This is a genomic window from Agrobacterium vitis, assembly GCF_014926405.1.
Classification (GTDB): Bacteria; Pseudomonadota; Alphaproteobacteria; order Rhizobiales; family Rhizobiaceae; genus Allorhizobium; species Allorhizobium vitis_H.
Map to the genome: position 1 here is coordinate 643357 of NZ_JACXXJ020000003.1, position 461373 is coordinate 1104729.

Below are 461373 nucleotides of genomic sequence, written 5' to 3' on the forward strand. Positions count from 1 at the left end.
CCGCAACAGCAGGAGAGGTCGCCGCCGATACGGGAGTAGCGATAGAGACGGCGGCGGGCTGTGCGACCGGAGCAGGAGCGACGGAACCGGCCAGTTCCAGGATTTGGGCCAGCGTGCGCAGCTCACCCATGCGATCAGGAGAAAGCTCCGCCATTTGCGGCAGGCGCTCTTTCAGCGACCCAAGGATTTCGACGCGCTTGATCGAGTCGATACCGAGATCGGCTTCGAGATCCATTTCGAGATCAATGACATCAGCGGGATAACCGGTCTTTTCACTGACAACTGCCAGCAAGGTTTCCCGGATGGCTCCGGCCGCGACAGCCGGGGCGAATGCCGCTGGTGTCGGGGCGACGATGGACGCAGCGGCGTGCTGCGCGGCCGGAGTGGCAGAGGCTTGAAGCGCCGGGGACGCAGAGCCTGCCAGTTCGAGAATTTGGGCCAGCGTGCGCAGCTCACCCATACGATCAGGGGAAAGCTCCGCCATTTGCGGCAGGCGCTCTTTCAGAGAGCCGAGGATTTCGACGCGCTTAATCGAGTCGATACCGAGATCGGCTTCGAGATCCATGTCGAGGTCGATGACTTCTGCCGGATAGCCGGTCTTTTCGCTGACGACAGCCAACAAGGTGTCGCGGACAACCGCCGCTGGCGCAGCGGATGCAGCAGCAGGAGCCGCGGCTTGTGCAACCGGCGCGGCAACAGGCTTTGCAGGGACCGGAGCGGGTGGGGCTGCGGAAACCGGTTTGGCGGCTGGGGGCTGAACCGGAGTGGCGACCGGCTCAAATGCCTTGGCTGTGACCGCCGGTTTGGCTGCGGCAACAGGTGCGGCATGGGCGACGGCGGTTTCAATCATCCGTTTGACGGGTTCATGCCTTGCAGGCTCATGCTCGACCGTCCTGACGCGGGCGGCTGGCAATTCGCCCTGACCAAGGAACAGGCTGGGCAGGCTGCGCATGAATTCACGGTGGGTGAGGTTGGTTTCCTCGTGGATCTCGCAGAGCATATCGACATGGGCAGCGCTCAACTCGCCTGCATTGTGCACCAGGGCTTGCAGGGCGCTTTGCTCGAATTTGAGATATTCGCGATGCAATTCGCCATTGGACCGCGCCAATTCAGCGACGATATCGCCACCACCGAGAGCCACAGCTGGCTCGGACGAGGATTCATTCTTCAGGATGGACATGGATTTCTCCGCAAATGACGATCTGGAGGCAGGCGCCGTCAGGGCAACGGCTTGTTTGGGTGCCAATGGCTCGGACGGCTTTTCCACGGATGCCGCTTTTATTGAAGGTGCCGGGGCTGGTGCCGGAACGCCGAACGCGACATTTGCAGCGACTGGCTTTGCTGGTTCCGACCGGACAGGCGCGGGGGCAGCAGCCAGAGGCTTTGCGGCGACAGGCTGTGGCGGCGTGGGAACCGGTTTGGGGGCAACGACGACTGGATTGGCCAGCGCCTTAGCAAAGGCCTCCTTGCGGGACGGTGACACGTAATTCATGCCATTCAGATTGATCTCACCCTTCTTGGCCGGAGCCTCGATAAGGCCTTCGGTCCCGACCGGGCTTTCAAGTGCAATACCGGCAACCGCCAGATCCACCACCGCTTCGATCAGACCGGCATCCGCCTTGTCCGGCTGACCATGGTCAAGCGCAATTGCCAGGTGAGGCCGGTCGCCGAGAATATCGGCGGTCATTTTCGACAGCGTCGAGCGCGGGCCGAACTCGATGAACACCCGGATGCCATCGGCATACATCTGCTCGATAATCTTGATGAATTCGACAGGCTCGCGCAATTGCCCCTTGAGCTGGGCCGCGACATCGGCAGCCGATGCAGCATAAGGCTTGCCATTGCGATTGGCATAAACCGGGATCTGCGGCACGGCAAAACTGGTCTGGTCGATCCGCTCGGCAAATGCCGTGACGGCACCTTCGACCTGCGGCGTGTGAAATGCCCCGGCAACATTCAACCGGACAAAGTCGACTGAGGCAGCCTTAAGGTCGGCCTCGAATTTCTCGATAGCCTCAACCGCTCCGCCAACTACAGTCTGCTTCGGCGTATTCAGATTGCAGAAATGAACGCTGCCCTTGGTGGCGGCAATCAGGCTTTCCAACTGCTCACGACCGGCCTTCACCGCCGTCATCGTGCCAGCGCCGTCGCCGGTTACAGCAGCCATGGCATCGCCACGCGCCTTGGCCAGGCTTGAGAAATCGGCATCGCTCAAGGCCCCGGAAGCCCAAAGCGCTGTCAATTCGCCGAAGCTGTGGCCAGCCACGGCTTCCAGCTTGAGGCCGAGATTTTGCAGCCAGCGATAATGGCCTGCCGACAGTGCGCCGATTGCTGTCTGGGCATATTGCGTGCGGCGCAATGCCTGTTCCTGGGCCTTGCGATCCGCATCATCAAAGGCCGGGATCGGATACATGACCTGGCTGAGGGGCTGGGCACCGTCCTTGGCAAACAAGGTATCGGCAGCACCGACGAAATCGCCGAGCGCCGGAATGGCAACCGCTGCCATCCGGCCCATATTGGGATGCTGCGACCCCTGCCCGGCAAACAAGCCGGCCAGCTTAGCGTTTTCAAATGCACTGGGGCGGAAAGTGATGCCCTTTGGATGACGCCATTCGGCTGTGGCCGGACGGCTGTCGAGCAATTGGATCGCTTCACTCAACAAAGCGCGGCGGCTGACGTCGTCGGCGGCAACCAGGCCCAGACGCGGATGGTTTGCGGGGATTGAAACCTCGAAAGGCCAGGCACCCTCGCCTGTGGCGGTGAGAAGCTCCTCACAACGCTTGCGCAAAGCAGCCACAGTGGGGGCTGCGACGACAATGGGTCGCGGCAGGACGCTGCGCAGCTTCGGTGCCTTTGCGGTCTGTGGTGCTTCCTCAAGGACCAGATGGAAATTCGTACCACCAAAGCCGAAGGCGCTGACGCCAACCCGGCGCTTGGCGGTCTTGGGATCGCGGAACCATGGACGCGCCGTGGAATTCAGATAGAGCGCCGTCTCGTCCAGACCCAGCTTGGGATCGGGTCTGTTAACATTGATGGTTGGGGGCAGGACGCCGTGCTGCAAGGCAAGCGCTGCCTTGATGGCGGAAGCCGCACCCGCTGCTGCCTTGGTATGGCCGATCTGCGATTTGACCGAGCCGAGTGCTATGGGCGAAGAAGACCCATCATTGTCCCAGCTTTTCAGGAAGGTCTTCAGGCCATCCACTTCGGTCGCATCGCCAACCGCCGTGCCGGTGCCATGGGCTTCCCAAAGATCAACATCATGGGGAGAGATGCCCGCCTGCTGATAGGCACGTTGCAGCGCCTTGACCTGTCCGGCGGCGCGCGGTGCGTAAATGCTCTTGAACTTGCCATCGCTGGCCGAACCGAGCCCCTTGATGACGGCATAAACCTGGTCGCCATCGCGTTCGGCATCTTCCAGCCGCTTCAGCAGCATCATACCGATGCCTTCGCCGATCAACGTGCCGTCGGAATTCTCATCGAACGGCGAAATCACCCCCTTCTTGCTGAAGGCGGGTGTCTTGGAAAAGCACATATACATCAGGATGGTGTTTTCGGCATCGCAGCCGCCAGTCAGCATCATGTCGGCGCGACCGCTATGCAGCTCATCGATGGCCATGCGCATGGCCGCCAGCGAACTGGCGCAGGCCGCATCCACCGTGCAATTGATACCGCCAAGGTCGAAGCGGTTGGCGATGCGTCCGGCGACGACATTGCCCAGCATGCCGGGGAAGGAGTTTTCCTCCCAAGGCGCGTAGGCAAGCTTCAGCGTCTCGACGATATCGTCAACCTGGGCCTTGGGAAGACCCCGGCTCTCCAAAACCTTCTGCCATAGCGGATATTGCAGGCGCGAGGTTAGCGGCGTCACCAGCGAATTGGCGCCGGTAATGCCGAGCACCACGCCGGTCTTTTCGCGGTTCAATTTGGCATGTTCGTAACCCGCATCCAGAAATGTCTGCTTGGCAACGCTGAGGCTGAGGATCTGCAGAATGTCAGTGACATCAAGCTGAGACGGCGGCAGACCGAACTCGACGGGGTTGAAGGCCGTTTCAGGAATGAAGCCGCCCCGGCGCGCATAGGTTTTGTCAGGCGTTGAAGGATTTGGATCGTAATAATCGGAGATTTTCCAATGGGTCTCCGGCACATCCTTCAGGCAATCCTTGCCTTTGACAATATTGTTCCAGTATTCATCAGCATTTTTTGCTTCCGGAAACAAAGCTCCTACGCCAACAATTGCGATAGGAGAAAAGACATCGTATACGCGCTGCGAGAACCCGTCCATTATTCGGCCCCTTCCAAAAGGTTTTCGTCAATATATTTCAAATCAAACGGTGCGATATATTTTCAATATGTGTTGAAATGTGATCCAGGGCCTGCTGCTCCAGCAACATTTCGTAATGGCCCAGCGGCAGATTCGAGACTGTGAGATTGGGCGCCAACTGCCCCCACCCCATGTCTTCATGCAGATGAAATATTTCGTATAATGGGTAATCAGACCGAACCAGATGCACGGGAAACCCGTAGGATTGCGGCTTGTGAGCAAGGATAACCGCGATGTTACGGTTCATTCCTTTCGAAAACTCCCGGTAAACCTTGGAGAACCCGACGAAGCTGGTGGTTTCCGGCAGGCCGCCATTGGCAATCAACTGGAGACGCATCAGCTCGATTAGATCGTCTTCCGCCAGGCGATGGGCATCGCTGCCTGCCACTTCCCAGGCAACCCGCTTCAGCGCCCGCATATAGTCCGTGAACCAACGAACCCTGACCACTTGTGAACGGCTGAGCGTTATCAACCGCTCTGTCTGCGTCCCATCCATCACGCCATTGAACAAGCGTGGTGCAATGCTGTCGAGCAGGACGGCGCCGCAAGCGCCGTCTGTACGCCGGCTTGCCATCTCGCACGCCAGCACACCTCCAAAGGACCAGCCCAGCAGACAGAGCCGCTCGGCGTTCCAGACCTCTCCCAAATCCGCGATTGCTTCATCGGCAATCTCCCCGAGAATGCCTTCGGGAAGATCGGTCTTGCCCAACGCCGAGGTGTAGCGCTTGTTGAGAGAAAGCTCGACCAGATGCCAGGAATAGCCTGTCATTCGCTCCGCAAGCTGTATGTAACTGCGGATGGGCATTCCGCCGGGATGAACGCAAACCACAGTCATCCCGGCATTCTCTCGGTGGGCAAGTTCACTTGCAGACTTCGGCATCTCCATTCGCCATACCTCGCTGGCCATACCTCGCTGGATTTTGGCTTCTGGAATTCAGAGTTCGCCTTTTTCGAAGAGATCCTTGGCCTCGACAAGATAATTGGCCAACTTCTCGATGGTCGGGTGGTACCACATGGCCGTCGGCGGCAATTCGAAGCCGAGCCACTGTTCCATTTCCCCTGCAAGCACCAGCGTCTCGGTAGAATCCAGGCCGAAATCGGTGAAGATCTTGTTCACATCGATTTCCGATGCCGGAACCGAAAGCTTGTAGGCGAATTTTTCGACCAGCCAGGTCTTGGCTTCTGCGTAGCTGAACTTTGTTTGAACGTCAGACATTATTCGTCACCCTTTGTTGCGTTGAAATGCATTTTAAAAATCGGCCACGTCACCGCGTGACCATGAAAAACAAGGCGCAGATCGCGAAAACATTGGCGAGGGTTCCCCAGAGATACCAACGCTTCGCCAAGGCGCGGAACGGCTCGGCAATCGCATCGAAATCCGATGCCTGGTTGAGAAGCCTTCGCTGGCGGATCTGATTGGGAATGAGCCCCAACATCCAGGACAGGCCCGACAAAAGAAAACAGCCCACTCCATACAGCAACCACGGCGTGTCGAGGAAATTCATACCGTAGCTGCGAGCCATATATCCGCCCGTCGCAGATAAGAGTACAGCCCCACCGAACGTAAATACATAATCGGTCAGGAAAACCAATTTTATTGCATACCTTAGTATATTAAGATTATTGCTTCGGTCTGCAATCAGTTTCCACACGGCTGTTACAACAATATTACCAAGGAACATTGTTGCGGCAAAAACATGAACGAACAGGAGCACTTCCGACATGGTCCATCCTGCAATACCATCTACAGACGCAAATTAGCACCTGAAACCCCAAATGATTGCAACATCCGGCTACATGCCGGCTTTCGACTGTCGCAACGTGACTATTGTTTTGGCCCTTAGGCGAGCGACCTTAACGGCACAATTTTCCATTCCTGAAAACAGGTTCAGGGTGATCGATGCCGTTATGGCTTTATTGCGAAGGGAAGAAATATCTCATAATATCAATAGCTTATGATAGGGAAATGACTTGCCGCCTATCATTCGACGATATATGACTTCTAGCAAGGCGCACCCGATGATGCATGCGCCTTACGCTGAAAATCTTACCTCGATTAAAAAAGGCGAAGGCCTATCGACTACACGACTCGATAGATTACGCAGTCTTCCCGATTGGAGCTGCGGCATGCCGTTTCACAAGGCGCGCCGCCTGTGTACCGGAATAGACGCCGCTTTCGTGGAAACCGACGAAATCCGGCCCGAGATCCCTGACAGAGAAGTAAGAACCTGCAAAATACAGCGGACCATCGTCATTGATCGAAGGCAAGCGTGCCTGCATTTTGCTGCTTTCGATGGTAATGACCGGATGCTCGTAATCGAAAGTCTTGATCACCTTGGCAGGATCGATGGGCAGCGGACTATCCAACGACACGAAATAGTCCTGCTCAGCCTTAAACCCTTGAATTGAATTCATATGATAGACGAGATAGGGCCGCCTTTTGCCATCGACCGTCATACAGCCGTAATTCCAGCTCTTCCACCTGTGCGGCGGCACAGGCATCACGGATGAATCGGTATGGAGAACTGTGCTGCAACGATTGTACTCAAACGTTCCCAGAATTTCGCGCTGCTTCACACTTGGATTGTCGAGCAATTTCAAAGCCTGGTCGGCATGGGTCGCGACAATGGCATAGTCGAATTTTTCCCAGATTCCACCGGTCTGAACCTCGACACCATCTGCAAGAGCACGCACGGACGTTACCGCCGCATTCAACCTTGGTGGACGCTTGAGGCCGCCAATCAGGATATCAAGATAGCCCTTGGCACCTCCCTTGACCGCAAGCCACTTCACACCCTTCCCCCCAAGGCCATCCTTGCCATGATTGAGGAACATGCCAATGACCATGACCGCGGGAGAATTCAATGTAACCTCAACGGGGACAGACCAGTATGAGCAGGAAATCTGGATCATGTAACCGTTGATAAAGTCGTCAGTATAACCATAGGTCCGGAGATATTCCTCCAATGGAATCTGACACTTGCCCTCCATGATATGGCGAGGCGCTTCCCTCAGCAGGCGATCTGCCTGCTCCCAGACGGAAATGAATTCCGGCCCATAGTTAGCCCGAACATAAGCCTCATCCTTCTCAAACTCCTCTGTGCCGTAATAGGTACCGGCATCGACATCGAAGAAGTTGAAACCACCGGAATGCTCGGTCAGCGGTACGTTCAGCTCAGCAAAAAACTTGGTAAGCTTAGGATAATTGGGCGGATTGAACACCATAAAGCCCGTATCCACACCGACATCACCCAATGGATCAGAAACGACCACTGTGCTTGCATGCCCACCAGGCCGGTCGTCCTGCTCGAAAACATGAACGTCGAAGTCTTTATCAAGCGAATAGGCTGCACTCAGTCCGGAAATACCGGAACCAATGATAGCGACAGATGCCACACTTACCTCCAATAAGAATTAAATAATTTGCTTATTTTAAATATTCGAATGGAACGAGCTATTCTCAAAATTTCATAAACCAGTTTATATTTTACGTTACTAATTTTTTTGACTTGTTTTCTCAAAAAACTATCTTTGTTATTCAGTCGAAGGATAGCAATATTTAACCCACTGTCAACGATCAATGCAATCAGAGGTAATTGTTTTTTTCGCAGCAGCGTCCGAATTTGTTAGCAAGCGCAAAACACGCATGCATATCAAAGGTTTCAGCCCCAAAGCATCACTCGCTTTTCCGATGCAGCTGCAACAGCCCACCTGGACATTCTGCAAAAGATGCGATGAACAGCTCTGCGACGAACGCCCTCGCACAGCCCTCGACATTCATCAAAGCGGGATGCGCTTGGCGCCCTGGAAGAGCAACCCACACCATTTGACTTTTCAGCCATGCACATTTTGGAGATTGAGTCCGCCGTCGAAAATGCCCCCCCAACCGAGAACCCCGACCATGGATCTCATTTGATTCAGACAGCTTATGATGAGGCCCGTCGCGCCGCGCAAATTCGCATGCTCGATACGATGCGGAACCATCTCAAACACATATTATATCAAACTAAGTGTCATAGTATGAAATGATTGATTGCTGGCTACTTCACCATATTCGCACCACCATTTTCATGGACAACGACTTCTAATAGCTTCGATAAAAGCGATAATGTGCAATAGCACCTTCAAGCGAAAAAGCCTCAAAACAACTCGACACCCTGTAAAATTCATATTATGTCATGATAAACAGCACTTGCATGAGGAGGAGCGTCATGTATTTAGGAACGCAGGTTGGCGCGCGAGACGACGACGATTATCGGGTGTTTGCGCAATTGGGCCTCAAGCATATCTGCGCCGATCCGCCGGGCGATCCACGCAGCTGGACGCTTACCGATATCGAGCGCCATCGCGACAAGGTCGAGAGCTTTGGCCTGATCCTGGACATGCTGCAATTGCCCTTGCCCTCCAGCCCAATCGAAAGAGCATCCTATCCGGATATCCTGTTGGCCGGCCCAGACCGCGACCGCCAGATCGATGCGGTTTGCAAGATGATCGAGAACCTGGCAGCGGCCGGAATTCCGGCGGCAAAATACAATCTCAACCTGATCGGCATTCCCCGCACTCCGATGGAGAAAGGCCGGGGAGGCTCAATGAATGAAAGCTTCCGCTGGGACAAGGCCGATCAGGCCGCAGCACCGGGACTGGCTGGCGTTCTTTCGGAGGATGAAAATTGGGAGCGAATCGATTATTTCCTGGAACGGGTCGTGCCGGTTGCCGAAAGCAACAAGGTGCGCCTGGCCTGCCATCCGCACGATCCCTACACGCCGCCTGGCTATAAGGGCGTAACCCGGGTCCTTGGCACAGTGGAGGGATTGAAGAAATTCGTGCAGATGCGCGAAAGCCCTTATCACGGCCTGAATTTCTGCCAGGGATCAATTGGTGAAATGCTGGACAATCCGCGCGAGGAAATCGACGATATCATTCGCTGGTTCGGAACGCGCGGCAAGATCTTCAACGTCCATTTCCGCAATATCAGCGGCGGCAAACTGTCCTTCATGGAAACCTTTCCCGATGAAGGCGATATGGACATGGTGCGATCGGTCAAGATCTACCACGAAGTCGGCTACCAATATATGCTGATGCCGGATCATGTTCCCACCATCAGTGGCCGCGATCCAACCGGGGTCGCCTTCGCCTTCTGCTACGGCTATATCGCGGCGCTGCTTGAAAGTCTGAACTCGGCAAATACGTAAGCCAATACGAACGTTATCCGTTCAACACTCCGCCAGCCGCCATAATGGCGTCTGGTGTGTCGACATCGACAAGGGCAGCCGGACCGATATCGACATCGATCACCGGCAGCGTGCTGGCCGCGATGATTGCCTTGGCGCCCTTATCGCCCGTCAATGTCAGCAATGCCGGGCGAAGCGCCTCTGGTAAAATAACCGGATTACCCGGCACGTCACCTGACGCTGCACGGATGATGGCGCGGCCATCTGCGCTTTCGAATGCTAAGATCAGCGCATCGAGATGCAATGCCGTCAGTCCCGGCATATCGCCGAGCACCACCATGACGCCATCCTTGCCAGCCACATCTGGAGAATTTAGTCCGGTGATCAACGAGGATGCCATCCCCTCGGCAAACCCGGCATTGAAGCTCATCGCGGCTGGCAAATCTAAAAGACAAGCCTCGACCTCCTCCCGACGATGTCCGGTGACAACCGTCACGGATGCCGCCCGGCTCGCAAGGCTGATCGCCACCACGCGACGGATCAGTGGGACACCATCAAAGAGAGCCAGAAGCTTATGGGCGCTGCCGCCCATCCGGCGCGCCTGCCCGGCGGCGAGAATGACAATCGCGGTGCTGACAGTTTTCGGGTCCGGCATCGGCACACTCTTTATGCTTTGTCTCCACAACAACAGATGATTAGAAGCCTCTCCCGTTTGCAAGGCCAATTTTTGCAGGAGACAACCTAGCTCCTTGTTCAAAAAGACACAAAAGCATCATCCAGCTTTCATGTCGCTGTCACGGTCCAGCGGTAACGCTGCCCTAAAATGTCAGGGGTTTTATATCTCGACCCATTTCGGAGACCGATGATGAACAGACGCGACTTTCTGCTAGCTTCCTGCGCAACCGCAGGCCTGGCCGCCATGCCGAATTTTGCCTTTGCTGCGGGCAAGGAAATCAATGTCTACAGCGGCTCCGATGCCAATATCATCGACTTCTGGAACAACATCGTTCGCCCAAGCTTCGAGAAGGCCAACAGTGACCTAACGATCAAGGTGATTGATGCCGGCGACAATAACGGTCTGCGTGCGATTGGCGATCGCGCCCTCGCCGCGTTGAAATCCAACAGCGATCCGCAAGCCGACCTGTTTGAAGCCTTCAATCCGCGCCTGCCAACCGGCTCCATCGATGCCGGTCTGTGGGTGGCATTTTCCGAGAAGAATGTCCCGAATTTTGGCCGCGTCAACCCGATGGCGATCGATCTGTCGCAGTCGCTGCCCTATCGCGGTTCGCAGGTTCTTCTGGCCTATGACAGCACCAAGCTCGATCCGAAGGATGCGCCGAAAACCTGGGAACAGCTGATTTCCTGGATCAAGGCCAATCCCGGCCAGTTCATCTACAACCGCCCCGACAAGGGCGGTTCAGGCGGCAATTTCGTCCGCCGTGCCATCCACGAAGCGAATGGCCGCGATCCGAGCAAATTCACCGTCGGCAATTACACGGCGGACGCCGCGGAAAAAGCCTTGCCGCCAAGCTGGAAGATCCTCAACGATCTGGCCCCATCTCTCTACGAAAAGGGCGCCTATACCTCCGGCAATTCGCAGTCGATCCAGCTGCTTGCCCAAGGCGTCGTCACCATGGTACCGGTCTGGTCCGATCAGGCGCTCCAATCGATTGCACAGGGCGTATTGCCCGACACCACACGGCTTGTGCAGCTGACGGATCTGGCGCTTTGCGGCGATTTCGCCCGTATGACGATTTTTTCCAATGGCGCCAACAAGGATGCCGCCCTGAAGCTCGCCAATACTTTGCTGTCTGAAGAAATCCAGTCGGCAATCATCACCGAGCTCGGTGGCTTTCCGGGTGTGTCCTGGGATTATATTTCCAAGGACCTGCGCGAGAAATATGCCGATGTCATTCCCGCATCGATCCCGACATTCCCCAGCGGCGATTGGGAAATGGCGGTCAATGACGGCTGGTTCCGCAATGTCGCACCAGGCCTGGCGCGGGGTTGATGAGCGCGCCCAGTTCGCTGCCGCTTGATAAAGGGCGGGAGGCAAAGGCTGGACGCGGGCTGACTGGCCTGCTTCTGGTCGCCCTTCCTATCCTGCTCTTGGCCTGGCTGATCATTTATCCGATCATCTCGGCGGTGATCGGCACGCTTGTCATGACCACGCCGGAGGGCGGGTGGCACGTTTCCGCGGCGTCCTACCGGTTCTTCTTCAGTGACACCTACAGCCTGCGCAATCTCGGCATCACGCTCTGGACCACCGCCGTCTGTGGCGTTGTGCTGCTACTGATCGGCGTGCCGATTGCGCTCTACCTGCGCTTTTCCTCCAGCAGGCTGGCCGCTTATGTTCAGGCGCTGGCGATCTTTCCGATGTTCGTGCCGTCGATCATTCTATCCTATGCACTGATCCGCACCATCGGTCCAAATGGAACGGTCGATATCCTGCTCCACGCCGTGGGCCTGCCGAAACTGCCAACGCCCTATCTGACGCCCTGGGGACCTGTGATCGGTCTGGTCTGGGACAATTTGCCTTTGACCGTGCTGATGCTGACGGCGGGTCTCAGCGCCATTTCCAACAATGCCGTCGAGGCGGCGCGCGACGCTGGTGCAAGGCCTGTGCAGGTATTTTTGCATATCATCCTGCCGCGCATGGCCAATTCCTTCCTAGTCGCCAGTTCCTTTGCCATTCTCGGAATATTTTCGGCCTTTACCCTGCCCTATCTGCTCGGCCCGGCCTCGCCGGAAATGATGGGGCCTTTCATGCAGCGAACGTTTGCCGATCTGAACGATCCGCTGAATGCCACCACGCAAGCGGTGATCAGCTTCGGCTTTTGCCTGTTTTTCGGCGCGTTCTATGTCTATTCGATTGCCAGAAATCAGGAACGAACACGATGAGGCCCCTGCGATGAGAGTGGGTAGGATCGACTGGACGGGCCTTGCTTTCGCAGGCCTGCTCACCCTGTTTATCGCCCTGCCACTGCTGGTGGTCGGCACATGGGCCTTTACCGAGGTCTGGCGCTATCCATTAGTGATCCCGCAGCAATTCGGCCTGCGCTTCTGGTTCCTGACGCTTGGCCGCGCCGACGTCTGGGAGGCGCTCTTTCTCAGCCTGCGCCTCACCGCCACGGTGACATTGCTGTCGGCGGTGATCTGTCTTCCGGCTGCCTATGCCTTTGCCCGGATGAAATTTCCGGGCCGCAATCTGCTGTTCCTGTCTTTTCTTGCCTCGCATGCCTTCCCCAAATTCGGCCTGCTGGTGGCCATTGCGGCGATTTTCCTGAAGCTGCATCTGATCAGCACCTTCTGGGGCGTGGCACTGATTCAGCTGGTCGGCACGCTGATGCTGATGATCTGGATACCGGTTGCCGCCTTCCAGAATGTAGACCGGCGAATGGAAGAAGCGGCGCGTGATGCGGGCGCCCGGCCCTTGCGGGTTTTCTGGTCGATTACGCTGCCGCAGGCAGCGCCAACGATCTTTGCCGCCTTGCTCCTGACCTTCGTCAGCACGTTTTACGAAACAGAAGGCGCCTGGTTGATTGGCGCGCCACAGGTGCGCACCATGCCTGTCTTGATGGTGTCCTTCATCAACAATCAGATGGTGGTGCAATATGGCGCGGTGCTGTCGGTCATGCTGTGGGTTCCCTCTTTCCTCGCACTGATCTTTGCCCGCCGCGCCATCGGCACAGGCGCATTCGCCAAGGGCTTTGGCGCCTGAACAGACCCCTCATCGCCTGTAACCGGAACAGAAACGAACACCCATGGCCCAACTGACCCTTGACCGCGTTTCAAAGCAATTTCCAGGCTCGACCGCCGTCGATGCTTTTTCATTGCATGTAGAGGATGGCGAGCTGGTCTGCCTGCTCGGCCCATCCGGTTCGGGTAAATCGACGCTGCTGCGGATGATTGGCGGTTTCGAAGCACCAACCAGCGGCATGATCCGCATTGACGGCCAGGATGTCACCCGTCTGCCGCCGGAACGGCGACCGACCGGGATGGTCTTTCAAAGCCACGCGCTCTGGACCCATATGAATGTGTTCAAGAACATCGCCTTCGGCCTGAAGCTGCGCGGCATGGCGAGAAGCGAAATCGCTGACCGGGTCGAGGCAGCGCTGGCCATGGTCGGGTTGAAGGATTACGGTCAGCGCCAGACCTATCAACTGTCGGGCGGCCAGCAGCAGAGAGTGGCACTTGCCCGCTCGCTGGTGCTGGAACCGAAAATCCTGCTGCTTGATGAACCCTTTGCCAGCCTCGACCAGCATTTGCGCGAACGGCTGCGCGAGGAAGTGCGCGATATCCAGCAGCGGCTTGGTATTACCACCCTGTTCGTTACCCACGGTCAGGACGAAGCTTTGGCGCTGGCCGACCGTATCGTCGTGATGCGGGCTGGCCGCGCCGAGCAGATCGCCCCGCCGGACCGGGTCTACCGCGAGCCGGAAACCGAATTCGTCGCAGGCTTTATCGGCCAGATGAATTTCATTCCCGGCATAATGCGCAGGGGCGCATTCACCCATATTGACCTTTCCTTGGCGGTCGATGCTGATAGCAATCCAGAGGATGGCGATGCTGTGCTGGCCGTTCGGCCGGAAGCCCTGCATTTGTCGCCCACCGACCGGGCGGACGCGGCCTTTGTCTGCCGGGCTATCGATTTCGGCAGCCATCTCATGGTCGATCTTCAACTCGGTGATGGCACAAGGGTAAAGGCCATGACCGATCCGGGAACCGGCTGGCAAAAAGGCGACCGCGCCGAATTGCAGGTCAGGGCTTTCCGGGTTTTTCGCCACAATAAGGTGATCTGTGTGTCCCAGACCGCCGAGCGATTAAGGAGCTTTGCCAATGTCTGACGGCTTGTTTATCGAGCGTGACGGTTTCAGAACCATGCTGAAATGGCATCGCGGCCATAAGCAGGCGGGCGATATTTCTTTCACGCCGGACCGGATCACCGAGGGCATGGCGCTTGGCGCCAGCGTCGAAATCGATCTTGTCTGTCATGCCGGTGGCGGCCTGGCCGTGCTGCATGACGAGGTTTTGGACAAAGCCACCACCGGCCAAGGCCCGGTGCGTGCAGCCTCAGTGGAGCAGCTGCGCAGCCTGTTCCTGCGCGACCATGACGGACAGCCAAGTGCCCATAGGGTTATGCTGATCGATGATCTCGGGCGCGTTCTGGCCAGCACTTCCCATCGTGCGGGTGCCGTATTGCAACTGGATCTGAAGGAAAAGGTCAGCGACTTGACGCAGCAGGACATCGCCGCTTTCGTTGCCGCCATCGGGCCAGTGCGCGACCGTGTTATCCTGTCGGCGGGTGATGCACAGGCCGTCACCCGTCTCGCAGAGGCCCTGCCCGGCCTGCCGCTCGGTTACGATCCCTGCCATGGCGGCGCCATCGAACGATTGATGGAAAATGGCAACTTCGTTACCTTCATCGACGATGCTGTCGCCGCCATTCCCGACGCCGAGATGATCTATCTCGACCATGAGGCGGTGCTGTTTGCCGAGGATCGCGGTTTCAACATGGTCGCCGCCTTCCATGCGGCTGGAAAACGGATTGATGCCTATACGATCAACAGGGCGGACGAGGCATCGCTACCGCGCGTCCTGCGGCTGCTGGCACTGCAATGCGACCAGATCACCACGGATGATCCGGTCGGGCTTCAAGCGCTGATCGCCCTCTATGACAGTCAACGATCCATCGCAGGCTGAAACCCGGCGAGCAGCCAGGGATGCAACGCTGGCGAGGCGGCAAGAATGCCACCTCCGGCGTCAACCGGCATTCCGCCAAAGCCTGTGACCAGTCCCCCGGCCTCGGTCAGGATCAGGGCTGCGGCGCCATAGTCATGCACCTGCAGGCCATCCTCGAAAAACCCATCCAGCCGCCCACAGGCGACATAGGCAATCGATAGCGCCGCCGACCCAAGACGGCGCACGCCAGCGGTATTGTCCATCAACCGGCGGAGCGCCCGGTGATAGAGCTCCTCATCGACGCTTTTCACTTGTCCGGGGACCGGCAAGCCCGCTCCCACCAGCACATTCTGGACATCGGCCACATCAGCACACTGTAGTTTTTCGCCGTTCAGAGTGGCGCCCTTACCGATTTCAGCACTGAAAAGCTCATCGAGCATACTGTCATAAACCACCCCGCAGGTGATCACGCCCCGTTCGGCAATGGCGATGGTCATGCCGAAATGCGGCAGGCCCCAGGCAAAATTGGTGGTTCCGTCAATGGGATCAATATAGATGACCGGTGCATCTGGGCCACCTGTACGGTTGCCGGTCTCTTCCTCGCCCTGGATGGCATGGTCCGGAAAGGCCTCGGAGACACCGGCAACGATCAGGCGCTCGACGGCGACATCGATTTCCGTCTGGTAATCGCGCGGACCTTTGGACACCATCTGGTCGACATGACGGCGACGCAGCGATTGACGCGCCAGCGCTCCGGCTTCGAGAGCAATGCTGGCAAGGGCTAACAGGCGTGGAGAACTGTCAGGCGCGAGACGGTCGCGGGCGCTAAGATCGGTCATGGCACATTCCGGGATGTTTGGGACAATATCCTCGATTCAGGACAGAACGAGGTCGAATGAATGCCGAAACTTCGCGGAAATGGGCAGAAAAGCAAGTAAAGGATATATGACAGCCCGGCTATCCGCTATGTCGGATGCTGAGACGATCGCTCTCGGTATCAGTTCAGCAATTGTTGCTCGCGGCTGCGGGCCGCGGACAGCTCGGATGTCGTGTGATTGAGACGATCAGCCAGAACCCGGGTGATTTCCGAGGAGATTTCGGGAAAATCGCTCATCAGTTTCAGGAAGTTTTCCTTGCTGATTTTCAAAACTTCAAGACGCGAGGCCGCCCGCACGGTTGCGGTGCGCGACACATCGCAGAGAATGGCGATTTCCCCGACGATTGAATTGCTTTGAACTTCCGCGACCTTGATCTCGCCAGCATCCGAATTGACCAGAACATCGGCTGTCCCTGACAGCACGACATAGGCTGCGTCACCGACATCGCCCTGGCGAAACAGGTTCTGCCCCTCACGACAGGTCATCCGGTCGGAAGCAAAAGCAAGCAGCTTCAGCTTGGCTGGAGCAATCTGGGAAAACAGCGGCACGCGCCGCAACATTTCGACTTCGTCCTTCAGTAGCATTTGCGTCTTACCCCCTATCGCGCCTGATCACGATATTACGAGAGAAACTGTTTGAACATCCCGTCTTTGGCGGAAAGCTCTTCGAAACTCCCGGTTTCGACAAGATTTCCTTTGTCGAACACGAGTATCCTGTCAAAAAGCCCGCTTATATCCGCATTTGGTAAAACCCAGATGATCGAGGGCCGCTGACCGTCGCAATGTAGGTCCTGCATGATATGGCTGACGATCTTATCCTGCGCCCGCTGATCGAGCGCCGACAAGGGTCTGTTGAAGATGAAATAATCCGACCGCTTCACCAGCGCCCGCGCCAGATTGAGCTTCTGGCGCTGGACAGCGGTTAACCGCCGCCCCTGCGAGCCGACATCGAAATCCAGCCCGATCGACAGCACGCTTTCGGCAAGGCCGAGGTCTCTAAAAATGTCGCGAATGATCGCACGGATCCGGTCAGACGCATCGGCTTCGCGCACAGCCAGCCGCCCAAACAGCACATTGTCCATCAATGATGCCGACAGGGTGAACCGTTCTACGTCGTGACGTTCGATTTTTTCCGCCAGATCCGCGGGAACTCCGGCATGGAACTCGCGACGTGCATCGACGATCTTGTCCATCAACTCCTGCGTCAAAAGGCCGAAACGATGGCGCGGCTCGATATAGGCAAAGCTGAGGCGGATAATGCTGCTGCGCTCGCTGGCCGAGGCTTGCGTTACGGCTGTGCCATGGAGCTTTTGCAGCAAAGCCTCGTAGTCGGGAAGATCCTCCGCGCTCATGAAGGTCAATTGCTGGAAAAACGGATGGTCGGGCGGAAGGTCTCGAAACAATTCTACCGCATTCGCCGCGATTTCGAGCCCCATTGCATAGAACGCATCGCCAATGCCGGTATCACGCATCACCTTGCGAAAATAAGGATGGGCCGCCAGCCGTTGCCCATTGATCATCAAGGGTTTCATCTTGCCGAAAAGCAGATTTTCACCCACCGTCGCCTGGCTGTTATAGGCATCGGCCTCGAAGGGTACGACAATGTCGTCCAGATTCTCGTCGTGCAACCGGCGGCGCAGCGCATGGCGGATCTCGACGATTCGCTCTGTCAATTCCTGATGGGCAAGCGTATCCACTTGTGAACGCAGGGCGAGATCGAAAATATCCTCCGAAATCATCACAGCATCCAGAACCGGACGGATCACCTTCAAGAGTCCATCCGGCCCTTCAGCGCCAGCCGATCGATAATCCACCCAATCGCTGTTGAGATCGAGAAGCGGATTGCCGGATCTCTGCGCCTCCAGAAGGTCACGTTTGTTTCTGCGCGCCGCCAGTCCGTCATAGGTGACATCTGTCAAAGGCGCATGTTTCAACCCGTAGAGAAGATTGTCCCGCAGAGTTCCATGGAAGAAATAGGCATCCGAGGACACGAAGGAAAGCCGCCGCCCGGTGACCGATTCCGGCATGGTGAGAATATCCTGGCCACCAATGCTGATATGGCCGGATTCCGGCCACAGGATACGCCCGAGAGCTTCCGCCAGCGCCTCGCCGCCGCCACCGTTCTGACCGATAATCGCAACCGTCTCATTGGGGGCAATATCCAGCGAAACGCTATTGAGCAGGCGCGCGCCACTATCGTCGCAAAGCACCAGATTCGAGGCCACCAGTGCCTCGGAAAGCGGGCCGACCGGCGTGGCCGCGACCGTGTGAACCCGCGCATCGACCAATCGCTCAACATCGAATTGCTCGACCACTTGAGCATATTTGACCTGAACGTCCTGGCGGGCCTGATCCCAGTCTATCAATTCCTTCAGCGGACCTGGCAGGTCCTTATAGGCGCCGATAACAGCGATGAGCTGGCCGATGTCGAGCCGCCCCTCCAGAGCCATATACCCGCCGATAGCATAGAACAGAAACGGCGTCAGTTGGGCGAGGAAGTTATTGATGAATTTCACCATGAACTTCCACTGATAGAGATCGTAGCGGATCGAAAAAATCAGGCCGAGACGGGCGGCAATGTCAGCGCGCTCAAAATTGGATGTGTCATGGGCATGGATCGTATGAATGCCATCGACAATTTCGCCAACCCGGCCGGACAATTGACGCGCCGTTAGCTGACGCTGACGGCCCAGCTCCAGCAGCCGCCTACGCATGCGTGGAATGATAATGGCCTGAACGCAAACCATGCCAGCCGCAATCATTCCCAGCCAAACATTCTGAAGGATGATGAAGATCAGCGCCGTCAGAGCCTGCCCACCCAAAAGCGCGGGTTGGACAAAGGCATCGCCGGTAAAACCACCCAGCGGCTCGACCTCGTCCTTGATCATCGTGGCAATCTCGGCGGACTTGACCCGCTTGAAATGCACGGGCGGAAACCGCAGGACCCGATCGATCAACTCGAAGCGAATCCGGCGCAGCATGCGCTCACCAAGCCGCCCCTTATAGGTGTTGATATAGAATTTGAACAATCCGTTCAGCACGACAAGACACAGGAAAACAACGCTGAGAGCCATCAGCATTTGTAAGCGGTTCAGCTCGAAACCGCTGAAGATTTCCAGATGTCCGATCCATGGCAGGTCGAAGGCAACATGCATGAACGGCTTTGTCGCCCCAGCCTCTTCAAAGCCCTGGCCCTGAATAGGGCCATTGACGATCTGCTTGGGCAGATCGAAAGACAGGAAATAGGGGATCATCGACAGGCCGACAATGCACAGTATCCACACCTGTTGCAGAGAGGTGTTCGACCAGATGTAACGCCCCAGGCTTTTTTCCATCGTCACTCGTGAAATGCAGCGCCTGTCGTCCCACGCCCCATGCCGCGCGACAACGCCTTTGATCATATATGGCGCACTTCTCTTCGCTGTAAAGGCGATGACGCGCAGATGACGTTCCAACAGCCTTTCACGTTGGCTTCTGGCCTTCTATGAAGACTGTTTCCCGGCATCCAGCCCTGATTTATTGCAAAAACCGGTCCATCATTGCTTGGGACCTTTTCTGTCCATCCAACTGGACGGCATCGCGATGCAGGAGAATCAAACGCTCGGCCTCCGAAAGACCGGTGCGATGCAGATCGGCTTCCACGTCATCTCTCTGCATTTTAGCCATGAGCGGACCGGGTTGCAAAATCGTTACCCGCTGGCGAACACCCCGCAGCTTTTCCTCACCCAGTGTTATCCAGTCACCGGCGCAGTAGCCGGCAAAGGCATGGCTGGCCACCACTTCGCTTGCATATTTCTTGGTGAGCAACTGAAGCCTTACCACTTCATTGACTGCCGAACCGAAGGCTGAAAACGTCAACCGGTCACGCAGTCCGACATTGCCGAACATCACATTGCCGACATGCAGGCCGAGGCCGTAGCCGATAGGGGCCGCACCCTTTTTCCGACGCTCCGCGTTTAGGTCCGCCAGCCGCGACTGGGCCACACGAACAGCCGAAAGTGCCGCCTGACAAGCCTGCCGGGACGGGTCCTTGTGCCGGTCGCAAGGATACACGGCCAGAAACCCATCGCCCAGGAAACTGAGGATCTGCCCGCCATTGCGGTTGAACGGTGCAGCAATCGCATCGAAAAAATCATTCAACGTATCGATATAGGCTTGGCGGCCTTCTTTTTCGGCCAGCATGGTCGATTGGCGCATGTCGCCGACAACAAGTGCTGCCCGGATGGTTTCGCCATCACCCCGGCGGATCTGGCCATTCAGCACCCGCTTGCCGGCATCGCCCCCCAGATAGGTGGTCAGCATATTGTTGGAAAGCTTGCTGAGTACAGCCATTTTGGCGGCAACCGCCAGATGATTTTGAATGCGCAGCAACGCGGCAATCATCTCTTCGCTAAAGCCGTCCTTGGCATCCGTGGACCAGGAACCCAACATGCCCTGCACGGATTGATCACCGAAGGGCTGCATGAAGGCAAGATAATCGGTGACATTCTCCTTGCGCAAATCCTCGAAGATCTCGAATTCAACGGGACCTTCGGCGGGAATGCGCCGGCGCAAATAATCGAGATCCCGGCTCAGCAATTGATAATAGGGGCTCTGTAAAAACATATCCGTATTGTCGGCATCGTGACGATAGCCTTCAATCATCAGCCCGCTTTGTGGCCGCCAGGTAAAGCCAACCGCTTCGTAAAGCGGATGCAGCATGGCAAAGGACAAATGGACCCGAACGATTGGCAGACCGGCGGCGGCGATCCGGTCGCAAAAGCCCCGAACGATATCCTCGAGAGTGCTACCGGAAAGGGCTGCCTGTGTCAGCCAATCGGCGACTTTCTCCATGAAGATCGCCGAGACCGGTGCCGATGTAGTCGCCATGGAAGGTCCTATCAAAAAGACGTGTCGTTGAAAAACAGGCCATGGCCGGGTTCATGATAGGAAATAGGGATCTCCGCCACTCCAGACAATGGCAGCCAACGTCCACAATGCCTTATATACAGCATGTTTCAACAAACGGGAATCGGGACGATACTGTAGTTTTGTTTTCGCATCGGATTTTTTCGCCGCAGGTTATGTTTTGCCAACCTCGGAAAGATTGAGCGCATTGCGTGTCGCCTCATTCAGGATGAAGACTTTTAGCGGCTCCGCACGACCGCGAATGGAAATTTCCCGTCCGGCGCTTTCCGGCACCGCCAGACCCGCCAGAGTAGCGACCGGTTCGGAAATCACCAGTTGGGTTTCGAATTCCTTGGCCACCGATTCCAGCCGGCTGGCGACATTGACGGTATCACCAATGGCTGTGAGATTACGAACGCTGCCGTAACCCAGTGTTCCCACCACAGCCGGACCCGTATGGATGCCAATAGCGATCCTGAGCGGCACCGTCAGTTCATTGGCCAATTGCCGGTTCAACTCCTCAAGACCGGCAATGATACCGCTTGCCGCCTTCAGGGCCTGGCGACAGGCGGTCTCAGTCGAACCTGTGACGCCGAAAAGCGCCATCGCGCCATCGCCGATGAATTTATCCAGCCGCCCTCCTGCCTCTTCCACGGCATGACCGACCACGGCGAAATAGCGGTTCAGCAGAAAGACGATGTCGAAAGGCAGCCGAGTTTCCGTCAGCATCGTGAAATGCCGCAGGTCACAGAACAGTACGGCAATATCGCGTTCGCGGCCCGGAACCACTTCATGACTGCTATCGATCGTGGCGCTTTGCGGCATCGCCACCATAAGGGGCATGACTGTGAGGTTCGCCCTGGGCCGAAGCTGGCAGGCAAGCCGCACACCGGGGCCAGCCTTGATCCGGTTGAGCGTACCCTGTTCCAGCGTTTCAGCGGGCGGCAACAGCTGCTCTCCATCGATAACCTGGACGCGGCAGGTCGAGCACTGGCCCTTGCCGCCGCACACGGCATAATGCGGTTGACCAGCCAGTCGGCTGGCCTCAAGCAGCGTGAAGCCGCGGGGCACGCTGACAGCCTCGCCGTTCGGATAGCGGACGGTGATAAGGTGCGCCCGCTCGTTCATTCTGCGGGCGACACGCAGGGCGACAACCATGCCGATAGATAGGAAAAACAACCCATAAAGTGACAAGCGGATAATCTGGATCCACCCTGCTTCGCTGTCCGTCAATGCGGTCGGGTCATAGTAACCGCCTGGATAACCGCTCAACCAGAAGGCTGGGCTGGCAATCGTGCGGCCCATCTCGACAAAGCCAAGCAGGGACAGGATCGGCAGCAGAATGGCCACCGTCAGCAAACCCGCTTTGGACGATTCATACCATGGTCGGAACCGCAGCCAAAAATGGATTCCGATACAACCGTGCAGCCATAAAATGACAATGGCGAGCGATTGGCGCCATCCATCAACAGGCGACGTGGTCCACATGGAATGGACGACCGTCTGATAATTGTCACGCAGATGAAAGAGCGAGGAGGCAATCCTGGTCGCAACAATATGGTCGATGATCAATAGCGGCACCACCAAGCCAAGCACGATCTGCAACGCTTCGGATTTCGGCATGGTAAAGCTGCGGCGGATATAGACGGCGCGTAACACCAGACCCATGTGGGTGAGCAAAGAACCGTAAAGCAACACTGTGCCCGGAGGGGTACGCCAAACACCCAGAAACCACAAACGGGCGCGATCGGCAAAATCCACCGAAATCAACCCGGTGGCATGATTGGCCATGTGCATGGCGAGGAACAGGAAAATCACCAGCCCCGAACCAAGCCGGGCCTTGCGTATCCGGCGTTCCGACCAGAGGCTTTTTTTGACGTCCACGGCCATAGGTTTCAGTTCTTCAAAGCCACTTTCCGAAGATCCAGCAATGGCAGTTTTGACAAGACCTGTAAATCACCGCCGGGTTTCCTGATTGATTTTATCGATTGTATGACCAACACGGAAATCAAGTTTCCGAATTTTTGCCTGTGCTATCAGATATCGAGTGCAGTCAGATATCGAGAAGCATTCCGTCACGAGCCATAAGCGTCGCTGGAAACGCCTCCTGCGCCAATCGTTCCAGCAGTGCCATTTCGCTGTCGGTGCGCCATGGGGCGTGATGGAACAGCAACAATCGGCCCACATTTGCCTCCTGGGCCAATTTCACGCCCTGCTCCCAGCTCGAATGGCCAAACCCTCGATAACGCTGCATTTCCGCTTCGGTAAAGGCGGCGTCGTAGACCGCAATATCGGCATTGGCCATCAGCGCCAGCGCTGTCGGATCGAGTTCGCCGGGCTGATGTTCTATGTCAAACACCAATGCCAGCACCTTACCTGCCCATTCCACCCGGTAGCCGATGCAACCGCCCGGATGATTGAGCGTAAATGTGCCGATGGAAATACCAGGACGAGGCGTCAGAATATCTCCGGCACGAAAATCATGAAACTGCAGAGAGGCCTTGCAGATATCCATTTTCACGGGAAAATAGGGCGGACTGACGAATTGATGGATCATCTGATCCGTCGTCATGCTACCGGCAAGGTGGCCGGACCAGATATTGACGGTGATCTCAGGATTGTAGATCGGCTTGAAAAAAGGCAAGCCGATAATGTGATCGTAGTGACAGTGGGAAAAAAACAGGTCGACATTGCTGGTCTTGTCTCCCATCATATCCAGACCGGCCTGACGAATGCCGGAGCCGGCATCGAAAATGAGCCTGTGTTCGCCGCAGCGCACCTCGATACAGGGCGTGTTCCCGCCATAAACATCGAATTCCGCGCCGCAGACCGGGATACTGCCGCGAACACCCCAGAATTTCACCTGAAACACGCTACTGTTCACTTTTATCCAAAGAGTTTCGGTCGCGGGATTAGGACGATTGGTTTTGGACCGGTTACCAATACATCATTCCTGAAATTACCAAGGATGCAAAGGGAAATGTCAGGTGCCTTATATCTGCCAGTGCGACTTTCTCAAAATTGCTTGCAGGGGTTTAGCCATACTCTGTCCTATCGATTATCCGACGCAATCGAATTTCTCCAATTCCGCTTCATATTCCCGCGCACCATCGTCCTTGGCGAAAAGCACACAGGGACCGTTCGAGCCTCGTGGATCATAGGAAAACCCTTTACTGGCAAGGGCCATGGTAATATCGCGTACCCCAGAAAGGCCATAGAGATGGTCATGCAATTCAAGAAAAATACGCTCTATACCTATAAGCGCTGCATTCCCTAGCAAATCGCGCTCTGCACCTTCTATGTCCATTACCAACACGTTTATCGCATAAGTCTCTATAAAATCATCGATATTCTGCGAAGTAATCGAAATTTTCCGCTCATAAGGCCCCTGGTTGATATCCATCGAAGACATCCACAAATCTTTGCGGATATAAAACGAGTAAGACTGAGGTATACCTGCGGTCAACAATCCGTGCTGCAATACCACATTGGCAATATCATTGGCAGCAATGACGCGATGGGCGAGAGCCGCCGTCACGGGATTTGCCTCAAAGGCCCAAACCTGCACACCAGGAACTCGTGCTATAAGCGAGGTGATCACTCCTAGCCCTGAGCCCAACTCCAATATTCTGTCATTCTGCCTAACAGCCCTTGAGACCCATTTGGCTTCCTTGGCCTCATAGCTGCTGCTGGTTAATGCCTCCCAAATCACCGGGGATACATCATCGGGCGCAAGAGGGACCGATACACCATGTACGTTTAGCATGTTCGTGCAGTATTCCATTTCTACTCGGATTGGTCATATTCAGTATGATCCAAACAAACTCGCGGTTTTGTCTCGTTTTTCTTTTCAGAAAGTCCAACCCACTTTCCTGCCAAGGTCTAGGGCCTCGAAAACTACGCCTACCCTTATCGTGTAAATCCCCTCAATTTAAAAGGCAAAATTCCAGAGATTTTAGAGCCGGCTTCGATTGAATGCGACACAATTATTGCGAGCATACACCACTACGAACACTCCTCAGAGATTATCTCCTGGTGATTTTTCTCGTCACGAAGATGCATTAGGAAACTAACCGGCTCCGGCCGACCAATCAGGTATCCTTGAACCTGTTCGCACCCTAGGCGTTTCACGCATTCAAATTGTTCTTCCGTTTCTACACCTTCGGCTGTTGTAGTCATACCAAGGCTCGCCCCAATCCCCGTAACCAACTCAGCGATAGCAAGAGCATCAGCCCTTGTCGTCACGTCGCGAATGAAAGATCGGTCAATTTTAAGCTTGTCGAATGGGAAGCCTCTAAGGCTGCCGAGTGAGGAGTAACCGGTGCCGAAATCATCCATAGCAATCTGAATTCCGATTGCTTTCAACTCTCTCAAGGTCAAAAGTGTCAGCTCGTTCTTATCAAGCAGAACAGATTCGGTGATTTCCAGTTCAAGCCGATCTGGAGCTAGACCACTAACATCAAGCGCAGACAAAACGGTTTGGACCAGCACCTTGCTGCGAAACTGAACTGGTGACAAATTGACGGCGATTTTGAGATTGCCGCGCCAACTTGCCGCCTCCTTGCAAGCTTTACGTAAAACCCATTCTCCAAGTCCGTCGATCACACCGATCTTTTCCGCAACCGGAATAAAATCGACAGGTGAAACCGATCCGCGGTGTGGATGGGTCCAACGTAATAGCGCCTCGTAGCCGCAAACCTCACGCGTCGCGGTCATCGCCAATGGTTGGTAGAAGACTTCCATTTCGCCGTTTTGCAAAGCCGTTTGCAAATCCGCCTCAAAAGACTTTCGGTCTTTTAACCGCGTCTGCATCTGGCTCTCGAACACACAGGCGTGGCTGGGGCCCAAGGCCTTGGCTTCATAAAGAGCAAGGTCAGCGCGCTTGAAAAGCTCATCTGTATCCGGCTCCTCATTAAAGATCGCCACGCCGACACAGGTGCCGATTTTGATCTCCTGGTCTCCGACCTTATAAGTCACACCAAGCTCGTTCATAATTTGCTTGGCAAAATCCAGAGCCAGTGGCTCGGAAAGGCCCGCAGACAAAATAGCAAACTCATCCCCTCCCAGACGGCAGACGAGATCGCCAAGACCTTTGATTTCCGCCAATCGACCTGCGACCATTTGCAGTAGAGCGTCACCGATGTCGTGACCAAGCGTGTCATTCACATCTTTGAACCCATCGAGATCCAGCAGCAGGATAACGGCAACCGGTCCTCCATCCTTGGCAGCGACCAATCTTGCTTCTAAATCCTGGCGAAACAGAATGCGATTCGGCAAACCGGTCAGAGAATCATGATGTGCGACATATTCCAGGCGATTGTTTTGCGATTTCAACTCCCATGACGCAGATCGCAGATCGTCCGTCAGGCGCTGCATGCGTCGATGGGCTTTGTCCAGAAGGCCGTTATGGCGCAAAAGCAAGGCGACAAGGACAATGCCACACAAGATAAGCCCGCCAGCAAGCGCGGTATAAACGAAATGAAGATGTCGCAATTCGGCCTGGGCAGCGCCGATCTTGCCAACATCGGCTTCGACAGCAGTGGATGCCAGCGCCGTGATTGGTGCATCCAGAAGCTCCATTTTCCGCAGGATTGATTTAATCTCCTCCACGTCTAATGTTTCGAAGTGCGCATTGAGCAGTTCGAGAACGTCGCGAAGTTTAACGATTAAGTCTTTGCGTTGCGCATCTTCTTCGATGAAACTCCGCAAATTCCCCTGCTCAAACAACTCCAATCGGCCCAACATAATATCCAGCCGAAGACGAACTTCTTCACGATCGAATTCCCCCACCCCAAGGGCAAGAGTCGCCAGTCGATGTTCGAGCCTCATATACTCGGAAACAGTCTGGCTTACGGCCCATGAATCATTATAGCGGGCAAATTTCTCCAGGGTCGTTTGACGCACGGCTATAACATAGGCGATATAACCGGTAGCCAAGACGAAACAACATATGATCGCACCAAGAAAACGCCTCACACTACGCCTCTATTCTACAATAAGTTTAGAAACCTGCCATGCCGAACGGGTATAATAAATCTGACTCTGAAGTTGAGGATCGCTGTCATAGGGGTAAACGATGAAGAGCGGTCCTTTGTCCCGCACAGGCATATAATTCCCGTCTCGTTTGAAAGCGAGCAAAACATTGAATCGGTTGAAATCGTCGCGCGGAATTGTCGTCACATAATCGTTAAGAGCCACCGCCTTCACCTTGGTCCCCTTGGCATCGACAAAATCCATAAGCGTTTTAAGCGGAACACCTTCAAAAACTGTACGCCCTTCATACCACGGATTGGTGGTTTTAATCACTGTAGAACCAATGGCTTCCAGCATGCCAAGATCAAAAGCAGCTCCCTCCGCCGTATTGCGGTTTTCAATATTGCCGGAAATAACTAGGATAGGCTTGCCTTTCGGCTCAGCGAATGTTCCCGCCAGCGCCATCGAAACGGGAGCGACCGACAGCACGATATAGGCCCAAAGGCGGACGAATCTCATTATAATTCTCCTGACGATCAATCGCTAAAGCAAGGACGACAACACCATTTGGAATTCGAAGAGCGTTTTGCCACAGTCGTGACCGTCCGGCATGTTGGTTCGGTAACTTTTCACTTATTTCATACAAGAGTTTACAAGTGCAATAAAGCATCCAAGGGTGTCTACCGAAGACAGATCGCAACGCAGCGTATTGTAGATTGAAGCGGATCTTTGCGAGAAAAATCAGTTTCGCGTCATCAAAGTTAAAATCAGCAAGACGCGATCACGTTTCACCGAAAATTACTTAGATCGAATCATATATGAGAAAATTCGCAGATACCAGAGGGATCGTTGATTTGCCTAGCCGACCGATTGGCAACGGCAATTTTTCAGAGCAACGCCCGACAGACGGTTTGCTCATCGCTCCCCAGCGTACGGAGCAATCCAAGCAATGTCCTGACGTGACAAGAGTGATGATCTGTGAGCAGAAGAACATGTGAAGCCGGGCATTTGAATGGCGAGCAATCCGCTCTACCATCGGCATGAAGTACACATAATATCTGGTGGTTAACGACCGACTCGGCCTGGCCGCCTGTAAATTCCTTCAATCGGATACAATTTTACAGAAGCAGGCAGAAAAATTAAAGCACGACAGTCTCTTTTGGGCATTTTATCGAGCGCCCAAAAGAGACTGTCGTGCTGTATTCGCAAGGATTGATTCCAAGGCTCACTAATTGGCGGTTTCCCCTGAAAAACTTCAGAGGATAGAAACGGCGAAGATGGTCAAACCATCTTCGCCGTCTGCCACTTACCAGAGCTTTTTGATAAAGTTCACTTGCAGATAATCACCCTTGAATGAATTCCTGTTGTAGACATCCGTCAGGTATTTGATGGTCACGGTCGCACGCTGTGAAGGAAAATCAACCGCGACGATGGGACCAAGGCGTATGGATTTATGCCGTCGTCCGTCCAAGGCTAGATTGGCCGGAGAGCCATCATCATCCTGGACCTGCCATTTGACATTGCCAGCAAGACCGAACTGGTAGCGATTATACCGTTCTGTAACGGCGAAATCGGCCGAAAGATAATCACCGTCGCGATAGGTGAAACCGCCCGTCGAGTCATCGCGGTCGAAATTGTGATTGTAGAAGATACGGGTCGAAAACTCCGTCCCTTCCAAAAGAATAGGCCGGGTTCGATAGGTCATGGCGACGTTTGGAGACAAAACCCAGTTACTGAAGCCTGGATTGCCAACCTTTTCATTGTCAAACAAGCCCATTGGTATGGTGACACCAACACCAAGACCCAGGGTGAAACCAACCGGCATCGGCGGAATGAAATCGGCAGCGGGCTTTGGTTGGCCAGGAGCGCCAGGAGGCGGGCCTTCATACCAGCTCTTCGACCAGAAGAAGATATCGGAATAGGCGTCGAACCAACCGGTATTTTTGGAAGACAGATTGGCTGGCGTTGTTTTTGTAATCGTCAGATCGTGCTCTCCGTAAACGAAGACCAGAGACGACGCCATTCGCCCGCCAAAAATCTCTCCGTCATAGACGTAAAGCCCACCCAACTGCCCCTGAAAAAGCCTTTCGCTTGTATCAGGGAACATCGAATTTCCGCTATTGTCACGCAGAGAGTTCCGCCAACTGCCCCAACTGCCACCGACTGCATAGAAGCCAGCCTCAGGCGGCAATTCCGCAGCCCTTATATCCGTAGAGGCGCCCGGTGTGGACGTCTGATAAAACTCGGCAGCAAAGGCCTGCCCACCTTGAGAAGCCAATAGGCAAGTGCCCATCAGCAGAACCGCAAAATCTAACCGTCTATTTCCCATAAACTTGTCCCACTTTCCCAGCCAAAATAATAGGCCACCCCAAATCCGGCTCTGTCGAATCGCCCTGGGATTCGCTCCATAGTAAATCCCAGACCACCCTAACCGCCTCTTCTTGCTCCAAGCTTGCAAAGAAACATCACAACTCCTTAAGGTAGCAATATATTTAAGAGGTTGCGCATGGAGAAGCGTGTTAAAGCGAAGCTGAGTACGTCACAGAGGATGCACTAAACCTGCGCCTGGTTCGCTTCGTCTCAATGAAGCCCGACCAGTTCCCGCTTGATGGTCACAGGCTCCTTCAACGCCATACCGAATATCGACCAGATGGCGAAGACGCCGGCTCCCAGCAGCGTAAAAGCTGCAAAACCCGCCATTGCTCCGATCATTCCGCCGGAGGCAGCGGAGACAGCGCCAACCACGAGGGGGCAAATGAACTGGCCGATGAAAAACATCGACGTCCAGATTCCGGAGGCCCTGCCTCGATAAACATCCGGCAGCCGCGCCATGGTGAAGGCCAAAACCAGAGGCAGCGAAATACCGCAGCCAATATTATTGATGAACATGCCAACGATTCCGCCCATCAATGACGTCTGGGTATAGAGCAGGATGAAACCGATACCCTGCAACACCATGGCCGCCGACAAGAGCACACCGATGGAACGTCGCGCCTGAGACCGGAACAACAGGGTTCCTGCGACGACACCGAAAGACCCGGCAGCGCTGGCAAGACCAAGCACGCTTGGCTCGACAATGCCGCGCTCGGCAAGCAGCAGGGACACATGGACCGGCATCACGTAGAAGAGCATGCCGCAGATCATCGTCAAGACGAGGCAAACGATAAACCGCGTGTTGAAAAGCCCGCCTTCGGCGTCCCGCGTATCCCCGGGCATGTCAGTTGGACGGCTCGATGAGTCCACGCGTGACGGCTCGAACAACACCATCAGGATAAGCGGAATGAACAGCGCCGTGGCACCATAGACAAGGAACGGTACGCGCCAACCGTAACCACCCAGAAATCCTGCCAGCACGAAACAAACGGTTGCGACAAAAGAGGCCGACCCGAATTGCAGAGATAGCCAGTGCGCCCGACGTTCGCCTGCAAAATAATCGCAGATCAGGGCCGTCCCTGCCGTCATGACACCCGCTTCGGCGATACCAACCACAACTCTCGATGCGATAATTGTATAAAGGCTATCCAGCCAGACTGGCATGACGCCGGCAATGGCGTAAAACAGCATGGAATAAAACAATAGCGTCTTGCGACCGATTCTATCGGCAAGTATCCCGGCAACCGGGGCAAGCAGCGCCACAAATAGTGCCGGCGTGACGAGGGCGATCGGAGCAAGCAGCGACGCATTCGCCTCCGAGGAAAAATGCTGGATGATCTGCGGCAAGACCGGCGCGAACAATGTCGATCCGATCGGCGCCAGCCAGGCCATTGAGATGAGTAACACTCCTTGAGGTATACCGGCGGCTCTTTGCATGTCTCTCCTCCTCCATAAATACCCAGATCTTCAAGACTGGTCGCAATCCGCACACAGAAAATCGATGCGGGGCAGCCTGCCCTACAATCTGTATTGTTTCGAAATGAGGTTCCGCGAATTCAGGCAATCCATTTCAGCTCACGCACTCGCCTCCAAGCTGACTGGTTGATCAAACTGGATCCACCTCTCTTGCAAAAGCTGCAGCGCCGAACGCGTTACCTGTCACACCAAAGACGCCGCCCTATTCTCAAATTGATGCCCCCCCAAAAGCCGAGTCCGGCTCCAGGAATTATGAACATGGACATCAGGCTGAATGCGATGCTGCGACGTGATCTCCTTCCCCTCCCAACACAATTGCGTCAGGACCTCCTCATTTCTTTGCATATTGAGGAATATCAAATCGCTAGTCAACAAAAATTATTATATTTTGATAATATCGAAAGAATTTCTAATTATGCGTGCATTGTTTCGAATATAAGAGGCAAACACTGATGGTATAAAATGCTCAAACCCACCGGGAATTTAGCTTGTCAGCAAGGATTGAAGATGCCGGCAACAAAAGCATCGCCAGCCGCCGTTCAGTGGAGTCATCGAAATCGCTGGCACGGACGATCAGGCTGAAGCTGGCATTGATTGCCCCTTGCGCGCAGGTGACGGGCACAGAAATGCCAACAAGACCCTGGTCCACTTCTCCACGCGTCACCGTAAAGCCGCGCTTACGGATGGCGGCCAGTTCAGATGCGATATCGTCAAATGCCCGGTCCACTCCCTCCGCGCCTTTAATGATCTTGCTCAGCTTTGCCCGCGGCAATTGTGCCAGAATGGTTTTTGACGTGGCACCGCGCAACAATGGCATGGGCCTGCCTCGCTCATAGCTGGTGGCGATATCGGTGGCGGGGCTACGATCATCGGCAACGCAAATCACCTGGTCGCGATACAGCCGTGCGATGACCGCAACACAAGGAAACTGAACGGCAGACACAACGTCACGCAACAAGGGCACGCCCTCGCGGATCAGCGGATCGGAAAGGCGAAGACGTCGATCAAATTCGATAAAAACCGCGCCGAGGCGATAATGACCTTCCCGGGAAGGATCTAGAAACCCTTGTCCGACCAACTCCCGTACCGTGCGGTAGACGGTGCTTCCAGGCACATCCAGCCGCTCTGCGATATCCTGTATGGTCCACTCGGACGTCTTCTCGTCGAATAGCCTCAAAATATCGACAAAGCGTCCCAGTCCGGCCATGCTTTTCCTCAGAAAGCTGAAAGAATCCCAATATCAGGCAGTTTCTGACTCGCATTTCGAGCCTGGCAAGTCAATCGCCAGCCTGAAGCAGATTTGAATTCCTATAGGCCGCAACACGCATGCCAACACCGGCAATCATTCTCTACTGGTAAATTTGGCTTTCCTGGCAAATTTGGGTTCTCTTGGAAAATGCGAGATCGGTCAGGCTATGCTGAAGCGCTCTGACAATGCTTTTCGGGCTCGATTGACCCGGCTTTTTACAGTTCCCACCTCGCAACCACAGGCAAGGGCGGTTTCATCGTAACTTGCGCCGCTCGCCACCATCAGCAGGGAACGCCGCGATGCTTCCGGCAAATGCTGCATAGCCAGACCGAGATCGGCGTATAGAACCACCCATTCCTGTGGTGGCTCCATCACCATGCGCAGGTTAAACTCGTCATCCATTCCAACATGCTCACGCTTGCGCCTGTTATAGGCCGTATAGAAAGCGTTGCGCATGATTGTGAACAACCAGGATTTCAACGCCGTACCGGCTCGAAATTGTGAGGACGAGTTCAAGGCTCTGAGAATGGTGTCCTGAACCAGATCTTCGATATCGCCATTGGGGCCGACCAGCCGCTTTGCGAAACGTTGCAATGCGGGTAGATGCGCCTCTATTTCGGCGTGAACAGCCGTTGTAAATGCCATCGCGCCGCCATTGCCAGCGCTGCCCTCGAAAGTTGCCATGAAACAGATCTCCTTCTGCGGGCATCAACGAGCACAGGGCCAGGTTGTTTCTGTACGATACCGCACGAAAGAACTGTGACAGTTGCTATCAGGATCCTTTTCATGAGAACAAAAAAGGCCGCACATTGGCGGCCTTTCAGGGAAAAGAAACCTTTCGCAATGGAGAAAGGTTCGTCCAAAGATCACGCTGCCTTGCGTGCGCTTTTCTTGTTGGCGCTACCTTCGCCAAGCGCCGTTAGTTTTTCGTCCGTGGCGATTTCTTCCTTCAGGGTCGCGTCCAACAAAGCAGCGGCCTCCTTCATACCGAGCTGCAGTGCCCAGGCCTTCAACGTGCCATAGCGGGCAATTTCGTAATGCTCGACTGCCTGCGCCGACGAAATCAAGCCAGCGTCCAGAGCCGGAGACCCCTTGAAATCTTCCATGATTTCTTCGCCTTCGGCGATGATGCCCTGGATTGCCTCGCAGGTCTTGCCCCGGGCATTCTTGCCCAGAAGTTCAAAGACCTGTTCAAGCCGCTCGATCTGGCCTTGGGTTTCTTCGCGATGATGAAGAAATGCGTTCCGGCCCTCTTCCGATTGGGCTGCGCGTGCCATTTTCGGCAAGGCCTTCAAGATTTGCTTCTCAGCAAAGTAGATGTCCTTAAGCGTATCCAGGAACAGGTCGTTCAATGTTTTCTCAGCCATTTTTTCCTCCGGGGAATGGTGCAATTCCTTGGCGTCTTTCCTGTGGCTTTCGTCTGGAACTGCGTGAAAAGTCGGGACGCTTTTTGAAGGCTCCCATGTAGGCCACCCTTCCCAAACCAGGGTTGCAACCTAAAAGTTCCCCGAAATATCCGGCAGGAAACCCGGCGGGTGAAATGGCACCGCAAATAGCCGTTCAACGCAATGACACCGAAATACCAAACACCATCGTCTTTGCCACGGCTTGTTTGACCGGATTTGGGAACCCGAACGCGCTTTCGCAGTTCAATATGAAACCAGGCACGCCACAACATGCGCCCACACCAAGACCGCGCCTCAAAGACGGGCGCGCCAAAGGCCTTGGTGAATGTGGCAAGCCCAGGCGAATTAAGGAAAGGAACCGGATGGACAGGATTGCCGCACAGTATAGCGAAAAACCGGATACCGATGAGATGAAGGCAGCGGTTTTCACCGGGCCGGGACAGATCAACATCGTATCCAATACTCTGCCGCAACCCGGACGGAGCCAAGTACGAATCAGGCTGGAGGGCTGTGGTATCCTCGCTTGCGACCCTCTCTCTCGCGATGGACAAGAGCGAACGCTGACATCTGCCGAACCGGTAGGATTGGATGGCGAAGGATGGGGCGTTATCGACGCCATCGGTCCCAATGTCAGAAGCCTGTCGGTCGGAGACCGGGTGGCGTCACTTGTGCGGTCCGCTTATGCCAGCCACCATCTGGCCGATGCAGACAGCGTCATTTCCCTTCCCCCATTGCTGGATGGCATGCCGTTTCCAGGCAGGTCCCTGAGCCGAGCGATGAACATCTTTCGCCGTGGCGATATCAAAGCCGGACAAAGGGTGGCCATTATCGGCATAGACTTTGTCGGCGCCCTTCTCGTCCAGCTCGCCTCAAGAGCCAAGGCGCATGTTACAGCCATTTCGCGCCGTTCAGCATCCTTGGCAGTGGCCAAGCGTATGGGAGCGGCAGAGGCATTTACCATAGACGAGCATGGTGCGGCGGACGATCCCATGCGGATCATCGAAACCGTGCATGAGCTTACGGGCGGATATCTTTGCGACCGGGTAATCGACGTTACCGGCGAGAGCGGGCTGGTCGACCTGGCGGATAAATTGACCAACTCGGCAGGTCGCCTGATCATGGCCGGTCGCCAACAGTCCGACCCGCGCGGAGGAATTATACAGTCATGGAAAAAGCGCGAAGCCGCAGTAATCCAGACAGATAAACACAGTCACGGAATCGGCCCAGACATCAGCCAGGAAATCTGCGTCGATGGCATGCTTGAAGCGGTGGCGGCAATCATGGACGGACGGCTCGATCCCACATCCCTTTATACCCATCGCTACCGACTGGAGGAGTTGGGTCAAGCGCTGATCGCCGCCCGCGACCAGCCGGATGGATTTATGAAAGCACTGGTGATCTATTGATGAGTGACAGAATTTTGAAAAATGGCCGCGCGGCTGAGGATCGCGCCGTTTCAGTGTCGCCGATCCTTGCGCCAAACCATGGTGGCCGAACCGGTATGGAGACAGACATGCCTGTGCGTAATCGTCTTCTGGGCCTGCTGGCGCCTGATGATCTCGCCGCTATCGCGCCCGCTCTCGAACCTGTCGATTTACCGCAAGGGCTGATCTTGTCGCAGCCTCACGACATCGACCACTCCTGTTATTTCCCTCTCTCGGGCGTCGGCTCGACGGTGATCGTTTCTCCGACTGGCAACCAAAGCGAGGTCGGACTGTTTGGCCGCGAAGGCATGTCGCCCGCCTCTGCCCTGCTGGACAGTGACCGCAATCCCTGCCGGGTGATCATGCAGGTCGCAGGGACTGGGTTACGCCTGGAAACAGGCCGATTGGTTGGCTTGATGGATAGCAGGCCAACCATGCGCCGCCTGCTGCTGCGATGGGCCTATGTGGTCAATATGCAAATGGCCTTCACGGCCCAGTCAAACGCCATTCACTCTATCGATAAGCGGTTGGCACGCTGGATCCTGATGTGCCACGATCGGCTGGATGGGGATGAATTATCGCTGACTCATGAATTTCTGTCGATCATGCTGGCCGTACGGCGCTCGAGCGTCACCGCCTCCTTGCACGTGTTGGAAGGCGAAAGATTGATTTATGCGGAACGCAAGGCAATCCGCATTCGCGACAGAGTAGGTCTCGAAACCTTTGCCGCCGATGCCTATGGTCCCGTAGAGCGAGAATATCAACGGCTGTTAGGGCCGATGGGAGATCCGCCGCTTGAGGTTTGACTGAGAGCATATCGGCGAGAAGACTGCGAAACGCCGATATGCTTTAACTGGAGGCCAGATTAGCGAGCGACTGGCGCAGGCGAGATCCGCGCAAAGGGCCCGGCAGCGCTGCAAACCAGACCATCCTCGGCAAATTGGATATCCGGCGCAGCTGCAAACAGTGATGCAAGGGCGGAGGTAACATAGCGTGTCCCATAGCCTTGCCGAGCCGGTGTACGGACAGGCGGCCCGTTGCTCTCCTGCCAATGGAACTGGAAGGTCGGTTTCTCACCACCATCAACCTCCCAACGAAGGGAAACGCGCCCTTCCGGGACCGACAGGGCGCCATATTTGATCGCATTGGTGATCAATTCATGCAGGCAAAGCGCCAGCGTCGTTCCGGCTTCACGACTGACAAGCAAATCACTACCGCCAACGGCAATCCGCTCGGTGCCATAGGGCGAAACGATAAGATCGGCCACAGCCAAAAGCGAAACATCCTCGCCCCCGGCCTCAAAAACTGCCGTATGGACATTGGACAGCGCCAGCAGTCGCCCATTGAAATCCGTCGCAAGATCGTCAAGGCTTTCGGCACCGCGCCGTGTCATGCGAAAGATCGATGTCACCGTTGCCAGGATATTCTTGACCCGGTGATTAAGCTCCGCCCGCAATTCCCGCTCCCTCTCGATGGAATCGCGCACCTGCCGCTGGCGCAAGCGCACCAGCAGGTTGGACTGGATACCGCTGACCAGTTCCAGCGGCGCCACGGGACGTGTGTAGAACAAAAGCCGCGCGCCCGGCCAGGCGGAAAGCAATTGGCTGCGGATGCGTGTCAGGGGTGCGCCCCGCTCCAGAAGAACAATGATCGGCACTTCAGACCAGTTCGGCTGCCGGGTGAGATGCGCGGCGGTCAGGGCAACAATCTGCGGCGTCAGAGCTTCATGTGACACAATCACAATTCCCGGTGAAGCATCCAGCAACTGGGCGAAGCCCTTGGCCTCCGTTACGGCCCGCACCTCGATCAGATGTTCGCGCAAAAGCGCGCCGACATAATCGGCATCCTTGCGAAAAGGTGCGCAGACCAGCACCCAATCCAGCTCATCTTGGACCAGTTCCTCCTGGGACGATAGCGATGTCATTTCGGATCAGGAAGCGGGTTATAGGAAACGACGCTGACGCTACCGCTTTCGATCAACAGCTCTCGGACGTCCAGATCATGGGGACCGTGGCGCTTCTTGACCACCGTGATGCTGCGCCGCAGCCGGCCCTCATGCTCCATGATTCTCAAGAGAAGCACGGTATCGCCGAGGAAACTGACATCGACGTCAATGCCGACATTCTGCCCCAAAAGCCCGTGCTGCGCGACGATCAGCATGGTCAGGACACCGGATCTCGCAAGGTATTTCAGCAGGGACTGGATGTCCCGCACCGCCTTTTCCCGATGCGGCAATGAATTCAGATAGCCCGTCAGGCTGTCAATGACCACGACGCGCACCTTGTTCTGAACGACGGCATCCTGGACAATCTGGCCGAACTCGCCGGGTGAGACTTCATTCGGGTTAAAATCACGCAGGATCAGTTTGCCATCCTTATGGAACTGCCGCAATTGCATGCCGAGGCCTTCAGACCGGCGGAAAAATGTTTCCAACCGCTCCTCGAACAGAAAGAGAGCGACGCTTTCGCCGCGCTCGAGGGCTGCCGTTGCATAGAGCGACGACATGGTGGATTTGCCCGTACCGGCCTGACCGATCACCAGGGTGGTCGTTCCCGCTTCCTGGCCGCCGCCGAACATGTCATCCAACTCGCTCACACCGGATTTGATCAATTGCGGCTTGGTCGCTTCTGTCGCCGTGCTGGGCATGATGCGCGGAAACACGACAACGCCTGCGCCTTCGCGGATCGCCATGTCATGATAACCATCGGCAATCGGCACGCCGCGCATTTTAGACACCTCAATCCGGCGCCGGACACCGCCATATTCTTCCAGCGACTTGTCGAAGCGGATGACGCCATGGGCCAGACCTTCGACCTCCTCGCCACTGCGGTCGAGACCGGGCGACTGAGTATCGAGAAGCAGCGCCACGACCTTTCGTTTTGACAGGAAGGACTTGAAGCCGATCAATTCCCGGCGGAAACGGGGGGAGTCGCCGGTGATCAACCGAATTTCCAGCAGCGAATCATAAACCAGACGCTGCGGCTTATGCTCATCGATGGCAGCTTCTATCGCCTTGCGGGTCTCATCGAGCCGCAGGTCGGCGGTCATGAAAATGCTCTGCTCGTCGGCCTCGTCGATACTGCCTGTCGTCGACAGTTCCTCGACGTGGATACCATCCAGCGTCCAGCCATGGGAAACCGCAATAGAGCGCAATTCGGCAGCACTTTGGGACAGCGTCACATAAAGACAGCTCTCGCCCGCTTCAACACCGGCCCGCAGGAACTGTATGGCTGCGGTGGTTTTGCCCGATCCGGGAGCACCTTGAAGCATGAACAGGTTCGGTAAGGGCAATCCGCCGCGGAGAATTTCGTCCAGTCCTGCGATGCCGGTACTGGCAACCGCAGCTTTTTTGCGTGGTGGCATATCTGTCTTCCATGACCATGCAGGCAAATGCATCGTTCAAAAGAGGGGGAATAATATCGCGATGCCGCATAGTTCCGTTAACCCGGGACGATTGCGGGAATTCTACGGCAGAATTTTTTAGCTTTAAGTCAATGTCCACCCTGATCCAAACCCGCCCTCAATGAGCGATGCGGGAACTTTATATTTGTCTTGTGCAAAATTTCAATAAAATCCGCAAACTCGGCCAATGAGAGGAACCATATCCAGGCGACAGCTTTCCCCGCTTGGCGGATCATTCAGGACAAACCATCTTTCAGGCGACCGCAGGCCGCATTTCAAGCCTCCAAGGCGGCGAGTGTTTGCGGCTTATCCAAAGCACCGGATTGCGCTGTCTCGGACTGCCCTGAAACCGACGACTGTCCTAACCCTGGCTGGACCACAGCGAAGGAAAGATGGAAGCAAAGACCATCGGGCCGGAAATCGCTGCTGATCTTGGGAGACAGGCTGCGAGGGAAAGCACTGCGGATCAACCGCGACCCAAACCCTTCGACGCCAGGCCCTTTGAGACCACGGGGATCAGAACCTTGAAGAGTGGGATCAACAACCGGCGGCCCGTCTTCTTCCCGCCATTGCAGCTCGATCCGATCCTGCTCTTGCCGCCATTCTACCTTGACACGTCCATCCCGTTCGCGAAGAGACCCGTATTTCACGGCATTTGTGGCCAGTTCATGCGCGACCAGCGATAGCGCGACAGCAGCCTCCGGCGGCAAGGTGCAGGGTGACCCCTGGAGAACAATCCGCCTGTCACCCTCGCTATCGAAGGGTTGAAGCGCCCGCTCGAGGACATCGCGCAACCCGGCACTTTTCCAATCTTCCGACAAAAGGATATCATAGGCTCCCGCAAGGGCTGCAACGCGCCGTGCAAAAACGCCATTTTCCTGCGAGCGGTCCTTGAACGTCTGCCGTGCGATAGCCTGGATCATCGCCATCGTATTCTTGACACGGTGCGCCAGCTCTCTGGCCACAAGTTTGCGGTTTTCTTCGGCACGCGCCGCCTCGCATCGGCGTGCTTCCAGTTCGTCCAGAAGACTATCGACCGTGGCGCCAACCTGTCCCAATTCGCTGGAGCGCCCGGTCATCCTGGTTCTGGCCGCGAGATCCCCTTGGCGCCATCGCTGAAGAACGGCAACGATGTGAGTGATCGGGCCGAGGATGAAGCGATTTCCGATAAAAAAGGCGGCAAGGAGAGCGAGACCTGCGCCCACAGCGATCATCGCCAATCCCAAGAGAGAAGCTCGGTCAATCGGCGCAAATGCCTGGTCCGCCGAAAATCCGGCGCTGACATAAAATGGATTGTCGGGTGAAACAGGAACATAACCCATAATCCGGCGTATCCCGTCCTGACCTACACGTTCCGTCGTACCTGGCTGTTGGGCTTGCACCAGCGTGTGATAGGGCGGCGGAATCTGAGTGCCAACGAATTTTTCAGGACCTGGGTTGCGGGCAAGCACGATACCGTTGCGGTCAGCAATGGTGATCCAACCGCCCGGCGGAAGGCCTCGCTGAACGATGCGCTGTTCCAGCCACTCAAGATGCACCGCCGTCGCCAGCACGCCAACTGTCTCGGATCCCTGTTTGATGGCCAGCGCCATTGGCACGATTGGTGCATTCGAGATCCGGCTGACCGTGTACTCGCCAACCGATAACGCATCGGAACGAAGGGCTTGCCGAACATAGTCGCGATCGCTGAAGTCGCTGCCGACCTCCCAGCCCATATTGTCGCAAACCAGTTTACCGTTGCGATCGAGAACCACGATATTGCGGACCTGCGTCACCCTGGCGGCTACCGATTTCAGGACGTCGGTACAGGCCTGTTTATCCTGACTGGCAACGGCTGGAATAACCGCGGTGGCAATCAGCAAGGCCTTGACGCCCTCCACGACGCTTTTCACCTCAGACGCCGCCTGTCGGGCAGTTTCGAATACCTGACGATGAACTTCGGCATAGCGTTCGGCACGCGCACTCACTTCATTGTAAACCAGCATTCCCAATGCCGGTGACAACGCCGTCAAGACCACAGCGACCAGTCTCTTTTTCAAGCCACCCCTCCCCACCCGCAAGAGATCAAGACGCTTTTCGGCCCCTGTTTCGCACCAAGACCCGTATGCACAAAGGCCTGGCGAAACTGCACAACCGTCGCCCCTCCAAGACACGCCTGCGCCAAGCATCCCATTGGATGCACAGAACCCGCCGCCCCGATTCGATACTTGCTGCATGGCTTTCTCCTTGAGCCTTTCAGCCGAAGGAATCATGCAGCAGTTTATCGGGTATTCCTGCCGCGACAATAGAGGGTCGATGCATTTCCGTCACACTGCCAAGAGCGCGCGATCCACACCATCGCCACTACCGCAAAACGACAGTCAGTCAGGTTCAATCTGAACCTGACTGACGAAAGCTCTTCTTGGTTTTGCTTGTCTTTTCGGGGAACCCGGACTTCAATTCACCCGACAACAGCTAGAGAATAGGCTTGCCACCGGTGACTGCGATGGTGGCGCCGGAAACATAGCTTGAAAGCGGGTCCGCCAGCATCACATAGGCCGTTGCAAGCTCAGCCGGTTGGCCCGGTCGTTTCATCGGCACCTGCTCGCCAAAGCTCGAGACGCGTTCCGGCGGCATGGTCGACGGGATAAGAGGTGTCCAAATCGGGCCGGGCGCAACGGTATTGGCGCGGATACCTCTTTCCGCCAGAAGCTGGGCGAGGCCTGCCGTGAAATTCTGGATGGCGCCCTTGGTCGTTGCATAAGCCAGCAAAGTGGGGCTCGGCGTATCGGCGTTGATCGAGGCGGTATTGATAATCGCCGCACCGGGCTTCATATGCGTGACGGCTGCTTTGGTCAGATAGAACATCGCGTGGATATTGACCCTGAACGTCAATTCCCATTCCTCATCGCTGATATCCTCGATTTGCTCGAAGGTCTTTTGGTGGGCAGCGTTGTTGACGAGAATATCGATGCCGCCAAGCTCGGCAACCGCCTTGTCTATAATGAGGCGGCAATGGTCGGCCTTTTGTAAATCGCCCGCTACGAGTACGGCCTTGCGGCCTGCCTCTTCCACAAGGCGCTTGGTTTCCTCGGCATCCTCATGTTCGCTGAGATAGGAGATCAGCACATCAGCACCCTCTCGGGCATAAGCCAAGGCCACAGCGCGCCCGATGCCACTATCAGCACCTGTTATTACCGCCTTCTTGCCGGCAAGCCGCCCCGAACCCTTATAGGTCGTTTCACCGTGATCCGGCACGGGATCCATGTCGCGGGTCAGTCCCGGAATAGACTGTTGTTGCTTGGAAAAGGGTGGCGTCGGTTTATCGATCATCGGATCAGCTCTCATTTCTAAAGATTATTGCTGGATAGTCGAGGGCGCGCATCCAAGCCGCACCCTCAAAACCCCACTGTTTGCAAACAAAGAGAAAGCGCCACCGTTCCGAATTTTAATATTTCGTGACCTGAATAAACGCTACGGATATGGGCTGCCGAAAACATCGGACCCCAAATTTCCAAAGGCGACTGCCATCGCTTACTCATGCATTTGACGCATGGGTGGCGTGAGACCTTGTCTCTGTTAGGACGATGAAAGAACGCCTATATTCCAATCATCGAAACGACGCCGGAACCGAACCAAGGTTGCTGACGTCAGACAGTCCTCAGAAAGGGCATTATCATGAACGTAGCACGCTCCCTGAACAACTGGCGCAAGTATCGTCAGACCGTTTTCGAACTTGGCCGCATGACCAGCCGCGAGTTGCAGGATCTCGGCATTGAACGTAGCGACATCCGTCGCGTTGCCCGGGCCTCCGTTGCCGGTTGATCGATATCGACATTGCTGCTTGAACGACGCCCGCCGATGACGCGGGCGTTTTTGCGTCTGGGAATTGCTCTACGCAAACCGGTCCGATTTGGATCTCAAATCATTGCAAAATACCCATGCATTTAACGCATATCTGCACTGCAACAAAATGACTATGAATTGGGCATTTGTCGCGTATTATCTATCTCAACGAAGCGATGCATCCTCCTCCCGCAAAGCTTCGTCTCTCGGACGACCCACTCCTCCTCCCTAGGGGCGTCCGATGGAACGGTGGCACTCCTCCTCCCAGCCGCTGTTCACTCTTTTAAAAAGCCTGCCGCACCTCCTCCCGCGGCAGGCTTTTTTGTTTCTTCGCTTCAATTCAAGATTTTTCGCTCGATTGATTGAAAGTGCCAATGATCTCTATCAATTGGCATCTATTGCATAATTCTTTAAACCGGAATCGGTTTAAAGAGAAAATTATGCAACAAATATAAGGAGCTACAGCGAACCTTAGTGCGCCACATATGGCGCACGGCGCTGTAGCGTCGTCTCAGCCCTCTGATGAACTCACCCGTTGACCGCCATCCACAACAGATGGCGCGCCCCGCCGCGTTTGCCGTTGGCGCGCACCTGGACTTCTTCGGTAACAAATCCTGCCTCCCGCAACCTGCGGGTAAAGGCGGCGTCCGGGGCAGAAGACCAGACGGCCAGCACGCCTTTTGGCCGCAAGGCAGCTTTTGCGGCACGCAGTCCAGCGGCATTATAAAGGCTGTCATTGGAGGCGCGGGTCAATCCGTCCGGACCGTTGTCGACATCAAGCAGAATGGCGTCATAGGCGGCGTGCTTTGAGCGGATCAGCGCGCCGACATCGCCGATATGAATATCGACACGCGGATCATCGAGACTGCCCTTGTGAACTTCCGCCATTGGGCCACGCGCCCAGGCGACCACAGCCGGCACCAGTTCCGCCACGGTCACGCGGGCATCCGCTTGCAACACGCCAAGGGCGGCACGCAGGGTAAACCCCATACCAAGTCCGCCGATCAATAGGCTGGGCTTGTCGCACCCCCCGCCCTTCTCACAGGCCCCTATCTTTTCGCAGGCAAGCGTCGCCAGCGCCTCTTCCGAGCCGCTCAACCGGCTGTTCATCAGCTCGTTGGCGCCAAGCATGATCGAGAATTCCTGGCCCCGCTGTTTTAGGCGCAGATCTCCGCCGCCATCGGGAATGGCGGCACTGTCAAGCTGTATCCAGGGAAGCATCGGGCCGTCTCTTTATCCGTAAAAACCGCGCCATAGCATAGCCAAGCTCTCCCACCAAGGGACAAAGATCAGGCTGCCCCCTCTGCCCGGATTATCGGTTCACCCCGCCGTTCACCCGGTTACCGGCATCGTCGAACAGATAGCAGCGTTTCGAGTCGATATGGATCGTCACCTTCTCGCCCTTGCGGATCGCCTGCTGGTCTTCCATCACCATGGCAATCGACTGACCGTCCTGCATGGACAGATAAAGGATAGTCTGCCCGCCCAGATGCTCGACAAGATCGACATGCGCCTCGCCAAGGGTAATTTCGGCTGGACGCAGGCTGAGATGTTCGGGCCGGACACCGACGCTGACTTTTTGCCCCACCTGTGCGCCGGGGCTTGTCCGCGCCAGATCGACCGGCTTGCCGTTCAGCTCAACAGCTGTTCTGTCTCCGGCTTCCACCAGCCGGGTATCGATGAAATTCATGCGCGGCGAACCGATGAAGCCCGCAACGAATTTGTTTTTCGGATTGTTATAGAGATCAAGTGGCGCGCCGACCTGTTCAATATAGCCACCTTTCAGCACCACAATTGTGTCGGCCATGGTCATGGCCTCGACCTGGTCATGGGTCACATAGATCATGGTATTGCCGAGGCTCTGATGGAGCTTGGCGATCTCGACACGCATCTGCACCCGCAATTCGGCATCAAGGTTGGACAGGGGCTCGTCGAACAGGAAGATATTTGGCTCGCGCACAATGGCCCGCCCGATGGCGACGCGCTGGCGCTGACCACCGGACAAAGCCTTGGGCTTACGCCCCAGCAGCGGCTGGATCTGCAAGATATCGGCGGCCCGCTCGACGCGGGGCTCGATATCCTTCTTCTTCATGCCAGCCGTTTCCAGACCGAAGGCCAGATTTTTATAAACCGTCATATGCGGATAGAGTGCATAGGACTGGAAAACCATGGCAATGCCGCGCTTGGCCGCGGGCACTTCGTTCATCCTTTGCCCATCCAGCAACAGGGTGCCGCCGGAAATCGGCTCCAGCCCGGCAATCATCCGCAGCAGTGTAGACTTGCCGCAGCCGGAGGGACCGACAAACACCACGAACTCTCCCGGCGTGATGTCGAGATCAACACCGTGTATCACTTCGAGCGCGCCATACCGCTTGAAGACGTTTTGCAGAGTGACGCCTGTCGCCATCAGTTTTGCCTCCAGCTGTCATAATAGGTGTTGTCACTGCCAACAGGGAAATGCACTTTCTGTTTATGCCTGGCGCTCCAGTAGCAGGCGGTGAGAAATTCCAGCGACCGGCGGGCATCTTCCGTCGTGACCGGCGTCGGCGTATTATTGACTAGGCAATCATGGAAAGCCTGCATCTGGCCGGAAAACAGCTGGGCCATCGGCACCCAACCCTCAAGCAGGGCGTCGATCTTCTGCCCGACCTCCGGATTAGCGGGAATGATCCGCCACGGATCGCCGCCGGGATGGTAAGGCGCATGGCTGCTCTCGAAGGTCACATGTTCAAAGCACATCCGCAGTCGTGATGTCTCCTCCGCCGAACCCAACGTCGCCGACACAGTTGCCAAGGCACCGCTGGTCATTTCCAGGCTGAGACTGACACAATCCTCGACCTCAATTGGATTGACGCGGGTGGCGACGCGCGCATAGAGCGAGGCCACCGGCCCCAGCAGATAGCTCAGCATGTCGTTGATATGGATGGCATGGGTCATCAGCACGCCACCAAGCTCTGTCGCCCATTTGCCCCGCCACGGCACGGCATAATAGTCCGACAGCCGCGTCCAATGGGTTTCTGACGTAGCGATATAGGCTCTACCCGCCAGTCCCGCCTCGATGATCCGGCGCGCCTTGTGGACGCCGTCGCCGTAACGGTATTGGAAAATCGGCATCAACCGGCCTTTGGCGGTCTTCTCATGGATCATCAACCGGTCGATCTCCGCAAGCGAACCGACAAGCGGTTTTTCGCAGATCACATGCTTGCCCGCGTCCAACGCCTTGAAGATCAGGCCGTAATGGGTGGAGGGCGGCGTGCAGATATCGACAATGTCGATGGAAGGATCGTTGAGCACGGCGTCGAAATCATCGGTCCGTCCCGCGATAGAAAACTCCTCGCCAAACTGGGCCAGACGAGCGGGATCAAGATCGCAAATGGTGGCAACCCGGAACAGATCCGTATTCGGCATATAGCCCTCGCGGATATGACGCGCGCCGATGCCAAGGCCAATGACGGCAACGTTGAAAATCTTAGACATTGCCAGCACCCTTCTGCTTTGCCGCATCCGCGAAAGCCTGGGCTTTCAGCGCCAGTTCCATGGCCTTGAAGCAATGCTCCTGCCCCATGGCTGTTTCGGTCCGATCCCGGATATCGGCCAGCAATTGCCGGCCATAGGGCCGCTCGGTTTTGCTGCAATCGATATAGCGCGTGCCGGTTTTGTCGGTCAGGAACAGATGGTCGGCACCGGGCCTACCCTCGATATCGAGATATTTCCGAAGCTCGATCGTGCCTTCCGTACCAACAATGAACAGCCGCCCATCACCCCAGGTCGGCAGACCATCGGGGGTGAACCAATCCACACGGATATAGCCGGTGGCCTTGCCGGTGGTCAGGTGAATATCGCCGTAATCCTCAAGACCGGGCGTGTCGGGATTGGCCCGGTTGGCGGTGCTGGCCGACAGGATCTGTGCATCCTTGGCGCCGGTGAAAAACAGGAATTGTTCGCATTGATGCGAGGCGATGTCGATCAGCACGCCGCCATAGTGCGCCCGGTCGAAAAACCAATTGGGCCGATGCGGCTTGCGCAGCCGATGCGGACCAAGGCCGGTCGTGTGGATCACCTCGCCGATCATTCCGGCCTTGACCAGATTGCCTGCCTCCACTGTGCAGGCCGTCTCGAAATGTTCGGAATAGAGGATGGAAACGATCCGCCTCGTTTCCGCCTGGACCTTTCGCACCGCTTCCAATTGCTCAAACGTCGTCATGCCCGGCTTGTCCAGCATCACATCCTTGCCGTGACGCATGGCGGCAATGGCGATCTCGGCGCGGTTGGCAGGAATGGCTGCCGACAGGATCAGGGCAATCGATGGATCTTCAAGGATCTGTCTGCGGTCGGCAACGCGGCGCGCCTGTGGGTAGCGTGCGGCAAAAGCCTGGGCCAATTCATCTTCTTCTGCAAAAAACGTCGCAAACTCAGCTCCGGCGTCCAGCATGAAAGCGATCTGGCCGAAAATATGATCGTGATTGATGCCGATAACGGCAAAACGCAAGGCACTCATCGTCGCAAGCTCCTATTAGAAAATCATCTCAACGCTTCAGACCGGCAGTAGCGATGCCGTCGATCAGCAGGCGTTGGCAAAACAGGAAAATCAGGAAAATCGGCACCAGCGACAGGCTGGACATGGCAAACAGCCCGCTCCAGTCGGAACTGCCGGTCGAGTCCACGAAGGACCGCAACCCAAGCTGCACCGTGTAGGTGTTGATGTCGCTCAGATAGATCAGCGGACCGAAGAAATCATCCCAGCTCCAGATGAAGGAGAAGATCGCCGCTGTCGCCAGCACTGGCAGAGAGAGAGGCAGCATGATCCGCCAATAGATCCGCCAGGGGCTGCACCCATCCATCATCGCTGCCTCGTCCAGTTCGCGCGGAATGCCACGGAAGAACTGCACCATCAGGAAGATGAAAAACGCATCCACCGCCAGGAATTTCGGCACAACGAGCGGCAGAATGGTCTTCACCCATCCCAGTTCGAGAAACAGGATATATTGGGGGATGAGCGTGACGTGATAGGGCAGCATCAGCGTGCCCAGCATCAGCGCGAACCAGAAATTTCGGCCCTTGAATTGCAGCCGCGCGAAGGCATAAGCCGCCAGCGAGCACGAAAACAGGTTGCCCACCACGGTCAGTACAGCAATGACCAGCGAGTTCCAGAAATAGGTGCCGAAACTGACCTGGGTGCTGAACCAGCCCCGCATATAGGCACTGAAATCTACCTTCGAAGGGATCAGCGAGGCCTGACCGAAAATCTCGCTCTGGTCCTTGATCGAGCCTGAGAGCATCCACAACAGCGGATAGAGCATGACCAGCGAGGCTGCCGCCAGCACGATATGCAGGATAAGGGAGACCGGCCAGCGCCGTTTTTCCTGCGCATGGCCGTCCGGGGAAGAAGCAAGTGCTGCATCAGTCATCGTAATGCACCCAATAGCGCGAGGACAGGAAGGAGAAGGCCGTGAACAGCGCAATGATGATCACCAGGATCCAGGCAAGCGCTGCCGCATAGCCCATCCGGAAATAGCCAAAGGCTTCCTGGTAGAGATAGAGCGTATAAAACAGCGTCGAATCGATCGGGCCACCGGTGCCAGAGGAGATCACATAGGCTGGCGTAAAGGCCTTGAAGGCATCGATGGTCTGGACCACGGCATTGAAGAAGATCACCGGCGTTAGCAAAGGCAGGGTGATCTTGAAGAACATCCGTACTTTGGAAGCCCCATCCAGGCTTGCCGCCTCATACATATCAACCGGGATCTGCCGAAGGCCGGCCAGGAAGATGATCATCGGCGAGCCGAATTGCCAGACAGCCAGGATGACCAGCGTATAGAGGGAATAATCGGGATTGGAGATCCAGCTTGGTCCTTCAATGCCAAAGGTATTCCAAAGCAGCACGTTGATCGCCCCGTCACCATCGAACAATTGCCGCCAGACCACCGCAATGGCGACGCTGGAGCCCAGAAGCGATGGCAGGTAGAAGACCGCCCGGTAGAGCGGCAGGCCACGAATACCCTTGTTGAGCAGCAGCGCAACCAGCAGGGCGAAGGTCAGTTTAAGCGGCACCGACAGCACCACATAAACCAGCGTCACCCGCATGGAGGACATGAATTTTTCGTCAGCCGTGGCGATGCGGATGTAATTGTCCAGGCCGACGACATTAGGCGATTGCAGCAGATTGTAGTCGGTCAGCGACAGCCAGAAGGAAAACAGTGCCGGGCCGAGCGTGAGTACGAAAAAGCCGATGAACCAGGGCAGGAGAAATAGATAGCCCGGCGCGTTGCGCGCCAGACTGGCCCTGAACGGCGACGGTGTCGAGATAGGCTGCATCACTGGCGCGGCACCAGAGGTGCCGGCCATTCCATCGCGAGTGGTGTTCACGGTTTCAACCCCGTTTCAGATTGGCAGCCGCCTGATCGACGAATTTCGCCGCGCCGTCTTCCGGCGAAAGTCGCCCAAAGCCGACTTCTTCGCCGATCTTCTTGATCAACATCTGGTTTTCACCCGCGCCATTTGGCGGCGGCGGCGGAAGCGGACCGACATGCGGCGTCAGCCGGGCGATATAGTCAAGAATTTCCTTGGACTGGTCGTTCAGCGTCGGCTCCAGGGCCTCGCGCATGGTCGTCGATGCCGGAATGCCCCGCTCGATCCCGAGCGCCAGCGCCGCATCCTTGTCCTCAACCAGGAAATTGACGAAATCGACGGCAGCGTCCTTGTTGGCGGATGCGGCGGAGACCGAAATCAGCATAGAGGGCTTCAGATAATGCCCAGGCTTGCCACCCTTGGTTTCGGGATAGCTCATCAAGGTCAATGGGTCCTTATTGACAGCCTGGAAGGCGATGAACTGATTTGAATTGACGAAGCCAACGGCCGCCTTGTTCAATGTCACCATATTGTTTTCGACATTGAGCTGGTCGAGCGCCTGGATATCGGCGGGCACGCAGGCCTTGATCTTACGCATCCAGGCCCAGAATTTGAACCATTCCGTTATATCAGCCTGGTCGAAACCGATGGCGCCATCCGCCGTATAAAGCGCCTTGCCGCGCTGACGCAGCCAGCATTCCAGATTGCTTTCGCCAACGCTGCCGTCCTGCGTTCCATAAAAGCCCCGGCGCTTCTTCGCGGCGGACACCTTGGCGCAGGCCTCGCCGAATTCTTCCCAGGTCATGCCCTCATGCAGCGCGTCAACGCCGGTTTCCTGCCACGCCGCCTTGTTAACGAGCGCAGTAACGGAATTAACGCCGAGATTGACACCATAGAGCTTGCCGCCAACCTTGCCTGCATCGATATTGGCCGCGCCGAAATCGTCGATTTTCAGCGTTTTTCCCATATAGGGCGTCAGATCAAGGAGCGTACCGCGCCGCGCATATTCGAAAATATAGCGGTAATCCATCTGGATCAGGTCGGGCGCATTGCCGCCTGCCGTCTGGGTGGCCAGACGTGTCCAGTAATTGTCCCAGCCGAAAGACTCGCCAGCGATGGCTGTGCCGCTGTTCTTGGCCTTATAGGCCTCGATGACCTTGAACGTTCGGTCGTTACGCTCCTTGGAGCCCCACCACAAAAATCGCAGGTTCGTGGCCGCCCTTGCGCCAACTGCACCCATGCAGATCAGCGGCATTGTCAGACCCATGCCAGCAAGGACGGTTCGTCTGCTGAATTTTGTCATCATTCTGGTCTCCTCCCCAGTATCCAGATGAATTCAAATCGCTTGCGTTATGACCAGAACCTCCCTCCCGAGGTTACAGAACAGTCAACGCAAGGAAATGAAAAAATTTTCATGCCCTCTACTTATATACACTATCCAAGCTGCCGATATCTCCCGAAACACCGGCATTTCTTTTACAAATTGTCGATGTTTCCACCGCCTGTCAAGCCGTGAAAATTTCATGCAGACAAACAATCACAGCATGACAACGGCAAATGATATGCTAGCATAGCAGTTAAGTCAGGTCGAAGGAAATGATTTTGCATCATCACCAAAAGAGTGGAGGCAGCCAGAAGCGCGCGAGCCCTTGGAGGGAGTTTTGCGCGCCGGATTCCTTGGCATTCTCGTGCAAAAAACCGGCCCTGACACCATGATTGAGTCTTGAACAACCACGCAGCCTATGGAGGAGGTTTGTGGGCGCCCTGTCCGCCAGAGACGGCGTGATAGCGCCTGCAGGACACCAAGGCTGTAGCCAAGGAGGATGGCATGCAAGTCATACGCAAGAGACGCTTTGCTCTGGTCGGCGCCGGCCATCGGGGAACGACCATGTGGGGCCGCGACATTGTCCAGCGCTGGGGCGACCAGGTCGAGCTGGTGGCAATCTGCGACCTGAACGGATTGCGCGCCGAACAGTCGCAGGCCCATATCGGCTCCTCGGTGCCGATCTACCTGGATTTCGACCAGATGCTGGCCGTTGAAAAGCCGGATCTGGTGATTGTCTGTACCCGTGACAGCACCCATGACGAGTTGATCGTCAAGGCAATGGAGGCGGGTGCCGACGTGATCAGCGAAAAGCCAATGACCACCACCGCCGCCAAGATAAAGCGCATCCTGCATGCCGAAAAGCGCACCGGGAGGCGGCTGGACGTCTCCTTCAACTATCGTTTTGCGCCGACCGCGGCCCGCATCAAGGAATTGCTGAATTCAGGCGTCATCGGCGATGTCACCTCTGTCGATTTTCATTGGTATCTCAACACCAGCCACGGCGCCGACTATTTCCGCCGCTGGCATGCCTATACCGAAAATTCCGGCAGCCTGTTCGTCCACAAGGCCACCCACCATTTCGATCTCCTGAATTGGTATCTTGATTCAGATCCCGATCTGGTCTCCGCCTTTGCCGACCTGAAGCATTATGGGCGCAATGGGCCGTTTCGCGGCGAGCGCTGTCGCACCTGTCCCCATGCGCAGCAATGCGATCATTATTTCGATATGCGCAAGGAGCCTTTGCTGGAAGCGCTTTACGAAGCGCCTTCCAAGCAAGATGGCTATGTGCGTGATGCCTGCGTCTACCGGGAGGATATCGACATTCCCGACACCATGGTCACCAATATCCGCTACAAGAACGGTGTCCATGTCTCCTATTCGCTGAATACCTATATGCCGATTGAGGGGCATCATATTGCCTTCAATGGCCACAAGGGGCGTATTGAGCTTCGCCAGTATGAAAAACAGCCCTGGACCGAGCCCCCTGCCGATGAAATCGTGCTGATGCGCAATTTCGGCGAGGTCGAGCGCATCTGGGTGCCGCATTCCTCCGGCGGCCATTACGGCGGCGACGACCGGCTGCGCAATATGCTGCTGAAGCCCGGCATGAATGACGAATTGCGCCAGCGCGCTGGCGCAAGGGCTGGGGCCATGTCGGTTCTGTGCGGGATTGCCGCGCTGGAAAGCAGCCGCAGCGGCAAGCCCGTCACTGTTGCCGATGTATGGGGTGAGGATGAAGGGATCGGCCTTCTGGAGCAGACGGTTTAAAATCGATAGGACAAAGGTACCGCAATTGTCGGTTCAGCAGAACAACATCGGATACAGACGCCGCCATGAAAACCATACGAAAGCTCGATAGCCTGCTCGCCCGATTGGCCGATCTTATCTTCCAGCCACTCGGCGTTTCGGTGCCACTGCGGTTTCGGGCAGCACATTATGACGAGCGTGCCAACGTGCTAAACGAAAGCCGCGAGCATTGGGTGGCGGTAACACCGGACCATATCTGGGGTGAGCCGGATGGCTACTACTGGTTCGGCGGCAAGGCTACCCTGCCCCAGAGCGTGGATGGGAAGCGGATCGTCGGACGCATCGAGGCGGCTTTTGGCAATGTCATGGGCCGCAGTGATCCACAATGCCTGGTGCGGATCGATGGGACAATCACCCAGGGCGGCGATGCCAACCACCGCGAATTCCTGCTGTCACCGGCGGCCCATGCCGGTCAGAGTTTCGACATCCTGATCGAAGCGGGGACAATCGAGGATCGGCGGCAACTCGGCTTTGCCGTCAGCCTACATCACCATGATCTGGAGGTTGAAGAAGCCTATTACGACATGCGTGTGCCACTGGACGTGGCCCGCCTGCTGGCAGAAGACGACCCGCGTCGCCATTTCATTCTGCGCACGCTGGACGATGCCATCAACGCCGTGGATTTTCGAAAGAGTAATGAGAGCAGGTTCAAGGCCTCGCTTGCCGAGGCACGGGCCATCACGGCGGCCATCTACAATGCCGTTGATTTCGAGGAAAAGCCTGTCGTAGTGGCAACCGGCCATACCCATATCGATGTCGCCTGGCTCTGGCGGGTGCGGGAAACCCGGCAGAAGATGGCGCGATCCATGGCAACCGCCCTTGCCCTGATGGAGGAATTTCCCGACTACCGCTTCATGTATAACCAATGCGTGCTGCTGGACTATCTGGCTGACGACTATCCGCAATTGTTCGAGCGCATCCGCAACCATGTGACGACCGGGAGGTTTGAAATTGAAGGGGCGCTGTGGCTGGAGCCTGACGTTAATATCGCTGGTGGCGAGGCGCTGGTACGCCACATCCTCTATGGGGTCGCCTATCATCGCAAGACCTTTGGCGTCGAGCCACGCATGGTCTGGTTGCCGGACACGTTCGGCTATTCGGCAGCCCTACCGCAATTGATGCGCAAATCCGGCCTCGACAGTTTCGTCACCCATAAACTGTCGTGGAACGACACCAACCGGATGCCGGACGACAAGCTGTTCTGGCAGGGCATCGACGGCAGCAAGGTGGTCGCCTACTTCCTGACCACCCAGCCCTATGATTCCAAGCTGATCAACACCACCTACTGCCCCAACCTGAAGCCGACCCATGTGATGGGAACCTGGAAACGCCACGGCCAACAACGGCTCGGCAAGGAACTGTTTCTGGTCTATGGCCATGGCGATGGCGGCGGTGGCCCAACCCGCGAAATGCTCCAGAACATCCGCCGGATGGAGCGCGGCATACCCGGCTGCCCGAAGGTTGAACACGGACAGATGCGGCCTTTTTTCGAGCGCCTGATTGCTGACATGCAGGCCAATCCAGACAGCTATCCGACCTGGGTCGGCGAGCTTTACCTGGAATTCCATCGTGGCACGCTGACCTCCGTCGCCAAGAACAAGCGCTTTAACCGCAAAGCCGAAATCGCGCTTCGGGAATTGGAGACGCTGGCGGTGATGGCGGAGCGGCAGGCAGGTCATGCCTATCCCACCCGGCAATTGCGCGACCTGTGGGACATCGTCATGCTCAACCAGTTCCACGATATCCTGCCGGGATCGTCCATCGGCGCCGTCTATGAAGACAGTGACCGCGATTACGCCAGGCTATTTGCCGAGGCTGAAAGCCTGCGCGCCGAACTCCTGGCGCTGTTGCCAACCCATGGCGGCGATGTCGTCTTGAATGTGACCGGTCGCCATCGCTCCGGTCTGGCTCTGACCCATCAACCTCATGCCTCGGGTCAAACCCTGGTTCTAGCCGATGGATCGAAAACCCACGCCGTCCGGCTGGAAAACGTGCCGCCGCTGTCCCTGTCCGCCGCCCTGCCCTGCGGCCCGACACCGCCCGGCGCCGTTGACGTAGAACCATTTCGGCTTGCCAACCGCTTTCTGGATGTGGTGTTCGACCCCAAAGGTCGCATCCTGTCATTGCATGACAAGGTGAGAGACCGCTACATCTTCAAGCCCGGCCACACGGCCAATCGCCTCCAGGCCTTCCGCGACATGCCAGCGGAATATGATGCCTGGGATATCGATAGCGATTTTGAAGACCAGAGTTTCGAGATCGATGATCTCGTCAGCGCCGAGATTGTCGAAACCGGGCCTTTGCGCGTAGCAATCCGGTTTGAATGGCGCTACGAGGCGTCGCGTATTGTTCAGGTCGTTTCGCTGGAAGCCGACAGCAGGAAGCTGGAATTCGATACAGTCATCGACTGGCATGAGCACAATACGCTGGTCAAAACCGGCTTCCCGATGGCGCTCAACACCGCGTCAATTGATGCGGAAATCCAGTTCGGTCATGTCCGCCGCGCCACGCATCGCAACACCTCCTGGGACCGCGCCCGGTTCGAATGCTCCATGCAGCGCTGGATCGATGTGAGCGAACCCGATTTCGGCATCGCCTTCCTCAACGATTGCAAATATGGCTATGACGCAAAGGGTAGCGATATTCGCCTGACCCTGCTGCGCTCACCGACCTATCCCTGGCCGGATGCCGATCAAGGCGAGCATCGCCTGCGCTACGCCTTGCTGCTGCATAATGGCGACAAGGCCGTCGTGCATAATGCCGCCGAGGATTTCAACATGCCCTTGCAGGTCGTCGCGACCGGACAGGCTAATGTCGTATCAGGAGATCAAGCCCCGCCACTGCTGTCGATAGAAACAGATGGCATTACGCTGGAGGCGGTAAAGCAGGCAGAGGCGAGCGATGGCTATATCGTCCGCCTCTGGGAAACCACCGGAAGCCAGCGTCACGCGCGGATTAAACTCGACAACGGGATCACCCATGCCGCCCTCGTCGATCTGCTTGAGGAAAATCCGGTGGCGGTAGACATTAACGAAAAAGGGCTGGATCTTGCCTTCCAGCCCTTCGAAATTCTGACGCTGAAACTCTACAGATAGGTTGCTGCGTCAAACTCTAAAGCAAACCCTCACCGCTGGCTGGGGTAGCGGGCTTCGTACCAGGACTTGAACAGCGCATACTGATTTTCCAGATGGGCGCGTTGCGAGGAACTCAAAGCGTCTGTCTCGTTGAAATGCAGCGTATATTCGGTCTCGCCGTTCAGGACCATGAGATATTTATAGTGCAGCACCAGGTCCGGGCCTTCGTCGTAGGTCGAAAGCACCATCAGCGCCTCTTCCAGCTCCTTGGCCTCGCGGCGCGCCCGTGGGTCGCCCGTGGCCGCCTCTTTGGAAAGGGCCATCAGGTGCAGAACTTCTCTTGGCAAAGCATTGCCGATCCCGGTGATTGCGCCAGCCGCACCGCAATTGACGAAGCCATGATAGACGCCGGTATCGACGCCGACCATCAGGATCAAGCCATCGTCGCCGGAGGTGATGTTTTCGGCCGCATAGGTCATATCGCCCTTGCCACCGAACTCCTTGAAACCAATCAGGTTGGAAAAGCGGGCGCGCAGCTGGAAGAACAGGTCAGCGCGCGTCGCAAAGCCGTAATAGGGGCTGTTATAGATCACCGAGGGCAAATCCTTGCCCGCTTCCAGAACGGCGGAAAAATGGTCGCGCTGGGCGGCAATCGAAGAGCCGCGCGACAGAACCCGTGGGATCACCATCAAGCCGCTTGCGCCGACTTTCGCCGCATGGGCCGCGTGGCTGACGGCTGAGCGGGTGTTGATCGCACCGGTTCCAACCACGGTCGGCACACCGGCTTCAACCAGCCGATGCACGCCTTCCTGGCGCTGTTCATCGCTCAGCAGCGGCCAATCACCCATCGATCCGCAATAGACCACGCCCGACATGCCCAGACCGACAAGCTCTTTGCCCTTGCGAACCAGCCCGTCGAAATCGGGGGTTCGGTCCGCCTTGCAAGGCGTCATCAAAGCGGGAATGCATCCCTTGAAAACCAGTTGGGTCATTGAACTCTCCCAGATTGACCGCAGGCAAAGGGCGCGGTCCATAGCCAATGGAAGCGAACTACCATTTTCATCGCATCTTGTCGACAAATAAAATACAAAACTCCAAGCCGCAAAAATCCTTCTCGTCTTGATATCGGCTTCGGATCAAAGCTTGAGATTTACGGTCTGTCTTCCATCGGCGGTGATATAGGAGCGGATCTGCCGCACAATCTGGTCGGCATGGGCTGTAGCCAGCGCATCGGCGCGATCAGCATCACGCTCGATGATTGCCTGGATCATGTCTTCATGCTCGGTGACATATTGCCTTGGCAGCACATCGTTGAAGGACGAATAATAGAGCCGGAGAATCCGGCGGCCCTCATCCAGCAATCGCGTGAAGAGATCCTCGTAATAGCGGTTTTTGCCGGCCTTCGCGATGGCGACGTGGAAATCCCGATTGCTGGCGATCATTGCCAGCACATCGCGCCGCTCGACTGCCTCCGCAAAAACCTCCTGGAAACGGAGGATCTGCTCGATATGATCAGGCGTGTGGTTGAGCGCGGCAAGCCGTGTCGTCACCCGGTACATCAAGGTCAGCGCATCGAAAAATTCCGAGAGGCCTAGAAAGTCGATGGAAGAGACGATGGTGGCGCGGTTGGTCAGCGTGGTGATCAGGCCTTCGGCTGCAAGCCGTACCAGTGCTTCGCGGATCGGCGTGCGCGACAGGGAAAAGCGGTCGGACAGTTGCTGCTCATCGACAGGACTGCCGGGCGCCAGCGTCAGCTCAATGATTTCATTGCGCAAAGTCTCATAGACTGTCGAGACTCCATAGCCACGCCTGTGGATTGGTTTTTCCGTGTCGACCGTTTTATCGTCCAAGAGCCTGTTCCCGATTGCTGCTGATTCATTCCAATCTATCATTTTCGCCGAAAAAAGCCCGAATTGCATTTGTCCCACTTGATTTGACGATCTGGCATCCAACTTTCTGGAAAGATGGGACATCTCATCGTCTCGAAATTGCCAAGCTTGGCACTAAGATGCGTCAATATATTCGGTGCCTTATCGTCGATGATTTTGGCATTGGATGCGGTGTCACAGGGGGAAACGGCACCAAGGGAAGCCGGCGACGGACAAATGGGGGCTTGCAGCCATCAGGCTGCGGATTTTTCACGGATGGAAATTTCAACCGATAGGAGAAGCGCGTGACGATCAAGACGGTTGTCTGGGGTGAGAATATTCATGAGCACCTCAATGAAGTGGTGGGAAATCTTTATCCGGAAGGCATGCATACAGCCATTGCCAAGGCTTTGAACCGGGACAGCGACATCGAGGCCACGACCGCAACCTTGCAGGAGCCCGAGCATGGCCTGAGCACTGAGCGCCTGGAGCAGACCGACGTGCTGATCTGGTGGGGCCACAAGGATCATGGCAGCGTCCGCGACGAGATCGTCGAGCGGGTTGTCGCCCGCGTCCATGAAGGCATGGGCCTGATCGTCCTGCATTCCGGCCATTTCGCCAAGCCGTTCAAACGGCTGATGGGCACGCCCTGCGCCTTGAAATGGCGTGAAGCCGGTGAGCGCGAGCGCGTCTGGACCGTCAATCCCGGCCATCCGATTGCGGCTGGCATACCCGAACAATTCGTGCTGGAAAACGAGGAAATGTACGGCGAGTTCTTTTCCGTGCCGGAGCCTTTGGAAACCGTGTTCATCTCCTGGTTTTCCGGCGGCGAGATTTTTCGCTCCGGCCTGACCTGGCGGCGCGGCGCTGGCAATATCTTCTACTTCCGTCCAGGTCATGAAACCTATCCGACCTATCATAACGAAACGATACAACAGGTGATCTCCAACGCGGTGAAATGGGCGTATAATCCGCGCCCGGCGCTGAAGAGCATTCATGACGCCCCGAATGTGCCGGTCGATCAGGCGCTCGAGCCGATCCAGGAACGGGGTCCGAAATTGCATAAGGCCGGGGAGGCCGGATATCGATGAACACACCCGTCCGTATTCTCATTCTCGGCACCGGCGGCATGGCGAACCGCCATGCCATAGAGTTTGCCACTAATAGCGACGCGCAATTGGTCGGCGCCGTCGATGTCGATATCGCCAAGGTGCGGGGCTTTGCGCTGCGCCATGATATCGCCAATACATTCACCTCGCTGGAGGACGCGCTTGCCTGGGGTGAGTTCGATGCCGTCGCCAATGTCACACCCGACCGGGTCCATTATCCGACGACACTGCAATTGATCGCGGCGGGCAAGCATGTGTTCTGCGAAAAGCCGCTGGCGGAAAGCTTTGAAAAAGCTGATGAGATGGCCCGCAAAGCCAATGCCGCCGGGCTGGTCAATATGGTCAACCTGACCTATCGCAATGTCGCGCCGGTACAGAAGGCCCGACAGCTGGTTCAGGCTGGAGAGATTGGCAAGGTCCGTCATATCGAGGCCTCCTATCTTCAAAGCTGGCTGGTGTCCAAGGCCTGGGGCGACTGGGCAACCGAGGACCAATGGCTCTGGCGGCTGTCCACCAAGCACGGCTCGAACGGGGTGCTGGGCGATGTCGGCATCCATATTCTCGATTTCGCCAGCTATGGCGCGGCAACCGATGTCGAACATATCTTCGCACGGTTGAAGACATTTGAGAAAGCGCCGGGCAACCGGATTGGTGACTATGATCTCGATGCCAATGACAGTTTCACCATGACGGCGGAATTCAGCAATGGCGCCATTGGCGTCGTACATGCCTCGCGCTGGGCGACCGGCCACCTCAATGAATTGCGCCTGCGCATGCATGGCGACAAGGGCGCATTGGAGGTGATCCACACGCCAACGGGCAATACATTGCGCGCCTGCATGGGCGACGATGTGGAAAAAGGCATCTGGACGGAACTGGATGCCGGCACCGTTGCCACCAATTACCAGCGCTTCGTCGAGGCGGTGCTGGAGGGCAAAACCCGCGAACCTGACTTCCGCCATGCGGCTGACCTGCAAAAAGTGCTGGATCTGGCCATGGTGACCGAGTTGGAGCGGCGCGAACATTCCGTTCGCCGTGTTGATGCGGCACCTTCGCTGGCTGCGGTATCATCAAGGTGAGCGGCATGATCCTCTGGCTTTTGTGACGCCGTCACGCCTGTCATCATGTCCAGCCTGCCGAGTAAGGCTGGACGAAATTAAAATTGGCTCTTATAGAGTGTCTTCACAATGAGAGATGCCCGTAGATAAATGAATTTCTGCGTTTACCAAGATACTGGAGCGGAGATACAGGGCTATATCGTCCCTGACGGCTTTTCCACGAAACCCTGCATTCGCGTCCGGCTGAATGACGAGGACAGGGAAACCGAAATCTTGCCGTGGGTTTACGTTGATGGCGCTCGCGCTCTCGGCGCTCACGAGACCGGAAATGTTGGCTTCGTTCTGAACGACGACAATATTCCGGGCATCAGCACCGCGTCAAAGCTGGAGATTTATGATCCTGAAACGAGGCTCACCATCTACCGGCGAGCCCAGCCAGAATATATTCCAAAAAAGGTCTTGCGGATCGAAACATCCTATTTGCCGCACAGAGAGCTGGATTTGGGGGTGAAACCCTATTTCCAGTTTTTCGAATGCGGCGTTGAACGTTTCGGTTTTGAAACCGTTCGCCAGATGCTGGAGATCATTCACCAGCCTTCAGTCTACGTTTCGGGCCGGATTCTGCTGAAAGCCTATCTGGTTTACATCGGCTACAATATCGACACCACAATGCTTGCCTTGCGTGACCCCTTCTATGAGTTGGCGACGCGCATAATCGTTTTCAGCCGATCCAACAAGCATGAGTTTTCCTTCGTTTCGCCGCGCGATAAATTGCTGTTCAAGCCGGTCATGAACCTGTTTGAAGGCTTGGCCTTTCAGGATGAGGAGGCGGTTATCACCGCCATCCGCCACGCGCCAAAAGAAACCCTGAATCTGCTGGCCTCCCCCTTCACTCATCAACTGGTTGCCGCAAACCCGACCGACGTCCCCTCTCTCGACGACGTCACCAAAGCCCTCGATTCTCTATCGCAGTTTACGGTTTTCGATCCCGGTCAGGACGATACCAGTTACCCCAAGCTGATTGCGGCAAACCTGGGCGTACCGGAGAATGTGGTGCAGATGAAGCCACCCGTAGAGACCATCCATCAGCTGGCCGATGTGCTGAGAAAAATCAGCCGTGTTCAGCATCTCCTGGAAGTCGATCTTCTGCTTTACCACTTCATCCAGAGAGCGTGTAAAGATGCAACAGCCGCTTGAGCCGCTGAAACTCGGCTATCGCTCCCATAAAGTCTTCGCTGTCGCCCCGATGATCGACTGGACGGACACATTCTGCCGGCGGTTCCACCGTTTGCTGACCCGCCATGCGCTGCTCTATACGGAAATGATCGTTGCCGATGCCATTCTTCATGGCAAGCGGGATCGCCTGCTGGCTTTTGACGCCAGCGAGCACCCGCTGGCATTGCAACTTGGCGGTTCCGATCCGCATAAGCTGGCGGAAGCCGTGCGGATTGCCAATGACTGGGGCTATGACGAAATCAACCTGAATGTTGGCTGTCCATCCGACCGAGTCCAGGCCGGGACCTTCGGCGCCTGCCTGATGCGCGAACCGCAAACCGTCGAGGCCTGTATCAAGGCGATGAAAGCGGCTTCCACCGTTCCCGTCACCGTCAAATGCCGGATCGGCGTCGACGACCAGGAACCGGGTGATGTTCTGCCGGATTTCATCAAACGGATGATCGGCGCTGGGGCGGACGCCCTGTGGATTCATGCACGCAAGGCCTGGCTTCAAGGACTTAGCCCGAAGGAAAACCGTGACATTCCGCCGTTGGATTATCCGCTGGTTCACCTGATGAAACAGGAGAACCCGGATCTATTCCTTGGGATCAATGGCGGTATTACCGATCTGGATCAGGCCAGCGCGCATTTGCAGGTCATGGATGGTGTTATGGTCGGCCGTGCCGCCTATAACAATGCAACGATGCTGACCGAAGTCGATGCTCGCATTTATGGCGAACCCGTCAAGACTTCCAGCATGGACCTCGTTCGCGACACGATGATGGACTACGCCGCCAGGCATATCGCCGAGGGTGGACGTCTGGTGCATCTGACTCGCCATATGGTCGGGCTGTTTCAGGGCTATGCCGGAGCGCGGCGCTTTCGCCAGATCCTTTCGGCAGACGCACCGAAACCAGGGGCTGGTCCTGATGTGATCGCCGCCGCCTTTGCTGCGGTGGATATCGATGCCGGTCCTGTGCGGGCCGCCTGAAGTCTCACCTCAGATTTTTTGCACACGCCTCATTGAAGGAATGAAACCAGACGCGATAAACGCAAAACGGCGCTCCTTGCGGAACGCCGTTCAAAATCATCCGCCGTGAAGGACGGAGGCGAAACAATCACGCAGCGCGGATGTTTACAGCCTTCGGGCCCTTGCCCATGCGGTCAGCTTCGGTGTCGAAAGTAACTTCCTGGCCATCACGAAGCGTCTGGATGCCAGCAGCCTGGAGAGCGGAAATGTGAACGAAAACGTCCTTCGCGCCGCCTTCCGGGGTGATGAAGCCGAAGCCCTTGTCCTGATTGAAGAATTTTACGGTGCCCTTGATGGCCATGGGAGAAGTCCTTATCCCTTGAGTTTTTAGTTTCGCCACGCCCGGCGGCGGCCGGATGAAGCATGCATCGTCCCTTCGCGAAGAGACAGGTCGGTAAGTCGCGATAACGGGGAAAAGACGTCTACCAGCGGAGGTTAAGCCCCCAAAGCCGAGCAACCCAGAAGATTAAGCGCGGAGATACAATCAGTCCAGTCTCCGGGATCATAAATACCCGAACGCGAAATTATCTACAGGAAATCGCTCAAAGCGGCAAGCATTTATGCGTTTTTTCTGCTGAAATACCCGCTGGAATAGCGGTTTCCATTGCGGCCATAATTGGGTTCAATAGACTACCCCTCAATATCTAGGGGCATTCATTCACGGTCAGATCCAGGCGCATTCCGACATGTTTTCAAAGGCAGTCGGTGTGGTTGTTTGAGTCTGCCTTTTCGAGAAAAGCGGCGGCCAGTTTTCTCTTACTCATCTCTAGCTCCCCTCTTTTGTTTTGGGTCTTTCCTCTCGGACGGCGTCGACGATCCGATTGAAAAGGGTGAACCCGGTGAGATCCTCACAGGCGACCGAAAGCTTCGGCTGCCAATTGGGATAGCTACTGCTGGTTCCCGGAATATTGGTCGGGTTTTCCTCGTCGGTAAGGTCGGCAAGCCGGACAGAGACCAGCATGGAGGCTGTTTTCGCCATGAACCGATGAGCCGCCACCACACACTCATGCAGATCCGGCTGTTCGACACCGTGATCTTGCAACTCTATCCCGGCCAACGCAAAGGCCCGCAGCAGGTCGGCTCGTTCCTGAATGCGGGCGGCCTGCTCCTGGAGTCTTGCCGCTTCCGGCACCAATCCATGGGCCGCGCGTGCTTCGATATCGGCACCGCGCCACCATCCCACCAACGTCTGGTGATCGTGGGTCGAGACGCAGGCAAGCGCCATAACCGGATATTTGTCCGGCGCAATAAAACCGCGCTTGTCTCTTTCATAAGACAGGATGCGATAGGACAGGAGATTGGCATCCGCCATCTGCTGTCGTAACCCCGACGGCACCAGACCGAGATCTTCGCCAATGACCAGGCATTGGTTGCGCAAGGAGGCTTCAGCAATCACGCCCTGGATCTCGCGGGCGGGATAATCAACATAGGCCCCCTCCTCCGGCCCCATATCGGCTGGCACCAGGAACAATCGCTGAATGGCGGCGGCATGATCGATACGCACCGCACCCGCGTAGCGCATCGCGACATCGATCATCTGACGGTAGGGCGAGCGGCGAGAAAAGGCGATCAAGGCCGGCTGCAAGGCGGCCAGCCGCCAATCCTGGCCTTTGACCGCCCAGGGATCGGGTGGGCTGCCGATGCTGGCGCCGCGCAGATAGATGTCCGGTTCGCTCCAGGTCGCCGAGCCATCCAACGCTTCGCCGACCGCGAGGTCGAGGTAAAGGCCGATTCTCAAGCCCGCTTTGCGCGCTTGGGCAGCAACCGTTTCCAGCTGCCGGTGCGCGACCCATTGAAGCCACACATGAAATGCGATCTCCTCGGCATTCTGGCTACGGAAGGCCCGAACGGAGGGATGATCGATATCCTGATACTCCCCAGGCCAGGACATCCAGCCTGCACCGTGGCCACCTTCGCTCATGAATCGGGATAAAGCCTCGAAGAGACCGTGATTTTGTAGAGCATCACCGCTTTCATCGCAGAAACGCTTGAAATCGGCTCTGTCCTGATCGTCATTTCGCTCCAACCGTCTTGAACCGTCCCAGATCCGCCGCAGAACCTCAAGCTTCACACCGGCGACCGCTTTGTAATCGACAAGTTTGGATCGCCGTAAAGCGTCGAGCGTCTCTCTGTCGCTCATGCCTGGATGATAACCCGGCACCAGATCGACAGCGATATAAAGCGGATTGAGAAAGCGCCGGTTGGATGGCTCATAGGGACTGCACCGGGCGGGGTCGGCCAGAAAAGGCGCGTGCAGCGGGTTAAGCCCGATAAAATCGGCTCCTTGATCGGCGGCAAGCATCACCATGCTCTGCAAATCGGCAAAGTCGCCAATCCCCCAATTGCGCACTGATCGCAGTTCATAAAGTTGCAGGCTGATGCCCCAGACACGATCCCGAGCAAGGCAATCGGGCAGATAGCTGCGGCCAGGCTCACCCGCCTCCACGTTGAGAGCCGCCAACAGCCGACGTTTTGTGGCGTCTGAAATCGGAACTTCCGCCTGTTCTATTCCCGGTCTGGCGAGGTTGATCCCATGTCTCTTGGCAAGTCTGTTGATTATTGACGTCATGATCGGGTCCATCCTGAGCGATAGACGCTGTCTGCGGCAGAGGCCGTGCCGCAGACAGCGTCGCGATGTGGGCAGTCACACCACCAACCCATCCTCAAGGGTACGGTTCCATCCATCGGCAACGATTGTCATTGCCGGAGCAGCAAAGCGTTTCAACCAACGCCTGCAAAGGGCTTCCCCCCGCCCTTCGCCTGCACTCTCAACGGCATATGTTTTATTGAATGGAACCACCTGCCGCGTGAGGTGTTTGGCCTTGGTAAACAAATTATGCGGGTGGACGATGACGCAATCACATGCTGCCGAACAACAAGACATCATCAGGGAAACGGTCTCGTCCAGCGCGCCAAACATCTATTATATCCATCCGCTGCTGCTGAAAGGCATGGCGGACTGGAACACCCTGTTTGAGCATGTGCGTGGACTGGGCTTCGATACAGTCCTCAGTGCGCCGCCATTTGCGCGTGCAGCAGGTGCCAGCCTGTTCATATCCAAATCCTTCGACACATTCGACCCCGCCCTTGATCTCCCAGGCAGCAGCGATGAGTGCCTGCGAGAACTGACCAAGGCTGCCCGGGCGCATGGCCTGGACTTTATGCTGGATCTGGTGATTGACCGGGTTGCGACGGAAACGCCACCTGGACAGATTGCCGATCCAAGGATTTCGCCCTTTCATTCCGGCAGCCGCCCCGTCGATTTCACCAGCAGCGATGAAACAACCCATCTGCTGGGTGAATGGCGTGCGCGTATTACACAGTTTACCGCTGCGGGCGTGGCTGGTTTCCGCTGTATTGGCATCGATGCCGCACCTTCATCCTTCTGGCGAGACCTGATCGCAGCCGGTCCGTCGGCCCGGTTCTTCGCCTGGACGCCGGGGACGAGTTTTGAGGCGCGGCGCGCTTTGCAAGGCACAGGCTTTGACGGCTGTTTCTCATCCTTTGCCTGGTGGAATCTCGAGGAACCGTGGTTTGCCGAGGAATACGCGCTGCAACGCGCCCTCGGCATTCAGATCGCTTTTCCCGAAGCCCCTTTTGCCCGGCGGATCGCCCATGGCATGGAAAGCCGTGAGATCACGGAGCGAAAGGCTATCCGCGCCCTTCATCTTGCCGCCGCCTTCGGTCCATTGATGGTGCCGATGGGTTTCGAATTCGGGGTGAGCACCCCGCTCGATCCGACGCATGGCGATGGTCAAGGTATCAGGGGCCTGAAGGATCAGGGCAGCTTCGATCTTTCCGCCAGCATTCGCGCCCTCAACGATCAAGCCGGACAACGGCAGGTTTTTCTCGGAAAACCCTTGCGGATCGTCGCCAAAGCCGGCTCACCAGCCTGCGCCCTGGTGCAATCCGACCGCGAAGACCTTCGGTCGTCGCAGGGCATTCGGATCGTCGCCTTCAATCGCGATCTGCGCACATCAGCGACCCTACCGCTCCATGCGCTTCACGAAATCGCCTCCGGCTTCCTGCCATTGATGCTCGACCAGGGCCAAGCGCCGTCCGAAATTCTGGAGACAGGAAAAATCGGCCCGGGCGGGCTTTGCTTGCTCACCGGGGCACGGGCCGATGCCATCGTGTTTGAGCCCAAAACGACGGCAAGTGATGCCGCCGCCTCACCCCGTCTGGCGATTGAAAATATCCAGCCTTCCGTGGATGACGGGCGTTTCCCCATCAAGCGCGTTGTCGGCGACCGGATCACGGTTGAGGCTGATATTTTTGGCGATGGTCATGACCCGCTTTCTGCCGCCGTGCTCTGGCGGCCCTGCGATAGGGATGACTGGAGCGAAGTCCGCATGGAACTGATCGAAAACGACCGGTGGCGGGGTGAATTTTCAGTGTCACGGCTCGGACGGCATGAATTTATCGTCGAGGCCTGGCGCAATCCATTTGCGATTTTTCATTACGAGCTTTCCAAGAAACATGAGGCAAGGCTGGATCTGAAATTAGAATTGCAGGAGGGCATCGCCCTTGTGCGCCAGGCTTTGGCAAGGGCCGATGGACAACTGGCTTCAGACCTCGAACAGTTGATCGCTCGCCTGGAACAGACCCCTGAACAGCAACGCGCCGATCTGTTGCTGCGAGCCGACACGTTTGCATTGATGGACCGCGCCGATGCCAGGCCTTTCCGGTTGCGCTCGCAGCCGCTTCCCGTCGACGCGGAGCGGTTGGAGGCGGGTTTTGCCAGCTGGTACCAGATTTTCCCCCGCTCCCAAAGCGGCGACAAGGACCGTCACGGCACATTCGCCGATGTTATCAAGCGCTTGCCAGCCATTCGCGCCATGGGTTTCGATGTGGTCTATTTCCCGCCCATCCATCCCATCGGCACGACCAACCGCAAGGGCCGCAACAATAGCCTGAAGGCAGGGCCGAACGATCCCGGCAGCCCCTATGCCATCGGCTCCGCCGATGGCGGCCATGACGCCATCCATCCACAGCTCGGAACCTTCGAGGATTTCAGAATTCTGGTCACTGCGGCCCGCGATGAGGGGTTGGAGATCGCGCTTGACCTCGCCATCCAGGCATCACCCGATCACCCATGGCTGACGCAGCATCCCGGTTGGTTCGACTGGCGTCCTGATGGCACGATCCGCTATGCGGAAAATCCGCCGAAGAAATACGAGGATATCGTCAACGTCGATTTCTACGCCAAGGACGCCGTTCCCGCGCTTTGGCAGGCCTTGCGCGACATTGTCGAGATGTGGGTCGGCGAAGGCGTCAAACTGTTTCGCGTCGACAATCCGCACACCAAGCCTTTTCCGTTTTGGGAGTGGCTGATCGGCGATATCCGCGCCCGTCACCCGGAGGTGGTCTTCCTGTCGGAAGCCTTTACCAAGCCGAAGGTGATGTACAGGCTGGCCAAGATCGGCTTTTCGCAATCTTATACCTATTTCACCTGGCGCAATCTGCGCTGGGAGCTCGAGCAATATATGCTCGAACTGACGACCCAGGCACCGAAGGAATTCTTCCGGCCGCATTTCTTCGTCAACACCCATGACATCAACCCGGATTTTCTGCAAAACGCGCCGCGCTCGGCCTATCTGATCCGGGCGGGCCTGGCTGCGACGCTTTCCGGGCTTTGGGGCGTCTATAACGGCTTTGAACTGTGCGAAGGCCGCCCGGATGCCAAGCGCAAGGAATATGCCGACAGCGAAAAATACGAGATCACCGCCTGGGACTGGGACCGGCCCGGCAATATCATTGCCGAGATTACCATGCTGAACCGCATTCGCAGCGAAAACGCGGCGCTGCATTCCCATCTCGGCCTGACGCTGCTGCCCTCTTCCAACGATCAGGTGATGTTTTTCGAAAAGGCCAGTCCGGGCCGCGAAAACGTTTTGCTCGTGGCAGTCAGCCTCGACCCGCACAATGACCAGACCAGCACAGTCGAGCTGCCTTTGTGGCGCTGGGGCCTGCCCGATAGCGGCAGTCTCGCGCTCGAGGATCTGGTGACAATGAGAAAATTCACGTGGACAGGCAAATGGCAGACGGTCGGTTTTAACCCGCATGTCCTGCCGTTCAGCATTTACCGCGTCAGGTGAGGAGATTTCCGATGGAACAACAACATCAGCAGGCCGAGACCGATCCGCTTTGGTATAAGGATGCAATTATCTATCAATTGCACATCAAGTCCTTTTACGATGGCAATGGCGATGGGATCGGCGACTTCAAGGGTTTGACGGAAAAGCTCGACCATATCGCCTCGCTTGGCATTACCGCCATCTGGATCTTGCCGTTCTTTCCCTCGCCACGGCGCGATGATGGCTATGATATCGCCGATTACGGCAATGTCAGCCCGGACTACGGCACAATGGACGATTTCCGCGCCTTCGTGGATGCCGCCCACGCCCGCGATATGCGCGTCATCATCGAATTGGTGATCAACCACACATCCGACCAGCATCCCTGGTTTGAGCGAGCCCGCAATGCGCCCGCCGGTTCGCCGGAACGGGATTTCTATGTCTGGTCGGAGACCGATCAGAAGTTTCCGGAGACGCGGATCATCTTTCTCGATACGGAAAAGTCCAACTGGACCTGGGACCCGGTAGCTGGCGCCTATTACTGGCACCGCTTCTACTCCCACCAGCCGGACCTGAATTTCGACAATCCGGCTGTGCTGGACGAGTTGATCACGGTCATGCGCTTCTGGCTCGATACCGGCATTGATGCCTTCCGGCTCGACGCCATTCCTTACCTTGTCGAGCGCGAGGGGACCAATAACGAGAACCTGCCGGAAACCCACGCGATCCTGAAGAAGATCCGCGCGGCAATGGACGAAGGTCATCCGGGCAAGATGCTGCTGGCTGAGGCCAATCAATGGCCTGAAGATACCCAGGAATATTTCGGCGACGGCGACGAATGCCATATGGCCTTCCACTTCCCGCTGATGCCGCGCATGTATATGGCGATTGCCAAAGAAGATCGTTTTCCGATCACCGACATCATGCGGCAGACACCTGAGATTCCCGATAATTGCCAATGGGCGATTTTCCTGCGCAATCACGACGAACTGACGCTGGAAATGGTCACCGACGCCGAGCGGGACTATTTGTGGAACACCTATGCCGCTGACCGCCGCGCCCGCATCAATCTCGGCATTCGCCGCCGCTTGGCGCCCCTGATGGAGCGCGACCGCCGCCGCATCGAGCTGATGAATGCGCTGCTGCTGTCGATGCGCGGCACGCCGGTGATCTATTACGGCGACGAGATTGGCATGGGCGATAATATCTATCTCGGCGACCGCGACGGGGTGCGCACACCGATGCAATGGTCCCCGGATCGCAATGGCGGGTTTTCCCGCGCCGACCCGGCCCGTCTGGTCCTGCCGCCGCTGATGGACCCCCTCTATGGCTATGAGGCGGTCAATGTTGAAGCACAGTCGGCTGATGCCCATTCGCTGCTGAACTGGAGCCGCCATATGCTGGCGCTCCGGCGTAAATTTACTGCATTCGGACGCGGCACATTGCGGTTCCTATCACCGGCCAACCGCAAGATCATCGCCTATCTGCGCGAATATGAGGGCGAAGTGCTACTGTGTGTCGCCAATCTGTCGCGTCTGCCGCAGGCAGTCGAGCTGGATCTGGCCGAATTCGAAAAGCGTATTCCCATTGAGCTGACCGGCATGTCGGCCTTTCCCCCGATCGGCCAGCTGACCTACCTCCTGACCCTGCCACCCTATGGTTTCTTCTGGTTCAAGCTGTCAGGCGAGACGGACGCGGATGGGCCAACCTGGCGCACAGAGCCACCGGAGCAATTGCCGGATTTCGTTACCATCGTCATGCGGCGCGAGCTTGCCCAATTGCTGGACGAGCCTGGTATCCAAGAGACGATTTCGCGTGAAATCCTGCCTGCCTATCTTGCCAAGCGCCGGTGGTTTGCCTCCAAGGGCGAAAGGGTGAAGCGCGCCTCGCTGATCTCGACCATTCCGATGCCCTTCGGCAATGACCTGCTGCTGGGTGAGTTGGAAACCGAGTTGGAAGATCGCGTTGAGCGGTATTTTCTACCGTTCGCCATCGCCTGGGACGATGAGAACCCCCATGCGCTTGCCCAGCAATTGGCCTTTGCAAGAGTGCGGAAAGGACGCCGGGTTGGCTTCCTGACGGATGGCTTTGCCATGCAAAGCATGGCGCGCGGCGTCATCAGGGCTTTGCGCGAACGCTCCAGCATTTCCAGTAAAAGCGGTTCCATCGATTTCATCGGCACCGAACAACTCGATGGCATCGAGCTGTCCGACGACATGCAGGTCAAATGGCTATCAGCCGAACAATCCAATAGTTCGTTGATCATCGGCGACATGGCGATGATCAAGCTCATCCGTCACATCCATCAGGGCATTCACCCGGAAGTGGAAATGACCCGCCACCTGACGCGGCTTGGCTACGCTAACACTGCACCACTGCTGGGAGAGGTCGTCAGGGTTTCACCTGAAGATGAGCGCTCGACATTGATCATCATCCAGGGCGCCATCCGCAATCAGGGCGATGCCTGGACCTGGATGCTCGACACGCTCAGGCAAACGCTCGAACAAAGCATGGTTGCCGGTCAGGATGATGACGCCGAGCAAGAGCGGTTCAACCCGCTGTTCAATCAGGCAGCCGTGATCGGAAAGCGGCTTGGCGAGTTGCATGTGGCACTGGCCAAGCACACAGACGACCCGGCTTTCGCGCCGGTCGCAATGAGTGATGAGGATGTCTCCGTTTGGGCGCGATCAGTCATGGCTCGCGTTGCCGACTGCCTGGACAGAGTGTCTGCGATTGGTCATGGCAGCGACAGTGATGGTCTCGATACTGAAACCATCAGGGTCAGCACCATGTTGGCGGACCGTCGGGAGCAGATCTTGAGCGCGGTCGGTACCCTCGCGAGTGTTGCCAAGGACACGCTGATGATCCGCAACCACGGCGATTTCCATCTGGGCCAGATCCTGGTTGCCGAAGACGATGTCTATATCATCGATTTCGAAGGCGAACCGGCCCGCCCGCTTGCCGAACGGCGGGCAAAGACCAATCCGCTGCGCGACGTGGCAGGACTGATCCGGTCGCTGAGCTATCTCGCTGCTTCCGCCGATACGGGCCGCGAGATCGTCGTCCAGGGCGACAGTGCAGCAAGAGCCGCGCTGATCGAGGCGTTTCGCAAGAAGGCCGAGACGCATTTCCTCGACAGCTATTTCACGGCAGTCGACGGAGAACCATCACTGGCAATGGACCCTGAAAAACGCCGCGAGATCCTCGACCTGTTCCTGCTGGAAAAGGCCGCCTATGAAATCGGCTATGAAGCCAGCAATCGGCCCGGCTGGATCGCTATTCCGCTTGCCGGGTTTGCCGACATTGCCGAACGGCTGACGGAGAATTCCCTATGACGATTGCCACGAGCGACTTGCTATCCGGCATCGATGCCCAGGCGGTTCAAGCCCTCATCGACGGCAGACACGGCGATCCCTTTTCCATTCTGGGACCGCATCGGGCAGATGGGGAAACGGTGGTCCGGGCGATTTTTCCGGGTGCGCTCGGCGTTGAAATGCTCGACAGAAACAGCAACGCCCCTGTGGGCCGACTGAATCTGGTGCATCCGGGCGGCCTGTTTGCGGGAGAGCTTCGCTCCTCCTCGCGCTACCGATTTCGGATCGAATGGCAGGGCGCAGTGCAGATTGCCGAAGACCCCTATGCCTTCGGCCTGCTGCTCGGCGATATGGACCTGCATCTGATCGCCGAGGCCACCCATTACGATCTCGCCCGCACGCTGGGGGCCAACCCGAGAGAGATGGATGGGGTGGCAGGGGTAGGCTTTGCCGTGTGGGCGCCAACTGCACAGCGCGTCTCGGTGGTTGGCGATTTCAACTCCTGGGATGGGCGGCGCAATCCGATGCGCCTGCGCCAATCCGGCGGCATCTGGGAATTGTTCGTTCCGGGCATCGGTCCAGGCGAGCGCTACAAATATGAATTGATCGACGCGCAAGGCAATGTGCTGCCGCAAAAGGCCGATCCGGTCGCCAAAGCCAGCGAAGCGGCACCGGGAACGGCCTCCATCGTCGCGTCAAACACGCCGTTCGCCTGGACGGACCAAGCCTGGATGACCCGGCAGACCGCCGATTCCGCCGCCCGTGAGCCGATCTCGATCTATGAAGTGCATCTCGGCTCATGGCTGCGGATCGCTGAAGATGGCAATCGCTGGCTCGACTGGGTGGAGCTGAGCCAGCGGCTGGTGCCCTACGTCAAATCCATGAATTTCACCCATATTGAATTATTGCCGATCACCGAACATCCGTTCGGCGGTTCCTGGGGTTATCAGCCGCTCGGCCTGTTTTCTCCCACCGGACGCTATGGCACGCCGGAGGATTTGGCCTATTTCATCGACCGCTGCCATGCCAGCGGCGTCGGCGTCCTTCTCGATTGGGTACCAGCCCATTTTCCGACCGATGTCTGGGGCCTGGCGCGCTTCGATGGCAGCGCGCTTTATGAGCATGAAGATCCGCGCGAGGGCTTTCATCGGGACTGGAACACGCTGATCTACAATCTCGGTCGCAAGGAGGTGAAAGGCTTTCTGATCTCCAGCGCCTTCGAGTGGCTGGAGCATTTCCATATCGACGGGCTGCGGGTCGATGCGGTCGCCTCGATGCTCTACCGCGACTATAGCCGCAATGACGGCGAATGGATTCCCAACCAATTCGGCGGCCGGGAAAATCTCGAATCCGTCGAGTTCTTCAAGCATTTGAACAGCGTCGTTCACAGCCGCTGCCCGCATGCGCTGATGATTGCCGAGGAATCAACCGCCTGGCCGGGCGTGACCAAATCACCGGAAGACGGCGGCCTCGGCTTCGATTTCAAATGGAACATGGGCTGGATGCATGACAGCCTGTCCTACATCGAAGAAGATCCGGTCTATCGCAAATATCATCACGGCACGATGACCTTCAGCATGGTCTATCAATATTCCGAGCGGTTTGTGCTGCCGCTTTCCCATGATGAAGTTGTGCATGGCAAAGGCTCGTTGCTGGGTAAAATGCCCGGCGACCATTGGCAGAAGCTTGCCAATCTCAGGGCCTATTATGGGTTCATGTGGGCGCATCCCGGCAAGAAACTGGTATTTATGGGCTGCGAGATCGGTCAGGACATCGAGTGGAACCACGATCAATCCATCTCCTGGGATTTGATGGACCGACCGGATCACGCCGGAGTTCAGACGCTGGTTGCCAAGCTAAACGGGCTGTATCAGCAGGAAAAGGCCCTGCAATTCAGCGATCTCGACCCCGCCGGATTTGAATGGGCGATTGCCGACGATGCCGAAAATTCGGTGATCGCCATGCTGCGCTATGACGAGAACCGGGAGAATTGTATTCTGGCGATCTCGAATTTCACCCCGATCTTGCGCCATGACTACCGTGTCGGCGTTCCCATGCAAGGACGCTGGATGGAAATCTTCAACAGCGATTCAAGTGAGTTTGGAGGATCAGGACAGGGCAAGGGTGACGTCTCAGCCGAGCCGCACCCGGCCCATGGCAGGGAATTTTCGATAAACCTCGCCCTGCCACCACTGGCGACACTCTTTCTGAAATGGGTGTCCGAGTAATATCAATGCCGGTCATGGCGGCATTGATCGTGATCGGCCAGAACCTCGATGACCCGGCATTCGGCAATCGTGCCATGCGAACAGCCGGTGATCATTCGCTCCAACTCGGTTTTCAACGCCTTTAGACGGTCGATCCGTTCCTCGACATCGGCAAGCCGTTGTCTTGCAATCGAATCAGCCGGTGAGCAGGATTGACCGGGCTTATCCTGAAGATCAAGCAGGGTGCGAATGGCATCGACCTCGAAGCCAAGCTCGCGGGCATGGCGGATGAAGGTCAGCCTCTGCAAATGAGCCGCGCTGTAAAGCCTGCGGTTTCCATCCGTGCGCGGCGGCTGCGGCACGAGGCCGACCTGTTCGTAATACCGGATCGTCGCTACCTTGACGCCACTGATCCGCGCCGCCTCGCCAATTGCAATATTCATCGATTTAGCCCTTGCTCCTCTAGTCACTAGAGAATGTAGGATCGGTTCGACACAATGACAAGGACGAACCGATGGCAACCGAACAGACCACCCGCTTCCGCGTCGAGGGCATGGATTGCGCCTCCTGCGCGGCAAAAATCGACACGGCAGCGCGCCGTGTGGCCGGTATTACCGATGTCCGGGTTTCGGTGACGGCACAGACCATGGCGGTCGTCCACGATGGCGATGCCGATCTGGTGACGCTTGCCGACAAAGTAACCGGCCTTGGCTACAAGACCACCCGCCTCGCCGCTTCCGTTCCACAACACGATCACCAGCACGATAACGCGCATGGCTCCACCTGCACGGGCCATCATGATGGCGAGGCGCATCATCATCATCACGATGAGCATAATCATGAGGGGCATGACCATGAGGGACATGACCACGCCTCTCATAGTGGCGGCCTGCACAGCCATCAGCATGATGCCGGACCCACGACAGCCGTTTGGTGGCGCACACAAAAGGCCGGGCAGGTCGCAACGAGCGGTGCTGCACTCGTTATTGCCATGCTCATCGGCCATCTCGTGCCCTCCCTCTCCTTCTGGGCTTTTCTGGCGGCCATCGCCATCGGTATCGTGCCGATTGCCCGCCGTGCGGTGATGGCCGCGCTGGCTGGAACGCCGTTTTCCATCGAAATGCTGATGACCATCGCCTCTATCGGCGCCATCATCATCGGTGCGACCGAGGAAGCAGCAACTGTGGTGTTCCTGTTTCTCGTCGGTGAATTGCTCGAAGGCTTTGCTGCCGGGCGGGCGCGGGCCAGTATTCAAGGCCTGACCAAGCTGGTTCCCGATACGGCGCGGATCGAGCGGAATGGCCGCATTGAAGACGTGGCCGCCGCCAGCCTGACACTCGGCACCATCGTCATCGTGCGGCCCGGCGACCGGGTTCCTGCCGATGGCGAGATTATCGATGGCACCAGCGCGATCAATGAAGCCCCTGTCACCGGCGAGAGCCTGCCGAAAACCAAGGGCGTAGGGGAAGGCGTTTTTGCCGGAACGGTGAATGGCGAAGGAACGCTTCGCGTCAAGGTGACGGCCACAGCAGCTGACAACACCATTGCCCGCGTTGTCCGTCTGGTCGAGGAAGCCCAGGAGAGCAAAGCGCCAACCGAGCGCTTCATCGACCGGTTTTCGCGATACTACACACCCGCTGTAACGCTATTGGCCGCGCTGGTGGCAATCCTGCCGCCGCTGTTCTGGGATGGGGACTGGAGCCTCTGGCTCTATAAAGGTCTGGCAATCCTGCTGATCGGCTGCCCTTGCGCTCTGGTGATCTCCACACCCGCTGCCATTGCCGCCGGTCTTTCCGCCGGTGCGCGTCGTGGCCTGCTGATGAAGGGCGGCGCGGTTCTCGAAAATGTCGGACGGATCACCGCCATCGCGCTCGACAAGACGGGAACGCTGACAGAGGGTAAGCCGAAGGTGACTGATATCATCGCGTTTGGCGGCGCAGTCGAAGAGAACGTGCTGGCCGATGCGGCAGCCCTTGAAATGGGGTCGAGCCATCCGCTGGCCCGGGCGATTATCGAGGCCGCCACCGACCGCGCCATTTACATACCAACGGCAAACGAGACCGGCGCTATCGCTGGCAAGGGCGTGCGCGGCACGGTGGGTGGCATCAGCCTCTTCCTCGGATCGGCCAGTGCCGCCGCCGAAATGACCCCTGTTTCCGCTGAGATCGTCACCCGGATCGAAAAACTGAGTGCGGAAGGGAAATCTGTCTCTCTGCTGGTGAAGAACGGGTCAGTCACGGGGCTGATCGCGCTGCGCGACGAGCCGCGCCCCGATGCCCGCCAGGGATTGGACGCACTGAAGGCCGCCGGTATTCGCCCGGTCATGCTGACCGGCGACAATGCCGCTACGGCCCGGGCCATTGCAACCCTGCTTGATATCGAACCTCGTGCCGATCTGCTGCCGCAAGACAAGCAGGCTATCGTCCGCGACATGCAGGCGAAAGGCGAGCGGGTCGCCAAGGTCGGAGACGGCATCAACGACGCCCCCGCTCTCGCCGCCGCCGATATCGGCATCGCCATGGGCGGCGGAACGGATGTGGCATTGGAAACCGCCGATGCGGCCATTCTGCATGGAAGGGTGATGGACCTAGCCGACATGGTCATGCTGTCGCGGCAGGTGATGGGCAATATCCGTGAAAATATCACCATTGCCATCGGGCTGAAAGCCGTCTTCCTGGTGACGACAATCATCGGCATTACCGGTCTCTGGCCAGCAATCCTCGCCGATACCGGTGCCACCGTTCTCGTCACCGCCAACGCCATGCGCCTGTTGCGCTGGCGCGGCAGCGCAAAGGCCGCCTGACTGGGCATATGCGGACTGACAGTCCGATACAAAATCACCCCGATATCCAAGAGATATCGGGGTGCGACTATGATAGGTCTATGACAGCACCGAGCGTTTTATACATCACCCGGCGCGGTAACGTTTTCGATCTACTGAAAAATTCCAGCAGATCATTTGCTCTTGGTGCGCCAGCTCTCGGCATAGGTCTCGCGGGCCTGGCGCGCATAAGGTGTCGGAGAGATCCGCACGCGGATTTTCGCCTGCTTGTGCGGGCGCTCGGTCGAAGTCTTGCCGCTGCCGCCGTCTGGTTCACCCCAGATCAACGTCAGCACGTCGCCTTCCTTGACATCGGCATCGACAATGCCGAGCGACAGAATGCAGCGCTCATTGTAGGAATAACCGCCAAACATTGACAGGCCCACCGTCTTGCCCGCGTTATTGACGATCATGTCGGCGCTGGTTGAGGCGTAGTTCAGCACGGGGAAATCGATCCACTTGTAGCTGTCTTCGCCCGGACGGAAGGCAGAGGCGATCACTTCGACCACATCCTCGGCATTCCATTCGAAGGTGACTTTCTTGCGGTTGGTCTGGCCCTTGATCTTTTCAAGCGCTGCCTTACCGATGAAATCATCCTTCTTCCAGCCGATGTAGAAATCATAGCCAAGCTCGAACGGATTGACGTAATAATCCTCAATATTGGTGGAGACGAAACTGCCACCAATCGGACCATTGGCCTCATAGCTGTCAGCACCCAGCCATTGACGATAGTCGGCGAGCATACCATCGCCGGTATAGATGCCGGGAAGCGGCGAGGGAATCCAGCCGCTCTCCAGCGTGTTGGTGGAATAGGCGCGGCTGCCGCAGCGCACCAGATCGACATTGGCATCCTTTGCCGCTTCGAGAATACAGGACAGGATGTAATTCTTGTCCTCATACGGCCCCCAGATTTCCAGGCCCGGCGCGCCGGACATGCCATGGCGAAGCGCCTGCACCTTCTTGGAGCCGACATTGATCCAATCGACGTGGAAAAACTTGATCTCCGGAACCGGCCCGCCATTGATCTTCTCAAAGATCTTCGGGGCTTCCGGCCCCTGGATCTGGTAGCGATAATGGGTGCGCAACACCCGTTCGCCTTCCGGGCGGGACGGTGAACGCGGATCGTGCTTGAGGCGGACGTTCCATTTGCCATAAGCGGCACAGAACATCAGCCAGTTCGAGGTCGGGGCGCGGCCGACCAGGATGAACTTGTCCTGTCGTTCGCGGAAGATAATGTGGTCACCGATCACATGACCGTTCGGCGTGACCGGAACGAAGTGCTTGGCCCGGTTGAGACCGAAATTCGCAAAGGAATTGATGCCGTGATGGCTGAGAAATTTCTCTGCATCCGGTCCCTCGACAATCAATTCATCCATGTGGTGGGATTGGTCGAACAGCACGGCGGAATTGCGCCAGGCCACTTGTTCGGAGCGCCAATTGCTGAATTCGGGTGTCACAACCGGGTATACATACATCCCGACCGGCGAATTGCGCAACCGGCCGACAATGTCGGAATTATCCTGCAAAATATCGTGGAGACTGCTTGCTGCCATCGTGCCCTCCCAAGGCGCTGTTCAGTGTGTATACATTGATGCCAACCCTTGAGCAGAATGCAAGCCCGTTTCTGAAGCTTTTTTGTGGCCATCACGATTAACACACAACACTGCGCGAAACGGTCAGCGGCGAATAAGCGCCATGCCCGGGATCTTGTCGATCAATCCAGGCGCTTCCTTGAAAAGGTAATCGAGATTCCGCCGCGCGGTCCTGGCATGTTCACGAGCGATAGCTTCCGCGCGCGCGCCCTCGCGAGCTGTGATGGCCTCAACCAGACCGCGATGCTGCTCCTGCGCCGACCGCAAGGAGCGGCGGAAAGCCGCAATATCCATCCGGTTGGGCAGGAAAGCGGAGGGCGAAGCGAAGGGCAAGGCGCAGGCCCGTTCCACCTCGCGGCGCATTACTTCGCTTGCGCAAAGGGCGGCCAATTGACGATGAAAAATTTCGTTGAGATCGGCATAGGCATCGAAGTCAACGTCATCGACATAGGGGCCAAAACACTGATCTAGCTTAATAATTGTCTCAGAAATCGCAGAGAGCGCCTCCGCATCAGGCCCACGCTCTGCGGCCAGCCTTGCCGCCGCCCCCTCCAGGACGCCCCGCAACTCGATAGCATCAATAACATCATCATAACCGAACCGGCGCACCACAAAACCGCCATTCGGCAAGCGATCCAGCAAGCCTTCCTCGGCCAGCCGTGACAGGGCTTCGCGCACCGGCGTGCGGGAAATATCGAGCGCCTCCGCCAGCGACACCTCAAACAACCGCGTCCCGCCGGTGAGATGTCCGCTGATGATTTTTTCGCGCAATTCGATCACCGCACGGCGGCCATGGGTGGCGGTATCCACCAGTTTTACCGAGGCTTTCGTATCCTTCTGCATCCTGACAAAGCCCCTTTCCAAACCAATCAATTCCCCCGACCCGCTGCCGCGCAGCGGCAAGCAGCAGACGCAATTTTTCTAATTTAATGTATACATGGAAAAGCTGCAATGACGATCATATCTGTTCGCAACGGGCGATGTCTAAACAGCCGGACGGCGTTCCAGGTTCTTCTCGGCTTTGGTTTTCGCGCCAAAGCGCGCCGACAGACGCGCAAAAATCAAATAGATGATCGGCGTGGTGTAAAGGGTCAGCGCCTGCGACACGATGAGGCCGCCGATGATTGTCACCCCGAGCGGTCGATGAAGATCGGCACCGGGCCCGGTTGCCAGCACCAGCGGCAGCGCGCCCATGAAGGCGGCAAGCGTCGTCATCATGATCGGCCGAAACCGCCGCAGGCAGGCTTCATGAATGGCATCCTCGGGTGACATGCCATGCTGACGCTCCGCCTCCAACGCGAAATCTACCAGCATGATCCCGTTTTTCTTGACAATGCCGATCAACAGGATGATGCCGATAAAGGCGACGATGGTCAGTTCCGTGCCGCTGATCCACAATGCCAGCAACGCGCCCAGCCCCGCCGAAGGCAGCGTGGAAATGATCGTCAGGGGATGAATGAGGCTCTCATAGAGAATGCCCAGCACGATATAAACGGCCAGAAGAGCGGCGAGAATGAGCAACGGCTGGCCGCCAGAGGAACTCGATGCATTGGCGGCGTCACCGGCAAATTCGGCATGCAGGGTATCGGGCAGATGCATGCCAGCAACGGCAGCCTTGACCGCATCATTGGCCTCGGACAGCGTGGTATCCGGCCCGATATTATAGGAAATCGTTACCGCCGGAAATTGTCCCTGATGATTGACCCCAATGGGTGCCAATGTCCGCTCAATCCTGGCAAAAGCACTGAGCGGCACCTGCGTACCACTATTTCCAGGCACATAGATCTTCAACACATGTTCCGGGTCCTTGGCGAAATCCAGATAGGTTTCAAGGATGACACGGTATTGGTTACGCTCTCCATAGACGATGGTCACCTGACGCTGGGCAAAGGCATTGTTGAGCGCCGCATCGACCGCCGTCATCTTGACGCCGAGACGAGACGAAGCGGTCCGGTCAACGACGACATTGGCCTGGAGCCCGCTCGGTTGACGGTCGCTATTGACATCGGTCAGCAGGGGTTCCTGCCGCAACCTGGCGAGAATGCGCGGTGCCCAGGCGACCAGTTCATCGTAATCGGCATCCCAAAGCGTGAATTGAAATTCCGAATCCGATGTCCGCGCCCCGACCCGGATATCGCTTGGCGAAAAGAACGATGTATCGAGGCCGGGAATGACGGCAACCGCACGGCGCAGCCGCTCGATCACCACGTCCGTTGCCTCTCGTTCATCAGGCGCTTTTAGCGCGATCAACATCTGGCCGCGATTGGCTGTTCCCAAAAAACCACCGCCAACGGAGGCACCGATGCTCTGTACCGCCGGATCGCGCTCTACGATGGCCAAAGCCCGCTTTTGCAACGCCAGCATGGCCGGATAGGATATGTCGCTGGCAGCCTGGCTATTGCCCATCACGAAGCCGGTATCGTCGCGCGGCATAAAACCCTTTGGCACTTTGGCATAAAGAAAACCGGTCAGCACGATGCAGGCAATGGTGATGACCACCGCAAGGACACGGTGATGCAGAACGCTCTTCAACGTGCGATCATAAAAGGCAACGGTCCGCTCCAGGCTGTGTTCTATGGCCCGGTCGAAACGCCCCTGCCGGGCATCGAGATCCCGCGCCCTGATCCGGTGACCGCAAATCATCGGCGTTAAGGTCAGGGAGACCACGGTCGATACAGCGATGGTGAAGGCAAGCGTCAGGGAGAAGGTCAGGAAGAATTTGCCGACAATGCCGCCCATGAAAAACAAGGGAATGAAGGCGGCCATCAATGAAATACTGATGGCGATCACCGTAAAACCGATCTGCCGGGCGCCCGCGTGGGCCGCCTCAAGCGGCTTCATGCCTTTTTCGATATTGGCGTAAATCGTCTCGATCATCACAATCGCGTCGTCCACCACGAAGCCGCTGGCCACCGCCAGCGCCATCAATGACAGATTGTCGATGGACAGCCCCGTCAACCACATGGCGGCAAACGCGCCTGCAAACGACAATGGCACAGTTAAACCTGCGGCCAGCGTCGGCACCAAGCGGCGCAGAAACACGAAGACGACAGCCATGACCAGCGCTACCGTCGCCAGCAGGGTAAACTGCATGTCCTCAACGCTGGCATGAATCGTCTTGGTGCGGTCATTGAGGATATCGATTTCGATACCGGCGGGAATGAGTTGTTTGACCTCGGGGATGAGTGCCTTCACCGCATCGACCGTGGACATCACATTGGCATCCGCCGCCTTGGTAATATTGAGAAGAACGGCGGGCTTGCCATTGAACCAGGCATCGGAACGGCGGTTGCGCACGCCGGGCTCCACGGTGGCGATATCGGCCAGCCGGACGGCGATGCCATCGGAGGCATGAATGACAAGCTGGCCGTAATCTTCAGGCGTAATCAATTGCGCATTGACCGACAGCGCATAGAAAGCCTGGCTTCCATCAATGGCACCAATCGGCGCAAGCGCATTGCCATTGACGATGGCGGTGCGCACATCATCCGCCGAAAGCCCGATGGCTGCCAGCCGGTCCGGGTTGAGCCGGACGCGAACCGCGGGCTGGTCGGCACCGCTGACCGAGACGTCGCCAACCCCTTCCACCTGCGAAATCCGCTGCACGACGACGCTATCGGCGGCATCGTATATGGCACTGGCGGGAATGGTATCGGAGGTCAGCGCCAGTGTCAGGATTGGCGATGCGGCAGGATTGGCCTTGCGCATGGACGGAAGCGACGGCAGGTCACTCGGCAAATCGCCAACAGCGGCATTGATTGCCGCCTGCACATCTTGGGCGGCACTATCGACATTGCGGGAAAGGTCGAATTGCAAAAAGATATTGGTCGTGCCGAGCCCGCTGGTCGAGGTCATTTCGGTCACACCGGCAATCGCACCGAGATGGCGCTCCAGCGGTGCTGCAACGCTGGAGGCCATGCTTTCCGGATCGGCACCGGGGCGGCTGGCTGTCACCCTTATAGTGGGAAGATCGACGGCAGGCAGGCTTGCGACCGGCAGGAACCGGTAGGCGACCAGCCCAAGCATCATCAGGCCGATGGCCAGCAAAGTGGTGCCGACCGGACGGCTGATGAACAGGCTTGAGATATTCATACCGGGCCTCCGTTCTCGGACGCAGCACGCTTTCCCTGCATCCTGGCGCGCACTCCATCCAGCGCCAGATAGATGACCGGCGTGGTATAGAGCGTCAGCAACTGGCTGAGCAGCAGACCGCCGATGATCGAGATGCCGAGCGGGATTCGCAGTTCCGCGCCGGTTCCCTGGGCAAGCGCCAGCGGCAGCGCCCCGAACAGGGCAGCCAGCGTGGTCATCATGATGGGCCGAAAGCGCATGACGGCGGCCTTGATGATGGCATCGCGGGCGCTAAGCCCCTCCTTGCGCTCCGCGTCCAGCGCGAAATCGATCATCATGATCGCGTTTTTCTTGACGATACCCATCAGCAGAACAATGCCGATCAAGGCGATAATCGACAGATCCTGACCAAACAGCATCAGCGCCACCAGCGCCCCGACACCCGCCGAAGGCAGTGTGGACAGAATGGTGATCGGGTGGATCGTGCTTTCATACAGCAGACCCAGCACGATATAGATGGTGATGATCGCCGCCAGAATCAGCCAGGGCTCGCCTGCCAGCGAGCGGTCGAATTCCTCGGTATCGCCGCTATAATGCCGCTGAATGGAGGCGGGCATGCTGATGTCACGTTCGGCACTCTTGATGGCGGCAATTGCCTCGCTCAGCGATGCGTACCGGGCCAGATCGAAGCTGATGGTGACGGCGGGGAATTGATCGTCGCGGCTGATCACCAGCGGTGCCGTGGTAAACTTGACCGATGCGACCGCATTCAGCGGCACGATGGCACCGCTCGTGCCTTTGACATACAGTTTTTCCAGGGATTTCGGATCGCCCTGAAAGCGCTGCGCCGCCTCCAGAATGACGCGGTACTGGTTCGCCTGCCCGTAGATGGTGCTGATCTGGCGCTGGCCGAAAGCATCGTAGAGCGTATCGTTGATCGCCTGCATGGAGACGCCAAGGCGGGCTGCGGTCTCACGATTGACGGTGATCGCCAGCCGCCCGCCGCCCATTTCCACTTCGGATGTGACATCGATCAGCAACGGGTTCTGCTGTAGCCGCCGGGCCAGCCGGTCGGCCCAATCGGCCACAGTCGCGGTATTGGTGCCGGTCAGGGTATATTGATAGGGTGCACGACTGGCCCGCGTGCTGATGGAAATATCGCGAATGCTCTGAAAGGTCGGATGGATACCAGGAATATCGGCAACGGAGGCCCGCAGCCGGTCGATCAAATCCGTCGCCGAGATGTCTCGCTGGTCGAGCGGCTTCAGCACGATACTGTAGCTTGCCGTGTTCAGCGTCAGGTTGGAGGCGCTGGTGCCGATCACCGCAATGACGCTTTGCACCGCCGGATCGGCGCGGAGCCGGTTGCCGACAAGGGACTGGGTCTGCTTCATCGCATCGAACGAGCTGGTCGGCTCGGTTTCCACGACGGCAGAAATCAGCCCGGTATCCTGCACCGGCAGGAAGCCCTTGGGGATGGTGACGTAAAGCAGGCCGGTGATGACAAGCGTGATCCCCGTCAGCACCAGCATCAGCCAGCCGCGATTGACAGCCCAGACCACACTGCGCCGGTAGCCTTCGTTCATCCAGTCCATGCCGCGGTCCACCATGCCGAGCACGCCGGAATTACGCTCCTTGGGGGCTCGCAGAATGCGCGCGCACATCATCGGCGTCAGCGTCAGCGAAATCACCGCCGAGACCACGACGGCAATGGTCAGTGTCAGGGCAAATTCGCGGAACATCCGCCCGACGATGCCGGTCATGAACAGCAGCGGAATGAAGACCGCGATCAGCGAGGCTGTCAGCGAAATGATGGTGAAGCCGATTTCGCCCGCCCCCTTCAGGGCGGCCTGCATCGGATGTTCGCCCTCCTCGATGTGACGGGCGATATTTTCAATCATCACGATGGCATCGTCGACCACGAAGCCGGTGCCGATGGTGAGCGCCATCAGCGACAGATTGTCGAGGCTGAAGCCGGCAAAATACATGATGCCGAAGGTGGCGATCAGCGACAGCGGCAGGGCGACAGCGGCAATGATCGTCGCCGTCAGCGTGCGCAGAAACAGAAACACCACGAGAATGACCAGCCCGACGCTGAGCGCCAGCGTCCATTGCACATCGTGAATGGAGGCGCGGATGGTGTCCGTCCTGTCGTTGACGATATCGAGCGAGACCCCGGCGGGAAGCGCCTGCTTGAGGCGCGGCAGCTGTTTTCGGACATCCTCAACGGTCTGGATGACATTGGCACCGGGCTGGCGCATGATATCGACGACGACAGCCGGATGGCCCTGATACCAGGCACCGACGCGGCTGTTTTCCAGCCCTTCAACGACATCGGCGACATCGCGCAACCGGACAGGCGCGCTATTGCTGTAGGTGACGATGGTGTCGCGGTAGATTTCCGGGTCCTGGATCTGGTCATTGGCCGAGAGTGTGAAGGATTGATAGGTGCCGTCCACTGCCCCCTTGGCACCGGAAACATTGGCATTGGTAATCGCGGTGCGCAGATCCTCCAGCGACATCCCATAGGAGGCAAGCCGCGTCAGATCCGCCTGGATGCGGATGGCGGGCCGCACGCCGCCCTGAACGCGCACATCGCCAACGCCGGAAACTTCGCTCAGCCGCTGCGCCATGATCGTATCGGCGAAGTCGCTGAGATCGCGAATCGGATAGCTATCGGAATGCAGGGCCAGCGTGATGGTCGGCGTATCCGCCGGGTTCACTTTTGCATAGGTCGGCGGATAAGGCAGCGTTTTCGGCAGGCTGCCGCTGGCCGAATTGATCGCCGCCTGCACGTCCTGCGCAGCACCATCGATATCCCGGTCGAGGTTGAATTGTAGCGTCACCTGGCTGATGCCGAAGGCGCTGGAAGAGGTCATCGAAGCCAGTGCCGGGATCTGCCCAAGCGGCCGCTCCAGCGGCGCTGTCACCAGGGCCGCCATGGTCTCGGGGTCAGCGCCCGGCAATTGCGTGGTGACGCGGATCGTCGGAAAATCCACCTGCGGCAGCGGTGCTACGGGCAGCGAGGCATATCCCAGCAATCCCCCCAGCAGGATGGCGATCCCCAGCAGCGAGGTGGCGACGGGGCGCGCAATGAAGGGTGTCGAGATGCTCATTTCGCGGCGTCAGCCGGTGGGGTTGCGGGTGCGCCGATGTCTTTTTGTTCTCCTGAAGCAGGTGCTGGTTTGCCGTCCGGCCCAGCCGGAGGTTTTTCACCTCCATTTTTCTGCGAGGCTGGGTCATGGGCGTTTGGCCGGGCCTGGCCATTGTTACGGTTGCCGCCATGGCGTTGACGCGGCTTGTTATCATCCAGCGGTACGGCCATGTTGGCCGGATCGGCCTCCTGCGGCGTCGAAACCCGCACCAGCGCGCCATCCTGTAGCCGGGCGAAACCGGTCGTCACCACAGTCTCTCCGGCGCTAACCCCTTTGGCGATCACCGCCATCTGGTCGTCCTGCATGTCAACCGTGACCGCCTGGATCTTCACCGTCTGGTTCGGTTGAACAATATAGACGTAGGTTCCTGCAGGACCGCGCTGGATGGCCGCCGAGGGAACCGTCAGCACATTGTTCTTTGTCTCAACGAGAAGCCGGGCATTGACGAAAGCGCCAGGCCAGAGCTTTAAGTCTTCATTGGGGAATTCAGCCCGCAAGCGGACAGTGCCTGTGGTAGTATCCACCTGGTTATCGACTACCGTCAGCGTGCCGTTGGCAACGACCGTCTTGCCGTCATCGCCGAGGGCATCGACCGAAAGAGCGCCCCTGGCATTGGCGGTATTGACGCGGGCCAGATCCTGCTGCGGAATGGAAAACACGATGGTAATTGGCTTGATCTGAGACAGGGTGACGATGCCGGTCGTATCACCGGTCGAGACGATATTGCCGACATCGACATTGCGAATGCCGGTTCGTCCATCCATCGGTGCCTTGATCACGGTATAATCCAACTGGGCCTGAGCCGCCTCAATGGCTGCCTGGTCGGACTGGACCTGCGCTTTGTATTGCGCAACCAGCGCCACCTGATTGTCCAATTGCTGCTGGGTGGTGGCGGAATTACCGATCAGGCGCTGCAAACGCTCCATTTCCAGAATGGCGTAGGTCAGTTGGGCCGAGTCCTGGGCCTTCTTGCCAATCGCTTCATCCAGCTGCGCCTTATAAAGTGCGTCATCCAGCGTGGCGATCAACTCACCTTTCTTCAGGTCCTGCCCCTCCTGAAAGCCGATCTTCGTGATCCGCCCACTGACTTGCGGCTGGATAACAACAGTGTTCAACGGTTTGACGCTGCCGACGCCGGTCACGTAAACGGGTACATTCGTCTGGTTCACCGGAGAGGCTACAACGGGAATGGCGAGATCGCGGCCCCGCTGCCGGTCGGCCTGGGGCTTACCCAGCCAGCCTGCGGTGATCGCGGCAAATTGCGGTTGGCGGGCAGCATAAACCAATCCGGCCCCCACAAGCACCAGGCCGACCAGGGCGATCTTCGTCATTCTCTTCATAGGTTTCGCTCACGCATTCTTCATGGCCCGTCATGGATGGTCCTTCGGGGATAGTCCATCCGGCAGCAATCCTGTCTTTTCCCACAGAAGAACAGAACCGGCTTCATAGCACTCGCTCATCAAACTGTCTTACGGGATAAAGACAAGCCAATCACATCTTTGAAAAGACGGGTTTATCGAGGACCTCATTCCAAATTTTGCAAAAACGGCAATGGGTTGAAAACGCCAAAGCCCGGAAGAGACTTCCGGGCTTTGGACCTGCTACAAATTTCGGGCAATCAAGCGGCAATTCCCCAATCGCTGCAATTGCTGTGGGCAAACATCCGTTCGAGATTGAGAAAACAGATCATGCTCGCGCCCTGCACAATGATGCCATCGGAAAAATCCGTTCCGGTGCTGGTGGCTTGCGGTACGGGTTGCAGGCTGTCCGCGGGAACCGTCAAGATGTCGGACACGGCGTCGACAAGCAGGCCTACGACCGCACTGTCCACTTCCGCAACGATGATGGCGCTGCGCTCATTGGCCACCATGCCCTGCATTCCCAATTTGACCGCGAGATCGACGATGGGAATGACCGTGCCGCGCAGGTTTATCACCCCGATGACCTCAGCAGGGGCATGCGGCAAGGAGGTGGCCGGTGCCCAGCCGCGAATTTCGCGGATGGACGTGGTCTTGACGCAGAATTCCTGTCCATGCAGCCTGAAGGCCAGGATTTCAAGCGCATCCGCCTGGCTGGTCGACGCCGTCCGCATCAAAATTCCTCCCAGTTATCGGCCTTGGCCGCAGTCTGGAGACCCATGGCGCGGGCCACCTGCCCCACCATTCGCCGGGCCGGAGACGCAACCGGGCGGTGCTGTTCATGCGCAGCAGCCGGCTTTTTGGATGTCCAGCCAGCAGCCGAAGAGGCAGGCATGGTCTGGGAGCCGTCGAGGTGGAATTGCGAAATCAATTGACGCAACCGGCCCGCTTCCGATGCCAGCGAAGAGCTGGCTGCCGTCGATTGCTCGACCATGGCGGCATTCTGCTGGGTCACCTGGTCCATCTGGTTGACGGCGGTGTTGACTTCGGCAAGACCGACCGATTGTTCGCGTGACGACAGGGCAATGGCATCAAGCTGGCTGTTGATGGTAACGACATGCGCTTCGATGGCCTTGAGTGCCTCACCGGTCGCCCGCACCAGTGTCACACCATTGCTGACTTCGCCGGCAGAATTGCGGATCAACTCTTTGATTTCCTTGGCGGCACCGGCAGAGCGCTGGGCAAGTTCGCGCACTTCCTGGGCCACGACCGCAAAGCCCTTACCAGCCTCCCCGGCGCGCGCTGCTTCCACACCCGCATTCAAAGCGAGAAGATTGGTCTGGAAAGCAATTTCGTCGATGACGCCAATGATGTTGGAGATCTGGTTGGACGATTGCTCGATCCGCTGCATGGCATCGACAGCGTTGGAGACGACAATGCCGGATTCGCGGGCCGACTGGTTGGCCTCGATCGCCACATGCCGGGCTTCTTCGGCGCGCTTGGAGGAATTGGCGACATTGGTGGTGATCTGGTCGAGGGCGGCGGCGGTTTCCTCCAGCGATGCGGCCTGCTGTTCGGTACGTTTCGACAGATCTTCGGCAGCCTGGCTGATTTCGCGTGAACCGCTATCGATAGAGCTGGTGGCATTAGCAACCGCACCCAGCGTATCGGACAATTGTGCAACGGCAGCATTGAAGTCATTGCGAAGCGCTTCGAACTCGGTGGCGAACGGCTGGCTCAAACGGAAGCCGAGATCGCCATTCGACAGTCGCTTCAGGCCATCGGCCAGACCAGACGTCGCCTCTGCCATTTCTTCCGCACGCTTGCGGTCCATTTCTGCAACGCGAGTCCGTTCCGCCTCGCTGGAATTGCGCACGCTTTCTGCTTCCCGTTCCAGTTCCCGGGCACGCAGGCCGTTATCTTTGAACACTTGCACGGCCTTGGCCATCCCGCCGACTTCGTCACGGCGCTCGGTTCCCGCAACATCCACAGAGAGATCGCCACCGGCCAGAGTTTCCATCGTTGCCGCAACCTTGCGGATCGGCAGGACAAGCCACGAGCGGATTGCGAAGAAGCCGATGGTCAGGACGATTGCCAGACCGGCTACGATGCTGGCCACCGTGACCATAGCGGCATGGCTTGAGGTCACGGATAATGCATCGCTTTTCTGATCGGTGGCATTGTTCAAATCATCCACCAACTGCACGTTTTTTGGCGTAATAACGCGAAACGCCGCCTGACACTCATTGATAAAGGCGGCTTGCGCGAGCGCCACGCCCTCTGGCGAATTGCTGGCATTGCCAAGAGCAATGGTATTGGCACAGGTATTGTCGATGATGCGCAGACTTTCCGTCTTGGCATCGGCAACATCACGGCGCTGCGGAACCGCGGCAATGGCAATGTCCATGAATTTTACGAAAGCGGCCCGCGAGGATTGAAGGTCCTGTTGAGAACCGGCTTTCTCTTTGTCGGAGCGAGCAATCGTCAGTTCCGCAATTGCCGAGCGTGCACCCTGCAAGGCCCGGTTGGCGCGCGATATCGCTGTCGCAGCGGCAGTATCCTGAGATATGAGGTCGCTATAGGATGTGTCGATATCCATAATGCGCGTTCCAGCATAGCCAGCAACGCCCAGTGCAAACACACCGAACAGCGCCATTATAGTTAAGAATTTACCAATGATTGGCAGGTTTTTCATCGCAGAAATCCAGTTTTGTTTCGTTTCTGGCGCGATAATTCGCCATGACCGATCTGGTTCCTGCGCAGTTGGGCCTATACTTAATGATGTATGTATAAAATTGGGACATCGCTGTTATCGAAATAGTGTACTCCATTATTTTCACTCGCTGATCGGGAAATACATGAATTTCGAAATTTTCGAAACAAATAAAAACCTGAAATAAAATGTATTTCTTTTTTTAATTTTGCAGAAAAATGCAATAAAAATATAGAATTACAAATATATAAATCAAAAAATCAAGGCAGCCTTGATGCAATGGAGCTGCGCTCGATAAGCTCTGTCATCAGAATGACATGCCGAGCCGGGTGGCTAGCGCCTTTTATTCTTTCCATCAAATGGGCTGCTACGGTTTTTCCCATATGATAGACCGGCTGGCGGATAACGGTGATCGGCGGAGAGGTCACAGCAGTCCAATCCGCATCGTGAAAAGCGATCAGCGAAAGATCCTGCGGGATCGACAGGCCGAGATGCCGGGCGACCTTGAAGACCTCCAGAGCAATAAGACTATCCGAGGCGATGATGGCACTTGGCCGGTGCGCCGATTGCAGCAGATCAAGCGCCAGCGCCTCACATTTTTCCCGGCCATTCGCGCCGAGACGCACGGCCTGCAGGGGCGCAGGCAGTCCTGCGGCAGTGCAAACAGCAATAAAACCTTCAACACGATGCCGGACCGATGCCGTATGAAGATCGTCGAGACTCTTCATCCGATGGTCCGGTGTATCGCAGGCGGTGATATAGGCGATCTCACGATGGCCATTGCGAATGAGGATTTCCGTTGCCTGTTGGGCCGCCTCACGGTCATCCGTTGTCACCGTGTCGACATCCAGGACAGGAAGGGCGCGGTCAAGCAGCACCAGCGGACAACCCGATTGCCGGATTTCTTGCAGGTGTTCGAAATCCAGCGTGCTTGCAGCCGAGATAATCAAACCATCGACCCGCTTTGCCAGCAAAGCCCTGACAGCAGCCTTTTCCGCCGCAACGTCTTCGCCGGAATTGGTGAGGATGACAGTATAACCTGCCATGCGGGCCACATCGGCAATGCCGCGTACGGCTGAGCTGAAAAACGGATTTTCAATATCCCCGACCACAACACCAATGGTGCCGGATCGGCCCGTTGTCATGCTACGGGCCAGCTCATTGGGCCGGTAGTCCAATGTGGCCGCAGCCTCCAGAACCAGCGTCCGCACCTTGTCGCTGACGGTGCCATAGCCGCCCAAAACGCGCGCGGCAGTAGCCTTGGAAACGCCTGCGGCTCTGGCCACATCGGCAACGGTGGCGGATGATTTCCTGTTCGCGGGTTGTTCCATGACATTAGCTCTATAAGGGATATTGACGGACGGTCAATGCGAATATAACAATTGTCAAACCGAAAGAGACCGGTCTCTTTAACATAGAGACCGGTCTCATATCCAATAACAAGAAAACGGCATGCGACAAGCATTTGCCGAATGAATGGTTGCCGCCATTCATTCGGATGGGAAACCGCGCGCGTCATCACAAGGCCAGCACGGGAAAGAAAAACAATCACCAGAGCGGAGAACAACGACAATGAGTATAACCAAAGCAATTTCACAGAAGGCGCGCGGCGCGGTCATCGCGGCGGCTCTTGCCTGTGCCGGATTGATGGCGCAGCAGGCCGTTGCAGCCGACAATCCCTACGGGTTGATTGACCCGAAGGTCATCAGTGTCGGCACCATGGGCGATTCCAAGCCCTATACATTCATCACCTCCGATGGCCAGTTTACCGGCTTTGACATTGAACTCTTTCTCAATGTTGCCGAGCGCATGGGCTTCAAGAAAGATCAGGTTGTCTTTACCGGTCAGGAATTTTCGGCCCTGATGCCGTCTGTTGCCAATGGCCGGTTTGATGTGGCTGTGGCGGCCATTGGCACGACAGACGCACGAAAGAAAACCGTTGATTTCTCCGATGGCTATCTAGCCGGTTATCTCTCAGTGCTGACCCCGGATGCGAAGATTACCGATGCCGCGGGCCTGAAGGGCAAGCGCCTGGGCGTGGTGCAAGGCACGTTGCAGGAAATCTATGCGACCAAGAATTTCAAGGACACCGATCTCGTCAAATTCCCCGACAACAACTCCGCCGTCTCGGCCCTGAACAATGGCACGGTCGATGCCCATTTCCTCGATTATGAGGCTGCCAAGGACTATACGGATCGTTTCAAGGCACTGAAAATCGCCGTCAACATTCCAAGCTTCGATGCGCCTGCGGGTTTCGTGATCCGCAAGGGCAATGATGGGCTGCGCGAGGCCTTCAACAAGGGCCTGCACGCTGCCATGCAAGACGGCACATGGAAGAAGCTCTACGAAAAATGGTTCCCCGGCTCGCCAATGCCTGCCGACTATCTTCCCAAGCCTTGATGTGACTGCACCCGGTTGGCTGTGAGCACCAACCGGGTCGCCACTGGGCAATTGACCATAACCGGGAAGGACTTTTGAATGGAATGGCTTGAAACACTGCGTCGCAGTTTTCTCGACTGGGACGCGATGGCCGAAGTCTTGCCTGCCATGATCACGGTCGGCTTGAAGAATACGCTTATCCTCGCCTTCGCCTCCACCGTGATTGGCGTGGTCATTGGCATGGTCCTCGCCATTATGGGTATTTCGCGCTCGCCGTGGCTGCGCATTCCGGCGCGGCTTTATACCGACATCTTTCGTGGCCTGCCTGCGATTGTCACGATTTTGCTGATCGGTCAGGGTTTTGCCCGCATTGCTCGCGAAATCTGGGGGCCATCACCCTATCCGCTGGGCATTCTGGCACTGAGCCTGATTGCCGGGGCCTATATTGGCGAAATCTTCCGCTCCGGTATTCAGAGTGTCGATCGGGGCCAGCTGGAAGCCTGCCGGGCGTTGAGCATGAGCTATGGCCAAGGCATGCGGCTGATTATTGTGCCGCAGGGCGTGCGGCGGGTATTGCCCGCGCTGGTCAATCAGTTCATCGGCAATGTGAAGGATTCCAGCCTCGTCTATTTTCTCGGTCTCTTGGCATCCGAGCGCGAAATTTTCCGCGTTGGGCAAGATCAGGCTGTTGTCACGGGCAATCTCTCGCCGCTGTTGCTGGCGGGCATGTTCTATCTTGTCATCACCGTGCCCCTAACCCATCTGGTCAACACCATCGATGCCCGGCTGCGGCTTGGCAAAAAGCCAGCTGCCGAGGCGATCAGTGGTCTTGCCGAAGTGAGCGAACTGGCGAAGGCTGTGGATGGTGCGAATGCGCCGACGAAGGAAATCACCTTCACCGGCGGGAGTCTGGATGTGCGTGAACTGACCATGGCCTACGGCACGCTGGATGTGCTGAAGGGCGTTGATCTCACCGTCAAACCCGGCACCGTCACCTGCATCATTGGCCCCTCCGGCTCTGGCAAATCGACGCTGTTGCGCTGCCTCAACCGCTTGGTTGAGCCAAAGGGCGGCGATGTTCTGCTGGACGGTGCCAGCATTCTGACAATGAAACCCGAAAAACTGCGCCGCAAGGTTGGCATGGTGTTCCAGCACTTCAACCTGTTTCCCGATCATTCGGCGCTCGACAATGTCATGCTGTCGCTGACCAAGATCAAAGGTATGTCACGGCAGGAAGCCGAGCGGATCGCGCTGGCAAGATTGCGTGATGTCGGGCTGGAAAGCCGCAAACATCACCGTCCCGGTGGTTTGTCTGGTGGGCAGCAACAGCGGGTGGCCATTGCCCGTGCGCTGGCGATGGAGCCGGAGGTTATCCTGTTCGATGAAGTCACCTCGGCGCTTGATCCGGAATTGGTGAAAGGCGTGCTGAACCTGATGGCCAATCTGGGTGAGCGCGGCATGACCATGGTGGTTGTGACCCACGAAATGGGCTTTGCCCGCCGCGTCGCTGATCAGGTGATTTTCATGGATGAGGGCAAGGTGGTGGAAGCAGGCTCACCCGAAGCCATTTTTGACCACCCTCAGAGTGCGCGGTTGAAGCACTTTTTGGCGGAGGTTTTGTGAGTGATAAATAGAAGGCAGAAACAAGCATGAAAAAACTCAGATGGGGTGTGCTGGGAGCCGCCAATATTGCCATGAAGACCGTTATCCCGGCCATTCAAGCGGGAGAGACCGGCGTTGTTGCGGCAATTGCGTCGCGCTCACTGGCAAAAGCGCAGAGCGTAGCGGCTGACCTTGGCATTGCCAAAGCCTATGGCAGCTATGAGGAATTGCTCCGCGATCCCGATATCGATGCGATCTATAATCCGCTGCCCAATCACCTGCATATGCCGATGACGTTGGAAGCTATCCGCCACGGCAAGCCAGTGCTGTGTGAAAAGCCAATTGCCCTGACGGCAGAGGAAGCAGAGCAGATTGCTTCAGCATCCAGCACTTCCGGTGTGCTGGTCGCAGAGGCCTTCATGGTGCGCCATCATCCGCAATGGCTGAAGGTGCGCGATCTGGTGAAAGCCGGGCGAATTGGCGAGGTGCGGAGCATCCAGACGATCTTCTCCTATTATCTCGATGATCCAACCAATGTGCGCAACCAGAAAGATATTGGCGGCGGCGGACTTTATGATGTCGGCTGTTACGCCATCAATACCGCCCGCTTTGTGTTTGATGGTGAGCCAGAGCGTGTGATTGGCCTGTTTGATCAGGATGAGACATTCCAGACGGACAGGATGATGAGTGGCCTGGCGGAATTCTCCGCGGGTCGCCACCTCACGTTTACCTGCGCCACGCAGTTGTCCTTATGCCAGAAGGTCACGGTGCTCGGCACCAAAGGCCGCATAGAAATTGCCATTCCCTTCAATGCACCAACCGATGCGCCCACCACCATCACCATCGATGATGGCCGTGACCTGACCGGTGGCGGCTGTGAAGTGATCGAGATCAGCGCTGCCAATCAATATGGCCTGCAATGCGATGCTTTTGCCCGCGCGGTGCTGGCGGGTGAGCCTTTGTCATCCGGGCTAGGCGATGCCGTGGCCAATATGAAGGTCATCGATGCGTTTTTCCGCTCGGCCAAGAGCAATGGCTGGGAACAGCCGTGAACCAATTCACATCATCATGATTGAAGACTGAGAGAAAACCATGTCGAAAAACAAGATATCAAGCGCTGTCATTATCGGCGGCGGCATTTTTGGAACGTCCACGGCGGTTCAACTTGTCCGCAAGGGTGTCAATGTCACCCTGATCAATGACGGACCGGTCGCCAATGGCGCGTCCGGGCGTTCCCTGTCCTGGCTCAATTCCTCGCGGATGCGCTCTGATGCTTATCATCGCCTGCGCATGGCGGGCATTGATCGTTACCGCACATTGGCTGAACGGTTTCCGGGTGTCGATTGGCTGTCCTTCAAAGGCGGACTGACATGGGACGCCGACGACGCCAACAATGAGATTGATGCAGCCTATGACCATGAGGTCAAGCTGGCCTATGATGCCGTGCATCTGGCCGCAGACGAGGTCAAGGCTGTGACGCCTGGCGTCGATGCGGACGTGGTCACACCACAGGGCGCTATTTTCAACGCGGCCGAGGGTTGGGTGGATTTGCCCGCCCTGATCAAAATTCTCGTCGATGAATTTAAGGAGCGCGGCGGCACGCTGGTGACAGATGCCGGGGTGGCCAGCGTGATAATTGAAAACGGTCGCGCCGTTGGTGCTCGCGCAGCAAACGGTGCGACCTATCCTGCCGATGCGGTCCTAGTGGCAACGGGACCGTCCGTTCCCAAAATGGCCGCTGATGTCGGCCAGAAAATCGACGACGGCACACCGATTTCGCTGTTGGTCACAACAAAGCCTCTCGACCTTCCCTTGACAGCCGTGCTGAACACACCCCGCATCGCTATTCGCCCCGGCCCCAACAACAGTTTTGCATTGGATTCGGCATGGTCCGAGGAAGAAGTCGGTACTTTGGCGGATGGCAGCTATCAGGTGAAGCAGGAAACGCTGGATGGCCTGTTGACGGAAGCCTCCAAGGTACTGGAAGGCAATCCGAAGCTCGAACTGGCCAGCTATGGCGTCGGCCGCAAACCCATTCCCGGCGACGGTGAACCGGTCCTTGGCGAACTTGCAGCCATTCCAGGCTATTTCGTTGCCTTCAGCCATAGCGGCGCAACACTGGGCCTGATTGTCGGCGAACTTCTCGCCTATGAAATCGCCAGTGGCGAACGCCATCCGATGCTGGCCACGTTCCGGCCTGAGCGCTTCGCCTGACGCGAACGTCACGCCGCCGGTCCAAACCGGCGGCGGATGTCTTTGGCTGAGACTGTCAGCGCGTCACATATTTGCGCCACGGATGCTCTTCCTTGAAGCCGAGAACCTCGCGGGCCTTTCGGTTGGAAATGGGCGCCTCATTCTCACCCATCTCCCGTAGCACCGGCGTATCAGGGCAATATTTGGCAAGAAATTCACGGGTCGGCAGATCGGCGGTGATCGTGTCGTTGACGGCATTGAACACCTGAAAGCCGAGGCCGTCCTTTTCGATGCACAAATGGACGATTTCGCCGAGGTCGCGGGCGTCGATATAACTCCAGGCATTGCGCTTGCGCGACATGGGGTTGTCGAGATAGCCAGGGAAATTGGCATAGTCATGCGGCTCGATCACATTGCCAATCCGCAGCGCATAGATATCGGCCTTGTAACGCATGGCAAAAGCCCGGGCGGTCTTTTCATTGACCACCTTGGACAGACCGTAGCTGTCCATTGGGTCGCTGTCATAGTCTTCTTCAAGCGGAAAGCTATGGAAATCCTTGTCGCCTTCGGCAAAACAGACACCATAGGTGGTTTCGCTCGAAGCGATGATCACCTTGCGCACGCCAAGCTTCATGGCTGCCTCGATGACATTATAAGTGCCGACGACATTGGCCGAAAAGGTGGAATTGTCAGGCTCGATCATCACCCGGGGAATGGCAGCGAAATGCACGACGGCGTCGGGCGCAGATGGCGGGGCGCCGTGGTCATATCCATCAAAACCGAAATGCGTCGTCAGCGCGTTGAACACCTGGCCGCTATCGGTGATATCAGTGATCAGCGTATTGACGCCAGGGCAATCGAGCGGCTTCAGATCAAGGTTGAGGATCGAATATCCCTTGGCTTGCAGATGCGCAACGGCATGGCGTCCAGCCTTGCCGGTGCCGCCCGTAAAGACGATACGTTTGTTCATAATCTCTCTCCCTTATTTTCGGACGCGGATGTGTCCCACACAGATGTGTCAGGACAACGATCTCCCGGCGTTTTCGGCGCACACGTTTATGCGCTCGTCGCCGGTGCGGCAATGCAGGCCAGACGAACCGTGGAGACCAGTTGTTCGGCCCCATAGGGCTTGGTGAGCACACGAGCATCCGCTTCATCGCGCACGCAAGACGCATCACCCGTGGCAAAGACAATCCCTGCCGCTGGCCGGATCTGCCTTGTTTTTGCAGCAAGATCCCGCCCCGACATGCCCGGAAGGTTGACATCCGTCACCAGCACATCGATTGCCAGCGTTTCGAGCGCGGCCATCGCCTGCTCTGCGCTGCCGACATCGATGACCACGAAACCGGCATCCTGAAGAATTTCCGCCGTATCCATCCGGATCAGCGCGTCATCTTCAACCAGAAGAACCGTCAACGGCGACGTTATATCAGGTGCAGCCACAGCCGGTTTCGGATCGGCGATCCTGCCTGTTAAGCGTTGACGCTGATTGGCCAGAACATGCCGGAATTTCCGTGCCAGCGCCTCTTTCGTATAGGGCTTGGACAAAAGCTCGACGCCTGCATCCAGCTTGCCGCCATGCACGATGGAGTTCTCGGTATAGCCTGACGTGAACAGCACAGCGATATTGGGCAGGCGCTCGCGGGCCTTGCGGGCCAGTTCCGGGCTTTTTAGGGTACCCGGCATGATGACATCGGTAAACAGGATGTCGATGGGGATGCCGCTTTCGATGACGCTCAAGGCGCTGGCGGCATCCACCGCCTTCAACACCCGGTAGCCGAGATCGGCCAAGAGCGCCACGACCGTTTCTCGAACAGCCTCATCGTCCTCCACCACCAGCACAGTCTCGCTGCCGCCGGTGATCGGCCCGGTATCGACGGCAATTTCCACGTCCTCGGCCTGCAGGGCGCGTGGCAGATAAAGCCGGATCGTCGTTCCCTGGCCAATTTCCGAATAGATTTTCACATGGCCGCCGGACTGTTTGACAAAGCCATAGACCATAGACAGGCCAAGGCCGGAGCCCTTGCCTTCTGCCTTGGTGGAGAAAAACGGTTCGAACACCTTGTCGATGATCTCAGGCGCGATCCCTGACCCAGTATCGCTGACGGCCAGCATGACATATTGACCGGCAGAGACCTCGTCATGGGTCATGGCGTAAGCGTCATCCAGATGTACATTGGCAAGCTCGATGGTCAACATGCCGACCCCATCCATGGCATCGCGGGCATTGATCGCCAGATTGAGAAGGGCGTTTTCAATCTGTGCCGGATCGATGAACGTATTCCACAATTGCCCTGGAAACACCGTTTCCACCTGGATTGCCTCGCCGACGGCCCGCCGCAGCATGTCATCCATCGCCTGGATGAAGCGGCTGATATTGACGACCTTCGGCTCCAGCGCCTGGCGCCGGCCAAAGGCCAGCAATTGGCTGGCAAGCTTTGAGCCGCGCGACACACCGGCCATGGCATTGGCAACCCGGGTTTCAGCGCGCTCATTGCCCGCCACATCTTTCGACAACAGTTGAAGATTGCCGGAAATCACCTGCAACAGGTTGTTGAAATCATGGGCGACGCCGCCAGTCAGCTTGCCGACCGTTTCCATTTTCTGCGCCTGCGCCAGCTTGGCTTCGGCCTGACGCCGTTCGCCGATTTCCGCAACGACGCGGGCTTCCAGTGTCTCATTCAGATTGCGCAATTGCTCTTCCGCCAGCTCGCGGTAGCGCACCTGCCGCGCCAGGGTCTCTGCCTGCTGACGCAAGGTCGCTTCGGCGGCCCGCTGGTGGGTAATATCGGTATGAACGCCAACCCATTCGATGATTTCACCCGCATTATCCAGAAGCGGCAGCGCCCGGATGGCAAACTGGCGCCAGACACCATCGGCCCGCCGGACACGGTGCTCATGGATAAACATGGTTTTACTGTCGACCGCCGCCCGCCAGGCGCCAATGGTGGCGGTAACATCGTCCGGATGGACGGCATCGGACCAGCCATAGCCCTGGTATTCGGCCATGGTCTGGCCGGTCAGCGCCGACCAGCCGGCCTGTTCTCCCTCCATCCGACCGTCCCGGCCATTGGTCCACAACACCCCGTGAACAGCGTCCATGGCGGTGCGAAACCGGCGATTGCTGATGATCAGGGCCGCTTCGCGCCGCGCATGCTCCTGCATGTCGATGCACAGGATATGAACCCCAGGGATAGAGCCATCCGCCTCGACATGCGGGATATAGCGTATTTCCAGCCGATGCTCCGCGCCGTTGCGAATAATTGTCGCTTCCGAGGTAAAGCTTTCACCCGCAAGGCCACGCTCAATAGAGGAGCGCCGGTTGGTATAGGACAAATCGCCAAGCAGTTCGCGCACATGACGCCCAACCACCCGTTCAGGCGCAATACCGAACCAGTCTTGATAGGTGGCATTGACGAAACGATAGACGTGATCCCGGTCGACATAGGAAATCAACATGGGCACGGCATCCGTAACCCGCCTCAACTCCGCCTCGCGCTCAGCCAGCCGCCTCTCTACCGACAGACGCGCGCTGTTATCGACAATCGTACACATCACGCCACCGACCTTGGCGTCGGCATCGTACACCGGAGTATAGAAAAGATCGAGAAACAGTCTTTCCGGTCCCGACCGGCGATTCAGCACAATCGGCTGATCCCGATACACCACCGTTTCGCCCCTGAAACCGGCTTCCAGAATACCACGGTTCCAATCCCAGACTTCCGGGAAGGCGGTGGCAACAGGCATGCCGAGCGCTATCGGGTGGCGATCCGCAGCAATGACACTATAGGCATCGTTATAAATCATGATGTGGTCTTTTCCCCACATCAATACAGTCGCAACCGGTGAATTGACCACATTGGCGACCGTCCCCCGCAATTCTCCCGACCATTGACAAACCGCCCCGAGGCTGGAATTGCGCCAATCCCGCCCCCGGATCAGATCGCCGCAATTGCCGCCACCTTTTGGCCATTCCACGTCTTCCATGCCCATATCTTGCCTGCCTACGGGCGAGGCCGCGTTGCGCAGCCCGTCAAGGGCTGCGCACACCATGTCGTTTGCGTTGGCGTAATCGCCGGACGCAAGGCTGGCATGAATGAAACCCTCGAGTTCGGGGGTGAGCGAAACGTTACGCAGGGGGCGACTGATCATAGGATTTCGTGACATGCTAAACTACCTCTGTCAATCAATGTCGTCCCGCCTGTTCAGGCTTTTCTCACCTGTCGTAAAGGAGGAGGAAATTTCGCTGTCAACCATGGTATTTTACCGCAAAACTCGCTTCGGTTTCGGGGAATTTTTGCCTTAGAATTTTCAGGCATTTTTTTGCTCTTCCCCCGCGTCCGACATCGCCTTATGTAGTCGTCAGACAACGTTGATAGCCCGGCACTCGTTGATAGAAAGCAAGCACGATGATCGCTCCAGCCCGCTGCGGTATCGCATTTTGACCGCCCCCTTGCTTGCAACGCTTGGCTGGTCGGAGTTTTTTGCAGACCAGATCGGCCCGGATGAATCGGCCCTGACGCCCTGGCGTATCGCCTCCGTTCACCGCGCCCGGGTCGAAGCGATCCATGCTGGCGGAAACGGTGATCTCGGACTGCCTCACCATAGCAATACCGCCGATTTCGCGGTGGGAGACTGGGTGCTTGCCAATCCGGTAACCGGGGAATTTGTCCGCCGGCTGGAGCGCAAGACCGTCTTGCAGCGGCGCACGGAAGGCCGCAACGGCCAACAGCTTGCCGCTGCCAATGTCGATACGCTGTTTATCGTCACGTCCTGCAATGCCGATTTCAATCCGGCCCGGCTGGAGCGCTATCTGGTCATGGCCAACCAGTCCGGCGCCAATCCGGTGCTGGTTTTGACCAAGGCCGATACGGTTGACGATGCTCAAAGGTTCGTTGATGAGGCAGCAGGACTGCAACGCGACCTGCCCGTGGTCACGGTCAATGCCCGCGCCCCGGATGCCGCAGCAGCGCTTGCGCCCTGGTGCGGCATCGGCGAGACAGTCGCCCTTGTTGGCTCGTCGGGGGTTGGAAAATCGACACTGGTCAACACTTTGGCGGGTTTGGAGACGGGAGCCGGTTCGGAAACGGGCCTGCCCCAGAAAACTGGCGGCATCCGCGAGCACGATGCCAAGGGACGTCATACCACGACGGCGCGATCTCTGCATGCCATCAGCGGTGGCGGCTGGGTCATCGACACGCCGGGAATTCGCACCCTCTATGTCAGCGACGTGACGGATGGGCTCGATACCTTGTTCAGCGAAATTACCGATCTTGCGCCGCAATGCCGTTTTCGCGACTGCACCCATGCCCATGAGCCCGGCTGCGCCGTGCAGGCGGCCATTGCCAAGGGCGAACTGGCACCTGAACGCCTGGATCGCTGGCGTATCCTTCTAACGGAAAGCCGCAAGAGGACGCCGGTGACAACCGGGCCACGTGGCAATAAAATCCCGCGCAAAGGAAAATAAGCCATTTCCGCGGTACCGGGACATGTAGAAATGGTCTATTGGCCCGCTTAAACGAATCTCAACATTGAAGTTCGCGACATTCATCGCCATATACAGCCCATCGGGGTAAAATACCGACCATGACCGCCACACTGCCGGTCTCTCGGTCCAGACGCCCACATTCTCCCTCTTCAGAATGTCACAGATTTCAACCCACACTCTGGCGCTGCGCCGGAGCAAGCAAGATCGGACACCCATCATGGCTGAGAAGAAAACCAACGAAACGACCGCGCAACAGCCTTACGAGCCTATTTCCTTTGCCAAGAAGCACCGGATATCGGTCGAGGATGCCCGCACCATTATCGAAAAACACGGCGCCGACCGCAAGAATGCCGATAAGGAAGGCCGTCGCGTCAGCGTCTGATACCAGCCAGGTGTCACCACGACGCTGGCATTATGACATTGGCATTTGGCCTGACGACCTCAAGCCCGCGACGCGGATTTGAGGTCGATGCCCTCAACCGTGCTGGGTCTCCGGCGCCACCACCAGGCTTGGCGGGGCCTGCACGTTAGCCTCGCCCCGCAGCCGCTTGCCGATATAATCCAGGGCGTTCTGCAAGCCATTCATGGTATAGGGCTTTTCAATAGCACCCACCGCACCGACGAAATCCGGCGGTATCCGCCGAAGATTGCCGGTGACGAAAACATAGGGAATACCCCGCTCAGTCAGATGCCGCCCGACCTCGATCCCGGTTGGTCCATCGAGAAGATGAACGTCGACAAAGGCGAAGTCCGGTTTTTCCCGGTCGATGATTTCAATAGCCTCAGCACGGCTCATCGCCTGTCCGACGACAGTGTGGCCAGCTGCCTCCACTTCCGCTTCAAGTTCAAGCGCAAGCAGGGTCTCGTCTTCGACGATCATGATGTCCAATTTTATGCTCCAGATCAGCTATCAACCATCAGGGTGACCCGCACGATGGTCTGGCGGCCCTCAGTCTTGCGTTCAAGTTTGGCATCGACCTGCCGAATGCAGGTTTCCAGCATCAGGCGCCCGAAGTCGTCATCCTCACTATTGACCGGCACCGGATCAGCGGTATCGCGCACTTCAATCACGAAATGACCGTTTGGCCGGTTGACGGTCAGGTGGATTTCGCCGCCGCCATCGCTCAAGCCACGACGCACCGCATCGCCGATCAACTCATTGACAATCAGCGCCAGTGGCGACGCTTTCACGGCGGGAACGAAGACCGGGGAAAGATCCATGGTGATATTGATATCGCCCCGTTTCAGCGCGTTGACAATGTCAATCACCAGTTCGCGGGCAAAATCCGCCACATCGAAGCGCCCGACATCGCTCGAGGTAAACAGCTTTCTCTGTACCGTGCTCAGCGCTTCGACGCGGTTAAGCACAGAGCGCAAGGTATGGCGCACCGTATCGTCCCTGGTCATCCGCGCCTGCAACTTGACGATGGAGGCAATCGTCAGGAGATTGTTCTTGACGCGGTGATCGACCTCATGGACGAGCGTGGTTTTTGCCTCCAGAGCATCGACAAGATCCTGCGTACGCTGGGCGACCGCTGCTTCCGCCTGCGATTTTGCCGAGGCCAGCTGCACTTCCTTGCTTTTGACATCGGTAAAATCGAGTTGCGAGGCAAAGAAATAAATCACTTCGCCCTGGATATCGCGCACTGGGCTGATGAACAATGCATTCCAGAACGTCGTGCCGTCCTTACGGTAGTTCAGAATATTGACCGATACGTCCCGCTCGGCCTCTATCGCCTTGCGGATCTGCAACACAGCTTTCGGGTCGCTGTCAGGGCCTTGCAGGAAGCGGCAATTTTTGCCGATCAGATCGTCGGAAGCATAGCCCGTCAGCTCGCAAAAGGCATTATTGGCAAAGATGATCGGATTGTCGGCCTGCCTGGGATCGGTAATGATCATCGGCATGCGGGTCGCCTTGAAGGCGGCGGCAAATGGATCTTCCGATGCATGCTCTGCCAGAAGTCTGCGCCCGGCGGCCTCGGCACCGCGTCTAGCTGAGCTGTCGGTCATAAAACTTCCTGTTGTCGTTAGGAACTCGAAACGAGAAGAAATCCTATATGTTCCATCTGTTAAAAATAAAATTGATGTTCGGACATCGCAGAAAGCACCGCAAAAGGACCTGCATTTCCAATCTTGCAAATTCTATAAAAAATGCCCAGATAATGCCCTTATAAACCAGTGAATCTCCAGCCCAGCGGGCAAACGTCATGGAAAGTTTACCCTCTCCGCATATTCACATCCTGCTTTGTCCCCCCGGATGGAATGGACAAGAATTTCTCGGTAACGAAGGTGCGAGCGCATCTTCACTTTAAAAAATGCAACCCTCTCGGCAAATCCCGCCCGGTCCAGAGTTTGAACCGGCACGACAGAACAAGATTCATGCGCCAATCATTAAACGACGACCAGGCCGAGCAGCGGGAGAGACGGCGCCTTGAGGCGCTCAGGGCCTATGACGTGCTTGACACGCCGCGCGAAAAGGATTTTGACGATATTGCCGCCCTCGCCTCGCGGATCTGCGCGACGCCGATCGCCGTCGTCAATCTGATCGATGACAGCAGGCAATTCTTCAAGGCGGAAGTCGGTCTTGGCGTGCGCGAGACACCGTTCGACAGTTCCTTCTGCGCCAAGGCTATCCTGGAAGACGATTTCCTGATGATACCGGATGCAAGTCAAGACAGCCGGTTCAATCGCAATCCGCTGGTCACCGGCGAACCCCATCTGCGGTTTTACGCAGGAGCCGTCCTGAAAACCGCTGATAATCTCCCCATCGGCACCGTCTGCGTGCTGGGTTTCGAACCCAAGCAACTGGATGAGCTTCAACAGGACACATTGAAGGTTCTGGCTCGACAGGTGATGGTACAGCTGGAATTACGCAAGGCGCTGAAGGAAAAAGCGCGTGAGGCGGAGGTACAGCGCCGATTGAGCGAGCGCAGGCTGGCGCGCGTCACGGCCATGGAACAACAGGACGAACGCTCGCGAAGCGCTCAAGCCGCCGGGCGGGTTGGCACGTTCGAATTGGACATCGCCACCAATACCATGACAGTTTCCAGCGAATTCTGTCGGGTCTTCGGCATTCCGGTGCAGGCGTCCTATCCCGCTTCGGAGATTGAGGCTCTGGTGCATGAGGACGATCGTGGCCTGCGTTCGAACCCGGTTACCCGGCGAGAAGGGTCTGCCAGTCCTGACGTGGATTATCGGATCATCCGCGCCGACGATGACGAGTTGCGCTGGATTTCGCGGCGGGCGCGCTTCGTTCACAACGAGGCAGGCGAGATCACCCGCATGGTCGGCGTGGTCTTCGACACCACTGATGCCAAGCTGAAAGAAGCGAAAAAGGCCGCACTGTTAAAGCTTGGGGACGAACTTCGCGCCGCCAGCACCGTGGAAGAAATCACCCGGAGCGCCGCCGCTATCCTGTCGGACGGTCTCGGCGTTGCCCGGGCGGGCTACGCCGTGTTGGACAGGACGGACAATAGCTTTGCCGTCGCCTTCGACTGGACATCCCCTGGCACGGTCTCGCTGGCGGGGCGCCATTCTCTCCAAAGGTTTTCAGAAACGATTGAGCACCTGTGCAAGGGAGAGACATTGTCGATCCCCAACATCGCCTCAAGCAAACGGCTGACCACAGAAAAGGACGTCTATGCCTCCATCGGCGTTTCGTCGCTGATCAAGGTACCGATCCTCAAAGGCGGAAACCTGGTCGGCATTCTTTTCGCCCATGACGACAAACCCCGCACATGGAACCAGGATGAACTGGACTTTACGCGCGGTATCGCCGACCGAACCTATGCAGCCCTTGCCAAGGTTCAGGCCGAGGAAGAACAGGAACTTCTCAACCACGAACTGAGCCACCGGCTGAAAAATACGCTGGCCATGGTCCAGGCCATTGCCGGGCAGACATTGAAGGACGTCTCGGAAAAGGAAGCCGTCAACGCCTTCCTGGCCCGTCTGCATGCCCTGGGCGCCGCCCATGACGTTCTTCTGCGGCAAAACTGGTCGGCGGCAAAAATGCGCGATGTAATCGAGAAAGTGCTGGCCTTGCATGCCGACGGCGACCGTATTTACGTGGATGGTCCCGATCTGGCGCTTGGCCCGAAGGCCGGTCTCTCACTATCGTTGCTACTGCACGAACTGGCGACCAATGCCCTCAAATACGGTGCGCTTTCCAACAATAGCGGTCGGGTCTCCGTCAAATGGTGGATCGCCGACAACGATGCCATTCCGACCCTATCGATGACATGGACGGAAAGCGGTGGACCAACCGTGAGCGAACCAACTCGCAAGGGCTTTGGCTCACGCCTGATCCGCATGGGACTGGCTGGAACAGGCAATGCCCATAAGGATTATCGCCCGTCCGGCCTGACGGCAACGTTCCATGCACCGCTCACCACAATCCAGGAAACCGGAGACTAGAGTTTGTCAGGTTCAGATTGAACCCGAGAGGCTCTTGCTTTCGTTTGCCTTTTCAGCGGAAGCGGAACAGATTCCCAGGCATCCCAATCCCCAAGACGCTGACAGCATCCAGTCATTCTATCAGCCATGCGGTTCGCCGGGATCATTGGCGCGGATATCGGCCAAGGCCTTGAGAGCGGATGTATTGCCGACATCTGATAGTGTCTGGAAGATCTGGCGCGCCTCGCCGACATAGCCGAGTTTCTGATAGGCATAGCCCCGCAGCAAAAGCAGATCCTGCGGTTCCGGCATCAGGCGCGCGCGCTGGTCGAGCGCAATCAGCGCCTCACGGGCTCGGCCAAGCTGGAAGGCGCCAACAGCGCGATCAGCCAGAATTGCCAATTGCAGCTCACGCGCCCGCTCCTTGCCAAGCGGCACGGACGCGGCGGCAGCGGCGGCTTTATCGGTTAGCTTCAACCGCAGCAGCGCCAGGCTCTTGCCATAGGCGGCATCCTGGCGAAGCGGCAGGTCGCCGCCGCTGAATGCCCTGTCGAACGCCTCGACCGCCTCCATCGGACGCTTGAGATCCATCAGGCACCAGCCGCGCATCAAAGCCTCTGACGGCGACAATTGCCCGGCAGGAAGGGTTGATGAGCAGCCAGAACGCCTGGTTCCGGTTTCTTGCTGCAAGACAACCATGGTCGGTCTTGAGCGTGTCTGGCTGACTGCCCCGGACGGGGAACTCCCCATCTCGGCACCAGCCGATCGGTCGGCAGACCGCACCGCTTGTTTTTCCGCAAGCCGGTCTCTGGAAGGTCTGGTTTCGCCGACTGCGGCGATCCGGTCGGACTGGCCAGCCCATTTGGCCTTGATCTGCGCCACGCCGGTCTTGTCGCCCAAAGTGTCAAGGGACAGGGCCAGCCCGTAGGCCGCAGGTTCATAGGTGGCATCCCAGGACAAAACCAGCCGAAACCAGTCCGCCGCCGTCGACATCTGTTGCAGCGCGCGCGCATACCAGCCGAACTGCTCGGCTGCCGCCGCATTGCGGGCTGCGATGACGACAGGCGCCATACGGGACAGCACGCCATTGTCGATGACCTTTGGCGGGTCCTGCGACAGCAATGCGGCAACCGCCGAAAGATAGACAGCCCTCGCCTGCTGATCGGTGCCGTAAAAGCGGAACATGGTCTTTTCCGCTTCGCCCGGTGTGCCAAGCGCCACCTGCGTCAGGGCCAACCCTTGAGCCGCCGAGGCATTTGGCTCTTTTGCGTAGGAACGGTCAAACCACTCCTTCGCGGTGGCCATGTCGTTGCGGCGGTAATGATACCAGCCGAGCAGCAGGGCATCGCTGGCTTTTCCTTCGCGTTCGGCAGCCTTTTCCAACCGCTCCAGCTCAACGCCCTGCACGGCAATCCCGGCATCCTGTCCGGCGCGCGCCACGATCTGGCGGGCAATATCGTCACGAATGCCGTCGAATTCCGGTTGCCCGTCAGCACTGGGCTGTTCGAGCTTCAACAAATCTTCGAGCAGAGCGGGCTGCAACAGAGTGCTTGCCTTCTGCATGGATGCCAGCCGCAATTGTGGGGTCCGGCAGGTTTTCAGCACATAGGTATAGACATCGCGGGCGCGTTCCGGCTTGCTCGTCCTGGCGAAAGCCTCGGCAACACGCCATAAAACATCGACCTCCGTACAGGTCAGCAGTTCCGGCGCCCCTGACGCCAGTGAGATAACACTGTCATAACGCTTGTCATCGGATGCCTTGACCAGGCTTTGGCGGGTTTCGGCAAGCCTCAGACTTCCCAGCAATTCCTCCGGTGGCATCCAACCGGGTTCACTCTGCTGGCGCCCGGCAATGGCTTTGCGCACCTCATCATAACGCCCGTCTGCATAGGTCTGCCAGAGGGACTGGACGAAACTATCGACCCCGGTTGCGATGGACATCGGATTTTCCGGCGGCTGCCAGCCGGGATAAAGCATGCGCAGGCGAGAAATCTCAGCCTGCAACCGAACCGTATCACCACGGGCGGCAAAATAACGCAACGCGCTTTCATCAACCGATGGGCGGCTGGTTTCTCCAGACCCTCGACCCTCGGCAGGCTTTACCGGTGCGGCAGACTGTTCCCCGGCAACAGGGACAAGCGGCAAACTGGCTCGGGTGGGCGCTGACTGGTCGGGCGTGCCTGCCTCTGCCAGCAGTTGCACCGGCATGGCCCGGGGTGCTGGCAGGCGCTCGGACTTTCCAGACTGAACCTGCTCGCCAGCCTCCTCGCCCTCACGGACATCCTGGCCGGAGGCCTGCGAATTTTTCGAAACCGTCGCGAGATCCTCATGACCCGGAAGAACGCCCACGGCACCCACGGCTCCGGCCGCAATCGCTATAAGCGCTATGAGTGATGTACGCATGAGAACTCCGTCCGCATTATCGGCCGAAATGCAAAGCCAATAAGATCTGACTTTTAACTGTTAGGGTAAAGAAATGGTTTATTTTGATCGGATCGGGAGGGAAGTCTTGCACTTTGAAAGGTTTTAAATTTCGTCAGTGCAATTTCTGGCGTAAGACGAGTCTATGATTCTAGACCGACCGATTCTAGCGGGACTGGTGCGGGGCACACTCTGCTCGCCCGCTCTTATTCTTGTGGCCCTTTTGTCCGCCTGTGCCGGCAATCCGGTGCGGCTGAACGACGAAACGCGGGCGCTCTCCGCAGACCAGGCCATGCTTTTACCACCGCCGGGCGACTTTTCCATCGTCGGCGTCACGCAAAAGCGCTTCAGCAATGCGGTGCAGCAGGAAATTGCCCTGTCGACCAATTCGACGGTTCCGGGACAAAATGTCGTGCAGGTGCGGTTTTACGGAACGGAAAATCCCAATCGCTACGGCGATAATGCCCTCTCCTCGGCCTCATTGACCGACGCCCGGATCAATTCGGAAATGCGCGGCACCCTGCCGGGCATCGCCATGACCCGAGCGCCTTACGTGGTGCAGAATGATTTTGGGCCGTTCGGCTATGCGGTAGGCCGCTCCAGCGGCAACGACCTCTGCCTTTATGCCTGGCAGCAATTGCGCGCCCGGCAGGGCCAGCGTGGCCCCTTCGTCGATGGCGGAACCGTTCAGATCCGCATGCGCCTTTGCGACAGGTTGGCAAGCGAACAGCAGCTTCTATCGCTGATGTATGGATTTACCCTTGCTGGCACCGTCGACAGCCCTGGCTGGAACCCTTACGGCGGCCCTCCCCCGCTCGACGCCCGCCTGGGCGGTAGAAGCGCACCGATCTATCCTCCGGCAACGCCCATTCTGCCGGTCCCTGCAGCCTCAGCTGTCACTCAGTCTCAATATCCGACCGAGCGTCGCGCGCCGCGTCCGGCCCAGACAAACGCGGCGACATCACAGTCTGCCGCTCCTGGTTCGGTGACACCTAATCCCCGGCCATTGCCGGCGGGTGCGCAAAATACGATCGTTCCGTCACCCGGCCAGATCAGTGGCGCTCATGGAGCAGTGCCTTCGCCCGCTCGATCGGGCGCGACAAGCCCGTCGCCATCCTCACAGACCACAAAACCGGGTTCTGTCGTCCCATCGCCTGCATGCCTTGGTGCGACCTCGGCCCAATCTGGGGCAACCCAAGCTGGACAATGCCCATGAGCTGGATGGCGCCCATGAGCCTGGTGGCCATAAGCGAAAAATCCGCTGCGTCGCGTTGGCCGCAATACGTCCCCTTTGACCGGGATTTCGAGGATTAGACAATGGTGTTTTTGGTCCGCTTCCTGCTCTGGCTGATCTGCGCGGCGGCGATGCTGGCTCTGACATTTTTGCCCATCGACACCCGGACACAGCTGGTGACAACATTCATCATTCTGATCATCGTTTCGGTGATGAGAATGATGCGGATCGAAGGCCGCGGCCGCATTGTTTTTCTGTCGCTCTCGACGGCCATTGTGCTGCGTTATGTCTATTGGCGCACCAGCAGTACCTTGCCGCCGGTCAACCAGCTTGAAAATTTCATCCCCGGCCTGCTTGTCTATCTGGCCGAGATGTACAGCGTCCTGATGCTGTTTCTCAGCCTGTTCGTGGTGTCCATGCCACTGCCGCCACGCAAGCCTTTTCGCACGCTTGCCGCTGAAGAACTGCCAATCGTCGACATCTTCGTGCCAAGCTATAACGAAGACGAAGCCTTGCTGGCCAATACGCTGGCTGCGGCCCGCAATCTCGATTATCCAGCCGACAAATTCACTGTTTGGCTGCTGGACGATGGCTCAACGGAGCAGAAGCGCCAGTCCACCGACCTGCTGGCGGCAAAATTCGCCGAACAACGTCATCAGGCGCTCCAGGCGCTCTGTAGCCAGCTTGGCGTGCGCTATCTAACGCGCGAGCGCAACGAACATGCAAAGGCTGGCAATCTCAACAACGGTCTCGATCACTCCAGTGGAGAGCTGGTCGCCGTCTTCGACGCAGATCACGCTCCGGCCCGCAGCTTTCTCAAGGAAACCGTCGGCTATTTCGGGGAAGACCCGCGTCTTTTCCTGGTCCAGACACCGCATTTCTTCATCAACCCTGATCCGGTTGAGCGGAACCTCAATACATTCAACAAGATGCCGAGCGAGAACGAAATGTTCTACGGCATTATCCAGCGCGGCCTCGACAAATGGAACGCGGCCTTTTTCTGCGGATCGGCTGCCGTTCTGCGCCGCGAAGCCCTGCTTGAAACCAAAGGCTTCAGCGGCCTTTCCATCACCGAGGATTGCGAAACCGCGCTTGAACTGCATTCGCGCGGCTGGAACAGCATTTTTGTCGATATGCCGCTAATCGCTGGCCTGCAACCGGCCACCTTTGCCAGTTTCATCGGCCAGCGCAGCCGCTGGGCGCAGGGCATGATGCAGATCATGCTGTTCCGTTTTCCACCACTCAAGCGCGGGCTGACCCTGCCGCAGCGGCTCTGCTACATGTCATCGACGATGTTCTGGCTGTTTCCTTTTCCCCGGGCAATCTTCCTGATGGCGCCGCTGTTCTACCTGTTTTTCGATCTGCAGATTTTCATGGGCTCGGGTGGTGAGTTCATGGCCTACACCCTGTCCTACATGCTCGTGAACCTGATGGTTCAGAACTACCTCTATGGTTCTTTCCGCTGGCCATGGATTTCGGAGCTTTACGAATATGTGCAATCGATACATCTGCTGCCGGCTATCCTCTCTGTGATGTGGGACCCACGGCGACCGACCTTCAAGGTCACCGCCAAGGATGAAAGCGTGACGGAAAGCCGCCTGTCGGAAATCAGCCGGCCGTTTTTCCTGATTTTCTTCATCCTGCTGCTTGCCTTTGCAGTGACTGTCTACAGGCTCTACAGCGATCCCTATCGGTTTGACGTGACACTGGTGGTCGGTGGCTGGAACCTGGTCAATCTGATCATGGCCGGATGCGCACTGGGCGTCGTCTCGGAGCGGGGAGAGCGACAGTCGTCGCGTCGTGTGCAGGTCAGCCGGCGCTGCGAGTTTTCCGTGGGTGGAAAAACCTATCCGGCAATGATCGATGATGTGTCGGTCAACGGTGCCAGCCTGCAAATTTTTACCCGTGACCGCGAAATCTTCAAGCGGGACACTTTGGCCGCCGTGACGTTTCAACCGCATGGTACAAACCAATGGGCCGAACTGCCTGTCAATATCCGTCATTTTCAATTTAATGGTGACATCGTCTCAATCGGCTGCCGCTATCTCCCGGAAACCGTGCGCCATCATGAATTCATCGCTGATCTGATCTTTGCCAATGCCCAGCAGTGGAGCCTGTTTCAACAGTCGCGGCGTCGCAATCCTGGCCTTTTAGGAGGAGCCTGGATGTTCCTGCGCCTGTCTCTCACACAGACACTGCGTGGCCTGCATTATCTGCTCCTGCTGCTTTCTTCGAAAGCCAAAAACGACGCAAAGCAGGAGGGCGAACATTGAAAACAGCTTTTGCCCTGATTTTGATGCTTTTGGCCAGCGCTGGGTCAGCACTTGCCCAGATGGCGCCTTTCGACATGAGCCCCGAAAGCAATACAATGCCGGGCGCGCCGATACCCGGCCTGCCCGCGACCAAGGCACCTGTCCCCGTCCCGACTACGCCGATCCCCGGCATTCCCCTGTCCAACCGCCCGGCACAACAGCAAGGCGAGAGCCTGTCACGCCGTTACCTGCTGACAACACCGGTTCTCAAGCTGCAAGGCGAACTGGCCCGGCAGGCGATGTCGATTTATCTGACACCGGAACAAGCCTCAGCCGATGCAAAGCTGGTGCTGAGCTATAGCAACGCGCTGGTGGTTGCGCCGGAAGCCTCTAACATTCTTATCACCATCAATGACACGCCGGTTCTAAACCTGCCGATCAGAGGCGGCCAGTCTGCGCAGCAAAATACAATTTCCGTGCCGCGAGGCGTTCTTGTTCCGGGCTTTAACCGGATCAGTTTTGCCGCAGAGCAACGGCACCGCACCGACTGCACCATCCAATCCACCTATGAATTGTGGACGGAAGTGGATGCATCAAAAACCTATCTGACCTTTGCGGACCCTGACGCCAACGGCATGAAACGTCTCGACGATGTGCGCGCGCTTGGTGTCGATGAAAAAGGCCGCAGCCATTTCACCATCGTTTCACCGGATCTCGAACAGCCATCTGCCACCCCCGCTTTGCTCCAGTTGGCCCAAGGCCTGTCACTGCTGAGCGGCGTGGCCAATGGCTCCTTCAGCTTCACGAAAACCATGCCAGCACGACCGGCGCCTGGGGAACTTGTGGTCGTGGCGGCCACAACATCGCAAATGGCGGGCCTGATCGGCATAAACAATGCCGTAAACACAGACGCCAGAAAGCTGAACGGCACGATGGCTGGCTTCATGGCGCTTCCGGGCCGGCCAGGAGTGTCGGTCCTCGCCTTCAGCGGCCCGGATTGGCGCGACATCAAAGCGATTGCCGATAACTTTGTCCAGTTTGCCCAAGACGGCGAGCGGCGGATGTTGAAAACCTCGGCCTGGCGCGGCGTCGATACACCTATTCTGGACAAGGCCGGGGCGCTGTCCTTTGCCGCGCTCGGTCTTCCCGACCAGGAGTTTTCAGGTCGCCGCTTTTTCACGGATTTCACGGTGGGCATGCCAGCCGATTTCTATGCCAACCATTATGGGACCGCGACCATATTGCTGGACGCCGCCTATTCGAGCAAGGTCTTGCCGGGTAGCCAGATCGTGGTATCGGTCAACGGTCATCTGGCGACCACCGTTCCGATCACGTCCAAAGGAGGCGCGGTTCTCCGACACTATCCGATCCGCGTTACCCTGCGCCATTTTCATCCGGGCGTGAATGTCATCGGGCTCGAAGCCGTGATGATGACCCAGGAGGACAGCGTCTGCGCACCTGGTGAGACAGCGGACAAAACGGCGCGGTTTGCCTTGTTCGGCTCTTCGCAATTCGTCATGCCACCGATCGCGCATCTGACCCAGGCCCCCGATCTCGCTGCAACAGCGGGTCTCGGCTTTCCCTTTGCTGCGGCAAAAACCCCGACAATGGTTGTTTTGGGCCGCAATGACGATGTGACACTGGCCGCCGCCGCAACCGTGCTCGGCAAATTTGCCGCATCGGCCCGGCAAACCCTTGCACTCGAAATGGCGTCATCGCCCCCACGCTTTTCCGGTCGCAATGCGATTTTCATCGGAGCCGCACCGGACCTTCCACCCCAGGCATTTACCAATGTGCAGCTACAAACCAAGGGTGCCGGAGATGGCGATCTCAGCACCGACGTAAAGCTCAAATCCTGGCGCGACAAAATTGATTCCGGCACGGTCATGGAATTTTTTTCCAGCGTCGACACCTGGATGAAAGAAACCTTCGATCTCAATCTGGCGACCGTCAGCCTGTGGCCGAGTGCCGAGGCCGCCTATACATTGCCCCAGGCATCCAGTGCATTTCTGTCCCAATCCGTCGATGCCGACGGTGCCATCCTGACGACATTCAGCGCCCCTGATCGCGCATTGTTACAAACCGGCACGGTCGATATCGCCGATCTTCGCAATTGGACCGCGATTTCGGGCCGCGTCAGCGTTTACGATGCGAGGAAACAGGAGATCGTCGTCAATGAGCCGACCAGTGTCAGCCTGTTGTCGATGCAGCCCTTGAGCATCAGCAACATGCGATTGGTCGCGGCAAACTGGCTCTCCGGCAATTTCGTGATCTATGCGGGCGGGCTCGTCCTGTGCGCCATCCTGCTGGGGCTTGCCACGAATGCGTTGATGGCGCTGCTGGGGCGCGGCCACGGCTCAGACAAGAGTTAAGCCTTTCTGGGATTGGCTGGAAAAACCATTCTCGCCGTAACATGGTATTCAACCAGCAGAACTGTCACTTCAAATCCACCTTGGCTTGAGGAAGCACGGGGGAATCGGTGCGGATATCGTAATGTCCTTGACCGGGGCGGTCTGACAGTTCAATAAAATTACCGACCTGTAACTTTGCCACTGCCGTTCGACAGAGGGCATTTCTGGACGGATGGTTTTGTCTCGCATCGCAAATCCTAAAGCTGCTGTGGTTGTCGGCTGTCTGTCAGGCATGCTGTTTTCTGCCTGTGGCAGTCACGCCGCCGACACGAGTGCCGATACGGAGAGCCGCTGGACAGTCACGCTTGGAGGCGCGGTCGAACTGGCGCCCAGCTATCCCGGTTCCAAGCAATATACGTTCGGGGTCATTCCCTCCTTCGATATCCGTCGGTTCGGAGAGCCCGAGGAAAATTCAGCACCTGATGATAATCTGGATTATACGGTATTCAGTGGGCATGGGTTTGAAGTGGGGCCGGTCGTTGGCTTTCGTGACAGCCGCTCCTCCAAATCGACCAATCTCGACGGGCTGAAAAACGTCGAATTTGATATCGATGCCGGTGTCTTCGTCCAATACTGGATTAAGCCGGATGTCTGGCGGGTGCGCTCGGAAATCCGCCAGGCGCTGTCAAATGGCAGTGGATTGGTCGTCGATATCGGCTCGGATTGGTTTCAGCCGCTTTCGGAAAAATGGCTGCTGTCCGCCGGGCCGAGGGCCACCTTTGGTGACACATCCTATATGAACAAATATTTCGGCGTCTCCGCTGCCGAGGCCAGCCGGAATGGCCGCATCAATGCTTTCGATGCGAGCGCCGGGATCAAATCCGTGGGCTTTACCGTCTCGGCCACCTATGCGATTTCACCAGATATGTCGGTGCAACTCTATAATCGCTTCGAGCGGCTGGTGGGCGATGCCGCCGATTCCCCTGTTACCTCTGAGCTCGGGACCAGAAACCAGAACACCATTGGAATTGCCTTCAACAAATCCTTCGATATTTCATTTTGAGTGCAGCCTCAGGTCCCAGACTTTGACGCCGTCGCAATGCACCAGGCGCCAGCCAGAATTGTCGCCGTGCCGATCAGTGTTAAGAGCGTGACCGGTTCGTCAAACATGAACCAGGCCATCGCCATGATCAGCACATAGCTGACAGCAGACAGGGGAAATGCCTTGCTGAGCGGCAGATCGGCCAGTACCGACATCCAGACGATAAAACAGACGATTTCCGCGACGACTGCGGCAAGAAACCAGTGCGACAGAAAGACATGTTCGAAAAACGCCGATCCATGCGCGGTATCGGCCTGATCTGCGCCAAGTTTCAAAAACATCTGCTGGGCCGTGTTGAGTACCGGCACGGCCAGCCATGACAGGCGAAGCAGTTTCATGCCTCGCCCTCACTCAACTGAACTGCGCTCGCTTCATCTGCGGCGAAATAGGGCGCGACTATGCGCAAAAGACGTTGAACGACGGGATTGCGGTGGCGGAAATACATTTCATTCGGCGTTAGCCTGCTGCCCAGCCGTACCTTGTTAGTATAATAGGCCTGACCGCTTTGATAGCGCGTCAATCCGTTCTTCAGGCAATAGCCAATATTCTCGAACCAGCTGAGATAATAGAGATTGTAGGGGCGGCCCGTCTTTTCATCCATGCAGAAAAACTTGTCGATCAGGGTGTGATCGTTATGAACCATCAGGTTGGCGGCCAGCAGTTCGTCCCCGACAAAATACAGGGTGCAGAAAGATCGACCAGGCATAGTCTTCAGGATGCCTTCGAAATAGGCCGGTGTTAGCTGTTCGAACTGCCATTCGCTGCGGGTCCGTGTCTCGTTATAAAGCTGCATGATCCGTGGCAGGTGGTCACCGAATTGCGTGTGGTATTCGACCCTGACCTTTTCGCGCGACCGTAATTTGCGGCGCATGTCCTTGCGCGTCGACGATGACAGCCGGGCGAAATAACTGTCGATATCGTTGAAATCGATGGCAAGCCAGGCGGTCGGCATGCCGCCCAGTGGCTCATAGCCATGGCGCTTAATAACGCGGTCAATCCCGGCATCCACCGGCTGTGGAATATCCTTTAGCGCACCCAGCACGCATTTTCGTGTCCTGGCATAATCCTCAAACCCGCTCAACAGCGCCTGAAACAGCATTTCATGACGTTCCGGCCTGACGGAGGGGTGAAAACCGAGATTGCCGGTCTCCGTGCAAGGCGAGCCCAGGCAGGCGAGCGGCAGGGTCAGAAATCTCGGAAAGATGCGGCGCAGCCTGCCGATCGCGTCGCGGACGCGGCCTGCCTCAAGCGTCGTGTCCAAGGCATAGCGGGTGATGAAGGCTGGCATCGCCGCCACAAGATAACCGCCCTCATAGACCGTGGCATAACACCACTCGAAGCCTGATATCCCGGCGGTTTCCACGGTCAGCAGATAGTCGTAAGCCTCAGGTTCGCCGGGAAAACAATGGTCCCACTCATCACGATCAATATCGGCAATGGAGGTTGCAATGCGAGTATCAAAACCGCGCACCACATCAAGCATCACGCGCTTGTGCATGACATCGTCTGGGGTCGGAGATTTCACCGCCATGTTTTCGGGCATGTTATGCTCGGTTCGGTACATAATGAGCCTCAAAGAAATCAGCCGTCAGATCTGCGACGTGCCGGTGCTGGCGGTCCATATGGATCATATGATAGCTGTCCCGCAGCCAATGCAGTTCGCGCGGCCCGCCAAGATGCGACGAGATATATTGGGCATGGCTTGGACTGCTGACATCGTCCTCAAGCGAATGAACGATCAGCGTCGGGGTCTGCATCAAAGGCAGCCGGGCTTTCAAAACCCGCCCGAGCTTGTCCATTTCCACCAATCCCTTCCCAGGAAAACTCTCCAGCACGCCGTCGCCATTCATGGCGGCAATCTTGTTGCGCAACCGGTCGTCCTTGATGCCGAGCGAGCGGGTTTCGTGAAAGCTAAGCCGGTCCAGGAACGGAATCTTCGCCAGCCAGCGGATATTGCGGGCCATGAAATTGTAATGGCGGGGAATGTCCCAGCCATCATAATGGAAACAGGGCGAATAGATGGCCGCCGCACGAAGGGTCAATGGCTGGCGGTCCGCCGCCATCAGCGCCAGTTTTCCACCGGCGCAGATACCAGCGGCAAAGGCCGCATCGACCCGTGAGGCCAGAACCTGTCCGGCTTCCTCAACGCTCTCAAGCCAATCCTGCCAGCGCGTCTTGCGCAAGGCTGCTTCGTCCGTTCCATGGCCTGCCAGCAGCGGGGCATAAACCGAATATCCGCGCCGGTGCAATTGTCGGGCGACCAGCCGCATCTCCGCAGGCGCCCCGGTCAACCCGTGGACAAGGAGGATGCCGCTGCCATTGCTGCCTTCCTGAAAAAACGAGAGCGCATCGGTGCTCATCGCACGCCCTCGCCTGGCATGGTCTCTTTGGCCAGGTTCTCCTTGGCAATGAAGCCGAGCGCGTGGCAGGTGCTGATCACATGCGTACCAGCCTTTTCCTGCTCGTCTTTAATGCGGTCATGCAGCAGCGGCAATTGCGTCCAATGGGTTTTGGGCCGGTAATGGTGTTCGGCGTGATAACCATTGCCGAACCACAGCCAATTGTAGAAGCTCTTGTAACTGCTGACGCCCCAGGCAATCGGCTCCTCCGGATCGCCGTGCAGATGCTCGTAGTAACCATTGAGAGACGAAAGGCAATTGCCGAGATAATAGAACGGCACGAGGAACAACGTCGCCTTCCAGTCATAGGCCAGGGCCGCCAGTGCGACGACAATGAAGGCGATCAGCTCGATCCGGCCCCACTTTGCTTCAAATGGCCGCCTGGCAGCGATGGCCCGATGGATTTCGCCCAGATCGTCCCGGAAGAAGCTCAGAAAGGTGTAGGAAAACACATTTTCCGGCTCGCCATTCTTGCCATGCTTGTAGATCGACAGCAGATCGACGGTCTTGCCACTCTCATCCGGACGGTCGCTATTGCCGGAATGGTGGCGCATATGGACCCAGTGATAATAGGTCTGAGAAAAGCCAATGGTGATCGATTCCAGCAGGCTGAAGGCATAATTCATCCAGCGCGGCTTGAAATAGGGCGTGTGAATGAAGTTATGGGAAATGCTGTTGATGTTCCAGGAAATCGACAGCGCATATAGGCAGGCCAGCACGAAGGAGAGCCACAACGGCCGACTCTCGAACCCGGCGATCAGATAGATATTGAAGGCCAGATGCAGCAATGCTGCTGCGACAGACATACTATCCCATTTTGAATAGGCAAAGAGTTTCATAGTCCTGTTGCTCCGACACAGACCACACCGGCGGTCACAAGCGCGACCCCGACGGCATGGCGAAGGTTGATGGATTCCTTGAAGATCACCGCACCGGCAATCGTGATGGTGGCATAGCTCATCGCCATGATCGGAAAGGCGATGGACAGCGAAACACTGGCCAGCACCCGGCTCCAGGCCAGGAGTTCGATGAGCCAGAAACAGATCCCGGCCCAGACGACAGGCCGCAGGACCATATGTCTGACATCCCCCTCACCTGCGCCTTTTTTGAAGCAGATTTCGCGGCCTGTCTCCGTCAGGATACAGAACAGGATCAGCGCCAGCATCGATAGATCGAGCCCCTGCTTCATCGCATCTGCTCCCCGAAGACATCCAGCAGCGCGAGGTTTGCGGCGCTGTTGATGGTGCAGATCTGTGGACCGGAACATGTATGGCGGGGTTGATCGATGAGGATCTCGCCCTTTTTCAACATCCGGGTCCAGAGAGTGCCGCTATAATCGGGACGGGAATAATCCCCCGTCACATCGGCACCGATAATCCGGTAGCGCTCACCGATCGCGCTGATGATCGACAGGGCATAGGGCATCTGCATTTGCCCCTGGTCCCAATTGGTCACCGCATCGCCCTGAACCAGAACATCCTTGTCCAGAGTGATGTAGACGCAGTCGGTCTGAATACTGGCCAGCAACCGGTCGATGAAATTCATCTCGCCGATTTCGGCGATGGTTTGCCAATAGAGGTTACGGGCATGTTGCCGGTAGGATTGCCCGGAACCGTAACTGGCCTTCACCCGGCTTGGCGGATGCGAATAAGGATAAAGCTCCAGCCGCCCACTGGCGAGCAGGTCGAGATTTGCGCCCTTGCGCTCGGGCGTCTCCAGATCATTGCTACAGACGCCGATGGTGATGACTTTATCGACCTGCGGATTGGCAAGGGTGCGGTTCACCCAGGAGCCGCAATGCATGCCACCGTCGAAATGCACCCAGTCTGGATGATTGTCGATATGAATGACGGTCACTCGCTCGCTGCGGCTTTCCAGCGCCTGATCGATCAGCAGTGATGTGACATGGTGAAAATCGCCCGACCCCATGAAGCAGAGGCGCGGTTCGGCAGATCCCTGCCGTCCCGCCTGGCTGATCTTGCTCCAGAGCGTATCGAGCGCGGCTTGCCGACCCCAGAGACGCACCGCCCTGCCGCTTTGCTGTTCGTTGAGTTCATGCGCGCCAGCCATTTTGCAAGAGCGCATGAATTCAGGCTGCAACTCCAGCGCGTCGTCGAGATGAAGAAGCAGGAGTTGCACGGCTCTATCTCCGTGCAGCGCGGGTCAGCAGCTGATCGAGCAGGGTGAGCGCCAGATCGATTTCGCTGTTGCTAATCATCAGGTTGGGAGCCAGCGTGATGACGTTCTTGTGGTAACCGCCGACATCGAGCACAAGACCATAGGTCTTGCCATCGACAACCAGATCGCCCTTCATGCCTTCGTCGGACATCCAGTCGAGCGTTGCCTTATCGGGGATAAACCCATCTTCCTTGCAGATTTCCATCCGCAGGGCGAGGCCGAGACCATCGACATCACCAACGATGGCATGACGCTTTTCGAGAACCCTCAATCCATCGAGGAAGCGAGCGCCTTTTTCCATGACGCTGGCACCGAAATCACCCTCGCCGACCATTTTCATGGTTTCGAGCGCAACGGCTGTGCCCATCGGATTGCTGGCGAAAGTCGAATGGGTCGAACCGGGCGGGAAGATCGTCGGGTTGATCATTTCCTCGCGCGCCCAGATACCGGACAGCGGATTGAGACCATTGGTAATGGCCTTGCCGAACACCAGAACATCAGGCGACACGCCGAAATGCTCGATGGACCACAGCTTGCCGGTGCGGTAGACGCCCATCTGGATTTCATCGACGACCAGCAGGATGCCGTGGTCATCAAGCACTTTCTTCAAACCGGTGAAGAAATTCATCGGCGGAATGACGTAGCCGCCGGTGCCCTGGATCGGCTCGACATAGAAAGCGGCATATTCGGACTTACCGGCTTTGGGGTCCCAGACACCGTTATATTCGCTTTCGAACAGGCGGGCGAATTTCTGGACGCAGACCTCACCATATTCCTCCTTCGACATGCCTTTCGGGCCGCGGAAGTGATAGGGAAACTCGATGAACTGGGCGCGGTCGCTGAAATGGCCGTAGCGGCGGCGATAGCGATAGCTCGAGGTGATCGCGCTCGCGCCCAGCGTGCGGCCATGATAGCCGCCCTCAAAGGCGAACATCAGGCTTTTGCCACCGGTGAAATTGCGCACCAGCTTCAGGGAATCCTCGACAGCCTGAGAGCCGCCGACATTGAAATGGACGCGGCCCTTATGGCCAAATTTCTGTTCCGCATCGCGGGCAATCAGCGCGGCCAATTCGACTTTTTCGCGGTGCAGATATTGGGAGGCCACCTGCGGAAGCTGGTCAAGCTGCCGATGGGCCGCATTGTTCAGCCGTTCGTTGCGATAGCCGAAATTGACGGCTGAGTACCACATTTGCAGGTCGAGAAACGGCGTCTGGCTGGCGTCGTAGACGAAGGAGCCTTCGCAGCCTTCGAAGAATTTTGGCTTATCCGTATAGTGGACGGTATCACCGTGAGAGCAATAGAGGTTCTCGAGTTGTCTCAGCTCGTCTTCTGAAGGCGAGACGACAGGTGGTTCGGCAATCTTGAGCGTTGCACGCATAGTCTTGTTTTCCCTAAGCTATTTTTGATGCAGGAACAGTCGTCACAGCAGCACCAGCCCCAATCGCCAGGGACTTGGTTTTCAGGGTCTTGAGTGCGGCTGTGATATCGGTGAAATCGCGGTAGGCGATGAAGGGGATCCGGTTTTCCTGGCAATGGACCGCCAGCTTGGATTTGGCAAAGATCAGCTTGGCGGCATGGCTGGAAACGCAGAAATCAGAGCGGCCATCGCCAATGTAGATATGATCCGCATCGCCAGACCGGATGACATTGCATTTACAGACACCCGATCCGGTTAGGCAGCCAGTGCGGGCAAAGGGGTGGTCGAGATCGAAGACCGTCGGGTTGCCGCAGGAGGGTTCCAGCATCCGGTTGGCGATCACCTCGATATCGGTGATGCCGTGATGGCTGAGAACGCGGCGAATGAAATAATCGACGCCATCGCTGACGATGGTCAGGTGGATATGGTTCTGGATGCAGAAGCGGCGGAATTCTGGAAAGCCTGCGTCGATTTCGACTTCGCCCAGAAACCGGTCGATCTCATGCCGATAGGCCTGAAGCAGACGGATCTGAGCCCGCATGCATTCAGCGGAATTGATCTCGCCAGCCTCCCATTGTTGTTCGATGTCGGTCCATTCAGGCAGGGCGAACCGCTCCAGGACGAGGTCAGTGACGTCCTGTTTCGATATCGTGCCGTCAAAATCGCAGAAAGCTTGCATGGTGGTTCCTTCAATCTGTGAAGGAACCCTAGAACCCGGACCTGAAAGCTGGATTAGACGAAAATGAAGTGAAACTTAAATGTCGATTTTTTGCCAACCAGCCTTGGGGTGTCCTCGTTGACTTAAAAATTATACTTTATAATCATTTATTTGCATCCTATGACTGCAACCCGCCAATCAAGCCGCAGTGAGCGTCCCCGCTGGCACAAGCAGGTCTATGCGCAAGCCATAGCCCCAGTCCGGCACACCCAGTTCGATATCAACCGAAAGGCGGCCCGCAATTGCCGCAGCAATGGCAAGGCCAAGCCCGGTGCCCTCACGCTCTGTTGTTGGCAACCGGTAGAATTGCTGAAAAACCTTGTCGCGATGCTGAACGGGAATGCCCGGTCCGCTGTCATTGACTGAAACGCACCAGCAGTCCTCTTTGGACGTAATCACAACCTCGATTGCACCGGCATCCGGCGAATATTTGATGGCATTATCAACGATATTGTCGATCATCATTCGCAACAAGCTGCTGTCGGTCGCCACCAGCGCCTCTTCATCTCCAGAAAGTTCAACCTGCAACCGCCGTTCGTTAAAGACCGGCCCGAAATCCGCCAACACCTTGGCAACCAGATCGAACAGGTTGGTCTGTTGCAGGTTCAAAGGCTGATGACTGACGCGGGCCAGATTGAGCATCTGCTCAATCAGATGCATCGCCCGCTCATTGCTGGCGGTCAGATCCTTCATCAGCGCCTGACGCTCTTCCTCCGAATCCGACCGCTCGATCAATTGCAGCAGCAGCTTTATGCCCGCCTGCGGCGTGCGCAATTGATGGGCGGCGAGATCGGCAAAGCGGCGCTCAAGCGTCAGGGATATGCGCAGCTTTTCCATGAACTGATTGAGCGAGCCGACCAGCGGAATGAGGTCGCGGGGCAGACCATCGGTGGAAATTGCCGAAAGATCGTCCGGCGTCCGTGACCTTATCTGGCGGACAAGCACCCGGATATGATTGAGGCCGTTATGAATGACGAACCACACAACAATGGCGATGGCCGGAACCAGGATCATCAATGGAAAGGACAGATTGAGAATGATATTGGCGACCAACCCGTCGCGCAGCGCCATTTTCTCGGCCACTTCAATCGTGACTTCGGAATTGGGGATCGGCAGGGAATAGACCCGCCAGGCTTCATTGTTGATCTTGAAATTGGAAAAGCCGCGTTTGAATTCCGGGACGGATTCGGGAAAGGAATTGCTGCTGACCATGACCAGGCGGCCATTCTTCCAGGCCCGGAAGGCGTGGGCATCGGCGTAATCATCCGCATCTTCGTTCAGGGACAGCTGGTCGTCCATGTTGAAATCCAGATCGGGGATCTGGACAATCGGCTTGTCCGAATTCTTGGCCAGCGGATGATTGAGCAGGACCCAAAGCGTGTTGGCGTCGTTGATCAACTCCGCATCATAGATATTTTCAATCTCGCGGTCGGCGCTTCGATACGCAAAGGCGCCGACAAGCGCGATTGTAATGATCAGCGTCGGCAGAATTCTCAGGAACAGTCTTTGACTGAGTGTCACGTGTCACCGCTCGACCATATAGCCGACGCCTCTGATGGATTTGATGAAATCGGCGCCCAATTTTTTGCGCAGACTGTAGATCGTCACTTCTATCGTATTGCTCTCCACCATGGCCGAAATATCGTAGAGGGCGTATTCGATATCGCTTTTGGTGACGTAGCGCCCAGCGCGCTCCATCAAAAGCTTGAGCAGATGAAACTCCTTGCCTGCCACATGCAGGGGCGTGCCGTTCTGGCGGGCGATCATCGCGGAAGGGTCAAGCTCGACATTGCCGCAACGGATCAAGGTCTCGGTGCGCCCTTCATATCGGCGGGCAAGCGCCCGCACACGCGCCAGAAGCTCGTCAAGATCGAAAGGCTTCACCAGGTAATCGTCGGCCCCTTCATCCAGCCCCTCGACCCGTGAGCGGATACTGTCAAGCGCCGTCAACAGCAGGACCGGAACCTTGTTACCGCTGGCGCGCAAGGCTCTAACAACCTCGAAACCACTGGCTTTCGGCAGGTTCACATCCAGAATAACAACAGCATAGTCATTATCCCGAATGGCAAGCAGCCCGGATTCGCCATCCCGCATCAGATCCACGCCATAGGCATGTTTCTCAAAGGCCTTCTTCAGGGAAGAGCCCAGAATGACATCATCTTCGACAACCAGAATCCGCAATGCCGATACTCTCACATATGCTTTGCCTAGCACAGAAACGTCCAAACGTCCGCGCCAGGCCAATCACGCATTCTACTGCACAGTTTGCGCTGCAAATCGAGTCACATTTGCGCAAGGACCTGGATCAACGCAGGGGCATCGCCTTTCGTGAGCCTTTCAGCGAACGCCCGCCAGATCCAGTTCCGCGGCACGATGACAACGCACGGCATTGTCGCTGCCATCTAGCGCTTCCAGTTGCGGCTCCACCTGACGGCAGATATCGGTCGCATAGGGACAGCGGGGGTGAAAAACGCAGCCGGAGGGCGGCTTGGCGGCATTGGGGATTTCGCCCTTAAGGATGATGCGTTTCTTGGCGGCGTTGGCGCGGGGATCCGGCTGCGGCACAGATGACAGCAAGGCCTCGGTATAGGGATGGCGCGGCGTGTCGAACAGACTTGCCGTATCGGCAATTTCCACTAGCCTGCCGAGATACATCACCCCGACCCGGTTGGCGATATGCTCGACCATTGACAGATCGTGGGTGATGAACAGATAAGTCAGGCCGAACTGTTCCTGCAAATCCTGCATCAGGTTGACGACTTGGGCCGCGACCGAGACATCCAGCGCCGACACGGCTTCGTCGGCGGCGATGAAACTGGGATTGACGGCAAGCGCCCGGGCGATGCCAATGCGCTGGCGCTGACCGCCAGAAAAGGCATGCGGATAACGGCTCATGAATTCAGGACGAAGACCAACGAGCTTCAGCAGCTCCGCCACCCGGTCCTCGATTTCCGATTTCGCCACCTTCTTGTTGATAAGCGGCTCACCGATAATCTCCAACAGCCGCAGGCGCGGATTGAGCGATGAATACGGGTCCTGAAAGATCATCTGGACCTCGTCACGCAATTCGCGCATCTCGGCATTGCCCGCCTTGGCGATGTCGATCAATGATCCATTGCGGCGACGGAATGTCACCCGGCCCTCGGTGGCCGGAAAAGCCCGCAGCAGCAGCCGGGCGACGGTGGATTTGCCCGAACCGCTTTCGCCAACCAGTCCCAGGGTCTCGCCTTTGCGCAATTGAAAACTGACATTCTCCACCGCACGCACCGCACCGGTCTGGCGTCCGAGAAAGCCGGAATGAATCGGAAAATGTTTCTTCAGATCGGCAACATCCATCAGGAGGTCAGGCGCCATGGATAGCTCCGTCATAACGCGGCACTCCCTGCTTGCATCGCTTCCGCGACGACATGACAACGAGCCATGCGCTCGTCGTCGATCCGGGTGACGGCTGGATAGATCCGTCGACAGTCGCCGTCTCTGGCAAGCCCGCATCTGGGGTGAAACACGCAGCCATCAGGCAGGTTGAAGGGATCGGGAATCATGCCAGGAATGGTGTTCAACCGGTGCTGTTTCGCGGCCCCAAGCCTTGGGATAGAATTGAGCAATGCCCGCGTATAGGGATGTTTCGGATCGTAGAAAATATCCTCGGTCCGGCCGGTTTCCACGACATTGCCGAGATACATCACCGAAACCCGGTCTGCGATATCGGCGACCACGCCGAAATTATGGGTGATGAAGATGATCGACATGCCAAGCTCGGCCCTCAATTCCTTGAGCAAATCAAGGATCTGCGCCTCGGTGGTCACGTCCAGAGCTGTCGTCGGCTCGTCGGCAATCAGCACCTGCGGCCGGCAGGCGAGTGCGATGGCGATCATGGCGCGCTGGCGCATGCCACCGGAAAGCTGGTGCGGATAGCTGCGCATCATCTCATCGATGCGCGGCAGCCGGACCATATCGAGCACTTCTCGTGCCCGTTTTTCAGCATCCGCCTTGCTGCCTTGGCTGTGCAGCAGGATCGGCGTCATCACCTGATGGCCAATGGTGTGAACCGGCGACAATGCCGTCATCGGCTCCTGAAAGATCATGCCGATCCGGCCACCGCGCAGGGCACGCATGTCGCGGCCATTGCGATCCAGCCGGGCGATGTCGGTCGTCTTGCCGGCAACGCCGTTGAACAGAATCTGGCCATCGGAGATCTTGCCGACCTTGGGCAGCAATTGCATGATTGCCCGCACCGTGATCGATTTTCCGGAGCCGCTTTCCCCGACGATGCCAAGCACTTCGCCCGGCATGAGTTTCAGGCTGACGCCATCCACTGCCCTGACCACGCCTTCTCGGACCTGAAAGTGAACCTTGAGATTCTCGATCTCGATAACAGGCTTTTCGTTCTCTGCGGTCATCACGTCACTCATTTGCTGTAGGGATCGGCTGCATCGCGCAGGCCGTCACCGAGAAAATTGAAGGCAAGGACGACAATGACGATGGCCGCCCCCGGTGCCAGCAACCAGGGTGCCTGCGAGATTGTCCGCAGGTTTTGAGCCTCTTGCAGCAACACACCCCAGCTCACCACCGGCGGACGCAGGCCAAGGCCGAGAAAGCTCAATGCTGTCTCCCCAAGGATCATGTCCGGCACGGAAAGGGTCAGCGCCGCGATGATGTAGCTGGTCATCGAAGGCAGCATGTGCCGGGTGATGATCTTCGCTTCAGATGTCCCGCAAAACCGGGCGGCCAGCACGAAATCCTCGTTTTTCACCGACAGGAACCGGCCCCGTACGGTGCGGGCCACATAGGTCCAGCCGATCAGCGACAACAGCAGTGTCACGAGAAAATAGACAAACAGCGGGTCCCAGGTGATCGGCAGAGCTGCGGCAAGGCCCATCCACAGCGGGATGGTTGGAATACAGCGCAGGAACTCCATGCCGCGCTGGACGATATTATCGGTGATCCCGCCGAAATAGCCGGAAATCGACCCCAATGTCAGCCCGAGAACGAAGCTGACGGCAACCCCGATCAACCCGACCGAGAGCGAGATGCGTCCGCCATAGATCAGCCGCGACAGCACATCGCGTCCCAGCGTATCGGTGCCGAGCAGGTTGATCTTGTCCTGCCCCGCAGCACCAAACAGACGAAGATTCCCCTCGATCAAGCCCCAGAACCGATAGGTCTGTCCCCGGACGAAAAATCGGATCGGCACGATCTTCGACGTATCCGGCTTGTACATCGGCCTCAAGGTTACGGGATCGCGGGTGCGGGTCGTCGCATAGACGAAGGGGCCGTGGAAATTTCCTTCCTCGTCAAACAAATGCAGTGCCTGGGGCGGCAGCAATGTCGTGCGGGCATTGCCCTGGAAGGCATCATAGGGCGCCGTGAATTCGGCTAGTCCGGTGACCAGATAGGCCAGGATGAGGATAATCCCCGAAACCATCGCCACCTTGTGGCGCTTGAACCGCCACCACATCAATTGCCGGGGGCTGGCTTGATATAATTTTTCCGCGCGCCCCGCCTCGGGCCGGGCCTCGTCCATGTCGTTGAGCGTTACATCGGTCATGGTCTGCTCCTATCGGTAGCGGATGCGCGGATCGGAGATCGCAAGCAGGATATCGGACACGATGGTGCCGAGGATCGTGAAGACGCCGAGAATGAGGATGAAGCTTCCCGACAGATACATGTCCTGGCTTTGCAGCGCGCGCAGCAGCAGAGGTCCGGTGGTCGGCAGGTTCAAGACCACGGATGTGATGACATCGCCGGAAATCAGCGCTGGCAGAGCCCAGCCAATGGTGGAAATGAACGGGTTGAGCGCCACCCGCACCGGATAGCGCCAGATGACGCTCCATTCCGTCAGGCCTTGCGCCATCGCGGTCTCGACATAGGGCTTGTTCAGCTCGTCCAGCATATTGGCGCGCACGATGCGGATCAGGCCAGCCGCACCGCTGGTCGAAAGCACCAGCAGCGGTATCCATAGATGGCCGAGCATGTCGATGACCTTGGCGATGCTCCAAGGCGCATCCTGCATCTGCGGCGAAAACAACCCGCCAACATTCATGCCCATCCAGGAATAGGCCAGCCACATCAGGATCAGGGCCGAGAGGAATTCCGGGAAACCTCGGCCGAGAAAGCCGAACACGGTGAAGAAATAGTCGAGGAACGAATATTGGCGCGCGGCTGCATAGACCCCAATCGGGATGGCGATCACCCAGGTCAGCAACAGCGATGAAAAGGAGATTGCCAGCGTCAAGGCCAACCGGCCCCAGATCAGGTTGGAGACCGGCTGATTGTAGGTCAAGGAGGTGCCGAAATCACCATGCAGAACGATATTGCCGATCCACTGCGAATATTGCTCATACATCGGACGATCCAGGCCAAGCTGATGGCGCAACCGTTCCTCGGTCCCCTCAGGCGGAGTGTCGCCATTCGCCCGCATTTCCGCGACAAGGGCTGTGGCATAATCGCCCGGCGGCAGCTGGATGACCGTGAAGGCAGCGATGGACACCAGAAACAGCATGGGAATGGCCCAGGCAAACCGGTTCAAGATATAGGATGTCATCACTTTCTCCCGACCATTCCGACGAAGCGTCATTGAAAATGACGCTTCGTATTCCTTCTGCCGACATCTCAAACCGCTGATGAATTTGAAATATTTGCAACCCTTGCGCGCGATGATGCACGACCATCGTCACGCCCTGATATTGCATTGTTCGGTCGCGTCTTCGCCCACCCGGAAATTTGCGGCGGCCTGCAAAGACGCAAGGCCGCCGTTAACAATCACTTCTTGAAGAACAGCTGCGCCGGAATGGCATTGCCTTCATTGCGCAGGGCTTCTTCGTTGGTCATCACATCGGGAAAATTGCCGATCTTGTTGTTGACGACGAAGGGCGTGACAGATTCGCCGACAAGACCAATCATCCAGACATTGTCCTTCATGACGTTGATCATGTCCTTCATATGCTGGTTGGCTTCATCCACGGTCTTGGAGCTTGACGCGGCAGTCCAGGCCGCAAACAGCTTGCGGATCGGGTGATCCTTCGGCGGCTCCGTGCCGCTCTTGCCAGCGGAATTATACCATTCGAAATAAGCGTTGGCATAGGATTCCCGACCGAGCAGCAGGGTCGGATCGGCCTGCGGCATCAGCAACCGGTCGGCATAGGCGGTTATGATATCGAAATTGCCGGATTTGATATGCTGAAGGCTGGCGGTTTCATCAACCGAACGGATCAGCCCTTCAATGCCGATCTGCTGCCATCCCTGACGGATAACCTCAACCATCTCAGGCGGAATATTCTCGTCAATCGTCTCAATCACCAGGCTGAGGCGCTTACCATCCGGCCCGGTGCGGAACCCGTCGCTACCCTTTTTCAGGCCGATTTCGTCCAGCAGCGTATTGGCGCGATCAATATCGAGACCGGTCCACTTGGTCTCGAATTCGGGGTCGTAATAGGGCGATCCCTTGGCTGGCGCGGCAGCTCTTGGCATGGCCAGACCGGAAAACACTGTCTCGTTGATGGCTTCGCGGTCAATCGAGATGCTCAACGCTTCGCGAAAGCGAATATCGTCAAACAGCTTGCGTTTCACCTCGTCGGTGTCGTTGATATTGGGGATAATCGCCAGGTTTTCACCGCTCTTCCAAGGATGAACGGTGTAATTGCCCGCCTGTTCGTTTTCCTTGAGCAGCGGATAATCCCGCGCTTCAACAAACCGCGACTGGAAGTCGATCTGGCCCTGAACGATCATCAGGTTGACCGCCTGATGGTCCTGGAAAAGCTTTGCTTCGATCCGGTCGATATAGGGAAGCTGATTACCGGCCTTGTCGGTTGCCCAATAATAGGGATTACGCTCAAAAACGATGGTGCTGGCCGGTGGCGGCGTCACGACCTTCCAGGCAGTCACGACAGGCAGATCCGGATTCAACCACCAGGCCTGAATCACGCCCTTCAAATCCCAAAGCGCGCGCCAGTTGGGAACCCCCTTGGCCTTGACGATGGCATCCAGCTCTGCCGGCGTGCTGTATTTCGGCAGAAATTTCTTCAGATAATGGGCCGGCTGGATAAAGCTCGGCTTGTCGAGGCCCGGCCATCCCGTCGATTGAACCGCCAGAACATAAGGAAACAGCGCGTAAGGCTGGGCGAAGCTGACCTTGAACGTATGCGCATCGACAATGTCGAGTTTCATCGGCTTGCCGCCGGAAAACAGGAAGCCGGGAGGGCTGGGATTGAGATCGGTATTGAGGAATAGATCCTCATACCAGAATTTCACATCTTCCGTCGTGACCGGCACGCCATCGGACCATTTCATGCCATCGAGCAGCGTGAAGGTAAATTCGGTGGAATCGGCATTGGCCGACCAGCTTTCAACGAAACGCTGCACCAGATCGACCTTGCCGTCGGACGATTGCTGCAACTTCAAGGCCCGCTCTTCGATCAGCTTGGTGGACCCCATGCGATCACCGATGCCGCTATAGGCACGCCGAAGCGTGCCACCATAAGTGCCGATCTCGTTATAAACAGGAATGATGGCAGGCTTCTTGGGAAGGCGCTGTTCGACCGGCGGGAGCTTGCCCGCATCGACCTGGCTCTTCAGCATCGGCGCTTCGCCGAACGCATAGGCATTGGTCAGAGACAGCATGACGCCAAACCCACCGCCAACCCACTTCAAAACGCTTTTCTGCATCGAACTTCCTCCTGATGGCCACCGGTGAACGCAAGCTTTGGTTCACGCAATTGCGCGGGCCGGATTCACCTTGCTGTTCCCTTGCAGGTGAGACGGCGGATGATGGGAAATACAGCGACGTGCGATCACCAACTCCACAAAATCGCTGTAGCATTTCTTTTACCTGCATAATGTCCCGCTCGAATCCTGAAAACCCGACGCAATCATGCAGCATGTCATCGTCTTGCCCGGATACCTCCGCCAGGCAAAACCGGAATGCAAATGCCCTGAAACTTCTTAATTGGTTCGTTGACATGACGAACGAAATAGGATTTGCCACGGCGTGTCAAGCTAATTCGTGGAGATGTGAAAAAGCCCGACAACCAGGGATTACCTGGGTTTTGCCTGTCGATTGCCCTGAGGAATTGGCTAGGGCCTGGCTTGGACCCTAGAATTTCCTTTCCTCTCAGGGAGCAGGCTTGACAGGGCAAAAACCAGCCCATAAATAGTTCGTCAACACACCGAACAAAACAAGGAATGCAATTGTGTCCAGTTCGGCCAAACCCTTGCTCACCATTGAAAGACCCCGGGAAGACGCCTCGGGCCGCGCCCGGGTCCCTGGCTGGGTCATTGGCATCGACCTTGGCGGCACAAAAATTCTGGCCGGCATTGCCCGAACCCAAGAACAGATCATTGCCACACGCGAAGAGCCTACGCTGCACGGTGAAGATGCACCCGTTCTCGCGCAAATGGCAAGACTGATTACCTCTCTCCTGTCAGACGCCGGTGCCTTGGCGCAAGAGCTGGACAATGTCGTGATTGGCGTTCCGAGCGCCGTCGATCCTCAAACCGGGCTTTCGTCGCTTTCTCCCAATTTGGCTCTGCCGGTTGACCGTCCCTTCGCGGACCTGATGTCGCGCTTCGTTTCCTGCCCGGTGACGGTGGAAAATGATGTCAATCTCGCCGCCTATGGCGAAGCATGGGCAGGTGCGGGTCAAGGGCTTGGCTCACTGGTATTCGTGTCGTTCGGAACCGGCGTTGGCATGGGCATCGTGCTGGATGGAGAGCCATGGCGTGGAGCCGCTGGCCGGGCTGGCGAAATTGCCTACCTGCCTGTGGGCGCGGCACCTCATGAGACAGCCCCCTTGTCGGAAAACGGGCTTTACGAGGATGGTGTCGGCACCAGCGGCATCCGCCAAAGGTTCACAACAGACGGCGGGACCGTTGCCGAACTGTTTTCGCTGGCGCGATCAGGCAATGAACAGGCCCGGCTTGCTATCGATAGCGTGGCAAAACAGGCATCGATCGGTATCGCCGCCGTGCATGCGCTGCTGGACCCGGCAGTCACGGTGATTGGCGGCGGCATCGGCTCCCAGCCAGAATTCTTCACGCTTTTGCAGACCTATCTGAAACCCTTGCTGCCCTTCGAAAGCCCGTTGAAACAAAGCAGGCTCGGTGTGCAGGCGGGGATGATTGGCGCTGTGGCGCTGGCCTTGAAAAACCGCGTCCCGCATCCCGGACAATCCGATGCGAAAAACCTATAACAGACAGGGGAGAGACATGGATAAAGCCAAGGCAAAGGCACGGCCAGACGGACTTGTCGAAAGCGAATTGCCCCTGCAATTGGCATTCATGGCACCCCGCCTGCAAGGTGATTTTCTGCCGGAAGGACGGCTTGAACTGTCACTCTGGGGTTGCGGACGGATCGCAAACATCGCTCTTCACCCGTGGACCGGCCCGTTCATCTACGCGCCGAACCAAATGACCGGCAAAGACCATGGCCTCTATGTTGCCCAATCCGCCCCTGTTCTGGTGCTAACAGGCAGCCAGTTGAAATCCACACGCCCGGCCCGCCGCTGCGCCTGGTGGGGCACGCTGACCAAGCCGGAAAAAGTGGCGCACAGCGGGGCAAGGCGGATCATCCGCACGCCATGGGGCGTGGCCATTGTCGAAGACAAAGGCGACGGCGTGATCGTCATTGCCGCAGGTGCCAGCGACGCGGAAGCCGAACGGGGCATGACCCTGCCAGTCGAGACGATCATCACTGAGAGCAAGGCTCATGTGACGCGCTGCGACCTGCTGCCCCAAGCCCCACCGCTGATGCGCAGCATGGCAATTCAAAGCGCCCATGCCTCACTATCCAGCATTCGCCGTGCCGAAGACGGTTCCTTTCTGGGGCTTGCCGCAGGCCAGGCCTATAGCGCGCCGAGCCGCACCTATTACCGCGACGGCTACTGGACCTTGCAGGCCCTGCTGTATCTGGAGCCGGAGGCGGTGCGTGGTCAGATCGACCTGCTGGCGACCGGCATCCAGCCCGATGGTGAAAGCCCGAGCGGCGTTATCCTGACCGGTCCGAAACAGGGCGAGGAGTGGGAGAAATTCCGCACCACTTCCGATGACTATAAGATGGAACATCTGCGGCGCACCGACTGGTGGAGCGATCATTTCGACAGTCCGCTGTTCTTCATCCTGACGATTGGCGATTATATCAGCACCACCGGTGACAAAACGGTCCTTACCCGTCACTGGAAAACTATCGAAGCAATTTTCCGCCGCTATCAGGGCTTCGACACAGCCGAAAACGGCTTGGCCGTCAAGCCCCGGCACGACCGCGACTGGGCGGACAATGTCTATCGCCATGGCTATGTCGCCTATGATCTCGGGCTCTGGATCGGCGCGCTGGATGCAATCGCAGAATTCGGCACCCATCAGGACGAGGCTTTGGCCAAAGAGGCAAAGCAGACGGCAATCACCGCCCGTGCATCACTGGACGAAGCGCTTCTCACCCCCCATGGCTGGTATGCAGATTACGGCCTAAAAAGTGATTTCGTCGAGGATCACCTCACACTCGACAGCCTGACTCTCCTACGGTTCGATGCCGTGTCGGATGACCGCGCCAAAACCGTGCTTGACCATGTCGCGGCCTTGCTGGAGACCCGCAACAATGCCCACCAGCCCTATGGCGACTGGGGTGTGATGTGCGCCTGGCCGCCCTTCAAGCGACCCGCCGATACCCGCGCCAAGTCCGCCTTTGCCTATCGCTATCACAATGGCTCAGACTGGCCCTATCTCTCAGGCCTCTATGCCGAACAGCGATTGAAATACGACATGGACGGCTGGGATTATCCGATGCTGCGCTGGTGGCAGACCAGCCTTGAAAACGGCTGGATCGGCTCCGTCGAATATTTCTCACCGCCTTTTGGCCGAGGCTCGCTGCTCCAGGGCTGGACCGGCATGCATGCCGCCGCCATCCTGCAATATAGACCAAAAGTTGAAGCGGCGATTGCCGCGGGCCACATCGCCTAAGACGAGGAACCATTAGCAATGGCTCTTCGGGCTTATGGGGCTCCTATTGCCTTCTCCCAGGACAGCTCTGAATAGCAGGATACATGTCGTCACGGTAATATGCCTGCATCTATACGTTGACATCAAGTCGCATACTAACATATCACTATCTTCGGGAGCCCTTTCCGAGGGTGGAAATCTGGGAGGATATGTTGGTGACGATCAATAGAAGAACATTCATGGGCACGGCCGCTGGTGTTGCCGGGCTCGGCCTGTTGCCGCGTCTAGGCATGGCGGCCCCCAAACAACCGGCAAGTCCTGTCACCATCACCGTCGCTGACGTGGCTGGCAATCTGGCGTTGACCCAGGGCATGTTCGAGAAATATGCCGCGGCAAAGCCGCAATGGGTGTCGCGCTTTGCCTTCACAAAGGCCCCTGCCCCGGAACTGCCATCAAAGCTCAAGGCGCAGCAGGCAGCCGGAAAAGTCGATATCGACCTGGTGCTGACCGGAACGGATGCGCTGGCCGCTGGCCTTTCTCAAGGGCTTTGGGTTGATTTGTCCGCCCATAAGGCAGACCTGCCGGATCTTGAGAAAATCCTGCTGCCGCAGGCTTTCAAGATGCAGGCGCTGGCCCAGAACCAGGGCGTCGTCGTCACCTATTATCCGTCTGGGCCATTGATCGAATATATGCCTGACAGGGTCAAGCAGGTGCCGGGCACCGCCGAGGAATTGCTGGCCTGGACCAAGGCCAATCCAAAGCGCTTCATGTATGCCCGCCCTGCCAATTCCGGTCCTGGCCGAACATTCCTGATGGGTCTTCCTTACCTGCTGGGTGATAAAGACCCGAAAGATCCGGTCAATGGCTGGGCCAAGACCTGGGATTACCTGAAGGCAATCGGCGAAAACGTCGAATATTATGGCACTGGCACCACGCAGGTGATGAAGGAGCTTGGTGAAGGTACCCGCGATATCGTCGTCACCACCACCGGCTGGGACATCAACCCCCGCGTGCTCGGCATCGTGCCGGAAGAGGCCAAGGTGGCGACCCTCAAAGGCTTCCATTGGGTCACCGACGCCCATTACGCCGTCATTCCGAAGGGTGTTTCGGAAGAAAAGCTCGCCGTCCTGCTGGATGTGATCAATTTCATTCTTCAGCCGCAGCAACAAGCGATTGCCTTTGATGATGGCTATTTCTATCCCGGCCCGGCGGTCAAGGATGTGACGATTTCCATGGCGCCCCAGAAGAGCCAGGACGCCATCGCCGAATTTGGCCGCAAGGAATATGACGGCTGGATCGCCAACAACCCGCTGGAAGTGCCGCTCGATCCATCGAAAATCGTCGATGCCTTCCGCATCTGGGATGAAAAGATCGGCGCAGCCAAGGGCTGAGCCCTTTGCCCCGCAGAGCCTTTCCCCGCGGAGCCTTGGCGCGGCGGGGCCTATACTCAGTCTTCCCAATATTCCCCCCCTCGGATCTTTGGGTCCGGGAGGGCTTACTTATGATTTTTCCGCAGACAGGAGATTAACTTGGTCTCGCCAGCCCCATTATCGACACCGGGTACACAGCCCAAACAAGGCGCGCGTCTTGAGCTTGTCGGCCTTCGCCGTGCCTTCGGGGCCTATAAAGCGCTTGATGGTATCGATCTCGCCATCGAACCGGGCGAATTCATCGCGCTGCTCGGCCCTTCCGGCTGCGGAAAATCCACGGCGCTGAACTGTATCGCCGGGCTCTTGCCGCTGACGGGTGGCGAAATCCGGGTCGGCGGCCAGCGCATCGATCAGTTGGAGCCGGAAAAGCGCGGCTTCGGCATGGTTTTCCAAAGCTACGCCCTGTTTCCTCACATGACCGTGCGGCGCAATGTCGGCTTCGGCCTCTCGATGCAAGGTATCAAAGGCACGGAAGCCGACCGTCGCATCGAAGCGGCCCTCGATCTAGTGCGTCTCGGCTCACAGGCGGATAAATTGCCGGGGCAACTCTCTGGCGGCCAGCAGCAGCGTGTCGCCATTGCCCGTGCCATCGTCATCCGCCCGCCGGTCGTGCTGATGGATGAGCCACTTTCCAACCTGGATGCCAAGCTGCGGCTGGAAATGCGCGCCGATATCCGCGCCATTCACGACCAGATCGGCTCCACGACGATCTACGTCACCCACGATCAGGACGAAGCACTGTCGATGGCCGACCGGATCGTGGTGATGAGCCAGGGCCATATCCGCCAGATCGGCACGCCTGAAGATCTCTACATGCGCCCGAACCATGTCGATGTCGCCGATTTCATGGGCTTTCGCACCCGGATTGCCGGGCGTATCACAGCCGTATCCGGCGATGAGGCCCAGATCGAAGCCGCGGGCGCAATCACTGTCGGCACGCCCCGCCAACCGGTGCAGGTCGGCGATGCGGCTGTGCTCAGCGTTAGACCGGAGGATATGATCGCCGTCCAGGATGGCAGCGGCATTCCGGTGACAATCAAATCCATGGAATATCGTGGCAGAGCGTATTTTGGCGCCGCGGAAGCCAGCGACGGGGCAGAGGTGCATTTTCGCTCGGATATCTTGCTGCCGCGCGGCACCGTCACCAGCGTGCGTCCGGCAGAAGGCCGGGCGCTGATCTTTAAGGGTGATGCATGAGCCAGTCTTCGCTTCGTGTCTCGCTTGCAGCCAGGGGAATAGACGGCACGACGCTGCTGGTCCTGCCGGGCCTGCTGGTCATCCTCGCTCTGTTTATCTATCCGTTCATCTTCGGCGTCATCGACTCGCTGACACCAGCGGAGGGCGCCTGGTACGCCAATTACGTCACATTCTTCACCGATCCGTTTCAATACAAGACCATTTCCGCCACGCTTTGGCTGGCATTGCCGGTTACGGTGGTCAATCTGGCTTTAGCCTTGCCGATTGCCTTTCGGGTGCGGCTCATGACGCGCCAGCGTTTTCTGACCACCATTCTCGTTCTGCCGGTCACGCTCGGCACCGTCTTCATTGCGGACGGTCTTTTGACCTTTCTTGGTCCCCAGGGCTGGTTCAACCGCAGCCTGATCCTGATCGGCATTCTCGATACGCCGGTCAAGCTCACCAACAATTACTGGGGCGTGTTTGCCTCGCTGCTGATCTCAGGTTTCCCCTTCGCCTTCCTGTTGACGCTCTCCTACGTCACCGGCATCGATCCGGCCATCGAACAGGCGGCGGCGACATTGGGGGCCAATGCGCGCAAGCGCTTCATGAACGTGTTTCTACCGCTGCTGGTGCCGGGTCTTGCCGTCACCTTCTGCCTGTCCTTCGTGCAGGCCTTCGCAGTCTTTCCCTCGGCTGTCCTGCTCGGTGCGCCCGCCGGGCCGACGCGAGTGATCTCGATTGCTGCCTATCAGGCCGCTTTCGAGCAATATAACCACTCGCTGGGCTCGGCCATCGCCATCATCATGGGCGTTATCGAACTGGCAATCGTCGCAGCCATCCTGGCCTTGCGCTCCCTCTTCTATCGCGGCCCCGTCGCCGGAACGAAAGGCTAGATCATGATCCGCGATCAGGGCATCGGCTCAAAACTCTGGCGTATGGCGGTCTGGGCGCTCGCCGGGCTGTTCATTCTCAATCTCGTGGCGGTGATTGCCTCCGTCGTGGTCAACTCCTTTGCCCGGCGTTGGCTGGGTACATGGCTGCCGACCGGCTGGACGACACGATGGTATTCCGACGCCTGGAGCGAGTTTCAGCTGTCCAGCGTCGTCGCCGTCACCTTCCAGATCACTTTTACGGTGGTGATTATTTCCGGCCTCCTCGGAGTGATGACCGCCTATGCGCTGGCCCGGCGGGATTTTCCCGGCAAAAAGCTTGTCATCCTCACCTTCCTGCTGCCGCTTCTGGTGCCGCCGCTTACCTATGGCATTCCATTGGCGACTGTCCTCTACCAGGTCGGCCTTGGCGGAAGCTTCTGGGGTGTGGTGCTGATCAATCTCGTGCCGTCCCTGCCCTTCGTCATCCTGGTCATGATCCCCTTTATCGAGCAGATCGATCCACGCATCGAGGCCGCTGCCAAGGTCTTTGGTGCTGGAACCTGGAGTCTGTTCACCCGCATCCTGCTACCGCTACTGTTGCCGGGCATGCTGGCCGCCCTGCTGCTGGTGCTGGTGCGCACCATCGCCATGTTCGAGTTGACCTTCCTGATTGCCGGGCCGACGACGCAAACGCTGGTCGTATCGCTCTACTATGCAGTCTTTGCGTCCGGGGTTCGCGCATCGCAATCCATTGATGCCATGGCCGTGGTCTATATGGTCACCACGCTGTTCTGGCTGGTCATCGCCCTACAATTCGTCAGCCCGACGCAAATCGTCGCCAGGGCAAAACAGCAACCGGCGGCGTGAACCGATAAACAGCACCGCGCTATATAGAAAGCGCGGCGCTGTACATTAGCCTGTCACCAATCGGAAGAAAAATCTTCACGTCAGCGTCATGGAAGCGTAGTCGAGCCATCATAAATGCCCGTTAGAACCCCCTCAATTTCCGGGGGTAAAGCGGAATTGTTTTCCTGAAAACGAGGCATTTGCGATGAAAAACTACGCTTTGAAAACCGTGCTGGCCGGCCTGCTGGCTGCCACGACGCTGGGGGCAGCACCGGCCATGGCCGAAAAGGTCAAGTTCGAGTTCTGGCATGGCCTGAGCGGCGACCTTGGCGAGCGCGTCCAGGACGCCTGCCGCAAGTTCAACGACAGCCAGGAGAATTTCGAAATCGTCTGCACCTCTCAGAACGATTACGATACCACGCTGCAAAACACCATTGCCGCCTACCGCGCCAAGAAGCAGCCAGCCATCGCCCAGATCTACGATGCCGGCACGCTGGACCTGATGCTGTCCAAGGCCTTTATTCCAGCCAAGAAACTGATGGCCGACAATGGCTACAAGATCGACTGGAACAATTATTTCGGTGGCATCGCAAACTACTACGCCACGGCTGGCGGCGAATTGCAGTCCTTCCCGTTCAACTCCTCGACCGCGATGTTCTATTATAATGTCAGCGCGTTTGAGAAGGCTGGCATCACCTTCAAGCCGGATACCTGGGAACATGTCGAGGAAGCAGCCCGCAAGCTGAAAGCCGCTGGCTATGAATGCCCGCTGGGCTTCAATTTCGATCCATGGTCGATGCTGGAACAGTTTTCCGCCATCCACAACCAGCCAATCGCCACCAAGGCCAATGGCTATCAGGGTCTCGATGCTGAACTGGTGTTCAACAAAACCAAGTTCGTTGACCATGTGAAATTCTTCAAGAAGATGCAGGACGAGAAGCTGTTCGTGGTCAAGACCAAGCAGCTCGGCATGGATGTCGTCCCGGCCTTCACCTCGCAGACCTGCCAGATGATCCAGTCGTCGATTGCCGACCACGGCACCGTCGGCAAGACGCTGCCCGCTGACGTCAAATGGGATGTCGCCATGCTGCCGGTCTGGAAGGGTACCGAGCGCCAGAATTCGCTGGTGGGCGGGGCTTCGCTCTGGGTTCTCGCCGGTCGTCCGGAAGCCGAATACAAGGGGGCTGCTGCCTTCCTCAACTTCCTCGGGCAGCCGGATATGGTGCAATGGTGGTCAACGGTCACAGGCTATATTCCTGTCACCAAGACCGGTTTCGATGCCATGAAAGCCAATGGTTTCTACGATAAGGCACCTTACAAGGGCCGTGAACTGGCCATTGCCAGCCTGACCTACACGCCGACATCCGATACCAGCCGCGGTATCCGCCTGGGTAGCTTCACCCAGATCCGCAAGGAAGTCTCGACCTCGTTTGAGGCGATCTTCATGCAGAATGCCGATGTGCAGACCCAGCTGGACCAGACGGTCGAGCGTGGCAATGCCATCCTGCGCCGCTTTGAGAAAACCTATGCCGGTCAGAAGCTGAACTAAGCCTCAGCTCTCATTGCTCCCGGAAGCCTGCCGCATCGGCAGGCTTCCTCCTTCATTCCAGCATATTGGTCACGACATGGAACAACGCGCCGTTTTCAAGAACTGGTGGCTGCCTATTCTGTTTGCGCTGCCGCAGATCATCCTGATCATCCTGTTCTTCTATTGGCCGGTGGCTGCCGTGGTGAACTGGGCCTTCACCCTCGAACCGCCGTTTGGTGGTGCTGCGGAATTCGTCGGCTTTGCCAATTTCAAGGACGCGCTGACCGATCCCTTCTACTGGAATTCAGTTTATGTCAGCTTGATCTTTGCGACAGTCGGGCCGTTCTTCGCCATTCTCATCGGCCTTGTGCTGGCGCTTGCGGTCGATAGGCAATTGCCGGGAACCGGTTTCTTCCGGTTTTTCTACATCCTGCCCTTCGCCATTGCCGGACCGGCTGCCGGTATCGCCTTCCGCTTCATCCTGGCACCCGATCGCGGGCTGGCGGCCATGGTCAATTCCTTCTCTCCAGATCTGTGGAATCCGGCCAAATACGGCAGCCATGCGCTGGCGCTTGTTATCATCGTCTTCATCTGGAAATGGTCGGGCTATACGTTCATCTTCCTGCTGGCAGGCCTTCAATCTGTTCCGCGCGCGCTTAGTGAAGCTGCCGCCATGGACGGCGCTGGTCCCTTGCGCCGTGCCTTCGATGTGCAGGTGCCGCTGCTTGCACCCACCCTGTTTTTTCTGCTCGTCACCATGATGACGGAAGGCTTCGTTGGCGCTGACACCTTCGGCATCGTCCATTCGATGACCGGCGGCGGACCGAACCACGGCACCGAAGTCATGGTCTACAGGATCGTCGATGAGGCGTTCAAGGGTCTCAACTATTCCGGCGCATCGGCTCAGAGCATCATTCTGATCGGGCTGATCATGATCTGCACCTTCATCCAGTTCCGCTTCATCGAGAAGCGCGTGCATTACAAGTGAGGCCGGAATGATCCAGCGCACACCAATTGCCAATGCCTTCACCTATCTCATCATGGTCCTGGGCTTCCTGCTGCTGATCGGACCATTCATCGTGGTGATTGCTGGCGCCAGCCAGACAATGCCGCAGGTCAACGCCATTCCCTTCAGCTTCCTGCCGCAGGGCGAGTTCCTGACCAATGCCAAACAGGCATGGTCACGGGCCGATCTCGGCACAGCGATGACCAACAGCCTGATCATGGCGGCTCTGGTGACGCTTGGAAAAGTCGCGCTGTCGGCCATGACCGCCTTTGCCATCGTGTTTTTCCGCACGCCGCTGAAACACGTGTTTTTCTGGGGCGTGTTCATCACCCTGATGCTGCCGCTCGAAGTCCGGGTCGTTCCCACCTATGCGGTGGCAGCTGATCTGTTCCAGCCGATCAAATCCATCCTGTCCACGCTGTTTGGCATCGACATCAAGATCGAGTGGAATCTGCTCAACACCTATGCGGGTCTAACCCTGCCGCTGATTGCCACCGCAACCGGCACCTTTCTCTACCGACAGTTTTTCATGACCATGCCCAATGAATTGGCTGAGGCGGCACGTATGGACGGGTCCGGGCCGATCCGCTTCTTCTTTGAAATGCTGCTGCCGCTCTCGCGCACCAACATGCTGGCGCTGACCACCATCATGTTCGTCTATGGCTGGAACCAGTATCTCTGGCCACTGCTGATGGTGACCGACCCGAACTACAAGACGGTGATGATGTCGCTGCGCTCACTGCTGCCGTCCGATAACGGCATCCCCGATTGGAACGTCACGCTGGCTGGTTCCCTGATGATCATGGCCCCGCCGCTGGTTGTGGTTGCCGTGCTGCAACGCTGGTTCGTGCGCGGTCTTGTCTCCACGGAAAAGTGACGCTGAAAAGCGCCTGCAAGAACAACAAGGTTCAAAAACAATGGCTGATATCGACATCCGCGCAGTGCGCAAAAGCTACGGCAAGACACCAACCCTGCATGGCATAGATCTGCTGTTTGGCTCAGGGGAATTCGTGGTCATTCTCGGTCCCTCCGGCTGTGGAAAATCCACGCTGCTGCGGATGATCGCCGGGCTCGAAGACATTACCTCAGGCGAAATCGCTATCGATGGCCGTGTCGTGAATACATTGGAACCTCGTGAGCGCGGTTGCGCCATGGTGTTTCAGAATTACGCGCTTTACCCGCATATGTCGGTGGCGGGCAATATCGGCTACGCGCTGAAAGTGGCGGGCGTTGCCAAAGCCGAGCGTGACCGGCGCATTACTGAGACCGCAAAAATCGTCGGCTTGCAGGATTATCTTGACCGTCGGCCCGCCGCTCTTTCCGGTGGCCAGCGCCAGCGTGTCGCCATGGCCCGCGCCATCATCCGCGAGCCGAAGGTGTTTCTGTTCGATGAACCACTGTCCAATCTCGACGCCAAGCTGCGCGTCACCATGCGCGCCGAAATCCGCAAACTGCACCAGCGTCTGTCAGCGACATCGGTTTTCGTGACCCATGACCAGGTGGAAGCGATGACACTTGCCGACCGGCTGGTGGTGATGAACCGTGGCCATGTGGAACAGGTTGGCAAACCACTCGACATCTATCATCGCCCGGCCACCACGTTCGTTGCCTCGTTTATCGGCTCCCCGGCCATGAACCTGTTCGACGCCCGCGTCGAAGTGGAAACCTCCACCATTTGCCTCGGTGGTGCATCGGTCGAAATCGATCCGGTCGTCGCCCATACTTTGCGCGGCCGCGATGTGATCGTCGGTATCCGCCCGGAACAATGCCGTCTTGCCAGCCAGGGCCAGGGTGTCCCGGCACTCATCGAATTCGTCGAAGAACTGGGTGTTGGCCGCGTCGTCCATTGCGAATTGGCTGGCCAGCCTTTTGCCATTGCTGTCCCCGAAGAAGCGCAGGTGACAGCCGGTGACACGATCGGGCTGCTTCTCCCGCAGCAGCAATTGCACTTCTTTGACGCCGAGAGCCAGAAGCGGATCGACTTTTCTCCCGTGACGGGCGCGGCAAACAGCCTCGCCAACAGCCAAATACCATCGCATCAACCCTCTGGAGTTCTTTCATGACCGACATCATTTCTGCCATCGGCTTTTGCAATCGCACCGGCAAGGGCGACCTGACGACACTGGACGTCTCACTACGCGAAATCGCCGATTCCGGTGCGACGGCCTGCGAAATCGGCATCTATGGCGAAGAAATCATCTCCGGTGGCCGTATTATCGAAGATCGCACCCAGCGCGTCGCTGACATTGTCAGCCAATACAGCTTCAAGAAATTATCCTTGCACGGCCAGGTCAGCTCCAATTTCATGGACCGTGAGCATCTGCACCTACAAAAGAACGTGGTTCGCGCCATGCTGGAACTGTGCGATCGTCTTGGCGCCGGCATTCTCGTCCATCATTCGGGTGCCGCCCAGCCGGTAGAAGGTGTTGACGGCGCGGATCTCGACAAGATGGAGCGCGAAGCGCTGCTGGAAATGGCAGATATCGCCAAGGGTTATGGTGTGCGCATCGCGCTTGAAAACATCTTCACCACCGAGACCGGCCAGTACCGCCAGACGCCAAGCCAAGTGGCCGAAACGGTCAAGGCCATCGGCCATGACCATGTCGTCGCCCTGATCGATTTCTCCCATGCCTATATCGAATCCACCTTCAAGGGACTGGATTTCCGCGAGCAGCTGCGCGCCATGGCACCAGTGACCGGCCATCTCCACGTTCATGACAGCTTTGGCCTGCCCTATACGATGAAGGAATTCTTCCATAACGCGGAAGCAACTGCGCTCGGCATCGGCGACCTGCATCTGCCGCTCGGCTGGGGCGATATTGCCTGGGACGAGATCTTCGCCGAACTCACCTTCCTGCCCGACACCATGCTGATCATGGAAATCGGCGCCGAACGCTTCCTCGACCAACAGCCCCGCTGCCTGGACCGCGCCCGCGAACTGGCGAAGCTGGTGAACCTGCGCTGATCTGGTGACGACTGATAATGGTGCCGCGCTTGTTTAGGGCGCGGCGCTATCCTCTCAATCCGGCACCGCAATCCGATCCCAGATCCGCACCAGATCGGCAACAGATTTGGCATTGAGTTTGCGCATCAATTGAGCCCGGCGAACCTTGACGGTGATTTCGCTGACACCGAGATCGCCAGCAATCTGTTTGTTGAGACGCCCCTGAACAACCAGTTCCATCACCTCCCGCTCGCCCGGCGTCAGCGTTTGCCATAACTCCCGCAAGCCGGAGGATAGATGATCCTGTCGTCGCTGCGCACGGGCATTTTCGATGCCCTGCTGAATAGCGTCCAGCAGGTCCTGGTCGCGAAACGGCTTGGTCAGGAACTCGATAGCACCGTTTTTCATCGCCTTGACCGACATGGGGATATCACCATGACCGGTAATGAAAATCACCGGCAGCCGTATACCCAGTTTCGTCATCTGCTGGTGAAACTCAAGTCCGCTCTGGCCGGGCATCCGCACATCGAGCACCAGGCAGCCGGGCGCATCGGCAAGCGGCATTGCCATGAATTCCTGGATCGACCCATAGGCACAAACCGCAAGTCCGACGGAGGCAAGCAGATCCTCCAATGCGGCGCGCACCGAGGCGTCATCATCGATCACATAGACAACCGGCTCATGTTCATCCTGTTGAGGTGGGTTGGCCATCATGCCTTATTCTCTTCGCTTAAGGGCAGGCTGAATTGAACGACCGTCCCCATGCGATGCGCAGACGTCACGGAAATACGTCCACCATGCGCCTCGATGATCGAACGGCTGATGGCAAGGCCGATGCCCATGCCGCTTTCCTTGGTGGTCCAGAACGCCTCAAACAGATGATCCAGCGTCGATTGTTTCATGCCGGGACCTGAATCGGCGACGGCAAGCACGATCCTGTCATCGCCATCGAGAAAGGTCGAGATCAAAAGCTCGCGCTTGAAACTGGGAACGGCCGCCATGGCTTCGATGGCATTGAGCAGGAGATTGCCGATTACCTGCTGGATCTGAATGCGATCAGCCAGCACCGGCGGCAGGTCTTCCGCAAGCGCCATCTCCAGCGCAATGTTGTTGCGCTCGAGTTCATGTTCGGCCAGGCCGATGGCCTCGGTGGTCGCCGCATTGAGGTCGAAGCTTTCCCGTTGCGGCGGTTCGCTTCTGGCCAGTCTGCGCACTCGCACAATCACATCGCTGGCGCGTTTCACGTCGCTGGCAATTCGCTCCGCCGCCTGACGGGCACGATCCAGATTGGGCGGCGTATGATCAAGCCAGCGGCGACAGGCATCGGCGCTGGTGGCGACGGCAGCCAGCGGCTGATTGACCTCATGGGCGATAGAAGCCGTCAGTTCACCCAGCCGCGTCAACCGCGCCATGCGGGAAAACTGCGCCTGCGCATCATAAATAGCCGCCTGGGCGGCAACAATTTTCAAGGCGAGATAGGTCGTCACCCCAATGGCGCAGGTGCTGATGCCGCAATTCATGAGCCCGGATTCGAACGATCCGCGCCGGGTGAGAAACAAGCTCAGTACCGTCAGGCCAATGCAGATCATTGCCAGTGCGACGACGCCGCGCATCGACAGGAAGCCGATGGCGATCAGAATGACCGCGATATAGAAGACCGCAAAAGCGATCTCGAAATTGGTGATCGTATCGGCAGCAAAGATACAGACCAGCAAAAACAGGATGAACACCGCCCTCAGTTTTGGCCGGTTCTGGTGCTGCGAAAACAGAATGTGTTTCATCCTTCGGTGGCCATGGCTGTTTCTTTGCGCAAAAGGTAGACGCCCTCTCGCAAAACATCGAGGGCCGGATCGGCCCAATCAAATTACGCAGGAAAGCGTCGCAGCGACAGTCCCGCAGGGCTGAATATACAAAAGTATATCGAGGCTATGCCTAAGCCGTGCCAGCCTTTCCTTAAGCGCGGTGGCGTCGGGTGTCCTGTCATTCTATAGGATTATCAGGCCCTTCGGGGATCTGCGGATCAAACCGTCAAGCCTGAAATTGCCCACCCTACAATTTCAGCGTCATCCTTCATGGATACGCTTTGCGAAATATAGGCCCGTCCCATGATCCATCCAAAATTCGCTCCGCTTGCCATCCGCCGCTCCCATCTTCCGAACCATTGGGACCTGATGGCGCTGCTGCTGATTATCGGCGTCATCGTGCTGTTTGCCTATGGTGAGCGGGTGACGACGGTTCCGCTGTCGGCGCTTGATGCCGCGCCGCTATCGCTCGATCCCACCAATCTGCCGATCTATGCGCTGCGCACTATTCTGCGCATGCTGGCAGCCATCGTGTTTTCGCTGGTCTTCACGCTGATCTACGCCTCGGTTGCCGCCAAAAGCCGGCGTGCCGAAATGGTGATGATCCCGGTCCTCGACATCCTGCAATCGGTGCCGATTCTCGGCTTTCTGACCTTTACCGTCACCTTCTTCCTCAACCTGTTTCCCGGACGGGTGATTGGCGCAGAACTGGCCGCGGTGTTTGCGATCTTCACCAGCCAGGCCTGGAACATGACCTTCAGCCTCTATCAGTCGATGCGCAGCCAGCCCAAGGATCTCGAAGAGGCGACCCGCAGCTTCCAACTGAGCGGCTGGCAGCGCTTCTGGCGGCTTGACGTGCCCTTCGCCATGCCCGGCCTGGTCTGGAATACGATGATGTCGATGTCCGGCGGCTGGTTTTTCGTCGTCGCCTCCGAGGCAATCACCGTGGGCAATACCACGGTTACTCTGCCGGGCATCGGTTCCTATGTTGCGCTGGCCATCAAGCAACAGGACATTCTGGCGGTCTTCTATGCCGTCATCGCCATGCTTGCCGTCATCCTTCTCTATGACCAGTTGATGTTCCGTCCGCTGGTGGCCTGGGCCGACAAGTTCCGCTTCGAGACCACGGCCTCGGGCGTGGCTCCCAGTTCCTGGATGCTGGACCTGTTGCGCAAGGCCCGTGTTACCCGCCTGCTGCTCGCGCCTCTGAACTGGGTGGCCCGTCAACTCTGGACCTTGCGCCTCCCCAAACTGCGGAGCACCGGTTCAAAAACTGCCAGCTCTGCCACCTCGCGTGTCATCGACTGGATCTGGATCGGCATCATTGCGGCTATGGCCGCATGGGCAGCATATATCAGCTTCAATTACCTGCGGGCCAGCATCGGCTGGTCGGAAATCCCGACCGTTATCCTCTATGGTTCCATCACCCTGTTGCGCGTCATTGTGCTGATGGCCATCGCAACCGTGGTCTGGGTGCCGGTCGGCGTGTGGATCGGCCTTCGTCCAAAGCTGTCGGAGAAAGTCCAGCCTCTGGCCCAGTTTCTGGCGGCCTTCCCTGCCAATATCGCCTTTCCGGTCTTCGTGGTGGTGATTGTGCATTTCGGGCTGAATGCCGATATCTGGCTGAGCCCGCTGATGATCCTCGGGACGCAATGGTACATCCTGTTCAATGTGATCGCCGGTGCCAGCGCCTTTCCAAGCGATCTCAAGGAAGCCGCCCGCAGTTTCCACATCACCGGCTGGCGCTGGTGGTTCAAGGTCATCCTGCCCGGCATCTTCCCCTATTACATCACCGGGGCCATCACGGCTTCGGGCGGCTCCTGGAATGCCAGCATCGTTGCGGAAGTGGCAAGCTGGGGCGATACCCAACTGACCACGCCGGGCCTTGGCTCCTACATCGCCAATGCGACGACGGCTGGTGATTTCCCACGGGTCGTGCTCGGCATCATCGTCATGTGTACCTTCGTGACGCTGTTCAACCGGCTGGTCTGGCGCCCGCTCTATGCCTATGGCGAAAGCCGCCTGCGCCTGGGTTAATGCCGTTCACCATCAATCGCGAATGTTTCGGCATTCCCTGACACCACAGACATGATGTCATCCGACAAAAGGATTGTTCCCATGCTTGATCTTATCACCAAGTCCCCGCTGATCGATATCGCCCAGGTCTCCCGTTCCTTTCCCAAGGCCAGCGGCAACGATGTTGTCGTGCTCGAAAACGTCGATCTCGCCATCAAGGAAGGCGAAATCGTCGGCTTGCTCGGCCGCTCCGGCTCAGGCAAATCGACGTTGCTGCGCATCATTGCCGGGTTGCTGACGCCGTCTTCGGGCAGCGCCCGCTATCGCGGCACCGAAATCGATGGGCCGCCGCCCGGCATCTCCATGGTTTTTCAATCCTTTGCCCTGTTTCCCTGGCTGACAGTGCTTCAGAATGTCGAACTCGGCCTGGAAGCCAAAGGCGTAGACCGCACTGAGCGCCGCTCGCTTGCCTTGGCCGCCATCGACCTGATAGGCCTCGACGGGTTTGAAAACGCCTATCCGAAAGAGCTGTCCGGCGGCATGCGCCAGCGTGTCGGCTTTGCCCGCGCCCTGGTTGTCCATCCCGATCTGCTGTTGATGGATGAGCCCTTTTCCGCCCTCGACGTGCTGACCGCCGAAACCCTGCGCACCGACATGATCGACCTGTGGATCGAGGGCCGTCTGCCAATCAAATCCGTGCTGATCGTCACCCACAATATCGAGGAAGCGGTGCTGATGTGCGACCGCATCCTGGTGTTTTCCTCCAATCCGGGCCGGGTGGCGCGCGAATTGAAGGTCGATCTGCCGCATCCGCGCAACCGGCTTGACCCGGTGTTCCGCCAGCTCGTGGACAGCATCTATGCGCTGATGACAGCGCGCGCCGAACCGCGCCTGCCCGCCATGGACGGCATTCCCGGCACCGGCATGGGCATGGTGCTGGAGCCGGTTTCGACCAATATCCTGTCGGGCCTGATCGAAGCGCTCGCAGGCGCACCCTATCATGGCCGCGCCGATCTTCCGGTACTGGCCGGACAGTTGCAACTGGAGGCCGACGAGCTGTTTCATCTCGGTGAAGCGCTCCAGCTTTTGCGCTTTGCCCATCTGAGCGAAGGCGATCTGGTGTTGACCGAGGCCGGAACCCACTTTGCCCATCTGGAAACCGATGCCCGCAAAAAGCTGTTTGCCGAGCATCTGGTCAGCTATGTGCCTTTGATGGGCCTGATCCGCCGGGTTCTGGATGAACGGCCAAGCCATACAGCACCGGCAGCGCGGTTCCGCAACGAGCTGGAGGATTACATGAGCGAATCCTACGCCGACGATACCTTGAAGACCATCGTCTCCTGGGCGCGTTATGCCGAATTGTTCGCCTATGACGAACGCACCGAAATGTTCAGCCTGGAAAACCCGGAATAGGCTGAACAGCCACGATTTGAAATGCTGCGCCCGTGTCTTTTATGACGGCGGGCGCTGCAGGTTGGGCATCGGACGAAATACTCTTAACCCTCCGGGAAAATCGCCACGGCACGGCACCAGCCAGCCGACCCGCCCTTGATCTTCACAGGCAGGCAGGACACGGTGAAGCCTGACCCCGGCAATTCCTCAAGCCTTGTCAGCTTTTCCATATGCAGGAAAATGCCTTCGCGGGAAGCTTTATGGCCTTCCCAGATCAACCCTGCATCCCTGGTTTCCGCAAACCGTTTGGCCGTGACCGGAAAGGGCGCATCCCAGGACCAGGCGTCGGTTCCAGCGATGTGGACGCCTTGCGCCATCAGCCAGTGGGTGGCCTCGCGTCCGATGCCACAGCCACGGCCCAGATAATCCGGTCGCCCATAGGCGGCACCAGCAGCGGTGTTGACCAGCACCACATCGAAAGGCTGGAGTGTATGGCCTGAAACGGCCAAGGCTGACTGAAGATCGGCTGCCGTTGCGATTGAGCCATCCGGCAAATGCCGCAGATCCAGCTTGACGCCGGGACGGATGCACCAGTCGAGCGGCACTTCATCAATGGTCCAGGCGCGCTCGCCATTATTCATCGTAGAAGCGAAATGCCAGGGCGCATCAAGATGCGTACCGGCATGGGCGGTCAGGTTCAGCTGTTCGACTGCCCAGCCCTCCCCACCGGGCACGTCGGCAATGTCGAGACCGGGGAAGAAGCGCAAAACCTCTTCCGAGCCTTCCGCGTGGTTCGTGTAGGTGATTTGGGGACCAAGGCCCGGCGGATCGGCGGGAATATCGTTTTCAATAGCAACGGACAGATCAATAATCTTCATCATGACTCTCCTGAAATTGCAGCTTTAGCAAGCGCATCGAGATCAACATCGGCCTTGAAGCCTGCCGCCAACGCCGTGGCAGCATCAAGCGGCGGCATGGCACCAAACAGGCGGCGGAGCCTGTCGTCCTCGCCCCATTCGACCAATGCGGTTTTGCCCACGTGACGGGCGACCGCAGTGGCCACCTCGCCAGCCGTTGCAAACAGCACCGGCGGCTGCACAACGGTTACGGCGCTATCCTTCAGCTCAGCTGAATGCAGCAGCATATCCACCGCAGCCTGACGCGAGACCCACCAGCAGGTGCTGCTGGCCGGAACCGGACAGGCATAGGCTTCCCCAGCAGCAATCCGATGGAAAAGCAGGCTCATAAAGGCGGAGCCATGCCCGCTGTCGGTCGCAGGCCGTGCGACAATGCCGGGAAACCGCAGACTGATGGCTGAAAGCGCACCGCGTCGCGTCAGGTCGGATAGCAGAATTTCGGTCATCAGCTTATGGGCGCCATAGGTCAGCTGCGGCGCGGCAAGCGTCTGCGCCGTGACGGTTGCCGCTCCAAGCGCACCATAGACGGCGATGGAAGAGGCAAACACCAGCCTCGCGCCGGGCTGGCGAAGTGCGACACCTTGCGCCAAAGCAATCGGCGCAAGCAGGTTTGCACCATGTCCCAGCGCCTGTTCGCGCTCGGCAAGTCCTCCGGGAACACTGGCCAGATGGAAGACCAGATCGAAACCGGGTTCCAGCAATGTGTCCAGAAAACCGGGATCGCCGAGATCACCGACCAACGCCTCGATCCCGTCAGGGACAGGTTGAGCAAAGGCTCGGTCTGTGACAACGATCCGCTTTGCATGGTGAACCGCAAGTGGGAGGCGAGCCACAAGCCCGCGCCCGAGAAAACCATCCGCACCGGTGACAAGAATGCGCATCAGGCCTTCACCACCGCCTGATCAATCACCCCGAAAGGCGTTGTCCCATCCGGCAGCCGCGCCTCCATCCGCACACGATCCCCCCAGGTCAGAAAGGGCGTGCGCGCATTGCCTTCATCCAGAAGTTCGATCACCCGGATTTCGGAAATGCACGACGAACCGGCGGCCCGATCTGCATTGGACACTGTGCCGGAACCCAGAATGGTTCCAGCCGATAAACGCCGACTACGGGCGCAATGAGCGATCAATTCACCGAAGGAGAAATGCATTTCGCTGCCATGGGCATCCCCAACCCGTCGTCCGTTGATCTCCACGTGCAGCGGCAGGCCGACCCGGCCCTTGGACCAATGCCGCCCGATCTCATCCGGCGTGATGGCGACCGGTGCAAAGGCCGTCGATGGTTTGGCTTGGAGAAACCCGAAGCCCGCCCGCATCTCGCGCGGCCCAAGAGCACGCAGCGACCAATCGTTGATCTGCACCAACAGGCGCACGTGATCAATGGCTTTTTCCGGTGTCACACCCATTGGCACATCGGCAAGAATAACGCCGAACTCGCCTTCCATGTCGATCAGCAGCGCGTCGTCGAGAAACTCCACGCCTGCCAGCGGCCCGCGGAAATCGTCGCTTGCCCCCTGATAGATCAAGGGCACTGTCTCGAAATCCGGGTTAACAGGATTATCGAAGGCTTTATCCATCAACCGGCCATGATTGAGGAAAGCCGACGCATCCAACCATTGCGGCGCACGCGGCAAGGGTGCCAGACACCGTTCCGGCTGGAAGCTGGTGGCAAAGGGTTCGTTCCCTGCATTGAGCCGTTCATACAGCTCGAGAAGGCGGGGAGCGACGGCATCCCAATTCTCCAGAGCGGCGAGCAAGGACAAAGCGATGCCGGTGGCCGGAACGGCCCGTTTCAGATCACGCGAAACGATCCAAAGTTGGCCGTCGCGGCTTCCATCGTGATAGGTTGCAAACTTCATGATGACCTCGTTCCTGCTGTTATTAGTGGCACCCGGCTATCATCGTCCGGCAAGACTTGCGGCGATAGCGGGGTCGTAGACCCCTGCGACAAGGATGAAGAGCATCCGGCAGGGTTTTCCGGACCGATTGGCCCAGGCATGATTGGTGCCACGCTGGATGACGACAGACCCCTGCTTCAAAAGCACCTCGCCATCATCAAGCACCAGCGTCATCTCGCCTTCAATGACAATGCCATAATCAACCGATTCCGTGCGATGCATCAGCGGATGCGGGGAATGTTCCTCCACCGTAGAGGCAGCCTTGTCGCCCAGTTGCTCGAAGGCCACGTTCATTCGCTCCGCACCGGTTTTCAAAAAATCCTCGGTATCCGGCGGAATATCGACGAAACGGATGCGCGTGCCACCAGCTGGAGGGGGAAGGATAAGAGGACCGAGTGTTGGATCGGCCCCATTGTCAATCCGCACAGGGCTTTCGCCTGTTGACCACACTTCGTGAAACACAGTGCCAGGAATGGCATCGATTTCAACCACCTTGGGCAAAGGCCCGACTTCGCTGAGGATGGAGCGGCCATCGCTCGCATGGCCGGTAACGATACGGGTAATGTCAGGAAATTGTGTCATGCTGTTTTCGCCTTGGTAAAGAAGCCAATAGAGACCGCGCCGACCGCCACAGCCGTCACGCCCAGCGCCGCGAAGCCAAAATTTTCGCCCAATGCACCGCCGACAATGGGGCCAAGTGCGGCCCCCACCATCAGCATCGCCGGGGTCGCTGCAACGGCACGTCCGGTCGGATCGAGTTTTGCCAGACGACCGAACGCAAAGTTATGCGTGAAGATCTGCACGGAGACGAACAGGGAGGCCGCGACCGCCCAGACCGGAAAAACGGTGACCGAGGTCACGATGATTGCCAGAATGACCTGCACCGCCGGTCCAATCTGGGTGACAGTCGTGGCGGAAACGCGGGTCTGCAAAAAAGCCGCCAGTGGAGACGGCAATATGAAGTTGACGCAGCCCAACGCGATGAGAACGGCCAGCACGCTTTCTGCGGAAAACCCGCGCGATTTACCGATGACCTCAACGAAGGAAAATACCATGGATTGGTTGAAGGTCAGGATGCTGATGCCAAAGATCGTGAACCACATCGCCCGGCTAAAGGGCCTCTTCTCTGGTTCAACGGCATGGACGGGATTGCGAAACAGGAACGTAGAGGTAAGGGCGGCAATCACCATGATACCGGTGAACACATAGAAGAGAACTGAACCGCCATAGACGATCAACAGCTGCGGAATGGCTGCCAGCAGAACAATGGCGAAAAGTCCAAGGGCTATGCCTGCCATGGCAAATAGCCGATGCGGATTGGTCGCCTGGCCGATCGTTCCATGCACCATGGAAAGGGCCGTCCCAACGGCAAAACCGGCAATCAAATGCAGGAGAGCAAGAGGAAGGAAAGCCGTCTCTCTCGATGCGCCCCAAAAAGCGGCAGCGGCAACGGCAAAAGCCGTGGAGGCCCAGAGCCTCTGGTTCATCTGGTTGAAACGAGGCGCGACAATGAGGCTCGCAACAACTGCACCGACCAGGAACAAGGTGACGATCCCGCCGGCCTGTTGCGGGCTGAACCCGAAGCGTTCGACAAGCGCGCCAACCCAGACGGGAAGAGCAATCAAGTCAAGCATGCCCGAGAAGTGACCGATGACGAGGGCAATCGACCCGGCCACTCCAAATTTCTGTCCTGACATTCAATCTCCTCCGGTTCTTTTCATGCGCCGACAAAAGCGTCCGATCTCCCAATCGGAACGCCGTCGAAAATATTCTAATAAAATCAATAATTTAAGTAATTTTAAAATTGAGTATCGACTATCACTTGTAATGAATTCTGGTGTCAGATCGCTTCCGCCAGGGTTTTCATCGAAACTTTCATGATTGAGGCATGCTCATCACGGCTGCCGCCATGGATCTCGATATCGGCCAGACGGCCCGAATTCTCGACCACCATCCGACACCGCTCCCAGCGCCTTGCCTCGAAAGCGGCAAGCGCGCCATCGACATCGCTGCCCTTCACCAGTTCCTCGGCCAGCACCATGGCATCCTCGATGCCGATACAGGCACCGGCGGCCAGATGCGGTGTCGTGGCATGAACGGCGTCGCCGATCAGCACCACCCGTCCCTGAAACCAAGGACGCGGCAGCAACATCTGCTCCAGTGGCCGGTAAATGATCTGGTGCTCCGCCGACAATTGCTTGGCGATTCCTTGGATGATTGGCGAGCTGAAGCGCTCCATCAAGCCGCGCAGGGTATCGACGAAAAGCTCCGGAGCCACGAAGTCATTGGTGGGGCGGTCTTCGGTCAGGAACAGATAGGCTTGGGTTTTGTTGACGCCATTCAAGCCGACCTTGAGTTTCGGACCCATCCACATGGTGATGGTTTCCAGCTGCTCCGGTCTTGGCAGAACAGCGCGCCAGACCGACTGGCCGATGAAACGGGGCTTTGGCGCATGAGGAAACGTCTTGGAACGGACAGCGGAAAACAGCCCGTCCGCCCCGATGACGAGATCGAACCGGTCTGAACTGCCGTCGCTAAAGCTGACCTGTACTCCGTCTTCGTTCTGGACGATGTCGGTAAATGTCACGCCTAGCCGAACCTTGGTCGTGGAAGCCCGCACCGCCTCCGACAGGATTTTGGCAAGCGCCGGGCGCATGATGCCGCCGCCGCCGGGAATATCGTCGCCAGCCACCCGGGGGGTTGGCAGCGTGAAGAGCACGGCATCGTCAGGCCCGCGTAAGTGCACGCCGTCACTGGCATAACCCTCTTCCATGAATCGATCCAGGAGGCCGAGTTGGCGCAGCACCCTGAGCGTCGAGCCGTGCAGGCTGATGCCTGCCCCATAGGAGCGCCATCCTGCATCGATTTCCACGAGATCGACCTCAAACCCCTCTCGCGACAGCTGAAGTGCCGCAGTCATTCCCGAAAAACCACCGCCGATAATCAGGATTTTCTTGATACCCGAATTCATGTTTATTCCTCCTCCGCAGTTACCAAAGCGAAAACCTCGCCTTCCTCACCCACTGCAATATCCACTCGTGTCAATCCTTGCCCCAGGCAAGGGCCAAGCACACATTCTCCCGTCTCCAAATCAAACAAGGCGCCATGGGAATGGCAGGCAAGATGTGTTTTCTCGCCGTTGAAATAGGCATCCGTCTTCCAGGCCATCGGCGTTCCGCTGGAATAATGCGGGCAAGCATCGAGCCAGGCGTGGAGCTTGCCGTCACGTCTGACCACGATGATCTTGCGACGGAAGCCTTCAAGCGGGCCGAAGCCTTTAGCCTCGCCCTCGCCAATGGCATCCTGTCGGCAGAGGAATTGTCGGGATGACATGGTCTCTTTCCATCACGTCAGGACTTTGCACCGGGAGGCGGACCGCCACCGGGCATCCACTTCTCGCGCATCTCGAAGAGGAAGAGCTGAGACGCCTCGGCACTGATTGGTACGTCACGGCCCACCCATGTGTCGTCGTGCTTGTCCATGTCGGCGTCGTATTCGAAGTGACAGCCAAGGGGACTATTGAAATACCAGAACCAGTTCGATCCGAACTTATGACGGCCAGGTCCCCAGAAGCTCTGATAGCCTTTTTTGACGAAGCGCGTTCCCGCAACCATCAATTCCGTCGGCCCACCCATATGGAAGGCGAGATGCTCGCAGCCTTTCATGTAGTCCGGCGTGCGAATGAAGAACAGCGTGTGATGATCATCATTTGCCTTGGGCCGCAGGAACGGACCTGCCCCACTCAAGGTATCCGTGACGACGAAGCCGAGGCGATCACAATAAAACTCGGTTGCGATCTCGATATCGGGAATGAACAACACCACATGGCTGAGTGAGCGCGGCAGTGCCGGCATCTCTTCCCATACGCCGATTTCGTTCGGTTTGCGCTGGGCCGGTGCGCCAGGTGCATTGATCTTTTCCGCTGGCATGTCGAGTTCCCGGCGGATCGATACCTGAAATTTGAGCTCTAACCCATGGCTGTCCTTCACTTCGATCGAACCGTTGGACAGCCGCGTGACGCGACGGTCCTTGGACAGCTCGGCTTCGATCGCATCCAGATCTTCCGCTGCGCGTACACCATAAACCTGCTGGCGCAGCATGTTCGCGGTTGGCAGCGGCGGAGGCAAAGACGGATCGGACGCGTGGCGAACGATTATTCCCGTGCCGTCCAACGCTTCAAACAAGCCACCGGCATCCGTAACATCCACCGGCTTCAGGCCGAAAGCCGTGAGATATTCGCAGCAAGCTGCGACATTATCGACACCAAAGACAAGATAATCGGGTCCGATGATGTTCATGGGACATTCCTTTCCTTCATAACGTCTGGCATTTATTTTGCGAGGTCTAGGTGACCAGCGTGGAGAACATATTCGCGGGCAATGGTCAGGCTAAAGCTGGTATCGCCGGGGCGAAGCCCGTTGATGGCGTCGCGGCAGGCTTTTGTGAAGGCGACGCCAGCACCCTCATTCGGCAGCCAATATTCGTCGATGGCTGCGACCGGGCCGGGAAACAATGGCGTGTTGCGGGAATATCCGAGCAATCCGTGAGAAGCCGTATCGATCACATCCAAAACAGCATGGACGTCTGGCGTTTCGCCAAACCAGGCCAGGAATACTTTCACGGCACCTTCACGCGACTGCACCGGAATGATTATCTCTTCCGAGTAGGGTAAGCCGATCAGAGTGGCGTCATCGACCATTTCCGGCTCATCGGGCTTGAGATATTGCAGATAGAACGGCGTCTCGCGTGACGCCTTCAACCCTGCCAGATCCTGAGCCCAGACCTCGGTGACGAAATCCACGCCAATTGCCAGTGCCTTGACCTGCGGCTCACCGCCAAAATAGACACCATCGAACGCATGGTTCTGAACATAGCGCTTTGGCGCGTTCATTGGATCAAGGGCAATATAATCCAGCACGATCTTGCCGTGATGGTCCTTCATATGCGTGCGGTGCTCGGCAAGCGTCTGACCCAAACGACGACGGCCGCAGATCATGAGTTTGATGGTCATGGTGTTTTCCTAACTGCGATGCGTCCGCCCAGGACCTCTGCTACCCAGTCGGCAATATAGGCACCGGCATTTGCCGAATTATCAAAGCTGGAATGCTGGATGCCTCCAGTACGCTCGTCGAAAATCTTCAGTTCGCGGTTGGGACTATTGACCAGTTGGTCATAGGTGGCATGAGCCCATTGCAGGGGAATCTGGCTATCTTTTTCACCGTGAGTGACAAGGAAAGGCACATGAATTCGATCCAGAATGCCATTGAGATGAACCTTTTCGGCAATCTCCATGAAGTCGTCCATGTCCTTGGCACCCCAGACCCACATGACATGGCTCCAGTAATGAGGAACGGGGAGATTGCCCTCACGGGCGAGGCGCTTTTTCTGAACATCGCGCCAATCGTGATTGGCACCCCAGACAACACCGCAGGCAAAGCGTGGTTCGAAGGCGACAGCACGGGGGCAATAGTAACCGCCAAGTGAAACGCCTTCCATGCCAATCCGCTTGGCATCGATATCCGGCTGACCTTCCAGCCAATCGACCACACGGCTCGCCCAGTGCTCGCTGTCATAACGGGCCGTCAGTCCTTGAAGGCGCAGGGCTTCCCCCGTACCCGGCTGATCGACGATCAGCGAAGCGACGCCGCGCTTGGCAAGCCACACCGGCAACCCAACCAAAAGCTTCATTTCCTTGGTACTGTCGAGACCATTGACCTGGACCAGAAGCGGTGCGGCACCTTCGACACGTTCGGCGGGTACGTAAAGAGCGGACAGATGCTTGCCCTCATAGGGAATCTCAACCCGGCGACAGGACGAGCCGGAAAGCTTCAAACCCTTTTCGAACGCATCCAGAAAGCGCTTGTACAAGGCTACCCGGCCCTCAGAACCATGGGCAAGCAACCGTTCCGCAGTCAGCATGTAATTGGCGGCGCGGATCAGCTTGTCACCCGCAGAAATCAACCTGCCCTTGGCTTCGTCTTCCTCGGCGAGGGACACCAGCTTGTCCGCCATCTTGATCCAGGTCTCGCGGAACGCTTGTGTCCCGGCGGCGTCCGGCGCCTTGGCCGCCTCCTGCAATGGGGCGCACATTTCTTCGATCTCGCCCATCCGGGCACCCATCTCGATCGACAGATCGACAGACAGGTTCCAGACATAATTGGTCGGAAAATACTTAAACATCGGGTCTCCTCGAACTCGCCTCCTCGGGCGATTTAGGCGATGGGAGAACCGCGCTGCCAGCGTTAAGGCCAAGCAACGATATTTCCTCCCTGACCCAAGATGTACTGAAGAAAAACTCGTTTACAAAATTGCATTGATGAATGATTTGTATTTTTAAAATAAATACATGAATCGATTGATCCCCCGATAATTTGGCTGGTTATTCGAGGGATTCCTTGGGAGGGGGACAATCATGCGCTTCAAGAATCTGGACCTTAATCTGCTGGTGGCGCTCGACACGCTGATCAGGGTTCGCAATGTCAGCCGGGCCGCAGACGAAATGTTCATCACCCAATCGGCGATGAGCAACGCACTTGGGCGCTTGCGCGATTATTTCGACGATCCGCTGCTGATTCAGGTCGGGCGATCCATGGAATTGTCGCCGCTCGCCGCCTCATTGGAGCTGCCCTTGCGCGACATTATCGTGCGCATCGAGGCGGCCGTCGTTTCGACGCCGTCCTTCATTCCCCATGAATCGACACGCAGTATCAACCTCATCGTGTCTGACTATACCCTCAATACGATCATGCCGCCGTTTCTTCGGCAGGTGTCGGCGCTGGCCCCGGGTGTGCAAATCCATTTCCAACCACAACAAAACTATCCCCATCTCCTTCTCGAGCGCGGAGAAGCGGATCTATTGGTGGCGCCAAGCGATTTTTGCTCGACCAATCACCCATCGGAACCTTTCCTGGAAGACCAGATCTGTTGCGTGGTGGATGCGGACGGGCCGCTGGCACAAGGGCCTATGACGGAAAATGATTTTCTTGCCGCAGGTCATGTGGTGATGCAGCCGCCCAATGGCGGAGAGACCTTTGCCCAACGCGCCTGCGACAAGCTCGGCCTGAAGATCAAGGTGGAGGCTTCAACCTTTTCCTTTTCATCCCTGCCCTTCCTTATCCGTGGCTCGAAACGCATTGCCATGGTTCAACGCAGCCTGGCGGAATGCATGCTCAATCTGGGCGGTATCCGCATCATGGACCCGCCTTTCCCTCTGCCACCATTACTACAGTGCCTGCAATGGCACAGCTATCGCACCCGCGATCCCGCACTGGTCTGGTTCCGATCCCAGATGCACGAGGCAGCAGCGAGAGTTCGTCAGGAAAAAATGGAGCCCGATCGGCATAAGGAGCATGACATCCTTTCCGGCTGATCGCTGTCGTCGAACCGTAAAAATAGAACATAAACAGCGACGTGCCGCTGCGCCTCAGAAGCGCAACGGCACTTCGTTTGCCTTACTCGGCCGCCATACGCATTGGCCTGTCATTGTCCTGCTCATGGTCATCGTGGTTATGCTGCACCAGCGGACGATTGCCAGCCAGTTTGCGGATCAGCACGTAAAAGACCGGCGTCATGAAAATGCCGAAGACCGTCACGCCAATCATGCCGGAAAACACCGCAATACCCATGGCCGCACGCATTTCGGCCCCAGCACCGGTTGAGGTGACCAGCGGTACGACGCCCATGATGAAGGCCATGGATGTCATCAGGATTGGGCGCAGACGCAAGCGGCTGGCCTCGATAGCCGCCTGAACCGGGGTCCTGCCTTCAAATTCCAGCTCCCGCGCAAATTCGACGATCAGGATGGCGTTTTTGGCTGAGAGCCCGACAAGCACGATCAGGCCGATCTGGGTGAAGATGTTATTGTCTCCTCCGGTCAGCCAGATCCCGGTCAGTGCAGCCAATACGCCCATCGGTACGATCATGATGATCGCCAAAGGCAGAGTCAGGCTTTCGTATTGCGCGGCAAGCACAAGATAGACCAGCAGCAAAGCGAGTGGAAACACCAGGAAGCCCGAGCTTCCCGCCAGGATTTGCTGGTAGGTCAGATCGGTCCATTCATAGCCGATGCCTTTCGGCAGTACATCAGCTGCGATCTTTTCAATTGCCGCCTGTGCTTGACCGGATGAGAATCCGGGTGCCGGCCCCCCATTGATATCAGCAGCCAGAAAGCCGTTATAGCGGTTGGTGCGTTCCGGCCCCGTTGTCGGATCGACCCGCAGCAGCGCAGACAGCGGGATCATCTGGCCCGATGCGGAGCGCACCTTTAACTGACCAATATTGTCGGGCGTGGCCCGAAACTTGGCATCGGCCTGGGCGCGAACGCTGTATGTTCGGCCAAAGGCATTGAAGTCATTGACATAGAGTGAGCCCAGATAGATTTGCAGGGTTTGGAACACATCGGTAACGGAAACACCGAGCTGTTCTGCCTTGGCGCGATCAAGATCGGCATAGAGCTGCGGCACATTGATCTGGAAGCTGGAAAACAGGCCAGTCAGCTCCGGTGTTTGATAGGCCTTGGCCAGAAACGCTTTGGTGGCTTCGTCCAGCGCCTGATAGCCCAATCCAGCCCGGTCTTCCAATTGCAGCTTGAAACCGCCGGTCGTGCCGAGACCCTGGACGGGCGGCGGCGGGAACATAGCGATGAAGGCATCCTGGATGGAGGAAAACTTCTGGTTCAGCTGCATGGCAATCGCCCCACCGGACAGATCAGGCGTCTTGCGCTGGTCGAAATCCTTCAGGGTCACAAACACGATGCCGGCATTGGAGGAATTGGTGAAGCCATTGATCGACAGGCCCGGAAAAGCGATGGCGTGCGCCACGCCCGGCTGGGCAAGCGCAATGTCGCTCATCCGCTTGATCACATCTTCCGTACGGTCAAGGCTGGCGGCATCCGGCAATTGGGCAAAACCGATCAGATATTGCTTGTCCTGTGCCGGCACGAACCCGCCCGGAACAGCATTGAACAGGCCATAGGTGGCGCCAGCCAGGGCCAGATAAACCACCATGACGATGCTTTTGCGTGAGAGAAGACCGCCGACGCTTTTTCCGTAAGCATTGGAGCCAGCGCCAAAGACACGGTTAAAACCTCTGAAAAACCAGCCAAGCATGAAATCCAGGCCGCGCGTCAGCCGGTCCTTCGGTGCGTGGTGTCCCTTCAGAAGCAGAGCGGCAAGCGCCGGTGACAGGGTCAGCGAATTCAGCGCCGAGATCACGGTCGAAATGGCGATGGTCAAGGCGAACTGGCGGTAGAACTGGCCCGACAGACCGGAAATGAAGGCCAGCGGCACGAAGACCGCCACCAGAACCAGGGCGATGGCGATAATCGGCCCCGACACTTCCTTCATGGCACGGTAGGTCGCCTGACGGGGCGACAGGCCGTTTTCGATATTGCGCTCGACATTTTCGACAACGACGATGGCATCATCCACGACGATGCCGATGGCCAGAACCAGTCCGAACAGGCTGAGGGCGTTGATAGAAAAGCCGAAGGCATACATCACGGCAAATGTGCCGATGATCGACACCGGAACCGCGATCAGCGGAATGATCGACGCCCGCCAGGTCTGGAGGAAGAGGATGACGACCAGCACGACCAGCGCCACGGCTTCCAGCAGGGTATCGACTACTTTCTCGATGGAAGACCGGACGAATTTGGTGGTGTCGTAGACGATTTCGTATTTCACGCCTTCTGGCATGGCCAATTGCAGCTCATCCATCGTCCTCACCACTTCATCGGAAATGGTGATGGCATTGGAGCCGGGCGCCTGGAAAACAGGAATGGCGACTGCGGCCTTGCTGTCCAGCAGGGAGCGCAGTGCGTAATCGGAAGCGCCAAGCTCGACGCGGGCGACATCGCGCAATCGGGTGATCTGGCCGTTTGCACCGCTCTTGACGATGATATTGCCAAAATCCTCTGGCGTTTGCAGCCGCCCCTGTGCGTTGACATTCAGCTGTACGTCAACCCCCGGCAGGCTTGGCGACCCACCGATGATACCGGCAGCGGCCTGGACATTCTGCGCGCGGATGGCAGTGGTAATATCGCTGGCCGCCAAGCCATGTTCGGCCGCCTGCTGCGGATCGATCCAGATACGCATGGAATAATCGCCGGAGCCAAAGATTTGAACTTGGCCGACACCCGCAATCCGGGCGAGCCGGTCCTTGATGTTCAGGACGCCGTAATTGCGCAGGTAGGTAATGTCATAGCGATTGTCTGGGGAGATCAGGTTGACGACCATCATCAGATCGGGAGAGCTTTTGACCGTGGTCACGCCGAGGCTCTTAACCTCTTCCGGCATACGCGGTTCGGCCTGCGACACCCGGTTCTGCACCAGTTGCTGGGCCTTATCGGGGTCGGTGCCGAGTTTGAAGGTCACAGTCAGCGTCATCACGCCGTCCGAGGTCGCCTGGCTCGACATGTAAAGCATGCCTTCGACACCATTGATCTGCTCTTCCAGCGGCGTCGCCACAGTTTCGGCAATCACCTTCGGATTGGCGCCGGGATAAGTGGCCCGCACGACAATCGACGGCGGTACGACATCGGGATATTCGGAAATCGGCAGCGACCGCATGCCGATCAACCCGGCCACGACGATCAGCACCGACAGCACCCCGGCAAACACCGGGCGGTCGACAAAAAATCGGGAAATGTTCATTTCAAAGCCCTCTCCGGCGTGAAACAACTCCGCCCTCGGACAAAAGCGATGTTTCGTCCGGCAAACGGTGGATATGGATATGACAGTCCTGCCCGGCGGCCTTGGCTGCCGGGAGGATATTGGACCTGACGAGTGTTCGCAGCTTACGGACGAGGCATCAGGTCGATGCGCAGGCTATGCTTACTTCGACGCCGCGAGCTTTTCTTCCGGCTGCGGTGCAACGACCGCGCCCGGTTTGATGCGTTGCAGACCGTTGACGACGATCGTATCGCCAGCAGCAAGCCCGCTTTCCACCACACGCTGGCCTTCGGCCACGGCGCCCAACTGGATCTGGCGGTAATTCACCTTGTTATCGGCATCGACCACGAAAACGAATTTCTTGTCCTGATCGGTACCAATCGCCCGTTCGCTGACCAGAATCTTGTTTTCCGGCACGGGTTGTCCCATGCGCACCCGCACGAACTGGCCTGGGATAAGCCTGCCGCCCGGATTGTCGAAGACGGCGCGCACGCCAATCGTACCACTGGCAGCATCGACTTGGTTGTTGATCAATTGCAGCTTGCCTTTGATCGGCGTGCCGTCATCGGCCAAAGTACCGATTTCAACGGGAATGCGGTCAATGTCGGCCAAGGCCGCCCCGGTTTGCGGCAGTTGCGAAAGAGCCTTGGCCACCAACTGTTCACTGACATTGAAGCTGGCATAGATCGGATCGACTGACACCAGCGTGGTCAGGACAGAGGACGACGAACCCGAGGCCACCAGATTGCCTGCAGTAACCTCAAGCTTACCGACGCGACCGGAAACCGGGGCGCGCACCTGGGTATAATCCAGCTCCAGTTGAGCCGATTGCAGCTGTGCTCTGGCGGTTCCCATAGCGGCTTGAGCCTGCGTAAAGCTATTGCGGCGCTGGTCCATGTCGCTTTGCGAGATCGTGCTGTTGCCCGATAGTTTCAAGCCGCGATCCAGTTCGATCCTGGCAAGATCGACCTTGGCTTCAGCGGAAGCGAACTGGCCTTCCGCCTGATCGACAGCGGCCTGATACGGGGCGGGATCGATGGTGAACAGCAGATCGCCTGCCTTGACCAGCGCGCCCTCTCGGAAATGGACGGATTGGATGGCTCCGCCGACCCGTGGCCGCACATCGACCCGTTCAACGGCCTCGAGACGGCCGGAAAACAGCTCCCAGCGGGTGAAATTCCGGCTGGAAACCTTGGAAACCGTGACCGGCACGGCAGGAACCGGTGCAGCCGCAGAGGCAGCCGTCGCTGCACCGCTCATCGGCAATTGAAGAACCACGGATACGGCTGAAATGGACACAACAAGGCCCAGGCCGGCGCCCATAAGGGCCCAGCGTTGTTTTCTGGATGACATTGGCAATCTCCTTGCGGCCCCCACAGGCCGCCATTGTTCATTCAGGTTTCACGACATTCTAGCGAATGCTGATCTGTTTAACGAAGTCTTCGAACTGGCTTTCAAGCTCAGGCTCCCATGCCGATGCATGGATATGTTGACCGCCATAGATGGATGACCAGCCCTTTCCGGAAGACAGGATCTGGCTACAGGTTTTAACGCCTGCCTGTTTCAGGCTTTGCGCGAACGCAAGACTTTCATCACGCAGCGGATCATCCTCAGCGCTCAAAACCAAAGCAGGCGCGACGCCAGCGAGACGCGAACAGAGGCAAGGTGCCGCATAAGGATGGCATCCGCCACCGCTCAGATAACGGCTCCAGCCTTCCGCCCAGCGCTCCCGCATGCCGATGGCTTCAGCTTCACGGATGGACGCCGTCCCCATGAATGGATCGAGCAGCGGCGACAGCAGGATCTGGCCGTCAAGTTGGTCAGCGAAATGGTCACGTGCCTTCAGCGCGACGCTGGCTGCAATATTACCACCCGCCTCAACGCCTGCCAGCAACAGCAGTGATTTACGGTCGCCAAGCCCAGCACGCTTGTTGGCGAGATAGGAGAAAATCGAAAAGCCCACCTCAAGCGGACTGGGGAAGACCGGCCCGAGCGGCGCGTTGTAGTCCGGCACCACCACGATAGCGCCGGTCCTCGCCAGACAGGCCGCAACCGAATTGTCCACCACGCCGGATGCCATGAAGGCACCTGCGTGAAAGAACAACACGACCGGCGGCCCCTTGCCATATTCGGCACCCTGATAGACACGCGCCGACACCGGCCCGACGGCCAGCTTGTCCAGCACCATATCTTTCACTTGTACCGGCATTGGCACCGACATTGCTTCGACTTCCTTAAGCCCCCATTTTCGGGACCCCTAATTTTCTCTGGTCCGACCAGCAGTCACCGAGACGAGATATGATATGCACGCTTGCAATTTCATGTAAAATCTATTGTTATTCGCCAATCGGAACAAGCTGACGTTTTCTTACTACACTGTTCGTATTTTCGAATAATAGTGCAACGCACATCAACAAGGCCAACTCCCATGGACCAGCTCTCGGCAATGCGTGCCTTTATTCGCGTGGTGGAAACCGGCAACTTTACGCGTGCGGCTGAACGGCTTGATATGCCGAAGGCAACGGTCACCAATCTTATTCAGGGGTTGGAAGCCCATTTACAAACCAAACTGCTCAACCGCACCACTCGTCGTGTCATGGTGACGACGGACGGGGCCTTGTATTATGAGAGAGCGGTTCAGATCGTTTCGGAACTGACTGAGCTGGACGAAAGTCTTTCCAATGCGCAAAGCACACCCCGCGGACGTTTGCGTGTCGAAATGTCCGGCGCCTTTTCCGACTGGATTGTCGTGCCGTCCCTCTGCGACTTTCATCAGAAATTTCCAGATATGCACATCGATCTCGGCGTCAGCGACCGGATGGTCGATTATCTTGCCGAAAACGTCGATTGCGCCTTGCGGGCCGGGACGCCCTCCGATCAGTCACTGATCGCCAGACGGGTTTGCGACGTAGAAATGATCACCTGCGTCGCACCCCGCTACATCGAAAAATTCGGCATCCCGGCCCATCCGCGCGATCTGGAAAACCACCACTACTGCGTGAACTATTTCAGCAGCAACAATAGCCGGAAAATGCCGTTCACGTTCAAAAAGGACAAGGAAGAGCTGGAGATCAGCGCCCGCTACATCGTGTCGGTCAACGATAGCCGCACATATATGACCTGCGCCCAGAACGGCCTTGGCATCGCGCCGATTCCCCGGTTCATGGCCGCCAGCCTCATCGCATCGGGCGAATTGGTGCAAGTGCTGGCGGATTGGAGGCGTGAGCCGCTTCCTCTCTACATCGTCTATCCGCCAAACCGGCATTTGAGCAACAAGGTCCGGGTTTTCGTTGATTGGCTGGTAAAACTCCTGCTCGAAGCCAGGCTCAATGAGGGCTGAAACAACGACGTCACAGACCCCACAAGCCTTTGAAAAGGAAACTATACAAAATCTATCGATATGATAATATCGTTTATTGCCCACCTGTTTGGCGGGCTGCGGCTCTCGTGAAGCGGGAAGACACGTCACTAGAGCGTTTCTGCCCTACATGTCATCGCAGTAACGCTCTAACTCTTTGTTTTTACGCATTTCCGGACGGAAAACCGGTTTCCACTTTTCCTGGAAATGCTCTTGTCCGGAATTTCGAAATCGAGACAAAAGGGAGATGCCGTCATGGGAACATTCTCGCCCGTTTTCGACCGACTGGCTAGACCAGTTGCCTTCATCAAAGCCGAAGACGAAGCCCTTGGCTGTGCGCATCTCCTGGCCGAAACTGCAGTGTCGGCAGATGACGGGTCCTATGAAAAAACAATCCTCGACCATCTGCTCAGGTCGGGGCTACTCGGCATTTCCGTCTCGACCGATTACGGCGGGATCGACGTTTCGAATGTGTTGTTATCGACCATTTGCTGTGTTTTGGCAAAGGCTTGCCCCACATTGGGGGCTATGCTTGCGGGCCATTATAGTGCATTGGAGCTGTTGCGCAGCCATGGCAGCGAAGCGCAGAAATCCTATTTCTTTGCTGCCGCACTGGCAGGCATGCGTCTGGCACGCGTCAAAGCACCGTCTGCGGCAAGCCTGAAAGACAGGGGCCTGCACCTTTCCTATAACGGACTTGGCTGGTCATTGAATGGCACCGGCATGGCGTCACCGAACGCTACTTCTGCCGATTGGATCATGGTTTCCGTCCATGACCAGGTTGAAGAGCCAGCCCATCTGTTTTTCCCTGGGGGAACGGCGACGATGACGCCGATCGCCAATTCCCTTTCAGACAAAAGCCAGCCGGATCGAGGTGAACCGGTGCTGTTTCGCGACCAGAGAGGAGAAAAGGACGGGCAATTGCAGACCCGCCGTCCGGCACAGGGGCCGGATGTGCCTCAGGCCATGGAGCTGCTTTTGCAGGCAGCGGTGGAACTAGGGAGAGGCAAAGCTGCGTTCAGCCAATTGTTCGGAAGCCCGGTATTGGCCCCCTCTCATCTGCCTGATGACACGTTCGAACCCGATTTTGACCCATCAAAAACCGGCGCCATCGCCGATGCCGCCCTGCGATTGGCAACAGCCGAAGCCGTGATCGAGAAAGCCGCCAGCGCCATCGATGCCGCCCAGATCGGCACACAGGACCGGCATCGACATACCGCCTTCCTGATCGCATCGGCAGCCAATGCAGCCGCCGTAGAAGCCTCGACAATCGCTCAGTCTGTCGCAGCGGACCCACGCTTTGCACATGCAACCACGCCTCTTGGCGGTGTCGAGTTCCAAAGTGCTGAAGCCGCTATCATCGTTTCGCTTTTGCGCAAAGGCACACTTGGCTTGAGCGGTTTTTCAGATGATGATTCCAACGGATAACTTGCCGATGAATGCTGCCAGCAGTTTGCATTAGAGCATTTCCGGACGCAAACCCGCTGCGCACTTTTGCTGAAAATACTCTCGGAAAAGTGGACTCCGGTTTTCGTGAAAAGACAACTGAAGCCAAGAGAAGTGAGAGCCCATCTGGTTCAGTCCAAATCTGATAGGTTCTCCCGTTTATAGCACATTATGTCGGCAGCATGTCGGCCTTGAAAGGTTTACGGGTCAAGGAATGCAAAATACCGCCATTTTTTAGAATTTTCTTCTCATAATTTAATCTATTGAAATTATGGATTACTTTGACAAAAGAGCCGTGAGATTCCATTTTGACCGGCAGGAAAAGACAGCCAATTGGAGATTGCTCATGACGATCCTCACCATGCCGCGCAAGGACGCCAACGCTACGCCCTATCCGCAGCCGTCCGTCGATCCGGGTCTGCTGAAATCGGCCATGCGCCACGTCAGCGGCCAGGTTTCGGTGATCACGGCGGGCCAGGGGCCAGAGCGCACGGGTGCAACAGTCACCTCCGCCACCGCTTTGTCGGTCGATCCTCCAACGGTTATCGTCAACATAAACCGGACCTCTTCCAGCTATCCGGTGATCCAGAAATATGGTCATTTCGGCCTCAACATCCTTGCGAGCCATGACGAGCCTGTCGCCAATCGTTTTGCCGGCGTTGGGGGGCTGAAGGGAGAGGCCCGCTATGACGGGTCAAATTGGATCGTTGGGCCTAGCGGCGCGTCGCTGTTGGTCGGCGCGCTCGCCGCAATCGACTGCGAAGTGGAAGAGATCATCGACCGCCATAGCCACGGCATCATCATTGGCCGGGTCATTTCGATCCAGCTCGGCGAAGGCAACCCACTGGCCTATCAGAACGGCCGTTACGGCAATTTCACACCGATTTTGGGCTGACATTGCGGCCAAAGCAAAAAATCAGCCTGCCGGATTATTCAGATCCGGCAGGCTGATTTCTGTATTCGACGGACATGTTTCATACTAGAGGTCTGCCGTAGCGCTTTACATCTGCTGCATAATTTTAGCCATAAATCCAAGCCGATTTAAGGAATTATGCAGTAGCGCGCTTTTCCTGCTGCTCATCCTGCGTCAGCTCATTCAGGCTTGGCGTAGCGACGAATTGTTCCAGAGTCATATTATCGAGAATAGCCGCGATGGCGTCCCGCACCTGGGTCATCGACCGCCGGACCTGACAGTTGACCGGGTCGGCGCAATCGTCGCAAGCTTCAAAAGCAGTGCGGCTGGCACAACGGATCGGCGCAAGCGGCCCATCCAGCAGGCGAATGGCGTGTCCAATACGGATTTCGCTGGCGGGATGCGACAAGGAGTAACCGCCGCCCGGGCCTTTTTTCGACCGCAGGATGCCACCATTGCGCAATTCGAGCAGAATGGTGTCGAGAAACTTCTTCGGAATGTTGTTTCTGAGCGCAATCTCGCTGATGAACGCTGTTTCACCCGGTCCAAGCTGAGCCAGATCCACCAGCGCTTTCAAACCGTATTTGCCTTTTTTCGTCAGCATGACTGTCTGCTTTCCCAACATTCCGGGCCGACAAATCTCGGCCCCATCCGCATTTCACCATGGCAATAAAGCCAAACTACAGCGTGAACTTTAAAAACATATAAAAATTATGTATTTCATATTCAAGCTTTGCCGCAAGGGATTGTGGCTGGCAAACGTCAGATCGACCGACGTTTCACCGCCGTTCGTTGCATGGAAGCATCAAAAAAGGCAACACCGCCCCGGCTTAATCCGGAGCGGCATGGCGCATGAGCGACAATTAAAGGGTGTCAGGAGCCGGAAACGACCCGGAAACCACCGGAATGGCCTCCGCCGGCAAAGACTTTCGAATCGGCGAAGTCGCTGTGCTTAATGTCGTTTTCATTCGACCTGCCCAGACCAAGCTTCGGAAACAGCAGTTCCGCCACACGGTAGGCTTCCTCCAGATGCGGATAGCCGGAGCCGATCACCGTATCAATGCCGATGGCCTGATATTCCCGCAGGCGCTCCGCCACCGTTTCCGGCGAACCAACCAGGGCCGTACCGGCCCCTGCCCGCACCAGCCCCACCCCGGCCCACAGATTGGGCGAGACTTCGAGTTTGTCGCGGCGGCCATTATGCAATTCGGTCATGCGGCGTTGGCCGACAGAATCGGATTCCTTGGCAAAGCGGGCCTGGGTTTCGCGGATGGTTTCATCCGACAGTTTCGAGATTAGCTTGTCTGCGGCGGCCCAGGCCTCTTCGTCGGTTTCACGGACGATGAAGTGCAGACGGATGCCAAAGGAGACATCCCGCCCGCTGCGGGCAGCGGCAGCGCGCACAGCCTCCACCTTTTCCTTGACCTGCGCTGGCGGCTCGCCCCAGGTCAGGTATTTGTCGACGCGACGGGCGGCAAAGTCGATCCCGGCGTCCGACGAGCCGCCGAAATAGAGCGGCGGACGTGGCGATTGCACCGGCGGGAAGCCTAGGCGCGCACCTTCGGCGCGAATATATTTGCCATTCAGGTCGGCATGGCCCTTGCTCAGAAGATCTTCCCAGACGGTGAAAAACTCGTCGGCATGGGCATAGCGTTCGTCATGGGAGACGAAAATACCGTCACCCGCCAATTCCGAAGGGCTGCCGCCGACAACGATATTCAGCAGCGTGCGGCCGTTCGAGACCCGGTCCAGGGCGACCGCCAACCGCGCGTAATAGGCGGGCGACGCCGTGCCAGGGCGAATGGCGACCAGAAATTTCAGTTTCTGCGTATGGGCGGCCAACGACGCCGCCGTGACGAAGGATTCCTCACAGGCGACCCCGGTTGGCAGCAATACGCCGTAATAGCCGAGCCGGTCGACAGCGCTGGCTATCTCACGCAGATAGCCGTGATCGACCGGGCGGGTCAGATCGTTGGAGCCGAGATAGGTGCCGTCACCCGACGTGGGGATGAACCAGAGAAAATCGATGGGCCGCGCATTTTGCGCATTGGACGTTTTAGACATGGACAAGTCCTTTCATGAAAATGGTTCAGCTGGCCTTCGGGCGCCAGACGATCTCGGCGATCTTCAAAGGCTTCGGCAGAATTTGCAGGGCGTGAAACTCGTCGGCCAAGGCCTGCTGATAGGCGATGGCTTCATCGTTCAGGGTAGAAACGCTACCGAGATCGGCGCCGGGCCGGGTCAGCACGGTCTTTGTCGTGTCGCGCGGCACGCCAGTGATTTCCGAAAGCGCGGTGATCGTCTCATCCAGATGGCTCTGCGCCCAAACGCCGGTCTTGCGCAATTCATCGATCACATCGGTGATCACCTCCGGGTTTTTACTGGTGAAATCACCATTGCCGAAATAAAAGCTCCAGCTGTCGACAATACCGCTGGCGGTCGTCAGCACCCTGGCATTAGGATCGGTCTCGGCCACCGCAAAATAGGGGTCCCAGATTGCCCAGGCATCGACATTTCCGGATTTGAATGCCGCCCCCGCATCGGCAGGCGACAGATCCGCAGCCTTGACATCTGATGGCGTCAATCCGGCCGTTTTCAGCGCCTTGACCACGAAATTGTGGGCGCTCGAGCCGCGCTTGAAGGCAAGCTTCTTTCCCTTGAGATCGGCAATCGACTGGATCGGCGAATCCTTATGGACAAGCAATGCCGTGCCGGAGGGTGCTCCCTTGTACGTGCCGACATAAAGAAGATTGCCGCCCGCCGCCTGAGCAAACAGTGGTGGCACATCGCCTGTCGGACCGAAATCGAGCGCACCGGCACCCAGCGCTTCCAGAAGCGGCGGGCCTGAGGTAAATTCAGCCCAGGTCACAGTGACGCCGCGTGCAGCCAGACGCTTTTCCAGCGCGCCTGTGCGCTTGGCCAGCGCCAGCACTCCATTCTTCTGCCAACCGATCCGCAATGTCGTGGTTGCCGCCTGGGCGGTACGGATTGCCGGCAAGGCGAGAATGGTGCTGGCAGCGCCAAGCAAGCCAAGGGTCTGTCTGCGGTTGATCATCAGCGGTCTCTTTCTTCGGTCTGTCGCATTCGTCAGGCCTATATGATGATTTAGTCTATGGAATTTGTAAGCAATATTTTTCGCTTTATGGACGATTGCGGAAATTTCCTGCCGCCATTTTACCGTCTTCAGGGGTCGGAATTTCGTCTCTTCTGAAGATGCGGAGACTGAAGTCAGCCACGGGGGTCGGTTTTCGCCGGCCCAGGCCCAACCCACATGAGGGCATCATCGCCGAACGCCCCAACCCGGAAAACTGTCGAATGAGGAAAAATGTTTTCGCTGTTCGTGGAATATTGATCGAATTTATCTCCATTATTTCCATAGACAATATACTCTAACCTAAGGCGCGATCGCCCGGAATCGAGTTTTCAAGAGACGTAACATGACAGAATTGACCCGCCGCCTGTTAATGACAGGTGCCCTTGGCTCCCTCGCCTTCTCCCTGACGCTTGGCGCTGCATTTCGCGCTCGGGCCGAAGGACTGGGTACCTTGAAAATCGGCTACCAGAAAACAGGTCTGCCCGTCATCGCACGCCAGCAGGGCGTGATCGAAGCCGCTCTCAAATCGCAGGGGACCTCGGTATCCTGGGTGGAGTTCGCCGCCGGGCCGCCGCTGGTCGAGGCCTTGAATGTCGGCTCCGTCCATGTCGGTTGGACAGGAGATGCGCCGCCAATTTTCGGTCAGGCATCCGGTGCAGCCATTGTCTATGCTGCGGCGCTGCCACCAAATGGCAAGGGCGAAGGCATCGTCGTCAAGGCCAGTTCCGGCATCAAGGATCTGGCCGGTCTCAAAGGCCGCAAGGTCGCGGTCGGAAAAGGCACCAGCGCCCATAACCTCGTCGTGGTTGCCCTGGAAAAGGCCGGGATCGGCTTTGACGAGATCACCCCGGTCTATCTGGGTCCTGCTGATGCGGCGGCAGCCTTTGCCAGCGACAAGGTGGACGCCTGGGCCGTCTGGGACCCGTTCCTGGCGATTGCCGAGACCCGATATGATCTGGTGACGCTCGCCCGCTCCAGCGACGTGCTTGACGTCAAAACCTATTTTCTCGCCAATCGCGACTTTGCAGCAAGCCATCCCGACACATTGGCGACCGTATTGAAGGCGCTCACTGTTGCAGCGGAATGGTCCGCCAACAATCGCAATCAATTGGCCGCCGCCCTGCATGACATTACCGGCGTGCCGCTCAATGCTCAGACTTTGGCTGCCAACCGGGCTGAGTTCGGCATTTTCAAGATTACCGACGAGATCGTCGCGACCCAGCAAGAGACGGCAGACCGTTTCTTCCGGCTCGGCCTGATCCCGAAGAAAATCAACATCAAAGACGCTGTGTGGGTTGCGCCAACCAACTGAAGACCCAGGCAACTGAAGATAATGATCCGGAGTTGAAGCGATGCAGAATTCAAACATCAGACAAGATGCCGGACATGCACCCTCGCTGGGACTTGCATGGTTCGGGGCTGGCCTTTCACGGCTAGCTGGCAACAGCATCGGCTGGGCGTTGCCTTTGCTGATCCTGATTGCCTGGGAAGCATCGTCGCGCGCTGGATTGTTGCAGCAAAACGTGCTGCCAGCACCGTCTGCCGTCGCAGAAGCCTTCTGGCGGCTGACATTATCGGGGGAGTTGCCAAACAATATCGGCGTCAGCACCGTACGGGCGTTGGCCGGTTTTGCCATTGGTGGCGGCATTGGTTTCGCACTCGGTCTGCTCAACGGCCTGTCGGCCCTTAGCCGCGGCATTACCGATACGACCTTGCAGATGGTGCGCAATATTCCCCATCTGGCACTGATCCCGCTGGTCATCCTGTGGTTTGGCATCGATGAGGAGGCCAAGCTCTTTCTTGTCGCGCTTGGCGTGTTTTTCCCGATCTATGTCAACACCTTGCTGGGTATCCAGAGCGTCGATCCGCAACTGGTGGAAATGGGCCGTCTCTACGGCATGAAGCCTTCCCGGCTGTTTCGCAAGGTGATCTTGCCGGGCGCCCTGCCCGCGATCTTTGCCGGACTGCGCTATGGTCTTGGCATCATGTGGCTGACGCTGATCGTCGCGGAAACCATCGCCGCCTCTTCCGGCCTCGGTTACATGGCCATGCAGGCGCGTGAGTTCCTGCTGATCGACGTGGTTGTTCTTTCCATTCTCATCTATGCGCTGCTCGGCAAACTGGCGGATCTGCTTGCCCGTTTCCTGGAGCGCGTGTTCCTGCAATGGCATCCGGCCTACCAGACAGCGAGGTAAGACCCATGACCGCAACAACAGTAACGCGGCTTCGGCCAGTTCAGGAAGCACATCCTGCAACAAGACAGGAACAGGCATCCCAACCGGTGCTAGCCAGCGCCCGCCCGGCGTTTTCCTTCCGCAATGTCCGAAAGAGTTTCGGGACACAGACTGTACTGGATGGCATAAACCTCGATGTCGCAGAAGGAGAGTTTCTGGCGATCATCGGCAAGAGCGGCTGCGGCAAAAGCACCCTGCTGCGGTTGCTGGCTGGGCTGGACAAGCCAAGTGCCGGCGAACTTGTCCATCATGCCGACAAGAGCGATGCTGCCCGGGTTCGAATGATGTTTCAGGAACCGCGTCTTCTTCCCTGGGCAAAGATCGACGACAATGTCGCCGTCGGACTGACCGGAATTGCCAAGGGCAAGGAAGCGCTTTCGGCGGCCCGCGCCCTGTTGGAAGAGGTCGGCCTTGGCGCACGGGCCAGCGAATGGCCCTCCGTTCTCTCAGGCGGCCAGAAACAGCGCGTCGCGCTGGCCCGCGCCTTGGCGGCGCATCCGCATATCCTGGCCCTTGATGAACCACTGGGCGCGCTCGATGCGCTGACCCGGATCGAAATGCAGCAATTGCTGGAACGAATCTGGCAAAAGCAACGGTTCACGGCGGTACTGGTCACCCATGACGTGTCTGAGGCCGTCGCCCTCGCTGATCGGATCGTCGTCATCGACGCCGGACGTATCGCGCTTGATCTCAAGGTTGCATTGCCACGCCCACGGCGGCACGCCACGGCGGAATGCGCAGCAATCGAAGCACAGATATTGGAGAAACTGCTGGGAGACGCGGCCCCCGCATAAAGAGAATACCAGCCCGGCATCGATGCGACCGGGCTGGCAAACCAGAATATTGTTGCGCTCTACAACGCCGTGTACGTTATATGGCGCGCCACAATAAGCGACGCAAACGTTTTGATGCGTGGCTCACCCCCCTCTGCCTTGCCAGGCATCTCCCCCTCGTGGGGGGAGATCGCAAGCAGCAGGCTTCTCGCCCTGTATTTTACCCGCCTTCTATTGATAGTCGGTAGTTTTCTGAAAAAGGCGGTTCAGACGATCTGATCTCCCCCCTTGAGGGGGAGATGTCCGGCAGGACAGAGGGGGGTAAACGGCACACCAAAACGTGGGCGTCGTGTCCTGTAAAGGCGCTCAAAGATTCTCAGTAGCGCTTTCCTCCTCAAATCTACGCTGATTTAAGGAATTATGCAGTAGCGCTGCGGCTAACCAAGACGGCATTGGCGATACGATCTGCCACCAGTTCGGCCTGGCGGGAGACTTCCGGGACGCCCATAAGCTCGCCAAACGTACCGCGTGCCAGCGGGCCTGCGATAAACATATCCGCTTGCGGTCGCCCACCGATAGCAATGGCCCGACCGGTCTCATCACAGGCGATACCGAGCCCATAAGCATCGGCCTGGAGGTGGCCCGTGCTTTCCAGCGTCAACAACATCGACTGCGATTTTAGGACACTGGCATGATCGGGGCCTGTTGCCAGCACCACCCAGTCGAACAATTTCCGCTCCACCAGCCCGGTGGAGGCGACCACGAGATCAATGGCGATGGTCTCGATACCCCGCTCGATCTTGATCATCCGGCCTGAGGCAAGCGTCAGACTGCCTTCAGCCAACCGCTGCTGCCAAATGGCTTGTGTCTGGGGTGGCAGCCGGTAGCGATGCACGTCCCAAAGACGGCGGGCGTGGCGCAACAGCCGTTTTCGTTCCGTCGTATTGAGACGCGCCCAAATGGTCTGGCCCTGTTTGCGCAGGGCATCGGTCACCGCATGCCAGGTGACGCCATGGGCCTGCGCATCGGACACCGCACGCCGCACGGCACGTATCAACGACCTTACCGAGCGACAATCATCCTCGCTGAACGAGCAAGACCAATCCTGGGGCTGAAGAGTATGGCCGCGGGACGACATGCCGCGCCTTGAAAAGGCGGTGATCTCGCCGCGATGGCCGCGAGCGCTTAAACTGGCGACAATATCCGCTGCCGTCAGGCCCATGCCGACCACCAGAATCCGATCCGTCGCACGGACACCGCAAAGGCTCTGGCCCGCGACGGGATTGGTAAGGAAGCGTGGATGACCTTGCAGGGCTGATTGCAATGCCCGCGGTGCCTTTGGAGCCGGGTGGGTAGCCGCCATGACGACGATATCGGCCTCGATCCAGGCACCCAAATTGCCGGTCACCAACCAGCGGCTCCCGATCCGGGTCACGCTTTCCACCGTCTCCCGGATGTGCTGAATCCTACCCTCTTCAAGATAAGGCGCCATCCGCTCCGCCATGAAACGACCGAAGGCTTCACGGCGGGCAAACACCTGCGTGGCATCACTGCCTGTGCATTCGACCTGCGCGTCAGGATCGTCCGCAAGCGCGCCAGATTGCCGTAACCACTCGGCAAAGGCGAGTGGCTCCCTAGCATCGGCTATCATCCGGTTTGCTTCAACATTGAGACGAAGTGCCGGATCTTCCGTATCATAGGCAAGACCAGCCCCCAGCGCGGCTCTCGGCTCAAATACCAGAATTTGCAGATCCTCGTCCTGCCGCTCCGCCAGAAACCGCGCTACCGAAGCGCCGGCAAACCCTCCACCGACAATAACGACTGTCTTGCGGGCAGTCGAAATGCTGCTTTTCGCTTGGTAAGCCCCCAAGTGAGAAACCCCTGAAATAAACTGGAGCATGATGCCCTCCATCAAGCGGCCTTCAGGATAGCCATACAGGCATGCCCTGAGTGCCTGTTGAATTTGCCAGTCCTCGACTCCTGCCACTGCGCATTGACTATAAAATATATAGATTAAATTGAAGGATGTCCACTGGATGTATTTGCATCCAGGACAATACGACCTGTCCTTGTGGAGAAAAGCAGGAACTAAGCGCCTATTTTTGCAGCGCTTTTTCAACAACACAACATCTCAGGAGCCTATTGTGAACGGATGCTCCTGCCATTCAGGCGTCATTATGCGGTCGCCCGTTTGGCCACCCCATCACCCCAAACACGACATGTCACGCACCGAATAGGATTCGTCTGCGATCAGAGACGCGACAGAAGATCGGCCTTTTTGTCTTGATATTCCTTGTCGGTCAGGATGCCGCGGCCATGCAGGGCGGCGAGTTTCTCGATCTTGGCAAAGATCTCATCGTCACTGGCTGCCGGGGGAGCGGCTAGAGGCACGGGAGAAGTCCCTGCCGAAAATGCCTGGATTTCCGACGCCAAAGGCTCACGCGCTGGCTCGGGATCGTCAAAAACAGTGGCGACGGGTGGCATGACTGGCGCGAGGGGCGCAGTCGCGGCCTCGCCGACCACATTCGTAACGGACGCAGTCGCACCGGGAGACACGACTTCAAGCTCTGATATCCGCACCAAACCGTATTGGGAGGTGAAGCTCAGCGTCTGGTCGCCGCCCTGTTGCTGGGAAAATCCGCCGATCTGGTGGTCTCTGGTATCGTAGACTGTCGTGCGCCCGCCAATATCGATCGCCAGTCTGCGGCTTGATGGAAAAAACGCATAACGCAAATTGTTCTGAGCACCGGTCGAGGCCGGAAAGCCGAGATCGGCTGGCCACCAATTTGCGGCTGAAAGACTGCCGGGGACGAAGAGACTGACACCACTCGAAAAACTACCGAACCCGCCATTTCCCTGCGACTGTGATTGCGACGATGATGCATAGCCGGATGCAGGGCGGTGCAGATCGCTGGTTTGCAGCAGCGTGGCGATATCCGAGCAAAGATTATCAACCCGGGCCTTCAGCCCATTGTTGAACATGTCGCCAACCATGGTCATGCCACCTTGCGACCATTGCCCCATGCCACCGAGATCCGGGTGGTTGAACTGGGCCTGATAGCCGTTGCCAGCCATCAGCGCCATCAGCAAATGTTCGACCGCCCCGAAGCTGACCCCATGGCGGGTGGCAATGTCGCTCAGACGCGCTTGGCCCTCGTCACTCAGTGTCGGCATAACGGCGTCCCTCGCGGTTGGCAGCGATCCGTGATTGTCAAGCTGCTGAGTTTGCCTAGCACGTGCCAGCCGGTGATCACAGGGGTGTTGAAAAGGGATATCATCTTTTTAAAAAAGCGCAAAAGCCCGGCCTGGCATTCAAGCCAGACCGGACCCATACCACCCCCGGTAACCTGTTATCCCAGGGTAACGCTGAGGCTGATCGGCACGGCAGCCAGAGCCTTGGAAACCGGGCATCCAGCCTTGGCCTGATTGGCAATTTCCGTAAACCGGGCTTCATCGGCACCGGGGACTTTACCCTTCAGGACAAGCTCGATGGCCGTGATGGCAAAACCGGCCTCCTGCTTTTCCAGGGTCACATTGGCCTTGGTTTCTAGGCTTTCGGCGGTTAGTCCAGCCTCGCCCAGCATCATCGACAAGGCCATGGTGAAGCAGGCCGCGTGGGCAGCTCCGATCAGTTCTTCCGGGTTGCTGCCGGTGACGCCTTCAAAGCGGGTGTTGAAGCCGTAAGGATAGGCATCCAAGGCGCCGCTCTGCGTCGAAACCTTGCCTTTGCCGTCTTTCAAACCACCTGACCACTGGGCCGAACCGTATTTTTCGATCTTCATGGCAATCTCCTTTTATGCATAGTGGCCCAAATCTGGGACCCTGCCTCTCCGTTCATAAGCGGGTCATGGGCTGGGATGTTGGGTTAACACCCCGGCACACGATCGGTTCCGCTTACCCCTGAATGTTGAGTGCAGTGAGTGAAGACGTCACCAGCAGGGCGATATCGTCACCTTCGAGCAATTTCGAAACCAGCATCTGGTCACGATTGAACGACCGGCCTGACAGAATATCGTGCAACGGCCCCTGTACGCCCTCAGGGCAAACAATCATGGTATCCGCCCAGAACGCTGCGGCAACCCGTACCGTCTCAGGATCGATCCGGCCAAACACCAATCTTGGCGCGATGGTCAACGCGATATCATTGCCCCGTACCCGAGCGAAAGCGATGACGTTATCCCGGGCATGACCAGTGACCTCCAACGGCACGTAATCACCATCATTGAACAGGCTGGCATGGCGGCTGCGAAGGGCAAGCACCTCTCGGATCAGCCTTTGCTTGCGCTGAATGAAAGAGACGGGGCGCTCATTTACGAGCGCACGCATCTCGGCTGCCAGCGCCTGATAATCGATGATGCGACGATTGTCCGGATCGACCAGACTGTCGTCTTTGCCCTCGGTTCCCTGGTAAATATCCGGCACACCCGGCGCGGTGAGCTTGATCAGCGTCTGGGAAAGGCTATTGACCTCGCCCGCCGCCATGAAGGGCTGAAGCGTATCGCTGAAATCCGTCAGGAAGCTTTGGTTTTTTGGCGACACCAGTTGTTCGGCATAGGTCCGAACCGCCTGTTCGAAAGCCTCGTTTGGCTCGGCCCAGTCCGTTCGCACCTTGGCCTCCCGAAGCGCTTTTTCAGTATAGGCCAGAAAACGGTCGGCCAGCGCGGCAGGATCGGTAGCTTCGGTCGGCTCAAGCCAGATCCCCGCCAAAGCCTGGTACAGCATCCACTCCACATTCGGATCGGGCGCGGGACCATCTGGTAGAGAGGTGAGATTGCCGCGATGCATCTGGCGCCAGCGGCTCACACCGTCGATCCAGGCATCCGCCCCTTCCGACAGGGTGTAGAGACGGGCGCGCGCATCCTCGCCACGCTTGGTATCATGGGTCGAGCTTGCAGTGAGACCATGCGGCTGGGTCTGCAAGCGCTCGATCATCGCTGCGTGGAAGGCGCGGACACCACCCGGCGGATGGGCTGGTTCACCACCAACCTCGTTTGCGGCAACCAGGCGGTTGTAGCGGTAGAAGAGCGTATCTTCCAAGGCCTTAGCCATGACAGGACCGCTCAACTGCTGGAAACGGGTGCGGAACTCATCTGCCGCCTCCGCCTCGAACCCGCCGAGCAACAGGCGCTCAATAACGCCAAGCGCACCCTCGTCCACGCCCCAGAGCCGAGCCTGCGCAACGACCTGTTCCAGGACGATTTTGTCCTGCGTATCGAGACCGCCGCGATAGCCATAGGTCCGGTAAACAGGAAAAGCGATCAGCAATTCCTGTATCGCCTTGCGCAACTCGTCCTCGCCGTGGCTGGTGCCAATCGATTGCGACAGCGCCACCAATCGGGTGACTTCGCCCTTGAAATTGCGTTGAACCATCCGGGTCTTGGCGTCCCGCAGGCCTTTGACATAGTCCGCAGCGCCGGCGTCGGTGTCGTTATAGGCCTGCTGAAGGCGCTCCAGCCCCTCGCCATCGATGTAGAGGTGCGACAGAGCAGTAATGAATTCGTACCCAGTCGTGCCGGACACCGGCCAGCTCGGCGCAATCACCTCGCCTGCCCCCAGAATTTTCTCGACGGTGATATAAGTCTGCGGTCCCGCCGCCTCGCGCAGGCGGTCGAGATATCCCGCCGGGTCAGCCAGCCCGTCGACGTGATCGATCCGCAATCCCTGAACCTGCCCCGAGCGCACCAGATCGAGGATCAGCCGGTGGCTGTCTTCAAACACCTGCGGTTTTTCCACGCAGACACCCACCAGGCCGGTGACTTCGAAAAAGCGGCGATAGCTCAGGCTTTCGGCAGCCTGTTTCCAATGTTGAAGCTGCCAATGCTGGGCATCAAGTAAAGCCCTGATTTTTTCAGGCGACGCGAGCACCTCGGCCAAGGTCGCCCGGTCGCTGTTTTCAGAGACAAGCGCCTGCGCAATGCTTTCATCGCTCAAGGGAATATGCGTCTCGAAATAGGCAAGGCTAAACCGGTCAGCGTTGTCATCCCGTATGACAGTCAACTCACCATCGCCAAGGGCCTCCTCAAGGGTCTTGCCAAGCACCGGCAAGGTCAGCTTCCGGCTCCAGTCAATATCGAAATGCCCGGCATAGGCGCTGCGGCTGCCATTGCGCAGCACATCGTACCACCAGGCATTTTCGACTGAGGCCGCCATATGGTTGGGAACGATATCGAGGATCAGGCCAATATCCGCCTTTGCAAGCGCCGCGCACATCCGCTCGAAACCGGCTTTCCCACCGATGGCCGGGTCAATCTCGTTGGCGTCCACTACATCATAACCGTGGGTGGAGCCACGGGTGGCCGTGAAGATCGGCGATGCATAGAGATGGCTGATGCTCATCGATTTCAAATGCGCAATAAGGTCGATCGCATGATCGAATGTTATGCCGTTTCGAAATTGCAGGCGGTAGGTCGCTGTTGGGATGGTCATGCTGCCCTCTTGATAGTGTCTGCCAGTAACACGGCTGGCCGCCATCGGTTCCACGCAGTCCCGGGCAATAATTGCATGAGAATGCCGATACAGGCGGGCATCAAATACCGGGAAAGACGGAACACCGGAGCGCTTTGAAAGTTAACGCCTCGGTTTGCCCGATCAGCCCCCGATCACCCATAAAAATGCGCAGGAGACACGATGCAGGATATGACATTTGGCCCGGTTCTTACCGACAATGGCACGATTTTCAGCTTCTGGGCGCCGCTCCAGGAAAAGGTCCTGTTGAAGATCGAGGGACAAGAGCCCCGTGCCATGACAGCCGGTGAAAATGGCTGGCACAGCATCGAAGTGCCGGAGGTCGGGGCCGGATGCCGTTATAATTTCATCCTGGAAGATGGTCTTGCTGTTCCAGATCCTGCCTCACGCTTCCAGCCTGACGATGTGCATGGGCCAAGCGAAGTCATAGACCCAGCCTATGCCTGGCAGCAGACCCAATGGCAAGGGCTGCCCTGGGAAGAGATCGTCATCTACGAACTGCACGTGGGAAGCTTCACGCCCGCCGGTACGTTTTCAGCCATCATCGAGCGGCTGGACCATTTGAAAAACCTTGGCGTCACCGCCCTACAACTCATGCCGATCAATGATTTTCCGGGCCGGTGGAACTGGGGTTATGACGGCGTATTGCCCTACGCACCCGATAGTAGCTACGGCCGACCGGAAGAACTGAAGCGGCTGGTGGACGAAGCCCATGCACGCGGCATCTGCATCTTTCTCGATGTGGTCTATAATCACTTTGGCCCGGACGGAAATTATCTTCCCGCCTATGCGCCGATCTTTACCGACAAGCACATCACGCCCTGGGGGCCGGGTGTCAATTACGATGGCGACCAGTCGGAAGCCGTGCGTGAATTCGTCGTGCGCAATGCCATGTACTGGGTGGACGAGTTTCGGGTTGACGGACTGCGCTTCGACGCCGTTCATGCCATAGAAGACGAGCGCAAGCCCCATATCCTTCATGATATCGCCATGCGGACACGCGCTTGCGCACCCGGACGGGCCGTGCATCTGATCGTCGAGAATGAAGACAACAATGCCGACCTGCTCGAACGTAATGAAAATGGTGCGCCCATCCATTTCACCGCGCAGTGGAATGACGACATTCACCATGTCCTGCACATCACGGCCACCGGTGAAAATTTTGGCTATTATCAGGATTACGCAGACGACATGTCTAAGCTCGGTCGGGCGCTGGCAGAGGGCTTTGTCTACCAAGGCGAGCACATGCCCTATAGCGGGAAGGAAAGGGGCATGCCGAGCACCCACCTGCCACCGACCGCATTCATTTCCTTTATCCAGAACCATGACCAGATCGGCAATCGCGCCATGGGCGACAGGATGGCCGCATCGCAACCATCAGAGGCGTTGAAGGCACTGGCGGCGGTTTATCTGCTGGCCCCGCAGATCCCCATGCTGTTCATGGGAGAGGAATGGGGCGCAAAGACCCCCTTTCCGTTTTTCTGCGATTTCAATGAAGAGCTGAATGAAGCGGTAAGGCAGGGACGACGCAAGGAACTGTCGAGGCTGCCCGGCTTCGATGCCGAGGATGCATCCGACCCAACAGCACAGACAACGTTCAACAGCGCCAAACTATCATGGGAGTCAGACCAGCAAGACGGTGAAATTCTGCAATTTTACCGCGAATTACTGGCACTGCGTAAAGAGAAAATCGTTCCTCTGCTGCAAGATGCCCACGGGCATGCGGGCAACTATAGCAACCTGGGGTCAGTGACAATTGTGCGCTGGACGCTCGGTTCACACAATCTGACCCTCACCGCCAATCTGACTGCCGAGACTGTGGGGAACCCAATATATACCAGCGGCGAATGCCTGTTCACGTTCGGCACACAGCCAGGAAACAATCTCGGTCCCTGGGCCGTTGTCTGGCGCATTGAGCCTTGTTGAGGCAAAGCGTTTGTATCCCAATCAGCATAACCGGGCACAAACTTGCCCCACGCCCCTTTCCAGACGCCCCTACATGAGCGGCTGGCGAGGATCTCGCACTCCTGTATCGATGAGACAATGTGCACAAGCGTGATCGAACCATAAAATTATGTAGACGCCCATTAAAATTACCCGGAAATTCATTTTTTGATAATTTCAAGCATATTACGCAACAAAAATAATCAACATATCATCAAATCAGAAATTATCTCGCATTCCGAAGCATCTCTTCATCTCAAAATATTCATCAAATCAATACATTCTATTCCCAATTGGAATTTTACATTCGTCAAACCCTTCTCTACCAGAAACAGGAGGAGAATAGGGAGAAAATCATTGCTAGTCAGACGTTACGATTGAAAAGCAATGATTAAAAATTTCTGGGACGTATATCCAATCAATAACGGTATCAATACTGCACATCAACGATGCGCGGTATTTAAACATATCTTTATTTCGGATTGAAAAATCGAAATGAATTAAAAATAAATTCAAATATCATCGCATTGTGCGATTAATCCCCTGTGATGATATTTTTATTTTTCTCAAGAGGAGGAGAGGAGAATGAAAAAAACACGGACGTTACTGGGGGCAGCACTTTTCCTCACGGGCTGTTTTACAGCGGCAAACGCCGCAGAAAACAGCAATACGCAATATGCACCGGGCGCATCACAATTTTACGCGGGCGCCATTCCTCCATTTGAGGGATTTTATTTTCTTTCGCAGACAAGTTACTTTAGCGCCAACAGAGTCAATGACGGCAAAGGTCGTGAAATACCCATAGACTTCAAGGTGAAAGCCACCGTTGAAACTCTCCGCTTCATGTATGTATCAGATATCCGTATCGGCGACGCCCAACTCTGGGGACAGCTCGTCCTTCCCCTTATTCACCTCGATATTTCCAACACATTTGCAAGAGACTCTGGCTTTAACCTGGGAGACGCAACCGCAACTGTTGGGTTATCATGGCACCCAGATCAGAATCAGACATTCATCACCGGGATAGACATCGGCATACCGACCGGCGCTTACGATGAGAACGCCCTTGCCAATGCGGGCCTTAATCACTGGTCCGTGCAGCCAACGGTTGCCTATCATTATTCCGACCCACAAGGACTTGAATTCGCAACCGCCGCGAGGGTCATCTTCAACTCCGAAAACACAGCAACCGACTACAAAACCGGGAATGAGTTCGTCCTTGATTACGCAGTCGGCTGGAATTTCGGCAAGATAAGAGTCGGAGCAACAGGATATTACATCAAGCAGTTCACCGATGACAAAGGACCCGGCGTCGCCTCCGACGGCCATCGCGGCGAAGGTCTGGCGATTGGTCCATCATTGACCTACAACTTCAATCCGGGCCTGGGCATAAGCGCGTCATGGCAACATGACGTGGTGGCTAAAAACCGAACCGAAGGCAACACTCTCTGGGTGAATCTCGCGACGAAATTCTAGAGTTATCCGATGACAGCTTGATTTTCTAGACGAACGTTCCAAGGCAGGCGATCCGTCAGATATTCAAACGCCGGCCCCGTAAATTTCTCCGTATACGAAAGCCCGAAGATGCCAACACATCTTCGGGCTTTCGTATAATATCAAGGCTCGAAAATGCTCACGCATTCTTGCCTTGAAGGCGTTGCAAAAGGAATACGAAAAGTCATCTTCAATGGCTCTTCGTATAAGATGAGCATCTATATTATTTGGCGCGTCCGAGGCATGGGATCTGTCGCCTCTCCTCCCATTTCCCCATTCTATCTGCACTCGCTGCATCGAACTGGCAGAACCGGGTCGGCCCGAGTTCAATTCAGTTTGAATAAAGCGAGGAGGCAGACATCAAATGTTGCAATCGCCTTACCTCGGCTAGAGCACCTGAAATTCAGGCAATCCACATCAATTGATCTTACGCAAATCATATTGCCTAAGTATGAACTAACTGGTACAAACATATTAACGTCGGAGGTTGGGCGCGAGGAGAGAGCGCCACGACCCGCGGAAAATAAAGGGAACGTGCGAGCCTTATCGGCTTGCATGGGGAGCTTTAAAGCCTTGTCAGCCAGGGCTTAGACAATGCCTGGGAGGGAAAATGGGTTACACTCTCGACTTTTCGGTTGTGATCGAGCGATTGCCGGAATTGATCCTGGCATGCCTGGCAACCATTGGTCTTGCCATCGCAGGCATGTCCATTGCCACCGTCATTGGCATTTTCGGGGTTGTTGCGCGCCGGTCACCCTCCCGCATCTTGAGAAGCGCCACAATCGGCTTTGTTGAGTTGATCCGCAATACGCCCTTCCTTGTCCAGATCTTCTTCATTTTCTTCGCTCTTCCGCAAATCGGTCTTCGGCTCAACCCGACCGTCACGGCAATCGTTGCACTCGGCCTGAACGGCGGGGCCTATGCCATTGAGATCATTCGCGGTGGAGTGGATTCCATCGGCAAGGGGCAGGTGGAGGCGGGTCTTGCGCTCGGCCTGCACCGGGCGCAAATCCTGCGCCACATCATTCTCAAGCCAGCTTTGCGGGCCGTCTACCCGTCGCTCACCAGCCAGTTCATCATGCTGACGCTGACAACGTCGGTCTGTACGTCAATTGCGGCTTACGAATTAACGTCCGTTGCCCAGAAAATCGAGGCGGATACGTTCCGGTCCTTCGAAGTCTATTTCTCGATCACCCTGCTTTACCTGGTGATTTCCTCGCTGATGATGGGGGCTTTTGCGCTCATTTCCCGCATTTTCTTCAGTTACCCGGTAAAGTGAGGCAAAGACGATGGCTTCTATCGGACCCAATGAACTGTTTTTCCTGCTGCAAGGCTTGAAATGGACGCTGGCATTGACCGTCATCGGCTTTGTCGGCGGGGGCTTCTTTGGCCTTTGCGTCGCTTTGGCGCGGGTGGCCGACAGTGCACCTCTGCGCAAGGCGACCGCAGGCTATATCGCCGTCTTCCAAGGCACGCCGCTGCTGATGCAACTGTTCGTCGTCTATTACGGCGTTGCGTTGCTCGGTCTGGACGTGGATGCCTGGATCGCCGTCGCCATTGCCTTCACCCTGCATGCCAGCGCCTTCCTGGGCGACATCTGGCGCGGCGGAATTCAGGCTGTTCCCAAAGGACAGACGGAAGCCGCCAAAGCGCTCGGCCTGCATTACGGATCGATCATGAAGGACGTGGTGCTGCCGCAGGCGTTCAAAGTCTCCCTGCCTGCGACCATCGGGTTTCTAGTGCAATTGATCAAAGGAACCTCACTCGCGGCCATTGTCGGCTTCGTGGAACTGTCGCGGGCGGGGCAGATCGTCTCCAACCAGACATTCCGACCGCTGACGGTCTTTGCCATCGTCGGCATCATCTATTTCCTGATTTGCTGGCCGCTTTCACTCTGGGGCGCCAGAAAAGAGAAACGGCTGCAAGCCGCCGCCCGGTAAAGTTTGCCAGACGACGTGTAGAACCCGGCTTTCCTCAATACAAAACGAAAACAAGGAAAGCACAACAAAAGACGACATCAGGTTTGGTGCCAAGCACCACTCTCATCAGCTTTGTAAGGAGGAGCAAATGATGAAATCCAAGACAATGAAAATGACAATCAAGCGCCGCGCGGCGCTCGCCCTCATCGCGGCGGCGGCGACCATGCCGCTCGTCGCTCCCGCCACGGCCTTCGCCGGTACGCTGGAACAGGCCAAGACCAAGGGCAAGGTCGTGATCGGCATCCAGGGTGACAATTCGCCGTGGGGCTTTGTCAATTCCAGCGGCGTGCAGGACGGTCTGGATGCCGATATCGGCAAGGCCTATGCGGACTATCTCGGCGTCAAAGCCGAATTCGTGCCGCTGGCTGTGGCCAACCGTATTCCAGCGCTGATGACCGGCAAGGTCGACATCCTGTTTGCAACAATGGGTATGACTGCCGACCGCGCCAAGACCATCCAGTTCTCCAAGCCCTATGCTGGCAACGTCTTGTCGGTCTACGGACCGAAGGACAAGAAGATTGGCAGCTATGACGATCTCACCGGCGTGTCCGTCGGCGTGCCGAAATCCAGCGCCATGGATACCGCCATCACCGCTGGCGCAGGCACCAAGGCCAGCATCCTGCGTTTCGATGACGACGCGGCAAATATCCAGGCTCTGATTTCAGGTCAGGTCGAGGCCGTTGGCGGCAACCAGTTCTATGGCGACCGCCTGAACGCTGCTGCCGCAGGCAAGTATGAAACGAAGTTCGACCTTGTCACGCTCTATAACGGCGCCGGGATGCGTCCGGGCGAGAAGGACTGGAACGAAAGCATCAACAGCTTCATCGACAAGATCAAGGCCGATGGCCAACTGGCAAAGATCTACGCCAAATGGATGAAGCGCGACGTTCCGGCCTTCCCGGATTCGCTTCCGGACATCCCGTTCACCGCGAAGTAATGGAGAGGCTTCCATGCAACAATCCACCGCACAGGTTCCACTGATCGCACTTGAAGGCGTTGGAAAGTGGTATGGAGCCTACCACGCGCTGAAAGACATCAACCTGACAGTCCGCAAAGGCGAAAAAATCGTCCTTTGCGGGCCATCCGGTTCCGGAAAATCGACATTGATCCGCTGCATAAATCATCTGGAGGACATCCAGGAAGGCAAGATCACCGTCGAAGGCACCACGCTCACCAGCGCGAGCCGCACCATCGACGCCGTGCGCCGCGAGGTTGGCATGGTGTTCCAGAGCTTCAACCTGTTTCCGCACATGACCATCCTGGAAAACTGCACCCTTGCGCCGATGCGGGTGAAGGGGCTTCCGAAGCCACAGGCCGAAGAGGTCGCCCGCAAATATCTGGATCGTGTTCACATTCTGGACCAGGCGGACAAATATCCCGCCCAGCTTTCTGGCGGTCAGCAGCAACGCGTCGCTATTGCGCGCGCGCTTTGCATGGAACCGAAGGCGATGCTGTTCGATGAGCCAACCTCGGCTCTTGACCCCGAAATGGTCAAGGAAGTGCTGGATACGATGATCGGTCTTGCCCGCGACGGCATGACGATGATCTGCGTCACCCATGAAATGGGCTTTGCCCGCCAGGTTGCAGATCGTGTCGTGTTCATGGCCTCCGCGCAGATCATCGAGGAAGGACCACCGGAGGAATTCTTCCGCAATCCTCAGCATCAGCGCACCCGCGCCTTCCTGGGCGAAATTCTCGCCCATCACTGAGCGGAATTGCCGCCGCGACAACGCAACAGGCAGGTAAGAGCCTTCACCACGCCGACCAAGTGGACGCATTCATGACAGAGAAACCCATTCTTCACGTCGGGCTGATCGGTACCGATATCCAGCTCTCCAAATCTCCCGCTTTGCATATGCACGAAGGGGCGGCGCACGGGCTGGATTATCGCTACGAATTGCTCGATATCCATGTGCGCAATCTGCCGGAAAGCGCGCTGCCTGACCTGCTGGACGAGTGCCAGACACGCGGATTTGCCGGCACCAATATCACTCACCCGTTCAAGCAGGCAGTCATCCCCTTTCTTGATGATCTCTCCGAAGATGCCCGGATGCTGGGTGCCGTGAATACCGTCGTCTTTAGGGATGGCAAGCGGATCGGCCATAATACTGACTGGTCAGGCTTCTACGAAAGCTTCCGGCGCGGCCTGCCGGATGTACGATTGAAGCGGGCATTGCTGATCGGCGCAGGCGGTGCGGGGGTGGCCGTTGCCCATGCCGCGCTGAAATTGGGAATCGAACAGTTGGACATTTTCGACCAGGACCGGACAAGAGCCGAAGGGCTGGCAGCGGCACTCAATGACAGATTCAACGCGGGACGCGCCAATGCTGTCACCGATCCAAGCCAGTCCTTAGCCGAGGCCGATGGCCTTATTCATGCCACCCCGGTCGGCATGCCGGCTCATCCGGGACTGCCGGTCGCCGCGGATCTGATCGAGCCGCGCCATTGGGTTGCCGACATCGTCTATATGCCGCTCGTCACCGAACTGATCGCAACAGCGCGCGACAAGGGCTGCCAAACACTGCCCGGCGGCGGGATGGCCGTGTTTCAGGCAGTCGGCGCTTTCCGTCTGTTCTGCGGCTACGAGCCAGATGCCGAGCGCATGAGCGCCCATTTCACTGAACTTTGTGTTTCGGAGGCAGCCGCATGAGCCTGTTTTTCATCCTAAACGGTCCAAACCTCAACCTTCTCGGCCAACGTCAGCCTGAGATTTACGGTCGTGAAACCCTTGTCGATGTCGAGGACAATTGCCGCGCGATTGCCGAAACGGCAGGACATTCGATCTTTTTCGCGCAAAGCAACCGGGAATATGAGATCATCGACTGGGTCCACGAGGCGCGCGGCAAGGCAGCTGGAATCGTCATCAATCCCGGCGCCTTCACTCATACATCGGTGGCCATCCTCGATGCCCTCAACACCTTTGAGGCGCCGGTCATCGAAGTGCATATTTCCAACATCCACAAGCGGGAGGTGTTCCGGCATCACTCCTACGTTTCAACGCGGGCGGAGGGCGTCATCGCGGGACTGGGCATCGAGGGCTATGAAATGGCATTGCGCCATCTTATCGGCCGCGTTGCTCGATCGGGCTGATATGCTCGGCACGCAGCACATAGCGCAGGACCATGTCGGCGACGTGGCGCGACAGGGTCTCCTGGCCGTCTGCCGTAAACAGCGCATTACCGAAAATCACCGAAAAACTGGCGGCGTTCGACACATTGAAAAACGACAGCGCGCTGATCTGCCAGTGCAATTCAAGCGGGTCGATGCCCTGCCGGAACAGTCCCTGCTCCTGCCCGCGAAGCAAAACGCCGTGCAGCGCCTCGATTGCTGGCTGGTTGAGACCCCTGATCGTCTCGGACAATTGCATATGGCGGCCGTGATGAATATTCTCGATGATCACCATGCGGATGAAGGCAGGGTTGCGGCGGTGATGGTCGAAGGTGAAGCGACAGAGCTTGTCGAGGGCGGCGATAGGGTCAAGCCCTTCCAGCTCCAGGTCCATTTCTCCGCCGCGCACCTTGCCATAGGCTTCCTCCAGCACGCGCTGGTAAAGTCCTTCCTTGTCTCCGAAATAATAATAGATCATCCGCTTGGACGTGCGGGTTCTCGCGGCAATCTCGTCAATGCGCGCGCCAGACAGGCCGTTTTGCGAAAACTCTTCCATCGCCACCGACAGAATGTCGCGGCGCACGCCTTCGGGGTCCCGTTTGGCCGGGTCCCGTTTGCCAGACTCCCCTTTGGCCGGGCGAGCCTCTTTACCGTCTCGCGTGGTTGCGTCCCGTTTCATCATCCATCCGCCGCCAGGCCGCAGCGCCAGGCTCTACTTCTTAACCAAGCAGTACATAAAGCCGGAAAGGAAGCAATATGGCAAGCCCAGACAAAAGCGACCGGACGAGCACCCATGCCAGCACCCATTCAAGCCCCGGGACAGTAACCATGCGGACATCGATTGCAACCGTATCGATCAGTGGGGAATTTCCGGAAAAGCTGGCGGCCATTGCCAAGGCTGGCTTCAGCGGTGTCGAAATTTTCGAGAACGACTTCCTGACCTATGACGCCTCCCCCCGGGATGTAGCGAAAATGGTCGCCGACCATGGTCTCGACATCACCCTGTTCCAACCCTTCCGCGATTTCGAGGGCATGCCGGAACTGCACCGCGCCCGCGCTTTTGAGCGGGCCGAGCGCAAATTCGAGATCATGGATGAGCTTGGCACAGACCTGATGCTGATCTGCTCAAATGTCTCTCCAATCTCGCTGGGCGGCATCGACCGGGCCGCCGCCGATTTCCAGGAACTGGGCGAACGCGCCGCAAAGCATGGCGTTCGCGTCGGCTACGAGGCGCTCGCCTGGGGCCGTCATGTCAACGACCACAGGGATGCCTGGGAAGTCGTCCGCCGGGCAAACCATGCCAATGTCGGCCTGATCCTTGACAGTTTTCACACCCTGTCGCGCAAGATCGATCCAAACTCGATCCGTTCCATTCCCGGCGACAAGATCTTCATCGTCCAGCTCGCCGATGCGCCGCTGTTTGACATGGATCTGCTCTACTGGAGCCGCCATTTCCGCAACATGCCCTGCGAAGGCGATCTGCCGGTGGTCGATTTCATGCGCGCCGTCGCAGCCACAGGCTATACCGGGCCGCTATCCCTGGAGATTTTCAACGACCAGTTCCGAGGAGGATCACCCCGGGCCATTGCCGAGGACGGCCACCGCTCGCTGGTCTACCTCATGGACCAAGTCCAACGCCTCGAACCCGATATCCGGCTCAGCGCCCCGGCCATGCCAGCGCCTGTCGAAACCCAGGGTGTCGAATTCGTGGAATTTGCGACGTCGGTCGAGGAAAAACAGGATCTGGCGGCATTCTTAGCGACGCTCGGCTTCTCGAAAACTGCCACCCATCGCAACAGGGATCTTGACCTCTACACCCAGGGCGACATCCGCATTCTCATCAACACCGATACGACGAACAACAGTTTTGCCGGCGCGTCCTACGCAATCCACGGCACAAGTGCCTACGCCTTCGGCATGAAGGTGGGGCACGCCGAGGACGCCTTGAAGCGCGCCACGGCGCTGGGGGCAACGAGCTTCTCCGAGCCCCGAAAACCGGGCGAAGTACCCGTGCCCGCCATTCAAGGCGTGAGCAATGGCGTCATTTATTTCCTTGATGACACGCCTGCCCTGTCCGGCATCTGGAAACAGGAATTCAAAGACGTCGACGCTGACAAGGCTCCGGCCAACACCGGCCTGACCCGTATCGACCATCTCGCCCAGACAACCCGCTATGACGAGATGCTGACATGCCTGCTGTTTTACGGCTCGATCTTCGCCACGCGGCGCACCCCCATGGTCGATGTGGTCGATCCAGGCGGCCTGGTGCGCAGCCAGGCCATCGAAAGCAAGCCAGATCCTCGTTTCAGGGTGACGTTGAACGGCGCCGATAACCGGAAAACCGTCGCCGGAAAGTTTCTCGAAGAAGGCTTCGGCACCAGCATCCAGCATATCGCCCTGGCGACCGACGATATCTTCGCGACGGCACAGGCGCTATCGGCCTGCGGTTTCCAGGCGTTGACTATCTCACGCAACTATTATGACGATTTGGAGGCCCGCTTCGGTCTGGAACCGGATTTTGCCGATGCCCTTCGCTCGGCCAGCATCCTTTACGACCGCGACGACAATGGCGAGTATTTCCAGATCTATAGCCGTACCTTCGGTGAGGGCTTTTTCTTCGAAATCGTCGAGAGGCGCGGCGCCTATGGTGGTTATGGTGCGATGAACGCCCCGTTCCGTATAGCCGCACAAAGACGGCAACTGCGCCCGGATGGCGTTCCCAGATAACAATGACTGCCGTCATCGCAGACGATCTGCCCGGCTCAATCCGAACCGGGCAGATACGTGCTTTTCTTGTTTTTGTTTGCGCATCGGATTTATCCGAAAACCGGTTCTTAACTTTCGGTCCGATGCTCTAATGCGTCACGGCCAGCATATCCTCGATCTCGGTCCAATCCTGGAGCAAGCTTTCACGCGAACCGCTGACGCGGACCTGGCCGCGTTCGATAACCATGCCCTGTTCGGCGATTTCAAGCGCCAGTTTCGCATGCTGTTCAACGATGATCATCGACATTTCGCTTTCCTTGCGAAGCTTGATCAGCGCTTCAAGCAGCATATCGACGATAACAGGAGCCAGGCCTTCGAAAGGCTCATCCAGCAGGAGGCAAGTCGGCTGGCTCATCAGCGCACGGCCTATCGCCAGCATCTGCTGCTCTCCACCGGAAAGCTGGTTGCCACCATTTTTCCGCCGTTCGGCAAGGCGGGGAAAGAGCTCGTAGACACGCTCCATCGTCCATCCTCGGCGAAGATCGGCGATGCGCAGGTTTTCCTCGACGCTCAACGTGGCAAAAATCTGCCGCTCCTGCGGCACGAAGCCTATGCCAAGCCGGCAGCGTTGGCTGGGAGAAAGCCCGCCGATTTCCCCAGAGTTAAAACGAATGCTGCCTTCCTTGAGCGCCAAGCGCCCGGCAATGGTGCAGAGCAGCGTGGTTTTGCCAGCACCATTGCGCCCAAGCAGCGCCAGCCCGCCGCCCATGGGGAGGGTCAGGTCAATGCCATTGATAATGCGGGTCGGGCCGTAACCGCTGACGACATTTCGGATTTCGAGCAGGTCTGCGGTCATGAACGGTTCCCCAGATAAGCGGCACGGACATTGGCGTCATGGCGAATTTCCTCTGGCGTGCCACGCGCGATGATGGTTCCCTCGGCCAAGACCGTGATCTCCCGTGCAAAGCGGAAAACCAGCGGCATATCGTGCTCGATCAGCAAGACGGCAACATCGGCTGGCAATTCATCGAGAATAGTGAGGATCACCTCATGATCCGCCGCAGGCAGTCCAGCAGCAGGCTCATCCAGCAACAGCACTTTCGGGCGCAGGGCCATGGCGACCGCCAGTTCCACGAGGCGTTGCTGGCCATAGGCCAGATCGCGCACCGGAACATGCGGGACATTGGCAAGGCGCATACGGCTGGCAATCTCTTCTGCTTCCGCGACCACTTTTGCCGGGAAGCCATGATGCCCTGCCATCGAAAACCCAAAGCCTTCACGTTCGCCAATTGCAAGCGCGATATTTTCAAGGGCTGTGAATGAGGTAAACAGATTGGTGACCTGGAAATTGCGCACCAATCCCAGCCCAACGCGCTTGTGCTGCGCCATGCCCTTGAGGTCGATACCATCGAGAAATATCGCCCCCTTGCGTGGGGACAGCCTGCCGGTAATGAGATTGATCAGCGTCGTCTTGCCAGCACCGTTTGGCCCGATCAATGCGTGGCGTGCGCCCTTCTCAAGCACGAGCGACACATTATTGGTGACCACCAGTCCACCGAATTGCAAGGTAAGGTTTTCAAGCTGCAAAGCGCTCATCGACCGATCCTTCCGCGCAGTTGAGCCAAAATCCGCGTAATGCCCCCTGGTGCGAACAGAACGAGCACCACGAGGATGATCCCCAGCCAGAGCTGCCACATGACAGGATTGTCTTTCGACAAGATGTCCTGGGCAACGAGATAGACAGCAGGTCCAATAATCGCGCCGTAAAGCCGCCCTGAGCCACCAAGCGCCAACATGACAAGAATAGTTGCCGACAGTTCGAAACTCATATCCTTCAGGCCAACGAACTGATTGACCTCGGCTTGCAGAGCACCGGCAAGCCCGGCCAGCAAGCAGGAAATGACGAAGATCAGCAAGGTGCGTGGCCGGACCGCGATGCCGATGGCAGCGGCGCGACCGGGATTGTCGCGGATCGCCATGATGGACTGTCCGAATGGCGAATGGACCAGTCGGCGCACCCCAAGCCAGACAAGCAGAAAGACCAGGGCCGAGAACCAATAACCGACCTGACCGAGCAGATCGAATTCGTAAAGACCCAAAACCGGCCAGGTCTCCATGCCAACCAAGCCATCGACGCCTCCGGTCAACCAGGTCGCCTTGTTGGCGATCTCGCCAAACAGAAACACCGTACAAAGCGTCAGCATCAGCAAGGTGAACCGTGCCGTGCGTAAAACAATGGCTCCAACCACCGCGCCTACCAGCCCGGCTGCCATGGCACCGATCAACAGGCCGCTCAATGGCTCGCCCCAGCCGTATTTTGAGGCAATGCCGGTTGCATAGGCGCCAACCCCGAAAAACGCGGCGTGGCCCAGCGTGACAATCCCGGCATAGCCGACCAGGAGATCGAGGGACACGGCGAAGATAACGGTGATCAGGATTTGCGAACCGAGCGCGTAATAATCGTCGCCGAGCAGCGGCACCAGCGCCAACGCAAGGACGATCAAGCCATCAGCCGGATTAAAACCATGCTTGCGGCGCAGGAAGCCGGTAAACGTGGACGGTGGAGAGACTAGAGTGGAGCGATCTGACATTTTCAATCTTCATACCCTTCCAAACAGCCCGCGCGGCCTGACCAGCAGCAGGATGAAGACGAGGAGAAACAACATGACGGTGCCAAAAGCCGGCACATAATAGGCCGAGACGGTTTGGACCGTGCCGACCAGAAGTGCTGCGACGAAAGAGCCCCGCAACGTGCCAAGCCCCGCCACAGCCACGACGATTTGAACATAAACAAGGATATCAAAGGCATAGGACGGATTGAGCCCGAAGACATCAGCTCCCAGCATGCCGCCCAGGGCCGCGAGCGCGCCCCCGAAGGCGAAGGTCGCCATGAACACATGTTTGGTGCGAATGCCGATCGATTCTGCCATACCCCGGTTTTCAACGGAGGCCCGGATGATGGCGCCGATCCGGCTGCGTTCAAGCACAAACAGAATGAATGCGGCAGTCAGGATACCGATACCGATCACAACCAGCTTGTAGAAATAGAATGAGAAAGGCCCCACCGTCAGATTTTGCGCCAGAAACGCGGGAATGACGACGGGGCGCATCAGCGGCCCGAAAAACAACCGCGCCAGCGCACCGACGATGAAGATCAATCCGATGCAGAAGAGAACCTGATCCAGCTCAGACCGACCGTAAAGTCGTGCATAGAGCAGCTTTTCCGCCACCGCCGCCAGAAGCGCAACAGCAAGGGGCGCGCAGATCACCATGAGCGGCCAGGGCAGGCCCCAGGCGCTGATGGCGGTAGCCGCTATATAGCCACCGGCCATGGCAAAAACGCCGTGCGCCAGATTGACGAAACCCATCAGACCGAGGGTTACCGACAGGCCGACGGATATGAGGTAAAGCACGCTTGCATAGGCAAGCGACTGGAACGCAACTTCCACCAGTGTCATGACAAGCCTCCTCCCTGTCATCCGGCAATATTGCGGGATGACTCCGAGAGTCCGTCAGGTTCAAATCGAACCACACAGACTCTCGCCTCCATTGTTTTCGTTCGTCTTTTCGGGAAAACGGGTTCCACTTCCCCACACAAACGCTAGCCGGACGTTCTGAGCGACCAGAGATCAGAGAGGATGCTCAACCTTCCAGGGGTCTTTGACGGCTGGAATGGTTTCGAGTTCCACATTGGCAAGCTCGCCGTTCTTCTCGCGCACTTCACGGATGTAGATATTCTGGACAATGTCGCGCGTCTCGGGGTCAATCGAAATTGGCCCACGCGGGCTTTGCTCAGCCTTGAAGGTCTTCATAGCGGCCATGGCACCTGCGGCATCCACGGCACCCTTGGTGGCGGCAATGGCTGAGCAGATCAGATGCATGCCATCATAGGCGCCAACGGCCATATAATTGGGCCGGACGGGCATGAACGTATAGGCCTTCTTCCAGGCCTCGACAAAAGCAGCATTGGCGGGGCGATCACCGGCCATGCTATATTGGCCAGCGGTGAGGACGCCGAGTGCTGCTGCGCCGATATTTGGCAATTCCTCGTCGCTTGTCAGGTCTCCCGGACCAATCAACTGGATGCCAGCGCCGCGCAAATCCGCTTCCTGATAGGCCCGCATGAATGCGGAGGCTTGCACACCGCCGGGATGGAATGCAAAGACCACATCCGGCTTCTCCTGCTTGGCTGCGAGCAGAAAGGGGACGAAATTTGTGCTCTGGATCGGCATTTTCACCGAGGCGACAATGGTTCCCCCTTTGGATGTGAAGCCTTTCGTAAAAGCTTCTTCTGCATCGTGGCCAGGGGCAAAATCCGTGGTCAGCAGGTAGGCTCGCTTGAAACCGCGCTTGGCAGCCGCCCATTGGCCCAACGGCTGGTTCACCTGCCAATGGGTAAAGGCCGTGCGCACATACCAGGGCGCAAGCTGGGTGGTATTGGCGCCTGCCGCATTGAACAAGACGCAGGGCATCTTGGCCTTCATCAACAATGGCGCCACAGCATTGGCATTGGGCGTCCATTGGAAGCCGCCAAGATATTGTACCTTGTCACGCGTCACCAGTTCTTGAACCAGTCGTTTGGCCACATCCGGATTGGCACCGCCGTCGTCGCGGATGACGAGTTCGACTGGAATATCCCCCAGCACGGCCTTGCCCTCGGTCTCCAGGTAGAGTTTCGCCGCATTGGCCATGATTTGCCCACTCGATGCGAACGGGCCGGACATGGTCAATACCAGCCCGATTTTGATCGGCTGGCTGGCGGCTCGTCCCTGCCCGGCCCAACCGGCCAATGGCGCAGCAGCCAGCAACCCAAGGGCACCTCGGCGTGTAAACTTCAGTTCGGTCATCATAGTGCTCCTCCACCAATGATCGTCAATTGTGCCTCCCCCTTTGGCTAGCCCTCGAAAAGGGAAAGCGCAAAAGGCACGGCGCTGCCGACAAATCCGGAAAACAGACCCGATCGAAGGCAAAATTGTTCAATGAACTGATGATGCTAGATCGCGAGCCCTGCGCTGATAGCGGCGCGGCATGTCCTGCAGATTTGAGCGTAGTCTTTCTTGTCGCCGCGAACTTCTTCTGACGTGTCTGACGACATTTCCCGATGTCCCAGGCTCTCCACGACGACAAGAACGATTATTATCAATTCCTGCGCTTTATCAAGTTTATTATCATAAAATCTAATAAAATTTCATGTTTAAAATTTTAATTATCATTTTATGATATTTTATAACTAACTGCGGAGATATGAAGAGCAGTATTCTTATTGCCTGAATTGGCGAACTTCTGCGGCAAACACCATGCTCTCCACACGAGCGCTCAACAATGGGCTGATGCGCCGGTATCTTGCAGATTGGCTCTCCGATAAACGCTAGGATGCCGCAGCCAAAGAGTTTTTCACTTCTGCCCGGATCACCGGGCGTGAACCAAGCATCCCCAACTTTTCCACCAGATGCAGGGCTTCAGCGATAGACGTGGCTGCCGCGATATATCGGTCACGGCGCAGCAAGAAGACATGCCCAAGATAGGATTTCATCGGGCCGGAGCTGAACAGCCGCCCGACATCCCGGTGAACCGGGAAAATGCCGTCAATAGGGTTCATCCATTCAGGGGTCAAACCGACCACAGTTGCACCCGCCGCCTCCAGAGCCCTGATGACATCAACGGACAAAGCACGGTCAGGGAACTCATCAAAGACCAGAGCAACAGGTCCATCCGGCAAGACGCGGTCAAGCAATACGCGGTGCCGGTGGCTGTCTTCCACCACGGGCTGCGGCACCAGGCGTCCCACCATGGTTTCCTTCTCCGGTCTGGAGTCGGGCCATAGAAGTCCCTGGCGAAAGCGTGGCTTTGGCTTGTAGCGCATTTGGGCGAAATAATCACGGACAGGCGGATAGAGCCCAAGGATACGGAAAGCTGCCCTGGTCAAAAGGGCCTTAATGCCATTTTCCGGCATCATCACCTGCCCCATGCGCAGCGCCAATGCAATCATTTCCCAGGCATGCGGCCGCCGCTCAATCTCGTAGCTATCCAGGAAATCGGACGGCATATCGCCACGCAATGCTTCCGCCAGTTTCCAGGCCAGATTATGCGCATCACGCAGGCCGCTATTCATTCCCTGCCCGGCAAAGGGAGGCGTCAAATGCGCGGCATCACCGGCGAGAAAGATATTGCCGTCCCGCCAGCGATCAGCCAGACGGGCATGGAATGTATAGACCCGCACGCGGCGAAATTCACAATCCCGGTCAGGTCCAACACGCTCCAGAAGGCCACGGACAAAGGCCTCCTCAGTCGCGCCCTTCTCGTCCTCATTGGTATGCAGCATGAATTCGTAACGACGGATATTGTCCGGACCGGGCAGCGATATGCACGGGCGAGCAGGATCGCAATGGACCTGCGTATGACGAAAACGATTTTCCGTCCGGACCAGATCGACAATCAGCCACCGCTCCACAAAGGTGGAGCCGACAAGATGGACGCCGAGTTTTCCACGTGTCGGGGAACGTCCTCCGTCACTGGCGACCATATAGCGGGCCCGGATGACGCGAGTTCCTTTCGCCGCATGGGCGATTTCCACGGTAACGGAATCCGCAGTCTGGGAAAATGTTTGCATATCCCAGCCAAAAAACTGGATCACATTGGGATAACGGGCAAGCCCCTCGCGCAAAAGCGCTTCCAATTCCGGCTGTTGAAATGCATTGCGCTTGTCGAAACCATAATCGCGCGACGTCGGCTCCACGGTCAGAAACAACTCGCCAGCCGGCGAAAGATAACGCGAGCCATAGCCGCGCACCACGATTTTCTCTACCGCGTCCTCCAACCCGATAGCTTGCATGGTTCGCATCGACTCGTCGTCGATGGATACGGCACGCGGCTCCTGAACCGTGGTCAGGTTGCGCTCGACAAGCGCCACCGACACACCCATGCCGCCCAGAAGATTAGCCAGGGTCAGTCCGGTTGGACCCGCCCCGACAATGACGACCTCGACTTCGGTCTCAAGTTCCTCGGCGTTCATCAGGCCCTCCTCTCCACGCTGAACGTTACAGCGCCCGCATCGTGTTCTGTCTATTAAACTTCACTGCAACACCCTACAAATACAGTAGATTTCGCCCCTGGGTCCGAATGAACCCAGGGAGCTTGCTGTAGATGGGTGGCGCAGTCCTCCCGCCCCGCGCCGCAGGGCTGCGCTGTTCAGGGCTCCGTGCCGACAGCGTTGACCAGCAAACCAACGCCGGGAATATCCACTTCGAAAACATCCCCCGCCTTCATGAACAGGGGCGGCTCCCGGCGATCTCCAACACCACCTGGCGTACCCGTGAGGATCACGTCGCCGGGCTGCAACGGCGTGAAGTGCGAGCAATAGGAAATCAGCGTGGCGATGGGGAAGATCAGATCGGCCAGTGTTGCATCCTGCATCACCTGACCATTGAGACGGCCAGTGATTTTCAGCTTCGTGTAATCGCCAACTTCATCGGGGGTTACGAGCTGCGGTCCAAATGCGCCGGTTGCCGGGAAATTCTTGCCCGGCGTGAATTGGAACGTATGCCGCTGCCAATCACGGATGGTCGCATCGTTATAGCAGGTATATCCCGCCACGTGATCGAGAGCATTTTCCTCGGCGATATAGCGTCCGCCGCGGCCGATGACGACAGCAAGCTCGGCTTCATAATCCAGATGATCCGACACCCGGGGCTTCAGGATTGGCTGGCGATGAGCGATCTGAGTGTCAGCGAAACGGGTGAAGATCGTCGGATATTTGGCATCTGGCCGCTTGGTTTCCGCACGGTGGGTTTCATAGTTCAACCCGACGCAGAGGATTTTGCCAGCATCCGGCACAACCGGCAGAAGCGCAATATCAGCCTCGGTGAACTCAGCTCGCCGCCCGGAGATATAATCCTGAGCGCTCTCGAGCAGACCGGCTTCGATAGCCTGTTTCAGCGTCACGACATCGGCGGCAAGCTTGCCGGTCAGATCAACGATACCGTTGTCGACGCGAACGCCGAAACCTGCCCGGCCAAGCCGGGTGTAACTTAAAAATTGCATGTCACTAATTCCTAGAATTGGTCTTGGAAGTGAGATCTGACAACCGGATCAGGAGCGAAGAATCGCCTCGCCCCATTTGTTGAGCGTGCGCGGATGCTGCGGCCAATCCATCGTGTCACGATCGTAGATAACTTCCAGTTCAGCCGAGATCTCGATCCAATTGCCATCCGGATCCGTGATGAAAATGAAGAGATTGTTGCCAGGACCATGGCGACCGGGACCCCAGCTGAGCTGGATATCATGAATTGCCAGATGATCGCACCAATCACGGATATAGTTCCATTCCCCAGCCTCATAGGAATGATGATCGACGCCAACGCGGCCCGGCGTATAGAAGCAGGCGATGGTGTGATGCTCGTGATTGGAGGTCGTGAAGGCGGTGGCAAGCCGGCCATCTTCATGCAGCACGCGGTCTGTCAGCTGGAAACCCAGCTTGCCGACGTAAAAGTCAACAAATGCAGCCACATCCTCGGATGCATAGGTCAGATGCTGCGTTGGCCCCTGGATACCCTTGGCGCCCGGCTTGTCTGGCTTGGCCACACCGAAGCACACCATACGTCCGTCGGGATCGCGAACCGCGAATGCACCATCTTCAAAATAGGGCGAAGGGCTGGCCAGCACCGCAATGCCTTCGGCATCGACCCGGGCCCGCAGAAGCGCAAGCCCTTCGGCATTGCGGCAAGCAAGTCCGGAATAAGCCAGCTTCTTGTCAGCTCCAGCAACGGCGATGAAGCGGCGCTTTGGCCCTTCACAAATCCACTCGTCTCCAACCTTTTCGAGCTTCATGTCCATGGCATCGGCATAGAACCGCGCCAGACGCTCAGGATTGGAGCTTTCGAATGCAACGTGATGCAGGTACGCACCTGCTTGAACGGCTGTGAATGCCATTTGATCCTCCCTGATGATGTTTTTACAAATTATCGTTTTTTGATAATTATTCAATACAAAAAATTGATAAAATAAAAAATTTGATAAATACACACCGTATGGCGCATGAGCGCCATTCCTGCCGGAATTGACGGAACGCAACCATGCACAGCTATTGGAAGACATCAAAGGAAACGTGCGGACGGCAGAGGCGTGATATTTTCTGTCCCAAAACGTCAATATCGCCATTGATCAATGGGCACCTCAGCTGTTGGCCACAGGCGCCTCATCCATGCCCCTGCAAAGAGAGGTATGCGGGTCTTCCGCAAAGCCGGCTCTACTTTTCCTAAGGCAAATTCTGGGCTTTCAGAGGCCACGCACCAGGCTATCGAGGGAAATTTCGGCGATAGAACGCGCGCCGGTCAGCGTCATGGCAACCCGCATTTCCTTGGCGAAGAGATCGAGCAGATTTTCCACGCCTGCCTGCCCGGCGGCGGCCAATGCATAGACGAAAGCGCGTCCGATCAACACGCCATCGGCTCCCTGCGCTATCATCCGCACGACATCAAGACCCGAGCGAATGCCGGAATCGGCAAGGATCGTCAGGTCACCTTTGACCGCAGCGGCAATGGCTGGCAAGGCGCGGGCGGAAGACAGGACGCCGTCCAGCTGGCGTCCACCATGGTTCGAGACGATAATGCCATTAGCGCCGAAGCGCACGGCATCTTTCGCATCCTCCGGGTCGAGAATGCCCTTGATGATCATCGGTCCCTTCCAGAAATCCCGGATCCATTCGAGATCCTTCCAGCCAATCGAGGGGTCGAAATTTTCGCCGAGCCAGCCGACATAGTCGGCCAGATTGGTTTTTTGCTGGCGATAGGCCGAAACATTGCCAAGATCATGCGGCTTTCCCAACAGGCCGACATCGATAGCCCATGTGGGGTGCATGACGGCCTGGATAAGGCGACGCGCAGAAGCATTCGGGCCGGACATGCCGGAATGGGCATCACGATAGCGAGCGCCGGGTACGGGCATGTCAACGGTGAACACTAGCTTGCGGATACCTGCCGCCCAGGCCCGCTCCAGCGCATTTTTCATGAAGCCGCGATCGCGCAGCACATAGAGCTGGAACCAGATCGGACGGTTGATGGCCGCCTGCACCTCCTCGATCGGGCAGACGGACACTGTCGAAAGCGTCAGCGGAATACCCTTTTTTTCCGCTGCGCGCGCGGCCTGCACTTCGCCGCGCCGCGCATACATGCCCGTCAATCCTACGGGCGCGAGAATGACCGGCATAGCCAGCTCTTCATCGAAAAGCGTCGTGGAAATATCAACAGTACCCACGCTTTTCAGCACTCGCTGACGCAGTGCCAGATCGGTAAGATCATCGATATTGCGGCGCATCGTGTGCTCGCTATAGGCCCCACCATCGATGTAATGGAACAGAAAGGGCGGCAGGCGGCGGCGGGCCGCCTCGCGGTAATCGGTCGAGGACGAAATGATCATGATAAATTTTCCCCCTGAAATTCCGGTCTTTGCAAAGCCTCTGAGGCTCGCAGCTCCCGCGCGCGGTTGTCCTCGATGACACGAAGGTTTTCCTCCACGAAGGCGAGGTGATCTGCCGCCGCCTTGCGGGCTTCATCCGGCTGCCCGGCCAGGATAGCGCCCAGAATCAGGCCATGCTGGCGCTCTAACGCTGGCGCAAGATCCAGTTGGCGATAGAACTGCATCAGGCTTTGCGCGATGCTCTGCTGGAGAAGTTCGGATAGTCCGGCAACAATCTGGCGCAACACGACATTATGCGATGCCTCGGCAATCGCCATATGAAAAGCTGCATCAGCCCGCGCCTGGCTCTGCGGATTGCCACCTTCCGCAGCACTCATCGCTGCAAAGGCCACTGTCATCCGCTCTTTGTCCAGGTCAGTAGCCCGCAAGGCCGCGTAATAGGCAGCATCCGTATCGAGCGATTTTCGAATTTCCATCACATCGCGCCAATACCCCGCCTCGCCCTGAACCATCGGCAAAAGCGGCTCCAGCGCCCGTTCCAGCGATCGAGCGGCCTCCTCAATGGCGACGAAAGTGCCCCCACCCCGACGGCTGACGACGATTCCACGGCTGATCAACTGCTGGATTGCCTCCCGAAGCCGCGACCGTGAGACGTCAAGCTCCGCCGCCAGGCTGCGCTCCGGCGGCAGACGGTCACCTGGACTTAGCTTGCGCTCAGCAATCATGGCTTCGATGCGCCCGGTCAGCGACATTGGTAGAACCCTTTTGTTTTATTGGTCGTACCAAAACTCTACGAATTAAGCAATATTCGGATTAATGCTCAAATATCACGATTTTTTCACCAATTTATCAAAAATTGGTGGGACCAATTTTATGAGCAATCTCTTTAGAGGTCACGAATGCCAAATAAAAAGCCCCTACAGCATCTGATCAGACGCTGTAGGGGCTTTGGCATGACTAGCTTGAAGCCTGCGTTTAAAGGCCTTCGGCAATCTCGAAAGCAGCTGTGGTCTTGGCCTGGACATCGGCCACGGTGACCTCAGGCGCCAGCTCCACCAGCCGGAACGTGCCAGCGCGATCAGACCGCACGAATACGCAGAGATCGGTAATGATCATGTCCACCACATTCAGCCCGGTCAGCGGCAGCGTGCATTCGGGAATGAACTTGGACTCGCCTGCTTTGGAGCAATGCTCCATGACAACGATGACCTTCTTGACACCGGCCACGAGATCCATCGCGCCGCCCATGCCCTTGACCATCTTGCCGGGGACCATCCAATTGGCAATATCGCCATTGGCCGAGACCTCCATCGCGCCCAGCACCGTAAGGTCGATGTGGCCACCACGGATCATCGCAAAACTGTCGGCGGACGAAAAATAGCTGGATGATGGCAATTCGCTGATCGTCTGCTTGCCGGCATTGATCAGGTCGGCATCCTCTTCACCCTCAAAGGGAAACGGCCCGATCCCCAGCATTCCGTTTTCGGATTGCAGCGTCACTTCAACCCCAGGCGGAATGTGATTTGCCACCAGCGTCGGAATGCCGATGCCAAGGTTGACATAGAAGCCGTCCTCGAGCTCTTTTGCGGCGCGTGCCGCCATCTCATCTCTGCTCCAGGACATCAGGCTGCTCCTCTTACTGTAACGGTACGGAATTCGATCTTCTTGTCATAAGGCGAACCGTCGATCATGCGCCTGACATAAATGCCGGGAAGATGGATGGCATCAGGGTCAAGACTTCCGACCGGCACGATCTCCTCGACCTCCGCCACGCAGATCTTGCCGGATGTTGCCGCAGGCGCGTTGAAATTGCGCGCTGTCTTGCGGAACATCAGATTGCCAGCCTCATCGGCGCGCCATCCCTTGATGATCGACAGATCGGCCCGGATGCCGCGCTCCAGCAGATAGACTTCGCCATCGAAAATATGCGTTTCCTTGCCCTCGGCCACCTGAGTGCCGACGCCGGTTCGTGTGTAGAAGCCGGGAATACCGGCACCGCCAGCCCGCATGCGCTCGGCCAGCGTTCCCTGCGGGCAGAATTCAACTTCCAGTTCGCCGCTCAGAAATTGCCGCTCGAATTCCTTGTTTTCACCGACATAGGAGGAAATCATCTTCTTCACCTGGCGGGTGCGCAGAAGTTTTCCAAGCCCATGCCCATCGATGCCCGCATTGTTGGAGGCAATCGTCAAATCCTTGACCCCGGACGCGACAATCGCATCAATCAGGCGTTCGGGAATGCCGCAAAGCCCGAAACCACCGGCGCAAATCGTCATGCCATCGAACAACAATCCGTCCAAGGCCGCACTTGCGTCACCATATATTTTCTTCATCTGTATCTCCCGCCTGAATAATCAGTCCTGAAACCTGTTTGAGCTGGCGCCTCCAGATCAACTTTAAACTTCATCGTAATGCGTCCGGCAAGCGCAAAGCGGCGCACGGAGGAAAGAAACCGTGATCAACATCAATCTTAAATTAGAAAAACTCTCGGCGTTAAATTAGCGCACAGACGGTTTTGGTTTCCAGGTAGTTTTCCAGGCCCGGCGCGCCATTCTCATAGCCCCAGCCGGATTGACGATGACCACCCTTCGGCAGTTCTGGGGAAAAATAGGAATGGCAATTGATCCATATCGTCCCGGCCTTGACCTGCGCCGCCAATCGGTGGGCCTGGGAAAGATCCCGGGTCCAGACACTGCCCGCCAATCCGTAAGGACTGTCATTGGCATAGAGGATCGCCTCTTCCACCTCGTCGAAGGGCGTCACCGCCACGATAGGACCGAAGATCTCCTCACGCATCAACCGCATGTCGGGCCGCACTCCCGTCACCACGGTCGGCGCATAAAACGTGCCTGTTTCACCTGAAAGGCTGCCACCCGCCGTGATTTCAGCGCCCTCTGCCCTCCCCTCCGCCACATAGGCCGCAACACGGTCGGCCTGGCGGCGATTGACCAACGGCCCCAGATCAACGGCGGGATCGAGCCCATGACCGAGACGCAATGTGGAAGCCGCCTTTGACAGCCCTTCGACCACCTGTTCACAAATCGACCGATGGGCGTAGACACGTGAGGCCGCAACGCAGACCTGACCGGAATTGCTAAAGATGCCGCGCGCAATGCCCTCGACAGTCAGGGCCATGTCGGCATCCGGCAGAACGATGGCAGGCGACTTGCCGCCCAGTTCCAACGTCAGCTTTTTCAGATTTCCAGCAGCAGCAGTCACAATCAGCTTGCCGACCTCGGTCGATCCGGTGAAAGCCACCTTGTCAACATCGGGATGGGTGCACAGAGCCGCCCCCACCGTTTCGCCAAAGCCGGTGACGATATTGACGACGCCGTCAGGCAGACCCACCTCCAGCATCAACTCGCCCAGCCGCAGCGCCGTCAGCGAGGTTTCTTCCGCCGGTTTCAGCACCACGGTGCAACCGGCAGCCAGCGCTGGCGCAAGCTTCATGGCCGCCATCAGCAGGGGCGAATTCCAGGGCGTGATCGCCGCGACCACGCCGACAGGCTCACGGGTGGTATAGGCAAAGATCTGCTTGCCCTGCGGCTGATAGCCGATAGAGGTCGGAATGGTGGTGCCGAGGATCTTGGTGCAGAAACCCGCGAAATAGCGAAACTGTTCGGCACTGGCCGGAATTTCCGCAAACCGGCTGGTCCTGAAGCTCTTGCCCTGATCAAGCGTTTCGAGTTCCGCCAGTTCCTCCGCATGGGCATCGATCAACTCGGCGATTTTCCACAACAGCCTGCCGCGCTGCGAGGGTGTCAGCCCTTTCCATGCCGGAGAGGTGAGAGCGGCACGGGCGCTGGCCACGGCCTCGTCCACATCGGCAACCGTTCCTTCGGCAAGCTCGGCCAGAACCTCGCCAGAGGCCGGGTCAGCCGTCTCAAACCATTGCCGGGAACCGGCATCACGCCAGAACCCGCCGATCAAGATCTGCTTACGGCGGCGGGCCAGAAAGGCTTTGGCGCCCTCGTTTTTCGGGCCGATAGGGTCGAGTGCCAGGGTCATGTCAGTCTCCGGAAATGGCGTGTGCGGCGCGAATGCGGCAAGCGGCATTCAACGCCCCTCTGATGATCGAATGATAGCCGGTGCAGCGACAGAGATTGCCCTCCAGACCGGCGCGAATGTCCTTTTCCGCAGCCTGCGGGTTGTCGGCAAACAAGGCCACCAGCGCCAGCGAAAATCCCGGCGCGCAATAGCCGCACTGAAAAGCGTTTTCCTCTGCCAGCCCTTCACGCACCGCCTCTCCCAGTGGATGGGAGGCCAGCCCTTCCGCCGTCAGAATGTCGGCACCTTCAATCTGCCAGGCCATCAGCAGACAGGCATTGGCAAGCCTGCCATTCAACAGCACGCTACAGGCACCGCAGCGGCCAATGGCGCAGGCAAGCTTGGTGGCGGTCAGATACAGCTTGTCACGCAAGATCTCCGTGAGCCGCGTCTCCGGCTGGCAATCCACAGTGACCCTCTCGCCATTCAGTGTGAAGCCCAGGTTCATGCTAACACCGAGAGATGCGTGAGAAGCGTTTCCGGCCCGACAGGCATGACCGGTGGCCAATAGCCGGTGGCAGCCGCTATGGCATTGGCGATCGCCGGTGTGACCGCACCGATACCGAGTTCGCCGACCCCGCGCGGACCAAGCGCGTCGCCGGGATCGAGATCGTCAAGCGCAAAGACATGCAGACCGAGCGGGGCATCCTGAATGCCGGGTAGCATATAAGTGTCGAAATTGCCGGTCAGATAGGCGGCATCCTGCATCGGGCAATCCTCCGTTAGCGTGAAGCCCAGCCCTTGCACCGAGCCACCCTCCAATTGACCGAGATAGGCGGCAAGATCGATGATCGGTCCGGCGGCGGAATGCTGGTGAAGATCAAGCACCCGCACTTCTCCCGTCACCCGGCTGACCGCAACACGCGCCAGCGAAGCGCCGAAGGCAAAGATATAGCGGGCATTGGCATCCGTATAATCGGTCTTTGGAAAATCAAACGTCACCGTCACGCTTGGCAAATCCTTCTCCGGCAAGGCGGCGGCGAGATCAGCATAGGGCAGCAAAATTGTGCCGCTATGGGTGCCGTATTCCGCAAATCCGCCGGGTGCCAGAACCAGTTGTTCAGGCTCGCAGCCAAGCAATCCCGCCGCCGCACGGCACATTTGTCTGCGAAATTCAGGAGCGGCCAGCCGCACCGAGGCCCAAACGACATGGCTTCCACGCGAGGCGGTGGTGGAACCGGAATCCGGTGCCAGCAATGTATCTCCGACAAGCGGGAGCACATCTTGACGCGCGCAACCTAATTCGGCGGAAATGGCCGCGCAGATTGCCGGTAAAAGCCCCTGCCCCATTTCGTCCAACCCGAATGCACCTTCGATCAAACCCTGCTTCGTCAGCGCAAGCCTCCCCGCCGCTGGATCGGGAATGACCGATCCAAGACCATTGCCCTGATAATTCAGCGCCATGCCGGTGCCGATTATCCACTCCTGATCAGCACCAATCCCCTGCGGTTTGCGCCAAAGCACAGAGGCCGTGGCGGCCGCCAGCATTTCTTCCAGTCGTTCGCTGGTCGACACGACCTGCCCTAAATAGCCGGGAGAGCCTGGCTGTCGCAGATTGCGCCTGCGGATCTCCAGAGGCGAGAGGCCGCACAGTGCTGCCAGCCTGTCCATCTGGCACTCCACCGCAAATGTCATCTGGTTGGCGCCGAAACCGCGAAAAGCGCCGCAAAGTCCGTTATTGGTATAGGCGAGACGGCCCCGCGTGGTGATATTGCCCACCACATAAGGGCCGATGGCATGTTCCAGCGCCGTTTCCAGAACGCTCGGGCCAAGCGAAGCGTAAGCCCCCGCATCCGCCACCAGATCGACCTGCTGGGCCAGCAAAACACCTTGCGCGTCGCAGGCAGTTTTCATGCGGATCTTCATCGGGTGGCGCTTTTGACCGGCGAGCATGGACTCCGCCCGCGACAAATGTAGCCTGACAGGCCGCCTTGCCTTCAGCGCCAGAAGCGCCAGCACCGGCTGAACAGAAAGCTCATCCTTGCCGCCAAAAGCACCGCCGGTCGGCGACGTCACCACCCTGATATCGTCTTCGGCCAAAGCAAGGATACGCGACAATTGCAGCCGGTCACGCCCGCCATGCTGGCCGCCAGCGCACATGTTCAGCCGCCTATCCGGCCCGACAAACGCATAGCCACCCTCCGTCTCCATGAAGCCATGCATCTGGCGGGGCGTGACATAGGTTTCTTCGATGACATGGGCGGCCTTGGCAAAGCCTTCGACAATATCGCCACGGGTGAAGAGAATTTCCCGCTGGAGATTGCCGCTTTCGTGCACCCGTTCTGCCTGCGGCTCCAGCGCCGCTTCCATATCATCCACGACAGGCAGCGGCGCGTAGCGGACCTCGATCAGCGACAACGCCTTTTGCGCCGTCTCTTCATCGATTGCCGCGACCGCCGCGACCGGATCGCCACGATGGCGCACCTTGTCGAAGCATAGTGCCGGTTGGTCCTGGACCACGATACCAAAAGCATTCAGCCCCGGCACGTCGCGATGCGTGACAACAGCGACAACGCCCGGCAACGCTTCTGCCGCCACTGTGTCGATGGACAGGATACGCGCATGGGCGACCCCGGCGCGCAGGATGCGGCCGACCAGCATGCCCTCCTCCCGATAATCGGTCAGATAGGCCAATTCGCCCCGGATCTTCTGCTCCACATCCGGGCGAATATGCCAGCGGTCTGGCATCCGTAGGCGCTCAAGCGCCAGTTCGCCTTCCGGTGGGCGGGCAAACTCGATAGGTAAGGCGACAGGACAGTCCGGGATGCGTCCGGGCAGAAAGCCACCGAGTCCGAAGGTCAGGGCATTCGCCGCAACGTGGCGACGATAGGCAGCAGAGCGAAATGCGTCGCCCAGCACGTGCATTGTCTCAATCAAGCAGGGATGAACCTGCGCCCAATCGATCCCGTCCTCGGCAGCACCAGCCGCTAGCACTTCAGCCTCATGCATACGAGCGGGCAGCACAATGCCGCCGCCCACGGCAAACCGCACCGCAGCGGCACCGCTCCGACCCGCTATGAGGCGACCTGCCACATTGATGACACTGGGGCTGAAGGCTGTTCTCAAACCGATCTTGCGGAATGTGAAGCACTCCTGCGGTTCCTGGGGCGCGATCAAAATAGCCGTCAGGATCGCGGCAGGCTGCGCTGCGTCGGCCAGCCAGTCTTCCAGCGATACGCTGAAGCCTTGAGGATAGGCGGCAAATTCCAGAACAGCATCCAGCGCCAGCAGTGCGGGCAAAAGGCAACCGGCCCGCCCGGCTATATTGCCGCCAAGCGTGGCGAGAGTGCGCACAGCGGGGCTTGCCACCCATTTGACGGCGGCATGCAGCAGGGGCAAAGCCATAGCAAGATCACGCGATGCCAGAAGATTGGCAAGCGTCGTCATCGCACCGATGCGAACGAGCCCATCGGCCTCCACAATACCCGATAGCGAAGCGGAAAGCCCGCTGAGGCTGATCATACGCTCCGGCTTCGTCAGCCCCTTCGCCCATTCCAGTTGCAACGCCGTCGCTCCGGCGACGATGCGCGCGCCCGGCTGCTGCGCCTCAGCGATTGCCAGGTCCAGCGTTTTCGGGGCCAGCACCTCCATCATCCGGCTCCTGCGGTCGTGCCGAAACGGAGGCCTTTTTCCTTCAGCCAGCGACGATAGGCAATGGAGGAAGAATCGGCCCTTGTCGGGATTTCAGCGCGCGGCTCAAGCGGCAGCAGCAAGGGGCGCTGGTTTTCAACGATGATCCGATCCTGAAGGAAAATCACCTGCTCGAAATTGAGGAGTGCCGTGTGCGGCGAGACGGTATCGACCAGATACATCACCGGCTGGGCGCGGCAGAGCCCGTCCTCCATCGGCTGGATGAACAGGGCAATCGCATCGAGCCGGTCCGGCGATGTGGGACAGACCCGGTAGAGCATCACCACGAAGGGCGATGGCACCCGGTAGGTCAGGTGCACAAAATCGCCGTCGCTTTCGGTCGCGGCAATGCGCGGCTGGAAAAACGTGCAATTGGTCGCCCAGACCTCATCCACATCACGGCGGATTTCAGACAGATAGTGCGGCACTTCAGTATACGGCTCAGACCCGAGAATATCGGTATGCACGAAGGGAAAATGCGCCATATCGAGGAAATTCTCGACGACGCGCAGACCCGATGCCCGCATCGTCACCCAACCGCACAGCACGAACCGGCGATCCGCCTCTTCCGCTTCCACGATATCGACAATGTCCTTTCCCGGTGTGCCAAGCGTGGTAAACAGGCAGCCGTATTTGACCTGGAAGGGCAAGGCCGGTCCATAGCAGCCGTCCAGGCCCGCCTCGCGCACCAGCGGCGCACCATCCGTGTTCAGCCGATATTCGATCTGCTGGCCCAGTAGCTTTGTTTTCACCGGCTGGGGCGTGAGATCTCCGGCAGTGGCGATCGCATACCAATCGTCAAGCGCGACCCGGTCGGTCGTCTTCATTTGACACCCTCCGCTTCGCTGATCCATTGCTTGGTGCCGCCGCCGTTTTCGGCAAGCCATGCGGCGCGGCGGGCAAAATGTGCAGGCGCCATGCCATGGATATTGGCAATGATCGCCTTGATGTCACCGGTCTTCAGCACGCCATCCTCCACGATCACCTGACCATCCACCATGGTCATGGCGACATCGCCGCCGCGCACCGCATGGACGAGATTGTGCTGCACATTAAAATAGGGACCGTCGGCAAACAGTGGCGTCATGCGCGGCGTATCGGTGCGCACGGCAATGATATCAGCACGCTTTCCGACTTCGATAGAGCCGATTTCATCCTCAAGACCGATAGCTCTTGCGCCGAGAATGGTCGCCATGCGCAGGCATTGCCAACTATCCATGGCGGCGGCATCGCGGTGGCGCAGTTTGCCGAGCAGGGATGCGGTCTTCATCTCCTCGAACATGTCGAAATTGTTGTTTTCCTTTTCGCCATCCGTGCCAAGGCCGACCGGAATGCCAGCGGCCAGCATATCGGCAATCGGTGCAATGCCGGAGGCGAGCTTCATGTTCGACACCGGATTATGAGCGACCGAGACATTGTATCTGGCAATCAGCTCGATTTCCGCCTCATCCAGCCAGACGGCATGGGCCAGCATGGTGCGCGGCGTCTCGAAGAAGCCGAGATCCTCCAGAACATGCATGGGGCGCTTGCCATAGGTGTCGATAAAACCGCCAACCTCGACTTCCGCTTCCGAACAATGGGTGTGAAAGCCGGTGTTATGCTGCTTGGCCATGGCGATGGCCCGCTGTTGGCCAGCCGCATCGGCATAAAACAGATGTTCCAGCCCGACCCAGACATTGATGCGGCCCCCCGCCTTGCGATGCCAGGTCTCAATCATCTCCTCATTGTTGTCGAGCGTTTCGAAATAATTGTAATCGGGATGCTCACCAACATACGGAACAGCAACAAGGCGCGTGCCGATGGACTGTGCGGCCCGGGCGCTGCCATCCATATAGCGCCACATATCGACAACAGTCGTCGTGCCAGACAGCGCGGATTCGGCATAGCACAGAAAGGACGCCGTCTCCGCTTCATGCGGCAGAAGCACGCGGTGCATCGGGTTGATATGGATGGTCAGCCAGTCCCAGACCGGCAAATGTTCCGCCGTGCCGCGCAGGAAGCCGGAATGGGCATGGGCGTTGATCAGCCCCGGCATCAGCAGGGCATTGTCGATTTTCTTGACCGGCAGAGCCGGATGGCTGGCCTTCACTGTCTCCAGCGAACCGACCGCCAGGATACGACCGTCCTCAATGGCAACCGCACCACCTGGGATGACGCTGTTTTTGGCATCCATGGTCAACAGAGTGTCGGCGGTGACGATCATTGCGCTCGAAGTCATGCTCATCTCCAGGATCTTCCTTCTGCCCTTCTGGGCATGCAAATTTCACGCCGCCTGCATCAGGAACGCGGCGGCGCGCTCACCAATCATCGTCACCGGCGCATGGGTGTTGCAGGTCGGAATAATGGGGATGACCGAAGCATCGGCAATCGTCAGCCCGGCAAGGCCATGCACCCGCAACCGGCTATCCACCACCGCCATCTCGTCGCTGCCCATCTTGGCCGTGCCGACGGGATGAAAGAAAGTGGAACAGCCGTTGCGAATAAAATCCCGAAGGCCTTCCCTCGACAGTTTTGTGTCTGGCGCGGCAAACCCATCAAACAGCGCAGCGAAAGCCGGTGTCTGCGCCAGAGCCATCACTGTCTCAATGGCCAGAAGCGTCGCATCCAAATCAGCAGGGTCTGCAAAGTAATTCGGCTGGATCTCCAGCGGGCCAAAAGGATCGGCAGACAGCAAGCGCAGATATCCGATGCTTGTCGAGCGCATCAGGCCCGCCCCCATCGAAAACACCGGACCGGACATGTCGTAAAGAGCGCGCAGCGCAGGCGTAGCGCTATTGCCCTGCACCGGAAAGGCATGAACATCCGGTTGGCCGAGATGGGCAGATGATTTCCAATTCATCATCGTGCCACCGCCATTATCGAGCACATCGCCCAGCGGCATTTTCGACCGGCAGACCACGGCCTGCACCAGCGGATGATCCTGAAGATTGCGCCCGACGCCGGGAAGGGCATGATTGAGCGGAATGCCCAGCCGTTTCAACGCCTCGGGATCGCCAATGCCTGAAAGCATCAACAGACGCGGCGTATCGAAAACACCAGCCGCCAGCACCACCTGGCTTTGGGCAAGGGTCTCAACTGTCTTGCCGTCCACCAGATGGCGAATGCCCGTGCAACGACCCTTTTCGACCATCAGGCCGATAACCTGCGAGCCGGTCAGCACGGTCAGGCGCGGATGATCGAGGATCGGATAGAGATAGCCCTCAGCCGAACTCCAGCGCTTGCCATCGACAATATTGAAATTCGAGGGGCAGGCACCCTCATTGCTTGGTCCGTTCGGATCATCGATTACGGGAATGCCGAGATCGGCAGCGCCCTCCATCATCGCCCGGGCCACCGGATGGAGTGTCTTGCTGGTCGTGATCTTCAGCGGACCGCCAGCACCACGCCAGCGGCTTTCGCCCCCTTGCCAATCCTCGGCCTTCTTGAAGAATGGCAACACATCCTCAAAGGACCAGCCCTCGCAGCCAGCGGCCTGCCAGGCGTTATAGTCATTTGAATGGCCGCGATACCACATCATCGCATTGATCGCCGAAGAGCCGCCCAACACTTTACCCCGCGGAATGCCAATCCTATGGCCATTGACGCGAGAGGTGGGCGCATAATCATAGCCCCAGTCCCAGCGTCCGCGCCCCAGCGGCACCCATTGGCGGGGATCGTCAATCTCGGCCATGCCGATCCCCGGTTCGCCTGCCTCGACCAGCAACACGGTCGCATCCGTGCCATCGATCAGGCGACGCACCACCGGCAAGCCACCGGAGCCAGCGCCGACGACGATATAGTCATAGGCTTTTTGCAGCGGGCGTTGTGGCAAGAGGGGCCGTGCTTCAGTCATCGTATTGGACATGGGGACATCGGCCTCAATTGTGCTCGCTCGGTCCCATGATGACGATGCCCTCGCTGGCCTCGACATGGCGCACGAAGATATATTTGTCCTCGCGCCCATCCGAATGCTTGCGCTTGATATCCGGCTGCACGGTGCCTGCCACCTTGGCAACCACCACATAGGGAACATCCGCCTTCAGTCCCGCCTCGCAATGGGCCTCGAACTCTTCCAGCGTGCGGGCGGTAAAGGCATTGTCGATCCCGGCACCGCGAGCAATGGCGGCAATATCCACCCGCCCGAAAGCCGTGTGGGTCGGCGGACCGCCAATCGACTGGTAGCACTCATTGTCCCAGACGACGATGAACAGGTTTTTCGGCTGTTCATTGCCAAGGGTGGCGAGAATGCCGAGGTTGAACATCATGCCGCCATCGGTATCGAGCGAAATGATCCGGCGATGCGGAAGCCCTGCCGCCAACCCGAAGGCCTGCGGCGTGACGCAGCCAAGCTGCTGCTGGAACAGGCTGGCTTGGCGCATATGCGGGGCGGCGTTATACCATTCATCAACGGAGGCCCCGAGCGACAGGATGACAAGCTCGTTTTCCAGCCGCGCGGCCAGCAGCTTCATGCAATCATATCGCTTCATCGGACGATGCTCCCGCCAAGGGCGATGGCCGAGTGGTAGTAGGCATTGTAGGACCAATTATAGGCATCCACGATCGATTGCTCGATTTCGTCTTCCTCGCGCACCACCCGGTAGGGAATGCGCAACGCATTCAGCACCGGCTCCATGGTGATGCCGTGGGGAATGGCCCACCAGTTGTTTTCACCCAGTTCGCCGCGATAGCTCATCAGCATGACGACCGGAATACCAGCCCCCAGCCCCATGCGGGCCAGCGGTTCGACGGAAGCCCGCAGACCGGAATTTTCCATGACCAGCGCCGCCCGCTTGCCAGAGAGAAACACGCCCCCGCAGATTGCCGCCCCCTCGCCCTCATTGGTGACACGGATGGTGCGGATCTCAGGATCGGCATCCAGCGCCGGATACAATTCCTTAAACAGGGAGTCGGGCAGGTAGCAAACGACACTGACCCCGGCTTTCTTGAGGCCGCGGATAACGGCATCGACGGATGATGGTTTCATGGTGATCCCTCGTTTCCGCGTGAGGTTCGCAAACCGAAAGTGTTTCGAATAGACGGCATTTTTCGACGCAAGTGATGCGCAAAAGGCAACATGTTACGATAGGTCTCGCGGCACATGTCCTGCCGCCTGGGCAAGCTGTTCGACCGATTGCTCCAGCAGCCGCCCCAGCGCCGAGGCCGCATCCGACATCTCCTTGGCCGAGCGCGACAGCAACAGCAGCTTGCGGTTCGGCAAGCGGCTGTCGGAGAGCGGCACGAAGACCAGCGACCCCTCCGCCAGTTCCTGTTCCACGCCGACCCGGGTCTGCAAGACAAGGCCGAGATTGCGCCTCGCCAATTCCACCATCAGGCCGATGGAATTGGTCCGTGAGCGGTGCGAGAGATCCACCAGCGACCGGTTCAACGCTTCCTCTACCGAAGCGCCCAGCGTCAGGCTGGCATCCGAGAGGATCACCCGCAGATTGGCGAGATCAAACAGCTTGATTTCCGTGCGCTTGGCCATGTCACTGTCCGGCAGGGCCAGAACACCGATTGGCAGCGAGACGCTGGCAATGCGGCGCACAGTGCGCGGCACGCGCACGTCGAAAATGACCGCGAGATCGCATTCGCCCTCGGCCACGGCATTGGCCGCCTGCTGCGAGGCCATGACCTTGATATCGACGGTAATCGCCGGATGCCGGCTCCAGAATGCCTCCAGCGCCGCTGGCAACAGGCCTCTCGCCACGCTTTCCACCACAGCCACAGAAACAGTGCCTCGGTGCAGCCCGTGCAGATCGTTGATTTCGGCGCAGGCGCGGCTGAGTTCCGACAGCGACGCTTTGGCGTGATACAGCAGCAATTCACCGGCGCTGGTCAGTTTCAGGCGCTGGCGCACCCGGTCAAACAGCGGCGTGCCGATTTCCTCTTCCAATTGGCGCAGAATGCGGCTGACGGAAGAGGGTGCGACATTGAGGGCAAGGGCAGCCTGGCGGATCGAGCCCAGCCGCGCCACCAGCTGGAAATAATGGATGCGCGTTGCAACCAGGCCCAGCCGGTAGGCATCCATCACGCTGCCTCAAAGGGTGGCACGATCACCATTTGCGGCACCGTCACCAGGCCCTTGTCGGTGATGCGGATTTCGGGGATCACCGACAGCGGGATCAGGTTGAACCCCATATAGGGAATGGTGCAGCCAGCCTTTTCCCACTCCACTTTCAAGGCCTGGACTTCGGCTGCCACTTCATGCACCCGCTTGTCGGACATCAGGCCCGCCACCGGCAGCGGCACCATGGCCGTCACCGTGCCGTCCTGCACCACACACACCCCGCCCTGATGGGATTCAATGGCGCGCAAAGCCACCTGCATATCGGCCTCATTGGTACCGGCGATGATGATATTGTGGCTGTCATGACCGACAGAAGAGGCAACGGCACCGCTTTTCAGCGCGAAATTGGAAAGAAGCGCATGCGCCACATTGCCCGGCGATTTGCCGTGCCGCTCAATCACCGTCACGAAGCACAGGCCGTGGCGGGCAAAATGCGTTTCCCAGTCATTGGCCGGTTCCAGCTCGATCTTCTCGTGTCCGAGGATGATGCCGGGCAATTCGGTGCGGATCGTGTTGGCGATAACTTTACCACTCGGCAGATCCGGGGTCAGCTTCACCACGTCAGGCAGTTTGACTGTGTGATAAGCGGCATCGGGATAGCGCCAGCGGCTGGAAAGGGCGGCATCGAGAACCGGAGTAATCTTTTTATGGTCAACGACCAGTTCGCCGCCATACCAGGTGCTGACCGGTTCAAGGTCGTCATTCAAAAGCACCAGATCGGCCCGGCGACCGCCGCCCAACCCGCCGATCTCCCCGTCCATGCCAAACCGTGTCGCGCCATGCAGCGAGCCCATGGCCCAGGCTTGCTCCCGGCTCATGCCCGCGCGCCGTGCCTCGCGCACCACCCAGTCGAGACCGAAGGCCAGCAGGTCCTCTGCATCGCGGTCATCGGTGCAGACGGCGATGCGCTTATGCGAAGCGCCAAGCTCGGTCACCGTGCGGATCGCCTCCGGTAGCGAATGCCAGGGCGTGGTTGGCGGGCCGCCGCGCAGAAACAGCCAGATCCCCGCCTCCAGCATGTCATCGGCTATATCGCGGTCGATGGCTTCATGCGTGTCAGTGACGCCGGATGCGGCATAGGCCGAGACGAATTCACGGCCATAGACATGCCCGGAAACCGGCCTGCCCCGGGAAAGCGCTGCGGCCAGAATAGCATGGGCGCGCTCATCACCCATGGTGACGGGGACGAAATCCATCTTCTCGCCCAGCGCCACCGCTTCCGGCCATGTGTCGAACAGGGCGGCGATCTTTTCCGCTGTCAGATCCCCACCTGCCGTTTCCAGCTCCGGTGAGGTGGCAGGCACGGTTGAGGGAACGGTGAGGAAAATCGATAGCGGCGCATGACGGGCGTCTTCCAGCATCGCCTCGACACCGGCCACATCCATGACATTGCCGATTTCGTGGCTATCGCAGAAAATCGTCGTCGTACCGTTGAGAAGGGCGGCCTCGGCATAGGCGCAGGCCGTGACCATGCTGGATTCAATATGGATATGCGGATCGACCAGACCCGGCGCGATTATGCCGCCCTGCGCATCATAGCGCGGCACGCCCAAGGCTTTCGAGCTGCCAGCCGGTTTGACGGCGGCGATCCGTCCGCCAGCCAGCCAGATTTCCCTATCCGGCAAAATACGCTCAGAATAGGTGGAGAGAACGCGGGCTCCGGTGATCACCAGATCCGGCGCGGCGCGGCCGGACGCCACATCGGCCAAGTGCCGCGTCATGCCTGCGAGTGGGGCAACGGAAAATCGGGTTAAGGCCATTGGCATGAACTCCTCTGATGGACAGAATGGTGAGATCCGGCGTGCGTCCTGCCGTCACAGTCTGTTCAAGAATTGCTGCTGGCCTGGCGAAAATGGTAATTTCGAGAACCGGAACGGAGCGTACTTAACGTACGTGAGTACCGGAAGCGGAGAAATTGCCATTTGCAGACGGCCAGCGGCGACTATTGGATAGACTGTCAGTGGTAATCAGGTATGCCCGGCATAGTCCGGAAACCGGGGATGCTGCGAAACCGCCTTATCCACCGCCGCAACGCTGGAAATTCATCATGATCGATGCCGTAGTCGCGGCTGAGGGCAAAGCTTGGAAACAGGGCGAGATCGGCAATGGTCGGGCCTGCCCCGGCAAACCATTCGCAGCCATCGAATTGGCGCAGCGTCATGTGGTCGTCCATGACCCGGAAGGCGGCGCGGGATGACGCTTTTAACGCCTCAACATCGCCCGGACCGCCAAACAGCGCCACCCGCCGGGCCGTGACAGCACAGCCAAGCGGCGATGCTGAAAACAACGTCCATTGCATGACGCCTGAAAAGATCGCTGGATCGAGTGGCAGCCATGTGCCGGAGGGGTCATAAGCCCTGGCCAGATGGGCAAGAATGGCCTGGGTGCCGTAAAGCACCTGCTCGCCATCTTTCAGTACCGGAAGCTCCCCCAGCGGATTGAGCGCCAGCATCGCCGGGGTCTGTTCCTCCCGGCCCGGCACCATGTCGATGGCAAGGGTTTGATAGGCCAGACCAAGACAGGACAGCAGCAGCCGCACCCGGTAGCAGTTTTCGTCCAGATCGTAATTGTAAAGCGTGATCGCAGACATCAGGCCACCTGCGCCAAGGCGGAGGGTGCCTCAAGTGTCAGGCGCAGGGCCTCTGCCCAACGGGCAAGCATCGGCCTCAATGCCGCCGATCCTGTGTCGGTCACAAGATGGAGGGCAAGCTTTCCGGCGGAGACCGCCTGAACCGCTGCGGCGACACGCAGATCGCCAGCCTCAAGCCGCCAGGCATTGGCGGTAAGAATCTCGAAACTTGCAGGCAGAATTCCTTCTTTGGTGGGGAGTTGCGTTTCCTTCAGCACATTCATGGCCTGCTGAATGGTACAATCGGCATAAAGGCTGCGCACACTCAAGCCCATTCCAAGATCCGGAATGCTGGCCACATCGGCATGATCGGCAAGCGCTGCCCAGATCACGCCATGGCGCTCCTCGGCGGCATAGGTCGTCACCCGGATGGTCTTTGGCACCTCCAGATCGGGATGGGCCGGGATATGGGTGCATTGCCCCGCCGTATCGTAGGACCATCCGTGGTAGAGACAGGCAATATGGTCGCCCCGCACGAAGCCAAAGCTCATCCGCATACCGCGATGCGGACAGCGGTCTTCCCAGACATGCGCGGCCCCCTTGGCATCGCGCCAGACGACGATCTCCGCACCATCAACCACGGCACCAGCCGAGGTTCCCGGCTCGATAGACGAAGACAGCGCCACCGGCACCCATGCTGTTTCAATGCTCATGACCCCTTCACCTTTCAAAAACTGCCTGTCTCGCACTCTCAAACCTGTGCCATCATGAAAGCCGCCGGACATCCCGCACGATGCAGTCGGTCGGGCCAAGGCTACAGGCCATTTCAAACATATCGACCAAGGCCTCCTGCCCGATGACGCAAACCGCAACCCGGCTTTCGCTGCAAGCCTCGACATCAATGCCAATGTCGAGCCTGCCAGCGCGATGGCGGGCAAAACTCAGGAAACTGTGGCAGTTAAAATCTCCCTCGAACACCAGATTAACCGTCAGGCTCATCACGGTTCCACCATTGCTGGCGCTTCATTTTTCGGCTCAACCTCAGGCTCAATCCTGCGCACTATTTCGTCTCCGATTGACCGTTTCAAACGCATAAGATTAAATCTTGTGCATGCCTTATTTTTATTCAGTCTAACGTCAGGAGAAGCAGGCTTACAAGCATTTTCTTCAGCCAAGCTGTTGCCTTTCACGCATCATCTTGATCAATTTTTTTCGACTATGCGGAACACCGGCGATTTGAAAAGGTCAAAGCCGATTGGAATGGGGTGAACATCAGCGCGGTGAACAACCCAGCGTGTACGACCTCGTCCTACCAAGACCGATGCTGAGGTGGATGCCGAAGCATCGATAGTCGGACTTCGCCATCTGGCACGGTTGTTGCGTCAGAAAGGGCGGCAGGTGGATGCGGATCGCCGCTTTCCAACCGGTAGAGTTCGACAAAACCAGTTCAACAAAAACATATGGGGGTTCCAATGATCGACCTGCGCAGCCTTTCCCGTCGCGGCTTTCTCAACATGGCGGCAGCCGGCAGCGCCTCACTGGCGCTTCCCGGCATGGTGCGCTCTGCCTCAGCCGCCAATACCCTGGCGGCCATAAAGGAAGAGGACGCCGTGATTGGCTTCGGCCATGTCGGCCCGGTGACGGATGAAGGCTGGACCTGGTCGCACCATCAGGGTGTTCTCGCCGTCAAGGAAAAATTCCCCAAGCTGAAGAAGATCCTCGAGGTCGAGAACGTGCCCTATTCAGCGGATGCCACCCGCACCTATCGACAATTCGTGTCGGAAGGCGCGAACATGATTTTCGATACGTCGTCTACCGGCGACTTCCTGCATGACGTGGTGCGCCGTGCCAAGGACACCGCCTTCATGGAATGCAATGGCCATGTGACGATGGATAATCTGGGCTGGTATTATATGGCGCATTGGTATCCGACCTATGTGGTGGGTGTCGCCGCCGGGCATCTGTCGAAAACCGGCAAGCTTGGCTACGTCGCCTCCTTCCCGGTGTCCTCAGTCTATGCCTCGACCAATGCCTTCCTGATGGGGGCGCGCACCGTCAACCCCAATGCCACCTGCCAGACAATCACCATCAATTCCTGGTTTGATCCGCAGGCCGCCGCCCAGGCTGGCACCGCGCTGATCGACAATGGCTGTGACTTCCTGTTCGGCATCATGGACGAGGCCGCCTATCTCCAGGTTGCTGAAAAACGCGGCGTCTGGGCTGCAATGTGGAACACCGACATCCGCCGCTATGGCCCGAATTCCTATGTGTCCTCGATTATTATTGACTTCAAGGAGTTCTATATCGATCAGGTGCGCAAGCGGCTTGCAGGCGAATGGTCGCCTTCAGAAAGCATCTTCGCCATGGGCGCAGGCGTTGACCGTGATACCTGGGGCGCCAAGGTTCCCGCCGAAGTCGGCAAGGCGGCAGATGATATACGCACGAAAATGCTGGGCGGCTGGTCGCCGTTTGTCGGCGAATTGAAGGACGCCAAGGGTGCCGTGCGGGTGGCCAAGGGCCAGAAGATGACCGAACTCGAGCTTTATAATTGGGATTGGTCCGTGGAAGGCGTCACGGGGCTTTAAAGCACCCGACGAAACATAGAGGCCGGGCGATGATGCCCGGCCCTTCGCAGTCTCTCATGCCGGTGTGCCGAGAATGAATGAACATCCTGCGAAATATACAGTGCCGACGGGGGCAGCTCCCCTCGTCCAGTTGAAAGGCATTGCCAAATATTTCCCCGGCGTTATCGCCAATCGCGATGTCGATCTTGAAGTCATGCCCGGTGAGATCCATGCGCTGCTGGGGGAAAATGGCGCGGGCAAATCGACGCTGATGAATATCCTGACCGGCATTTACCAGCCGGATGCGGGCGAGATCATCATCGACGGCTATGCAAGGCAATTTACCGGACCGCAACAGGCGATTGCCGCAGGCATCGGCATGATCCATCAGCATTTCAAGCTGGTGAATGCCTTCACCGTGGCGGAAAACATTCATCTCGGCTGGAGCGAGACGCCGCGCCGCGCCTCTGCCCCGGTTCTGGAGGAGCGCACCGCAGAGCTTGCGGCCAGGTTCAACCTCCAGGTCAAGCCTTCGGCGCGGATAACAGAGCTTTCGACCGGTGAACAGCAGCGGGTCGAAATCCTGCGGGTTCTCGCCCGCAAGGCTCGCGTGCTGATCCTTGATGAGCCAACCGCCGTCCTCACACCGCTTGAAGCACGCGAGCTGTTCAAGGCCTTGCGCGATTTCGCCTCCACCGGCAATGCGGTGATCTTCATCTCCCATAAGCTGGATGAAGTGCTGGAAATTTCCGACCGGGTGACGATCCTGCGCGGCGGGCAAAAGGTCGGCACCGAGCTTTCCGCCGATTGCAGCCCGGCCAAGCTGGCGCGACTGATGGTCGGGCGCGATATCGTGCTAGCCGACATGCGGGGTCGCCCGCAAGGTGCCATGCCGATGTCTGCGACCCCGGTCATGCGGGTCCATTCGATCACGGCGCTGGACGATAGCGAACGGCAAGCCTTGCACGATATTTCCCTTGATCTGCGTGCAGGCGAAATCCTCGGGATTGCCGGGGTAGCAGGCAATGGTCAGCGGGAACTTTCGCAGGTCCTGACCGGCACGCGGCCCATCGCCTCCGGCACCATCGAGATCGACGGCGAAGCGGTTGGCGACGCGAATGCCGCCGATTTTGTGCGGCGCGGCATCGGCCACATCCCGGAAGACCGGCTCCAAAGCGGCTTGGCACCGGGGCTGTCAATCACCGTCAATGCCGTGATGCGCGAATATGGCAAACCGCCGGTCACTGTTGGCGGGCTGTTTCGTCCCTCCGCCGCCAAGGCGCTGGCCCGCAGCATCGCCAGCGTCGCAGAGGTCGCCATCCCGGATTTCGCCATGCCAATCCGCAATCTGTCCGGTGGCAACCAGCAGAGGCTGGTGGCGCGGCGTGAAATGCGGATCGCCACGAAAATCCTGGTCGCCGCCTATCCGAGCCGGGGGCTGGATGTCGGGGCGATCAATACCATGCTGCGCTATATCGTCGATCTGCGCAATGCAGGCGCCGGTATCCTGCTGATCTCGGAGGAGCTTGAAGAATTGCTGAACCTCTCCGACCGCATCGCCGTGCTTTACGAAGGGCGGATCATGGGTATCGTCGAGAATGACAGCACCGATATCGAGCAGATCGGCCTGATGATGGGCGGGCGACAGCTTCAGCCGGGTCAGTTGGCAGGAGGCGCGCAGCATGGCTAGTCTTCGCCTGCAACGCTTCCCTTCAGCGACGCCCACTGCTGCCCTTGGCGCACGCGTGGCGGCCATCGCGCTGGCGCTGCTGATCGCGGGCGTCATTCTGGCCATTGCGGGGAAAAGCCCTGTTAACCTTGGCATTCAGGTGGTTTCGTCCTCGCTCGGTTCCAGTTTCGGCCTGGAAGATCTCGGTCTTCTGGTCATCCCACTGATCCTGACCGGCCTTTCCGTCACGGTCGCGCAACAGATCGGCGCCTGGAATATCGGGGCGGAGGGGCAATTTTACGCAGGTGCCTTCGCCGCAAGCGCCGTAGGCCTTTTTGTGCCGCTGCCGGAAGGCTGGAGCCTGGTGGCGATGTTTTTCGCCGGAGCGGTGGGCGGAAGCGTCTGGATCGTCATTCCGGCCCTTGCCCGTGCCTATGCCAATGTCAACGAGCTGATCACCACGCTGCTGCTGAATTTCGTCGCTATCCTGATGGTCTATTACGTCTCGACGGATGCCTGGCGCGAACGGGGCGGCGTCGCCAATTCCGCCACGCCGCGCATCAAGGCCGAAATGCCGGAATTCTGGGGCCTCGTGCATTGGGGCCTGCCAATTGCCGTGCTTCTCGCGCTGGCCATGGCGGCGCTGCTGGCCTTTACCCGCTGGGGTTATGAGGTGCGGCTGATCGGCTCCAATCCGCACGCCGGAAACTATGCGGGCATCGCCGCCCGCCGTCATCTGATCACCGTCATGCTGCTATCGGGGGCCATCGCCGGTCTGGCGGGCATGCTGGAAGTCACTGGAACGGTGCATCGTCTTCAAGGCGGCATTTCCAACAATTACGGCTATCTCGGTATCATGGTCGCCGTGTTGGCGCGGGGTTCGTGTATCGGGGTTATCCTTGCGGGCGCGCTGATGGCTTTCATTCTCAATTCGGGCATCATTCTGCAAACGCAGGGATTGACAACTTCGACCGTACTGGCAATCACCGGCCTCATCCTCTTCCTGACGGCCATCGGCGACGAGATTTCCCATTACCGCATCGTCCGCGACAAGACCTGAAAGGACCCGCGATGGAACTGTTGACCGGACTTCTGACCACCGCCTTCCTGGCTGGCGGCGTCTTGGCGCTGGCGGCCATGGGCGAAGTGCTGGCGGAGCGGGTCGGCGTCGTCAATCTCGGCGTCGAAGGGCTGATCGCCATGGGAGCGATCACCGCTGTTGCCACCGTCACCGCCTTTCCATCGCCCATCCTCGGCTTTTTGGCGGCGCTTGCCGTCGGCGCCTTGTTCGGCGTGGTGTTTGCCGTGGCGACCGTGACGATCAGGGCCAATCAGGTGCTTTGCGGGCTGGCATTGACCTTGATCGGCACCGGCCTTGCCCAGACGATTGGTAAATCCTATTCCGGCATGCCGGTCCCGGCAACATTCCACGGCGTCAAGATGCCGATGCTCTCGGAGATCCCCATCCTCGGACCGGCCTTTTTCAGCCAGAATATTCTCGTCTACCTGATCTACATCATCCTGCCGGTGGGCCTGTCCTTTCTGATGTTTCGCACCCGCCACGGGCTCAACATGCGCGCCGTTGGCGAAAATCCGGCGGCGGCCGATGCGGCGGGCATTCCGGTCCACCGCATCCGCTTTGCCTATGTCTGCGCGGGCGCGGCACTTGCCTCAGGCGCAGGCGCCTATCTGGTTCTGGCCTTCGTGCCGTCCTGGTCGGATGGTGTGGTGGCCGGGCGCGGCTGGATCGCGGTGGCGCTGGTGATCTTTGCGGGCTACCGGCCCATTCCAGCCGCTCTGTCCGGCCTGCTGTTCGGCTTTATCACAGCGCTCGGCTTCGTTGGACAGGCGCGCGGCTGGCCGATTGCTCCGGCCTTTTTGTCGATGCTTCCCTATGCCGGAACCATCGCCTTCATTATCGTGCCTGTGATCGCCTGGCAGCGCATGCGCCGGTTGATGGCGGCACCCGCCGCCCTTGGCCTGCCCTATTACCGCAGCCTTCGTTGACCAAGGATGCAGGGAGAAACCCAATGATGGCAATCGACAAAACAAGCCTCGATCAATGGTATCCCATCGATACCGAAGCGCTCATTCCCTATGGTACATCCGCAAACCGGCTGCTGGGCATCGACCTCGTCGTAACCCGCACCGAGGACGGTGACGTGACCGTGAAAGCGCAGGAAAACAATCTGCCAATCCGGCGGCGCTACGGCTATATCTGGACGACGCTCGGCAGCCCGGACAAGGAGATTTTCCCCATTGAGGAAGCCGATGAGCCGGATCGCCGCATCGTGCCTTGCGGTGCGGTCACCGTGAAGGCATCGGGCCTGCGGATCGTCGAAAACTTTCTCGACATGGCGCATTTTCCCTTCGTCCATACCGATATTCTCGGCTCAGAACCGCATACGGAAGTCGAGCATTATAATGTGGAAATCCGCCGCGATGTCGATGAGGTCTGGGCGACCAATTGCCAATTCTTCCAGCCACAGGCAGCCCTTTCCGCCACGGACGGGTTGATGACCCACTATATCTACCGGGTGATGACGCCGTTCACGACGCTACTCTACAAGACCTGTCCGAATTCCGACAGCCGCTGGGATGTGATCTGCCTGTTCGTGCAACCCCTTGACCCAGATCGCTGCCGCGCCCATCCGATCATGTATCTGCTCGACGATCAATCGACCACAGCCTCGCTGATCCAGTTCCAGCAGCTGATTTTCCTACAAGACCGGATCATCCTTGAAAACCAGCGCCCGGTTCTCCTGCCAATGGAGCCACGCTCGGAAATCCCCACCCGGGCTGACGCCACCTCCATCGCCTATCGCCGCTGGCTGAAGGAAAAGGGTGTGACCTATGGAACGTCGCTGAAGGCCGTTGCATGACCAACGCTACGCAACGGCCATGAGCGATTTCAGAAACCGGGTGCTGATCGCCAATGGCTTCCACGCCCCGGTCGCCGGCGAAATCGATGTGCTGACTGATTGCCTGATCGCTATTGATGCGGAGGGCATGATCCTCTCCGTGCAGCGTCCCGGCGATGACGGATATGCATTGGCGAAAGCCGAAGCCGACCGCCACGGGCGGCTATCACGCCTGCCAGCGGGTTGCCTGCTCCTGCCGGGCCTGGTGGATTGCCATGTGCATGCGCCGCAATATCCGCAGCTTGGCACAGCGCTGGATGTGCCGCTCGAAACCTGGCTGCATGCCCATACCTTCCCGCTGGAAGCCCGCTATGCGGACTTAGCCTATGCAAAGCGAGTCTATGGCCTGCTGGTTGATGATCTGCTGGCCAATGGGACAACGACGGCGCTGTATTTCGCAACCATTCACCAGGATGCGACCCGCGTGCTGGTCGATACCTGCCTTGAAAAAGGCCAGCGCGCCCTGATCGGCAAGGTCGCCATGGACAATGCCGAGCAATGCCCGGACTATTACCGGGACGCCTCACCCGATGCTGCTTTGCAGGGAACACAAGCGCTGATCGATTATGTCAGCACTCATCCCGACAACACGGCCTCTCGCGTCTGGCCGGTGGTGACGCCACGGTTCATTCCGGCCTGCACGGATGCGACGCTGGAAGGCTTGGGTGCGCTGGCGCGGGACTGCGGCTGCCATGTGCAGACCCATTGCTCGGAAAGCGATTGGGAACATGCCTATGTGCTATCGCGCCACGGCATGACGGATGCGATGAGCCTTGATCGCTTCGGCCTTCTCACCCGCCGCAGCATGCTGGCCCATGCCAACCTGCTGACTGCTGATGATATGGACCTGATCAAGCTGCGACAGACGGCGGTGGCGCATTGCCCGCTCTCCAACGCCTATTTCGCCGGAGCGGTCTTTCCCCTGCACGCCGCTCTGGAAAAGGGCCTGCATGTCGGGTTGGGCAGCGATATTTCCGGCGGACCAAGCGCCTCGCTTATCGACAATATGCGCGCCGCCATTCTCGTCTCCCGCATGGTGGAAACTGGCGTCGATCCCGGCCTCCCGCCAGACAAGCGCGCAAGCGGCGCCAAGGCCCGCATCGACTTTCGCCACGCCTTCCACATCGCCACCGCTGGCGGCGGCAAGGCATTGGATCTGCCTATCGGCCAATTTGCCCCGGGTTATCGCTTCGATGCCATCGTTATTGATCCGCAGGCCGCCCAAGGCACGTTGCGGTTCTACGAGAGTGATGAAATGACTGAGACCCTGCTCCAGAAAATCGTCTTTACTGCATCGCGTGCCAATATCTCTGCCGTGTTTATCGACGGATGCAAGGTGGCCTGATCAGCACGGAAAAGCGGCGACATAGCTGCCGCTGGAACCGAATGGGTTCTCGATAGTTTAGCCTGCCGTGCGAGCGTCCACCCCTATTCAATCAGGGATGATGAGAGAGCACGCTCGCCAGTTTTATCCCGGAAAGACAAGAATGCCTGATATCGCCGAACAGGAAGCCGCCCAGGAGGCGCAGCCGTCCAACGCCATGTCGGAGGAAGACAAGCAGGATATCGGCGAACGAGGGTCCGGGTCGGCCAAGGTGGTCCATGAAGTCGTTCGTCTGCAAGGCGACGAGGAACTGGGCCGCCCGCTTCAGTCCCTGCTTTTTTCAGGCTTCGCTGCCGGTGTGGCAATCTGTACATCGCTGCTGGCGGAGGCCTTCCTGCAAGTGCGGCTACCCGACACGCCGTGGCGGGAGTTGATCGTTTCCCTTGGCTATACCGTCGGCTTCGTGATCGTCATTCTGGGCAATCTGCAACTGTTTACCGAAACGACCGTTACCGCCGTACTTCCTATCGCCGCCCACCCGACACGTCGCAACTTTTATCGGCTTCTTCGCCTATGGGTGACGGTCCTCGCGGCCAATCTGCTCGGAACATTTTTCATCGCGGTGCTGATGGAGAACCAGCTCATCATCGGCGCGGAACAACGCGAGGCGGTCCTGGATATCTCCAGAGCAATCCTCGGGCATGATTTTGCAACGACATTGCTGCTTGCCGCCCCGGCAGGCTTTCTGATTGCCTCAATCGCCTGGATTCTCCCCAATGCCAAAGGCAATGAGTTCTGGGTCATCGTGATGATTACCTATACGGTCGCGCTCGGCGGGTTCAGCCATGTCGTCGCCGGGTCCGGGGAGGCCTGGCTGCTGATGCTGGCGGGCGAAACAAGCGTCTGGGGCGCTGTTGGCGGCTTTATCCTACCGACCCTGATCGGCAATATCATCGGCGGCACCGGACTGTTCGCCGTTGTTGCCCATTGCCAGGTCCGCGATGAACTCAAGCCGGACTGATGTGGAACGCAGTTTTTCAGGCAGGCAGGCGCATTTCGCTTGGAAGATCCTGGGGGGAAAACAGCGCATTGTGAAGCTGGTTGAGCGCGATGGCCACCGCGCCAACCAGCGTGGCGCGGGACGCAAGCGTGCTGGCCTCAAGCGAAATGCTACTGCGGGTCGAGGTTGCCAGCGCCTCCTTGACCATGCGCACCATCAACAGATTGCGACCGACATTGCCGCCAAGAATGATCTTGCCCGGATCGAGCATGGCATGAACCGAAACCACCAGCAAAGCCGCCAGCCGGGCGGTTTCCTGCACGGTTGCCAGCGCCTTTGCGTCGCCCTTTTCAGCCGCTTCAAGAATATCGCGAACCGTCATACCGCCGTCTCCAGGGTTGCCATAACGCTCCAGAATGCCACGGGCGCCAATGGCGCATTCGAGCGCGCCGCGCTCCAGACTTTCCGAGTTGTAGGGATCGGCTCCGAACGGCAGATAGCCGATTTCGCCTGCCGCTCCTTTAGCCCCGCGCATCAACTTGCCGTTGAAAAGGACGCCAAGGCCAATACCGGTTCCCAGCGACACGAACGCAACCGAATCGAGACCGATGCCGCTGCCTTTCCAGCTTTCGCCAATCACCGCCGCATTGACATCGTTTTCGATGATGACATCGCAGCGGAAAATGCCCTGCAAGGCCTTGATCACATCGAGACTGCCAATTTCTGACAGGTTCGGCGCAAGCGAAAGCCGACCGGTTTCAGGATCGATGACGCCAGGCATGGCCACAGCGGCCAACAGAACCTTGCTGCGGGAAACCCTCGCCTTTTTAAGCGACGCTTCGACAACGCCGCTGACATGCGCCAGAAGGGCCTCCCCACCATGCTCTCCGGCCGACTTTTCGACTTCATGGACAATCGTTCCGGCAATATCGGCAATCGCCACCCGAATGGTCGTTGCACCGATATCCATACCGATGACAAAACCCGCATCCGGGGCGACTTCATAGGTCACGGCACTGCGCCCGACCTTGCCGGACACGATTCCCTTGACTCGAACCCAGCCTGCCGTCTCAAGCGTGCGTATGACCTCGGACATGGTCTGTTTCGATAGGCCAGTCTTTTTTGCCAGATCCGCCCGCGAGGTCGGGCCTTGGTGCAGAAGGATGTCCATAGCGGCGCGAACGGAGATCTGGCGTAACATCGGCGGTGTGCTCGTCCAGAGATTCATCCGCAATCACCTCATCCTATCGACAACAGGCATATGAAAATCGTAACGACGAACATCGCACGAACGAGACGCGGATACAAATAGTTCGTCTCCATGACGAATTATCCTGTCTCGCCACAATTATCCCTTGAGGCGTTGATACGCGAGAATAATGCCGCGATCAATGGCATCGCAAATTGCTCGCAGAAAATGCATTCCGTAAAGGTGGAGGAACCGTCTTTGCCGCCATTGAGCACCCTTGCACTCCAGGCTTCTTTTGCGCGCAAAAAAATCGATAACACTTTATAGATGCTGGATATTTTTGCCATTATCCGATTCCGGTTTCGCCGATTATAGGATAAGAGACACCGGTATCATTCGGTTAGACAGACGTCCGGGAGGGACATGTGACGATCCAAACTTTGCCTGCTAAAGCACATCTCGATTGGCTTTCCGATCCCAAGGTCTTTGCCGTCGGGCGGCTGCCTGCCCATTCCGACCATATCGTCTATCCCGATGAAGCCTCCGCCAAGGCGGGTTCTGCCTCGCCGCTTCGCCAGAGCCTTGATGGCACCTGGAAGTTCCTCTCCGCCATATCAGCCGCTGAGCGCCCGGAAGGTTTCCACCATCACGATTTCGACCGCAGCGGCTTCGGCGACATCACCGTACCCGGTGCCATGCAATTGCAAGGCCATGGCCGCCCGCAATATGTCAATACCCAATATCCCTGGGACGGCCATGAGGCGCTGGCGCTTGGGCAAGCCGCCGAGGCCAACCGAGTCGGCTGCTATGCGAGGACTTTCCAGCTTGACCCCGCCCTTGCCGGACAGCGGATCATCCTCACTTTCGACGGTGTCGAGACCGCCTTCTATGTCTGGCTGAATGGCCGTTTTATCGGCTATGCCGAAGACAGTTTCACGCCCTCACGCTTCGATATTACCGACGCGCTGATTGACGGCGATAACCTGCTGGCCGTTGAAGTCTATCATCGGTCTTCCGGTGCCTGGCTTGAGGATCAGGATTTCTGGCGTCTGTCGGGCATCACGCGGCCTGTCCGGTTGGAGGCCTGGCCGAAATTGCATATCCGCGATCTATTCGTCACCACCGATCTTGCCGATGATTTCAACAGTGGCTCCCTGCGCTTGCGGCTGGCCCTCGACTTGGCGGAAGAGAGCGCTGGCAGTCTTGCCGTGACGCTCTACGATCCCAAGGGTGAAACCGTCCTAACAACGTCCTTCGATGCCGCAGCCGAAATGGATATTGCCCTGCCCGTCACCGCCCCGCTGCTGTGGAACGCTGAGGCGCCGCATCTCTATCGCCTGCTGCTGGTCGTAAAGGACAGCAAGGGCGCGACGATCGAGGCCGTGCCGCAGCCGGTCGGCTTCCGTCGGTTTGAAATGCGCGATGGGGTGATGCGTCTCAATGGCCAGCGCATCGTTTTCCGTGGCATCAACAGGCATGATTTCCATCCACGCCGGGGACGCGCCCTGACAGTTGAGGACATGCTCTGGGATGTGCTGTTCTTCAAGCGCAACAATATCAATGCGGTGCGCACCAGCCATTACCCAAACCGCAGCGAGTTCTACGCGCTCTGCGACCAGCACGGCCTCTATGTCATCGACGAGGCCAATCTGGAAACTCACGGCACATGGTCGGTCGAGACGCTGGACCCGGACAAAGTCCTGCCCGGCGACCGCGACGAATGGCGACCCGCCGTGCTCGACCGTGCCGCCAATATGCTGGAACGCGACAAAAACCATCCTTGCGTGCTGATCTGGTCTTGCGGCAATGAGAGCTATGGCGGCAGCGTGATTGCCGATATGGCCGATTGGTTTAGGGACCGCGATCCCTCCCGCCTCGTTCATTACGAAGGCGTGTTCCACGACCGCCGCTTCGATGCACGCTCCAGCGACATGGAAAGCCGGATGTATGCGCGCCCGCAGGACATCGAGGACTATCTGCGCAGCAACCCATCCAAGCCTTTTGTATCCTGCGAATATACCCATGCGATGGGCAATTCCTGCGGCGGCATGCATCTCTATACCGACCTTACCTATCGTTATGATCAGTGCCAGGGCGGCTTTATCTGGGAATATATCGAACAGGCTCTCTACGGCACCCGCCCGGATGGCAGCGAAGGCCTGCTGTTTGGCGGTGATTTTGGCGACAGGCCGACCGATTACAGCTTCTGCTGCGACGGCATTATCACCGCTGACCGGCAATTGACCCCGAAAGTCCAGGAAATCAAGGCGCTTTACCAGCCTGTCCGGCTGATACCGGACGCGCACGGCGTTAAAGTCATCAATGACAACCTGTTCTTGAACCTCGACGCTTTCTATCTGTCATATCACCTGCTGAAGGATGGTGTCGCGGTGGCCGAAGGGCAGGCCGATATTGCGCTTGCAGCCCAGGAACAGACCTATCTGCGTCTGTCCGTGCCTGTCACGCAGCAGCCGGGCGAATATGCCCTGCAATGCTCCCTGCGTGAACGTCATGAGCGCGCCTGGGCGCCGGCTGACCACGAAGTGGCGTTTGGCGAACATGTCTGGACCGTGGCAGGCGAAAAACCGAGCCCTGCTTCCCGCCCCCTCACCCGCGCCGAAGGCAGCTATAATCTCGGCATTTCCGATGGCCATAGCCGGACCTTGTTCTGCCGGCGCTTTGGCGGGCCGGTGTCGCTGATCAATATGGCGGGCGTGGAATTCCTGGAACGGCCACCCCTGCCGATCTTCTGGCGCGCACCGACCGACAATGACCGGGGTGCAGGCTTCGGCTTCAAATTCGGCAGCTGGCGTCGGGCAAGCCTCGACCAGAAGCAGGCTTCCTATGCCTATCGCGATGCCGGGGCCGACTATCGCTTTGCCCTGCCTGACAGCAGCATGCAGGCCACGGTTTCCTACCGCTATGAAGAAGACGGAGCCATTGCCGTCACCGCCCATTGGCCGGGCGATACCAGCCTGCCGTCGCTACCGCTGTTTGGCCTGACGATCCCAATGCCCGTAAGCTTCGACCGCTTCCGTTATTATGGACTTGGGCCGGAGGAAAATCATATCGACCGCGTGCATGGCGCACGGCTGGGCATTTACGAGCGCGCGGTGGCTGACAATGTCACCCCCTATGTCATCCCGCAGGAATCCGGCAACCGAACCGGCGTGCGCTGGGCCGATCTGTTCGACGCTGAGGGCAACACATTGCGCTTCGAGGCGGTGGATATGCCGTTCGAGCTGGGCGTTTCGCCTTACACGGCTTTCCAGCTGGAAGCCGCAGCCCGGCCCTACGACCTGCCGCCAGCCAACCGCACCATCGTCACGCTGATGGCCCGGCAGATGGGCGTCGGTGGCGACGATAGCTGGGGCGCGCTGCCGCATCCTCAATACATGATCGAGCCGGGCGAGCCTTTGACGCTCACATTCCGGATGAGAGTGATGGGGTGAGAAAGGGCAATTCGATCTCCCGATAGGATGGCAGCACCGCCTCGCTTAACCTGCCTGCCCGCACGATCACCCGGTCGGTTTGCGGGCGGGCAATGACCTGGTCCATGCTCCAGGCCTCGAAGATCATCAGATCCGCCGGACGCCCGCTACCGATGGTTCCAGCGGAAAAGCCGGTCATCGCGGCGGGTTGGGTGGTCGCCAGTGCCACGGCATCGTCATAGGGGTGGTCGAGATGCAGAATGCGCACCGATTGGCGCCAAGTATCCACCATATCATGATCGCCATAGGCAAAAAACGGATCGCGGCAATTGTCACCAGCGACCGCGACGCGGATACCGGCGGCGCGCAGCTCCTTGACAGGCGTAACACCTCGCCAGCGCGGGGTTATACCCTGCGCCCGGCCCTGCAAATACATATTGACGGTCGGAAGCGTGACGATAGACAGTCCGGCATCGGCCAGAAGCGCGATCCGCTCGCGGATTTCCGCCTCACTGAACAAAGCCAGCGAACAGCAATGGCCGCAGGTGACGCGGCCCTCATAGCCGTGACGGATGGCGGCGCGGGCCACATGCGGCAGGGCGTCGGCCTTTTCGGCTTCGTCCACATGCAGGTCGATATCGAGATCACGCTCGCGGGCCAGCAAAAACAGGCTGTCGAGCAAAGCATCGATGTCATCAAGCCCGGTGCCATTTTTCCCGATACCATGAGTGCCGCCCGAGGCGCGGGTCACGCCGCCCAACAGCCCGCCCTGACGCGCAACCAAGTCGGCAAGCTGCTTCCCATGGTCGGTGCGATAGGCATCCAGCGGCACGAGGCCGACCGCCTGCAACGCAATGCGCCCCGACCAACGGGCCTGCACCTCATCAAATGCCGCCCAGGTGGTTTCCGCCTGCCCCGCATGGCTATCGAGATGGGTGCGGAGCGCGGCAACGCCGTGCGCATCCGCGCAGGCAAGACCGAATTCCATCCGCCGGACCAGATCGTCGTGACGCCAATGGGCCTGCCGGTCGGCTGTCGTTGCTGCGCGGGCGCTGGGATGCGTGCCATCGGAGGCTGGTGCCCGGCTGATCGTATGGCCCTTGTCGAGATGGACATGCATGTCGATCATCAACGGCCAAAGATGGCGGCCTTCCAGATCAATACCACTACCGGTCACGCCGCTTGCCGCTGGCAGCACGGCGGCGACACGTCCGTTGTCCAGCAGAATATCGACCAAAGCACAACCATCGCGGTCGAGAGCACTGCCTGGCGGCACACCGTCGGCAAGACAGGCCGTTGGCACGCGGGTCTGACGGATAGCGATGCGGCCATGGCCGGTAAAGCTGGAACGCGCCAGTGCGCGCACGGAATTGTCAATCATGATCGATCTCGATAGGGCATAAGCCGAATTTCAAGGTGTGGGGGACGGCAACGTCATCGAACACCGCCGTCAGCGCGCGTCCTCCACCATGCGCAGCCGTTCCTGGGCGTAGTGCATGAAATGGCTGGCAGCGGGCGAGAGCGAACCGCGCGCCCGGTGAAGAATGTTTAGCCTTTGCAGTCCCGCAGACCCGGTCAGCGGAAGAAAGACCAGTTCTCCGCTTTGCAGTTCGCGGTCGACATCGACGCGATTGAGAAAAGTGACATGCGGTGCGCCATGCACCAGCCGCTTCATCAGTTCCATGGAATTGGTCTCGACAACAGGCATCAATTGGGCCTGGGCTGGCGTCAGGTTTTCAACGACCTCCCGCAAAGACAGGCTTTTATCGGCCAAAACCAGCGGATAGATCAGGCAATCGGCGATCCGCACCGTCTTGCGCGTCGCCAACGGATGGTCGGGCGCAACCACCGCACCGAGCGGATGCATGAATTCAGCGGCGCGCTGCAAGCGATTATCCTCGGGCAGATTATAGGCCAGGGCCAGATCGGCGGCCCCTGAAGCGACCATGTCGCAAACCGCTGAGCGATCCCCGACCTTGATGCGCAGGCTGACCTGCGGAATATCGGCACGGTAGGCAGCAATAATGTCGGCAAGCCTGCCCGCCGCCAGCGTCGCCATGGTGGCGATCACCACCTCGCCTCGGCTGAGGCCACGCAGGGCCTTGATCTGCACCCGCATCGTATCATGCGCTTTTAGCGTCTCACGGATATGGGCAATGAGGATTTCGCCGGAACTGGTCAGCTTCAACCCGCGCGACAACCGCTCGAAAATCGGCGCATCCAACTCCTGTTCCAGGTCGAGGATATAGCGATTGATGGCGGAGGCAGCGACATTCAGTGTCTTTGCCGCCTTGCGGATCGAGCCCTGCCGGGCGACTTCGTCGATATAGCGCAAAGCGCGGCCATGAAGCATCAGCGTTCCCGTCGCGCGACAGGGGCGTTTGCCCCTGTCCGCTGTCTGTCTGGCCACGATGGCATCATGGCTCGCCGGGTTCAACATCATTTCCGGGCGAAGTTGGCGTTGATGCGCTGCGTCAGGTAATCACCGGCGGTGATCGCCTCATATTTGCCAAGCGGACCCTGCATGACCGCATCGCGATTGGCCTGGCAGAAGAAGGGAAGCGACAGACGCCGACCCAAATATTCGCCTGGACGCGGCATCCGCACGCGGTGAAGCGTCGATTGCAACTGATCGTCAGACCAGCGCATCAGCATATCGCCGATATTGCAGGTGATATAGCCGTTTTTCGGCGGCACATCCGTCCACTCGCCGGACGCGGCATCCTTGCCGGGGCAGACCTGCAAGCCGCCCTCGCCTTCCTTCTGGTGCAGGATGGTCAGGCAATCGAAATCGGAATGGGCACCAGCCCGCCAGAACTCGAAATCCTCGGGCTTGGCATGTTCCATCGACATGTAATGGATCAGCCGCTGCGTCGATTGGTATTCACCCGAGGCCGGATCATGCGCCTTGGTGAAGAAGTCCTCGGCAAAACCCATCTTCAGGGCAAAGCAGGACAGTATCCTCATACCGAGTTCCCAATTCTGCCGCTCAAAACGCAGCATCTTCTCCTTGAAATCAGGCAGTTCTTCTTCACTCGGCCACAGTCCACCCATCATCGGGCGGGTAATCTGGTAGCTTTCCTTGTTGTCAGGCGTGCCGGTGGAAGGGCGCACCTGCGCCTTGAATTCCCATCCGGCATTGGTTCCCTTTGGCATCGGATACTGGGCCTTGATGTCCGCTGGCAATTCGAAGAAGGACCAGGCGGTCTCGAACGCCGCGTCGATATCCTGCTGCGGAATGCCGTGGTTATAGACCTGGAAAAACCCGATACCAACCGAGGCCTCCCACAATTGATCGGCGATCTCGGCCTTGCGATTGTCGAAATCGGCGAGATCAATGACAGGCACATCGCGCTCGACGGTCTTGCCGACGCCGCCAATGGTGGTTTCCTTGTTCAATTCGGCAAGGCTGTAGCTTTGCATGGTCATGGCAGTCTCCTTGAGGTTGGGCCGGATACCGGCCGGTGAGGAGCAATGTCCGGGCATGCCCGACTGCTTCTACTCCGAAAAGAACGGGGGATTTTCAGCCCCCGGCAAAAGGCTTCAGCTGTTCTTCGGCAGGCTCCACGGAAACAGCAATTTCTGCACGAGCAACACCGCCTGAAACAGGATGAGCGACAAGGCTGCCAGCACGAACAACCCGGCCCAGGCCTGGGGCAGTTTGAACAGCGATGTCGAAAATTGGATGAAATAGCCCACCCCCGCTTCGGACGCGCAGAATTCCGCAACCACCGCGCCAATCACCGCCAGCGTGATCGAGATTTTCAGCGCCGAAAAGATGTACGGAACGGCAAAGGGCAGCCTGATCTGGGTGATCTCCCGAAAGGCGGGCGCCCGCAGGCTTCTGGACAGTTCGATCAATTCCGGCGGCGTTGCCGCAAGCCCGGTCGCCGTCGAGACGACCAGCGGAAAGAAGGTGATGAGACAGGTGATCACCACCCGTGGCGCATCGCCCGCCCCCAGCACGACGATGATGATCGGCGCCACCGCGACGACCGGCGTTGACTGAATGACGACCAGCAGCGGATAGAGCGTCTTTGACAAAAGCGGCGAGCGCATCATGACGATGGCCAGCGGAATTGCGATGGCAATCGACAAGACATAGCCGATCATCGCCACCCGCAGGGTCGCCCAGAGATGCAGGCTCCAGCGATCAAACCCAATGGACGAAAACGCATTGAAGATTGAGGACGGCGACGGCAGGAGATAGGAGGGAACAGCAAATAGCCGCACAGCCAATTCCCAAAACAGGATAACACCTGCCAGCGAAACAAGGGCTGCAAGGCCCGGCAAGCCCATGAGCTTGGAGACCATATTGCGCAACGGCAGGTGCTGGCGAGTTTCAGCCACCGGCTCAGGCCGCCTGTCGCTTGAGGAGGAGGTCGCGGAGATAAGCGGTAAGGTCATGAATGGCTCTCTCGTTGGCTGTTTCGGGACCACGCGGACGGCCGACTGGCACGGCAATATCGGTCAGCACCGTGCCGGGACGGCCGGTCATCACCAGCACGCGATCGGCCAGCAGCGCCGCCTCGTTGACGGAATGGGTGATGAACACCACCGTCTTCGGGCGGTCGGTAAAAATCCGCAGCAGATCAAAGCCCATCACCTCGCGGGTCAGCGCATCAAGCGCCGAAAAAGGCTCGTCCATCAAAAGGATATCCGGGTCCATCAGCAAGGCCCGTGCAATGCCGACCCGCTGCTGCATGCCGCCGGACAATTCATCGGGAAGCCGGGAGGCGAACCCCTCCAGGCCCACCATCCGCAACAACTCGCCTGCCCGCTGCCGCTCCTCTGCACTCACCCTGCCGCGCTTGTGGCGGGCCGGAAACAGCACATTGTCCTCGACTGTCGCCCAGGGCAGCAGTGTCGGCTTCTGGAAAACGATGCCAATATCGTCGCGTGGTTCGGTCACCGGATGGCCGAACACCTGGAGCGAACCACTACTGGGCGCCAGAAGCCCGGCAATCATCCGCAGCAAAGTGGACTTGCCGCAACCAGACGGGCCAAGAATGGCTAGGAATTCGTGCCGCGCCACCTCAAAACTGACGTCGCGCAGCGCTTCCGTTTGTCCTGAGCGGGTCGAAAAGACCTGACCAAGCCGGTCAAAGCGGATTGCGGGTATCGTCATGCTCTTCACTCCGTTGGAATGAAGCTGCGGTTGACCACGGTTTCCGGGTCAAGCTTGGCCGGATCGATGGCTTGAGCGGCGGCAACCCGACGCCAGGTCTCGGTCAAACGCTTAGGCTCGAACACGCCCAACCCATCCTTATCCGTGACCTCGTTGAAGATCAGCGGCAGCGTGTCATTGATCGATCCCTTGACGTCTTCAGAACCCAGTTCCGGCACGACACTGGTGACGGAGGTGACGGCGGCATCGGGATTGGCGCGGGTGAATTGCACCGACTTCTTGTAGGCGTCGATGAAACGTTTGGCGACATCCGGCCGCTTGGCCAGGAAATCCTCACTGGCAATCAAAGAGGCCGAATAAAGCTCAAGCCCGGCAGCCGACCACGGCAGCGCGACGATTTCCTTGCCGGCCTGGCGGGCCTGGTTGGAATAGCGGGTGAAATCCGTCATCCAGGCAATGATCCCATCGGCATTGCCGGTCATCAGCATCGGACCGAGCGCGCCGGGATCGGCCTTGATCAGCTTGATCGCGGACGGATCGATGGACTGGTCCTTCAGCACCAGCGGCAGATAGACATTGGACGAGGTAAACGGCGATGTGGCAATGGTCTTGCCCTTGACGTCGGCGACAGTGGCTATTGAGCCGCCCTTGATCACATAGAAGGCGTGCGGTCCCTTGTTGAACACCGACAGAACGCCAACAACCTTCACCCCTTCATTGGCACGAGCCGCCATCAAGGCGCCGATATCCGAAACACCGATATCGGAAGAACCCGCCGCCAGTTTCGAAATCGCCTCGGTCGAGCCTCGGCCCGAGGCAATGGTGACATCCAGCCCCGCGTCCCGACAGAAGCCCTGATGGATGCAGACATAAATCGGCGCTTTGTCGCCGCCCGGCAGCCAATCCAGCTGAAACGTAACCTTGTCGGCGGCAAGGGCAGTCCCGGAAAAAAGGCCAAGGGTGAACAGCGTGGACGCAAGCTTACGACGAAACATGGGACATTTCTCCAAGGCTCAGTGTTCGATTTTCAAGGACGGCTGACGGGGGAAAGCATGAACATGGCAGAGGTGCAATGGCGCACCCCGCGTCCAAAAGACAGGGTTGTGATGGTGGTTTTTCGACAATTGGTGACAAGAATAGCGGCATGAAAGCATCTCTTCGACAGGGTTCACCGTCGAGCAATGCCCAGAGCCTCAGGCTCAGACCGCTTCTACTCGCGTCCAAACCATTTCACGCAAGCGCGCATTCTGCAAGAGTTTTAAACAATGCATAATTTTGCATATAAAATAGGCGAAACTCAGTTTCGCGGCGTGTAGCCTTCAAAACTGAGAGGCCCCGACCCTTATATTTCAACAGCCTGCGGCACGAACTTGCCGCAAGCAAAGAATCAGCGTCGGTCAAAAAATAAGCGCTCTGATAATTAGAACACAACAAGCGGAAAATTCTTATCGCGCTCCCTCAAAATCCAGCCGCAAACCGGTCTGCGCATCGTAAAGATGCACGGTCTGCGGATCGATCCCGACACCCAGCCGATCGCCGGAGCGTAGGCCGCGACCGCCGGAAACAACAATGGTCAATTCCGGGTCGGTTCTGGTCGTCACATAGGTTGACGATCCCGTCGATTCGACCAGCGCCACCTCAACGTCGAACGCGCCTTCGCCGGGAGCCGTCAGCGACAGGTGTTCCGGCCGGAGGCCAAGCGTTAGTGGCTGGCCTGCCGCAAGACCAGCCGTCATTCCGGCGGCAAATCTCAGAATCTCCTCCTTCCCAACGAAATCAAGTTCCAGACCAAGCCCACCCGGCGACACGCGCGCAGGAATGAAATTCATCGCCGGAGAACCGATAAAACCGGCAACGAAGCGGTTTGCAGGCCGGTCGTAAAGGTCCAGAGGTCGGCCCTGCTGCTCGATGACGCCATCGCGCATCACCACAACATGATCGGCCATGGTCATCGCCTCAACCTGATCGTGGGTGACATAGACGGAGGTGGCCTTCAACCGGTCATGCAGCAGCCGGATCTCTTTTCGCATGTGCACCCGCAGGGAGGCATCGAGATTGGACAGCGGCTCGTCGAACAGGAAGGCCTTGGGATTGCGGATGATCGCCCTGCTCATGGCGACGCGCTGGCGCTGACCGCCGGACAATTCACGTGGATAGCGTTTCAACAGCGGCATCAGCCCGGTTGTTGTCGCCACCGCCTCGGCGGCCTGACGCGCCTCTGCCTTGCCCACCCCCTTGATGCGCAGGCTATAGGTCAGGTTTTCCTCGACCGTCATATGCGGATAGAGCGCGTAGGACTGGAACACCATGGCAATGTCGCGCTTGCGCGGCGGCACATTGGTCATCAAGTTGCCAGCGATCTTCATTTCGCCAGCGGAAATCTTCTCCAACCCGGCCAGCGACCGCAACAGTGTGGACTTGCCGCAGCCGGAGGGGCCGACCAGGGCGACGAAACTGCCCTTTTCGATGGCGAGATTGATATTCTTCAGGGCATGGAAAGCGCCATAATGCTTGTTGACGCCGCTCAATTCGATCTGGATGGTCATTTCAGGGCTCCCGAAGTGAGGCCGGAGACGATGCGGCGCTGTAAAAGAACGAAAATGGCGAGGATCGGCGTCACATAGATCGAGGCATAGGCCATGATCCCGTTCCATTCATTGGTATTGGGACCCATGAAACTGTTCAGCCCGACGCTGGCCGGTTGCAGGTCCACCGATTGGATCATTGATTTGGAATAGACGAATTCGCCAAAGGCCTGCATGAAGATCAGGATGGCGCTGACGAGAATACCATTGCGGGCCAGCGGCAGGACGATGCTGAAAAACGCCCCGATCCGCGAATTGCCATCGACCATGGCCGCTTCCTCCAGCTCGATCGGCACCGTCATGAAGCTGGAACGCACCAGAACCACGAAGAACGGCATGCTTTTCGCCGCCACCGCCAGCATCACGGCAAAGCGCGGGGTGTTCAGCAGGCCAAGCTGCGAAAAGCCGACGAAGATCGGAGTAATCATCAGCGATGCCGGAAGAACCTGGAGCATCAGGATCAGAAACAGCCCGGCATCGACCCAGCCATTGCGATAGCGCGCCAGCACATAGGCGCAGCCGGTGCCGAGAACGCAGATAATGCTGACCGAACCCAGGGCGATCACGGTCGAATTCCACAGATATCGGCCCATATTTCGGCTTTGCCAGACATCGCTATAGACGCCCCATTGCGGATCGTCAGGCCAGAAATGCGGCGGGGTGGCAAACATCGCCGAGCCGGTTTTCAGTGCTGTGACATACATCCAGTAGAGCGGAAAGAGATAGATCGCCGCCATGATGAGGGCGATGGCAAGCATCAGGCGGTTACGAACTGTTTCGCTCATCCTCGCACCTCATGACGTGTAGAGCGGACATAGACGAGCGATGCCAGAAGCACGAACACGGTCATGATCACCGACACGGTCGCACCCTTGGCGAAGTCATATTGCCGGAAAGACAGGTCCCAGGCCCAATATTGCGCCACATTCGAGGCATTGGCCGGTCCGCCGGAGGTAATGGCGGCAAACAGGTCAAATTGCTGCAAGGTAAAGATCAACCCCAGCGACACCAGCGCACCGATAGATGAACGCATCATCGGCAGGGTGATGGTAAAGAACCGTTGCAACACGGTGGCGCCATCCAGTTGCGCCGCTTCATAGAGATCCTTGGGAATGCCTGATAGCCCGACCGACAGCAGGATCATGTTGAAGGACGTGCCAAGCCAGATATTGGCGATGATCACCGCCCACAGCGCATAGGCCGGATCGGACCGCCAGAAGATATTGGCGCTGATCAGCCCGGTTTCGCGCAGCATATAATTGAACACGCCGAAATCGCCTGAGAGGATCCAGTTCCAGGTCGCGCCGACGACGAGGCCGGGCATGATCCAGGACACCAGGAACAGGCCGCGCAACCAGGAGGAACCGGGGAATCCCACCCCGAAAAACAGCGCCAGACCAAAGCCCAGAAGGAATTGCCCGGCAATCGACGCCACGACGAAAATCGCCGTATTGGTGAAAATAGGCAGGGTTTCCGGCTGCGCCATCAGGTCGATATAGTTCTGAAAGCCGACAAAGGGACGGGAAAAGGTTCCAAGGCTGAACATGTCAACCTCCTGAAAGCTCATCACAATATTATAGAGCAGCGGCAGACCCGACATGACCAGCAGAAAGGCCAGCGGCACCCCGGCAAGACCGAAGTCAAAGCCACGCCCATCGACAATACTCGACATGATCCGTTTCATGAGACCTCTTTCTCCATTCGGAGCGCCGTCCAGGGGCCACATTCTCACAGGAGACATGCAGCCCCGGCCGGGAGGAAAGGATAGTCATGCCACGCGCGTTGACGGCGCATGGCATAATCGCTGGGTGGTATTAGCGCTCAACCCAGGGCGGCCTTGATCTTCTTTTGCGCCTGGTCCAGCGCATCCTTGGGCGTCATCTGGCCGGTCAATGCCGCCTGGATCGCATCCTGGATAGCCTTGGAGATTTTCGGCCAGGCAGGATGTGGTCCGCGCGGTTTGGCATATTTCATCTGCTCGAGAAACACTTGCAGCGCCGCATCCTTCAAAGGCGAGCCCGAGGGAGGAATGGCGATGTCGGACCGGGCTGGCAGCTGTCCGAAATTCTTGAACATGTCCTTGTCCTGCGAGGCGAAGAATTCCAGGGCCTTGAAGGCTTCCGCCGGATGCTTGGTGCTGGAAAAGATCGCCCAGTTGAAATCACCCATGCCGGAAGACCGTTCAGCTCCTGCGCTTGGCACCGGAAGCAAGGCGACGCCCCAGTCGAACTTTGCCTCTTTCAGCATGCGGTCCAGCTCCCAGGGACCCGAAATCGCCATGGCGGCATTGCCGGAATTGAACGTGCCGGTCGAATCCCACTGGCCGCGCGTTAGCGTATCCGGCGAGGCCAGTTTTTCGGTCATGATGGTTTTCCAGGTCTCCAGCGCTTTTACCGCACCCGGAGCATTGATATGGTCATAGCCGCCGCCGCCCATCTGCGCCCAGGGCAGAAACTGGAACGTTCCCTCTTCGCTGGCCTTGGCGGAAAAAGCGAGGCCGTAGACGTTCTTGGCCGGGTCGTTCAGCTTGCGGGCAGCGGCCACAAGTTCGTCCCAGGTCTGCGGTGGCTTCAGTGGATCGAGACCCTTGGCCTTGAACATATCGCGGTTATAGTAGAGCGCGATGGTGTTGGTGGCTTTCGGCACGCCGAAATAGCGCTCCTTCCAGGTCACAGACGCAAGCGGCCCAGGAAAATAGTTCTGTGGCTTGATCACATCCGACTTGGCAATCATGTCGGTGAGATCGAGGAAGGCACCCCGCGAGGCAAACAGCGCATGTTCCGGATTGTCGACCGCGATAATGTCAGGTGCCTGTCCGGTTGAATAGGCGCGCATCGCTTCCGTCACGACATCGTCGAACTGAAGGAGCCGATACTCGATCTTGATGCCATTATTGAGTGCGTTGAATTGCTTGACCAGATTGGGCGCAGGCTGGATATCCTTGTCGAGCGACCAGAGATTGAGTGTCACGTCGTCCGCCCGGGCGGTCGATGTAAGCGGACAAGCCGCAGCAAGAGCCAGCACAGCGATCAAGGCACGTCTGTTGATGATCATGGGTTTCCTCCTCCGTTTCTATCCCGTCCTCCAATCGCCCCGCACCTCCATACTGGGCGAAATCAAGGCCTTATTCTATTTCAGCGAGGGATCGCCTCCGCCATAAGCCGCCATCTCGTCGATAAAATCGCCGCCACGCGCCTGTTTCAGATGGTTGAGGGCATGGACCTGACCGGTCATTTCCAGGGCATCGCGGTAGACGGGATCATGCCAGCCTTCGATATCGATAGAGCCGCTATAGCCAGCCAGCCGTAATTCGCTGATAATATTGGTCCAATTGCTGTCGCCGAAGCCTGGTGTGCGCATGAACACAAACGGCTCCTTGCCGAAAATGCCGTGTTCACGAATGACATCCCAGCGAATGGTGGCGTCCTTGCCATGCACGTGGAAGATCTTGGATGCCCATTTGCGGATCTGCGGCAAGGGATCAATCAGATAGACCATCTGATGGCAGGGTTCCCATTCAAGGCCGATATTGTCATCAGGGGTTTCGTTGAACATCAACTCCCAGGCGTCGGGGTTATGGGCGATGTTCCAGTCGCCGCTCTGCCAGTTGCCGTCCATGGCGCAGTTTTCAAAGGCGATGCGAATGCCCTTGTCGGCAGCGCGCTTGGCCAGTTCGCTCCAGATTTCGCGGTAACGTGACAGGCTGTCCGTCAATATCTTGCCCCGCAGCCGTCCGGTAAAGCCTGCAACGCAACTCGCACCGAAATGATGGGCATTATCGATACATTGCTTCCAACCCTCCAGCGTTTCGAGGTCGATGTCGGTTTCCTCAAGCGGATTGCCGAACATGCCGAGCGTCGAAATGGTGATGTCCCGGTCGCCGATGGCATCGACGCAGCGCTTGCCAAGTTCGGCAAGGTTCTGACCTTTGGTCGTCTGCCAGAAAAACGGCTCGAAACTTTCGAAGCCGAGACCGGCGATTTCCCGGATGCGGGTGGCGGCATCGCCATTGTTGCCGCTGATCATGGTGCCGATACGAATGGATTTTGCAGGATTGCTCACAGTCATGGTCCTTATAGCGAAGCTGAAATGTCGATACGCTTGCCGCTCTTGGCGCTTTCGATGGAGGCAAACACCATGGCAAGACTGTTGATATTGTCGAAACCGGCGGTCTCGGGCGGCTCGCCACCGGCAACTGCCGCAATGAAGCTTTCCAGCACGCTGGCATGGCCATGCGTCTCAGCGAGCGCGATGTCTTCGGAAACGTTTACGGTCGTATATCCACGCAACAGGCCGGGGTCTTCTGCGGCGATAGAGGCCTCAAACAGCTCTTCCCCGTCCCAGGTCAGCATGCCCTGGCTGCCGACCAGCCGCCATGCACTTTCCCAACTGGTCCTGCGCCCTTCAGCGCACCAGGAGCCGCGATAGGTGAAAACCACGTCGTCAGTGAACTCGAAGATCGCATTGGCGCTGGCGCCATGGGCATACCAGGAGCCTTGCGGATTACGCTCCACACAATAGGCCGCCAGCGGCTGACGATTGGCAATGAAGCGCGCCGCATCGAAGGTGTGAATTGCCATGTCGAGCAGCAGGACATGCTCCATCTCATCCCGGAAACCACCAAAATGCGGTGCCAGGAAGAAATCGCAATGCACCGCCGTCAACTCGCCGATGGCACCGCTGTCCAGGAATTGCCGCATCCGGCGGACCCCTTGAATGAAGCGACGGTTCTGCACGACGGCGTGGATACGCCCGGTCTCAGTGGCCAGCTTAACCAGGGCCTTTGCCTCTTGCAGCGAATTGGCCATGGGCTTTTCGCTGAGCACGTGGCATCCGGCTTTCAGCGCGGTGGAGACGATATCGAAGCGGGCAGCCGGGATGACGACATCGAAGACCAGATCGGCTGCCGTCCGCTCGACAACATCGGCAAGGCTATTGCCCGTCACAGCACCTTCCAGGCCGAATTCCTCTGCAAGGGACTCGGCTGCCGAAACGTTGACATCAACGAGCCCGACAACGGAAATCCGCTCGGCAAGCGAGGGCGTGTCGGCAATGGCCCGAAGCCAGCCTTTGGCCATAGCTCCGCACCCGCATAAAACGGCTTTGAATTGCAAGATATCCTCCCTTGCATCCCATCCGGTCGCTATCGCGCCAGACATGGTTTCAGTTTCCGGTTTTCGATAGGTCGAAGCAGCAAACGCTCTTCCTACAGCCTCAGCCGCGCAAACTCCTCTTTGCATCGACTTCCGTAAACGTTTACGATACTAATCGTGGTTTTCGTCTCATGTCAATACGCGACGCCGTTATTGCACTCGGCAGCACGATAAACCGCGCCAAGTTCAAGGGAAAAACCGATTCCTGCTTGCGAAATTTTGCAGTACACCGGACAAGGCAGAGCATGGAATTTACAACCGGCCTGCTCATCTTAGAGCATGTCGCGCAAAAGTGTGCAGCGGTTTTGCGGTAACGGCATGCGTAAAAACAAAAACTTAAAGCGTGTTGCTTGAGGCTGATAAGCCGCAACACGCTTTAGCGCCTTTTGGTGAGGTCGCTTCAGGGAGAAAGTATCTGGCATGAAGGGCATACATCAGCTTGCAAAACATCTCGACATCTCCATCGGGACCGTGTCGCGCGCGCTGAATGGACGCCCCGACGTCAACGCGGAAACGCGACGGCGGGTGCTGGAGGCCGCTGAGGAACTGGGCTATGTCGCCAATCAATCGGGCCGCAGCCTGCGCAAAGGGACAACCAATGTCATCGGACTGATGATCGAATCCGGCAAGGATAATGTCGACAACAGCGACAACTTCTTTTTCGGTGTCATGGACGGTTTGCAAACGGTGTTTGCCCGCCACAATCTCGATCTCGTCCTGCTCCCCTGCCCCGCCGACGAAGACCCGCTGGAGTATCTACAGCGCATGGTGGCCCGCCGCCTGGTCGATGCGATGATCATTTCCGCCACCCAGCGGATCGACAAGCGCATCGATCTGCTGATCAAAACCAAAATACCCTTTGTAAGCCTGGGGCGCAGCACATCCGGCGGCAGCCATACCTGGATCGACCTGGATTTTGCCGGTGTCGCGGATTCCGCCGTGGATCGGCTGGTGTCGAAAGGTCATCGGCGCATCGCCATCGCCGCCCCCTGCACCGATATCAACCTCGGCACCGTGTTTACCGACGCCTATCAGGCCGCGCTGGAGCGCAATGGCCTGACCTTCGATCCGGCCTTGGTCCTGCGGGCCAAGTCCAGCGAAAGCGGCGGCTATAGCGTGGGCAGCGAACTGCTGGCGCTCGATCCGCGCCCGACCGCCATCATCCTGATTTACGAACTCATGGCGATCGGCCTCTACCGGCGGCTGACAGAAGCCGGTGTCATCCCCGGCCGGGACATGGCCGTTATCGGGTTTCGTGAAGCGCCCCGTGCCCGGTTTCTGCAACCCGCACTGACCTGCTACCGCCTTTCCCTGGAGGATCTTGGGGTGGAACTGGCCGAAACCTTGCTCGCCTCAATGCCGGATTATGCGGAAACGTACAGAACCCATGCCCGTAATCGCCTCTGGCCGCTAGAACTGGTGCCGGGCGAAAGCGATGCCTTCGACCTGCTGACATAGACCTGCCATAAGACTGTGCCTTGAGATCATCCTTGACCGTGCCGCAAAAATCCTCCCCGCCTCGCTGGAATTACGCTTGAAATTGCTAAGTTAGCAGCGGCCAGGGGCATGTTCTCTCTCGAATTGGCCTTGGCCGTTGACATACTCTACAACCTCAATAGATTTTAAAGTCTTAGGGGTTAAGGAGATCGCAATGTCCCGTTTTCGTACTGTGAAGATCATTGCCACGCTGGCGATAGCCGCAAGCCTCGCCATGCCCGCTGTTGCGGCCAATGTGACACTGCTGAACGTCAGCTACGACCCGACGCGCGAGTTGTACAAGGATTTCAATCCAGCCTTCGCCGCCTATTGGAAGCAGAAAACCGGCGATAGCGTTTCTGTGAGAATGTCGCATGGCGGTTCGGGCGCTCAGGCCCGCTCGGTGATCGACGGTCTTGAGGCCGATGTCGTGACACTGGCATTGGAAGCGGATATTTCCGCCATCGCCGAAAAGACCGGCAAGATCCCCGCCGACTGGAAAACCAAACTGCCAAGCAGCAGTTCACCCTATACATCCACCATCGTCTTTCTGGTGCGCAAGGGCAATCCGAAAGGCATCAAGGACTGGGCCGACCTCACCAAGGACGGGATCGAAGTGATCACTCCCAATCCGAAAACCTCGGGCGGTGCCCGCTGGAACGTACTTGCCGCCTGGGGCTGGGCACTGAAGGCCAATAATGGTGATCAGCAGAAGGCCAAGGAATACCTGAGCGCCCTGTTCAAGCATGTGCCAGTGCTGGATACCGGTGCGCGCGGCTCCACCACCACCTTCGTGCAGCGTGGCATCGGCGATGTTCTGCTTGCTTGGGAGAACGAAGCCTTCCTGTCGATTGATGAACTCGGCCCTGACAAATTCGACATCATCGTACCGTCCGTTTCGGTCAAGGCGGAGCCGCCGGTCGCCGTCGTCGAGGGTAATGCCAAAGCCCATGGGACCGAAGAAGTCGCCAAGGCCTATCTCGATTATCTCTATTCCGACGCCGGGCAGAAAATCGCTGCCAAGCATTACTATCGCCCTGCAAAGCCGGAACTGGCAGATCCTGCCGACTTGAAGCGGTTCCCGTCGGTTGATCTCGTCACCATCGAGGATTTCGGTGGCTGGGCAAAAGTGCAGCCGCAATTCTTCGCTGATGGCGGCCTGTTCGATCAGATCTATCAGCCCGGAAAGTAAGACTGCTCAGAAAGTAAGAAAATCAGAATGGCCCATAGTCCTGTTCAAGGCAGGTGGCAATTCCGTCAGCCGAGCGTTCTTCCCGGATTTGGGTTGACGTTCGGCTTTACGGTGTTTTACCTCGCCCTCATCGTTCTCATTCCCTTGTCCGGTCTGGTCTGGCGTTCCGCCGAATTGGGCTGGACGGATTTCTGGCATATCGCGTCCGACAGGCGGACGCTTGAGGCCCTGAAAGTCAGCTTCGGCTCGGCCATCCTGGCGGCGATGCTCAATGTCGTGTTCGGCGTATTGGTCGCCTGGGTGCTGGTGCGCTACAATTTCTGGGGACGGCGGATCATCGACGCGATGGTCGATCTGCCCTTTGCGCTGCCGACTGCCGTTGCCGGTATCGCCCTTGCCTCACTCTACGCGCCAAACGGCTGGATCGGCTCGCTTCTTGCACCGCTTGGCCTGAAAGTCGCCTATACCCAGGCTGGCATCGTCGTTGCCATGGTGTTTATCGGTCTGCCCTTCGTGGTGCGCACCGTGCAGCCGGTCATGGAGGAAATCGACCGCGACGTAGAGGAGGCCGCCGCCACGCTGGGCGCCAGTCGCTTCGCAACGATTTTCAAAGTGCTGCTACCAGGCCTGGCGCCGGCTATTTTGACTGGGTTTGCCCTTGCACTGGCGCGTGGGGTCGGGGAATATGGATCAGTGATTTTCGTTGCCGGCAATGTCCCCTATGTCTCGGAAATCGCACCACTTCTCATCGTCATCCGGCTGGAGGAGTTCAACTATGCGGGCGCAACCGCCGTCGGTGCGGTGATGCTGGCGATTTCCTTTGCCATGCTTCTGTTGATCAATCTCATTCAGGCTGCAAGCCGGAGAAAATATGGCAATGACTGACCGCCGCTCCCCTACCTTTCATCGAGCGACGACCGAAACGCCCGTCGTCCAATGTCTGCTCATCCTCGTCTCGCTGCTGTTTCTGTTGCTATTTCTGGTGCTCCCGCTGGTGGCGGTATTTTCCGAGGCATTCCGCAATGGCGCCAGCGCCTGGCTGGAAGCGCTTGTCGAACCAGACGCCCTCTCGGCCATGCGGTTAACGTTGCTGGTTGCGGTAATCGCCGTTCCCGCCAACGTGATCTTCGGGGTCGCGGCCGCGTGGGCGATTGCGAAATTCGAATTTCGCGGCAAGGCCTTTCTGATCACCCTGATCGATCTGCCGTTTTCGGTATCGCCGGTGATTTCCGGTCTGGTCTATGTGCTGCTGTTCGGCTCCAACAGCCTGCTTGGTCCCTGGCTGCGCACGCATGGCGTCGAGATCCTGTTTGCCGTACCGGGCATCGTGCTGGCGACGATTTTCGTCACCTTCCCTTTCGTGGCACGCGAGTTGATCCCGGTCATGCAGGAACAAGGCACTGGTGATGAAGAGGCGGCGATCAGCCTCGGCGCCAGTGGCTGGCAGACTTTCTGGCGGGTTACTCTGCCGAATATTCGCTGGGGGCTGCTCTATGGCGTGCTGCTCTGCAATGCCCGGGCCATGGGCGAATTCGGAGCTGTTTCGGTCGTATCAGGCCATATCCGGGGCGTGACCAACACCATGCCGCTGCATATCGAAATTCTCTATAACGAATATAACTTCGCCGCCGCCTTCGCGGTCGCTTCACTGCTGGCAGGGCTGGCATTGGTCACCCTCGTCCTCAAGACAACCATTGAACTACGCTATGCCGACCAATTGTCGGCTGCCCGTGGGCACTGATCGGGAATTCGCTCATGGAACTGAATATTCGCAATATCCGCAAGGACTTCAACGCGACCGCCGCCCTCCACGAACTGTCGCTGGACATCCGCTCCGGCGAGCTGATCGCGCTTGTCGGTCCCTCCGGTTCGGGAAAAACCACCTTGCTGCGGCTGATCGCCGGGCTTGAGCGGCCAAGCGCCGGGCAGATTTTCTTCGGCGACGATGATGCCTCGCGCAAGACCGTGCAGGAAAGGCAAGTCGGCTTCGTGTTCCAGCACTATGCGCTGTTCAAGCATATGACCGTGCTGGAAAATGTCGGCTTCGGCCTCACCGTTCGGCCCAAGGCATCGCGTCCGCCCAAGGCGGAAATTCGCAAACGCGCCTTGGAGCTGCTTGATTTCGTGCAGCTGTCGGGCCTTGAAAAGCGCTATCCCGCCCAACTTTCCGGTGGTCAGCGTCAGCGCGTCGCGCTGGCCCGCGCCATGGCAATCGAGCCAAAGGTGCTGCTGCTGGACGAACCTTTCGGCGCCCTCGACGCCCAGGTCCGCAAGGATTTGCGCCGCTGGCTGCGGGAGATTCATGACCGCACCGGCCATACCACCGTGTTCGTCACCCACGACCAGGAAGAGGCGCTGGAGCTTGCCGACCGGGTGGTGGTGATGAGCCAGGGCCGCATCGAGCAGGTCGGCACCGCCGACGACGTCTATGACAATCCGGCGGCCCCCTTCGTTCACCGTTTCATCGGTGAATCCTCGGCGCTGCCGGTGCGCATCGAATCCGGCGAGATCTGGCTTGATGACCGGCCGACCGGGCTTAAATCCGAAGGCAACGGCAATGCCACCCTGTTCTTCCGACCGCAGGAAGTCGAGATTGTCGATGGGTGTGGCGGCTGCTTTGCCGGAACGGTGATCAGCAGCCGAAGACTGTCGGGAACCCGCCGTCTGGAACTGGAGCTTGGCGGCGCACGGCATCTGGCGGAAATCGACGTTCCCGTCGATCATCCCGCCGCCACCCGAACCGGGATATCCTTCCGCCCCAAACGCTGGAAAGTCTATCCGGCAAGCGCCTGACCCAGGCGTCACAAGGCACCAGCATCGTGCGGCAAACTGGAAACCGCACGATGCTGGAGGATGTTTACACATCTTCGCCTTGTATAAATTATCAATATCTCAAACACATAGAGAAAACCGGGCCGAAAGGCTCGGTCCCTCAAATTGCATGGGATTACACCCTGCATCTTCTTGCGGTGCCCTATCAGGAGCGATAAGCCAACAGGGCTTACAACTGATCGTCCTCCCAAGCGGACAGTTGTCAGTCGCGGTTGCCCGCAGCCAGCACGCCGAAATCACGGTCAGGCTTTTTTGCGGAACAATCACGTTCTCCTCCGCGTTGCGGGCCGGCACTTGCGTATTCGAGCCGCAGCCACGGCCATCGCTCCGCCAGATCGTTAATCCATGCCGCAGTATTCCCGCTGCGCCGCATCAAGAAAAAAGAACCGAAAATGGCAGGAATTCAAACAGGCGCGTCGCAAACCGCGCACGCAGGAGCCAGCCGCTCCTATACCGGTCCGCTGATCGCGCTGACCTCTCTTTTCTTCCTCTGGGGCTTCATCACCTGCCTCAACGATATTCTCATCCCACATCTGAAAAACGTCTTTCAGCTGAATTACACGCAGACCATGTTGATCCAGCTGTGCTTCTTCGGCGCTTATTTTATCGTTTCCTTGCCCGCAGGGGCTCTCGTCAAACGCATCAGCTATAAATGGGGTATTGTTACGGGTCTTCTCGTTGCCGCCATCGGCTGCGCTTTGTTCATCCCCGCCGCAAGCCTGCGGGTCTATGGCCTGTTTCTCGGCGCGTTGTTCGTGCTGGCGGCGGGCGTCACTATTCTCCAGGTGGCGGCAAACCCCTATGTCACCGTGCTGGGCGCACCCGAAACGGCATCGAGCCGTCTCACCCTGACCCAGGCCTTCAATTCCCTGGGGACCACCGTCGCGCCGATTTTCGGCGCCTTCCTCATCCTGTCTTCGGCAACGGCTGCCGTTGAAAACGCCACACCGGAGCAGATGGACGCCCTGCGCATGGCGGAAGCCGCAGCGGTCAAATTTCCGTATCTGATGCTGGCTATCGCCTTCCTTGTTCTCGCTGCCATTTTCGCAGCATTGAAATTGCCAGCGGTTGAGGCAGAAGAAGATGCCAAGTCCAGCGATATTTCCGGGTCTGCCTGGGGCTACCGCCATCTGGTTCTCGGCGCAGTCGGGATTTTTCTCTATGTCGGCGCGGAAGTCAGCATTGGCAGTTTCCTGGTCAATTTCATGGCCGAACCCAGCATTGCCGGGCTGCCTGAACAGACGGCTGCCCATTACGTCTCCTATTTCTGGGGCGGCGCCATGATCGGGCGTTTCATCGGTTCTGCGGTGATGCGCTATATGGATGACGGCAAGGTTTTGGCCTTCAATGCGGTCGCAGCCGGTATTCTGCTTCTGGTGACAGTGCTCACAACAGGCCATGTTGCCATGTGGTGCGTGTTGTCGATCGGCTTCTTCAACTCGATCATGTTCCCGACCATTTTCAGCCTGGCGCTGAAGGGCCTGGGTCGCCATACCAGCCAGGGTTCCGGCATTCTTTGCCTCGCCATTGTCGGCGGTGCCTTGTTGCCCCTGGTTCAGGGCGGACTTGCCGATACGGTCGGCATCCACCTCGCCTTCCTGATGCCGATCCTCTGCTACGTCTATATCGCCTATTATGGCGCTCTCGGTTCAAGAACCGCAGCATAAACAGATGTCATGACATGTCGCCGTGCGTTCCCAGCGCGGCGACATGCCCATAACTTGCCTTTACGACGTGCGTTCCGGCATTGCCGAAGAGTGATGGGAGGAGATCAGCCATTTCCCGCCATCATAGTCATAGGTGAAGGTGTAGCGGGCCGGAACCTTTGTGCCATCCCCCAGGGTGAACGTGTAGACGCCGGTATCGATGGCCGTGTTGCAGCCCAGCTTGATCGTCCGGTTATCGACCACGCCCTGAGGCTTCTTTTTCAGAAAATCGACAAAATACGCGCGACGCTCTTCCTGCGTCAGCCGCGGCTGGTTCGACAGGGTTGCGAGGAGAACTGCATCATCCTCATAATTCGCGACAACTTTCTCCGGATCGAGCGTCGCAAGGGATGCATTCCAACGGTCAAACAACTTTTCCACCTGCTGCTGGGTCACTGGCGCGCATTCCTGTGCCATCGCGGGTGCGGCAAAAGACGATACCGAAAGACCGGCGGTTACACCGAATGCCAAAAGAATTTTCTGCATGAGACAGCTCCTTTATAAAGCCCGAGCCAAGCCCAACGCCGGTCGGTTGCTTAGAAAAGTGGCTATGAAGAAGAGCCGTTACGTCTGCCGCATGGTGTCGAAAGGATATGCCGAATGGCCTATGTAAACTGGTCCTTCTGTGTCCTATCTCTGACATCGACTACTGCATAATTCTTTAAACCGGAATCGGTTTAAAGAGAAAATTATGCAGCAGATATAAAGCGCTACAGCGAACCTTTGTGCGCCATATATGGCGCACGGCGCTGTAGGCGAGCGCGCCTTGATACAGGAGCATGAGGACGAATGACAACGGCGACGGACCCGGAACACCTTGCCTCTCCCATCCAGGAGTTGCGGACACTTTACCGGGAGGCGGAAGCCAGGGCCAGCCGGTTACGTCTCATCGTCGAAACACGCGCCAGCCTTGATCAATACCCTCTCCCCCGGGCGATCACTGATATCACCGGATTGATCGGCAGCTTTTGCGGCGGTGCGGCAATTCATTTGCGCACCCCAACAGATCAACACCAGACGATTGCCAATAATGCCATGGCCAGTAAGGATGGCCGGGTGCTCATCATCTTCGAGGATCAGGCCATCGCAAGGATGGGCAACGAGGATAAAACCAGCCTTCAGATCGTCGCCGACCTTGTCGCCGCAGCCGTTTTCGCCGATGACAGAGAACAGGAGCGGGAAGCCCTGCTCCTGATGCTTGCCGAGCGCGAAAAGCAGCTCGCGCAATTGGTGGCCGCCATTCTCTCCACACAGGAACGGGAGCGCGCCCATATTGCCTATGACCTGCATGATGGCGTGGCCCAGACCCTTGTCAGTCTGCTGCATCACTTGCAGGCATTGGAAGCTGATCCGGGCTTGACAACGGTCCTCGCAAAAAAGGTCGATCAATGCAGCGAGATTGCCCGCATGGCGATCCAGGATATCCGCCACGCGATTGCCGACTTGCGGCCCGCCGAACTTGATGACCTTGGCTTGCCAGCCGCCATCAGTGCAAAGCTGGACACCGTCGATGAGACTGCCTGTCGGCTGGACAACCGGCTCCCGGTTGACCGTCTGCCTCAGGCCATTGAAATCGTTCTTTATCGTGTGGCACAGGAAGCGATCACCAATGCCCGCAAACATGCGGGCTGCCAAAACCTGCATGTGCAATTGCGGATCGAAGCCGACCATGTCGTCCTTGAGGCGAATGACGATGGCTGCGGCTTTCCCCTTGCCGCAGCGCATGTCGGAGTCCAGGGCGAAACCAGACCGGTCCGTGGTTTCGGGATCGGCCTGTCGGCCATGCAAGAGCGGCTGTCGCTTGTCAACGGTACGCTGGACATCATCAGCGCCGCCAATCAAGGCACAAGGCTGATCGCCCGGGTTCCTCTTATCGACAAAGGCGAAAGCCAATGACCAAAGCGCGTATTCTGATTGCCGACGACCACGACTTGGCCCGATCCGGCATTATTTCGGTGCTGTCGGGTGCGCCAGATCTGGAGGTCGTGGCCGAAGCGCGAGATGGCCTGGAAGCAATCACGCTAGCAGCAAAGCTTTTGCCTGACATCGCCTTGCTCGATGTCCGGATGACACCGATGGACGGGTTGGCGGCGGCGGCAGAAATCCGCCGCGTATCTCCCTCGACGCGGATCATGATGCTGACGATGCATGACAGCCTCGACTATCTGGAAGCGGCGGTCAAGGCCGGAGCCAGTGGCTACGCGTTGAAGGATGTGCGGCGAGACACATTGCTGCGGATGATCCGAGCCGTTCTGGACGGCCAGGAATTCTTCGACACCGGATTGGTGCGGCGGATGCTGACCCGCGTCTCGCGCACATCGCCAGCCGAGGACGCCATTTCGCAGCTGACCACCCGTGAGCGGGAAATTTTGCAGGAGGTGGCACGGGGCGCAACCAACAAGGAAATCGCCCGCAGACTGTCCATCGCTCCGGGCACGGTCAAGGTTCATGTCGAGCGCATCATTGCGAAATTGCGGGTGGGCGACCGAACCCAGGCAGCGGTGCTGGCAGCCCAGGCCGGATTGGTCGAAGGAGAGGCATCATGACGGATATCCCGGCAAAGACTGTGGTGTCCGCCCACAGTCGCTTTCGCTTTCTCAACCAGCCTTTGGCCGTCAAAGGCCTGATCGTAATCGCATTGCCTCTGGCCTGTCTTCTCATTGCCCTCGGCTCCGTCTTTCTCGCTGACCGTGAAAGCCGAAAGGCAGAAAATTACGTGCGCGTCACCTTCGCCATTCAACAGGACATTCTGGAGCTGCACGCTTTGCTGGCCGAAGGTGCCTCCGGCGTGCGGGGATATCTTCTCACCCGCGACGAAACCTTCCTGGCCCCCTACAAGAAAGCCGTAACGGAATTGCCGGCGGTGTTTGCCGCCATGCGGCCACTGATCATCGATGCGGAACAACTTGAGCGGCTGAACCGGATGGAACCGCTGGTCGATAAAAAGCTGAAGGGTCTTGCCTCGCTGATGCAAGGTTCCGTTTCGAATAACCAGATTCCCGAAGCTTTGCGGCAGACATTGATTGCCAACAAAGCATTCCTGGACGAATTGCGTCTTCAGATTGCCGAGATGCGGCTAAGGGAGGACGCCCTTCTGGCGCAACGAACGGCCAAGGCCGATGAAATCCGGGCGCTGTCGCAAAGAATTACCCTATTGGGCGCGATCGCTGGTGTCATCGGATGCATCGGCGCTATCGTCTTGATGTCGAAAGGCATAGTCCGGCGGGTCGATAGGCTGAAACAGGCCGCCAACCGCTTGGCCCAGGGCCAAAGCCTGAGGCTGGCAGAACACGCAACGGACGAAATCGGCGAATTGTCGAGCGCGCTCGAAGAGGCAAGCCGTCTGCTGACGGCGCGCGAAGAGGCCCTGCGGGAAAGCGAGGAACGCTTCCGGCTGCTCGTCGATGGCGTCCATGACTATGGTATTTTCGGGCTGGATACCGATGGCAATGTGGTGAGCTGGAATGCCGGTGCAGAGCGTATCAAAGGGTATCGTGCAGACGAGATCATCGGCCAGCACTTTTCTCGCTTCTATCCTCTCGAGCATCGAGAAACACTACCGGTTCAGGAAATGGCGCAAGCCGCCGCTTTTGGCCGTGTCGAAGACGAAGGATGGCGGTTGCGCAAGGACGGTAGCCGCTTCTGGGCCAATGTGGTGATGACAGCCCTGCGCGACAAACAGGGCCAATTGCGGGGCTTTTCCAAGATCACTCGTGACGTGACGGATCGAAAACGAACCGAAGAGGCACTGCTGACAGCACGGCGCGACGCAGAACGGGCCAGCCAGGCGAAAAGCGAGTTTCTGTCGCGCATGAGCCATGAATTGCGCACGCCGTTGAATTCCGTTCTGGGCTTTGCACAGATCCTCGACATGGACATTGAGGATCGGGACATGCGCGAAAGTCTGGCGCAAATCCTCAGAGCTGGACGGCATCTGCTCAGCCTGATCGATGAAGTTCTCGATATCGCCCGGATCGAGGCGGGCCGCATGGAACTGTTGATAGAGCCGGTCGGGTTGGACGATATCGTCACGGAAGCCATTGCCCTGGCGGCTCCCTTGGCCGAACCAAAGCGATTGACGATCAGTGTGGAGATGCAGGCCGCGGGCCAAACTATTGTCGCAGTCGATCGTCGCCGGTTTTTGCAGGTGCTGCTGAATCTGCTTTCAAATGCGGTGAAATTCAACGGAGATGGTGGCGAGATCCGATTATCCGCTCAATTACTGACTAACACCATGATCGCAATTGATATTGCCGACACGGGCTGTGGAATTGCGGATGTGGATAGAGACCGGCTCTTCAAGCCGTTCGAGAGGCTCGGAGCCGACCGAAATGCCACGACCGGCACAGGCCTTGGCCTTGCCCTGTCGCTCAATCTGATGCGGGCCATGGATGGCGATCTTTTCTTGACCGAAAGTGACGCGACCGGCTCGGTGTTCTCCATCCAGATTCCCGTGTCACACGCCCCTTACGCCGTGGCAAAGACGGTGAAAACAGATGAAAAACGGGCAGTGGCAAGCGGACTGACAGGCAAAGCCACGGTCCTTTGCATTGAGGACAATCTTGTCAATCTCAACCTGATTGAGAACCTCGTGGGCCGCCGTTTAAAGACCAGGATCATTCCGGCCATGTTGGGTGGTCTCGGTCTGACGCTTGCCTTCGAGCACCGTCCCGATCTTGTTTTGCTCGATGTCGATCTGCCTGACATGAATGGGCTGTCGGTGCTTGCCGCCTTGCGTTCAGATCCTCGGACGCAAACCACCCCGGTCGTTGTGATAAGCGCCGATGCCACGGAAAAAAACACGCATGCTGGCGATGGAAAAAGGCGCAACGCATTACATGACCAAACCGCTGGATGTGCGCCGCCTGATGAAAACCCTGGATGAGGTTCTGACGTGAAATTTCCCTTCGACCTTGCCTCAGAGGCGCAGATACTGATCATCGATGACGAACCCGCCAATATTGCCCTGTTGGAAAGGCTTTTGCGGCGCGAGCGTTTCGACCGGATTGCATCGACCACCGACCCGCGCGAGGCCACCGCTCTTTTTACAAAGCACAAAGCCGATATTATCCTGCTCGATCTTCTGATGCCGCATCTGGATGGTTTTGCCCTGCTTGACCAATTCACGCGGCTGATCGGGCCGGATGATTTCGTTCCCATCCTTGTGCTGACAGCTGATGTGACAACAGAAACACGCCGCCGCGCCCTCTCGCTGGGCGCAAAGGACTTCCTGGTCAAGCCGATCGATACGGTGGAGACGGTTTTGCGTATCGTCAATCTGTTGGAAACGCGCTTTCTGTTCAAGGCGCTGAAGACGGCAAGCCTGGAAAATCCGGCTACCCAGCCTACCGATTTTCCAGGGTTGAAATAGTCGCAAACAGACCCCGGATTATTTGGCCGGGCACGTCCATGTCAGATTGTGGAAATTGTAATCCCAGCTCTGCATTGGCACAAATTTATAGCCCGAGATGCACTTGCTGAAGGCCACCTTCTGCACTTTCGTCAGCAAATTCACGTCCGGTGCCTTATCAGAAATCGCCTGTTGGATCTGCTTGTAGATCGCATTCTGCTTCGCGCTATCGGTGGTGGAGCGGGCGTCATCGATCAATTTATCGACCTCGGCATCCTGCAACCATTCCATTGAGGCCCATGTTCCCGCCGATTTGGAGTGATATTGCACGTAGAATACGCTATCTGGCGACGGATAGGTGGGGCCATAGAACACTTGCGTGGCCGCCGGCGTTGTTTCCGGCTTGGCCGCCAGTTCGGTGATGCGGTTCCAGGGTTCGGGCTTGATGTCCACATCCACGCCAATCTGCTGTAAATTGGATTGCATCAGAAGCGCGATATCCTCTTCAAACGACAGGCCTGCCACATAGGTCAGCGTCAGCTTGATCGGCTTTCCCGCATATTTGGACTTGGCAAGTTCCTCCTTGGCCTTTTCAAGATCGAATTCGGGCGCTTTCAGCGTATCGAGATAGGCATCCGCAAACACAGGGGCCATCGGCCCTGCCAGCGTGTCACCGGTCATAATCTGTGTCTGGATGGTTTTGTAATCGGTGGCATATTGCAAGGCGCGACGCACATGCACATCGTCTGTCGGCGTGGCTTTGGTGTTGAGTTTCAAATAAAAACCGGTGGCCGTTGGCGTGGTTGTCACCACATAGCCATCGGTTTTGGCCAGAGCATCATAGGTCTCGTTGGCTTGTGTGGTGGACGAAATACCCAATTGGCCTGATGTGGCAAGCGCCTTGACGGTTGCCTCGTCATTGGTCTGCACAAAGCGCACTTCATCAATCGGGTTAATGGGCCAGCCCGCGTAATATTTCTCGTAGCGGCTGATGACCATTTCCGAGCCACGTTGCCAGCTGGACAGCACATAAGGCCCTGCACCCATGGATTTTTCGCCAACAACATCCTCACCCCAGGGCTGCTTGGAAGCAGCCTTGACGGCATCCTCGTTGATCACCAACAGCAGCGGCGTGGTGGTCAGGAATGGCGCATAGACCTTGTTGAGTGTGATAGTGACATTGTGAGCATCCACCGCCTTCACATTGTCGGGGTTGATCAGCGTTGCAAACAGATAGGCCGGTCCCTTGTTGATCGCCAGCAGGCGCTGGACAGTATAGACGACATCCTTGGCCTCAACCGGAGAGCCATCCTGAAAACTTGCGTCCTTGCGCAGATGGAAGGTGTAGGTCAGGTTATCGCTGGACACATCCCAGCTCTCGGCCAGTTCCGGGATGATCTTGCCGGTGCTGTCCACGGTGGTCAGGCCATCGTAAAGGTTCACTGCAGCCAGATACTGGGTGTAATCGGTGATCTTGGCCGGATCAATGGTGCCAAACACCTGCGTTACATTCATCACGGTGGATGTTTTTGCCATGGCCACGTGTGGCGCGACAATGGCGGTTCCCATCGCCAAGACCACAGCAAGGTGCCTTAAAGTCTGTGTTGCGTTCATCTCATTCCCCTTTTTTTGACAGTTCGCTGTATTTTAAAAAATCATGCAGAGAGTGGCTTTGCGCTGTCGCCGTAGCCAAAATAGCCCGGCCCCGCGAGCGCCAAGCCTTCTGGCGTATGCCATTGCGGATCGGCGGGGATGCCGGTGAATTCCACCATCAAGCCGTAGCGCATCTGTTCGGTGGTCACGGGCAGGCCCATATCGGCATCAAGGGCGCAGATCAGGTCGGGCGTTGCCCAGACGGTTTCGCCATTTTCACCCTCAGCCAACAGAAACTCGTTTTGAAAATGCACAGCAAAACGCTGACCTGCAAAGCGATCCACACCGCGCAAGATCAGCTTTCCACGGGCAAAACCACCTGTTGTGGCGCGCTCCACATCCACCACGCGACCGGTAAAGAGATGGGTGCCACCGAGTTTTTCCCGAAGCGCCGCTCCGGCATGGCGAGAGCGGGCACGCTCGGTCAAAATGGTCTCGCCGATGGTGCGAATTTGCGTCATCGTGCCATGCAACAGCGCCTGTTTCATCTGCTTGCCACTCATGGCATAGGCGGCAACAAGGGCAGCACCGCCCATTTGAATGGTCACGGCGCGGGCCATTTTCTCGGTCCATAGATTGGAGACGGCGGAAAACAGCGAGGAATTGCCTTTGTCATCGGCCAAAACCAGCGGGCTTGCCGAGATCCCATGCAGGGTAAAACTCACCATCTGCAATTCCGGAAAAGCCCGGCCCATGCCATCACCATCCACCAAGGGAAGGCCCGTCACAGCCGCCACCATATAGGGAATGGTGGAGTTCAACCCGCCCGCCTCAACGCAGAGGATGGCTCCGGCCTTGCGGCCCAAAAACTGCTCCAGTTCATGCAGGGCTTTCAACACTTCCGCACCAGATGGCAGTTTTTCCAGCATCACGGTGGGCGCACCCATCATGAAGACGGAAATGCACAGTGTGTCATCATCCACTTCGTCTGCGGACACCACGGTGACAGGCCCATGCTCACGAAGGGCCGCTTGCGCCATCAGCTTGCCAATATAGGGATCACCGCCGCCGCCCGTGCCGAGATAGGCACCGCCAAGGGCAATGGCCTCCAGATCATGTTCTTGCACCTGATAGGCCATGATCACGATCCTTTCATCGGGGTGTAGACAATGCCATCCAGCCCAAAAGCTTTGGGGCCAACCACATCCAGTGCTTCGCGTGAGCGCAGCAGCGCATGGCATGGCAGGGCCACGATGGCGACGCGCTGGCCGTAGCGCAGCATTTCGGTGGTGATGGCTTCGCCGCTATCCACATCCAGCACCAGGATCAGGTCTGGCACGCAGCATTCCATCTCACCATCGTGGAAAAACACCAGATTTTCATTCTGGATCAGCACCGAGCCGGTTTCGCCATTGTGGGCATCAATGCCGGAAAGCTGCACTTCGCCACGCACAAAACCGCCGCGTAAATGGCGCTTCAAATCGCTGATCTTGCCGGTGAACAGCGTTTTGCCGTTCTCCTTTTTGCAGATGGCTTCAATTGGGTCATCGTGGTTTTTCTGCGCAAGCCTGACTGCCTGCCCAAGGCTGACGGCTTGCGTGTAGGAATTGGGAATGCCGAATTGCTTGACGAAAGCCCCGGTCATCGGTGCAGAAGCCAGTGTCGATGCCCCCCCTTGCGCCACCACGCAGGCCCGCGCCATGCGCTCGTGCCAAAGCTCGGATACCGCATGCTGAAACAGCACAACATTGCCATGCACATCGCACATGGCCGATGGCGTAGAGCTATGGCCGTAGATGGAAAACGTGGTCATCTGCATTTCCGGGAAGGCCCGGCCCATGCCATCGCAATCAATGACAGGAACACCGGTAAGGGCTGCCACCACCAGCGGCTCCATGGAATTGGACCCACCGATTTCCTCGCAGACAATGGCGTCAATGGTCATGTCCAGATGCGCTTCCAGCGCGCGGATGCAGCGCAGGCCCTCACGACCTTCACGCAAGCGCTCAATACCAACGACAGGCGCACCAATGCCACCCACGGAAACGCAAAGCGCATCATCATGGATTTTCTGATGTGGCAGAACCGAGAGCGTATAGCCCTCATCCAGCAATTGGCGGGCACGCAGCTTGCCAATATAGGGATTGCCACCGCCGCCTGTGCCCAGAATGCCAGCGCCGATTTCCAGCGAGTTCAGATCATCGCGGTCGAAAATCCAGAGGTCTTTCGGATCGAAATAATCCTTCGATGAGATAATCGCGCTCATGCTTGCCCTCCCATCTCACCCACGACTTTCACGTGGATGCGGGTGGCATTGCCGGGCAGATAGGCCAGCGGCACATCTTCACGTTCAATCACCTGAATGGTGGTGGGATCAGCGCCCGCAGCAACGGCGTTTTTCGTGGCTTCCTCTTCGGCTTGCTTCAGGCACAGTTCACGGGTCAGGCCATTTTCAAGCGCAAAAACCCGGTCTACTTCGCCAGAAATCTGGGCAATGGCAGCGCCAACAGCATTGGCAACCGAGAAGTTCTCAGGCCGGATGATCTGAAAATCACCCAGCTTATCCGGCATCAGGATAGAGCCGCCGCCAACGGCGATGACAGGGATTGGCTCTGGCGAGACCCGGCTGCGCTCAATGGCATTTTCCAGCATCTGATGGATACGGGCAAGCGCTGCCTTGGCAAGTTCTGGTGAGACATCGGCCACCTTGCTCTTATCGCCCACATCGACATGGCCAGCGGCCACGGCAATATCGGTTGCCGTCAGCGTTGCACCGCCAAACACTTTGGCTTCAGAGGTGATGCGATAGCCCACCGATTGCGGACCAACGGTCACGGTCTCAACGTCGCCACGCACCAGCGAACCGCCACCCAGACCGATGGAAAACACATCCGGCATACGAAAATTGGTGCGCACGCCGCCGACATCCACCACCGTTGCCGCCTGACGCGGAAAGCCCAGATGCAGCGCCCCGACATCAGACGTCGTGCCGCCAATGTCAACAACAATGGCTTCCTGCACCCCGGTGAGGAAGGCCGCACCGCGCATGGAATTGGTGGGGCCAGAGGCGAAGGTCAGAACCGGAAAGTCTTTCACCGTCTCCGCCGCCATCAGCGTGCCGTCGTTCTGGGTGATATGGAAGGGGCACGTGAGACCCGCACTTTTCAGTGCTTCGCCAAAGGCCCGCACGGTTTTATAGGCCAGTTCCAAAAGGCTGGCGTTCATGATCGCCGCACTCTCGCGCTCCAGCAACCCGATGCGGCCAATGTCGGTGGACATGACCACGGGCAGGCCCGGGCAATGTTCCTGCAAAATTGCTTTGGTCCGCTGCTCCATCGCCGCATTGATCGGGCCGAACACGCAGGTGACGGCTGCGGCTTTGAGATTGTTGGCGCGGATTTCACCGGCAATACGCTTGATCTCATCTTCATCCAGCGGCGAAATTTCGCGACCATCAAACTCATAACCGCCGCGCACCATATAGCCGTGCTTGCCAACCACGGGCTTCAGGTCTTCCGGCCAATCAATGGCAGGCGGCAAGCAGGCAGTGGCGGGCAGGCCGAGGCGGATGGCGGCAACCGGGGTCATATGCTTGCGCTCAATCACCGCATTGGTGAAATGGGTAGTGCCGATCATCACATTGGTCACAAGGCTGCGGTCAATGCCTGCGGCCTTGATCGCCCCTTCCATGGCCTCGACCACGCCGGTGGTGACATCCTCCGAGGTCGGAGCCTTGATACCGGACAGAACCTTGCCGCCCTGCATGACCACGGCATCGGTATTGGTGCCGCCCACATCTATTCCCAATCGGTACACGTGTGTTTTCCTTTCAACAACGGGTCACTGTCCGGTGCTTTGCACCAGAAAGCGACCTCGTTCCTCTTCACTAATGGTGGGTTTCAACGCCTCTTGCGCATCGGTCAGAACCGGAATGGCGGCAATGAGGGCGCGGGTATAGGGATGGCGGGCTGTGGCAAACACCTCGGCAGGCGTACCCTGTTCAACGATCTCGCCCTTGTACATGATGACGATGCGCGAGCAGAAATTGCGCATCAATGACAGATCGTGGGAAATGATCACATAAGTCAGGCCAAGCTTTGCGCGCAGGTCTAACAGCAGCTCAATCACGGTTTTCTGCACCGAGACATCCAGCGCCGATGTCGGTTCATCCAGAATGATGATCTGTGGATTGGCCGCCAGCGCCCGCGCAATCGCCACGCGCTGTTTTTGCCCGCCGGAAAGCTCATGCGGATATTTTGACACGAAATTGGCGGGCAGACGCACGAGGTCCAAAAGCTCGGTCATGCGCGCTTTGCGCTGGCCTTTATCAAGGCCCACATGGGCCAGCGGCACAGCCAAAATCTGCTCCACCGTGCGCTTGGGGTTCAGCGATGTGCCGGGATTTTGATAGACGATCTGGCTGAGGCGCAAAGCGCCATCTCTGGGCGTGCCGCGCACAACAATCTCGCCATCGCTGGGCTGCAACAGGTTCATCATCATCCGCGCCAGCGTGGTTTTGCCAGAGCCACTTTCTCCGGCAAGGCCAAAAATTTCGCCCTCATTGACCTGAACATTGATGTTGTTGACCGCCAGATGGCCGCGCTTGGCGCCAAACAGCGCCCGCTTGGCATAGAGTTTACGCACATTGCTCAGGGTAATGATCGGGGCCTTGTCGCTGACCGGCTGATCAACCACACCCTCGCCATAGAGCGGCGGCACCGCCGCCATCAGCTCGCGTGTATAGGCCTGTTGTGGGGTCTGAAATACCGATTTCAATGGTCCATGTTCAACAATACGGCCGTGCTGCATGACAATCACCCGATCCGCTGTCTGGCGCACCACACCGAGATTATGGGTGATCATCAGCAGTGACAGGCCCTCGTCTGTCACCAACCGATTGATCAGCCGCAGAATTTCATCCTGCGTGGTCACATCCAGCGCCGTACCCGGCTCGTCAGCAATCAACAGATCCGGCTGATGCAAAAGCGCCAACGCAATCAGCACCCTTTGGCGCATGCCGCCCGACAGTTCGAACGGCCAGGCGTTGAACACCCGCTCAACATCACCCAATTGCACCTTGCGCAACACTTCGAAAATCCGCTGTTTGCGCCCCTTCGGCGTGTCATAGATGCCCTGATTGCGATCAGCATAATGCATCACGTCTTCCAGATGCCGACCAATGCGAAACACCGGATTGAAGGAGGACAGCGGGTCCTGCATGATGATGGAAAAGGCAGTACCTTTCAGCTTGTTGCGCTCACCGGATGGCAGCGTCAACAACTGCCGCCCGCGATAGGCAATTGCGCCCGCCTCCACCTTGGCATTGCTAGGCAAAGTGCCGAGAATGGCCTTGGATGTCACGGATTTGCCCGATCCAGTTTCGCCAATCAGCGCGACCCGTTCTCCGGCCTCAATGTTGAAAGAGATGTCATGCAACACCCGGTTCACCCGGCCATAGCCGGAGAAGGCAACGGTCAAATCCTGCACGCTCAGCAAGGGATCAGCCATGGTCACGCCTCCACATCAAACATGTCGCGCAAGCCATCGCCCAGCAGGTTGAAGCCAAGGGTGGCGTAGAAAATCGCCCCGCCGGGGGCCAGCACTTCCCACCATTTTTCCGGCAAAAACTGACGGCCATCGGCCACCATGGAGCCAAGGTCCGGCGTTGGCGGCTTCACGCCAAAACCGAGGAAGGACAGCGTCGCGCCAAACAGAATGACAAAGGCCGCATCCAGTGTGGTCTTGACCGAAATCACCGCAATGCAATTGGGCAGGATTTCCCGAAAAAGGATATGGATGGGACCAGCCCCGGCGAGACGCGCCGCCTCGATAAAATCCTCCCCGGCAATGGACACCGTGACGCGATAGACAAGCCGCGCATGCCATGTCCACCACAGAAGGGTAATGGCAATCATCGCATTGATCAGGTTTGGCTCCAGCACATTGCCAATCGCCAGCGCCATCACCAGCGGCGGAATGGCCAGCATGATATTGGTAAATCCGGTGATCAACCGCTCGGTCCAGCCGCCGAAATAGCCAGCGCACAGACCCAGTACCGCTCCAACAGGCACCGAAATTCCCAACACGCCAAACACCAGTAGCAATGAGACACGAAAGCCAAAAATGGTGCGGGTAAAAAGATCGCGGCCCACCTTATCGGTTCCAAACCAGTTGGTGAGGTTTGGCGGATTGTGGCGATGGCGAAAATCAACAACAGAGCCGATATGGCTGGGAAACGGCGTGATCAGTGGTGCAACTACGGCCATCACGACCACTGAAATCACAATCAACGCGCCGATCAAGGCGGCAGGATTGCGGGAAAAGCGGTACCAGCTCATGTAACCGGCGGAGAGATTGTGTTCGCTCATCATTGGCCTCCCCGAAAACGCAGGCGCGGATCAATCAGGCTCACAGCCAGATCGATGACGAGATTGGCGAGAATGAAAAACAGGCCGGAAATCAGCACCACCGCCATCAGGGCGTTCAGGTCTTTTTGCAAAATGGCGTTGAGACCGTAAGACGCAAACCCGCCCCAGCCAAACACCATTTCCACCACAAAGGCATTGCCAATCAGCGAGGCAAATTCCAGCCCCATGATGGTCAGGGGCGCAACAGACGACAGCTTGAGCAGGTAGCGAAAGGTCACAACATAATCCGGCACGCCAAAACTCAGCAGTGTCAACACATGGTCCTTGCGCTGATTTTCAATCATCGCCGAGCGCATGATGCGGGTAATCTGGCCAATGCCAGCCATGGCCAGTGCCAATGCGGGAAAAACCAGATGCTGAAGGGCATCGGTGAACACATCAAACCGGCCATGGATTAGGCTATCGACCAGCAGAAAGCCGGTTGGCCCGGCGGGAGCGTGTAGATCGAAATTCACCTGCCCCAACAAAGGCCAGCCCGGTAGAAAATTTGCCGCAAACAATTGCAGGCCGATGGCAAACAGAAAGGACGGCACCGTGACGCCGACCATGGAAAACAGCCGTCCGATATTATCGATCCAGGTGTTGCGGTGGCGGGCGATGATGACGCCAAGGGGAATGGCAATCAGCAGATCGAGAATGACCGTCACCACCACAAGCTCCAGCGTGGCGGGGAGAAATTCAACAACATCATGAATGACCAGACGATGCGACGACAGCGATTTGCCAAGATCGCCTTGCAGGGCATTCGTGATGTAGCGGCCATATTGCACGAGGACAGGCTGATCGAGCCCCATTTCACGGGCAAGCGCCGTGACCTGTTCCTGCGATGCCGACGGCCCCAACGCCATGCGGGCCGGATCGCCGGGTACCACGCGGGCCAGCGCAAAAATCATCAAAGACAGCACGAACAGCACCATGACAACGGAAAACACCCGCCTCACGATCTGCTCGACAATATGCAAAATCATCCCGCCATTCCCTCTTTGCGCCATGGTGGCGCGGAAGGACTGGCAAGAGCAATGTGGACGAAGGATAGGTTTTTACAAAATAAGGATAGGTTTTATGGCGTTTCAAGCCATGATCGGAACCGCTTTGCGGGCGGCGCGCAAGACAAGGAGCTAAAGTATTTCAGCGAGGCGCGATTAGCGCACCCAACCCAGCGCCTTCGCCGCCGCAATCGCATCGTGACGCCGGGAGCAGCCAAGTTTGCGATAGACATTTTTCAGATGAAATTTCACCGTGGGCTCTGAAATGCCGCTGTTGCGGGCAATCAGCTTGTTGGAGGCACCTTCCGCCAACATGGTCAGGATTTTCAGCTCCTGCTGGGTCAGCCGGGTCCGGGCCGCCGCAAGACTGCTGTGACGCCCCTTGTCCAGCCGCCGCAGGATAGCCCGCGCCGGGGTGGCCGCCATCACGAATTCGACTATCCGCTTGTCTTGCAGCAAGTGATCGAGAAACAGCCATTCCTCTGAGAGGGCCGTCAGTCCGCCATGGCTTGCGCAGCGTTCAAACACCTGTCGCAGCAGAGTGCGGGCTCTGGAATTTTGCTGCGTTTGCCGCAAGACGAAGGCCAGCCAGAGGGAAACCGCAATTTCCTGCCTGACCAGCAGATGCGGGTTGGTCAGCATCACCTCAAGCTTGCGGTCGAGATGGGGAAAGGCCGGGCGCTCGTAGGAGATTTGCCGCAGCCAGCTCAAGGCCAGCGTAATCTCGTCTCGACCCGCCAAGCGGGCCAGAGCCTCCTGCGCGCTTTCAATCCACACCCGATCAAACCCGGCCCGCAACGGCGCAAGCAGACGGGTCGCATCGCCCCAGCAATTGCCGCTTTGCAGGATCTGCGCCTTACGCACATCCAGGGAGAGACGAAACTGCCGATTCATCGGCTGGTAAACGCTCCAGCCATCGAGAAAGCGAAGAGCGACGCGGGTAGACATGTGGACACTCAAGGCGTGGCTGCCGTAGTAGATCGCGACATCGGCCAGACTTGGCCATAACTCGCCCGCAATCATTGCGGCCATCTCTTCCTGTAAAAAGCCAAGCAGCACCGCTGGCTCGCCGTTTTCATAGGCCATGCAAGCTGTCAGCAGGTCAAGAAAGCGACGATCTCCGGGACTGTCAAAGCCTGTTTTTGCCAGCATGTCCTCGGCAAGCCGCAGAGACTGGCCCATACGGTTGAAATCGGAGGTCAAAAGGCTGAGTACCGATTGATGCAGCGCTATATAGAAGCACAGAATGGGACAATCCGCCTGCCGATAGGCCTTCATGGCCTTTTCGGCCATGCCATTTGCCTCTTCGTAGCGCCGGAGCCGCAGGAAAAACTCCAGCATGGCATTGTAAAATGATCCGCGCTGCTCCGGCTCGTCCAGGGGTAGATCGCCACCAATCTCAAACAGCGCTTCCAGCAATCTGTCGGTCGGCGTAACATCCTCATAGATCAGGACCGTGATACGAAACAGCCTGACACGCAGGGAAAGCGCGCTATCGCCCGATAAAACGACCAGGACATCGCGCATTTCCACCCCGAAGCGCTGGACCAGAAATTGCATTGCCCATGCCACATCACCGGCTTTGATCATCAGAAAGGCGCGACTGATGGCCAGTTCTTCCGGCAGGTCATCACAGCCCGCCTCAAGACCTGTCACCACACGCAAGAAGGCATCATGGCCCAGCCGATAATAGAGAAACCAACCGCCTGCCTTGCAAAACAGGGACAGTGCGTCCTTGCCCTGATCGCAGGCCAGCAACCTCAGGATCACCGTCTCCAGATTTCGCGGGTTGCGGCGTAAAGCCTGGGCCAGAACGCCAGACGGATCAGCAGCCCGTGACGGATCGGCAAGACGTCGGAGCATTTCTTGCTCCAGCGCGCCGGGCAAAGCGCTCTTGATCCTTTGACAGGCTGCGGTGGCGGGATGGGCAAGCGGCGGCAGACGCATGGCAAGCCAGGACGGCCAATTCTCTCCACAGACCAGAAGCGCCGACATATCAGCATCATCCAGGCCCACCAGACAGTCTTCGGCCAGAAACGTCGAAAGCCGGCTCTGTCCAGCAAGCGCATCCTGACACTTTATCCCCGGCGATAACAGGACCGGCCAGCCGGCACATCTGTCCCAATCACGTCTGCTCAATCCGCCCTGCGGCAGCAGAAGATCCTCACCATCAAGATCCAGCACCTGACCATAGAGGCGCAGGCGGTCCAGCCCGGGCAAGCTCTCTCCGGGGCGCAGGGCAATGGCATAGCGGTGTCCTTGCTCAAGCCGCGAAAGGTCAGGAGAGATGGTTGGGCGATCATACACCGTCCACCGGGCGGCATCAGCCCCAAGCGCCGCGATCAATGCCTGAAGAAGCCAGGACTTACCGAAGCCTGCGGGCGCAGTCACGACGATGACAGGGCTAATGTCATGGACAATGCGCGCCATCAGATCGCTTCGCCCAATAGGCGCATCGAGTGGTGAGGTCATGGATTTCGCATTATGCTTCGACATCAGCGCTTACAGTCTGCCCAAGAGACCAAAACGCCATTATGACATCCTAATCACACTATGACATATTCATCACCGGGCAGCCATGTTGGCAACGAGGTCGCTGAACCTTTCACCCTGAACGGCCACATGCATTCCGAGCAATCGTCTTGTCTCCTCGACATCGCCTCGAAAAAGCGCCTCGACAATCGCCCCATGTTCGGAAAATGACGTCGGCAGGCGGTTGCGCACCCGCAATTGCAGCCGCCTGTAGGGTCGCAGGCGACGATGCAACTGGTTGCACTGCTCCTCCAGAAATTCGCTTCGGCTTGCCGCATAGATCGCCTTGTGAAAGGCTTCGTTGTCATAATAATAGCTATCGCTGTCGCCAGCGCCCGCGGAGATTTCACACCGCTTATGGGCATCAAGGATCGACTCTTTGGACTGCTCATCCAGCCGACGGGCAGCAAGCGAACCGGCCAGACCTTCCAGCTCGGCCATGACCTCGAACATTTGATAGATACGGTGCGGCCCCGGATCGATAACGATGGCGCCACGACGCGGACGGATCTCGATGAGGCCAATGGCGTTCAGTTGCATCAGCGCCTCGCGCACGGGTGTGCGCGACACACCGAACCTATTGGCCAGCAAGGTCTCATCCAACCGGAGACCGGGCGCAAATTCATGAGACAAAATCGCATTTTCAATTTCGTCTCGCAGCCAACGCCCCGCGTTTTCAGACATGTATCTGGCCTCCATAATGCAATTTTTCCACTCTTGTATACAAGACTGTTGACACCGTGCACATTGTGGGCCAGCTTACATACCATATTGCAGTCGATATTGAATAGACCATGATAATAAAAGGGACAGCGCGGGGGGCGCCGTCCTGATGACCGGAGGAATTTTGGATGGCCGGAACCTCTTTTCTCAGTGACCTGCTTTCGGGTGTCGCGGAACGCGGTCGCGCGCTGCTGTTTTCGGGATCGAAGGCACGCGACAGGGTCGTCGATACCGACATCGAAACCCTGTGTGAAATGCTGCTTTCAAGTCGCGGCGAAGCCTCGGGCATGGCAATCGCGGCGGAAATCCTGGATCGCTGGAGCCGTTTCAATGCCGCAGAGGCCGTCCAGTTTCTGCACATGCTGTCTGACCGTTTCGGCGCGGAAGCCGCAGCGCTCGACAAGGCGATAGACGCCTATCGGACCGACAAAAGCCCGATGGCCGTCATCGCGCTGCACAATGCAGCAGAACCGCGCCGGCAGGAGCTTTTGCGCCGCCTCAACCTTGCGCCCAACGGCACGCAAAAGCTTGTCCGCATGCGCGAGCGATTGCTGGAGACCAAGGAGGATCGCGCCGATCTTGGCGCCGTCGATACCGATTTCGCCCATCTTTTCAGCTCCTGGTTCAACCGTGGCTTTCTGACGCTGCAACCCATCGACTGGACGACACCGGCGCATATCCTGGAAAAGATCATCAAATATGAGGCCGTACACGAGATTGCCGGGTGGGAAGAATTGCGCCGGCGGCTCGCACCGGCAGATCGGCGCTGCTTCGCCTTTTTTCATCCCCGCCTGCGCGATGACCCTCTCGTTTTCGTGGAAGTGGCGCTGACCCGCTCGATACCGAGTGCCATCGCCGATGTGCTGGACGAAAGCCGGGATCATATCGGCCCCGATAGCGCAACGACTGCGGTCTTCTATTCGATTTCCAACTGCCAGGACGGGCTTCGCGGCATTTCCTTCGGAAATTTTCTCATCAAGCAGGTGGTGGAAGATCTGCGGCGGGATCTTCCCCGCCTCAAGGAATTCGTCACGCTTTCGCCAGTTCCGGGTTTCGGGCGCTGGATTTCCAAGATCAGGGATCCGAAGTCCGGTTTCCCACTGTCGCCAGAAGATCGCAATACGCTGGCTTTGCTGGATGATCCGACATGGCCTGACGATAAGGCAAGGGCGGATGCCGTGGAGCGCGTACTGCTGCCGCTCGCGGCACGATATTTCATCACTGAGCGAACGCCAGACAATCGTCCGGTGGATCCCGTTGCCCGCTTCCACCTTGGCAATGGCGCCAGACTGGAGCGGCTTAATTTTCTGGGCGATCGTTCGGCAAAGGCGATGCGCCAGGCGCATGGGCTGATGGTCAACTACCTCTACAAGCTGGAGGACATCGAGACCAATCACGAGGCCCTGGCACAGCGCGGAGAAGTGGCAGCATCGCCAGCCGTTAAAGCCTTGCAGGGAAAAATCGAGCTGGGCCTTCCTGAAAAAACCAAGGATATCAAAAAAGCGGAGAGCCTGTCCGGTTCTTAAACAAACTGGAGAGAGACCCGCACGCTGCTTGGAGCCAGGACGGATTTACGGTCCACGGCACAGACGGCGATCACCATGATCGGAGGAGTAGAGTCATATGAGCAACCATCTTTTTGATGCCATCAAAGCCGCAGCACGGCCCAGTTCACCATTCATTCTGATCAATGGCGGAAGGATCTGGACGTATGACGATGCGATTGCGCTTTCCGGACAGATTGCTGGCGCTATTGCCAAGCTCGGCATTCAGCCCGGCGACCGGATTGCCGTGCAGATCGAAAAAAGCCCGGAAGCACTGATCCTCTACTTGGCCTGCCTTCGCGCCGGTGCGGTCTACCTGCCGCTGAACACGGCCTATACGCTTGCCGAACTGGACTATTTCATTGGCGATGCCGAGCCGAAGCTGGTGGTTGTCTCCTCCTCCGCGCTGGACCCCATCAGAAAAGTGGCTGCCCCCTATGGAGCGCATGTCGAAACGCTGAATGCGGACGGCTCAGGCTCGCTGATCGATCTTGCCCGCATAGAACCGACCGATTTCGCCAATGTCGCCCGCGCGCCCGACGATCTCGCCGCCATCCTTTATACGTCGGGAACAACCGGTCGCTCCAAGGGCGCGATGCTGACCCATGACAATCTCCTGTCGAATGCCTTGACCCTGCGCGAGTTCTGGCGCGTCACAAGCGATGACCGGCTGATCCACGCCCTGCCGATTTTCCATACGCACGGGCTGTTCGTCGCCACCAATGTGACCCTGCTGTCTGGCGCGTCAATGATCCTGTTGCCAAAATTCGATCCTGACGAAGTGCTGTCATTGATGCCGAATGCCACGCTTCTCATGGGTGTTCCGACCTTTTACGTGCGCCTCCTGCAAAGCCAGAAGCTGGACCGGGAGATCACCGCCAATATACGCCTTTTCATCTCCGGCTCGGCGCCTCTGCTGGCCGAAACCCATGTCGAGTTTGGCAAGCGCACCGGCAAAGCGATCCTTGAACGCTACGGCATGACCGAAACCAACATGAACACGTCCAATCCCTATGACGGAGACCGAGTTCCAGGAACCGTCGGCCTGCCGCTGCCGGACGTGACCGTGCGTATCACCGATCCCGCCAGCGGTGCCATTCTTCCAGCAGGCGAAACAGGGTCGATTGAAATCAAAGGACCGAATGTCTTCAAGGGCTATTGGCGGATGCCTGAAAAGACCGCTGCTGAATTCACCGCGGACGGCTTCTTCATCAGCGGCGATCTCGGCAAGATCGATGAGAACGGCTATGTCCATATCGTTGGGCGCGGCAAGGATCTGGTGATCTCAGGCGGATACAATATCTACCCCAAGGAAGTCGAAAGCGAAATCGACCAGCTTGAGGGCGTCGTCGAAAGTGCTGTTATCGGCGTACCCCACCCGGATTTTGGCGAAGGCGTAACCGCCATTGTCATCTGCAAGCCCGGCGTCTCGCTGGATGAGAAGGCAATCCTCACTGCGCTTCAGGATCGGCTTGCCCGCTACAAGCAGCCCAAGCGTATTATTTTCCTGGAAGACCTGCCGCGCAATACGATGGGCAAGGTCCAGAAGAATGTTCTGCGCCAGCAATATGCCGATCTTTACGCGGCAGCCTGATTAAGCCTGGGAGCGCGCTCCAACTGCTCCCAGGTTAAGCCGCGTCATTTGGGAGGGGCGCGTGCAGAGATATCCAATCTGAATATACACACGCTGCCGGCACTCATCACGCCGCAGGGAGGGGACTTATGAACATTGAAATCCTATCTATAGGGCTGTTGGTTGCGATCTTCATCATCGCGACGATCCAGCCAATCAATATGGGTGTTCTGGCTTTTGGCTGCACCTTCGTCCTGGGCTCGCTGATTATCGGCATGAAGCCCGCCGACATTTTTGCGGGTTTTCCCGCCGACCTGTTCCTCACACTGGTAGCCGTCACCTATCTCTTTGCTATCGCTCAGATTAACGGAACCATCGACTGGCTTGTGGAACGGTCTGTCCGGATGGTTCGCGGGCGGGTCGGGTGGATACCCTGGGTGATGTTCCTCGTTGCTGCGATCATCACCGGATTCGGTGCGCTGGGTCCAGCCGCCGTTGCCATCCTCGCTCCTGTAGCACTCAGCTTTGCCGTTCAATACAGAATACATCCGGTTTTGATGGGGCTGATGGTCATTCACGGCGCACAGGCCGGTGGCTTCTCGCCGATCAGCATCTATGGCGGCATTACCAACCAAATCGTCGCCAAGGCTGGTCTTCCCTTCGCGCCGACCTCGCTGTTTCTCTCCAGCTTCTTCTTCAATCTGGCAATTGCCGTTCTCGTCTTTTTCGTTTTCGGCGGCCTTTCCATCCTGAAACAGAGATCTGCTGTCAAAGGCCCCCTGCCCGAACTTCATCCTGAAGGCATCTCGGCCTCTATAAAAGGCCATGGCGGCACGCCTGCCAAGCCGTTCCGCGAACATGCCTATGGTACCGCCGCAGACACCCAGTCAAAGGTGCGGCTGACGACCGAGAAGGTGACGACGCTTATTGGCCTTACCGCGCTTGGCGTCGGAGCCTTGGTCTTCAAGTTCAATGTTGGTCTGGTGGCAATCACCGTTGCGGTGCTGCTGGCTCTGCTTTCGCCCACAACGCAAAAGGCCGCCATCGACAAGGTCAGTTGGTCAACCGTGCTGCTGATTTCCGGCATCATCACCTATGTCGGCGTGATGGAAAAGGCAGGCACGATCGATTACGTCGCCCATGGCATCTCTAGCCTTGGCATGCCGCTGCTGGTGGCGTTGCTGCTGTGCTTCACAGGCGCCATCGTCTCAGCCTTCGCTTCATCGACAGCTTTGCTTGGGGCTATTATCCCGCTCGCCGTTCCCTTCCTGCTGCAAGGGCATATCAGCGCTGTCGGCGTGGTGGCGGCCATTGCGATCTCGACAACGATTGTCGATACCAGCCCGTTCTCAACCAATGGAGCCCTGGTCGTTGCCAATGCGCCAGATGAGCAACGCGACAAGGTCATGCGCCAGATGCTGATCTACAGCGCACTGATCGCACTGATCGGACCGGTCATCGCCTGGCTTGTCTTCGTCGTCCCCGGCATCATTTGATAAGAAAACCGGGTGGCCACAACCGGGTGGAATGCATCAGCGCTCCACCCGGTTTATTTTTGATTATGTGGCTCAGGTTCGCGTGTCCTTAAAACCGCGTCCCTTTTCTTAGCGCTCAACCTTCTCAGCGGGCGCAGGCAGAAGAACCTGGGCACTGGACCCGCTGGGGGCCATCAACTGCTTCAGCACATCGTCCGCCGATTGGCTGGAGCCACCAATACCTGCTTCCCGCAGCTGGCGATCAAGATCACTGCCATTTTCCAGCGCCGCCAGTTCCGCACCGGCCTCGATACGGCCTGCGGTGATTTCCTGGCGTTTCTTGATCCGTTCAAGGCTTTCCACTGCACTGCCAAGACGGGTGTTAATGCCAGACTGGCTATGTGAAATCGCCGATTGCGCCCGCAGCAGCGATTCATTTGCCTTCACATTTTCCACTTCGCGCTTCATCTGGGTAATGCGCGCCTCGGTGTCCTGGATGGTGCGCAGCATCTGTTGCTGGCGCGGCAGCAGACGGTTCAGTTCCTCTTCATCGCGCTGAATTTCGCCGCGGATAGTGGCGATGCGCTGCGCCAGGCCTTGGGCAAGGTCCATACGGCCAGCATTAACGGCGGCGCGCGCGCTGTCGCTATCCTTCAGCTCCTTGGCGCGGGCTTCTTCCAGCCTGCGCATGACGCTTTTGTTGGATGCCATGATCCCGGCCAAATCCGAACGCGCCCGGCGCAAGGACTGCTCGGCGTCCCGAAGTTCCTGATCCAGAATACGCATGGACTGACTATCGGCAGCAGCCTCTGCCACCTCGTTGACGCCGCCGCGAATGGCGGTGAAAATCTTTGCCCAGGTGCTCATGCCGCCATCTCCCCGTTCTTCCATTCGTCGATCATCACCGCCGCATCCACCGCGTTGGCCGCCAGAATGGCCACTTCCTCGACCACCGTTTCGGCGCGGGAGCGAGTCGAGAGCGAACCGAAAAGCTCATACCATTCCTCCCCGTCGATAATGGTAATGCCGAAACTGGATAGCGGCACGAATTTATGGGTCTTCAGAACCATGCGCTCGAAATCCGCGCGGTTCGGCACGTCATCGCATGGCACCAAAACGATGCTGGCGAGAATATCACGTTCGCCGCTCACGGCGACGAAGACATCCATGTCTCCCTTTTCCTTTAGCGTTACGCAGATCACGTCGCCGCTTTCAGGCACGGTCACATCGACATCGCCCAGCGCCTCGGGATCGGCTGCAAACAGACGGGTCAAGCTCGTCAAAGTCCAGGGTTCCAAACATTCCTCCATCGGTTGAAATTCTGAGCATTATCTGGGTATTCCGGCAGGCAGTTAAAAGCCTTTTATGCTAAATAGTTTGCGTGGAAAACGCCGTAAAGACAGGGGCTAAGTGATGACGTCTGTGCCCTTGTTGGTCTTTCCCTCTCCTTGTTTTCAAGGGCCGATCTCCATCTTGCCGCTCAATCCTGCCGGTTTTCCACGACGATAGAATGATGGTCAAGGTTGCTCTTTTCAATCTTGATGCCATATTCACCGCAGCTATCGATTGCGCCTTATAGGAGATGCTTGATGTTGGGTTGGTTCAGCGGACGCAAGACCGAAAAGCCGATGCAAAAGGAACTCGGCCCCCTGGGTGCCGTGATCGGTGGCGCGCTCGATCTTGATTTCCTCTCACTGGAAGCCGACGCGCTGGGGGCTCAACCGGCCATGCCGCTGCCTCAAAGCGGCGCTTTCATCATTGCCGCTTATGGGGAAGTCCGGCTCGATGCAGCATCGGTCCTGTCGCGCTATTACGATGAAAATCACCAGATGATCCAGGTCATGTCCCCATCCGGCAAGCCGGGCGATGGCATAGAAGATATAAGCTTCTACCGGCCCTGGGATAGCGTCGTGCCGGTCAGCCAGAGCGAATGGAACCGCTGGACAGGGCCATCAGGCATGATTGGTGCTTCCACTTACGATGCTGACGGTATCCTGTTCAACCGCTTCTGGGGCGAAGGTCCGGAGCGGGCCGAGACCGTTCAATTCGTCGAAGAGGTAGAGGATGGCGAGACCAGACGCTCGATCCATCAATCCTGCATGCTGTATTACCGGCCCCTTGGGACCACGCAGGAAATGCTGTTGATCAATGTGGAGCGGGATCTCGATCCCTCCCAGGCACAGGCGGGCCGCTCTGTCGAATTTCTGATTGGCTATGGTATCGGTGCCGCCGATGTCCGTCGCGTCTGACCAAAACCTTTCCTGAGGGGATATTTCATGCTGCATTATATGGCGGGACTTCCGGCCTTTCTGGGTTATTTCTTTATTGGCATCGCGGCTTATGGCGTTTTTGCAGCGATTTACACATGGCTGACGCCCCATAAGGAAGTTGAATTGATCCGGGCTGGCAATCTGGCTGCCGTCACGGCATTTCTGGGCGCTCTCATGGGGTTCAGCCTGCCGCTTGCCTCGGCGGCGGCCAATTCCGTCAGCATGATCGACTATATTCTCTGGGCATTCGTCGGCATTCTCGTGCAGATTTTCGCCTTTTACATCGCCAATTTCACCATGAAGGATCTGCATGAGAAAATCACCGCCGGTGATATTGCCGCAGGCCTTTGGGGCGGCGGCATCGCGCTGATCGTCGGCATTCTCAATGCTGCCTGCATGACTTATTGAGGAGGCCAGAATGCGCAGACGTTTAAGCGGGCGAAGGCCCCCGATCCTTGCCCTTGGCACCATCGCCGCCTCCAGCCTGCTGCTCTCCGGCTGCGGCGAGGATGCGCCCACCGAGCGCACCTTCACCTCCGTCGATCAATGCATCTCTCAAGGGATGGACCGGGAGGTGTGTCAGACAGCCTACCAGGATGCCGTCAAAGCCCATATGGCCAACGCACCGCGCTTTGATGGCATGGCCGCCTGCGAAGCTGAATATGGCGCAAAACAATGCGTGCAGCAGACAGCATCCAATACCGATGGCACCAGCGGTAGTGGTAGCTTTTTCATGCCCTTCATGGCCGGTTATCTACTGTCTTCGACCATCAACAATATTGGTGACTATAATCGATATAGGCGGGAAGAAACGCAGGGCCGCAGCTATGGCGCAGGCAGCTATGGCGGAGGCACGCCGATCTATCGCAACCGCAGCGGCCAGACCGTGACCATAAACAAAGGCCGCGACACGATCCTTGCTCCATCGACCTCCAAGCCCGCCAATGTCAATACCCGGACGGTTAGCCGCCAGGGCTTCGGGGGACGATCCTCCTTCAGTTTCGGCGGTTGATATGAAGCGCATCACCATTGCGGAACGTTCCGATTGGCGCGACAAGGCGCGCGCCGTTGGCTTTGGTTTTCATGAAATGTATGGCGAACCCTATTGGGTGGACGATGCCGCCTATGTGTTCTCCCTGGAAGAGATCGAGACCTTCATAGAGGCGCCAAGCCAGGAGTTGCACGATATGTGCATGGACCTGATCGGCGATATCGTCGGCAGTGAGGAGATACTCGACCGGCTGGCCATTCCAGACGATCTTCGCGACGTGGTAAGCAGATCCTGGCAACGCCAGGACCGGCATCTCTATGGGCGTTTCGATCTTGCCTATGATGGCGAAAGCCCTGCCAAGCTGCTGGAATATAACGCCGATACGCCGACATCCGTTTTCGAGACCGCCTATTTCCAGTTCAATTGGCTCACCGACCAGCAGGCGCTTGGCGCGCTGCCCGCCGATGCCGACCAGTATAATCTATTGCAGGAAAGCCTTGTGGAGGCATTCGAGCAGTTTCCAAAACAGTCGATGTTCCATTTCACGGCGATGACCGAGAATGAGGAAGATCGCGGCACCACGGTTTACCTGATGGATTGCGCCCTCCAGGCCGGGCACCGCGTCGAACTTCTCGATATCGGCGATATCGGCATTGATGCAGAAGGGCGCTTTACGGATCTGCAAGACCGGGTGATCGACCAGTGTTTCAAGCTCTACCCCTGGGAATTCATGCTGCGCGAGCCGTTTTCGCGCCAATTGGCACGGTCCGGCGATGTGTTTGTCGAACCCGCCTGGAAATCAATCTTGTCCAACAAGGGGCTGCTGCCGCTACTCTGGCAGCGCCACCCCAACCACCCCAATCTATTGCCAAGCTTTTTTGCCGACGATCCCGCCGCCTCAAGCCTTGGCGACTACGTGCGAAAACCGCTTCTGTCGCGAGAAGGCGAAAACGTCACGCTTTTCCAAGGCGGCACGGAATCTCTCGTCTCCCCAGGTGGTTACGGCGAGGAAGGATTTATCGTTCAAGCCTATGCACCGCTGTTTAAGAGCGAGGCTGGCTTTGCCGTGCTCGGCAGCTGGATTGTCGGTGATCGCGCCTGCGCCCTTGGCATCCGCGAGGACCGCTCCCGCATTACCGCCAATCTCTCGCGCTTTGTGCCGCATGTGATTGTCTGAAGTTAGAGTCAGTCAGGTTCAGTCTGAACCAGACTGACTCTAGATTCTTTTGTTTTCGTTTGTCTTTTCGGGAAAACCGGTTTCCACTTTTCCCTGACAAACTAGTGCAGCGGATTTGTCCGAAATCCTATCCTACCCTCGTGTCATCCCGCATGACCATGTGGCCCGGTGACACCTGTTCATAGCGTCTTTTGGGCGGTTTATAGCCGAGCGGGCGCACCGGGCTTTTCAGCTCTTCGCTGTCCAGATCGCGCCGGATATTTCGGCGGGAAGGATCGGGTACCGGCACGGCTTTCATCAGCTTTCGGGTATAGGGATGTTGCGGGTTGGAGAAGACAGCAGCTCTCGGGCCGATCTCGACGATTTCGCCCAAATACATCACCGCCACCCGGTGGCTGACCCGCTCCACCACCGCCATGTCGTGGGAAATGAACAGAAAAGCGATTTTCAGGCTGGCTTGCAGATCCATCAGCAGATTGCAGACCTGCGCCTTGATGGACACGTCGAGGGCCGACACACTTTCATCGGCGACGATGACTTTCGGACCCAGCGCCAGCGCCCGGGCAATGGCAATACGCTGGCGCTGTCCGCCGGAAAACTCGTGCGGATAGCGGTTGGCCATATCGGCGCTGAGGCCCACCCGCTTCATCAGGTCGGCGGCTTTGTCCCGCGCTTGCCGGTGCGTGGCCAGCCGGTGCGTGGTGATCGGCTCGGCCACCGAAGCACCGACGGTCATACGCGGATTGAGGCTGGCGAAAGGATCTTGAAAAATCATCTGGATGGAACGGCGCATCCGGTTGATATCGGGGCCCCGCAGGGACAGAACATCATAGCCGTCCAGCTGGACCGAGCCGCTGAGAGGATCGATCAGCCGCATGACGGAACGTCCGGTGGTCGACTTTCCGCAGCCCGACTCTCCTACAAGCGATAATGTTTCACCCTGGAAAAGATCAAATGAGACATCCTCGACGGCATGGATCACGCCGGTTTTTCTGCCGAACAACCCACCCTTGATGTCGAAGCGCGTCACCAGATCCCGCACCTGGAGAACCGGCGTCAGGCCCCGCTCGACAGTATCGGCGACAACCGTAGGCTCCACCCGTTCGCCGGTCGCCATATCCACCACCGGAAAGCGCCGTGGCCAGGCTGCATCGCCCATTTCCCCCAGGCGCGGAACCGCAGAGAGCAGGGCGCGGGTATAGGGATGGCGGCCCTTGTGAAAAACATCGCTCGTCGTGCCGGTTTCCACCACATCGCCGCGAAACATCACCATAGTGCGGTCAGCAATTTCGGCCACGACGCCCATATCATGGGTGATGAACAGCACCGACATGCCCTCTTCCGCCTGCAATTGCTTGATGAGATCAAGGATTTGGCCCTGAATCGTCACGTCAAGGGCCGTGGTCGGCTCGTCAGCGATCAGGATTTTCGGTTTCAGCGCCAGCGCCATGGCGATCATCACCCGCTGGCGCATTCCGCCCGAGAATTGATGCGGATAATCATCAAACCGCGCCCCGGCATTGGGAATGCGAACCTTGTCCAGCAGGTGGATGGTCTGCGCGCGCGCCTCGCTTTTGGACAGACCACCATGGGCAATCAAGGCCTCGGAAATCTGCCGGCCGATGGTGAAAATCGGATTGAGGCTGGTCATCGGCTCCTGAAAGATCATCGCCATGTCCCTGCCGCGTACGTTGCGCATGGCCTTTCGGGACAAAGCCATCATATCCCGGCCCTCCAGCATGATCCTCCCGGTCGTCCGGCTGCTCTGTTCAGCCAGCAGCCGCATGATCGATAGCGATGTCACACTCTTGCCCGAACCGCTCTCGCCGACAATGGCGAGCGTCTCGCCCGCCATCACATCGAAAGACACATTGCGGACCACGGTTTTCCAGCGTCCATCCACCAGAAAAGCGGTTTTCAGCCCCTCTACGGACAAGATCGGTGCAGGTGTTTGCGCGCTCATGACAGGTCCTCGTTGGTGATCGGGTCTACAGCCCCAGGCGTGACTTATCGTCCAACCGCATAGGCCTGCATCAGCCTTGGCGTTGCTGCGGCCCGCAACAGTCCATCGGCATCGCGCCGCGCTGCGGTCAATCGGCCGATAGACCATGGTTCGGCAACGGTCAGGGCATGACCGCGTCTGGCCAACTCAGTAATCGTCGCCTCCGGGAAATTCTTCTCCACCATCAGGCTGCCCGGCTCACGGGTGCGTGGATAAAACGAACCGGGGAAATGCGAGGTGTGAAACAGCGGCTGATCGATAGCCGCCTGAAGATTGAAACCATGGTGGACATAGCGCAGGAAAAACGACAGCTGCCATTGATCCTGCTGGTCCCCGCCCGGCGTGCCAAACGACAGGGTGGGACGGCCTTCATACAGCGCGATCGATGGCGTCAGGGTGGTGCGCGGGCGTTTGCCCGGTTGCAGCGAGGTGGGCAGGCCGGGTTTGAGCCAGAACATCTGCGCCCGTGAATTGAGGCAGAAACCAAGCCCCGGCACAATCGGCGAGGATTGCAGCCAGCCGCCGGATGGCGTGACGGAGACCATATTGCCGTCGCGGTCGATCACATCGATATGCACGGTGTCGCCGCGCTTTTCGCTCAAATGCGCCATGGTCGGCTCAAACACCGCCCCGGTTTTGGAGGTGGCGCCCAACATCTCCATAGTGCGGGTATATTGATCCTCAAAGCCCGCAACCCGGCCCGGCACCAGATCGAAAGACGCCGTCTCGCCGATCAATCCGCGACGCTCCGTGGCGTAGGCCTCGCTCAGCAAATGCTGCATCGGCACCGTGGCGAAGGCCGGATCGCCATAGTAAATCTCGCGGTCGGCATAGGCCAGCTTCATGGCCTCGGTGACGGTGTGAACGAAATCCGGGCCATCCGAGGCCATGGCCGCAATATCGAAGCCTTTCAGGAGGGACAGGGCCTGCAACAGCACCGGTCCCTGCCCCCATGGTCCGGTCTTGGCCACGGTCCAGCCATGATAATCAAAGGTTTGCGGCTCCTCTATGGTCGCAGACCAACTGGCCATATCGTCAGCCGTCAGCACGCCTTTGTGACACGCACCGCTCGCATCCATCACTGCCGTGGATTGGACATAGGCATCAATGCGTTCTGCCACAAAACCACGGTAGAAGGCGTCGCGCGCTGCTTCAATCTGCGCCTCGCGACCGGATTTGGCCTCGGCTTCCGCAATGATCCGCTTCCAGGTCTCGGCCAGAACCGGATTGGTGAACAGGCTATTCAGCTCCGGGGCGAAGCCGCCCGGCAACCAGGTCTGGTGCGAGGTTGGCCAATGCTGTTCGAAGAAGCTGCCAAGTCCCTTGATGGTGGCCGAAACTCTGGCCAGAACCGGGTGGCCTTTTTCGGCATAATAAATGGCTGGCTCCAGCACGTCACGCACGCTCATCGTGCCGTAATCGCGCAGCATCAGCATCCAGCCGTCGAAGGCGCCGGGTATAACGGTTGCCAGCAGGCCATCGCCGGGAATGAGATCCAGCCCTTCCGCCGTGTAATGCTCGATGGTGGCGCCCGCCGGTGCAGGCCCCTGGGCGCAGATGACCTCCACCTTGTCCTTCTTTTTCGAATAGATCACGGCAGGCATATCACCGCCCGGACCACACAGATGCGGCTCGACAACTTGCAACACGAAACCGGTGGCGACGGCAGCATCGAAGGCGTTACCGCCCTTTTCCAGAATGGCCATGCCGACGGCAGAGGCAATCCAGTGGGTGGAGGCAACGACGCCAAAGGTGCCGAGAATTTCAGGCCGGGTGGTAAAGTCACTCATAGCGTATATCCCAGAATTGAAATGAAGGTATGTCTTGGCTTTTTGCCTCAGGAAGAGCGTGGATCGAGAACGTCACGCAGCCCATCCCCCAGGAGATTGAAACCGATGACGACCAGAAAAATCGCTCCGCCCGGCCATATGGCCATCCAGGGTGCCTGACTGAGGAAATTCTTGGCGACATTCAGCATCGAGCCCCAGCTTGGGGCCGGCGGCTGCTGTCCAAGCCCCAGAAAAGACAGGCTGGCCTCGGCGATGATCGCAGTGGCGACCGTCAGCGTTGCCTGCACCAGAACCGGCGCCAGAATATTGGGAAAGATGTAACGGCTCATGATTGCCACATGCCCAAGGCCGATGGAGCGTGCGCCCTCCACATAATCTTCCGTTTTCACCGCCAAAACCTGACCACGGCTCAACCGGATGAAGGTTGGCAATGCCGAAAGGCCGATGGCAATCATCGCGTTGGTCAGACTTGGCCCAAGAAAAGCGGCAAGAGCGATGGCCATGATCAAAAACGGCATTGCCAGGAAGGCCTCGGTGATGCGGGAAATCACCATATCGCTCCAGCCGCCGAAATAACCGGAGAGGATACCAAGCGGAACACCAAGGATGGTGGCAATCGCCACGGAAAAAATCCCTGCGGCCAGCGAAGCCCGCGCCCCCCAGATCATCCTGGACATGATATCGCGGCCAAGGTCATCCGTGCCGAACGGGTGGGCCAGCGACGGTGCCTTGCGAATGGCTGACCAGCTCGACGCTAAGGGATCGGCGATGGGCAGCAATGGCGCCAGCAGCGCCACCGTAAGAAAGAACAGAATGATCGCCAGACCAACCAACGCTGCCTTGTTGGCTTTCAGTTTGCGCCAGCCTCTGCCGGATAGGTGGGACGGGCCAGTTGCGGCCCCAGTCATGGCGGTCATAGGCTGGCCCTCATGCGAGGATTGAGAAGAAGATAGAGACAATCGGCCATCAGGTTCATCAGGATGAAGCCGATGGCGGTGCAGAGCACGACGCCCTGGACGACGGCATAGTCGCGATTGAACACCGCATCGACGATCAGCTTGCCAAAGCCGGGAATGGTGAAAATCTGCTCTGTCAGCACCGCACCGGCCAGCAATTCGCCAAACAGCAAGGCGGTCAGGGTGACGATGGGCAAAACGGCATTGCGAAAACTATGAGACAGGATAACCGAACGTTCGGGCATGCCCTTGGCGCGAGCGGTGCGCACATAATCCGAACTGAGAACCCCCAGCATGGCCGAGCGCGTGTGGCGCATGATCGATGCTGCCAAGGCATTGCCGAGCACGAACGACGGCATCAGCATGGTTTTCATCGACATCCATGGGTCGGAAAAGAACGGTTGATAGCCGGAGGCCGGCAGCCAACCAAGCCGAACCGAAACCAGCAGAATGAGCATGATACCAAGCCAGAAATTCGGGATCGACAGGCCAGACAGCGCCACCACGCTTGCCAGGTAATCGATCAGCGTATTCTTCTTGACCGCGGCCAGAATGCCGAGGGGAATGCCGAGGGCAAGAGCAAAGATCATCGACATGATGGCCAGTTGGCAGGTGACGGGCAGTTTCTCGCCGATCAGTTCCAGCACGGGCTGGTTGGTCCGCAATGACATGCCGAGATCACCCTTCAGCGCGGCGCCAAGCCACATTACATATTGAACGGGCATCGGATCATTCAGGTGATATTTCTCGCGCAGGCTTTCCATCACCGCGGGATCGCGATCTTCTCCCGCCATAATCAGCACCGGATCACCAGGCAGAAGTTTTTGCAGCGAAAAAACGAAGACAGAAATGATCAGCAGCGTCGGTATGGCCAGCAACAGGCGCCGGGCAAGAAAAGTGGGCATGACGGTCTCCGCATGAATGAGGCGTTTGTGTCAGGCGGCGCAGCTGCCGCCTGACAAACATCGCTTCCGGGACAGGATCATCAGAGCGACAAGAAAGACTTCAATTGGCCTTATGCAGGCCCGTCAGGCGGATCATTCCATCCGGTGACGGCACAAAACCGGTGATCTTCTTGCTGGACGCCCAGAGCCAGGACTGATGACCGAGATAGATGATCGGCAGGTCGTCATTCAGGATTTCATCGGCCGCATCATATTTCTGCTTGCGCAGGGCGTCGTCGGTGGATTGCCGCGCTTCGTTCAACAGCGTATCGACGGCGGGATTGCAATATTTGGTATCGTTGATGCCACCCTTGCAGGTGACGAACTGATGCAGATTGCCATCCGGGTCCACGCGCCCGGACCAATCCGAACGGCTGATCTGGTAATTTCCAGCCGTTTGCTCGTTGAGCATGGTGGCAAACTCCATCGTCTTCAGCGTCACGTCAAAACCAGCCTCAGCGACCATCGATTGCACGACCTGCATCATCTGCAACACCGTCGCGCTGTTGGAAACCTGCAACTCAATCGGCACCCGGTCAAATCCAGCGGCTTTGATCAGGGCTTTTGCCTTTTCGACATCGCGGGCAGGCACGGGAATCCGCTTGTCATACCAGGGGCTGACAGGCGGAAAGGGCTGATTGCCCGCCAGAGCCGTCCCCTCAAAGACGATCTGATTCAGTGCTTCGCGATCGATGGCCAGCGAGAAGGCCTGCCGCAGGCGCTTGTCCTTGCCAAGCGGGTTGTTGGCGCGAGGACCATTGCCGATATTAACATACATCGCCATGTAACCAACGCCCACTGCCTGTTCAAAGTCCAGCTTCCCATCGGATTTGATGGATGCGGCATCGGTGGGCGCCACCCGCTCAATCATATCGAGATCACCGGAGCGCAAATTGGCGAGGCGCACCGTGCTATCGACAATCGGCAGATAGGTGAGCTTGTTGATGAAGATCTGATCCTTGTTCCAGTAATCGGCAAATTTCTCCAGCACGATCCGGTCCTGCTGCACCCGCTCGACGAATTTGAACGGCCCGGCGCAAACGGGATGGCTGCCGAAATTGGCTCCCAATTCCTTGGCGGCCTTGGGCGAGACGATCATCCCGGCCCGGTCGGACAATTGCGCCAGCAGTGTCGAATCCGGGGCCTTGAGGGTGAATTTCACCGTATCGCTGCCGATAGCCTCGACCTTTTCAACCGAGGCAAGCTCGCTCTTGCGCCGCGATTCCGCCATGGTCATGTTGCGCGGGATGGTGGCGACAACCGCTTCGGCGTTGAGGGGTGTTTCATCGTGAAATTTCACGCCCTGGCGCAGCGTCATGGTTAAAACCTTGCCACCCTCGCTCCAGGCCCAGCCGGTGGCAAGCTGCGGGATGATTTTCAGGTCGGGCGAGACATCGACCAGTTTGTCGCACATTGCCGTGTAGACGATGCGCCCCACGAAGGTGCGCGACTGCGCCGGATCGAGAACGTCAGGGTCTTCCGACAAGCCGATCTTCAGGTCTGCGGCCATCACAGGTGCGGCAAAAGCGGCGGTGACGAGCAGCGCGGTCAAAACTCTGTTCAGTTTCATGCCATTCCCCTCATTGTTGTTTTTATGCTGATGATAGGCAGTTCTTGGCCGTCATGCCTCTGCGAGGTGGACGGCGGTATCGATCGAGGTAATGCGGATCAGGCTCTCTTGCAGGGTGAGAAGGTGGACCCGCATGGCTTCGCCGGCTCCGATCGGGTCGCGCGATGCAATCCGATCGATAATGGCGAGATGCTGGCCATGGGTGACTGGACGAGTTTGGGCAAACGCCCGCGCCTGTTCACGAATATTCTGCCAGGCCGGGTCCTGCCGCGTCCGGTTCATCACATCGAACAACGCCAGGAAAAGGCTGTTACCAGCGCATTGGGCAATCTTTCGATGCAGCGCCCCATCCCAAAGCTCCCGCCCATCGGCATCCTTGCTGGCGCCGATCTTTGCGACAAGATCATACATGGCCTGCACATCTGTCGCATTGGCACGCAGAGCCGCCAACTGCGCCAGTTGCGGCTCAAGCCGGAGACGCACTTCCATGACTTCCAACGGATCGGTTCCAGCAACCAAGGCACCGACATAGTCATCAAATGCGTCAGGGCGCGCACCGGCAAACGTGCCAGACCCCTGCCGCCGCCAGATTAGCCCTTCTGCTTCCAGAACCTCAAGGGCCCGGCGAACGGAACGGCGGCCAAGACAAAGCTCCTCGCACAATGACCGCTCTGTCGGCAGTTTCTCGCCTGCACTGAACCGGCCAGAGCTCAGCAGTTCACGCAATTTGTTGAGGGCGAGATTGGAATTGTCGTGATCGTCAATCATGCATTGGTTCGAACCAATTGATAATTGGTTCATACTCAGACGAACGAAGAGATGAGTCAATCCGACTCTGCATATTTTTTCATGCTGCTTTTATTTTAGGCAGACAGATACTGTCCTTATCCTGACCAAGGCTCCGTCGGCCCCTTGGCGGGCTGGGTAAACCATTTCGGCCCATCGGAGGTCATGTAAATGATGTCTTCCAGACGCAGGCCAAATTGTCCGGGCAGGACAATCATCGGCTCGCAGGAAAAGCACATTCCCTCTTCAAGACGCACAGTATTGCCGCGCACGATATAGGGCTCCTCATGTCCCTCAAGACCAAGACCATGACCAGCGCGGTGGGGCAGTCCGGGAAGCTGGTAATCCGGGCCGAGGCCGTGGCGGGTCAGCACGTCGCGGGCGGCATCATCCAGGCTACCACAGGTCGCGCCAATCCGGGCCGCATCGAAAACCGCCTGCTGCGCCGCCCGCTCAATCGCCCATATGCGGGCAAACTCGGCAGTTGGCTCCTCCAGCATATAGGTGCGGGTAATGTCGGAGTTATAGCCATCAATGCGGCAGCCGGTATCGACCAACACCACATCGCCCGGCTGGTAATATTGCTCGCCATCCGCCCCATGCGGCAAGGACGTGGTCTCGCCAAAGGAAACGATGCAGAAGGTGGAGCCGTTGCTGGCGCCTAGCCGTCGGTGTTCGTCATCAATAAAGCGCACGACCTCCGAGGCGGCAATGCCGGGCCGGATCATGGCATGCGCTTTGCGCTGCACATCCAGGGTCAAGTTCATCGCATATTGGATGATGGCGATTTCAGTGGCGGATTTTCGCAGGCGCTGACCGCGCAGCAGCGGTCCCCCATCGATCAGCCGATCTGCTGCTATTTCGCGCTTTAGGGCATTGTAGACGAAAAGCGGCACGGAATCGTCGACCGCAAGCGTGCCACCGTGTGGCATGAAGGACGCGACAAGGGCGGCGCTGCTTTCATCTTCTTCCCACACCCTGATATCGCCGGGAAGATGCGGCAATGTCTCCACCCGGCTGCGCTCAAAGCCCGGCACCACATAAACGAGATCCGATGCTGTAATCACCGCCCCCACAAGTCGCTCACTGCCATGCCAGACCAGCCCGGTGAAATAGCGCAGGCTCTCGGTGGAGCCGATCAGCACGGCGCCGATATCCTTTTCCGCCATGGTCTTTCGAAGGGCCTCTAACCGGAGAACCCGCTCTTCCATGGGGATTTTCGGGGCTGATAGACGTGAGGACATGGTCTGTTTCCCTGGTATAATTTAAGCCCGGTCTTCTTCAACGGCATGACAGGCCACTTGGACGGTGTCGGTCATGGTCATCAGCGGCATTTCCGCCTTGCAGCGGTCATTGGCCAGCGTGCAACGCGGATGGAAGGGACAGCCCGTGGGTGGATTGAGCGGAGACGGCATTTCGCCGACGAGCTTGATCCGCTCGCCGCGCCGGTCGGGATCGGCAATCAACGTCGCCGAGAGAAGGGCCTTGGTATAGGGATGGCGTGGATTGGTAAACAGCGCTTCCACCGGGCCAAGTTCCACCGCATGACCGAGATACATCACCACCACGTCATCGGCGATGTGGCGCACCACGGCCAGATTGTGGGAAATGAACATCATGGTCAGGTTGAGCTGGGTTTTCAGCCGCTTCAAGAGGTTCAGGATTTGCGCCTGCACCGAAACGTCGAGCGCCGAGGTTGGCTCATCACAGACCAGAAATTCCGGCTGGAGAATGAGGGCGCGGGCAATGCCGATGCGCTGGCGCTGGCCGCCGGAAAATTCATGCGGATAGCGGTCTGCGGCTTGCGGCGGTAGGCCCACCAGTTCCAGCATATCGGCAACGGCCTTGCGACGGCTGGCCTTGTCGCCGATGCCATGGATGACCAGGCCTTCGGCAATGGAATCGCCAATCGGCAGCCGTGGATCAAGCGAGGAGTAAGGGTCTTGAAAGACAATCTGGATGCGGCGGCTGGAGGCAAAATCAACGCCCATGCCGGGTCCGGCAATCTGCTTGTCATCAAAGATGATTTCGCCTGCGGTCGGCGCAAACAGACCCACCACGATGCGGGCCAGCGTGGATTTTCCGCAGCCGCTTTCACCGACCACACCCAGCGTGCGCCCGCGCTCGATGGTCAGGCTGACATCATTGACGGCGTTGACATAGCCTTTCACCCGCTGGAACGCCCCACCGGTCACGGCGAAGGCCATTTTGATGCCGTTCATTTCGATCAGGGCGCTCATGCGGGCTGAACCTCTTGTTCACCAGCGAGCGTCGCCGGTTCGGTCAGCCAGCATCGACAGTGATGGGCCTTGTGGATTTCGGTGAGCGCCGGGACATCGCTTAGACAGCGCGGTTCATTGGCCTCGCGCCGTGCTGTGCAGCGCGGCGCGAACAAACAGCCCTGCGGCAGATGGGTTAATTGCGGCACGCGACCATCGATGACTTCGAGCATGTCAGGGGATTCGCCCAGCACCGGCACCGAGCGCAGCAAGGCTTGCGTGTAGGGATGCTTGGGCGACTTGAACAGGGTTCGGACATCGGCAAGCTCGACGACCTGCCCCGCATACATCACGGCCACATGGTCGGCCATTTCGGCGACCACACCAAGATCATGGGTGATCAAAATGATGGCAGTGCCGAAATCACGCTGTAAATCGCGCATCAAATCCAATATTTGCGCCTGAATTGTCACATCCAGCGCGGTGGTCGGCTCATCGGCGATCAGCACTTCCGGCTGGCAGGCCAGCGCCATGGCAATCATCACCCGCTGCGCCATGCCACCGGACATTTCATGCGGATAGGCCTTCATGCGACGTTGGGGATCGGGAATACCGACGGCTTTCAGCATGGCGATTGCCGCCGCTTCTGCCTCCTGCTTGCCCATGTTTTTATGCAGGCGATAGGCCTCGGCAATCTGCCGCCCCACGGTGTGGACCGGATTGAGCGAGGAGGACGGGTCTTGAAAGATCATCGAAATCCGGTTGCCGCGCACCTTGCTGAGGTCCATCGGCGACATGCTGCGCAGATCAGTTCCATCCAGCAGCACTTCGCCGCCAATGATTTTGCCGGGGTATGGCACAAGCCCCATGATGCTGAGCGAGGTGATGGATTTGCCGCAGCCGCTCTCGCCAACAATGCAGAGCGTTTCCCCGGCTTTGAGCGAGAGGGAAACCTCGTCAACCGCACGCGCGGTGCCGGATCGGGTTTGGAAATGGGTGGTGAGATCGCGGATCTCCAGAATAGGCCGGGTCATGCTGTCCTCACGTATGGAGCCGCGGATCGAGGGCATCACGCAGCCCGTCTCCGAGAAGGTTGAAGCCAAGCACGGTCAGCATGATGGCAAGGCCGGGAAAGAACACCAGATGCGGCGCGGAAAAGATCTCGTTGCGGGCGGCCCCCAGCATCGTCCCCCATTCCGGCGTCGGCGGCTGTGCGCCAAGGCCAAGAAAGCTGAGACCAGCCGCATCGAGAATGGCGGTGGCCACCCCAAGCGTTGCCAGCACCACAATCGGCGTGATGGCATTGGGCAGCACGCGGCGAAACAGGATGCGCCATTTGCTACCGCCCAGCACCCGCGTGGCTGCAACAAAATCAAAGGTTTTCACCGAGAGCACACTGGCCCGGGTGACGCGGGCATAGGCGGGAACCGAGACGATGGAGATGGCCAGCAATGCATTGCGAATGCCCGGCCCCAGAACCGCAACGATGGCAATGGCCAGCAGCAGTGACGGAAAGCCGAGGATCACATCCATGATTCGCATGATGATATTATCCACCCATCCCCGGAAATACCCGGCAATCGCCCCCAGCAGCACGCCGAAGAACAGCGCGCAGGTGACGGTGGTCAGCCCAATGACCAGACTGACGCGCGTGCCATAGAGAATACGCGAGAAGGAATCCCGGGCATTGCCATCGATACCCATGATGTGCTGCGGACGGCTGACGTCACATCCAAGCAGATGCACGCAAGGCGGCTCGCGGCGCTTGACCTGCTCGACCCCGATCAACACCTGATCGGGGTCGTAAGGGGCCAGTACCGGTGCGAAAATGGCAATCAGGATCAGCATTCCGATAATGAACAACCCGACCTGCCCGGAACGCAGCCTCAGCAGCCGTCCCCAGGTTCTCCGCCATTGGGCAACCGGCTCACCAATCAGGCCATCTTCAAGAATGGCCTCTGCTGCATTGGCCGATACACTATTCAAGCGCGTCATGAACTGTCCTATTGTGGGCGAATGCGAGGATCGAGATAGGTGTAGGAAAGGTCCACCAGCAGGTTGATGGCCACGTAGGACACGGCAATCATCACCGTGAAGGCCTGCACGACTGGATAGTCCCGCGCAAAAATGGCCTCAACCAGCATACGCCCCACGCCGGACAGGCCAAAAACGGTTTCAGTCAACACAGCACCACTGAGCAGGGCGCCCATTTGCAAGCCCAGAATGGTGACAACCGGCAACAAAGCATTGCCCAGCGCATGTTCGCTGACCACGCGTTTCTCCGGCACGCCCTTGGCCCGGGCGGTGCGGACATAATCACGCCCCAGCACATCCAGCAGCGAGGAGCGGGTCATGCGGGCAATCACCGCCATCGGAATGGTGGAGAGCGCGATGACCGGCAAGATCATATGGCGTATGGCATCCCAGAACACCGTCCAATTGCCAGTGATCAAGGCGTTCAGAATATAAAAATTGGAGAAGAATTCGAGCACCTTGCTCCAGCCGCTCTCCGCCGCCAATTGCCAGTGCCAGACCTCGTAAAAGGGAATGGAATTGACCCCGGCGGAAAGCCGTCCGGATGGCGGCAGCCAGAAGGGCGTGCCGCGCAGCATCACCCCGAACAGATAGGCCAGCATCAACCCCAGCCAGAACACCGGCATGGAAATGCCGGCATTGGCAACGATCATGGTGCCGACATCGGCTGCTGAATTATGACGACGGGCAGCAATAACGCCGAGCCCGACACCGATAATGGTCGCGGTGATCAGCGCCAGCACGGCAAGCTCGGCGGTCATCGGCAGGCGCTCGATAATGATCTGCGTCACAGGCCGCGAGAAGCGCACCGATGTGCCGAAATCACCCCGCAGCATATCGCCCATATAAATGAAAAACTGCGTTGGCAGCGGCTTATCGAAGCCGTAGCGCGTGATGAAACCAGCGCAGGTCTCGGCGGTGGCTTTTTCTCCCAGCATGGCCTTGCAGGGATCGCCAGGGATCAGCCTGGCAAGCGCGAAGGTCACGATCAGAATGCCGAAAATCACCGGGATGGAAATCAGCAGGCGTTTGGCTGCATATCCAAGCATCGCAGGTCCTCATTACCAGATTTTACAGCGCCGTTTGGTTTGGTCAGGTGTCATCAACAGGCGGCTGCGCCAGGATACCCCCCTCTGGCTTGCCAGCCATCTCCCCCTCAAGGGGGGAGATCGATGCGTGGTTTGCCCCTCGCTCGAATTTCATGCATCGAAACTTGCTGCATATCCAATGAAGCGGGTGGGTTAAGACCATCTGATCTCCCCCCTTGAGGGGGAGATGTCCGGCAGGACAGAGGGGGGTAAGCGGCATATAAAAACGATCAAGCAAGACGCCACGGGCCAGACATTTACGCCTAGCCCGAAGCATCGAAATCCTCACGATTACTTCTTGGCGTTCATCAACCCGCCCCAGAGGGAGGAGAAATAGTCGAAGGAGCCGGTATTGCCGACATGGGCCGGATTGGATGCATCAATGCCCGCCGCCCAGGATACCACCACGTCATTGGCGGTAAAATCAGAGCCGTCGGTGAATTTCACGCCGGTCCGCAGCTTGCAGGTCCAAACGGTCGAATCCCCATTGGCATCACAGCTGGTGGCCAGAGCGGGAACAATATCGCCGCTGTCCTTTGCATAATCCAGCAGCGCTTCCGTAATCGGCGTGCAGGCATTCAGCGTTTCGCCATCCGTTTCGTCGCCGCAATAAAGGCTGATCGGCTCGGCATTCTGCATGAAGACCAACGTATCCTTGCCCGGATCGGAATTCTGCAACAGCGGCGAGCCGAAGGGGCGGACGATGGCGTTCTTCAACGTCGCACGCGCAGCATAGGCAGCAGCGCCATGGACAATCGGTACCATCGGCACATGCTGGCGGATGGCATCGTTGACAGTGGCATAGATCGGTTCGGCCTGCTTGGTATCGGCAATCGTTCCGCCTTTGGTCAACCCCTCGGTAATTTCCGGGAAGGTAGTGCCGAACATTTTCGACGTCTTGCCGAAGTGATAATCGAGGAAGTTGGTGACATGCGGATAGTCCGCGCCCCAGCCCAGCAGATAGAGCCCATCGATCCGGCCTGCCGAGGTATCGTCAATGAATTTGCCCGATTCAATCGGAACCACTTCTGCATCGATGCCGAGATTTTTCTTCAGCTGCGTCTGGAATTCGACGGCCACGACGCTTGGTTCCGGCAGGTAAGCACGAAACACATCGCGGTAGTAGATCTTGGTCTTAAAGCCATTCGCGAACCCGGCATCGGCCAATAGTTTCTTGGCGGCGCTGGCATCAAATCCGTACCAATCCTTACCGGCGCAGCCATTGGGCAGCGAACAGGGGGTGAAATGGCTGGCGACGACCGAACCCTTCGGATAGAAATTATCGACGATGCGCTGGCGGTCGATGCCCATGGCAATGGCTTGGCGCACCTTCTCATTCTCGAAGGGCTTGGCGGTGTTGACCATGCCGAGATAGAGAATATTCGGGCTTTCCTGTGGCAGGAATTGCAGGTCTGGATCGTTCTTGACGCTGTCGAAATCATCCGGGCTGATATTGGTGATTTCATCGACCGTGCCGGAGCGCAATTCATTCAGGCGGCCCGCGCCGGACTGGTTCCAGCGAAACACCAGCTTGTCGAAAGCCGGCTTGGCGCCCCAATAATTCTCGTTGCGCGTCATGGTGATGGAATCGCCGCGATTCCAGCTTTCCAGTTTGAAAGGACCGGTGCCGATCGGATTGTCGAGCAGCTTTTTCTTCGGTCCAGCCTCTTCGATATGCTTGGCGGGCTGGATGCCGAAAGGTACGAAGGCGGCCTTGGCTTTGAAGGCCGGATCAGGCGAGCACATCGAGAAGGTCACCGTGTGCTCATCGGTCGCCACGATGGATTTGATCTTGCCACCATAGTTGCAATCGGGCGCCACAAGGCTTCTGCCTTCAAAAGCAACAGCCGGGCTGGTGAGCAAAGCAGCAACCGACACGGCCACAGCTCCGCCGAATAGACGAAATTTCATGCCTTTAATCCCCAGTTTGTTTGTTCGCGCCTTTGCGGCACCCTCATTTTTTATGTGTGCGGATAAATTATTGTTTTCGTTTCTTCCACCGTATCCGCGACGATGAAATTCAGTTTTTGGAGTAGACCAAATGCCTCGTTGGTCGCCTTGACATTGTTCGTGGGCGGCATACTGCTAAGATGTCAGACCAATTGTCAAGCGGTCGGCAGGAGGAAGAAATCTCAATGACGATGCGCATCGGAACCGCGCTGAACGACACCCAGCATATTGCCGCGCTACCACCGCTGGACCGTGTCCAGCAGGTGAGCGGGGCCATGGTCGGCTATATCAACAAGGCCGGTCTCAAGCGTGGAGATCGCCTGCCGACGGAACGCGAATTGATGAACGCGCTCGGCGTTGGCCGTTCAACAGTGCGTGAAGTGATCGGGCGGTTTCAGGCGCTGGGCGTGGTGGAAACCCGCAAAGGGAGCGGAACCTATCTTTTGCAGCCCGTGAGTGCTGCGACGGTCCACATGCCGTTGATGCTGGAGACGGTGAATTTACGCGACGCTCTTTTGCAAACGCTGGAAGTCCGACGCGGCATTGAGGTTGAGGCCGGAGCCTTGGCTGCCATGCGCCGAACGGAAGACGATCTGCGGATCATCGAGGAAAAGCTCGATGAGATGGAGCGGGTGCATCTGGCCAAGGGAACATCTGGCAAGGAAGATCTGGCGTTCCATGTTGCGATCTACGATGCCACCCATAACCCGCTGTTCAAACAGCTTCTGGAGCAAATGCGCGAAGCCTTCGAGCGCTTCTGGACAAAGCCTTTCGACAGGCCGGATTTTGCCCGCCGCTCCTTTCCCTATCATCGTACCTTGTTCAGCGCGATAGCCGATCAGGATAGTGAAGCGGCCCGCCGTGAAACCCTCAAAATTCTTGCCGTGGTGGAAGAAGACATCAAGGAAATGTCCAAATGAGCGACGCACTCGATTATCTGCAACAGGCATCGCTGATTACGGCGCATGATGAGGCCAATGCTTATGATGCGGTGGTGCCGCCGATTGTGCAGACGTCGCTGTTCACCTTCAGCGACTACGACGAGATGGTTGCGACCTATCGTGGTGAAAAGCTTCGGCCGGTTTATTCACGCGGGCTGAACCCCACCGTGCGGATTTTCGAGGAGATGCTAGCCAAACTGGAAGGCGCGGAAGATGCCCTTGCCTTTGCCAGCGGCATGGCGACGATATCCTCGACCGTCCTGAGCTTTGTCGAGCCGGGAGATCGGATCGTTGCCGTTCGCCACCTCTATCCCGATGCCTACAGGTTCTTTGAGACCATGCTGAAGCGCATGCGCATCGAGGTGACTTATGTCGATGGCCGCGATGAGGATGCCGTGGCCAAGGCGCTTCCGGGCGCAAAGCTTCTCTATCTGGAAAGCCCCACCAGTTGGGTGATGGACGCCCATGATGTCGGCGCGCTGGCCGCTCTTGCCAAACAGCACGGCGTGTTGTCGGTGATTGACAACAGCTGGGCAAGCCCGGTTTTCCAAAAGCCATTATCGCTCGGCGTCGATCTCGTCCTGCATTCGGCCTCGAAATATCTCGGCGGTCACAGCGATGTTGTCGCCGGTGTGGTGGCGGGTCCCAAGGAACTGATCAATCGTATCCGCAATGAAACGCTGCCTTATCTCGGCGGAAAACTGTCTCCCTTCGATGCCTGGCTGCTGATCCGGGGTATGCGCACATTGCCGATCCGCATGAAGGCGCATGAGGCCTCAGCGCTTGAGATTGCCCACCGCTTGCAGGCGCTCGATATCGTCGAAAAAGTCTGCCATCCGGCGCTGAACAATGGCTTGCCGCCGGGCCTGCATGGCACGTCCGGGCTGTTTTCCTTCATCTTCAAGGATGTCATCCATATTCAAACCTTCTGCAACCATTTGAAACTGTTCAAACTGGGCGTCAGTTGGGGTGGTCATGAAAGTCTCGTCGTCCCCGGCGATGTGGTGGCCAACCAGAAAGCCCCGCCGAGTTTCGCGGATGCCTTCGGCGTCGATCCGCTGTCTGTGCGTCTCCATGTCGGGCTTGAGGGAACCGAGGCGCTGTGGAGCGATTTGCAGGCGGCAGTGGCGGCGGCCCGAATAGACTGATCTTTTGCAAACACCCATCCCATAACCGACTGGAAATCTGCCCATGACCGATCTTGAAACCGTCCTCGCCCGGGTCGATGACAATCTGCCCTCCAGTCTGGAAACACTTTTCGATCTGGTGCGTATCCCCTCGATTTCCACAGATCCGGCCTACAGCCCGCATTGCCGCAAGGCTGCGGATTTCCTGGCGACCTATCTGACCGGACTGGGCTTTGCCGCATCCGTGCGCGACACGTCAGGCCATCCGATGGTGGTTGGTCATCATGAGGGCCAAACCGCGGATTGCCCGCATGTGCTCTTTTACGGCCATTACGATGTTCAGCCGGTGGACCCGCTGAACTTATGGCAAAACGACCCGTTCGACCCAGCTATTCGTGACGGTTCAACCGGAGAAAAGATCATCACCGGACGCGGTACTTCGGATGACAAGGGACAGCTCCTGACCTTCATCGAGGCTCTACGCGCCTTCAAGGAAACCAAGGGCGGACTGCCGTTGCGTGTGACCATTCTCTTCGAAGGCGAGGAGGAATCGGGATCGCCGTCGCTTCAGCCTTTTCTCGAAGCCCATGCTCAGGAGTTGAAGGCTGATTTTGCCATGGTCTGCGACACCGGCATGTGGGACACGCAAACACCGGCGATCTGCGCCAGCCTGCGCGGTCTGGTTGGCGAGGAAATCACCATCAAGGCCGCCAGCCGTGACCTCCATTCGGGCGGATATGGTGGCGTCGCAGCCAATCCGTTGCATGTCCTGAGCGATGTCATGGCTGGCCTGCATGATGAAACCGGTGCCGTGACCCTGCCCGGCTTTTACGATGGTGTCGAAGAAACACCGCCCGATATCAAGGCCGTCTGGGCGGATCTGGAGAAGACCCAACCCGCGTTCCTAACGGATATCGGTCTTTCCGTACCCTCCGGCGAAAAGGGCCGTAGCGTTCTGGAATTGCTCTGGGCCCGCCCGACCGCCGAGATCAACGGCATGTCCGGCGGCTATACCGGCAAGGGTTTCAAGACCGTGATTGCTGCCGAGGCCATGGCCAAAGTATCCTTCCGTCTGGTAGGAAAACAGGACCCGCAAAAAATCCGCGACAGTTTTCGCGCCTATGTAACCTCAAAGTTACCTAGGGATTGCCGGGTTGAATTTCAGGCCGAAGGCGCCTCGCCTGCCATTCAATTGCCCTATGACTCGCCGATCCTCGCCACGGCCAAAGCGGCTCTTTCACAGGAGTGGCCAAAGCCCGCCATTGTTGTCGGCGGCGGCGGATCGATCCCTATTGTCGGCAGCTTTCAGTCCATGCTCGGCATGGACTCCTTGTTGGTGGGCTTTTCGCTGGACGATGACTGCGTTCACTCGCCCAATGAAAAATACAACCTCACCTCTTTTCACAAAGGCACCAGATCCTGGGTGCGGATCTTGCACGGCCTGAGCGATGAGGCGATCAACAGGCCGTAAAGCCACCGTCAATTGGGAGAGAGACACCGGTGATCATTGACGCCTCCTCACTCAACAAGAAGCGGATCGGCTTTGCGATGTCATCGACGGTCGCCCACCGTCCCAACGGCATTTTTTGCAGGAAGGGTTCGCCGATCTCCGGGCGGCCCCAATAAAATGCGGACATCTCCGTCATGACCACGGTGGGATTGACGCTATTGACCCGAATTTTGTATTTGCCAAGTTCAAGCGCGCTGACACGGGTAATGCTATCCAGTGCCGCTTTGGAAGACGCATAGGAGACATGGCCCGGCAATGCCGCCAGTGCTGCCTGGCTCGAGACATTGACGATCGACCCGCCCTTCCCTTCTTTGATCATTGAGCGCGATGCGTATTTGGTGACGAGAAGCGCGCCTCTCACATTGATGGCAATGGCTTTGTCGAAGATAGAAATGGCGGTTTCCTGCGGGGTGGCGATTTCGCCGCCAAAGCCACCGCAGTTCACCACCCCCCACAACGCCAAATCCTCTATTGCCCTGCGAATTTCGTCCTCCGAGGTGAGATCGAAAATCAACGTTTCACAACCGGTTTGCGCGGCCAGCTTTTCAAGCTCGTCTCGTGACCTTCCGGCTGCATAGACCCTGGCCCCGGCTTCTTTCAGCTTTTTCACCGTCGCGCCGCCGATTCCACCGCTGGCACCGGTGACGAGGATTGCTTTCCCATCAAGTTCCCACATGAGTATAATCCCGCGTTGATTTGCTTGCTGACTTCTAGGATTACCCACCAATCATCAGCTTGACGATTTCGTCGTGGTTGGTATCGGCAATATTGCGCGTTCCCGCGACAATACCCCGTCTCAGGACAACGATACGGTCCGATACCGCGAATATGTCCTGGAGGTTATGGGAGATGAAAATAACGCCCCTGCCCTGGGCTTTCAGCGATTTGATCAGCGCAACAACTTTACGCTGCTCCGGCACGCCCAGCGCCGCTGTCGGTTCGTCCATGATCAGGATCTTGGCATTCCAGTAAACGGCCCGACCGATTGCCACCGCCTGGCGCTGTCCGCCTGAAAAGTTGCTGACCGGTGCATCCAATCGCTTCACATGAAAGTCGAGAAGCGCCATGGTATCGGCTGCGGCCTTGGCCATCGCCTTCCGATCGAGGACGGGAAGAAAGCCGAAAGCGCGTTTCATTGGCTCACGGCCAAGAAAAATATTTGCGCCAATCGAAAGATTATCGGCAAGCGCCAGGTCCTGATAGATCGTCTCGATCCCTTTTTCACGCGCATCCTGGGGCGAGGAAAAAGCAACCGGGCAGCCATCGATCAGAATTTCACCCGATGTCGGCGAATAGACACCCGAGATCGCCTTGATCATGGTGGTTTTTCCAGCACCATTGTCGCCTGCCAAGGCAACGACCTCACCGGCACCGACCGTCAGCGAGCAATTATCAAGGGCTTTCACCGCGCCGAAATACCGGGAAAAATTGCGGACTTCGAGAAGGGGTGCGACATTACTCAGCATGTTTGACTCCACTGAAGCGGCGTTGCGCCTGGTCGATAAGAACGGAGATGATGATAACGACGCCAACGGCAATGAACTGCCAGAATGGCTCAACATTCATGAAAACCAGGCCGTACTGGATGACCGCAATGACCAGGGCTCCCGCCACCGTTCCGATGATTGTTCCCGAGCCTCCAAACAGGCTGGCGCCGCCAATTACGACGGCAGCCACGCTGTCGAGAAGCAAGGGTTCTCCGGCCTGGGCAGCGCCCGCCGTGAAGCGCGCCGCATATAACGCGCCGCCAAGGCCTGCACAGACCGAAGACAGGATATAAAGTCGCAAAATATGGCCTTTGATATCGATACCTGCCCGGCGTGATGCCTGGGCATTGGCGCCAATCGCGTAATTATGCTGGCCAAAGCGTGTCTGGCTGAGAATGTAATGCATCAACAGCACGAAAACGGCGGTTACCAGAACGAGATACGGTATGCCCTCTATCCGTCCATTTCCCAACATCGCGAAGTAGGAGTTCTTGACAGGTACCGTTGTTCCTCCGGCCAGAAGGAAAGCCGCGCCTCTGGCAACACCGAACATGCCAAGTGTGCCGATAAAAGGGGGCACGTTGAGCCTGGAAATCAGCAACCCGTTGATGATGCCTGGAATTGTCGCGGCGAGGATGGCGACGAGGATGCCGCACACCATCGCAGCCGGCAAAGGCATGAAGACCCCGAAATAATTGGTGGCGTGGGCAGCGACGACCGCCGCAAGCCCCATGATGAAACCCGCAGAAAGATCGATGCCGCCAGAGATGATGACGAAGGTCTGGCCGATTGCCAAAAGAAGAGGCGCAACGGCAAAGACCGCGACAGATTGCCAATTGAAGGGTGAACCAACGAACGTCCCTCCAAAATCTGTCTGCGCCCAAATCTCGAAGATCACAATAAGTGCAGCCAGAAAGACCCACGCCCGCAACTGAGCGATACGCTGCACGATCGTCTTTGTGACGTCGGCATGGTCTGCCTGAGGTGCGACGGCGTGGGTGTTCTCGGGCGCCATGGTCTGGTTTTCCAGCATGAATTCCATCCTGAGTTCTGGTCAACTGTCAATGAAGGGACTTGAAAGCCTTATCCTGGCGTCCAATCAGCTTGAGCTGACGTTTTAACGAGGCCGTGGAGGTCTATTCAGCGTAGATGAACCGAGCGACGGCTGGATCAGTCACGTTGCTCTTGTTAATGACAGTAAAGCCAGTCCCAATCTTGGTTGGGATGGACTGCCCGGTCAGGTGAGCATAGGCGGAGATCACCCCGTAATAGCCGATTTCCGCAGGATGCTGGGCGATTGCAAAATCGATAAGGCCGGATTTCAGATTATCCACCACTGACCCTGGCGCATCGAAAGCCACAACCTTGATTGTACCGGATTGGCCAGCCTGCTGGACACCGTTCGCCGATCCAAGCCCGGAAAACAGATTGGCACCAAATACACCGGCCAAATCTGGATTGCGGGCGTAGACCGCCTGGAGCTGAGATGCGGCCTTGTTAGCGTCATTGTCATTGAACTGCGTTTCGAGAACCGTGATGCCGGGATGTTTGGCCATCTCGGATTTGAACCCTTGCTCTCGCTGGTCCGTTGTCGAAACTCCTGGCTTAACGTTGGAGACATAGACCTTGCCTTTGTCACCAATGGCCAACGCCAGAGAGCGCGCTGCAATTTCGCCGCCCAGAACATTGTCCGATGCGATATAGGACAACGGAAAGTCCCCGTCCCCTGCGCCTGTTTGATAGTCACCAGTCCCGATGAATGTATCGACCGTGATCAGCGGAATGCCCGCATCCGCAGCCTTTTTCAACGGCTGCACCAACTGTGTGGTATCGGTGGGTGCGATGAGAATGGCATCCGGCTTTTTCGCAATGACCGCATCAAGAACCGGAACCTGTGTAACAGGGTTGAAATCTGGAGCGCCTTGAAAAATAATCTGTGCGCCGATGGCAGCGGCCGCGGCTTCTGCGCCCTTATGCATCGTGATATAAAATGCATCGGTGGTCAGACCTGGAATCAGCGCAATTCTGAATTTTTTATTTTCGGCCTGAGCACGCGTAACCGTCAAAACAGCCGGTGCGGACAAGGCAATCGCGGTCGCAGATTGAAGAAAACGCCGACGTTCCATGTTTCTCTCCTCCCAAATCGAAACAGTCATCTCCCGTGAATTAAGCATTCAATTCACGACAGCATCATCACGCCGTTTTCAGTCTGCCGTCAAGAAATTTTTTTCAGAAACTTATTTCTTTTTCGCTTTCGTTTGTTTCTCCGCCCCCTGGGAAGGCGCATCTTGCTGGAGAAGATTGAGAATTGCGATGCAGGTATTGGCGTCGGTGACCAGGGAATTGATCATTCCGGAACGGACGGCGCCGATGATTCCAGCCGCTTTTTCAACGGTCGCGGCCACACCGATAGACAGTTTGGCCTTGCAAAGCTGCTGGCTGGATGCCGCAATCATTCGCTCTTCCCCATCCCAGGACAAAAGCTTGCCGTTGATATCGACATAGTGCCTGATGACGTCACCAACCGCGCCTCCAATGGCGCGCTCATTCACTGTTGCAGCACTCGCCTCAGGCGGATTGATGGCATGCGGCAGCCCTATGCCGACAATCGCGCAATCCAGGCGATCCCAAAGTTTCGTCGTTTCCTGCACAAATGCATCGGCAAGAAAGGCATCCTTCAATTCGGCGGAGGAAAGATAAGGCGCATGCAGAAAATGGGCGCTGCCACCCAACTGATCGGCAGCCTGGCGGACAAATTCGCTAATCTGGAAATGCGGCGCTGATTGCTGGAGACCACCGTTCAACGCAACGGCGATAATGCCAGGAATACGCGGCAAGCCAGCGGCAATAACCTCACGTATGGCACGACCCCAACCGATGCCGATGACCGACCCTGCGGCCAGGCCTTCTTCCTTGAGCAGATCGCCCAGCGGCTTTGCCAGCGCACCCAGAACACCTGTCGATGGGGTATCGATCACCGCCGCCCTCTTCAGGGACAGCGCTTCGATCAGTTCCTGGGTCAGACCGGCGGGCGAGACAAGGTCAAGCACCTCGATCTTGACGATCCCAAGCACCCTTGCCCGTTGAAGCAAACGGGAGACGGTCGCGGTCGAGATTCCAAGCTTGCGCGCGATCTCAACCTGAGACATGTCCGCTTCGTAATGCAGCTTTGCGACCATATGCAATGTCGCCCGGGACGCCGTATCCTGTGAAGTTTGCGGAAGCAGCTTGCAATTCCTTTCTGAAATGTGTTACACGAAGCGGGAAGGCTACACTGAAACGGCTCCGGACTCAATGCAATACGGTGCCCTTCCCTGTGACTTCCCAGGCCCTATGACGTCCAAGGCCCTGCGACTTTCAAGGCATCATCAAATCACCTGACGCAGGAGGGCTCGCGCATGGCTAAAGCTTTGCGCTGTCCGCTTTTGCCTGCAATTTCTTTCGGAGTGGACACATGACGGCAATGACAACGGCAGAAAGACGCGGATACCATCAAATTTGCAACGGTAGCGGATCCATGATGGTTATTGCATGCGACCAGCGCGGCGGCATGCGATCCATTCTTGCCGCGACACCCGAAGAACAGGCAAAGATCGGCAACGACATTCTTGGTGAAACCAAGGCCGATATCGCCCGCTATCTGGCCTCTCATGCCGGCTGCGTGCTCGTCGATCCGGTCTGTGCGGTGCCCGGGTTGATCGATAACGATATCCTTCCCAGGGATACGGCACTTCTAATCGGTATCGATGCCTCCGGATGGGACACGTCACCAGAAGGCTATCGCATTTCCAAGATGGTGGAAGGTGTCGATGCACGGCGCGTTCGCGCCCTTGGGGCCACCGGTGGCAAGATCATGGTCTACCTGCGGATGGATACCCCGGCAGCCAATGTTGCAAACCTTGAAACCCTGAAGAGGACCATAGAGGATTTCGCCCGCGAGGACTTTCTTCTGGTCGTTGAATTCCTGACCTACCAGCTTGAAGGCGAAAGCCGTGAAGACTATCAGGCCAAGATTCCGCAGCTTATCGTCGAAGGCTCACGCGCCTGCCTGGAACTGGGGTCCAAAGTTCTGAAAATTCCTTATCCCGGCTCTGAAAATGCCTGCGCCGAAGTCACGAAGGTTGCCGGTGAGGTCCCTTGGGCCGTTCTTTCGGCGGGTGTCGACCATGAAACCTTCCTTCTCCAGGTCGAGGCTGCCATGAAGAACGGGGCCTCCGGCGTCATCGCTGGCCGCTCCCTTTGGAAAGACTGCATCGACCTCGATCGAAATATCTCGAAAGAGAAGCTTTCGACAATTGCCGTGTCCCGATTGCATGATATTCAAGACATTATCGGGCGCTATCGCAACAAGCAGAGAGTTGCGGCGTAAGATCGGCGGATGTCATGTCTCTTCCATTGTTTTCTATCGGCATCGACGTCGGCGGAACCAACATGCGTGCGGCACAGATTTCGCCGAAAGGCGAAATCATCCGTAAGACGTCGGTTACAGGCAGCCGCGACCCCTCCAAGGCTGTCACTCTTATAAAGAGCCTGATCCACGAGATGGATGGGGAGCGCGCCACGGCGATTGGAATAGGAATACCCGGCCGTGTCGATGGCTGGACAGGAGAGATCATATCGGGTGGATTTCTGAATCTATCCGGCTGTGATCTCCAGTCTGAAATGTCAGCGACATCAGGTCGCCCGGTGACCGTTGCAAATGATTGCAGCATGGCCCTGATTGGCGAGGCCCGCGTGGGTGCTGCGCGGGGCATGAACAGTTCTGTCATGCTGACCATCGGAACCGGGATTGGCGGCGCCGTCATGGAAAATGGCCGGATCGTCAATGGCAGACGATGCGCTGGCCAATTGGGCCATCTTGTCGTCAATCTCCATGGCCAGCCATGTCCATGCGGCCAACGCGGCTGCATTGAAACAGAATCCTCAGGAACCGCCTTGCAACGTCATCTCCGCGAGGCAGGCTATGCACCTGAAACACGATTTGAAGCCATCCTGGCTTTTGCGGAATCAGGAGATAAGGTTGCATTGCAGGTGATGACAGCATGGGCCGCGCCCCTGAAGTCAGCCATCAACACGCTCTCCGCCGCCTTCGACCCGGACGTGGTTCTGCTGGGTGGAGGCATGGGCAGGGCAGCGTTAGCCGCCCTCAATTTTCTGCCTCGTAGCGAGACCTGGTATGAAGCGGATATCAGGGGAGCGCGCCTCGATGACGATGCCGGTGTCATCGGGTGCGGGCTGGCGGCCTTCGATCTCCTCAACGCCGATCATCCTGGCAAACCTGCCCATGGCAAGAGACTGGTCATGGTAAACGGCGTACCCGCCTCCGGCAAAAGCGCGATCTCCCATAAAATCGCCGGTGAAACCGGCTGGCAGGTGTTGAGCCTGGATAAGATCAAAAACCCTTTTCTGGAATTGATTGACGATGTCGACCGCCCCTTCAATCGCCTCCTGGGACGCGCGAGCTACAAGTCGATTTTCTCCATCATCCGCGATGCCGCTCCGGGAACCACCTTCATCGTCGATGCCTGGTTTGGATTTCAGCCAGCAGATGTTCTGAAAGAGCATATCGCGATGGCTGGCATCACGCAGATCGTTGAACTCTGGTGCCACGCCCCCGCAGAAACGATAGGCGAGCGCTATAGATCAAGGCTTGAAAACCGCCTTCCCGGACATCCCGGCGCATCCTATATCCCGGAACTTATCGAACTCGCGCAGCGTGCGGAACCCATCGGGCTTGCTCCGGTTCTGGATATCGACACGACACAACCAAAGGACGCCAAAGCCATCCTGGATTGGATGGTGAAGGCCTTTGAAAACTAAGGACGTCAAAAGCCTCTGGCTTAAGCGCCTTATAAACTCATTTATTGATACAATAAAAATTATGAATTACCATTTTTATCATAAATCAATAATTCATATTGATTGACTGAAGCTTTCGCCGTATTCTTCCCGCCGCAAAGAGATAGACCGCCTTCGTTTACCGCCATCCTATGCTGGCGGCATTGGCGTGGCGAAGGCGCGTAAAACCGGCAAGAGGAGGAGACGTCTTGCAACAGAATATTGGTCAGTCCGCATTCCAACCACAGGCCTATGAAGGATTTTCCGGGCAGTATATTGCCGGTCGCTGGGTGGAAGGCACCGAGGGAAACACCGCCATCGATCGTAATCCTTACGATGATACGGTTGTGGCGGAAATATCCCAGGCAAGCCTTGACGACCTTAATCGTGCCTTCGGTGCAGCCAAGGCTGCCCAAACCGAATGGGCGCGGGTATTGCCGAGCGAGCGTGCAGCGGTGTTTCTGAGAGCGGTCTCGATTCTTGACGCCCGCAAGGAAGAAATCATTAGCTGGATTATCCGTGAATCCGGCAGTACGCGCATCAAGGCTGGCATAGAATGGGGCGCGGTGCGCGCTGGCATGCTGGAAGCCTTCACCTTGCCCGCTGCCGCCCAGGGACATATCATTCCAGTCGACAAGCCAGGCAAGGAAGCCCGGGTCTACAAAAAGCCCGTCGGCGTCGTCGGCGTCATCAGCCCGTGGAATTTTCCGCTGCATCTGTCGAACCGCTCTGTAGCGCCGGCGCTTGCGCTTGGAAACGCCGTCGTTTTGAAACCGTCGAACGACACGCCGGTCACGGGCGGCCTTCTGTTGGCCAAGATCTATGAGGAAGCTGGCCTGCCAGCAGGCTTGCTCAATGTCGTGGTCGGTAGCTCGAGCGTCATCGGCGACGCTTTCTCGCGTCATCCGGTTCCTCGCGTCCTCACCTTTACCGGCTCCACACCCGTCGGACGCCATATCGCCCAGGTGGCGGGTGAATCCTCCCTGCTCAAGCGTGTAGGCCTTGAGCTAGGCGGGAATGCACCGTTGGTGGTTCTCGATGATGCCGATCTGGAGAAGGCTGTTGGAGCGGCCCTGATCGGTCGCTTCATGCATCAAGGCCAAATCTGCATGAGCACGAACCGCATCATCGTCGATGCCTCGATTTATGACAACTTCGTCGAGGCTTTTACTGCTGCGGTAAAGACAATCAAATTCGGAAACCCGAACGAGCCGGATACCTTGATCGGCCCGCTTTGCAACGACAGCCAGCTGCGCAGCGTGACCGCAAGCATTGCGCGGGCGCGCGACAGCGGCTTCCGCGAATGCGTATCCGGCCCCATTGAGGGACGGGTGGTGGCACCGCATGTGTTTGCCGATGTGACCAACGATTCCGACTTCGCCCGCAATGAGATCTTTGGCCCGGTCGCACCGATCATCCGCGCTCAAGATGAAGCACAGGCTTTGGCCTTCGCCAATGACACCGAATTTGGCCTTTCCAGCGCCGTCTTCACCCGTGACGAGGCCCGTGGATTGGCCTTTGCCCAGCAGATTGAAGCTGGAATGTCCCATATCAACGACATCACCATCCATGACTATCCGCATGTGATGTTTGGTGGAGAGAAAAACTCCGGTCTCGGACGCTTTAACGGCAAATGGGCCGTTGAGGAGTTCACCACGGATCATTTCATCTCGGTACAGCGATAAGACGATAATGAAAACCGCACCGCTGGAGACAGCGGTGCGGTTTTCGGATTTTAAAAAATGCGAGCAGAGAAAAACGACTACCCGCGATTTATCCTGAAATGATTGGCAGGAATTAGATCACGGTCCTTCGCAAATGGATGCTTGTCCGAGGATAGCCTCACCTACTTCGGCGCTATAGGCACGCAGCCCGTGATCATCGAGGCAGATGATCCGATAGCAGGGATTGCCGCCGGTCCAGAGCGGGTCGGGCGCATCGAGATCGGTGATGAAGCGGTGCGCGCAGGCCTGGCCGGAACTGTAGCTGATGCCTTCGGCGCTCGTGCCGGCAAGCGGCACGTGAATATGGCCGAACACAATATGACGGATCCCTGCGCTGTGGGCGCTGAGGTGGCGCATCAGCGCGCCATCGTCATGCAGACCGATCTTTTCGAAATGCCGGATACCGCAGTCCATCGGGGGATGATGGATGAAAACCGTGACGGGCAAATCGCCAGCGCTTTCCAAGGTAGCATCGAGCCATGCAAGGCGGTCGGCACCGTACATACCGCCGATGACGTCCGCTTCGTGACTGTCCAGGAACAGCAGCCGTCCGAATTCTGTATCCAAAAAGGACTGGACATAACCATTTCTATCGGATGGCTGCCCCGGAAAGGCAGCCTGGAATTCCGGCCTGCGATCATGGTTGCCCAGCATCAGGCGGATGTCGAACGGTATTGGCGCCAGAATATCGCGTAGAAGCGCGTAGGCTTCGGGGTCGCCGTAGTTACACAGATCACCGGTCATCACCAGAAGATCTGCATCGGCATGTTTTTTAACAATGTCGCCCACCGCCGCACGCAGCTGTTTTTCGGGATCGACTCCGTTCACCACCATGCCCGGCGGCATAAGATGGGTATCGGTGATCTGGATGATCTTCATTATCCGTCTTTCTGGAAAAGAGCTGCGGAGAACATTCCCCGCAGCCTTGCCGGTCTTCAAAGAGGACGATGCGCGAGCATCGTCAATGTCCTGAACGATTGGCCTATTTCAACAATGCGTTGGTCTGATCGACCATCTGCTTCAGGCCAACCTCTGGCGTCACTTCACCGCGCATGACCGTGCCGATAATGTCGCGCTGAGTGCGCCAGACGCGAACGGAATCGCCGCCTGGGTAACCGGCCCAAGGCAAGGACCGGTCTGCCTGGAGCGAGGCGGTCTTTACATTCGGATGCTCGGCATAATAAGGCGCAAGATAGTCGGCACCGGTGGCAAGCTTGTTGGTCGGCAGATAGCCGGTGATCCGCACGATGGTGTTCTGTGCCTCAGGCCCGGTGATCCATTTCAGATATTTCCAGGCGGCGTCCTGCTTGGCCTTGTCCTGCGTTAGGATGACAGCCGAGTTGCCGCCCGTCGGTACGCCACCTTTTTCCGGGTTGTCCAGCGGGAAGGTTGCCGTCTTCAACTTGAAACGGTCGCCCACCAGTCCCTCGATCGTCTGAACATGGGCCGGTGTCGAGAAGATGAAACCAGTGAGACCGGCACCAAATTGCTGACGGGACTGGTCCCAGTCGAGCAGGATCTGGCCGCCTTCGGTGACGAACTCACGAACCATTTTCAGAGCGTTAAGGCCAATCTCGTTGTCGAAGGCCACAGTCTTGGTCTTTTCGTTGACCAATGTGCCGCCCTGCTCGAGAACCAATGCCTGCCAAAGCCAGTCATCCGGCCAACCATTGATGTCATAGCCCATGCCGGAGATTTTCGGATCGAGCGCGTGGATCTTCTTGGCCAGCGCGATCAGTCCGGGAAAGGTTTTCGGCATATTGTCCGGATCGCCGCCAGCCTTCTTTACCAGATCAGCATTGATATAGATGATTGGCGAGGAGGCATTGACGGGCAGGCCGTATTGCTTGCCATCGATCTGGCCGAGGGCCGCCATTTTCGGGTTGTAATTTTTGTCGAGAAAGGCCTGGCCGCCTTCCGCCGCGATGAAGGGCGCCAGATCGGTGATCTGGTTGCGGGGCGCCAGTGTGTGAACGAGTTCGGCGGTCAGGTTGAAGCCCGAAAAATAGACATCGGGCAGATTGCCGGTCACGGCAGCGCGCAGGACCTGCTGCTGACCCTCGTTATAGCCTGGAGCGGGCGCCAGAAAATTGATCTTTACATTGGGATTGTTCTTCATGAACGCATCTGCCAGCGGCTGATGGAATTTCGTGAAGCCCGGCAGATTGTAAAGCACGTTGAGCGTGACTTCGTCGGCAGCCAGCACGGGCGTGGAAAGCCCGGCAGCAGCCAGGCCCAAAGCCAGACCGCTCACCACGGTGCGTCGGTTGATTTTCATTGTCGTCTCCGAAAAGGTTGGGAGGAGGAGCATGTGAACGACGTCACTTAACGCCGGTCATGGTGATACCCGCGATGAAGTGCCGCCGTGCCAGGAGGAAGCACAGCACCATCGGCGCGGTAATCAGTGTGGCGCCAGCCATCAGCGCACCGTAATTCGCGCCGGATTCGACATCCGCGAACAACAGCATGCCCAGAGGCGGCGGAGCCAGATTGGTGTCGGAAATCACGATCATCGGCCAATAGAGATCGTTCCAATGGGCAACCAGCGAAAAGACCGCAAACGCGGCAAGCGACGGCAACGAGCCGCGCAAGACCAGGCCCCAGCAGATTTCCATCTCGGAAAAACCATCCATCCGCGCCGCCTCGATGATTTCATCGGGGTAGCTGCGGAAAGACTGGTGAAACAGGAAGATCGCAAAAACCGACAGGAAGAAGGGCGCCATCATAGCGAAATAGGTGTTGAGGAGCTGTGCCTTCGCCAGTCCGACAAACAGCGGCAGAGCCAGCGCCTGGATCGGCACGCAGAGTGCGGCAATCACCAGCGTCAACAACAGTTTTCGCCCCGGAAAGCGAAGTTTAGCCAAAGCATAGGCTGCGGGAACTGCGGTCACGACCTGGACGAACAGGATGCCAAAACAGACGATGACGCCATTCAGCATGAAGCGGGCCATCGGCACCTGGCCGGCGGCCCTTGCGTAGTTTTCCACGCCCTCGAATTTTTCCGGGATCGGCCAGAGGGAAACATTGAATATTTCCGATGGCGAACGGATTGAGGTCAAAACCATCCAGTAGAACGGCAAGAGCATGACGAAAGCGCCAGCGGCCAGGACAACATGCGGAAGATAGGTACGAAACCGGATCATCAATAATGTACCTTCCGGTCCATATGCAGAGTCTGGCCAATCGACAGGATCAGGACGATGGCCAGAAAGAGCAGTGTCAAAGCTGCGGCGTAGCCGGTATTTGAATACTCGAACCCTTCGAGATAGAGATCGAATAGCAGGGTTTCCGAGCCGGACCGGCCCTTGGTCAGTACCGCCACCGTCTCGAAAACCTTGAAAGCCGAGATCGATGTTGTGACGACCACGAACAGGGTGGTCGGTCCCAGCATTGGCCAGGTGACGGTGAAAAACCGGTCGATGGAATTTTTGGCGCCATCCAACCGCACCGCCTCATGTAGATCTTTAGGAATGGCCGTCAGCCCGGCAAGAAACAGCACCATGTTGAAACCGAGAACCTGCCAGACACCAATCCACGCCATGGTTGGAATGAGCAGCATCGGATTGGACAGGAAGGCGACGGGCTCGAATCCCAGCCATTTGATTGCCGCATTCACCGGCCCGAGTGAGGGGTGCAGCAGGAATTGCCAGACGGTTGCCATCGCCACAAGCGTAGCGGTGACCGGAAGGAAATAGGCGACTTCCCAAAAGGCCCGGCTGCGCTTGCGATTATGCACCAACAGCGCCACGCCAAGCGCCAGGAAAACGCCGAGAGGAATGACGATCACGGCATAGATCGCCGTATTGATCACTGCCCGAATGAAGACGGGATCGTGAAACGCCTTAATGAAATTGCCGAGCCCGACAAAGTGAATGGTGAGAGCACCGAGTTGGTAATCCGTCACCGAGAAAGCGGCCAGCACAAGCATTGGAACGATATAGATGGCCAGCAGCAGCAAAACGGCCGGGGCCGCAAACAACAGACCACGGCGAGCCATCCGGCGCTCTGCTGTTTGCCGGCTCGCACGAGGCTTAGCCGTAAGCACCATTGAGGGCGAGCCAGCAGTCATGCCGCCACCCGTTCACGAACAGAAACGGCGCAGCGCGTGCCATCTGCGCCAAACAGATGAGCACGCTCAGGTGCAAAGCCAATGGTCATCAGACCATGTGCATCAGCACCAATAGCCTCTCTCGCGCCTTGCCGCATGGTCACCACGACCGTTTCATCATCAACAAGACGGCAGGTTACGAACCGGTCGGCGCCATGGGTCTCGCTGCGCTGGACGCGCACGGCAAAGCCGTTTCCGCTTGCACGCAGATCTTGGGCCCTAAGATCTTGGACGCGCAGGTCTTCTGCCCGAAGGCCAAGCGTTGCCGGTCCGCCATCCTGCTCTGATGCCCGAAGCTCGAGGTCTTTTCCGAAAGCGGTAACCTGTCCCTGCATGCCGATCATGACAGGCAGAAGGTTGATCGAGGGGGTGCCGATGAAGCGCGCCACCGTCAATGTCGCTGGGCGGTGGTACAGTTCATCGGGTGTACCCAATTGCTCAATCCGGCCCTCATGCATCAGCGCGACACGATCCGACATGGTCATGGCCTCGATCTGATCATGGGTGACATAGATGAAGGTAGCGCCAAGGCGGCGATGCAGGCCGACAAGCTCATCGCGCATATGGGCGCGAAGCTTGGCATCGAGATTGGAAAGTGGCTCATCCATCAAGAAGGCAGCAGGCGAACGCACCAGCGCCCGCGCCAGCGCCACACGCTGCCGCTGGCCGCCTGAGAGCTGGGCAGGCCTGCGATCCAGAAGATGCGAAATCTGCAATGTCTCCGCAGCCTCTTCAACGCTGCGCTTGATGTCTTTCACAATCTCGGAAGGCGCAACCAGACGCCCGATCAGCGGCAATCGCCCCGCAAGCGACAAGCGCCGCATCCGCAGCGGCGTGGCAATGTTCTGCCGCACAGTCATGTGGGGATAGAGCGCATAGGACTGGAACACCATCGCCAAGTTGCGGTCGCTCGGATCCATGTCGGTCACATCCGAATTGTCGATCAGAACCTGGCCGCGATCAGGTCGCTCCAATCCGGCGATGATCCGCAACAGGGTCGACTTGCCGCAGCCGGACATGCCAACAAGCGACAGAAACTCGCCAGGATGCACATCGAGATCAATATTCTTCAGAATATCGTCAGCCGCGAAGCTTTTTCCAATTCCAGCCAGTTTTAGAGAATGTTGCATCATTATGCGCTCCTTCGACGGAGCGTGTAATGGGGCGGCATTATGACAGCCAAACAACGGATCTGCGAAGGTTTAGTGAAAGATCCAGACGAAGTGATAATAAATATATTTTCGCCCAATGCCTTTTGAAACAGAAGAACAAAAAAGACCATTCGATTTCGAGAGGTCAGAGTTCGAATAAAATTTTAAGTTGTATTCGTCGCTATCATTCAATGCCCCGAACTGTTTTGTTCTTCGCAACTGGTAACGCAGTTTCGCTCCTGTCGGAGCATTTTCATCGAAGCGGAAACCCTCTGGCGATTTAGATTTTGCCTTAAGGAAAAGCGGAACACTGATTTTGCAAAAAACACAAATGACATCGGAGATACAAACGATCTGCCCGGTTCACTTTGAAGCCGACAGACCGTTGGTGTCATGAAAGGTTCATTCAAAGGCCCCAAAACTTCTCAACAAATGACAGATATCAAATGTGAGGATCTGGAATGGCTGAATTAGCATCTTCAAGTTCGCAGATAAACAGCACGAGCCATCCTCTCGATCGACCCCATGGAACAGGCAAGTGGTTCTTACCGGTCTTCGGTGTCGTGCTGTTGCTTGGACTTGGATATATCGCCTATGCGCTTGGTCAGGACCTCACCAGCACTGTCGCGGTTCCGTGGATTTTGCTTGGCCTGGCGCTTATGATCGCGCTTGGGTTTGAGTTCGTCAACGGCTTCCACGATACGGCGAATGCCGTCGCCACCGTGATCTACACACGCTCGATGCCCGCTGAATTCGCGGTCATGTGGTCGGGATTCTTCAATTTCCTAGGCGTTCTGACATCGAGCGGCGCTGTCGCCTTCGGCATTCTTTCCCTTCTTCCGGTGGAACTGATCCTTCAGGTTGGCTCAGGCTCCGGCCTTGCCATGGTGTTTGCCCTGCTGATCGCCGCCATCGTCTGGAACCTCGGCACCTGGTATCTGGGCCTGCCCTCCTCCAGTTCCCACACCCTGGTCGGCTCGATTATCGGTGTCGGTCTCGCCAATCAGTTTCTGGCACCGGCGGGTTCGGCAACGAGTGGCGTCGACTGGTCGCAAGCGACCAATATTGGCCTGTCCCTGTTGATCTCACCGCTGATCGGCTTTGGCTTTTCCGCAATCCTGCTGTTGGCCATGAAACTGTTCGTGAAGAACAAGGCGCTTTACCAGGAGCCGAAAACCAATCAGCCGCCGCCGCTCTGGATCAGAGGCCTGCTGATCTTCACCTGCACCGGCGTCAGTTTTGCGCATGGATCGAACGACGGTCAGAAAGGCATGGGCCTGATCATGCTGATCCTGATCGGCCTGGTGCCGACCGCCTTCGCCCTCAACCGCACACCGGATGTGAATTATCTCGAAGCCTATAAATCCTCTTCGGCGCAGGTCGAGACCGCGCTCGGCAAATATATCAAGCCGGGTGTGTCGGTTGCAGATGCAAAAGCCACCGTCGCGGATGCCGTCAAGACCAAGACCTGGAACGAGACCACGACCTTCGCCCTCCAGCAATATATCCACGCGACAAGCGCGGAAGTCGCCGCTTTTCCAACCCTGGAAGCAGTCCCGAGCCATCTGGTGCAAAATATCAGAAACGATATCTATCTGATCGGTGAGGCCTTGAAGCTGATCGACAAGCAGAAGCTGCTACCGATGGAGGCAAGCGATCTTGCTGCCGTCAGCGCCTATCATAAGGCGGTCGACAATGCGACGAAGTTCATTCCGACCTGGGTGAAGGTTGCTGTCGCACTGGCGCTCGGCCTGGGAACGATGATCGGTTGGCGGCGCATCGTTGTCACTGTCGGCGAAAAGATCGGCAAGACCCATCTCACCTACGGCCAGGGTGCTGCTGCTGAAATCGTCGCCATGGTGACGATCGGGGCCGCCGACCATTTCGGCCTGCCGGTTTCGACAACCCATGTCCTGTCATCAGGTGTGGCTGGCACCATGACCGCCAACGGCTCGGGCCTTCAATGGTCCACGGTGCGCAATATGCTGATGGCCTGGGTCTTGACACTCCCTGCCTCGATTGCCATCGCCTTTGTGCTTTACGTGGTCCTGCGCCAAGTGTTTTGAAGCCACCCCAAACAGAGAGAGCCAGGCACCATTTCTGATGGTGACGGAATGCGACGCGGCAGATGTCCGCGTCGCATTGTGAGCGGTTGCGCGTGAAAATAATGGAACCAACAGCTGCGTATTCAGTTCGCTTTTGTACATCAACAAAATCGCGGAGAGAATATGCCAAAGCAACGGTCCCAAAACCAAGGCAAGAATGCGGCTGCAATCTCGAATGAGGCCACCATCCACGATCAGAAAATTGTGCGCGGCAAGGGTGGCGAGCTTCATCAGATCGCCGAAGGCGATGCGATTTTGACCACCGCACAAGGCGGACCGGTCGCAGACGATCAGAACTCCCTTCGCGTCGGTGATCGCGGCCCGCTTGTCGTTGACGACTTCCATTTCAGAGAGAAAATTTTCCACTTCGACCATGAGCGCATTCCAGAGCGCGTTGTTCATGCCCGCGGCTACGGTGCCCATGGCTACTTCGAAACCTACGAGTCCCTGGCGGACTATACGCGCGCCGACGTGTTCCAGCGGCCCGGTGAAAAAACCCCTGTTTTCGTTCGGTTTTCGACGGTAGCGGGAAACAAGGGCTCAGCCGACCTTGCCCGCGACGTACGCGGCTTTGCGGTGAAGATGTACACGAAGGAAGGCAACTGGGATCTGGTTGGCAACAACATTCCGGTGTTTTTCATTCAGGATGCCATCAAGTTTCCCGATCTTATCCACGCCGCGAAACAGGAGCCGGACCGGGCATTTCCCCAGGCACAGACCGCCCATGACAATTTTTGGGATTTCATTTCTCTGACGCCCGAGAGCATGAACATGATCATGTGGATCATGTCGGATCGGACAATCCCAAGATCATTGCGCTTTATGGAAGGTTTCGGCGTCCATACGTTCCGCCTCGTCAATGCCAATGACGAATCCACCTTCGTCAAGTTTCATTGGAAACCGAAGCTCGGTCTTCAGTCAGTGGCCTGGAATGAAGCGGTCAAAATCAATGGCGCCGATCCGGATTTCCATCGACGCGATCTGTGGCATTCAATCAAGTCTGGAAACTTTCCCGAATGGGAACTTCAGGTACAGCTGTTCGACCAGGAATTTGCCGACAGCTTTGATTTCGACGTGCTCGATCCGACAAAAATCATCCCGGAAGAAATCCTGCCTCCGAAGGCAATCGGTCGTCTGGTGCTGGATCGGATGCCCGACAATTTCTTTGCAGAGACCGAGCAAGTGGCATTCATGACCCAGAATGTTCCGCCGGGGATCGATTTCAGCAACGACCCTTTGCTGCAAGGCCGTAACTTCTCCTATCTCGACACCCAGCTGAAACGTCTGGGCGGACCGAACTTCACGCATCTGCCAATCAATGCACCAAAGTGTCCCTTCGCGAATTTCCAGCAGGATGGCCATATGGCGATGCGCAATCCGGTTGGTCGGGCGAATTATCAGCCCAATTCCTTCGGTGAGGGACCGCGGGAATCCCCGACCCGCGGCTATCGTCATTTCCCTGCCGAAGAACAGGGCGCCAAGGCACGCCTGCGCCCGGAAAGCTTCGCCGATCACTATAGCCAGGCTAGGCAATTCTATATCAGCCAGACCCCTCCGGAACAGCGCCACATTGCAGCCGCTCTCACGTTCGAGCTGAGCAAGGTGGAAATGCCTGTCATCCGGGAGCGGATGGTGGCGCATCTGATGAATATCGATGAAACGCTCGCCACGACCGTCGCGGAAAAACTGGGCTTCAAAACAATGCCCAAGCCGGCTGATGCGGCTGTGCCGACACGCGACGACCTTGAGCCGTCTCCTGCACTCAGCATCATCAAGCGCGGCCCCAAGCGCTTCGAAGGCCGCAAACTGGGTGTGTTGATCACCGATGGCGTCGACGTGAAGCTTCTCAAGGCGCTGACTGGCGCTGTCACCGCGGCAAAAGCCGACTTCGAGTTGATCGCGCCAAAGGTTGGCGGCGTGACCGGTTCCGATGGCACCTGGATCGAAGCGCATCATATGATCGATGGAGGACCATCTGTCCTATTTGACGCCGTAGCGCTTCTGACCTCAGATGCTGGCATGGCAGATCTTGTGAAGGAAGCAACGGCACGGGATTTCGTTGCCGATGCCTTCCAGCACTGCAAGTTCATCGGTTATACCCAAAGCGCCATGCCCCTTTTGGAGAAGGCTGGCATAACCGAAGATCTCGATGAAGGCACCATTGGTCTTCCAGGTGAAGATGGTCTTGCCGATTTCATCGAGAAGCTGGGCAAGCTTCGCGTCTGGGCGCGGGAGCCTTCTGTAAAGCTCGGGAAAGCATCCGTGCCTCTGGACGATTGATCGGAAAAAGTCCCATCTCCGCTCCCAAAATGAGCGTAACCGCTGATGTCAGCGGTTACGCCAAGCGAGAAACGGTTAGAATAACTTGGAAACCCATGATTGAGGGAGGTGCCACGAGATAAATCACAATCGCGCCTTGCAATCTCGACGCAGAACCCCACTTCTATCCTGATGTCAGCCATTGTAAGGGCACTGTCATTTTCTGGGCGGCACGCACCCTGGCCCCAATAAAGGAGGACAACATGTCTTCCGACACACCTTTCAAGTCAATCGACCCTTTCAAGCCAATTGGCAACGTGCGCCTCGGCCTGACACCAACGGCTTCACAAAGCGCTTGCCTAAAATCTTTCACGACCAAACCAGGTCTGCGCCGAAACGTCACTCGCTTTATGTTGGCTCCATCTGCGCAAGACATTCGCTTTGTCGGTCATGATGGCTTTCGATAAAACAGTTTCAGCCGCGCTACGGAACGGCCGGGTTTCAGCTCACAGTCTATAGATGCGGCGCCTCCATTTTTGGAATTGCGCAACACGGTTCATGCCGTGCCGAACCCGCTGTGCCAGCTTGCTATTCTGTTATGCCAGTTCAAGGAAGCCAGATCGATGTTTACCAGAACCAAGACACGCATCGTGCATTTTAAATGTCCCTTCACCCTTCCTGGCCTTGAGGGTACGCAGCCCGCCGGTGACTACCAGGTCAAGGATGATGAAGAACAGATTACTGGCATTTCCTGGCTCGCCTATCGGCGGGTGGCAACGCTGATCGAAATTGCCAAGGGATCGACAACAAGCCTTGTCGCCATCGACAATTTGGATCTGGACGCCGCCGTCGAGAAGGATCGGGCGACATCCATCACCGCAACTGGATAGCCACGCCAGGTTCAAGAGGAACCAGAAAGACGCGCACTGTTCACCCCATCGCAGGCTCCCAGTCCGGGAACGAGCCGGCAGTCAACCCACCGGCGACGGCGTTCTGAAGGGAACCTCTGATGATCAAGACCAAGCGTATCGCATTTATCGGCAATTCGCTTCCAAGGCAGTGCGGGATTGCCACCTTCACCACCGACCTCAGCCACGCCATGTCCAATCCGGCAGAGGGGATCGAGACCAGCATCATCGCGATGACCGATGACAAGCTGAACTATGCCTATCCGGCCAATGTGGTATTTGACATCCGCGATGGCGAGATCGAGGACTATGTGACTGCGGCGCGTATCCTGAACAATGGAGATTATCGGGCCGTCTCCTTGCAGCACGAGTTCGGCATCTTCGGTGGTCCGGACGGCGCCTTCATTCTCACGCTGCTGTCACACCTGCGAATTCCCGTCATCACGACATTTCACACCATCCTTGCCGAGCCGACACCATCCCAGAAACGGGTGTTGCAGCAAGTCGCCGGGGCATCGAGCCGTGTCGTGGTCATGGCAGAAAAGGGGCGGGAGTTTCTCGAAAATGTCTATGGCGTGGCCCCCGGCAAGATCGATGTCATCGCCCACGGCATTCCCGACAAACCCTTCCATGACCCGGAGCTTGCCAAAGGCAAGATGGGCTATAGCGGACGGCAGATCATTCTGACCTTTGGACTTCTCTCCCCCAACAAGGGTATCGAGGTGGTCATCGATGCCATGCCGGCCATTCTGAAGGTACAGCCCGACGCGCTGTATATTGTGCTTGGAGCGACACATCCCACGCTGCTGCGCCGGGAGAAGGAAGCGTATCGCGACAGCCTGCGCATCCGCGCCGAACAGCTCGGCATCGAACGATCCGTCGTCTTTCTCAATCAGTTCGTTGATGTGCCGACGCTCCTTGATTTCATCGCCATGTGCGATGTGTATGTGACGCCCTATCGTGATGAGGCGCAAATGACGTCTGGAACGCTCGCCTACAGTTTCGGCATGGGCAGCGCGGTGGTATCGACCCCTTATTGGCACGCCCGTGAGCTTCTAGACGACCATCGCGGCATCCTTGTCCCGTTCAGCGATGCGCAGGCGACTGGCGAGGCGATTGCACGATTGCTGGGTGACGATCAGGCGCGTCAGGCGATGCGCACGGCCGCCTACGCCACAGGCCGGTCGATGATCTGGTCGCACATCGCCTCGCTCTATCTGAAAAGCATCGAGACCGCGCGCGCAGCATACCGGCCGCGCCTGATCCGTGATCTCCTAACGCAAAGCATGACCCGCCCGCAGCAAGGCACCAGTTTGAAACTCGGCCATTTCAATACCATGTGCGACGATACCGGCATTTTCCAGCATGCCGTTTTCTCCGTGCCGGACCGTGCGCATGGCTACTGCGTGGATGACAATGCCCGCGCGCTGATCCTTGCCTGCCATCTGGCTGGCGCCGGAGAAACAGGCATCCGTGATAGCAGAACTGCCTCCTTCGCCAGTTTCATCCAGCATGCCTGGAATCCCGACCTGAAACAGTTTCGCAACTTCATGAGCTTTGATCGCCGGTGGCTGGAAGACAAAGGCTCCGAAGACAGCCATGGCCGAACGCTCTGGGCGCTCGGCATCTGCGCCTCCTCCGACAGCGACCGCCCGCGCCGCCACTGGGCAGCGGCCCTGTTTGCCAAGGCAGCCCCTGTGGTCGAACATTTCCATTCGCCACGGGCCTGGGCCTTCACTCTGATCGGCCTCGATGCCTATTGCAGGGTCACGCCAGAGGACGACGCGGCAGCACAGCTGCGCACAGTACTTGCTGAGCGTCTGATGAGGCTAGAACACCAGGTATCGACAGCCGACCGCCATTGGTTTGAAGAGGGGCTTTCCTATGAAAACGCCCGAATTCCGCAAGCCCTGATCGCCACAGGCATGGCAACCGGCTCGGACGAACTCATGGATACCGGCCTCAGAACGCTAGGCTGGCTCATGCAGCAGCAGACGGCTTCCGGTGGCCAGTTCAGGCCGGTCGGCACCGATGGCTTTTTCGATGTGGGCGAAGCGCCCAAGCTCTTCGACCAGCAGCCGGTGGAAGCGACAGCGACAATTTCCGCCTGCCTTGCCGCCTATGATGCTACCCGCGACAAAACATGGCTAGAGGCCGCCACACGTACCTTTACCTGGTTTACCGGCAGCAATGATCACGGGGTTTCCCTTGTCGATCCGGAAACCGGCAGTTGCCGGGACGGACTGCATCCGGATCGAGCCAACGAAAACCGCGGAGCGGAATCCGTCCTCTGCTACTTGATCTCCTGCTTTGAAGTTGGCCGGGCATCCCGCCTGACGCATGCCGCACCGAAGCTGGCGGAGCTTCAGCAGCTTTCTTAAGCACTCTTCCAGCGCCAATCAAAAAAGGATCAGCCTTGCCCAATTCAAGCCTCCTCAATCGGCAGGCCCTCTATCTCCGGCCTGATCCCACCCGTGTCATCGTCCGACCGTTCAAGCCATCGACGGAACCACGCCACCTGAACCCCCGTGACAAAAGCCGGGCCAATGAAATTGTCGACCGCGTCCTGTCTCTCGATCCGACCGGTACGACTAACCAGCTGCGAGACATTCTCGATAATTTCGAAGGCCGGCACCGTAACTTGCTGCGCAAGTTCGAGCTACGCGCCGATGCGATGGAGGACGCGTTCTCCCAGCATGAAAGCTTCAGTCAGCAGCAAAGACAGCTGGTCGGCGCGTATTTCATGAACGAGTATTCGTTTGAATCCGCAGCCCTGTTCAATCCGAGCATCGTTGCGCATCCCGACCAGACAGGCATGACGCAAGGGTGCTGCCGGGTGATCATCAGCCTGCGCGCGGTTGGGGAAGGACACATTTCCTCCATGACTTTCCGAACCGGCATGATCGATGCCGAAGGAGCCGTCACCATCGATCCGCCGGTTCGCCTCGCGGGTCTGCCACACATCCATGCCAGTGATGGCCTGTCACCGGCAGGCTGCATCGGCATCAGCTTCGATAGTGAAAGCGATCTCAGCGAACGTGTGATCTTTCCGGTCACGGAAGCTCAATCGAACGGGATAGAGGATGCCCGGTTCGTGGCTTTCGATGACGATGGCAAGACTGTCTATTTTGCCACCTACACGGCGTATAGTGGTTCCTCGATCCGCTCAGAACTTCTGGAAACCCAGGATTTCCTGAGTTTCACGCTGACGCCACTGCGCGGTCCGGCAGCCCGCAACAAGGGCATGGCGCTTTTTCCTCGGCGCATCAACGGGCGCTTTGCGATGATTGCGCGCCAGGACAGCGAAAATCTTTTTCTGCTGTATTCAGACGACCTGCATCACTGGGACGAGGGTCTTGTTCTGATGAAACCGGAATTCGCCTGGCAGTTTGTACAGATCGGCAATTGCGGATCGCCCGTCGAAATCGATGAGGGATGGCTGCTCTTTACCCATGGGGTCGGGCCGATGCGCCGCTATTCGATTGGCGTCACCCTTCTCGATAAGGAGGACCCCAGCATCATCCTGGCGCGCACGGTCGAGCCTTTGTTACAACCGGAACCAACCGAGCGTGAAGGCTATGTGCCCAATGTCGTCTATTCCTGCGGCGCCATGCGCCACGGTGACCTCATCGCCCTGCCCTATGCCGTGTCGGACACCTATTCAAACTTCAGCACCGTGCAGATCAGCGCGCTGTTGAGCTCAATGCACCCCGCCGGGCAGACGGGGTGACGATCACCAACAAGTCTCACCCTTTGACGGGCGTCAGACGCAACAGACGCCCCTCACTATCGTCTTCAATAACCCACACCGCCCCATCAGGGGCGACCGCGACATCGCGGATGCGCGCCTCCATATCGAAGCGATCCGCCTCTTCTGCTCCACCAGAAGCGTCGAATGTCACCCTAATCAAAGCCATGGATGCAAGGCCGCCAATCAGGGCCGAACCGCGCCATTGCGGAAACATCTGACCATTGTAGATCGCAAGCCCAGCCGGAGCGATCACCGGGTTCCAATAAAGAGCCGGGGCAATAAACTCCGGGCTCGTCGAATGGCGCGGTATCCGTGTACCGCTGTAATTGTCGCCATTTGACACCAACGGCCAGCCATAATTGCCATTGGCTTTTATCAGATTGAGCTCGTCGCCGCCGCGCGGTCCCATTTCATGCAGCCACAGTTTTCCATCGAGCCCGAAAGCAAGACCGTAGGGATTGCGATGACCGGTCGTGAAGGTTTGGGCTTTTACGCCGCCTTGATCCGCATGGGGGTTATCCGAGGGCGTCGAGCCATCCAGATTGAGCCGCAGAAGCTTGCCGCGCGCTTGATCGGGGTCCTGTGCCGTATCCGGGCGCATCCGGTCACCGACCGTCAAGTAAAGATGCGTGCCATCAGGATCAAAAGCAATAATGCCGCCGGATTGCCCGCCACCGCCCGCTGGCGTCTGGCGCCAAATCACCGTCATGTCTTCCAGCGATGCGCTTGTACCAGATGCGGCCAGCTTGGCGCGGGAGAGAACAAGACTGCTGCCGGACGCTCCCGGTTCCGAATACGTAAAATAGACCTCGCGGTTCTTTTGAAAGCCAGGTGAACTGGCGATGTCGAGAAGACCGTTCTGGCCTTCGGCGGCCACGGCGGGGACATTGGCAACCGGGGTTTTCCGCCCGTTTTGAAGCACAAGAAAGATCAGGCCCGGCTTTTCTGTTACCAGCATTCGACCGTCCGGCAAAAAGGCAATCGCCCATGGGGTGTCGAAGCGTGCGACCTCTTTAGCACTGAAGGGCTTGGTCGAGGAGACCTGATGATTGCCAGCATTGATGCTTTGTGCGTGGGCGGAGGTGATCAGAGCCGCCCAGACGATCATCACAGATAGAAACTTCATGTCTCCTCCCTATACAAAAACGAAGATGCCACCGCATCCTCGCCTTGAAGAAGGCATTGCAAATATCTCAGATGCGGCAGAGGCTTGAGATATTTGCAAAAGGAATACGAAATGCCATCTTAATGACTCTTCGTAGGATGTAGTGCGTTATGGTTTGGATTAAACCAGAAGGGTCCTAGTTTTCCGCGACGCAACGGTTTTCAATGCCCCCTAAGCCCTGCACTTCAACGCGCACGACGTCACCGGGCTTCAGAAATGTCTGCGTCGCAATTCCAACGTTTGATGGTGTCCCCGTGATAATGACGTCGCCAGGCTCCAATGTCATGACCGTCGATAAATAGACGATCTGGTCATAGATGTCGTAAATCATGTCGCTTGTCGATGAGCGCTGGCGCTCCTGTCCATTCAACGACAAGGTCAACGTCAGGTCATGCGGATCGGCAATTTCGTCATCCGTGGTGATCCAGGGGCCGATTGGGCCATGGGTATCGAATGATTTGCCCAATGTGTAGGTGGGCGAACGGAATTGCCAGTCGCGGGCAGTCACATCGTTTGCGACAAGATAGCCGGCGATCACACTCCGAGCATCTTCACGGCTCACATGGCGGCAACGTTTACCGATCACGAAACCAAGTTCTGCCTCGTAATCCACCATCTTTGAAACACCGGGCACGACGACGTCACCGTAAGGTCCGTTTATGCAACTGACCTGTTTATTAAACCACAATTGGCTCTCCGGAGTCTTGATACCCGCCGCAGCCGCTTCTTCGGCATGGGCCTGATAATTCATGCCGATGGCCAGGAATTTTTGTGGATCGGCGATCGGCGCTTCCAGCCGCACATCCGCAAGCAGGTAAGACGGCTCTGTGACCGCTTCCAGCGCTGTCCGTAGTCTCGGATAGGCCTCCAAAAGCAGGCGCATCGAATGGCCATATTCTGGAACAACGGCAGTCAGATCGACGATCCGCTGATTATCGACTTTGCCCAGACGGGTGACGCCGTCGATTGTGAATCTTGCCAATTTCATAAAAATATTCCCTGTCTAAGACGGCTCAACCGCGCGCATTGAATTGACTGAAACGGCAATACCGGGGCCGGAAAAGGCCACCATCTGCACCTTCGTGACTTCAAGAATGTCGAGATCGGCCATTCCATTGACGACATGGGCGCTGAGCGGCAATTGTTCGAATGTCGCCCGATGCCACGCCACGCTGCCTTTTGCCGTCCAGCGTTTGAAATCAAAGCCATCGAAATTGATATTGCTGACCCTGCCGCCAGTCTCGGGCGGTGCTGCTGCGGTGGTCACATAAGCAATATCGGCACCCTCCCGTCCGCCGGGACTGGTGCGTGGTACATATTTATAATACATCGACGGACCATTATCGGCACCGGGAAGTGCCGGCTCATTGCCAGCCTCAACCAGATCCGTCAGGGCGATATCGAAGAATTTAAAGCCCATCCAGGACGCAGAGCAGGTGGCGGTGCCTTGTGCCTTGTCGTGCTCGATTTCCGGAATGTCAGCAAACATCTTGGGAAAACCAAGCTCATCGCGCCCGGTCATGATGGCGTCAGGCGCGCCTTCCCACAGGACGGGGCAGAAGGTGCCTTCAAGCGTCTCGGTCTTGCCGCGATAGGTGACGGGAAAATCCACAACGACAATCCCGTAGCCGCGGCCCGCAAGCCAGTAGAGATTTTTGAACCATGCGCAAGAAACCGTCACCAGAGGCTCGCCGCGCAGTTCCATGCCCGGCGGAAGCAGTGCCTCGAGCTTTTCGGGCAATGTTCTGTAGGTAACGGCCATCCACTCGGCGTTCATTCGGCCTGTCTCCTCGGCCGCCCACATGCCGCCGCCGGGCTTTTGGCGCGGTCCAGGAGCTGGTCCGAAGGACAGTGGCATTCGATACCGGAATGCAGGATTTAATGTAAAACTCATTTTTTAACCTCTCCCAGCCAGCCAGGACGCCGGCACGACCGTTAAATACCAAGTCTCGACTATATTGACCACATCCAGACCCTGAGAAAACTTCGAATATCTCAAATCTATCAAAGACTTGAGATATTCAAGAGCGGAATACGAACTACCATTTTCAGTGATACTTCGCATAAATCTCAGCCAGAAAACGCCGAAACGGCCTTCCCTGAAAAAATCTAGATAGTCGGATCGAAAGCGATCCCCGGACGCAGGAACGAGGGAGTGGGTGGCGTGCCCCAGAGATTGAGCCAGCGACCCGCCAACCCCTCCGAAATATCCCAGCTGCGCGGTTCATAGGTTGCATCATTGTCGATCCGATCGAGTTCGATGGAGTTCTCGACCAGGCATCCATGCGGATCGGCATAATAGGTGAAGACATTGCCACCCGCACCGTGACGGCCCGGACCCCAAACCAGAGCGCGCTCCTTTCCGGCAAGATTGTCGGCGATCGTCTGAAGATCCTGGAGCGAATGCAAGTCGAAGGCATAGTGATGCAATCCGCTTTCGCCCGGCCCCATGGCGATGGTGTGATGGTAGCCATCTTCAGCACGGTACCAGCGCAAGGCACCGTCTTCCGTCATATCCGACAGCTTCAGACCCAGAACTTTGACGCAGAAATCCCCGTAGGCCGCAGTATCAGGCGCGAAGGAATTGATGTGCTCGATCCGGCGCGGACGGGCGCCCGGTGTCGAATAACTGTAGTGACGGGGCTGGTTGCGAGTGATTGGCGTATGGACTTCGAAAATCGTCCCGCCGGGTGCAACCAGACGAACAGCGCGGTCATAATGTTTGCCCAGAGGCCTGTCCGACAATATCTCCAGTCCATCGGATTTTGCGCGGCGATAGACCTCGTCTACGGCATCCGCATTGACAGCCTCCAGCCCGCAGGCAACCGCTTTTCCGTCGCCCTTGATATAGGTGACTTCGTGGTGGCGGTCGTTGCTGGAAAGATAGACGGTCTCGCCGTCGACTTCCGTGATCCTCAAGCCAACGACATCGCAAAGATCCTGTGCCGCGCCCAGAGGATCCGGCGAGGAGATGATCACGTGGCCCATTTGTCTGATAAGATAGGTCATGGCTTTCTCCACTTACTGTAGCGATTGGACGGATGGACGGCTCTCTATCCGCTTGAGATAGGCCTGGATGTTCGGCCAGGCGGCCAGATCGATGGCCTGTAGCTTTGCCCATCCGAGAATGACGAACGCATAGGCATCCGCGATCGAAAATGTTGCCCCGGCGAGATAATCGCTTAGCCCCAGACGGCGATCGAGCGTGCCGAAAACCCGTGGCAACAAGGCGGTTTTGGTGATTTCGGCAAAGTCCGGTGGCGTATTCGGCCGCATCAGGGGGGTAAAGGTCTTGTGCAATTCGGTTGCCACGTAATTGGTCCATTCCAGCACGCGGTAGCGGGCAAGATCGCCGGGCGGTGGCAAAAGGTCGCTTTCCGGGGCCTGATCAGCCAGATATTGCAGGATGATCGCGCCTTCCGTCAGCACGTCCCCATCATCGAGTACAAGGGCCGGAACCTGGCCCTTCGGGTTCACCTGAAGATAGCTCGTTCCATCCGGAAGCGTTTTCTCCCTGAGATTGACCGGAATGGAAGAGGCGGAGATACCGGCCTCCTGCAGAACGATGCGGGATGCCGTGGAGCAGGTGCCGGGCGTATGGTAGAGTTGCATGCTTTAATCCTGATGAATGGTGAGATGGTTGCCGGTATGCTGTCTGTGATGACAGCACACCGCTATGCCGTCAGGGCTGTTTTGGGGGCGCGATCTTGTTCACGCCGCTCCAATGCTCCGCCAGACGCTCGTCTCGAAGCCGATAGGCATCGAAAACGAAATAGTCGTAGGTTTCGCCCGGCTTGTCGGGGTCTGGCTGCGGCAGATAAGCGGCGACCACGACCATGTCGCCTTCCGCCACCATGAAGGCGGGAGGGATGCGCATCTCGGCTGGCTCGGGGACTGGTCCGTTTGGAAATACCGATTGCACAAACCGTTCCAAGCCTTCGCGGCCGGTCGGAATATGGCGGCTGTGCTGCTTATAATCCTCTGTGACGAAATCCTTGACGGCAGCCGGGTTCTGGCCATCGAACACCCGGCGGTAAAACTCCCGGACCAGATGCTTGTGGCGTTCAAGTTTCGCATGGTCATGGGTCTTCGTGTCGTGCATGACGTCGATCTCCTATCGATAAAGTGATTGTGAAAGTGTCGCCGGTTCAGATCGAACCAGGCTCAAGGCCCCTTGCGGGGGGAAAGACCGAGGCTGCCGCCCAGGTCGAAAGCCAATGCCGCGTAAATGACGACACCGTTCTTTTCTCTTCCGGTTGAGTAATCAGCCAGAATGGAATTGTTTGGATTGATGATATAGGCAGCACCGATATCGAGAATACCGTTGCCGAAAAAGCCTGTGCTCGCATGCACGTCGACCATGAACGTGTCCTGCGGCTGTTTCTCGTTGACGCCCGAAAAGAACCGCCGGGCATTCTGTTCATACTGCGCGCGCTCTTCACTCAAGCGGATGTAGTGAACGGAGGCACCGACTGTTGCGAGCGGGTTTTCCTTCCAGAAGCCTGAATACTCGACACCGGCATAGGCTTCCCAGGGATAAGCCTGGCCATCGCCGAACGTATGGAACAGGCCGCCATAGACGGCGAGGTTTTCGGGAATCGGGCTACCGGACGCCTCACTCCACACGACCTTGCGAACCTGCCCGTAAACGCCGCTCGTTCCGCCGTCATGATTGACAATCCTGGTATTGGCTCCAAAGGTCGGGTTGCCCCAACCGCTATTGTAAAGTGCGTCTTCATACGAGGTGGAACGGTGGTAAGCGCCGACCTCGTATTTCAAAGGATTGGCATTCTGCATGAAGGTTTCGTCATGGCTGATATTGGCAATGGCGATATAGCCTTTGGCATCGCCGGTTCCCCAATCCCATCCATCACCATTCTGCCAATTGTCAGAATTGTCCTCGATGGCTCCAAATCCCAGCGTCGTGGTCTGATCGAGCCGATAGGCCAGTCTCCCACCCCAGACAGACAGTGCTTCGCCTGGCATGTTGAGGGTGATTGCCGGCGTTGAGGGCACGCAGCCAATGCCGCCGCAGAAGCCTTTTTTCATGAAGTCGCGATTAAGGCCCATCCGTCCCGCTTCAACAGTCAGCCGATCGTTGAAAAGGTCGCCTTCAATTGTGAAACGGGTCAGATCGGCGTCCGAATTCACGATCGGGACGGGGAAAAAAGCATTCGAAAGATCAAACAGATAATTGTCGACATTTTGAGTCGGGGCGTTGATTGTCTCAACCAGATTGATCCGAAGATCCGGTGTCAGATTGCCGGTAACGCCCAAGATGAACATGCCATAATTGGCCGATGAGCCACCCGCAGCCCCAAAAGAGGGGGCATTCTGATAGAAATCGACAAAATCGAGCTGAAGGTCGATACCGTTGTCATGCAGCGTTCTCCCCACGCTGGCCAAGGGGCCGGAATAGACCGGACCGGGCATGCCTCCCTCGCCAGGTGGTGTGTCGCTTGACGGCAGTGCCGTATCGGCTGCCGCAGCCGGCATCAAGGATGCAAGCAGCAAAGGCACTGCCAGCAGATTTAAAGTTCGCATTGTCACCCTCCCATTTTTATCGTTCGTTATTCCGCTGCGATTGGACTGCCGGAGACCTCCTCTTTGTTGCCCCGGTTTTGCGGTGGTGATGCTGCAAGAATGGCGAAGAACGCGACCACGCACAGGGTGATGATCGTGATAAACACCCATTCATATGTGCCGGTTTGATCGAAAACCGCCCCTGCCGACCCCGCGCCAATCGCCGCGCAGAGCGTCGATACCGGCATCATCGAACCCAGAATGGCGGAAAACGATGCCTTGCCAAAATAATTGCCCAGAAGAGCCATCAGGCAGACCTGCGAGGCACCGTAGCCAATGCCGGCAGGAAGCGCGTAGAGCAGGATGCCGGTAAAGCCAACGGGCTTGATGACCATGCAAAAGCCGAAAATGATCAAGGCCATGCTGGCGGCTGAGATGAGCGATGGTGAAATACGATCACCCAAGAAACCAGCGGTCATGTTGCCAATGAACGAGGCGACGATAATGACCGCGACGGCGTTAGCGGCTTCAGCAGGCGAATAGCCGATATCACGCAGATGCACCACGCCATGAGCCATCAGGAAAATCCAGGCGACCCCGGCAATGCTCATGTAAGTCAGAATAAGCCAGTAAGCCTTGGTTCCCAGTGCTTCCCGAAGGGTCCAGTGGGTCGTGCTTTTGAATACCTTGCTGTTTTCGCGTGCGAAGGAAGGAGCAGGATTTCGGGAAATGTAATTTTCGACCCGCCGCTCATCGAGCGCTACATAGGCCGTTATCATCGCGATGAGCGCCGATCCGGCAATAAGCCACCAGGCTGTGCGCCAATCGCCTGATATCGCCATCAATCTTTCAAGCGCCGGTGGAGAGAAGAAACCACCAATTTCGACTGCTGAAAATACGATGGAGACAGCCAAGGCCCTGCGTGCGTGAAACCATCTCGTTACGATTGTCTGGGCTGGCAGCATGCCGGCAATGCAGACGCCGGAACCGGCCAACAGACCAAAAGCCAAGGCATATTGCCAGCCATTATGCACGACAGTCGCCATGGCAACCGATCCTAGGAACAGCACAAGGCATCCGAAAGCAACTGTTGACCGATAACCGAATTTGCGGATCAACACCGCGACGACAGGGGCCTGAAAGCCCATCATCATCACGAAAAGGCCAAAGCCCATACCGAAGACCGCTCGATCCATATTGAGATCGGTGATCATTCGGGCGTTGACGACGGCGGTACCGATACTTGGCACCGCCACGACCAGCAGCACGATTGCCCATAGCGCGCCCAACACCTTGGCAGCCTGAAAACTGTATTCGAAACCTTTATTTGCCCGAAAATTGGCAGGGGCATGCGTCTTATTCGACTGCATAAAAAATCCTCCTCTTGTTAACCGTCGACGGGCCGCCTCCACAGCCCGCCTACAGCTCAAATCCGTCGCGGGCTAAGCGGCGCGATCAGGCAATCCACCTGCAAACATCGAAAATGGCGCAAGCCCCATCATCCGGCGCCCGAAAATCTCGGCTGTTGGCTCCAGCCTGACAGCCCCATGCAGCATTGCCACCCGGATATCGCGAACGAACCGTTGGAACGGATTGCTTTCATGCGCGGTTGCGGAGCCAATATTGAGTTGCAGGATGCTGACGGCATTGTCCAAGGTGTGCGCGGCGTAGACGTTTTCCATCATCGTCGCCTGTTCCAGCTCCTCTGAGACCTCGCGTCCTTCCGTTGCGTGGCGATCCAGAAGATCGGCGGCGCAAAGGGCGGTGGTTTCCGCCATCTTGATCATCGCATAGGCTTTTGCAGCACAGACCTGCGTCGATGCCATTTCGGCCACCCGCGGATAAGGCAGATTGAAGGGCTGCTGCTTTCTCGCCATGTCGATGTAGGATTCCAGCGCACCACGAGCCATCCCCAGCACAATCGCCATATGGGTGAGATTGGTCATGATCATCAGACCACGGCCATCGAACTTGCTGGCAAAGCCCTGGAAACGCTTGCGAGTTCCATCCATGCGAATTGGGAAATCGGCCATGTCCATAAAACGGTGATCGGGAACGAACTGCTCTTCAGTCACCGTCAGGCTATTGGAAGACGTAGCCTTCATGCCCATGACATGCCAGTTATCGATGATTTTGACCTGCTCGGCCTTCAAAACCGCCATGGCGCGGCCCATATGGCCCGGAGCAACCTCATAATCGACACCAACGGCAATCCATTTGGCGTGTTTGCAACCGCTGCCGAAATGCCAGGAACCGCTGACCATCCAGCCGCCCTCGACCCGCCGTGCAGAACCGACCTTGGTGGCAAAAATAGATGCACCGGCGGCCAGTGGGCCAACCCAATCACGCCCATCCGCAAAGATTTCATTCACAGCCTGATCGGGAAACGCCAGGATATTGCGAAGGCCGCCGGCGACAAATGCCATCCAGCCCGCCGCGCCATCGCCTCGGCCAAATTCGGTGACGATCTCAACCACATCGCGCGCTCCAAGCGCATGCCCGCCAAAATCCGTTGGCAATGTAAGTTTGAACGCACCAATATCGCTGAGGGCTTTCAAGCTTTCAGGCGCCAGGGCACCCAATTCCTCGCCTTCCTGGGCGTGTTTACGCAACAGCGGCACCAATGCCGCAGCTTTGGCACGGATCTCACGGCCAACCTCAGTGCTATAAGGAGAGATGGGTGGATTGGGCAGTACATAGTCAAACTGCTTTGCGTTCATTTCCATGGGATTTCCTCACTTTAAAACAGGAATTTTCGAGTGCGCACGACCATGGCACTGGCGCAAGCACGCCATCCATACCATCGTGTACCGGATGTTTTTGAACGAATGTCTCCAAACGCGGCGACAGCCGGGTTCGGATCGATGCACTAAAGTCTGTTGTTTTCGTTTGTCTTTTCAGGAAAATTTGGCTGCACTTTTCCTGAAGCAAATCTAGGCGACAAATTTAGGCGCCAAATCTAGGCGGCTGGCCGCGGTTCGCAGATGTGAAAACGCCGATTAAACCATGCGACGGGTGTTGTGTCCCGCTCTACTGTCGATACATCGACAATACGGCCGATCAACAGTTGATGGTCGCCTTCCGACTGGGCCCGCTCAAGGGTACAGTGAAAACACGTGTCGAATTCACTCAGAATCGGCACGCCGGATGGCGATAATTTAAAATCGATATCGCTGAACTTGTCTGCGCGGCTGGACGCAAAGCGCATAGCAATATCCTGCTGCGGCTCAGCAACGACATGGACCGCGAAATGCCCATGGTCGAGGATGGCAGACAGCGTTGTGGAACTTTGCGCCAAACCAAGCATGACGAGAGGGGGTGTGAATGACAAAGAGGTGAAACTGCTCACAGTTGCACCAACCATTTCACCGCCACAACCCTGGCTCGTCACGATGACAACGCCAGATGGAAGCTGGCCAAACGCGATCTTCAAATTATCAATATCAGGAAAATTTGCTGCTGATCCCTCCTCCGGATCATGCAGCTTCGCCGAACTCGAAACCATCGAATATCTCCTCCATATTCCTTAGAAGTATCTTAGCACTAAGATAACTTTCGTCAATTGAAAATGTTTGGAGGGGTCGCGTTCTTATGGCGCATTGCGTGAAGCGCCCGAAAACATTAAGAAGTTTAGGACGTCACAAAATGACGTGTTTTAGCCATGAGATAAAAGTGAAGCGCAATGCCACAAGCCGAAGGATTATTTTCGGACCTTATTAGTCAGTGGGAAGAGGATTTCCCGGGGGAAGACAGCAGTCCCATCGCGATTGCCATGAGGCTTCGGCATCTTTACCTCCTGGACCAGGCCTCCCTGGAGGAGGTGCTGGTGGCATTCGATATCGGCATCGGCGAAGTCGATGTTCTCACCCATCTTCGGCATCAATCCCCACCCTACCGGTTGCGACCAAGCGATCTTGCCGAACTTTGCATGGTCACGACTGGAGCTATAACAGGCCGTATCACCAGATTGGAAGACAAAGGGTTCGTCGAGCGCGTCCCGTCTCTGTCAGATAAACGCACGGTCTATGTACAAATGACCGAAAGCGGTGAGAAGCTGTTGCGAGAGACGCGGGTTCAGGTGGCCAGGTCCTCGCATTTTCTGGACGGCATTCGCAGCCTTTCCGCGCCTGAACGCACCCGCTTGGACCGGCTTCTTGCCAAATTGATCCAGGTTTTGTGACGCCCATCCTGTCAGAATGGGCGAAAAGCAAAGCTCGGAGCTATCAACGCATCCTCACGCCTTGAATAGTGGGCATCAGCACAGCCGGAAATAGGATCAGGATGGCAAGATCCTGAAGTCGGCACCCTCAGGCAGAAGTTGCCCCCCATCGACAACGATGGTCGTGCCGGTCACGTAGCTCGCATCATCAGAGGCGAGGAACAGGAAGGCATTGGCCACATCCCGAGGGGACCCAAGACGCGCGAGCGGGATCGCATCCTCCATATTCTTGATAAAGGCGGCGCTTCGATGCAACTGGATGGCCTCCGTCATGATGTTGCCCGGTTCGACCCCATTCACATTGATGCCATAGGACGAAAACTCCAGTGCGGCTGAGCGAATGAACCCGTTGATACCAGCCTTGCTTGCCGCATAATGGCCATGGCCCGGACTGGTGACATGTGGACCGGTGATCGATGACGTAAAGAGAATGCGCCCCGATCCTTGCGTCTTCATCGGCGCAAGTGCCGCCCGCGCGGCATTGAAACAGCCCCGCAGATTGACCGCCATCACCTGATCCCAATCATCCGGACTGGTATGCTCGATCAATTGCCAGGGATAGATGCCAGCATTCTGTACGATGATATCGATCCGACCATGGCGTTCAACAGTGAATTCCACGGCAGCAACCGCATCCTGCATGCTAGCGATGTCGGTGCGGATAAAATCGATGCCGAGTTCGTCGGCTGCGGCCTTGCCTTCCTCCGCATTGAAATCGGCGAGCACGAGTTTCGCGCCCTCCTCTTTGAACCGCACGGCAATCGCTTTGCCGATGCCGCGAGATGCACCGATCACCAGTGCAATCTTGTCTTTCAATCTGTCTGTCATGCGAGCCTCTGGCGGAGCCTTTGTTTGAACGTATCGAGAAGAACGGCTGCGAGCACCAGGAAACCGTGAATGACCTGGGTGTAATTCGCCGGCAGCCCCATCAGGTTGATGGCTGTATTGATGGAAGAGAGCAGCAGCACCCCGGCATAGACGCCCGGCAGAGCGCCGACGCCGCCCTTGAGGCTGACACCGCCAATCACCACCGCTGCAAAAGCATTGAACAGCAGACCAACACCGAGATTGGCGGTCGCACCCGATGTGCGAACGGCCAGCAGCCAGCCGGCAAGACCGGCAATAGCACCTGCCATGACGAAGGCGATGATCAGATTGCGGGTGACGCGAATGCCAGCCCGAAAGGTTGCCGTCTCATTGCCGCCGATCATCACCAGATGACGGCCAAACGGCGTCTTTGCCATCATCACCGAGAAGATCAGGAAGCAGGCAATAGCGATCCAGGCTGTCAGCGGAATGCCGATAAAGCGTTCGATGGCAAACCAGCGGATGGCAGGGGCCAGATCCTGGGCCGAGCGTCCGCCGGACACGGCCAACACGATACCGCGCACCCAGATGAAGGAGGCGAGCGTGATGATGAAAGCGCTCATCTTCAGTTTGACGACGAGAACGCCGTTGATAAGCCCGATCAGCCCACCGATGGCACAGGCCACGAACAGCGAGACCGAAATCATCAGCCATTCGGGCGAAAGCTTGATACCAAGCCCGATGCCTGCCGAGCAGAACAGAATGCCGACCGCCATGGCCGACAGTGCTGCGACCGACTCGACGGACAGATCCATATGGCCGGTGATGATCACCAGGGCGAGACCAATCGACATCACACCAAGCACGCTCGATGCTTCGATGATATTGGTGAAGATACCGATCTGGAAATAGTTCGGGATCAGCGCGGAGAACATGGCCAGTACCAGGATGAGCATGAACCAGACGAGATTGTCGAGGACGAATTCAAGAGTTTTACGGGTATGAGACGTCATGCGGCGCATCCAGATTGGAGAAGGGGAATCCGGGGCCATCAGGCCCCGGAATGAAGGCCGTTCACTCGACGGATTTGATCGCAGCTGTCGGCGGCTTCAGATTTCCCCAGAAGGATGGGTTATCGACATTCTCTTTGGTGATGGCAGAGCCAGGGATCTTGATATTCGGTCCCCAGGTTTCCATGGTCACAACGCTCTTGAGACCGAGCACATCATAGTCTCCAGACTTGATCGGCTTTTTGCCGACGACCTTGTCCATGAACATCGCAATGGCTGCTGCCTGTGCATAGAGCGGTTGCTCGACTTCGACATTCAGCCAGCCCTTACGGATCAGGTCGAGGCCAACAGGCGCACCGTTGGAACTCATCAACATCACGTCGCCCGGCTTCTTGCCGGCAGCCTCAAGTGAGGCAACGGCAGCGACCGAAAGATGGGCGGCATGCAGAAAGATCAGATCGATGTCAGGATTGGCAAGCATCTGGTCGGAAACGATTGTTCCGGCGGCACTGGCTTCCCATTGCACGGCGGGGACCGATATGATCTTGACGCCGGGAAAGGCCTTGATTTTCTCCTCGAAACCCTTCTGGATATCGAGCGTGTAGGGATCGCCGGGATCGCCGAGAACCTGAAGGATCTTCCCTTTTACATCCCCATTTTTGCCCTTGAGCAAGCTGATCGCGTGGTCACCGGCGATATGGCCAATCTCGACCGTGCCAGCAACCGAGGTGAAATCCGAGGGTGTCGATGTGATCTGCCGGTCGAATTCAACGACGGGAATGCCTGCGGCGCGTGCAGCCTCAATCGACGGCTTGAGCGCGTTAAAGTCTACGGCGGCAAGGATGATGGCCGCGGGCTTCAGCGCAATCACGTCATTCATCTGCGATTGTTGGGCATCTGTCTTGTTGTCAGCGTTGAGTGTTTTCATATCATAGCCGACCTGACCCAGGAACATGCTCAGCGCGTTCACCGAGCCGGTCTGGAATTCATCCAGCAAGGTCGGAACGAGGTAATAAACCATTCCTTTTGTTTGGGCGGCAGCCGATGTCCACGCAGCGAGGTTGAGCATCAGAATGCCCAGCAAGACTGTCAATAGTCGTTTCATTGGTTTCTCTCCAGTTCACCGGACCCCTTTTCATTTTTATTGGCTCACCGGTCCGGCTCCGGCGAGGGTTTGCCCTGTGATCATTTCGATCACTGCATCCGGGCTTGTCTGGCTTCGCTCTACATCACCGGCAACAACACCGTGGCGGATGACGACAATGCGATCTGCGACCTGAAAGGCCTGCTGCATGATATGCGTGATGATGACGACGCCGATGCCCTGGCTGGCGACATGACGGATCATCTCCAGCCCGCGCCGGGTCTGTTCGACGCCAAGCGCTGCAAACGGTTCATCGAGCAAGACCAGCTTGCCACCCCAATGCACGAAGCGGTTGAGCTCGATGGCCTGGCGCTGGCCGCCGGACAGATGCTCGACCTTGGTGCGCATGGAGGGAATACGGGTCCCGGCGCTGGCGAGCGCCTTGGCTGTAATGTCTTCCATGGCGCGTTCATCCAGAAAGGGAATGCCCGCCACCTTGCGGGTCAGCTCGCGGCCCATGAAGAAATTGCCGACCACATCGACATTGGTGCAGAGCGACAGGTCCTGATAGACGGTTTCGATACCGGCACCCTTAGCCTCGGCAGGCGTCTTTGCCTGAAAAGGCTCGCCTTCGAACAGCATGCGTCCCGAGGTCGGCTGCAAGCCGCCCGAAATGATCTTCACCAGCGTCGATTTTCCCGCACCATTATCCCCGAGCAGGGCTACGACTTCGCCCTTGCCGATTGAGAAACTGATGCCCTTCAGAGCTTCGATTGCGCCGAAATTCATGCGGATATCGTCGAGGATGAGGAGGTTTTCGGTCATACGGCAATCCCTTTCTCTGAGGTTTCAAACATCTGACCGAAGCGCGGCGACAGAACACCGAAGACCGCGAGTGCAGCAGCCCCCCGCAGCGCCGAGCGCTGACAGTCGCTGGCAACCACAACCCGTGGAACGGTGCGGTTAGTGCGGGCGGAAATCGAGTTGGTGAGACCCTCACCAAGCGTCGCCAGCCGCTCGATCAGGGATTGCGGCGCAAGACCGCCCAGCACGATGGTTTCCGGGTCGAACAGGTTTTCGATCGTGCGGATCGCGCTGCGGAAAATCGGCGCAATCGCATCGACCCAATCCTCCTCAGACAAACCACTTCTCTTGAATGCATCAAGCGACAGATAGCGCTCCAGGCAGCCCTGGTTTCCGCAATGACACAACTCACCATCGGGGATGGCGGCGATATGGCCGATTTCACCGGCATTGCCCCAGGCTCCCCGCATGACGACACCGTCATGCATCATGGCACCACCAAGACCGACGCTGAAAAACAGATAGAAATAATCCGAGAACTGCTGTCCGAGACCATAAAGCTGCTCGCCCAAAGCCGCCGCTGCCATGTCGTTTTCCATGAAGGCCGGCAGACCCGTCGCATCGGCAAGCCGCTGACGGATATCGACATTCTTCCAGCCCGCCATGGTGGTCGGCCCGACAAAGCTCATGGAGTCCACATCGAACGGGCCAGGCAGGGCAAGACCGGCACCGAGCAACCGCCCCCGGCGCGGGCTTGCCTTCAGGTCTGCGACCATGTCGCCAATCAAGGCAAAAGCCTCGTCCGGCATGGCATTCGGCGCCGAGCGCTGCCGGCTTTCGACCACTTCGCCACGAAGATTGACGAGTGCCGCTTCAATGCCGAGCGGCGTCAGGTGAATGCCGACAGCATGCCCGCCTTCCGGGTTGATGGTCAGTGCCGACGGCGGAATCCCACGCCCCTTCGGTTTTTCCCGCACCGAAAGGAGAAGCCCCTGATCCTCAAGTTCGCGCACAATGGTGGAGACAGTCTGGACCGTCAAGCCCACCCGTTCGGCGACATCGCCGCGTGTTGTCGGCCCATGCAGCCGGATCGATTCCAACACGATCCGCCGATTATACGGCCTTCCTGATTCTTGATTGGTGCCACGCAAAGCCATGTCAAAGCCCCCTGGATGACAGAAGAGTGACACCGGTTTTTTATTTAGTCAAATGGTTTTCAAAAAAGAAGCTAGAGTCTGTCAGGTTCGGATTGAACCTGACAGACTCTCGCTTTTCTTGTTTTCGTTTGTCTTTGCGGGAAAACCGGATTCCACTTTTCCCTGACAAACTCTGGCTATTTCAATGGGTGCGGGTGAGTTCTTCCGGGAGCATCAAAAAAAGAAAGCTGGCTTATGGGTTGTCGCTGCGCGCGTCGAGCGCATCACGCAAACCATCGCCAATGAAGTTGAAGCTGGTGACGGCAAGCGTGATGGCGACACCCGGTACGATGGCGAGCCAAGGCGCGCTTCCCAGATATTGCTGCGCGCTGTTGAGCATATTGCCCCAGCTCGGCAAGGGTGGCTGGATACCATAGCCGAGGAAGCTGACATAGGCTTCGAGCAGGATGGCGCGGGCCACCGTCAGCGTGGCGGCAACGATGATTGGACCGACCGCATTGGGCAGGAGTTCGTGGATCATGATATGGGTGTTGCGCAGCCCCAGCATACGGGCGGCCAGCACGAAATCGCGCTCGCGCAGGGAACGCACCTCCGCTTCAACGATCCGGGCGACTTCCATCCAGCATGTCACCGCGATGATGACCGTGATCATCAATGGGCTTGGCCTGATAAAGGCGGCAAGTGCCAGCAGCAAAAAGATCGACGGAAAGGACAGGAAGGCATCGACGAAGCGCATCAGCACCGTGCCAATCAATCCGCCGCGATATCCCGCGACAACGCCAACGACGGCACCGATAGCGGTAGACATCAGCATGGCGAAGAAACCAATCAACAGCGAAATACGCCCGGCATTGAACAACCTTGCCGCGATGTCACGCCCCAGCGGATCGGTGCCGAAGATGTGGGCGCCGGTCAGCGGCGGCGCAAAGCGGGCGCGCAGATCGATAAACAGCTCGTCATAGGGCAAAAGAGAGGGACCGACCACACAGGCAAAGATCAACAGTGTGATCATCACCAGGCCGACAAGGGCCAGTTTGTGACGGAAGAACCGGCGTGCGACGCGGCTCCGCCACCAGCGCGAAGGCCGCGCGGGCGGGACCGGAGACGGGATAGCAATGGACATGGGCTTCTCCTTCGGTTCGCGACAGGGTTTCGTCAACCGAGCCGAATACGGGGATCGACGAATGCGACCAGAAGATCGGCGACAAGGCTGCCGATCAGTGCGAAGACGGCTGTAAACATCAGCAGGCCCATCACGACCGGATAGTCATGATAGCCGAGGCTGTCGAGAAACAGCCGTCCCATGCCCGGCCAGGTAAACACCGTCTCGGTGACGAGCGCCCCGCCCAGCACGATGGGAAGCTGCATGCCAGCAAGCGTGATCATCGGCAGCAACGCATTGCCGACGACATGTTTCATCAGCACCCGGCGGGGGGACACGCCTTTTGCTCTGGCGGTCCGCACGAAATCCTGGTTGATCACCTCCAGCGTGGCAGACCGCATATAGCGGCTCCACACGGCGATATCGACCAGCGCCAGCACAAGGCTCGGCATGACCAGATGGATGGCATAATCGGAGAGGGAGCCATTGCCGATCGTATACATGTTGCCTGCGGGCAACCATTTCAGCTTCAAGGCAAACACATAGATCGCCACAAGACCAAACCAGAATGTCGGGATAGAGAGCGCCACCATGGCGCCGACAGTCGCCGCGTAGTCGAACATGGAATAGCGGCGGGTGGCGCCCTTGATGCCGATCCACACCCCGACAATGACGGCAATGACTGTCGATGTTCCCATCAAAAGCAGGGTCGCGAAGAAATGGCTTGATATGATCGACAGCACCGGCTGCTGGTCGCGGTAGGATTTCCCCCAGTCGCCTTGCAGCAGGCGCCAGACCCAGTCGAGATACTGGATTGGTAGCGGCCGGTCGAGACCCATCTGATGGGCGATCCGGTCCATCGCCTCACGCGTCATGCCCGGCGTCAGCGCATATTGCGACAGCGGGCCGCCGGGCGCGAGATTGAGGATGGCAAATCCGATGATCGAAACGAGCAGCAGCAGAACAAGGCTCTGCATCAGCCGGTTGAAAAGATAAGAGAGCATAGGCAGGCTCCGCTTCATGGGTGAACGGGCTCAGGCATGCCGGACGCCGAGGCGTCCGGCGCACTACAGCGCCGTGCGCCATATATGGCGCACAAAGCATCGCTGTAGCTTCTTATATTTGTTGCATAATTTTCTCTTTAAACCGATTCCGATTTAAAGAATGATGCACTATGTCGTCAGGCCCAGCGCCAGGTGGCGACGTTCCAGGTGTCGATGCGCACATTCACGTTGGGCGTGACGTTTTCGACGCCCTGCTTGTGGCCGCGCACGGTCGCATACTGGAACATTGGCAGGAGCGGCAGTTCCTTGCGCATGATCTCCTGGATCTTCAGGTAGACGGCCTTGCGCTCCTCCGGTACGAACAGCTCGCCGCCCTTGGTGAGCTGTTCGTCTACTTGCTGGTTGGAAAACTGCCAGGTATTCTGGCCGGAACCGCCCTTGGCCGGGATGGCCGTAGAACGGAAGAAATTGGAGGTGTCAGGATCGGACCCCGTCAGGAAATCCAGGCCAACGATGACGGCGTCGAACTTCGACAGCGTCCAATAATCGCCCCACATCACCGCTGGCGGCAGGTTGGAAATGGTCATTTCCACGCCGATATCCTTGAAGGACTGTTGCAGGAATTGCTGGACCTGTTCGCGGATATGGTTGCCCGCCGTCGTTGAGCAGGTGAAGGATAGTTTAACCCCGCCCTTGGCGCGAATGCCGTCGCTACCAGCCACCCAGCCGGCATCATCCAGCAGCTTCTTGGCCTTGGCGATGTCATATTCATGCTTCGGCAGGTCAGGATTGAAGTAGAAGGATTGCTGCGGCACATAGCTTTCGGTGGGGGTCGGCAGGCCGTAATAGAGCGCTTCGATAATCGACTGCTTGTCGATGGCGGCATACAGAGCCTCGCGCACCGCCGCTTCCTTGAACTGTGGGCGCTCCATGTTGAAGGTGAAGGATTCAACCGTCGAACCCGGCACCACATTGACCACCTTGCCGTCCAGCCCCTTGGCTTCCTCGTAGTGATCGGGCGTGATCCATTGCAGGCCGACCACATCGATATCACCCGTCTTGAACTGGGTGTACATGACATTCAGATCGGGAACGTATTTGTAAATCAGCTTTTCGACATAGGGGCCGTCACCAAAATAATCCGGGTTGGCAGCCAGCAGGATATGGTCTCCAGCGACCCGCTCAGCCCATTTGAACGGACCGGTGCCAACCGGCGCTGTGTTGAACGGCGCATTGTTCGGATCGGCGCTGGCCGACAGAAGATGTTTCGGCGTGATGAAGGTCGAAGCAAGGATGGAGGGATAGGGCGCGAAGGGCTTGTCCATCCGCCAGGTGATTTCCGTGGGCGATACGACAGTCAGGTCGCGGACGAATTCATGGCCGGTTTTACGCCAGCTGCGGAAATTAGCATCGACCAGCAGTTCGAGCGTTGCCTTGACGTCTTCGGCAGTGAACGGCTTGCCGTCATGCCATGTCACGCCATCGCGCAGCTTGACCTTCCACTTCAATCCATCGGCGGAAATACCGCCGTTTTCGACGCTCGGTACGTCCACGGCCAGCCCCGGCACGAATTTGCCAGCAGCATCAACGCTGAACAGCGTATCGAATATGCTGAAATGAATGCCTTCATCCACTTCGATATGAGGCATATGCGGATTAAAAACCGTCGGCTCCTGGGAAAAGCCGACAGTCAGCTGTCCCTTGATCGATTTGGTCGCGGCACTGGCCGCGCGAATGCCGATCAGCTCCGAGATTGGCAACTCCGAGACTGGCAGCCCCGAGAGAAGCACGCCGGACGCTCCAAGCGCCATGAGGCCAAGCGCCTGGCGACGCGTGGGATGCGGTATCGAATTGTGTTCCTTATCGGACATTGCATGTTCCCTTATTTCTGGTGGTTATCGACCTTCATCCTGCTCGCTCTCTGCCGGAGCGATTTAATATGGCAAACCATTGAAAATGGTGGGCCGTATTGCATTTTCGAATATCTCAAGCCTCTGATGCATTTGAGATATTCGAACTATGAAGGCGAGGATGCCTGAGCATCTTCGAAGCCTTCGCATAAGCCATGCCGCATTCAAAAGCCGCTGATCAGTTCGATTTTCGAGCCATCGCTAAAGCGGCTGAACCGGAAGTCCTTGCGATCAACAATCGGGTTGCGTCCCGTGACGATATCGGCCATCAGCCGACCAGCAGCCGGTCCGATGCCGAAACCATGGCCGGAAAAGCCGGTGGCGATGTGAAAGCCGGGGATGGCATCAATGGCATCGATGACCGGAATGGCATCGGGCGTCACATCGATCATGCCCGCCCAGCGCTGTGAAATCTCCGCCTTTTCAAAGATGGGGAAGGCCTTCTTGAGTTGGGCGAGCGCGCCGTCGGTCATCGCCTTAGACGGCACCGGGTCCAGTACGCGGTTGTATTCGAACGGGGATGCCTCATCGAGCGACCAGCGGCGCGGAATGCGCCACTCATCGAAGAACCGGCCCGTCAACCGCAGATCGAGAGAGCGCCATTCGTGGCGCAGCGCGGGCAGGAAATTGCGGGCATAGCGGAAAGAAGCTGGGACGATATCAACGATGTTCTGAAAGCCGTTGGCAATCGTGTAGCCGCCATCCGACCGTTTGCGAATGGCGAAGCCGTTTGACCAGATCGCCTCCTCCGGTCCGCCCTCCAGCGGTTTGGTGCGCAGCACGGAATTCATCACCTTCAACTGCGGAAGGTCGAGGCCGTTATTGCCGCAAAACAGGTTGGACCATGCACCGCCCGCCAGGACAACGGACTGGCAGGCGATCTCACCGCGCTCCGTCACCACACCCGACACCTTGCCGCCGGAAAGCTGAAGACCGCGCACCGCGCATTCGGTGAGGATGAAAGCGCCCCGGTCGCGGGCTGCCTCGGCAATAGCGGGTGCGGCCTTCTGTGGCTCGGCGCGGCAGTCACCCGCTGTGTAAAGCGCACCGGCAATATTCATGTCGGAGCCTGGATATTTCTCCCGGAATTCCTTGGCGCTCAGCATCCGGCTCTCGATCTGGTAGCCGTCCAGATTGCTGTTCCAGCGCTCGTGTTCGGCAAATTCCTTCTCGGTGGCGCAGGTAAACACGATGCCCGAACGCTTGAAGCAGGTTTCCCTGCCCGTGCGGCGGTTAAGATCGGCCCAGATGCGCAGCGACTCGGCCATCAGCGGCACTTCGCGCGGATCGCGCCTGGAAATCCGCACCCAACCCCAGTTACGACTGGACTGTTCGTGACCGATGCCGCCTTTTTCGCAGAGCGCCACTCTCAATCCCTGATCGGCGAGTTCAAGTGCGGTGGATGTACCGATAATGCCGCCACCGATAACGACGACATCCACGTGGCTCGGTAGTTCCGCATCCCCGTGGACGGGAACGACATAGGGACCTGGCATGTCAAAAAGCTCCTCAAGCTGGCAGTTGTTGTTTGTCTTTTCAGAAAAGCGGCTTCCCCTTCTCCTAAGGCAAACTCTAAAGACCAATAATGCGCCGATAGGTACGCCCAAGTACCGAGATCAGCATCTGATGTTCTTCGTCGGTAATATCGGGAAAGAAATCCCGCGATTGTTTCACGACGAGGGGACGAACACGCTTTGCCAGCGCAGCACCCTTGGGCATGATGAACAGGCCTTGGGCACGGTTGTCGTCGTCATCCACCTCGCGGCGCAGGAGTTCCTGCTCTTCCATCTGATCAACCAGCCGCACCATGGCCGAACGATCCTTCAGGATCAGTTGCGCGATGGCGGAGGACCGGATGCCTGGATGGCTATCGACCAACAACAGCGTGGTGATCTTGCCGGTCCCCTTGGCAACCTCGAGCTTACCAAGTTTCTGATCGAGATCGCGGGAAACCGCCATGTTGATCGTACGGATGTAATAGCTGAGGACATTTTCCAGAACATCCAGTTCCACTACCGCCATCTGGTCGCCCTGTCCCACCGTCGCCCCAAAAACACCCCGCCGCAGAGCCACTCAAGCGAAAGACGCAATTAACCGATTTCCGGTTTACGCCAGAAAACATAGTTTTGTCAGCTCGTTGAATGCCGGATATTGACGAAAGAGCGTGGGGGCATTCTATCGCCTATTCTTTGCTTGATGGGATTGAACGCCCATTAATGGACATTTGCAACTATTTTTTTGCCGCTGAAGATGCAAATTTACGCATCCCGCAATACCGCCCAAAATATAGCCGACCAGCCAGGAGACATGCCCATTCCTGCACGATTGGCAAGCAGACGAACCTCGGTCGAAGACAAACGCCCAAGATCGTTTCGAGTTGAAGCTGGGCCAGGCCAATATGGGCATTATACCAAGTCTCGAAGATGCTCACGCATCCTCGACTTGAAAAAATCTCAAATGCATCAGAAGCTTGAGATATTTTCAAAGGGAATACGAAGGGTCATTTACAATGAGCCTTCGTATTACACCATCACGGCAGGCTCCCATTCGGTACCGGGAATAGCGGAAACGAGTTGGCGGGTATAGTCATGGGTAGGGTTGCGGAAGATCTGTGAGGGCGGTCCATATTCGACAATACGGCCCTTATACATCACCGCGATCTCATCGCAGATCTGACTGGCGACGCGCAGATCATGGGTGATAAAGGCCATGGCCAGTTTCATTTCCTGCTGCACTTCCGTCAGCAGTTGAAGGATCTGCGCCTGGATCGAAACATCGAGCGCCGAAACGGCTTCATCCGCAACGATCAGCATGGGATTGAACATCAATGCGCGGGCTATGCCGATACGCTGCCGCTGGCCGCCTGAAAATTCATGCGGATACCGGTCATAGGCGCCTGCATCGAGACCGACCCGCTCCAGAAGCCGCATTGCCCGTGTTCGCGCCTCGTGAATGGGCGTCGCCTGCGCCACCGGACCGACGGTTAAGATGCGGCCGATGGTCTGGCGCGGATTGAGGGAGGCGAAAGGGTCCTGAAAAATCATCTGGATATAGGGCCGCATCGGGCGGAAGGCCTCTTCCGACAGGGGTGCAATATCGCGGCCACCGAAGAGGATTTCGCCGGAATCGCTGTTCATCAGCTTGACGAGAAGACGACCAAGCGATGATTTCCCCGATCCGGATTCCCCGACAATACCCAGCGTCCGGCCTTTGGCGATCGTGAAGGAGACATCATCGACCGCCTTGATCACCCGGCCCTTCGACAGGAAACCTGAACCTGTGCCATAGGTCTTGCAGAGATTGCGGGCCTCCAGAACAACAGGGGTATCCGTCTCATTGTCGCGGTCGGTGGCGCGCATGCGTGGCACGGCGGCGATCAGCCGTTGCGTATAGGGATGATCAGGGTTTTTCAGCACCACGGATGCCGGCCCTTGTTCGACGACATGCCCCTTTTCCATGACAATCACACGGTCGGCAATCTCGGCCACCACGCCAAAATCATGGGTGATGAACATCACGCTCATTTGCTTGCGGCGCTGGATAGACGCGATCAATTCAAGGATCTGCGCCTGTGTCGTCACATCAAGGGCGGTGGTCGGCTCGTCGGCGATCAACACCTTCGGTTCAAGCGCGAGCGCCATGGCAATCATCACGCGCTGTCGTTGACCGCCGGACAATCGGAAGGGATATTGATGCTGCATCAGTTCCGGGTCCGGCAGCCCCACTTCGGTAATCAGCTCGAGAACGCGGACCCGGCGCTCCTGCTGCGTGCCAATGTCATGGGCTTCCATGACCTCGGCGATCTGATCGCCCACGGTCATCAGGGGATTGAGCGCCGACAACGGGTCCTGGAAGATCATTGAAACGACACGGCCACGCAACGCGCGCAAGGTGGCGTCATCGGCACCGACCAGTTCCTGGCCCTCCAGCATGATGCTGCCGGATACAATGTGGAGAGACTGCGCCAGAAGTCCCATCGTGGCATTGGCCGTCACGGATTTACCCGAGCCGGACTCGCCGATAATGCAGAGAATTTCTCCAGCCTTCAGGTCGAAGGACATATCTTCCACTGCATATCGGCGGTCCATGCCCGGCGGCAAGCCGACAGTCAATCCTTGCACGGACAGCAGCTTACCTGCCTCGCTTGCATCGTCTTGAACAGATTTCGGCATGAGTTACCCCTTATTGTTGCGCGTCACGTTCTTTTGAAAAGACAGATGCAAAAAAGATGCCGTAACGCCGCAGGGTCCCCAATCCATTACATAGGGCTATGCGCCAAGACCCAATGGCCGGGCGAAACCGCCTCATAGGGATCATCATCATTATGGATGGGGAGCGAAACGGGCGTGCGTCGCTCACCGCTACGGCGGCGGCCAAGGCGAGGAACGGCTTCAAGCAGGCTCTTCGTGTAAGGATGCCGGGCATTTTCAACGATCGCTTCGACCGGACCATATTCCACGATGCGACCATGATGCATCACGGCGACCCGGTCGCAGAGATGGGCAACGACTGCCATGTCATGCGAGATGAACAGGTAGGAGAGAAAATTCTCTTTCTGCAAATCGGCCAGAAGGTCGAGAATCTGGGCCTGAATACTGACATCAAGGGCAGAAACGGGTTCATCGGCAATCACCACCTGCGGCCCTGGCGCAAGTGCACGGGCAATGGCGATACGTTGACGCTGGCCGCCGGAAAACTCATGCGGATAGCGATCCGCATAGTCCCGCTTGAGCCCAACTTTCTCCAGGAGATCCGCAACGCTCTCGCCGATTTCTTTCCAATTGGCGACGCCAGTGGCGTAGATCCCCTCCCCGATCTGGCGACCGATCTTCAGTCTGGGATTGAGAGAGGAATATGGATCCTGAAAGATCATCTGACAATGGCGAAACGCCTCACGGCGCAGCGGCGCTGAAAGACCGGCAATATCGGTGCCGCCGATGCGGATCGTGCCTTTATCAGCGGTTTCAAGCCCGACGGCGATACGGCCCAGCGTCGATTTACCGGAACCGCTTTCGCCGATCACCCCGAGCGTTTCGCCGCGCCCGAGACTGAGAGACACACCGTTGAGCGCCCTCACCTCTCGCCCGTTCGCGGAAAATACCTTGCGGATAGTCTCAAGGGCCAGGATTGGTTCTGTGGTCATCTGGCATTGGCCTTTGTCTTGTCGCGGCGCTGCTGCATGGCCCGTTCGACGGTCAGATGCGAGGCCAGCAACGCTTTGGTATAGTCATGCTGCGGCGCAGATAGAATTTGCGCGACCGGGCCTGTTTCAACGATGCGCCCACCGCGCATGACCGCGACACGATCCGCCGTTTCGGCAACCACACCGATGTCATGGGTGATCAACAGAATGCCTGACCCGTGGCGCAGTTTGAGATCAACAAGCAGATCCAGCACCTGCGCCTGGACTGTCACGTCAAGTGCTGTGGTCGGCTCATCGGCAATCAGCACGCCGGGTTTCAGGGTCAGGGCAGCGGCAATCATCACACGCTGGCGCATACCGCCGGACAGTTGATGCGGATACTGACCGAGAATGCGCCGGGGTTCGGGAATACGGACATCCTCAAGAGCGGCAATGGCCTGCTCCAGCGCCAGACGACGCGCCATACCCTTATGGCGGATCAAGCCTTCGCTCATCTGGCGGCCTATGGTCAGGACCGGATTGAGCGACGTCATCGGCTCCTGGAAGATCATGCCGATTTTGGCGCCACGCACATCTTCCATGTCCCGGCGCTGGAGCCCTGCAATATTCTGCCCGTCGATCTCGATTGTGCCTGACATTGTCCCCGCCTCGGGCAGAAGACGCATGATCGACAGCGACGTCATGCTCTTGCCGCTGCCGGATTCGCCGACAAGGGCGAGGATCTCTCCCCGGGCAAGGTCGAACCCGACACCGTCGACAGCGGCGAACGGCCCTTGTCTGGTGGGGAAGGCAACCGTCAGATCGCGGACTCGCAGATAAGGTTGCGTCATGGCCTTGCCTTTCGGCGGGGGTCGATGAGGTCCCTGAGACTGTCACCGATCAGATTGAAGGAAAGGACGGTGAGGCAGATCGCCAATCCCGGAAAGATCAATATCCACGGGGCTTTGGTGATATAATTGCGCCCCGAGGCAAGGATAGCGCCCCATTCAGGCGATGGCGGCTGGACCCCAAGCCCCAGAAACGACAGTCCGGCGGCGGACAGGATGGCGGACGAAAATCCGAGTGTTGCCATAACGATCAGGCTTTGCACGATATTCGGCATGACATGGACACGGACCAGCCGCGCGGACCGGGTGCCTGCAAGTCTGGCGGCCTCGACATAGGGTTTTGCCCGCTCGGCAGCCGCAAGGCCGTAGGCCACCCGCGCATAAAAGGGAACGAGGCTGATGGCAATTGCCAGCGTTGCGTTCTCTATTCCAGGCCCGAGGAAAGCCACCAGCGCAAGGGCGATCAACGTATCGGGAAACGAATAGAGCACATCGATAAGCCGCAACAGCAAAGCCTCAACAAGCCGGCCACCGAAAGCGGCGATCAGACCGATGAGACCGCCGATCACCAGACCGCTGACGACAGCGCTGAGGCCGATGCCAAGCGACAACCGCCCGCCGAGCAGCACGCGGCTGAAAAGGTCGCGGCCAAATTCGTCGGTTCCGAAAAGATGCGCTGCCGATGGCGCCGACAACCGGGGCCCTGACGCCATCCTCATCGGATCAAACGGAGCAATATAGGATGACAGCAGAGAAAGCAGCACGATGACAAGTGCCAAGGCCAGCCCTATCGTCACACTGACAGGCAATCTGAGAGAAAACATGCTGCGTTTTGCGATGCTGGTCATCTTTGCCTCATGCGGGGATCAAGAAAGCCGTAGAGAATGTCGATCAGCATCGAAACGATGACAACCGAACTGGCGAAGACAACAATGAAGCCCTGGATCATCGGATAGTCACGCTCCAGCATGGCCTGGACGGCCAGGCGGCCGATGCCATTCCACGAAAAGACGTTCTCGATGATCACCTGACCGCCGAGGAGATAGGCAAAGACCAGCCCGACCACCGTGACGATACTGATCAACGCCGGCTTCAGGGCATGAACCAAAAGTACCTGATATTCACGAAGCCCGCGCGCACGGGCCGTGCGAATATAATCCTCGGCCAGGACCTCGACGAGGGCGGAGCGCGTCATGCGCGCCACCAGGGCGCAGTAGGTCAGACCCAGGGTCAAGGCTGGCAGGATAATGTTGCGCAAACCCGAACCCGCGACTGGCAACCAGCCGAGCTTCAGCGAAAACACCTGGATCATGATCAGCCCTAACCAGAAACCGGGGATGGAGACACCCAGCACCGCAATCACCATGACCGCCGTATCGGTCAGCTTTCCGCGGTGAATTGCCGCCAGAAAACCAAGCGGTATGCCGATGGCAAGCGCAACGCCGAGCCCCGAAACCGCCAGAACAAAGGTGTTCGGCAACCGCTGGAGCAGCAATCTTGCGACAGGTTCGTTGCCGCGGATTGTCATGCCAAGATCACCCTGGAAAACGTGCAAGGTATAGAGCCCCACCTGCTGCCATACCGGCAGATCAAGCCCCAGCCTGGCCCGCATTTGCGCCATCGCTTCCGGACTTGCGGTTACGGACTGCGCCATCATCGCGGTGACCGGATCGCCAGGGACGATATGGATGAGAATGCCCGACAGGATAATGACAGACACAACCGTTGCCAGAGCAATGAGCAGCCGTTTTAAAATGAGAACAAGCATTGGAACCCGTCTGTATCGGAAGGCTGCCCCGGCCTACAGCGCCGTGCGCAATATATGGCGCACCGCGCTGTAGTTCGTTATATATGCTGCATAATTTTCTCTTTAAACCGATTCCGGTTTAAAGAATGATGCAGTAGCCGGAGCAGCGATTCCCCATTATGGCTTGACGCTTACGTCGTTGAAAAGCAGCGAGACCATGAAGCCCATCTTGAAGCCATCGACTTTCGATGTCGATGCCATCAACCAGCCCCAACCAGGCGACAGCAGCGGGATCGCATAGGCATTCTGCATCAGATATTTTTCAATATCATGGATCTTGGCGGCCCGTGCATCACCTGAAAGCTTGCGCTGCTCGTCCAGCATGCCGTCGAGGTCGGCGTTGATGCCCATATTGACGAAGCCGGGACGTTTCCAAAGGAAAGTGAGGTAGTCCGGATCGACACCCGACATGCCCATGGTCCAGACGGCAGGTTCGCCATCGGTGCGTTCGTTGACGCCTTTCATATAGTCGAAATAAGCGGCCACTTCGCGGGTCTCGATCTCGGCCTGAACGCCGATGGCCGCCAGATCCTGCTGCATGATCTGGTGCATCTGGTCCCAGCCCGGCAGCTTGTGAACGAGAAGCTTCACCTTCAGCGGTTTTTCCGGCGTGTAGCCCGCCTTGGCCATCAAAGCCTTGGCGGCTTCGGGGTCAAATTTGACGCCCCAGGTGGCGCAAAGTGCCTCATCGGTCGAGAACAGGTTCGGTGCCACAGGGCAATTGGCGGTGTTGACGAGGCCTTCAAAGGCAATCGACGCGTAGGCGTCGCGGTTCATTGCCATGCCGATCGCCTTGCGGATATCCGGATTGTCGAGCGGCTTGATCTTCCAGGTGAAGGCGGCCAGCATTTGCTGGCCGGACAGGTCTGCTGCGTAGACCTTGAAATTGCTGTCGGCCTTCAGGTCGGCGGCTTCTTCCAGAGATGGCTCGACCATATCGACTTCGCCGGAGCGCAGGGCGGCCATTCTGGCCACCGCTTCCGGAATGACCTTGAAGGTCAGCATGTCGATATGCGGTTTGCCGGGGTTTTCGATCAGTGGGTTGGCGTTCTGGTAATCGGCATTCGCCTCCAGCTGGATGCTGTCATTGCGGGTCCAGTTGACGAATTTAAACGGGCCGGTGCCAATCGGCTTGAATTCCTTGGCCGCTGCCGAGGACGGGCAGATAAAACCCGCCTGGATGCTGGTCAGGAAGGATGTGAAGGGACCATAGGGTTCGGACAGAGTGACTTTCAGCACCTTGCCCTCGACGCTGCTTTTGGTAATTGGGCCCCAGGCCGAGAGGTTCGGATTGACGGTCGCAGGATCAAGCGCCCGATCCAGGCTGGCCTTGGCCGCCGCCGCATCAAACGTGCTGCCATCGTGGCATTTAATGCCATCGCGGATGGTGAAATCATAGGATTTGCCATCCGGTGCCATCGTCCAGGCACTGGCCAGGCCCGGATGGACGGAACCGTCCTTGGCCATCGTCAGCAATGTATCGAAGATCAGGTTGGTGATCTGCAAGGACTGTGTCGTGCTTGCCTTTTGCGGATCGAGGCCATCGGCATCGACAGAGCGCGCAACAGTCAGCTCGGCAGCGCTGGCTGAAAACCCGGTGAGAGCTGCGGCAAGTACGACCACGGCAGCGGTGCTGCGGGCAAGCGGGGATTTGTCTGGTTTGTGGTTCATGCATCGTTCCCTTTGTTTTGTATTTTTATGCGTTTCAGTTTCATGCGACCGAAATCTGCGGTCGTCGATGGCTCCATGGACGAGCGACCTCGAGCTGCGCGGCAAGTCTGAACAACAAACCTTCGCCAGTCGGTGCAGCCGCAAACTGAACGCCAATCGGCAGGCATTCGTCGTTCCAGACGAGCGGCACCGACATGGCCGGTGATCCATTGACGTTGAAGATATGCGTATAAGGCATCCACGACAGATAAAACGCATAGTGTCCGCGCATCGAGGTCGATGCGGGGAAAGCCTCATGCGGAAGCGGTGGCTGGGCTAGCGTTGGCGACAGGAAGACATCAAAGGTTTCGAATGTCGAGGAGACGGCTGAGGCCACCTCATGCAGGCGCGTCGTGGCGATATTGACATCAACCGCGCTGATGCGGTTTCCAGCCTCGATCATGTCCCACAGCATCTGCGGAAAATCATCCTGCGTCAGCTTGCGCCCGAGGACGCCTTCCTCAAGACGCATGTCGGTTGCGTATTCGGCGAGAATATAGGTCTCAAAAGCATCCCAGCCGTCATCAGGCAAGTCGATATCGAAGGGCTCGCAATGATGACCCAGGCTCTCAAGCAGCTTGACGGTCTCGGCGACCGCAGCCTTGCAATCAGCATGGGTTTCTGCGCCGTAAGGCGCCCTGGTCGAAACGGCAATTCTCAGCTTGCCGGGATCGCGTCCCACCTCGTCCGCGAATTGACCCCCTGCGGGACTGTTGAAGAATTGCCCTCTATGCGGTCCGGCGGTCGCATCGAGAAGGGCGGCGCTATCGCGGACGGAGCGGGTTAGCGCATGTTCCACCAGCATGCCCTGCCAGGTGCTTCCCGCAGGTGCAACCGGATTGCGGCCCCGGCTCGGCTTCATGCCGAAACATCCACAGACGGAGGATGGCACACGGATCGAACCGCCGCCGTCATTGCCGTGACCCATTGGCACGATGCCCGCCGCAACTGCCGCTGCGGTGCCACCGCTGGACGTCCCCGCCGTGCGACCCGGATTCCATGGATTATTGGTGACGCCATGCGCCCGCGAACGGGTCGTCCAGTCCATGGCCAGCTCCGGCACAGCCGTCTTGGCAAAAGTGACAAGCCCGGCCTTCTTGAAGCGGCGCACCAATTCGCTGTCTTGCTGCGGCGTGACAGCGGCGCGCGGCGGCCATCCGGCCCCCGTGGGCTGCCCGGCGTAATGCGCGGTGAGGTCCTTCAGAACGAAAGGGACGCCTTTGAACGGGCCATCCTTCAGCTCTTCCTTTATGAAGCGGCGAGCTTCGTCTTCGAATGTTGCGACAATGGCGTTCAATGCGGGATTGGTCGCCGCCACGCCGGCAAGCGCGGTTTCCAGCAGTTCGGTTGGCTGAACGTCTCCCTTTCTAACAAGCTCTGCCAGCCCAGTCGCATCATAGGTTCGATATTCGCTTAACTGCAATTTTCCGGCCTCCAATGGCGAAGTTGCCTAAAAATACGGCCAGCACTTATTTTTGGCATGATCCCGAAGGGTGAGATGCTAAAATTTTCCAATCTCACCCTAAAGAGTGATAGGCTCAGCGAACTCAATGATTTTCAGGGGGACCTGTGCAACGAACGCGCCTTTTAAACAGACGATCTGTGCCGCCCAGCGCTTCGACAGGCCTGATCGACCGTCCGCGCCTGACGCGCCTGTCGCAGCTTCTCAGCAAACACCGGCTGGCACTCGTTCATGCACCGGCTGGCTCCGGCAAGACCACGCTTCTCGCCCAATGGCATCGGAGCCTGTCGGATGCCGGGTTTTCGACCGTCTGGTATTCGGCAAGCGAAGACGACAAAGATCCGTTCAATTTCGCCGAGGGCCTGCTCCAGGCACTTCAGCAATCGATCGCTGATAATCGCGATCATCTGCCCTCCCTTGATCGCGCCGACGCGCTGCAACGCTTGACGGCTCTGCTCACCGATCAATCCATCCGCCAGCCGCTGGCCTTGTTTATCGACGATTACCATCTGGCCGAAGGCGGCGATGGTGGCGAGGCGATCAATACGATCCTCGCCAGCCGCTTGCCGAGCCTGACCGTCGTGCTCGCCAGCCGCAACCGGCCTGCCATACCCGTTGGCCGGTACCGGGCCAACGGCGAGATGATCGACATTGCCGTGGAAGACCTGCATTTCAGTGAGGAAGAGACCGAGGCGTTTTTCCGCACCGCCTCCAATGTCGCCTTGACGGCAGACGAAAGCCGCCAGATGCATGATCATACCGAGGGTTGGGCGGTCGGCCTGCGGCTGGCAGCCCTGGTCACAGGGCGAGCGACGGGCAATTTCGTCGCAGCTGCGCCATCTGGAAGCCATCGCGCATTTGCCGACTATTTCCTGGAGGAAGTGATTGCCGGACTGCCTGCCGAGGTTTGTGACTTCCTCGCCAAGACCTCCCTGCTGGAAACGCTGAATGCCGACCTCTGCAACGCTGTGACCGGTCGGCATGACGGGGACCGGATGCTGGCCTTCCTGGAGCAAAGCCAACTGTTTGTCGTTGAGCTTCCGGGAACGCAGCGTTGGTACAAATATCACCATCTGTTTCAGGAGTTTCTGCAAACCCGCCTTTATGGCGACGACCGGCCTGCTGTCGAAGACATTCACGCCCGCGCCGCGCAATGGTTCATCGACAATGGTTCGCCGGTCGATGCCGTCCGTCATGCCTTTCTCGCGCGCCAGTCCAAATGGGCGGCGGAGTTGATCGAAACCTACTGTCTGTACGACTATCTCAGCCATGGCCGTTTTGACACCTATTCCCGCTGGATGCAGCAACTGCCCCGAGAGGCCTGCGAGGAAAGGCCGCTGCTGCTTTTCCTGCACGTGTGGCGATCCATCAACATGCGCCGCTTCTTGCAAGCCGAGCAAACCCTTCAGACGATAGAAGCGGCAGCCAGCGACCCCAACAGCCCTGTATCCGTCATCGCGACACGAACCGGCCTTGATCTCAGCGGACGGCTTCATCTCATGCGGGCGCTTATCGGTGCCTATGGCGGTGATTTCACAGTCGGAAGCTTTCACCTCTCCCAACTGGCCGGAAAAGAGCTTGACCGGCTGGCTTTTGGACAAGTCGACCTCGACTCCATTCACAGCTATGTCGCCTTCAATCTGGGCAAGCTGGATCTGGCAGAGCGGCTGACATGGCGGGCAAACGGCGTCTATGACGACATGGCCTGCCATTGGGGCGGGATTCATTCCCGCTGCATTGCCGCCATGTCCTACCTCGCCCGTGCGCTGTTTCAGGAAGCCCGGCATGTGATTGTCGAAGCCCTGGCGATTGCCGAGCAGAATTTCGGGGAACACTCCTACATGGTCGCCCTGCCCTCGGCGCTTTTGGGACTGATTGCCTATGACGACAATGATCTTGAAAAGGCCGAGCGCCTGTGGCGACGGGCGATCCCGGCTGAAAAGGCAACGGATGTTTCCGGGCTGTGCGAACGGATCCTCATTGCCACAACCGGTCTCGTGCGGCTTCTCGATATAATTGGCCGGGTCGAGGAGGCAACGGCACTTCTCGTTCGTGCCAGCAGGAGAGCCTATGAGGCGGAAGATTTTCGCCTCGAATTCCAGCTCGGTATAGAGCGGGCCGACCGGGCCTTTCGTCTCAACAGCCCCGCAGAGGGCCGCCGCGAATGGGAACGGCTGTCGCTGCAATTGCCCGAGGCGCGCAACAGGTTTCCCTCTTCCGCCTGGCAGATATGGGACCCATTTCGCATTGTCGAGGCCAGAATCCTGCGCAATGCAGGGCAGATCGATGCGGCAGCGGAAAAGCTGCGGGTGCTTGCCGCAGGGGCGCGGCAGGAAGGCCGTATTCTGATGGCGCGACAGGCAGAAGCGCTCGCCACTGTCATCGCGCCCGCCCATGAGACCGAGGGGACGCAGCCTGCGGATCTTGAGGATGACATCATGGCGACGCGGCGCATCTTGCGCGATTTCGTTTCACCCGTTGCCGCGTCTCCGAACCCCGGCGGAGGGCAAAGGCAGGAGGCCCGGCTCAGTCTGCGTGGCTCCCTCACCGAGTTGACGCAGCGGGAAGACGACGTGCTGCAATTGATGCGGTGGGGGCTTTCCAACAGCGAAATCGCCACCAGGCTCGATATCAATTTGAATACCGTGAAATCGCATGCCAAGAACATTTTTGCTAAGCTCGGCGTGAAAAGCCGAACCCAAGCCGTTCTGAAGACCCTCGAATAGTGGGTGAGATTGCCGCGAAGTGTCCTTTAGAAGCTTTGCTCGCGACGGCTGTGTCGCGCATAAACAATGGCTCAAAAGCCAAAACGCTCCAGTTTCCAGGTCAGCAACTGGCATAGAAAATGCTTTTCATCAAGTTACTCACGGCCAAAGGAGTACGAGCATGTCGGAGCAGGCCTATGCAAATCTCGATATCCGCATGATGCGCACCCTGCGCTTGCTGCTGACGGAATGCAGCGTATCGCGCACAGCCGATCTGCTGGGTCAGGCGCAACCGACCGTCAGCCTGACCCTGAAGCGGCTGCGCGATATTTTTCAGGACCCGCTGTTGGTGCGTTCCGGCAGTGCGCTGGTGCCGACCGAGCGCGGGATGGCACTGCGCTCAGCCATGAATGACATTCTCGGTCGGATCGATACCCACTTGATTTCTCCGACTGCGTTCGATCCCGCCGTATCCGTTCGTCATTTTCGCGTGGTTGCCAGCAATTGTCTCGGCACCGTCTTCATGCCGCAATTGATCGGCGCGATCACCGACATGGCCCCCGGCATTTCCATCGACGCCTCCCCGATGCCATCGCAAGACGATCTTCTGTCGGGATTGTCGGAGGGCCGGATCGATGCAGTGATCGGCAATTGGCCCCACCCGCCGGAGCACCTGCGCATCGCACCGATGCTGAAGACCGATATCGTCTGCATGGTCAGATCCACGCATCGTTTTGCCCGACGTGACCGGGATCGCATCCGGCTTGATGAATATCTCGAAGAAAGCCATCTGTCGCCGACATCAGAACGAGATGCGCAATTCAGCCCCATCGACGGACGATTGCTCGATCTCGGCGTCAAGCGGCATATCCGCGCCACGGTGCCCGAATATTCCATCGCGCCTTACGTGCTGGCCCGCTCAGACCTCGTCTTCACCACCGGACGGCATTTTGCCGAGCAGGTGGCGCAAACCTTCCCCTTTGCGGTGCTGGACGCTCCGGTGGAATTGGGGCAGATGCATTTCTATACGCTCTGGCACGACCGCAAACATCATGCCCCCGACCAGGCATGGCTGCGCCGGATGATCAAGAATGCCTGTGCAGAGATACAAGCGCTCGACCGCGTCAGCCCCTTGCCTCTCCCGCCGGTGCGCCACATGCACTCCAGTCGGCAGCCCAGCTGGCAACCAGGCTGACGCCAGCCCCATCGCATCCAAACGCAATAGACACTATTGCCTTTGCCTTATGGCCGTTTGGATCGAAAGTCCGCACACTATCCTCATCGCAACAAGAACCGGATGGGGCTCCATGAAACGGACAGGTATCACACGGCGTGACGTGCTGGCGGGAATGGCGGCGGGTGCTGCCGCAGGGGTGGTTTCAAACGCGGGCATCGCACGCGCTGCGGTCTCCGACATGGTCTGGGCCACCTGGGACTCCAACGGCCATCCCGAATATGTCGCCGCCTTCGAAAAGGAAACCGGCGTCAAGGTCAAGCTCTCCTATCTCTCCAGCGAGGACGCACAGTTTGCCGCTCTGAAAACCGGGGCCGCTGCCGATTGGGATATGATCAACCCGTCGCTGAACGGCAGTTGGCGCTATATCAAGGCCGGTCTGCTGAAGGAGCTGGACCTGTCAAAAATTCCCAATGCCAGCCTGATGTATGATGTGTTCAAATCCACGCCGAAGGTGATGGACGATGCCGGCAAGACGTTTGCCATTCCCTATCTCTGGGGCCTGAACCCGATTGTCTACCGCAAGGACAAGTTCGACAAGGAGCCGGACTATACCACGCTCTTCGATGCGAAATATTCCGGCCAACTCGCCATGCGTGATTACGCCCTGGAATCCATCGCCATCGCCGGGCTTGTTGCCGGTGTGCCGCGCGACAAAGTGTTCGTCATGGAGGCCAAGGAACTGGCAGAAGCGAAGAAACTGCTGATTACCCAGAAGCCGCTGTTGCGCACCTATTGGCAGACCATCGGCGACCTGACCAATCTCTTCGCCACCGGTGAAGTCTCCTGCGCCTTCTCCTGGCGCGTACCCTATGACGAGCTGCAGGCCAAACTGCCGATGGGCATGGCCAAGCCGAAGGCTGGCGTGATGGGCTGGTGCGACTGCTTCGGCATGCCTGCCAATCTTTCGCCGGAAAAAACCGAGATCGGCTATAAATTCATCAATTATCTGCTTGGACCGAGCTATTCCACCGATGTGGCCCGGATCGGTCATTACGCCACCACCTCCTCTGTCATCAGAGACAAGCTTTCGCATGAGGAACAGGCAACGATCTTCGTAGACGATATGGACGTGATGAAATCCTTCATGTGGCCGGTGGCGCCGCCCAATTATTCCGACTGGCTGAAAATCTGGAACGAAGTCAAGGCGAGTTGAGGCATGACGCAGGCATGGGATACGACAGCACCGGACCAGAACGCGGGAACCGGTTTGCCGATGCTCTTGTCCGCAAGAGGCCTCGTTAAGTCCTATGGGCGCAACCGTGCGGTCGATGGCGTGGATCTGGACATTCCAGAACGCGCCTTCACCACCTTTCTCGGCCCCTCCGGCTGCGGCAAAACGACGATCCTGCGGATGATCGGCGGGTTTGAAACTCCCGATGCCGGCTCACTGGTGCTCGACGGGCGCTCGCTCACCGGCGTGCCCCCCGAGCGACGACCGGTGAACACGGTCTTCCAGAATTACGCCCTGTTTCCGCATCTGACCGTGTTCGAGAATGTCGCTTTTTCGCTCACCCTGCGCCGTGGTGCGCAGGACCCGGCACCGCGTGTGAAGCGGGCGTTGGACGCCGTTCACATGGGCGAATTCACCAGCCGCTATCCGCATCAGCTATCCGGTGGCCAGCAGCAGCGGGTGGCGGTGGCCCGCGCCATCATTGCCGAGCCGCATCTGCTGCTGCTCGATGAGCCGCTTTCGGCACTGGATCGCAAGATGCGCGGGCATCTGCAGATCGAGCTGAAAGACCTGCAACGCCGCCTCGGCATTGCTTTCGTCTATGTCACCCATGACCAGGAAGAAGCCTTTGCGCTGTCGGATATCGTCGTGGTGATGAACAAGGGCCGCATCGCCCAGAAAGCCGATCCGGTGACGCTTTATGCGCGACCCGCCGACACGTTCGTGGCAGATTTCATCGGGTCAGCCAGCCTGGTGGAGGGCGAGATCCTGGCGCTTGGCACAGAGACGGCAACCATCGGGACGCCGCTTGGAACCATCACCGCTCCCGCCATCCATGGTCTTGCGAAAGGCGAACGCGCCGCCCTGGTGATACGGCCTGAGCATTTACGGCTTGGCAACGCGGACGGTCACGGCCTTGTTCTTTCCGCCCAGGTTCGGCATGTCGTCTTCAAGGGCGACCGCTACCTGATCGAAGCGGATATTTCAGGCGTGACGGTACGGCTGATGGCAGACCGGCCAGCGGAACCAGGATCAACGATCGCGATGACGCTCGATCCCGCTTCATGCTTCATCACGAGGCTTGCATCATGACGCTCGCTCTCAGCCGTGCGCATCTGGCGCTTCCCGTCTCACTGCTGCTGGTCCTGGGCTGTCTCTTGCCCCTGATGCTGCTGGTAGCCTTCAGTCTGTTCACGGTGGATCTGGATGCTTTCGTCATGGTGCCGGACCTCTCCCTGCACAGCTGGGGGCAGATGATGTCCAATCCGGTCTTTGCCCTGTTGATCGGCAAGGCGGTTCTATCCGGACTGGTCACCGCCCTTCTGGCGGCGGTGCTCGGTTATCCCATTGCGCTTGCCATTTCCCGGCTGCCTATCGCCTGGAAGGGCATCGCCCAGATCGTATTGTTGACGCCGCTTTATACCGGCGAAATCGTCCGCATCTATGCCTGGCGGGTGGTTCTGGGCTCGGAAGGGCTGGTCAATGCGGTGCTGAAATGGCTTGGGCTGGTCGATCAGCCCGTCAAATTCCTGTTGTTTTCTCCCTTCACCACTCATCTCGTCCTTCTCTATAACTGCCTGCCCTTTATGGTGTTACCGATCTGGATTTCGGCGGAATTGATCGATCGACGGTTGATCGAAGCGGCCCGCGACCTCGGCGCCCGCCCGTTCGATGCCTTCACCCGAGTAATCTTTCCGCTGACGGTGCCGGGCCTTGCTGTCGGCCTGCTGGCAGTCTTCGCGCTCGCCGCCGGTGACATGCTGACACCAAGCATGCTGGGCGGCACCTCCGGCGCAACCCCGATGGCGATGATCGACAACCTGTTCGGCACCGCCTTCGACTGGCCGCTTGCCTCTGCCTTGGCGTTGAGCCTGCTGATCGCGCTGTTTGCAACGGCAAGCGCTATGGCCTGGCTGCTGCTGCGGCTGAAAGGCGCGCGGGCCGTCCTGCAGGGGGGCTTGAAATGAACCGGCGGATCACCCTGACTCTTGGCCTCGCTGTCGGCTTCTTCTATCTGCCGATCATCGTATTGGCGCTGTTTTCCTTCAATGCCTCCAGCCTGATGGCCTTTCCCTTAAGCGGCTTCACGCTGTCCTGGTACAAAGACCTGTTCAGCAATGCGACCTTTATCAACGGCTTCCTGACCAGTTTCCTGATCTCCCAGCCGGTCGGCATCCTGGCGGCCTTGATCGGTCTGTGCGCGGCCCTGGCACTTGCCTCGCCCAGGCTGCACCTTCGCCCGGTCTTCATCTTTCTGATCATCCTGCCGTTTCTGGTGCCGAAAACGGTGCTGTCAATTGCCCAGGCCATGCTGATGAACTGGGTGGGACTGGGACGCGGGGCCGTTGCTCTCATCGCTGCGCAAACCTTGATCGCCATCCCGTTTGCCACCACCATCATCGCCGCCACCGTCATCCGCCTCGACAAACGGCTGGAAGATGCCGCCCGCGATCTGGGGGCCACCCCTTGGCAAAGCTTTCGCCGTATCGTTCTGCCGCAGTTGAAGGGTGCCATCGGCGCTGCCTATTCCATTGGCGTTATTCTATCGCTGGCCGATCTGACCATCTCGATGTTTCTCGCCGGTCGCACCCAGCCGCTGTCGCTGATTATCGCCTCGCAATTCCGGCGCGAGCTGAAGCCCGACCTCAACGCCATGCAGGTCGTGGTGCTTTTGCTGACAGCCTTGATCGTCATTGTCAGCGAGCTTTATCGCCGCAACCGGCACAAACACAGTATTTCAGGACCCTCAGACCATGCTTGATCCTCTCCCCGATGCCGTGGCCGCACTTGCTCGTTTAAAGGACGCCGCAAGAGCCGATCTTGCCACCCTCGCCTATCCGGCGGCTCCCTGGCTTGCGCCACTGCCCGTCTCTGCCCCATCCGTCTGCGATGTCGCCATCGTTGGCGGGGGACAGTCGGCGATCACCATAGCGGCGGCGCTGAAATGGGATGGGGTCCAGCAGATCCGCCTGTTCGACAGCGCCCCGGCTGGCTCGGAAGGACCATGGACCACCTTTGCCCGAATGGAAGAATTGCGCACCCCCAAAACGGCGGTGGGCAACGAATTCAACGTCGCCAATCTCTCGGTGCGTCGCTGGTTCGAAACCCGCTATGGCATTGAGGCCTGGCAGACGCTGGGCCGCATCCCCCGCACCGACTGGAAGGCCTATCTGGACTGGTATGCCGAGGTTTTCGACATTGCCATTACCAATGAGACCAGCGTGACGGACGTCTCGCCCGAAGGCGACCTGATGGCCGTCACCACTCTGCGGCAGGGCCATGTCGAGCGCCATCTGGCGCGGGCGGTGGTTCTGGCCACCGGATTTGACGGCGCAGGCGCCTGGCGGGTACCGCGCTTCATTTCCGACGCTTTGCCATCGCAGCGCTATGACCATACCAATGGACCGGTGGACTTTAAGCGTTTGAAGGGCAAGAGGATCGGCATTCTCGGCCACGGCGCCTCGGCCTTCGACAATGCCGTCACCGCGCTGAACAGCGGTGCTGCCTCGGTCGATCTCTGCTTTCGCCGGACACGTCTGCCGCGCACCAATCCGCACCGCGCACTGGAAGCACCGCCGCTTCTCAGCGGTTTCGGGGCGCTGTCCGACCATACCCGCTGGCAAATAGCGCGGTTTTTCCGCAGCACCGACCAGCCGCCACCGGTGCGCGCCTTTGAGACAGCAATGGCCCTGCCAGGCTTTACCCTGCGCCCCGCAACGCCTTGGCTGGAAGTGTATGAAAAGGACGGCGCAGTCTCGGTGAAAACGCCCGATGGCGTGCTGGTCTTCGATCATCTGTTGCTGGCAACAGGCATGGATGTCGATCTCTCAGCGCGCCCGGAATTGAAAACCCTGGCCCCGAGGATCGCGGTTTGGGGTGAGCATTTCACGCCTTCAGCCGGAGAAGAAGACGCCCGGCTGTCGCAATTGCCCTATCTCGACCCCTATTATGCGTTCCTGCCGAAGGTGCCGGAAGACGGCTGGGTCAGCCGGGTTTTTGCCTTCAACAGCGCGAGTTTCGTCAGCCACGGCCCGCATTCCACCTCGATCAGCGGCCATCGCTATGCCCTGCCAAGGGTGGTGCGCGGCATCGAGCGCCGGCTGCTGCTGGATCAGGAAAACGCAATCCTGCCGGGGCTGGAGGCCTATTGCTCGCAGGACCTGCCGGTCAGCGATGATTTCGAAGCTGATATTGCTGCCCGAAATGCAGCACGGATGATGGAAAAAGCATCATGATCAGGTCTTTCTATTGGGTGGATCATTCAACCCAGGCCTTTGCCGAACGTGATCTCTCAAAAACCGTGGTGGTGCTTCCCATCGCCGCTGTCGAGCAACACGGGCCGCATCTGCCCGTCGATGTCGATGCGGCCATAAATGCGGAGATCATCCGGCGCACGGTGGCGCGCTTGCAACCGGACACCGACGTCCTGTTCCTGCCGCCCATGGCGGTCGGAAAATCCGACGAGCATATCGCCTTCCCCGGCACGCTGGCAATCTCCGGCGAGACCCTGCGCCATGTGTGGCTGGATCTGGCCCGCAGCGTCAAGCGTGCGGGTGCCGCGAAATTGATCCTGTTCAATTCCCATGGCGGCCAGATGGCGCTGATGGACATCGTCTGCCGCGATATCCGTATCGAGCTTGGCATGTTGGCGGTTTCCTGTTCCTGGTTTCGCATCGCCCCGGTGGACGACCTGTTCTCACGCGACGAAATCGACCACGGCATCCATGGCGGCGACATCGAAACCAGCATGATGCTGGCAATCGCGCCGGAGCGGGTGGCCATGGACAAAGCCGAGAATTTCGTCCCCCTGACGGTGGCAATTGAGAAATCCGGCAGCATGCTGACAGCAGAAGGGGCCGTTGGTTTCGGCTGGCAGGCGCAGGATCTTCATCCGGCGGGCGTCTGCGGCAATGCCAGCAATGCAACGGCGCAGAAAGGCCAGATCGTGCTTGATCGCGCCGCCGATGGGCTTGTCGGCCTGATTGCTGCGACACAGGCCTTCGACCTTTTGCAACTGACATCGCAGACGCGCTTTTCGAACCCGTGCTGAGCGAGGAGAACATCATGATGGCGCCAGCCAAAGCAGCGGCGGTCGAGGCATTGCTCGCCGAAATGCCCGCCTGGGGATCGGAATTTACCGGCACCTTCGCCAACCACGCCCCGATGGTGCTCTGTGCCCTGGCCGAAATTGGCGGCACACCTGCCCAAATGCGCCGGTTTTTCGACCACTATAAAAGCTATAAAAAACTGCTGCCCTTCGGCCAGCCATCCACGCCGCTCGATGCGGCAAGCTGGCGCTCAGTTCTCGGTCAACGCGAGCGGGAGCCGGATCTGCGGTTGTTTTTCTCCGCTGAAGTCTCCCGGCTCGGAATAGAGGCAGCGCTCAAGCACTATCTGCCGGATCTGGCACCGGGCGTGGCGGCAAGCGCCTTCCACGCCCTGATGCGCACGGCCTATGGCGTGTTGCGCCAAAAAGAAGATGATATCGCCATTGCGCTTGCCTATTGGGCGGCCACCTATCTGGCACTGCCGCCTGCGACCGGCGCAAGCCCTGTCACCGATGATCCGGCAGAAGTGCTGCGCCGGGTCACGCTGATCGCCCCCATGCACACGCTGACGCTTCATGATCTTCTGTGGCAGAACATGCGTGACGCTGCCGCCCTGCCCGACTTTGTTCCTGTTGTAGACTGGCTAGAGATCGGCTCCGATACGATGGAAAAAATGGCTGATGTCGCCATCCGCTTATTTGCGGCCACCCAGCATTTCGCCGCCCTTCATGTGGTCACAGGCCTGCATTGGATACGCCTGCTCAGCCCCTACTGCGACCGACAAACCCAGGGCACCCTGCTGCGGGTGTTCTGGCAGGCGATTGCGGCGCTAATGCGGGAACTGGACTTTCCAACCCTGCCGCCGGAGGAGGAGATCTCCCGCTGGCGTGCGTTGCCCGCCCCGGATTGGCCGGAGATTTTTGCGGCAGCAGCTGCCAGCTATGACGAACACGATATCAGCCTTGCCTATTCGGCAGCACAGGAAATGACGATCTATGCAGACCCGCTCTATCGCGTGGCCGCGGCGCGGCGTCTCGGCCTGATTGGAGACTATCGGATATGACGCAGGCCATTGCGATGCCGGACAATCCCGGCGCAGATTGCATCATCGAGGCCGGCACCGTGCTGACCGGCATTGATGCCGGCAGCGGGCTGACCGGCATTGAGGCCGGCACCGTGCTGACCGGCCTTGGCACGGATGGCAAAATGACCATGCGCCACGATGTCGGCATCCGCGTCGAGAAGGGCATGATCGCCCAGATCGGTCCGATGGAAGCGGTCGGCTATGGCAACGACCACCTGCCACGCTTTGGCTCACGCCGGATGATCGCCATGCCGGGCCTGGTCAACGCGCATCACCATTTCGGTGTGACACCATTGATGCAAGGCGTGCCTTTCGCGCCGCTGGAACTGTGGCTGCCGCAATTTCGCGCCATGCGCCGCATCGACCAGAGGCTGGATACGCTTTATTCGGCCATCGAAATGCTGGAAAGCGGCACGACGACTGTGCAGCACATCCATAGCGGCTTTTCCGGCACGCCTGACAGCTGGATGCAGACGGCAGAAGCAACCATCTCGGCCTATGGCGAAATCGGCATGCGGCTCGGCTATTGCTTCATGATCCGCGACCGCAATATTCTGTCCTACGAGCCGGATGCGGATATCTTGAGCCGCCTGCCCGCCAAGGCGCGAGACTGGATTGCGCCGCAGCTGGCCGCTGCCGATATTCCAGTTCCCCGGCTGATGGAATTCTATACCGATCTGCGCGCCCGTTTCATGAAGGGTAGCCCACAGCATATCCGCATGAATCTTGCGCCCGCCAATCTGCACTGGTGCAGCGATGATGCCTTGCAGACGATTTTCGAGACCGCCAAGGCGGCAGGTGGAAATGTCCACATGCACCTTCTCGAAACCGAGCGGCAGGCGGAATTTGCCCGGCGTACTTATGGCCGCAGCGCGGTTCAGCATCTGCAAAAACTGCAATGCCTTGACGCCAATGTAACGCTTGGCCACGGCAACTGGATGAGTGGCGAGGATCTCGACATCATCGCCTCCTGCGGCTGTACCATCTGCCACAACGCCTCTTCCGGCCTCAGGCTCGGCAGCGGGATTGCGCCCGTCAACGAGATGCGACGGCACGGCATTCCAGTGGCCCTCGGCATCGACCAGTCGAATATTGCCGACGACCGCGACATGACACTGGAAATGAAACTGGTCTGGGCGCTGCACCGGGAAACCGGCCTCTGGAACGATAGGCCGGATGCGGGCGCGGTGCTGCAAATGGCCAGCGAACATGGTGCGGCCTCCGCCGGATTTGGTGGATTTACGGGACGTCTGGAGCCCGGCTGGCAGGCCGATATCGTGCTAATGGACAAGGACCGCATTGCCCGCCCGGCTATCAATTCACGAACGCCACCCGTGGAAGCGCTGCTGCATCGCGGTGGGCGTCACGCCATAGAACAGGTCTTCGTCGGTGGGCGGCTGGTGGTGGATGGCGGTCGCGTGACAACTGTTGACCGCGATGCTGTCATGGCGGAAATCGAGGCTATTCTATCACGCCCGGAAACGGATGCGGACCGGTATGCTTGGCAGGCGGTAGAAACCCTGCTGCCGCATCTCGAATCCAGCCTGCAACAGTTGCGCCTTGGGGCTGGTTATCGTCGTTACCGCTACAATTCGATGTCGGATCAGTAAACGGGTACGTAATCGCGCCCGCTATCGACAGCCGCAGGGCGGCCTTCCAGAAACAGTTCTCCAATGCGGGGCGCAGTGCGGGAAATCACCTTGCCGCCCTTGACCACAAAAAGGCGCGATGGCTTGAGGCGAAGGGCTTCAAACACGTCAGCGGCCTGCAACACCACGAGATCGGCCTTGCAGCCGACCTCTAAACCATAGCCTTCGAGACCCATGGTTTTTGCCGAATTGACGGTGAGAGCATTGAAAATCTGTCTCTTGTCGTCGAGCCCGCCCATTTGTGCGACGTGGATGGCCATGTGGCCAACCTCCAGCATGTCGGCCGATCCCATTGAATACCATGGGTCCATGGTGCAATCCTGACCGAAGGAGACGTTCAGGCCTGCCGCCATCAGTTCGCGCACCCGCGTCATGCCACGGCGTTTCGGATAGGTATCGTGGCGGCCTTGCAGCATGATGTTGATCAGCGGATTGGGAATGACGTTGATCTGCGCTTCCGCCATCAGCGGAATAAGCTTGGAGACGTAATAATTGTCCATGGAATGCATGGAGGTGAGATGCGATCCTGCCACCCGGCCTTGCAACCCATGGCGAATGGTTTCCGCCGCCAGCGTCTCGATATGGCGAGACATCGGATCGTCGGTTTCGTCGCAATGGATATCCACGGGCAGGCCCCGCTCGGCTGCAATGCGGCAGAGAGCCTCCAGCGACAACCGCCCCTCCTCCATCGTGCGCTCGAAATGCGGGATGCCGCCGACGATATCGATGCCCATATCCAGCGCCCTGTTCAGCGAATCCACGCCACCTTCCGCGCGGTAATATCCGTCCTGCGGAAAGGCCACGAGCTGCAACTGAATATAGGGTGCCACCCGTTCGCGCACCTCAATCAAAGCTTCTGCCGTCACCAGTCTTGGATCGGATGTATCGACATGGCTGCGGATAAACAGCAGGCCTTGGGAGACGGCGAGATCGCAGTAGCGCAGGGCGCGCTCAACCAGCGCTTCCTTGGTCAGCAGCGGTCGCAACTCGCCCCAGAGCGCGATACCTTCCAGCAATGTGCCAGACACATTCATGCGCGGCATGCCAAGTGACAGCGTTGCATCCATATGAAAATGCGGATCGCAAAATGGTGGGCTGACGAGACGGCCCGTTGCATCGATCTCCTCGCCGCACACTGCATCGAGATGCTTTTCGATGGCGGTAATGCGTCCCGCTGAGAGGCCAATATCGAAACCCTTGCGGCCATCTGGCAGGTTGGCATTGCGAATGATGAGATCGAACATGGTGAGTTTCCTTGCTTCAGCGCTCGCCGCGCCGATAGGGTTGCATCAACGCCTGTGGCACGCGGGCGCGGCGCGCCATCACCGCAAGGGCGGCGATGGACAGGATGTAAGGGGTCATCAGAAACAGTTGGTAGGGCACGGCCCCACCCAGCGCCGTTTGCAGGCGCAGTTGAAAACCATCGAAAAAGGCAAAAAGCAGCGCACCCAGCAGCGCCCGGCCCGGTCGCCATGAGGAAAACACCACGAGTGCAATGCAGATCCAGCCGCGACCCTGCACCATGGTCGGGAAAAAGCTGTTGAACGCCGACAGCGTCAGGAAGGCCCCGGCCATGCCCATCAGGGCCGAGCCAGCAATCACGGCACCATAGCGCACCGCCATTGGATTAATCCCTTGCGCTTCCGCCGCATGGGGGTTTTCACCCGTCATGCGGATGGCAAGGCCCAGCGGCGTGCGAAAGATCACGTAGGCCAAAATGACAGCCAGCAGAATGGCGAGATAGGTTGGCGGTGTCTGCACGAAAAAGGCAGGGCCGACAAAGGGAAGATCGCTGAGACCCGGAATGGCAATCGGCTTGAACGGAACAATGGTTGGCGGCGATCCTGCAACTGGAACCGCCAAACGGAAGGTGTAATAGCTGAAGCTGGACGCAAACAGCGTGATCCCGAGGCCACAGACATGCTGGGATAGCCCGAGCGTGACCGTCAAAAGCGCATGCAATGCACCAAAAACACCGCCCGTCAGTGCGGCAATCAGCAGGCCGGTCCATAGATCGGCACCGTGATAGACCGATAACCAGCCAATCATCGCGCCAAAGGTCATGATGCCTTCGATGCCGAGATTAAGCACCCCTGCCCGTTCGCACAATAAAGCGCCCAGCGTGCCGAAAATCAGCGGCGTCGCAATCCTGAGGACGGCAGCCCAGAGACCCGTTGAAGCAAGGATGTCCATCATGGCGCTCATCGGACAATCCTGTATTGGGTGAAAAACAGCGCGATCAGCATGGTCAGCAGCGAGAGCGCCACGGTCACATCGGCAATATAGCTGGGAATGCCCATGGCGCGGCTCATGCCGTCTGCACCCACAAACATGGTGGCCGTAAACAGCGCCGCCAGCACAACGCCCAGCGGATTGAGATTGGCCAACATGGCCACCACAATGCCCGAATAGCCATAGCCGGGAGAGAGATCCGTCGTCACATAGCCCTTGACGCCCATGACTTCCACTGCCCCTGCAAGCCCCGCAAGGCCACCGGAAATGCAGGCAACTGTGACCAGCGTGCGGCCGAGCGGCACGCCCGCAAACACTGCCCCTGCCGGGTTAAGGCCCGCAGCTCTTGAGCGAATGCCAAATACTGTGCGCTGTTGAACAAAATGCAGCACAAGAGCCAGCACCACGGCAATGACGAGGCCCAAATGCAGGCGTGAGCGCGAAAGCAGCTTTGGCAGCATCGCAGCATCGGCCACCGATTGCGATTGCGGCCAACCAAAAGCCATCGGGTCTTTCAATACCGTATCAATCAGCATTGAAACGAACAGCACCGCTACGAAATTGAGCAGCAGGGTCGTCACCACTTCATCCACGGAAAAGCGAAGGCGTAGCCAAAGCGGAACGAGCAACAGAACCATGCCCGCGAGCGCACCAAGGATCAACAGAGCCGGAATCTGGATGACTGGAGAAAAATCGCTCAAAAGATGCGAACTTGCCGCCGCAACGGTGATGGCACCGAGATAAAGCTGGCCCTCGGCTCCAATATTCCACAGCCTTGCCCGAAACGCCACTGCCGCCGAAAGACCGGTGAGTATCAGGGGCGTCGCGCGGGTCAGTGTTTCCGTGGTCGAGAGGCGCGAGCCGAAAGCACCGATCAGGATACGCCAATAGGCTTCCAGAACCGGTACGCCAGCAATGGCAATGAGAATGCCCGAAATTGCGAGAGCTGCCGCAATGGCCATGATCGGCGTGGCGATGACCAGCACGAGGGGGCGATGTTCGCGTCGCTCAAACCGCATGGGACATCTCCGCCTGCCATTCCCCAGCCATCATCAGGCCAAGTGTGCGGGCATTGGCGTCCTCCGCATTGATCGGCGGCGACAACCTGCCGCCCACAATCGCCTGAATACGGTCGGCAAGCGCCATAACCTCATCCAGATCCTCGGAAATCAGCAGCACGGCGGTCCCCGCCCGACGGGCTTCGAGAATGCGCTCATGCACGGCGGCCACGGCCCCTTCATCCAGACCCCGCGCGGGCTGGGCCGCCAGAAGAATACGGGGGCGATTGATGAGGTTTCGGCCCAGAATGAGTTTTTGCATATTGCCGCCGGACAGCAGACGAATGCGGCTGGCGGGCGTGCCGCCGCGCACATCGAATTGCTCGATGATGGTACGCGCAAATTCAATCCCCGCCTTGCGGTTGACAAGGCCGCGCCGTGAAAAGGCCGGGAGCCGCTCAAGAATGGCATTTTCCCAAATCGCCATCTCACCAATCACGCCTTCCTTGTTGCGGTCTTCGGGGATGCGGCCGATGCCAGCCGTCACGGCATCGGCCACCGACAGATTTTCCACTGGGGTGCCAAACACCAGAAGGTCGCCAGCCGTATGCGGCATGGTGCCAGAGAGCACTTGCGCCAGAACGCCTTGGCCATTGCCGGAAACACCAATGATACCAAGAACCTCGCCAGCCCGCAGCCGGAAATCAATCGCTTTCAGCACATCAACGCCGTCTCTGCGAACGGTGAGATGTGCGGCTTCCAGAACAATGTCACCCGGAGTGGAGGCGTCACGCACGGGTCGGGTCACGGTGCGTCCCACCATCAGTTCGGCAAGCTCTGCCTTGCTGGTCTCGGATGCCTTGCGCTGTGCCACCCGCCGCCCGCCCCGCAAGACTACGATCCGGTCGGCGGCAGACATGACCTCATCGAGCTTGTGGGAAATGAAGATCAGCGACAGGCCCTGTGCCGCCATATCTTTCAAGGTTGCAAACAGCATTTCTGCTTCAACTTGAGTGAGAACGGCGGTCGGTTCATCCAGCACCAGAATGCGGGCATCATTGTAGAGCGCCTTGAGGATTTCGACGCGCTGCTGCTCGCCCACCGACAGATCGCCGAGGCGGGCATCGGGATCAACTTTCAGGCCAAAGCGGCTGGAAATGGCCATCAGCTTTTCCCGCGCCTGCGCACGCCTCGACCGCAGGGACCATAGGCTCTCGGTACCCGTTGTGACGTTTTCCAGAACGGTCAGGTTTGGAGCCAGCGAAAAATGCTGATGCACCATGCCAATGCCTGCCCGAATGGCGGCGCGCGGCTTGCCGGGGGGCAACTCTTTGCCCTCGACCAGAACCTTGCCTGTATCTGGCACATAATGGCCAAACAGGATGCTCATTAAGGTGGTTTTTCCGGCTCCGTTTTCACCCAGCAGCGCCAGAATTTCGCCCTTCGCCAGTGATAGAGAAATGTCGTCATTGGCAAGATTGCTGCCAAACCGTTTGCTGACACCGATAATGTCGAGCACGGGCACCGTCATTGCGTCAATCCAGCAATGGGGAATCTCTGCTGGAACCGCTGGTCCCTCTCAAGGCGGGTTGCCAGTTGTAAAAGCAGCGGCTCACTGCCCATAGGAGCCAGCATTTGCACCGGAAGCGGCAAGCCGGAGGCATCGCTTCCATATGGCAGGGTGATGGCCGGGCATCCTGATGCATTGGCAAGGGCTGCGAGCGGCGCAAAGCGGGCCATGCGGTCGAAATGCAGATCGGTATCCCGATGATCACTGGGGAAAGAGCCAATCGGCAAGGGTGCCGATGACAGCATCGGGCACAACAGACAATCGACATCATCGAACAGCCGCCAGAGATCGCGGCTAACAAGCACCATGGCGTTAAGGCTGCGCCACAGATGGGCGGTGGGCAGTGCCAGTCCGCGCTCAATGGTCGCCTGTGTCAGTGTTTCCGTCTTGGATGTATCAAGGTTGAATTTCGAAAACGTCTCGGCAAGATTGGCGCAGACGATATTGACAAAGGCATCGTTGCTTGCCGCTGCTGGCTGGGCGATTTGTGAAAAGGCAATAGGCACGAGCTGGTGACCGTCGGCTTCCAATGCCCGCCCTGCCTCATCAATGGCCACCAAGCGCTCACTGTCGGTGGCATATTGATCGCCCGTGTCGGTGAGAATGCCGATGCGCAAGCGGCCAGCCTTTGGCGGCGTGGGGGAAAATGGCGGGAATGGACCTTTCACATTGCCACTGAGCACGGAAAAGCTGGTTGCCGTGTCGCGCACGGATCGGGAAATCACCAGCTCGCTGGCAATACCGCCCAGATGATTGCCAAAGCTGGGGCCAGAGGGCATGGCACCTCGGCTGGGTTTCAGGCCAACAAGGCCGCAGCAGGCGGCGGGCACGCGGATGGAACCGCCCGCATCGGTGGCATGGGCAATGGCCACAATGCCAGCCGCAACAGCGGCCGCAGCACCACCGGACGATCCGCCAGCGGTGCGGGTGCTATCCAGCGGATTACGGCAGATAGGACCAATCTGCGGCTCGCTTGCCAGAGAAAGGCCAAATTCCGGGCTGGTGGTCAGGCCGAAAACGCAAAAGCCCTCAGCTCGAAAACGCACCGCCAGATCGGAATCAACCAGCCCGCCACGGCGCGCCATGAGCCTTGATCCCGCCACCACCGGAAAGCCCGCAAACGGCCCGCCCAGATCCTTGGCAAGCGTTGGTACACCCGCAAAGGCCATGGCAGAGCGCGGCTTGGCATCAAGCGGCAGGGCATCGATTGCCCTCGCCGCTTCAAGGCCTTTTTCCGCATCGATATAGGCAATGGCACCCAAATCAGTGAGCGCCTCCGTGGCAGAGATTGAGGCCTGCATTGCCTCGGTGGCAGACAAGCGACCGCGTGCGATTGCTTGGGCCAGAGCAGTAGCATCAGCTTGCATGGTTGGCTTACTTTGGCTCGGTCATGATTTTTGGCACTTCAAACGTTCCCGCCTTGATCTCGGCGCGCTTGGCTTCCATGGCCGCTTCGGCATCAGCGGGAGCCACACCCTTGACGAAAACAATATCGCTGCCGCCTTCCTTCATCAGGCCATAGGCGGTGTAATCGCGCCCAGTGGGTTTGCCAGCTGCAACATCGGCCAGAGCAGCATTGAGGATCGGGCGGAAGTTCCACAGCGCGTTGGCAAATACCGTGTTGGGATAACGGGGGGTGTAATCGATCAACGAGCCAACGGATTTGATGCCGCGTTCCTTGGCGGCATCTGCCGTGCCAATGCGTTCGCCAAACAGGATGTCAGCACCTGCATCAATCTGGGCAAGGCCCGCTTCGCGTGCTTTTGGCGGATCAAAGAACGTGCCGATGAAGGTCACAAGATGCTTGGCATTGGGATTGACGGCCTTTACGCCTGCGCCAAATGCATTGATCAGCATGTTGACTTCGGGGATAGGCATGGCACCGACAGAGCCGACGATGTTAGACTTGGTCATCTTGCCAGCCAGCATCCCGGCCAGATAGGCACCGTCAAAATTCCAGGTGCCGAAAACCCCGAAATTATCGCCGGACAGCTTGCCGCTGGAGCCCATGACAAAGGCCGTCTGCGGATAATCGGCGGCCACTTCGCGTGCCTGTTTTTCGACGGGGAAAGTTTCACCAATGATCAACTTGGCATTCTGCTCGGCATATTCGCGCATCGCGCGCGGATAATCCGTGCCGGATACACCCTCGGAAAACACGTATTCAATCACGCCTTCCTTGGCGGCATCCTGCAAAGCCTTGTGCAGCACCGAGTTCCAGGCATTTTCCACCGGAGAACCATGAATGCCCGCCACCTTAATCGGCGCTGCCGCCCGCAAGGATGGCGCAAAGGCGCTGACACCCAGAGCCATGCCCGACGCCAGTACGGACCGACGCGACATCAAAAACTGCTTACCCATTCTGAACCCCTTTTTTTACCATTTGGTAGAAATTGTTAAGGGTGGCCTAAAAATGTGTCAAGCACGTTGAGCGATTATAAAATAAGCAGATCCGCAGTTCTGCAACCGGGCAGATATACTGCGCAAAACGACGGGACAACGAAACTTCAGCCAGAAACTTGGGCAATAATTCTAACTTCCGCCGGAAAGAAAGCCTTCTGGCCGCATCAATGTCATTATCATTTGGAGCATAGCCCAACTTTGCCATCATCAAGGTGAATGAAGACGACACCTCCCGCTTCCAATGCAAGGCTCAACTGGGCTGCGCTGGCACGATGAAGATCGTGACGACAGTTTTCGTAATCCTTGATGGTACTGCGCGAGACACCCGCTCGCTCGGCAAGGTCCTGTTGCGTCCAATCCAGAAGGCCGCGTGCCGCGCGACACAGCGCTGGTGTTAAAAACTTGGACTCGTTTCCTTGACCCATCGCCAAGTATCACCCATATTGATTGATATCCATCATATAGCGCAATAAAGCGCGGATCGCTAGATGCCAATCCATTGAGCTGCGTATGCAATCCGGGCTCGAATCAAAAGGAAATAATGCGTTGGGATAACAGCTGGACCGTCTCTGCTCGTTGTTCTTTTGCTTCTGCCTTTCGTCGGAAGTCTCTTATCTGTCTTTTTGCTGAATACGCCGTCTCGCCGCCTTCCGGCAGGCTCGGCTGCTATTGTCATGCTCATTTCGCTGGTGCTGACGGCAAGCCTCTATCCGGCGGTCGCCGATGGCGGTGTCGTAAAGTTCAACATGCCATGGCTGCCGCAGCTTGGCCTGGATTTTACCCTGCGAATGGATGGCCTGGCATGGATCTTCACCATGCTGATCGCAGCCATCGGCTTTCTGGTCGTGCTGTATGCCCGCTATTATATGTCGGAAGAAGATCCGGTTCCCCGGTTCTTCTCCTTCCTGCTGGCCTTCATGGGCGCGATGCTTGGCATCGTGCTTTCGGGCAATGTCATTCTCCTGTCGGTCTTCTGGGAACTGACAAGCATATTTTCCTTTCTGCTGATCAGCTATTGGCACAACAACCCCAATGCGCGCGACGGCGCCCGAATGGCGCTGACCATTACCGGGATCGGCGGTTTCTGCCTGTTGATTGGCCTTATTCTGCTCGGCAATATCGTCGGCAGTTATGACCTCGATACCATTCTCGACTCCGGCAATGTCATTCGCGAACATTCCCTTTATGTCCCCGCCCTGGTGTTCATATTGCTTGGAGCGCTGACGAAAAGCGCCCAGTTTCCGTTCCATTTCTGGCTACCGAACGCCATGGCCGCTCCAACGCCGGTTTCGGCCTTTCTCCATTCTGCAACCATGGTCAAAGCCGGGGTGTTTCTGCTGGTGCGGTTCTGGCCTGTGCTATCAGGCACCGATGAATGGTTCTGGATTGTCGGAGCGGCTGGGATCACAACCTTGTTGCTCGGCGCCTATTTTGCGATGTTCCAGCAGGATCTCAAAGGGCTGCTGGCCTATTCGACCATCAGCCATCTCGGACTGATCACCACATTGCTCAGCCTGGGAAGTCCATTGGCAACGGTGGCGGCTATTTTCCACATGCTGAACCATGCGACCTTCAAGGCATCGCTGTTCATGGCAGCAGGGATCATCGATCACGAGACCGGAACCCGTGACATGCGGCGGTTGAGCGGGCTGTTCCGGTTCATGCCGTTCACCGCAACGCTTGCTATCGTTGCCAGCGCGGCGATGGCTGGCGTTCCGCTTCTCAACGGCTTTCTGTCAAAGGAAATGTTCTTTGCCGAAGCCGTTGAAACCCATGCGGATTCGATCCTGGACACCATCCTGCCCTATGTCGCAACGCTTGCCAGTGCCTTCAGCGTCGCCTATTCGCTGCGGTTCATCCACACTGTGTTCTTTGGCCCGCCGCCTCAGGATCTCCCGGTTGCCCGTCCGCACGAACCACCGCGCTGGATGCGGTTTCCCGTGGAGTTTCTTGTGCTGGCCTGCCTGATCGTCGGCGTCATCCCGGCAATCTCGATCGGTCCCTTTCTTAACGTCGCCGTCGTCAGTGTTCTCAGGGCCGACACACCGGAATACAGTCTGGCAATCTGGCATGGCGTCAATCTGCCGTTGGTGATGAGCATGATCGCCCTTGTCGGCGGCGGACTGATCTATTTCCTGTTGAAAGACTATCTCGCCCGGTGCCACGATGGTCCGCCGTTTTTTCACAGGTTCAAAGGCCAGCGCATTTTCGAGCGTGTTATCGTTGAAGTGTCCTGGCACTGGGCGCGCATCGCCGAACGTCGCCTCGGCACCCGCAAGCTACAGCCACAACTTCGCTGGCTGGTGACAGTGGGTTTTGCGGCGGGAATGCTGCCTCTTTATATCAGAGGCTTCGAGGTTCGCCCGCTTGTCTATTCCGGCGCTGATCCGGTGTTTGCAGCCCTTTGGGCCATCGGCATCTGCCTTGCCCTCGGTACCGCCTATCTGGCGAAATACCACCGTCTCGCATCATTGGTGATGCTCGGTGGCGTCGGTCTTATCGTCTGCCTGACCTTCGTCTGGCTCTCGGCACCCGATCTGGCCATCACGCAATTGCTGGTCGAAATCGTCACCACAGTCCTCATCCTTCTCGGCCTGCGCTGGCTTCCCAAGCGATCCGAAGGACTTGGCGAAACAATGACCTTGAGCGCGCGCTTTCGCCGGTTTCGGGATTTCGCCCTTGCAGTTCTCTGCGGGGTCGCCATGTCGTTCACCGCCTATGCGGTGATGACCATGCCGGTTCCCGATGCCATCGCCAGCTATTTCCTGGAAAACGCCTATTCGCAGGGCGGTGGCCGCAATGTGGTCAATGTCATACTGGTGGATTTCCGTGGTTTCGATACGCTGGGCGAGATTGCCGTTCTCGGGGTTGTCGCACTGACAGTCTACGGGCTTTTGCGCCGCTTCCGCCCTGCCGAAGACAGCATGGGCATGCCGGAACAGCAGCAGGCGCAAAACCGCTTCGATGAGGAGCGGCCAGAGCGGTCAGCGGGCGATACGGTGCGCGATTATCTTCTGATCCCCTCGGTCATCATGCAATGGCTGTTTCCAGTTATCGTCACGTTGTCGGTTTACCTGTTCATGCGTGGACATGACCTGCCGGGCGGTGGTTTTTCTGCGGGGTTGACGCTGTCGATTGCGTTTCTGCTGCAATATCTGGCGGGCGGCACCCGCTGGGCGGAAGATCGTATCCGTATCCTGCCGCTGCGCTGGATGGGTGCAGGCCTGTTGACCGCCGTCGCCACCGGCATCGGCGCCTGGTTGCTGGGATATCCGTTCCTCACCTCGCATTCCCGCTATATCGATCTCCCGTTGATCGGCAAGATCCCGGCGGCAACGGCGCTGCTATTTGATCTCGGCGTGTTCGCCCTGGTGGTCGGCTCCACGGTTCTTATTCTCGTCGCTCTCGCGCATCAGTCCTTGCGCATCAATCGCCTGCGCATGATTGATGCCTCGAAATCGGAGGAAGGGTGATGGAGCTTGTTCTATCGATCGCCATCGGCGTTATGACCGGCTGCGGCGTCTGGCTCATCCTGCGGCCTCGCACCTATCAGGTAATCGTCGGGCTTTCGCTGCTGTCCTATGCCGTCAATTTGTTCATCTTCGGTGTCGGCGGCGTCAAGGCGAATGTGCCACCCATTCTTGGCGATGACGGCGCTGGCCATCTGGCGGACCCTGTGCCGCAAGCTCTCGTTCTCACAGCTATCGTCATCGGCTTTGCCACCACCGCCTTGTTTCTGGTGGTGCTGCTGGCCTCGCGCGGTCTGACGGGAAGCGACCATGTCGATGGGAGGAACGAACCAAAATGAATGGTTGGGCACACCATCTGATCATTGCGCCCGTGCTGGTGCCGTTGGTTGCCAGTGCCGTGCTTCTGCTTGTCGATGAGCGGCAGAGACTGACCAAGGCGATGATCAGCCTTGCATCCGCAGTCGCACTGGCAGCCATCGCCATCATTCTGTTTCGCATCGAGAGCGGGCCGAACAGTTTTGAGAATGTCTATCTGGTCGGCAACTGGGCGGCGCCGTTCGGCATCGTGCTGGTTCTGGATGGTCTATCGGCCTTGATGCTGCTGCTGACGGCCTTGCTCGCCATCCCGGCTCTGGTGTTTTCCTTTGCCCGCTGGCACGCAGTCGGCGCGCATTTTCACAGCATGTTCCAACTGCTGCTGATGGGCGTAAACGGCGCTTTTCTGACGGGTGACCTCTTCAATCTCTTCGTGTTTTTCGAGGTGATGCTGGCCGCGTCCTATGGTCTCCTGCTGCATGGGTCCGGCCCCCTTCGGGTCAAGGCGGGGCTGCATTACATTGCCGTCAACTTGGTCGCAGCACTACTGTTCCTGATCGGCGTCAGCTTGATTTACGGCACGGCTGGCACCCTCAACATGGCTGATCTTGCGGCCCGCATTCCCGAAATGGAGCCGGACCGTCGCATGTTGATGGAGGCAGGCGCTGGCATATTGGGTGTCGTCTTCCTCATCAAGGCGGGCATGTGGCCGCTCTGCTTCTGGCTGCCGACGGCCTATAGTGCAGCGTCGGCTCCCGTGGCCGGAATTTTCGCCATCATGAGCAAGCTCGGGATCTATGTCATCCTGCGGCTGACCATGCTGTTGTTCGCAGAAGGCCCGTCAGCTGGCTTTGGCGCGGGCGTGCTGCTCTATGGCGGCATGGCGACGCTTGTTTTCGGGACGATTGGTGTCCTCGCCTCACAGGCCCTTGGGCGGCTGGCGGGGTTTTCGGTTCTGGTGTCTTCGGGGACGCTTTTGATGGTGGTCGGCATCAATGACGGGGCTGTCTCCTCAGGAGCTCTGCTTTATCTTGTCAGTTCGACACTGACCATCAGCGCATTCTTCATGTTGATCGAGCTTGTCGAACGGGGGCAGGATGCCGGTGCCAATGTCCTTGCCGTGACAATGGATGCCTATGGCGATGCGGATGAGCAGGCGCCCTATGAGGAAGAAGGCGTCACGATGCCCGGCACCATGGCGATCCTTGGCATTTGTTTTGCTGCCTGCGGAATACTGCTCTCCGGCCTGCCGCCGCTGTCCGGCTTCATCGCCAAATTCGCGATGCTGTCGGCGATGATGGGCACCGGTGCCATCGGTTCGCCGCCAACCATGGCTATCTGGGCGCTGATCGTGCTGGTCATCCTGTCGGGCATCGCCGCGCTGATTTCCATGACGCGCGCTGGCATCCGCACGTTCTGGAGCTCGATCGAAGGCACTGTTCCGCGTGTCCTTGTTATCGAAATCGTTCCCGTGATGTTTCTGCTGGCGCTCACGCTCGCTCTCACTGTCCAGGCCGGGCCAGCGATGCACTATATGGACACGACGATCCGCGCATTGAGCAACCCGGCAAATTACATCAATGCGGTCCGCAATGCGACGCAAATTCCCGGCTTCAAAAACCTGTCCAGCACCGGAAAGGAGAGCGAGTAATGTTGCCCTATCCGGTTCTGACCCTGTCACTTGTTGTCATGTGGCTGCTGCTCAATGGTTTCACCCTTGGCCATTTGATCCTGGGCATATTCGTCGCTGTCTTCGCAGGCTGGGCCATGGCGTCGCTGCGTCCTGAAAAGCCGCACCTGAGAAAGTGGTATCTTCTCCCCAAGCTGTTTCTTGTCGTGCTTTATGACATTGCCAAGTCGAACATTGCCGTCGCCGCCATCATCATCAGAAGCGGGTCGCGGCAGCATGATCCGGGATTTGTCATTGTCCAACTGGATATCAAAAGCCAGTTCGCACTGGCTGTGCTGGCGGTCATCCTGACAAGCACCCCGGGTTCGGCCTGGCTTGAATATGATTCCAACGACAATTCCGTGCTTCTTCATGTGCTCGATATCAAAGACGAAACCATCTGGCGCGATATGATCAAGAACCGCTACGAAAAACTGCTATTGGAGATATTCGCATGAGCGCAATTATTCTCTTCAGCGCCGTCTCGCTCGCCCAATTGATGCTCGTGGCCTCCATGGCCATCGTGTCAGTGCGGATGTTCATCGGACCCCGCGCTCAGGACCGGATCATCGGTCTCGACACGTTCTACATCAATGCCATGTTGCTCCTGGTGACTTTCGGTGTCGGCACGGGCCGGCAAATTTATTTTGAAGCCGCCCTGGTGATCGGTATGTTGGGATTTGTCGCCTCCGTTGCCCTGGGTAAATTTCTGATGCGTGGGGAGGTGATCGAATGATCTATTCCGCAACAGATATTCCCGTTTGGGCCGCCATATGCGTAGCCTTTTTCCTGCTGGCTGGCGCAACGCTGGCGCTGATTGGCGCGATCGGATTTCTGCGGCTGCCAACATTCTATGAACGCATCCACGCGCCCACGCTTGGAACCAGCTGGGGCGTTGGCGGGATCATGCTTGGATCGATGATCTTTTTCTCAGTTGCATCGTCGCGCTTAGCGATCCATGAAATTCTGATCGGCATTCTCGTCACGGTCACAACACCCGTCACGCTGATGATGCTGGCCCGTGCGGCCCTTCACCGTGATCGGGTCGAGAGAAATGGAAATGTGCCGCCCAAACAGATTGCAAAGTCTCAAGCGGAGTGAGACCCCGCTGACCGGCTCTCATGTGGCGGCGTGTTGGCGCCCCACATCCACGGGTACAGCCACCTGATCTTGCTGGGTTTTCCAGAAATCACGGTCCAGCCAACGGCTTTCGGAGCGATAGAGGCTTTGCCGCCGGGTTGTATAGATTGCCCGGACACGCGACAGCTCCTGCGCGTAAGCTGATAAGCCCGCCGCTGGAGAAGCAAGAATGCCCTCTGCGGCGGCCACTCCAGTGCGCAGGGCATTGAACAGGCCTTGACCTGCAATCGGATCAAAGGCCAGCGCGGCATCCCCGACAGCACACCAACCCTCGCCGCATGGCGTGATGGCGCTGAGACTACGGGCATCACGGGCAAAGAACGGCCCCACCCATTCCAAAGCCCCCAGACAGGAGGTCAGATGGGGCGTTTCCGTAAAAAGGGCAACCCGGTAATCGGGAGATCGCCGCAGCCGCACAGCCTGCTGGGGCAATGTATGATAGCCAATAGCCCAAAAACCATCGGCAAGCCGGCCCGCATAAATCCAGCCATCCGGCGTGGCCTCAATCAGCGTCCGCTCCAGATCAGCATTTTTCTGAGGCTTTGCGACTTGATACAGCGAGACCAGCGCCGTACCGCGGTGCTGCGCAACACCCAGCAGGCGGACAATCCGCGCCGAGCGCCCCGTCGCATCGATAATATAGGAAGCGCGGAGGATGCGGCCGTCATCCAGCCCGATCACCCACAACCCGTCTTGCCTTTTAATGTCACTGACATTCACCTTCCACCAGAAGCAACTGGCTTCAAGGCTCGCCTGCCGAAGATCGGCATCGAATTGGGCGCGGTCCAGGCGCAGCCCAGACCCGTAAGGATCACGCAAAGTATCGCTTGCCACCACACGCTCATCGCCCCAGACCGTCAGCCCACCGCCAACCCGTGCATGCTGCGGCCCGGGCACGGCAAGATCGGCAAGCCCCTGCTGAACCAAAAGCCTTTGCGCAGCCCCCGGCAATGTTTCGCCCAGACGGGGCGCATGAGAACGCAGCCGGTCGAGAATGACCACGGATCGGCCCGCTCGGGCGAGGTGACGGGCGGCAATGGCCCCTGCCGGTCCCGCCCCTGCCACAACGACATCAAACACAGCCCCGTCGCCCTGCGGCGAGTCTGTGAGAGTCTGGTCTTTAACGCTTTTGGACACGCACAGCTCGAAATGCTTCGAGTTGCTCGCGGCTTGCCCAACCGGCCTTCTCCAGCTTGGTCAGCGGCTGCGGTGCCTCTGCAAGCAAGCGAACCGCATGATCGGCTGCATGCTTGAGTTTGCTGACGGCCAATGTCTCGACATAGATATATTCGGGAAAGTCAGGGTCGTCCTTTACGCCCGGCCGTGCCTCGACAATGCCAAGTTGCCCGAATTCGGCGATCATATCCATCATGACCTGCGCCGTATCATGGTTCATGATCGCACGCAGCCAGTTGACGCGGCGGCTATAGGCCGCAATACGCTCCGCTCGCGGCAAAGTTTCATCGATGACCTTGTTGTAATCCTCCTCGCTCAGCACCTGATTGGGCACGCGCGCCGCCCAGAACGTTGGCAAATAAGGATCAAATTCAGGATCATACCCCGAGCGGCAGAAGGCCGTGTCGCCCTGCCAGGGAATTGCCATCCACCGGGTAATGCCGCCCGGCGGTTGATCGTAGAGCGGCCCGCCGACCTTTTCCACCAGAATGGGCGTCATGGTCGTTCCATAATCCGGCTCCGGAGTACCGGCTGGACGCAGACGGATGCGGAAGGGCGCAGAATACAGGCTGGCGTGGCGCATTGGCCAGGTCATTTCGCAGCCCGGGTGGAATGTATCCGAAAGGCAATAATGCAAGGCGGCCTTATCCAGCATATGCGGTTGCCCCGGAAGAGGGACCTCTTCAATCTTCGAGACCGGCTTTATTGCCTCCGGCCAGTCGTCAATGAAGCTGCCTTCCACCCATTTGCGCAGAATGGCTTCTTGCAGACCCGTCATGGTCAGCATGTTGCCGGGGCCAGTTTCCGAGAAACTGCCGAAGGCGTCGCCATAGATCCAAGGCTGCACATGCGGCCATTGCACAGGCTCGGCAACAATAGGCGCGGACGGGCGGAAGCTGTTGAAAAGCGTGCGGCGCAACTCGCCATAGGGGTCATCGCCCTCCCTCAATCCTGCCGGTTTCTGCGACAGCTTGGCAAGCAGATCGGGATTATTGAAATCCAGCGGGCAGCCTTTGCCAAAATAAGCGGCAAAGCCCTTGTTGACCCATTGCAGATTGCTGAGACGCTGCAATATCGGCAGGATGTCCGTCGAGAAGGACGGTTCACTCGGCATCGGCATCCAGCCCGCCTGAACCGACACATCGCACATCAGATCATACATCGTGCGCCAGCTGATGATATCGGGCGCGTAATTCGGCGGTGCGACCACCACCCAGGCCGATTCGACCGGGATCGACTGACCATTGATGGAAATCTCGGCCATCACAGGGCCGTCGGACGTATCGTCATACCAATCATTGGCATTGTTAAAACTTGGCGGGTTATCCGGATCATAGACCGGGGCATTGGTTGGCGAGGCCGATTTACCATGCCCACCCAGGAAGATCAGCCGTCCTTCCTCATCCGTCCGCAGTTCACCCAATGGCACGACAACCGGCTCGGCAGCTGCCGCCTTGAAGGTGCCAGTGTCGAAAGCATAGGCCGGGCCAGACACACCGCGGCCTGAAATACTGCGGGGGCCGGGATCAATGGCGAGTGTCGAACGATCCATGACTTTGGGATTGCGCAGGGGAAAGGCATTGTCAGGCGCATTGATTGCCTCTGGAATATCCAGAGCATACTGGAACTGGTACCATTGCGCTTTGCGATTGGCGACATGCACGGTCCAATGGATATCGGCATTGTCGCTGGTCAGTTCGCTCACGACGTCGCCAGCAGCATTATAGCCATAGATACGGAACCGAGCGGCCTGCCGCTTGATGGCACCCGTCTTGTCTCGGTAAAATGATGGCGGCGGTGCATTTTCAGGCGGCGCATCGGTGACTTCGGGACCGATGAAATATTCGGTTTTGGCATCACCAATACGGGCAATGCCGATGGCCGGATGGATTGCGGCGCGCACGATGACCGTGTCTGTGCCTTTTGGCGCAGTACTCTCCGCAGATGCTTTCATGTGATCCATGGCGCTCTCCTCCTCAATTGCCAATAAATTACATCCATAAGAAGAATATTTCAAAAATAATCAACTCAAAGTTATCATTGCTGCGAATGGCTGACCTCCGTCAGTTCACCTCAACTCCCTTGGGTTTGCCTTAGGAAAGTGGAATGTGGTTTTCCCGAAAAGACAAACGAAAACAAGAGAGGCTAGAGTCTGTTTGGTTCAATCTGAACCTGACGGACTCTAGTAAAAAGTGCTGACACCCATCTGTCATCTCAGAGGATCACAGAGCCAGCCAAATAACAGCTCTCTACGGCCTGTAAATTAATGCCTGACCCTGCAACCGATGCTGTTTCAAAACAGACCAGAGAGCATATAGTGAACCGAGGCTGACCATCCGCAGCCAGGCTCAGCTCACAATTCTGCCTCTCCGACTAGCGTCAAAACTTCCGCGACAATCCAACCTTCGCACCGACCGATTTTTCGCCCTCACCTTCGATGTTGAATAGAAGGCTGCCTTCAATCGCCCAAGCCTCAGTGGTTTGCAGTGACGCGCCAGCCGTGACCGATCCGAATAAACCGGACCCGTCGAGGCCAGAAAAGCCGGTGGTGATACCAAGTTTTGGCGTCATTGTTGAGCCGCTTGCAAGTGTAAAGGAACGGGCAATTTCAGCGCCGAGGCTCACCCTGAACTGCTCCGAGGTAAACCCGTCGAGATCGATCGTGTCGCCCGAACTGTTTTTCACGGCGTAATCGTCGACGGTTTCGGAAAAATAAACCGCTCTTAGCTTCGGCGTCACCACGGTCGCTTCGTCCAAAGACCATTTTCCCTTGATGGACGTATCCAACATCCAGCGCTGGGTATCGAAATTGCCGTCCCAGAGCTGGGTATCGATGGTGTTTGAGGACCCGCCATACAGCAGGCTCGCATCCCAGAACACGCCTTTGGTGACTTCGAAAGAGGTATAGGGGCCAGCCAGCCAGCCATTGCCGGTCAGCATGGCGTCCTCATCCGTCGGGTCCGTCATCCGGTCGTAGTGAAACGAAAGACCCAGCAGCGCCTTGTCAGTTAGCAGATAGTCGGCCCCCATGTTGATCATGGCAAAGCTGCCCCACTTGCTGCCATTGGTGTCCTTGTCGTTATGAGCCAGAACGGCACCATCAATCCAGATGTTGAATGGCGAGGAATAGCCGCCAGCAACGCCGTCGGCACTGTCACGGGCAGATTCCATCTGTGCAAGACTGGTGGAAAAACCGAACGTCATTCCCTGCGTAGACGGAGACATCCTGGTTGTCACAGGGGTCGTCGCCCTGGCCATCCGGCCTCGTTCCATCAGACCCGGCACCTTGATCGCGGAGGAGATCATGTTTTGACGGGTCTGAACAAAGCTGTGTACGAGGTTGTCGATATCCGTCGCGACTTGCTCTGCATTATAGTTGATGTTGTAGATGACGGTGCCCGTGTTGGAATTTCCAAGCGAACTTGCAAGGCGATAGGCGATACGGGCCTGGCCCGAATAGGCCGGATTCGGAGTGAATTTCAAATACCAGCCGACAGGAGAAGCTGACGAGACGGCTGCAAGCTCACCTTGAATAAGGGTTGCCGTCCCTGCCTCGGGTGGCTCGACGGAGACAATATCGGCCTCGGTAAACGGACCTCCGGTAGCGTCTTTGTTGAGATAGACATTATTCGGCGTGGCGCCTGCGGGAACGTCGACCACATGATCCGCCACGGTCACCGCGCGCGTGGTCACTTTGACGGTATAGCTTGCAGTGCCGGTCGTACCATTGCTGTCACGGGCCTGGATGGCAAAGGAATAATCGCCTTCCGTACCCGCATCGAGCGGTCCATTGAGCGCACCGGTCGAGATATTCAGCACCATGCCTTTCGGCAGGCTTCCAGAGGAAAGGCTGTAGATCAGCGATCCTGTTCCCCCTGTTGCAGATATCTGCTGGCTATAAGCCTCGCCCGCCATAGCTTCTTTCAGCGCTCCGCCAGCTGGCGAGAAGGCGATGGATGCGGCGGTGTTCACCGTCAGCGTATAGTTGTCCGAGCCATGATTGGCGGGTGACGCGCTATCGGTGACCGTCACCGCGATAGCATAGCTTCCAGCCGTCGTCGGCGTTCCGCTGATGGTTCCGGTACTCGTATCGAGGACAAGGCCATCCGGCAGGCCGGTTCCAGCGTAGGTATAAGGAGCGGTACCACTCGTTGTCGTGACGGACTGGCTATAGGCAGTGCCCACCGTTGCTGTGGTGAGAGCCCCTGACGACGGAGAGAGGCTCAGCGTTACCGATGGCTCCGTGACGGCAAGCGAATAGCTTGCCGATCCCGAGGCGCCGTTGGCATCGGTGGCCGTAATGGTAAAGCTAGTATTGGCAGCGGTCGTTGGTGTGCCGGAAATCACCCCGGTCGATGTGTTGAGGCTCGTGCCAGCAGGAAGCGTCCCTGAAGTAACAGCATAGGTATAGGGCGACGTTCCGCCCGAAGCCGTGACTGTCTCAGTATAGGCAGTTCCAACAGTTGCTGCTGTCAAAGTGCCGGAGGCTGGTGACAGGGTGAAGGCCGGGGCCGTCACCGTTATGATCACCGTGGCTGGCGAGGATGTTCCGGTGGCATTGGTGGCGGTGTAGGTAAAACTGTCGGAGCCGGAATAGCCAGCCGTCGGCGTATAGATAAAATTGGTGCCGGATACCGTTGCTGCCCCATGGCTTGGCGAGGAGGCAATGGTGACCGCCGTCGCAGCACCGCCGGTAATGGAGGGGGCCAGAACGTTATCCGAAGAGTTTGCCGTCACCGTTGCCGTCAGCGCGTTGGCGATCGGCGCTGCTGCATTGATGGTGATGGAATAAGAGGCCGTGATCGTTGCACCATATGCATCGGTAACTTTAACCGTGAAGTTACTCGTTCCGGCAGCCGACGGCGTTCCGGAAAGAATCCTGGCAGAGGCGCCACCACTTGACGTTATGGACAGGCCAGCTGGCAAAGATCCCGACAGGAATTCGTAATCATACGGCTCTGCGCCACCGGATACTGCGACGGTTTGGCTGTAGGCAGCACCCACCGTGCCTGCTGCAAGGGTACCAGCCGAGGGCGAGAGGACCAAGGTTGGCGCCGTAACCGTGATGGTCACGGTAGCTGGCGAGGATGTTCCGGTGGCATTGGTGGCAGTATAGGTAAAACTGTCGGAACCGGAATAGCCAGCTGTGGGCGTATAGGTGATCGACGTGCCGGAGGCCGAGGCCGTTCCATGCGATGCCACTGAAGCGACCGCAACGGAAGAGGCCGTGCCGCCGGTCATGTTGAGAGTGATCACGTTGGCCGACGAATTGGCCGCAACTGTTTCGGAGACGGCATTGGCAACCGGGGCCTGGAGAACGGCAGACGGGGTGACCGAGTTCGAAGCGACCGAGGCCGAACCGGTTCCGGCACTGTTGGTCGCTGTCACGGTAAACGTATAGGCCGTGCCATTGGTGAGGCCAGTCACGGTGATCGGGCTTGCCGATCCGCTTGCAGTCGCTCCACCCGGGCTTGCCGTCACGGTATAGCTTGTAATGGACGCGCCACCATCGCTGGCCGGGGCGGTAAACGAAACGGTCGCCTGGGCATCACCGGCAGACGCCGTCCCAATTGTCGGCGCGCCGGGAACGTCTGCTGCCACGGCAAGCGAATAGCTCGCCGATCCCGTCGCGCTATTGGCATCGGTAGCGGTAATGGTGAAGCTGGTATTGGCAGCGGTCGTTGGTGTGCCGGAAATCGCCCCGGTCGATGTGTTGAGGCTCATGCCAGCAGGAAGCGTCCCTGATGTAACAGCATAGGTATAGGGCGATGTTCCGCCCGAAGCGGTGACCGTCTCGCTATAGGCCGTACCAACGGTTGCTGCTGTCAAAGTGCCGGAGGCTGGTGACAGGGTGAAGGCCGGGGCCGTTACCGTTATGGTCACCGTGGCTGGCGAGGATGTTCCGGTGGCATTGGTAGCAGTGTAGGTAAAACTGTCGGAGCCGGAATAGCCCGCTGTGGGCGTATAGGTGATCGACGTGCCGGAGGCCGAGGCCGTACCATGCGACGCGGGCGTGGCAATGGCAACGGACGAGGCCGCACCGCCGGTCATGTTCAGTGTGATCGGGTTATTCGACGAGTTCGCACTGACCGTGTCGCTGACCGCGTTAGCAATGGGAGCCTGGAGTGATGCTCCCGGCGTGACCGAATTCGATGCCGTTGAAGCCGTCCCGGTTCCAGCACTGTTGGTCGCGGTGACGGTAAACGTATAGGCCGTGCCATTGGTGAGGCCAGTCACGGTGATCGGGCTTGCCGATCCGGTTCCCGTCGCTCCACCCGGGCTTGCCGTCACGGTATAGCTTGTAATGGACGCGCCACCATCGCTGGCCGGGGCGGTAAACGAAACGGTCGCCTGGCTATCACCGGCGGATGCCGTCCCAATCGTCGGCGCGCCTGGAATGTCTGCTGCCACGGCAAGCGAATAGTTCGCCGATCCCGTCGCGCTATTGGCATCGGTAGCGGTGATGGTAAAGCTGGTATTGGCAGCGGTCGTCGGTGTGCCGGAAATTGCCCCGGTCGATGTGTTGAGGCTCATTCCAGCAGGAAGTGTCCCTGATGTAACCGCATAGGTATAGGGCGACGTTCCGCCCGAAACCGTGACCGTCTCGCTATAGGCCGTACCAACGGTTGCTGCTGTCAACGCGCCTGAGGCGGGGGAGAAGGTAAAGGTTGGCGCTGTCGGGGTGACCGAGCTCGTTGCTGCCGAAGCCGTCCCGGTTCCGACACTGTTGGTCGCGGTGACAGTGAAGGTATAGGCTGTACCGTTGGTCAGGCCCGTCACATTGATCGGGCTTGCCGAGCCGGTTGCCGTCGCGCCACCCGGACTTGCCGTCACGGTATAGCTGGTGATCGCCGCACCCCCATTGCTGACCGGAGCGGTGAAGGACACCGTGGCCTGGCCGTTTCCAGCTGTAGCCGTTCCAATCGTTGGCGCACCAGGAAGGCCTGCGGCCACGGCGAGGGAATAACTTGCCGAGCTCGTCGCGCTATTGGCATCCGTGGCTGAGATGGTGAAGCTAGCGCTTCCGGCGGTCGTCGGCGTGCCGGAGATCTCTCCGGTCGATGTGTTTAGGCTCATGCCAGCAGGAAGTGTTCCTGATGAAACAGCATAGGTATAGGGCGACGTTCCGCCCGAAGCAGTGACTGTCTGGCTATAGGCCGTCCCCACAGTTGCCGCAGTCAACGCGCCTGAGGCAGGGGAAAAGGTAAAGGTTGGCGGTGTCGGCGTGACCGCGCTCGTTGCTGCCGAAGCCGCACCGGTTCCAACACTGTTGGTGGCGGTGACTGTGAATGTATAGGCCGTACCGTTGGTCAGGCCCGTCACGGTGATCGGGCTTGCCGAGCCGGTTGCCGTCGCGCCACCCGGACTTGCCGTCACAGTATAGCTGGTGATCGCCGCACCGCCATCGCTGGCCGGGGCAGTGAAGGACACCGTGGCCTGGCTGTTGCCAGGTGTGGCGGTTCCGATTGTCGGGGCACCGGGAGACGTCGGCGCGCTTGCGTAACAGGCAGCGCTGAATGTGAGTGTGTTATAATTGGAAGGGCTAGCCGAGTTATCTTGAGTGACATCAAGGATCATCTGTAGATTATCTACCGAAGCGCTGGCTGTAAAATTGCCAGATTTATTAATATTTCCACCAAGATTACTCTCATTAACAAGAAGATTATTATAGTTGTCGCTGTATATCACAATTGCTGATGAGGTGCCGCCAGCTGCTGTTCCAGTGGTCGAAAAGCTCCAGGAGATATACTCGCCAGCGGTCAAATTTTGGTAATCAGGGGAAAAGTTGTCGGTATTGGTGAGATAGCGTGGCGAACTGAAGTCTGAATTGACTTGGCTGCATGACGCTGAAAGTGCGGCATTGGCTGTTGTCGCAAAACTCAAGCCGGTAATCAGGATGGTGAGGACACCAATGAAAGCCCGAAAGGCGGCACCAGCCGATCGCTTGAGCCGGGTCCATGCCAACTTCTTTGTATCTGCCAGAACATGCGCGACACGAAACGATTTACCGAATTGCATTCTTCTCTAAACCCCTGCTCGCCCAAGGCATCGATAATCGATCGTGTCGTTTTGCCGACCGAAAATACGCTGCCCTTGAAACGAGCGCCCACCACAAGGCGCCCGTCATTCGAGCATTATTCGAGCCATGGTTGAATAACAATATCCGCAGATGGAAAGCGTCGCTGTCACCCATTGTTTTCTTTCAACTGTGACTAAAACACCTCGCTCTAAACGCCTGGGTAGAGCGATCAGTACAGGAAGGCATCATGAAAAATCTAAAATTTACCCTGCCAGGCCTTCCCAAAAAATTGAAACAATATAATTTACTAAGTTATGGTTGAGAAATATGTTTTGACCTCATGAACCCGAATCAGTTGTCGATTCGCAATGCCCCGAGCCCCGTGGAGGATTATTATGGATGCGTTTCTTGCGACTATCTTGCCGGTCGGCTTCAATTATGCACCTGATGGCTGGCTCATGTGCTGGGGTCAAAAACTAACGATAAATCAATACAATGCCGTCTATTCACTTGTTTCAAATTTCTATGGCGGGGACCAGCAAACCTATTTCAACCTGCCGGACCTGCGCGGTCAAATGCCCATCGGATATGGACAACGTACGCCCACCAGCCCGAATTATGCGATCGGCAACAAAGGCGGAAATGATACCGTTTCGTTGAATTCAACCCAAATTCCGGCCCATACCCATGCGGCTGTCTTTACGCCCACTGGCAATGCTACGGTGAATATACCAGCGCAGACAGGAACGCAGACTGCAACCATGAAGGCAAGCCCAGCTGCGGGAACTTCCCAGTTGCCAACGGCGGGCTCTGCCCTTTCTGGTGGAAATACGGCAGCCACAAGGATCTACGGCGCTGCTTCAACGACACCAGTCACTCTCGATAGTAGCAGCGTTACCATTTCCGGAAATGCGCCGACGGCGGCTCAGAGCATTGCCACCAATGCGATCACAGGCGGAGCTGTTACGGTGCAGCCATTTGGTACCGGTGCTGCTATCGACGCCAAGCCTCCTTACCTGGCGATCAATTTCATTTTCTGCGTTCAAGGCCTCTACCCGGTTCGTCCATGATTGGTCTCATTCTGGATGCAGCAAAATTCACGCCCTATATCGGGGACGATTTCACACTGACCGTGCAGGAGACAGTGATCAACGCGGTGTTGGCCAAGGTTGTCGAATATCCAGCCAGCACCGCACCGGGAGCAGCGCGAACGGCCTTCAGCCTTTTTCTCTGCGTCCAGCACAACGCGTTTCCTGACATTCAAAGCGGAGACTACGCTATCGAGCATCGCAGTCTGGATAAGATCGGGCTTGCGTATATTGAGCGTATCCTCAGCCCGCAGCCCGACGTCATCCGTTTGGAAGTTGCATTCAATTGATGGTCGCGTTGAGTTGGATGAGACATATATGAATGGTTTTACCGGCTCTTTCGCATTCGGAAACGGTTTGAATTTGCGCCTTGTCCGGGCGAGTGATCAGGATCTGATTTTCAAACTGTTTATCGAAACCCGCCCATGGCTCGCATGGGCGGAAGGGAAACCCGATTTCATTCGTGATCTCTATGAGCAGCAATTCAAGACCATGCGCGCCGGGGTTGAAAGCGTCTATCCCGATCATCTCGACTTCATCATTGAGCGACTTGGTTCCTCAGTCGGACGCACCATCATCGACCTGGGATATGCAGATTGGCGGATTTCCGAGTTGCAGGTTTTAAAGCAAGCCCGAGGTAGCGGAATAGGCTCCAATGTCATCAGAGGATTGCAGGCGGCAGCCATAAAAGGCAACATTCCGTTGACGCTTTCAACGCCGGTCTTCGGTTCGAACGGTTTTCCGATTTACCAGCGGCTCGGTTTTCAGGTCGTCCAGGCCCAGCCGCCAATGATTCACATGGCATGGTTTCCTCCTGGTCATCCCGATCGAAGGGAAATGTCGGGAGGAAATGGCCTCGGCGGCTGAGGTCGGTCAAGTTCAGCGTGAACCGGCCATGATCTGATTTTTCTTGTGGACGATGCAATCAATCATTCAGCCAACCATCAAAATCTGTGCAAGCGGCGAATAATTCCAAAAACCTGGCAACATCTCGCGACACTCCCGTCCCTACGCGATCTTGTGATCTTAGGTGCGTGGCGAGATCCCGGTAGAACACCACCCTCTCTGCCGGAATCTCTCCCAAGGCATTTCGTCCGGCAGCCCGCAACAGGTAGTAATCCTCGACCATCTGCCGAAACGGCTGGGACATAACGTCCGAGTATCCGACCGTAAGCCCCGCCAAACGGCTATCCTCACAGAATAGATGCCCCATCGTCTCGTCGAGATATGCCAGAAGCTCAGGCGACCAATCATCGGGAATATGTTTCGTTTCGATCAGATTTTGCAAATGGGCCCGCAGAAACTCTGCATAGGTCGCACAGGAAAGCAGTTTGGGAAACCAGGTGCGATTGTTACCGCCGGACTGCACTTGATAGGCGGGGAACGCAATATCGAAACCGTTGACCACGTTCATCTGAACGGTCTCGATGTCAATCTGCTTGGCTTTGGCAGTGACGACAACGTAGCCTCCAGGATAGGCGACGGGCGAAGGGACGGCGATGTTGACGAGACCATCCAGTTCAACCCGCCCGGCGACATGCATGTGGCCGCTGAAATGCCATCGAATCCCAGCGCAGGCAAGGCGGCGGCTGGTTTCCGGCGATGGCATGCGCTTCGACCAGTCCGGCGTACTCGCCGCCCGCACGTCGCTGCCTTCTCCTGTCAATGCCAAGGGCAAGGCCGGGTAGTGAGAAAAGGCCAGCAAGGTCTTGCCCAAACGGTTGGCGCGATCAGCCACCTGCTTGATCCAGGCCAGCAGATAGGGGCGTTCTGCCAGCACATGATCCCAGGCGGCATCGGCCCTGACCTTCCAGCCATCGCCGGTCTTTTGGAAAACATTGGCGTCCAGCATCAAAAGCCAGAGCCCTTCCTGCGGCTCGACAAGATAAGAGGCGTCACAGTTCAGGTCGTCGCCGCTAGACAAATGTCGGAGTGCAAGGTCCGCCAGACCGTCATGAGGCGTCTCCCAATGGAGAATGGTCTCGGGACGCGTGACGCCGTAGGGTGCCATGGCCGCCACGGCCTCAGCTGTCGACATGCCACGCATCCCAAGGCAGACGATTGCGGGTGCAGGCGAACGATCATCACTCGTCACCATTAGCGGTTCCAGCCCATCGGCCTGTGTCAGCAGCTTGGCGAGATGACGCGGCGCTGGTCCGTAGCAATCATGATTGCCGAAGGTGGCGAAAAACCGCAGGCCATGTCTGTCTTCGTAGTCGGAAAGAATCCGTTTGACGGCTGCAACCGCGCCAATCTGGCCATCATCGGAATAATCGCCAAGAAGTACGACATCACGGATACCGCGCCGGACGATATCGTCCAACACGGCAAGAAAGGCGGCATGGCTCTCATTGAACACGCGGGTGGACGCCATGGTGTCCGCCAGCGTGCGAAGGGCAAGTCCGCCGCCCTCCTCCACCATGCCATACCCGCCGTACAGATCATGCAGATGGACATCGGCGACAACTGCGATCTGCATCAGGCGGCGGCTTCCACATGGTCGCAACGGGCAGCATTAAACAGATCCGGACGGTCGAGATTGATGTAATCGACACCGGCTTTGGCGATTTCGCGGTGAATGGCCATGTCGTCCCCTCCGTAATAGATCATCACCTCAAGCCCGGCTTTGCGGCACGCTTCGAGTAAACCTGGCCGACGCATGTGTTCAACAGTCATCTCGATGATCGTGGCGTGATGCACCGCACCGACCAGAGACGGCGACTTGGCAATATCAAGCGTCATCATCTTACGGAATTCCGGCGCAATCAATTGCAGATCGCGGCGCATGTCTTCGGAAAATGAAAAATAGAATGTATCGCCCACCATGCCAAGGCTTCGCACCAGTGCGACCACTTTGGCCGGATCGCAATATTTCAGCTCGATATAGACACCGGCGCGGCCACGCAGATGCTGGAGATAGGCGTCGAGCCTGGGCACGGCAGCACCTTTGAAGGCTGGGGAGAACCAGCTTCCGGCGTCCAGCGCATCGATTTCCTCCGATGTCGCATGGCCGATGGGGCCGGTGCCATTGGAGGTGCGGTCCAAGGTTTCATCGTGAAAGACGTAGAGCACACCGTCCGCACTCTCTCGCACATCAAGCTCGATGTAATCGGCGCCCTGCTGAAGGGCGAGGTCGGCAGCTGCGAAGGTATTTTCCGGCGCAAACTGGTTGGCCCCGCGATGGGATACGATCTTGGTCATTGAAAAATCCTGTCAGTTTGCTGGTTCTAACGTTTTCACGAGCCTATCGGAATGTTGCAAAAGCTTGGCGTGGAGATCAACAATGCGGTTGCCGGAGGCGTCGAACAACAGCGTGTGTTCCGGCTTGCAGGCAATACCAACCCTGGCGCCGGGTGCATGGCGTACGGCTTCTCCATATTCCAGCGCATGGATGACGCCAGCGGGCGTGTCGATCATGTAGAACACTTCGCGGCCCATCGGCTCCACGCTGATAATCTCCCCACTGAGCGGTGCATCTGCGTGGGAAACAAGCGTGATGTCTTCAGGCCGCAGACCGAGCGTCACCTCTCCCTCACGCTCTCCAGTCAGGGCGACGGATGCTTCGCCGATACGCACTTGACACCCATTGGCATGGCCCTTGAGAAGGTTCATCGGCGGCGTACCGATAAAGCCTGCCACGAACAGATTGCTCGGGCGGCGATAGAGATCATCCGGCGTACCAACCTGGGCGATCTCGCCATTGTTCATGCAGATGATCCGGTCGGCCATGGTGATCGCCTCGATCTGATCATGGGTGACGATCAGCGTGGTGAAACCGAGCCGCTTCTGTATGCTTTTCAACTCAGCCCGCATGGTGATGCGCAGGGTGGCATCGAGATTGGAAAGCGGCTCATCGAGCAAAAGGATATTCGGTTCCTTCACCAGCGCCCGCGCCAAGGCGACACGCTGCTGCTGGCCGCCGGAAAGCTGCGAGGGACGGCGGTCAAGCAGCGCGCTGATCTGCACCAGATTGGCCGCCTCTTCGACACGTCTGGCAATCTCGTCCTTGCGCATGGTTTTGAAGCGAAGCGGAAAGGCGATATTGTCGCGCACCGTCAGGTTCGGATAGAGCGCGTAGGACTGAAAGACGATGCCGACATTGCGGTCGCGCGCGTCGACGCGGTTGACATTGTGCCCGTCGAAACCGATCTGACCAGACGTCGGCGCATAGAGACCGGCGAGCAGAAACAGCGTGGTCGATTTTCCGCAGCCAGACGGCCCGAGAATAGCGACGAGTTCGCCATCCTCGATCGTCAGGCTCATCGGTTTCAGGACCTGGGTTTCGCCCCAGCTTTTGGTGATATTGTCGAGAGTGATCTTGGCCATGTCGGTTATCCTTTGATCCCGCCGAAGCTCATTTGCGTGATGTACTTCTGCGTGAAGATGTAGAGGACCAGGACGGGCAACAGATAGACGATGCCGACGGCAGCAATCATGCCGTAATCCGCCCCCATATGGTCCTGGGCGACGAAGAACAGGTAGAGGCTCATCGTCATCTGGTTCTTTTCGATCAGCAGCGTCTGGACGAAGACATATTCCTCCCAGCCACGCAGAAAGGTAAATGTGGCAACAGCAATCAGGCCGCTGCGGATCTGTGGCAGGATCACCATGCGAAAGGCCTGGAAGCGCGTTGCACCATCCGTCACGGCGCTCATCTCGATGTCCCATGGCACGCCATCAAAGAACCCTTTGAGGACGAAGATCGCAAACGGCAGTTCCAGCGCACTCAACACCAGCACGACACCCACCAAATTGTTGAGCAGGCCCATATAGTAAAGCTGGATGAAGATCGCGACGGTGAGCGCCAGCGCCGGAAAGGCGTGCAGCAGAAGCAGACCGCGCAGAATGTTTTCACGGCCCGCGAAAGCAAACCGCGACAGCGCATAGGCGGCTGGGGTGGCGACCAGTGTGACAATTGCCGTCTGGGAAATCGCAAACACCAGCGACGTGCCAAGCGCCGACCAGATCGATGGCATCAGGTCCATGCGATTGGTGCCGATTTTGGCAATGTCAGGGTTCCACAGAAAGCGGTAATTGTCGAAACTCAGATGCGGGATGAGGAAAATAGCCGACAGAATGACGATCACCATGGCAAGCACAGCCCAGCTGACGGCGGGCCTACGCAGCCGATCTGCCAACAACGCCAATCCGATTGCACCGAGATAACCGACCCCGGCGATGGCCGTACTGTGCCAAAGAACCAGCCGGCTAACAGCGCCATCGGACGAGGTGAGCGATTTCACCAAAAGCCAGAGATAAGGCAGGAGAATGGGAATAGAGACAATCGTCAGGAAGAGGATAAGCGCCGACAGGAAGCCAGCACGATTGACAATGCCCCGGCGTTCGAGGCGGGTCCAATCGGTTAACGGAACGTTATCGGCCTGGAGCATCGACATCACAACACCTCAATCTTTGGAGCGGCAAAGGTGGAGCGCATGTTGGAGACACGCCATTGCACCAAGGTCACGGCAATGCCGATGACCATCAGGCCGAGTGCCAGCGCCGCACCATAGGCATAGGCGCCGCTTTCGAACGCGCGCCGGTAGATATAGAGCGCGTAGGGTGTGGAATCGTAGAGCGGGCCGCCACCGGTGATCAGCAGGATATATTCGTAGGTCGTCATCAGGGAGAGTGCCTGGTAGATGGTGATGAAGCGGATCGGTTGCGACAGCGCTGGCACCACGACATGACGCAGAACGCCCCACTCGCTGGCGCCATCGACACGCGCCGCATGGGCGAGATGCGAAGGGATGGAGCGGATAGACGAGGTCAGAATGACCATCGCAAAAGAAGCCCCGACAACGCCGTTTGCCAGAATGACCAGCAGCAGCGGAAAATCATTGCGCAGGTTGACCGGTGGCAGGCCAAATGCGCCGGTCACCTGGTTGAGCAGTCCCAAGGGCGTTGGATCGGCGATCCAGATCCACAAGATCCCATAGAGCACAGCCGGGCTCATGCGCGGCAAAAGCCACAGCCCACGAAAGAAATTACCCAGCCGATCGGGGATCGCGGTCGAGGTCATCGCCAAAAGCGCGCCGAGACCAACATTGAAGATGAAAAGGGTCGCGGAAACGTAGATTAGCGTCGTCAGCAACACCATCGGGATCCGCGCATCACGCTGGACGATCCGTTCGAAGTTTTGCACCGTGAAATGGCCAACCCGAAGGTTCGACCCCATGTCCGTAAAGGCGATCACCGCATTGACCAAGATCGGCGCCAGAAAAAACACGGCAAGCAGCGCGATTGCCGGCGCGAGGTAAAGAATTGGCCGGGCCGGTCGATGCGCTCGAAGCTGGAATTGGGACATTATGGACTACCAATGAGAATGAAAGGTGCCGCCCGATGAAGAGTCGGGCGGCACGCAGCAGGGCCGAGTTTAGTTGCTGGCGGTATCGCGGATTTCAACGTCCGAGCCGAATTGCGTCTCAAGTTCGTCGGCGATGAACTCAACGGCATCGGCCGCCTTCATCTTTCCGGTCTCCACGGCCTGCAAGCCACTGAACAGGATCTTGTTGTAGCTGCCGAACTGAGTGTGGTTCGGCACGAACCCGGCATGAGCCATCATCGGCGATGCCGCCGACAGAACCCAATTGTCCTTGTATTTCGGCATTGCCGTCTGGGCGTTGCTAATTGCGGTATGGTAGGATGTGACCGCGTGCTGGTTGTTGAAATACGGCAATGTCGCAAGTGCTACGAGATCAGCGGCAATCTCCGCATTCTTGCTCTTGGCATTGACGGTATAAAGCAGCGGATGGGAAAGATTGGCGGGCTTGCCGCCCTTTTCTGCAGCCGGGGCAGGAATCCAGCCGATTTTGTGGAAATAGCCGTCGCGATCCGTCGGCCAGGTCGCACCGTTCATCTCGCCGAGCTGCCAGGCAACCGCCCAGACGCCCTGATGGAAGATGAAAGCCTTCTCCTGCTTGAAGGCGCCCTGGATCGCATCCCAGCTCATTGCTGTGTTATCGACAGGGGTGACGCCTTGCTTGGCATTGCGCTCGTACCAGCCGAGAGCCTTGGTCATTTCCGCTTTCGGAAACACCAGCTTGCCGGTTTTCTCATCCAGGAATTTGACGCCATAGGACTGGAAGACCATCAGATAATCGATGCCGACATTGGGGCGATGCAACATGCCGTATTGGGCTGCTTTCGCATCGACCACTTCCTTGGAGAGCGCCGTCAGATCATCGAGCGTGAATTCGCCTGCTTCGACCTTGGCGGGCAAGCCTTCGATAAAGGCCTCATCCTTGCCGATCTTGCGCAGCATGTCCTTGTTATAGAAGAACATACGGATCTCGGCATCCTGCGGTATGCCGTAAATCTTGCCATCATTACCCTTGGCGGCCTTCCACAGCACCGGCAGGATGTCGCCATAGACCCAAGGGGCAGCGGCGATCCGCTCGTCCATCGGCAGCGCGTCGCCATCCTCAGCGAATTTGCTGATCCATTCATGCGGAACGACATAGATGTCCGGCCCCTGACCGACTGCAAATGCCTTCAGCGTATCGAGGGCGAGGTCGTCCCAGCCTTTGACGGTGCTGTTATTGGCTTCGATGACAATATGTTTATCGACGCCCGCCGCCTTGAACTGTTTGTTCATGATGTCTGCGGCGGCTTCGATATTGGTGATGCGCGCCGGAGCGGTCTTATCGGCCAGCGTCGAAAGCTTGATCTTGATGTCTTCTGCATGCGCCCATCCGGTGGCAAGCGCAGAAATCGCCACGGTGGCGAGAAGGGCGAGGCATTTGGTCATGGCTATTGATCCAGTTGGTGAGGATTATTTAATTAACTTGCTTAAGTAACTGATTTATGACATCGCCGGATCAGTGATGGAGAGGGACCGAATCCGGTGCTGACAAGACAACGGCCTTTGCACGGCATCGGCACCACGCAAGCGGCGGTGCTGAAACACTTGCGGCGAAACGGCATTGCGTCGCGTGCAGAACTCGCGGAATTGTGCGGCGTGACCCAGGCTGCCGTCAGCATGATGACCCGTGACTTGATCGCGCGCGGCATCGTTATCCAGGGAGCCAGACGGCAAAGCCAGCGCGGCGCGCCTCACATCGACCTCATGCTCGCCGGAAACATCGGATATACGCTTGGGGTGCATGCAAACAGCTATTCGCTGACAGTGACGCTGCTCGATTTTTGCGGCAACCGGATTGGCGAACAGCAGCTTGAAGGGCCTTACGACAGATTTTCCGACATTCAGACGGCGATCAAATCGCTCAAGACCGACTTGCTGACATCAAACGGCATTGATGAAGGCCTGCTGATCGGCGCCGCTGTGGCCATGCCAACCCGTTTCCGTCACGGCACTGCCTTCCTCGATCTCGCGGAGGAAGTCGTTTCCTGGGCAGGCTCGGATCTGGCCTCGACCCTGCGCGAGACACTTGACTGTCCGGTGATGATTGAAAACGATGCCAATGCTGCGGCCATGGGCGAACTTGCCTTGGGCAATGCCAGCGAACACGATAATTTTGCGTATCTGTACCTCTCCGAGGGCATTGGCAGCGGCATCATCATTGGCAAGGAGCTTTATCGCGGCAATCTGGGAAATGCCGGCGAAGTGGGTGCGCTACGCGCGCGCGGATTATCGCGCCCCTCTTTTGACGACTTGGCAGCCTGGTGCAAAGAGCATCAGGGAAACATACCGAAAGGCCGGTCTTCCGACCAATGGACAGCATATCTGCAAGCAAACCCGACAGTTCTTGATGCGTGGCTGAGAAGAGCCGGGCCGGAATTAGCCACGCTCGCCTTTATGGTGACAGCCGTTCTTGCGCCATCGGCACTATATATCGGCGGAACACTGCCCAGACTGGTAAGGGAAAAGCTAGCGCCATGGCTTGATTTCTCAACATCGAATCCGTTCGATGGAGCACGGGTCATTCAACCTGATATCCTCATCCCGCAAATCTCAGCGGTCGATGCCGTCGCGTTTGGTGCCGCCGCGATGATTCTTCATAGCGTGCCGGGCAATCCGAGTGTCTGATCTCTTTCCAAATTTGGAGAGAGCCCAGAAGGCATCGAGACCCAAGGCGGTAGGAAGATAAAAACCGCCCGGAGTTGCCTCCGGGCGGTTTCCTGTCATTGGATTATTTTCAGTTCGGCAAGGCGTAAGCGATGACGTAGTCGCCACGATCGCTAGACTGGCGCGCGCCGCCTGCCGAGATCACCACATATTGCTTGCCGGTCTTGGGCGATTTGAAGGTCATCGGGCCACCTTGGCTGCCGACCGGCAACCGGGCTTTCCAGACTTCTTCACCAGTCGCTGCACTATAGGCACGCAGATAATAGTCCTGGGTGCCAGCGATGAAGACCAGACCACCCTGCGTGGCAAGCGTGCCGCCGAGCGTCGGCATGCCAATCGGAATGGGCAGGCCCATCTTGATGCCAAGCGGCCCCTGGTCCATCACAGTGCCAACCGGCACCTGCCAGACGATCTTCTGGGTTTTCATATCCACCGCTGTCAGCGTACCAAACGGCGGCTTCTGGCAGGGAATGCCTGCGGCGGACAGGAAGCGATCCTTGAGAACCGCATAGGGTGTTCCCTTCATCGGCACGAGGCCCATGCCGGTATTGACGCTTTCGCCGCCATTTGACGTCTTGGTCGTGGGTGCCGCTTCCTGCATCTTCACCCAAAGACCAACACGCATGTCGTTGACGAAAATCAGGTTATGGACCGGATCGGTGGAAAGACCGCCCCAGTTCATGCCACCGAGCGAGCCAGGGAAGGCCAGCGAGGTATCGGTGCCGGGCGCGGTATAGAGGCCTTCATAGCGCATGGATTTGAAGGCGATACGGCACATCAGCTGGTCAAATGGCGTGGCACCCCACATGTCGGACTCGGTAAAGGGACCGGTACCGATTTGCGGCATGCCGACCGAAAGCGGCTGGGTGAGAGAGTAAGGCTCGTTCGGAATATTGGCCGGCTTGACCGGGATATCCTTGACCTCCGTCAGCGGTTGGCCGGTTTGCCGGTCGAGAACGTAAAGCTGACCGGCCTTGGTGCCGAAAACCAGGGCCGGAACCTTGGAGCCATCCGCCTTCGGGAAATCGATGAAGGACGGCTGCATCGGCACGTCGAAATCCCAGAGGTCGTTATGGACCGTTTGGTAGACCCATTTTTCACGGCCCGTGGTGGCATCGAGTGCCAGCATGGATGCGCCGTATTTATGATCGAGTGCTGTGCGTGTCTTGCCGTAAAGGTCAACCGAGGGGCTACCAACCGGCATGAACACCGTATTGGAGGCCGGATCGTACGACATCGCGGCCCAGACATTCGGCGTCGAGCGCGTATAGGTCTGGCCCGGAGGCGGCAGCTTGGTGATCTCAGGATTGCCGGGATCAAACGCCCAGCGCAATTCACCGGTGACAGCGTCGAAACCGCGCATGACGCCGCCCGGCATATCGACCTGGACGTTGTCAGCAATACGGCCGCCGACCACGACAGTGGTTCCGGCAAGCGTGGGTGCCGATGTCAGAACATATTGCGGATCGGGCGCATCGCCCATGCCGATCTTCAGGTCGACGCGGCCATTGGTGCCGAAATCAGGGCAAAACGCGCCGGTATCCGCATCGAGTGCAATCAACTGAGCCTGGATCGTGTTCATCAGGATGCGGCGTTCGCAAAGCGCACCCGGTGCAACAGTCACCGCAGAGACAGGTGTGGAGCCTGGAACCGTTGGCTGATCCAGCGGACGGGTCGCATCGAAATAGGCAAGACCTCGGCACCGCATCCACACCGACGACTTGGCGTTGATCTCGGCCTTCCACAACTGCTTGCCGCTATCGATATCGACGGCGATGACGTTGTTATGGGGGGTGCACAGGAACAGCTTCTCGCCGACCTGCAACGGGGTTTCCTGATCTTCCGCGCCATTATTGCCGGGGCTGATCGGGGTATCACCGGTATGATAGGTCCAGGCGACCGTCAGAGCTTTGACATTATCGACATTGATTTGGTCGAGCGCGGCAAAGCGGCTCCCGCCTGATGTATTGCCGTAATGTTCCCAGTTCTTCTGTTCGCTTGCCGGATCGACCGGCACACGGGCAATCGGAGTGCCGGTAAACGGCACAGAAGGATGGGGCATGAACATGCCGGCCACACCGCCTGCGGACGCCAAGGCCAGAACTGCCGCAAGCGTGAGTGAACCGGCGTAGCCGGGTGCCAGGCCGCGCGCCTTGCGCAGAAGCGGCAGCGAAAGCAGCACCACGGTGGAGCCGATGCCGAAGGCCAATAGGCGCGAGATCAGCGGCCAGAAATCAAGACCGGCATCCCAGATCGCCCAGACGGCGGTCAACAGCGTGACGATGACGAACAAAACTGCGCCGAGAGGGCGCCGCATCAAAACCAGCAGGCCGGACAGGACCACGGCAATACCGGTGATGATGAAATACCAACTACCGCCGAGCGTTATCAGTCGGTAGCCGCCGATGGCAAGAAATAAACCGGCGAGAACGAGCACCGTACCCAGCAGGATCAGCCAGAGTTTGGCAACCGCCGAGAGGGCGCCTTTTTGTTGGACCATCGTATTTTAGCTCCTTGAAAGGTTGGTCGGATCGACAGTCAACGGATCGCATGAGGTTTCGCCAGATCGACACGAGCCCGAACGCCTTCTATGGTTGGATTTCCGGGGACACTGCCCTCCCGTCACAGGGTTCGCCGGAGGCATGTCTGCCTGCCTCGCTTATCCTTCGTCCGCGCCTTTTTGACAAGAGACAACAATCTGCGCATGGAAAAGCCATCGCTGTAGCGGCCGAAACCGTTCCTCATGTTCGAATTAACGGATGTTCTCGTTGCAACACCGGGCCTTGCTCCTGTAAGCGACGAAGATCAGATAACATTCACTTCAGGAGCAGGGTCCGTGGCTGGCGATAACGACGATTATATTTATGATGAAGCGACCGGCGAATGGCGCCCCGCCTCCGAAGTGGCAGCCGCTGCCGCTCAGGCATCGGAGGTCCGTGATGCGTCCGGCAACATCTTGCAGGATGGCGATTCCGTCACCCTCATCAAGGATCTGAAGGTCAAGGGCGCTGGCCAGACCCTGAAACAGGGCACCGTCATCAAATCGATCCGCCTCACGGACAACCCGGAAGAGATCGATTGCCGTCACGACGCGATCAAGGGACTGGTGCTGCGGACGGAATTCGTCAAGAAGCGTTGATGATCGGCGGGCCGGGCGAAAACCCGGCCCGCATTCCCGGGGCAGCAGCCCTGGACGCCGGGCCAAGCGCCGGATATTCGCCAAAAAAATCCCCGAATGAGCGACGGAATTCCAGCCTCCCCGCGTTGAAGATCCAATGGCCTAGCTGTCTCATCTCATCTTCGGGAGAAAATTTGATCCACCTCACCTTGATGCTTCCCAGGTCCTTGCGCATTTTGACCTCCAATGAGGCAAAACAGAGCAACCGTGTCTGCGGAGCTGCCGGGGTTGCGGTGGATGGGTTGCGGTGAAAAGGACATGACCGACGATCCCGATGAAGAACTGGTCAAGCAAGTTGCGGCGGGCGATCAGGCTGCGATGCGGACCATGGTGGCGCGCAAGCTGCCGCGATTTCTGGCGCTTGCCAATCGCATGCTCGCTGACCCGGCGGAGGCGGAGGATGTGGCGCAGGAAACCTTTCTGCGCATCTGGAAACATGCGGGAGGTTGGCGACAAGGCCGTGCCCGCTTCGATACCTGGGCGCACCGCGTGGCAATCAACCTTTGCTACGACCGGCTGCGCAAGCGGCGTGACGTGCTGATGGCCGAGCCGCCGGATCGGATGGACGACGCGCCTCTGCCGGATGCCGGACTGACAGGAGGAGAAGCAGATAGCCAGCGGGTCAATGCGGCCTTGCAGGCGCTCGCCCCCCGGCAACGGGAAGCAATCGTCCTGGTTTACTACCAGGACATGTCGAACCTGGAGGCAGCCAGTGTGATGCAGATCAGCGTCGATGCGCTGGAAAGCCTTTTGGCGCGTGGACGACGTTCGTTGCAGAAGACGCTGAACGGAGATGGGAATGAGTGACGACAGCAAGCAAGGCATGGATGCAGAGCGGTTTCGCGTGCTCGTTGAAGCCTATGGCGGCGATCGCAAACGCTGGCCCGAAGACCGGCGCGGTGCGGCTGAGATTTTTGCCGCAACCGAAGCCGGTCGCGCCATGGTGGAGGAGGCTTCCCGCCTGGATGCGTTTCTCGCCCTGTCAGCCCCACCGTCTCCGTCCGCCGCCCTGACGGGCCGCATCCTGCAATCGGCAGACAAGCGCGTCACACTGCGCCGCAGGCTGCATCGCTGGCTGGTCGGCGCGGGGCTTCTCGGCGTCGGCCTTGCGGGTGGCCTGACCGGTGCGCTGGCGGTTGCAATAGTTGCACCGCCCACCCAGATCCCGATGACTGATACCGCGACGGCGTTTGGCAATATCATGACCGAAGGCGAGATTGCTCAGGAGATACGATGACGGAACACGGTTTCAAGCGGCTGGCCATCGGCCTTCTGGTGCTCAACACCTTCCTGATCTGCGCCCTCGCTGGTGCGGGTTTTTTCTATCTTTATGACAATGCCACGGTCCCGCCTTCGCGTCTGCCGCTGGCGGGCGAGCAGCTTCCATCAAAATTGCGCGGTGAGTTTCAGAAGGCCCTGAACAATGCGCGCCGTGATGTGCGCTCCACCGGACTTGAAGCGCGCCAAGCGCGTGTCGAGGCCGCCGCCCTGATGGGCAAGCCGGATCTCGACGGTGTGGCGCTGGCCGATGCGCTGAAACGCGCCCGCGAGGCCGAATATGCGGTGCGGGCCGCCACCGAGCAGAAGGCGATCGATTTTGTAGCCACCCTGTCGGTCGATGAACGACGCCGTCTGGCGGACGGATTGATCCAGCGGGAGGCACCCCGGCCTGCCACGAAATGATCATATTTCAAAAGCGACGGATTTGAACCTATAGCGACGTTGAAAGGCCGATGATGAAACGGAGTTCATATCGGCCATGTCCAATTCCAACGATGTCGATGCCGCATTGGCGCTCTGGCGCTTCGGCCTTGGCGCTGCGGATGGCGGGATCACCGCCATCAAGGATGCCCCCCGCGATCTTTTGAAGGAAGAGATCACAGAGCGTGCTGTGCCAACGCCCGTCGGCGCGCAATTGCGCTCCAGTTCCGATCTGCTGGTGGCGCTTTACGAATACCAAAAACAGGTCAAAGCCGAACGCGACAAGCAACCCGCAGCCGGTGCAATGGCTGGCGCGGCCATGGCTGGCGCGAATGCGATGCAAGGCGCAGGCGGCCCGCCCCAAGCTGCCGGCATGCAAGGCAATGCTATGCAGGGCAATGGCATGCAGGCGGGTGCCATGCCGCCCCAGTCCATGGACAAAAAGCCGGATATGCCGGTTTCCAAGCGTCCCTATTTTCCGCAGCAGATCCTGCTTGCGGAAGCTGATGCCCGTTTCAATGGAACGATCCACCAACCGTTGATCGGCTTTGGCGAACGGCTGGCGATGTTCTGGGCCAACCATTTTTCGGTGGCGATCAGCAAGGGTGGCGAAGTGCATATTCTGGCCGGAGCTTTCGAGCGGGAGGCCATCCGTCCCCATGTCTTTGGGAGGTTCGAAGACATGCTGCTGGCGGTCGAAACCCATCCGGCCATGCTGGTTTTCCTCGATAACCAGCAATCGATCGGCCCTACCTCGCCCGCCAACAAGAATGGCAAGCGGGGCCTGAATGAGAATCTTGCCCGCGAAATCATGGAACTGCACACGCTCGGCGTCGATGGCGGCTATAATCAGGCAGATGTGACGTCGCTGGCGCGGATCATTACCGGCTGGACATTCTACCGCGATGAAAAACGCCCAGGCCCACAGGGCAAATTCATCTTTAACGCCAATGCCCATGAACCGGGCGACCACACGGTGATGGGCATGACCTATGCCGAGGGCAATGTGGAACAGGGCCGCACCGCCTTGCGCGATCTCGCTCGCCACCCGGCGACCGCCAGACATATCGCAATGAAACTTGTCCGCTATTTCGTCGCCGACCAGCCGCCACCGGCCCTGGTGACGAAACTGGCCGCCGCCTATACCAAGTCACAGGGCGATCTCTCGGCTGTCTATAATGCCCTTGTCGATGCCGACGAAGCCTGGAACCCGACGCTGACAAAAATGCGCATGCCACAGGATTATGTGGCGGCGATGCTACGCAGCAGCGGGATCAGGCCGAAGCCGGAGCAGATCATTTCCATGCTGAACGCGCTTGGTCAGCCACTGTGGAACCCCCCCGGTCCCAACGGTTTTTCCGACGTTACCGATGCCTGGGCATCGTCGGAATCGCTGGCGACCCGCATCGATGCGGCAAATCTCTTTGCCCATCAGATCCAGGGCCAAGTCGACCCCCGTGCCTTTGCCGGTGACCGGCTGGGACCACTTCTCACCGCCGATACATTGCAGGCGATTTCCCGGGCCGAAACCCGACCGCAGGGCTTGTCGATTGCTTTCCTTTCCCCCGAATTTCAGAGGCGCTGAACCATGCTGTGCGAAAACCTCTCCCCCACCCGCCGCGCCGTTCTCGGCACATCCGGCGCCTTGTTTGCCTGGGCCTTCATGCCCCGCTTTGCCCATGCGGCTGGCGGACGCGATCCCCGCTTCGTCACCATCATCCTGCGCGGCGCGCTGGATGGGCTGACCGCCGTTCCGCCGATCGGCGATCCCGATTATGAGGGCCTGCGCCAGTCGATTGCGCTGAGGCTCGATGGAGACAAGCCGGTGCTGCCGCTCGACGGCTTTTTCGGATTGCATCCCTCGATGCCGAATTTCCAACGCCTGTTCCGCGCCAATCAGGCCGCCGTGGTGCATGCCAGTGCCACCGCCTATCGTGAGCGCTCGCATTTCGACGGACAGGATGTGCTGGAATCCGGTTTTCCGACGCCAGGCCATGTCGAAACCGGCTGGATGAACCGACTTCTGGAGGGATTGCCAGCCGGTGACAAGATCGCTCCCGGTGCGGCGGAACGGGTGCAAGGCCTTTCCGTTGGGGCAACCGCACCCCTCGTCATTCGCGGCAAGGCACCGGTGCTCGGCTGGGCGCCGTCCGTGCTCCGACCCGCTGACGGCGATCTCGCGCCGCGCCTGATGGATCTTTATGGCCGTACGGACCCGATGCTCTCGAAGCTTCTGATTGAAGGCATCCAGACCGGCAAGATCGCCTCCGGCCTCGACATGAAGTCGAAAGGTGGCCCCGGCGATCCGAACGGCATGGAGCAGATGGCCCGAGGCGCTGCCCGGTTGCTGGCACAACCGGATGGCCCGCGTGTCGCAGCACTTGCCTTCGAGGGTTGGGACACCCACGCACAGGAAATTGACCGGCTGGCAAAGCTTCTGGCTGGCCTCGACAAGTCTATTGCCGCTTTCGAACAGGAACTTGGACCCGCATGGAAGGATACGGCAATCATCGTTGCAACGGAGTTCGGTCGCACGGCACGGATCAACGGCACTGACGGAACCGACCACGGCACCGGCACGACCGCCTTCCTCGCTGGCGGTGCCGTGCGGGGTGGCCGCGTCATCACCGACTGGCCGGGGCTGAAGCAGAACCAGCTGTTCGAAGGCCGGGATCTCGCCGCCACCACCGACATCCGCGCCGTCATCAAAGGCATGGCGGTCGATCTTCTTGGTGCCAGTGCCGGTCATCTGGCCAGTGTTGTGTTTCCAGGTTCGGAAAGTGTTCAGCCCATGAAGGGCTTAATCGTCTAACGCCAGAGATGTCAGGCACGAGGGTGTGGCAGGAACCCCATGACGTTTTGATAGGAGGATTCATTTTCAATGAATCTTCCTAGTCCCCATTGCGTCATCAAAACAACGGCTCACCAATTTAAATATTGAATGTTCAATCCGTTGGCGTCGAATTTCTTTCTTTTCCTGGAGGAACTATTAATGGCAAACGCCCGTGTCGCCCGCATTAAAATCGGCAGATCATCAAAGCTGTCCGTGTAGGCCGCAGTCCATCTGCCGCTAAATCCAATACCGCCAAGCGCTATGCATTTTCGTTCATGGCGACAATGATCGCTGAGAACCCAGCCACCGAGAACGTGGTGTAATCCCGATCCAACCACCTGAATACGACTGTCGATGCACGCTGCAAGCGGCGCAGCTATCCACAGCGGCGCTCCGGTTGCGACGGCCACCCGACTGCCTTGGTTCAAATAATGCCGAAGCTCGGCCAGGCCTTTATCATGCCAGGCTAGCCTTGGCTGTTTGCCTGCGTTAACCCTGTCGGCAAAACGGGCGAAAGAGGCCTTCAAGGCATGTTCGGAAAGTCCGAACGTGGTGATCCAGAGAAAGACCGAGGTTCCCCAACGCCGCAGCGGCGGAAACACAATCAATGGACCGGCGAAAGGCAATGCCAATGCCGCCAGCACAAAGCGCCAGCCAGATCCCCGCACCCGCTCCAAAATCCAGGCGGCCGTTGAATCCCAGTTGAGCAATGTTTCATCAAGATCGAAAACAGCAGACTCGATGTCTTGCATCAGGATGCATTACCTCATTGTTGATCTGTCGGCCTTGATGGCCGATGCAGTATTCCTCCCGTGGTAAGGCTCTCGAAAACCACCGGTCAGGTCGATATCGGTTGTGTATGTCCGATCTCGGGTAGCGCTGGCATCGACTTGCCCAAAATCCACAGCGTTAGTGGCTTGGGCAGAATATGGGCCAGCCGGATTAACCAGCGCATCGTGAAAGGGAACAGATAATCCGCCTTCTCATTCCTTAGCGCATACAGGATGTGGTCAACGGCCTTGTCCGCCGAAATCTCAAGGGGCGCTGGCATCCCATCAGCAGCTGTTGCCTCAGTGGCGACAAACCCCGGATAAACGGTGGTGAACTTGATGCCATAGCGGGCAAATTCGATGCGGCAGGTGTCAATGAGCAGCATCGCCGCTCCCTTGGCTGCTGAATAAGGGCCTTGAAGCGGCACGCCGAGAAACCCGGCTAACGAATTGGTATGGGCGACATAGCCGCCGCCCTGTTTCATCATCTGTTTCAAAACCGGGAAGAGGTAGTTGACCACGACATCGTAATTCAAACGCATGCAGGCATTGACGTCACTGGCGCTCATCAGCCGCATATCCAGGGCCGGAGCACCCCCTGCATTCAGATAGATCATGTCGATCCGGCCATAGTGATCGATCACCGTTTTCACCACATCGGCGGCGGCCGCCGCATCGGTTGCATCAGCCGCGATGGCGAGGCAATCACCACCGGCGCTACGGATATCCTCGGCCAGTTCGATGAGCATCGGCTCGCGCCGCGCCGTAACGATCACCCTGGCACCCTCGCCTGCAAGCCGCAGGGCAAGCACTCGCCCCATGCCGGAGGAAGCGCCGACGATCAAAATAATTTTTCCTGAAAAATGCATGATTGATCTCCTGCCTGATGACTGCATCATTCCTTAAATCGGCTTCAGCTTGGGAAATTACGCCATCGCGCGACGCTGTTGCGCCCAACCGCGATAGTGATCCGCCATCGTCTGCTCGAATGGCCGGTAGACAATGCCCAACTCAGATTGGCTGCGCCTGTTATCGAGAGCAAAGCGAATGCCGAGATGGTTCGTCATATATGCCTGCGTCAGGCCAAACAGTGGCCCGATCAACCGGACCACCAGATTGGGGATCTGCCAGGAGGGCAAAAGATAGGGCTTGGGGTGAACCCGGCGTGCGTAACCGGCGATTTCCAGGAAGGTTCTGGTACGGTTTTCCGCGAGAATATAACGCCCTTTTGCGTCAGGGTTCAGCGCCGCCCGGATATGCGCCTGCGCCACGTCGCGAACATCCACACATGCGAGACTGAGATCCGGCATGCCGTAGAAAAAATATCCCTTGAACATCTCGTCGAGCAGAAAAAGCGAGCCGGATTCAGAAGCAGGCGTCAAGGAAGGGCCGAGGATCATGCCGGGATTGATGGTGGTCAGGCTCCATCGGCTTTGCTCACCCTGGATTCTCCAGGCTTCCTTTTCCGCCAAAACCTTGGAATAGTGGTATGGATTGTTTTGAACATTGCTCGACGTATTGAAATACTCCTCGGCAACCGTGTTATTCTTCATCGACCGAACATCGATGTAATCGCCAAAAATTGCGCCGATCGTCGATGTCATCACCACACGCCGGACGCTTTCGGTTCTGTTGACGCTGCCAAGAACATTGCGGGTGCCTTGAAGGGCTGGCTCCACCATTTCGCGCTGTCCATCCTTGATTTTTTCCGGCAGCTTGAAAGGCGATGCGACATGAAAAATAGTTGAACAGCCAGCCATTGCCGCATCAAAAGAACCAGGGATAAGAAGATCAGCCTCATAGAGCGTCAACTTCCCCGGAAAGCGGGCCTGCATATCGGTCAACGGCTTGATCTTAGCCACATTGCGCAGGCTTCTGACCGTGGCATGCACAGTGGCATCCATTTCAAGAAGTTGAAGAATGAGATGGCTGGCAACGAATCCGCTCCCGCCCGTGACGAGCATGGTCTCTTGCATTCTGAACCCCTGTTTTTCTTATGGGAATGATCGTAACAGATGGAAGAAACGGTTCGAAATATGCGGATACCGGCTTGGCCTTAGCTGATCAAAAAATGACCGCAAAAGACCCGCCCCAGATCGTGCTTTGTCACAAAACAAATAGGCGGCGCCACGTGGGCGCCGTGATTAATACCAGGGTTCGATGAGATTTACCGCGTCGGTCGGACCCCAGCATTTCTGAGGTCGGTAATCGTAGGGTAACCATTGACAGCCATGAGAAGATCGGCTTCCGCCAACATGCAACGTAAATGGTGTATGACGCCTTCGGTGCCACCAGCCGCCAGCGCATAAGCGTAGGAACGGCCAATACCCACAGCCGCCGCCCCCATCGCCAGCGCTTTGGCGACATCGGTACCGCTTCGGACACCCGAATCGAACAGGACGGGGATGTCCGGGACTGCTCGAATAACATCGTCCAGCATCGAAATCGCCGCAATTCCGCCATTGGCCTGCCGCCCGCCATGGTTGGAACATTGGATTGCGTCAATGCCGGCATCGGCCGCGCGGCGCGCATCATCCGGGTGGCAAATTCCCTTCAGGACGATGGGCAGGCGGGTCGCCTCTCGGATCCATTTCAGATCCTCCCAGGTCATGATGTGGCCGAATATATTCACCCACTCGAAGATCGCCGCAGCCGGATCCTCCGCAACAGGCTTCTTCAGCCGTTTGGTAAAATAGGGATCACTGACATAATTGGCAAGGCAAAGACCCCGTAGCTGCGGAAAGTTGGCGGAGTTCAGGTCGCGCGGCCGCCAGCCTGTCACCCAGGTATCCAGTGTCACGACCAGGGCTTCAAATCCGGCGCTTTGCGCCCGCGAAATGAAACTCAAGGCAAGATCACGGTCGCGGGGCGTATAGAGTTGGAAGTAACCGGGCGCATCACCGAGTGCTTTGGCAACCTCTTCCATCGGATCTTGCGATAGCGTCGAAGCCATCATCGGCACACCGGTTTTCGCGGCAGCTTCGGCCACACGCAGATCACCATGATTGTCGGCCGAGCAAAGGCCAATCACACCGATAGGACTTAGAAAGACGGGAGCCGGCAATGTCCTGCCGAACAGAGGAACGCTCATGTCACGCTTTGCCGCGCCGTTGCACATGCGCGGAACGATGCCATAGCCGTTGAATGCCTCGACATTATTGCGCTGGGTAAATTCGTCTCCACAGCCACCGGAAACATAACTCCAGACGGAGGGTGACATCGCCTCTCTCGCCTGTGTCTCCAAACTGGCGAAATCCACTGGCAAGAGTGGCATCTTGCCGCTCAACCCGGCAAGATAGATCTCATTTTGAAAGTCTCCAAAATTTTGCTGCACCAATTTCTCCTCCCATTGGTACTGGTATTGGGGCAATGGTATCGGGGCGCGACATGACAGCGGCTTATGCGCCTGATGATGACAGGCGATGTCGCGCTTTAGTCAGTATCCAGCCTTCATGATCGATCTTTCTCCGCGAAGATGCCGGTCTGCGGCCTCCTTCTGATCTTTTTTCAGACGCCCATTGGCAATGAACCTGATCAGCCACGGGATCTGCTTGACCTTGACCGTGGCACTTTGCGCAAGAATGAAACACTCAGCGCATTTTTCCAGGATCTCGATATTGAGCAGCAGGCGCTCTAGCCCCATGCCAAAGCACAGCGCCATGTCATCTAGGCAATAGGCATTGGCGCCGTTCGACAAGGCCTTTGTCGGGTCATCAGTCGAGCACATGCCCAAACGTTTTGCCTCAAGGCCGAGGTGACGGATCTGCTCATCGAACACCGCCGGCAGGGAAAGGTCGAGGCGCGCCAGTGCTGATGTCCAGGTCAAGCCGCCGGAGGCTATGGCTCCCACATCCGGCCGTGCCTGATAGACGCGGTGATGCAAGTCCCCCGGTATCGCGGACAGGCCCGGTGTCGCGGAAAGACTTGTCCATTCGAATTCATCGGGCACGTCCTGTCCGGAGTTGATCTGGACACTCACAAAGGCATTTTGTTCGGGAATACGCTGCGACAGCACATCACCCGGCTTGAGAAGCCCTTTTCCCGTAAGGCGTGCCGCCGCCCGGCCAAGAGCCTCTTCGATATAGGCATTATTGACTTTCATAAGCATGTCACACCAAACGGAAAACGGTTTCAAAACGCTCAAGGGCATCGTCGATCACCTCATCGGTGTCCGCCATGCTCGTATAGATGCGGCTACCCGCCAGGGTCAGGATGCCGTGCGCCATATAGGCTGCACCCATCTCTTCCATCAGGTGTTTACGGGGATTGGCCTCGCGCATCAGCTTGATCGGGTTGCGCATGCTCATCAACAGCACAGCGGACGTTTGGAGATGAACGATGGAGCCCATATTATAGACCACATAGGGAAGGCCGAGCCGGTTGAGGATCTCCTTCAACCCCTTGGCCAGACGGTCGCCAGCTCGTCCGGCAACAACCGGCGCATTGGTGCGCGCCATCTCCTCGATCGCATAGTAACCAGCAACGCAAGACAGCGGATTGGCCGAAAGCGTGCCGCCGACAAAGGCGCGCTTACTCGAGGTGCCGATACCCCCGACCAGCGTCATCATGATGTCCTTGCGACCGCCGATCCCGCCAGCCATCAGATAACCCCCGGTGAGGCACTTGCCGAACACGGTAATATCAGGCGTCACGTTGAAATAGCCTTGCGCACCACCCATGCCGACACGAAAACCGGTGACTACTTCGTCGAAGATCAGCAAAGCGCCGAATTCGTCGCAGAGTTTACGAACTTCGCGGTTGTATTCGGGCGTCACAGGCCGCGTGCCGCTTTCCGGCCCCAGAGGCTCAAGAATAACCGCTGCCGTGCCACCGCGAATACGGTTCAGCATCAGCTTGCGCCGGAGCGTGCCAATCTCATTGGGGAAGACTTCCTGAGTATAACCCGTGACACCTTTCGGAATGCCCGTTGCTTCGCGCCGACCGGTACCGGGCACACGCATGCCGTAGACCATCTGGTCGCTCCAGCCATGATAGTCGCCGCCAACCTTGATCACCCATTTCTTGCCGGTGTGAGCACGGGCCAGACGGATGGCCCCCATGCAGGCTTCCGTGCCGGAGCCGAGCATGCGGAACATTTCAATGCCCGGCATATATTTGCGGATAATCTCGGCCAGCTTGAATTCGTATTCGTGAAGGAGGCCCGTCACCGGACCGCATTCATCGATCAGTTGATGCACTTTTTCGCGCACCGGCAGATAGTTGGAGCCGAGCAATGTCGGTCCGCCCGCCTGCAGAAAATCGGTATAGCGATTGCCGTCCGCATCCCACATATAGGCGCCATCGACTTTGGTGGCCGCAATGGGAAACGGATAATTGAAGGCGAGGTTATGCTGGACCCCGCCCGGAATGACCTCCGCCGCCCGTGCGGCCCAGGCCTTGGAGGTCTGACATTTCTGTTCGAAATAATCGAGCACCTTCGGCATATTGGCCTTGGAAATGCCTTTGGGCGGTTGCTTCAGCAGGGCATTCAGCCGGTCCATGAGATCTTTGTTATCCGGCCAGGCACTGATGCTGTAGGAAAGTTCCGAGTTACGAGCTGCCATGTTCATTTCAAGCTCCCTTGGTCTCAGCCTTGTCCAGAACGTTCAGAATGAACGCCTGGAGTTGCCGATCCAGATTGACGTGTTTGTTGATGCGTTCGCGCAGATGGGCGGCGGCAGCGGCTTCGATCTTGCGGATCATGCCCGCAGCGGTTTTGAGATCGGCCCCCGCGCAGATGACGCCGTGACTGGCCAGAAGATATGCAAAGATGTCGGGCCGCAGGGACTTCGCAAAAATCTTTGCCAGCATTCCCGTGCCCGACGGCCTATAGGGAATAAGCGCGACGTGGGGACCCAGTGCCCCAAGATCGCTTCCCCTTGGCCAGGGCAGGATTTCATGCAGCAGGGCGACAGCGCTTGCGATAGGCTGGTGGGTATGAACACTGGCATGACGGTTAGGATGCATAAGGAGCATCCTGGCATGCAGTCCTTTTTCAATGGTCGGCGTCTTGTCACCCTCGACTATGTCAAGGGTCTCGATATCGAGGATCACCACGTCTTTCGCCTCGACCGTGTAGTAGTCGGAGGCCGAGGGGGTAACCGCCATCAATTTTCTGTCGACGCGGACGCCGATATTGCCGCCGGTTCCGGCAAAATAGCCATTATCCGCGAAATAGCGGCACATATCGGCAATCTCCTGCCGCTGGGCCATGAATTTAGCCATGAATCTTGCCCTTTGATCCGTTTAGACGTTTGTAAAGCGGCGCCAGGCGCCGATGGAGTTCCGTGAAGATACCGAAGCGCTCGTCGTAGAGCCGCTGCGTTGCCGGATCAGGATCGTAAACCCTGTCGATCACCACATGCCGCGCGACCTCGTCGAACTGGATGAGGCCGAGCCCCACAGCGCCGATGAAGGCCGCACCGCGTGCATTGGCTTTCATCGGATCATGCGGCTGGCGGATCTGGACGCCCAGAACATCCGCGAAGATCTGGCACCAGGCGGGCGACATCGCACCGCCGCCGATCATGGTGATTACCTCAGGCTTGCGGCCAAGAAAACGCGAGACCGGCTTCATCATCCACCGCGTATTGAGCGCCACGCCTTCGAAGACCGCCCTCACCAGTGTCTCGCGGTTATGCTCCATGCTCATGTTGAAGATCCCGGCCCGAAGGGTCGGGTCATCCACCGGGCAGCGTTCACCGAAAAGCCACGGCAGGTACATCATGCCAGCCGCTCCGGCAGGTGTGCGGGCGGCAATCTCATCGAGAAGCCTGTAGGTATCCGGGGTTGGTTCGGAATCGATTAGGCCATCGTCATGGAAGACAATGCGGTCCTTCAGGAAGGCGATATTGCTCGCCCCGCTCGATTGCATGGCGATCATCAGGTATTTCGACGAAACCGGACAAGGAACCGATGTGATCTGGTCCATCACACTGGTTTTCTTGAAAGGCACATGCGCAGAGATCCAGGACGATGACCCCATGTAGAGATGGGCGTCATAATCGGCCAGCGTTCCAGCGCCGATGGCGGCGGCTGAATTGTCGATGGCACCGGCAACGACCGGTGTTTTTGGCGACAGGCCCAACAGATCTGCGACGGAAGGCAATAGGGTTCCAACGATATCCGTACACCTGACGAGATCGGGGAATTTCGCCTTGTCGATGCCGCTGGCACCGATCAACCCGTCGTCATAGCGGATATGGTTGACATCGCGGTTGTCTGTCACCCAGGAGGTGAGAATGGAATCCTGCGTAGCGCAAAACCGGCCCGTCAGGCGCAGATTGAAGAAATCGAGAACGTTGAGAAACTTGTAGGTCTTCTCGTAGATATCAGGAAAAGCATCGCGGATCAGCAGCATGTGGCCCGCTGGGTCCTTGCCGGACAGAGCCGGGGCACCGCCACATAGCCTCAACCACTTCTGCAACTTGATCGCGTCATAGCCTGCGACCTTCATTGCACCGCGCATTTCCTTCTTCAGGTAGCGGGCACCGCGCATGTCGAGCCAGATAATCGCGTTCATCAGCACATTGCCATCACGGTCAACGGCAACAGTCCCCTCGCCTTGGGTAGATGAGCAGATCGCGACGATGTTTTCACGCAAAGCAGCACTCTGGCTGAGCACGTCCTGGCTTGCCTCTATGAAGGCATTCCACCACTGCGAGGGGTCCTGCTCTGCCCCGATCGTATCGATTACCTGGAGCGGCACCGACCGGAATGCCCAGGCAACCACGTGTCCGGTAATCGACACCAATCCGACTTTGCAGCCACTGGTGCCAAGATCGATCGATAAAACATATTGGTCAGACTTGGCCATCTATCGCCGTGCATGCAGCCTGGATAGCTTCCAGGTCGCTCCCCATTTTTATTGGATATTGCACCTATAATAGGGGAAAAACCCGCCATTTGCGTAGCGGTGAAGCTGTCCTTTGAGGGGTCTTTACCGGTCAAATAGGCGATAGATCCGCACGAAGCGCGCCAGGCGTGGTGCCAGTCCAACGGCGGAAAGCTCGCCGGAAATTATGAGGGTCCGAAAATCCGACCGCAAATGCGATCTGCTCGACAGACATGTTCCTGTTGCCCAACAGTTCGAGCGTGCGGTTCTTGCGAAGATCATCCAGAAGCGATTGGAAGGAAACCCCGCTCTCGGCAAGTCTGCGACGCAAGGTGCGCTCGCTCATGCCAAGCGCACGGGCCACCTTGGAAATATGCGTGCGGCTGTGCAGCTTCTGTCGCAGGACCCTTTCGACGGATTCGATGATTTCAGCCGCCTCGCGGCTTCGGGCGCGGTTATAGGCCATGAATTCAAGAAGCTGGCGATGGCTAAGAGGATCGGATGTCAGCAGCGGTTGCTTGTACCAGGCGGCATCATAGATGAAGGCGTTTTCCATCTGGCCAAATCGGACCGGACAGCCGAAAACCCGTTGATATGCTTCCGTATGCGCTGGCGCAGGGTAAGCAAAGTCGACCCGGACCGGCTTGAAACTCTCCCCGACAAGGCCGTGGGCGACCCCCATGAAACTGGCAAAAGCCTCTTCCACCAGGAAAACATAGATGTCGGGATCGTGAAAACGGCTCGCCGCCGTGACGACGACACCCTCCGGACTTTCCTTTGTGTCGAATTCCAGCATGCTGCCGGTATCTTTTTGCAGATCAAGGCCAAGCTTGACCGCGTCACCCACAGTCGCTGCTGTCACCATCACATAACCGACCAGGCCCACAGAGGTAATCTTTTCGCGAATCCCGGTCTCCAATCCAAGCGCCTTGCCCTTGGTCATTTTCATGGCCCGCAGGATCGCCTCACGTCCCTGGCGAAAAGAAACCCGACAGGCTGGGTCGGCAAGATCCTCCATGGGAATGCCAAGACCAGCCGTTAATCGCGAGGCGTCGAGACCGAAATCCGTGAGCGTCATCACGAGGCTGCGAATGAGAAACGCCGGGATATTGGCAGTCACGTAACGCGCATCGACTGTCTTCATCAGACCCCCCTTATGACTTAACCTTCACGTCCATTTCTGCTGCGACAGCCATGTCGGCATCCTGCTCCATTCTCCTCCAACAGAGCCGGTTATGACCGGAAATATCAGGGATTATGCGGCATTTGCCCCAACCGTACAATATTCCTCCGCATACTGTTGTCCATTCGGGCCGAGTATATCCGCTGCGCGGAGCATGAGATACAAAGACACCTCCATGACGACAGTCAATGCCAGGGAGGTCTTGGGAGATAGATTGGCCGGAGATGACACCACAGTGTCCCCGAACTCCCTTGTGGTGCAGTGTCGTCCTCCTATTCTGAACTTCACCGCGCTCTTTAAGGGCCGGACAATAATAACAGGCGGAACAATGGGTATGCGAAAAGCTGCCCGGCCTCTATGGGGACCAACCTCTCCGGGGGCGCACTTCTCTGGGAGAATGACGATGCTTTTGTGGATACTCGGCTTGAGTGCTGCCTATGCGGTCGCGCTGAATGGGACAATGGTCATGCCCGTCGTCGTTCTATCGATGAGCAAACTGACGGGCTATAACGAAGCAATGGCGACAATCGTCGCCAGCGCAGAACTCGCGGGCATTGCGTTTTATGGAATATTCTTACCCAAACTGGCGCTCAGATCATGGAAAGCAGTGGCGATTGGCGGCATTGTCGCGGTCATGGCCGGCGAAGCGCTGAGTTTCTGGCTTCAAAACCCTTACAGCCTTGCCTCCGCAAGATTTGCGACCGGACTTGGCGAGGGCGCCTTGTTCAGCCTGGTTTCGATGAGCCTTGCCTCGCTTGCCAATGCCGAAAGATACTGGGGCGCGCTTAGCCTGATTGGCGGAACCGCCATGGGGTTGCTGCTCTTCGTGGTATCACTCGTGCCACCGGAAGAAGCGGGAGCGCCTGTCTTTCTCATGTTGGGCGCGTTTACCGCCATCATGGCGCCGCTCCTGGTCTTCGTTGCCAGGCGCTCGTCCCGGCTGCCTGTGGCAAGCCGTCACACCAAACTCAACAATGGGAAAATGCTGCTTGCAATGATGGTTGTATTTCTCGTTTATGGGGTGCAGGCGGCGCAATGGGCAGTCTGCGGTTATGTGGGGGAAAAAGTGGGGCTGAGCAATGGTGAAGTTGGCTTCTATCTCGCCCTATCATCGCTGGTGGGCTTCCTGGGAGCGATCATTCCTTCTTTCACCTATGACAAGGCCAAAAGACTGCCCGCCGTGCTGCTGGGTTTCCTGATCATGGCGATGTCGATCTATTTCCTGTTCACCATGCTAACACCCCTGATTTTCGTCATGACCCAGGTTCTGGTCAATATCGGTTTCTATATCGTGACTCCGTTTATCACAGGTATACTGACCGAAAACGACCCCGACGGGTCAGTGATGTCACGAACCTTAGTGGTTGCCGTCGTGGGGGGCACGGTGGGAACCGCAATTGCCGGGCCAATCTTTGAAGGCTACGATTCGAGCCTCTTCGCCTGGTCCTGTCTCTTGCCCCTGGCAATCGCGGCGATCTTTGCAGCAATCATCTTTGGCCATCTCCACCGTAGCTTTCCAGCGACTGTCGTCAATAAATAGCGGAGTGAAACTTGTTCGATATGGCCATTGAAACTCTCCAGTCTATTCTGGAACGCCAGCGTCAATCCTTCCAGCATGACAGTTATCCGTCACTATCCTTGCGTCGGGACCGCCTTAACCGGATCGGCCGATTGCTGAAGGAGAACCGGCAAGCGCTGTGCGATGTGGTTTCGCGGGATTTTGGTCATAGGTCCGATCATGAAACGGTGCAGTTGGAGATTGCTCCGCTCATGGGGGCGCTTCGCCATACACGGTCTCATCTACGCCGATGGATGAAACGCGAACGCCGTGGACGCTCGATTGAGTTTCTCCAGCTTGCAAACTGGGTTCAATACCAGCCGCTCGGTGTGATTGGTATTATGGTGCCGTGGAACTATCCGCTTCTACTGGCTCTTGGGCCGCTGATTGACATTTTGGCTGCCGGAAACCGGGCGATCATCAAGCCATCGGAATTACTGCCGGAAACATCGGCTCTTCTTTCCAAGCTTGTCGAGGCTTACTTCGCCCCGGAGGAGGTTGCCGTTATCCAAGGAGGGGTGGAGATTGCCGCAGCCTTTTCTGCCCTGCCGTTCGATCATCTGATTTTCACCGGCTCAACGGCGGTGGGTCGCAAGGTTATGGCGTCAGCAGCTGCTAACCTGACACCGCTCACCCTGGAACTGGGTGGCAAGTCGCCCGCACTCATCGCCCCGGATTATCCCATTGCCGATGCTGCCCGTGACATCGCCTTTGGGAAGCTGATGAACGCGGGCCAGACTTGCATTGCACCTGACTATGTTCTGGTCGAGAAATCAAAACTTGGAGACCTTGCATCCGCCCTGATCTCTCAGGCAGAGGCTTTTTATCCACGACAGGCGGGACCACAACATGCGGGACCACAACACGCAGGGCAAGAACAGTATTCAAGCCTTGTCGGCGCTCGAGCGCATGAACGCTTGCTCAAAGGCCTTGAGGAATGCCGCGCCCGTGGGGCCAAACTCATCACTGCTGATATCGCCATGCCCTCTCAAGGGCGCGTGATCGCACCCACGCTGGTAATCGACCCGCCTGTGGATTGCTTGCTGATGGAGGAAGAAATTTTCGGGCCAATCCTGCCCCTGATTCCCTATGAGGATTTTGACACAGCGTTGAAATTTGTCCGCGAGCGCCCGCGCCCTCTGGCGCTCTATATCTTCACTGGAAACCGGGCGACCGAGAAAAAAGCATTGACGAACACGATTTCCGGCAATGTCACGATCAATGGGACGCTTCTGCATATCGCACAAAACGACCTGCCGTTTGGGGGTATCGGGCCAAGCGGCATGGGGGCCTATCACGGACATGAGGGCTTCAAGCGTTTTTCCCATGCCCGCGGCATTGCAAAAGTCCGTCTTTTCAATCCTGCACGCCTCGCCATGCCTCCTTACGGGCGCTTGGCACAATTGCTGGCCAGGTTCATGACGCGCGACTAATATGAAGGGTCATTTTCCATAATTTTTCGTGTCGTGCCGGTGAATGTATGGTCCACTGCGGCAGACGTCTGCGTAAGCTATCGGTTTCCTTGAAGACGGATCATGACCTTGCCGCGTCATTGGTTGGAGCAAGCGTCTGAACCCAATACCAGACAAGCAGCATCGTCCTGCCCGTTAGGTAAGACTTGGCCTCATATGACACCAATATGACCAGGTTTTCCCTTGATGGAAACGAGGTCCAATTTATCGTGGTTAAATTGGGGAACCGCCATATGCTGAGCAATTTCAGTTCGCTTTGACGAGGGAGAAAGCAACGAATTACCGGTCTTTGATATGTTGCAGTTCGGCCATCCCTCCGCTGGAGGAAGCGACCTGTTTAAAGACATGAATCGAGACAGGCACCGAATGAATAGCACCCTAAACAATACCCGGGGGTGATCGATACTGAGAATGCAGGAAAGCATCAAACCGAAAACTGGGAAAATAATTTCGGGAACTCGATGTCGTCGATGCTACATAAAAAAAGGGAACGAAATGAGCAGTCAATATTCTTGGCGAGCGCCTCAATTTGCGCTGGCAATATGGGTGGGCGCACTATCGTTTGCGCCTTGCGTTGCAATCGCGGGCGGCTTCAGCAGAGGTGAGGCCGACACTGATATTCTGTTTACGGATGGAAACTATAGTTTACGCACCGGAGCAATATATGTCTCACCAAGCCGCTCATTTTCAACCCTGAACGGCGCACGTGCTTCTGATAAAGCCTATTCGGATGAGTTTTGGATACCAAGCGTCGCCGTCAAGGCAACGCTTGGTTCCGGTATCGCCTGCGCTTTGACATATACGCAACCATTTGGCGCATCTGCAACGTATGGAAGCCAGGCGCAGAACGCCGAATATACCACAGCTTCGAGCCAGGGATTGGCACTCGTTAATCCCACTTCAAAAATGCAGTTTTCGACGGATGAATACGGTGCGACCTGCGATGTGCGGGTCGACGCAGGGCCGGGCCGCTTTTACATGATCGGCGGCGTCTTTCTGGAAAGTTTCGAATACAAGGAAAACACCCTTTACGGTAACATTCGGCTGAAGGATGACGGTGCGTTAGGCTACCGAGTGGGCGCCGCTTACGACATTCCCGAATATGCCATGCGCTTCCAGCTCATGTACCGGTCGCAAGTCTCGCATGATGCGGAAGGGACATTCACGCCCTCAGCGCTGGCCGCCGCCGCCGGTGTGACAGACACTGCACCTGCTAACGGAACCGGAACCCTACCGCAGTCGATCAAGCTCTCTGCCCAGACCGGCGTCGCGCCGGGTTGGCTGGTTTACGGTTCCTTGACCTGGACAGACTGGAGCGTTCTTCAAAACTTCAGATATGACGTCACCGGGCTTGGCACAAGCAACAAGGCCTTCAACTACAAGGACGGCTACACGGTGCAGATTGGTGTTGGTCATGAATTTACAGAAAAACTGTCTGGAACCGTCAATGTGACCTGGGATGAAGGCGTAGGGACAGGAGCAGACATTACGACCGATACATGGTCGCTTGGACTAGGCGCCGAGTACAAAACCAAATTCGGTAAATTCGATCTCGGAACCTCCGTCTCTTACCTCACTGCCGGTTCACAGAGCGTCAGCGCCGGAGCGACTTATGACGCAACCGCCAAGCATGATTGGGCGGTCGCCGTTGGATTGGGGTATCTGATCGAATTCTGAGCATGTCAATGGTCGCTTGGAATAAAACCCAAGTCTAAAAGGATCACAAACCTCTTCCGTCAACCCGGCGGAAGAGTGGGCCAGGTTTCGATAATCCGGCCTTTGGAAAGAACGTGAATTCCATCGAAATGTTGCAGCACCGCCTCGCTCTGCGTCGGGCGAAAGAAAGCAAAATCATCAGGTTTCAAGGTGCTTTCGTAAGGCAGAGCCATCATTTGCTGATTGGATGAAAGCCCCCAGATCTTGTTTTCCCGCATGCCTTTGGGAAAAACCGGTTTGGCCATCCACTTGCCGCCATAGAGAAAACACCCCTTGTGCGGGAAAAGGCCGATAGCCTGCATTAGACTTGTCAGCAACGGAGGCCCCGGCAAGCGGACCTCCTCCACTTTCAACACAGGCGTGGCAATAAAGACGGCAGGCTGCACAGCCTCAAGAGACGGCATATCGAAATCCGTCGGCTTCAGAAAAGCCGAGCCCACGGAAACTTCATTCGCGGCACCGGCATCATGATAGGAAAGCGCAGTTTTACTGCCGCCCGTATTGGCGATGGCGCAGGTGCCATGCGGAAATACCGAAACAAATGCCTTGACGCGGGAGATGACTTTCTCCCTTTCCGCAGCGCCTCCGATGAGACGAGCAACCTCCGGGATATGCGCCTCATAGCCGACAAGACCCTCTATTCTCAACTCCTTTTGCTGAATGGCACGTGCGCAGATGGCAGCCAGCGCATCAGGCGTTTCGAACCCACCGCGATGCATGCCGGTATCCGTCTCAAAGGCTATTCTGATTGTTTGTCCAGCTTCGCGCGCCAGTGCCGCATATTGGTCGAGCCGGTCCGGGCTATCGATCAGAAATACTGTGCGTCGCAGAAGATCCTCGACCAGATACGGAGAAGCGAGCCGCATCCACGCCGCAAGCGCTCTGGTGGGAAGCGGTTTCCCGTAAAGAATTTCTGCCTTCGGGAAAGCCTCCAATACGGCGCACGTCATCGGCAGATGGAAGCTCATGAGGCGCATCGTTCCGGCTTGTGTCAGAATGCGCTCGAGCAATGGGATTGATGACAGAGACTTATCAACGACCCGTAAGCCAAGACCCGGCGCGAGACCGCCCGCAATCGTGGCAATATTTGCATCGAGCCTGTCTCTGTCAACCACAAGTACCGGACGAAACAATTCGGCTTGAGAAAGCGCTTCAGAGAGCATCCGGAAATAGTCGGCTTCAGCCATTATCGAACCCCAAGCAGCGTCGCCATGTAAGGCGAGATAAAGCGATTTTCAGGATCTATTTCTGATCTGATCTCCATTGCATCCTTAAATCGCGGATAGATGCCGACCAGATCGGCAGCCCTCAGGTTATGCAATTTACCCCAATGCGGTCGCCCACCCCGCTTACGGAACACAGCCTCCGCAGCAAGGAAGAACGCTGCCGGATTTTCACCGATGCCGTGATGAATGGCTATGGAACACGTGTCACGCTTGTAGAAGGGGCTGAGCCAGAATTCGTCCCCTTTGACACTGCGGACTTCAATGGGAAAGTAGATTTCCGGAAAGCGCTTCTCAATCAGTTCGATGATCTCCGCCAGAGCCCCGGCTCCCTCTTCAAACGGTAGATGATATTCCATTTCATTGAATTTGGTCTGGCGGTCGGTGACATAGACCTTCATCCATTCACCCACGGCCTCCTCGTCGGACAGCTTCGCCATGGCATTGCCGATCAATTTGCGTCGCAAGCCGGGAAACCATCGTAGAAAGGTTCTGAGTTTCTTCAGCGTCGCAAGACCGTCTTCGTCCTCCGAGGTCACTTGAAAATCACCCGGTTCGTCAGTGATATCCAGTGTCTGAAAAAGCGCATGATTGGCAAAGGGAACAAAGAAAATCTCTGCCGATCGATGGGCTGACATCAAGCTTTCGAAGTTTTCAAGCGTATCGCCAATCGATATCATTGTCCGCTTGCGGCGCAGATTATAAGCCGGGACATTCTGAAAGGTAACGGCAGTCAAGGCTCCGAAACTACCAAGCGTCACGCCGGTCGCATGGATCATCTCGTCATCGCGTCCGGCTATAAATTCCCGGTGCGTGCCGCGACCATCGATGAATTGCATGTCTTTCAACAGAGTGTGATAAGCCCCCAGGCTAAGGCCCGAACCATGCGTTGCGGTACCAAGCGCGCCGGCGACAGACTGCTTGTCGATATCGCCCATGTTGGGCAGCGCTTGACCGAGCCCGGCGAGCAATTCCGTCAGATCGCTCAGCTTGGTACCCGCTCCAATCGTTGCGGTCAGGGCGTCACTGTCATAATCGATCAAACCGGACAAAGCCGACAGATCGACGATCGTTCCAGGGGTCGAGACAAGCGGCGTAAATGAATGGCCCGAGCCAACGAGCCGGAGCGGTCCTGGCGCCGAGCGGATGGTATTCTTCAACTCTTCATTCGTACTGGGACGAAGAATTGCTTTCACCTGGGTCTCAACGGTGCCTGACCAATTGCTCCACGATACATTTTCGCCTGAAACCATCGTAACTTCCTCTGTTTATAGGAGGCTTGTTCGGCCACACCGACCGGCGGGCCTTAAGGCCATTTTTATGTAACCCCAATCATTTCTGCTTTCTCACTGTGCGCCAGCATTCCCCTTTGCTATGATAATTGAGAAAAGCTGACACTGTGTCAATTTTTACTTTGGCGTATGTCACAAATTTGTCAACTCGAAAGCGGAGCACGCTATGACGAGCGACCAAAAGACATTGCGGAGACAGCCCCGCCAGGAGCGCAGCAGAGACCGTATTGACGATATCCTTTCGGCAGCAATGGAGCTGATTGGTCAAAAAGGCAGCGCTGCTGTCACCATGCGCGGCATTGCCACTGCAAGCGACATGTCTCTGGCGACCGTCTACCATTACTTTCCAAACAGAACCGCAGTCATCGCTACGCTTTTTGAACGATATTCTGAGGGAACGCGCGAAGTCATCGATACGGCTCTTCAGGACATTGAGGATGCCTCTGGTATTGGCGATGCGGCAGAAATGATCGTTGATTTCTATTATAATCGCGTCCGGAGCGACCCTGCTGTGCAGGACCTGCTCGATGCCGTCCATGCTGACAAGGCACTGCATGACCTCGACATCCAGGAAACCCTCCGGCAGGCCGATCAGTTCAGTCGGAGTACACAGGGCTTTCTGGCGGAAAGTTGCAGGCAGGAATATGCGCGCGCCGTCTATTTGCTATTCCAGCTCGCCAGCGCCGCAATTCGTTTGGCTTTGCATGAGAGTGAAGAAAAAGGCGCCGTGATCATTGATGATTATCGACGTCTTATTCGTGGCCGGTTCAGCCAATTCGAACAGCTATAAGATCTGGAATGGGCCGGCCATTCTGCGTTTTGACAGCAAACTGACGAACACCAAAGGGTGGACAATGTCTATGTCGGAGCACCCATAGCCTCACCAGTAAACGCTCGGCTCGGCGGTGTTTTCGCAAGAAGCAACGCTGGCAAAAAGCGCTTGACATTTCTGTACTGTACCGTTTAGATCAGTTTCGGAGGGATTGATCTAAAAAGCGCCTTTGGGTGCGATCAATCAAAGGAGGAGTTCAAATGTCCATACAGTCGCGCAATATGCGCCCTATGCTTGGTGAGCCGTGCGTTGTCCGGCGATGCCCTTCAGCTGAAATGCCCGTTGACCGGATTGAAGCGCGACGTCCGCGAAAAGCCTAGGACAAATCATTACTCTATATGCTGACACCGTGTCACGGTGAGCGGATTTGCGCGCCGACTTAGATGTCGTCATTGCGCTTTAGCGCCTTACAATACCAGAAATAAAGGACCCAAGACAGTGAGCGGATTCACAATTGTCAACGGCATCGCTGAGATCAGCGACCCCGCTATCTACACGAACTGGCTTGATAACGAAGAGTTCAAAGCCGCGGTCGCGGCAGATCCATCGCCAGAGCGCACAGCGATCAAGCGGTTACTGATCGAGTTCGAAGCCGATCTTTCCAGGATCGTCCGCGACAATGTCGTGAAAGAGCGGGTCGTTGAGGTGATGACGAAGTACATCGCCGAGGACTACATTCAGCACGACCCAAACGCATTCGGCCATGGCCGTGAAAAACTCATCGAGCAGTTCCGACTGGTGCCTATCGCCGGCTCGACGCCGCCGCCCGTGGTGAGCGTCATTCTCGACGGAGAGGTCGGCTGCCTCATGATGCGCGAACTCGCGCCGGATCCGGTCGTGCCGGGTGCGGTTTACGAGTGGAACATCCTAACTGTCTTCCGGGTCCACAACGGCAAGATCGCGGAACATTGGAGCACCTTCCGCAAGGTCGTCCCCGGTCAGAATCCGATGGGGAATTGAGAAGACCGAACTCGATCGCAGCCCGGCTCCAAGGACGCATTGTGGCCGGCTTCGCCGACATCGCCGATGAGCGTTTGCCAGGGAAAAGTGGAACCCGATTTTCCCGAAAAGACAAACGAAACCAAGAGAACCGAGAGTTTGTTCGGTTCAATATGACCTTGACAGACTCTCGTAACGTGGAGCAACCGATGACCTTGCAAAACAAACCACCTGTAGGGGGTCTTCCTCCGGAGTTTCCACCGCTGGCAGGAGGCCTTCCTCACCAACCGAAATTTCCAGACTCGCCGTATCTCAGCGAGGTTGGGCGCCGGATACGCGACGACATCCTCGATATGCTGCCGCTGTTGCGCAAACATGCGGCTGAGAGCGAACAGCTCGGCGCGCTTGCGCCAGAGACGCTCGCGGCCGTCGATCGTTCTGGTGCCTTCAAGATCACCATTCCGACCGAGCTTGGAGGCTATGCACTGGGCGCACGCGATGCTGCGGAAATCGTCAAAGCGCTCGGCCAGGGCGATGCGTCCGCCGGTTGGCTTGTGATCGTCTCGAGCGCAGCCAGAAACGCTCTGGGCTTCGATCCAAAGGCCCGCGACGAAGTCTTCGCCGGCATCCAAGACTGGGTTGGGCCAATCATGTTTGGTGCCACCGTCTTCGCGCCAAAGGTTGGCGATGGCCGTAAGGTCGACGGAGGCTACATGGTGAAGGGGAAATGGTCCTTCGGCAGCGGTTGCAAACATGCTGCCTGGGGAGCAGTCGGTTTCGAATATGACGACCCGACGAGCGGCGCGCGTCTGCGCGCCATGGGTATCCTGTCACGCGACCAATATGAAATCGTCGATGACTGGCATGTCATGGGCCTGCAAGCGACAAATTCAAACAGCGTCCGGGCCGACCAGGAGATTTTTGTTGCCGACTACCGTGTCGTACACACCAATGACCTGCCTCGGATAATGGACTCATTGAAGGGAAAATATTCTGGGCTAGCCTTCAAGCACAGCCCGATTGGCGGCATGGTCGCCATGACATGCACCTTCGCCGCCCTCGCAGTCGGCATCGCGCAAGGCGCTCTCGACTCTTTCCTTGAACAGGCAAAGAAGCGACCACCCTTCAACCTTCCCTATAAGACGATGTCGGAAATGGCCTCCATTCAAATGGTTGCCGGTAAGGCGCGCGCCGTTATCAACGGAGCGAATGCCGTGCTCTGGCGCCACGCCGACGAAATCGACCGGCGTGCGATTGCAGGGGAAGAGTTTTTCCCCTGGAACGAACCCGAGATCACCATGGACCTTGTCCACCAGATCCACGAATGCCTGCGCGTGGTCGACGGGCTCCTACTCGCACTTGGCTCGTCCGCTGTCGTCCTCAGCAATCCGTTGCAACGCGCCTTGCGCGATATCCATGTGCTGGCGACGCATGGTGCGTTCCGGATCGATCCAATGGCCGAAATCAACGGACGCGACATGTTCGGTCTCGAACCTTTCCCGATGATTGCTGCCCTGAGTTCACCTCCTCCGGGCTCACCTCCTACTGGTAAGGGTCCATCGCATATGCCTCCACCGGGCATGACACCTCCAGCAGGCATGGCCCCACCACCAGGCATGGCGCCCCCACCAGGTATGACACCCGCGCGAGGTTAAGCCTGCCTACCGGTCGCCATCATCAATTTCGGATAGCGCGGTCATCACCGTCGGTGTCCGCCTTCACTGAGTTCAAGGAGTTCCGATGTCTCAAACGGATCTATCTATGGCGAAGGGGCTTCCCGCTACGCCCTATTCAAGTGGAACAATGCCGGCGCGCGATGGCGCTCCGCCGAAAGTCAGCTGGAAACAGTATATCGCCGACTTCGTGAAGGCCCCCAGCAAGGCAAAAGCCGCACTTATCGGCAGTCTTATTCTTGTGGCCATGGGGCCGGCTGGCCTCTCGGCACTCACTCCGTTCGTGGTGCCCGCATTCGCGATGAAAACCGGGACGCCGCTGCCGGAAGCTATGCTGATGTTTGTCGCTTTGCCGCTGATTATCGGTCCGCTCGTCCTACCTTTCGCCGGACAATGGGTCGATCGGTTGGGTGCCCGACGCGTCGCTCTTCCCGGGATCATCCTCTACGCACTTGTCACGGCGATCATACCACTTGCTGCGGGCAAGCTCTGGCTGATGGGAATACTTCTCGTTCTCGCGTCGATTTTTGGATTCGGGTCCAGTTTGGGTATAGCGTTCAAGGTGATTTCCGAGTGGTTCCCCAAGCATCGGGGCGTCGGTTTCGGTCTTATCGGGGTCGCATCCAGCCTGTTCAGCGCAATTTTTTCTCCCCTGTTCCAATGGCTCGTAAACGGCAATGCGCCGGTGTCACTACCAATGATGCCGGGCATGGGCACTGAAGACCCATCCAAATCCGCAGCGATGGTTGCAGCCATCGACCCCGGCATATATGCCGGACTCGGCTGGAACGGCGCCTATTATGTGATCGCAGTCGCAATCGCCGTCATCGGTATCCCTGCGGCCTTTTGGCTTATCTCCGAACCGAAGGTGAACGCGGCTGCGGAAGTGCCGAAGACCGTGGATGTCAATCTGCCCGGCGTCCCGTTCAAGGAGGCAATTCCGACGCGCGCCTGGATCTCGATCACGCTGTTCATCGCATTCGCCGCCGCCGGGCCGATTGCCATGCGCCAGAACGCAGTGGACTTCTATGGCCAGACCGGCATCGATCCGGCGACCGTGTCTCTCGCGCTGTCCTTGTGCTTCAGTACGTCGGTTATCGGTTTGCTCGCCGCCGGAGCAGTTCTGGATCGGGCAAACCATCCATGGGTGGTCGCGGTTCTCCTGGCGACAGTGCCGATCGGTCTGGCACTTGCCCTCGTCAATAGCGGCAATCCTGCGCTTCTCTATCTTTCCATGGCGCTTCTCGGCTTCGCAACCGGTGCAGAATCCACTCTCGGTCCGACACTGATCGCCAGGTATTTCGGACTGAAATCCTTCGCCGCCTTGCAAGGTCTCAGCCTCGCAATCACCTCCCCGGCTCTGGCACTGGCCCCATTCCTCGTCAGTGTGGTCAAGACAAGTTCGGGCAGCTACGTCGGTCCACTGCTGATGCTGACTGCAATCGCCCTGGTCGCGGTCATTCTCGCCGCCATGCTGCCGAGATACCCGAAACCATGGGTGCTCCATCAACCCTCAGGTGACGCCCTGCCCGATCGGGCGACAACGACGACCTCATAACCCTAGCATTTGTGGCTTGACCCGAAAGGGCGTTGTTGAAACGGGATGGTTGGCTCGATTTGCCTGAAGAACGAGTATATTTCTCCCGCATCATTCGTTAAATCGGGCCACCCCAGCAGCACGGCTTGTTACATAATACCAGGAGTCATTGAAAACGACCCCTGGCATTCCTTTAAAAGGTCTCAAGCCACTGATAAAATTGATCTATTTTCAATCTCTTCATGGCGGAAAACACGGTAGCATTTTCAATGCTTTGGTATCACGCCACTTTCGCAAGGGGCATCATGTTGCGGTCGAAATAGATCAGCGGCAGCTTGTCCTTGTCACCGGATGCGACATGGACATTGCAGATGAAGATCGTGTGCGTGCCTGACTGCATCGTTTCATGCACAGAACAGGTGAAGCGCGCGCATGCACCTTGAAGCGATGGCTGCCCAAGGCCGTCCTCAATCCACTCACCAAGATCAAACCGCTTTTCCTGCGCAACCTTGCCGCCAAAGGCCATTGCGACATCCTGCTGGTCAGTGGCAAGGATGTTCAGCGTTAGCCTGCCATTCTGCTGCAAGACCGGATGCGCCGAAGCGGTCACGTTCACGCAAACCAACAGTCGCGGCGGCTCCTGACAAACCGAGCAAGCAGCGGTTACGGTCAGACCCGCCCGCCCGGCAGGACCATCGGTTGTCACCACTTTTACGGCTGCGGCCATCATAGCCATTGCGTCCTTGAACTGCATGTCATCAGCAGCACCCATATGGATTATTTCAGACATTCCGTCCCTCCAGAATTAATAGGCGGGGAGCCCAGCGTCGGCAGGCTCCCCTGCGAAACTATACCAAGGCTCTGACATGCTGACGCATCCTCGCCTTGAAGGCATTGCAAATATCTCAAATGCTTGCACCGCTTGAGATATTTGCAAAAGGAATACGAAGAGTCATTTTCAATGACTCTTCGTATTATTCAGCAGCAGCCTGGGTGGATTGGGAAAACGCACCGCGATGTGCGGCACCCGGATGGTTGTCTGGAAGGCGTGGCCCCTGACCGAACAATTTTTGCCGTAAAGGACCTTCGGCATAGTCGCGCTGGGCAAGGCCACGGTCCTGCAAGACCGGCGTGACGTGATCGATGAAATCGATATAGGTGTCGGGATGCAATTGGCAGATCATGTTGATGCCATCAATGCCCGCATCCTGCCAAAGCGCCAATTCGTCGGCGATACTTTCCGGCGTGCCGACAATGCGGCAATTGTAGGAAAGCGCGTTTGCGACCTCCTTGACGGTGGCCTTTTCGCCATTGGGCTTGCCCATCTCGATCATGCGTGCGTAACCCTGCAAGCCATCGAGACCGGACTCATCAACCGGCTTGTCCGGGTCGAGATTGGAGAGATCGACACCCATGTCGCGGCTGACATGCGCGGCAAGGCCTTCATAGCTGACCCATTCGTCAATCTCCGCAGCCTTTCGCTCCGCCTCTTCCATCGTGCTGCCGACGACGAAGGACAGGCCCTGAATGAACTTGAGGTCTTCGGCACCGCGTCCCACCTGCGCCGCCACCGCCTTGGTGCCAGTAATCCCGATCCGGGCACCGTCGACATTCGGATAGAGAACGAAGGTTCCTTCCGCATGCTGCGCCGCGAACTGGCTGCCACGCTTGGAGGCCCCAGCTTGGTAAAGCATCGGCGTCCGTTGCGGAGAGGGGCTGACCAGATGCGGCCCTTGTACCTTGTAACGCTCCCCGACATGGTTGATCCGATGCACTTTGGTATGATCGCTGAACACGCCGCTTTCACGGTCCGCGATCATCGCGCCGTCCTCCCAGGACCCTTCCCAGAGCTTGTAGAGAACGGACATATATTCGTCCGCCCAGTCGTAGCGCTGGTCATGCGGGACGATCTTGTCGTAACCGAAGTTGCGGGCGGCATTGTCCGTCACGCTTGTGACAATGTTCCAACCGATACGGCCGCCGCTGATATGGTCGAGGGTCGAGGCCTTCTTTGCAAACGCGAAAGGATGCTCGGACAGGATCGAACTGGTGAAAACGAGACCAAGGTTTTTCGTCACCCCTGCAAGGGCCGCGCACAAGGTGAAGGTATCGTTGCAAGGCATATGGAGGCCTTGCTCGAAATAAGCATCCCACTTGCCATCATAGGCCGGATCGATACCAAGAATATCCGCGAAGAACATCGCGTCGAACCGCCCCTCTTCCAGTTTCATTGCCAGCTTTGACCAGGTCTCGAACTCATTGAAGTGAGCAAGTTGATTGTTCGGATGTCGCCATGTCCCGTGGTAGATATGCGAGGGAACATTCATCGTGAAGCAATTGAATATAAGCCGTTTGCGCATGTCTGCTGCTCCTGTTGATCTTTGTTGCTCCTCCCAGGACAAAGCCTATGAGACAGGTCGGCCTGCGTCTTGGCTGACAGTGAACACAGACTATGCTGACCGTGCAGGGAGGCCGTCAGCCTTTAGAATTCGCAGCACTGCCGTTTGCCTGAGCGTGGCCAAAGTTCACCGTCACCTCCCTTGAGCGCTCCACGAAATGATTGGCATGATAATTGCTTTAAATTCGGGAATAGTGCCCCGGAGGCGATGACATGGCAGTCTGGAACGCGAACGAAATGCCGGAGCGGGACCGCTTTCCCTATTGGAGGGAGGTCCTGTGCGAAGCCTATATCGCCCTCAATCCCATTCTTGAGGGCGAGCAGCGCTTCAAGGGAGAGGTTCGGGCCAATCTTCTCGATTGCATCAACGTGACAACCATTTCGTCAAGTCGGCAGAAGATACATCGCAGACGTCTGGATATCAGCCGTATGCCGCACGAAGTCTACTTCCTCAATCTTCAAGTCAAGGGACAGTGCCGGATGATGCAAGGATCGCGAGAAGCGCTGCTGGAGCCGGGTGATTTTTCGCTTGTGGATTCAACCGAGCCTTATCTCAAAGATTACTGTAGCGATGACTGGACACAATATTCCTTCCGCATACCGCGAGCCATGCTGAAACCATTGCTGAAACAGGCAGACAAGCAAACGGCAATCCGCTTTACCAATGCGCATCCCATAGCGTCCGTTGCCATCGACTATCTGAAATCCGTCGCGCAGAATGCGGAACACATCGGGACTGCCTCGACGCCGATTGCAAATCACATCGTCGATCTCGTCGCCATGGCGGCAGGCGTGTCCACGACCGAAGAAGACCGCGCCCGTGGGACACTCAGGTCGCAACTTTCACGGTCGGTTATTCAGTTTATCGGCGCGCATGCCGCAGACCCCACACTGACCCCCGCCAAAGCGGCACAGCACTTCAAAATATCGGTCCGCTACGTCCACCGTCTTCTTGAGGAGAGCGGGGAGACCTTCAGCCGCCTGCTGCTCAAGCGGCGTTTGGAGCGATGTGCCGACGATCTACGTGCCGAGGCCGCAATTTCGATCAGTGAGATCGCGTTCCGATGGGGCTTCAACGACCTTTCGCACTTCAGCAAAACCTTCAGGCACCATTTCGGAGTGGCTCCTCGTGACTATCGGGGCCAGTAGGTGGCGCGTGAGGCGCCGTCTACTGGCCGAAACAATCTATAATGGGGTCCGCCTTATTCAATCAACCAAAGGCAGACATCACTTGGTTGGATGATCTGTCCAGGACGGTGGAGCACCAACGACACCAGACAGAACACCACCGAGACCCGGCGCCCGCCCAAACACCTCACACGCCGCATTTTTAGGCTTTCCACCCAGCTGTGACTTGATTTTTTGGCCCGAGGGTAGGGAAAGGTCCAAACCAGAGGACTTGCGGCCTTTTACCAGTATCTCTGAGAACTGGCTGGCAAAGGAAGATGCGAGGCCATAGGCGTCACCGACTTCTGAAACACGCGCAGTATTGGTGATGGAATTTGCACCGCGCGACCAGACCATGGCCGCTCGTTGAGCACCTGTTGCATCAACCGCCTCCGCCTCGACAGCCAGGCCTCCCAGTCCGATCGGCAGACGCGGGACACCCACGGGAAGAACAAAGGAGGTTCCCAGTGTGACTGCGGTCGACAGGCCCGCCACGGCTTTGCTGGTCGGGACTATGTCGGTTATTACAGCGTGAACAGTGAGATCAGCCGCCTCTCCGGGACCAACAACCCGGTATTTATCACTGAGATCGATACACATAGCGCGATCCAGAGCATTGGAGACCAGCCTGTCATTCCCGGCGTCATGGAGCCTCGAAGAGGCCAGCGGCGACAACCGTGTGGGAGCAATGGAAACCGTTTGCGCCGCCAGTATAGCCGGGGTATCCGCGAAACTGCGCGATTTGCTGAAGCGACCTTCAACAGGCCCCAAGCCTTTATAGGAGGACAGCGTACCGGACTGAGTGAGCGGAACGGAGCTACACCCAGCCAATGCCAGCACAAGAAGGAGACCCGCCACCGTCCCCTTTGCTGAATGAACATGGCAAACGGGTGAGTTGGGAGCTTTGCTATCGGCAAGGTATGTCTGCATTTTCGTGACTTTCATGGAATGGATAGCATGGGAATGGATGGTTTTTCGAAATTGTGTTTCCGGCAGGTGTCGAGCGATCGTCTTCACGGTTGAACCTCCGCTTTGCCGTCCGGATCAGTTTTCGATCGCGCCTTGTGTTCGGCATTCAGCAACAACGACATCGCACAAGGCAGCAGCGTAAGGGTCAGCATGGTTGCCACTGCAAGCCCGCCAATGATCGCAAAGGCCATGGGGCCCCAGAAAATCTCGGCGGCAATTGGGATCATCCCGAGAATCGCGGCACAGGCGGTCAGAACGATCGGACGGGCGCGATGGATCGAGGCGGCGATGATCGCGTCTTTTGGCGATTGGCCAAGCGCGACGTTCTGGTCAATCTCCTGAATGAGGATGACAGCGTTGCGAATGATCATCCCGGACAAGGCGATGACACCGAGTTGCGCAACAAAGCCCATGGGCGTGCCGGTCGGCCACATGGCTGCGACCACGCCAATGAGACCAAAAGGCGCCATGAACACAGCCAAGGCCATTCTGGAAAAGCTCTGCATCTGCACCATCAACAGAACTGCAATAGCAAACAGCATCACAGGAATAACGGCGTAGATTGACGAATTGCCTTTCTCGGATTCTTCCGTGATGCCGCCTGCAATGATGGAGTACCCCATGGGAAGCTCTGAGCGCAGAGCATTGAGCTGGGCATCGGCCTGCACGGCGACTGTGGCGGCCAGGGCATTCTTTTGAACGTCAGCCTGGACAATAATCATCGGCTTTCCTTGCTGGCGCCAGATGATCGGGTCTTCCATCCCATAGGCGACCGAAGCGACTTGCCGAAGCGGCACATAGTTTCCATCGCCGGTGCGCAGTTCCAGATTGCCGATGGTTGATACCGAGTTACGGTCAGCCTCAACCCCTTTGACCATGACATCAACGAGTTTGTCTTTGTCACGAACCGTGGTGACTTTCGACCCCGAGAAGACCGCCGCAATCTCACTGCCGATGGATTCCGAACTCATGCCCAAGGCACGGGCCTCGATCTGGTTCACCTTGATCGTCACGCTTTTCTGCGGTTCACCCGCCGTGAGATTGACGTCACGGGTCTCTGGATTTTGACCGATGATCGCAGCGACTTTTGTCGAGAGGGCGCGGACCTGCTGATAATCCGGCCCCGAAACCCGGAACTTCAGCGGCCAGCCGACGGGAGGACCGAGTTCAAGAGGCGAAACGCGCGTGACGAGATCCGAAAAACGCTCATTGAGCACAGCTTCGATCTTGCGGCGGACGGCCTCCCGTTTTTCGACGCTTTTGGCGACGACCACGGTTTCCGAGACATTGTCGTTGTCGAGTTGCAGATCCATTGGCAGATAAAAGCGAATGGAGCCTGAGCCGACATAGGTGATGAAATGATCGATGTCGCGGTCGGTTCGCAAGATCGCTTCCAATTCGCGCGCACGGATGTCTGTCGCGGCCCGCGATGCATTTTGCGGAAGCGTAAGACCGACCAGCAGTTCCGGTCTGTCGGAAGCCGGGAAGAACTGCTGCTTCAATTGCCCAAGCCCAGCAAGGGACAGGGCAAAAGCGGCAATCGCAAACAGGATTGTCAGCCAACGATGCTGAAGGTTCCAACCCAGTATTTTGCGATAGGTGGCCATGATAATACCCGTCTTCTTATGGGTATGCGCGAGGCTGCGGGGGAGTATCCAGGTGCCAAGGATCGGCGAAAATAGCACCGCAACGATCCAGGAGGACGACAGAGCAATCAGGATCACCATGAACAGGGAGAAGGTGTATTCCCCAGCACTTGAGGCGGCAAAACCCACCGGAATGAAGCCGGCGATCATCACCAATGTGCCGGTCAGCATCGGAAATGCGGTCGTCTCATAGGCATGGGTTGCCGCGACCAGACGCGACCTGCCCTTTTCAAGGCAGGAAACCATGCTTTCGACGGTGATCATCGCATCATCCACCAGCAGGCCCAATGCAATGATCAAAGCACCCAGCGAAATTCGCTGAAGTCCAACGCCGGTCAGCTCCATGCCAAGGAATGTCAGGGCAAGAACGAGAGGAATGGACGCGGTGATAACCAACCCGGCCCTTGCCCCCAAGGATATAAAGGAAACGGCCAGTACGATAATGATCGCCTCCACCAGAACTTTCATGAAACCGTTGACGGCATCCCTCACGACCGTCGATTGATCCGCGACCTGGATCATCTCGATCCCGTAAGGAAGTTTGGAGGCAAGCGTATGCATGCGGTCTTTCAATGCCTCACCGAAGGTGAGGAGGTTTCCATCCTTTGCCATCGAAACGGCCAGACCAATGACCTCCTTTCCGTTGACGCGCACCGAGGCGGCGGGCGGATCTGTGATCGTGCGCGAGATCGTCGCGATGGAGTCGAGCCGGAAATATCGGCTGCCAAGCTTTAAGGTGATGTCTTTCAGGCTGTCTTCGGAGGCAAACGCTCCGGTGACGCGAACCGAGATCTTTTCTTCACTGGTCTGGACGGTTCCAATCGGATTGACGGAATTCTGGGCTCTGATGGCTTCGATTGCGCTGGACGGATCGATGTCCAGGCTAGCAAGTTTGCTCTGCGAGAATTCGATGACGATCTGTTCGTCCTGCGCACCGAGAATGTTGACTTTGCCGATGTCAGGCAGGGACAGGATTTCACTGCGGATTGCCTCCACGCGGTCACGCAGTTCGCGTTGACTAAAGCCCTCCGCACGAAACGCATAAATGCTTCCATACGTATCGCCGAATTCATCGTCGAAAGCTGGTCCTTCGACCCCCTCCGGCAATGTCGAAGAAATGTCCGCCATTTTTTTGCGAACCGTGTACCAGATGCCCTCGACCTCGCTGGGCGGGGTGTCGTCACGCAGGTTGACCATGATGACCGACTGGCCGGGCCTGGTATAGCTTTGCGTGTAATCGAGATGCGGCGTCTCCGAGAGCTTCTTTTCGAGCTTGTCGGTCAGCAGATTGACGGTGTCGGCTGCACTGGCGCCTGGCCAGCGGGCACCGACAACCATCGTCTTGATGGTGAAGGGTGGATCTTCGTTGCGCGAGAGCTTTTGATAGCTGAGGATGCCACTGATGACTGCGGCAAGCATCAGGAAGATGACAAGCGATTGATGGTCGAGCGCCCATTTCGACAAATTGAAACGGGGACGCGACTGGGATGATTGTTCGCTCACGATTGCACCCCTTTCTCAAGAGTGACCGCCTCGCCATCGCGCAACTTGCTAACACCGGCGATCACGACGATATCGCCATCGGCCAGGCCTTCGGAGATGAGCATGTCGTTTTCGCCGTATCGTTCTATTTTGACCGGGCGAAGCTGGAGCATTTTGGAGGTCGGTAAGTAGACGAAAACGGCCTGGTTCTGCCCCTGACTGGTTAATGCAGACGCGGGAACCTTGAAGACAGGCTTTGGCGAAAGGGTTACCTTACCCGTGACCACAGCGCCCAACGGCGCCCCGTCCAACGTGCCATTCAACGTAACCTTGACACGGTAGGTCCGCGTTGCAGTATCAGCGGAAGGCGTGACCTCGCGAACCTTGCCCTTGGCGACAACGGCCGGATTGGACATCAGGCTGACGTCAACCTCGCTATCGCCAAGGTTCTGGGTTAGCATCTGTTCAGGCACATCGAAGACCGCATCAAGTTCGGTATCAGAACTGAGCGTCAGGACTGTCTGGCCCGTGGTGACGACCTGACCCACATTGATGGAAACGCCGGACACGATACCGTCTCGTCCCGCTTTCAGATCCGTATAGGAGAGGTTCTGTTGTGCGCTCGCCAAAGTCGCGTTGGCGACTTCAAGCTTTGACTTCGCCGCTTGCAGATTGGCATCGCTCTGCTGGACCTGGGCGCGCGACACCGCATTCTTGGCGATGAGGTTCCAGTTGCGAGCCGCGTTAACATCCGCCAGCGCCAGATCCGATTTTGCCTCATCGACTTGCGCGGATGCGGACGCGACATTGATCAAGGCCGGTGTCTTTTCTACTGTTGCAAGCACATCGTCTTTTTTGACGGATGATCCCGTCTCGACGCGAAAAGCCACCAGTCCATCGATCCTGAAGCTCATCGGCGTTTCATAACGTGGACGGATCTCGCCGGTCTGGCGAAAGACTTCCCCGATAAGCTCCGATTTGACTGTGACCCCTTTAATGGCGCGAGGTGTCTTTGGCGTGCTGGCTTCATCCGAACAGGCGGTTAGAAACACGGCAAGAACGCCTGTGGTACATAGGATCATTCGTCTCAGCATGAGCACTCCAGTGTTTGCTGGCGTGCCTCCGGTAAAAGAGGCAGCAGATTGACTGCCGTTCTCTCCCACATGGATGATCGGTTGGGTGTTTCATTCTGTTAAGTTTTGTTAAAGACCTGCTGTCAGCTCCGGTCGAGTACAACAAATCTTAATATATAAGACGTCCGAAGCCGGAAACGATTATGGTAAGAGAAGGTCTTGAAAGGGAAGCGACCCTTTTTACAAGCGACAGTGGATAAGCGATGTCAGATGCGCCCAGGATCCTGATTATAGAAGATGACGAGCAGATTGCCGGCATGGTCCGCGATAGCCTCAACGAGCAAGGAATACTTGTCGAGGTCGCAGCGGATGGCGCCGCCATGGACGCCAAGATGCGCGCACTGGAATTCGATCTCGTCGTCCTCGATGTGATGCTGCCCGGAGAAGACGGGTTTAGCATCTGCCGCCGGCTTCGAGGCAGCAGCGATATTCCTATCCTGATGTTGACCTCGGTGAGCAGCGATATCGACCGTGTCGTCGGTCTGGAAATCGGCGCGGACGACTATGTCACAAAGCCATTCGTTCTCAGGGAGCTGACGGCACGCATCAAAGGCCTTCTCAGGCGCTCCAGAGTGACCTCTCAGCGGCCAGACAGTTTACGGAAAAGCTTTTTCCGCTTCGATGGATGGCAGGTCGATCCGGCTCGGCGGCAGCTTCATGATCCAAGCCATGCGCGCGTTGCGATGACGACCCATGAATTCGATCTGCTGCTGGCTTTCTGCCAAAATCCTGGACGGGTGCTGACCAGGGAGCAGTTGCTGAGCGCGACCCATGCGGGCCTGGCAGGCCCGATTGAACGCAGCATTGATGTCCATATCAGTCGCTTGCGACAGAAGATCGAAAAAGACCCGCGTGATCCAGCGCTTTTGAAAACCGTTCGCTTGGGTGGTTATGTCTTCACTGCCACTGTGGAAGAGGTTCATGTTTAGGAATCTCCGTGCGGTACCAAGAACCCTTCGTGGCCAGATCACCGTTATCATTCTCTTGGCATTGGTCACCGTCATCGCGACCGGCAGGGCATTGGAAAATGTTGCGCAGAATGATTACGCCATTCCCAATCTGGAAAGCACCGCCACACAGGTCAGGACCCTCGCCCTTCTTTTGGCACAGGCCTCTCCTGAAGAACGCACCTCCATTCTGACCAATGCGCAACGCGCAGGCTTGGAGGTTTCGCTTCAACCGATATCGCTGGCAGGCAAGTTCAAGACCTCCCCGGAGTTCCAGGGCTTTGCCGAGACATTCGTCGATTTTCTGTTTCCACCCGACGGAGAACCACCCCTTGGCGGCTGGCGCGCTTTTTTGGATGGCCGTCGTGTGTTTGCCGAGAAAGTTGATGACCGGACAATGCTTGTATTTTTCGGTCTTCCCGATACGATTCTGACGACTTCGTTTCTCAGTCAAACGACATATTACTTTATCGCCGTGGTCGTCTTGATCGCTTTTTTCTTTGCCTTTGCGATCAGGGCGGTAACCGAACCGATCAAGAGAATATCCGAGGCTGCAATAAAATCGGATATCAACAATAGTTCCCAGATCTTCGAGGAACGTGGCACAGTCGAGATCGTGTCGCTGGCCCGCGCGCTAAACGGCATGCGAAACCGTATTCGTATCATGATGGATGGCCGGACCCGAATGCTGCGGGGGATTAGCCATGATGTTCGCACTCCCTTGACGCGGCTCCGATTGCGCTCGGAGCGCATGGAGGCCAGTGCCTTGCGGGAAGCCCTGCTGACGGATATCGATCATATCGATGATCTCCTGACCGAAAGCCTGAACTATCTCCGGGACGATTTTGCAACCGAGGGCATTGAACGCGTTGACGTTGCGAGCATCCTGCAAACCGTTTGCAGTGACTTTTCAGACATAGGCTTCGATGTCGAATATCAGGGGCCGAACAAGCTGATTGCCAACTGCCGACCGCTCTCAATCATGCGGGCAGTTACCAACCTTTGCGACAATGCAACCAAGTTTGGAAAGACCATCCTCGTCAAACTACAGGTCAATGGAACGGTTTTTTCGATCTTGGTGATCGATGACGGACCAGGCATTCCCAAAGATCTCAGAGAAAAAGTTTTCGAACCGTTTTTCAAAGGAGATGCTTCCCGCAGCAAACGCGCCGGTTTTGGCCTGGGTCTGTCGATTGTCGCAGATATAGCACATGCCCATCAGAGCAAAATTACCCTGCTGTCCAATCACCCGACGGGCCTTATTGTACGGATCGACATACCCCAGCTCGCGCTTTAGGGACGTCTTGAGATGCGTGATACGGAATGGTATTGGAGATGCCCCTTCTTACCGTATGGTGAAGGGCTTTTCCTCAATGGGTCTGGCGTGCGCTCCGCGTATGGCTGTGATCCAGCGCAGACCCAAGCGCTTGCGTGCCATTTTCATTACGGGCCTGCCATCCCAGTTCCGGCGCAATTTTGGTGACAAAATCCTTTAGAATCTGCCGGTATTCGTCCTGCTCGAACTCATAGGGCAGTTCCAGACGCAGCTCCGTCACCTCGCTCAGGATCGGGTCGGCGTGAAGCCATTCGAGAATATCGTCGGAACTGCCAACCAGATCACGCGGGAAAAGCGTACGGCGCTCCCCATTCGGGTGCAGCGTTCGCTCCAGACGCCCAGCGGCAAAATCGAGATATTTGCGCCGGGTCGGTGCATCGGCACTGTCGAGCGGCACGATCACCCGGCCTAGCGCCACCCGGCTAGCACTCCCGCCTGCTGCACGGTAAAGACTGAGTTGCCGGGCCTGCGCCTCATAGAAATTGTCGGTGTCCTCACCGGACGTGACATTGCCGATCAGCAGGTTGAGACCGTTGCTGCCTGCCCATCTCGCCGAAGCTATGGAACCGCCGCCATACCAGATCCGGTCGATCAACCCTTTCGCATGCGGTTGCAGCCGGGGGCGCTGCGGGCCGAACGGCGTTTTCAGCCTTGTATCTTCGCCGCCAAGATAGTCGCTGCGCAGATTGTCAATCAATCGCAGAACACGGTTATGGGAAAAATCATAAGTCGTCCAATCGCCATCGAACACCTTTTTGCCGATCAGTTCAAGATGGGCGGGCAGGCCAGCGCTGACGCCGATATTCAACCGGCCAGCGGAGAGCACATCAGCAAGCGCCAAATCTTCCGCCAGTCGAAAGGGACTTTCATAGCCCAGCGGAATGACCGCCGTGCCAATTTCGATCCGGCGGGTCCGCTGACTGGCGGCAGCCAGGAAAACCGCAGCAGAGGAAATACCCGGCTCCAGATGGCGATGGCGTACCCAGGCCGAGTCGAAGCCGAGGTGCTCGCCGAATTCAAACAGGTTCAGCGTGGTTTCCAGACCGGACAATGGGTCCCTTTCCGGATAATTACCCGGGATCAGGAAACCGATATGATTGATCACAATGGCCATGGAGCGGTCCTTTTACGCGAGAGAAATGAGCGCCGCAGGCGCTTCAATAGCTTGGCAGGCCAGGCGGATTGACCTGCGATTGCGTCAGTCCTTCCTGGGAAAGACCCCAGCGCGACAATGCGGCCTGATATGTCCCGCCAGCAATCAAGTCGTTGATGGCAACGGCGATCGGTTCCGCCAGACCACTGCCCTTGCGGGTGGTGACACCGACATCTGCCGTCAACGGCCAGCCAGCATTGACGGTACCTACCAGCCGCTTGCGGTGCAGCGTTGCTGCCTGCCAGGCTTGCATGGCATTGGATCCGAAATTGGCGTCGGCCCGGCCCGATTGCAGTGCCAGATCGGCGGCAGCCTCGTCATCGTAATATTGCAGTTCCAGCGGTTTCAAACCGTTTGCCCTGTTCTGCTTGTCCCATTCCAGAAGAATGCGCTCCTGGATCGTGCCGGAGGCGACGATGATCCGCAAACCGGCAACATCCTTCTGCTCCTTCAGCGCTATGATCGGGCTGTCGTTTTTGACGTAAAAGCCATGCAACCCGTACCGGTAGGTGGAGAAGTCGAATTTCTGTTTGCGCTGCTCGGTGACACCGACATTGGAGATAACCGCATCATATTTGCCAGACGCTAGTCCCAGCGGCCAATCCGCCCAGGCAACCGAAACCAGGTCCAGCTTCAGACCAAGGCTTTCCGCCACCAGAAGGGCAAGATCTGGATCGAAACCAACCACCGTGCTGGCATCAGTTGCATAGGCCGCAATCGGCGGAGAACCGACTGCAACGGCAACTGTCAGGGTTCCAGGGGAGACGAATTTATAATTCGACGGAAGAGCGGCTACGGCCTTTGCATCCCGTTCTACATGCAGGCGGCCCGGCTGCTGCGGCGACAGATCGAAGGGTTCGGCCAAGACCGGCGAAACCGCTTGCAGTAAGAGCATCAAGGCGGCAAGAGTCCGGCTTACCCGCCGCATGGCATTGTGCATGGAAACCTCCTGAAAATATGGGGCGGAGCTGATGACCGCCCCAAAGCTGTACAGGTTACGAACCGCTCTTCGGCAGGCCAGGCGGGTTGGTGCGGCTTTCCGGAATGGCTTCCGCCGTCAGGTTCCAGCGCTTCAGCACTTCGCCATATTTGCCGTCTTTGATCAGAGCGTTTGTGGCAATGGTCAAGGCATCGGCAAGTCCCGCATCCTTGCGGGTCACGGTGGCAATGTCTGCCGTCAGCGGCCAGCCGCCATTCACAAGGCCCACAAGCTTTGTATCACCCTTGATCAGTGCGCTATAGGCGCGTGTTGAATTGGGGCCGAAACTCGCATCCGCCCGGCCCGATTGCAGGGCCAGATCAGCGGCAGCATTATCATCATAATATTGTGGTTCAATCGGCTTCAAGCCAGCGGCAACATTTTGACGATCCCACTCCAGAAGGATTTTCTCCTGATTGGTGCCGGAGCCAACAATCACCCGCAGACCTGCCACTTCGGAGGCTTTGGTGATGGATTTGATCGGGCTATCCTTCTTCACGTAAAAAGCAACGACATCCTGACGATAGGTGGAAAAATCAAATTTTTCCTTGCGCTGCTCGGTCACGGTCACATTGGTAATCACCGCATCATATTTACCGGATGTTACGCCGAGCGGCCAATCGGCCCAAGCGACGGGCACCAGTTCCAGCTGAAGCCCAAGCGAATCCGCCAGCAATTGCGCAACATCAGGATCAGCCCCCACAACGGTTTTGGTATCAGAGGCGTAGGTCGCAATCGGCGGATCAAATGGGCTGACGGCCACCGTGAATTTACCGGGTGTGGTGAATTTATAGGTCGGGCTAATCGCCTTGATCGCCGCTTCATTTTTCTCCGCCCGCACCCGGTTTGATATATCGGGGCTGAGATTGAATTTCTCTGCTGCCTGCGCGCCAGAGGCCGCCAGCGCCGTTAATCCCGCAAGCGCAAGGCTTGATATTATGCTCCGAAAGGTCATAGTTTTTCCGATCCAAAAGAGGGGTGATAGGGTTGTATGGTCTTGTCTTCAGCATCTCACAGCACCTTGGCCAAAAACTCATAGGTGCGCGGATGAGATGGCTTCGTGAAGATCCGCTCCGGGGTGTCCACCTCCAGAATGTGGCCGCCTTCCATAAACACCACGGTATCGGCCACTTCGCGGGCAAAGCCGATTTCGTGTGTGACAATGATCAGCGTCGTACCGGTGCGCGCCAGTTCCTTGATCACATCAAGCACTTCCCCCACCAATTCAGGGTCAAGGGCTGAGGTCGGCTCGTCGAACAGCAGAACCTTGGGCTTCAACGCCAGCGCCCGGGCAATCGCCACACGCTGCTGTTGGCCACCGGACAATTGCCGGGGATAGGCATGGATCTTGTCGCTAAGGCCGACACGGGCCAACAGCTCCTGGGCCAGCAGAATGGCCTCGTCGCGTGGCAGGCCAAGCACGGCAATCGGTGCTTCGATCAGGTTTTCAAGCACCGTCAGATGTGGGAAGAGATTAAAGCTCTGGAACACCATGCCGATCTCGACGCGCCGTTTCAGGATGTCCTTCTCCTTCAACTCGTAAAGCACATTGCCGCGCCTGTTATAGCCGACCAGTTCGCCATCGACCGAGATGAAGCCGTGATCGACACGCTCCAGATGGTTGATGCTGCGCAAAAACGTCGATTTGCCAGAGCCTGAAGGGCCAAGAATTGCCGTGACGCTTCCGGCTTTCAGCGTCAGATCGACACCATCCAGAACCTTGAGATGGCCAAAACTTTTCGACACATTCTGGATGCGCACCACACCGCCCTGGCGAAGCGCTGTCAGATCCTTGAGGGCAGACCGGCGATTGGCCGTCACCGCTGGCACCGTCGATACCCTACGCCCGAAAAAAGACCGGAATGGCAGGGGCTTCGGATTGCGCAGGGCGCCCTTGGAAAAATGCCGCTCGATATAGTGCTGGGCGACCGAAAGCACCGTCATGATCACCAGATACCAGGCCGTAGCGACCATCAGCAGCGGAATGACTTCCAGATTGCGGCGATAGATGACCTGCACGGTATAGAACAATTCCGGCAGCGCCAGCACATAGACAATGGAGGTGGCCTTGGCCAGGCCAATGATCTCATTGAAACCGGTCGGCAGGATGGTGCGCATCGCCTGGGGCAACACAATCCTGAAGGCCTGACGACGGCGCGGCAGGCCAAGAGCAGCCGCCGCCTCCAACTGCCCCTGATCGACCGAGAGAATGCCGCCGCGAACGATCTCGGCAAAGAAAGCCGACTGATTGAGCGTCAACCCGATAAAGGCGGCGGCAAATGGCGTCAGCAATTGTACGGTCGGGTAATCCACCAGCACCTGGCCGGTAAAGGGTACGGCAATGAGAATGGTTTCATAGAGATAGCCGAGATTATTGAGCACCAGCAGCAGCACGATCATCGGGATGGAGCGCAACAACCAGATATAGCCCCAGGACAGGCCCGATAGCAGCGGCGAGCGCGATACCCGCGCCAGTGCCAGCGCCGTCCCCAGGACCGAGCCGCTGATGGTCGCCAGCACAGTCAGCAACAGGGTCCGGCCCAGCCCAGCCAGAACCGGCTCAGCAAAGAACCATTGCGCAAAAACGCTCCAGCCCCAGCGTGGATTGGTAAAGGTGGAATAGAGCCCGGCAATGATGACAACAGCCGCAAACACCGTGCCGATGATCCTGGCAGGGTAGCGGGCAGGAACGATCTTCAACCGTGAAAGATCATGGGGTTCATCGCTGGCGACATCCACATGCCGGATGCCTGGAAAGTCCGAAGTGAGAGCCATGACGCCATCCTTTCTGAAGAGGGTGGGCTGAAAGGTTGAGAAGAACTATACGGAGACCGCACGGCGCTCCGGGCGAAGCTGCGGCTTTTCATCGCCTACGGCGAGATGGCGGATGTCCTTCTCGAAGGGCAGTGTCCGATGGATTTCGGGATCGACCGCCGGATCGAACAAGGCGCTATAGCCATTCTTCAGGTAGAGCCCGACCGCCTCCGGCTGGCGAAAACCGGTGGTGAGATAGATCCGCCCATAGCCCTGCCGCGCCGCCTGGGCTTCCAGTTCGGCCAACACGATACGTGCGAGCCCCTGGCGCCGATAATCGGGATGGGTCCAGATGCGTTTAAACTCGGCGGTGGTCTCGTCATAGAACTTGAAAGCACCCCCGCTGATCGGCTGGCCATCGCGCAGCAACAGCAGAAAGTTGCCGAACGGCGGCTGAAAGGCTTCTGCCGGATAGCGGTTAATTTCCGCGACCGCGCCTTCCGCGCTGAAAAACGTTCCGTAGCGACCGTCATATTCACGGATCAGATCGTCGATCAGCGGCTTTGCCAAGGGATCGAGCGGCGAGGTGTAAACGAATGTATCGGTCATGGCGGTGCACATCCTCTAGAGAGTGGCGGTCGAAACCGGGGATGACAGGTAGCTCTCCACCAGCCGCACCCAGTAGTGAGCGGCGGGCAGAATGATCTCGTCGTTGAAGTCATAGGACGCGCTGTGCAGCGGAGCGCTGTCGCCATTGCCGACAAACAGATAGCTGCCGGGCCGCGCCTGCAGCAGAAAAGCAAAGTCCTCGCTTGCGGTGCGCGGTTTGAAATCGGCAATCACCCTGTCATCACCGAAGGTTTGCACCGCCACCTGGCGGGCAACGGCTGTTTCATCGGCATGATTGAGAACGGGCGGAAAACCGAAGCGATAATCGACCTCTGCCCTCGCCCCAAAGCTTTCGGCCTGGGCACGCGCCAGTGCCGGGATGCGTTCGCTGAGCTGTTGCCTGACATCTTCGCTGAACGTGCGCACCGTCAGCTTCAACTCGACACTTTCGGGAATGACATTGGACGCCGAACCGCCATGGATCGAGCCGACGGTAATTACCGCCATTTCACGCGGATCGACATTGCGCGACACAATGCTTTGCAGGGCGGTGATCAAAGAGGCCGACGCCAACACTGGATCGACGCCCCGATGCGGTTCCGCCCCATGGCCGCCCTTGCCGACCACGGTGATATGGGCCTGATCGACGGAGGCCATGGCGGGACCCGGCACGAAGCCGAAATGACCGGCGGGAACATCCGGCCAATTGTGCAGGCCAAACACCGCATCGACGGGAAAGCGCTCGAACAGTCCCTCGGCCAGTAATTTCTTCGCGCCTGCGCCGATCTCTTCGGCGGGCTGAAAAATCAGCCGTACCGTGCCATCAAATTCACTTGTCTCGGCCAGATAGCGGGCCGCCGCAACCAGGATGGCTGTATGCCCGTCATGGCCGCAGGCATGCATCACACCCTTGGTGCGGCTGGCATGGGCAAGCCCTGTCGCTTCGTGAATGGGCAAGGCGTCCATATCGGCGCGAAGACCGATGATACGGCTACCACTCCCCTTTTTCAGACTGGCGACGATACCCGTTCCAGCGATGCCATGTTCCACCTGATAGCCAAAAGAGGCCAGATAGGAGACGACCAGATTGCTGGTGCGCTTTTCCTGAAAGGCCAATTCTGGATTTTGATGGAGTTCCCGCCGAAAGGCGATGATCTCATCCAGATAAGCACGGATTTTCTTTAGCCCCCGGTCTTGCCCCAGGTGGCTGTCAATGGCGATGTTCATGGGTTGCTTTCAGCTGGTGCGCTTAGAGCATTTCCAGCAAAAGTGCGGTGCGGTTTTGCGTCCGGAAATGCGTTAAAAAAGTTAGAGTATTCATGTGTCTCCAGGAAACGTGGAAATTCTCTAGCTGGCCGCCCTTGTTGTGGTCTCGTCAGCTGATGTCGCCGCATAGCGGCTTTCACGGAAAGGCAGGCCGAGATGATCGCGCAACGTGTCACCCTGTAGATTGCGATCAAAATAGCCCCGCGCTTCAAGACGTGGCAGCACATGGGCGACAAAGTCATCCAGTCCTTCCGTGATGACCGGAAAGCCCAGAATGAAGCCATCGGCAGCACCGCCATCGACCCAGCGGATGATCTCATCAGCGATCCGGTCGGGTGTGCCGACAAAGGTGCTGCGGGGTGTTGCAGCTTCCAGCGCCACTTCGCGCAAGGTCTGGCCCTTTTCTCTGGCGTTTTTCTTGATCTTGTCGGTGGTGGAGCGGAAACTGTTCTTGCCGAGATCACCAAGCTCCGGGAAAGGCTCATCCAGCGGATACTGGCGGAAATCATGATGATCGAAGAACCGGCCCAAAAACAGCAATGCTTCTTCAATCGTTACCAAGGCGCTGATTGCCCGATATTTTTCATCCGCTTCTTCCTGCGTTGCACCAATAATCGGTCCGATGCCGGGGAAAATCAGCACATCGCTGGCGCTACGGCCTTGGGCAATGGCGCTCTGCTTGACTTGCTTGGCAAAGGCCTGCCCTTCTTCGAAACTCGCGCCATTGGTAAAGACGGCATCGGCATGTTTGCCCGCGAGATGAATGCCTGAATCCGAAGACCCAGCCTGAAACACCACCGGTTGACCCTGCCGGGAGCGGCCAATATTGAGCGGACCCTCGACGCGGAAGAAGCGGCCCTTATGATCCAGCCGATGCAGCTTTTTCTGGTCAAAGAACGCACCCGTATCGCGGTCGCGCACGAAGGCGTCATCGTCCCAACTGTCCCAGAGGCCCTTGACCACATCCAGATATTCCTCGGCAATCTGGTAGCGCAGCGAGTGCTCGGGATGTTCGCGGCTATAATTGCGGCCGGAGCCTTCCAGCGGCGTGGTCACCGCATTCCATCCGGCCCGTCCGCCGCTGATATGATCAATAGAGGCAAATTGCCGGGCAACGGTAAACGGGTCCGAATAGGAGGTGGAAATCGTCCCGACCAGCCCGATTTTTGAGGTGGATGCGGCCAGTGCCGAGAGAATGGCAATCGGCTCGAACCGGTTGAGAAAATGCGGAATGGAATGCTCGTTGATATACAGTCCGTCGGCGACAAAGGCGAAGGCGAGACCAGCAGCTTCCGCCTTACGGACGGTTTCAACATAGAAGGGAAAGTTGACGCTGGCGTCAGCGGGAACGCTTGGATGTTTCCAGGCATTCATGTGACCGCCCGGACCGTGCAACATCACGCCAAAATTGATGGATTTCTTGCTCATGGGAACATCTTTCTCTAAAATCAGGCGGCAAGAGACAGGCGCGAACCGGCAATCAACTCAATGGCATTCAGCCGAAGAGCCGACTGCGCAACGGGGATGTCGATGATGAATTCGCTCACTCCAAGCGTGGCATGAAGGGTATCGAGCTCCTTGCGGACTTGCTCGCCCGTGCCTGCCAGAACATGCGGGGTCTTTTCTTCAACCCGGTAATCCGAGACGCCGGACTGACGAGCAAACTCGGCGGCCTGTTCGGGATTACCGACATTGACGCTTTGACCATTGGCCAGAATCACCTTGAAGATCTTGATGTCAGCCACGAGGCTTCGGGCAGTCTCTTGCGTGTCGGTCGCCAAAGCGGCCAGAGCCAGAACGGGAACTTTGCCACCGGTTTCACGACGGTAAACATCGAAGGTCTCCTGCAGATTGTGCTGGTCGCCATTCAAATGACCGGCGAAAACCAGCGTCCAACCTTTTGCCGCAGCCAGCTTTGCGCTGGCGACACTGGCGCCAAGCAGAAAACGCTCTGCCGGAACGGGCGGCACCGGCGTTGCCAGCAAGGTATTGGCAGCAGCGGCATCCGCCAGCAGATAGCGGTTCAAATCCTCAAGCTGTTCCTCGAAATCGGCAGGGGCAGCCGCTTTCCGACCGGCTTGCAGGGCATGGGTGGCGTAGGGAAATCCACCCGGTGCCTTGCCGACACCCAGATCAACCCGGCCCTGCGCCAGCGCTGCCAGCAGGTTGAAGGTTTCTGCAACCTTATAGGCGCTGTAATGCTGAAGCATGACGCCGCCGGAACCGATCCTGAGCCGCGACGTCCTGGCCAGGAGATAGGCGATCAGCGCCTCTGGCGCCGAACTGGCAAGCGCCGGCAGGTTGTGATGTTCCGCAAGCCAGAAGCGCCGATAGCCAAGGTCTTCGGCGCGCAAGGCAAGAGCGACCGTGGCTTTCAGGGCATCGGCGGCAACAGCACCCGGTTCGACCGGGCTTTTGTCAAGCAGGCTAAGGGCATAGGTCATAGCAGATCGTCAGCTCCAATTCTTATTTATCCATTAAATAGGTAGATTTAATGTTTTATAAGAAATGGTTTTTCATTTTTTCCCGTGATGGTGGAAAATTGCAAGGGAAAAGGAGGGTGTGGAAACCCGTTCAAGAGAGACGACAGGCGGCATTGAATGTGTTGAGGGCCAGAGCTGTGCCATGGAGTTGCATGGTAGAAGCCGCCGGCAAGTTTCCAAACTCAACAGAGAACCGATCAAGTTGGCTCGCTCGTTACCGATGTGAGCACGAGCGGTGGGCCAAATCACTCGGCATCCGATACTGGCATCGGCTGAAACAGAATTCAATCGGCACACTACAATCGTTATTAGCAATCAGACCGGTCTAAAGGGCAAACAAATTGTCACCCATTCCCATAACGGCAATTCTGCTGCTAGAGTCTGTCAGGTTTAGATTGACCGGCCATTCCTCTTTGTATCGTTGGCCGCTCCAGGCAATCACCATCGATTGGCAAGTCTGTCACCCGGCACGCTGATACAGTCTATCTCGTTGGCGGGGCCGCTGTACTTTCCCGAATATGCAAGCTGACCGATATTTCCCGGGATTGAGGCGAGGCTATCTCGCCTCCAAGACACAGAACGAGTTGTTCTGCGGCAATGCGACCGATTTCCTTATTATCGACAAACATCGTGGTAAGTGCCGGAGACAGTCGGGACGAGAGTTCCAGATCGTCGAAACCCGTCACCGAAAAATCGCCCGGAACGCTTGCTCCCATCTGTGCCAGGCCCATCAGCACGCCGAGTGCCAGAGTATCGTTTCCGCAAATGATCGCAGTCGGACGGATGTCCGTTGGCTCTTGCGCGAGCCGCTTGGCGCTTTCGATGCCAAAATCCAGACTGGCCTTGTCGCTGATCAAATGATCGGGCGAAAGTTCCAATCCTGCTGCGCTAAGAGCGGTTGTGATACCACTGAGGCGCGCTACCACGCGGTCATTATTGTCTTTGGGCTGCATGACGACAGCGATGCGTCGATGGCCAAGGCCGAGAAGATAATCGGTCATCCGGGCAAAGGCTGCGGCATTGTCGAAGCCCACCATGGCATGCGAGGCGCCCTGTCGATAGGCATAGGTCAGCACATAGGGAATGCCGAGATTGTCCAGATTGTCGTAGAGCGCCTGAGGATGGGATTCGCCAGCCAGCGCCAGCGCCTCCACGCCGCGCTCAATCATGGCTTTTGCCTGCTGGAAACCCAGTTCAGGATCGTAATTCGAACAGGCGATCAGCAGGTTCAATCCGTGTTCGGCAAACACCCGCTGCATTGCACCGACCTGATGGGAGAAGATTTCATTGTCCAGCGTTGGAATGATGACACCGGCAATATGGGTGCGGTTCGATGCCAACGCCCGGCCCGCAGCATTGGGAACCCAACCCAGGGCCTTGGCGGTCGAGAAAATGCGCTCGCGTGTTTCAGGAGAAACCCTTTCGGGCGTATTGAACGCACGAGAAACCGTGGCTGTCGAAACGCAAGCCCTTCGCGCAACCTCCTCCAGCCTTGCCCTGCCGCTGCCTTCACGGGTGCGTTTCACAGGCGATCCAGGCTGTTCGGGCGTTCCAGTCATTGCGTCTTCCACTTATACCAAGCGTCGAAGATGCTTCCGCATCCTCGCCTTGAAGGCATTACCGTATATCGTTGCGGGAAAGCCGGATTCCACTTTTCCTTTGGAAACTCTAGCTTGAAAAACATCCGCCTGAAATGCCACCGCATCTGAAGGTGGCACAATACTAACCGATTTAAAGTCGAACGCCGGTCTTTTGGAGCAAAAAGCCCGTTGACAGATTTTTGAAATAATCTCATGTAAGCGCTTACATACAGTCGCGGGGAGGAGCTTGCGATTGCCATGGGGGAGATCTTTCAATCCCCACAGCACGGTAATCCAAAGGCGACGCCGGATACTCCAACCGCAACGGACATCCAAGGAGGAGAGACGTCATGAGCACCATTGTCAGTTCCGAGCCCTCGGCCCCGCTGGGGTCAACCCAAGCCAAGGCACCGCCGCGTGTCCGGCGCATGCAGATCACCTCGCTTTGCCTGCTGGTGGTGGCTGGCGTCATCAATTACATGGATCGTGGGACGCTGGCGGTTGCCAATCATCGGATCACCGAAGACATGGGTTTGACCCTCGGTGAAATGGGCCTGCTACTCTCGGCATTTTCCTGGAGCTATGCGCTGGCGCAGCTTCCGGTTGGAGCAATGGTGGACCGTCTCGGACCGCGTCGCCTTTTGGGTTTCGGTCTGGTGTTCTGGTCGCTGGCCCAGGCCGCCGGAGGTTTTGTCACGTCCTTTACCCAGTTTATCCTGAGCCGCATCGGTCTGGGCATTGGTGAAGCGCCGCAATTTCCGTCGGCTGCCCGGGTTGTCAGCAACTGGTTCCCGGTGAGTAAGCGCGGCGTGCCAACAGGCATCTTCAATTCAGCCTCTCCACTGGGCACAGCTATCGCGCCTCTGCTCCTGACACAGCTTCTGATCGTTCTGGATTGGCGCTGGGTCTTCATCATCACCGGTGCCGCTGGCCTTGTCATGGCCGTGCTCTGGTTCATGCTGTATCGTGACCCAAAGGATATGGGGCTGACCGCTGAGGAACGCTCGTACCTCTCTTCGGAGACGGAAGAAAAGCAGCAGAAGGTGACGCTTGCCGATTGGGGCCAGCTGTTTTCCTATCGCGCAACCTGGGGCATGATCCTTGGCTACTTCGGCAATGTTTACCTTAACTGGGTTTATCTCAGCTGGTTGCCATCCTATCTGGTCAATGAACGGCACATGAGCCTTGCCCGCACCGGTTTCATGGCCTCCGTCCCGTTCTTTTGCGGCTTTATCGGCTGCCTCGTGGCTGGCTGGCTTTCCGACAAGATCATTAAGAAAACGGAGGCTTCACCGGTCCGTGGTCGTCGCATTCCTGTTGTCATCGCCATGCTCGGCATGGCCGCCTTCACCGTGCCTGCGGCGCTGGTTGCCGACAATAACATTGCGATTTTCTGCATTTCCGTGGTGATTTTCCTCACCAATGCCGCCTCTGCCTGCTCTTGGGCGCTGGTGACAGCCGTTGCTCCGAAAAACCGGGTGGCGTCGCTGGGGTCGCTACAAAATTTCGGCGGCTTCCTGGGTGGCTCGCTGGCTCCGATCGCAACGGGTTTCATTGCGGAATACTCGTCTTTCGTGCCTGCCTTGCTGACGGGTGCCGCTATCGCCTTTGTGGGTGCCGCCAGCTACTTCTTCCTGGTTCGTGAACCGATGGACCAGTCATGAGGCCAACCACCTTTTCCTGACATACCGCTTTCCGGGAGATCCCGGAAAGCGCATTCGAAATCCAATAACGGACATTGATGATGACCAGCAAAGCTCAATCTATCCAAGGCATTATTCCCGTCATGCTCACGCCTTTTCTTGAGGATGGGCAGATCGATTACCCCGGTCTGGAACGCCTCATCGAATGGTATGTCGCCAACGGCTCCGGGGCCTTGTTCGCAGTGTGCCAGTCCAGCGAGATGATGTTCTTGTCGCTGGATGAGCGTATGGCGCTGGGTCGTTTCGTGGTGGAAAAGGCAGCGGGTCGCCTTGCAGTCGTTGTGTCCGGCCATATCAGCGACGATCTGGACAAGCAGATTGAGGAATTGCAGGCCATGAGCCGGGTTGGTGCAGATGGGCTAATCCTCGTGACCAACCATCTCGACCCTAAGAAAGAAGGCACAGCTGTCTTCAAGGCAACGCTGGATAAGCTGCTGTCCGTGCTGCCGGAGGACCTGCCGCTTGGTCTTTACGAATGCCCAGCCCCTTATCGCCGTTTGCTGAGCGATGAGGAACTGACCTATTGCGCCCACACCGGTCGTTTTATCATGCTCAAGGATGTGAGCTGTGATCTTGATACGGTCAAGCGTCGCCTCGAACTGACCAAAGGCACACCGCTGAAAATCCTCAATGCCAATGCGGCCATTGCCTGGGATGCGATGAAGGCTGGCGTGCCGGGCTTCAACGGCGTTTTCACCAATTTCCACCCCGATCTTTACAACTGGCTGTGGCGTGAGGGTGAAAAGCATCCACAGCTCGCTGAAGAGCTGGCCACCTTCCTGGTACTGTCGGCTGTTTCGGAAGGTCTCGGCTATCCGGCACTCGCCAAGCTTTACCACCAGCGGATTGGCACCTTTGACAGCATTCGCTGCCGGGTGATCGATTATGACATTCGGGAGCGCTTCTGGGCACTGGATGCCGTGCTGGATAAAATCATCGACGGTACCGAGCATTTCCGCAATCGGATCGCCAAACTCTGAGGCGAGAGCCGTCATCGAGATCAGAAGCGCCAAACGCGTTCTGATCTCGGTTCTGACCCGCATTCCCTATTATTTCAGGAGATTTCCCATGATCACCGGCTCTCTTCATCATTGGCAATTTTACCGCGCCACTTTGCCGGCCTGTATCATCCGCGCCATAGAGGCCGTCACGGCTCTCGATCTGCCCAACCTGCCCACGGGACGACATGAGATCGACGGCGAGGACATTTTCCTGCTGATCCAGGAACTGTCGACCAAACCGGCGGACCAGCTTCGGCCAGAGGCTCATCGCCGCTATATCGATATCCAGATCCTGCTTGAGGGACGGGAAGCCTATGGCGTGGCCTTTCCCGACCCTCACCTTGTTCCGATTGACGACCGCCTGGAGACGCAGGATATCGCCTTTTATCCCGCACGACCCAGTGAGTATTCTGTGGAGCTTAATGCCGACGATTTCATCGTGTTCTTCCCGGGAGAGTTTCACCGTCCCTGCTGCGAGATCGGAGCCCCCTTGGCAATCCGCAAAGCAGTCATCAAGGTCGATGCCAGGCTGCTGGCGTCTCATTAACTTTTTCAATGATCCAAGCGGATGATAGAGCCATAGCGCGCAGGCTATAATTTCGTCGCAAAGGCACCGCTTGTGCGACAGCGTCTTAGACGCCTGTCAGGTTCGCGCTGAACCAGACAGGCTCTACTGGTTAATTAAAGCGGCCTTACCAATTGCTTGCCGGATCAGGAAACGCGATTGGAGTAGTAGAGTCCAAAATTCAAAGCCAGCATGGCCAGCAAAATTCCAATCGCCACCACAATAAAATAGCCGATCCTTTTAAGAGCACTCCACGGTTTGTTCTTTCGGCTGAAAGCTGCAAAGCCAGCAGCGCCGAGTGAGATACCAAGAATGGCGGGGAGTGACAGCATTTTCATCATCTTTCGTCATTTCTAGCACCGATTTGGTTTTATTCAGTGCACAAACCAACTTACTGGCGCATGCTGTCCGCAGCCTGCCGAATGCCGTCTTGCGGAAGCTATCTGTCCATAGGTGTGAAGTCCCCCGATACCCCCTGTCGTGCTCAATAACGCGGTGGGTGGAAAGCGGCAAACGGAAATTTCAGCCGAACGCATCTCGCTACGAACAACCAATTCTGATCACGCTGGTTGCAAAAGAATGGAGCAGTTTTAACATAACGCCGCTGATAGGTTTTGCTTATCGTGCCTATCAATAAATCCAACTTAAATTTAACATCGACCTCCTCTATGAAGAGGCTAGGGATAATTTCCGTCAGGCCCTTTATGCCATTTCCCGGTTAAAATCGGGCGAGCCGTCATACGAGAGCACATTGTCGACACTACGAAATTGAATGGTCGACGGAAGATGCCCCTGATTGAATAAAGTATGAGGATATCAAGGGAGAATCCTATGGATACCAAGGTTGAAACTGGTGGAAAATGTCCGGTTGCGCACGGGCCAGCTGGCGCGAAGGGTCGGGGCAACCGCGATTGGTGGCCTGAACAGCTCGATGTGCAGATCCTTCACCAAAAGAACAAAATCGCCGATCCAATGGGCCCTGACTTCGATTATGCCGAAGAATTCAGGAAGCTCGACTATGAAGCCCTGAAGAGCGATCTTCATGCGCTGATGACCGATTCTCAGGATTGGTGGCCAGCCGACTTCGGCCATTACGGTGGCCTCTTCGTCCGCATGGCATGGCATAGTGCTGGCACCTATCGCATCACCGATGGCCGCGGCGGCGCAGGCGCCGGGCAGCAGCGTTTTGCGCCGCTCAACAGCTGGCCGGACAATGCAAATCTGGACAAGGCACGCCGTCTGCTCTGGCCGATCAAGCAGAAATACGGCAACAAGATTTCCTGGGCTGATCTTTTCGTTCTGACCGGCAATGTCGCCCTGGAATCCATGGGCTTCAAGACCTTCGGTTTCGCTGGCGGACGCGCCGACACATGGGAACCGGAAGAACTGTTCTGGGGTCCAGAAGGCACCTGGTTGGGCGATGAACGCTACAGTGGCGAACGCCAGCTATCCGAGCCGCTCGGCGCCGTGCAGATGGGCCTTATCTACGTCAACCCGGAAGGCCCCAATGGCAATCCGGATCCGATCGCTGCGGCCCGTGACATCCGCGAAACGTTTAGCCGTATGGCAATGAACGACGAGGAAACCGTCGCATTGATCGCCGGCGGCCATACGTTCGGAAAAACGCATGGCGCAGGCGACCCATCCCTGATCGGAGCGGAGCCGGAAGGCGGCGCGCTCGAAGATCAGGGCCTCGGCTGGAAAAGCAAATTCGGCACTGGCTTTGGTGCCGACACGATCACTGGGGGACCGGAAGTCACCTGGACGCAGACCCCGACCCGTTGGAGCAATTTCTTCTTTGAAAACCTCTTCAACTTCGAATGGGAACTGACAAAAAGCCCGGCTGGCGCCCATCAGTGGAAGGCCAAGAACGCCGAACCCTCCATCCCGGATGCCCATGATCCGTCCAAGAAGCATCTTCCAACCATGCTGACGACAGACCTGTCGCTGCGTTTCGATCCGGCTTACGAAAAGATCTCGCGCCGCTTCCTGGAAAACCCCGATCAGTTCGCTGATGCTTTCGCCCGCGCCTGGTTTAAGTTGACCCACCGCGACATGGGGCCAAAGGTTCGTTATGTCGGTCCGGAAGTGCCTTCAGAAGATCTCATCTGGCAGGATGTCATTCCTCCCGTCGATCATCCGCTTGTCGACGATAGGGATGTGGCCGATCTGAAAGCCAAGGTTCTGGCGTCTGGTCTTTCGGTGCAGGAACTGGTTTCGACGGCATGGGCATCGGCTTCGACCTTCCGGGGTTCCGACAAGCGCGGCGGTGCCAATGGCGCCCGCATCCGTCTTGCTCCGCAGAAGGACTGGGACGTCAACCACCCGGCGCAGCTTGCCAAGGTCCTTGGCGTTCTCGAAGGGATCCAGCAGGAATTTAATGCCGCGCAATCCGGGGGTAAAAAGATTTCCCTCGCCGATCTGATCGTGCTTGCCGGTGCAGCAGGCGTTGAGAAAGCAGCCAAGGCTGGCGGTCACGATGTCACCGTTCCGTTTACCCCAGGCCGGACAGATGCGTCGCAGGAACAGACCGATGTCGCCTCCTTCAATGCATTGAAACCACGCGCCGATGCTTTCCGCAACTATCTGAGCGGGCATCAATTCATGAAGCCGGAAGAAGCACTTGTCGACCGTGCTCGGCTTCTGACCCTGACGGCACCTGAAATGACCGTTCTCATCGGTGGTCTGCGCGTGTTGAAGGCTGGCCAGCCGGAACATGGTGTCCTCACCCGCAATCCCGAGACGCTGACGAATGATTTCTTCGTCAACCTGCTCGACATGCGCACGCAGTGGGCGCCAGTTGCAGGCCAGGAGGGCGTCTATGAAGGTCGAGATCGCAAGAGCGGCGAACTGCTTTGGACCGGGACGCGCGTGGATCTGATCTTCGGATCGCACTCGCAGCTTCGCGCCTTGGCGGAAGTCTATGCGCAGTCGGATATCAAGGAAAAGTTCGTCAAAGACTTCGTTGCGGCCTGGACGAAAGTGATGAACGCTGATCGTTTCGATCTGGTCTGATCGATGACATCGATGGGACGCGGCAGATGCCGCGTCCCATCAGATTGCCGGCAGACCTGTCGGACGTCGCGGCAATGCCGCCTTTGAAAAATGCAGCGCCTTATCGCATCCCTCCCCTTTTGCATCCCCACTCACATTCAAAGCCAAGCGCACCGTTTACTGCCGCGCCGAGTGGACGCGTATTGCTGAGCCGGAAAGGTGTTTGCAGCAATTTTCTCCAGTTACCCGCAATTGAGCATCAGCGCTTGAAGACGCACTGGCAAACCGGGCACACCATCCTCGATAAGCTACACTTTAGCGGTACAGCAACGCAGCAGGTTAAGTCGCCATTGAATCCTGATTGCACAAAGGGTTAAACAGGAATAGCGCCATGCCTGTTGGGCAAGAGACGACACCAAAGCGGATATTGCAGAGTCAACCAAACGGAAAAATGATTTGAAATCCAACGGTTTTATTCGGCTTTTCGGCATGCGCAACGATGCTTCATTCGATACCGAGCGGGCGCAGGCAATCATGCGCATTGCCGTTATTTTCATAACCGCCGCCTATGTCATGCCTCTGGTTGCAAATGGTGTGACGCCTCCAGAAGGGCAAAGTTTCTATTGGCTGTTTGCGATCTACATCCCCTACTCCTTCTTGCTGCTCCTGTGGATCGTTCTGCGGCCAGGCGTCAACATGCTGCGGCGAACCCTCGTGACGCTGCTCGACTACACGTTCACGACGTTTGCGATGTCCGTCGGCGGGGCGCCACTTTTCCCGATCGCAGCGCTGGTCGTCTGGCACACGGTTGTCAGCGGCTTACGTTTCGGCCCCAGGCATTTGCTCCCAGCGACGGCATTGGCGCTGAGTTCTTTCGCAATCGCCACTTATTTCAATGTCTATTGGCAGCAGAACCCTTATGTCGTGCTGACATTCATAATGATGGCAATCCTCGCGCCGTCCTACACACTGGCATTCTTGCTGCGACTTCAAAGTGCCTATGCCGCCGAGCAGGAAGCAAATCTGTCGAAATCGCGGTTCCTTGCCCATGCAAGCCATGACCTTCGTCAGCCTATCCATGCCATCAGCCTGTTTACGGCTTGCCTGCGCGACGCAGGGCTGAAACAGGAAGAACTGGCGATGGTCGACAATATCGATCGATCGCTGCAAAGCGTGTCACGGCTCTTCAAATCCTTGCTCGATATTTCCACCCTGGACAGCGGCAAACTGATCCCGCAGATGGAAACGGTGGCAATTGCCGATATCCTCAATGAGGTTGTCGATCAGAATATGGAGGCCGCACAAAAAGCCGGGTCACAGCTACGGCTCGTCAATTGCACGCGTTTTGTTGCGGTTGATCGGTCTCTGCTGAATACGATTCTGCAAAATATCCTGAGCAACGCGATTAAATATGCCGGGGGCCGTAAAATCGTGATCGGCTGCCGCCGCAGTGGCGGCGGCCTGACCATTCAGGTCTATGACCAGGGCCCAGGCATTGCGCCAGAGCATCATCTTCGCATATTCGACGAGTTTTATCAGGTCCGTGAGCGGGGTGACAAGGATGTCGACGGGGTCGGCCTGGGCTTGGCAATCGTCAAGCGCCTCGGCACCCTCATGGGGTTGCAGGTCTCATTGCGGTCGGTCGTCGGAGCGGGAACGGCGATCTCCGTATCGGGATTGAAGATTGCCGTCCCCATGAAGGTTTTGAGCGCGGAGCAGATAGCGCCATCCGCTACCAATCCGGCTCATGGCGTGCGCGTGCTGCTCGTTGAAGACGATGAGGCCGTGCTGCTTGCCACAGCCAGCCTGCTGCGCAAATGGGGCTGTACGGTTCAGGCAGAAACAGCGATACCCTCCGTGCTGCACCATTGCGATCTGCTGATAACGGATTTTGACCTTGGCGGACGCATGACAGGCACGGAATGTATCGCCAAGGTTCGCCAGCTTGCCGGTTGGAAAGTCCCGGCGGTGGTGATGACGGGACACGCTCCCTCAAGAGTGATCGAGGATATCGCCGACAGTGACATACCGATCCTCTCGAAGCCCGTTCGCCCTGCTGAGCTTCGCTCGGCAATCCTGCTACCTGGAATCGGAGTTCCGTTCCGATGAGCCAGGAGAGGTCGGCACCAATCCCATGGCAATCCCCTTGGTCACGGCCCCGGCGCGGGTCGCCACGCCAAGTGAGCGGAAAATAGCCGAGACATGGATGCGAACCGTGAAAGGAGAAATACCAAGAATGATGGCGATCTCCTTATTGGTCCGGCCCTCGGCAAGGAGATGCAAAACGTCGAGCTGGCGCTGGCTTAGCGTCGGGCTGGCATAACTGGCAATGGCGTTCGTCGAGACCGGTACCTGGACAACGACGTCACCTTCGCGAACCGCCCGCAGGATTTCCTTTATCTCATCCGGCAGGGCTGCTTTATTGATGAACCCATTGATCCCGGCATTCATGACAGTATCGACCAAAGCTTTGTCGCTGGCCATAGTGACCACGACGATCGACGCCAGGCGAAACTCTTCGCGAAGCGCACGCAAATTCGATACGATATTGTTTCCCTCAAAAAACAGGTCCAGGATGAACATGCTGGGCGGGAAAGGGTTGGCTCTTGCAATTTCGAGAGCGGCGTCGAGAGTATCGGTGGACGCAATTTTTGAATGCGGCAAAAGCTGCCGAACCAAAGCGAAAATGCCCTCCCGGAATATCGGGTGATCATCAGCGATAATAATGAATTCGTCAGTCATATAAATTTATGATCCGCTTCATCTCCATGTACACCAGGGCTTGAAGATGCTTGCGCATCCTCGCCTTAAAGGCATTGCAAATATCTCAAATGCATCAGGTACTTGAGATATTCGCAAAGAGAATACGAAGTGTGCTTTCAATGACTCTTCGCATTACACAACGCGTATCGCTGAATGTCCATTCCTGTCGGATGAAAACAGCCGGGCATGTCCTTTGTATCATATGCGACACCTTCACTTCGACAGGACAGCGATCCTGTCGAGCCCGCTTGCCAGACCTTTCAAGGAAATCGTGAACGGAACATCTGCACCGCCACCATATGCGTAAGCAATGAGTTTTAGCGATTTACCACTTTTCAATGCGTTAGCCCCCTTATCTGTAAATGTCAGGGATACGAGGCAGCCGGAGGGAAGGCATGTCGAGAACCGCGAGGACTTGCCAGGCGGCGTATCGTCTATCGCAAATGCGACCCCCTTATCCAGGTCCAGCCCAAAAGGCAGAACGAGCGAACCCTTTATACTCTTGTCGGCGGCAGGCGTGAGTTCGATGCCAAGAACCTGCTGGCCATTTTGCTGCACCTGTCGTTGAAATGTCGAGCAGACACGGCTTTCGTTGCGCTTCGAGCAGGCAACCGTCCAGTCCTCATAGGTTTCGGAAAGCGAAGACGGAGCATTGGGGCGACCATTGCTGTCTTGTGAAAAAGCGACGGTGGACGCAACATTCGCGGCCACCATGATCGCAACAATTTTGGCGATCTTCATCAGAAACGCACATCCAGCTTTGCGTTGATGCTGTTTGAGGTTTCATTGCTACCGAATTCACCGGAATAGCCAATGCCGATCGTGGCGGTATCGCTGAGCCCGACATCGAGCCCGAGTTCGACAACGGCCGCATCCTTGGTCAGCGGCGTGCCGGAGACGACGTAACTCTGGCTGCCGACAAATGCCAGGCGTGAGGTTGGGTCGGTATCACCGAAGGCGTGCTGCCAACCAAGCATGCCTCTGGCCTTTGCGATATAGCCGCCCAGCATGAAATCGGAAGAGGCACGCAGGCCAAGGGTCGTCAGTGTCGTGTCCAGGCTGTCGCTCGGGCTCGACAAGGCCGCAATGCCACCACGCTCATTAAAGCCGTCTCTCTGAACATTGACATGGGTAAGGTTGGCAAATGGCTCGAAAGCGACGGTGCTGACATCGATGCGATAACCGAGTTCACCAAAGGCCTGGAAGCTGCCAGCGTCGTAATCAGCCTTCAGATGGTCGTTGAAACCGGAGAATGCCACGGATCGATTGGTCGACACCTGATGCCAGGTATAGGTAAGGCCTGAGCGGAAGGACAATTCACCATATTGCGCTCCGGCATACATGCCGAGATGATAGTTATCGCTATGGCCAAAGGATGAGCGGTCATTGGCATCGAAGCTGGACCGGCTATAGCCGCCAACGGCACCCACTCTCCAATCGGCGGAGACCGGAACGTCGAGACCCGCCACGAAACCACCGGTGGACGAACTCAAATCCGCGGCATTGCCATTGCCATCAATGCTGTTCCATGTGCCGAAGCCCTGGCCCCAAGCCGTAAAGAGCGGCATGTCCTTGTAAGCCGTGTCGAGCTTACTATCACCCTCCGCATAGGCCATGACCGGTGTCGGACGTGCGCCCACCGTGTTGAACGATGCCCGCATCCGGTCATTGACCGAATTGCGCAGCAACGTGCTGCTGGTGACCAGCGTATTCATGGCAGATGCGTGGACCTCGCCGGAAAGCGCTTCGAAGGCATGACGCGCTTCGTCCGCGCTCAACGGCAGCAGGCTGTTGTAGAGTGCAAGCGATTGACCGCTTTGCTGCAACGTATTCAAAGCCAGAGCCACGGTGCGCTGATTTTGGGTCTCGGCGACCCGATCAAACAGACCGGTGGATGGACCAGGGGTCGGCGTTGGGGTCGGCTCGGGCGTTGGCGTTGGCGTTGGCGTAGGCTCCGGTGTCGGTTCCGGGGTAGGAGTTGGTGTCGGTTCCGGGGTGGGCGTTGGGGTTGGTTCAGGAGTAGGTGTCGGCTCTGGTGTCGGTGGAGTCGTGTTTTTGACGGCAATGGTCAGATCGACTTCATTGGTTTTCTGTACCAAACCAACATCCAGAAATGCCGATTTGGAAATCGCCTGGGCAAATTGCCCCTGGATACCGCCAGCCGATGACAGAATCGTATAGGTCTGGCCGTTTTGGTAGCTGGTTGCAGCATCGAGAGCTGTCACCTGCACGGATACATTGTTAGCGATTGAGGTTTTACCCGCGCTATCCACATAGGTCGGATTATTCTGGGCATCGGTTCCGGTCCAGGCCTTCAGGGTTTGAACGACGATTTTGTCGCTGGTGCCATTTCCGGCAATATCGACATCGTAAGCCGAGCCTTCGCCGAAAGAAATGTTGCCGTTCACCGTGAAGGTGCCGATGGCATTGTCGGAATTTCCGGGTGAAATCAGCGCACCCTTTTCCAGCGTGACATTGCCGACGGCTCCAGACCCGATCAGCCGTCCGAATGCCGTACCAGCATTCCGATCGCCCCAGACATCGATATTCGATGAAAAATATTCGCTTCCAAGGAAGTTCTTCCTGATAGCACCCGTGTCGGCTTTGACGTTGAAGGTGCCGTTCTTGACATCAATATTCGTCTGCCATGCGAAGACATTGTCGTAATTGGTAACGGCTGTTCCCATATTGCTGGCCAGAACCAATGTACTGCCACCATCGACAATGATTCCGCCGAGATTATCGGTGGCCTCGAACTTGCTGAGATCCCCCGTCAGGATTGTTTCGCCCGACATGGACTTGATGTTTCCGTCACCGGTCAATGCATTGGCAAAGACATAGCCGGTTTGTGTGTGGTTGAAATTCAGGTATGCCCTCTCGGATGAACCGAATGAAATAACGGCGTCAGGATTGATATAGCCGGCAGCAGCGGCGGCTTGGCCTTTGGGCTCGCCTCCAAGGGCCAGATTTCCCAGATCGATCTTGCCGCCAATGGTCAGGTGACCGCCGGTTGCCATTGTGATGCCGTTCTTGACATTCAAGTTGGCGCTATCGGCGATAGATATATTCGAGTTAGGCGCATACCCACCATTGACCGTCAAAGTCCCATTCACATCCATGCGGGATTGGGCGCCTGTGACCACGAAATTCTGAAAGCTACCGCTTGTGCCGATTCCAACATCCTGGGCGACGATAGCACCGCCGTCTTCGATGCTTGCATTGGCGCCAACCGTCAAAGTTCCCGTGCTCGTCACCTTCGAACCAGCGCCGCGGACAACAAAATTTGCAAGGCTGTTATCCGTGCCGTCCGCCGGGAGGCCACTGAACTCTGCGTCGATCGCATTGATCGAGCCCCCATTCGCGATGAGGACCGTTCCGGAATTGGAAATGCGGTCCGCAGTCAAGGTCGAGCCACTTCCAGTCACATTCAGCTGCGACGTGCTCGCGAACGTAAAATATTTTGCATCAACAGTACCGCCATTCTCGATATTGAGAGTGCCGTTTTGATTGACCGTAATATTATTTGCCAGGACGTAATTGACCCTGGGAATGATCCAGGAAGAACCGGGACCGCTCACAGTGACAGTCCCTGAACTACCAACCCGGTAGCCTACATAACCATTTGTGCTGTACACTTTTGCGCCATTGGCGATCGTCAGGCCAATGTCTTTATTGTTATAGCCGACATAGAGATCACCATCGACCATCGTATCACTCGTCCAGGTCGTGTTACCGCTATCAAGCACGACATCTTGAGCAAGACTGACGCCTGAACAGGAAACCACAGCCGTTACAGTAATAGATGGGAAAACAAGGGATTTTGAGAGGTATTTAACGATACTAGGAAAGATGTTCTTATGTTTTAAGAGTGTATCGCCAAAATTCTTGCTGGATGTCTTGCTCATTACGTCGCCCCGTATTCCAGTGAACAT

At 57.6% G+C, this 461373-nt stretch carries 371 protein-coding genes (1 of these 371 only partly in view); 138 read left to right on the forward strand and 233 right to left on the reverse strand.

Translation table 11 applies throughout. The annotated features are described in order from the left end of the window. The 5 genes from IEI95_RS04420 to IEI95_RS04440 all read right to left on the reverse strand — a co-directional run. Positions 1–4279, reverse strand: the 5' portion of a protein-coding gene (locus IEI95_RS04420; RefSeq protein ID WP_194416018.1) for a type I polyketide synthase. Its footprint begins 3065 nt before the window's first position; the window shows 4279 of its 7344 coding nt (coding positions 1–4279); the start codon lies at positions 4277–4279; the stop codon falls past the left edge of the window. Between the two features lie 37 nt (positions 4280–4316). Further along, positions 4317–5198: a thioesterase domain-containing protein gene (locus tag IEI95_RS04425; protein WP_158212742.1), complete on the reverse strand. Its 882-nt coding sequence runs from the start codon at positions 5196–5198 to the stop codon at positions 4317–4319. Between the two features lie 54 nt (positions 5199–5252). Further along, positions 5253–5534 (reverse strand): acyl carrier protein, encoded by a 282-nt coding sequence (locus IEI95_RS04430; RefSeq protein WP_012653955.1) that lies wholly within the window; start codon positions 5532–5534, stop codon positions 5253–5255. 49 nt (positions 5535–5583) lie between these two features. Beyond that, positions 5584–6042 (reverse strand): DUF2269 family protein, encoded by a 459-nt coding sequence (locus tag IEI95_RS04435; RefSeq protein ID WP_012653954.1) that lies wholly within the window; start codon positions 6040–6042, stop codon positions 5584–5586. A 373-nt stretch (positions 6043–6415) separates the two neighbouring features. Next, on the reverse strand, positions 6416–7714 hold the full coding sequence (locus IEI95_RS04440; RefSeq protein WP_194416020.1) for an NAD(P)/FAD-dependent oxidoreductase: 1299 nt from the start codon (positions 7712–7714) through the stop codon (positions 6416–6418). Between the two features lie 815 nt (positions 7715–8529). On the opposite strand from IEI95_RS04440, the gene IEI95_RS04445 reads away from it, so the two are divergent. Further along, entirely contained in the window at positions 8530–9510 is a 981-nt protein-coding gene (locus IEI95_RS04445) for a mannonate dehydratase (RefSeq protein WP_156532186.1), read from the forward strand. 13 nt (positions 9511–9523) lie between these two features. On the opposite strand, the gene IEI95_RS04450 is transcribed toward IEI95_RS04445, so the two are convergent. Beyond that, positions 9524–10144, reverse strand: coding sequence for a nucleotidyltransferase family protein (locus tag IEI95_RS04450; protein ID WP_156532185.1), 621 nt, complete (start codon positions 10142–10144; stop codon positions 9524–9526). A 210-nt stretch (positions 10145–10354) separates the two neighbouring features. Between IEI95_RS04450 and IEI95_RS04455 the strand changes: the two genes are divergently transcribed. The 5 genes from IEI95_RS04455 to IEI95_RS04475 are packed head-to-tail and all read left to right on the forward strand — an operon-like array spanning position 10355 to position 15192. After that, the gene (locus IEI95_RS04455; protein ID WP_156532184.1) at positions 10355–11500 is read left to right on the forward strand and encodes an extracellular solute-binding protein; all 1146 of its coding nucleotides are present in this window, start codon (positions 10355–10357) and stop codon (positions 11498–11500) included. Then, entirely contained in the window at positions 11500–12390 is an 891-nt protein-coding gene (locus IEI95_RS04460) for an ABC transporter permease (RefSeq protein ID WP_156537255.1), read from the forward strand. The genes IEI95_RS04455 and IEI95_RS04460 overlap by 1 nt, the downstream gene beginning before the upstream one ends. A gap of 10 nt (positions 12391–12400) precedes the next feature. Next, entirely contained in the window at positions 12401–13210 is an 810-nt protein-coding gene (locus IEI95_RS04465; protein WP_156532182.1) for an ABC transporter permease, read from the forward strand. Between the two features lie 43 nt (positions 13211–13253). Then, positions 13254–14336, forward strand: coding sequence for an ABC transporter ATP-binding protein (locus tag IEI95_RS04470; protein ID WP_156532181.1), 1083 nt, complete (start codon positions 13254–13256; stop codon positions 14334–14336). Next, a complete protein-coding gene (locus IEI95_RS04475) occupies positions 14329–15192 on the forward strand; it encodes a glycerophosphodiester phosphodiesterase (protein WP_156532180.1) in 864 nt (287 codons plus the stop codon). The genes IEI95_RS04470 and IEI95_RS04475 overlap by 8 nt, the downstream gene beginning before the upstream one ends. Here the strand turns inward: IEI95_RS04475 and IEI95_RS04480 are convergent. The 14 genes from IEI95_RS04480 to IEI95_RS04545 form a co-directional block, all read right to left on the reverse strand. Beyond that, positions 15171–16010 carry an inositol monophosphatase family protein gene (locus tag IEI95_RS04480; RefSeq protein ID WP_156532179.1) on the reverse strand — a complete coding sequence of 280 codons (840 nt, stop codon included), beginning with the start codon at positions 16008–16010 and terminating at the stop codon, positions 15171–15173. The genes IEI95_RS04475 and IEI95_RS04480 overlap by 22 nt on opposite strands. Positions 16011–16168: 158 nt before the next feature. Further along, positions 16169–16633 carry a cyclic nucleotide-binding domain-containing protein gene (locus IEI95_RS04485; protein ID WP_012653944.1) on the reverse strand — a complete coding sequence of 155 codons (465 nt, stop codon included), beginning with the start codon at positions 16631–16633 and terminating at the stop codon, positions 16169–16171. A gap of 35 nt (positions 16634–16668) precedes the next feature. Then, a complete protein-coding gene (locus tag IEI95_RS04490; RefSeq protein WP_156532178.1) occupies positions 16669–19383 on the reverse strand; it encodes an ABC transporter ATP-binding protein in 2715 nt (904 codons plus the stop codon). A 181-nt stretch (positions 19384–19564) separates the two neighbouring features. Then, positions 19565–20917 carry an adenylate/guanylate cyclase domain-containing protein gene (locus tag IEI95_RS04495; protein WP_194416022.1) on the reverse strand — a complete coding sequence of 451 codons (1353 nt, stop codon included), beginning with the start codon at positions 20915–20917 and terminating at the stop codon, positions 19565–19567. Between the two features lie 192 nt (positions 20918–21109). Beyond that, positions 21110–22825 (reverse strand): adenylate/guanylate cyclase domain-containing protein, encoded by a 1716-nt coding sequence (locus IEI95_RS04500; RefSeq protein ID WP_156532177.1) that lies wholly within the window; start codon positions 22823–22825, stop codon positions 21110–21112. Positions 22826–22988: 163 nt separating this feature from the next. Further along, complete coding sequence (locus IEI95_RS04505) at positions 22989–23819, reverse strand: MBL fold metallo-hydrolase (protein ID WP_071204006.1); 831 nt, start codon at positions 23817–23819, stop codon at positions 22989–22991. Positions 23820–23993: 174 nt separating this feature from the next. Beyond that, a complete protein-coding gene (locus tag IEI95_RS04510; RefSeq protein ID WP_194416024.1) occupies positions 23994–24701 on the reverse strand; it encodes an FkbM family methyltransferase in 708 nt (235 codons plus the stop codon). Positions 24702–24940: 239 nt separating this feature from the next. Then, positions 24941–26911: a putative bifunctional diguanylate cyclase/phosphodiesterase gene (locus IEI95_RS04515; protein ID WP_194416026.1), complete on the reverse strand. Its 1971-nt coding sequence runs from the start codon at positions 26909–26911 to the stop codon at positions 24941–24943. A 9-nt stretch (positions 26912–26920) separates the two neighbouring features. Beyond that, complete coding sequence (locus tag IEI95_RS04520) at positions 26921–27427, reverse strand: oxidoreductase (protein ID WP_156532175.1); 507 nt, start codon at positions 27425–27427, stop codon at positions 26921–26923. Between the two features lie 787 nt (positions 27428–28214). Then, positions 28215–29366: a SphA family protein gene (locus IEI95_RS04525; protein ID WP_012653937.1), complete on the reverse strand. Its 1152-nt coding sequence runs from the start codon at positions 29364–29366 to the stop codon at positions 28215–28217. Positions 29367–29488: 122 nt separating this feature from the next. Then, entirely contained in the window at positions 29489–30718 is a 1230-nt protein-coding gene (locus IEI95_RS04530; protein ID WP_012653936.1) for an MFS transporter, read from the reverse strand. Between the two features lie 505 nt (positions 30719–31223). Beyond that, positions 31224–31964, reverse strand: a complete 741-nt coding sequence (locus IEI95_RS04535; RefSeq protein WP_012653935.1) for an IclR family transcriptional regulator — start codon at positions 31962–31964, stop codon at positions 31224–31226. A 201-nt stretch (positions 31965–32165) separates the two neighbouring features. After that, positions 32166–32690 carry a sigma-70 family RNA polymerase sigma factor gene (locus tag IEI95_RS04540; RefSeq protein WP_234890988.1) on the reverse strand — a complete coding sequence of 175 codons (525 nt, stop codon included), beginning with the start codon at positions 32688–32690 and terminating at the stop codon, positions 32166–32168. A 182-nt stretch (positions 32691–32872) separates the two neighbouring features. After that, positions 32873–33373, reverse strand: coding sequence for a YciE/YciF ferroxidase family protein (locus IEI95_RS04545; RefSeq protein WP_070165407.1), 501 nt, complete (start codon positions 33371–33373; stop codon positions 32873–32875). Between the two features lie 401 nt (positions 33374–33774). Here IEI95_RS04545 and IEI95_RS04550 point away from each other — a divergent pair, with 401 nt between their 5' ends. Then, positions 33775–34818, forward strand: coding sequence for an MDR/zinc-dependent alcohol dehydrogenase-like family protein (locus IEI95_RS04550; protein ID WP_194416028.1), 1044 nt, complete (start codon positions 33775–33777; stop codon positions 34816–34818). Further along, positions 34818–35642, forward strand: coding sequence for a Crp/Fnr family transcriptional regulator (locus IEI95_RS04555; protein ID WP_337738392.1), 825 nt, complete (start codon positions 34818–34820; stop codon positions 35640–35642). The genes IEI95_RS04550 and IEI95_RS04555 overlap by 1 nt, the downstream gene beginning before the upstream one ends. A 59-nt stretch (positions 35643–35701) precedes the next feature. Here IEI95_RS04555 and IEI95_RS04560 read toward each other — a convergent pair whose 3' ends face one another. From IEI95_RS04560 to IEI95_RS04575, 4 genes are all read right to left on the reverse strand, one after another. Beyond that, positions 35702–36760, reverse strand: coding sequence for a sensor histidine kinase (locus tag IEI95_RS04560; RefSeq protein ID WP_156532745.1), 1059 nt, complete (start codon positions 36758–36760; stop codon positions 35702–35704). Then, positions 36757–38199, reverse strand: a complete 1443-nt coding sequence (locus IEI95_RS04565) for a DUF7125 family protein (protein ID WP_071203998.1) — start codon at positions 38197–38199, stop codon at positions 36757–36759. Before IEI95_RS04565 ends, IEI95_RS04560 begins: the two co-directional genes overlap by 4 nt. Before the next feature lie 314 nt (positions 38200–38513). After that, entirely contained in the window at positions 38514–40277 is a 1764-nt protein-coding gene (locus IEI95_RS04570; RefSeq protein ID WP_194416030.1) for a sensor histidine kinase, read from the reverse strand. Positions 40278–40692: 415 nt separating this feature from the next. Next, entirely contained in the window at positions 40693–41550 is an 858-nt protein-coding gene (locus IEI95_RS04575; protein WP_071203995.1) for an SDR family oxidoreductase, read from the reverse strand. Between the two features lie 345 nt (positions 41551–41895). Here IEI95_RS04575 and IEI95_RS04580 point away from each other — a divergent pair, with 345 nt between their 5' ends. Then, on the forward strand, positions 41896–42042 hold the full coding sequence (locus IEI95_RS04580; RefSeq protein ID WP_156532741.1) for a DUF1127 domain-containing protein: 147 nt from the start codon (positions 41896–41898) through the stop codon (positions 42040–42042). A 549-nt stretch (positions 42043–42591) separates the two neighbouring features. Here the strand turns inward: IEI95_RS04580 and IEI95_RS04585 are convergent. The 7 genes from IEI95_RS04585 to IEI95_RS04615 form a co-directional block, all read right to left on the reverse strand. Beyond that, on the reverse strand, positions 42592–43284 hold the full coding sequence (locus tag IEI95_RS04585; RefSeq protein ID WP_156532739.1) for a spermine/spermidine synthase domain-containing protein: 693 nt from the start codon (positions 43282–43284) through the stop codon (positions 42592–42594). A gap of 91 nt (positions 43285–43375) precedes the next feature. Next, positions 43376–44470: a sn-glycerol-3-phosphate ABC transporter ATP-binding protein UgpC gene (locus tag IEI95_RS04590; RefSeq protein ID WP_156532737.1), complete on the reverse strand. Its 1095-nt coding sequence runs from the start codon at positions 44468–44470 to the stop codon at positions 43376–43378. Continuing rightward, positions 44470–45540, reverse strand: a complete 1071-nt coding sequence (locus IEI95_RS04595; protein WP_194416032.1) for a Gfo/Idh/MocA family protein — start codon at positions 45538–45540, stop codon at positions 44470–44472. Before IEI95_RS04595 ends, IEI95_RS04590 begins: the two co-directional genes overlap by 1 nt. Continuing rightward, positions 45533–46561: a Gfo/Idh/MocA family protein gene (locus tag IEI95_RS04600; protein ID WP_156532733.1), complete on the reverse strand. Its 1029-nt coding sequence runs from the start codon at positions 46559–46561 to the stop codon at positions 45533–45535. Before IEI95_RS04600 ends, IEI95_RS04595 begins: the two co-directional genes overlap by 8 nt. Before the next feature lie 28 nt (positions 46562–46589). Continuing rightward, on the reverse strand, positions 46590–47471 hold the full coding sequence (locus IEI95_RS04605) for a carbohydrate ABC transporter permease (RefSeq protein ID WP_156532731.1): 882 nt from the start codon (positions 47469–47471) through the stop codon (positions 46590–46592). Beyond that, complete coding sequence (locus tag IEI95_RS04610) at positions 47464–48378, reverse strand: carbohydrate ABC transporter permease (protein WP_049777399.1); 915 nt, start codon at positions 48376–48378, stop codon at positions 47464–47466. The genes IEI95_RS04605 and IEI95_RS04610 overlap by 8 nt, the downstream gene beginning before the upstream one ends. A 55-nt stretch (positions 48379–48433) precedes the next feature. Next, entirely contained in the window at positions 48434–49717 is a 1284-nt protein-coding gene (locus IEI95_RS04615) for an ABC transporter substrate-binding protein (RefSeq protein ID WP_156532729.1), read from the reverse strand. Between the two features lie 522 nt (positions 49718–50239). Here IEI95_RS04615 and IEI95_RS04620 point away from each other — a divergent pair. Both IEI95_RS04620 and IEI95_RS04625 read left to right on the forward strand, forming a co-directional pair. After that, entirely contained in the window at positions 50240–51505 is a 1266-nt protein-coding gene (locus IEI95_RS04620; RefSeq protein ID WP_156532727.1) for a Gfo/Idh/MocA family protein, read from the forward strand. A gap of 65 nt (positions 51506–51570) precedes the next feature. Continuing rightward, positions 51571–54639: an alpha-mannosidase gene (locus tag IEI95_RS04625; protein ID WP_194416034.1), complete on the forward strand. Its 3069-nt coding sequence runs from the start codon at positions 51571–51573 to the stop codon at positions 54637–54639. Between the two features lie 29 nt (positions 54640–54668). Here IEI95_RS04625 and IEI95_RS04630 read toward each other — a convergent pair whose 3' ends face one another. Both IEI95_RS04630 and IEI95_RS04635 read right to left on the reverse strand, forming a co-directional pair. Continuing rightward, positions 54669–55610, reverse strand: coding sequence for a dihydrodipicolinate synthase family protein (locus tag IEI95_RS04630; protein ID WP_156537259.1), 942 nt, complete (start codon positions 55608–55610; stop codon positions 54669–54671). Between the two features lie 144 nt (positions 55611–55754). After that, complete coding sequence (locus IEI95_RS04635) at positions 55755–56468, reverse strand: GntR family transcriptional regulator (protein ID WP_156537260.1); 714 nt, start codon at positions 56466–56468, stop codon at positions 55755–55757. A gap of 323 nt (positions 56469–56791) precedes the next feature. Between IEI95_RS04635 and IEI95_RS04640 the strand changes: the two genes are divergently transcribed. From IEI95_RS04640 to dusA, 4 genes are all read left to right on the forward strand, one after another. Continuing rightward, positions 56792–57577 carry a ThuA domain-containing protein gene (locus tag IEI95_RS04640; RefSeq protein WP_012653914.1) on the forward strand — a complete coding sequence of 262 codons (786 nt, stop codon included), beginning with the start codon at positions 56792–56794 and terminating at the stop codon, positions 57575–57577. Next, positions 57574–58674, forward strand: a complete 1101-nt coding sequence (locus tag IEI95_RS04645; protein ID WP_071203972.1) for a Gfo/Idh/MocA family protein — start codon at positions 57574–57576, stop codon at positions 58672–58674. The genes IEI95_RS04640 and IEI95_RS04645 overlap by 4 nt, the downstream gene beginning before the upstream one ends. A gap of 252 nt (positions 58675–58926) precedes the next feature. Then, on the forward strand, positions 58927–59850 hold the full coding sequence (locus IEI95_RS04650) for a hypothetical protein (RefSeq protein WP_194416036.1): 924 nt from the start codon (positions 58927–58929) through the stop codon (positions 59848–59850). Continuing rightward, a complete protein-coding gene (gene dusA / locus IEI95_RS04655) occupies positions 59834–60859 on the forward strand; it encodes a tRNA dihydrouridine(20/20a) synthase DusA (protein WP_194416038.1) in 1026 nt (341 codons plus the stop codon). Before IEI95_RS04650 ends, dusA begins: the two co-directional genes overlap by 17 nt. A 127-nt stretch (positions 60860–60986) precedes the next feature. Here the strand turns inward: dusA and IEI95_RS04660 are convergent, their stop codons facing one another. Then, the gene (locus IEI95_RS04660; protein WP_012653910.1) at positions 60987–61199 is read right to left on the reverse strand and encodes a cold-shock protein; all 213 of its coding nucleotides are present in this window, start codon (positions 61197–61199) and stop codon (positions 60987–60989) included. A gap of 465 nt (positions 61200–61664) precedes the next feature. Then, positions 61665–63467 carry a 4-alpha-glucanotransferase gene (malQ, locus tag IEI95_RS04665; RefSeq protein ID WP_234934161.1) on the reverse strand — a complete coding sequence of 601 codons (1803 nt, stop codon included), beginning with the start codon at positions 63465–63467 and terminating at the stop codon, positions 61665–61667. Positions 63468–63747: 280 nt separating this feature from the next. Between malQ and IEI95_RS04670 the strand changes: the two genes are divergently transcribed. Genes IEI95_RS04670 through glgB form a run of 3 tightly spaced genes read left to right on the forward strand, consistent with a single transcriptional unit; the run spans position 63748 to position 72517 of the window. Next, on the forward strand, positions 63748–66996 hold the full coding sequence (locus IEI95_RS04670) for a maltotransferase domain-containing protein (protein WP_194416043.1): 3249 nt from the start codon (positions 63748–63750) through the stop codon (positions 66994–66996). Between the two features lie 11 nt (positions 66997–67007). Continuing rightward, on the forward strand, positions 67008–70310 hold the full coding sequence (gene treS, locus IEI95_RS04675; protein ID WP_156532713.1) for a maltose alpha-D-glucosyltransferase: 3303 nt from the start codon (positions 67008–67010) through the stop codon (positions 70308–70310). Then, entirely contained in the window at positions 70307–72517 is a 2211-nt protein-coding gene (gene glgB, locus IEI95_RS04680) for a 1,4-alpha-glucan branching protein GlgB (protein WP_156532711.1), read from the forward strand. Before treS ends, glgB begins: the two co-directional genes overlap by 4 nt. Before the next feature lie 2 nt (positions 72518–72519). Here the strand turns inward: glgB and IEI95_RS04685 are convergent, their stop codons facing one another. Beyond that, the gene (locus tag IEI95_RS04685) at positions 72520–72939 is read right to left on the reverse strand and encodes a MerR family transcriptional regulator (protein ID WP_071203963.1); all 420 of its coding nucleotides are present in this window, start codon (positions 72937–72939) and stop codon (positions 72520–72522) included. Between the two features lie 71 nt (positions 72940–73010). On the opposite strand from IEI95_RS04685, the gene IEI95_RS04690 reads away from it, so the two are divergent. Then, the gene (locus tag IEI95_RS04690) at positions 73011–75299 is read left to right on the forward strand and encodes a heavy metal translocating P-type ATPase (protein ID WP_156532709.1); all 2289 of its coding nucleotides are present in this window, start codon (positions 73011–73013) and stop codon (positions 75297–75299) included. A gap of 152 nt (positions 75300–75451) precedes the next feature. On the opposite strand, the gene ligM is transcribed toward IEI95_RS04690, so the two are convergent. The 8 genes from ligM to IEI95_RS04730 form a co-directional block, all read right to left on the reverse strand. Further along, complete coding sequence (ligM, locus tag IEI95_RS04695) at positions 75452–76870, reverse strand: vanillate/3-O-methylgallate O-demethylase (RefSeq protein WP_194416045.1); 1419 nt, start codon at positions 76868–76870, stop codon at positions 75452–75454. A 123-nt stretch (positions 76871–76993) separates the two neighbouring features. Then, positions 76994–77752: a GntR family transcriptional regulator gene (locus IEI95_RS04700; protein WP_156537269.1), complete on the reverse strand. Its 759-nt coding sequence runs from the start codon at positions 77750–77752 to the stop codon at positions 76994–76996. Positions 77753–77893: 141 nt separating this feature from the next. Beyond that, positions 77894–81001 (reverse strand): efflux RND transporter permease subunit, encoded by a 3108-nt coding sequence (locus IEI95_RS04705; RefSeq protein ID WP_194416047.1) that lies wholly within the window; start codon positions 80999–81001, stop codon positions 77894–77896. After that, the gene (locus IEI95_RS04710; RefSeq protein ID WP_194416048.1) at positions 80998–84096 is read right to left on the reverse strand and encodes an efflux RND transporter permease subunit; all 3099 of its coding nucleotides are present in this window, start codon (positions 84094–84096) and stop codon (positions 80998–81000) included. The genes IEI95_RS04705 and IEI95_RS04710 overlap by 4 nt, the downstream gene beginning before the upstream one ends. Beyond that, the gene (locus IEI95_RS04715; protein ID WP_234890986.1) at positions 84093–85466 is read right to left on the reverse strand and encodes an efflux RND transporter periplasmic adaptor subunit; all 1374 of its coding nucleotides are present in this window, start codon (positions 85464–85466) and stop codon (positions 84093–84095) included. The genes IEI95_RS04710 and IEI95_RS04715 overlap by 4 nt, the downstream gene beginning before the upstream one ends. Positions 85467–85753: 287 nt before the next feature. Beyond that, the gene (locus tag IEI95_RS04720; RefSeq protein ID WP_012653898.1) at positions 85754–86227 is read right to left on the reverse strand and encodes a chemotaxis protein CheW; all 474 of its coding nucleotides are present in this window, start codon (positions 86225–86227) and stop codon (positions 85754–85756) included. Further along, the gene (locus tag IEI95_RS04725) at positions 86227–88188 is read right to left on the reverse strand and encodes a methyl-accepting chemotaxis protein (RefSeq protein ID WP_156532701.1); all 1962 of its coding nucleotides are present in this window, start codon (positions 88186–88188) and stop codon (positions 86227–86229) included. Before IEI95_RS04725 ends, IEI95_RS04720 begins: the two co-directional genes overlap by 1 nt. A gap of 278 nt (positions 88189–88466) precedes the next feature. Next, a complete protein-coding gene (locus tag IEI95_RS04730; RefSeq protein ID WP_156532700.1) occupies positions 88467–89537 on the reverse strand; it encodes a LacI family DNA-binding transcriptional regulator in 1071 nt (356 codons plus the stop codon). Positions 89538–89853: 316 nt separating this feature from the next. Between IEI95_RS04730 and IEI95_RS04735 the strand changes: the two genes are divergently transcribed. The 4 genes from IEI95_RS04735 to IEI95_RS04750 all read left to right on the forward strand — a co-directional run bounded on the left by IEI95_RS04735 (position 89854) and on the right by IEI95_RS04750 (position 94401). Next, entirely contained in the window at positions 89854–90606 is a 753-nt protein-coding gene (locus IEI95_RS04735) for an ABC transporter substrate-binding protein (protein ID WP_234890991.1), read from the forward strand. A 78-nt stretch (positions 90607–90684) separates the two neighbouring features. After that, complete coding sequence (locus tag IEI95_RS29570) at positions 90685–92208, forward strand: amino acid ABC transporter permease/ATP-binding protein (RefSeq protein ID WP_156532698.1); 1524 nt, start codon at positions 90685–90687, stop codon at positions 92206–92208. Positions 92209–92234: 26 nt separating this feature from the next. Then, positions 92235–93239: a Gfo/Idh/MocA family protein gene (locus IEI95_RS04745; protein WP_156532697.1), complete on the forward strand. Its 1005-nt coding sequence runs from the start codon at positions 92235–92237 to the stop codon at positions 93237–93239. A gap of 40 nt (positions 93240–93279) precedes the next feature. Next, positions 93280–94401 carry an NAD(P)/FAD-dependent oxidoreductase gene (locus tag IEI95_RS04750; RefSeq protein ID WP_194416050.1) on the forward strand — a complete coding sequence of 374 codons (1122 nt, stop codon included), beginning with the start codon at positions 93280–93282 and terminating at the stop codon, positions 94399–94401. 55 nt (positions 94402–94456) lie between these two features. Here the strand turns inward: IEI95_RS04750 and IEI95_RS04755 are convergent, their stop codons facing one another. Further along, a complete protein-coding gene (locus IEI95_RS04755; RefSeq protein WP_194416262.1) occupies positions 94457–95353 on the reverse strand; it encodes an NAD-dependent epimerase/dehydratase family protein in 897 nt (298 codons plus the stop codon). Positions 95354–95436: 83 nt separating this feature from the next. Then, entirely contained in the window at positions 95437–98373 is a 2937-nt protein-coding gene (locus tag IEI95_RS04760) for a PAS domain-containing protein (protein WP_156532787.1), read from the reverse strand. Between the two features lie 448 nt (positions 98374–98821). Here IEI95_RS04760 and rsgA point away from each other — a divergent pair, with 448 nt between their 5' ends. Together rsgA and IEI95_RS04770 are read left to right on the forward strand one after the other, a co-directional pair. Next, entirely contained in the window at positions 98822–99847 is a 1026-nt protein-coding gene (gene rsgA / locus IEI95_RS04765) for a ribosome small subunit-dependent GTPase A (protein ID WP_234890985.1), read from the forward strand. Positions 99848–100085: 238 nt separating this feature from the next. Beyond that, positions 100086–100250, forward strand: a complete 165-nt coding sequence (locus IEI95_RS04770; RefSeq protein ID WP_171431094.1) for a hypothetical protein — start codon at positions 100086–100088, stop codon at positions 100248–100250. A 93-nt stretch (positions 100251–100343) separates the two neighbouring features. Here the strand turns inward: IEI95_RS04770 and IEI95_RS04775 are convergent, their stop codons facing one another. Beyond that, entirely contained in the window at positions 100344–100757 is a 414-nt protein-coding gene (locus tag IEI95_RS04775) for a response regulator (RefSeq protein ID WP_041698511.1), read from the reverse strand. Positions 100758–100771: 14 nt separating this feature from the next. Then, on the reverse strand, positions 100772–101878 hold the full coding sequence (locus IEI95_RS04780) for a PAS domain-containing protein (RefSeq protein WP_041698508.1): 1107 nt from the start codon (positions 101876–101878) through the stop codon (positions 100772–100774). Between the two features lie 369 nt (positions 101879–102247). Here IEI95_RS04780 and IEI95_RS04785 point away from each other — a divergent pair, with 369 nt between their 5' ends. Next, on the forward strand, positions 102248–104281 hold the full coding sequence (locus IEI95_RS04785) for a GAF domain-containing protein (protein WP_156532694.1): 2034 nt from the start codon (positions 102248–102250) through the stop codon (positions 104279–104281). A 120-nt stretch (positions 104282–104401) separates the two neighbouring features. Here IEI95_RS04785 and IEI95_RS04790 read toward each other — a convergent pair whose 3' ends face one another. Next, positions 104402–106663, reverse strand: coding sequence for a cellulose synthase (locus tag IEI95_RS04790; RefSeq protein WP_156532693.1), 2262 nt, complete (start codon positions 106661–106663; stop codon positions 104402–104404). Between the two features lie 163 nt (positions 106664–106826). Between IEI95_RS04790 and bcsN the strand changes: the two genes are divergently transcribed. From bcsN to IEI95_RS04810, 4 genes are all read left to right on the forward strand, one after another. After that, positions 106827–107897 (forward strand): cellulose biosynthesis protein BcsN, encoded by a 1071-nt coding sequence (gene bcsN / locus IEI95_RS04795; RefSeq protein WP_194416052.1) that lies wholly within the window; start codon positions 106827–106829, stop codon positions 107895–107897. A 101-nt stretch (positions 107898–107998) separates the two neighbouring features. Beyond that, positions 107999–110188 carry a UDP-forming cellulose synthase catalytic subunit gene (bcsA, locus tag IEI95_RS04800; RefSeq protein ID WP_156532691.1) on the forward strand — a complete coding sequence of 730 codons (2190 nt, stop codon included), beginning with the start codon at positions 107999–108001 and terminating at the stop codon, positions 110186–110188. Next, positions 110185–112539: a cellulose biosynthesis cyclic di-GMP-binding regulatory protein BcsB gene (locus tag IEI95_RS04805; RefSeq protein WP_156532690.1), complete on the forward strand. Its 2355-nt coding sequence runs from the start codon at positions 110185–110187 to the stop codon at positions 112537–112539. Before bcsA ends, IEI95_RS04805 begins: the two co-directional genes overlap by 4 nt. 211 nt (positions 112540–112750) lie before the next feature. Next, positions 112751–113581 (forward strand): MipA/OmpV family protein, encoded by an 831-nt coding sequence (locus IEI95_RS04810; protein ID WP_156532689.1) that lies wholly within the window; start codon positions 112751–112753, stop codon positions 113579–113581. An 8-nt stretch (positions 113582–113589) separates the two neighbouring features. Here the strand turns inward: IEI95_RS04810 and IEI95_RS04815 are convergent, their stop codons facing one another. The 15 genes from IEI95_RS04815 to IEI95_RS04885 all read right to left on the reverse strand — a co-directional run bounded on the left by IEI95_RS04815 (position 113590) and on the right by IEI95_RS04885 (position 128996). Continuing rightward, positions 113590–113958, reverse strand: coding sequence for an EamA family transporter (locus IEI95_RS04815; RefSeq protein ID WP_156532688.1), 369 nt, complete (start codon positions 113956–113958; stop codon positions 113590–113592). Next, complete coding sequence (locus tag IEI95_RS04820) at positions 113955–115103, reverse strand: GNAT family N-acetyltransferase (protein ID WP_156532783.1); 1149 nt, start codon at positions 115101–115103, stop codon at positions 113955–113957. The genes IEI95_RS04815 and IEI95_RS04820 overlap by 4 nt, the downstream gene beginning before the upstream one ends. 61 nt (positions 115104–115164) lie before the next feature. Further along, positions 115165–115980 carry an alpha/beta hydrolase gene (locus tag IEI95_RS04825; RefSeq protein WP_156532687.1) on the reverse strand — a complete coding sequence of 272 codons (816 nt, stop codon included), beginning with the start codon at positions 115978–115980 and terminating at the stop codon, positions 115165–115167. Beyond that, positions 115977–116858 (reverse strand): fatty acid desaturase, encoded by an 882-nt coding sequence (locus IEI95_RS04830; RefSeq protein WP_156532686.1) that lies wholly within the window; start codon positions 116856–116858, stop codon positions 115977–115979. The genes IEI95_RS04825 and IEI95_RS04830 overlap by 4 nt, the downstream gene beginning before the upstream one ends. Continuing rightward, entirely contained in the window at positions 116855–117208 is a 354-nt protein-coding gene (locus IEI95_RS04835) for a DMT family transporter (protein WP_156532685.1), read from the reverse strand. The genes IEI95_RS04830 and IEI95_RS04835 overlap by 4 nt, the downstream gene beginning before the upstream one ends. Further along, positions 117205–118158, reverse strand: a complete 954-nt coding sequence (locus IEI95_RS04840) for an arginase (protein WP_194416054.1) — start codon at positions 118156–118158, stop codon at positions 117205–117207. The genes IEI95_RS04835 and IEI95_RS04840 overlap by 4 nt, the downstream gene beginning before the upstream one ends. Before the next feature lie 4 nt (positions 118159–118162). Next, complete coding sequence (locus IEI95_RS04845) at positions 118163–119575, reverse strand: aspartate aminotransferase family protein (RefSeq protein ID WP_156532684.1); 1413 nt, start codon at positions 119573–119575, stop codon at positions 118163–118165. Positions 119576–119588: 13 nt separating this feature from the next. Continuing rightward, on the reverse strand, positions 119589–120293 hold the full coding sequence (locus IEI95_RS04850) for an MtnX-like HAD-IB family phosphatase (protein ID WP_070147680.1): 705 nt from the start codon (positions 120291–120293) through the stop codon (positions 119589–119591). A gap of 177 nt (positions 120294–120470) precedes the next feature. Next, on the reverse strand, positions 120471–121853 hold the full coding sequence (locus IEI95_RS04855) for a sensor histidine kinase (protein WP_194416056.1): 1383 nt from the start codon (positions 121851–121853) through the stop codon (positions 120471–120473). A 3-nt stretch (positions 121854–121856) separates the two neighbouring features. After that, entirely contained in the window at positions 121857–122513 is a 657-nt protein-coding gene (locus IEI95_RS04860) for a response regulator transcription factor (protein WP_156532776.1), read from the reverse strand. Between the two features lie 156 nt (positions 122514–122669). Then, positions 122670–123701: an ABC transporter ATP-binding protein gene (locus tag IEI95_RS04865; protein WP_194416058.1), complete on the reverse strand. Its 1032-nt coding sequence runs from the start codon at positions 123699–123701 to the stop codon at positions 122670–122672. Then, positions 123698–124732, reverse strand: a complete 1035-nt coding sequence (locus IEI95_RS04870) for an ABC transporter ATP-binding protein (RefSeq protein ID WP_234934162.1) — start codon at positions 124730–124732, stop codon at positions 123698–123700. Before IEI95_RS04870 ends, IEI95_RS04865 begins: the two co-directional genes overlap by 4 nt. A gap of 8 nt (positions 124733–124740) precedes the next feature. Continuing rightward, entirely contained in the window at positions 124741–125880 is a 1140-nt protein-coding gene (locus IEI95_RS04875) for an ABC transporter permease (protein WP_194416063.1), read from the reverse strand. A gap of 9 nt (positions 125881–125889) precedes the next feature. Beyond that, positions 125890–126876, reverse strand: coding sequence for an ABC transporter permease (locus tag IEI95_RS04880; protein ID WP_156617074.1), 987 nt, complete (start codon positions 126874–126876; stop codon positions 125890–125892). 218 nt (positions 126877–127094) lie between these two features. Continuing rightward, a complete protein-coding gene (locus IEI95_RS04885; RefSeq protein ID WP_194416066.1) occupies positions 127095–128996 on the reverse strand; it encodes an ABC transporter substrate-binding protein in 1902 nt (633 codons plus the stop codon). Positions 128997–129520: 524 nt separating this feature from the next. Between IEI95_RS04885 and IEI95_RS04890 the strand changes: the two genes are divergently transcribed. From IEI95_RS04890 to IEI95_RS04940, 11 genes are all read left to right on the forward strand, one after another. Next, on the forward strand, positions 129521–130519 hold the full coding sequence (locus tag IEI95_RS04890; RefSeq protein WP_234934163.1) for an ROK family protein: 999 nt from the start codon (positions 129521–129523) through the stop codon (positions 130517–130519). 16 nt (positions 130520–130535) lie between these two features. Continuing rightward, the gene (locus IEI95_RS04895; protein ID WP_194416068.1) at positions 130536–132281 is read left to right on the forward strand and encodes a GH116 family glycosyl hydrolase; all 1746 of its coding nucleotides are present in this window, start codon (positions 130536–130538) and stop codon (positions 132279–132281) included. A gap of 194 nt (positions 132282–132475) precedes the next feature. Continuing rightward, entirely contained in the window at positions 132476–133651 is a 1176-nt protein-coding gene (locus tag IEI95_RS04900; RefSeq protein WP_070165695.1) for an extracellular solute-binding protein, read from the forward strand. 138 nt (positions 133652–133789) lie between these two features. Next, positions 133790–134887, forward strand: a complete 1098-nt coding sequence (locus IEI95_RS04905) for an ABC transporter ATP-binding protein (RefSeq protein WP_156532676.1) — start codon at positions 133790–133792, stop codon at positions 134885–134887. Further along, positions 134884–135762: an ABC transporter permease gene (locus tag IEI95_RS04910; protein ID WP_156532675.1), complete on the forward strand. Its 879-nt coding sequence runs from the start codon at positions 134884–134886 to the stop codon at positions 135760–135762. The genes IEI95_RS04905 and IEI95_RS04910 overlap by 4 nt, the downstream gene beginning before the upstream one ends. A gap of 3 nt (positions 135763–135765) precedes the next feature. Then, the gene (locus IEI95_RS04915; RefSeq protein WP_012653860.1) at positions 135766–136608 is read left to right on the forward strand and encodes an ABC transporter permease; all 843 of its coding nucleotides are present in this window, start codon (positions 135766–135768) and stop codon (positions 136606–136608) included. A gap of 184 nt (positions 136609–136792) precedes the next feature. Continuing rightward, positions 136793–138136, forward strand: coding sequence for an extracellular solute-binding protein (locus IEI95_RS04920; RefSeq protein ID WP_071205959.1), 1344 nt, complete (start codon positions 136793–136795; stop codon positions 138134–138136). Between the two features lie 76 nt (positions 138137–138212). Next, the gene (locus IEI95_RS04925) at positions 138213–139103 is read left to right on the forward strand and encodes a carbohydrate ABC transporter permease (protein WP_060717357.1); all 891 of its coding nucleotides are present in this window, start codon (positions 138213–138215) and stop codon (positions 139101–139103) included. A gap of 7 nt (positions 139104–139110) precedes the next feature. Then, a complete protein-coding gene (locus IEI95_RS04930) occupies positions 139111–139998 on the forward strand; it encodes an ABC transporter permease subunit (protein ID WP_194416070.1) in 888 nt (295 codons plus the stop codon). A gap of 40 nt (positions 139999–140038) precedes the next feature. Then, positions 140039–141184 carry a sn-glycerol-3-phosphate import ATP-binding protein UgpC gene (locus IEI95_RS04935; RefSeq protein ID WP_194416071.1) on the forward strand — a complete coding sequence of 382 codons (1146 nt, stop codon included), beginning with the start codon at positions 140039–140041 and terminating at the stop codon, positions 141182–141184. Next, positions 141181–142086: a sugar phosphate isomerase/epimerase family protein gene (locus IEI95_RS04940; protein ID WP_156532672.1), complete on the forward strand. Its 906-nt coding sequence runs from the start codon at positions 141181–141183 to the stop codon at positions 142084–142086. Before IEI95_RS04935 ends, IEI95_RS04940 begins: the two co-directional genes overlap by 4 nt. Positions 142087–142140: 54 nt before the next feature. On the opposite strand, the gene IEI95_RS04945 is transcribed toward IEI95_RS04940, so the two are convergent. Both IEI95_RS04945 and IEI95_RS04950 read right to left on the reverse strand, forming a co-directional pair. Then, positions 142141–142779, reverse strand: coding sequence for a response regulator transcription factor (locus IEI95_RS04945; protein ID WP_156532671.1), 639 nt, complete (start codon positions 142777–142779; stop codon positions 142141–142143). Continuing rightward, positions 142776–143846 carry a sensor histidine kinase gene (locus IEI95_RS04950; protein ID WP_194416073.1) on the reverse strand — a complete coding sequence of 357 codons (1071 nt, stop codon included), beginning with the start codon at positions 143844–143846 and terminating at the stop codon, positions 142776–142778. Before IEI95_RS04950 ends, IEI95_RS04945 begins: the two co-directional genes overlap by 4 nt. Positions 143847–144170: 324 nt before the next feature. Between IEI95_RS04950 and IEI95_RS04955 the strand changes: the two genes are divergently transcribed. After that, on the forward strand, positions 144171–145904 hold the full coding sequence (locus IEI95_RS04955) for an ABC transporter permease (RefSeq protein ID WP_194416075.1): 1734 nt from the start codon (positions 144171–144173) through the stop codon (positions 145902–145904). Positions 145905–145985: 81 nt separating this feature from the next. Further along, positions 145986–147296: an ABC transporter ATP-binding protein gene (locus tag IEI95_RS04960; RefSeq protein ID WP_194416077.1), complete on the forward strand. Its 1311-nt coding sequence runs from the start codon at positions 145986–145988 to the stop codon at positions 147294–147296. An 83-nt stretch (positions 147297–147379) separates the two neighbouring features. Here IEI95_RS04960 and IEI95_RS04965 read toward each other — a convergent pair whose 3' ends face one another. From IEI95_RS04965 to IEI95_RS05010, 10 genes are all read right to left on the reverse strand, one after another. Continuing rightward, positions 147380–148156 carry a cyclase family protein gene (locus IEI95_RS04965; RefSeq protein ID WP_194416079.1) on the reverse strand — a complete coding sequence of 259 codons (777 nt, stop codon included), beginning with the start codon at positions 148154–148156 and terminating at the stop codon, positions 147380–147382. Next, positions 148153–149073: an NAD-dependent epimerase/dehydratase family protein gene (locus IEI95_RS04970; protein ID WP_194416081.1), complete on the reverse strand. Its 921-nt coding sequence runs from the start codon at positions 149071–149073 to the stop codon at positions 148153–148155. Before IEI95_RS04970 ends, IEI95_RS04965 begins: the two co-directional genes overlap by 4 nt. Continuing rightward, the gene (locus IEI95_RS04975) at positions 149073–150050 is read right to left on the reverse strand and encodes a fumarylacetoacetate hydrolase family protein (RefSeq protein ID WP_194416083.1); all 978 of its coding nucleotides are present in this window, start codon (positions 150048–150050) and stop codon (positions 149073–149075) included. Before IEI95_RS04975 ends, IEI95_RS04970 begins: the two co-directional genes overlap by 1 nt. 39 nt (positions 150051–150089) lie before the next feature. Continuing rightward, positions 150090–150671, reverse strand: a complete 582-nt coding sequence (locus IEI95_RS04980) for a cupin domain-containing protein (RefSeq protein WP_156532664.1) — start codon at positions 150669–150671, stop codon at positions 150090–150092. After that, positions 150668–151786, reverse strand: coding sequence for an MFS transporter (locus IEI95_RS04985; RefSeq protein WP_156532663.1), 1119 nt, complete (start codon positions 151784–151786; stop codon positions 150668–150670). The genes IEI95_RS04980 and IEI95_RS04985 overlap by 4 nt, the downstream gene beginning before the upstream one ends. 143 nt (positions 151787–151929) lie before the next feature. Continuing rightward, positions 151930–153060, reverse strand: a complete 1131-nt coding sequence (locus tag IEI95_RS04990; RefSeq protein ID WP_156532662.1) for an FAD-dependent oxidoreductase — start codon at positions 153058–153060, stop codon at positions 151930–151932. 2 nt (positions 153061–153062) lie between these two features. After that, on the reverse strand, positions 153063–153422 hold the full coding sequence (locus IEI95_RS04995) for a Rieske (2Fe-2S) protein (RefSeq protein WP_156532661.1): 360 nt from the start codon (positions 153420–153422) through the stop codon (positions 153063–153065). Positions 153423–153439: 17 nt separating this feature from the next. Then, complete coding sequence (locus IEI95_RS05000; protein ID WP_156532660.1) at positions 153440–154387, reverse strand: VOC family protein; 948 nt, start codon at positions 154385–154387, stop codon at positions 153440–153442. A gap of 32 nt (positions 154388–154419) precedes the next feature. Then, entirely contained in the window at positions 154420–155100 is a 681-nt protein-coding gene (locus IEI95_RS05005; protein ID WP_194416085.1) for an EthD domain-containing protein, read from the reverse strand. Then, positions 155097–156269 (reverse strand): alpha/beta hydrolase family protein, encoded by a 1173-nt coding sequence (locus tag IEI95_RS05010; protein WP_194416087.1) that lies wholly within the window; start codon positions 156267–156269, stop codon positions 155097–155099. Before IEI95_RS05010 ends, IEI95_RS05005 begins: the two co-directional genes overlap by 4 nt. A 232-nt stretch (positions 156270–156501) precedes the next feature. Between IEI95_RS05010 and IEI95_RS05015 the strand changes: the two genes are divergently transcribed. Further along, the gene (locus tag IEI95_RS05015) at positions 156502–157458 is read left to right on the forward strand and encodes a LysR substrate-binding domain-containing protein (RefSeq protein ID WP_194416089.1); all 957 of its coding nucleotides are present in this window, start codon (positions 156502–156504) and stop codon (positions 157456–157458) included. Between the two features lie 82 nt (positions 157459–157540). Here IEI95_RS05015 and IEI95_RS05020 read toward each other — a convergent pair whose 3' ends face one another. The 3 genes from IEI95_RS05020 to IEI95_RS05030 form a co-directional block, all read right to left on the reverse strand. Continuing rightward, a complete protein-coding gene (locus IEI95_RS05020; protein WP_194416091.1) occupies positions 157541–160741 on the reverse strand; it encodes an efflux RND transporter permease subunit in 3201 nt (1066 codons plus the stop codon). Between the two features lie 180 nt (positions 160742–160921). Further along, on the reverse strand, positions 160922–162112 hold the full coding sequence (locus IEI95_RS05025; RefSeq protein ID WP_194416094.1) for an efflux RND transporter periplasmic adaptor subunit: 1191 nt from the start codon (positions 162110–162112) through the stop codon (positions 160922–160924). A 58-nt stretch (positions 162113–162170) separates the two neighbouring features. Further along, positions 162171–162968 (reverse strand): alpha/beta hydrolase fold domain-containing protein, encoded by a 798-nt coding sequence (locus IEI95_RS05030; protein ID WP_194416264.1) that lies wholly within the window; start codon positions 162966–162968, stop codon positions 162171–162173. Positions 162969–163187: 219 nt separating this feature from the next. Here IEI95_RS05030 and IEI95_RS05035 point away from each other — a divergent pair, with 219 nt between their 5' ends. The 3 genes from IEI95_RS05035 (at position 163188) to IEI95_RS05045 (ending at position 166458) form a co-directional block, all read left to right on the forward strand. Next, positions 163188–164099, forward strand: a complete 912-nt coding sequence (locus IEI95_RS05035; protein ID WP_194416096.1) for a LysR family transcriptional regulator — start codon at positions 163188–163190, stop codon at positions 164097–164099. Positions 164100–164372: 273 nt separating this feature from the next. Further along, a complete protein-coding gene (locus IEI95_RS05040) occupies positions 164373–165545 on the forward strand; it encodes an acyl-CoA dehydrogenase family protein (RefSeq protein ID WP_194416098.1) in 1173 nt (390 codons plus the stop codon). 364 nt (positions 165546–165909) lie between these two features. Beyond that, positions 165910–166458: a flavin reductase family protein gene (locus IEI95_RS05045; RefSeq protein WP_194416100.1), complete on the forward strand. Its 549-nt coding sequence runs from the start codon at positions 165910–165912 to the stop codon at positions 166456–166458. 154 nt (positions 166459–166612) lie between these two features. Here the strand turns inward: IEI95_RS05045 and IEI95_RS05050 are convergent, their stop codons facing one another. From IEI95_RS05050 to IEI95_RS05060, 3 genes are all read right to left on the reverse strand, one after another. Beyond that, positions 166613–167080 carry an RrF2 family transcriptional regulator gene (locus tag IEI95_RS05050; protein WP_012653833.1) on the reverse strand — a complete coding sequence of 156 codons (468 nt, stop codon included), beginning with the start codon at positions 167078–167080 and terminating at the stop codon, positions 166613–166615. 269 nt (positions 167081–167349) lie between these two features. Further along, positions 167350–168540: an FMNH2-dependent alkanesulfonate monooxygenase gene (gene ssuD, locus IEI95_RS05055; RefSeq protein WP_156532651.1), complete on the reverse strand. Its 1191-nt coding sequence runs from the start codon at positions 168538–168540 to the stop codon at positions 167350–167352. A 25-nt stretch (positions 168541–168565) separates the two neighbouring features. Continuing rightward, positions 168566–169531: an aliphatic sulfonate ABC transporter substrate-binding protein gene (locus IEI95_RS05060; RefSeq protein ID WP_194416101.1), complete on the reverse strand. Its 966-nt coding sequence runs from the start codon at positions 169529–169531 to the stop codon at positions 168566–168568. 382 nt (positions 169532–169913) lie between these two features. Between IEI95_RS05060 and IEI95_RS05065 the strand changes: the two genes are divergently transcribed. Genes IEI95_RS05065 through IEI95_RS05075 form a run of 3 tightly spaced genes read left to right on the forward strand, consistent with a single transcriptional unit; the run spans position 169914 to position 172598 of the window. Then, complete coding sequence (locus tag IEI95_RS05065; RefSeq protein ID WP_194416103.1) at positions 169914–170882, forward strand: aliphatic sulfonate ABC transporter substrate-binding protein; 969 nt, start codon at positions 169914–169916, stop codon at positions 170880–170882. 40 nt (positions 170883–170922) lie between these two features. Beyond that, entirely contained in the window at positions 170923–171765 is an 843-nt protein-coding gene (locus IEI95_RS05070; RefSeq protein WP_234934164.1) for an ABC transporter permease subunit, read from the forward strand. Positions 171766–171770: 5 nt separating this feature from the next. Next, positions 171771–172598, forward strand: a complete 828-nt coding sequence (locus IEI95_RS05075; protein ID WP_194416106.1) for an ATP-binding cassette domain-containing protein — start codon at positions 171771–171773, stop codon at positions 172596–172598. A gap of 397 nt (positions 172599–172995) precedes the next feature. Here the strand turns inward: IEI95_RS05075 and IEI95_RS05080 are convergent, their stop codons facing one another. The 4 genes from IEI95_RS05080 to treY all read right to left on the reverse strand — a co-directional run bounded on the left by IEI95_RS05080 (position 172996) and on the right by treY (position 179003). Next, entirely contained in the window at positions 172996–174477 is a 1482-nt protein-coding gene (locus IEI95_RS05080; protein ID WP_194416108.1) for an FAD/NAD(P)-binding protein, read from the reverse strand. 350 nt (positions 174478–174827) lie between these two features. Continuing rightward, positions 174828–175751, reverse strand: a complete 924-nt coding sequence (locus tag IEI95_RS05085) for an SHOCT domain-containing protein (protein WP_156537291.1) — start codon at positions 175749–175751, stop codon at positions 174828–174830. A gap of 176 nt (positions 175752–175927) precedes the next feature. After that, complete coding sequence (locus IEI95_RS05090) at positions 175928–176359, reverse strand: OsmC family protein (protein ID WP_156532645.1); 432 nt, start codon at positions 176357–176359, stop codon at positions 175928–175930. Positions 176360–176471: 112 nt separating this feature from the next. Beyond that, positions 176472–179003: a malto-oligosyltrehalose synthase gene (gene treY, locus IEI95_RS05095; RefSeq protein ID WP_156537292.1), complete on the reverse strand. Its 2532-nt coding sequence runs from the start codon at positions 179001–179003 to the stop codon at positions 176472–176474. 201 nt (positions 179004–179204) lie between these two features. Between treY and treZ the strand changes: the two genes are divergently transcribed. The 8 genes from treZ to aroQ all read left to right on the forward strand — a co-directional run bounded on the left by treZ (position 179205) and on the right by aroQ (position 187549). Further along, complete coding sequence (gene treZ / locus IEI95_RS05100; protein WP_156532643.1) at positions 179205–180968, forward strand: malto-oligosyltrehalose trehalohydrolase; 1764 nt, start codon at positions 179205–179207, stop codon at positions 180966–180968. 603 nt (positions 180969–181571) lie between these two features. Next, positions 181572–182462, forward strand: a complete 891-nt coding sequence (locus IEI95_RS05105) for a SphA family protein (RefSeq protein WP_156532642.1) — start codon at positions 181572–181574, stop codon at positions 182460–182462. A gap of 628 nt (positions 182463–183090) precedes the next feature. Continuing rightward, positions 183091–183759 carry an amino acid ABC transporter permease gene (locus IEI95_RS05110; protein WP_156532641.1) on the forward strand — a complete coding sequence of 223 codons (669 nt, stop codon included), beginning with the start codon at positions 183091–183093 and terminating at the stop codon, positions 183757–183759. Between the two features lie 10 nt (positions 183760–183769). After that, positions 183770–184420: an amino acid ABC transporter permease gene (locus IEI95_RS05115; protein ID WP_156532640.1), complete on the forward strand. Its 651-nt coding sequence runs from the start codon at positions 183770–183772 to the stop codon at positions 184418–184420. Between the two features lie 130 nt (positions 184421–184550). Then, entirely contained in the window at positions 184551–185396 is an 846-nt protein-coding gene (locus tag IEI95_RS05120; protein ID WP_420360061.1) for a transporter substrate-binding domain-containing protein, read from the forward strand. A 13-nt stretch (positions 185397–185409) separates the two neighbouring features. Further along, entirely contained in the window at positions 185410–186168 is a 759-nt protein-coding gene (locus tag IEI95_RS05125) for an amino acid ABC transporter ATP-binding protein (RefSeq protein WP_060717323.1), read from the forward strand. A 71-nt stretch (positions 186169–186239) separates the two neighbouring features. Next, complete coding sequence (locus IEI95_RS05130) at positions 186240–187109, forward strand: shikimate dehydrogenase (protein ID WP_156532639.1); 870 nt, start codon at positions 186240–186242, stop codon at positions 187107–187109. Next, positions 187106–187549: a type II 3-dehydroquinate dehydratase gene (gene aroQ, locus IEI95_RS05135; RefSeq protein WP_156532638.1), complete on the forward strand. Its 444-nt coding sequence runs from the start codon at positions 187106–187108 to the stop codon at positions 187547–187549. Before IEI95_RS05130 ends, aroQ begins: the two co-directional genes overlap by 4 nt. Here aroQ and IEI95_RS05140 read toward each other — a convergent pair. Then, the gene (locus IEI95_RS05140; protein ID WP_420360239.1) at positions 187521–188246 is read right to left on the reverse strand and encodes a TetR/AcrR family transcriptional regulator; all 726 of its coding nucleotides are present in this window, start codon (positions 188244–188246) and stop codon (positions 187521–187523) included. The two genes, aroQ and IEI95_RS05140, sit on opposite strands and share 29 nt — an antisense overlap. A gap of 149 nt (positions 188247–188395) precedes the next feature. Between IEI95_RS05140 and IEI95_RS05145 the strand changes: the two genes are divergently transcribed. Continuing rightward, the gene (locus tag IEI95_RS05145; RefSeq protein ID WP_071206009.1) at positions 188396–190294 is read left to right on the forward strand and encodes a bifunctional sugar phosphate isomerase/epimerase/4-hydroxyphenylpyruvate dioxygenase family protein; all 1899 of its coding nucleotides are present in this window, start codon (positions 188396–188398) and stop codon (positions 190292–190294) included. A 127-nt stretch (positions 190295–190421) separates the two neighbouring features. On the opposite strand, the gene IEI95_RS05150 is transcribed toward IEI95_RS05145, so the two are convergent. The 25 genes from IEI95_RS05150 to IEI95_RS05270 form a co-directional block, all read right to left on the reverse strand. Next, complete coding sequence (locus IEI95_RS05150) at positions 190422–191129, reverse strand: ABC transporter ATP-binding protein (protein WP_156532636.1); 708 nt, start codon at positions 191127–191129, stop codon at positions 190422–190424. Next, complete coding sequence (locus tag IEI95_RS05155; RefSeq protein ID WP_156532635.1) at positions 191126–191869, reverse strand: ABC transporter ATP-binding protein; 744 nt, start codon at positions 191867–191869, stop codon at positions 191126–191128. Before IEI95_RS05155 ends, IEI95_RS05150 begins: the two co-directional genes overlap by 4 nt. Continuing rightward, positions 191866–192864, reverse strand: a complete 999-nt coding sequence (locus tag IEI95_RS05160) for a branched-chain amino acid ABC transporter permease (protein WP_156532634.1) — start codon at positions 192862–192864, stop codon at positions 191866–191868. Before IEI95_RS05160 ends, IEI95_RS05155 begins: the two co-directional genes overlap by 4 nt. Positions 192865–192873: 9 nt before the next feature. Then, positions 192874–193731 (reverse strand): branched-chain amino acid ABC transporter permease, encoded by an 858-nt coding sequence (locus IEI95_RS05165; protein WP_194416110.1) that lies wholly within the window; start codon positions 193729–193731, stop codon positions 192874–192876. Between the two features lie 171 nt (positions 193732–193902). Then, a complete protein-coding gene (locus IEI95_RS05170; RefSeq protein WP_234934165.1) occupies positions 193903–195120 on the reverse strand; it encodes an ABC transporter substrate-binding protein in 1218 nt (405 codons plus the stop codon). Positions 195121–195641: 521 nt separating this feature from the next. Beyond that, positions 195642–197285 carry a bifunctional 3-(3-hydroxy-phenyl)propionate/3-hydroxycinnamic acid hydroxylase gene (locus tag IEI95_RS05175; RefSeq protein ID WP_194416112.1) on the reverse strand — a complete coding sequence of 548 codons (1644 nt, stop codon included), beginning with the start codon at positions 197283–197285 and terminating at the stop codon, positions 195642–195644. Between the two features lie 176 nt (positions 197286–197461). After that, a complete protein-coding gene (locus IEI95_RS05180; RefSeq protein WP_194416114.1) occupies positions 197462–198313 on the reverse strand; it encodes a fumarylacetoacetate hydrolase family protein in 852 nt (283 codons plus the stop codon). A 48-nt stretch (positions 198314–198361) separates the two neighbouring features. Next, on the reverse strand, positions 198362–199201 hold the full coding sequence (locus IEI95_RS05185; protein ID WP_156532629.1) for a VOC family protein: 840 nt from the start codon (positions 199199–199201) through the stop codon (positions 198362–198364). Between the two features lie 345 nt (positions 199202–199546). Next, entirely contained in the window at positions 199547–200686 is a 1140-nt protein-coding gene (gene lldD / locus IEI95_RS05190) for an FMN-dependent L-lactate dehydrogenase LldD (RefSeq protein ID WP_194416116.1), read from the reverse strand. Beyond that, positions 200683–201438: an FCD domain-containing protein gene (locus IEI95_RS05195; RefSeq protein WP_156537299.1), complete on the reverse strand. Its 756-nt coding sequence runs from the start codon at positions 201436–201438 to the stop codon at positions 200683–200685. The genes lldD and IEI95_RS05195 overlap by 4 nt, the downstream gene beginning before the upstream one ends. A 223-nt stretch (positions 201439–201661) precedes the next feature. Then, a complete protein-coding gene (locus IEI95_RS05200; protein ID WP_156532626.1) occupies positions 201662–202309 on the reverse strand; it encodes a 3-oxoacid CoA-transferase subunit B in 648 nt (215 codons plus the stop codon). After that, entirely contained in the window at positions 202309–203016 is a 708-nt protein-coding gene (locus IEI95_RS05205) for a CoA transferase subunit A (RefSeq protein WP_156532625.1), read from the reverse strand. The genes IEI95_RS05200 and IEI95_RS05205 overlap by 1 nt, the downstream gene beginning before the upstream one ends. Before the next feature lie 160 nt (positions 203017–203176). Beyond that, positions 203177–204691 carry an aldehyde dehydrogenase family protein gene (locus IEI95_RS05210; RefSeq protein WP_156532624.1) on the reverse strand — a complete coding sequence of 505 codons (1515 nt, stop codon included), beginning with the start codon at positions 204689–204691 and terminating at the stop codon, positions 203177–203179. A gap of 1 nt (position 204692) precedes the next feature. After that, entirely contained in the window at positions 204693–205178 is a 486-nt protein-coding gene (locus IEI95_RS05215) for a (2Fe-2S)-binding protein (RefSeq protein ID WP_156532623.1), read from the reverse strand. Further along, the gene (locus IEI95_RS05220) at positions 205175–208321 is read right to left on the reverse strand and encodes a molybdopterin cofactor-binding domain-containing protein (protein ID WP_156532763.1); all 3147 of its coding nucleotides are present in this window, start codon (positions 208319–208321) and stop codon (positions 205175–205177) included. Before IEI95_RS05220 ends, IEI95_RS05215 begins: the two co-directional genes overlap by 4 nt. Then, positions 208321–209187, reverse strand: coding sequence for an aromatic ring-hydroxylating dioxygenase subunit alpha (locus tag IEI95_RS05225; protein ID WP_156532622.1), 867 nt, complete (start codon positions 209185–209187; stop codon positions 208321–208323). The genes IEI95_RS05220 and IEI95_RS05225 overlap by 1 nt, the downstream gene beginning before the upstream one ends. Then, entirely contained in the window at positions 209184–210578 is a 1395-nt protein-coding gene (locus IEI95_RS05230) for an amidohydrolase family protein (protein WP_156532621.1), read from the reverse strand. The genes IEI95_RS05225 and IEI95_RS05230 overlap by 4 nt, the downstream gene beginning before the upstream one ends. A gap of 45 nt (positions 210579–210623) precedes the next feature. Next, on the reverse strand, positions 210624–212204 hold the full coding sequence (locus IEI95_RS05235) for a GMC family oxidoreductase (protein ID WP_234890980.1): 1581 nt from the start codon (positions 212202–212204) through the stop codon (positions 210624–210626). 13 nt (positions 212205–212217) lie between these two features. Then, positions 212218–212826, reverse strand: a complete 609-nt coding sequence (locus IEI95_RS05240; RefSeq protein WP_060717304.1) for a thiamine pyrophosphate-dependent enzyme — start codon at positions 212824–212826, stop codon at positions 212218–212220. Then, positions 212823–213323 (reverse strand): thiamine pyrophosphate-binding protein, encoded by a 501-nt coding sequence (locus IEI95_RS05245; RefSeq protein WP_156532620.1) that lies wholly within the window; start codon positions 213321–213323, stop codon positions 212823–212825. The genes IEI95_RS05240 and IEI95_RS05245 overlap by 4 nt, the downstream gene beginning before the upstream one ends. A 93-nt stretch (positions 213324–213416) precedes the next feature. Next, positions 213417–214367, reverse strand: a complete 951-nt coding sequence (locus IEI95_RS05250) for a LysR family transcriptional regulator (RefSeq protein ID WP_156532759.1) — start codon at positions 214365–214367, stop codon at positions 213417–213419. Then, complete coding sequence (locus IEI95_RS05255; RefSeq protein ID WP_156532619.1) at positions 214367–216166, reverse strand: adenine deaminase; 1800 nt, start codon at positions 216164–216166, stop codon at positions 214367–214369. The genes IEI95_RS05250 and IEI95_RS05255 overlap by 1 nt, the downstream gene beginning before the upstream one ends. Positions 216167–216363: 197 nt before the next feature. Beyond that, positions 216364–216996, reverse strand: a complete 633-nt coding sequence (locus tag IEI95_RS05260) for a glutathione S-transferase family protein (protein WP_156532618.1) — start codon at positions 216994–216996, stop codon at positions 216364–216366. Further along, the gene (locus IEI95_RS05265) at positions 216996–217688 is read right to left on the reverse strand and encodes a Rieske 2Fe-2S domain-containing protein (protein WP_156532617.1); all 693 of its coding nucleotides are present in this window, start codon (positions 217686–217688) and stop codon (positions 216996–216998) included. The genes IEI95_RS05260 and IEI95_RS05265 overlap by 1 nt, the downstream gene beginning before the upstream one ends. Positions 217689–217740: 52 nt before the next feature. Then, entirely contained in the window at positions 217741–217974 is a 234-nt protein-coding gene (locus IEI95_RS05270; RefSeq protein ID WP_156532616.1) for a hypothetical protein, read from the reverse strand. Between the two features lie 473 nt (positions 217975–218447). Here IEI95_RS05270 and IEI95_RS05275 point away from each other — a divergent pair, with 473 nt between their 5' ends. From IEI95_RS05275 to IEI95_RS05305, 7 genes are all read left to right on the forward strand, one after another. Further along, positions 218448–219560 (forward strand): BMP family ABC transporter substrate-binding protein, encoded by a 1113-nt coding sequence (locus tag IEI95_RS05275; protein WP_194416121.1) that lies wholly within the window; start codon positions 218448–218450, stop codon positions 219558–219560. A 73-nt stretch (positions 219561–219633) separates the two neighbouring features. Next, positions 219634–221229, forward strand: coding sequence for an ABC transporter ATP-binding protein (locus IEI95_RS05280; RefSeq protein WP_194416123.1), 1596 nt, complete (start codon positions 219634–219636; stop codon positions 221227–221229). Further along, complete coding sequence (locus IEI95_RS05285; protein WP_194416125.1) at positions 221222–222268, forward strand: ABC transporter permease; 1047 nt, start codon at positions 221222–221224, stop codon at positions 222266–222268. The genes IEI95_RS05280 and IEI95_RS05285 overlap by 8 nt, the downstream gene beginning before the upstream one ends. Before the next feature lie 11 nt (positions 222269–222279). Further along, positions 222280–223215 carry an ABC transporter permease gene (locus tag IEI95_RS05290; protein WP_194416126.1) on the forward strand — a complete coding sequence of 312 codons (936 nt, stop codon included), beginning with the start codon at positions 222280–222282 and terminating at the stop codon, positions 223213–223215. A 23-nt stretch (positions 223216–223238) separates the two neighbouring features. Beyond that, positions 223239–224090, forward strand: a complete 852-nt coding sequence (locus tag IEI95_RS05295) for an aromatic ring-hydroxylating oxygenase subunit alpha (protein WP_194416127.1) — start codon at positions 223239–223241, stop codon at positions 224088–224090. 19 nt (positions 224091–224109) lie between these two features. Then, positions 224110–225474: a guanine deaminase gene (gene guaD, locus IEI95_RS05300; RefSeq protein ID WP_156532610.1), complete on the forward strand. Its 1365-nt coding sequence runs from the start codon at positions 224110–224112 to the stop codon at positions 225472–225474. 142 nt (positions 225475–225616) lie between these two features. Continuing rightward, a complete protein-coding gene (locus IEI95_RS05305) occupies positions 225617–226474 on the forward strand; it encodes a formate/nitrite transporter family protein (RefSeq protein WP_234890979.1) in 858 nt (285 codons plus the stop codon). Positions 226475–226490: 16 nt separating this feature from the next. On the opposite strand, the gene IEI95_RS05310 is transcribed toward IEI95_RS05305, so the two are convergent. Then, positions 226491–227681, reverse strand: coding sequence for an ROK family transcriptional regulator (locus IEI95_RS05310; RefSeq protein ID WP_156532609.1), 1191 nt, complete (start codon positions 227679–227681; stop codon positions 226491–226493). 101 nt (positions 227682–227782) lie between these two features. Next, positions 227783–227989 carry a hypothetical protein gene (locus IEI95_RS05315; RefSeq protein ID WP_156532608.1) on the reverse strand — a complete coding sequence of 69 codons (207 nt, stop codon included), beginning with the start codon at positions 227987–227989 and terminating at the stop codon, positions 227783–227785. A gap of 78 nt (positions 227990–228067) precedes the next feature. Between IEI95_RS05315 and lacZ the strand changes: the two genes are divergently transcribed. Further along, on the forward strand, positions 228068–231094 hold the full coding sequence (gene lacZ / locus IEI95_RS05320; protein ID WP_197435568.1) for a beta-galactosidase, LacZ type: 3027 nt from the start codon (positions 228068–228070) through the stop codon (positions 231092–231094). Here the strand turns inward: lacZ and IEI95_RS05325 are convergent. From IEI95_RS05325 to IEI95_RS05380, 12 genes are all read right to left on the reverse strand, one after another. Continuing rightward, positions 231066–232454, reverse strand: a complete 1389-nt coding sequence (locus IEI95_RS05325; protein WP_156532607.1) for a cytosine deaminase — start codon at positions 232452–232454, stop codon at positions 231066–231068. The two genes, lacZ and IEI95_RS05325, sit on opposite strands and share 29 nt — an antisense overlap. A 69-nt stretch (positions 232455–232523) precedes the next feature. Then, positions 232524–233426, reverse strand: a complete 903-nt coding sequence (locus tag IEI95_RS05330) for a LysR family transcriptional regulator (protein ID WP_156532753.1) — start codon at positions 233424–233426, stop codon at positions 232524–232526. An 86-nt stretch (positions 233427–233512) separates the two neighbouring features. Beyond that, on the reverse strand, positions 233513–234496 hold the full coding sequence (locus IEI95_RS05335) for an isopenicillin N synthase family dioxygenase (RefSeq protein ID WP_420360064.1): 984 nt from the start codon (positions 234494–234496) through the stop codon (positions 233513–233515). A gap of 120 nt (positions 234497–234616) precedes the next feature. Continuing rightward, positions 234617–235372, reverse strand: a complete 756-nt coding sequence (locus IEI95_RS05340; protein ID WP_060717571.1) for an ABC transporter permease — start codon at positions 235370–235372, stop codon at positions 234617–234619. Positions 235373–235427: 55 nt separating this feature from the next. Then, the gene (locus IEI95_RS05345; protein ID WP_156532605.1) at positions 235428–236201 is read right to left on the reverse strand and encodes an ABC transporter ATP-binding protein; all 774 of its coding nucleotides are present in this window, start codon (positions 236199–236201) and stop codon (positions 235428–235430) included. 5 nt (positions 236202–236206) lie between these two features. After that, positions 236207–237196, reverse strand: coding sequence for an ABC transporter substrate-binding protein (locus tag IEI95_RS05350; RefSeq protein WP_156532604.1), 990 nt, complete (start codon positions 237194–237196; stop codon positions 236207–236209). Positions 237197–237646: 450 nt separating this feature from the next. Further along, positions 237647–238747, reverse strand: coding sequence for a sn-glycerol-3-phosphate ABC transporter ATP-binding protein UgpC (locus IEI95_RS05355; protein WP_156532603.1), 1101 nt, complete (start codon positions 238745–238747; stop codon positions 237647–237649). Continuing rightward, positions 238744–239571 carry a carbohydrate ABC transporter permease gene (locus IEI95_RS05360; protein WP_156537306.1) on the reverse strand — a complete coding sequence of 276 codons (828 nt, stop codon included), beginning with the start codon at positions 239569–239571 and terminating at the stop codon, positions 238744–238746. Before IEI95_RS05360 ends, IEI95_RS05355 begins: the two co-directional genes overlap by 4 nt. After that, positions 239568–240470, reverse strand: a complete 903-nt coding sequence (locus IEI95_RS05365) for a carbohydrate ABC transporter permease (RefSeq protein WP_087729949.1) — start codon at positions 240468–240470, stop codon at positions 239568–239570. The genes IEI95_RS05360 and IEI95_RS05365 overlap by 4 nt, the downstream gene beginning before the upstream one ends. Positions 240471–240607: 137 nt before the next feature. Then, positions 240608–241840, reverse strand: coding sequence for an ABC transporter substrate-binding protein (locus IEI95_RS05370; protein WP_156532601.1), 1233 nt, complete (start codon positions 241838–241840; stop codon positions 240608–240610). A 75-nt stretch (positions 241841–241915) separates the two neighbouring features. Beyond that, positions 241916–242848 (reverse strand): sugar phosphate isomerase/epimerase family protein, encoded by a 933-nt coding sequence (locus IEI95_RS05375; protein ID WP_194416128.1) that lies wholly within the window; start codon positions 242846–242848, stop codon positions 241916–241918. Between the two features lie 11 nt (positions 242849–242859). Beyond that, complete coding sequence (locus IEI95_RS05380) at positions 242860–243900, reverse strand: Gfo/Idh/MocA family protein (RefSeq protein ID WP_156532599.1); 1041 nt, start codon at positions 243898–243900, stop codon at positions 242860–242862. Positions 243901–244359: 459 nt separating this feature from the next. Here IEI95_RS05380 and IEI95_RS05385 point away from each other — a divergent pair, with 459 nt between their 5' ends. The 6 genes from IEI95_RS05385 to fucP all read left to right on the forward strand — a co-directional run bounded on the left by IEI95_RS05385 (position 244360) and on the right by fucP (position 251106). After that, positions 244360–245397 carry a LacI family DNA-binding transcriptional regulator gene (locus IEI95_RS05385; RefSeq protein ID WP_156532598.1) on the forward strand — a complete coding sequence of 346 codons (1038 nt, stop codon included), beginning with the start codon at positions 244360–244362 and terminating at the stop codon, positions 245395–245397. Between the two features lie 193 nt (positions 245398–245590). Further along, positions 245591–246607 carry a sulfate ABC transporter substrate-binding protein gene (locus IEI95_RS05390; protein WP_156532597.1) on the forward strand — a complete coding sequence of 339 codons (1017 nt, stop codon included), beginning with the start codon at positions 245591–245593 and terminating at the stop codon, positions 246605–246607. 27 nt (positions 246608–246634) lie between these two features. Next, the gene (gene cysT / locus IEI95_RS05395) at positions 246635–247492 is read left to right on the forward strand and encodes a sulfate ABC transporter permease subunit CysT (RefSeq protein WP_156532596.1); all 858 of its coding nucleotides are present in this window, start codon (positions 246635–246637) and stop codon (positions 247490–247492) included. Next, entirely contained in the window at positions 247479–248348 is an 870-nt protein-coding gene (gene cysW / locus IEI95_RS05400) for a sulfate ABC transporter permease subunit CysW (protein ID WP_156532595.1), read from the forward strand. The genes cysT and cysW overlap by 14 nt, the downstream gene beginning before the upstream one ends. A 14-nt stretch (positions 248349–248362) precedes the next feature. Continuing rightward, entirely contained in the window at positions 248363–249400 is a 1038-nt protein-coding gene (locus tag IEI95_RS05405) for a sulfate/molybdate ABC transporter ATP-binding protein (RefSeq protein WP_156532594.1), read from the forward strand. A gap of 431 nt (positions 249401–249831) precedes the next feature. Next, a complete protein-coding gene (gene fucP, locus IEI95_RS05410; protein ID WP_087729943.1) occupies positions 249832–251106 on the forward strand; it encodes an L-fucose:H+ symporter permease in 1275 nt (424 codons plus the stop codon). A 60-nt stretch (positions 251107–251166) separates the two neighbouring features. Here fucP and IEI95_RS05415 read toward each other — a convergent pair whose 3' ends face one another. Further along, positions 251167–251562 (reverse strand): SgcJ/EcaC family oxidoreductase, encoded by a 396-nt coding sequence (locus IEI95_RS05415; RefSeq protein WP_234617674.1) that lies wholly within the window; start codon positions 251560–251562, stop codon positions 251167–251169. Between the two features lie 372 nt (positions 251563–251934). On the opposite strand from IEI95_RS05415, the gene IEI95_RS05420 reads away from it, so the two are divergent. The 4 genes from IEI95_RS05420 to IEI95_RS05435 are packed head-to-tail and all read left to right on the forward strand — an operon-like array spanning position 251935 to position 256516. Further along, positions 251935–253041 (forward strand): sensor histidine kinase, encoded by a 1107-nt coding sequence (locus tag IEI95_RS05420; protein ID WP_194416129.1) that lies wholly within the window; start codon positions 251935–251937, stop codon positions 253039–253041. Then, on the forward strand, positions 253038–253691 hold the full coding sequence (locus IEI95_RS05425) for a response regulator transcription factor (protein WP_156532592.1): 654 nt from the start codon (positions 253038–253040) through the stop codon (positions 253689–253691). Before IEI95_RS05420 ends, IEI95_RS05425 begins: the two co-directional genes overlap by 4 nt. Next, a complete protein-coding gene (locus tag IEI95_RS05430; RefSeq protein ID WP_234934167.1) occupies positions 253688–256030 on the forward strand; it encodes a PAS domain S-box protein in 2343 nt (780 codons plus the stop codon). The genes IEI95_RS05425 and IEI95_RS05430 overlap by 4 nt, the downstream gene beginning before the upstream one ends. A 9-nt stretch (positions 256031–256039) precedes the next feature. Further along, the gene (locus tag IEI95_RS05435; protein WP_194416130.1) at positions 256040–256516 is read left to right on the forward strand and encodes a response regulator; all 477 of its coding nucleotides are present in this window, start codon (positions 256040–256042) and stop codon (positions 256514–256516) included. An 18-nt stretch (positions 256517–256534) separates the two neighbouring features. Here IEI95_RS05435 and IEI95_RS05440 read toward each other — a convergent pair whose 3' ends face one another. The 9 genes from IEI95_RS05440 to IEI95_RS05480 form a co-directional block, all read right to left on the reverse strand. After that, complete coding sequence (locus IEI95_RS05440) at positions 256535–258109, reverse strand: ABC transporter substrate-binding protein (protein ID WP_156532590.1); 1575 nt, start codon at positions 258107–258109, stop codon at positions 256535–256537. A gap of 41 nt (positions 258110–258150) precedes the next feature. Next, positions 258151–259227: a DUF917 domain-containing protein gene (locus tag IEI95_RS05445; RefSeq protein ID WP_156532589.1), complete on the reverse strand. Its 1077-nt coding sequence runs from the start codon at positions 259225–259227 to the stop codon at positions 258151–258153. A 2-nt stretch (positions 259228–259229) separates the two neighbouring features. Next, positions 259230–260354, reverse strand: a complete 1125-nt coding sequence (locus IEI95_RS05450) for a DUF917 domain-containing protein (RefSeq protein ID WP_156532588.1) — start codon at positions 260352–260354, stop codon at positions 259230–259232. Next, positions 260351–261904: a hydantoinase/oxoprolinase N-terminal domain-containing protein gene (locus tag IEI95_RS05455; protein ID WP_194416131.1), complete on the reverse strand. Its 1554-nt coding sequence runs from the start codon at positions 261902–261904 to the stop codon at positions 260351–260353. Before IEI95_RS05455 ends, IEI95_RS05450 begins: the two co-directional genes overlap by 4 nt. 24 nt (positions 261905–261928) lie before the next feature. Continuing rightward, positions 261929–263596, reverse strand: coding sequence for a dipeptide ABC transporter ATP-binding protein (locus tag IEI95_RS05460; RefSeq protein ID WP_156532587.1), 1668 nt, complete (start codon positions 263594–263596; stop codon positions 261929–261931). A 2-nt stretch (positions 263597–263598) separates the two neighbouring features. Further along, the gene (locus tag IEI95_RS05465) at positions 263599–264459 is read right to left on the reverse strand and encodes an ABC transporter permease (RefSeq protein WP_156532586.1); all 861 of its coding nucleotides are present in this window, start codon (positions 264457–264459) and stop codon (positions 263599–263601) included. After that, positions 264456–265484 carry an ABC transporter permease gene (locus tag IEI95_RS05470; protein WP_156532585.1) on the reverse strand — a complete coding sequence of 343 codons (1029 nt, stop codon included), beginning with the start codon at positions 265482–265484 and terminating at the stop codon, positions 264456–264458. Before IEI95_RS05470 ends, IEI95_RS05465 begins: the two co-directional genes overlap by 4 nt. Positions 265485–265658: 174 nt before the next feature. Then, positions 265659–267974 (reverse strand): LuxR family transcriptional regulator, encoded by a 2316-nt coding sequence (locus IEI95_RS05475; RefSeq protein ID WP_194416132.1) that lies wholly within the window; start codon positions 267972–267974, stop codon positions 265659–265661. 93 nt (positions 267975–268067) lie between these two features. Beyond that, complete coding sequence (locus IEI95_RS05480; RefSeq protein WP_156532583.1) at positions 268068–268718, reverse strand: GntR family transcriptional regulator; 651 nt, start codon at positions 268716–268718, stop codon at positions 268068–268070. 167 nt (positions 268719–268885) lie between these two features. Here IEI95_RS05480 and IEI95_RS05485 point away from each other — a divergent pair, with 167 nt between their 5' ends. The 3 genes from IEI95_RS05485 to IEI95_RS05495 all read left to right on the forward strand — a co-directional run bounded on the left by IEI95_RS05485 (position 268886) and on the right by IEI95_RS05495 (position 273370). Then, positions 268886–270283, forward strand: coding sequence for a malonyl-CoA decarboxylase (locus tag IEI95_RS05485; RefSeq protein WP_194416133.1), 1398 nt, complete (start codon positions 268886–268888; stop codon positions 270281–270283). Positions 270284–270380: 97 nt separating this feature from the next. Continuing rightward, positions 270381–271895, forward strand: coding sequence for a malonate--CoA ligase (locus IEI95_RS05490; protein ID WP_156532581.1), 1515 nt, complete (start codon positions 270381–270383; stop codon positions 271893–271895). 128 nt (positions 271896–272023) lie between these two features. After that, the gene (locus IEI95_RS05495) at positions 272024–273370 is read left to right on the forward strand and encodes an SLC13 family permease (protein ID WP_156532580.1); all 1347 of its coding nucleotides are present in this window, start codon (positions 272024–272026) and stop codon (positions 273368–273370) included. 108 nt (positions 273371–273478) lie between these two features. On the opposite strand, the gene IEI95_RS05500 is transcribed toward IEI95_RS05495, so the two are convergent. Next, on the reverse strand, positions 273479–274216 hold the full coding sequence (locus IEI95_RS05500) for a PspA/IM30 family protein (protein WP_156532579.1): 738 nt from the start codon (positions 274214–274216) through the stop codon (positions 273479–273481). After that, on the reverse strand, positions 274213–274659 hold the full coding sequence (locus IEI95_RS05505) for a YjfI family protein (RefSeq protein WP_087729925.1): 447 nt from the start codon (positions 274657–274659) through the stop codon (positions 274213–274215). Before IEI95_RS05505 ends, IEI95_RS05500 begins: the two co-directional genes overlap by 4 nt. Positions 274660–274938: 279 nt before the next feature. Between IEI95_RS05505 and IEI95_RS05510 the strand changes: the two genes are divergently transcribed. Genes IEI95_RS05510 through IEI95_RS05525 form a run of 4 tightly spaced genes read left to right on the forward strand, consistent with a single transcriptional unit; the run spans position 274939 to position 277787 of the window. Continuing rightward, positions 274939–275598: a YjfK family protein gene (locus tag IEI95_RS05510; protein WP_156532578.1), complete on the forward strand. Its 660-nt coding sequence runs from the start codon at positions 274939–274941 to the stop codon at positions 275596–275598. 27 nt (positions 275599–275625) lie between these two features. Next, complete coding sequence (locus IEI95_RS05515; RefSeq protein ID WP_156532577.1) at positions 275626–276027, forward strand: DUF350 domain-containing protein; 402 nt, start codon at positions 275626–275628, stop codon at positions 276025–276027. Between the two features lie 10 nt (positions 276028–276037). Next, positions 276038–276631 carry a DUF1190 domain-containing protein gene (locus tag IEI95_RS05520; protein ID WP_156532576.1) on the forward strand — a complete coding sequence of 198 codons (594 nt, stop codon included), beginning with the start codon at positions 276038–276040 and terminating at the stop codon, positions 276629–276631. 1 nt (position 276632) lies between these two features. Continuing rightward, positions 276633–277787 (forward strand): glutathionylspermidine synthase family protein, encoded by a 1155-nt coding sequence (locus IEI95_RS05525; protein ID WP_156532575.1) that lies wholly within the window; start codon positions 276633–276635, stop codon positions 277785–277787. Positions 277788–277914: 127 nt separating this feature from the next. Here IEI95_RS05525 and IEI95_RS05530 read toward each other — a convergent pair whose 3' ends face one another. The 12 genes from IEI95_RS05530 to IEI95_RS05585 all read right to left on the reverse strand — a co-directional run bounded on the left by IEI95_RS05530 (position 277915) and on the right by IEI95_RS05585 (position 293087). Then, positions 277915–279750, reverse strand: coding sequence for an ABC transporter ATP-binding protein (locus IEI95_RS05530; RefSeq protein WP_156537308.1), 1836 nt, complete (start codon positions 279748–279750; stop codon positions 277915–277917). Between the two features lie 44 nt (positions 279751–279794). Then, positions 279795–281579 carry a gamma-glutamyltransferase family protein gene (locus IEI95_RS05535; RefSeq protein ID WP_156532146.1) on the reverse strand — a complete coding sequence of 595 codons (1785 nt, stop codon included), beginning with the start codon at positions 281577–281579 and terminating at the stop codon, positions 279795–279797. Positions 281580–281626: 47 nt separating this feature from the next. Then, positions 281627–282496, reverse strand: coding sequence for an ABC transporter permease (locus IEI95_RS05540; protein WP_156532145.1), 870 nt, complete (start codon positions 282494–282496; stop codon positions 281627–281629). Further along, positions 282493–283440, reverse strand: a complete 948-nt coding sequence (locus IEI95_RS05545; protein WP_156532144.1) for an ABC transporter permease — start codon at positions 283438–283440, stop codon at positions 282493–282495. The genes IEI95_RS05540 and IEI95_RS05545 overlap by 4 nt, the downstream gene beginning before the upstream one ends. 100 nt (positions 283441–283540) lie before the next feature. Continuing rightward, positions 283541–285049: an ABC transporter substrate-binding protein gene (locus tag IEI95_RS05550; RefSeq protein WP_194416134.1), complete on the reverse strand. Its 1509-nt coding sequence runs from the start codon at positions 285047–285049 to the stop codon at positions 283541–283543. A gap of 51 nt (positions 285050–285100) precedes the next feature. Beyond that, positions 285101–285817 (reverse strand): FadR/GntR family transcriptional regulator, encoded by a 717-nt coding sequence (locus IEI95_RS05555; protein WP_156532142.1) that lies wholly within the window; start codon positions 285815–285817, stop codon positions 285101–285103. 116 nt (positions 285818–285933) lie between these two features. Beyond that, positions 285934–287079 (reverse strand): M24 family metallopeptidase, encoded by a 1146-nt coding sequence (locus tag IEI95_RS05560; protein ID WP_156532141.1) that lies wholly within the window; start codon positions 287077–287079, stop codon positions 285934–285936. 21 nt (positions 287080–287100) lie between these two features. Next, positions 287101–288075, reverse strand: coding sequence for a dipeptide ABC transporter ATP-binding protein (locus IEI95_RS05565; RefSeq protein ID WP_156537309.1), 975 nt, complete (start codon positions 288073–288075; stop codon positions 287101–287103). Beyond that, positions 288072–289088 carry an ABC transporter ATP-binding protein gene (locus IEI95_RS05570; protein WP_234890941.1) on the reverse strand — a complete coding sequence of 339 codons (1017 nt, stop codon included), beginning with the start codon at positions 289086–289088 and terminating at the stop codon, positions 288072–288074. The genes IEI95_RS05565 and IEI95_RS05570 overlap by 4 nt, the downstream gene beginning before the upstream one ends. Before the next feature lie 7 nt (positions 289089–289095). After that, entirely contained in the window at positions 289096–290049 is a 954-nt protein-coding gene (locus IEI95_RS05575) for an ABC transporter permease (protein ID WP_194416135.1), read from the reverse strand. Between the two features lie 8 nt (positions 290050–290057). Continuing rightward, positions 290058–291137: an ABC transporter permease gene (locus tag IEI95_RS05580; protein WP_087729911.1), complete on the reverse strand. Its 1080-nt coding sequence runs from the start codon at positions 291135–291137 to the stop codon at positions 290058–290060. 330 nt (positions 291138–291467) lie between these two features. Continuing rightward, complete coding sequence (locus tag IEI95_RS05585) at positions 291468–293087, reverse strand: ABC transporter substrate-binding protein (RefSeq protein ID WP_194416136.1); 1620 nt, start codon at positions 293085–293087, stop codon at positions 291468–291470. A 230-nt stretch (positions 293088–293317) separates the two neighbouring features. Here IEI95_RS05585 and IEI95_RS05590 point away from each other — a divergent pair, with 230 nt between their 5' ends. The 3 genes from IEI95_RS05590 to IEI95_RS05600 are packed head-to-tail and all read left to right on the forward strand — an operon-like array spanning position 293318 to position 296665. Beyond that, positions 293318–294046: a FadR/GntR family transcriptional regulator gene (locus tag IEI95_RS05590; protein ID WP_194416266.1), complete on the forward strand. Its 729-nt coding sequence runs from the start codon at positions 293318–293320 to the stop codon at positions 294044–294046. After that, the gene (locus IEI95_RS05595) at positions 294043–295215 is read left to right on the forward strand and encodes a PLP-dependent transferase (RefSeq protein ID WP_194416137.1); all 1173 of its coding nucleotides are present in this window, start codon (positions 294043–294045) and stop codon (positions 295213–295215) included. The genes IEI95_RS05590 and IEI95_RS05595 overlap by 4 nt, the downstream gene beginning before the upstream one ends. A gap of 43 nt (positions 295216–295258) precedes the next feature. After that, a complete protein-coding gene (locus tag IEI95_RS05600) occupies positions 295259–296665 on the forward strand; it encodes a M20/M25/M40 family metallo-hydrolase (RefSeq protein WP_194416138.1) in 1407 nt (468 codons plus the stop codon). Here the strand turns inward: IEI95_RS05600 and IEI95_RS05605 are convergent. The 5 genes from IEI95_RS05605 to IEI95_RS05625 form a co-directional block, all read right to left on the reverse strand. Further along, entirely contained in the window at positions 296652–297380 is a 729-nt protein-coding gene (locus IEI95_RS05605; protein ID WP_156532134.1) for an SDR family oxidoreductase, read from the reverse strand. The genes IEI95_RS05600 and IEI95_RS05605 overlap by 14 nt on opposite strands. Positions 297381–297420: 40 nt before the next feature. Further along, on the reverse strand, positions 297421–298170 hold the full coding sequence (locus IEI95_RS05610) for an ATP-binding cassette domain-containing protein (RefSeq protein WP_194416139.1): 750 nt from the start codon (positions 298168–298170) through the stop codon (positions 297421–297423). Further along, a complete protein-coding gene (locus IEI95_RS05615; protein WP_060717563.1) occupies positions 298160–299206 on the reverse strand; it encodes an ABC transporter permease subunit in 1047 nt (348 codons plus the stop codon). Before IEI95_RS05615 ends, IEI95_RS05610 begins: the two co-directional genes overlap by 11 nt. 121 nt (positions 299207–299327) lie before the next feature. Further along, positions 299328–300317: an ABC transporter substrate-binding protein gene (locus tag IEI95_RS05620; protein ID WP_194416140.1), complete on the reverse strand. Its 990-nt coding sequence runs from the start codon at positions 300315–300317 to the stop codon at positions 299328–299330. Positions 300318–300428: 111 nt separating this feature from the next. Continuing rightward, the gene (locus tag IEI95_RS05625; RefSeq protein ID WP_087729905.1) at positions 300429–301370 is read right to left on the reverse strand and encodes a sugar-binding transcriptional regulator; all 942 of its coding nucleotides are present in this window, start codon (positions 301368–301370) and stop codon (positions 300429–300431) included. Positions 301371–301645: 275 nt separating this feature from the next. Between IEI95_RS05625 and IEI95_RS05630 the strand changes: the two genes are divergently transcribed. The 3 genes from IEI95_RS05630 (at position 301646) to IEI95_RS05640 (ending at position 305714) form a co-directional block, all read left to right on the forward strand. Further along, positions 301646–302560 (forward strand): tagatose-bisphosphate aldolase, encoded by a 915-nt coding sequence (locus IEI95_RS05630; RefSeq protein WP_194416141.1) that lies wholly within the window; start codon positions 301646–301648, stop codon positions 302558–302560. 14 nt (positions 302561–302574) lie between these two features. Continuing rightward, positions 302575–304011 (forward strand): ROK family protein, encoded by a 1437-nt coding sequence (locus tag IEI95_RS05635; RefSeq protein WP_194416142.1) that lies wholly within the window; start codon positions 302575–302577, stop codon positions 304009–304011. A gap of 227 nt (positions 304012–304238) precedes the next feature. Continuing rightward, positions 304239–305714, forward strand: coding sequence for an aldehyde dehydrogenase family protein (locus tag IEI95_RS05640; protein WP_234934168.1), 1476 nt, complete (start codon positions 304239–304241; stop codon positions 305712–305714). Positions 305715–305831: 117 nt separating this feature from the next. Here IEI95_RS05640 and IEI95_RS05645 read toward each other — a convergent pair whose 3' ends face one another. The 5 genes from IEI95_RS05645 to IEI95_RS05665 are packed head-to-tail and all read right to left on the reverse strand — an operon-like array spanning position 305832 to position 310994. Then, positions 305832–306692, reverse strand: coding sequence for a phosphodiesterase (locus tag IEI95_RS05645; RefSeq protein WP_234934169.1), 861 nt, complete (start codon positions 306690–306692; stop codon positions 305832–305834). A 43-nt stretch (positions 306693–306735) separates the two neighbouring features. Continuing rightward, positions 306736–308031, reverse strand: coding sequence for an ABC transporter substrate-binding protein (locus tag IEI95_RS05650; protein WP_194416144.1), 1296 nt, complete (start codon positions 308029–308031; stop codon positions 306736–306738). Positions 308032–308074: 43 nt separating this feature from the next. Beyond that, positions 308075–308896, reverse strand: coding sequence for a carbohydrate ABC transporter permease (locus IEI95_RS05655; protein WP_194416145.1), 822 nt, complete (start codon positions 308894–308896; stop codon positions 308075–308077). Then, positions 308896–309801, reverse strand: a complete 906-nt coding sequence (locus IEI95_RS05660; protein WP_337926567.1) for a carbohydrate ABC transporter permease — start codon at positions 309799–309801, stop codon at positions 308896–308898. Before IEI95_RS05660 ends, IEI95_RS05655 begins: the two co-directional genes overlap by 1 nt. A 17-nt stretch (positions 309802–309818) precedes the next feature. Beyond that, positions 309819–310994: an ABC transporter ATP-binding protein gene (locus tag IEI95_RS05665; RefSeq protein WP_194416147.1), complete on the reverse strand. Its 1176-nt coding sequence runs from the start codon at positions 310992–310994 to the stop codon at positions 309819–309821. Between the two features lie 479 nt (positions 310995–311473). Here IEI95_RS05665 and IEI95_RS05670 point away from each other — a divergent pair, with 479 nt between their 5' ends. From IEI95_RS05670 to IEI95_RS05695, 6 genes are all read left to right on the forward strand, one after another. Beyond that, entirely contained in the window at positions 311474–313078 is a 1605-nt protein-coding gene (locus tag IEI95_RS05670; protein ID WP_156537315.1) for an inorganic phosphate transporter, read from the forward strand. Between the two features lie 162 nt (positions 313079–313240). Beyond that, on the forward strand, positions 313241–315397 hold the full coding sequence (gene katE / locus IEI95_RS05675) for a catalase (RefSeq protein WP_156537316.1): 2157 nt from the start codon (positions 313241–313243) through the stop codon (positions 315395–315397). A gap of 242 nt (positions 315398–315639) precedes the next feature. After that, positions 315640–315843: a hypothetical protein gene (locus IEI95_RS05680; protein ID WP_156532123.1), complete on the forward strand. Its 204-nt coding sequence runs from the start codon at positions 315640–315642 to the stop codon at positions 315841–315843. Between the two features lie 156 nt (positions 315844–315999). Next, a complete protein-coding gene (locus IEI95_RS05685) occupies positions 316000–316266 on the forward strand; it encodes a hypothetical protein (RefSeq protein ID WP_156532122.1) in 267 nt (88 codons plus the stop codon). Between the two features lie 119 nt (positions 316267–316385). Continuing rightward, entirely contained in the window at positions 316386–318665 is a 2280-nt protein-coding gene (locus tag IEI95_RS05690; RefSeq protein WP_156532121.1) for a glycosyltransferase family 4 protein, read from the forward strand. A gap of 35 nt (positions 318666–318700) precedes the next feature. Further along, positions 318701–320014, forward strand: a complete 1314-nt coding sequence (locus IEI95_RS05695; RefSeq protein ID WP_156532120.1) for a glycoside hydrolase family 130 protein — start codon at positions 318701–318703, stop codon at positions 320012–320014. Between the two features lie 16 nt (positions 320015–320030). On the opposite strand, the gene IEI95_RS05700 is transcribed toward IEI95_RS05695, so the two are convergent. The 10 genes from IEI95_RS05700 to IEI95_RS05745 all read right to left on the reverse strand — a co-directional run bounded on the left by IEI95_RS05700 (position 320031) and on the right by IEI95_RS05745 (position 330228). Continuing rightward, a complete protein-coding gene (locus IEI95_RS05700; protein WP_194416148.1) occupies positions 320031–321161 on the reverse strand; it encodes a PQQ-dependent sugar dehydrogenase in 1131 nt (376 codons plus the stop codon). 175 nt (positions 321162–321336) lie between these two features. After that, on the reverse strand, positions 321337–322188 hold the full coding sequence (locus tag IEI95_RS05705; protein WP_156532118.1) for a fumarylacetoacetate hydrolase family protein: 852 nt from the start codon (positions 322186–322188) through the stop codon (positions 321337–321339). 15 nt (positions 322189–322203) lie between these two features. Then, positions 322204–323094, reverse strand: a complete 891-nt coding sequence (locus IEI95_RS05710; RefSeq protein WP_156532117.1) for an acetoacetate decarboxylase family protein — start codon at positions 323092–323094, stop codon at positions 322204–322206. Positions 323095–323309: 215 nt separating this feature from the next. Continuing rightward, positions 323310–324209, reverse strand: a complete 900-nt coding sequence (locus IEI95_RS05715) for a VOC family protein (protein WP_156532116.1) — start codon at positions 324207–324209, stop codon at positions 323310–323312. Between the two features lie 12 nt (positions 324210–324221). Beyond that, positions 324222–324812, reverse strand: coding sequence for a glutathione transferase GstA (gene gstA / locus IEI95_RS05720; protein ID WP_156532115.1), 591 nt, complete (start codon positions 324810–324812; stop codon positions 324222–324224). Positions 324813–324882: 70 nt separating this feature from the next. Next, on the reverse strand, positions 324883–325302 hold the full coding sequence (locus tag IEI95_RS05725) for a nuclear transport factor 2 family protein (protein ID WP_012653703.1): 420 nt from the start codon (positions 325300–325302) through the stop codon (positions 324883–324885). A gap of 62 nt (positions 325303–325364) precedes the next feature. Continuing rightward, the gene (locus IEI95_RS05730; protein ID WP_156532114.1) at positions 325365–326744 is read right to left on the reverse strand and encodes a carbohydrate porin; all 1380 of its coding nucleotides are present in this window, start codon (positions 326742–326744) and stop codon (positions 325365–325367) included. A gap of 26 nt (positions 326745–326770) precedes the next feature. Then, a complete protein-coding gene (locus IEI95_RS05735) occupies positions 326771–328093 on the reverse strand; it encodes an MFS transporter (protein WP_156532113.1) in 1323 nt (440 codons plus the stop codon). Positions 328094–328165: 72 nt separating this feature from the next. Further along, positions 328166–329449 carry an acyl-CoA dehydrogenase family protein gene (locus IEI95_RS05740; RefSeq protein WP_060717224.1) on the reverse strand — a complete coding sequence of 428 codons (1284 nt, stop codon included), beginning with the start codon at positions 329447–329449 and terminating at the stop codon, positions 328166–328168. 233 nt (positions 329450–329682) lie between these two features. Further along, positions 329683–330228 carry a flavin reductase family protein gene (locus IEI95_RS05745; protein ID WP_156532112.1) on the reverse strand — a complete coding sequence of 182 codons (546 nt, stop codon included), beginning with the start codon at positions 330226–330228 and terminating at the stop codon, positions 329683–329685. Between the two features lie 321 nt (positions 330229–330549). On the opposite strand from IEI95_RS05745, the gene IEI95_RS05750 reads away from it, so the two are divergent. Then, positions 330550–330903: a MarR family winged helix-turn-helix transcriptional regulator gene (locus IEI95_RS05750; protein ID WP_234617656.1), complete on the forward strand. Its 354-nt coding sequence runs from the start codon at positions 330550–330552 to the stop codon at positions 330901–330903. A 96-nt stretch (positions 330904–330999) separates the two neighbouring features. On the opposite strand, the gene IEI95_RS05755 is transcribed toward IEI95_RS05750, so the two are convergent. From IEI95_RS05755 to IEI95_RS05835, 17 genes are all read right to left on the reverse strand, one after another. After that, a complete protein-coding gene (locus IEI95_RS05755; protein WP_156532111.1) occupies positions 331000–331770 on the reverse strand; it encodes an SDR family NAD(P)-dependent oxidoreductase in 771 nt (256 codons plus the stop codon). Further along, positions 331767–332762 carry an ABC transporter permease gene (locus tag IEI95_RS05760; protein WP_194416149.1) on the reverse strand — a complete coding sequence of 332 codons (996 nt, stop codon included), beginning with the start codon at positions 332760–332762 and terminating at the stop codon, positions 331767–331769. The genes IEI95_RS05755 and IEI95_RS05760 overlap by 4 nt, the downstream gene beginning before the upstream one ends. A 61-nt stretch (positions 332763–332823) precedes the next feature. Beyond that, the gene (locus IEI95_RS05765) at positions 332824–333864 is read right to left on the reverse strand and encodes a sugar ABC transporter substrate-binding protein (RefSeq protein WP_156532109.1); all 1041 of its coding nucleotides are present in this window, start codon (positions 333862–333864) and stop codon (positions 332824–332826) included. A 36-nt stretch (positions 333865–333900) separates the two neighbouring features. Then, positions 333901–334668, reverse strand: coding sequence for an ATP-binding cassette domain-containing protein (locus IEI95_RS05770; protein ID WP_156532108.1), 768 nt, complete (start codon positions 334666–334668; stop codon positions 333901–333903). Beyond that, positions 334665–335804: an ROK family transcriptional regulator gene (locus tag IEI95_RS05775; RefSeq protein WP_194416150.1), complete on the reverse strand. Its 1140-nt coding sequence runs from the start codon at positions 335802–335804 to the stop codon at positions 334665–334667. Before IEI95_RS05775 ends, IEI95_RS05770 begins: the two co-directional genes overlap by 4 nt. A gap of 232 nt (positions 335805–336036) precedes the next feature. Then, positions 336037–336927, reverse strand: coding sequence for an ABC transporter permease (locus IEI95_RS05780; protein ID WP_156532106.1), 891 nt, complete (start codon positions 336925–336927; stop codon positions 336037–336039). Between the two features lie 32 nt (positions 336928–336959). Continuing rightward, on the reverse strand, positions 336960–337910 hold the full coding sequence (locus IEI95_RS05785; protein ID WP_156532105.1) for an ABC transporter permease: 951 nt from the start codon (positions 337908–337910) through the stop codon (positions 336960–336962). A 176-nt stretch (positions 337911–338086) separates the two neighbouring features. Beyond that, positions 338087–339781 (reverse strand): peptide ABC transporter substrate-binding protein, encoded by a 1695-nt coding sequence (locus IEI95_RS05790; RefSeq protein WP_156532104.1) that lies wholly within the window; start codon positions 339779–339781, stop codon positions 338087–338089. Positions 339782–339984: 203 nt separating this feature from the next. Continuing rightward, on the reverse strand, positions 339985–341316 hold the full coding sequence (locus tag IEI95_RS05795; protein WP_194416151.1) for an NAD(P)/FAD-dependent oxidoreductase: 1332 nt from the start codon (positions 341314–341316) through the stop codon (positions 339985–339987). Positions 341317–341392: 76 nt separating this feature from the next. Next, a complete protein-coding gene (locus IEI95_RS05800) occupies positions 341393–341842 on the reverse strand; it encodes a MarR family winged helix-turn-helix transcriptional regulator (protein ID WP_156537320.1) in 450 nt (149 codons plus the stop codon). Between the two features lie 500 nt (positions 341843–342342). Next, positions 342343–343992, reverse strand: a complete 1650-nt coding sequence (locus IEI95_RS05805) for an ABC transporter ATP-binding protein (protein ID WP_156532101.1) — start codon at positions 343990–343992, stop codon at positions 342343–342345. Between the two features lie 86 nt (positions 343993–344078). Further along, positions 344079–344963: an ATP-binding cassette domain-containing protein gene (locus IEI95_RS05810; RefSeq protein WP_156532100.1), complete on the reverse strand. Its 885-nt coding sequence runs from the start codon at positions 344961–344963 to the stop codon at positions 344079–344081. Continuing rightward, on the reverse strand, positions 344960–345793 hold the full coding sequence (locus tag IEI95_RS05815) for an ABC transporter ATP-binding protein (protein WP_156532099.1): 834 nt from the start codon (positions 345791–345793) through the stop codon (positions 344960–344962). The genes IEI95_RS05810 and IEI95_RS05815 overlap by 4 nt, the downstream gene beginning before the upstream one ends. Continuing rightward, a complete protein-coding gene (locus IEI95_RS05820) occupies positions 345790–346638 on the reverse strand; it encodes an ABC transporter permease (protein WP_156537321.1) in 849 nt (282 codons plus the stop codon). Before IEI95_RS05820 ends, IEI95_RS05815 begins: the two co-directional genes overlap by 4 nt. Then, complete coding sequence (locus IEI95_RS05825) at positions 346635–347558, reverse strand: ABC transporter permease (protein WP_071584484.1); 924 nt, start codon at positions 347556–347558, stop codon at positions 346635–346637. Before IEI95_RS05825 ends, IEI95_RS05820 begins: the two co-directional genes overlap by 4 nt. A gap of 156 nt (positions 347559–347714) precedes the next feature. Then, positions 347715–349268, reverse strand: coding sequence for an ABC transporter substrate-binding protein (locus tag IEI95_RS05830; protein WP_156537323.1), 1554 nt, complete (start codon positions 349266–349268; stop codon positions 347715–347717). A 40-nt stretch (positions 349269–349308) separates the two neighbouring features. Beyond that, positions 349309–350730 carry an amidase gene (locus tag IEI95_RS05835; protein ID WP_156537324.1) on the reverse strand — a complete coding sequence of 474 codons (1422 nt, stop codon included), beginning with the start codon at positions 350728–350730 and terminating at the stop codon, positions 349309–349311. 179 nt (positions 350731–350909) lie between these two features. Between IEI95_RS05835 and IEI95_RS05840 the strand changes: the two genes are divergently transcribed. From IEI95_RS05840 to IEI95_RS05885, 10 genes are all read left to right on the forward strand, one after another. After that, the gene (locus IEI95_RS05840; protein ID WP_156537325.1) at positions 350910–353495 is read left to right on the forward strand and encodes a winged helix-turn-helix domain-containing protein; all 2586 of its coding nucleotides are present in this window, start codon (positions 350910–350912) and stop codon (positions 353493–353495) included. Positions 353496–353655: 160 nt separating this feature from the next. Beyond that, positions 353656–354669, forward strand: a complete 1014-nt coding sequence (locus IEI95_RS05845) for a LysR family transcriptional regulator (protein ID WP_070167990.1) — start codon at positions 353656–353658, stop codon at positions 354667–354669. Positions 354670–354781: 112 nt separating this feature from the next. Next, a complete protein-coding gene (locus tag IEI95_RS05850; RefSeq protein ID WP_234890937.1) occupies positions 354782–355864 on the forward strand; it encodes an extracellular solute-binding protein in 1083 nt (360 codons plus the stop codon). 3 nt (positions 355865–355867) lie between these two features. Continuing rightward, positions 355868–356974, forward strand: a complete 1107-nt coding sequence (locus tag IEI95_RS05855; protein WP_156532093.1) for an ABC transporter ATP-binding protein — start codon at positions 355868–355870, stop codon at positions 356972–356974. After that, entirely contained in the window at positions 356971–357849 is an 879-nt protein-coding gene (locus IEI95_RS05860) for an ABC transporter permease (RefSeq protein WP_156532092.1), read from the forward strand. Before IEI95_RS05855 ends, IEI95_RS05860 begins: the two co-directional genes overlap by 4 nt. Continuing rightward, positions 357846–358643 (forward strand): ABC transporter permease, encoded by a 798-nt coding sequence (locus tag IEI95_RS05865; protein ID WP_156532091.1) that lies wholly within the window; start codon positions 357846–357848, stop codon positions 358641–358643. Before IEI95_RS05860 ends, IEI95_RS05865 begins: the two co-directional genes overlap by 4 nt. Further along, positions 358636–360117, forward strand: coding sequence for a SidA/IucD/PvdA family monooxygenase (locus IEI95_RS05870; RefSeq protein ID WP_156532090.1), 1482 nt, complete (start codon positions 358636–358638; stop codon positions 360115–360117). The genes IEI95_RS05865 and IEI95_RS05870 overlap by 8 nt, the downstream gene beginning before the upstream one ends. Next, on the forward strand, positions 360114–360932 hold the full coding sequence (locus IEI95_RS05875; protein WP_156532089.1) for a creatininase family protein: 819 nt from the start codon (positions 360114–360116) through the stop codon (positions 360930–360932). The genes IEI95_RS05870 and IEI95_RS05875 overlap by 4 nt, the downstream gene beginning before the upstream one ends. A gap of 14 nt (positions 360933–360946) precedes the next feature. Continuing rightward, positions 360947–361993, forward strand: coding sequence for a questin oxidase family protein (locus tag IEI95_RS05880; protein ID WP_156532088.1), 1047 nt, complete (start codon positions 360947–360949; stop codon positions 361991–361993). Beyond that, positions 361990–363624, forward strand: coding sequence for an amidohydrolase family protein (locus tag IEI95_RS05885; protein ID WP_234934171.1), 1635 nt, complete (start codon positions 361990–361992; stop codon positions 363622–363624). Before IEI95_RS05880 ends, IEI95_RS05885 begins: the two co-directional genes overlap by 4 nt. On the opposite strand, the gene IEI95_RS05890 is transcribed toward IEI95_RS05885, so the two are convergent. From IEI95_RS05890 to IEI95_RS05920, 7 genes are all read right to left on the reverse strand, one after another. Continuing rightward, a complete protein-coding gene (locus IEI95_RS05890) occupies positions 363618–364907 on the reverse strand; it encodes an amidohydrolase family protein (RefSeq protein ID WP_156532086.1) in 1290 nt (429 codons plus the stop codon). The genes IEI95_RS05885 and IEI95_RS05890 overlap by 7 nt on opposite strands. A 16-nt stretch (positions 364908–364923) precedes the next feature. Next, positions 364924–365868 carry an ABC transporter permease gene (locus tag IEI95_RS05895; protein ID WP_156532085.1) on the reverse strand — a complete coding sequence of 315 codons (945 nt, stop codon included), beginning with the start codon at positions 365866–365868 and terminating at the stop codon, positions 364924–364926. Beyond that, positions 365865–366914: an ABC transporter permease gene (locus IEI95_RS05900; RefSeq protein WP_156532084.1), complete on the reverse strand. Its 1050-nt coding sequence runs from the start codon at positions 366912–366914 to the stop codon at positions 365865–365867. Before IEI95_RS05900 ends, IEI95_RS05895 begins: the two co-directional genes overlap by 4 nt. Further along, entirely contained in the window at positions 366904–368424 is a 1521-nt protein-coding gene (locus tag IEI95_RS05905) for an ABC transporter ATP-binding protein (protein ID WP_156532083.1), read from the reverse strand. Before IEI95_RS05905 ends, IEI95_RS05900 begins: the two co-directional genes overlap by 11 nt. Further along, positions 368421–369830 carry an amidase gene (locus IEI95_RS05910; RefSeq protein ID WP_156532082.1) on the reverse strand — a complete coding sequence of 470 codons (1410 nt, stop codon included), beginning with the start codon at positions 369828–369830 and terminating at the stop codon, positions 368421–368423. Before IEI95_RS05910 ends, IEI95_RS05905 begins: the two co-directional genes overlap by 4 nt. Before the next feature lie 7 nt (positions 369831–369837). Continuing rightward, complete coding sequence (locus IEI95_RS05915; protein ID WP_071206876.1) at positions 369838–370824, reverse strand: BMP family protein; 987 nt, start codon at positions 370822–370824, stop codon at positions 369838–369840. Positions 370825–371042: 218 nt separating this feature from the next. Beyond that, positions 371043–371291 (reverse strand): helix-turn-helix transcriptional regulator, encoded by a 249-nt coding sequence (locus IEI95_RS05920; protein WP_156532081.1) that lies wholly within the window; start codon positions 371289–371291, stop codon positions 371043–371045. Positions 371292–371417: 126 nt separating this feature from the next. Here IEI95_RS05920 and IEI95_RS05925 point away from each other — a divergent pair, with 126 nt between their 5' ends. Genes IEI95_RS05925 through mnhG form a run of 6 tightly spaced genes read left to right on the forward strand, consistent with a single transcriptional unit; the run spans position 371418 to position 377421 of the window. After that, the gene (locus IEI95_RS05925) at positions 371418–374339 is read left to right on the forward strand and encodes a monovalent cation/H+ antiporter subunit A (RefSeq protein WP_194416271.1); all 2922 of its coding nucleotides are present in this window, start codon (positions 371418–371420) and stop codon (positions 374337–374339) included. Beyond that, positions 374339–374674 (forward strand): Na+/H+ antiporter subunit C, encoded by a 336-nt coding sequence (locus tag IEI95_RS05930; RefSeq protein WP_012653663.1) that lies wholly within the window; start codon positions 374339–374341, stop codon positions 374672–374674. Before IEI95_RS05925 ends, IEI95_RS05930 begins: the two co-directional genes overlap by 1 nt. After that, positions 374671–376302, forward strand: coding sequence for a monovalent cation/H+ antiporter subunit D (locus IEI95_RS05935; protein WP_156532079.1), 1632 nt, complete (start codon positions 374671–374673; stop codon positions 376300–376302). The genes IEI95_RS05930 and IEI95_RS05935 overlap by 4 nt, the downstream gene beginning before the upstream one ends. Beyond that, a complete protein-coding gene (locus IEI95_RS05940) occupies positions 376302–376778 on the forward strand; it encodes a Na+/H+ antiporter subunit E (RefSeq protein ID WP_156532078.1) in 477 nt (158 codons plus the stop codon). The genes IEI95_RS05935 and IEI95_RS05940 overlap by 1 nt, the downstream gene beginning before the upstream one ends. Continuing rightward, positions 376775–377056, forward strand: coding sequence for a K+/H+ antiporter subunit F (locus tag IEI95_RS05945; protein ID WP_012653660.1), 282 nt, complete (start codon positions 376775–376777; stop codon positions 377054–377056). Before IEI95_RS05940 ends, IEI95_RS05945 begins: the two co-directional genes overlap by 4 nt. Continuing rightward, positions 377053–377421 carry a monovalent cation/H(+) antiporter subunit G gene (gene mnhG / locus IEI95_RS05950; RefSeq protein ID WP_012653659.1) on the forward strand — a complete coding sequence of 123 codons (369 nt, stop codon included), beginning with the start codon at positions 377053–377055 and terminating at the stop codon, positions 377419–377421. The genes IEI95_RS05945 and mnhG overlap by 4 nt, the downstream gene beginning before the upstream one ends. Before the next feature lie 18 nt (positions 377422–377439). On the opposite strand, the gene IEI95_RS05955 is transcribed toward mnhG, so the two are convergent. The 3 genes from IEI95_RS05955 to IEI95_RS05965 form a co-directional block, all read right to left on the reverse strand. Next, positions 377440–378597, reverse strand: a complete 1158-nt coding sequence (locus tag IEI95_RS05955; RefSeq protein ID WP_194416152.1) for an NAD(P)/FAD-dependent oxidoreductase — start codon at positions 378595–378597, stop codon at positions 377440–377442. Further along, positions 378581–380599 (reverse strand): LodA/GoxA family CTQ-dependent oxidase, encoded by a 2019-nt coding sequence (locus tag IEI95_RS05960; RefSeq protein WP_156532076.1) that lies wholly within the window; start codon positions 380597–380599, stop codon positions 378581–378583. Before IEI95_RS05960 ends, IEI95_RS05955 begins: the two co-directional genes overlap by 17 nt. A gap of 416 nt (positions 380600–381015) precedes the next feature. After that, complete coding sequence (locus tag IEI95_RS05965) at positions 381016–386655, reverse strand: putative Ig domain-containing protein (protein ID WP_194416153.1); 5640 nt, start codon at positions 386653–386655, stop codon at positions 381016–381018. 396 nt (positions 386656–387051) lie between these two features. Here IEI95_RS05965 and IEI95_RS05970 point away from each other — a divergent pair, with 396 nt between their 5' ends. From IEI95_RS05970 to IEI95_RS05980, 3 genes are read left to right on the forward strand one after another with little or no spacing between them, the layout of a single operon-like run. Beyond that, on the forward strand, positions 387052–387726 hold the full coding sequence (locus IEI95_RS05970; protein ID WP_194416154.1) for a phage tail protein: 675 nt from the start codon (positions 387052–387054) through the stop codon (positions 387724–387726). Then, positions 387723–388034, forward strand: coding sequence for a DUF6916 family protein (locus tag IEI95_RS05975; RefSeq protein WP_156537329.1), 312 nt, complete (start codon positions 387723–387725; stop codon positions 388032–388034). Before IEI95_RS05970 ends, IEI95_RS05975 begins: the two co-directional genes overlap by 4 nt. 28 nt (positions 388035–388062) lie before the next feature. Further along, the gene (locus tag IEI95_RS05980) at positions 388063–388611 is read left to right on the forward strand and encodes a GNAT family N-acetyltransferase (RefSeq protein WP_156537330.1); all 549 of its coding nucleotides are present in this window, start codon (positions 388063–388065) and stop codon (positions 388609–388611) included. Between the two features lie 58 nt (positions 388612–388669). Here IEI95_RS05980 and IEI95_RS05985 read toward each other — a convergent pair whose 3' ends face one another. The 6 genes from IEI95_RS05985 to IEI95_RS06010 form a co-directional block, all read right to left on the reverse strand. Beyond that, complete coding sequence (locus IEI95_RS05985) at positions 388670–390223, reverse strand: metallophosphoesterase family protein (RefSeq protein WP_156537331.1); 1554 nt, start codon at positions 390221–390223, stop codon at positions 388670–388672. Beyond that, the gene (gene ugpQ / locus IEI95_RS05990) at positions 390223–390945 is read right to left on the reverse strand and encodes a glycerophosphodiester phosphodiesterase (RefSeq protein ID WP_156537332.1); all 723 of its coding nucleotides are present in this window, start codon (positions 390943–390945) and stop codon (positions 390223–390225) included. Before ugpQ ends, IEI95_RS05985 begins: the two co-directional genes overlap by 1 nt. Positions 390946–390957: 12 nt before the next feature. Then, a complete protein-coding gene (locus IEI95_RS05995) occupies positions 390958–392070 on the reverse strand; it encodes an ABC transporter ATP-binding protein (RefSeq protein WP_156537333.1) in 1113 nt (370 codons plus the stop codon). Between the two features lie 5 nt (positions 392071–392075). Continuing rightward, positions 392076–393140 (reverse strand): carbohydrate ABC transporter permease, encoded by a 1065-nt coding sequence (locus tag IEI95_RS06000; protein ID WP_156537334.1) that lies wholly within the window; start codon positions 393138–393140, stop codon positions 392076–392078. Further along, positions 393140–394051, reverse strand: a complete 912-nt coding sequence (locus tag IEI95_RS06005; protein WP_156537335.1) for a carbohydrate ABC transporter permease — start codon at positions 394049–394051, stop codon at positions 393140–393142. Before IEI95_RS06005 ends, IEI95_RS06000 begins: the two co-directional genes overlap by 1 nt. Positions 394052–394120: 69 nt before the next feature. Further along, the gene (locus tag IEI95_RS06010; RefSeq protein WP_156532067.1) at positions 394121–395494 is read right to left on the reverse strand and encodes an extracellular solute-binding protein; all 1374 of its coding nucleotides are present in this window, start codon (positions 395492–395494) and stop codon (positions 394121–394123) included. A gap of 96 nt (positions 395495–395590) precedes the next feature. Between IEI95_RS06010 and IEI95_RS06015 the strand changes: the two genes are divergently transcribed. Continuing rightward, positions 395591–396733, forward strand: a complete 1143-nt coding sequence (locus IEI95_RS06015) for an ROK family transcriptional regulator (RefSeq protein WP_420360063.1) — start codon at positions 395591–395593, stop codon at positions 396731–396733. Positions 396734–396842: 109 nt separating this feature from the next. Here IEI95_RS06015 and IEI95_RS06020 read toward each other — a convergent pair whose 3' ends face one another. Next, positions 396843–399272 (reverse strand): glucose/quinate/shikimate family membrane-bound PQQ-dependent dehydrogenase, encoded by a 2430-nt coding sequence (locus IEI95_RS06020; RefSeq protein WP_156532066.1) that lies wholly within the window; start codon positions 399270–399272, stop codon positions 396843–396845. A gap of 336 nt (positions 399273–399608) precedes the next feature. Between IEI95_RS06020 and IEI95_RS06025 the strand changes: the two genes are divergently transcribed. The 6 genes from IEI95_RS06025 to IEI95_RS06050 all read left to right on the forward strand — a co-directional run bounded on the left by IEI95_RS06025 (position 399609) and on the right by IEI95_RS06050 (position 404463). Continuing rightward, on the forward strand, positions 399609–399911 hold the full coding sequence (locus tag IEI95_RS06025) for a zinc ribbon domain-containing protein YjdM (RefSeq protein ID WP_041698808.1): 303 nt from the start codon (positions 399609–399611) through the stop codon (positions 399909–399911). A 297-nt stretch (positions 399912–400208) separates the two neighbouring features. Beyond that, positions 400209–400757, forward strand: a complete 549-nt coding sequence (locus tag IEI95_RS06030; RefSeq protein WP_156532063.1) for an RNA polymerase sigma factor — start codon at positions 400209–400211, stop codon at positions 400755–400757. Continuing rightward, positions 400750–401187 carry a hypothetical protein gene (locus IEI95_RS06035; protein ID WP_156532062.1) on the forward strand — a complete coding sequence of 146 codons (438 nt, stop codon included), beginning with the start codon at positions 400750–400752 and terminating at the stop codon, positions 401185–401187. The genes IEI95_RS06030 and IEI95_RS06035 overlap by 8 nt, the downstream gene beginning before the upstream one ends. Continuing rightward, positions 401184–401633: a periplasmic heavy metal sensor gene (locus IEI95_RS06040; protein ID WP_156532061.1), complete on the forward strand. Its 450-nt coding sequence runs from the start codon at positions 401184–401186 to the stop codon at positions 401631–401633. Before IEI95_RS06035 ends, IEI95_RS06040 begins: the two co-directional genes overlap by 4 nt. A gap of 76 nt (positions 401634–401709) precedes the next feature. After that, a complete protein-coding gene (locus tag IEI95_RS06045) occupies positions 401710–403236 on the forward strand; it encodes a DUF1800 domain-containing protein (protein WP_156532060.1) in 1527 nt (508 codons plus the stop codon). A gap of 3 nt (positions 403237–403239) precedes the next feature. Next, complete coding sequence (locus IEI95_RS06050; RefSeq protein ID WP_156532059.1) at positions 403240–404463, forward strand: DUF1501 domain-containing protein; 1224 nt, start codon at positions 403240–403242, stop codon at positions 404461–404463. A gap of 110 nt (positions 404464–404573) precedes the next feature. On the opposite strand, the gene IEI95_RS06055 is transcribed toward IEI95_RS06050, so the two are convergent. The 9 genes from IEI95_RS06055 to IEI95_RS06095 form a co-directional block, all read right to left on the reverse strand. Beyond that, positions 404574–405236, reverse strand: coding sequence for an HAD family hydrolase (locus IEI95_RS06055; protein ID WP_156532058.1), 663 nt, complete (start codon positions 405234–405236; stop codon positions 404574–404576). 86 nt (positions 405237–405322) lie between these two features. Next, positions 405323–406123, reverse strand: coding sequence for an SDR family NAD(P)-dependent oxidoreductase (locus tag IEI95_RS06060; protein WP_234890936.1), 801 nt, complete (start codon positions 406121–406123; stop codon positions 405323–405325). A 57-nt stretch (positions 406124–406180) separates the two neighbouring features. Next, the gene (locus IEI95_RS06065; RefSeq protein WP_194416155.1) at positions 406181–407230 is read right to left on the reverse strand and encodes an NAD-dependent epimerase/dehydratase family protein; all 1050 of its coding nucleotides are present in this window, start codon (positions 407228–407230) and stop codon (positions 406181–406183) included. A gap of 191 nt (positions 407231–407421) precedes the next feature. Continuing rightward, positions 407422–408588, reverse strand: a complete 1167-nt coding sequence (locus IEI95_RS06070; RefSeq protein ID WP_204166261.1) for an alpha-hydroxy-acid oxidizing protein — start codon at positions 408586–408588, stop codon at positions 407422–407424. A 102-nt stretch (positions 408589–408690) separates the two neighbouring features. Beyond that, positions 408691–409356, reverse strand: coding sequence for a hypothetical protein (locus tag IEI95_RS06075; RefSeq protein ID WP_194416156.1), 666 nt, complete (start codon positions 409354–409356; stop codon positions 408691–408693). A 7-nt stretch (positions 409357–409363) separates the two neighbouring features. Continuing rightward, on the reverse strand, positions 409364–410824 hold the full coding sequence (locus IEI95_RS06080) for an aspartate aminotransferase family protein (protein ID WP_156537343.1): 1461 nt from the start codon (positions 410822–410824) through the stop codon (positions 409364–409366). Position 410825: 1 nt separating this feature from the next. After that, positions 410826–411479, reverse strand: a complete 654-nt coding sequence (locus IEI95_RS06085) for a class II aldolase/adducin family protein (protein WP_071206902.1) — start codon at positions 411477–411479, stop codon at positions 410826–410828. Continuing rightward, a complete protein-coding gene (locus IEI95_RS06090; protein ID WP_156537344.1) occupies positions 411472–413070 on the reverse strand; it encodes a xylulokinase in 1599 nt (532 codons plus the stop codon). The genes IEI95_RS06085 and IEI95_RS06090 overlap by 8 nt, the downstream gene beginning before the upstream one ends. A 130-nt stretch (positions 413071–413200) precedes the next feature. Continuing rightward, complete coding sequence (locus tag IEI95_RS06095) at positions 413201–414232, reverse strand: AraC family transcriptional regulator (RefSeq protein WP_156532051.1); 1032 nt, start codon at positions 414230–414232, stop codon at positions 413201–413203. Positions 414233–414668: 436 nt separating this feature from the next. Between IEI95_RS06095 and IEI95_RS06100 the strand changes: the two genes are divergently transcribed. The 3 genes from IEI95_RS06100 (at position 414669) to IEI95_RS06110 (ending at position 418978) form a co-directional block, all read left to right on the forward strand. Further along, complete coding sequence (locus IEI95_RS06100; RefSeq protein WP_156532167.1) at positions 414669–415811, forward strand: MFS transporter; 1143 nt, start codon at positions 414669–414671, stop codon at positions 415809–415811. Between the two features lie 20 nt (positions 415812–415831). Beyond that, positions 415832–417262: a coniferyl aldehyde dehydrogenase gene (locus IEI95_RS06105; protein ID WP_234890934.1), complete on the forward strand. Its 1431-nt coding sequence runs from the start codon at positions 415832–415834 to the stop codon at positions 417260–417262. A gap of 450 nt (positions 417263–417712) precedes the next feature. Beyond that, positions 417713–418978 carry an OmpP1/FadL family transporter gene (locus tag IEI95_RS06110; protein WP_234890933.1) on the forward strand — a complete coding sequence of 422 codons (1266 nt, stop codon included), beginning with the start codon at positions 417713–417715 and terminating at the stop codon, positions 418976–418978. Positions 418979–419037: 59 nt separating this feature from the next. Here the strand turns inward: IEI95_RS06110 and IEI95_RS06115 are convergent, their stop codons facing one another. Together IEI95_RS06115 and IEI95_RS06120 are read right to left on the reverse strand one after the other, a co-directional pair. Beyond that, positions 419038–420204 carry an alanine racemase gene (locus tag IEI95_RS06115; protein WP_156532049.1) on the reverse strand — a complete coding sequence of 389 codons (1167 nt, stop codon included), beginning with the start codon at positions 420202–420204 and terminating at the stop codon, positions 419038–419040. Continuing rightward, a complete protein-coding gene (locus tag IEI95_RS06120; protein ID WP_156532048.1) occupies positions 420204–421493 on the reverse strand; it encodes an FAD-linked oxidoreductase, L-gulonolactone oxidase family in 1290 nt (429 codons plus the stop codon). The genes IEI95_RS06115 and IEI95_RS06120 overlap by 1 nt, the downstream gene beginning before the upstream one ends. A 205-nt stretch (positions 421494–421698) precedes the next feature. On the opposite strand from IEI95_RS06120, the gene IEI95_RS06125 reads away from it, so the two are divergent. From IEI95_RS06125 to IEI95_RS06140, 4 genes are all read left to right on the forward strand, one after another. Then, positions 421699–422322 (forward strand): TetR/AcrR family transcriptional regulator, encoded by a 624-nt coding sequence (locus IEI95_RS06125; protein WP_156532047.1) that lies wholly within the window; start codon positions 421699–421701, stop codon positions 422320–422322. A gap of 480 nt (positions 422323–422802) precedes the next feature. After that, positions 422803–423324, forward strand: coding sequence for a hypothetical protein (locus IEI95_RS06130; RefSeq protein WP_071584492.1), 522 nt, complete (start codon positions 422803–422805; stop codon positions 423322–423324). Positions 423325–423512: 188 nt separating this feature from the next. Then, entirely contained in the window at positions 423513–424958 is a 1446-nt protein-coding gene (locus IEI95_RS06135; RefSeq protein WP_234890932.1) for an acyl-CoA dehydrogenase family protein, read from the forward strand. Positions 424959–425043: 85 nt separating this feature from the next. After that, entirely contained in the window at positions 425044–426534 is a 1491-nt protein-coding gene (locus IEI95_RS06140; RefSeq protein WP_156532046.1) for an MFS transporter, read from the forward strand. 259 nt (positions 426535–426793) lie between these two features. Here IEI95_RS06140 and IEI95_RS06145 read toward each other — a convergent pair whose 3' ends face one another. Further along, entirely contained in the window at positions 426794–427303 is a 510-nt protein-coding gene (locus IEI95_RS06145) for a flavin reductase family protein (RefSeq protein ID WP_234890931.1), read from the reverse strand. 184 nt (positions 427304–427487) lie between these two features. Further along, entirely contained in the window at positions 427488–428873 is a 1386-nt protein-coding gene (locus IEI95_RS06150; RefSeq protein ID WP_156532045.1) for an NtaA/DmoA family FMN-dependent monooxygenase, read from the reverse strand. Between the two features lie 251 nt (positions 428874–429124). Between IEI95_RS06150 and IEI95_RS06155 the strand changes: the two genes are divergently transcribed. Further along, complete coding sequence (locus IEI95_RS06155) at positions 429125–430060, forward strand: helix-turn-helix domain-containing protein (RefSeq protein ID WP_194416157.1); 936 nt, start codon at positions 429125–429127, stop codon at positions 430058–430060. Positions 430061–430138: 78 nt separating this feature from the next. Here the strand turns inward: IEI95_RS06155 and IEI95_RS06160 are convergent, their stop codons facing one another. The 3 genes from IEI95_RS06160 to IEI95_RS06170 all read right to left on the reverse strand — a co-directional run bounded on the left by IEI95_RS06160 (position 430139) and on the right by IEI95_RS06170 (position 435269). Further along, a complete protein-coding gene (locus tag IEI95_RS06160) occupies positions 430139–430936 on the reverse strand; it encodes a DUF3313 domain-containing protein (protein WP_194416273.1) in 798 nt (265 codons plus the stop codon). A gap of 155 nt (positions 430937–431091) precedes the next feature. Next, a complete protein-coding gene (locus IEI95_RS06165) occupies positions 431092–434196 on the reverse strand; it encodes an efflux RND transporter permease subunit (protein WP_194416158.1) in 3105 nt (1034 codons plus the stop codon). Continuing rightward, positions 434193–435269 (reverse strand): efflux RND transporter periplasmic adaptor subunit, encoded by a 1077-nt coding sequence (locus tag IEI95_RS06170; protein WP_156532043.1) that lies wholly within the window; start codon positions 435267–435269, stop codon positions 434193–434195. The genes IEI95_RS06165 and IEI95_RS06170 overlap by 4 nt, the downstream gene beginning before the upstream one ends. 242 nt (positions 435270–435511) lie before the next feature. Here IEI95_RS06170 and IEI95_RS06175 point away from each other — a divergent pair, with 242 nt between their 5' ends. After that, positions 435512–436237 carry a response regulator transcription factor gene (locus IEI95_RS06175; RefSeq protein ID WP_156537345.1) on the forward strand — a complete coding sequence of 242 codons (726 nt, stop codon included), beginning with the start codon at positions 435512–435514 and terminating at the stop codon, positions 436235–436237. Then, complete coding sequence (locus tag IEI95_RS06180; RefSeq protein ID WP_156537346.1) at positions 436230–437552, forward strand: ATP-binding protein; 1323 nt, start codon at positions 436230–436232, stop codon at positions 437550–437552. Before IEI95_RS06175 ends, IEI95_RS06180 begins: the two co-directional genes overlap by 8 nt. A 73-nt stretch (positions 437553–437625) precedes the next feature. On the opposite strand, the gene IEI95_RS06185 is transcribed toward IEI95_RS06180, so the two are convergent. From IEI95_RS06185 to IEI95_RS06225, 9 genes are all read right to left on the reverse strand, one after another. Next, positions 437626–438705, reverse strand: a complete 1080-nt coding sequence (locus IEI95_RS06185) for an LLM class flavin-dependent oxidoreductase (protein WP_156537347.1) — start codon at positions 438703–438705, stop codon at positions 437626–437628. A gap of 43 nt (positions 438706–438748) precedes the next feature. Continuing rightward, the gene (locus tag IEI95_RS06190) at positions 438749–439672 is read right to left on the reverse strand and encodes an ABC transporter substrate-binding protein (protein WP_197435723.1); all 924 of its coding nucleotides are present in this window, start codon (positions 439670–439672) and stop codon (positions 438749–438751) included. A 67-nt stretch (positions 439673–439739) separates the two neighbouring features. Then, entirely contained in the window at positions 439740–440678 is a 939-nt protein-coding gene (locus IEI95_RS06195; RefSeq protein WP_156537349.1) for an ABC transporter substrate-binding protein, read from the reverse strand. 56 nt (positions 440679–440734) lie between these two features. Next, positions 440735–442498, reverse strand: a complete 1764-nt coding sequence (locus IEI95_RS29575) for an amino acid ABC transporter permease/ATP-binding protein (protein ID WP_194416159.1) — start codon at positions 442496–442498, stop codon at positions 440735–440737. Between the two features lie 45 nt (positions 442499–442543). Then, complete coding sequence (locus tag IEI95_RS06205) at positions 442544–443098, reverse strand: GNAT family N-acetyltransferase (RefSeq protein WP_156537351.1); 555 nt, start codon at positions 443096–443098, stop codon at positions 442544–442546. Positions 443099–443101: 3 nt separating this feature from the next. Then, the gene (locus IEI95_RS06210) at positions 443102–444313 is read right to left on the reverse strand and encodes a M20 aminoacylase family protein (protein ID WP_156532035.1); all 1212 of its coding nucleotides are present in this window, start codon (positions 444311–444313) and stop codon (positions 443102–443104) included. Positions 444314–444433: 120 nt separating this feature from the next. After that, on the reverse strand, positions 444434–445780 hold the full coding sequence (locus IEI95_RS06215) for an LLM class flavin-dependent oxidoreductase (protein WP_156532034.1): 1347 nt from the start codon (positions 445778–445780) through the stop codon (positions 444434–444436). Between the two features lie 20 nt (positions 445781–445800). Then, complete coding sequence (locus IEI95_RS06220) at positions 445801–446796, reverse strand: MsnO8 family LLM class oxidoreductase (protein WP_156532033.1); 996 nt, start codon at positions 446794–446796, stop codon at positions 445801–445803. A gap of 521 nt (positions 446797–447317) precedes the next feature. Continuing rightward, a complete protein-coding gene (locus tag IEI95_RS06225) occupies positions 447318–448394 on the reverse strand; it encodes a LacI family DNA-binding transcriptional regulator (RefSeq protein ID WP_156532032.1) in 1077 nt (358 codons plus the stop codon). A 371-nt stretch (positions 448395–448765) separates the two neighbouring features. On the opposite strand from IEI95_RS06225, the gene IEI95_RS06230 reads away from it, so the two are divergent. The 3 genes from IEI95_RS06230 (at position 448766) to IEI95_RS06240 (ending at position 451666) form a co-directional block, all read left to right on the forward strand. Continuing rightward, entirely contained in the window at positions 448766–450079 is a 1314-nt protein-coding gene (locus IEI95_RS06230; RefSeq protein ID WP_071206926.1) for an MFS transporter, read from the forward strand. A gap of 77 nt (positions 450080–450156) precedes the next feature. Then, the gene (locus IEI95_RS06235) at positions 450157–451098 is read left to right on the forward strand and encodes a Dap2 family DHDPS-related protein (RefSeq protein WP_197435553.1); all 942 of its coding nucleotides are present in this window, start codon (positions 450157–450159) and stop codon (positions 451096–451098) included. 88 nt (positions 451099–451186) lie between these two features. Then, positions 451187–451666 (forward strand): NanQ anomerase/TabA/YiaL family protein, encoded by a 480-nt coding sequence (locus tag IEI95_RS06240; RefSeq protein WP_156532030.1) that lies wholly within the window; start codon positions 451187–451189, stop codon positions 451664–451666. 164 nt (positions 451667–451830) lie between these two features. On the opposite strand, the gene IEI95_RS06245 is transcribed toward IEI95_RS06240, so the two are convergent. Continuing rightward, entirely contained in the window at positions 451831–452025 is a 195-nt protein-coding gene (locus IEI95_RS06245) for a hypothetical protein (protein ID WP_156532029.1), read from the reverse strand. Positions 452026–452515: 490 nt separating this feature from the next. On the opposite strand from IEI95_RS06245, the gene katG reads away from it, so the two are divergent. Next, positions 452516–454699 (forward strand): catalase/peroxidase HPI, encoded by a 2184-nt coding sequence (gene katG, locus IEI95_RS06250; RefSeq protein WP_194416160.1) that lies wholly within the window; start codon positions 452516–452518, stop codon positions 454697–454699. Between the two features lie 468 nt (positions 454700–455167). Beyond that, complete coding sequence (locus tag IEI95_RS06255) at positions 455168–456787, forward strand: ATP-binding response regulator (RefSeq protein WP_194416161.1); 1620 nt, start codon at positions 455168–455170, stop codon at positions 456785–456787. Here the strand turns inward: IEI95_RS06255 and IEI95_RS06260 are convergent. The 3 genes from IEI95_RS06260 to IEI95_RS06270 form a co-directional block, all read right to left on the reverse strand. Beyond that, positions 456758–457420 (reverse strand): response regulator transcription factor, encoded by a 663-nt coding sequence (locus tag IEI95_RS06260; RefSeq protein WP_156532026.1) that lies wholly within the window; start codon positions 457418–457420, stop codon positions 456758–456760. The two genes, IEI95_RS06255 and IEI95_RS06260, sit on opposite strands and share 30 nt — an antisense overlap. A gap of 234 nt (positions 457421–457654) precedes the next feature. Then, entirely contained in the window at positions 457655–458182 is a 528-nt protein-coding gene (locus IEI95_RS06265; protein ID WP_156537360.1) for an invasion associated locus B family protein, read from the reverse strand. Continuing rightward, positions 458182–461148 carry an autotransporter domain-containing protein gene (locus IEI95_RS06270; protein ID WP_194416162.1) on the reverse strand — a complete coding sequence of 989 codons (2967 nt, stop codon included), beginning with the start codon at positions 461146–461148 and terminating at the stop codon, positions 458182–458184. The genes IEI95_RS06265 and IEI95_RS06270 overlap by 1 nt, the downstream gene beginning before the upstream one ends. Between the last annotated feature and the right edge of the window lie 225 nt (positions 461149–461373).

Coding starts and splice junctions, on each gene's coding strand:
- IEI95_RS04425 (WP_158212742.1), bottom strand. CDS start 5,198: ATGCCGAAGTCTGCAAGTGAACTTGCCCACCGAGAGAATGCCGGGATG.
- IEI95_RS04430 (WP_012653955.1), bottom strand. CDS start 5,534: ATGTCTGACGTTCAAACAAAGTTCAGCTACGCAGAAGCCAAGACCTGG.
- IEI95_RS04435 (WP_012653954.1), bottom strand. CDS start 6,042: ATGTCGGAAGTGCTCCTGTTCGTTCATGTTTTTGCCGCAACAATGTTC.
- IEI95_RS04445 (WP_156532186.1), top strand. CDS start 8,530: ATGTATTTAGGAACGCAGGTTGGCGCGCGAGACGACGACGATTATCGG.
- IEI95_RS04450 (WP_156532185.1), bottom strand. CDS start 10,144: ATGCCGGACCCGAAAACTGTCAGCACCGCGATTGTCATTCTCGCCGCC.
- IEI95_RS04455 (WP_156532184.1), top strand. CDS start 10,355: ATGAACAGACGCGACTTTCTGCTAGCTTCCTGCGCAACCGCAGGCCTG.
- IEI95_RS04460 (WP_156537255.1), top strand. CDS start 11,500: ATGAGCGCGCCCAGTTCGCTGCCGCTTGATAAAGGGCGGGAGGCAAAG.
- IEI95_RS04465 (WP_156532182.1), top strand. CDS start 12,401: ATGAGAGTGGGTAGGATCGACTGGACGGGCCTTGCTTTCGCAGGCCTG.
- IEI95_RS04470 (WP_156532181.1), top strand. CDS start 13,254: ATGGCCCAACTGACCCTTGACCGCGTTTCAAAGCAATTTCCAGGCTCG.
- IEI95_RS04475 (WP_156532180.1), top strand. CDS start 14,329: ATGTCTGACGGCTTGTTTATCGAGCGTGACGGTTTCAGAACCATGCTG.
- IEI95_RS04480 (WP_156532179.1), bottom strand. CDS start 16,010: ATGACCGATCTTAGCGCCCGCGACCGTCTCGCGCCTGACAGTTCTCCA.
- IEI95_RS04485 (WP_012653944.1), bottom strand. CDS start 16,633: ATGCTACTGAAGGACGAAGTCGAAATGTTGCGGCGCGTGCCGCTGTTT.
- IEI95_RS04490 (WP_156532178.1), bottom strand. CDS start 19,383: ATGGAAAAAAGCCTGGGGCGTTACATCTGGTCGAACACCTCTCTGCAA.
- IEI95_RS04495 (WP_194416022.1), bottom strand. CDS start 20,917: ATGGCGACTACATCGGCACCGGTCTCGGCGATCTTCATGGAGAAAGTC.
- IEI95_RS04500 (WP_156532177.1), bottom strand. CDS start 22,825: ATGGCCGTGGACGTCAAAAAAAGCCTCTGGTCGGAACGCCGGATACGC.
- IEI95_RS04510 (WP_194416024.1), bottom strand. CDS start 24,701: ATGCTAAACGTACATGGTGTATCGGTCCCTCTTGCGCCCGATGATGTA.
- IEI95_RS04520 (WP_156532175.1), bottom strand. CDS start 27,427: ATGAGATTCGTCCGCCTTTGGGCCTATATCGTGCTGTCGGTCGCTCCC.
- IEI95_RS04530 (WP_012653936.1), bottom strand. CDS start 30,718: ATGCAAAGAGCCGCCGGTATACCTCAAGGAGTGTTACTCATCTCAATG.
- IEI95_RS04535 (WP_012653935.1), bottom strand. CDS start 31,964: ATGGCCGGACTGGGACGCTTTGTCGATATTTTGAGGCTATTCGACGAG.
- IEI95_RS04540 (WP_234890988.1), bottom strand. CDS start 32,690: ATGGCAACTTTCGAGGGCAGCGCTGGCAATGGCGGCGCGATGGCATTT.
- IEI95_RS04545 (WP_070165407.1), bottom strand. CDS start 33,373: ATGGCTGAGAAAACATTGAACGACCTGTTCCTGGATACGCTTAAGGAC.
- IEI95_RS04550 (WP_194416028.1), top strand. CDS start 33,775: ATGGACAGGATTGCCGCACAGTATAGCGAAAAACCGGATACCGATGAG.
- IEI95_RS04555 (WP_337738392.1), top strand. CDS start 34,818: ATGAGTGACAGAATTTTGAAAAATGGCCGCGCGGCTGAGGATCGCGCC.
- IEI95_RS04560 (WP_156532745.1), bottom strand. CDS start 36,760: ATGACATCGCTATCGTCCCAGGAGGAACTGGTCCAAGATGAGCTGGAT.
- IEI95_RS04565 (WP_071203998.1), bottom strand. CDS start 38,199: ATGCCACCACGCAAAAAAGCTGCGGTTGCCAGTACCGGCATCGCAGGA.
- IEI95_RS04575 (WP_071203995.1), bottom strand. CDS start 41,550: ATGATCGATAAACCGACGCCACCCTTTTCCAAGCAACAACAGTCTATT.
- IEI95_RS04580 (WP_156532741.1), top strand. CDS start 41,896: ATGAACGTAGCACGCTCCCTGAACAACTGGCGCAAGTATCGTCAGACC.
- IEI95_RS04585 (WP_156532739.1), bottom strand. CDS start 43,284: ATGCTTCCCTGGATACAGCTTGACAGTGCCGCCATTCCCGATGGCGGC.
- IEI95_RS04590 (WP_156532737.1), bottom strand. CDS start 44,470: ATGGCGACAGGCGTCACTCTGCAAAACGTCTTCAAGCGGTATGGCGCG.
- IEI95_RS04595 (WP_194416032.1), bottom strand. CDS start 45,540: ATGTCTAAGATTTTCAACGTTGCCGTCATTGGCCTTGGCATCGGCGCG.
- IEI95_RS04600 (WP_156532733.1), bottom strand. CDS start 46,561: ATGAGTGCCTTGCGTTTTGCCGTTATCGGCATCAATCACGATCATATT.
- IEI95_RS04605 (WP_156532731.1), bottom strand. CDS start 47,471: ATGACTGATGCAGCACTTGCTTCTTCCCCGGACGGCCATGCGCAGGAA.
- IEI95_RS04610 (WP_049777399.1), bottom strand. CDS start 48,378: ATGCAGCCTATCTCGACACCGTCGCCGTTCAGGGCCAGTCTGGCGCGC.
- IEI95_RS04615 (WP_156532729.1), bottom strand. CDS start 49,717: ATGATGACAAAATTCAGCAGACGAACCGTCCTTGCTGGCATGGGTCTG.
- IEI95_RS04620 (WP_156532727.1), top strand. CDS start 50,240: ATGCAAGTCATACGCAAGAGACGCTTTGCTCTGGTCGGCGCCGGCCAT.
- IEI95_RS04625 (WP_194416034.1), top strand. CDS start 51,571: ATGAAAACCATACGAAAGCTCGATAGCCTGCTCGCCCGATTGGCCGAT.
- IEI95_RS04630 (WP_156537259.1), bottom strand. CDS start 55,610: ATGACCCAACTGGTTTTCAAGGGATGCATTCCCGCTTTGATGACGCCT.
- IEI95_RS04645 (WP_071203972.1), top strand. CDS start 57,574: ATGAACACACCCGTCCGTATTCTCATTCTCGGCACCGGCGGCATGGCG.
- dusA (WP_194416038.1), top strand. CDS start 59,834: ATGCAACAGCCGCTTGAGCCGCTGAAACTCGGCTATCGCTCCCATAAA.
- IEI95_RS04660 (WP_012653910.1), bottom strand. CDS start 61,199: ATGGCCATCAAGGGCACCGTAAAATTCTTCAATCAGGACAAGGGCTTC.
- malQ (WP_234934161.1), bottom strand. CDS start 63,467: ATGACGTCAATAATCAACAGACTTGCCAAGAGACATGGGATCAACCTC.
- IEI95_RS04670 (WP_194416043.1), top strand. CDS start 63,748: ATGACGCAATCACATGCTGCCGAACAACAAGACATCATCAGGGAAACG.
- treS (WP_156532713.1), top strand. CDS start 67,008: ATGGAACAACAACATCAGCAGGCCGAGACCGATCCGCTTTGGTATAAG.
- glgB (WP_156532711.1), top strand. CDS start 70,307: ATGACGATTGCCACGAGCGACTTGCTATCCGGCATCGATGCCCAGGCG.
- IEI95_RS04685 (WP_071203963.1), bottom strand. CDS start 72,939: ATGAATATTGCAATTGGCGAGGCGGCGCGGATCAGTGGCGTCAAGGTA.
- IEI95_RS04690 (WP_156532709.1), top strand. CDS start 73,011: ATGGCAACCGAACAGACCACCCGCTTCCGCGTCGAGGGCATGGATTGC.
- ligM (WP_194416045.1), bottom strand. CDS start 76,870: ATGGCAGCAAGCAGTCTCCACGATATTTTGCAGGATAATTCCGACATT.
- IEI95_RS04700 (WP_156537269.1), bottom strand. CDS start 77,752: ATGCAGAAGGATACGAAAGCCTCGGTAAAACTGGTGGATACCGCCACC.
- IEI95_RS04705 (WP_194416047.1), bottom strand. CDS start 81,001: ATGAATATCTCAAGCCTGTTCATCAGCCGTCCGGTCGGCACCACTTTG.
- IEI95_RS04710 (WP_194416048.1), bottom strand. CDS start 84,096: ATGAGCATCTCGACACCCTTCATTGCGCGCCCCGTCGCCACCTCGCTG.
- IEI95_RS04715 (WP_234890986.1), bottom strand. CDS start 85,466: ATGACGAAGATCGCCCTGGTCGGCCTGGTGCTTGTGGGGGCCGGATTG.
- IEI95_RS04720 (WP_012653898.1), bottom strand. CDS start 86,227: ATGCGGACGGCGTCGACCAGCCAGGCGGATGCGCTTGAAATCCTGGCC.
- IEI95_RS04725 (WP_156532701.1), bottom strand. CDS start 88,188: ATGAAAAACCTGCCAATCATTGGTAAATTCTTAACTATAATGGCGCTG.
- IEI95_RS04730 (WP_156532700.1), bottom strand. CDS start 89,537: ATGGAACAACCCGCGAACAGGAAATCATCCGCCACCGTTGCCGATGTG.
- IEI95_RS04735 (WP_234890991.1), top strand. CDS start 89,854: ATGGCGCAGCAGGCCGTTGCAGCCGACAATCCCTACGGGTTGATTGAC.
- IEI95_RS29570 (WP_156532698.1), top strand. CDS start 90,685: ATGGAATGGCTTGAAACACTGCGTCGCAGTTTTCTCGACTGGGACGCG.
- IEI95_RS04745 (WP_156532697.1), top strand. CDS start 92,235: ATGAAAAAACTCAGATGGGGTGTGCTGGGAGCCGCCAATATTGCCATG.
- IEI95_RS04750 (WP_194416050.1), top strand. CDS start 93,280: ATGTCGAAAAACAAGATATCAAGCGCTGTCATTATCGGCGGCGGCATT.
- IEI95_RS04760 (WP_156532787.1), bottom strand. CDS start 98,373: ATGGGCATGGAAGACGTGGAATGGCCAAAAGGTGGCGGCAATTGCGGC.
- IEI95_RS04770 (WP_171431094.1), top strand. CDS start 100,086: ATGGCTGAGAAGAAAACCAACGAAACGACCGCGCAACAGCCTTACGAG.
- IEI95_RS04780 (WP_041698508.1), bottom strand. CDS start 101,878: ATGACCGACAGCTCAGCTAGACGCGGTGCCGAGGCCGCCGGGCGCAGA.
- IEI95_RS04785 (WP_156532694.1), top strand. CDS start 102,248: ATGCGCCAATCATTAAACGACGACCAGGCCGAGCAGCGGGAGAGACGG.
- IEI95_RS04790 (WP_156532693.1), bottom strand. CDS start 106,663: ATGCGTACATCACTCATAGCGCTTATAGCGATTGCGGCCGGAGCCGTG.
- bcsN (WP_194416052.1), top strand. CDS start 106,827: ATGATTCTAGACCGACCGATTCTAGCGGGACTGGTGCGGGGCACACTC.
- bcsA (WP_156532691.1), top strand. CDS start 107,999: ATGGTGTTTTTGGTCCGCTTCCTGCTCTGGCTGATCTGCGCGGCGGCG.
- IEI95_RS04810 (WP_156532689.1), top strand. CDS start 112,751: ATGGTTTTGTCTCGCATCGCAAATCCTAAAGCTGCTGTGGTTGTCGGC.
- IEI95_RS04815 (WP_156532688.1), bottom strand. CDS start 113,958: ATGAAACTGCTTCGCCTGTCATGGCTGGCCGTGCCGGTACTCAACACG.
- IEI95_RS04820 (WP_156532783.1), bottom strand. CDS start 115,103: ATGCTTGATGTGGTGCGCGGTTTTGATACTCGCATTGCAACCTCCATT.
- IEI95_RS04825 (WP_156532687.1), bottom strand. CDS start 115,980: ATGAGCACCGATGCGCTCTCGTTTTTTCAGGAAGGCAGCAATGGCAGC.
- IEI95_RS04830 (WP_156532686.1), bottom strand. CDS start 116,858: ATGAAACTCTTTGCCTATTCAAAATGGGATAGTATGTCTGTCGCAGCA.
- IEI95_RS04835 (WP_156532685.1), bottom strand. CDS start 117,208: ATGAAGCAGGGGCTCGATCTATCGATGCTGGCGCTGATCCTGTTCTGT.
- IEI95_RS04845 (WP_156532684.1), bottom strand. CDS start 119,575: ATGCGTGCAACGCTCAAGATTGCCGAACCACCTGTCGTCTCGCCTTCA.
- IEI95_RS04850 (WP_070147680.1), bottom strand. CDS start 120,293: ATGCAAGCTTTCTGCGATTTTGACGGCACGATATCGAAACAGGACGTC.
- IEI95_RS04865 (WP_194416058.1), bottom strand. CDS start 123,701: ATGACGGAGCTATCCATGGCGCCTGACCTCCTGATGGATGTTGCCGAT.
- IEI95_RS04870 (WP_234934162.1), bottom strand. CDS start 124,732: ATGACCGCAGAGAACGAAAAGCCTGTTATCGAGATCGAGAATCTCAAG.
- IEI95_RS04875 (WP_194416063.1), bottom strand. CDS start 125,880: ATGACCGATGTAACGCTCAACGACATGGACGAGGCCCGGCCCGAGGCG.
- IEI95_RS04880 (WP_156617074.1), bottom strand. CDS start 126,876: ATGACATCCTATATCTTGAACCGGTTTGCCTGGGCCATTCCCATGCTG.
- IEI95_RS04885 (WP_194416066.1), bottom strand. CDS start 128,996: ATGCAGAAAAGCGTTTTGAAGTGGGTTGGCGGTGGGTTTGGCGTCATG.
- IEI95_RS04895 (WP_194416068.1), top strand. CDS start 130,536: ATGGATAAAGCCAAGGCAAAGGCACGGCCAGACGGACTTGTCGAAAGC.
- IEI95_RS04910 (WP_156532675.1), top strand. CDS start 134,884: ATGAGCCAGTCTTCGCTTCGTGTCTCGCTTGCAGCCAGGGGAATAGAC.
- IEI95_RS04915 (WP_012653860.1), top strand. CDS start 135,766: ATGATCCGCGATCAGGGCATCGGCTCAAAACTCTGGCGTATGGCGGTC.
- IEI95_RS04920 (WP_071205959.1), top strand. CDS start 136,793: ATGAAAAACTACGCTTTGAAAACCGTGCTGGCCGGCCTGCTGGCTGCC.
- IEI95_RS04925 (WP_060717357.1), top strand. CDS start 138,213: ATGGAACAACGCGCCGTTTTCAAGAACTGGTGGCTGCCTATTCTGTTT.
- IEI95_RS04930 (WP_194416070.1), top strand. CDS start 139,111: ATGATCCAGCGCACACCAATTGCCAATGCCTTCACCTATCTCATCATG.
- IEI95_RS04935 (WP_194416071.1), top strand. CDS start 140,039: ATGGCTGATATCGACATCCGCGCAGTGCGCAAAAGCTACGGCAAGACA.
- IEI95_RS04940 (WP_156532672.1), top strand. CDS start 141,181: ATGACCGACATCATTTCTGCCATCGGCTTTTGCAATCGCACCGGCAAG.
- IEI95_RS04945 (WP_156532671.1), bottom strand. CDS start 142,779: ATGATGGCCAACCCACCTCAACAGGATGAACATGAGCCGGTTGTCTAT.
- IEI95_RS04950 (WP_194416073.1), bottom strand. CDS start 143,846: ATGAAACACATTCTGTTTTCGCAGCACCAGAACCGGCCAAAACTGAGG.
- IEI95_RS04955 (WP_194416075.1), top strand. CDS start 144,171: ATGATCCATCCAAAATTCGCTCCGCTTGCCATCCGCCGCTCCCATCTT.
- IEI95_RS04960 (WP_194416077.1), top strand. CDS start 145,986: ATGCTTGATCTTATCACCAAGTCCCCGCTGATCGATATCGCCCAGGTC.
- IEI95_RS04965 (WP_194416079.1), bottom strand. CDS start 148,156: ATGATGAAGATTATTGATCTGTCCGTTGCTATTGAAAACGATATTCCC.
- IEI95_RS04970 (WP_194416081.1), bottom strand. CDS start 149,073: ATGCGCATTCTTGTCACCGGTGCGGATGGTTTTCTCGGGCGCGGGCTT.
- IEI95_RS04975 (WP_194416083.1), bottom strand. CDS start 150,050: ATGAAGTTTGCAACCTATCACGATGGAAGCCGCGACGGCCAACTTTGG.
- IEI95_RS04980 (WP_156532664.1), bottom strand. CDS start 150,671: ATGACACAATTTCCTGACATTACCCGTATCGTTACCGGCCATGCGAGC.
- IEI95_RS04985 (WP_156532663.1), bottom strand. CDS start 151,786: ATGTCAGGACAGAAATTTGGAGTGGCCGGGTCGATTGCCCTCGTCATC.
- IEI95_RS04990 (WP_156532662.1), bottom strand. CDS start 153,060: ATGAATTCGGGTATCAAGAAAATCCTGATTATCGGCGGTGGTTTTTCG.
- IEI95_RS04995 (WP_156532661.1), bottom strand. CDS start 153,422: ATGTCATCCCGACAATTCCTCTGCCGACAGGATGCCATTGGCGAGGGC.
- IEI95_RS05000 (WP_156532660.1), bottom strand. CDS start 154,387: ATGAACATCATCGGACCCGATTATCTTGTCTTTGGTGTCGATAATGTC.
- IEI95_RS05005 (WP_194416085.1), bottom strand. CDS start 155,100: ATGACCATCAAACTCATGATCTGCGGCCGTCGTCGTTTGGGTCAGACG.
- IEI95_RS05010 (WP_194416087.1), bottom strand. CDS start 156,269: ATGTTTAAGTATTTTCCGACCAATTATGTCTGGAACCTGTCTGTCGAT.
- IEI95_RS05015 (WP_194416089.1), top strand. CDS start 156,502: ATGCGCTTCAAGAATCTGGACCTTAATCTGCTGGTGGCGCTCGACACG.
- IEI95_RS05020 (WP_194416091.1), bottom strand. CDS start 160,741: ATGAACATTTCCCGATTTTTTGTCGACCGCCCGGTGTTTGCCGGGGTG.
- IEI95_RS05025 (WP_194416094.1), bottom strand. CDS start 162,112: ATGTCATCCAGAAAACAACGCTGGGCCCTTATGGGCGCCGGCCTGGGC.
- IEI95_RS05030 (WP_194416264.1), bottom strand. CDS start 162,968: ATGCCGGTACAAGTGAAAGATATGGTGCTGGACAAGCTGGCCGTCGGG.
- IEI95_RS05035 (WP_194416096.1), top strand. CDS start 163,188: ATGGACCAGCTCTCGGCAATGCGTGCCTTTATTCGCGTGGTGGAAACC.
- IEI95_RS05040 (WP_194416098.1), top strand. CDS start 164,373: ATGGGAACATTCTCGCCCGTTTTCGACCGACTGGCTAGACCAGTTGCC.
- IEI95_RS05045 (WP_194416100.1), top strand. CDS start 165,910: ATGACGATCCTCACCATGCCGCGCAAGGACGCCAACGCTACGCCCTAT.
- IEI95_RS05050 (WP_012653833.1), bottom strand. CDS start 167,080: ATGCTGACGAAAAAAGGCAAATACGGTTTGAAAGCGCTGGTGGATCTG.
- ssuD (WP_156532651.1), bottom strand. CDS start 168,540: ATGTCTAAAACGTCCAATGCGCAAAATGCGCGGCCCATCGATTTTCTC.
- IEI95_RS05060 (WP_194416101.1), bottom strand. CDS start 169,531: ATGATCAACCGCAGACAGACCCTTGGCTTGCTTGGCGCTGCCAGCACC.
- IEI95_RS05065 (WP_194416103.1), top strand. CDS start 169,914: ATGACAGAATTGACCCGCCGCCTGTTAATGACAGGTGCCCTTGGCTCC.
- IEI95_RS05070 (WP_234934164.1), top strand. CDS start 170,923: ATGCAGAATTCAAACATCAGACAAGATGCCGGACATGCACCCTCGCTG.
- IEI95_RS05075 (WP_194416106.1), top strand. CDS start 171,771: ATGACCGCAACAACAGTAACGCGGCTTCGGCCAGTTCAGGAAGCACAT.
- IEI95_RS05080 (WP_194416108.1), bottom strand. CDS start 174,477: ATGCTCCAGTTTATTTCAGGGGTTTCTCACTTGGGGGCTTACCAAGCG.
- IEI95_RS05085 (WP_156537291.1), bottom strand. CDS start 175,751: ATGCCGACACTGAGTGACGAGGGCCAAGCGCGTCTGAGCGACATTGCC.
- IEI95_RS05090 (WP_156532645.1), bottom strand. CDS start 176,359: ATGAAGATCGAAAAATACGGTTCGGCCCAGTGGTCAGGTGGTTTGAAA.
- treY (WP_156537292.1), bottom strand. CDS start 179,003: ATGACCATCCCAACAGCGACCTACCGCCTGCAATTTCGAAACGGCATA.
- treZ (WP_156532643.1), top strand. CDS start 179,205: ATGCAGGATATGACATTTGGCCCGGTTCTTACCGACAATGGCACGATT.
- IEI95_RS05105 (WP_156532642.1), top strand. CDS start 181,572: ATGAAAAAAACACGGACGTTACTGGGGGCAGCACTTTTCCTCACGGGC.
- IEI95_RS05110 (WP_156532641.1), top strand. CDS start 183,091: ATGGGTTACACTCTCGACTTTTCGGTTGTGATCGAGCGATTGCCGGAA.
- IEI95_RS05115 (WP_156532640.1), top strand. CDS start 183,770: ATGGCTTCTATCGGACCCAATGAACTGTTTTTCCTGCTGCAAGGCTTG.
- IEI95_RS05120 (WP_420360061.1), top strand. CDS start 184,551: ATGAAATCCAAGACAATGAAAATGACAATCAAGCGCCGCGCGGCGCTC.
- IEI95_RS05125 (WP_060717323.1), top strand. CDS start 185,410: ATGCAACAATCCACCGCACAGGTTCCACTGATCGCACTTGAAGGCGTT.
- IEI95_RS05130 (WP_156532639.1), top strand. CDS start 186,240: ATGACAGAGAAACCCATTCTTCACGTCGGGCTGATCGGTACCGATATC.
- aroQ (WP_156532638.1), top strand. CDS start 187,106: ATGAGCCTGTTTTTCATCCTAAACGGTCCAAACCTCAACCTTCTCGGC.
- IEI95_RS05140 (WP_420360239.1), bottom strand. CDS start 188,246: ATGAAACGGGACGCAACCACGCGAGACGGTAAAGAGGCTCGCCCGGCC.
- IEI95_RS05145 (WP_071206009.1), top strand. CDS start 188,396: ATGCGGACATCGATTGCAACCGTATCGATCAGTGGGGAATTTCCGGAA.
- IEI95_RS05150 (WP_156532636.1), bottom strand. CDS start 191,129: ATGACCGCAGACCTGCTCGAAATCCGAAATGTCGTCAGCGGTTACGGC.
- IEI95_RS05155 (WP_156532635.1), bottom strand. CDS start 191,869: ATGAGCGCTTTGCAGCTTGAAAACCTTACCTTGCAATTCGGTGGACTG.
- IEI95_RS05160 (WP_156532634.1), bottom strand. CDS start 192,864: ATGTCAGATCGCTCCACTCTAGTCTCTCCACCGTCCACGTTTACCGGC.
- IEI95_RS05165 (WP_194416110.1), bottom strand. CDS start 193,731: ATGACACTGGTGGAAGTTGCGTTCCAGTCGCTTGCCTATGCAAGCGTG.
- IEI95_RS05170 (WP_234934165.1), bottom strand. CDS start 195,120: ATGACCGAACTGAAGTTTACACGCCGAGGTGCCCTTGGGTTGCTGGCT.
- IEI95_RS05175 (WP_194416112.1), bottom strand. CDS start 197,285: ATGAACGCCGAGGAACTTGAGACCGAAGTCGAGGTCGTCATTGTCGGG.
- IEI95_RS05180 (WP_194416114.1), bottom strand. CDS start 198,313: ATGCAATTTTTAAGTTACACCCGGCTTGGCCGGGCAGGTTTCGGCGTT.
- IEI95_RS05185 (WP_156532629.1), bottom strand. CDS start 199,201: ATGGCATTCACAGCCGTTCAAGCAGGTGCGTACCTGCATCACGTTGCA.
- lldD (WP_194416116.1), bottom strand. CDS start 200,686: ATGATCATTTCGTCCTCGACCGATTACCGCGAGGCGGCCCGCCGCCGC.
- IEI95_RS05195 (WP_156537299.1), bottom strand. CDS start 201,438: ATGTCGCTGACCGGGCGCATCGAAGCCATGATTGCTGAGCGCAAGCTA.
- IEI95_RS05200 (WP_156532626.1), bottom strand. CDS start 202,309: ATGTCCTGGAGCAGAGATGAGATGGCGGCACGCGCCGCAAAAGAGCTC.
- IEI95_RS05205 (WP_156532625.1), bottom strand. CDS start 203,016: ATGAAGAAAATATATGGTGACGCAAGTGCGGCCTTGGACGGATTGTTG.
- IEI95_RS05210 (WP_156532624.1), bottom strand. CDS start 204,691: ATGACCCTGGCACTCGACCCTATCGGCCCGAAAAACGAGGGCGCCAAA.
- IEI95_RS05215 (WP_156532623.1), bottom strand. CDS start 205,178: ATGAACCTGGGCTTCACACTGAATGGCGAGAGGGTCACTGTGGATTGC.
- IEI95_RS05220 (WP_156532763.1), bottom strand. CDS start 208,321: ATGGAGGTGCTGGCCCCGAAAACGCTGGACCTGGCAATCGCTGAGGCG.
- IEI95_RS05225 (WP_156532622.1), bottom strand. CDS start 209,187: ATGAAGACGACCGACCGGGTCGCGCTTGACGATTGGTATGCGATCGCC.
- IEI95_RS05230 (WP_156532621.1), bottom strand. CDS start 210,578: ATGACTTCGAGCGCAATGATCGTCACCGCCGACACTCTGTTGACCATG.
- IEI95_RS05235 (WP_234890980.1), bottom strand. CDS start 212,204: ATGTCCAATACGATGACTGAAGCACGGCCCCTCTTGCCACAACGCCCG.
- IEI95_RS05240 (WP_060717304.1), bottom strand. CDS start 212,826: ATGAAGCGATATGATTGCATGAAGCTGCTGGCCGCGCGGCTGGAAAAC.
- IEI95_RS05245 (WP_156532620.1), bottom strand. CDS start 213,323: ATGAAACCATCATCCGTCGATGCCGTTATCCGCGGCCTCAAGAAAGCC.
- IEI95_RS05250 (WP_156532759.1), bottom strand. CDS start 214,367: ATGGATGCCTACCGGCTGGGCCTGGTTGCAACGCGCATCCATTATTTC.
- IEI95_RS05255 (WP_156532619.1), bottom strand. CDS start 216,166: ATGGCCTTAACCCGATTTTCCGTTGCCCCACTCGCAGGCATGACGCGG.
- IEI95_RS05260 (WP_156532618.1), bottom strand. CDS start 216,996: ATGTCTGCGATCACGCTTTACAATTACGATCTGGACGAAAACTGCTAC.
- IEI95_RS05265 (WP_156532617.1), bottom strand. CDS start 217,688: ATGAGCATTGAAACAGCATGGGTGCCGGTGGCGCTGTCTTCGTCTATC.
- IEI95_RS05270 (WP_156532616.1), bottom strand. CDS start 217,974: ATGAGCCTGACGGTTAATCTGGTGTTCGAGGGAGATTTTAACTGCCAC.
- IEI95_RS05275 (WP_194416121.1), top strand. CDS start 218,448: ATGATCGACCTGCGCAGCCTTTCCCGTCGCGGCTTTCTCAACATGGCG.
- IEI95_RS05280 (WP_194416123.1), top strand. CDS start 219,634: ATGAATGAACATCCTGCGAAATATACAGTGCCGACGGGGGCAGCTCCC.
- IEI95_RS05285 (WP_194416125.1), top strand. CDS start 221,222: ATGGCTAGTCTTCGCCTGCAACGCTTCCCTTCAGCGACGCCCACTGCT.
- IEI95_RS05290 (WP_194416126.1), top strand. CDS start 222,280: ATGGAACTGTTGACCGGACTTCTGACCACCGCCTTCCTGGCTGGCGGC.
- IEI95_RS05295 (WP_194416127.1), top strand. CDS start 223,239: ATGATGGCAATCGACAAAACAAGCCTCGATCAATGGTATCCCATCGAT.
- guaD (WP_156532610.1), top strand. CDS start 224,110: ATGAGCGATTTCAGAAACCGGGTGCTGATCGCCAATGGCTTCCACGCC.
- IEI95_RS05305 (WP_234890979.1), top strand. CDS start 225,617: ATGCCTGATATCGCCGAACAGGAAGCCGCCCAGGAGGCGCAGCCGTCC.
- IEI95_RS05310 (WP_156532609.1), bottom strand. CDS start 227,681: ATGAATCTCTGGACGAGCACACCGCCGATGTTACGCCAGATCTCCGTT.
- IEI95_RS05315 (WP_156532608.1), bottom strand. CDS start 227,989: ATGGCAAAAATATCCAGCATCTATAAAGTGTTATCGATTTTTTTGCGC.
- IEI95_RS05325 (WP_156532607.1), bottom strand. CDS start 232,454: ATGATTGACAATTCCGTGCGCGCACTGGCGCGTTCCAGCTTTACCGGC.
- IEI95_RS05330 (WP_156532753.1), bottom strand. CDS start 233,426: ATGCTTCATGGCCGCGCTTTGCGCTATATCGACGAAGTCGCCCGGCAG.
- IEI95_RS05335 (WP_420360064.1), bottom strand. CDS start 234,496: ATGCAAAGCTACAGCCTTGCCGAATTGAACAAGGAAACCACCATTGGC.
- IEI95_RS05340 (WP_060717571.1), bottom strand. CDS start 235,372: ATGGGCTTGCCGGGCCTTGCAGCCCTTGTTTCGCTGGCAGGTGTTATC.
- IEI95_RS05345 (WP_156532605.1), bottom strand. CDS start 236,201: ATGACGATACCCGCAATCCGCTTTGACCGGCTTGGTCAGGTCTTTTCG.
- IEI95_RS05350 (WP_156532604.1), bottom strand. CDS start 237,196: ATGTTTCGTCGTAAGCTTGCGTCCACGCTGTTCACCCTTGGCCTTTTT.
- IEI95_RS05355 (WP_156532603.1), bottom strand. CDS start 238,747: ATGACCATCCAGATCGAATTGAGCGGCGTCAACAAGCATTATGGCGCT.
- IEI95_RS05360 (WP_156537306.1), bottom strand. CDS start 239,571: ATGAGCGAAACAGTTCGTAACCGCCTGATGCTTGCCATCGCCCTCATC.
- IEI95_RS05365 (WP_087729949.1), bottom strand. CDS start 240,470: ATGAAACGGATCATGTCGAGTATTGTCGATGGGCGTGGCTTTGACTTC.
- IEI95_RS05370 (WP_156532601.1), bottom strand. CDS start 241,840: ATGATCATCAACAGACGTGCCTTGATCGCTGTGCTGGCTCTTGCTGCG.
- IEI95_RS05385 (WP_156532598.1), top strand. CDS start 244,360: ATGAAGGGCATACATCAGCTTGCAAAACATCTCGACATCTCCATCGGG.
- IEI95_RS05390 (WP_156532597.1), top strand. CDS start 245,591: ATGTCCCGTTTTCGTACTGTGAAGATCATTGCCACGCTGGCGATAGCC.
- cysT (WP_156532596.1), top strand. CDS start 246,635: ATGGCCCATAGTCCTGTTCAAGGCAGGTGGCAATTCCGTCAGCCGAGC.
- cysW (WP_156532595.1), top strand. CDS start 247,479: ATGGCAATGACTGACCGCCGCTCCCCTACCTTTCATCGAGCGACGACC.
- IEI95_RS05405 (WP_156532594.1), top strand. CDS start 248,363: ATGGAACTGAATATTCGCAATATCCGCAAGGACTTCAACGCGACCGCC.
- fucP (WP_087729943.1), top strand. CDS start 249,832: ATGGCAGGAATTCAAACAGGCGCGTCGCAAACCGCGCACGCAGGAGCC.
- IEI95_RS05415 (WP_234617674.1), bottom strand. CDS start 251,562: ATGGCACAGGAATGCGCGCCAGTGACCCAGCAGCAGGTGGAAAAGTTG.
- IEI95_RS05420 (WP_194416129.1), top strand. CDS start 251,935: ATGACAACGGCGACGGACCCGGAACACCTTGCCTCTCCCATCCAGGAG.
- IEI95_RS05425 (WP_156532592.1), top strand. CDS start 253,038: ATGACCAAAGCGCGTATTCTGATTGCCGACGACCACGACTTGGCCCGA.
- IEI95_RS05430 (WP_234934167.1), top strand. CDS start 253,688: ATGACGGATATCCCGGCAAAGACTGTGGTGTCCGCCCACAGTCGCTTT.
- IEI95_RS05440 (WP_156532590.1), bottom strand. CDS start 258,109: ATGAACGCAACACAGACTTTAAGGCACCTTGCTGTGGTCTTGGCGATG.
- IEI95_RS05445 (WP_156532589.1), bottom strand. CDS start 259,227: ATGGCCTATCAGGTGCAAGAACATGATCTGGAGGCCATTGCCCTTGGC.
- IEI95_RS05450 (WP_156532588.1), bottom strand. CDS start 260,354: ATGAGCGCGATTATCTCATCGAAGGATTATTTCGATCCGAAAGACCTC.
- IEI95_RS05460 (WP_156532587.1), bottom strand. CDS start 263,596: ATGGCTGATCCCTTGCTGAGCGTGCAGGATTTGACCGTTGCCTTCTCC.
- IEI95_RS05465 (WP_156532586.1), bottom strand. CDS start 264,459: ATGATGAGCGAACACAATCTCTCCGCCGGTTACATGAGCTGGTACCGC.
- IEI95_RS05470 (WP_156532585.1), bottom strand. CDS start 265,484: ATGATTTTGCATATTGTCGAGCAGATCGTGAGGCGGGTGTTTTCCGTT.
- IEI95_RS05475 (WP_194416132.1), bottom strand. CDS start 267,974: ATGACCTCACCACTCGATGCGCCTATTGGGCGAAGCGATCTGATGGCG.
- IEI95_RS05480 (WP_156532583.1), bottom strand. CDS start 268,718: ATGTCTGAAAACGCGGGGCGTTGGCTGCGAGACGAAATTGAAAATGCG.
- IEI95_RS05485 (WP_194416133.1), top strand. CDS start 268,886: ATGGCCGGAACCTCTTTTCTCAGTGACCTGCTTTCGGGTGTCGCGGAA.
- IEI95_RS05490 (WP_156532581.1), top strand. CDS start 270,381: ATGAGCAACCATCTTTTTGATGCCATCAAAGCCGCAGCACGGCCCAGT.
- IEI95_RS05495 (WP_156532580.1), top strand. CDS start 272,024: ATGAACATTGAAATCCTATCTATAGGGCTGTTGGTTGCGATCTTCATC.
- IEI95_RS05500 (WP_156532579.1), bottom strand. CDS start 274,216: ATGAGCACCTGGGCAAAGATTTTCACCGCCATTCGCGGCGGCGTCAAC.
- IEI95_RS05505 (WP_087729925.1), bottom strand. CDS start 274,659: ATGGAGGAATGTTTGGAACCCTGGACTTTGACGAGCTTGACCCGTCTG.
- IEI95_RS05510 (WP_156532578.1), top strand. CDS start 274,939: ATGTTGGGTTGGTTCAGCGGACGCAAGACCGAAAAGCCGATGCAAAAG.
- IEI95_RS05515 (WP_156532577.1), top strand. CDS start 275,626: ATGCTGCATTATATGGCGGGACTTCCGGCCTTTCTGGGTTATTTCTTT.
- IEI95_RS05520 (WP_156532576.1), top strand. CDS start 276,038: ATGCGCAGACGTTTAAGCGGGCGAAGGCCCCCGATCCTTGCCCTTGGC.
- IEI95_RS05525 (WP_156532575.1), top strand. CDS start 276,633: ATGAAGCGCATCACCATTGCGGAACGTTCCGATTGGCGCGACAAGGCG.
- IEI95_RS05530 (WP_156537308.1), bottom strand. CDS start 279,750: ATGAGCGCGCAAACACCTGCACCGATCTTGTCCGTAGAGGGGCTGAAA.
- IEI95_RS05535 (WP_156532146.1), bottom strand. CDS start 281,579: ATGAGTGACTTTACCACCCGGCCTGAAATTCTCGGCACCTTTGGCGTC.
- IEI95_RS05540 (WP_156532145.1), bottom strand. CDS start 282,496: ATGACCGCCATGACTGGGGCCGCAACTGGCCCGTCCCACCTATCCGGC.
- IEI95_RS05545 (WP_156532144.1), bottom strand. CDS start 283,440: ATGCCCACTTTTCTTGCCCGGCGCCTGTTGCTGGCCATACCGACGCTG.
- IEI95_RS05550 (WP_194416134.1), bottom strand. CDS start 285,049: ATGAAACTGAACAGAGTTTTGACCGCGCTGCTCGTCACCGCCGCTTTT.
- IEI95_RS05555 (WP_156532142.1), bottom strand. CDS start 285,817: ATGATTGACGATCACGACAATTCCAATCTCGCCCTCAACAAATTGCGT.
- IEI95_RS05560 (WP_156532141.1), bottom strand. CDS start 287,079: ATGTCCTCACGTCTATCAGCCCCGAAAATCCCCATGGAAGAGCGGGTT.
- IEI95_RS05565 (WP_156537309.1), bottom strand. CDS start 288,075: ATGAGCGCCCTGATCGAAATGAACGGCATCAAAATGGCCTTCGCCGTG.
- IEI95_RS05570 (WP_234890941.1), bottom strand. CDS start 289,088: ATGACCCGGCCTATTCTGGAGATCCGCGATCTCACCACCCATTTCCAA.
- IEI95_RS05575 (WP_194416135.1), bottom strand. CDS start 290,049: ATGACGCGCTTGAATAGTGTATCGGCCAATGCAGCAGAGGCCATTCTT.
- IEI95_RS05580 (WP_087729911.1), bottom strand. CDS start 291,137: ATGCTTGGATATGCAGCCAAACGCCTGCTGATTTCCATCCCGGTGATT.
- IEI95_RS05585 (WP_194416136.1), bottom strand. CDS start 293,087: ATGAAATTTCGTCTATTCGGCGGAGCTGTGGCCGTGTCGGTTGCTGCT.
- IEI95_RS05590 (WP_194416266.1), top strand. CDS start 293,318: ATGCGCATCGGAACCGCGCTGAACGACACCCAGCATATTGCCGCGCTA.
- IEI95_RS05595 (WP_194416137.1), top strand. CDS start 294,043: ATGAGCGACGCACTCGATTATCTGCAACAGGCATCGCTGATTACGGCG.
- IEI95_RS05600 (WP_194416138.1), top strand. CDS start 295,259: ATGACCGATCTTGAAACCGTCCTCGCCCGGGTCGATGACAATCTGCCC.
- IEI95_RS05605 (WP_156532134.1), bottom strand. CDS start 297,380: ATGTGGGAACTTGATGGGAAAGCAATCCTCGTCACCGGTGCCAGCGGT.
- IEI95_RS05610 (WP_194416139.1), bottom strand. CDS start 298,170: ATGCTGAGTAATGTCGCACCCCTTCTCGAAGTCCGCAATTTTTCCCGG.
- IEI95_RS05615 (WP_060717563.1), bottom strand. CDS start 299,206: ATGGCGCCCGAGAACACCCACGCCGTCGCACCTCAGGCAGACCATGCC.
- IEI95_RS05620 (WP_194416140.1), bottom strand. CDS start 300,317: ATGGAACGTCGGCGTTTTCTTCAATCTGCGACCGCGATTGCCTTGTCC.
- IEI95_RS05625 (WP_087729905.1), bottom strand. CDS start 301,370: ATGGTCGCAAAGCTGCATTACGAAGCGGACATGTCTCAGGTTGAGATC.
- IEI95_RS05630 (WP_194416141.1), top strand. CDS start 301,646: ATGACGGCAATGACAACGGCAGAAAGACGCGGATACCATCAAATTTGC.
- IEI95_RS05635 (WP_194416142.1), top strand. CDS start 302,575: ATGTCTCTTCCATTGTTTTCTATCGGCATCGACGTCGGCGGAACCAAC.
- IEI95_RS05650 (WP_194416144.1), bottom strand. CDS start 308,031: ATGAAAATCAACCGACGCACCGTGGTGAGCGGTCTGGCTTTGGGCCTG.
- IEI95_RS05655 (WP_194416145.1), bottom strand. CDS start 308,896: ATGATCCGGTTTCGTACCTATCTTCCGCATGTTGTCCTGGCCGCTGGC.
- IEI95_RS05660 (WP_337926567.1), bottom strand. CDS start 309,801: ATGGTGCTTACGGCTAAGCCTCGTGCGAGCCGGCAAACAGCAGAGCGC.
- IEI95_RS05665 (WP_194416147.1), bottom strand. CDS start 310,994: ATGATGCAACATTCTCTAAAACTGGCTGGAATTGGAAAAAGCTTCGCG.
- IEI95_RS05670 (WP_156537315.1), top strand. CDS start 311,474: ATGGCTGAATTAGCATCTTCAAGTTCGCAGATAAACAGCACGAGCCAT.
- katE (WP_156537316.1), top strand. CDS start 313,241: ATGCCAAAGCAACGGTCCCAAAACCAAGGCAAGAATGCGGCTGCAATC.
- IEI95_RS05680 (WP_156532123.1), top strand. CDS start 315,640: ATGTCTTCCGACACACCTTTCAAGTCAATCGACCCTTTCAAGCCAATT.
- IEI95_RS05685 (WP_156532122.1), top strand. CDS start 316,000: ATGTTTACCAGAACCAAGACACGCATCGTGCATTTTAAATGTCCCTTC.
- IEI95_RS05690 (WP_156532121.1), top strand. CDS start 316,386: ATGATCAAGACCAAGCGTATCGCATTTATCGGCAATTCGCTTCCAAGG.
- IEI95_RS05700 (WP_194416148.1), bottom strand. CDS start 321,161: ATGAAGTTTCTATCTGTGATGATCGTCTGGGCGGCTCTGATCACCTCC.
- IEI95_RS05705 (WP_156532118.1), bottom strand. CDS start 322,188: ATGAAATTGGCAAGATTCACAATCGACGGCGTCACCCGTCTGGGCAAA.
- IEI95_RS05710 (WP_156532117.1), bottom strand. CDS start 323,094: ATGAGTTTTACATTAAATCCTGCATTCCGGTATCGAATGCCACTGTCC.
- IEI95_RS05715 (WP_156532116.1), bottom strand. CDS start 324,209: ATGACCTATCTTATCAGACAAATGGGCCACGTGATCATCTCCTCGCCG.
- gstA (WP_156532115.1), bottom strand. CDS start 324,812: ATGCAACTCTACCATACGCCCGGCACCTGCTCCACGGCATCCCGCATC.
- IEI95_RS05725 (WP_012653703.1), bottom strand. CDS start 325,302: ATGCACGACACGAAGACCCATGACCATGCGAAACTTGAACGCCACAAG.
- IEI95_RS05730 (WP_156532114.1), bottom strand. CDS start 326,744: ATGCGAACTTTAAATCTGCTGGCAGTGCCTTTGCTGCTTGCATCCTTG.
- IEI95_RS05735 (WP_156532113.1), bottom strand. CDS start 328,093: ATGCAGTCGAATAAGACGCATGCCCCTGCCAATTTTCGGGCAAATAAA.
- IEI95_RS05740 (WP_060717224.1), bottom strand. CDS start 329,449: ATGGAAATGAACGCAAAGCAGTTTGACTATGTACTGCCCAATCCACCC.
- IEI95_RS05745 (WP_156532112.1), bottom strand. CDS start 330,228: ATGGTTTCGAGTTCGGCGAAGCTGCATGATCCGGAGGAGGGATCAGCA.
- IEI95_RS05755 (WP_156532111.1), bottom strand. CDS start 331,770: ATGACAGACAGATTGAAAGACAAGATTGCACTGGTGATCGGTGCATCT.
- IEI95_RS05760 (WP_194416149.1), bottom strand. CDS start 332,762: ATGACGTCTCATACCCGTAAAACTCTTGAATTCGTCCTCGACAATCTC.
- IEI95_RS05765 (WP_156532109.1), bottom strand. CDS start 333,864: ATGAAACGACTATTGACAGTCTTGCTGGGCATTCTGATGCTCAACCTC.
- IEI95_RS05770 (WP_156532108.1), bottom strand. CDS start 334,668: ATGACCGAAAACCTCCTCATCCTCGACGATATCCGCATGAATTTCGGC.
- IEI95_RS05775 (WP_194416150.1), bottom strand. CDS start 335,804: ATGGCTTTGCGTGGCACCAATCAAGAATCAGGAAGGCCGTATAATCGG.
- IEI95_RS05780 (WP_156532106.1), bottom strand. CDS start 336,927: ATGTCCATTGCTATCCCGTCTCCGGTCCCGCCCGCGCGGCCTTCGCGC.
- IEI95_RS05785 (WP_156532105.1), bottom strand. CDS start 337,910: ATGCTCTCTTATCTTTTCAACCGGCTGATGCAGAGCCTTGTTCTGCTG.
- IEI95_RS05790 (WP_156532104.1), bottom strand. CDS start 339,781: ATGTCCGATAAGGAACACAATTCGATACCGCATCCCACGCGTCGCCAG.
- IEI95_RS05795 (WP_194416151.1), bottom strand. CDS start 341,316: ATGCCAGGTCCCTATGTCGTTCCCGTCCACGGGGATGCGGAACTACCG.
- IEI95_RS05800 (WP_156537320.1), bottom strand. CDS start 341,842: ATGGCGGTAGTGGAACTGGATGTTCTGGAAAATGTCCTCAGCTATTAC.
- IEI95_RS05805 (WP_156532101.1), bottom strand. CDS start 343,992: ATGCCGAAATCTGTTCAAGACGATGCAAGCGAGGCAGGTAAGCTGCTG.
- IEI95_RS05810 (WP_156532100.1), bottom strand. CDS start 344,963: ATGACCACAGAACCAATCCTGGCCCTTGAGACTATCCGCAAGGTATTT.
- IEI95_RS05815 (WP_156532099.1), bottom strand. CDS start 345,793: ATGACGCAACCTTATCTGCGAGTCCGCGATCTGACGGTTGCCTTCCCC.
- IEI95_RS05820 (WP_156537321.1), bottom strand. CDS start 346,638: ATGACCAGCATCGCAAAACGCAGCATGTTTTCTCTCAGATTGCCTGTC.
- IEI95_RS05825 (WP_071584484.1), bottom strand. CDS start 347,558: ATGCTTGTTCTCATTTTAAAACGGCTGCTCATTGCTCTGGCAACGGTT.
- IEI95_RS05830 (WP_156537323.1), bottom strand. CDS start 349,268: ATGAACCACAAACCAGACAAATCCCCGCTTGCCCGCAGCACCGCTGCC.
- IEI95_RS05845 (WP_070167990.1), top strand. CDS start 353,656: ATGTCGGAGCAGGCCTATGCAAATCTCGATATCCGCATGATGCGCACC.
- IEI95_RS05850 (WP_234890937.1), top strand. CDS start 354,782: ATGAAACGGACAGGTATCACACGGCGTGACGTGCTGGCGGGAATGGCG.
- IEI95_RS05855 (WP_156532093.1), top strand. CDS start 355,868: ATGACGCAGGCATGGGATACGACAGCACCGGACCAGAACGCGGGAACC.
- IEI95_RS05860 (WP_156532092.1), top strand. CDS start 356,971: ATGACGCTCGCTCTCAGCCGTGCGCATCTGGCGCTTCCCGTCTCACTG.
- IEI95_RS05865 (WP_156532091.1), top strand. CDS start 357,846: ATGAACCGGCGGATCACCCTGACTCTTGGCCTCGCTGTCGGCTTCTTC.
- IEI95_RS05870 (WP_156532090.1), top strand. CDS start 358,636: ATGCTTGATCCTCTCCCCGATGCCGTGGCCGCACTTGCTCGTTTAAAG.
- IEI95_RS05875 (WP_156532089.1), top strand. CDS start 360,114: ATGATCAGGTCTTTCTATTGGGTGGATCATTCAACCCAGGCCTTTGCC.
- IEI95_RS05880 (WP_156532088.1), top strand. CDS start 360,947: ATGATGGCGCCAGCCAAAGCAGCGGCGGTCGAGGCATTGCTCGCCGAA.
- IEI95_RS05885 (WP_234934171.1), top strand. CDS start 361,990: ATGACGCAGGCCATTGCGATGCCGGACAATCCCGGCGCAGATTGCATC.
- IEI95_RS05890 (WP_156532086.1), bottom strand. CDS start 364,907: ATGTTCGATCTCATCATTCGCAATGCCAACCTGCCAGATGGCCGCAAG.
- IEI95_RS05895 (WP_156532085.1), bottom strand. CDS start 365,868: ATGAGCGCCATGATGGACATCCTTGCTTCAACGGGTCTCTGGGCTGCC.
- IEI95_RS05900 (WP_156532084.1), bottom strand. CDS start 366,914: ATGCGGTTTGAGCGACGCGAACATCGCCCCCTCGTGCTGGTCATCGCC.
- IEI95_RS05905 (WP_156532083.1), bottom strand. CDS start 368,424: ATGACGGTGCCCGTGCTCGACATTATCGGTGTCAGCAAACGGTTTGGC.
- IEI95_RS05910 (WP_156532082.1), bottom strand. CDS start 369,830: ATGCAAGCTGATGCTACTGCTCTGGCCCAAGCAATCGCACGCGGTCGC.
- IEI95_RS05915 (WP_071206876.1), bottom strand. CDS start 370,824: ATGGGTAAGCAGTTTTTGATGTCGCGTCGGTCCGTACTGGCGTCGGGC.
- IEI95_RS05920 (WP_156532081.1), bottom strand. CDS start 371,291: ATGGGTCAAGGAAACGAGTCCAAGTTTTTAACACCAGCGCTGTGTCGC.
- IEI95_RS05930 (WP_012653663.1), top strand. CDS start 374,339: ATGGAGCTTGTTCTATCGATCGCCATCGGCGTTATGACCGGCTGCGGC.
- IEI95_RS05935 (WP_156532079.1), top strand. CDS start 374,671: ATGAATGGTTGGGCACACCATCTGATCATTGCGCCCGTGCTGGTGCCG.
- IEI95_RS05940 (WP_156532078.1), top strand. CDS start 376,302: ATGTTGCCCTATCCGGTTCTGACCCTGTCACTTGTTGTCATGTGGCTG.
- IEI95_RS05945 (WP_012653660.1), top strand. CDS start 376,775: ATGAGCGCAATTATTCTCTTCAGCGCCGTCTCGCTCGCCCAATTGATG.
- mnhG (WP_012653659.1), top strand. CDS start 377,053: ATGATCTATTCCGCAACAGATATTCCCGTTTGGGCCGCCATATGCGTA.
- IEI95_RS05960 (WP_156532076.1), bottom strand. CDS start 380,599: ATGGATCACATGAAAGCATCTGCGGAGAGTACTGCGCCAAAAGGCACA.
- IEI95_RS05965 (WP_194416153.1), bottom strand. CDS start 386,655: ATGCAATTCGGTAAATCGTTTCGTGTCGCGCATGTTCTGGCAGATACA.
- IEI95_RS05970 (WP_194416154.1), top strand. CDS start 387,052: ATGGATGCGTTTCTTGCGACTATCTTGCCGGTCGGCTTCAATTATGCA.
- IEI95_RS05975 (WP_156537329.1), top strand. CDS start 387,723: ATGATTGGTCTCATTCTGGATGCAGCAAAATTCACGCCCTATATCGGG.
- IEI95_RS05980 (WP_156537330.1), top strand. CDS start 388,063: ATGAATGGTTTTACCGGCTCTTTCGCATTCGGAAACGGTTTGAATTTG.
- IEI95_RS05985 (WP_156537331.1), bottom strand. CDS start 390,223: ATGCAGATCGCAGTTGTCGCCGATGTCCATCTGCATGATCTGTACGGC.
- ugpQ (WP_156537332.1), bottom strand. CDS start 390,945: ATGACCAAGATCGTATCCCATCGCGGGGCCAACCAGTTTGCGCCGGAA.
- IEI95_RS05995 (WP_156537333.1), bottom strand. CDS start 392,070: ATGGCCAAGATCACTCTCGACAATATCACCAAAAGCTGGGGCGAAACC.
- IEI95_RS06000 (WP_156537334.1), bottom strand. CDS start 393,140: ATGTCGATGCTCCAGGCCGATAACGTTCCGTTAACCGATTGGACCCGC.
- IEI95_RS06005 (WP_156537335.1), bottom strand. CDS start 394,051: ATGTCCCAATTCCAGCTTCGAGCGCATCGACCGGCCCGGCCAATTCTT.
- IEI95_RS06010 (WP_156532067.1), bottom strand. CDS start 395,494: ATGACCAAATGCCTCGCCCTTCTCGCCACCGTGGCGATTTCTGCGCTT.
- IEI95_RS06020 (WP_156532066.1), bottom strand. CDS start 399,272: ATGGTCCAACAAAAAGGCGCCCTCTCGGCGGTTGCCAAACTCTGGCTG.
- IEI95_RS06030 (WP_156532063.1), top strand. CDS start 400,209: ATGACCGACGATCCCGATGAAGAACTGGTCAAGCAAGTTGCGGCGGGC.
- IEI95_RS06035 (WP_156532062.1), top strand. CDS start 400,750: ATGAGTGACGACAGCAAGCAAGGCATGGATGCAGAGCGGTTTCGCGTG.
- IEI95_RS06040 (WP_156532061.1), top strand. CDS start 401,184: ATGACGGAACACGGTTTCAAGCGGCTGGCCATCGGCCTTCTGGTGCTC.
- IEI95_RS06045 (WP_156532060.1), top strand. CDS start 401,710: ATGTCCAATTCCAACGATGTCGATGCCGCATTGGCGCTCTGGCGCTTC.
- IEI95_RS06050 (WP_156532059.1), top strand. CDS start 403,240: ATGCTGTGCGAAAACCTCTCCCCCACCCGCCGCGCCGTTCTCGGCACA.
- IEI95_RS06055 (WP_156532058.1), bottom strand. CDS start 405,236: ATGCAAGACATCGAGTCTGCTGTTTTCGATCTTGATGAAACATTGCTC.
- IEI95_RS06060 (WP_234890936.1), bottom strand. CDS start 406,123: ATGCATTTTTCAGGAAAAATTATTTTGATCGTCGGCGCTTCCTCCGGC.
- IEI95_RS06065 (WP_194416155.1), bottom strand. CDS start 407,230: ATGCAAGAGACCATGCTCGTCACGGGCGGGAGCGGATTCGTTGCCAGC.
- IEI95_RS06075 (WP_194416156.1), bottom strand. CDS start 409,356: ATGAAAGTCAATAATGCCTATATCGAAGAGGCTCTTGGCCGGGCGGCG.
- IEI95_RS06080 (WP_156537343.1), bottom strand. CDS start 410,824: ATGAACATGGCAGCTCGTAACTCGGAACTTTCCTACAGCATCAGTGCC.
- IEI95_RS06085 (WP_071206902.1), bottom strand. CDS start 411,479: ATGGCTAAATTCATGGCCCAGCGGCAGGAGATTGCCGATATGTGCCGC.
- IEI95_RS06090 (WP_156537344.1), bottom strand. CDS start 413,070: ATGGCCAAGTCTGACCAATATGTTTTATCGATCGATCTTGGCACCAGT.
- IEI95_RS06095 (WP_156532051.1), bottom strand. CDS start 414,232: ATGAAGACAGTCGATGCGCGTTACGTGACTGCCAATATCCCGGCGTTT.
- IEI95_RS06100 (WP_156532167.1), top strand. CDS start 414,669: ATGACGATGCTTTTGTGGATACTCGGCTTGAGTGCTGCCTATGCGGTC.
- IEI95_RS06105 (WP_234890934.1), top strand. CDS start 415,832: ATGGCCATTGAAACTCTCCAGTCTATTCTGGAACGCCAGCGTCAATCC.
- IEI95_RS06110 (WP_234890933.1), top strand. CDS start 417,713: ATGCAGGAAAGCATCAAACCGAAAACTGGGAAAATAATTTCGGGAACT.
- IEI95_RS06115 (WP_156532049.1), bottom strand. CDS start 420,204: ATGGCTGAAGCCGACTATTTCCGGATGCTCTCTGAAGCGCTTTCTCAA.
- IEI95_RS06120 (WP_156532048.1), bottom strand. CDS start 421,493: ATGGTTTCAGGCGAAAATGTATCGTGGAGCAATTGGTCAGGCACCGTT.
- IEI95_RS06125 (WP_156532047.1), top strand. CDS start 421,699: ATGACGAGCGACCAAAAGACATTGCGGAGACAGCCCCGCCAGGAGCGC.
- IEI95_RS06135 (WP_234890932.1), top strand. CDS start 423,513: ATGACCTTGCAAAACAAACCACCTGTAGGGGGTCTTCCTCCGGAGTTT.
- IEI95_RS06140 (WP_156532046.1), top strand. CDS start 425,044: ATGTCTCAAACGGATCTATCTATGGCGAAGGGGCTTCCCGCTACGCCC.
- IEI95_RS06145 (WP_234890931.1), bottom strand. CDS start 427,303: ATGTCTGAAATAATCCATATGGGTGCTGCTGATGACATGCAGTTCAAG.
- IEI95_RS06150 (WP_156532045.1), bottom strand. CDS start 428,873: ATGCGCAAACGGCTTATATTCAATTGCTTCACGATGAATGTTCCCTCG.
- IEI95_RS06155 (WP_194416157.1), top strand. CDS start 429,125: ATGGCAGTCTGGAACGCGAACGAAATGCCGGAGCGGGACCGCTTTCCC.
- IEI95_RS06170 (WP_156532043.1), bottom strand. CDS start 435,269: ATGCTGAGACGAATGATCCTATGTACCACAGGCGTTCTTGCCGTGTTT.
- IEI95_RS06175 (WP_156537345.1), top strand. CDS start 435,512: ATGTCAGATGCGCCCAGGATCCTGATTATAGAAGATGACGAGCAGATT.
- IEI95_RS06180 (WP_156537346.1), top strand. CDS start 436,230: ATGTTTAGGAATCTCCGTGCGGTACCAAGAACCCTTCGTGGCCAGATC.
- IEI95_RS06185 (WP_156537347.1), bottom strand. CDS start 438,705: ATGGCCATTGTGATCAATCATATCGGTTTCCTGATCCCGGGTAATTAT.
- IEI95_RS06190 (WP_197435723.1), bottom strand. CDS start 439,672: ATGCGGCGGGTAAGCCGGACTCTTGCCGCCTTGATGCTCTTACTGCAA.
- IEI95_RS06195 (WP_156537349.1), bottom strand. CDS start 440,678: ATGACCTTTCGGAGCATAATATCAAGCCTTGCGCTTGCGGGATTAACG.
- IEI95_RS29575 (WP_194416159.1), bottom strand. CDS start 442,498: ATGGCTCTCACTTCGGACTTTCCAGGCATCCGGCATGTGGATGTCGCC.
- IEI95_RS06205 (WP_156537351.1), bottom strand. CDS start 443,098: ATGTGCACCGCCATGACCGATACATTCGTTTACACCTCGCCGCTCGAT.
- IEI95_RS06210 (WP_156532035.1), bottom strand. CDS start 444,313: ATGAACATCGCCATTGACAGCCACCTGGGGCAAGACCGGGGGCTAAAG.
- IEI95_RS06215 (WP_156532034.1), bottom strand. CDS start 445,780: ATGAGCAAGAAATCCATCAATTTTGGCGTGATGTTGCACGGTCCGGGC.
- IEI95_RS06220 (WP_156532033.1), bottom strand. CDS start 446,796: ATGACCTATGCCCTTAGCCTGCTTGACAAAAGCCCGGTCGAACCGGGT.
- IEI95_RS06225 (WP_156532032.1), bottom strand. CDS start 448,394: ATGACTGGAACGCCCGAACAGCCTGGATCGCCTGTGAAACGCACCCGT.
- IEI95_RS06230 (WP_071206926.1), top strand. CDS start 448,766: ATGAGCACCATTGTCAGTTCCGAGCCCTCGGCCCCGCTGGGGTCAACC.
- IEI95_RS06235 (WP_197435553.1), top strand. CDS start 450,157: ATGATGACCAGCAAAGCTCAATCTATCCAAGGCATTATTCCCGTCATG.
- IEI95_RS06240 (WP_156532030.1), top strand. CDS start 451,187: ATGATCACCGGCTCTCTTCATCATTGGCAATTTTACCGCGCCACTTTG.
- IEI95_RS06245 (WP_156532029.1), bottom strand. CDS start 452,025: ATGATGAAAATGCTGTCACTCCCCGCCATTCTTGGTATCTCACTCGGC.
- katG (WP_194416160.1), top strand. CDS start 452,516: ATGGATACCAAGGTTGAAACTGGTGGAAAATGTCCGGTTGCGCACGGG.
- IEI95_RS06255 (WP_194416161.1), top strand. CDS start 455,168: ATGCGCAACGATGCTTCATTCGATACCGAGCGGGCGCAGGCAATCATG.
- IEI95_RS06260 (WP_156532026.1), bottom strand. CDS start 457,420: ATGACTGACGAATTCATTATTATCGCTGATGATCACCCGATATTCCGG.
- IEI95_RS06265 (WP_156537360.1), bottom strand. CDS start 458,182: ATGAAGATCGCCAAAATTGTTGCGATCATGGTGGCCGCGAATGTTGCG.
- IEI95_RS06270 (WP_194416162.1), bottom strand. CDS start 461,148: ATGGTCGATGGTGATCTCTATGTCGGCTATAACAATAAAGACATTGGC.